We start from the raw sequence: 461,373 nt of genomic DNA on the forward strand, positions 1-461,373 counted from the left end.
TTTCATCAACATGAATCATTAATTCTTTGCCATTGCGTCGGACGAATGCTTCCTTTGGAGCAATTTCCATTAAAGACCGTATAGAAGCTCTCGCTTTATCCATTGAATAGGTTTCTAAAGCCTCGCTTATGGCAAACAGGATAACGACAACGGCCCCTTCGCTCCATTCGCCAATGATTGCTGCCCCAATAATCGCGATGGTCATAAGGGTTTTCATATCAAATTGCAATCGGGATAAATTCTTGATCCCTTCTTTGAATAATGAGAATCCGCCAACAAGAATTGACGTTAAGAAAGCTAATATCGTAGTGGTGCTTTCTTCTCCATTCATAAATTGAGAAAGATATCCCAATACAAGAAAAAGCAGTGAAACCAGAAGGTTTGAATATTCTTTCCAGAAAGGCTCTTTCTTTTGTGTCGGTTGTTCTCCTTTTTCCGGATAGACCTTCAGATTTTCAAAAGCTCCTGCTTTTTCTAATTCTTCAATTGTCGTATTTCCATAAACCGTGAGTTTTGAAGCTCCAAAATTGACTTTTGCATCCAAAACACCATCCAGGTGTTTTACGTTCTGTTCGAACTTTCCGGCACAGCTAATTCAGGAAAATCCTTGTACTCGGTAAACGTGTCGTTCCACGTGCTGTTCTTTTGCTTCAGCCACGGTTCATCACCTCCTTTTGGTGAGTAAATGCCAATTGAATCAACTGCTTTACATGATCGTCATCAAGCGAGTAGAAGACAAGTTTTCCTTCTTTCCTGTATTTTGCCAACCCTAGGTTTCTTAATAGTCTGAGATGATGCGAGGCTGTAGCGGTAGAAGCTCCAACAATATTAGCAACATCACATACACAAAGCTCTTCCTCTATTAATAATGCATACGCAATTTTAATTCGTGTATCATCAGATAAAGCTTTAAAAACTTTTGCAATTTCAATCGTATTTTGTTTTTCCAGGTTTTTACGCACCCGATTTACTTTTTCTTCATCCACACAAGATATTTCACAAACATCGTGTTCTTTCAAACGATCCACCTCATTGTAAAACGTTCAAATAATTATTTGAATATATAATATTCAAATTGTTGTTTGAATGTCAATAAGAATATTTTGAAATCTGAAAAATGTGGCATTTTCATGAAAGGATATGAGAACCATTGAAGAAATTACTGATTTTCGATATTCTACAATGGAATTACCTAAATATTTTTTCACCGCAGATATATAAGAAATGCATGGAGAAAGAGGTGAACACAATGAAGAAATTGATATTTCCTATCATCGCTTCAGCAACATTATTGGTTGCCTGTTCTTCAAACACTGAGGAAATGGCAACCAAGGGTCATAAGACTCAAAATGAACCGGTGTTGCAATATAAAATTGGCAGCAATGATTGGTCCGTTGTAACATCTGTCACCGACAGTAAGGAAATTTTGGAGGCCTATCAATTTGCAGTTGAACATCCGGAGGTCTTGGATTATATGCCTTGTTATTGCGGCTGTTACGAAGAAGATGGCCACACCAGTAATACCGACTGCTTTGTAGACAAAGTTGAAGGTCAAGTGGCTACCCTCGACACTATGGGCTTTGGCTGAGGGGTTTGTGTAGACATAGCCCGTGAGGCTAAATCAGAGTATGAAAAAGGAACCTCTTTAAAAGAGATTCGCCAAATGATTGATAAAAAATATGAAGGGATAGGCACACCGCCTACTCCGACTCCGATGCCAAAAGGATAAAAGTAGCATCAGATTCCCTCTGATGCTTTTTTATTCGGGAAATCAAAAGAGATTTTTAATAACCTAATATTCATTATATTAACGAAAAATTGCGAAATGGACCGATACCATCATTCGCTATTTTTTCATTTGCGGTAATATTTACCTATTAAAGAAGGTCTGGTAAAGAAGGAATATATTCAATATGACAATTAATCCGGCAATTAACCAAGAAATAATAGTGGTTATTCGATGATTGACTAAGCCACCCATCAGACGACGGTCGCTAGTAAAAATAATTAAAGGGATCAGTGCAAATGCAATACCATGATAATACAACCTGACTTATAACCAGGGCTTTTGTAGGATTAACCCCCATTGCAATAATGACAAGTGCCGGCATCATCGTGATAAACCGCCTTACGTATAACGGTATCCGTCTATTGATAAACCCTTGCATTACGATATCACCAGACAGAGTCCCCACCGATGAACTTGATAAACCTGCTGCCAGAAGACCGATACCGAACAGAATAGCAGAAAAGGGACTAACAAGGTTTCCTAATTCTTGAAATGCAACATCTAAATCTTGTATGTTAAGTCTATTTTTAAAGAACAGAGCAGAGGAAATGATTAGCATACTCGCATTGATTGCGCCCGCAATAGCCATTGCAATCAAAAAACCAACTCACTTAAAGCTGGATTCACCCAATTTGGTTATCATGCGTTAGCTCCATATCAAACTGTAATCTAATTTGATAAAGTTTTAGTCCATTAGAAGGAACCATTTACCTCTAAGCAGCGTTTTGTGGCTGACTGCTTCTAATTATGGAGTCAGTCTGCTCCCTATTTGACTAATCAAAATCATTAGATACTAAAAAAATCATGAGTGTAGAAAGCCCATGATTTTGCTTCTATGCAAGTATCGTTATAATAAGGCTAGGAGGATGATAACTTTGGAGAAAGATAAACATCAACCGAGTGTAAAGGAACTTGACGAAGAGACTTTATTTATTGTTTCCCAAACTTTTAAGGCCTTATCGGATCCAACACGGATACGCATTTTACATTTATTATTTGAAGGAGAACATTCAGTCAACGAAATCGCTGAAAAGCTCACCTTGCTCCAATCAACCGTTTCACATCAGCTGCGATTTTTGAAAAACTTACGATTAGTAAAATTCCGACGAGAAGGAACTACCCTATTTTATTCATGTGATGACGAGCATGTAATGGATCTTTTAAGACAAACGATTGAGCATGCCAATCATCATTAATTACAGCTTCCATGATGATTCGGACATCCGTTCTCCTTTTTTTCTACTTGTATCGTACTATGATCGATTCCGAAATCATCATGGAGGATAGATTGTGCACGATGTAAAACTGTGTCATGGACTCCATCTCCTTCAATTGTAATATGACAACTCAGCATTGGCATACCGGAAGTAATGGCCCAAATATGCAAATCATGAACTTCCTTTACGTTCGGAATTCCCAATAGAGATGACTTTACTTTATCTAGTTCAAACTGTTGTGGCGTTCCTTCCATTAAGATATGAAGAGAATCTTTTGTTACTCTCCAGCCACTAATGATAATGAGTAATGCAACGATCACACTTGCAATTGGGTCGGCAATGCCCCAACCAAAGAAGAAAATAAGCAAGGCAGCCACGATCGCACCAACAGAACCAAGCATATCCCCCAATACATGAAGAAATGCACTTCTTACATTAAGGTTTTCGTCTTTATCCCCTCTCATTAAGATCCAGGCAGCGATAAAATTTACCAATAAACCAATAGATGAAATTGTTAACATCCCCAAACTTTGCACTTCAGGCGGTTGAAAAAATCGTTGATACGCTTCATAAAAAATATAAAGAGAAATAAGAATGAGGGTAATTCCGTTTAATGCTGCTGCAATAATTTCAAATCTCTTATACCCATAAGTTTTTGTATCTGAGGCCTTTTTTTCCCCAAGTTTCATCGCAAAAAAACTTAAACCCAATGCGGCTGCATCGCTTAGCATATGCCCTGCATCTGAAAGCAAAGCCAAACTATTTGTTATAATACCGCCGATAACTTCTACAACCATGAATGATGAAATTAATAAGAATGACAAAAATAGAGCTTTTTTATTCCCTGTATGTGCATGCGAGTGGCCATGTCCATGGGAATGTCCATGATGATGTCCCATATTTTTCTTCCTTTCTTATATGAATATATGCTCATATATATTATGTATTATATTAAAAAATAGTTCAACTCTTATTTACAATTTTCTGTTTTTTATCCGGATAATACCACATTTCTTGTGATCTTATCCTATATAGACTTTCTGTCCAGTTTTCCAACATTCTCATGATAAAAACAGTGAAAAATTATTGAACTTTAACATTTACCGCTTTTATTCTTTAATATTATGTAATAAGCTTTGGTCAGATATTTATTTATTAGGTATCTAAAAATGCAGTAACTATTAGGAGTGTTAAATGTAATGTCAACTAAAGTAAAATGGTTAAAGTGGTTAAGTTTTTCGATCGTTATTCTGATCATCATACTCGGCGTTTTTTTCTTCGTACCTTTTAAACAAACTCCATCAGACGATACGAGAATGATACTGGACCATAGAACGAAAACATACATTGCTCCAATCTGTTTTGAGCAATCAATTGCATCCAACTGGCTTGAGGAAACGACATTAAAAAAAGTGAAGAAAACAAATTATGAACCAAACACTAAATGTACAAAAGAGGCTTTAGAAGGAAAACAAACCACACTATTTCTTATGCTTACCGAAAAATTAGGAATAGTAGAGAGCAAATGGGATTGGTAGATTTGGATTATTCATTAAATTTAAAAAGGGATATAATGTTATTTCCCCCCTACAGGCTGTCGACAAAGTCGACAGCCATTTTTATTTTGAGAACAAGTGAATCCAACTATAAATATCCTTTCGAAACGAAAGAATTATGTTTTAAGTTTGTACGAACTTTAGTTTACATCATCAATGCTTATTTTATAAATACAACATTTATTTTAAACATTCATCAACGACCTACAGACACGCGTTGTTTTATCCCGCATTTGGAGAAACTGACGTCTACTTCTTTACCGATGCCCAAAACAGTCATCGCGGATGCAGGATATGGCAGTGAAGAAAACTATGTATATGCGGTTGGTGATGAGAAAGAGCCTCGATTTGATTTTCTCATTCCTTATGGATCCTATATTCAAGAACAGACACGCAAATACAAAAAGGATATCAAAAATGCGAAAAACTGGACCTCTTGTGAGCAAGATGATTGTTTTATTTGCCGGAATGGAAGGAAAGTTACGTTTAAAAAATACCAAAACAAAAAAAAATCAGTCTGGGTATGAGCAAAGCTTCAAAATATACGAATGTGAAGATTGTACAGATTGCCCATTGAAAGCGAAGGGCAATCGTCAAGTGCACCGGAATACCGTCTTCGAAGAAATGAAAGCAAAGGCAAAAACAGCCCTTGAATGTGAAGAGAAAGCCACAATCTACGCTCGGCGCAAAGTCGAAGTAGAAAGTGTGTTCGGTCACATCAAGGGCAATCGGTCGTTCCTCAGATTTTCATTGCGGGGTCTCGACAAGGTACATGTCGAGTTTGGGATTGTAGCATTAGCCCACAATATACTGAAAGTAGCAGGCATCCGCCAGCTACTTTCGGAGAAAAATCGAAAAAATACAAAAGCAAGTGGAGAAAAACGGCCCGTTTTTCTCCACTTGCTTTATTTTAGGAACTTATCAAACAGCCCCGTTTTTTGATAAGGTGTGTCGCCAAAAATTCGTATATTCTGCTTTATCCTGAATATTAAATTCAATTATTTTCTCAAGCAATTCGTAATTTACCGGCTCATTCCACGGAATTCGAAACAAGCCTTTGGTAGCGCTGTAGCCAGCTTGTGCAATGTCATCGGCAAAGTGCGCAATGCCTACTTCTTCGGGTGAAACGCTCAAATGATGCTTCGCTGTGGAAAAGCCAATGATAAATGTGCCGTGATCGGAAAACATTGGCGTATTCCACTTGATTTGCGGTTCCAAATTTGGGAATTTATAAGCAACCCACGCTAAAATTTCCTCTGTTCGGTTGCGGTGGTCGGGGTTATCGATACCTGCTAAATATTTTGCAAAAACTTCCATGTCTTCCTCCTTCGATATTATGCTATTACCGCCAAAAATTCGAATTCTCAGCCTTATCCTTGATATTAAATTCAATTATCTTCTCTAGCAATTCGTAATTAACTGGTTCAGTCCATTGAATTCGGAACAAGCGTGAAGAAGCGCTGTAGCCAGCTTGGGCGATTTCATCGGCAAAATGCACCATTGTCTCTTCTTCGGGTAAAATGCTCAAATGATTCTTTGCGGTGGCAAACATAATGATGTATGTGCCGTGACGGTAAACGTGGGTTTGTTCCACTTGATTTGCGGCTCCAGGTTTGGAAATTTCTCAAGTATCCACGCAAAAATCTGCTCGGCTCTCTCTTTTTGAGCAAACACACCTTCCTTACGGATAGTGCTTCGTTGACTCCCCCGGAACTGAAAGCACTGCCACTTCCTCTATAAACATATTCTAACAGAATTGCCAGTAATAAAGGCACCAAATACTTTAATAAAGTCAAAATGTTACTCAACAATCTGGCCCTTTTATGGAATAAGGAATGATTATTTATTCCCTTCCGATAGCTTTCTATATAATGAAGCTCTAGATACATTTGTAATTTCACAAATTTGATTTACAGTCATACCTCCTTCTTTATATAGATTTACTGCATAATTCATACCTGCGTGATTTTTTATGATATATCTTTAATCGGCTTTTAAACTTTCCTTCTTTCTTGGCCAGCTCAATCCCTTCACGTTGACGCATACGAATAAGATCTCATTCTAATTGGTTAACACCAGCCATTCATACTGTAAATGGTAAAACCTCGTTAAGCATGACTGCCTCCCCCTAATATTTTATTTAGAAACATACTCTTTTTTCGTTGGTTTAGCAATGAATATTCAATGCATTTTTGATTTACATAACCTAGGACTATCGGACGTTGTCAAATACTTAAATGTAAATTTATTTGCCATTAATTAAGTTAGAAAGCTCAGCAATTGCATATTCCAATTCATCCTTTGTGTTATAGAAATGAGGGGCAATTCTTATTACATCTTTTCTTGCAGAAACAACAATGTTTTTTTCTCTTAAAAATCCTTCAATTTTTGATGCATTTTCTACATAAAAAGACGTCATACTTGATCTACATTTAGTAGATAATGGACCGATGATGTGTAAACCTTTTTCCTGTCCATAATGTAAGGTAAATCGGGTTAGCTCTTTTAAATACGATTGAATGTTATCTATCCCAACCTCTAGCAGCAATTTTATTGCCTCATATGCCGCATAAACGCTTATAAAAGAAGGCGTACCCGTTTCGAAACGACGAGCCCCGGCTGCAAAAACAGGATGATAAATATCAAATTCTGATGTTTTTTCTTGTCCCAGCCATCCAGTAACTCTTGGTTTTAGATTCTCAGCAAGTTCCTTTTTTATATATAAAAACGCTACACCTGGAATTCCTAACATATACTTGCGAGTTCCCGCTGCCAGAATATCAATATCCATTTCTTTTACATTAATTGGAATTTGTCCTGCTGATTGGTAAGCGTCAACGAATAATAGGGATCCTTTTTTATGGACAATGTCAGCAATTACTTTAAGATTTTGCATATATCCATTGTAATAACATACATGAGGTATACAGGTTAGAAGCGTATCATGTTTTACTTCCTTTTCATATTGCTCTACATGTATGATTCCATTGGATGAGCGAATAAAGGTGATATTGTCTTTAAACTGTTCTTGCGCAAGCCATATATGACCAACTGTAGGGAAGTCAATATCCGTGAACACGATTTTATTTTTCTCTTTTTGATAAGGCAGGGAAGTAGCAATCGCTGATATAGCATCAGAAACAGAGGATAATACAGCAATTTCATCTGTTTCAGCCCCAATTAGTTCAGCAAATTTTTTCCTGGTTTCCTCTACTTTTTCAATCGCTTCATCCCAATTACTTCCTGACAAAAGCAGACCATTATGATATTCCTCAATGGCTTTTGAAACAGGCTGAGCCAATGCTCCTTGGGAGCAACTAGCTAGATGTACATGAGTCGATAAAGTAGGAAATAACGAACGATAAGAACAATATGGATGACTCATTGATTCTCCCCTCCTTTTCAACAATCATATCGCAATTTCTGAATAATTTTAAAAAACAAACTGCTGTTCAGTACAAATAAAGTTTTTACTTTTAACATCATAAAAGCCGCATTCTTCCGTTGAAAAGTAAGCGTAAAATAACGCCCACGTGTTTTTTCGTGGGCGTTTATTATATGCTCTATTTAGTTTTATTTGGTATGCGACATTCTTCTGGAATTGTCTTCGACCAAGGAAGGAGTTGATCGATGGCTTCTACATCATTGTGATCTATCAATGGTAATTGTTCGAAAAGATAGGTTAAGTAGTTCAATGGATTTAATTGATTCTCTTTAGCTGTTTCGACAATGCTATAAATAATAGCGCTGGCTGATGCACCTTTCATCGATTGTGCAAATAGCCATGCCTTCCGGCCCATCACGAATGGTTTAATCGATCGTTCTGCACGATTATTATCGATTTCAAGTCGACCATCTTCTAAAAACACTATGAGCTTACTCCATTGATTTATACAATATGTAATTGCCTCTCCCAATTTGCTTTTTGGGGGAACATAAGGGCGTTTTGTTTTTAGCCATGCCAAAAAAGCGTCTAACACAGGTTTACTGTGTTCAAGACGGTATTCTTTGCGCTGTTTGGGAGTACAGTTCTCAAATTTTTCACTGATTTGTCTTTCAATCTGGAATAATTGATTACAGAATTGAATTCCTTCTGCAGCGGTTGATGATGTTTTATCCACATTGGCTGGTAATGCCTTCAGTGCTTCATCGAATTTTCGCCTTGCATGTGCCCAACACCCTACCAGTTCGACATCCTTTAATTCATGATATCCTGCATATCCATCTACATGCAGATATCCCTTAAATCCTTTTAGAAAAGCCTTCGGATGTTTACTGTGACGAGTCGTTTGATAATCATATAAGATGATCGGCGGTACGTCTCGTCCTGTTCGATACATCCACATATAGGACTTCGAATTCGCTTTTCGTCCAGGTTCTGCTAGAACTTGAAGTGTAGTTTCATCCGCATGTAGAATATCGTTTTCGAGTAATAGCTCATGCATCCGTTTATGTAAAATGGAAAGCCAATTGGTTGCACCATAAATCATCCAGTTGGCGAGCGTTTGGCGTGATAAATACACACCGAATCGTTCCAACTGCTTTTCTTGACGATAAAGAGGCATTCCTTCCACGTATTTTTGGTTCATGATATAGGCCATAGCCGATGCAGATGCCAAACTTTTTGGGTAAATTGGTGTTGGCATTTTGGCCGTGACAATCGGTGTCTCGATTCCTTCCCGTTCACATTGACGGCAACTGTAAATATGTTGAACATGCTCAACGACTTTTACTTGAGCAGGAATAATCTTGATTTCTCTTCGTATTTCCGTACTCATTTCGTGTACGGTTCCACCGCAACACAAACAAACCTGCTCTTCTTCGGCTAAACGATAGTGAATCGTTTCCGTCGGCAAGTTCTCTAGTTTCGCATCGCGTTGTCCTACAGACTTCTTCCGTTTATAAGTAATGGTTTCAAGTGTAGGTTCTTCCACTTCTGTATCCGCTGTGATTTCAGCTTCATTAAAAAGAGGAAGTTCGAGTTGATCCGGATTCGTTTTTTCACTGGAAGCCCCAAATTTTTTATGTTGGCTAAGGCGGAATTGTTCTTCCAACCATTTGATTTTAGCCTGTAAGGCTTCATTTTGTTTTTTGAGTTCCGCATTTCTCGCTTGCAGTTCTTCAATTGTTGATTCATTGGTTTGTTTGTGTTTGTTCATAAGTTAAAGAATAAAGGAAAGGAATTGACAGGTCAATGTCAAATTCCTTTTAAACCATGATTTTAGCTGATACTTGTTCATGTGCTTGTTTTTGTTCAAATGAAAGACCATCGAGCAACCAACTGAATTGGCGGGGAGTGATGCACAAAGGGCCGGGAGTTCTTTCATCAGGCCATTGAAAGACCCCTTTCTCTAAACGACGATAGTACAACCAAAACCCATTGTGATCCCAATGGAGAATTTTCAATTTATCTCGTTTCCGATTACAGAAAACAAAGAGATTAGAAGAGAAAGGATTTAACTGAAAGCTCATTTGAACAATGGCTGCTAATCCATCAATCGACTTGCGTAAATCCGTTGCCCCCGCTGCTAAATAAACATGTTGAATGGATGTTTTACTTAACATGTGTTTTCAGCACCTGAACCACTTCGTTGAAAAGGAGTGGATTGAAACCTTCTTTTACTTCGATGGAAAATTCCCCAATGTTAACGATGAGCGGGGAGTTTTTTCATCCAACGGATGGGATACTTCAACAGTTAGCCATTGAGGGGAAGTCCGTGAAGTTTCAGTTGTCTCTAACTCTAGTCTTTTCATCCATTTATACATACTTTGATGACTTACTTGATTTTGTTTGCACCAAGCTTTTATACTTGACTCTCCACTAGATCGATAAGATTCGATTCGTTGTTGCCACAATTGTTTTCGTTCATCTGGGGACATAAAAATAAAAACCTCCTAACTTTTGATGTTGATCTAATTATCACAAAACATCAAAATGGTTAGAAGGTGTGGGATATTTGGCGCTTACGTATAAATCCATGGGCTCATCTTAGTTAAGTTTTTAAATATTTGATTAATACAGGCTTAACATAACAGTTCTTTTTGGAAGTTTCCGATCCCCCCCCTTGGCGGCCAAGGGGATTCAGTTTATCGCCATTTATCGTTTATGCAGGATTTTATACCTCGTTGATCCATCAACGTTTTCAGCTTCTGAAGAAGCCTGGTGGATGCAAAAAAGGGGGTAATACAATCTCTTCTTCAACTAAGGCGCCTTTTAATGGAACAATTAATCTTTTTACAATATTTTTCAAGGTAATAGTACTGATTTTACATTCTTTTTGATTGACCCCTCATACTACTTGCGAAGACTTATCCCGCTTCACCCTACTCATTTCACGATTTTCTTTTAAATGTTTTAATAGTGCAACAATCATAAAACTAACAATAACAAGCAAGAACCAAGAGCTAACTTTCCCGATATGGACAATTTCCCATTGCTGTTGTTGATTTGGATATCGCCAAGCTCCAAAAAACGTTGCAATATTTTCAGCAATCCAAATGAAAAAGCCGATTAATACAAATGATAATGACAAAGGCATCGCATATGTACGTTTATTGACTGTAAAATATACAAATGTTCGATAGAAGATGAACAAGGTCATAATTTTTAAAATCCAGCGAAAATCGTAAATAAAATGGTGCGTGTAGAAATTGGAATAGATTGCAGCACTTAGAAGAACAACACTCCAAGTAGGGGGCCAATTCACAAGTCTCAACTCTAGCCTTCTCCATGCTTGGCACATATAACTTGCTACACTGGCGTACATGAAGCCACTATACAAAGGGACGCCAAAAAACTTTGTGATGGCTTCCTCAGGATAACTCCATGAACCCATATGTACTTTATAAAGCTCTAACGCTAGGCCGATGAGATGAAAGACTCCAATTACTTTCACTTCATCGAATGTTTCAAATTTGAAAACAATCATCAAAATTTGTGTCAATAAACAAATATACAAAATCAAATCATACCGAGCGATAAAAGACACTTCAACCATTTTTGTAATTGCAAGAGTAAGAAAAATAATAACAGGAAAAAGACAAGATTTTGCTTGCTCATAACCAAAGTAGAATAATTGCTTCATCGTAACACCCTATCACTAGTTAATAACTTATTCTTAGGTGAACTACCCGCCACCTACGCTTCGCTTAGTGGTGGGGGCTTCTAAGGTAATCATTACCTAACGGTACGAAATTAACTTAGCTATTGAGCCTGTTCTATGCTCTGTATATGATTATACTAAAAATCGAAGTCCTTCATTTCTAATGTTGATCGAAGCATTCTAATCCCTGTCTATCACAAGCCCGCATTCGCATTGGAATACACACATTAACTAGCCTAATGAATCGATTTATTGACGGGGACATTTAAGAATCTGAAGTATGGAAGACATACTCCCAATAATGAGGAAGAACAAATAATGATTCCAATCGTTAAAAACATAGCACGAATTCCCCACAATTCTCCTAATGCTCCTCCGGTAAGAACTCCAAGTGGCATTACAGCGCGTATAATGAAGAGTCGAATTGAAAACACTTTTCCCATAAGATGATTAGGAACTATTTGTTGATATAAGCTTGCACTATTGACGTTAAAGAACGGAAGAACAATTCCAGCAAATACCTCAATAACAATCGCAATTGTAATACTAGTTGTAAAGCTCAAAGATACATATGTTAACCCTCCCAACATCAGCGATCCCAACATTATTAATCGACGATAATCAGGCTTTAGCTTTATTTTAGAGGCCAACATAGAACCGAAAAAATACCCTAATGGAAATCCGGACATAAAGTAACCGTATTGTGCATAGCTTCCGTTCAGTTCTTCTCTTATGAATGGAAGGTTAATGACCATCGTAACACCCACACCAAATTGGACAAAAGCTAGGAAGATTCCTAACCATAATAGGATAGGTTGTCTGACGAAAAACTGAATCCCTTCCGTGAATTGTTGAAACCATGTATCACGTACCTTCTCTACAATTAATGGAGGCTCTTTCAAAAACATAAGTAAAAGACCACTAATGATGAAAAATGAACAAACTAACATAAGTGTAAAAGATATTCCTATCAATTCTACCAACAATCCCCCCATGGGAGGGGCCAAAAAGCTCATCAAACGTATAGTACCATCCAAATAGGAATTGGCGGATGTAAGCAATTCTTTAGAAATAATTGTTGGAATGATGGAAAAGCTAGCTGGTGCATACAGAGGTTGAATCAATCCAATGACAATCTGCACAGCATAAACATGCCACACATCTAAAGAGTTAAAATGGAACATTAGTAAAGGAATTAGAAAGATTGTACCTCTGGTAAACTGCGAAAAAACCATGATCCATTTTCTGCTCCACTTATCTATGTAAGGACCAATGCCCAATTGCAGGAAGAGGGAAGGAATGAAATAAATGAGCCACATGCTTCCAAGTGCTAATTCTGAACCAGTCAATTCATAAACAATAATTGAATTACATAAAGTACCAAACGCTCCTCCAAGTTCAGATATGGTACTTCCCATCCACATATATAGGAAAGAGGAGTTATGAAAAACAGAAGTACCTTTTTTCAAATTGGTACACCTACTTCATTTTAGATTATATAAAAATTCCATATTTCAACTCATAAATCCTTCTTAATCTAAAAGAATCATAAATCTTGTTATTACATTTGAACCTATAAGTTCCAAGCTTTCAAATCCTTGTGATTCCATAAACGGTTCTAAAATGTTCAATCTCTAATTCTGATTGGAATTTTGGAATTCTTTTTCCAAACTTCGGTTCTTTTATTTTAGCTGCAGGGTTTTTGGGAATAAAGCCTTCATCATGTGTCCATTTGAAAAGTGATTTGATTCAGTGAACTCGATGTCCCCAAACTTAATGGAACATAAATTGCTTGGTTTTCACCAAAAGCTTTATATGAATCGTTAGCTTTTTACTCGTCTAAATATAATAAGTAAGGCCTTAAAAGCATATTGTTATATGTGAACACTTTTAAAATAAAAAATGATGGAGGAACAAAATCATGACACACGAAATTCGAAAAGCGAAAATTAAATGTGAATTCACGAATGGTTTTTCTCTCTCCCCCGATACTTCAACAGAAAAAGCTTTACGGACAATTTTAGATGCAGTAAAAAATGGGAAGACTGCGGAGGTAAAAATTGTTGCAGAATATATGGATGGAACAGAAGCAGATTTTGAATTTGCCGATGAAGAAGATGATGAGGACTAATTCAGAACGCTTACCGTTCATAAAAGAGGAGAAGGAAAGAAAAGTAAAAAACGGTTTCGGCTTCTGAAGTTGCCTGGTGACTGCATAAAAAAGGGAGTTTTATACATCTCCTCTTCAACCAACGCGCCCGATCGTATTATGAGGTCAACCGGTTATTTCTGGTTGACCAATTTTTTATAGGTACTACTCTGTAGGTAGCCGGGGTAGAACGTTAGCGTCTGCAGGACTTGATCCCGTCCGCAATACTGTTCACCCCCTACTTGTAAAAACATTCTACCAGGAAGGACTTAATTCTTTTGTTTGTCAATTTCCCGTCTTACTACTGGCATTACTTTAGTGGCATATAATTCAATCGCACTTGCAACTTGGGAAAATGGTTGACCAATATCAATTTGCATAATAAAGCGATCATGGCCAAATAATTCATACTGATAAAGGATCTTTTCAATAATTTCATCAGGACCGCCAACTGCAAGTGCATTGTTTTTAGAAACAGATGCTGCCACTTGCTCTTTAGAAATCCCTCTCCTTAACATTGTTCTAATATAATTGGAGTAGTATGGGTAAAATTCATTCACAGCCTGTTCTGCTGTTTTGCCAATATACCCATGACTCGTGATGGCAACTTTTAAATCTCTTACTGCATGTCCTGCTGTGATACCAGCTTGACGATAAGCTTCTACTAAAGGTTTTGCATAAAGTGGGTCACCTCCTAGTATAGCGAGTGCCATTCTGTAACCAGCTCGTCCGGACCGAATCGCACTTTCAGGCGAACCTCCCACCCCTCTCCAAATCGGAATCTTATCTTGTTTTGGTCTTGGTGCGATCTCGCTATTATTTAATGTTGAACGAAATTTCCCTTGCCAGGTAACACGTTCATGGTTGTTTAATTCTTCTAACAGCTGCAATTTCTCTTCAAAAAGCTCGTGATAATCGTCCAAATCATAGCCGAAAAGCGGGAACGATTCAACAAATGCTCCTCTACCCGCAATTATTTCCGCACGTCCACCTGAAATCAAATCTAATGTCGAAAAGTCTTCGAATACTCTTACAGGATCTGCTGTGCTTAATACGGTCGTAGCACTGGTTAATCGAATATTTTTCGTTGCTTGTGCAATCGCTGCTAACACAACGGCCGTTGATGAAACCGCGAAATCCAGACGATGATGTTCCCCTAAACCAAAAATATCCACCCCCGCTTTATCAGCTAACTTCGCTGACTCGATGATATTTTGAATGCGATCTTCCGCAGACATTATTTTTCCAGTAATGGGATCTCGAATAGTTTCGCCAAATGTATAAATACCAAATTCAAACTTATCTTGATTTGCTTTGCTCATATAGTAATCATTCCTTTATTTTCTTTAATTTCAAAGACATTTGACATATAATCAATAATACTATGAATTTAATAACTGAAATATTCCGAAATTAATAAATTTTTAGGAGGGTTATTTGTCATGTCTTTTTTTCTTAACATACTTAATAAATCTTTAGAGTTTAGTATTGACATTCTATTAGCTGGAATAACTTAGAGCTTCGATTTACTATCTCATATTCCTTCTCTTATTCCATTAAATGGCCCATAAAAAAATGACGAATTCCTTATTAGAGATATGCCCCGATCATTTAATAAGAAAAGTGCTTTACTCCTTATTGAAGTAAAGCACTCGTTAACTTATTAACTCACTGGTAGAATAAATCTTATAACAATTGTAACTCCTCCTCATCATGAAGATACTTCTCTAGGGCATCTAGTAATTGATCGCTACAATAAAAAAATCACCATTCAAGATGAACTTGAATCAGTGATGACCATGATCTCCAATTTGACTGGTATAACCTGGAAATACATCCGAAAACATGAGGTCCGTTTCGCCAACCTTTAACATTGCGTGTGCCACAAGTTCCTTTGCTTCTTCTGGTAAAGGAGATTCGGGATTTTCTGGCATTTCACCAAAAGTTGTGTAAAAAAGGAGTTTCGCATCCAATGCCTTTTCGTAAAATTTGATAGCTTCCTTTGCATTTCCGTTCATAATTAAATAGGGGACAATCGTAATGTCATAATGAAACTGCTCCTTGGTTCTAATTTTTTTACAAAACTTGAGTAACTTCTAAACCTACATTTGAACTTGTCAGTGGTAGAAATCACTCTCCCATTATTACCTATAATTGCATTTTAAAACAAAGAACATATGTTCGTCAATATTTCTTTCTGAAGAACGCTAAGTCAAAAAAAGATATGCCTAAAGATAAGCCTAAAGGTACAGAAAAAATCCTATAAAAATCTATTTTATTGATAAATTATATTTTATACAATTTTTCAAAAAAAGAGCCAAAAGGCTCTTTTAGACATGCAGTTATTTACTAATGAATTAATGATGCTCTCAAATTATTAGCGCCATTTTCTAAATAACCCTTTAAACAAGTTAACACATATACCCAACCTTCTTTTTGCCCTATCATTTTGTTTACTATTCCAGGGTCATCTTCTTTCAAACCTGATTCATTTACTTCAATAATTGTACTCATATGATCCAACTCATTTAGTGTAATTGTAACAACCGTTTCTTGACCATATCCACCCCACGAGAACACAATTTTTTTATTTTCCTCTACTTCCAATACTTTTATATCTCCTTGAGCATCGTATTCGTCATATCTCAATGTAATCGTCTTGCCTTGTTCCCATCTATCAGAACTCGATGAGAACCAAAAATTCCCGATTTTTTCAGGGCCTACTATGGCTTCAAACACCTCATTAGCTGGCTTGAGTATTTTCATTTTCGTAATTACTTGAGTATCCATACTAAATCAACAACTCTCTTTCGATGTATCTTATTTAACATAATAAATGGTTGTACCAATAAGTTTTTAACCTATCTCCCAATTTTCACAACCGACAAATATTGGCGGCAAGGTCCGTCCAGTTTCAAGTAAGAACTTCAGGTTGCATTGAATAGCAGTCCATCCATTATTGAACCCTTCAAATGTATTGTCATCATCCACCAGATCTGTCTCCAATAATCAACCTTTTTTAAATAATCGTACTTTATGATAAATGATCAAACTTAATTTTCAAATTACAGCAAAATTGAATTTTTTATAATGACTATGTTTGTGAATCATTACTTCAGCGTGTTCCAAGAGGATTAAATAAGGGAGAAGCCATAAATGGATTGTAAAAGGTGTCCATTTTAACCATCGAACATAATTATTTTGATTTCTACGCATAATAATTTTCGGGTCTTACTTTTTTTAACTTACTAAGGAGTGATCACTCGTGTACAATCAGCAAATCATTTCTCAATTCCAAAGCACGTTACAAAAAATGCAAAGCTCAGTACAAAGTATTTACCAGTGGAGTCAACAAAATTAAACAGCAAATTATTTGTCTTTAACGTATCCTATCTATGTTCGTGAATGCGCATTCATTGGGAGAATGTTATTTATTGCTTCTATGACTAGACTATCAATATGAGGAGGAAGTTTGTATGACAAACACTCAAAGTGCATTTTACATTCCGTCAGTCAATCTATTTGGTCCAGGATCTGTTAATGAGATTGGAACTCGATTAGCCGGTCTTGGTGCGAAAAAAGCTTTATTAGTTACAGATGCTGGTCTTCACGGCTTAGGTCTTTCTGAAAAAATTGCCGGTATCATTCGTGGAGCTGGTGTGGAAGTATCGATTTTTCCAAAAGCCGAACCAAATCCAACCGATAAAAACGTCGCAGAAGGTTTAGAAGCGTATAACGCTGAAAACTGTGACAGCATTGTCACTTTGGGCGGCGGAAGCTCACATGATGCTGGAAAAGGCATAGCATTAGTTGCTGCTAACGGTGGTACAATTCATGATTATGAAGGTGTCGATCAATCAAAAAAACCAATGGTCCCGCTTATTGCGATTAATACAACAGCTGGTACAGGCAGTGAATTAACTAGATTCACAATCATCACAGATACTGAACGAAAAGTGAAAATGGCGATTGTTGATAAACATGTCACACCTACACTTTCAATCAACGACCCAGAGCTAATGGTCGGAATGCCTCCGTCTTTAACAGCTGCTACTGGATTAGATGCATTAACTCATGCGATTGAAGCTTATGTTTCAACGGACGCTACTCCAATTACAGATGCACTTGCAATTCAGGCGATCAAAATCATTTCTAAATACTTGCCACGTGCATTTGCAAATGGCAAAGATATGGAAGCACGTGAGCAAATGGCCTTTGCTCAATCATTAGCTGGTATGGCATTCAATAACGCGTCTTTAGGCTATGTTCATGCGATTGCACACCAATTTGGCGGATTCTACAACTTCCCTCATGGCGTTTGCAATGCGATCCTTCTGCCACATGTATGTCAATTTAACTTAATTTCTAAAGTGGAACGTTTTGCAGAAATCGCTGCTTTCCTAGGTGAAAATGTCGAGGGCCTAAGCACTCGCGAAGCAGCTGAAATAGGTATTCAAGCGATCGAAAGAATGGCTAAAGACCATAACATTCCAAGCGGCTTTAAAGAACTAGGTGCTAAAGAAGAAGACATTGAGACTTTAGCTAAAAATGCGATGAAAGATGCAACGGCATTAACAAATCCTCGTAAACCAAAGTTAGAAGAAGTTATCCAAATTATTAAAAATGCAATGTAATAACGAAGAGGCTGTTCCACCAACTGATTGTGGGACAGCCTTTTTTAGCTCATTTTGTATATATTAAATATTTCTTTCGGAAAAATGATATCTAGATAAAGGATTTGAAGTATGTATTGTCTACCTACTCTCTAGAGGAATTATTTATTACTCCCTAAAAATTTGTCTTTTTACGAAGCTATTTTATAATCAACAATGCTTTTAGCAAATTCCAAACCTTCAGCCTCGACTAATCGAATGGTTGTATTTTTCCATTAACTTTGTTCATCCATCTGCAAAAATCGCTTTCTTATTCCATTTTCCGTACATGTAATAAAGGAAAGCAAAGATGCTGCTGATGATAAAGCTTGTTCCCATTCCATAGCTAATGCCTTGTTCTCCAAACATGTTTGAAAACAGATACGTGAGCGGATAGCGGAGAATCCAGAAGGAAATGATGTTTAGGACGAGCACCTGGAACATAGCCCCTGCCCCGCGGACGACCCCGTTCAGGATAAAATTGATGCCAAGAAACGGATAGAAGAACGCGATTGTTCGTAAATATTGTACACCGAATGCGACCGCTTCTTTTTCCTGTATAAACAGCCGGACTGCAAATTCTGCAAATAGAACTGTCAGAACAGCGATTGCGATCATGATCGCAAAATTGAAAAAAACTCCGTACAGACCGATTTTATGAACGCGCCCCCACTCGTTCGCCCCGATATTTTGTCCAGCCATGCTGTTAATAGCCGTACCTAGAGCCATCGCCGGCAACATGATGATGCTGTCGATTCGCTGTGAAGCGCCAAAGCCGGCTACGACTTCGCTTCCGAATGAGTTTACAACACTCATTATTGCCATCACACCTGCAGAAATGACGGTCATCTGCAAGCCTGACGGGATCCCAAGCCTTAAAATTAAGGCTACTTCCTCTTTCTTCGGAATTTTCGGAATCGTAAAAGGCGCTAATTTCCTGCGCAAAACTAAATAAAGACCGAACAGAAACGCGGCTCCTTGTGAAAAAATCGTTGCGAAAGCCGCCCCTTCAATTCCCATATTCAGAGTACTGATCAAGAAAGGATCCAAAATCGCATTTAAAATTACTGCTGCTGTCACAAACCTCAGCGGTGTTTTGCTGTCTCCTAGTGCTCTTAAAACAGTGCTAATAAAATTATAGCCAAATAAAAATAGAATCCCCATGAAGTTAATTTTCAAATATGCGGCAGCATCAGAAACCATTTCAGGCGGTGTTTTCAGCAAAATCAGAATTCTTTCCGAAAAGACTAACCCGACTGCCCCCAAAGTTACGGACATTAGGGTTAACACGACGGCAAACGCATTTAAATAGTTTTTCAGTCCTTCGCTCGAGTCTTTCCCTTTTTGCTGTGACAATATTGTTAATGCGGCATTATTTACGCCGATGATAAACGATAAAATTGTGAAGATGACTGTACTTGATACCGCAATCGCTCCAAGTGCGTTCGCCCCGAGCAAATTTCCGACCCATAAACTGTCAATAAATTGATAGGAAACTTGAAGCAGGTTTGTGAAAATAATTGGCGTCGAGAAGTCAACAATCTGCTTCATAATATTTCCTTTCGTAAAATCTTGCTGATTCATAACGTACACCTTTTTCTTTTCGATTCTTCTTCTATTATTATTGATTCAGAAAAATAGTTCTAATAATATGCTGTGTTTTTTACTGACATAGTCCTAATCGCGGGACGGCTCATATATTGGAATGAAAGCTCATAAAAGAAGATCGACGGCTCATATCCTTCCCGATGATAAGGAGTCGAGGTGAACAAAGATCTAAAATCATATGCTATTTTCATCTTCCAGCTAAAAAAGCTCTATTTTCAATAATATCACTTTTAAAAAACCAGAAATTCCTACTTGAAAAATCTGAATAATAGGATTATTATTAACAATAAGAAATTCTGTTACATCTCATTATAATGCTGACTGGTCAACCAGAAGCTCCCGATTCGAGAAATATGTTCTCGAACCGAGAGCTTTTTTTGTTAATCAAATTTAATAAAGAAAGGAGGAAAAGCGTAAAAAATATGCTGAACACACCGGTTTATGCTAAAGCCGGCGGTTAACAAATTAAATTAAAATGCAAAGACCCAATTGGTTAGGAGGCGTTTTCATTGACAAATATAGCTTTGAATAATAATAAAATTGGCGGGATTCATGCAATCCCCGAACTTGCACCTCAATGGAAGAAACTTAATCTCGCAGAAATTCTTAAACGAAGGGCTGCTTTTGTTTCTATAAGCCAGAACAAATCTGTCTACGAGCCTTGGGGGGCACAAGGACACGAAAATCATCGTGAGAGAGGCAGTCTTCCGGCAACGATCAAGGTTGTTGAAGCTGCACGCAAAGCCAGTAATTTCGTTTCTTTCAGCTGGATTGGCTATTCTGTCTTCCGTGAGAATTATCCTCAGACAATCTTCGATAAGGTGCAGTACGAAACATGGATCGAGGGTCTGAACTTCACGGATGAACAGAAAGAGAAGGATAACGAACTCGTAGATGAGCTGAAGGCGTTGGTCAGACCGGGAGATTTGCAATTCAACGAACTTGCACTGCAGACCGCTTTCGTTGGCACTCAGCTTCCGCTCGAGTTAGCTAGAAAAAGAGTTGAGGTCATCGTCTTTACCGGTATACATCTCGATTGGTGCGTCGAAGGGAATGCCCGTTCGGCCCGCGATCACGGTTATTTACCAATCGTAATCGGTGATGCTACCGGCTGCCAGAAGCCTGAGCAGGAAGCTGCTGCAATGGAGCGAATCAATAACTTCTTTGCACCTGTCATTTCGGCTGACACTTTCGTAAGACTCCTAGAACAACCCGTCTAAGTAAGTCAATTTTGTGTGACTCCAACAATACGGTGATTCCCAATATAATTTTTATAATAAATTTATAAGACAAAAACCGATTGTCACCACGTAAAGGTGCTATCGGTTTTTTAGTTTAATAGATTATCTAAATCTAGATGTTGTTTCACAATCCCTCATCTTCACTTTTCAACATTAACGATGAACTGTGTACTCGCCCACAACATAATATGGTTTAGAAGCGTGTTTGAAAGGAGATGGGAAAATGGCTGATAATCTTCGCGCTGTCATGACCGGCTTGGATCCGGCATACGCAAAAAGGCTGGCTGATGCTTTTAATGTCTACTTAGCTAATCTTCACGTGACATTAATAAAAATACACAACTTTCACTGGAACGTAGTTGGTGTTGATTTTTTCGATTTTCATAGAGAATTGGATACGGTTTATGAAGAAGTTAACAAGGAAATTGACCGGGTTGCGGAACGCATTAAAATGTTGGGGTTCTATCCGCTTGGCTCAATGCAGGATTTTGTCCGCAATGCTACTCTGCAAGAAGCACCCAGCATGCCTTATGATACATTTACGATTGCATATCTTGTTGCAAATGATTTTGCAGCAACTGCCCGCTACTTACGTGAAGTCGATGAATTTGTAAGGGAAACAACGGATGAATTTTCGATTGATCTCATTGCAAATGCATTGGCTTTCTTAGAAAAATATGTCTGGTTCTTCACGGCATACTTAGAAAAAATGAACTACCCTCAAGTTCCAAAACAATGAATAGAGGATGTTCATAATAGCGACAACCCCCATTTTCAACTGTCCGATTTGAAATGGGGGTAACTTTATTTTTGTTAAATGCACTAATAAATGAATGATTCTTTTATATTTAAAAAACAAAATGGAGTGATTTATGTTGCCAATTATTTTTAGAAAAAATTACATTTATACAGTACGTCATGGCGATACACTATATTCGATAGCCCAAAGATTCAATAGTTCCACAGAAGTAATAGAGCGAGCAAATCATTTATTTGATCCGGTTACTGATCATGGTCTTATTTTCCCTGGAGATGTATTGGTCGTTCCGAATCTTTTAGAAACAGGAAAAGTATCTTATGTTGTCAAATCTGGAGATACAATGAGTAGTATTACTTCTAGGTTTAGTACATTTAGTGATTTAGTTGCCGGTATCAATAATCAAGAAAACCATAATTTTATTTCTCCCGATCAACAGTTAATAGTATCTGCATATATTTACCAAATTCAATCTGGAGATACACTTTCAGCAATTTCACATAAATTTGGAATTCCACTCTTAAACATATCAAAGGCAAACCAAGGTCGACCTGGTTATCAAGAAGATGTAATTTGGCCGGAATTTCATTTGATTCTCCCTTTACCAACCTCTCGAAATATTGTTGTATGGAATCCTCTTCCAGGAACAAAAGTGGTTAATGGACAAAGAATAGAAGGGCTAGCAAGAGCATTTGAAGCCAATGTTTTACATCAACTAAGAGATACTAACGGAGTCATTGTTTCAAACGAACGTTTTACAACAGCCGATGAAGGAGCTCCTGAATACGGAAATTTCACTAGCATTTTACCATTCGACAGAACCCCTTCATCAAATACTGGTGAACTTTGGGTTTACACAAGAAGCGCTAAAGATGGTAGTATCCAAGACTTGGTGAAGACAAAAGTCTATTTTTAAGCAAGATTACCTTGTGTTAATGCATAAAATTTGATAGGCAGATAAGCAATTCCTCATATATTCTTTCTCTTCTTTTAATTTAATTATATTTATTTTGCATGTTTTATTCATCTTTAGTTAACATAATTGCAATTTCGGAACCTTCTGAATAACAAAACCCCTTGGCGCTCAAGGGGTTTCAGATTATCGCCATTTATCGTTTATGCAGGATTTTATACCTCGTTGATCCATCAACGCTTTTCGGCTTCTGAAGAAGTCGGGTGGCTGCATAAATAAAAGGGGGTTATACAATCTCCTCTTCAACCAACGCGCCCGATTATTGAATATCAAAGGCTATTGAAACCAATTCACATTTATTGAAATTAGCTTCAAATACTTTAATAAGAAACCATATCTTATCAAGCAAGCACTTTTCGTCGTTAAGGAAACCTAGGTTATTGATTAACCTCTTTCTCGAAAATAATTTGTATTGAAGTAGCCTGTCCTCCAGCTGCAAATGGTAAAGGTGAAAATGTATGTAAACGCCACCCTTCCTTTGCATAGTTTTTAATAATTTCCTCATAATTTTCTTTAGGCTTACCATTTAAAGCACCTATTTGTACCTGAACGAACTTGTAATCGAACATAAATATTTCCTCCTGATTGGAATTTAGATCAATTAACTCTTGATATCTAAAATTTACGATTTCAAAACAATAAAGTTTCATCTTAAAGATTTCAGTCATTCCTTCTCCCCTAATTCATGTGGCTTAATATTCAACGAATTTTTCAATTTCCCCTCTAATTCCCTTCTTGAACTAAACTGCCCGTTACTTGAAAAAGGAAAAAGGCTCTACACCTTATTGAAGTAAGAGCACCCGTTGCTAGCATCACTGAGAAATTTGGATTTTATTACTTCACAATGGCGCCCGATTGTTGATTAGTTGAACAAGAGAAATGGTGATGATTAAAAGTGCATCAGCTATATATGTGATTTTTTACTTTGATCTAGCCTATTTGGGGTTATTTCTACATCATTTGCTATTAATGTAAATCTGTTTAAAATCATGTGAATAGTCAGAAGCATAAGCCTCCCATACGACATACCTAATACCGTAACACTTGTCAGCATTGGAATGGTGTGTGGAAAAGCGGAATAAAATGCCGCTTTTAAATCTTTCATTTCACTCAATTCTTTCGTTATATTTTCAGACTTTCCATAGTCAATACTCCATATTTAAAGTTGCTATAGCGTATAACACTGCTTTTCCTGCAATCTTAACTCGTGTATCTTCATATTTGCAATATATCGTTCCACCGCGCTTGGAAAGCTGTCTCGCTACCATTTCATCCTTGCCTAGACGTTTTGCCCAGTACGGAATAAAATTGCAATGCGCAGAACCGCACACGGGGTCTTCATTGACATTCAACTTCGGGAAAAAGCATCTAGAAACAAAATCGTACTTTTCACTTTTCGCTGTAATTAAAACGCCCAACCCATCAGGCAATTTTTCCAGCTTAGAAAAATCAGGGGAGGCATTTTGAACATCCTCTTCATTTTCAAGTACAAACATTAAATCTCTACCCAGATAGGTTTTAATAGGTTTTACGCCAAGAGCTTCGACCATTTGCTCTGTCAACGTAAATTCTTCAGGCATTCTGCTAGGGAAATCCATTTCATAAAGTTCACCTTTTTTTACCACAACTAGTTCCCCGCTCATTGTCTGAAACTTGATTGTATCCACACTCTTTTCATAATAGTTAGCAATTACATACGCTGTTGCCAAAGTAGCATGTCCACAGAGGTCAATCTCTCCCCCTGGAGTAAACCATCTTAACCGATATCCGTTCCCCTCTTTCACAGCAAATGCCGTTTCAGAAAGGTTATTTTCAGCTGCAATTTTTTGCATGGTGTCATCTGGAAGCCATTTCTCCATAATACACACAGCAGCAGGATTTCCTTCAAACAAGTTTTCGGCAAACGCGTCTACGACGTAACATTTCATTGTATGAACCTCCTTGTTTTACTAGCTAATTAAATCTTAAAAATGCAGTAACTGAGCCATGCTCTCCAATCATCTAAACAACAAATCCAATACTCAAGTTACCTAACAGTTGGCAAGCATGCCTGTACCCCATCAAAGAAGCTATTTTTTTCTGTCCATACAACACTACTCTCCATTTTCATCCTCTCACCTCATAGTTAACTGCATCGTTCACATTTAAATTCTGCAAATTGTACCCCTTCAAGTGTTATAATCCAATTATTCATTGTTGGTATTTTATATCGAAACTATATATAACACTCAACACACTTGTATAACACTTGAAGGAGATCAACTATGCACATTGAAATTCAACGTAAAGCTGAGAGTTCACTTTCTAAGCAAATATACGTATCTATTGTCGATCACATCCGTTCAGGACTCCTGCAAGAAGGAATACAATTGCCTTCCGTACGGGATCTATCAAAACAGCTCGGAGTGAGTTTGGTTACAGTAGTGAAGGCGTATAAGGAACTAGAACAAGACGGTTTTGTTACCTCAGTCCAAGGAAAAGGGACATTCGTAAATACGGAAAGAAAAGAGGTTGTAGATACAAAACAGGAGGCTTACTCTTTTAATTGGCAACTATCTGTGCAAGATTATTTACCTAGATCTCAGTTCGCCCGTTTTCATCAAGTCCCTGAGAGAATTCATCTTTCATCTTCTATGATTGATCCTGGACTTCTTCCTAATCGAAATTTAGAGCGAGAGATTCATCAAGTGCTTTCTGAAAACCCAAGAATTTTATCTCAATATGGAGAGATTCAAGGTGATGCACAACTGAGACATGCAATGTATGAGTATTTAAAAAGACTTGGGGTTCCTGCTGCACCTGAAAACATTTTAGTTACTAGTGGATCACAACAAGGAATCGATCTTGTTGCTCGTACATTTGTTGGACCAGGTGATGTGGTTGTGATGGAAGCCCCTACCTATCCAGGAGCAATTGATGTTTTTCGGGGGAGAGGAGCTACAATACTTACCGTGCCAGTTGATCATAATGGAATGCGGGTAGACATACTTCAAAATTTATGTGACAAATACAAACCAAAAGTTATTTATACAATTCCTACTTTTCATAATCCAACAGGTTCTGTTATGACTCCAAAGCGCCGTAGACAGATTCTTGATATAGCTCAAAGCATCCAAAGCATTATTATTGAGGACGATCCATGGAGTGAGATTTACTTTGATAAAAAACCACCAGTTCCCATTAAAAGTATAGATCCCTACGGTCATGTGATTTATTTGAAAGGGTTAAGCAAAACACTAGCGCCAGGTTGTAGGATCGGAATATTAGTTGCTTCTGGTTCCATATTCAGTCGTCTATTGGCAGCCAAGGCAAATACCGATTTAGGAAGTCCTTTGCTTACACAAAAGGCAATCTTACCATTTATTAAATCTAAAAAAATGACCGATCATATGAAAAAACTAAGAACTGCTCTGAGGATAAGACGCGATATGGTTCTTGAGGTACTTTCACAACATGCGCCTTCTGAGGTGTCATGGATAATCCCGCAGGGGGGATTAAATCTTTGGGTTAGTCTTCCTTCTTGGATTGATACGAATCACCTCCTGTTAGAAGCAAAAAAACAGCAACTCACATTCTTGCCTGGATCAGCATGTTACCCTGTAGAGCAAGAAAATCATCATTTACGATTGAGTTACTCTTATATGAGTGAACAATTATTACATCAAGGAGTTACTACATTATGTAATATTTTTCATTCTGAAATTTCATCAAAAAAAGTGCATGAAAGCTCACCATATTTTTGATGTAAATGTTAACATAAGTCAGATTTTCAGAAATAAAAAAATTAAGGATCAGTAAGTAAGCTTACTCACTGATCCTTAATTAAAAATGTATCCAACACGACTACGTACCGATCTACCTTGCACTATTATGAATAGTTGATTACCTATTTATGATCTTTCAACCTTAAACAAACAGTTCACCACTCAAAATAATGGTTCGTTCAACCATATAAAATACCTGTACACCCGTATACAACCTTTCGGCTGTATATGAACGTTAACTTTAATTGAATCGGTTGCTCAATGAAGTCTGCGGCACTCGATATGATCTTCGCTCGACCCTATATGATAAGTTGGAACCTTATAACAATAATATCTTCTAGAGATACGACTGTCATAAAACCTTTCTTTACCATATAAAATCTTCCCTCTGATCGAATACAGATAGAGCATTTATTTCTAAATGAACTATCTGGTCTGCAATCTTTGGCTGAATTATATATATCCTTCTGGATATATATAATTTTGGGCTCAACCGTTACGTACTCGATACATTTATAATGAGCAAATTCAGACCAATATATACACAAATAAAATTTACCACATACAGTAGAAACTTCCTATCTCTAAGTAGAGTGAATTAGAGACTTCTGCTCATAATAAACATGTGTTTCAGCTACAGCCCGATACTTACGTGAAGTCGATGAATTTGTAATGGAAACAACGGATGAATTTTCGATTGATCTCATTTTAAATACATTGGCTTTCTCAGAAAAATATGTCTTGTTCTTCACGGCATACTTAGAAAAAATGACTACCCTCAAGTTCCAAAACAGTAAACAGAGGACGTTCAGAATCGCAATAATCCCCATTTTCAGCTTTTCGATTTGGAATGGGGGTAATTTTAATTTCATACTATTCTTAGTGAAAGTAGTACAAAGAGAGGAATTTTGCCTATAATAGTCTTGTCAAGGAAACGGCTGATGATTTGCCGGCAGATTTTTGTTTTCTGAACCGGATATATAGTTCAATAACGAATAGATTTGGAATCCAGCAAATCCAGGCAATTAATCGATAAACACTTAAGAAATCAGAAGGTACCGCAGTCGGATTGATTAATTTTGTCACATCAGCAAATAAAAAGGTTAATAAAATTGTCCATAAACGGAGTGTCACACCGGCAAATGTCAAGGCATAACTTCTAAGCATCCATCGCTGATGAAGTTCAATTTTTTTCTTTCTGGCAGTTTTATAGCCTATATAGGTTGTATAAAGCCACAAGATATTCAAACAAAGGAATCCTACCATACTAATGACACCGCCTAAAGCTGTAGAAGATACATAAAATCCTGCCAATCCTCCCAATAGGATGGAAAAAATATATACCTTTCCAATGAATCGATGAATCCTTCTTTTAGCCTGAATTCTTTTACTGAACTGAAAAGGACCAAGGGCCAGTGCCATTACTCCTCCGGCGATATGCATCTTAAGAAAGATGATCCATGAATCGTAATGGATTCCCTCAAGAAGATGCAATGTAACAAGTCCTGCCTTTTGGGTCAAGTCCTAATTATTGTGTAAATTCCCCTTTGATAGACAACATGGACCTGATGACTTGACGTATGGTAGGCAAGTCCGGCAAGTCTCCCTGCCAGTCGCCTTCCCGGACAAACGATCATGTTGTCAAGGAACAGGCGTGTCAAGGAGCTTTCGCGGCATATCCTCGCTTCGCTCCGGTATTCCACGTTCTCCTTGACACAGCGAAGGGGTTACCCTACTCTTTTCATCTCCGAAACTTCCTGATTCACCGATCGAGCTTCTTGCTCTTTCGTTTTCCGCCACTGCCAATATTCGGACATATCTAAGTATTTACGTCCCGACATCCATTTTTCATCGATTTCGATCAACACGGCACCAACGAGGCGATACACCGATTCCCGGTTCGGAAAGATGCGGATGACCCGTTCTCTGCGACGAATTTCTTCGTTCAGCCGTTCCACTCCGTTGGTCGTACGCAGACGCCGCCGATAACGGTCCGGATAGTCCAATACAGCCGTGGCGTCTTCGAATCCCTCTTCAAGGATTTGCATGGCTTTTGGGGCTTTTTCTTCCCATTTGGCCAGCACTTGTTCCAATAACAGCCGGGCCGTTTGCTTGTTTGGGGCATGAAGAATCCCGCGAATCTCCTCCAGCAAGGCATCCTGCATATACTTTGGTGCGGCATCGAGGATATTGCGAATAAAATGTGTCTGGCATCGCTGCCATGTAGCACCTTGGAAATGCTTTTCAATCGCTTGCACCAGCCCGCCGTGCTGATCCGAGATGATCAAGTCCACTCCCCGGAGTCCTCGATCTTTCAGCCATCCGAAGAACTCGCTCCAGCTGGACTCCGATTCACTGTTTCCGATTTGCAGGCCAAGAATTTCCCGGTATCCTTCCTCATTCACTCCTGTGGCGATCAAAACGGCTCTGGAACGTACCCGTCCATCTTCCCGGACTTTCGTATAAATAGCATCTACTAGCACAAACGGATACACATGTTCATGCAGGGAACGGTAATTCCAGTCTTGGATAATCGGATCCAGCCCCTTGCACAGCGAGGAAACCGTGGATTTGGAAAACGAGGTGCCGCACAACTCCTCTGTGATTTGGGTGATTTTTCGGGTAGACACCCCGTTTACCACCATTTCCATGAGTGCCAGTACCAGTGCTTGTTCGCTCCGTTGATACCGTTGGAACAGTTCCGTAGAGAACTCTCCCTCTCTTGTGCGTGGAACGCGCAAGGTCAACCGTCCCACCCGGGTTGTCAGCTGGCGTGGATACGAACCGTTGCGATATCCTTTTCGTTCTTCCGTTCGTTCATAACGGCGAGCCCCCAGCTGTTCTTCTACTTGTGCCTCGAGGATTTGATTGAGGACTTGTTCCAGTAGCTTAGCTAATCCTTCATCTCTGGTGAATAACCCGTGCAGAAGTTCATCATTTAGGGTAATATGATATTGAGCCATGGTTGCATTCCTCCTTATGTTTGGTGTTTGTTTGTCCACTGTTTATTCTACCAAAGGGGAAGCAACATGGCTCTTTTTCTATTTCCCTTTTTACACAATTATATGGACTTAACTTGCCTTTTGGGGATCCAAAATAAAAAATTGAATAACTCCATAAAATGAAATAAGAACAGCTAAAAGAGCGATAATCGGTTTCCAGAAATATCGGATCAAACGCGACCACTCCCCATAATATTTCTAAACCATGCAACTGTTTTCCGGATGGCTTCTCTATGTTCGGTCACCTGATACGGAAATGCTTTTGCAAATTTTGCATGGCTGACGATAAATGGTTTATTGAACATATACATCATTTCTTTGAATTCGCGCATGTTTTTATCAAAAAGTCCAAGAAAATTAACGATTTGTGAACTTGCGAGACGGTATGTTGGCTTTTTGCCAATTTCATCGCCAACCATTTCAATTAATTCTCTAGTAGATATTGTCGGAGCAGCCGGAATATGCCACACTTGACCAAGTGATCGATCGTTTTCTGACAAGGTTACAAGTCCGCGAGCAAAATCTTCAATAAAAATATGAGTATGAGGGAGATCGATGTTCCCGATTGCCTCGGCTTTCTTCCCCAGTAATAGATTTCCGATTACCCTGCTTCCCAATGTCGCCACTAAAGCTCTTGGACCGAAAAAATCCGGGCCTCTTCCGATTACTGCCTTAATCTTTCCTTGTTGATGACTATTAAGAAGGTTTTCGGCTACTTGAGCCCGCACCTTTGTTTTAACTCCAACTGGCTTATAAGAAAGATCTTCATGATAATCACCATTAACCGGACCATAAGCATACAGATTATCTGCATAAATTATTTTCGCTCCTGAAAAAGCTGCCGCTTCGATTAATCCATTCATCATCGAAGGCAAATGGTCGGACCATTCTGTATACGGCAAACCTGCACAATGAAAAATTTTTTCTGCATCTTTGCATATTTCTTTTGTAAAATTTCGGTCACGTGCGTCACCTTTTATCAATTCCACCCCTTGTGGAATATCTGCTTTTCCGGTCCGGTTTATGACTTTCACCTTTTGCCCGCGGTTCAATAGTTCCCGTAAAACGGCCATTCCAAGCGGACCTGTTCCAAAAATATAATTCATCTCTCTCCCTCAACTTTCTTTTCTGAAATTTTTTCTTTACTTTGATTAAATAGTGTACTTATGTTAAATATTTAATATCCGTTAATAAAATTTGTCAATGATCTTTTTTAGAAATTTTTTCTATATTTTTCGACATAAAAAAGGGTCAGACCCCGCCAATCCGGAGGGAGTCAGACCCTTGAAGAAAATTTTCACCTATTTACATTTAATTAAGTCTAGATGAAGCCGGTAATATTCCATAAAATCACGGGAACTATAAATATGTGATGTTAAGTAAGCACCATAAAAAATCGTAAATAATATTTTTACGAGATCATCTGTTGTTTTATCTGTCATAATTTCTCCGTCTTGTTTAGCCTCTTCAATATATTTATAGAAAATATCGCCAAGATTTTGTACTTCCGGCTCGACAAGCTCCTCGTGTTCAGGAAAAAGCAAATGAATTTCCGTTTCTGTTAAAATCGGCATGCGCGGATGCATTTTTTGCTCGGACAAAAAGCTTATCAAACTTAACATTAATCCTGGACGAACCTTTGCACTTTCAGCAATGCTTTTAAATAAAAACTCAATGGCATCAAGGCCTCTCTTCGGATGAAGATACAAATCTATTAATCTTTGCGACAGCCAAATTCTCATGCAATAGACTAACAGGTCATCTTTTTGCGGAAAAAACTTAAAAAAAGTAACTTTTGATACTTCTGCCTTTTTGCAAATATCCTCCACATTGACTTCCCGAAAAGTATTTTCGCCGATAAGGTCCAGCCCCGCCTGTAAAATGGATATTTTAGTTCTTGCTTTCTTAATTTCCCGTAACGAATGATCTTTCATTGCAGTACCACCTTACTTTTGATTAACCATAATTTAAAAATTAACATCGGTAAATTAAAATGTCAAACATTACGGGTTGCAAGATTAATTAGAGCGACCTTATTTGGAAGTGCATTTACAGCGGTCTATGCTTGAATTTGGCTATCGTTGTTTTTCGAATTTTTGAAGAAGCCAAACAGAACTGAAATTAATAATATTCCGATAACAAGAATTGTAACGCCTGCAGCCCCAAAAGAATTTGCCACATAGCCGAGAATAATTCCTGTCACTCCAAAATCACTGTCTGAGAATGTTGTGTTTGCAAAGCCCAAATCTCCTAAAACCGGGAGCAAAAAGACTGGAAGGAAAGTGATAAGCAGTCCGTTTACAAACGATCCGATTATTGCACCGCGGATTCCGCCCGTTGCATTACCAAATACACCGGCAGTTGCTCCGGTAAAGAAGTGAGGTACTACTCCCGGCAGGATAATGACTGCCCCAAGTGCTCCAAGGATGATCATCCCTGTAATCCCGCCAAGAAAACTGCAGAAAAAACCGATTATCACTGCATTTGGTGCATATGGAAATACGATCGGACAATCAAGAGCCGGTTTTGAGTTTGGCACTAACTTGGTAGAAATCCCTTTAAAAGCAGGAACGATTTCTGCTAAAACTAGACGTACACCTGAAAGGATGACAAATACACCTGCTGCAAATGTTACAGCTTGAATCACCGAAAATACGAGATAATGAGTCCCATCGCTAAGCTCTTTTTCAACATAAGATGGCCCTGCAAAAAGAGCGATAATACTATATAAGATCGTCATCGTCAGCGCAATCGTTACAGATGTGTCACGCAAGAATCCAAGTCCTTTTGGAAAATTAATGTTTTCCGTTGATTGTGAACCTTTTCCGACAACCTTGCCGACCAGCCCTGAAAGGACGTAACCAAAGGTTGAAAAATGACCGAAACCGACATTATCATTTCCGACAATTTTTCTCATAAAAGGCTGGGCCATAGCCGGAAATATAGCCATTATTAAACCAAGTGTTATCGAACCAACAACAATAAGTGATACCCCTTTTAAACCCGATACAACAAGAATGATGGCGATCATGCAAGCCATATACAATGTGTGGTGGCCAGTTAAAAAGATATATTTAAATCTGGTAAATCTAGCAACTAAAATATTTGCCAGCATGCCAAAAAACATGATGAGAGCTGTAGCAGATCCATATTCAGTCAGTGCCATAGCCACAATTGCTTCATTAATCGGCACAACGCCGTTTACATGAAAGGCTTCCTGAAACATTTTTCCAAATGGTTCAAGTGAACCGACAAGAATTTTGGCTCCGGCCGCTATAACAAGAAATCCGAGGAATGATTTTGTCGTTCCTTTTACAATTTCATTTGCCGGTTTTTTCTGAAGCACGAGCCCAATTAATGAAATGATTGCGATTAAAATAGCTGGCTGGCTTAAAATGTCCATCATCAATTTAAGAAATCTTTCACCCATCCTGTTCTCCCTCTCTGTTCCTTAGAGCAGTCCTCTTTTTTGCAGAACTTCCTTCAACTTTTCACGAAGTCCATCCATATCAATAATACTGTCAATTACGACAACATCCCCTAAGTGGGAAGCTCCTTCAGCGATATCCTTTGCCGCAATAAACAAATCCGCCATATCAGGTGTTGCAGAGCTTAAATCGGAATGGCCGACTTCAATACCTGTAACCCCCAGTTCATTGAGAATTTCTTGAACATTCATTTCCAGCATAAAGCTGCTTCCAAGGCCTGAGCCGCATACTGCTAGAATCTTCATAATAATTCCTCCCCTTTCATCGTTCTCCTAGTTTAATAGTTACAAATTATTTGAATATTCCTTAATGAGTCCGAGAACCTCTTCGACGTCATTAAATTCTTTCAATTTTTGTACGTTTTCTTTTTTGCTTAACAGTTTTGTTAATTGGGAAAGAGCTTTTAAATGTGTGGAATTATCAATTGCCGCAATACAGAATAATAATGAAACAGGGTACTTATTATCATTCAAAAAATGCACCGGTTGTTCAAGTTTCAAAAAACTCATCCCCACTTTGTTCACTCCCATTTCAGGGCGTGCATGCGGGATCGCAATTTCCTGGCCGATAATTATATATGGACCCATTGTTTTTACATTATTGATCATGGCATCTACATATGAAGGTTCAATCACCCCTTTCAAAAGCAGCGGTTTGGCTGCCTCTTTTATTGCTTCTTCCCAGTCTGATAACTGATCCGCGAATTGGATTGTTTCTTTCTTTAACAAATTACTTAACACTGGTCGTTTCCCCCCTAAATCCGACTGCCTTTTTATGAAAGGTCAATTTGTTTAATGCTTGTCTAAAGATTCATACAAAACTATTTTTCTCCCGTACTTCTTTGTCGATCCCATATGCGGGATAAACTTCGTTCACAAATCTGGTATCATAATTAGCTTTACTGGTTTGATTTCATTATACAGTTTGTTTGTATACTTTTTGAAGCATATTTATTCCCCTTAACGTAAGGCGGCCATGTCGTATATTTTCTAATTTGTTTACCATCTTAACGTATTTTTGTTGACTCTATTAGACTACAAATATATAATAAAAGTAAAAAGTGGTAATTTTTTTAAATAATGTAAATAGAAAGGGGGATTTAACGATGAAATCAACCGGAGTTGTAAGAAAGGTGGACGAACTTGGGCGTATTGTAATTCCGAAAGAGTTGCGCAATACGTTTGATATCAAAGAGAAAGACCCGCTTGAGATTTTCGTTGAGGAAGATAAGATTATTTTGAAAAAGTACAGCCCGTTCAGGGCCTGCATGATAACTGGGGAAGTTTCTGATCATAATATTTCTCTTGCTGATGGAAAAATTATCTTAAGCCGTGAAGGCGCTCAAATTCTTCTTAAGGATTTACAACAGTTGCTTAATGAAAATTAAAATCAAAAGGCTGGCTCATAAAGATTTGACACCCAATTAGAGGGGTCTGGCCCTTTGCTTATGAGTCAGCCGCTTTTTTTTGTCTGAATTCACTAATGTTTGGGAATCTATTTTCCGAACATTTCCTCCGGCCAATATGTTTCCCCGATTGCCAGCACTTTTTGCAACTTTTTGTCAAGCTTCAGTCTGTTCCATTCCTTCTGCATCCGCTCAAGTGCTTCCGGTCCAGTATCATCAGCAAGACGATAAGCTCCATAGTGCATTGGGATAAACACATTGCCTTTCAACTCAAGAAATGCTTTGATTGCATCTTCGGGATTTATGTGCGAAGCCGACATAAACCATTCCGGTTCATAGGCGCCGATCGGCATTAAAACAATATCAATTTTGAATCGGCCGGCAATTTCTTGAAAGCCTCTGAAATAACCGGTATCTCCGGCAAAATAAACGGAGCGGTCTCCATTCTCAATAATCCAGCCGCCCCAATGAGAAGTGTTTGTATCACAAAGTGACCGTTTTGTCCAATGCTGGGCAGGAACAAAAGCTATTGACAAAGTTCCATCCGAAAAAGTATCCCACCATTTGGCTTCAATGACATTTTTATACCCCCTTCGAGTAAAAGCGGATTTTAAGCCGATCGGGACGTAAAAAACCGGTGAACCTTTTAGTTTGCGGATCGAGCCGAAATCAAGATGGTCATAATGACCGTGCGATATAACAACAATATCAATCTCCGGTAATTCTGCAATTGGAATTCCCGGTTCTGTTAACCGTTTTTGGAAACCCATCCATTTCGCCCAAACCGGGTCGGTTAAAATATTAAGACCATTCATTTGGATAAAAAAAGTTGAATGGCCAATCCATGTAATCGACATTTTCGTCCGATTTTGCTGTAATTTCTCAATTTCTTTTTGAGCTGCCTGAGGAATTTGGACCGACAAATCCTTTTTCTTCGCCCGCCGCTCTCTTGACCAGCGCAACATATCTGAAAATGACTTTGAAGTTTGTACATGATCATAATTTTCGTAGCGGACCCGTTTCATTCTTTGTTCTCCTCTTAATCTTTCATTGACTTTCTGCAAGTCTATCAATATTTTAATGCCGCAAACCACTTTTGACAAAATCAACGCTTCATATACCGGATGAATTTCTTTCTAATTTATTTGTTATCGGCCACTTTTAGGTTTTATCGACCACTTTTTCTTAAAGAGAGTTGTTGTCTCTAAAAAAAGGGCGGCATTATTTTTAAAATAATGCCGTCTTCGATCATTTTGTTTATTAGCTTTCATTATTGCTTAACTTCCCCGAAACTGCCCTTTGCTTATTTGCGTGCACAGGACGGTCAGCCGCGCTTCTTAACGGAATTTCCTTTAAGAAAAATGTTAAGAACACTGCTATTAACATTGTAAAGGTTACAAACAGGAACACGCCTGAGAGTGCGTACGTTAAGGCTTCCTGTAATGAATGAATCATGTTTTCAAAAAACGGAATTGCTTCTTTTGGAAGCATGCTTTTTACTTGATCTAATTTTTCATGGTCCAGCAAAAGCTGAGGGTTTTGCATTGATTCCATTTTGCCGGCAAGTTCAGGTGAAGCAGCCATATGATTTGTTTCATTGTTTTGCATCATCGTTTCCATCTTATCTTTCATACGCGAATTTAACAGTGTTCCCATGATCGCAACTCCGACCGTTCCCCCAATGGAACGGAACAGTTGGGTCGAAGCCGTTGCGACCCCGAGCAGGCTCTGATCAACCGCATTTTGAACAGTCAGTGTAAAGACAGTCATGCCGATCCCGAGTCCGAACCCGACAAGAACGAGGTAAAACACAAGCACGTATTGAGAAGTGTTCATATCCATTGTCGAAAGCAAATATAATCCTAAAGTCGAGATACAAAGACCAACAATGGCTTGAACTTTGTATTTTCCTGTTTTTGTAATGATTTGGCCGCCGATGGCACTTGCAAATACAAGTCCAAAGGTCATCGCCATCGTAAGAAAACTCGAGTGTGTGGCAGAAAAACCGAGTACACCTTGAATAAAGTAAGGAACGTACATGACGCCGCCAAACATCGACACCCCGATCACAAAGCCGATCACATTAGAGATGCTAAAAATGCCGTTCTTAAACAAGTCCAGCGGCAATATAGGACTTTTTGCTTTTCTTTCAAATATGATAAAAATAAAAAGACTAACAATCGTCGCTCCGAACAGTCCAAGTATTTGCGCTGAATCCCATTCGTATTTGGTCCCGGCCCAGGAGAAGGCGAGCAAAGCAAACACAATCGTTGCCGTTAAGAAAAGAGAACCCGCATAATCGACGTTTTCCCCCGGCTTTTTTTCAACTTTAGGAAACAGTTTCCAAATGAGGACGAGAGCAACAATACCTAGCGGCAGGAATACCCAGAATACCCATTTCCACTCAAGATTATCAACAATATAGCCGCCGAGTGTCGGTCCGAAGACGCTGGAAATCCCGAATACGGCGCTCATTGCGCCTTGCCACCTGCCGCGTTCCCTCGGAGCAAACAAATCTCCAACAGCAGTAAAAGCTGTTGACATGATCATTCCGGCTCCCAGCCCCTGAATGCCCCGGTACGTAATCATTTGAAAAATGTCTGAAGACGTTCCGGCAAGAAACGCACCGATTGAAAAGATGATGATTCCAATAATAAGAAAGGGCTTCCGTCCATATATATCTGACAGTTTACCGACTAAGATCGTTGTAATGGAGCTTGTCAGCATGTAAATAGTAAAAACCCAGCTGTAATAATCAAGCCCCCCCAGTTCGGAAATGATTTTTGGCAAAGCATTGCCGACAATCGTCTGATTAACAGCAGCAAAAAACATCGCTGCAATAATCGCAATCATGATGGTAACTTTTTCTTTATGACTTAAATGTTCCATCCAGTTTTTCACCCCAATTTTATTTACCATTGATTAATCTGTATTAATATCTTCAATAACTTTGATTTTCAATCGCCTGCGTTCTTTTAATATATAAATATTTCACTTAGTTAAGTATTAGTAAATATAAATCCATATTTCTAACTTGTCAATAGAAAAGGGTCAGACCCCTCAAAAAGGAGTCAGACCCTACCCTTACAGATTAATTTTTGTCTGCCGGAAATACGACGCCGATTTGTTTGCGTGCTTCATCAATCACTTCCATAGCGGCTAATGAATTGGCAAATGAATTTATTAAAGACTCTGTTTCGCTGTTTTGAATGAGTCTGATGAATTCTTTTATTTCATAATACATCGAATGTCCTTGAGGCTTTGAAATGTCTTCGATTGTTCCGTCCCTGTACTGAATTTTCACATTTGTCGGTGTGTGTATTTTGTCGATGATGATGCTGCCATTTTCGCCTTGTATTTCAGATGGAATAAAAGAATCAGTGATCTTTGAAAACATGATGACGGCTTCTTTGTCTTCATATTTCATAAGGATGCTTCCTTCTCCGTCAACTCCCGATTCAAGAATAAGCCCGTTCGCCTTTATACTATGCGGTTTTCCGAACAGAACAATGGCGGGATAGACGCAGTAAACGCCAATATCCATTAATGCCCCGTTTGAAAAAGCCGGATTAAATGCATTAAGAATCGTGCCTTGTTTATAAGCATCATAGCGGGATGAATACTGGCAGAAACTCGCAAAATACCTGCGTATTGTTCCGATTTTATGTAAGTTTTCTTGAATCGCTTGAAAGTTCGGAAGGAGAGTCGATTTTAATGCTTCCATTAACAAAACATTGTTAGCCTTTGCCGCCTCAACCATCTTTTTAGCTTCCGCAGCGTTCGATGCGATCGGTTTTTCACAGAGCACGTGTTTCCCTTCATTCATATAAATAATCGCTTGTTCAGCATGCAATGAATTAGGGCTTGCTATATAAACGGCATCAATATGATTGCTTTTTGCCATCGTTTCGTGATCTGTGAAAGTGTATTTTGCCCCATGCTTTGAAGCAAATTCATCGGCCCGTTCTTTTGTTCTGGAATAAACAGCCGTTAATGCAAAATCCTCTATTTCTTTAGCTCCTTTTATAAATTCATCAGTGATCCAGTTCGTTCCGACAACCCCAAATCGTATCAAAATGTTTCCCCCTTTGTGCGAAAGTCAAAAATGATTCAAATGAAAATTTTTTCAACTTCATAGTAACAGTATGACAGTGATTTTTCCATAAAAGTTTCAGTAATAACACAATACAAAAAAAGCTCGGATTTTTCTCGAGCTTTTATATTGTATATTTATTTGTACGCTATTTTTTTGAAAGCCAAGAGCTGCCAGTAGAGGGTTCCCATCTCATTTGCCACGTGCATTCAAAGCAAATTGGAGAGTCTATCGATTTCTTTGTTTTATATAGAGCGAAACGTTTTCATCTTCAAAATAGTAAAAAAAGACTGCTCTTGTTTGGGAAATGCGAATAAAAATAATTCGATAAACAGTCTCCTAAATTATTAATTCCAGCGGCCGGTTTTTGATATTTCTAGCAGCGCCCAAATTAAGTGAAACATAAACATTGCGATTGTTATCGGAACGAGCATCAATAAATTTTTTCCGTATTTTTCTTTAATTTCCGCTACATAGAAACCGCAGAAAAACAAAACTACCATTGCAGCTACAAGCATAAATGTGTAAACGAAATACATGCTTCTATGCCTCCTCAATACTTCATTACTTTGGCTGATACAGTGTTTTTTGTTTTATCAGGTCACCATTCCCTGATATCAGTGCCATTATAAGGAAGGTATTGCTTTAAGTAAAGCATATCAAGCAATGATTTAGACATATTTCATATAATTGTAAGAATTTGTTCGATTTTTTGAAACTATTTCGGTTTATCATACTTCATTGCCCTGTCACTATCTTGAAATCCTTTTGTTGTTGGATCCTGGATGATCCCAAGCATCGACAAAATGATAAAGACGGAATTGGCAAGGGTAAGAATTTCGCTTTTCACTTCTTCTGTAAGCTGAAAATCTGTTACTCCCAACGAGTTTAACACAGGCAGAATGATTTGAGCGACAAGCATAATTTGTGAGAGGAATGAGATGGCCCATATTCTGTTTTGGAAACGAACCTTCCAGTTTATCATGTTTCAATTCTCCTTTGTTGGTAATTTTTTACTACTAACATATGCTTGTCTTCTGAATTGTTGTATGTTTTTACACTATAAGATGGAGGAAAAAAATTAAGACCAGGAGATAACATGATTCTCCTGGTCAGATTTTTAATAATTAATTTAACACCCATTTCCGGATCGCTTGGGCTACTCCGGCTTTTTCATTTGTTTCCGTTATATCATCGGCTGCTTCTTTTACGATATCCTGGGCATTTCCCATTGCAATTCCCAGGCCTGCTTCTTTTATCATTGCAATATCGTTTAAACTGTCGCCGCACGCCATTACATGATCCATCGAAATGCCAAGAAAATCGCATACTTTTCTAATCGCTTTCGCTTTGTTTATCCCAATCGGATTGACTTCGATGTTGGTGTGGCTTGAATTGCTTATTTCGAATTTGCCCATTGATTTCAATTCATTCAAAATGATTTGACGGACATTGTCATCTTCAACATCAAAGCCGAATTTCAGCCATTTCGATGCAGCAATCTGCTCGGGGCTAAGCTCCCTGCTGTAAACTTTGTCTGTACTGACAGCCCAAAAGTATGTTTTATATGTTTGTGAAAGATCCCACAGCCACTTGATCAGTTCGGAATCAATTAAGTTTCTTTCAACAAGTTCGCCGTCAGGCCCCCAAATTTCACTTCCGTTCACTGTAACGAGATAAGACGATAGTTCCAGCGACTTTGCGTAGTCGCGGCATGTCAACAAACTTCTGCCCGTACTGAGCACGACATGAATTCCTTTTTCCATTGCTTCTTTAATTGCTTTTCGATTCTCTTCAGGCACTTCACATTTTTCATTAAGCAAAGTTCCATCCATATCGAGTGCAATTAACTTAATATCCAAATCTCTCTCTCCCATGTTTCTTCCTCCCGCCATTTGTTCGTATTGTCTCTGTTAATTCCGGACTCAAGTGAGTTGAAAAGAGAGCTGCCTAATCTCTCCCATCATTCTTTATTGTACACCATTCTATATACAATAGAATGTTTTTGTATTTTTCCGCACCTGTCGAAACACGTCAGTGACGGGAATCTTTTTGATTTTCGCTATTTCTTTCACGGATTCCGCCATCATTACCGGGTGAGTCATTTTACCTCTAAAAGGGCCTTCAAACGGCCACGGACCATCCGTTTCAATCATAATTTGTTCCAGCGGATAAGCATTCACTAGTTGTTGAATCTCATGTTCATAAACGACATCCGGGGTTACGGATATAAAATAGCCGTTGGCAATCATTCTTTCGATTGTTTTGCTGTCGCCTTTAAACCAATGAAAATGGGCTTTTTCTATCGAATGCTTTTCGAGCAGATCACAGGCAATTGGCGCATCGTCATATACTGCATGTAAAACGATTGGTTTTCCCCACTTTTTAGCCAATTTAATAAACTGTTCCAATAGCTCAAAATACTTTCCGACTTCGTATGAAGTAACTTTCTGCTCACTCCGCAAATAATAAGGAAGGCCGACCTCACCGACTGCAGCCATTTCTGTTTTGTGTTCCTTCATCCAGCCAACAAGTTTTTCAATCTCGTTTTCATCGGGAAGCGGCTGTTCCGGATGAAAGCCGAATGCTGGCTTGACTTTGTCGTATTCCTTGGAAAGCTCGAGATTTGTTTTGCATGATTCAAGGTGGAATGACACAGAAATAAGTGCTTCAAGAAACGGCGAGTTTTCAACGATCTCTTTAATCGCCTCTCCTTGATATTGATCAAGATGGATATGGGCATCAATCATTTTTTCCATCACGGTTACTCCCCTGCAACGTGTAGAAAATCTCCCTTTTCCATTTCAAAAAATCGTCCGTAAGCATCATACTTTCGTCTCTTGGCCGTGAAAAAGGTATATGAAATTCAGCTTTCACTTTCGCCGGTTTATTAGACAGCACAATGATCCTGTCTGATAAAAACAAAGCCTCATCAATGTTATGGGTGACAAACAGAACCGTCTTGCGGTTTTCCTCCCAAATCGACAGCAGCCATTTTTGCATTTTAAGCCGGGTCAGTTCATCAAGCGCCGAAAACGGTTCATCGAGGCAAATTACGGATTGCGGGCTTAATAATGCACGAATAAAGGAAACCCTCTGCTTCATTCCGCCGGATAGTTCATGAGGGTAAGAATTCAGATAAGAAGCTAATCCTGCTTTTTCGAGCATTTCCTTTGCTTTTTCCTTGTCCGGTTTCCCTTTCAATTCTTGGCTGAGAATAGTATTTTCCAACACGGTTCTCCACGGGAAAAGAGAAGGGGTTTGCGGCATATAGCTGATTTCTCCCCTTGTACCGTTGATCGTTTTGTTTTCAAGCTGTATCGTTCCCTCATCAGGTGTGATGATTCCGCCAATCATATGAAAAATGGTGCTTTTCCCGCTTCCCGACGGACCGATGATTGAAACAAATTCTTCTTTTTCCACTCGAAAGGAAAGGTCCCGAATAATTTCATTTGTGCCAAATCGTTTTGATACTTCTTTTACAATTAGATGGCTCATTTTTGATCTTCTCCCTTCCCCTGCCAGTGGACAATTCGCCGCTCAGCCAGAACGATCAGCAGGAAAAACAGCAGGCTGAGAAACATAATGGTAAAAATCGCGACGAATACGCGGTCGGTGCGAAACGAGGAGGAAGACAGCGTCATGTAAACGCCAATTCCTTTTTCCGCGCCAAGCCATTCTGATATGACTGCTCCCATCACACTGTATGTCGCAGAGATTTTTAATCCGGAAAAAATCGACGGAAGCGAATGCGGCCACTCCAGCTTCCAAAACAGCTGTTGTTTTGTGGCCCCTGCCATCATCATATAATGCTTAAGTTCCTGTGGAGTTTGCCTGAAACCGTCCAGAGCGGCGATCGTGATCGGGAAAAAACAGACAAGCGTGATGACGATGATTTTCGGCAGCAGCCCAAACCCAAACCAAATGACAAGGAGCGGTGCGAGTACAATAATCGGCACATTTTGCGATAAAATCAAGAGCGGATAAACGGATGACCGAAGGAATGGAACGAGATGCAAAACGATGGCAGTGAAAATGCCGACGCCGGTCCCGACTGCAAAACCGAGAAGAGCGATTTTGACCGTTGAAACTGCATCCGGATAAAATTCGGACCAGCCAGCGGCCCCTTCTGTCACAATTTTGGATGGGGCAGGCAGGAGCCATTCAGGGGTTCCGGCCGTTCTTACTCCTATTTCCCAAGTGATAAAGAAAAGGAGGAGAACCAGAATCGGCCTCCACCCTTTTATGATTGCTTCTCTCATTACCGATACTTCTCCGTCAGTTGATTCATTGTAATCCCCTCTGGCTGGTATAAAATTTTTACTTGAGAGATGACATTTTTACTGCCCAATTCAATCATCCGCTCATTCATATCTTTAATGACTTTTAATAGTTTGTCCAACTCGCCTTCCATTGTCGTTTCAAGCGGGTGCACCTCATATGCAACCCCTGATTCATGAATCACTTTTATCGCTTCGTCCACATATGGAATCACATCTTCCCCGTCTTTTGTCTTCGGCAAAATTTGAATGCTTACAAGCGCGTCAGCCATCTTGTTTCCTCCCTATTCCGGCAAAAATTCATTGGTGAATGCTTTTTTGGCATCAAGCTTTTTTTCTAATAAACCATTTTCATACATCCAGGACGCGTAATTTTCCCAAACTTCAAGTTTTTGTTCGCCCCATCTTGGCGCATCATCCTGATATTTTGATGCCAGCCATTCTTGGCTCTTTTTCACTAATTCCGGATCAAGGTCTGGCTCTGCTTTAATTAAAATATCTGCCGCTTCTTTAGGATTTTTAATCGCAAATTGATAGCCTTTTGATGCGGCGTTCACAAATGCTTTAACGATCTCAGGTTTTTTCGAAATCATTGTTTCGTTTGTCGTTAAGACCGGTGTGTAATAGTCAAGGTTTTTGGAATAATCCGTTAAATAAATCATATTCAATTTCTCGCCGCGAAGCTCTGCTTCAACACCAGTCCAACCGTAATAAATCCATGCAAAATCGATGTCTTTTTTTACCGCGGTAAAGAAATCCGTATCTCCGATGTTTACAATCTTTACTTTATTGACATCGGCATTTTCTTTTTTCATTAAAGAGCTGATCACTGACTTTTCAACCGGTGAGCCCCATCCGCCGTAAGTCTTTCCTTCAAAATCCTTCGGTGATTTGATATTTTTTTCAACCGGCGATGCAAATCCTGAAGTGTTGTGCTGAATGATCGCCGCGATCGACACAATCGGAACGCCTTGAATACGCGCCTGCGTAATTCCTTCCTGGTAACCGACCCCAAATTCAGATTTTCCGGATGCCACTAGCTGATCCGCTCCCGTCTCACCCGGCTTCACTATTTCTACATCCAATCCTTCCTGTTCGAAATAGCCTTTTTCTTTCGCTACATATAATCCGGTGTGATTGGTGTTCGGCGTCCAATCGAGCACAACCGACACTTTTTCAAGTGATTTTTCTTTTTTGTCTGTTGTTGCAGTGTTCTTGTCTGATGATGAATCATTCTTGTCAGTACCGCAGCCCGTTAAGAGCATGGCTGAAAAAAGCAATGCGAGCCATTTTTTCATTACTGTTTCCTCCCTCTATATACTTTAAAATTCTCCCGAATACTCACGTTTTCTCTAAATTTCATTAACACCTAATAGTTGATCCACCGAAAATCATGGTTATAAATTGAATTTATTTAAATTTCTTACAGATGGGGGGCCATCCTACCAACCAAACTGGTATTGTTTGGTAATAACAGTTATGACCGTGCGCAAAATCTCCACTCATCTCACGGTCGCTAACCCTCCCATGTATCACCGGATTGGGATCCATACATTCCTTCGTCCTGCGTATCCATGAGGTGGAGGTCGGATAAGCTCCTCAGCTGGGTCATAAGCCCGTATGGTAAAAATAAACTCCGACTCGGCACTATTGGTGTTTGTCTTTAGAAATACTTGAAGTATTCGATAGTAATTTGATTAACAAATTGGTTAATAAATCGGTTTAAGCAACTTGTAATGTAATTTGAGGCAAGCCTTGCAATAATTTTGAACCATCAAATTCACACTGTTTTTGACCAATGACAAATAAGACACGTAATAGCTTACAACACAAAGCGATGAGAGACTGTTGCTTTTTTAAAGGCCTTTCAGATCGTTTTGTATAGTATTGATGTAAAGCTTTAAAAGTTGGATTATGGGCAACGAGTGGCCGAATCGCTAGGTACAGAGCTTTACGCAGCCTGCTTCGTCCCCGTTTCGTTATTCTGGTTTGTCCTTTAAATTTTCCAGAACTATGCTCACGTAATGAAAGGCCTGCCAGATTAACTAATTGCTGAGGGTGACTGTACTTTGTGAGATCACCCACTTCAGCGAAGAATAGAGCGACTGTTGTAACACCTAACCCAGAAATATTCATCATTTGCTTAGCACCTGGGATCGTTTCTACAAGAGCTTCTAGCTCCTGATCCAACTCTTCCAACTGCGTTTGATAAAGCTCATATTGGTCAATCAGATATTCCATTTCACGTTTGGCAAACTGAATCCCGATTTGAATTCCAATGCTCTTTTTGGCCGTTTCCACTAGTTTCGTTGCTCGCTTCATTCCAACTCCTCGTTGTACAAATGGCTTCCACTTTGAGAGAATCTCTTCAGGTGTCATTTCTTTAATTTGAGAAGGAAATGGAAACAGTTTTAGCGTGCAAAGAGCTGCTTTTCCTTCCCAATCCCCGAAAACATCGAAAAACTCCGGAAAATAACGTTGAATCAAATTTTGAATACGTCCTTCTGTGATGGCAAGCTGTTGAGTGAGCTGATCTCTTATTTTGACGCCTTCTCTTAGTTCCGCGTAAATGCCGTCTAAGAGATTTGGTACGGAGTATCGGCCGTCTTTAATCAGCTGTGCAATCACTCTGGCGTCTTTTGTATCGTTTTTTGTTGGAGAGTTGTCATCAAGCTCTTTGCTTTTCTTTACATGCATCGGATTGACTAGCACAAAGTCATAGCCCTTTGCGGTAAGGAAATAAGCGAGATTTAACCAGTAGGGCCCGGTTGGTTCAACCCCAAAAATCACATGGTTCTTATCATTTTCTTTTTGGTGTCGATTCACCCAATCTAAAAGCATTTGGAAACCATGTATGCGATTTTCAAAGATCAAGCGTTTTCCAAATTCAATTCCTCGATCGTCTTGTGCCCGTGCCACGTGTTTGTCTTTGGCAATATCAATGCCGATTATTAATGTTGATGGTGTGATTTGCGAGATTTTTCGATTTTGAGTATAATTCATTATTGAGTCCTCCTTGGTAACTTATTAATTCGGGGTCAATGCATTGACACCCTGTACTATACCAAGAGGGCTCTTTTTGTTTCAAACCTCAAATTTCTTCATTACAGGAATGCTCCTTATGTAATTTAGAATTCGCAAGCCCGGGAACAAATGAAATGCGCCCAGGTCAGAACCTGAGCGCCTAGACGAACAATGTTCCCTCCGCTGGTCTGAACCAGTTCAGGTTCTAAGGGTCATCATCTTTCGGATGAAATCTCAACCGGCAACACCGGTTCCCCTACATTCTTGCTATGAAATTATCAATTCCTCATCTATTATAGCAGATTAGATAATTAATATAATAATTTTCTAATAAATTTGATCGGGGTCTGGCCCGTATTAAGATATCTCGAATCTGGCAGGCATCGGCCGGACAGAGTTCAAATCCCTCTTTTAGAGTTAACACCTAATGGCAGCTGCTGAAAATTGATAAATTTTTTGTGTCTACCGCGTCCTAACCCCAAACTTTTGGTAGAGCAACGTTAAATTATATTCCAGTGATCGTTGGCTCATCGATAAAGAATTAGCCATTTCTCTTGTACTTTTACCCTTTGCCAGTTCCGCCAATATGTCTTCTTCTGTTTTCGTCAGGATTACTGTATCTTGAGAATTGGTGCCGCCGGAAACGAAGCCCGGCCTTCTTAGTTCTCTTACAAGCGAAAGCGGCAAGATAACCTGTTGACGCAGGGCGCATCTTATTCCTATCACAAGTTCTTCTCTTGAAGAAGTTTTGGATAAAAAACCGGAAACTCCGGCTTCAACCAATAAATTAAAATGTGGTTTAATATCAAAACCGGTGTAAATTAATACAATTAAATCTTGATTATACGCTAAAGCTTTTTTTGTTAGTTCAAGCCCGTTCAAGTGCGGCATATACAAATCAAACAGCAATATATCATAATGTTGCAGCTTAATTTTATTTAATGCGTTCAAAGAACTGTTTTCTATTGAAATGTTAAAATCGGGTTCCTGCTCCAATAGCATTTTTGTACCTTCCAATATAGATAAATGGTCATCGACTATCAAAATATTTATCATCGTAAAAACCTCTCAAATTTTTTTATCTCCAATGCCGGTACATGGAATTTGCATAGTAACTTTTAATCCGCAATTCGGTTTTGAATAAAACTCTACATTGCCTGAAAGGCTCTGAACGCGTTGCTTAATGCTTGTTAATCCCATGTTGTTAAAGGACGGTTTTAACTTATCCAGTTCAAAGCCCACACCGTCATCAGAATATTCAAACATCATTTTGTCTTCCCGGGCACTAATATGAAGGTGAATTTTTGAAGCCTTGGAATGTTTTGTCGCATTGTTGATCAATTCCTGTACGATTCGATAAATTCCGATCGTTTGTTCCTCATTTAATTGAAGACTGGAAGTATTGTCTGTTGAAAAATAAATTTTAAAAGTTGAAGAAACTTGGGTATATTCAAATAAATTTTCCAATGCCCGCTCTAAACCCAATTCCCTTAGCAACGGTGGCCGAAGTTCATTACATGTCATCCGGATTTGGTGAATGGTGTCCAGCAGTCCTTGTTCAATTCCTTTAAGCAGTGCTTTTATTTCGTTGTCAAATTCATGGCGATGAAGCAATGATTCCATTCTTCTGTACAAATCAATTTGATCCTGCAGGACTGTATCATGCAAATCACTTGATAAATGGAGCCGTTCTTTTTCGGAAAGATTGAACAAGAGCCGCAAGATCCAAAGCGGTGTTTGGCTGCTTTGCATGGCAGCTTCCAATTGATTCATTAGATTCTCGATTACATCCAAGCTCTCAAATACCATATTGGCGTAGTAAACGATTGTTTCCAGCCAAATGGAATCCATTTCCTCTTCTATAGATTGTGCATTGAGAATGAGGATGTAGGCATGGCTGGTCCGCTCTCCTACTTTTATTAGAACCTTATCGTTAACGTTTACGATCTTGCCAACCGGAAAATTTTGCAAATCGGGTTGAAATTCAAGAAAATGAGCTTCTTCGATTATCTGATTTTCTTTATTAAATTGTAAGATCGCCGGCTGGGAATCTGGCAAAACTGTATTTATTTCATGGATTAATCTTTCTTTGAGATCTGATACTTTCATTACCGAAGACAAGTCTTGGGAAAAATTTTTCAAACTGTTTTGCAATAATTTATATCGATCCTTTCTATTTTGAAGCTCTATCTCCATATTTTTTCTTTCGGTAATATCCCGGACCGTAACGACTGTAAGATTATCTTGACTTTCTACAGGCATCGTCCGACACTCAAAATATTTAATATGGCCGGAGCGGGTAATTATCCTGTACTCACTCTTGGAAGGCTGTTGGGTCAAGATAACATTCCTATGTCTTTCCATTAAATTTTCTCTTTCATCAGGTTGTACAATATCAAATATGTCTTTCAATTCCTCAGGACTGTATCCGGTAGTTTTTTTAAAAGAAGGTGTCGAAAACCGTACAAGACGATTTTGGTCAATGATCATAATGATATCCAATGCGTGTTTGTAAATCGTTTCAAACTCCCAATTGGATTGGACTTTGTTTTCCATCGTTATCATCATTTTCCATAAAATGTTAGCAATTAAACATTTCCTATATATTGATAATACATGAAAAATGTACCAATTAACCGATATTTTTTGCGTAATGGCCAAAAAGACCGCTATTTTATCTCCACTACAAATGAGAACGCCCTGACTTTTCCATTTTGCTTGAACTCAGCCCATATCTTATAAATGCCTGGCTTTTCAAACTGTGTTTCAAAAACCGTATCCTTGTCATTTGCCGGATGCACATGAAGGAAATTCTGGGCATTTTCATCAAGAATGACCACGTGACCCATCGCTCCCAGATAAGGGGTCAAATTTGTTTTATCAAGATCAAAGGTTAACGTTACCGGTTCATTTGCCTTAAAAGAACTCATAGTTAGTTTTACGTTTTCGCCGTCTACATTCTTGCTTAATGTTTCGTCCGGCTGAAGGCCACGGCTATGGGTTGACATTCCGGGATTTCCAACGATAAATGGAACAGGTGCTACATGATAAGCTAAATTTTTCGGTTTAATGTCAACGAATGCCTTATAAAATCCATCAGGCAGATTATTTCCAATTGTAAATTCGCCCTTGCCTGTCTGTTCAGGGTGTAAGTGATAATATTTATGCAGCTGGTCATCCACTACGATAAGATGAAGAAGCTTCTCATGATTTACTTCCAGATCTTCCACTGGATTTGCCGACTTATCTTTTAAGAAAATCTTTAACTCATCTTGATCCGATTTAACAAACACGCTTACCTCGCTGCTGCCTTCATGTGCCGCGCTGCTTCCATGCTGATGGCTGCTATTGTTTGCTTCTGCGTGATCACTATGGCCTTGAGATTCATCATGTGGCGCAGATTTTTCCCGGCTTTTGGATGATTCATATGACGCAGATTGATTGTGGCCATGAGACTCGGGCTGTTTTTCATCGGCAAACCATTCAGCATACACTGAATATCCGCCTATCACTAAAGCCAGATATAGAACGGCCGCAATTCCCCATTTTTTCATCGCTTCCACTCTCCTATTAAGTAAATTTTTTATATATCCCTTAAATGGCATACTTTACTGCCGCTTCTGATTGTGCCGGATTCTGTCTTGAATATAACTCCTTATAATAACCGTTTAATTCAAGTAATCTATGATGGGTGCCGCTTTCGACGATCTCCCCGTTTTTCATCACAAAAATGGTATCGGCATCTACAATCGTTGAAAGCCTGTGGGCAATCATAATAATTGTTTTACCGCCTTTAATCTGATTAATTGATTCCTGGACAAGTTTTTCACTTTCATTATCAAGGGCGCTCGTCGCTTCATCCAGGATAATCAGTGATGGGTCTTTCAAAAAAACGCGGGCTAGTGCAATCCGCTGTTTTTGGCCTCCTGAAAGCTTTATCCCTCTTTCGCCAATTTCTGTATCATAGCCTTGAGGCAACGGTGCGATGAAATCATGGGCGAAAGCCTTGATCGAAGCTGAGATGATTTCATCATCTGTTGCTTCAAGCTTAGCCATTTTTATATTGTCTTTAATAGAAGAACTGTATAAAAAGTTATCCTGGATAACCATTCCAATATGCTTCCTGAGGCTTGATAAGGAATAGTCTTTTATATTCACACCATCAATTAAGATTTCACCGCTATCCACATCATACATTCTGTTTAAAAGCTGTAATACCGTACTCTTTCCTCCCCCGCTCTCTCCGACAAATGCATACGTTTTGCCTATTTCTATTTTAAAGGACAAGTTTTTGATCACTTTCCTGTTTTCATTGTAGGAAAAAGATACACGATTAAACACGATTGAATCTGAAAACTCCTTTAATTCAACAGGGTCATCCTTTTCCTTTATCGTTGAAGGGATATGGAAGAAATCAAATATCCTTTGTAAAGCGACCGTTCCTTCCGTGATGACAGGGAAAGCTTGAACCAAGGCGGCCACAGGGCTTCTCATTTTATCAACATAAGCAAAGAAAGCAATTAAACTGCCGGCGGTTAAACTGCCATCGATCACAAAAAGACTGGCGGTTAATGCAACAATGAAAGGAGTCATATCACTTAAAACGTTGACGGAAGCCAGTGTAATCGCATTTAACCTTGCATGCTTATCTGTAAGGACCTCGTAATGTGCCAAATGTTTATCCAGTTCTTCTTTGTCATGTTTCTCGGATGAAAACAATTTTGACAGAAAAGCACCCTGGATTTTTTCAAAAACAAACCCGCTTAGCACGGACCGGTAATTCATCATGTTTCGCGTTGATTTCTTAAACCTTTTTGAAAGAACATGCGCCAGGAGAAATTGAAAGCTGACCAATAAAACAGAAAGGATTGCCAATTTGATGTTTAACGTCAACATCACAGCCATGACAAACACCAAAACGATCATTTCAATCCAGATGTTCCCGAACACGGCGGTCAAATAGCCTCTTACTTTTTCAATGTCATCAAAGAAGCGGGTCCCGATTTCTCCGCTTTTATTGTCCGCAAAATACTTGGCATCAAGGGAATGGATTTTATTAAACGCATCTTTCCGGAGTGCCTTAATGATGTTGTTATTGGCCTTATGAATGCAAAATTGCCTCACGTATTCCATCGGTTTTCGAATGAAAATAAAAACAACAAGCATTGAAACAGCAATGAATGACAATTGGCCGATTTTTTCGGCACGGGACAATGCTTCATTTTGCAGCAAGTGATCGAAAATGTATTTTAATATCAAAGGAACGGTAAGGGGGATCAGAAAGCGGAACAAACTCCCGACAAATCCCCACATATAGAGCTTCGTTTCTTTTTTTACATATGGGAAAAATTGTTTAAACTCATTCAACGAAAGAACTCCTTTCATTTTCTTTTTACTTTTATACTGGTTCTTCCTTATTTGTCCGAGATAATAAAATATTGAAAAGGGAAATGAAACCATGAATCATCATTGATCTGCCCCCCGGCAGAACCTTAGTATAGTGATATAAAACGCTCAACTTGAGGATTTGAATCACTCAGTTTAAATACTTCTAAGTGCGTCAATTGGGTTAAGTTGTGATGCTTTTCTTGCAGGTGCAATGCCAAAAATAATCCCTATTGCTGCTGAAAACCCAAGCGCCAGCAGTACGGTCGAGGTTGAAAGCAAGAAACTTGTGCCGATCAGTGAACATACTGCAAAAGCGATCAAAGCGCCTAGGAGTAGGCCGATTATTCCACCAAAGACCGAAAGGAATACTGCTTCTATTAAAAATTGTTGTTGAATCCGTCGAGGTTCCGCCCCGAGAGCCTTTCTCAGACCAATCTCTGTCGTTCTTTCCGTAACCGAGACAAGCATCATATTCATAATGCCAATGCCTCCAACGACAAGTGATATGGAAGCGATGCCTGCAAGCATTAAAGATAGCATCCTAGTCATCTCGTTAATCGATGACAGCATATCTTGCATATTCATGATTGAAAAACCATCGTCATTATAATTAAATGCCTCGTTCAATACAGATTCGACATCTCTCGTTATTTTTTCCGAGTCTTTTGAATCCTTCATATAAACGTCAACGCTCGAAATGTACCCGGTCCCAAGGAGACTTATGGAGGTTGTATAAGGAATGATGACACTATCATTATTGGAGGAACTTGAAAAACTGTTTGACTCCTGTAAAATACCGATCACATTGTAGGCGATGCCGCCTATAATCAGCTTTTTGCCAATGGGGTCTATTCCCCAGAACAAATCTTTGGCAATATTCGAACCAATAAGGCACACTTTGTTTTTACTTTTTATATCTAGCGAGTTTATCCCTCTTCCCCTTTCAACAGCGTCTCTTGTCTTTGAAAAATACACTTCATTTTTACCTTGAACTGACACATCCGTTTTCACATTGCCGGAATAGGTAACAGATGTCGTCCCGGAAATGGTCGGGGAAACCCCGGCAACATGATCGATAATTGCAAGCTTATTAATATCGCTTTGAATAAGCCCTTGTTTTAGAGGTGTTCCCATTGCAGTAACGGTTATTTTATCTGCCCCGAATGTAGCAAACTCGCTTGTCATCTCATTTGTTGCCCCCTTGACTATGGTGATGAGCGCGATAATGGAAGAGACGCCTATCACAATCCCCAGGATCGTCAGGAAGGAGCGCATTTTGTTATGAATTAGATTTATCCATGCCATTTTCATATTTTCCTTAAACATTACGCACATCCCTCACTTAGTTTCCCGTCTAATATGTGTACAATCCTGCTTGCATTTCTGGCTATATCGGTATCATGAGTAATCATGATAATTGTTTTTCCCTCTTCGTGAAGCTCTTGAAAAAGCTCCATGATTTGATGGCCCGTTTTTTGATCTAACGCTCCGGTAGGTTCATCTGCAAGCAAAACAGTTGGTTCTGTTACCAAAGCTCTCGCGATTGCAACCCTCTGCTGCTGGCCTCCTGAAAGTTGATTTGGGCGATGATTCAGTTTTTCAGCGAGGCCTACCCTGGCGAGCATTTCCCGGGCGCGATTTTTGCGTTCTTTTTCCGAAACTCCGGCATAGACAAGAGGGAGCTCTACATTTTGGAGCGCACTAAATCGCGGAAGGAGCTGGAACTGCTGAAACACAAAACCGATCTCCTTGTTCCGGATCGCTGCCAATTCTGTTTCATCAAGCTCATCAACCTTTTGATCCGAAAGAACATAATCACCACTTGAAAGTGAATCGAGGCAGCCAATAATATTCATAAGTGTTGTTTTACCTGAACCGGATGGTCCAAGGATTGAAACGAAATCACCTCTATTGATTTTTAGATTGATACGATTCAATACAATTTGTTCTTCCCCGCCCAGATGATAAGTTTTTGTGATATTGTTCATCACAAGAATTTGATCTTTCATTATCGTTCACCTGCAGTCGTTTTTTCAGAATCCGCAGCTCCGCCATGTTCAAAACTGTCTTCCTTTGAAGTTGTTTTAGGGATCATAATGACATCGCCGGCCTTGACTCCGCTTTTAATTTCAATAACTGTTCCATCATTAATGCCTGTTTGAATATATTTTCTGGCCGGCTTTTCTTTTTCTGCCCGAATGAGAACGTACGGCTTATTTTTGCTGTCAAACTGTATAGCTTTCATCGGAAGAATGGTTACGCCGGTTGCGTTTTCATTTAATATTTTTGCCTCTGCACTCATGCCCGGCCGTATAGCCTTATCTTTTTCGAGGTCAATCGTTGCGGTAAAGTAAGAGACGCCATTTTCGTTTTGGGCTTCTTTTGAGATTGCAGAAACGATGCCGTTTACTTCCTTATTCAACGCGTTGATTGTAACCTTGACCTTTTTATTTACCTCTAAAAAATCAAGATCATACTCGTCAACTTTTACTTTAGTTTGTATATTCGTGTAGTCCGCAATTTCCATGAGCTGTGTCCCTTCAACTGCATGAGTGTTATTCTTTGTGTAAATTTTCGCAACTTCTCCATCGATATCAGCCTTTATTTCTCCGCTGGAAGTTTTCAGCAATACATCGTTTTTCTTAACTTGATCTCCTTCTTTAACCAATACCGCATTAATATGCATTTCCTTTGTGCTAAAAATGTTCTGTCTGGACTTTGGTTCAACGATTCCTGAAAAGCTGTAATAGGTAGTGATATCTCCTGTCGCGGCTTTTTCTTCATCAAATCCGGCTGCACTGCTCTTAAATATGAATGGTGAGACAAGAAAGGCTATCATTGTGAGCCCCACGATAGACCAAAGCATGACCTTTTTCTTTTTTTTCCTATTTTGTTTCATACTCAACCTCATTCCCTCCAAATTTTGTTATACTGTAACAATAAAACTTCAAAATGAACTCAATATGAACGATCCAAATATAGGTGCAAAAGACCAATCGTTTCTTCCTAAATGATTCCTCCCTTCTGTTTATAATCCAATATTACTGTTTTTTACCAATTAAATTACGCAATCTTTTTGCGTTGCTGCCGCAATTATTTTGCGGGATACCACATTTATTTTCCGTGTCTTTTAGAAACAACCCTATAAGACCCTTGCTCTTTCATTGCCATTGCTTTTAACTTTTTTAATCACATTTAAAAAGCCTGGAACTATAAACCTTTTTCAGCCATAAAAAAACCCCTTAAAGCAGTGCTGCCCAAAAGGGTTTTTTAACACCTGCTTTAAGAGGTCCGGGTTTATCTTCGAACAAAAAAACCTGCCCAAAATGGAACTTCCCCATCTTTGCTCATTTGCACATCCAGTTCAAAGAAGTCAGCATTCATGTCAAACGCTTTCTCAAACGCAGCCATTGTGTTTTCCGGTGCATAACCTGATGCACCACGGTGAGCGACCGTTTCAATTTTGTACTCTTTTTCCACTGGTGAACTCGATTTCGCTTCAAAGGACGGTGACATCATCAGACCAGCAAGAAGTGCGGCAGCAGAAGCAGTTGCAAAACTGGCAATCATCATATCATCTCCTTTATCAATCTATTGATAAGATTAATTGGAGACTATAAAGAAGCGATGACAACGAAACTGAATATTTATTAAAATACGTCGACTCTCTTGTAAATTAGGAATAAAGTGGAAAAGCCTGAAGTTCGAATCCCACTCAGATTTGACGCCATGAACTGGATTTCCACCGGGCTTAAATAATAAAAACAGAGCCAATTGTAATTGTTGACCCTGTTTTGTTAAAGTGCCTCATCCGTTTCGTATAACAACTTTTTGAATAATTCCCGGTGCGGGTTGGAATTCTGTGTAGAAAGACCGACAGCATAGAGATTTAAGCGGCGGTTCAAATTAACTTAATTCATTATTTCACACAGGCTTTGCCGTTTCCTTCCGGGTGACTTCGTCAATTTTATGTACAAACATTTGGAAAACGCGCCTTTTTTCTTCTAAATCACGGATAGACTCTTTCAGCTGTTCATATTTCTCCTCGAATGGTTTATGGTAACGCTGGCGAATCGTTTCAATGATTTCTTCGTTCACTGTCGACTGAATGACTTGCTTTGTGATGCCATTATTTATATGCATAAACTTTCAACTCTTGTTTGACTTGCTCATATTCTTGATCAATCTGGCTCAAAACTTCAGATATATCTTCCTTCCATTCTTCAAGGGATTTCTGTATGTACGATTGTTTCGTCATTTCATCCATGAAAACACCTTCCCGCCAATTATATAGTTTATCCCTATTCCATTTTAACGCAGCTTTTTTACAGCCCGTTTTCTGAAAAATTACATTGTCATTTCATTTATGGTTTATATTTGGCGGGTTTCCTTTTCTGTTACTACAAAAATAACTAAAACATTTCAGTTGACCTATAGGACGGACAGTTCACCTTTGTATTCAATTTCTTTTTTCAAAAAAACTGAACCAAAAACCGCTTTTTCACGATCTTTGGTTCAGTGCATCATTTCCCTTTTGCTATTTTTATAAGTGAAGCAATATTTGCTGCAGCCCTTTCCACATATTCTGCTGCATGTTCAAAAGCGTCTGATAACGGTATAACACCCGGAACAATGCTGAATACCGCATCAATTCCGTGCTCGCGGACAATCTCGCTGTCGCTTGCAATATTTCCAGCTATCGCGATCACTGGAACACCATATTTTTTCGCTGTTTTGGCTACCCCGATCGGCGTTTTGCCGGAGATCGTTTGTGAATCGATTTTTCCTTCCCCGGTAATTACAAGGGAAGCATCTTTTACATGTTCATGAAAGTTTGTCGCTTCTATTAAGATATCAATCCCTCTTTTTAATTCGGCTGACAAAAAGGCAAGAAGTCCCCCGCCAAGGCCACCGGCAGCTCCTGAGCCGGGCACTTTTGCGATTGATTTTCCTAAATCTTTTTCAATAATTCGCGCATAATGTTTGAGATTTTTATCAAGCTGGCGAACCATTTCCGGTGTTGCACCCTTTTGCGGACCAAAAATTGCCGAAGCACCTTTTTCACCTGTCAATGGATTGTCTACATCGCAAGCGACTTCAATTTTCACCAATTTGAGACGGGGATCCATCCCGGATACATCGATAGATGCTAATTGGTCCAGGGATCCTCCGCCTTCGCTAATTTGATTTCCTTTTTCATCCAGAAACTTTGCTCCGATTGCCCGCGCCATTCCGGCACCTCCATCATTCGTAGCGCTGCCGCCGATTCCGATAATGATTTTTTCAACATCTTCATCAAGTGCGGCAGAAATCAATTCACCGGTCCCTCTTGTCGATGTAACGAGCGGATTTCTTTTGTTCGCCGGCACAAGATGAAGCCCTGATGCAGCTGCCATCTCGATGACGGCCGTTTTCCCATTTCCGAGAAGTCCGAAAAATGCTTGAACAGGTTCTCCCAGTGGACCTGTTACTGTTTTTTCAACAATTGTTCCATTTGTGGCGTCCACAAGAGACTTGACCGTTCCTTCTCCCCCGTCAGCCATCGGGATCTTTACAATATCCGCGTCAGGAAATATCGTGCGGAAACCTTTTTCGATAGACTCAGCAACTTGTATAGCCGTTAAGCTTTCTTTAAATGAATCCGGTGCAATCACGACTTTCATATTGACACACCTCTTATCCAAAATTTAGATACATAAAACTTGAGTCAACACAACAGTGGGTTATTAGTAGAATGTATTTTAATTTAAGTATAATATTGCACGAAAAGTTAAAATTTTTGAATCGGTGTTTAGAAAAATAGGAAATTTTTTCTTGTAGATAACTGAAAATACGTTTTATTATTTTTTTACGACATAAAGTTAAATGAGTTACATGGTGCGTCCATTTTCTAAAAATTCCAAAGCTAAATCAACACCTGTCCATTCCTTTTTGTTTTTTCTTCATATCTTATATTACGAGAAAAAAAATCTCTCGAGAAAACCCAGCTGCATGAATCCGCCGACCGTGCAGCAGTCTCACCTCCTCAATGGTAGAAGCGTAGCTACATGCATACGCTTCTAATTTATGATGTTTTAGCTAATTATTTATAAAAAAATTCTAGTTAGAAACCAGATTTGAACCCTATAGACAAGATCTCCTTAGAGAGATTTAAAGTAAATATATCTGGCAAATATGGATATTTTTATCCTTGTGACCTTTGTCCAACCGAATTCTTTTTTGAAACATATTTTAAAGTAAGGTTGCTGATAAAGCATTCCTTAATCAATCCAATGGGAGGTGATATTTTATGTGCTGGGGATCTTGCGGTGCTGGTTACGGTGGTTACGGTTACGACGGTGCTGGATACGGTGGTATGGGCAGTAATTTTGCGTTGATCGTTGTTTTGTTTGTCCTATTAATTATCGTAGGTTGTTTTTGCTTCTTTTAATAGTTAAGAATATCGAATAGTTTTATTTGGGACGAGCAAAAAACAAACTATTTTAAAAAAACGACTATTCAAAGGGAATTGGAGGTGCTAAGCATGAGTGATGGATTTGGAGGAATTAGAAACGCTTTTGCGTTAATCGTTGTATTGTTTGTTTTACTCATCATTGTAGGATGTTCTTGTAGAAACATCTTTTAAGCTGCTGCAAAGTAAATATTTGAATATCTTGAAAAACAAAGGACAGATTCTAATGATCTGTCCTTTCAGATATTTCCTGAAAACCTTGCAAACGGAAGCCGTGCATTTATAAATCAGCTATTAAACGGATTGAAAAGACTTTGCGGCCTTTATTAAATCTTCAATTCCCTTCAAATCTCCCTGTTCAAATAACTCGATAATCTTGCTTCCGACGATCACGCCGTCACAGTACTGACTCATTTCCCTTACATGCTCCGGTGTGGAAATTCCAAATCCGGCGAGAACCGGCTTATTGCTGACACTCTTTACCCGATTTAAATACTTGCTCAACTCTTTTTGAAAACCTGACCGGGCTCCGGTGATTCCCGTCACTGTTACGGCGTATAAAAATCCTCTGCCCCGTCCGGCAATTTCTTTTATCCGTTCAAGCGGACTTGTTAAGGTAACGAGACGGATCAATTCAATTCCTGAATCTTCCAACATTGGAGCAATCAGTTCTTCCTCTTCAATCGGAAGATCCGGAATAATACAGCCGTCCACACCTGCTTTTTTAGCGTCAAGAATAAACTTGCCCATTCCATAGGCAAGGACAGGATTTACATACGTCATCGCAATCAGAGGAATCGAAACAATCGGACGAATTTCCGCAAGCGCTGATAAAACTCCTCGTAATGTGGTTCCTTCCTTTAAGGCGCGGATGCCGGCACGCTGTATGGTCGGACCGTCGGCAACAGGGTCGGAAAATGGAATTCCGATTTCAATCGCGGTTGCACCCGCTTTTTCCAAGAAAACAATTTTTTCCTGAAGCGAATCAAGTCCGCCATCCCCGGCCATTATATATGGAACAAATGCTTTTTCATTTCTTTCTTTTAAGGTTGCAAATGTTTTTTCTATCCGGTTCATGATTCCAGCTCCTTTCCCAATCTTGCTTTAACTTGCGGAACATCTTTATCTCCGCGCCCTGACAAGCAAACGACGATCGCTTCTTCTTTCTTCATTTTCGCGGCAAGTTTTAATGCATAAGCCACTGCGTGTGCGCTCTCGAGAGCCGGTATGATTCCCTCCAAACGGGATAGCAGCTGAAATGCTTTAAGAGCTTCCTCATCTGTGATCGATTCGTAGCTGACACGGCCTGTATCTTTTAAATAGCTATGCTCAGGGCCTACGCCGGGATAATCAAGGCCGGCGGAAATCGAGTGAGCCTCTAAGATTTGTCCGTCTTCGTCCTGCAGTAAATACATATAGGCTCCATGCAATACTCCCGGCTTGCCTTTTGTAAGCGATGCCGCATGTCGGCCAGTATCAATCCCTAATCCGGCAGCTTCCACTCCGTACAATTTTACTTCCTCATCTTCCAAAAACGGATAAAACATGCCCATCGAATTGCTGCCCCCGCCAATACAAGCAACAATCGCTTCAGGCAGCCTTCCTTCTTTTGCAAAAAATTGTTCCTTTGTTTCCATCCCAATCACACTTTGAAAATCACGGACAATCATCGGAAACGGATGCGGCCCCATCACAGACCCCAAAATGTAATGTGTATCATTGACGTTTGCAACCCAGTAGCGAAGCGCTTCATTTACGGCATCTTTTAAAGTGCCGCTTCCTGACGAAACGCTGACAACTTTGGCTCCGAGCAGTTCCATGCGAAACACATTCAGCTGCTGTCGTCTGATGTCTTCTTCTCCCATAAATATCACGCATTCGAGATTTAATAAAGCACATACCGTAGCTGTTGCGACTCCGTGCTGGCCGGCCCCTGTTTCAGCCACAACTTTTTTCTTTCCCATTCGAAGGGCGAGTAGCGCCTGGCCGATTGTATTGTTGATTTTATGGGCTCCGGTATGGTTTAAATCCTCCCGTTTCAAATAAATTTTGGCCCCGTTTCCGTGCCTGGTTAAGTTTTCTGCATAGTATAAAGGCGTTTCCCTGCCAACATATTCCTTAAGTAAATCTTTCAATTGCTGCTGAAAAGCCGGGTCTTTTGCCGCTTTTTTATATTCATCTTCCAATTCAATGACGGCCTGCATCAGCGTTTCCGGTATAAATTTGCCGCCGTAAGGTCCAAAATGCCCTTTGTGATCCGGTAATGTATAGGTTGTCATTAGATTCTCACTCCTTTTGCATCTTCAATGAACGCTGCTATTTTTTTGATATCCTTTTTTCCGGCTGTTTCAACACCGCTGCTGACATCAACCATATACGGCTGAACAGTCCGAATCGCAGTGCAAACATTGTCAGGAGTTAAGCCCCCAGCTAAAATAATCTTTTTTTCTGATTGAATCCCTTCGGCGATTCGCCAATCAAACTTAATGCCATTTCCCCCGCGGTATTTCCCCTTAGGGCTGTCTAGAAGAATGTAGTCGCATGGAAAATCGTTCAGTTTTCGCAAATCATCTCGGGTTTCAATGCTTATGGCTTTTATTACCGGAACAGAAAATCCATTGCAAAATTCCGGCGGTTCATCCCCATGCAGTTGAATCATGTTCAATCCTGCTTCCTTGACTGTTGCCTCAATCACCTCTTTTGCCTCATTAACAAATACGCCGACTTTCACCACATCCGCCGGAAGATGTAAAGCGATCTCTTTTGCATTCTTAGGGGAAATTTTCCGCTTGCTTTCGGCAAAAACAAAGCCAATCGCATCTGCACCAGCTTTAACTGCTTCAAGAGCGGTCCCACGGTCTGTGATGCCGCAAATTTTTACTTTCACGGCTGTTTCACTCCTAATAGAGGCATTTTCATTTGCTTAAACGTATTTCCCAAGCTATCTCCTGTCATAAATGTTTCTCCGACCAAAATTCCGTTTGCGCCTGAGCGGACGACTCTCTCCACATCCGCCCGCGTTTTCAAACCGCTCTCGCTGATGAGAAATGCGCCCGATTGCTTTACTTTCGGCGCAAGCCTTTCCGTAACGGCAAGGTCGACTTCAAACGTCTTTAAATTCCGGTTATTGACGCCGATTAATTTTGTTCCCGTCTTTAAAGCTTTTTCCAGTTCTTCTTCGTTGTGAACTTCAACTAATACCTCCAGCTCTTTCGCACTTGCATAGGTATAAAGATCTTTCAGCCTTGTTTCCGAAAGAGCCGCCGCTATCAAAAGAATGATGTTTGCACCTGACGCATATGCCCGGTCGATTTGGATCGGATCAATGATAAAATCCTTGCACAAAATCGGAACATCGACTGCTTTCCTAACCGCCTCAAGGTCATTAAACGACCCTTTGAAATAAGGAGTGTCCGTCAACACTGAAATGGCATCAGCACCGTAACGTTCATACAATTTCGCCTGTTCAACCGGATCAAGCCCGGCATTAATGTCTCCCTTTGAAGGGGAAGCCCGCTTAAATTCGGCAATGATGGCAACTTCTTCTGTATTTTCGAGGATTGATAAAAAAGACCTTTTTACATAAGGCTCGCAAATGGCAGGCTTTTCCGCTTTCAGCCTTGTAATCTCCTCTTTCTTCGTTTCAATAATTTTATCTAAAATCGTTCCCACTTAGATCACCTCTATTTGAATTACCTTGCTTTTTTCAATAAGGAGCTGCAGCTTCTCAAACGCTGATCCGGAATCAATGCTTTCTTTTGCCAGTTGAATACCTTCCTGTATGGAGTCCGCTTTTCCGGCGGCAAAAATGCCAATTCCAGCGTTAAGGAGAACGGTCTCACGCCTTGCCCCTTTTTCGCCTTTCAGAATGTTTGTCAAAATTTCCGCGTTTTCCTTTGCGTCTCCGCCGCGGATGGCTTCATTGTTGTAAACAGACAGGCCGACCTCTTCCGGATGGACAGTCATATTCCGTATTGACCCTTCTTCGAGCACAACTAAATGGTTTTCTCCTTGAAGAGAAGCTTCATCCATAAATCCTGCACCGTTCAAAACGACAGCCCGTTTTCGTCCTAATGCGTTTAAAACTTCGGCAAACATCCCGATCAGATTGCGGCGGTAAATACCAAGCAATTGGTATTCGAGATCAATTGGATTTGTCAGCGGACCGATTAAATTAAAGATCGTCGGAATCCTCAAGTCTTTTCTTACTTTCATAATTCGTTTGATCCGGGGGTGAACATTCGGTGCAAACAAAAAAGCTATGCCGATTTCTTCAATTAATTCCTCCGTCCGTTCCGGCGGCAAATGTATATTCACCCCTAAATGCTCAAGAACATCTGCGCTTCCGGTCTTGCTTGAAATGCTGCGGTTTCCGTGTTTAGCAACCGGAATCCCTGCACCCGCCAATACAAATGCGGAAGTTGTGCTGATATTAAAACTTTTCGAACCGTCGCCGCCCGTTCCGCAATTATCCATAACATTGGGAATTTTCTTTCTAAATGGAAGAGAATGTTCCCTGAGCGCCTTTACTAATCCGGCAATTTCGTTTACGGTTTCCCCTTTTGTTTTTAACCCGATCAAGAAAGCGGCAATTTCACTGTCAGTCACTTCTTCGGAAAATAAAAAGCTGACGGCTTCCTGCATCTCATATTCTGTTAATGATTCTCTTTCAGTTAATTTTTGAAGAAAAGCTTTCATGGCTGTTCTCCTTCCTGATATTTTTTAAAAAGTTGTTTATAATCTGCTTCCCTGTTTTTGTACCCACCGACTCCGGATGGAATTGAAGCCCGTAAAGAGGGAAGGATTCATGTTTTATCGCCATAATTTCGTTATCATCCATCGATCTTGCAAGCACTTTAAATGCTTCCGGGAGTGTGCCGTTTTGAATGACTAACGAATGATATCGCATGACTTCTACCGGCTGAGGCAGATATTCGAATAAATAAGTTCCTGTATGAGTCAGTTTTGACGTTTTTCCATGCATGACTTTGCCGGCCTTTTCAATCACTGCCCCGAAAGCATACCCAATTGCTTGATGGCCAAGGCATATACCAAGAATCGGAATTTTTTGATAAAAAGCTTTTATGATATCTACACATATGCCTGCAACTTCGGGTCTTCCCGGCCCAGGCGACAGAACAATCGCTTCGGGATTCATCATTTCGATTTCCTTCAAGGTGATCCGGTCATTCCTTGCCACCTGTACGTCCTCGCCTAATTCGCCTAAATATTGATATAAATTGAATGTAAATGAATCATAATTGTCGATTAACAGTATCATTTATGATCCTCCAAAAATGCTCTTAATTTATGAAGCGTCTCTTCGTATTCTTTTTCCGGGACCGAATCATGGACAATCCCTGCACCTGCCTGTATATAAGCCTTGTTGTTTTTTACAAGCATCGTCCGGATCGCAAGTGCAAAGTCCATATTTCCATTTGCGGAAAAGTAGCCGATCGCTCCTGAATATACGCCTCTTTTTACTTCTTCAAGTTCATTAATGATTTCCATTGCCCTGATTTTTGGAGCCCCGGACACTGTCCCGGCCGGGAGGCAAGATATTAATGCATCAACCGGTGCATATTGCTGTTTTAACGTTCCGCTAACTTCAGAGACAATGTGCATGACATGTTTGTATTTTTCAATTTCCATATATTTTTCAAGTTGGATGCTTCCAAATTCACAAACCCTGCCAAGATCATTGCGGCCAAGATCAACAAGCATCCGATGTTCGGCAAGTTCTTTTTCATCCTCCATTAGTTCCTTCTCCAGGCTTTTGTCCTCTTCCTCACTTTTACCGCGCGGCCGTGTTCCGGCGATTGGGTTTGTCGTAATTTTCGTTTTAACTTTCTTTACAATGCTTTCCGGAGAAGCGCCGGCAACTGCATAGTCTTCAAAATCAAGGTAGTACATGTATGGTGATGGATTATCAATTCTTAATTTCCGGTAAAACGAGAACGGGTCACCTTCAATCGCTGCTTCCAAACGCTGCGACAGAACAACCTGAAAGATGTCTCCTTCAAGAATGTAGTTCTTTGCGATTTTTACTTTTTCAATAAAATCATCTTTCTTCATGGAAGCCTTAAAGGACGATATCGAAGCTTTTAAAACGGGAGTGATGTCGGTACCATTCAGTACTTCTTCCTTCCGTTTGAGAACTTTTTTTCTGATATGTTCATTGCTTGTTTCCCGCTGAATCGGCGTTCCGATGATGAATACCTTTTGCTCCAAATGGTCATAAACGATCACTTCTTCGAAAAACATTAAATGTACATCAGGCACCTGCAAATCATCGTCAAGTTCCTTTCCAATTCGTTCGTATTGACGAATCGCATCATATGCCACATATCCTACCGCCCCGCCGATAAAAGGGATATCTTTCACCGTTTGATCTCTATTCGGGAGAAATGCTTTTAATACTTCAAGCGGTTTTTCGTCTTTTATTTTTCTGACCTTTCCTTTTACAATTTCTGTCGTTTTCCCGTATCCTTTCAGCTCAATAGCCGGATCTGCGCCGATAAACGAATACCTTCCAGTTTTCTCATGCTTCAGTGAGCTTTCCAGCAAAAACTTTTTCTTTCCGGATATTCGTTGAAAAATCGAAATCGGCGTCAGTGTATCTCCTTCCAATTCCACAACGATCAATTCATCCATGTTCAGCATTTTCTCCAAAGGGCATTAGCTCCTTTCTTTTTGTGAAAATAAAAAAGTCCTCTATACGCACGAGAATTGTGCATATAGAGGACGATATCGTCAGACCGCGGTGCCACCTCATTTGGAGCATAAAAATGCTCCCTCTCTTCGGGTACGTGAAGGACGGACTGGCGTTTTGTACAAACTCGGCCTTTTTCTCTTTGGCCAGATTCATTCGCCATGGCCGGCCAGGTCAAGACATTTTATTTCTGCGCAAAATATCTTGGCGGTCCTGGACGAGAATACTCCGCCTTTCTTTATACCCTATCCTTTTAACGGTGGAATTCCGTGCAGCCCTACTAAAGTTCAGGCTGCCTCTCGTAAGCCCATTCAGCTGAATCCTTCATACCGGCTTTCACCTGACCCGGCTCTCTGTCATGAAGTTCCATCAGCTTACTATTCTTACTCATCGATTTACCATTTTCATTTTTTGTGGTAAAAGGGCGGTGGTGCGCTATTAACGAATAGAAATGCCAACCTGCTTTAGCTAGTTACATATTAGCATTGTTAATAATTAGAGCCTGGCTTCGCTCACACCGCCTTATTATGTTGGAAATGTTTAAAATGAAACCTATTTCCATGTTATGGTTGGATGTTTAAAGCCATGCACGTTTTCTGAAAAACAAAAAGGGCTTCAAGCCTGTAAAGGACGAGAAACCCGTGGTGCCACCTTCATTAGCTGAAAAAATTCAGCTCACTTTATAGGTATCAAAGCATTATGCTTGAATACCTGTCTCTTGTAACGATGAGACCATTCGCCAAAGCCTACTGCTCATACAAGAGGTTCGGTTTGGTGGCTCGGAAGCCCATTCGCTATTACTTCCACACTGATTTGCACCAACCATCAGCTCTCTGCAGTTTCCATAATAGCTACTCTTCTTCGTCAACGCCGCATCTTATTTTGATTTTCATCATAATAAGGATTAAAGAAAAAGTCAAGAGAATTTTTTAAAAAATTAATTTATTCTGATATGATTTTTTTCCATAAAAAGCTATTCATTTTTCCTTCTAGTATTTGAAAAATGGCAAATAGTAATGGAAAGAGAATTCTAAAGGCAGGTTATTGAGATGGAACATTTAGAAAAGCTCCCAAAAGGACTCGCAAAAGAAAAATCAGACCGGTCAAGACAGAACTTTCATAAGCATTGGACGCTCTTATCGCTTTCATCGATTCCGCTCATTATGACCCTTGGGAATTCAATGCTTTTTCCTGTATTTCCGATGATGGAAAGAGCGTTAAATATTTCTTCTTTCCAGTCGAGCTTGATTATAACAGTTTATTCAGTCGTTGCAATTTTTCTCATACCCATTGCCGGTTTTTTGTCTGATCATATCGGCCGCAAAAAAGTAATCATTCCAAGCCTCTTGATTTCAGGTATTGGTGGGATCATTTCCGGGTGGGCTTCGTGGAAGATGAATGATGGTTACTGGCTTATTCTTATCGGCCGGGCATTGCAGGGAGTTGGTGCTGCTGGGGCTGCCCCGATTGTTATGCCGCTTGTCGGAGATATATTTAAAAGTGAAGACGAAGTCAGCAGTTCTCTTGGAATGATTGAAACTTCGAACACGCTTGGGAAAGTTCTAAGCCCTATTTTAGGTTCATTTTTGGCCGGTTTTATATGGTTTCTTCCTTTTTTTGCATTTCCTGTTTTTTGTGCAATTTCTATCCTGCTTATGTTTTTCCATGTTAAAACGCCAAAATCAAAAGAAGAGCCGATACGCTTTAGCATTTTTTTCAAAAAAGTGAAAGATATTTTTATTTATAACCGTCGCTGGCTATGTGCAGCTTTCTTGATTGGTGCTATTATAATGTTTGTCCTATTTGGAATGCTGTTTTATCTATCAGAAGTTTTGGAAAAGGACTATGAGATTAAAAATGTCAGGAAAGGGCTGCTTTTAGCCGTTCCTCTCGGAGCACTCTGCCTTTCATCTTTTATTACCGGCAAAAATATTAAAGAAAATAAAGTGCTCATGAAATGGATTACATTTGGGGGAACATTGCTGATGGCAACATCGATTGCCTCTTTAAGTTTTTCTAAAACGTTATGGTTTATTATTGCAATGTTTTCCTTAAGCGGAATCGGAATCGGAGCGGTGCTTCCTTGCCTCGATGCACTGATAACAGAAGGGATTGAAAAAGAGCAAAGAGGAACAATCACTTCGATCTACAGTTCGATGAGGTTTGTCGGGGTTGCGGCAGGCCCTCCGGCCATTGCGATTCTCATGAAGAATACCGAACAGACTTTATTTTTTCTTCTAAGCGGCTTAAGCATTCTGGCCGCACTCGCCACATTTATGGCGATCAAACCTGAAAAAGAATGAACGAGCTAATCCGCATTGGGAAAAATCAATGCGGTTTTTTAATGAAAAAGTTTTTGACCTGTTTTTTTTTCGCCACTTTTGAGCAATTATGAGTGACATTTTTTATGAGACGCTCTTTAAGATTTATGAACTTTAAGGTTTATAAGCCACTTTTGAACTTTTATGAGCCACTTTTTAGATTTATGAGCCATTTTTTAAGATTTATGATCCACTTTCGAACATTTATGAGCCAGTTTACAAAAAATACCACAGAATCAGGATCTGCGGCACAATTTCCCTATAATTAATCTGCAGGAACTTTTTCCGATAAAAATCCTGTTATCAATTGATTGAACAGTTCCCATCTCTTCGTTGGCAGGTGATGGGATACTTTGGAAATTATTGCAATTTGGCAATTCGTATGCTTTTTGTAGGCGCGAGCATGTTGATTTACAATGTCTCTTGAACCGTATAACAACAGTAATGGCGCTTTCAGCTTATGAAGGCGGTCAAGGCAGGAATATTGAAGAGATCGTTCATAAAAATCAAACCATGTTTTCCGGTCAGCTTTTTCCATATGATGCAAAATGTCGTTCCTCAATTCCTTATTGTCCGTATGGCTCGTTGCGATTATGTACCTCAAAAATCCGGGAGCATGCTTTACGAAATACATCCCAATAAGATGTTCATACTTAAAGGCCGGAGACATTACTTGCGGAAACCCTCCGGAAAGAATAAGAGCTAGTGTCCGGTTCGGATTTTGAAGAGCAAATTCCTGTGCAACAACTCCTCCGGATGAATAACCGCAAACAACCGCACGTTCGATCTCTAGATAATCCAACAAACCTTTAATTTCTCCGGCAAATCCGGCTATTGAAACTTTTCCTGCCGGACCTGTTGTATCCCCGTGCCCGCTTAAATCAGGCAGCAAAACACGAAAATGCTTGGCAAGCTTTTTTTGATAATAAAAAACTTTCCGCCCCATCGCAGGAGGGTGAACAAAAACTATCGGAACACCTGAACCGATATCTTCGAAGAAAATGTTGTTTTCTCCATGGGAAAAATACGGCATAAATATCAGTTCCTTTCAGCAATTTTTCCGGTATGTACGTTAAAAAAGAGGCAGTTTTATTCTGCCCCATTCGTTCTCATTTCTATCATTTTGGCCGTGTTTTTTTAGCTTTTTTGTCGACCGGTTTTAATTCACCGGCAAATTCGGGATCTGTTATGCTTTTTACACTTTGAAGCCCCGATTTTGTTTTCCGGTTTCGTTTTGTCATGTTGTTACCTCCCAAAGAATTCTGCTTACAAGACATACTATTCCATTATAGTCCTATATTCATTCAGACCGTCGTTAATCCGTGACATTTTCCAAATAGTATGGTATTCTTGAAATGATAAAATGAAACAATTTAATAAACATTTGAAATAGAAAATGACCGCAGGTGTTGCAGCACCGGCGGTCACTGCCATAGTCGTTCCCACAGGGGATCGGCCTACGAAACAAGATAGACCTCTCCCTCAATTTGCGGTCAAGGGAGGTCTATTTTTTTTGGTTGAATGTTAAAACAGCGATGATCAGAGTTGCAAATGAAATCATCAATGTCATCGCTTCAAAAACTGTCAAAAGGCCTCACCCCCTTTCATACGGGGCTAGCCGACCTCCCTTGCGAAACGAACTATCGCTCCTATAGTATACCATATTTTCGTCCACTTAATAGAACATGTGTTCGAAATTAGTAAAATTGAGTCAGAACTCCTATGTTTTCCAGAAAAGGGTCCTATCTCATTTCCTGGAAAGTGGTCGATATATTCCAAAAATGGTCGATAAACCGTGAAAAGTGGTTGATATATTCGAAAAGTGGTCGTTAATCCGGGAAAAGTGGTCAATATTTTCGAACAGCATTAAGTAAGCAAGCCACTCCTTACAAACATAAATGATCACTTTTCAGGTAAAAATAAGGATAAAACCAAGGCTGTGATTGCAGATGGGAAATGGGCTTGTATATCATTATTCTGATTTTACTTGTTTTCATTGTTTTTATATTTGGAGCGTGGAGGCACTGGGAGAAATACCTATCAACTCTGTTATACGGCTCTTCGATGAATCTTCTTTCATATGTCATTATGGGCAGAGACCGCTTATGGTTTCATGTGCCTTCAACACTATGGAAAGATATCACTGACACTTTTGTACTCCTTCCCTCCTTGAATCTGCTTTATCTTAGTTTTTTTCCTACTGAGACGAAAAAGAAATGGATCTATTTATTGAAATGGGTGGTAGTCTCTCTACTATTCGAATGGCTGTTGGTTCGTTTCGTCGAATTTGGCTATAATGAAAAATATCATTTTTGGATGGAACTTCCCTTTTATTTTTTTATGTACGGTTTCATAAAGCTTCACACAAAAAGACCGCTTTTAACATACGGTTTATCGATTCTTTTCATTGCATTTCTTATTATCTTCTTTGATTATTCACTCGAAAAATCTTATTTAGAAAGGTAATCATTACGGATCATGCTATGACATTTGATAACTATATGGATTTAAAGTTTAATCTCGAAGATCACTTTCAAAAGCCGGTAGATTTAGTCATTTTAGATGATATTAAACCAGCTCTAAAGCAAAGGATTCTAAGGAGTGCTATGTATGCGGAGCATTGTAAATAAAACAGGAGATAAAAACCTACAATGTGTAGGATTTATCTCCTTCTTATTTACTATATCATTTACTCTGAAGAATAACTAGTTAGTTTGTATCAGCACTATTAAAATATCATTCAAAAGTCCTTTTGTAATTTTTTGTTTTAACAATATTTGGACCAGTTTGTGGAACATACATATCATATTGAATTCTTAACCCAGTCTTCTTCTTTTTAGCAGTTTTAAAATCACCAATAATATTATTAGCACCAATCTCATAAAATAACTTTGCCACACCTGTATAGGGATTAAGTGTTACAATGTATTCTATAATTAATTGTATATTACCGGGTTTTGCTTCATACTTTTTAACAATTTTGTTTACCTCGCTTTTGGTCCAGTAAACATTGTAGCGGAAAACTTTATAGGTAGTACACGTCCTAGTATATCCGCTACCTGTACATTCCTTGACAGTTTTTCCAGCAGCACTAACTTGGTTTATGTTAGAAGCAAAAGGGACAAACACTGTAAATACTAATAACATAGAAAGAAAAATTTTTGTTGCTAACTTCATTTTTTAACATCCTCCTTTTTCTGATTATTTCCATAATTTAGTTTATTACAAATATAACCAAAATGTAAACATGAATAATTACCTGTTTTAAGATGAGACTTCAATACTACTAACTCGCGTTTCAAAAGCATCTTAATACTGTAACTCAAAAAGAAAATCCAAAATGATAAATGGTATGTTCTGCAAGAGCCTATAATTTATAAATATGTAATTGGAAACCAAAAATGTTAAGAACGGCAATTAAAATGTACGACTTGTCAACAATTGATCTTTTTTGGAATTACTTATTATAGAAAATAGAACTATAACAATAATTCTTGTCATTAAACCGAAGTATGTAAGAGTATTGGATTAGTAGAATGATGGCCGTTTCTGTTTAACAATAATAATATTGAAAAAGAGCACTATTTAAGTGCTCTTTTTCGTATATGTCGTTGTTCGCTGCAAAAATCAATTAAAAACCTATTGGAGTTATTTATTTCGAAAGCGATCATCTTTGTTTCAGTTCCGTAATTTTCATTCTAGCTCTATCCCAATTTGTTTAATTGAAACGTGAGGCAATAATTTTTCGACTTTATCTGAAGTGCATAATCCAATTGAAAAAGCGGTTGCACTTCCGGCGGCGACACTGTATCGGAACGCTTCTTTAACGTCTTTTGTTTCTTCGTATTTCGCTAAGAAACCGGCTACCATCGAGTCTCCCGCTGCAACAGAACTTATTACTTCCCCTTTCGGCACTTCAGCAATTAAAGCACAAGCTTCATTGATAAAAACTGCTCCCTTTGCAGCCAGTGAAACGATCACATTTTGGGCGCCCATATCCAAAAGCTGTTTCCCATATTTAATTGCTTCTTCTCTAGAAGTAATTTCTGTATCAAAAAATTCCCCAAGTTCGTGATGGTTTGGCTTAATGAGGAACGGCTTGTATGGAAGAACTTTCTTAAGCAAGTCTCCTTCGGCATCAACGACAAACCTGGTTCCGTTTTTGAAACAGATTTTCACAAGCTCTTCGTAAGTAGTTTTTGGCATTGCCGCTGGAATGCTACCCGCTAAAATAAGCAAGTCTCCATCTGTCAGGTGATTGATTTTTTCTTTTAGGCCTTGAAAGTCTCTCTCAGAAATGTGAGGGCCTTTTGCATTGATTTCTGTTTCTGTCTTTGTTTTTAGCTTTATATTGATTCGTGTATCTTCTTTAATTCTTACAAAATCGGTTTCTATTTTTTCATTTTGTAAAAAGTCTTCAATGTATTTTCCGGTGAAACCTCCAATAAAACCGAGCGCTCTAGTTGTTACTCCCATTCTTTTTAAAACTCGGGAAACATTAATTCCTTTTCCGCCCGGGAATTTCATCTCGCTTTTAGACCGGTTTAACTCTCCAATCTTAACCTCTTCCAGTTGGACGAAATAGTCAACGGACGGATTTAATGTCAATGTATAAATCATACTGTCACGACCTTTATCGTTATTTTGTTTCTATATGCTTCGAAAAACCGCCAGTCAAATGCGTGCTTAAAGATGCGAGAATAATTTATGTCGTTTCGGAGTGATCTTCTTTGATCAAATCTTACTGGAAAACGATTGCAACAATCAATCATTTTCTAAAATTTCATTTTATTAAAATGATTTTGTAGTTTTTTGAGCAATATAATAATTATATGATTTTGATTGCTCTTGCTTAACAAGTATGATAGAATTTTTTTCAATATATAGTATTAAAAATGTTAAAAACATACTATATATCGTTTTCTTCACAATTATTTTAATGGTCTCTTTTTCTATTATTGATTCGCTCGATGAGAGCGAATTTTTTTTTGAATAATAAAACCCCTGCTTTAAAGCAGAGGGAAAATTTAAGAAGTAATATCCGATTGTCATATCACTTTCATTTCTATTTAAAATCCATTCTCCGAATTAAGATCAAAAAATAATGGCGTCAATTGAATAGCTTCCCGCACCAATTAGTGCAACCCCAATTGCTGCAGCTAGCAAAACAAGATTAAATTCATAACCGTTTTGCGCAGCCCAAAAACCGTTAGATCCATGAACTTTCACAATTGCCACTAACATTGTTCCGGCAATCAAAGCAGCTGCAAGCGGAGTGAAAAGCCCAAGTGCAAATAAAGCTCCGCCTAAAAATTCAGCTAGTCCTGCTAATAATGCCATCTGATACCCCGGTTTAATTCCTATTGATTCAAAAAATCCGCCAGTTCCTTTCAAACCGTGGCCGCCGAACCAACCAAATAATTTTTGGGCTCCATGTCCCATAAAAGTAAGTCCAATTACTAGTCGAATAATTAAAACTCCTAGATTCATTTCTCTCCATCCTTTCGTCTATTACCTTTATTTCAAGATATTTTTATTCAATTATCTCGAATTCGAGATAATTGTAATATATTTCTCTTTAAAATGTCAAATTTTTTTTCCTTTATGCTGGCGCAATGAAGGCTCTTACGTATCCCTCCTTCCATTAAAATTGAGAGTGAATTTTGTTGTAACAATCATTGTTACATCTAGTTTAAAAAAAAATACTTTTTTAACTGGATTTTATTTTTTGAACGATGCCGGTTGTAATTTCCTCCATCGTTATTTCTTCAAGCACTTTTTCCATCGCATTTTGTGCTTTTAGTAAGACAAGTTCAAGAACAGGTTGAATGTTTGAACCGACCGGGCAATTCGGATTGGGGTTATCATGAAATTGAAACAGTTCTCCTTCTTCGACTACATCAACTGCCCGATATACATCCAAAAGTGTAATCTCATTCAGGCTTTTAGTAAGACTTGCCCCGCCGGTACCCGCACGAACGTTAACGAGCTCTGCCTTCTTAAGCATTCCCAGTACTCTGCGTATAACGACTGGATTCGTGTTGACACTTCCGGCAATCCACTCGGAAGTACAAACTTTATTTCTTTCTAGCGCCAGCAAAGATAGAATATGAACCGCTACCGTAAAACGGCTGCTGATTTTCATTACTTTCACTCCCTTGTTGTAACCATTATAGTTACAATCCACATAAAAAGTCAAGAGAAAGGGCCCAGCATACCCGGTTTTTCTTATTTCTATATTAGAATGGAAGCTCATAAATGTGAACGACGGCTCATTTATCGAAATAGAGGCTCATTTATCAAAATAAAAGCTCATTTATCAAAATAACGGCTCATAACCTCCCTTTGATCACGAGCTTCTAACCAAAAAACAGCTCTATTACACAATAAAAAATCAATATAGATATAAAAATAATTGTTTACGCCTTGTTTAGACATGATAAACACAAGGCGAAACACGAAGAAGCACAAAGACGATCGAATAATTTATAGGGGCCAGATTCTTCCTGATGCTCCTTGTTGAAAGATTAACTTTCCTTTTTTTTGAAAAATGATTGAGGGAAAAGCCCCCCCTCAATCATTTGCGATCTTAAGTTCTTTCAACACATCTTTCAAATCATTCAAAGGTTGTTGGCACGTAAAGTTTTCACAAATATAAACAGTTAAATCAGAATCGGTAGCTGCATAGCCTCTCTCATAAATTTTTTCCAATTCTTCTTGATTATTTGAAGTTAACGGAGCGAGTTCCGGAGTATAAGCTTTCTGAATGATACCAGCTAATTCACTGCGCTTTTCCGGTGTGCCGACGATAACCACTTCACGCATCGGAAACTCTTTCAAGAGCAAGCTTTGCAACAAAAATGTATGGCCTGGTCCATAAGATTCCACGTCATGTTTGAAGAAACGATGCATCTCATCCACTATATCAAACCATTTCGTCTCACCCGTAAAATGGCCAAGCCGAAGAAGGCTGACAGCCGCTGCACTGTTCCCGGACGGCAGAGCCCCGTCATACACTTGTTTTTCGCGGACGATTAATACTTCCCCGTCGCTTCTTGTAAAATAAAAACCGCCATCCAGTTCATCCCAAAAATGCTTTTTCATCTTTTCGGCAGTATTTCTGGCTTTGTCCAAATATTCCATTGAGAAAGTTGCTTCATACAACTCCAATAACGCCCATAAAAGAAATGCCCAGTCATCGAGATAAGCGTTGAACTTCGATTCGCCGTCACGGTATCTGGCCATAAGCTCCCCATTCACCACTAACTTTTCTTCAATAAACCGCAATGCTTTTTCTGCCTTTTCAACATAATCTTTATTTTGAAATGCCTGGCCTGCTTTTGCCAGTCCGGCAATCATCAACGCATTCCATGAGGTCAAAATTTTATCATCAAGATGTGGATAGACCCGCTCTTGTCGTTTTTCAAAAAGCTTTTGACGGGATTCTTCGAGCTTCGCCTTGCCTTCTGCGAGTTTCAACCCGGCTTCAGCAAAGGTTTTCACTATGTTCGTATGAATGAGGTTCGGAATATTTTTCCCTTCAAAGTTTCCGTCAGCCGTTATATCATAAACCTTGCAGAAAAATTCCCCGTCTTTTTCACCGAGCACATCTAAAATTTCCTCTTTCGACCAAACATAATATTTCCCTTCTTCCCCTTCGCTGTCCGCATCAATGGCCGAAAAGAAGGCACCTTCTTCATTCGTCATTTCTCTCGTGATAAACTCAATGATTTGCTCAGCAATTTCCTTTTATTTATTGTTTTTTGTCACTTGATAAGCTTCGGAATACGTATAAAGAAGTAGTGCATTATCATAAAGCATTTTTTCAAAATGTGGAACGAGCCACATCGCATCAACCGAATATCTGGCAAAACCGAACCCAATATGATCATAAATACCGCCATTCGCCATTGAAACGAGCGTATTTTCAACCATTTTCAATGCCATTTCCTTGCCGGACCATTTATAATACTTCAGCAAAAACATAAGATTGTGCGGAATCGGAAATTTCGGCGCATCTCCAAATCCGCCGTAAACGCTGTTAAAGCTGCCGGCAAGCTGCTGATACGTTTTATGTAAAACATCCGCTGAAGGCAATTCCACACTTGATTCCCTTGCCGATTGTTTCAAAGCTTCCGCCGCATCAGTTGCAATCTTTTCAATATGATCACGATTTTTCATGTATTGGTCATACAATTGAATGATCACTTCTTTAAACCCCGGAACACCGTAGCGGCTTTCTTTTGGAAAATATGTTCCTGCAAAAAACGGCTTTTGATCCGGTGTCATAAACACACTTAACGGCCAGCCGCCGTGTCCATTCATCATCTGGCAAATGTTCATATAAATTGAATCGATATCCGGACGTTCCTCCCGGTCGACTTTAATGGAAACGAATCTCTCATTTAACAGCTTTGCAACCTCTTCATCTTCGAACGATTCACGTTCCATAACATGGCACTAGTGGCATGTGGATTATTACACCAAACTAGGAGTACCCAATAGATACGAAAACAGGTTTGTTTTCGCGTTTCGATTTCTCGAATGCTTCATCTCCCCAGGGGTACCAATTAACAGGGTTATAAGCATGTTGTAGTAAATATGGTGATTTTTCAGCGATTAATCTATTGGGTTTTTGATTAGTTGGCATATGACCACCTTCTTTCCTAATGATTTTTTTGTTAGTAAAATTTACATAATTACCTTGCCACAAATTGAAATAAAAGATTCTCTTAAAGATAAAGAAAGCCTTCAAGCTTCAATTTTGTAAAAAGTTTAAAAACAAAGAGCCCCCATCACCAGACTCTTCTAACATTTTCCTTTCTTCCGCTTAGTGTCTTTGAATAATAAACTGATCTTCAAGCAATGTCCAATTTTGAGGGAAAGGCTCACCAAGCACCCAGTAGGCCACACCATTTAGCCCGTATTCTTTTACGAGATTAAACTTTGCCTGCATACTCTGTTCATTTTCAAACCAGACAACATGTTTTTTGTTTTGCTCATCAATGTAATTGAACCAAGGTGCCTGTGACTCATTGTCATAATGAATTTCAGCTCCTTCTCTGGCTGCCAGGTCAGCTGCTTCCTCAGGAGCGATTCGTTTGGCGAATTTGCCGCCTTTTTTATAAGGTAAAGTCCAATCATAGCCATACAATGGAGCACCCATTACAATTTTGTTCCGCGGAATCACGGAAACGGCATAATCCAGCACTTTGCGGACTTGCGGAACCGGTGACACCGCCATTGGCGGACCGCCGGACCACCCCCATTCATAGGTCATTAGAATGACGAAATCTGTTAACTCCCCATGTCTCTTATAATCATGGGCTCCATGCCATGGTCCTCCTTGTTCATCGCTCGTTTTAGGGGCCAATGCAGTTGAAACAGCAAAACCGGCTTTGCGAACCTGTGGCAAGATCGTTTCGAGAAAGCCGTTATACAACTCACGGTCCTTTTCGCGAATATGTTCAAAATCGATATTTAAGGCTTCGTATCCTTTCGCTTTCATCGTTTGAATAACGCCTTTGATCAAGCTGTTAGAGGCTGTTTTATCTGTAAAAATGCGATGAGCAATATCCGGAGAAAAGTTTCCTTCTGCAAAGTTGGTGATCACCATCATTGGAATCGCACCGGATTTTTTAGTAGCCGAAATTGCTTCAGCGTCTTTAATTGGAACAAGACTTCCATCGGCGTTCACTCGGTAACTGAAAAAAGCTACATATGATAAATGCTGGCTAACCCCTTTTAAATCTGAAACAGATTGCTGCGGGGTGATCGGCTCAAGAAATCCAATCGAGTTAATGGGTCTTCTATCGTGGGCCGTCTTTGCCGGATTGACCTCTTGAATCCGCTTTGCCGGAGATTGGCTATGCTGTATACGAACAGGCGAGTTATCCCCTTTATTCTGCGCTGACGTGCCTTGTTGTTGTTTATCTTCAGAAGCGCCCTGTTTATCATCGTTTCCATTTCCGCATCCAGAAAGAACGAGAGAAAGGCAGAGCAAAATGACAAATTTTCTCATGACATCATCTCCTCTTGTTTTTTTATATAATTCCAAAACAAGAGGATGAATATTCTAGAGTTTCTGTAAATCTTCAGGTATCTTAACCCATCTTTCTCTTGAAAAGCAACTAAAGTCCAATTTCTCCTTTTCTACCACTTGTACAACTTGTCCAAAATGCTATTAACCCTACTTATCTATAAAAAATATTTACCTTTTTTTATAGAAATTTTTAAAAAATCCAATCTATGCATATAACAGAAAATATTGTAATATTTAGTAGTAGTTTGTCTATTTTTGTTTAAATTTAGAAGGAGTGTTGGTTGTATGAAAAAAATCTTTGTTACTGCATTGATTGTTGGTTTCTTGTTAACAGGCTGCAACGAAAGTAGTACAACTGCAGTTAAAGACAGCAATCAAAATCAGCAAACAGATGAACCGAAGGAAACGAATGTGAAATTCGGAAAGGAATTTAAGGTTGAATTTAGAAACTGGAATGGGGAAATCGAGCAAGAAATTAAATTAAAAGTTGATAATGTTAAAATAGAAAGCAATATTTCTCCTGATCAAATAACGAATGAACAAAATGATTTTGTCGGCTTGGACTTATCTGTTGAAAATATCGGAAAAACAGAAACTAATGAATTTACTGTTACTGCTTCATCTTTTTCGGTATTTAATGATAAAGGGATGGAGATTAGTTCCTTTCCAGTTATTGGGGGAGATAAAGTTACATATAAACCGACAAATTTAAGACCGAACGGAAAAAACGAAGGAAGAATCTATTTGACTATTCCTAAAGGCGAAAAAGTCTCTGAAATTATTTATTACAACAATCTTATTAAGGATAATGGTGATAAATTTATATTTAAGGTTAAAAATTAACGAAAATCACACCATTATTTCTTAAGTTTAAAAGGAGTGTTTTATGCACTTCTTTTTATTGTTTCAATAGTCTTTATCGAATTCATTCGCTTTTTTTCGAGTTAGATATAAAATAGGAGGGTTTTTATGTATTTTCTTTCAGAATTAATCATCACTACTATTTTTACTCTAATATTATTACTCTTACCATTACAGATTTACTGGGCAATATCCATTAGTAGATGGGCTAAACGATTACGATATCATCCCGTTTCCGAAGAACAAGCCCTTGAAGTTATCAATTTTTTTAGGAAAGTCTGGTATATACCAAATGCACCGAAATACTGGGGAGAATGCAAAAATATTTATTACGCTGTTCTTCATTCACCTGTTGTTACATTTGAAACAAAAAAACAACTGTTCACTATTTTAGAGCGTCGCAAGGTATATGGACTAAGACCACCATACAAAAAGAAACAGAATCATTTCTAAAAAAGGAACATTACATATGTTATCAGAAACAGGTATGGTATGTCAACACTAAACTAGACAATTTTTTTAAGGTGTTCCTTTTTGTATTCAATAGGGCTTAAATACCCGAGTGTTCCGTGAATTCTTATATGATTAAACCAATGTACATAATCATCTAATTCCAATTTTAATTGCTCTAAACTTTCAAAATATTTTCCTTTTACAAATTCTGTCTTAATAATTTTAAATGTGGCTTCGGCTACTGCGTTATCATATGGGCAACCTTTCATGCTTAACGACCGTTTAATCTCGAATGTTTCTAAAGCTTCATCGATTGTCTTGTTTTTAAACTCGTTTCCTCGGTCTGTGTGAAATAATTGAATTTGTCTTAAATCAGCTTTAATCATTGATAACGCTTGGTAGACTAGTCCAGCATCTTTATTAGGACCCGCACTATGTCCAACAATTTCTCGATTATAAAGATCGACAAATAAACAGATATAATGCCAGCTTTTTTCCACTCTCACGTATGTTAAGTCGCTGACTACAACTGTCAATTCTTTTTGTTGATCAAATTCCCTATTCAACACATTTTCAACTTTAGATTCATTACATTTATCCACATGTGGCTTAAACTGGGCAACTGTATATTTTGATACTAGCCCATTTTCTTTCATGATTCGGCCAATACGTCTTCTGGATGCAATTTTACCGAGTTTTTTCAACTCATGTTTTATCTTACGAGTGCCATAGTTCTGGCGGCTTTTATGAAAAATATCGATTATGGTAACAGTAAGTTCATCATCTGATTTAGATTGTTCTTTTGCTTCATAATAATAGGTACTTCTTGGGAGTTGTAGGACGTCGCACATTGCTGATATCGAGTATTTGTGACGATTATTTTTAATCACATTTACTTTCGTCCTAGTATCAGCGCAGCTTGCTTTAAAATATCATTCTCCATCAGTAAACGCTGATTTTCTTTACGAAGCTTGATCAGTTCTTCTTTTTCAGGTGTTCGGTTGTCCTTCTCTTTAAATGAACCAGATGTTTGGCTCTGTTTCACCCATTTGTCTAATGCCGAAGGCGTTAAATTGTATTCACTTATAATGTCTTTTCTAGGCTTACCACTTTCATATAGTTTGACCATTTGAGCTTTAAATTCATGAGTAAATGTTCTTCTAACTCTTGTTATATCGGTGCACCTCCATTAACTGAATGAGATGAAGTAGACTTCCAAATTTAGAGGGTAAACACCGCAACTTGACAAGGAGCCTCTACGGGCATGCTTTCCCAGCCAGGAAACCAGATGATGAAAACATCTGGCTTGCCAAACAGGCTAGCATACCCGCCTCTCCTAGTAAAGTTGCTGGTATGGGATCTCTTATGCTTGATTAGCAGTATACCCAGATTGGATGGTTAGTCTACCTGACCTTAATTTTTTTGTCCAGTTAAGTGTAGCCGATTCACCTTTATAACCAGTGAAATAAGAAGTTGAATCACCATGCCCAACATTGTGAACGTACTAATCATTGCATGCAGCTCCTTAAAAAAATTCTCTTCTAAAATTTCCTTCGCGTTTTACTACTTATTCTCCTTGGATTTTCTTAAAAATATTACAAGAATCTACTTCAAAGGGAAAATATTATATTAAGAGACTTCTAAAAAATTCTTTTTATTAATACATCAGCTAACCTAGCATTCGATTCCTATGAACAAACAATGATATGTTGCAATAATATGGCCTCTTTCTTGAAAATCTTGCTCATATATGTTCATCATTTCTTTAAGGACAGAGGGGCGTTGGAAGTATGGACCTGCATTGCTATTTGTTGCTCCTATTTTTCGCAGAGAGGTGATAAAGTCTTTGACTGAATGAAATCGTTCTATTTCGATCATTTCTGTTCCGAAAATAGTTGAGAATGGGTGAACCGGTTGGACGGAGCGCTCACACAGTTCCAGCAAGTCCTCTAATGCGTAAAAGGGCTGGCTGATGCGAACGTTTGTGTCAAGTTGTAACTTTTGCATTGCTCGTTGAAAAGAAGTGTGAAGTTCATGGAATGTGCCGCAGCCAAAGGTAGAAAAAAGAATCATTCCGTCTCTCTTTAAAATGGAACTAAGGCGAAAAAGGGTCGACTCAAAATGATTTAGCCATTGAAAAGTAGCATTAGAGATAATGAGATCGTAACGGTCATATAGCTCCATCTCCTCGATATCGCCACAAAGGAAGTGAATCCGCTCTTCAGAGATTCGCTGTTTGGCGATTTCAATCATTCCCGGTGCCAAGTCAACGGCGGTGATGGTTGCATTTTTAAAATGACGGGATAGTTTGGCGGTAAGGTAGCCTGTCCCACAACCAATTTCAAGAATATGTAGTGGAGATGAATCATTTCTTTTCATCACCAACTGTTTCAATAAGCGATCTGCCATTTTTTTCTGAACGTTAGCGAATTGGTCATACGTTTTTGCATTTGCACTAAATCTTTTTTGCAGCAATTGTTTATCAATCATCCTCTTCCTCCTGCAAACGATTCAATCAGCCTGGAGCATTCATCTGTTTTTGTTAAAAACGGAACATGTGCGGTTTTTGGCAATAATTTCAAAATCGCATTGTCATGTGTTTGTTCAACTATATAGTGCGAAGCGGCCGGTGGACAGATTGTGTCTTCCTCACCGTGAATCAGTAAAAGTGGTGCACTGATTTCATGCAATGCGAAACGAACATCAGCTGTCATTAAATAATCGAGCCCAACAAGCAGTTCTTGGAGTTCTGTGTTGTGAAAGTGCTGATCAAAATCTAATACTTTATCTTGTTCCTCTTCACAAAAAAGTGAAGCAAAAAAAGAAGAAAGTGTTTGTTTGCAATTTCGCACCAATTGCCTCTTCATTCGTTCAACTACCCGCCGTTCCCAGCCTGCGTCATAACCATCTCCTTTTATAAATCGGCTCGTTCCGCTAACAAGAACAAGACGATCGATTTTCTCTGGAATAGAAATGGCAAGCTCTAATGTGATGAGTGCACCGAGCGACCAGCCAATTGGAATGAAAGTAGAAAGCCTATTTTCTTCTACGAGTTGAACTGCCTTTTGTTTAAAATCTGCAATCGTTTCAACTCCATCCCATTCAACATAATAAATAGAAAAAGATTTTTTCAGCCGTTCGGAAAGCGACGACCAAATCGTTCCTCTCATTCCCCAGCCAGGAATAAAGACGATATGCTTTTGCTTGTTCATGAAATAATCCTCATCTCTTGACCAATTGCAGCGATTTCGTTAATCGCCCAGTCAAGTTTATCCTTTGATAATGTCGCCATGAGAGAAAAACGTATTCTTGCCGTCCCTTTTGGAACCGTTGGCGGCCGAATAGAAACAGCCGCAATTCCTCTCTCCTGCAGTCGTTCACTAAATTGCACCGTTAACTCATTGGAACCGATAATAACTGGCACAATTTGTGTCATACTTGTGCCAATGTTAAAACCGAGGCCACTAAGTTTTGTACGAAAATATTTACTATAGTTGTGAAGCTGTTTACGGAGTGCTGACTCTTGTTGGACGATGTGAATCGCAGCTTGAATCGAGCCTAATACAGCGGGCGGTAATGCCGTTGTAAAAATGAAGCTCCTCATTTTATTAACAAAATAATCAAGAAGCCACTGTTTTCCAGTCACGTATGCACCGAAAGAACCAAGTGATTTACTGAATGTCCCCACATGTACGTCCACTTGTTCTTGTAGACCTATATCATGAACAAGCCCTTTTCCTCCTTCTCCGAAAACACCGATGCTGTGAGCCTCATCAACCATTAAAATCGCCCCATACTTTTCTTTGAGTTCAACAAGCCCTTTCAATGGAGCGATATCGCCATCCATGCTGAAGACGCTATCTGTTACAATAAGTTTCCGCTTATGTTGTGGAGCTTTTTTCAAAAGAGCTTCTAAATGATCGAGATCGTTATGTAGATAACGCTTCATTTCCGCCCGGCTTAAAATGATTCCATCATTGATGCTTGCATGGTTCCATTTATCACTAAATACGAGGTCGTTGCGACCGACAAGAGCAGAAATAATGCCTAAGTTGGCGGTATATCCGCTGTTGAAAATAAGTGCTGATTCTGTTCCTTTCCACCTTGCTAGTTCTGTTTCTACATGTTCATACAGGGAATAGTTGCCAACAATTAATCGGGATGCCGTCGAGCTTGCGCCGTATTTATTTGTTGCATGTATACTTGCTTCAATGAGCCGCTTGTCACCAGCTAATCCAAGATAATTGTTTGACGAAAGATTGAGAAGCTTTCGACCATTCATAATGATGAATGAGTCATTCAAGAAATCGATGGAATGTAAGCGCCGTCTTTGTGTTTTTTTCTCTAAATGTAGCAACTCTATTTTCAATTGTTCCTCCCACAAACGCATCTTCTCACCCCTTACCCACTAATATGTTAACCTTAATTTATATTTGGTTAACATAATAAATTATCATATCATATTAAAAACATTGAGACAATCTTTTTTCTTAAGTTCATTCAAAAGAAACCTCCACATAGAATTAGATTTATAGTTGTTGTAACCGACAATCTTTTATAAACTATCAGTCCGGTGATTAACCTTTTGCTTTGCGAAGATAAAATGAAAGTCAATCAAAGGAATAAAGTAGTATATTTTTTGTAAAGGGCGCCCAGTCGCTTCACCATCACGAATCTAGAATTATTGACGAAAAATCCCGTTACAATTCAGAAACTGAACATGGAAAAAGCCATGTCCATCCTAAGATAAGGATAAGATTCTTAGAAATGTAGGAGAAAAAGACAAACCCAAACTTAAATGGAGAATTTAAATTCACACTATGTTTTTGGGTTTTAAGTGCAAAATAATTAGTACAAGTGCAAAAAGACTCAGACAGTCAAACCATTATGAATATAACTAGCCTGCAGGCAATTTTTCTTTGTTTACAAACATAAAAAGCAGCCAAGGCTTTTTTGAAAAAGCGCTTGGCTGACTTTGTGTTTCTATTCAAGTCTTGACAGATAAAAATCGATCACAACAACTATTTATTTCTTTATAAAAAAATATCTGTTCAAATCATACAGATTGCTTGTACTTCAGTAATCATTTTTTTACAAATTATCATGGAATGGAAGTCGCATCCAGGTGATTGGGCGACGGCAAGAAGCAACAATACGAACCCACATTTAACTCCTTTGATCCTTTTATAGATTTCCCTCTTTTCTTTGAATCATATTATTTGAAGTTGGTTCCATTGAACAGATTCTTCAAGTACAGATAAAACAATTTCACGCCGGTCTAACTCTTCGATCCATGGTATAATACCCAAAATTGGGATACCAGTATAAGAATAGATGATAGAAGGGTTGGTTTTCTCAGCAACTCCTGCTATTTCATCTCGATACCCAGACAGAATAACTCCCGCTACCTGTAATCCGCGCTGTTTGGCGTATTCGATGGTCAAAATCGTATGATTAACCGTACCTAGATTCGGTCTTGCCACGATAATCAGTGGAAGCTGGAACATCGTTGCTGCATCCACTACCAATCCATCTGCAACATAGGGAACAGCAAGGCCACCCGCGCCCTCGACAATCATGAATTCATGCTTCTCCTTTAGTCGAAGATATCCATCTTGAAGATCCTGTAAAGTAACCTGTTTTCCGGTGCGCCTCAGCGCTAATATAGGAGTGAGTGGTTCTTCTACAGCATAAGGACAAATGTGTTCCAAGGGGTCATCGACATCAGAAAGTTTTTTGAGTCGTGCTGCATCACCTTCTGGATGATGGACAAGATGTCCGCTTTGAACCGGTTTGTAAACCCCAAAATTATATCCTTGCTTTCGAAAAACACCAGCTAATCCTCCAGCTACGATCGTCTTACCCACTCCGGTATCAGTAGCGGTAATAAAAAATCCTTTCATTTGTTCCGTGCCTCCTTTAACTGTTCACCATTAATGATCTCCATCCATCGAAAACATTCCATCGGTTACGATGTTCGTAGTTGCATGTAAAGTTCCTTTTCTTTAATTAGTTATAGTCCTTGAACGAAAATCATCTTTCCGTAACCTCTTGGATCGATTGATAGAGAATACCCAACATGGAGTCTAATTCCTCTATTGTTGAAGCAAGTGGTGGCATAAAGACAACAACGTTTCCAAGCGGTCGAATGAGCATACCTAACTCTCTAGCTCTCCTACACACTTTGACTCCTATCCGCTCTGACCATTTATAAGTCTCCTTCGTATTGCGGTCAACGACAAGCTCAAGTCCAATCATAAATCCTTTTTGTCGAATATCTCCCACATGATATAGTTGACGGAATTCATGTAAGCGATTAGCAATATATTGAGATTTCCGTTCTACTTCGTGAATGAGATTCTTTTTTTCTATTAAATTAATGTTCGCAATAGCTACTGCACAACCTAGTTGGTTTCCAGTATAGCTATGGCCGTGAAAAAATGTCTTTAGCTCTTCATGGTCCCCAAGAAAAGCTTCATAAATATCATCCGTTGTCACTGTAATGGCAACCGGAAGATAACCGCCTGTAAGACCTTTCCCTGCTGTCAAAATATCAGGAGTTACCCCCTCATGATTGCAAGCAAATAAGCGTCCTGTCCGTCCGAACCCTGTTGCGACTTCATCGGCGATCATCAAAACATTGTATTTCGAACAAAGCTCACGCACACCACTCAAGTACCCTTGAGGCATAACAATAATTCCACTGGCTCCTTGAACGATCGGTTCGATGATCAGTGCTGCTACTTCGTGATCATGAGTTTGAAGTGTTTTTTCTAGTTTTGCTAAGAAAAATTTTGTTTGCTCATGTTCATCTCCTACAATCGGAGAACGGTATACATATGGATAAGGAACTTTTATCGAGTTGAAAAGGAGACTGGAATAAGCCTTATGATAGATATCAATCGCTCCAACAGATACTGCACCAATGGTATCACCATGATAGGCTTCCTTCATTGTGATAAAGCGGCGTTTTTCTGGTTTTCCTTTATGCTGCCAATATTGAAAGGCCATCTTAATGGCTATTTCTACGGCGGTTGCTCCAGAATCAGAGTAAAATACTTTAGATAAACCTGGTGGCATCAGTTGAATGAGTTTCTCTGCAAGAAGAATGGCTGGTATATTTGCCATTCCAAGCAGAGTAGAATGGGCGATTTCATCCAATTGATCCCTGATTGCCTGATCTAACTCAGGTACACGGTGACCATGTACATTGAGCCAAATAGAAGATACACCATCCCAATACTCGTTACCTTTGACATCGCGAAGCTTCCGACCATTCCCACTGGCAATGATGACGGGATCGTCTTCTATGTACTCTTTCATCTGTGTAAAAGGGTGCCACAAATATCGCTTATTTTTTTCGACCAGTTCATCATAACTTAGCATTTCTACTGTCATATGTGTTTTTCACTCCCGGTTATTTTTGTTAACCTTTTATATAATTTAGTTAACAATTAAGAAAATAATATCATAATGATTGCAATTTATACAATTTAAAAATTTTCATATCATAAGTTAGTAGTTTCAAGAACACAATATTTATTAAACTATCCAAAAAGCTACAATAAAAAATTAATAGGAAGATCCAAGACTCATTTTTTGAAAATTTTTAGCTTTAGTCATAGCCATCTTCCACTCCTGCTCATTTTTTAATCAACAAAATTATGTATTTTAATTTCCACATAAAAAACAGCCCACAAATAGGAAGCAATTCACACCTTCATACTTGGGGCTGTCCCATTTTTTAAATAAGTTAAAATTAATGATTCATCACCACATTTTGTGATTTAACCCAAAAAATAAGGAAAACACTCACGAATTCCTGGCAATAATGTTAGCGTGACTTAACATAACAGGAGGTTCAAAAGTGTTTTCCGTATCACTAGATTTGCCAGAATTTGAAGTTGTTAAACAAGTATTTCTTGAAGATTGCAATCTGTTACATGTTGAGAAAAATACGATGGAAGAACGTTGTACTTTTTGCGGCTTTTTTACCAGTAATGTCCACGACTGGCGGACAAGAAAGGTTCGTGACTTGTCCGTATTAGGTAAGCCCCTTTTCTTATTAGTCAGAGTGCATAGATACCGTTGTCACAACTGTAATGAGGTATTTTCACAAACATTTGAATCTATCAGTCCTAATAAGCATCAGACCAATCGATACAGAGAATATCTGTATCAAATGTGCATTTGCTCTACTATTCAAGAAGTAAGTCGAAAGGAAAAAGTTCCTTATACGACAGTAGAAAGAATTTTTTATTCCATCGCTAAAGAAAAAGAAATGGAGCATTTAGAACATCTTGATAGTGCTTTAGAAAACAATGAACTAGTCCTTAGCCTTGATGAGATCGCTGTTCGAAAGGGTCACCGATATGAAACCGTTCTAATGGATGCCCAATCCGGCAGTGTTCTTGGTATGGAACATCAACGTAGTTATGATTCTACTCTAACCTTACTCTCCAAGGAGATCCTGGCTAATAAGTGTGTTCAAACCGTTGTCATGGATATGTGGGATCCCTTTCATAAAGCTGTTAAATCTATATTCCCAGAGGCCTGTATCGTCATTGATAAATATCATGTGGTGCAAAAGGTGACACATGCACTTGACCAAGTTAGAAAGAAAACTCCTGGACTAAAAAAGGGACGGTTTAAACTCTTGAAAGGTTCTGAAAAGTTAACGGCTAATGAAAAACAACAATTAGACGAGATGCTCAAAGAGCATTCAGAATTGTCATATGCCTATTTTCTAAAAGAACTCTTTAGAGAAATATACCAAGTGAATGACTATGATACAGCTGATTCACTCTTAGAAGAATGGATTCAACTCGCATGGAGCAGCCCATTTCCTTCATTTCATCAAGTTGCCAAGACGATAGAAAATTGGAAGGCACAAATTTTACAATATTTTCTTACACCTTTTACGAATGGCCGGATTGAAGGTACAAACCATAAGATTAAGAACATCAAAAGACGTGCTTTTGGCTTCAGAAACCTTGAAAGATTTCGGCTACGTGTATTTTTGGAATGTACAGGTAAAACTTATAAAAATCAGGTTGCTTAACCTTGCCCTCCATCAGCTTTCCGCATTGTAGTTGGTAGAATGGAAGCCGTCAAGGAAAGCACTTGACCGCTTCCATTCTACCAACTTAGTGGTCTGCAAGCTGACGAAGGAGCTACTCTAGATTGAGTATCAATCTTGCTAACTTATTTCCGGAATTGTGTGAACATCACAGAATATGGTGATGAGACTTTTTATTAAAGTTTCTTTATAGAGCCAATTCTACCCACTTACTCAATCGATGGTCTTTGGGTAATCGTTCAATAGAACCTAAATTCGCTTTTTGTTCTAAAGTTAAACGATTAGTATGGATGGTATGATTTAATTCTTTCTCCATTTCTACACATTTGATACAGATATTCTCTGTATCGATTGGTCTGATGTTTTTTAGGGCTAATCGATTCAAATGTTTGGGAAAATACCTCATTACAGTTGTGACAACGGTATCTGTTCACTCTGACAAATAAGAAAAGGGGTTTGCCTAATATAGATAGATCACGAACTTTTCTTGTCCGCCAGTCGTGGACATTACTGGTAAAAAAGCCGCAAAAAGTACAACGTTCTTCCATCGTATTTTTCTCAACATGTAACAGATTGCAATCTTCAAGAAATACTTGTTTAACAACTTCAAATTCTGGCAAATCTAGTGATACAGAAAACACTTACAGAACCTCCTGTTATGTTAAGTAGGCGCTAACATTATTGCCAGGAATCTGTGAGTGTTTTCATTTTTATTGGTTAAATCACAAAATGTGGTGATGAATCAAGATTTTTATCCACCACCTAATCTCTAACTTCAAAATCATTAACCTCTTTTATGTAAATCTATTATTCAAGCAAAAACTAGTAAAAATATGGGGTTTCTATATTAGAATTGAAAAAAGTGAACAATAAATCTACGAATGAATTACGCATCGGTGAAAGACTTGTAATCCCAGAGTCTATTACTCCTTATGAAAAAGACTTGTTGGCACGTCTTGTTCATGCGGAAGCAAAAGGCGAGCCGTATGCAGGGAAAGTGACCGTTGCTACTGTTGTGTTAAATCGCGTGGATCATCCTGACTTCCCAAACACAATCAGGGACGTAATTTATGAAGTATCTGGCGGAAGCTATGCATTTACCCCTGTGCAAAATGGAACAATTAACGAACCTGCAGATGCAGAATCTTTCCGTGCGGTGAATGAAGCACTGGATTTCCGCGAACTAGGAAATGGATCAGTATATTTTTACAATCCGGATAAAATTACAAGTTTATGGGTTCTTTCACGTAACGTAATGTTGACAATCGGTAATCACGTTTTTGCGAAATAATTTATGGATGAGAGAAGCACCACTGATAGAATGTGGTGCTTTTTATCTATTCAAAAATTATATTCCGTTAAAGACGGTTATTGAATTATAGGAAATAACTTTTATTAAATTAGTATTTATCATTATCTCCAAGTTCCCGAATACCATCCCCTATCTATAAACCTTCACAAGAAAATCTTTCTAAAGTTTCTGAATCTACACGTTCTGAAACAATCTGTGCCGGCATTACATCATATTTTTTCTTTTCTACGTGTCACCACTATCTGCAAAATGTGCTGGATACCAGCACTGAATTACTACGTAAATTAAATGATCAGTATTTGTTCATCTAAAAATGTGAACGCCTCCTTTTTGGTGAATCGCTTAAAAAATTTAAATACCCTCTAAATTACCATAAATAAACAACCATTTAAAACTAAATATACCTTTAATTACCATAAATAAACACGTTAAAAAGAGAAATATTATTTTTTGTAAAATTAATTTGGAAAGGAAGAATTTAAAATGACAGTAATAAAGGACGTAAAGACAGCTTTAGCAAGTTTAAAAAGTGCGCAGGCTAGCTTTGAAACATTTGCTCTTGGTACAGAGAATCAACAAGCGAAGCAACTTTACCAAGATGCTGCTAAACAAACCCAATCCATTATAGATAACCTTGAACCACGCATTCAACAAATTGAACAAGAAGAACCTCAATACAAACAACAATAATTGAAAAGATAAAAGGTTGGTTGATTGTCAACCAACCTTTTACATCATCAATTAAGGATAACCGAGGTGATTTTATGAAAGACAAAATATCCAAATTAATTTTAGTACTAACTGTTATCGGATTGAGCTCAGGATGTAACGAAAATCAAAATCAATTGGGTGATAATAATAATGATTTGAGTATTTCACAAGTACATACGAGCAAGCCGATCAATCAATCAGTTGCTAATCAAGCAAAAGAAAAAGTTATTAAAAAGAAAGAAATATCGGATGTTAAAGCTGTTAATACAGATAAAGAGCTATTTGTAGCGATAAAAGTCGAGAATTTTGACCGTTTTCGATTAAAAAAAATCGAAAAGAAAGTAAAATCCGACGTAGAAAAAATGTTTCCGGATCATAAAGTCTTCGTATCAACTGATTCAAAAATGTATTTGGAACTTGACCAATTAGAACAAAAATTACAAAAAGATAACCTAAATATGAAGAACTTAAAAAAGGATTTCAATAAAATTAAAAGTCTCATGAAGGAACAAACGTAAAGAGGAGGAAGGGAAGTTCGATGGCAAATAATCAAAAGAAACAATTAACGCCAGTTCAACAAGAATATCAAAGTTTTCAAAAACAAAGAGAAATAAAAAGACCAGTCGTTAAAAATTGCATAAAAGCTTTTTTAACGGGAGGATTTATTTGTCTTATCGGTCAGCTTATTCAAAATTTTTATATTTATTATTTTGATTTCACAGATCAAACAGCTGGAAATCCAACAGTCGGAACGTTAATTTTTATCGCTATGCTTCTTACTGGTTTTGGTGTTTATGATCGAATTGCCCAATTTGGTGGGGCGGGTTCTGCAGTTCCAGTTACCGGATTTGGTAACGCAGTCATATCAGCTGCCATTGAACATCGAACAGAAGGATTTGTGTTAGGTGTAGGCGGTAATATCTTCAAATTAGCTGGTTCCGTGATTTTGTTTGGTGTCTTTTCCGCGTTTGTGATTGCAACGATCAAAACGGTTTTGATACAGTGGGGTGGTTTATGATGCTGGCAGGTCACCGTACATGGATCTTTGAACAAAAACCCGTGATTATTTCCACTGGTACCGTTGGAGGACCTTTTGAAGCAAATGGAGCTATCGCAGAAGATTTTGATGTTCTTCATTCCGATTTATGGTTAGGACAGGATTCCTATGAAAAAGCCCATCAGATTCTTTTTGAAGAAGCTTGTCAAAGAGCCATGGAAAAAGGAGGAATCCAAAAAGAACAGGTTCAATTTATCCTTGCAGGAGATTTAATTAACCAAATTACCCCAACAAGTTTCGCGAGCCGAACTATTGGCGCGCCCTATTTTGGTTTATTTGGAGCCTGTTCAACCTCGATGGAAGGCTTAGCTTTAGGCGCCTATATCATTAACACGAATGGAGCTAAATATTTGCTGACAGGGGCTTCCAGTCATGATACAGCTGTTGAGAAACAATTCCGTTATCCAACTGAATATGGAGGACAAAAGCCTCCTACCGCACAATGGACCGTTACGGGTGCTGGTGCGGCTTTATTAAGTAACTCTGGGGAAGGGCCGCGGGTCACTTCTGCCACGATAGGACGTGTCATTGATATGGGGATGACCGATCCATTTAATATGGGAGGAGCTATGGCGCCAGCTGCGGTTGATACCATTGAAGCACACTTAACCGAACGAAACGTTGATCCAGCTTATTATGATTTAATCGTAACCGGAGACCTTGGCCGGATTGGACAAGAAGTTTCCTTCGATTTATTTAAAAAGCATGGAATTCCTATCAGTGAAGAACAATACCAGGATTGTGGTCTGATGATTTACCGGGAAGGACAGCCGATTCTAGCAGGAGGCAGCGGCGCAGGGTGTTCTGCTACAGTGGTCTATGGTCATTTATTAAACCGTATGAAAAAAGGTGAATTTAACCGAATGTTAGTAGTAGCGACAGGTGCTTTATTATCACCTCTGTCCTATCAGCAAAATGAAACCATTCCTTGTATTGCCCATGCGGTTTCGATTGAATACGGAGGTGAGCAATAACATGATCTATTTTTGGGCTTTTGTTATTGGTGGTTTGATTTGTGTCTTCGGACAAATTATGTTTGATGTGTTTAAATTGACACCCGGACATACATTAAGTGCCCTCGTAGTAATTGGTGCCCTCCTAGATGGCTTTGGGTTATATGAACCTCTGATTGATTTTGCCGGGGCAGGTGCTACAGTACCTATTACTAGTTTTGGGAACTCACTTGTACATGGGGCAATGCAAGAAGCTGAAAAACATGGCTTAGTCGGAGTACTGACAGGGATGTTTGAAGTTACAAGTTCCGGTATCTCAGCTGCTATTGTTTTTGGTATGTTGGGAGCCTTAATTTTTAAACCAAAAGGATAAGGAGAATAATGAATGACTATTGGATCAGATTTAAAACAGTCACTTGCCAGCCTAAAAGGTGTTGAAGCTTCTTTATCTAGTTTAGCCTTACGGACCCAGGACCATAAATCGAAACGTACGCTGCATGAAACCATGATGGTCATACATGAAGTGGTGACAGATTTAAAAAAACGGGTTGGGGAATTAGAACGAGAGGAATTTCAGTACAAAGGATTTTAAGATGGGAGGATCCATTAATGCCTATTTGGCTAGATGTTGTTTTTCGAGTAATTCTGTTTATGATCGTTCTGTTTTTTATCACGAAATTTCTAGGTAAAAAACAGCTATCCCAACTTTCCTTTTTCGAATATGTAACAGGTATAACGATAGGTGGGATAGCAGCAATCGTTATTCTTGAAGTAAAACATAGTATTTTCATAGGTGGATTAGCCATTGTCGTCATGGCAGCCATACCTTATATGGTTAGCTTCATTTCTTTAAAAAGTAAAAAGTTTCGTGATTTTGTGGAAGGCAAAGGAACTGTATTCATCAAAGACGGGAAAATTATGGAAGATAATTTAAAGAGGGAAAGATACTCAACAGATGAATTATTAGAATTGCTTCGCAAAAAAGACGTTTTTCAGGTGTCTGATGTGGAGTTTGCGTTGTTAGAGCCAACTGGAGATTTATCCGTCATGTTAAAGAAAGAAAATCAACCTTTAACAGCAAAGGATATAAACTTGACGGTTGCTTCGGTCAAGGAACCTCAGACCGTTATTATGGATGGCGAAATATTGGATGAACCACTTGCCACGATTGGACGAAGTCGGGCTTGGTTACACACTCAATTAGAAAAACTAGGAGTAACCATTGAAAATGTGTTTCTAGGACAAATAAATTCATATGGAGAATTAATGGTTGACCTTTTTCATGATAAGCTTCAAGTCGCATCCCCTCAAGAAAGATCTTTAATTCTTTCGACTTTGAAAAAGTGTCAAGCGGACTTAGAGAAGTTTGCTCTTGGAACTGAATTAAAAGAAGTCAAGCAAATGTATAGGAAAAATAGTAAAAAATTACAAGAAGCCATTGATAAAGTGACCCCTATTTTAAAAGGGTAATGGTTGTTTCAATTTGTAATGCACTCAAAAAAACCGTATATCTTAAATCGAATTTTCGAAAAATAAAAACAAGAACCAGACGTAACACTTTATAAAAATAAGTTCTCAATAAATATAGGAGGCAGAAAATCAATGACTGAGGAGAATATTAAAAAAATTTTAGGAGTTAATGTAAGAGCCAGGCATAAGAAGGAATCGAATGATCTAGACCGATATTTTTTGAATCCTATTATCCATAGGCAAATTCATGGAGACAAAGTATATGTTCCATTAAATCTTGATAGGATTTGGAACAGGTAATTTTTTTGATTAAAATGCAATTTGTTTTTTGAATACATAAGGTGCAATTTTCATTACCCAATCCAAATAAAGGGACTAATCCAGGGAATTATAGATATTCTGGTACCTTACTTCATTTTGTAATTTCAATACTGAATCTCTATAAATGGTTTTAATCATTTTATTATGGGAAGCCCACCATTTGGATCAAACATGCAAAAATTATTATCAAAAAACTAAAACGTACAAGATATTGTTTTGTGCAATTGAAAAATGCAGAGTTGTGCAACGGGGAATGCAGAAAATTGCAACTTGACATGGAGCTTCTGCGGGCATGACTACTAAGCCAAGAAGCCAGCAGTATCAAGGGCTGGCTTTGCCCAACAAGGCTATCATGCCCGCCTCTCCATGTAAAGTTGGGCTAGGCCCAATTCTCTGCAACATTCTGCACTTTTATTTTGCAAAAAACATGAATTGAGTATGTAGGTATATAAAGACGAGCACAAGGACATTAATGCTTCAGGCGAAATACTTGCTTCGATATTTACTTACCTTTAAAGGAAAGCAAAAACGAAAAATAACCAACCTTTCAACAAATTAGAACGATGCTAAGAACTACTTAAAATTCCTTGGCTTCTTTATTGAAACTATCAAAAGTTAAAACACAAACGAAGGCAGGCCATAAAGGCAGCTTGTTTTATAAGAAAATTCACAGCCTAAAGGAAAATTATAAAATATATGGACCCATGTTGGGCACACCAAACAAAAAAGCACCCTAAGGATGCTTTATATAAAAATTAATAAATAGGGTATGGTAGGTAATATGGATATGGAGGATGTGGATACCAGTAAACATATCTATATGGACCGACTAACGTACTAACCAATAGTCCGCCCAATACTCCACCCAATACTCCTGCTAGAAAGGGATTTCCAAAATAGGGCCTCCAGAAAAATGGAGGTCTCCAGAAAATAGGAGGTCTCCAAAAAAATGGTCTTACAAAGAATGGTCTAATGAAAAATGGTCTCCTTATAATTCGTTCATCTGAATTTGTTATATCGCTTTGTTGAGGCATAGCCTGTACTTCTAAATTCATAAAAACAGTCCTCATTTCTTTTTTTTTGCTATAAAGAATATGTATTTACCTATATCGTTTCTTGTGCTTATATCATTGTTTTTAAAAAATGCAAACCAGTCTTGCTACTTTGTCCGGTTCAACAAAACAAAGAACTGCCTGTTAGAATTTCTTATGAGCTAACGAGGTAGCATTCCTATAATGAAGAAAAATGAGGTTTGAACAAAAAAATAACCCCTTAGTATAATGAGAGTATCCAAAAGCTGGCCAGCGAAGAGGACAAATCCCATATACCAGGTGCATTATCTTTAGGAGCTTCAAAACAGAAAGTTTTTTTATACATAATTCTCCCCTCTTGCCTACCAGACATTATAACGGGTCTTCGCTCGGACCAATTTGGTTACCAATGTTGCCATTACTCATCGGAATACTGATTGGAATTATATTGAGGTATATGCTTTTTCGGTTTATAAGATGCCGAGGAAACTTAGCTTCATTAGCTCAAAGAAATGCGTCAGCCTTCATAACGAATAAACGCCAAGGGAACCCTTAGCGTTTATTTTCTTAAACTATCCTGCCTAGTTCAACAAGGGAAAAACGATCCCCATATTGATCTAAGGCAGGATAATATGTTATAAGCTACAACAACGGAGAAAGCAGACGCGCTGCTTGATCGAAAATGCGCTCTGAACGGGAGCGCTTAAGCAAATCTTCGATGCGCAATGGTACAGAATCAGTGAGATCCTGTTCGAATTGCTCCGTGAGTTCCCGTGCCGCGTCGGTACTGTAAAAGATTTCACATACCTCATAATTCAGGCGAAAACTTCTCATATCATAGTTGGCTGCGCCTACTTCAGCTATCTCCCCATCGATGATCATCACCTTTGCGTGCAAGATCCCTTTGTCGTACTGGTAGATATGAATCCCGGCTTCCACCAGTTCTCCATAGTAGGTACGGCTTGCAAGACCCACGATTTTTTGATCCGGATGGCGTGGAACCAGCAATCTTACACGTACACCGCGTGCCACGGCCGTCTTTAGTGCCATGATGATGTCTGCTTCTGGCACAAAGTAGGGGGTGGTGATGTCAATCGTCTGGGTGGCATGTGTCAGGCAAGTAAAGTAGGCCTGCCGGATGACTGGAGTAGGAATTCCAGGGTTTCCTTCAAACGTCTGCACGTACGCTTTCTGCAACGCCTCTGTATTTGGGACAGTGTCAGCTCTGGTACCATCAAAGGTAGTCAACTCAGCACCAATTTCTGTTGACCATCTAGAAAAGAAGGCCCTATCAGATGGAGCGATTTTCTGCGATATCTTATCTTCAGTTTTGGTGTTCCAGCGTTTCCACATCTTAGCTCGTTCCGGCGAAGCGATATTCCAATGAACATCGAAGATAGCTTGCAAATCGACTGAAGCTTTGCCTTCAATTCGCACATGTGTATCTCGCCAGAAGCCGACGTCTGGCTTTAATCCAGTATACTCGTACCCAACGTTGATACCACCTGTAAAAGCTTCTTTTCCGTCAATCACGACGATCTTACAATGATCCCTATAATTCCAATTGGATGTTACCCAAGGGAACCGCAATGGAAATATTGTCCGGCATTCAATTCCTGCATCCATCATCCGGATGATTTCACGACGCGGAAATTTTCTACTCCCCCAACCGTCTCTCACAAAGCGAACCCGAACACCGGACGCGGACCGTTCGATTAGCAGATCCGTAATCCGTCTACCAATTTGGTCATCTCGGAATATGTAATATTCCATATCAATAGTTTCTTTCGCGTTCTGTAATGATTCGATAAGTTTCTCATATGTTTTAATCCCGTTCGTAAGCACCTGTTCTTGTCCAACCTGAAGCCCACGCACGTCCATATGCTGTAAAGCATGAGCGATGACCGAGGCTGAGCGACTGAATGAATCAGGCAACGTATCTGACTTATTTGGAGGAGAAGTCAGTCTTTCACGACGAATGCGCACGGGATTTGATGTACTGAGATAGAACACGAAACCGATGACAGGAAAAATGAGGCAGATGGTTAGCCATTTTAAAGCCTTGGCCGGCCGGCGTACTTCGCAAATTGCCTCATTTTTTCATCGACTAACCCTTTTTAAACCGTTGTAACTTTTCCAGAAAATCCATGTGGAGAATAGGGGATCCTTGTGAAGGATTTCCTAGCATTATGGTGTCAGTACCCAGAATTAGGAACTACTTGGGGACAAATACAGAAATTGTAGGGTGTATTTTTAACTACAAAAGGCAAATTTCATAAATGTTTGCTAAAAAATTAAATAAATTGAAAGAAATGACTTACAAAGAAACACCTCCTTCAATCATAATTTAACACTATGATTTAAAAGAAGTGTTTCCTTACTTAAGATTTTCTTATCAAAAAAGCTTTTTTAGTTACATGTGTTCATTCTTAAATTTTTAACTCTGATTTTAGAAAGTCTGTTGTTGCTGTAATTATTGGGCACACTGTTGAGCAAGTTGTTGAATTTGTTGCACTGTTGAGCAGCATTTTGTTCTCTTTGTGCAAAGCTCTGTAATTAAATGCTTATTTGAGTTTCATTTTGTCCTTGAGCTTGTTGTGCATTTTGTTGCTCATTTTGTTGTAATTGTTGAGCAATTTGTTAAGGAAAACGTTTGCAAAAAAACAAACCAGAAGGAATTTTAACGATCCTTCTTGGGAATTTTAAACCGGCGATTTTGAGGACTTCTGTTTTTCATAAATTAGCTGACAACTTCATATAGACAGTCACTTACTTCTCTTTTTGTTTGTCTTTCCAAGGCTCAAATGAAAACGGAATTCCGATCATTTGTGCGGTCAAATAATCATAGGACACTAAATCTTTTTTTGACAGCTCTTTTAAAGAGCGTTTCCCCATCGCTCTTAATGCTATTTTAATTTCTTCTGTACTTGAATCTAAGAAGTTCTCCGCTGATTTGACCCCTTCTTCGACTTTAAATTTATCCTTGAATTTTCCTTCATTCCAAACAACTTGTGTTGGTGGTTCAAATGGAAGCGCATTTAATATTTGTTTATGTGCTACAGTAAATAGCATGACAGACCCTAAAGCAACAGCATCTGCGCCGAGTGCAAGCACCTTTAAAAAGTGACCGGGGGTAAAAAGTCCTCCCGAGACAATTAAACTAACTTGTCCTTTCATATTTCTCTTTTCTAGATGATTAACAGCCCGGACAACCCCATGCAATGTCGGTATTCCAAAGTCATCAGATAAAATGGGCGGTGCACCGAGGGTGGCCGCTTGCCCGCCGTCAATCGTAATGAAATCAACACCAATATCAATTAAATGATCAATGTCTTCTTCAATTTTTCCTCCTGCCCCCATTTTTACGCCAATTGGAACACCTCCTGATAGGTTTCGAAGGTACTCAACTAGTTCTTTCATATCTTCTAATGTTTGATTTTCAAAAAAATGCTCATAAATCACTGCATCCTCATTTTCTTTAAGCCCCATCACTTCACGAGCACGGCCTGTTAAATTATTTGGTGAAATTTTTCCGCCCATCCCGACTAATGCGCCTTGTCCAAGCTTAATTTCAATCATATTGGCACGTTTAATAACTTCTTCTTCCTTTGACCATTGTGTTTTTGAAAACTGTAAAATATACTTTCCTGCATTGTCTAATTCTTCAGGCAATATTCCGCCTTCACCTGAATTAATCGCTGTTCCTGTGTTTTTAGCTGCTTGGGCCAAAGCAATCCTCACTTCTTCACTGAGTGCGATCCCATAGGCCATCCCGCTGATCAAAAGCGGAATGTTAATTTCCAATGGTTTTTTCGCTTTTGGACCAATTGTTACTTTAACATCTACTTCTTCTTCATTATCAACTGGAAACGGCGTCGTCTGTGAAGGAATAAATGTAATCGGATCAAAATTCGGCCATTTTTTTGAAGAGCCAAGCGGGCGATGTAGGAGATCACCTGATTCTGCACGCAAGTTATTTTCAAGCACATTTTGAATGCCCATATGCCGAAAACCTGGTATCAGCTCAATAATATTTTCTTGGTAGCTGTCGGTAAACATGATTTTTCCCATCTGCTTCACCATCCGTTTCATAAACCAACGCCAACCAACAAGCATGAATAAAAAAAAGATAAATAATATGACAATCATCACAAAAATAAAGAAATATAACATGTTCGACATATTCACTTCTCCATTATCACATAAATAAAACCGTTCACCATTCTCATTATCTCCCTAAAAAAAGAAAACATGTTATTCGACGTGATATCCATCACATCTTCATAGGGTAAAAGCTACCACAAGAGTGCAATCGGATTAAAGTTAGAAGAAACGACTGTAACTATATGATGCCAACATAAAGTGATCGATAAACCCAATGATTTAATAAATTCAGCCTGAGCATTTAAAATGCCCTAAGGAATACCCATTGGTATTAAAATCTCTTCAGGAGAAAAAACTCTAAGAAGGAGTCGAAATTTGTCTAAAAGCTAATGATGATTTTATTTCTATCGATGGTTGAAGAAATGAAAGTTGCGACGCTCGCTCTCTGAAAATACAAAATCATATTCGACAAAGCCCAAAACAAAAAAAGTGTTTTTTACTTTAACTTGGTATGCATGGAAATAAAGGAGGGAATTTTCATGAACTTAATAAATGATATCACTCACCGTCCTTGGCCATTACCTTCAAAAAAATGGATTATGCGACAAACATGGAGCAATCTATTGTTTGCTCATTGGCCTATACCACCTGATACACTTCGGCCGCATATTCCTCCTCCCTTACAAATTGACACCTTTAATGGAAATGCGTGGTTGGGTGTTGTTCTATTTGTTTTGGAGGGAATTTATCCTCGTGGATTGTCATCTGTTTCGTTAGTCCCTCCATTTCCAGAAATCAACGTAAGAACATATGTTCAATGCAATGGGAAACCCGGTGTTTATTTCATGTCCCTTGATGCCGAGCACTGGATCACATATACAATTGCAAAAAAATGGTTTCGTTTGCCTTATTATTCTGCACAAATTTCATTTCAAAAAAAAGGACAAACCTTTCATTGCAAAAGTACTCGCAAAGGAAAAACAAATACTCCAATAATATTTAATGGAAAATACGTTCCTTTATCAGAAGTTTATTTTGCTAAAGAAGGAACGCTGGACCATTGGCTTACAGAACGATATTGCCTCTACAGTACCGATAACGGAGCCAACATCTATTGCGGTGAAATACATCATCGTCCATGGCCGCTGCAAAAAGCAGAGACAGAAATATGTACAAATACACTTTTTTCACCTTTTCATTTTGACCTTAATGAAGTAAAACCGATATTTCATTTCTCGAAAGGAGTCGATGCGCTTATATGGAATATTAAAAAAATATAAGGATAATTTTAATTATTTTTGGTCATTCCACCAATGTTTTGCTCTTACAAAGTGCTTTTAAACAAAAAGTTTTTTACCCCTTGAGCGGCGGCTCGAGACTTAGCTTCCAGCATGTTGAGGACGAAGCTTTGAAGGCTCGACCTGCTAGAAGGTTAGTCGGCTTTGTGATGTTTTACGATTCGGAAGGCAAAGGACAAAGTTTGAAGAGTTAATGCAATATTATAGCTCATTTTAAATTAGTAAAGTTAAAAGAAAGTTGTAACCGCTTGATAATTTTGAACACTTTTTGCTAATTAGTTGTGAACAATTTACTGGAAGTTAGTACAGGCATATTGTCACTTTACATGGAGTCTCTGCAGGCAAGAATATTAGCCAGGAAGTCAGCTGTACCAATACATCTGGCTCAGCCGACATAAGCTATCATGCCCGCCTCTCCAAATAAAGTGCACGTCTCTACTGGAAAAAAGTGTTCACTCTTATTCAGCATTATTAAGTAAAAAAGTGTTCATTTCTACTTGACGGTTACAAAAGTTCCCTTCTCATTCGAGAGAGGCTAATATTCCTAAACTTCCTACATCAATCTTCTATTTCCTTAGGAAGTTTCTCAGTTTCATCTTTAATTACTATTATTTTATTTCTAACAATCACTACTACATCACCAACTTTAACTTCTTTAGGAAAAAAACTTTTTGACAAATATCTAGTAGTTTTCATCAATTATATTTCCCCTTTCTCTTACTTAACCCATATATCTTTAATATCATGATTTTTCTTTCTTAATTCCTCCACAATTTCATAAAGAGTCTCAAAACTTGGTGCTGTTTTATTATTAACTATTGCACTGAACGTTGATTTATCTACACCAATTCTTATGAAGTGGAACTTGCGTTCTTATATAATGGTAATAAAAAAAGAGGTCTGATCGATGAACGGCTGATTAAAAAGATCATTGGAATCGGGAAAAATATTGGAAATGATTTATCTGTCTGACAAAACCAATTGAGTCAACGAAAAATCAAAATAATTGATATTTCATCAAACACTTCTTTTCGAGCCTGTTGCTTTAAGCAACAAAAAAGAAAACGAGGATATTGCGCATAATTCTCCAACTTATGGAAATGCTACATAAATGAAAAGGAACTTTAACATTCCTTTTCGAAGTGTACATAAAAATATCGGTGTTGGATAAGTTCTGCCGAGGTAATTTTTAAAGACGGATGAATACTATTGTCAGACGCAAAAATTTTCTTGAACGAAATGTAACTCACACCGGTATTGGATATGTACAAGATGGTTAACATGGTAACTATTGAAAAAAGATTAAAGGAGGAAAACAGATGGATAAGATACGGGATATTATGACAACGGATGTCGAAACATGTTCCTTGTTAGACAATGTTTATGAAGTGGCTGTTAAAATGAAAGACTTGAATGTAGGGGCAATTCCGGTTGTGGATAACGGTAAGCTTGTTGGAATGATTACAGACCGTGATATCGTCATAAAATGTATTGCGGAAAAAAATCCACCATCATCAAAAGTTGAAGATATTATGAGCAGACAGTTGGTTACTGTTACTCCCGAAACTTCTACAAGAGAAGCGGCACAGCTTATGGCAAAAAATCAAATTCGTCGCTTGCCAGTTGTAGATGGAGATAAGCTTGCGGGTATTGTTTCTCTCGGTGATTTTGCAGTCAGACAATTAACAGATGATCAGGCTAAAGAAGCTCTCTCTGAAATATCTGAACAGCACGGCCAACAACATCATTAAGTAAAAGGCACCTTAAGGTGTCTTTTTTTGAATAAGGAATTTTTATTAGATAGCAAAATCATTTAATAATGTTCTGTTATGTTATTCCATCCTGCGTGTGTTTGAATGACTGGCAAGTTCTTGATTTTCGCAGTACAGCAGATCATTAGGAGGTTCAATCTGATTTGCAGATAAAGATAATTGGATTCAGAAAATTCAACATTAGCCTATCCGTTAAAATATTTAATCAGTTGCAAAATCGAAATCTTATTGGAATGAAAAATAATTGTAGAATTCAGTTCGTTAATGCCTGATAATAAATCGACAGTCTGTTTTTTTAAATCCTCTAAAACCGTTGCTTTTAAGCATTAGCTCTCAGAGCGTGTAAAGTACAAACACAATCGCAATTTTTTAGAAAAAAGCCAGGAAAGAGTAAAAGACTGGCATGATAAGCTTGCGCATCAAGAAGATCATCATTCCGTACCGATTAAGCCTCAGCGCGTCATTCATGAGCTGCAAAAGGTGGTGCCTGGTGATGCGATTCTTTCAGTGGATGTTGGCAATGTGACCGTTTGGATGGCCCGGCACTTTTATATGACACATCAAAAATTCATCATTTCCAGCTGGCTGGCAACCCTTGGCTGCGGTCTGCCGGGGGCTATTGCCGGTGCGATTGCCTACCCGGATAAAAAAGTCTTTGCAGTTTGCGGGGATGGCGGGTTTGGAATGACAATGAATGATTTTTTAACTGCGGTGAAATATGACTTGCCAATTGTCGTTCTTGTGTTAAACAACCATAAAATTGCAATGATCAAATTTGAACAGGAAGTAATGGGGAATATTGAGTATGAAACAGACCTGCATAACCCCAATTTTGCGCAATATGCCGAAGCATGCGGCGGGGCGGGCATTCGAGTTGAAGACCCCGCCGAATTGCTGCCTGCTTTTCAAAAAGCGGTACAGTTGAACAAGCCATGTATCATCGATGTTGTAGTTGATGCCAATGAAGCCCCGGTTCCGGCCAATATTACATTTGCTCAAGCCGTGGGATATACAAAGCATATGTTAAAAATGTTGTTTGAAGAAGGAAAACTTGATTGGCCGCCATTATGATGAAAGGAAAACGCCGGAGCCTCAGTATAGGCATCCGGCGTTTTTTTCAGTATCATGGGGTTTGGAAAGCAAAAATGAAAACTAATTTGCTGATTTTTCTCCCAGTTTATGCCGAGAGAAAGGTGAAAATAAATCCAAGCTCATAAGATTAAAGTATATTTACTTTTTAACATCATAAGAACTAATAAAAGGTTTTAAATTTTCGACTTAGGAGGATTGGAGTTGGGGATCCATTTTAATTCAAAAGAAGGAATTTTTCATTTACAAGGAAAAAATACCAGCTACGTGATGCAAATAATTAGAGATGGATACTTGGCACATTTGTATTGGGGAAAAAAGCTGGGAAACTATCATGGCAGCCACCCTCTCCGTTTTGTGAAAAGAGGGTTTTCCCCAAACCCGGATCCTTCCGATCTAACTTTTTCACTCGATACATTGCCACAAGAATATCCTGCCTATGGAAATACGGATTTTAGAACGCCCGCCTATCAAATTCAATTGGAAAATGGATCAACAATTACAGATTTGCGCTATAAAACACATTCTATATATAAAGGAAAACCTAAGCTTAAAGGGCTGCCGGCTGTTTATGTAGAGGATAATGGTGAAGCAGAGACATTGGAACTAATTTTGGAAGATCCTTTGATTTCTCTCCGAGTTATATTAATTTACAGGTTTTAATGCAATTACAAGATCGGTTCGCATTCATAATTCAGGAAAAGAAACGCTGAAAATTCTTCGCATTTTAAATGCAAGTGTAGATTTTCGTGATGATCAATTTGATTTGTTAACTCTTTATGGATCCCATTTGAATGAAAGGAATATAGTGCGCAGGCCGCTTGTACCCGGAAATCAAATGATCGAAAGCAGGCGCGGTGCCAGCAGCCATCAACAAAACCCGTTTTTTTCCTTACTTCGAAAGAATGCAAATGAAGAATATGGGGAAGTTTATGGATTCAGCTTTGTCTATAGCGGCAATTTTTTAGCTCAAGTGGAAGTGGATCAATTTCATACAGCAAGAGCATCCATTGGTATTAATCCATTTGACTTTTGCTGGATTTTGCAGCAGGGAGAAAGTTTTCAAACACCCGAGGTGGTTATGGTTTATTCTGATGAAGGATTGGGCGGGATGTCCCGTACCTATCACGAATTGTATCGCACACGTTTGTTCAGGGGGATGCACCGTGATCTAATCCGCCCGATTTTAGTGAATAATTGGGAAGCAACTTATTTTAAATTCACAGATGAAAAAATCATTGAAATTGCCAAGGCCGCAAAGGAAGCAGGAATGAAATTATTTGTCCTCGATGATGGCTGGTTTGGCAAAAGAGATAATGCCAAAAGTTCCCTAGGTGATTGGATCGTTGATAAACGAAAACTTCCCAATGGATTAGCAGACCTTGCCAGGAGGATTCGGAGATTCTCGTTAACACTTGGGCGATCGCTTGTTGAATGAAACGATCAGTCACGGTGGGGCGGGCATACCATCTACTCCGTGGCTTCCTTTATTCTGTTCAACTCGTTTTAATGCCGTTAGGAGATTTTCCCGTGACAAAATCAGTTCCATCAACATAGATATCCTCTCCACGCGAACGAATCCCTCTATTTGTGCCATCTTCTGCTCCACCCTCTTGAAGTCCCCCGTGGGATTCACCACTTCCTCCTTCAAGTAAGTCCTGCCGGATTGTCTGCTTCAACACAGAAGATGAACGCGTAGTGTTTCTTTCTCCTTAATTGTTCGGTTCTTCCTCTTTCGTCTCGAGCTCGAAAGAGTACTATGACCTCTGCTGACTTCTGACTGCTCAGCTATCTATCGCTAGATAGGTTACCAAGATTACTTGGCGTGCCAGTCAGATCTCCCCGGGTAAGAGTGTAATCTTTCCTTCCATCTATCTGCTTCATTTACTCTGTATCACCTTTGGCAGAAAGGGCTTTGTTTTGACATGCAAACTCACCCAATGATACCTAGCCTCATATGAAGTTCGTGTTCCTCAGACCGGAAGTTTGCCGCCCGCTTCCTTCAGATTCCGCGTCACCACGGACACCCTTGCGTCAAGCTAACTGCTACTTCTGCCTTCGCAACTCGGGACTTGCACCCTATAGATTACAACCATGCCGGGCGCACAACAAAAAAAGCAGATCTGTGCATAGGATCTGCTTTTGTTTTTTCAAAATTCACTTATTTTTTTCCTCTTCCAACAAAGGTTGAATATATATTGAATAATCAACGTTGATATCCATTTGTTCCCAGTACTTTAACCATTGTTTTTCACTGAGCGGTTTTGCAAACGGTGTCTTTGAGTGCTTACCGATTTGAAACGGATCCACTCCCCATTTTTGCAGTTTCTTTATAAATTCAAAAGTTTGTTTTTCCAGGTACATTTCAATGTCTTTTTTGAGTTCTGCTAATTCATCTTCATTGAATATATTTTTATTCCCCAAGTACTCCATGATTCTGCCGCTCATTTCGACTTTGATTGTTAATGACGAAAAATTTCGATTCAAATCCATATGAACATTTGAACGAATTCCATCTAAGACGACAGATAATGGCTCAATTGGAAGAAATTTAAGGTAGTGAGCATTGTCAATGAGTTGGACGATATTCTCTTCAACGTTTTTAACCGTTGCTATTAGTTTGTCATGATTGAAGATTGCTGTTCCCTCATATTTGAAATTATCTTTGTCAACCTTAAAGACCGGCAGAATCGGATCGGAAAATGGAGAATATAAATTTTCCATAAATTGGTGTATGTTAATAACCGTCATTTCACCTTGTCTTTTTTTCTCATAGTGTTTAAACATAAGATAAAGAAAATAATCAATGTTTTCATTTCTGCTCACTTGATTTGTTATATATTCTTCAAAATCTCCTTTGACGATAACGACATAAAGGCGCTGGGAAATATCAGGATCTATCGAAAGCAAATTAATCAATTGCATAATTCCTTTTTTCGCAAAGTCTTCATCAATGAACAACAGTCGAATTTGTCCGGCTTTTAATTCTCGAAAATATTTATAATTAAATTTCTTCGCCCCTTGTCTCACAAGGTTGGCTTGAATGGTGACCGGGTTCTTTTTTTCTTTCAACAACGGCGGCATTAACGTAGTCATTTTAAACTGTCCCTCTTCCCCCTCTTTCGTGTACCAAAAAGTGATAGGGGCGATTTCTTCGATCATATTATTTTCCAAAAATGGGGAACATCCTGCCGTTATCATCATACTGGTCACTAAAGTTATTAACAGAATCTGTTTCATTTGTCCCATATTTAGACACGCCCCTTTACTTTGCCGGCAATTAGAAGAAATGCCGGAACCAACAAATACGTTAATGACCCTATCCATATTTGAAGGTCAAGCAAGATGCTTCGTTTTTCTTCTGTTTTCCATAACCATTCATTTGCAAGGATGATGCAGGCAAAAACCGTTATAAAGCTCGCCATAAAACCGATTCGAGTCGTTTGTTCATGCAATCTTCGCAAAACAATTCGGGCGGCTCCATAAAAAAATAAAACAAGAATGGAAATCACAACGACAAAATGAAGCATATATACAGAAAGAAAAAAGATATCAATTCGTTCAATGAAGGGAAATTGCAAATACCGAATCATGTTGATCGCAGGAAAATTACTTTTACTCAAGTATTTGGGACCAAAAAAAAGCAAGGATGCTATAAACGCAATCAAGTATTCGAAAACAGAAAACGCATTCGCTGCCGCCAAATATTTCAACATCTTTTGGTGCGGTTTTAACCAAGGAGCCAAACATATCAAATACTCCGGTCCTGACAAAGATGATAAAAACAGCAACAGCCCTTTCCAAGAAACCATCGACCACTCAGTCGGAATTAAAGGATATAAATCATAAAGAGATGCGATTGGCGGAAAGAAAAAAGGAATATATAGAAAAATCATCCAAAACGAACATAAAAAAGCGATGACGAAAAAACGGATCGTATTCCCCATTCCTTGAACGGCTACATAACAACTAACGAGAAAAATAAAAACAATCATCCAAGTTGGATTCATCGAAGGGTATATGATTTGGTGAACCATTTCCGCATACCCGAGTGTGATAACGGTTAATTTGATTAAAATGAAAAAAAGTCCAACAAAGGCAAAAAAACGAACCATTCGCTCTCCAAAGAGCTGTACAAAACCTTCATAACCCATTGCAAAAAAATTTGAAGCCAACCATTTAGATAACATAATGAGAATGATCTGAGATAAAAACCCTACAGCAAGAATACCCCAAATCATAGACGAATCCGCCAAATACAATGGCATGATGATAAAAAAGTAAAGCATTTGCATGCGGTTCACCATGAACATTACATTAATGCCATCATAGGTTGACGTATGATCAAATAATGAAATTGTTTTCATGCCGTCATCTCCTTCGGCCGTATCGCCATTTTTGCAAGGGATGTAAATGCTCAGGCCGGCTTTTCATCCAAGTTAATGGACCGCGAATGAAAAGATCGATCCAATCCTTCCAGTAAAATGGGGCTACCGGTGCAAAATAAGGTTGTTTCAATGAAGTCAGCCCATTCAGATGTGCAAGAATGACAATCATCCCAAGAGCGATGCCGGGAACCCCAAACAAAGATGAAAGTAGAAGAAAAGCAAATTGAATTAACGTGTTTGCTTTCGTCATTAAATAGTTTGGTACCAAAAACGAAACAATGGCCGATATACCCATCAGCACAATTAACAATTTGCTGGCAAAACCGGCTTCAACCGCAGCTTGTCCTATCACGATGCCACCAATCATTCCCAATGTTTGACTTGATTTAGATGGCATTCTAAGACTTGCTTCTTTAATAATTTCGATCGTAATTAACATAAAAAACGCTTCCCAAAATGGACTAAAAGGCAATTTACTTCTCGATTCCACTAAAACAGAAAGAACTTGCAGCGGCAATACCTGATAATGATGTGTCGTTGCCGCAACATAGAACGGGATCAACACCACAGAAAGAAAAAAGCTGACATACCGAATGAAACGCAAAAAACTTGCAATGAGCCAGCGATTGATATAATCCTCAGGAGATTTAAAAAGAGAAAAAAATGTGATTGGAGCAACTAACGCAAATGGCGTATTGCCTACCAAAATAGTAATTAAACCGAGACCCAGCGAGTAAGCACATACATCCGGGCGATCGGTTTGTTGAAACTGCGGAAATACACTATGTTGATGATCTTCCATAAATGCGGCAACTTGGGAAGAATCAAAAAAAACATCATAATTAATTTCGGAGATTTTCTTTTTTGCGATGGATATATATTCAGGATTAGTCAATCCTTCGATGTACATAAGTACAACCGTTGTTTCACTTAAAGAACCAACTGTAAATTTCTCCGCTTTCAGTTCAGTTAAAGGAAGACGCCTGCGAATTAATGTGATATTCTGCTCTAATTGTTCACTGAAGCTGTCTTTTGCTCCGTATAAAATAGTTTCTTGTTCAGATGTTTCGATGGCGCGGCTCAATGGATTTCCGAGAAGAACAGCCCACCATTGATTATGTAAAGAATCTTTTATAAGAATGTACCCCAACATCAGTTGTTTTTGTGCTTCCTCTAAAGTGGAAATTTGCAATATTTTGGAGGCTGCAATACAATCAATAACCGTCTCATTATACCCGCGTATTAACGGTTCAATCACCGTTTCATTTAAGCGCTCTTGGTCAATTAGCGTTTTAATATATGCAATTGTCGCCTTCTGGCCTTTCGCGGTTTGCCGTTCAATGATTTCTGCATCATTCATGTTGGCTAGCAAGTTTTTTAAGGCTTCTGTCGTTACAGCTTTTTTATTCTTTTGACCGTTTCCAGTTGTACGATTTTTCCAAAACATCAACATTCATCACCTGAATTCGTATAGTTGATACTTATTTCCTCATTTATTATGCTCAGTTGAACTTCATTTACTCAAAAAAAGATTCGTTTCACGATCCACTCTCCTATAAGTTTAGTTTTCATAATATTATTATTTTAAACAAAAAAAGCATCTGCTCGTTGGCAAATGCACATTTTTTGACGTGTTTTTTCTTATTATATATGTATTAATTCATCAACGTTCTTTCACATTCTCTGACTAGCTTATAAAATGGAGTTTATGAAATTCATACATTTTCCTCCTACTATTGATTCATTTGAATAAGTTCATCTTTTGTCGGATTTGTATATAAGAACGTAGTGTGTATATTGGAATGCCCCGCCTGATTCGCAACTTCATGAACGCTCAATCCTCTGCTAATCGCATGAGAACAAAAGAAATGCCGTAAATCGTACGGGGTAATGTCTTTACCGATAGGTTCCGAATACTCTTTAAACAGTTTATTGATCGTTGTACGGTTTAAAGGTTGATTACGATTACTAACAAAGAGAAAATCATGCTAATTCCTTTTACTTTTCGCTCCTTTAACAATGACTGAAGAGCAGCTTTTACTTTGTCATTCATAAATACCACAATTCGCAAGAAAAATAGACCTTATCGGGTAAAAAAAGATATGAAAGCCGGTGAACTTGTAACATGTAAAAGAACAAAAAGTAACCACAAACTCAGAAAGAAAAAGCTTAGTATAAAGTAATCTTTACTTTTGATTAAGCTCATTTCCTTTAATATAGTCTAACCGAAATTTCACTTGATTTAATCCAGCCATATATCCCTTGTGGAGTTTGAACATGGTACCAGATTTCACCACGGCTATTCAGGAATTTTGCAAACGTATTTACTTTTGTTCCTTGGGATAAAGTAGCTTTAACACTATAATCTGTTGATGCTCCTCTTCTAACTACACCATTTTTTCCACTAATAGTTCCTTCTCCATGATAGTTCACATAATTATAGAAATATTGGCTTTCTAACCAGCCTTGTTTTCTACCTGTATCCACTTTATGCCATAGCTGACCTGAAAAGGTCATGAATGTATCTACTTGAGTGACGATCATCCCTTTTTGTAGAGTTGCAACTGGTTCATAACCCCGGTGTGCCCCTCTCCTGATTTCAACCTGGTCTGTAATAAAAGCTTTTCTTCCTGCTTCCGGTGAAGGCACTTTAAATTTTTCTAATAGAGCCCAACCTGACTTATAACCATGTGTAACAACAGATACCCACTTGCGTCCATCACTTCCAACGAAAGTATCTCTTACATAAACTCGGGTATCTTTCTTCAATGTAAAAACAGTTGGGTAATTAATTGTTGCTCCTCTTTTAACTTCAACGTCATTTGTAATGGTTATTAGGTTCTTTCTAATGATATCTTCTTCTGCATGTACTTTCAGTGAAGTCTGGGTGATGACTAATGATAACATTAAAAAAGCGCATAAAAATAGAAACTTTTTCATTTTTACCTCCCCATTTTCTTCAATATAATGTATTATATAAGAATATTAAGAATATTACAAAAATTTTTTTACTCAGCTTCTCTTATATCAAGAATCAATAGATCATACTCTGGTTGGCCTTCTAAATGAATCAAAGTAAAGATATAATCATATCCTCTAAATTCAAATATAGCGTTCTGTGCTACTAAAGTATCTTTCTCCTACATAATCAAATCCTATGGCCTTTTTTTATAGAGTCGTCATACTAGCAGATATAATAAATAAGCAATAAATGATGAAAAGACAAGTGTAAGTTTGGTGGCAGAAGAACCGCTCATTACATGGAGTGGCTAATGGAGTTTACCTTATTTAACTAACCTGCCCGTTAGTTGAACAAAAAAATCAACAACAAACAATAACAGAGCCTTTTGATAATTCACTGTAAAAACGGATATTTCAGGAGAATTTTCTTGAAGGAACCTTTATCTTTGATGAGAAGTTGATATGCGGTTGTTTAATAGTAGCATTCTTGATGAGTGATGGTATTTATGTTGTTTAAAATCACCTTCTCTTAGAGACTAACGACTTTGGAACATACAGGACAACGTAATTTGTCGAAAATTTTGATCATGGACTCACCTCCTGGATATTGTTTATACTCCATCCGATTTCAAAATTCTTCCAAAAAAAATCCCCATCAAACGGCATGGTTCTAGATTGGCCACAAAATTAACAAGCTGGGATCCGATGTAATAAATTTGATTATTAGCAATTGCCTACGTTCTTTCATATTCTTTAACTAGCTTATAAAATCGAGTTTATGGATCTAAATACATTTTCCTCCTACAATTGATTCATTTTTTGAATAAGTTCATCTTTTGTCGGATTTGTATATAAGAGCGCCGTGTGAATATTGGAATGCCCCGCCTGATTCGCTACTTCATGAACACTCAATCCTCTGCTAATCGCATGGGAACAAAAAAAATGCCGTAAATCATGCGGAGTAATGTCTTTACCGATAGGTTCCGAATACTCTTTAAACAATTTATTGATCGTTGTGCGGTTTAAAGGTTGATTACGATTACTAACAAAGAGAAAATCATGCTCGATTCCTTTTTCTTTTCGCTCCTTTAACCATGACTGAAGAGCAGCTTTTACTTTGTTATTCATAAATACAACTCGAAACTTATCTCCCTTGCCACTTCTAAGCCGTTCTACGACGTGAAAAATCAGCAAATTCATCAGCAAAATAACTGAATATACAGAAAACAAAATCCAAGTTGTTGCTTTCATTATTTTTCCAAAAGGAGTAATCAACGAACGATTCAAGCTAACATAAACTATTAACCTTTCTTGATTTTTTAAATATTTTGTCATAATAATTGAGATGATAACTTTTACATAACCAGCTAAAATTGCGGTCAATGGGATGTAGCAGTAAGGGGGAAAAGTGTTGTCAACGAAAGTAAAGATGTTGAAGCGATTAAGTTTTAGTCTTCTCATTCTGACCATCATACTCGGTGTTTTTTTCCTCGTACCTTTTAAACAAATGCCGCCAGACGATACGAGAATGATATTGGATCATCGAACAAAAACATACATTGCTCCAATCTGTTTTGAGCAATCGATTGCTTCCAACTTTCTTGAAGAAACAACATTAAAAAAAGTGAAAGAAACAGATTATCCGGCAAACTCGAAATGTTCAGAAGAGGCTTTAACAGGAAAAAAATCAACTCTTTTTATTATGCCTGCCGAGAAATTAAGTATCGTAAAGAGCAAATGGGATTGGTAGATTTCAAAAGGGGTATAATGGCAGAAACATTATAACCCTTTTTTTATTTTTATATTATACTGTGTTGATATTTGTTCCCCTTTTTGAGCAAATAAAACAAGTGGATATCCGCATACTAACAGAACAGAGATTAAAGAAATTACACCAATCCAATGAAATTGTGTCCAGAAATGACCGACAAATGATCCGACAAGGCTTGACCCAAGATAATAAAATAGAAGATAAAGAGATGAAGCTTGTGCTTTATTATTTACGGCGCAGTCTCCAACCCAAGCACACGCAATCGAGTGGCTGGCAAAGAAACCGAATGTAAAAATAGAAATTCCTATTATTATTCCGATTAACGAAGGAACTAGTGTAAGGATTGCCCCTCCAACCATGATTGTTATTGAAATTTTTAATATGATAGAACGCCCATATTTGTCTGCTTTTTTCCCCATATAAATAGAGCTAAATGTACCACATAAATAAACAATAAAAATAAATCCAATCATTGTTTCGCTTAATCGATATGGCGGGTCATGGAGTAGGAAACCTATATAATTATATAATGTTACAAAACTTCCCATTAACAAAAATGAAAGCATGATCAAGGCTATTATTCTTTTATTGCTGAGGTGCGCTTTATAAGCCGCCCATGCAGTTTCCCAGTCTAACGTCTTTTTCACAAAATGGCGGGAAGCAGGCAAAGTGAGCCAAAACACTAGACTTAATATCAGCGATATTCCTCCAATTGTCATTAAAGCGATTCTCCATGAAAATAAATCTGTCAGTACACCAGTGATTATTCTTCCTGCCATGCCTCCGAAACTTGTTCCGCTAATATAAAGTCCCATGATCTGGCCGATTCCTTTCGGATTAAATTCTTCCGCCACATAGGCCATAGCAATTGCCGGAACTCCTGCGATAAAAATTCCTAATAGTGACCTAAAGATAAGAAGGGTCATAAAATTAGGACTAAGTGAAGTTAACAATCCAAGAATCGAAGTGAAAAACAAAGATAAACTCATTATTCGTTTTTTGCCAATTGCATCTGATAACCCAGCCACTATTAACATGACAATGGCCAACACTCCGGTAGATACAGATAAACTTATGCTGGCTCTTGATGCCGAGACATGAAATTCTTTGGCAAAAATCGGCATTAATGGCTGCGTTGTATATAGAATTGCAAATGTAACAAATCCCCCTAAAAATAATGAAAGACTTGCCTTTCTGTATTCTTTTGTCCCTTTTTCAATGTAGGTCACAATCCTCGCCACTTTCTTCATCTGCTTACATTTAATAATATACTCTTTTTTTGAAATATATGAAATGAACACTACTATATACAAAATTGCGTTTCATGGTATAACGGCCAGTCTTCAAACATATTGACCACTTTTGGAATATATCAACCACTTTTCATGATTTTTCAACCATTAACTGTTTTAAAACAAAAAAGACCGCCACTTTGACGGTCAAAAATCGAGGGTTGCCGGGAAAAACAGCCCCAGCGCGGTACTATTCTCCCGCTTCTAATTCCTTACTCTTATCATCATTGATTTTATCCAACATCGATATCGTATCGATGAGATGGTTGTTAAAAATTTGTCTGGCAATATTCAATAAGTCAATAATCATTGGGTCACGAAGCGAGTACAATACTCGATTGCCATCTTTCGTTCCATTTACGATGTTTTTTGAACGTAATACACTTAGTTGCTGTGACACAGCTGATCCTTCCGTGCCAATAAGCGTTTGCAGCTCATTGACATTTTTCTCGCCTTCCGCTAACAGTTCCAAAATTTTTATCCTTAACGGATGGGCAAGAGCTTTGAAAAAATCAGCCTTAAATTGTTGTAAATCTAGATCCATTATGTCCTCCCTATTAGGATTTGTGAGCCAAACCCGTAAATGCTATGCCTCTTCTCTTTTCAGATTCCCATTCAGGATTTGAAAGCGCTGTACATTCTTGGAATGCGAAATGTTTACAACCGATGCACTTATTATAATCCAAATTAGCTAATGCAAAATCAATTGCTTCTCCTGTATGGTCAAAGAAATGTTCTTCCCCAATCTCCTCATACAGTCTTGTTTTTTTCAGGACTTCTTTCGGTTGGCTTTGGATGCCTGAAATAAGGATGATGCCCCCCCTTTTTTGAAAATGCCGGATAATGCTAGCAAAATTTGCTTCTCCTGTTGTATCCATATAGGGTACTTTTCCCATTCGTAAAATCAATACTTTGGGACGGTGGTTAATCGTATCCATAATGTACGATTCAAACATTTGTGCCGCTCCAAAGAAAAGAGGACCTTCCACTGTAAAGATACTGATTTGGGGACAGTCATTCCCCTTGTTTACCACATGCGGGCTTAATTTCTTACTTGAATCTAATGGATCCGGAAGCACCTTAGCAACCGTAAGAATTTCACTCATTCGTTTGACAAACAGGATGACAGCTAAAATCAATCCCACCTCAACAGCGATCGTAAGATTTGCAAATACAGTGAGCAAAAATGTAATAACCAAAATCAAAGAATCACTTGTCTTTGTTCTAAGAATGTGGACGAACTCATTTCGTTCACTCATATTCCACGCCACAACCATTAGAATGGGGGCCATACTTGCAAGTGGAATGTTGGAAGCATATGGAGCGAAAAGCAATAACACTGCGAGAACAACCAGACCATGAATGACACCGGACATTGGTGATGTCGCACCATTTTTAATGTTCGTTGCCGTTCTTGCAATTGCTCCTGTCGCTGGAATTCCGCCGAATAAAGGCGTTACCATATTGGCGATCCCTTGCCCGATCAGCTCTCGATTGCTGTTATGTTTACTTCCCGTCATTCCATCAGCAACAACAGCGGATAGCAAAGACTCTATTCCGCCAAGCATGGCGATAACAAAAGCCGGACGAAGCAATTGTATAATTTTTTCAGTTGTTATTTCAGGTATTTGAAATTCAGGTAAACCGCTTGGAATTTCACCGAAAGTAGAACCGATTGTCGCTACTTTTCCTGCAAAGAACATTGAAGCAACTATACTTGACACGATTAATCCAATTAATGGTCCGGGAACTTTAGGAAATAATTTAGGTGTAAGTAAAATGAGAGTAAGTGAAACAATTGCTGTGATCACGCTATAAAAGTTCATAGTATTCAAATTCTCGAAAATCTCTTTCATATTGGACAAGAAATCCTCATGCTTTTCGATTCCTGTAAGTCCAAAAAAGTTAGCAAGCTGGCCTGTAAAAATAATCACTGCGATCCCCGACGTAAAACCTATTGTCACAGGGCGTGGAATGAACTTTATTAATGAGCCTAGTCTAAGTACCCCCATTAGAAATAACATAACACCGGCTAAAAATCCAGCAATCAACAAATTTTCATAACCGTACGTCATGACTATTCCTAACAGAATAGGAATAAAGGCTCCGGTAGGACCTCCTATTTGATACTTGGAACCGCCGAGAAGTGAAATCAAAATCCCCGCAATGATTGTCGTATAAATGCCATATTCAGGTTTTACTCCTGACGCAATAGCAAAGGCCATACCAAGCGGAATAGCAATAATACCGACAATGACACCTGAAAGAAAATCCTTCCGAAAATTCTGAAAACTATAATCCTGAAATCTTCCCAATGAGAATTGTCTCACAAATACCCCTTCTCCTCATTTTTCTATATTTGAATTTTTGAATATACATATAATATTAATATCCGATTTTTCATCTGTCAAAGTAAATTTTTTAAGCCAAGTTGTTTAACCTGAAGGGTATTCGCAAACATTATGTATATCATACATAAAACAGAGGATGAAAATGGAAACAATAATCACTACTTCTATTAGAACACTGCTCGGTTTCTTTGTCTTATTTTTGTTAACACGTGTCCTCGGAAAAAAACAATTAAATCAAATGACATTTTTTACATATATCACCGGAATTGCTTTAGGGAATATTGCCGGAGATATGGTTGTTCACCGGGATATTAAATTAATTGACGGAGTCACAGGTTTGATCCTGTGGGCCATATTGACCTTTACACTTGAGTTCATTAGTTTAAAATCTTCCCGGGCAAGAGTGCTGCTTGATGGAGACCCTACGATTGTGATAAAAAACGGAAAGATTCTTGAAAAGGCAATGGCATCCAACAGACTAAACATGGATGACTTAAGCATGCTGCTTAGGACAAAAAACATATTTTCCGTCAGCGATGTTGATTACGCAATCCTTGAACCGAACGGACAATTGAGTGTGCTGAAGAAAGTCGAACTTGAACCTGTCACAAAGAAAGATGCGCAAATTACAACCAGCCCCCGGCAGTATTTGCCGACTGAGCTGATCGTTGACGGCAAAGTTGTTAAGAAAAATCTTCAGGAATTGAATTTAAGTGAAGATTGGTTGAATCAACAATTGCTGTTACAGGGGATCCATAAATATGAAGATTTGTTTTTTGCAGAATTGCAAAGTGACGGGAGCATCTTTATTGATAAAAAAACAGATAATGAATAAGTAAAGGCATAAAACCACTGGACATTTCAAAAAATATAGTGACTTTATTGAGGGAGTGAAAACGAATGGATGTCAAACGAGTAAAGCAAATTTTGTCATCTCCTGCTGATATTGAAGTAACGTATAATGGAGCATCAGTATGGATCGATCAGCTTAATGAAGACGGCCGAACGGCGACCGTCCATTTGCGCGGTCCTTTAGAAGAGAGAACAGTCGTGGACATTTCAGAGTTAAAAGAAGGGTAAACCATTGAAAAACCGGGGCAGCCCGGTTTTTCTTGTTTTCTAAATTGGAATGAAGAGCATAAATGTAATCGACGGCTCATATATCAAAATGAAGGATCATATATAGTAATGACGGCTCATTTGTCAAAATGAAGGCTTATATATCGAAACGACGGCTCATTTGTCAAAATAAGGGCTCATATATCGAAACGACGGCTCATTTGTCAAAATAAGGGCTCATAATCCGAAATAAAAGCTCATAAAATTCCTAAGATTAGCATTCAAAGAGAGAAAAACTCTAGAGTCAATCTCTGTCTGCCCTCTCATCCGATTGTACAATAGGAAGCAATACCGTAAATACCGTTCCCTCTTCACTGCTTGAAACTTCGATCGTTCCTTTATGATTTTCAATTATTTTCCGTGAAACCGACAAGCCAAGCCCCGTTCCTTCTTCTTTTGTAGTGAAAAAGGGATCAAAAATATGATTAAGTATGGAATCAGGAATACCTGTGCCATTATCACGAAAAGTAATTTTCACTTCATTATTGATCCGTTCTGTCCGGATTTCAATAGCAAGAGGTTTCTCTCCTTTTGCATTTAAGGAATTAGTGAATAAATTCATGAACACTTGAAGGAGTTCATCGCGGTCTCCTTCGATATAACATTCACCTGATTCGGGACTGATATCATAATCGATTTTTACGTTATAAAGAAACGCTTCACTATTAATAAATTTACCGGCATAATCGAGAAAAAACTCTTTTACTTGAAATCGTTCCTCTTTCGTATCAGAAGGTTTGGCAATCCGCAAGAAATCTGAAATAATCTTGTTAGCGCGATCCAATTCCGGAATTAGAAGGGACTGAAACAGTTCGGAAATTTCCGGGTCAACCCGGTTTTGAAGCAATTGTAAATACCCTCTGACTGTCGTGAGCGGATTTCGTATTTCATGGGCAATGCCAGCAGCAATTCTTCCTGCAAGTGCTTGTTTTTCCGCTTCTTTTATTTTATTCAAAAATTGAAAAGTGCCTATCACCCTTTTTATCGTTCCATCTATGTTGTAAATAATTCTAGTATTCATAATTCCGTAATTGCGATCCAGAACTTCCTTATCAAAAACTTCTTTTCCGGTTTTAACAGTTTCAAGCAAGACAATTTTTTCGTCAGGTATTTGAAGCAATTCGCGAATGTGCTTCCCGATGATTTCATCTCTGTTTATATTGTAATCCTTTGCGGCTTGCATGTTGCAAAGAGTAATAATTCCATCTTTATCAATAAACACAATGTGGTGGGGAACTAAATCCAATATTTTTGTCAAAAAGTGTTCAATTTTATCAAGATAACTATCAATGTCTGAAATCATTTGAAACCGGGGGCTCTTCTCGTCCATTTCCACTAGTTCGTCGACTGAAAAGCTGCCTCCCTCATATTTATGCACTTTAACACCAAGATGAGGATCATGATAAATGAAAGAAAATGGAATGTGTGATATGAGACGTTTATATAAATTGATTTCAGATTTTAATTTTTCTATTTCAGTATAATAATTATCCATCATTGTTCTTCTCCTCATAAAACATTCAACCACTAAAATATATATCATAAATTTTAAGACTATCAACTTTTTTAATAATTTGACGGATAAACGATTTATTTCTATACTGAAAAAGCTAACAAAAAGGAGAATAATGAAATAAAATGCGATTAGCTTGTAAAGAAAGGATGTGCTTTATGAACATTACGGGACATACGGTTGAAAAGCTGGAAGATCCCTTTGGAATTTTATCGGGAGAGCGTTATGAGTTTTTCTTAAACATTGAAGTGCCTGAGGATGATGAGTTATATACAGAAAACGGATTAAAGCTTAAAGTATTGTTTGTCATTGAGGAAGGAATTTCACGAATTTCCCACTATCATATCATCGAAAATACAACAGAGAAATACTTGGATTTTGAGCTTGAAGAAGATGAAATAAAAATGGTCGAGGCCTATTGCAAAGAACATGTGAGCGGGGTCTGACCCCCTCTCTTAAGGCTTATTTTTTAATTTGTATTTTTCTTTGAGCGATTCTGGCGCCATTTTCACGATTTGCTGCAAAATGAATGTTAACACTGTGATGTCATCAATAACGCCAAAAAATGAAAAAAAGTCTGGGATTAGATCAAACGGAAAGATAAAATAGCCCGCTACTAATAACACGGAAATCATCTTTTTTGATATTGCCACTTCGTTTGAAAGAAAAAAATCTATTAAAAATGGAAATGACCGGCGCACATTTAAAACAAACTTTAGTCTCTTCCAGAATTTCAATGAAAACCCTCCCTTGAACCGGAACCGGCAGGACATAATATAGTTAAGTCCATATAATTGTGTAAAAAGGGAAATAGAAAAAGAGCCATGTTGCTTCCCCTTTGGTAGAATAAACAGTGGACAAACAAACACCAAACATAAGGAGGAATGCAACCATGGCTCAATATCATATTACCCTAAATGATGAACTTCTGCACGGGTTATTCACCAGAGATGAAGGATTAGCTAAGCTACTGGAACAAGTCCTCAATCAAATCCTCGAGGCACAAGTAGAAGAACAGCTGGGGGCTCGCCGTTATGAACGAACGGAAGAACGAAAAGGATATCGCAACGGTTCGTATCCACGCCAGCTGACAACCCGGGTGGGACGGTTGACCTTGCGCGTTCCACGCACAAGAGAGGGAGAGTTCTCTACGGAACTGTTCCAACGGTATCAACGGAGCGAACAAGCACTGGTACTGGCACTCATGGAAATGGTGGTAAACGGGGTGTCTACCCGAAAAATCACCCAAATCACAGAGGAGTTGTGCGGCACCTCGTTTTCCAAATCCACGGTTTCCTCGCTGTGCAAGGGGCTGGATCCGATTATCCAAGACTGGAATTACCGTTCCCTGCATGAACATGTGTATCCGTTTGTGCTAGTAGATGCTATTTATACGAAAGTCCGGGAAGATGGACGGGTACGTTCCAGAGCCGTTTTGATCGCCACAGGAGTGAATGAGGAAGGATACCGGGAAATTCTTGGCCTGCAAATCGGAAACAGTGAATCGGAGTCCAGCTGGAGCGAGTTCTTCGGATGGCTGAAAGATCGAGGACTCCGGGGAGTGGACTTGATCATCTCGGATCAGCACGGCGGGCTGGTGCAAGCGATTGAAAAGCATTTCCAAGGTGCTACATGGCAGCGATGCCAGACACATTTTATTCGCAATATCCTCGATGCCGCACCAAAGTATATGCAGGATGCCTTGCTGGAGGAGATTCGCGGGATTCTTCATGCCCCAAACAAGCAAACGGCCCGGCTGTTATTGGAACAAGTGCTGGCCAAATGGGAAGAAAAAGCCCCAAAAGCCATGCAAATCCTTGAAGAGGGATTCGAAGACGCCACGGCTGTATTGGACTATCCGGACCGTTATCGGCGGCGTCTGCGTACGACCAACGGAGTGGAACGGCTGAACGAAGAAATTCGTCGCAGAGAACGGGTCATCCGCATCTTTCCGAACCGGGAATCGGTGTATCGCCTCGTTGGTGCCGTGTTGATCGAAATCGATGAAAAATGGATGTCGGGACGTAAATACTTAGATATGTCCGAATATTGGCAGTGGCGGAAAACGAAAGAGCAAGAAGCTCGATCGGTGAATCAGGAAGTTTCGGAGATGAAAAGAGTAGGGTAACCCCTTCGCTGTGTCAAGGAGAACGTGGAATACCGGAGCGAAGCGAGGATATGCCGCGAAAGCTCCTTGACACGCCTGTTCCTTGACAACATGATCGTTTGTCCGGGAAGGCGACTGGCAGGGAGACTTGCCGGACTTGCCTACCATACGTCAAGTCATCAGGTCCATGTTGTCTATCAAAGGGGAATTTACACAATAATTAGGACTTGACCCATAATATTCTATATCATCCCCTATTTACTTATACATATAACGTTTTTTGCTTGCAAGCTTTTTTGCAAATAAAAAAGCCTTCACTTTTATTAGTAAAGGCCTGAATTCGTTACACTTGATTTTTGCTGTAGTTATGAACAACTTGCAGCAATTTAGTCGTCTCTTTCATTTCACTTTTGCAAAGGGGGCATAAAGGCTTTTCACTGCTCTTAAAATTGTCTCTCATCCAACCTTTGCACTCATCCGATGTGCATTCCCATATCTTTGTTTCTTCAGTGACGATCTCTTCTTCAGTTCTTCTTCCGAACGCCATAAAAAAGCCCTCCTTTTGTGGACTAAAACACATCCATTATATGCTTCGATTGCATTCATTAGAGCCATTTTTTATGAAAATGTAGTCCAAAGTAAAAGTGCAGTACAATTATAGTATACATGAACTTTACTCTTTTGACCAAAAACAGAGCCTCATTGGGATGATGATTGGTACACAAAAGGATTTAAACAAAATACTTTTTTGAGTAAAAAAAAGAGAACAGGCTGTACTATGCGGCGGACTTACAAAGGATTTAAACAAATTACTTTTTTTGAGTAAATAAAAGAGCCCCATTGGACTCTTTCATTTTTTCCTTTATGATTTCTGGACATTGACGGCTTGTGGTCCGCGTTGTCCCTGTTCAATATCAAAGGTAACATTCTGTCCTTCTTCCAAAGTTTTGAATCCTTCACCTTGAATGGCTGAATAGTGTACAAAAACGTCATCACCGCCATCAACTTCAATAAATCCAAAACCTTTTTCGGAATTAAACCATTTTACTTTGCCAGTTGCCATTTGCTTGTATTCCTCCTGATTTCAATAATAACGTTTATAAGTATAGCCAAAGGATCAAATTCTTATTCCCTTTTTCTGCAAAAAGTTTACAGTGTTTTTTGATAATATTGCGATTTATCTGTTTTTATTGCGATTTTTTTGTTTTTATCGCTATTATTTTGATTTAACTGCGATTTTTCTGTTTTTATTGCGATTCTTTCATTTTAACCGCGATTATTTTGATATTACCGCGATATTTTCATTTTTACCGCGATTGCGGCCAGTGCCTGAAATTTTTCCATTCAGCAGTCCGGTACGGACGCTTTTTTCATTTCTTTTTCTAGTTCTTCCATTCTATCCATTTTTGTTTGTTCGTCCCATTCAAAATAGTCTGCCAAATAATTTACTGCTTTATCTTTCCATTTCCGGACACCGGCAATATGAAACAACAGCATTCCTGTTCTTCTGTAAAAAAAGTCCACCGGGGTCGCTGCCATTTCATGTTCGAGTGCATATTGCAATTGTGCAAATAATGGTAGAGGCAATTCATATTGATCGGCAAACGTCTTTTGCTTTCCGGCGATGTCAAATAAAATCGGTACATTTGACCCGTACATCGAGATCAGAAATTTTGCTTCTTCATCTGTGAGTCCATTATTGGTTCCATTGGCTATTTGTTCATTAACATACTTGCTGAATGAGCTTGATCCGCCGACATCACCTCCCGAAATCGGCAAGTTTTTCGTTTGACATTCTTTATATGAAAAACCGCTCTCTTTTTGAAGTTTCTCGGAAGCTAAGTCAACAACGATTTTAGCCATTTTCCGGTAGCCGGTCAGTTTCCCTCCGGCGATCGTAACTAATCCAGATTCCGATTCCCAAATTTCATCTCTACGGGAAATTTCAGATGGATCTTTTCCTTCCTCATGGATTAAAGGACGCACTCCTGCCCAGCTCGATTCGATATCTTCTACCGAGATGTTCGTTTCCGGAAACATATAATGAATCGCGTTAATAAGGTACTGCCTGTCTGCAGACGTAATTTTCGGAGATGCAAGATCGGCATCGTAAAAAGTATCTGTCGTACCTACATATGCCTTACCGTCACGGGGAATTGCAAATATCATTCTTCCGTCCGGCGTATCAAAATAAACGGCCTGTTTTAGTGGAAATTTCGATTGGTTGATCACGATATGAACACCTTTTGTATGTTTCACCGTTTTTCCTGTCGTTGAACCATCTTTTTCCCTGACTTCGTCGACCCATGGGCCAGTTGCATTGACAACTTTTCTTGCGCGGATTTCATAGTGTTCACCTGACAATTGATCAATGACCACTGCCCCTCTTACTTTGCCATTTTCGTAAAGGAACTTTTCCACCTTGGAATAATTCAAAGCAGCAGCTCCTTTTTCAACAGCCTTTTTCATCACTTCGATCGTTAATCTCGCATCATCTGTGCGATATTCGACATAATACCCGCTGCCTTTTAGCCCTTCTTTTTTAATAAGAGGTTCTATCTCCAATGTTTCATTAGCATTTAGTATTTTTCTACGTTCGCTTTTCTTAACCCCTGCTAAAAAGTCATAAAGTCTGAGGCCGATCGAAGTGCTGAATTTGCCAAACGTTCCTCCTTTATGAAGTGGAAGCAGCATCCATTCCGGGGTTGTCACATGAGGCCCGTTTTCATATACAATTGCCCGTTCTTTTCCAACTTCCGCGACCAATTTTACTTCAAATTGTTTCAAATAGCGAAGGCCTCCATGGATAAGTTTTGTCGACCTGCTTGATGTTCCGGCGCCAAAATCCTGCATTTCTACCAATGCTGCAGTCATCCCTCTCATCGTCGCATCAAGCGCGATCCCTGCTCCGGTGATTCCTCCGCCAATCACAAGCAAATCGAATTCTCCATCTTTTAGAGATTCGACTATATTTTTTCGGTTTGCATTTGAGAATTTCATGCAGCTACCTCCTTGCAGTGCTGAATCCAAAAAAAGAAAGAGAGACCACAAAAAACATTACCGGCCTACGATAATGATATGTGGTCTCTCCGTTTCTCCTGCCCAAATATTTACTTCAAGTCAAGATTATTGAAAAAAATCAAGCGAAATCCGCATTACGCTTCTTTCTTTGTTCTTGTGGCAGCGCGTTTTTTCCTTGTTACCGTCTTTTTCGGTTTTGTCCTGTCAATGGAAGCCTGCAATGCAGCCATAAGATCTGTTACATTTGAAACAGGTTCTTTTTCTGCCGGCGTCACCACTTCTTTTCCTGTACGTTTCGCTTCAATCAGTTCAAGTAATGCCGTCCGGTAGTCATCCGTATATTTTTCAGGTTGAAAATCCGTTGTCAGCTGGTCAATTAATAAAATGGCCGTATCAATTTCTTTCTTCGTTACTTTATTTTCTGCCGGCACATTTGGAACGTCGGCTGCAGGTCTTACTTCATCCGGATAATGGATCGTTTCCATTAAAAGGGTGTTTTCAAAAACCCGTATAACGGCAAGCTGCTCCTTTGACCTGATGATGATTTTGGCGATACCGACTTTTTCCGACTCTTCAAGCGCCTTGCGCAGTAATGAATACGCTTTTCCCCCGCCATCACCAGGTGACATATAATAGCTTCTGACATAATAAATCGGATCGATTTGCTCCATTTTCACAAAGTCAATGATTTCCACCGCTTTGTCTTCATTTTCCCTTTTCCAATTTTCCAAATCTTCGTCATCAAGAACAACAAACTTTCCTTTTGTGTATTCGTAGGCCTTTACGATGTCATCATTTTTTATTTCCACATCACAGACCGGACAAACCTTTTCATATTTAATCGGCGAATTGCATTCCTTATGAAGGTTGCGGAGTTTCACATCTTTATCTTCTGTTGCTGCATGCAGTTTAATCGGGATATTGACAAGCCCGAAGCTTATGCTGCCTTTCCATATTGTATGCATATTCCATTTCTCCATTCAGCAATTGATCTATTCTTAATTTGCATGAAGCGTTGAAGAAAATGCATATAAACATTTGGAAAAAGTGAATATACTCTCGTTCGCTGTTGTTTACTCCCGTTCGGTTGATGTTTACTCCCATTCGAGGTGCCTTTTCTCCCGTTGGGCACACGTTTACTCCCGTTCAAGGGGTCTTTACTCCCGTTCAACAGCCATTTACTCCCGTTCAACAGCCATTTACTCCCGTTCGGCAGATGTTTACTCCCGTTCGAGGTGATTTTACTCCCGATTAGCAGTCGTTTACTCCCGTTCAGCAGACATTTACTCCCGTTCGAGGCGCTTTTACTCCCGTTCAACAGTAGGAGAATTTATCTTTACCATTATTTAAAAAGACAAAAAAGAAAAGAGGCATGTACGTTCCTGTACGTACATGCCTTTTCATTGTATTGTTATAATAGTACCTCTGTTTTTTGAAAAGCTTCCAAATCGATTTTTGCTGGAAAAACCTCAATTCGTTTAATATGGTGTTCTTCTATTTCCAGTACCTTAAACTCATATCCGCCAAACACCACAGATTCACCTTTTTCGTGATCGAAGTTCTGGGTAGGCATCCAGCCGCCAATCGTATCCATATCTTCTTCAATATTTGTACTTAATAAATCGTTCACTTCATCAATTAAGACTTTGGAGTCAAAGATATAGTGTTTATTCTTGTATTTTCTGAATTTCAGGTACTTCATCGATGTCGAACTCATCTTGGTTTTCACCTACGATTTCCTCCAAAATGTCCTCAACAGTATCCATCTAAGTTTTATTATTCTTCTTCTTGTCCTTGGAAGAAAATCATGACATATTTGAGTAACTCTAAGATAGAAATTAAAGCAGCAGCTACATATGTTAAGGCAGCAGCATTCAATACTTTGTTAACGCCTGTTTCCTCATCATTATAAATAATTCCCTCTGCCAACATTAAATTTTTAGCCCTTGAGCTAGCATTAAACTCAACAGGCAGAGTAATTAATTGGAAGGCAACAGCTGCTGAGAAAAAAATAATTCCGATTCCTATAAGTGAAAGGCTTTGGAATAAAAATCCTGCTAACAACAAAAATGGAGCAATTCCGGACGATATGTTCACTAGCGGGAACATATGGTGGCGTAATACTAATGCTCCGTAAGATTGCTGGTGTTGAATCGCATGACCAACTTCGTGAGCTGCAACAGCTATAGAAGCAATGGATGTTCCGTAATATACGGGTTCAGATAAACGGACAACACGACTCAGCGGATCATAATGGTCTGTTAAAGTACCTGGAACTGCTTCAACAGGCACGTGATATAAGCCATTACGATCGAGAATTCGTCTTGCCACCTCGGCTCCGGTTAATCCAGTACGTGTTGGTACCTGAGCCCACTTATTGAAATTTCCTTTTACTTTGAATTGCGCCCAAACGGATAATCCAAATGCAATAATAATTAAGAAATCCATTGGATGAAAAAACATGTTTGGTTCCTCCTTTTAACCTAATAACATGAGTAATATATGAATGAGTGAAATGCTTTCAGGTGACAGCCTTTTTGTAATGAGATTACGTTCATGTTCATCAAGACTTTCAAATGAAGGCAATAATTCTTCAATGTTTTCTTTTAAGTGATGAATCTGATTTGCTATTTCGTTTGCTTGATGAACAATGTCAGACTGCTTCCCCTGTTTTTTTCTTTCAAGTAATTCTTTGATTTCCTGCAAGGATAGTTGTTGCTTTTTACAAGTTTCAATAAACCTCAAATCCTCTAACGATTCTTGAGAGTAATAACGATAGTTCGAAGAAGTACGTTCTGCTTTTAGTAATCCTAAATTTGTATAATAATCGATGGTACGCCTTGTTACATTCGCCAATTCTGCAAGTTCCCCAATACGGTGCTTCCCAGCCCCATCGAATCACCTCCTCTAAATAAATGAAGTGTAACGTGATGGTTTGCCAAGAAAGTAAAACCATTTTGCCATCCATGTTATACGGTGGGATAAAGCAAAAAGTTTCAAATAGCAAGATTTTCTAACTGGTGCTAGTATAAATCCATGGACACATTTTAGTTAAGTTTTCAAAAATTTGACTAGAATGAAAATGAAAGGATGTGTCCTTGATGGGTATCCAAAACAGTAATAAAGAATTCAAGACATCTGGCTTCTCGGCAGGAAACTCATGCCCGCGATAATTAAAGAGTTAATTAATCTAAGAATGGATCAGTTCAATTATTTGGCCAAATTCATTAAGAAGAGCGCATTTCTTGCTACAGAAATGCGCCCGATTGTTGAAGATCAAAGGATATGTTGAAGCCGTCTCGTACTTATTGAACTTTAGCACCCATTTAAAAAGCTAATTACTCACAATAATTGAGTAGAGTAGAAATAAATTATATCCTCTTTTTAACATTTTTGATCACTACTTTACTATGGGGAATACTTGGCATGCTAGCCATGCTGAAACTCAAATCCTGGTCAGGAACTTCACAATCCATTCGATTCGTTAGATAATCAAGACTCACTTTCATGACTTCAATGGTGACCCACTCCCCAGCACAGCGATGTCCCATAAAGTAATCACCACCACCCTGCGGAATGAAGCTAAAAGGGCTTCCTTCCCATTTGGCAAACCGATCAGGACTGAACACATCAGGATTTTTCCAAATTTCAGGGTCATGATTTGTGCCATAAAGATCCAGCAAGGTTAACGTGCCTTCTTCAAATTTATAGCCTTTCCAGGTGAAATCTTTTTTTACCAGCGCCACGACAAACGGAAAAAATGGATAAAAACGGCGAACTTCCTGTACAAACATCTGAGCATACTTTTCATCGCCAGATTTAAGTTTCTCCTTTTCTTCCGGATAATGGTGCACTGCCAGCGCAATAAAATTGATGAATATTGCAATCGCCACAATCGGTCTCAAAATATTGATTACTTCTACAGCAGCGGTCTCGGTATCCAGAAGATTCCCTTCCAGATCACGATACCAAGCAAATTTGTGTAATGTGGTATTTTCAGGGGGATTCACTTTCCCATCACGAACCCAATCAATGAGTTCTTCGATCCATATTTCTTCGTAATTCCGTGCATGTCTCCCTAGCCAATGTTTCATGCCAACTGCAGCTGCCGACTCGAACATCGCCCCAAATTTTTTGTCAGCCTCTTAACTTCGTTTTCTTGTACCGGTACACCTGCCCACTGGCAGGCTGTCCTGCACATAATTTCCTTCGCTTCTTCATAAAGAATAACCTTATCCATCTGTTCCCATTTGTCCACTGCTATCTCCCATTGTTTTTTTGTAATGTCAGTTAGTTTTTCAAGTTCGTCAGGAGACATAATCGACATAAACATTTCCTTGCGATGTTTATGGGTCTGTCCATCTAACGCCTGAACACCATTCTTGCCAAACAATGTTTGCACAACCCGGTTTAGTGCAGCATCTTTCCTTTTGAATTTCTCAGTGTCATAAAAAATTTCCGCAGCTTCCTTTCCTCCCATGCAGATTGCTTTCTTTCCAAGCAAACGGGTCTCGAAAATATCAGAATTAAAACTGTGACGTCTGTTCAAAATGTATAAATATCCTTCTTCCATAAGACGCCAGGTAGAATCTATTCCTTCTTCTCGAGGCATTTGATTTATATTTGACATATGATCCATCTCCATTTTTCATAGTAATGGTCTTATTCTTTGTAAATTTCCCCTGTTTAGTCTCAAAAAAACTTGGACCCTTAAACAGATTTCAATCTAAAAAAAAGCCAGTTTCCTGTGAACTGTACAGGAATCGACTTTTTTAATTCTTCTTATTAATTTCATACCGCCCTTTAGCATAATAACAATTAGTTCAAGTTTCTACGCTTAGCACAATCACTTATTCCAAAATATGGACCGATTGTGTGGAGTGGCTAAAAACATACGCCAAGGGGAAAGTTAAGGAAAGTACTGTACGTGTCCTGGAAAAGGAAATAAAAATCTTACTGCGATATATAGCAAAAGTAAATATCGACAAGGTTACCCCTAAGAACACCAGAACATTTTAAATGACCTAGACGATAAAGGATACGCCAAGACAACAATTGGAGGAGTACATGTATGTGCCAATATGATTTTTTAATATGCAATAAAAGAAAAAATGAGAAAAGATAATCCTTGCACTGGCGCAGTCATCACGGTTAAAAAACTTAGCGTCGAAGAAATTGAAAACAATACCATTGAAGAAAAATATTTAGAAAAGGAAGAGCTTTTTGAATTCCTTAATGCTGTACGAGAACACGGGCTTAACCATGACTAGTCAGGATGAATCATTTATTGAAAAAACGTCTATCCAAAAAAAAGCTACGCCACATATTTTTCGTCACACTCACATTAGCATGTTAGTTGAAGCTGGTGTTGATATTAATACCATTATGAAAAGAGTTGGTCGTGACGACAAGATTTACACTCACGTCACAGAAAAAATGAAAAAAATGCTTCCCAAAAGATCAAAAATCATTTTGGGAGCATTTAACTTAGCAAATCGCAAGAAATGTGAGTGATTTGTGATTTATTTAATATTAAAGTCAGTTTAAACAGCCTTCAAGCCTTGATATATAAACGTTTATAGGTTGGTGATTACATCATGAAACCAATGCTGCCTACTCTCACCTTTGATGTTCCAGAAGGAGATGATTGGCTGTTTGAAGTGAAATATGACGGTTTTCGGTCGATTTTGGAAGTGGGTGAAACAGTTTCGCTGAAAAGCCGAAACGGAAAAGATCTTCTTCCTCTTTTTCCGGAAATTGAACATTTTTTAAAAAACCATATCGATCATTTAAAACCTTGCTTGCCTTTTACTCTTGACGGCGAGCTTGTATTTCTTGAAAATCCATACAAAGCAAACTTCGCAGCCATCCAAGTACGCGGCCGGATGCGGTCTAAGCAGCGAATTATCCAAAAAGCACGCAAAGCTCCGTGTCGTCTGCTCATTTTTGATGTGTTGACATTAAATGGAAAATCATTAAAAGATCGTGAATATCAGACAAGAAAACAAATTCTTATTGATTTTTTTGAAAAAACAGGACTCCCCCTCGCTCCCGACGAAAAAGATGAAAGGCTTATGCAGTTCATACCGGCAAATAACAACTTTCTAACCATTTGGGAAAACGTTGTCCTTTATGACGGGGAAGGGGTTGTTGCAAAACAATTGAAAAGCCGCTGGGAGGAAGGAAAAAGGACAACAACTTGGCTGAAATATAAGAACTGGAAATATGTTTCTTGTTTTATAACGGCATATGAAAAATCGAACGGCTATTTTTACGCAGCTGTTTATAAGGAAAAAAACATATACCCGATCGGGCAGTTTCTTTTCGGGCTAAAGCCTGATGAAAAGCAATCACTTTTTCAGATCATAAAAGAGAATAAAACCGGTGAAGACAAGCAATTTATTTACGTCGATCCGGCCATTTGCGTTGAAGTGAAGTACCTGGAAATGTATGAGGAGCAAATGAGAGAACCTCATTTTGACCGCTTCCGTTTCGACCTTTTACCGAAAGACTGTACATATGAGAAATTTGTATTACAACAGAAAAATCTCCCTGTCGAAGTAGAAATTACACATCCTGATAAACCTTTATGGGAAACTCCCCCCATTCAAAAGATGGACTATCTTCACTTTTTGAGGGAAATTTCCCCTTATATGCTTCCGTTTTTGAAGGACAGGCTACTTACGGTCATCCGATATCCGCACGGTATTTTTGGCGAAGCTTTTTATCAAAAAAATAGCCCGGATTACGCACCGAATTTTGTTGACACACACGAAGAAGAAGGCATCAAATATATCGTTTGCAACAGCCTTAAAACATTATTATGGCTCGGAAACCAGCTTGCCTTTGAATTCCATATTCCTTTCCAAACGATCTCAAGCAAGGGCCCGGGCGAAATCGTTTTTGATCTGGATCCGCCATCAAAAGATGCGTTCCCTTTAGCGATAAAAGCAGCCAATGATATAAAAGAGGTGCTGGACCATCTGGAACTGATCAGCTTTATTAAAACATCCGGAAACAAAGGGCTGCAAGTGTACATCCCTTTGCCGGATAACCGTTATTCCTATGAGGATACAAAACTGTTTACTTCTTTTATCGCCGAATATCTTGTTTCAAAGGATCCTGATTCGTTTACTACAGAAAGAATGAAAAAAAAGCGAGGGGCCAGGCTGTACGTGGACTATGTCCAGCACGCGGAAGGCAAAATGATCATAGCTCCTTATTCACCCCGCGGCAACTCAAAAGCGACTGTTGCTGCTCCGCTCTTTTGGGAAGAAGTAAATGAGAACCTATCAATGGATACCTTTCAAGTTACCACGATTTTAAAACGATTGAAAGACAGCGGAGATCCGTTTCAATCTTTTTTCAAGGCAAAAGAAAGGCAAAAATTTCAGCCTGTTCTTGATTTCCTGAAACGAAAAGGATAAGGCGAATATTTTTATTAAAAGTCAAGGTAATGCTTTATAACATTATCTATTTAATGTCACAAATGATAAAGGGTAAAAAAGAAGGATAGGTGAGGGTCAAGTCCTAATTATTGTGTAAATTCCCCTTTGATAGACAACATGGACCTGATGACTTGACGTATGGTAGGCAAGTCCGGCAAGTCTCCCTGCCAGTCGCCTTCCCGGACAAACGATCATGTTGTCAAGGAACAGGCGTGTCAAGGAGCTTTCGCGGCATATCCTCGCTTCGCTCCGGTATTCCACGTTCTCCTTGACACAGCGAAGGGGTTACCCTACTCTTTTCATCTCCGAAACTTCCTGATTCACCGATCGAGCTTCTTGCTCTTTCGTTTTCCGCCACTGCCAATATTCGGACATATCTAAGTATTTACGTCCCGACATCCATTTTTCATCGATTTCGATCAACACGGCACCAACGAGGCGATACACCGATTCCCGGTTCGGAAAGATGCGGATGACCCGTTCTCTGCGACGAATTTCTTCGTTCAGCCGTTCCACTCCGTTGGTCGTACGCAGACGCCGCCGATAACGGTCCGGATAGTCCAATACAGCCGTGGCGTCTTCGAATCCCTCTTCAAGGATTTGCATGGCTTTTGGGGCTTTTTCTTCCCATTTGGCCAGCACTTGTTCCAATAACAGCCGGGCCGTTTGCTTGTTTGGGGCATGAAGAATCCCGCGAATCTCCTCCAGCAAGGCATCCTGCATATACTTTGGTGCGGCATCGAGGATATTGCGAATAAAATGTGTCTGGCATCGCTGCCATGTAGCACCTTGGAAATGCTTTTCAATCGCTTGCACCAGCCCGCCGTGCTGATCCGAGATGATCAAGTCCACTCCCCGGAGTCCTCGATCTTTCAGCCATCCGAAGAACTCGCTCCAGCTGGACTCCGATTCACTGTTTCCGATTTGCAGGCCAAGAATTTCCCGGTATCCTTCCTCATTCACTCCTGTGGCGATCAAAACGGCTCTGGAACGTACCCGTCCATCTTCCCGGACTTTCGTATAAATAGCATCTACTAGCACAAACGGATACACATGTTCATGCAGGGAACGGTAATTCCAGTCTTGGATAATCGGATCCAGCCCCTTGCACAGCGAGGAAACCGTGGATTTGGAAAACGAGGTGCCGCACAACTCCTCTGTGATTTGGGTGATTTTTCGGGTAGACACCCCGTTTACCACCATTTCCATGAGTGCCAGTACCAGTGCTTGTTCGCTCCGTTGATACCGTTGGAACAGTTCCGTAGAGAACTCTCCCTCTCTTGTGCGTGGAACGCGCAAGGTCAACCGTCCCACCCGGGTTGTCAGCTGGCGTGGATACGAACCGTTGCGATATCCTTTTCGTTCTTCCGTTCGTTCATAACGGCGAGCCCCCAGCTGTTCTTCTACTTGTGCCTCGAGGATTTGATTGAGGACTTGTTCCAGTAGCTTAGCTAATCCTTCATCTCTGGTGAATAACCCGTGCAGAAGTTCATCATTTAGGGTAATATGATATTGAGCCATGGTTGCATTCCTCCTTATGTTTGGTGTTTGTTTGTCCACTGTTTATTCTACCAAAGGGGAAGCAACATGGCTCTTTTTCTATTTCCCTTTTTACACAATTATATGGACTTAACTTAGGTGAGCAGAATAAAATATATGCTCTATCTATCCTTTTTTGTACTATAAATTTACTACAACAATGAAATTTGTGTGTTTTCGAACTAAAGGACCCGAAATCAAAAATGAAAGTAGAATGACAATAATTGATTTTATTTTCGATCAAACAACCTCTTACTTTAGTTTGTTTTTTTCTACACGAATTAGAAATCGGTCATTACCTTTTGAACAGCCACTTATTAAAAATTCAACATCGCCTTGTGCATTTTCTTTCTCAATTATTTCTTTACAAACATCTCTCTCTATGCCTTTATCGTTTCCAGCAAACTCATCATTTGAATTATCATATGTATATTGAATGACCTTTCCATCAAATTGCAAGTCATGGAATATAGGGTCTCCTTCGTGTGTATAGCCTGTAACTCGTAAAGTGTCCTCTTTTTTATTAGATAGATTAATTAAGAACTGTTTAAACCTCTCTAAATTAACGACTTCATACTGATAAACAACGTCGCCTCTTTTAATCGCTTCCTCGTAGCCATACGCCCCGTTCCTTGAACAACCAATAATGCTAATAACAATCAAAAATAAAATTACAATAAGAAATATTCGTCTCACTTTATTTATCCTCCGACCTTTAACATCTATATTAAATATATACCTTCTTAAACGAACCTGTTTCTTAGTTGAAGAAGAATTAATTGATCTCTTTTGGAAAATGAAAGATTACATATTTTTTAGTCCACATCTCACTTAGAACTGTTATTTCTCCTTGTTCATTTTGAAAAATAAAGCCTGAACCGACTTGTTCCTTAAAAAACCAACCTTTATCTGCCATCAATTTTTTTAGATTTTCATATGCTCTTCCTTGTTTCATTTCTGATATATACCACTGATAACTTTCTTCCTCTGCAATTTTAACGATATTTCCATTCGATTTCTTTACCTTATTTATTACTTCGGATTTTGAAACTGAAGTTATTGGAAGAGGGGGATAATAAACTTTTGTATAAATGAATATAACTCCAAATATGATTAGAACAGTGAAAATCAATTTAAGCCATTTTCTCAACGAGGAAACTCCTTCCAAAATATATAATATAACTTAATTCAACAAATAGTTTTAAATATCCTTGTTATTAAACGAAGCTGCCTGCCTCTTTAGTTGAAGAAAAGTAGGTGATACTTTTTTTCTAAAGGATTGTTGTGGTAGTTAATGAGGTCATTTATAGGTCTTATAAACCAAAAAAGTACACCACTAACTAGTAGTGATGTACTTCATTTTGTTATATTGTCTTTAATTTTACAGAGTAGCCTTATCCTTATAAATATTTGCTCAAATGTTCTTTTACATGGTCGCCTAATTTGTCATATTGTGCTTGTTCTTCCGTAAATTCTTCTTTCTTACCGATGGTGAAAGATTCCGGTTGATTAAGATCAACATGAACGTCCGTTTTGTACACATATGTCGCATTGCCGATCAAATCAATCGTATAGCTTCCGTCCTGTTGATGAACGACGCAGCGGACCTTTCCGCCGTTGTTGTACACTTCAATGGGTTCTTCAACGGAATTGAATCCGTTCAAGCATGTAACAAGGCTCGAAGCAGACATCGCCGTTCCGCATGCGTTTGTGAATCCTACCCCTCGTTCAAACGTACGGACATAAATTTGTCCTTTTTCAAGCGGCATGACGAAACTCACATTCACGCCATCCGGAAATAGTTCATTTGGGCCGTTCACATATTCACTAATTTGTTTTTGCACTTCTGAATGGATTTGATCCTTATCCACGATCGAAACGAGATGCGGATTTGGAACGGCAAGTGCGGAATACACCAATTCGTCTGATAGTGCAGGAATTTTTTCATTCAGCAATGTATCTTGGTCCAAAACAAGCGGCAAATCTTTTAATTGAAAAGAAACCGGAGAAATCTCCACTTGGTAGGTAGGTACATCCGGAAAAATATCTTCTTGCTTTTTTACCGGAAGATCTGCTTTCATTGTATTGATCAATGCTTCGTCTTTCCCGTATAATTCGCATACGTAACGGGCTACACAGCGCAGTCCGTTTCCACACATGGACGCTTCTGACCCGTCCGCGTTAAAAATGCGCATTCTCGCGTCAGCATTGTCTCCTTTTTGGACAAATAAAATTCCATCCGCACCAAGATCCGAATTTCGATCGCACAGGGCAACTGCCAGTTTTGACCGTTCTTCTTCTGTAAAAGAATAGTCATTTGAAATTTCATCTATTAATAAAAAATCGTTTCCTGAACCATGAACCTTTAATATATCTATCTGCAATTTATTAAACCCCCACAATAAAGCCTTATCCTTAGATTGCCATAAACACCAATTTCATTCAATATCCATTTTTTCGAATCGTTCTAAATTTGGCCTCAAATTTCATTCGGTTTAATCTTGCCTTATTTCTATTGTCGCTTTCTGATGGAATGTCCGTTGAATCAAGAATAGATAATATCAACTTTAACTTGGCATCGTCTTGAAGCAAGGTCCACAGCCGTTCAAATACAACCGTTTTGTCAGAACCTGCCTTCTCCATCCAGCTCGAAGGTATGCTTTCAATTATTGAATTTGCTTCTTCCCTTTTAATGGACCGGAGTTTTTGAAAAAATTGATCAGGATTGATCCCCTTTTTGTAAAAAGGATTACGTTTTAACAGCAAAATTGTCTCTTTTCTGCTATAATCTTTTCCTTCCAGCAATCCTCTCAGCATAAGCGATGAACCATAATCTGTCGCATATGTTTTCGTTTCACCATAAAGTAAATTTTGGTTCTTATCATATCGGTCAACGTTTAGTAACAAACAATCATACAAAAAGATTTCTTCTTGTTCCCTTTCGGAAAAAGGAATCTTTCTGTCCGATTGCAAAATAAGTGGAAAGGCGATATTTTCCCCGAAGCTCTTTCTCCATAAATCTTTCCCTTCATCGTCTAATAGCTCGATATTTTCTCTGCCATTTATTTCGATCGTTTCCGGTTTTAAAACAGGGAGACCGAGCAGAAGACCGAGTCTGTTTGCCACCCACTCGTTAATGGAAGAAAAAGTTCCGTCTCCTGCCCCTATTAATTTGATAAACCATTTTTGCCCGTTTTCATCCTCGGCGACTACCGGAAGCGAAGAACCGCTTCGGATTACTCCAACGATTTTCATCGGGTGGACCTCTCTTTTAATCGGTTCTTTATTCCATATTATCCGATTTGTCTGACTAGATTTGCCATTTCGATCGCCCCGACTGCAGCTTCCCAGCCTTTGTTGCCTGCTTTTGTTCCGGCGCGTTCGATCGCTTGTTCAATCGTTTCCGTCGTTAATACGCCAAATATAATCGGAACCCCGCTATGTAAGCCGGCCGCCGCTACCCCTTTCGCTACTTCTCCACTTACATATTCAAAGTGAGGCGTTGCACCGCGGATGACTGTGCCCAGTGTAATGACGGCGTCATATTGACCGCTTTCGGCAAGTTTTTTTGCCACAAGCGGAATTTCAAATGCCCCCGGTACCCAAGCGACTGTTATGTCATCTTCATTTACTCCATGGCGGTGCAATGCATCTTCAGCACCACTTAACAGTTTAGCTGTAATGAATTCATTAAATCTTCCAACAACAATCGCAATTTTAAGACCTGTTCCAATTAAATTGCCTTCCAGTACTTTTTTCATATTCTTCTTCTCTCCTTGCTATAATTTAAGTAAATGTCCAAGCTTTGTCTGCTTTGTTTGCAAATATCGCTCGTTTTCTGCCTTTACCGGCATTTGGATCGGCACCCTTTCCGTCACTTCGAGCCCATACCCTTTTAAACCGGCAATTTTCCTCGGGTTATTCGTTAACAGCCTCATCTTCCTGACGCCGAGATCACGAAGCATTTGGGCTCCAATTCCATAGTCGCGGAGATCGGCCTGAAAGCCAAGCTTATGGTTGGCTTCCACAGTGTCATAGCCTTCTTCCTGAAGTTTATAGGCTTTCAATTTATTAATAAGGCCGATTCCTCTGCCTTCCTGCCTCATATAAAGAAGTACCCCTTTACCTTCTTGCTCGATTTGCTTAAGAGCTGCCTCAAGCTGCGGACCGCAATCACACCGATAAGAACCAAAAACATCTCCTGTTAAGCATTCCGAATGAACTCTGACAAGAATCGGTTCATTTCCATCGATTTCGCCTTTTATTACAGCGATATGCTCTTTTCCGTCCAGTATGTTCGTATAGCCGACTACTGAAAAACTGCCGAATTCGGTCGGCAATTGGATTTGTACTTCTCTTTTTACTAGTGAATCGTGATCAAGCCGATACTGGATTAAATCCTGGATCGTAATTATTTTCAAGCCGAATTTTTCTGCAATCTCCTCTAACTTAGGCACGCGTGCCATCGTGCCGTCTTCATTCATGATTTCGCAGATGACTCCGGCAGGTTTGGCGCCGCACAGTCTAGCTAAATCAACAGCTGCTTCCGTATGGCCGGCCCTTCTTAACACACCGCCTTCTTTGGCGACAAGTGGAAAAATATGGCCCGGCCGTTTAAAATCAAATGGCGACGCATCATCTTCAAGCATCTTTTGAACTGTCAATGAGCGTTCAAAAGCACTGATTCCTGTTGTTGTATCCATATGGTCAATACTGATCGTAAAGGCCGTTCCATGCGTATCCGTATTGACATCACTCATTGGATTCAATTGTAATTTTGAGGCCAATTCCTCTGTAACAGGAACACAAATTAGCCCCCTACCCTCTTTTGCCATAAAATTAATTACTTCCGGGGTTGCATATTCGGCAAGTACTACAAAATCGCCTTCATTTTCCCTGTCCTCATCATCGCAAACAATTACTACTTTTCCTTGTCTCAAGTCTTCCAGCGCTTCTTCGATTTTATGGAACATTCTGTTTCCACCTTTCATTTACATAAAGCCATTTTCTCTTAAAAGATCGAGTGTGACCCTGCTGTTTTTATCCTGCCCGTTTTTCTTTTCCATAATTGAATGGATGTATTTTGCCAGCATATCGAATTCGATGTTCACCTTTGCACCCGGCTCTTTCATACCGAGCACGGTTTCACTATATGTGTGCGGAATTAACGAAACCGTTATTACGTTATCTTTTATTCCAAAAATCGTTAACGATGTTCCATCAATGGCTATTGAACCTTTTAACATTGTATATACCGTCCCTGAAGGCGGCACATCAATATCCACATAAACAGCATTGTCCTTTTTCTCTTTACGGAGAATTATTCCGGTTCCATCCACATGGCCCGTAACAAAGTGCCCGCCAAAACGTCCATTCGCTGCCATCGCTCTTTCAAGGTTTACGCTTGAGCCCGTTTTCAATTCGGCAAGTGTTGTAGAATGGTACGTTTCCGGCATGACATCAACGGCAAAAGAAGACGAAGTATAATCGGTTACGGTTAGGCAAACACCGCTTACGGCAATACTGTCTCCAAGGTTTACATCTTCAAGGACTTTTTTGCCCTCAAGGACGATTCGTAAAGCTTCCCCGCTCTGGGTGATCCTTTGCACCTTTCCTATTTCTTCAACTATTCCTGTAAACATTTTTATCACCGTCCGTTCTTATCGGTTTTGCGGTTATTTTAATATCCGGGCCGATACGCTCTACAGAAGTGAACTCAAGCTTTTCAGCCTCCCGAACAAAGTCCAGGCCTTCACCGCCAATTGCCGGAATCGCATCAATGCCTCCGATTATTTTCGGTGCCACATAAAAAATCAGCTGCTGAAATGCTCCAGCTTTCATAAAGGAAGCATGAACCTTTGAACCGCCTTCTACAAGTACGGACATGATCCGCCTTTTGCCAAGCACCGTTAAAAGCTCATTAATATCAATTCGGTCTGTCGATAGCGGAACAACTTCTGTTCCTAATTCTTGCAGTTTGCCAGCTTTTTGCCGATCGAGTTCATTTCCGGTTATAATGATCGTTTTCGCAGTCTTATCTTTTATCACATTCGCATCAAGTGGAATTCGCAGATGTGTATCTAAAATAATTCGAATGGGATTTTTTCCGCCTCGGGGCAATCTGGTGGTTAAGAGAGGATTATCTTTTAGGACGGTTTGAATGCCGACGAGAATCGCGTCGTGTTCATGGCGTAATTGGTGGACATCACTTCTGGCTTGAGTGGATGTAATCCATTTGCTGTCACCTGTTTTTGTTGCTGTTTTTCCATCTAATGTGACAGCTGCTTTTAATGTGACATATGGCTTTCCTGTTTGAATGAAATGAAAAAACGGTTCATTGATAGAATTCGCTTCTTCTGTGCCGACACCCACTTCAACCTCAATTCCGGCCTGCCTTAATTGCTTGACTCCTGATCCGGCAACGAGCGGGTTAGGATCTAAAGTGGCAACGACAACTCTTTTGATTCCTGATGAGATAATCAGCTCGGTACATGGCGGGGTTTTTCCATAATGGCTGCACGGCTCAAGTGTTACATACAGATCCGCACCTCGTGCATTTTCGCCTGCTGTGCGAATGGCGTGAACTTCTGCATGCGGCGTCCCTGCTTTAAGATGGGCGCCCATTCCGAGAATCTCGCCATTTTTCACAACAACCGCCCCCACTGTTGGATTGGGGCTTGTTTGGCCGACGGCAGCACGTGCCATGGAAAGCGCCAATTTCATATACTCATAATCCTGCATGCCTGAGAACCATTCCTCCTTGTTTTTTACATAGCCAGAATCGAGAAATGACACCACTCATTTTCAATAAAAACGAAATCCCCGTACACGAACATGTACGGGGCCCAAATACGCATGCCTAAATAAGCGTTAAAAAGGAGATTTTTTAACGCAAAACTTCCTTCTCCCATCCAGACTTTAACTGTCGGCTTTGGAATTTCACCAAATCCACCGTTTCCGATTTAATCGAAAACGGGTCACGGGCTAAAGAGGACATCCTCTATCACCGCCGGTTAGGAATTTCACCTGACCCCGAAGGAAACCCTATTCGATTTTAAAGTTATTCTAACATATTATAGGTCTTAATTAAAATGAAAAGTTTATGAATAAATAATTTGAACTAAATATATTAGAGACTCTCTTGAATTTATGGAAGTCTCTTTATTTCTTTTTCAATAAATTGTTCATTCATTTCACCTATAATTCTGCTGCGAATGACGCCGTCTGAATCAACAAAAAAGCTTGTCGGGTATGATAATACATCATACATGGATGATACTTGATTTTTTTCATCCATTGGAACCGGAAAAGTCAAACCATGTCTCTGAATAAAGCGAACAGGATCCTCTTTTCTTTTTTCAGTAACTGTTGAATTAACTGCTATAATCACAAAGTTTTCGTCTTTATATTTTTCATAAAGCTTCTGCATATGCGGCATTTCTTTTTTGCATGGCGGACACCAGCTGCCCCAGAAGTTAAGGAGGACTCTTTTTCCCTTGAAATCAGCAAGCTGAATTTCATTTCCGTTTATATCAGCAAGGGTAAAATTGGGAGCCTTCTTTCCGACGTCTATTCCTTCCGGCAGCTGATCCGGGTTTTTGATCTTCTCATATTTCTCAATTTTTGGTCTTTGGTTTTTCTCACGGACCAATGTTTGATCTGCTATAAATAATAGGAGAACAGCAGCTGCTGCGAAAATTAGCCATTTCTTCATAATTGAGGCACCTCTTTTGTTGGAAACATGAATGGCTGTTTTATGAACCGGTTTTCGGCTTTATCGACCAGTTTTGGTGATTTATCGACCACTTTCCATGGTTTATCAACCAGTTTGCAAATTTATCGACCAATTTTCGAATTCGACCACCTTACATTTTTTATCAACCAGTTTGCAAATTTACCGACCATTCACAAATTCCATCATACTATATCTATGAAAAACGCGGAATCGATGTTAATGATTTCGATATCTGTATTGTTGGACGAGGAAACTGATAACGGCAATTTTTTCTTCCTTTGTTGCCAGGTGATGAAATGAAATAATCGGTGTGTTTGGATCTCTGAAATATTTTCCCCATTCAAGCGGCATCCAGCCTTTTTTATATTCACAAACAGCTTTCCCTGCTTGGTTATAAAAATTTATCTCCTCGTTCAATTCCGAATGAATCGAACAGAACATTTTTTTCCTATCTCCTAAAGCAAATTCGCCTTTCTTTCGATTCTTTCTTAAATACAGACCTAATAATTCATCGTTTTCATAGATCTTAATGTATCTGTCTTTCCCGCTTCCAACATGTATGCGTGCCGCTAATTCTCCTTTTTCATTATACAAACCGTACATGCCTGAAAACAGCCTGTCCATAAAATATGGCAAAAACCATCTCCATTGCCAAAACCGCAAATCTTTCACTTCTCCTAATAATTTGCCGCTCGGGGCATACAGTAACATTCTCAAAGATGGGGCGGGCAAATAAGCTATCAGCATATGATTTGTTTCAAAAAGCGTTTCAGTTATGTTTGATTCCGGAGAAATTTCCACAGCTTCTTGAAATCTTTTCTTCACAATTAAATAATTTTGATAGCAAAAAAAGCTATAAATCATAAATGGAAGTGTCAACACTAGTATTGGCAGATTGTGATCAACAACGAGCCATATGATTAAAAAAACAAACGGCGGAATACAAGCTGCCAAGCTTGCATTCAATGATACTTCAGCATATTTCTTGTAATATTGTTGTATATCCATTAAAGATTCTCCCTTGAGCAATTCAAATAGAGGACTATTACCAGTCTATTAATCCACTGAGAAAAACATGAGAGTTGTAAAGGATTTAAATATATTAAATTTATCAAATTTGATTGAAAAAAATTTAAGTGCAAACCTTTTATGCAGATGTAAATTGGGAGGACGAGTAAGAAGTATTCCCTTGGCGGTATTTGCTCACACGAATAAAATGAACTATTTTAATGAGGCTGACCCATTAGTGCGCCGGCTCTCGTCCGCAGTTACAAAATATTGCAGAACAATGAGACACCCCGGTACTTCGTTTTGGGTCAGCTTTTATAGGAAATGTTTAAACGAAAAGCTTCAACTAAAATATTTATTTGCTATTTTTTCAGCTGTTCGTGTAGCTAGAGCTTGAGTGGTCAACGTCGGATTCGGTCCTCCAATCCCGTTAAAATGAGCGCTATTGTCAGCGATATAAAGCCGTTTAACTTGAAATGCTTCACAATTACTGTCCACGACAAACCCCATTCGCATCGTGGATTCCATATGAGCAAATAAGTGTGACGGCCAATCGGTGCGGATAATCTTCTTCGCTCCGGCTTGGCGCAAAAGATCGGCTGCAATTTTGGCCAACTGATTTCTTTTCTCTTTATCTTTTTTACTCGCTGTATACCGTATGACCGGAATTGGACCATGTTCATCTTTTACTGCAGGATCTATGGTCACCCCATTCGCTTTATGGGGCTGGTCATCGGTGAGAATCATTATGCTTAACGTGTTTTTGTAATTGTACATCCATTCTATTAATTCACTTCCTACCACCCGTCCTTGCAGATCCCAAGGGTCTGCAGACGATGGATTCTGTACAAAATGATATCCGCTTTCGCTGAACCCAAATGTTAAGGAAGAGAATAAGCCCGGGCTGAGTCCGGATATCTGCATACATCCTAATCCCGGATAATCTAATCGTCCACCTGATGTAGGACCAACGAACGGATTCACATTGTGTTGTCCCAATATGCGAAAAAGATCCTTTTCATCAAATACACCGGTTACCCAATCCCAATAATGGTTGGTCAATCCCCGTCCAACCCACGAATTTTGCGGGAGCTCTGAATTTAGCCATAGTCTTGGGCTTTCTATCGAACCGGCTGCCATTACAATTACTTTCGCGTATAATTCTCCTGACTCGCCTGTCCATGTATTCCTGTACTGAACTCCAATCGCACGAATCCCTTCTTTAGGATGGTTTTCCGTCAAAATCTTGGTTGTATATGTATTAGGCCGAATTTCAACATTTTTTGTTTTTAAGGCAAGAGGAACATAACTTATGTTGGTCGACCGTTTAGCCACTTTATCAATTGTTGGTCCATGCGGACAGCCATTCACACAATGGCCGCTAAGCGTACATCCCTCCATTTTTGATAATTCATCCAGGCCGGCATTGGAATCCATTAACCGTTCATTTGGTTTCAGGATTGCATTTGGCTGTGGACGGTAACCGGGGGAAGTAGGGTTTAAAGTATTCAGCATTGACCAACCGGCTTTTTTTGCACCGTAATAAAACAATTCCTCCTTTGCAGTAGTGGGAGCGGGCCGAACCGGCAAAGTATCTTCTACCTTTTCATAGTAAGGAATCAATTCCCTATAGGATATTGGCCAGACATCATCAATAGCCATTGAATAAGCCCGCGGCGAGTTTGCCCAGTAATGTTGTGTAGATCCGCCAACGCCGGCCGATTGCCAAATCAGACCGTTTTTAGGGACATTCCGGTGCCAAGGCGGGCGGCGCCGATCCGCAGGTCCCCAGCGCAAACGGCCAAATTCAAAAGAATTCATCGTATGTTCATGCTTTGTATATTGTTGGCGCAAGAGATTAATATCCAAGTCTTCCTCATCGCAGCTGCTGACAGATCCGCGCTCTCGATTGGGATTGGTCCATTTTTTATTCCCATACCAAGGACCGGCTTCAAGGACGACTACTTTGATTCCTAATTCCCCCAATTCCTTGGCTGCAACAGCTCCGCCTCCACCGGCGCCAATAATGATTACATCCGCATCTAGACTCATTGTTCATCACCCCTATTCTGAAAATTTATCAACTAAAAATCCTCGAAGCGCGCGATAACCAAATGACGGACCCGGATAATTCAGTCTCTCCCATATAAAGCGTTGTCTTTCTAACCGGTGATTCTCTGGATAAGCTAATCGTGTAGATCCAAAAGAAAACCATTCTGAATAATAGCCAAACATAACCATTTGATGGAGAGAAGTTATGACATTTTCAACCAATCCGGCATTGTTTCGAAATGGATAGGGGAGAACTTCCAGATCAACATCCATGTTTTCTAATAAATTGATGGCTGAAAACCGGTCGTCAGGTGAAAGAGCTGCAAATGGACCGCCATCCGGATAAGTGGAAAAATCGGGAGGTATTTTCACTTTTCCGGAAACGATCAGTTGATAAGCTGCTATATCCAATATTTTTGCAGTTTGGGCAGCTATTGGGACAGTTTTCAAACCCCATTCTCCCTGCAAAGCAACATAATGATCCAATGTCCAAATGATGTATTCGTCAAGCCGCAAATCCAAAGCCCCTAAAGTTGAAGGGATTATCGCATCCGCAAACGCCATAAAGGTAGCTTTTGTATGAGGAATGCTGACAGTTTCGGTCATTTGTACAGGCAAATTGACCGCGGTGGATGCAGTCGAAGAAGAATGCTCTACAAAAACCAAATTCGTCATCATATTCTTTATATGCTCAAAAAATTGTCCTCCTTGATGTTGGCCGGATATCGAATTTCCTTCTAGTTTCTCCATAATGAATCTTTCCTCCCCATTTCCAAAGGTATTTATTGACTAAACCATTCTGTTAGTTTGCAGTATCCGAATTATCAAAATTATTATTTGTTCGTTTTGCTTTTTTTATACATTGTAACAATGATGATCTTCTTTTTCGTGTAAAGCTGTACACTTCGTTTTTTTGGACAAATGCAACCGGCAGTTAAGCAGATCGGGCCGTTTTGTTCGTATGACTAACAAAACAATTTTTTAATAAAAATTAAAAAAGCAAGACACAATAACGTCTAAAGGAGGTATTGCGATGAGAGATAAAACTTTATTACACATATCAACCGGTATGGGGATCGCAGGCTGGTCTTTATTATTTCGCAAAGGACCATTAAAAGATTGGTTTCTTGTTTATTTATTCAAAACACTTCTTTCCACCTTGACTGATTTGCCTGTAGCAAACAAAAAAATAGTAAAATACCCAGTAAGATATTTTCCAAAGGCTTTTAACACAAATATTGTATTTGATTATGTATTATTCCCATTGTTATGTGTGGTTTATAGCCAATTTACAAATAAATGGAAACCACTGAAAACAATTTTAAGCGTTTTTATTTTAAGTGCACCGATGACAGTCATTCATTATTGGCTTGCCAAAAATACTCAACTAATAAAATACAGCAGACGTTGGAGTTGGTTTCATACTTTAACGCTTCTTACAGCGACGTTCTGGTCATCACGAGCATTCATTGCTTCGATTAGATTTTTAAACCTAAAAAGAAATGCTTTATAATCATTGATTAACAAATCTTCATATAGATGTAACAGAGACGGAGGGCGTTTCCATGATAATAATTAAAATCGAGTAGGAGGGGGTGGCTAACCCCCGACCTCTCACACCACCGTACGTACGGTTCCGTATACGGCGGTTCGAAAGTTTATGAAATCACAGTTGCGAGGGATTTCAAACCTTGCTCTTGCCAATATCGATTATTTAAGGCAAGATTAATGATAGGGTTGTTGGAAATTCGCCAATATCCTTTCCGGGTGTTAGCGTTTTTCCATGCTTCCTCCTCAGAAATACCGAGTTTTAACAGGTTTCGGTATTTCGTTTTGACCTTTTTCCACTCTTTCCATCGGCATGCCCTCAGCCTACGACGGATGTGTGAATCAGTTTTAATTGCGTATGTCTTGATATCTGCAATTTTAAAGTAATTCCCCCAGCCTTGTACCAATTGGTTTATCTTCTGGATTCGTTCTTCCATACTGACGCCCCAGTTCCGATTGGTTAATTTCTTTAACTTTGTTTCAAACCTTTCCTTTCTTTGCTGTGGCACGAATACCCTTATCTCATTCTGTTTCCGATAGAAACTTACTCCTAAGAATATCCGTGCACTCGGCTTTCCCACTGCGCTTTTCTCCTGATTGACCTTCAGTTTGAGCTTCTTCTCAATAAACTTAGAAATTCCTGTTTTCACTCTTTCTCCCGCTTTCATGCTTTTGACGAAGATATTGCAGTCGTCTGCGTATCTGACAAACCGAAGTCCTCTTCGTTCTAATTCCTTATCTAACTCATTCAACATGATATTGCTCAAAAGCGGACTTAACGGTCCTCCTTGCGGGGTTCCTTCTATGTTCGGCTTTACCAGGCCATTTTCCATAATCCCAGCTTGTAAATATCTTCTAATGAGTTTCAAAGTTGGTTTGTCTGTGATTGTTTTAGCGACTAAGGACATGAGTTTATCATGTTGAACCCGATCAAAAAATTTTTCTAAGTCTATATCTACCACAATGTTGTATCCATCTTCGATATATTGTCTTGCCTGCTCAATTGCTTGGTGGGCGCTTCTGTTTGGTCTGAAACCATAGCTATAGGGACTAAACTGTTTCTCAAATATGGGCGTAAGTTTTTGGACTACGGCTTGTTGGAAAATGCGGTCGGTGACGGTCGGAATGCCTAGCTTTCTTTTCCCACCGTTAGGCTTTGGAATTTCAACCCTTCTTACTGGTTTTGGTTTGTATTTCCCTTCTCTTATGAGTTGGACAAGTTTATATCCTTCCTCCTTCAAGTAAAGGTGAGTAGCTTCTATATCTTTCCCATCGACACCGGCTGCTCCTTTGTTTTTCTTAACCCTCTTGAAGGCTTTATTCAGGTTGTCAGGGTCTAATATCCTATCAATTAAGCTTTCTTGTGATTCCATATTGTTCCCATGCTATCGAGGTTGAACAAGGAGAACTCCACGCTATATAGAGATATTCAGTTTTCCGAACCTTCTATCTTTACATAGCCATTATTGAAATGTTGGCTGTTTCTTCGTTCCCTTGTAAATAGCTCTAGCACAGTCGCTCCTTTCGTTCCGTCCTTCTTAGTCCACCAGGACTAATACTATGACTTCAGCTGACTTCTCTTGGTTCAGCTACTTATCGCTAAGTAGGTTCCTTCTAGGGGTACCAGGAGACCTCCCGGGGTAAGTCCACTCACTTTCTCCTCATATATCTGCCACATTTATTCCCATTCCATCCGGGGATATTTTGGACTTTGTTTTGTTATGCAAACTCGTCCTGAAATGAGAACCTCAAATGTGATTCGTGTACCTCAGACCAAGGATTTGCCTAGGGCTTCCTTCAGATTCCGCGTCACCGCGGACACCCTTGCCTTCGGCTAATGGTTCGCATATCCCAACGCCCATAGCGGACTTTCACCGCCTAGTTAGTGGACATGCCCGGCGCACATACAAAGCCCGGCGCAGAAGCATGCACCGGGCACGATTTTTATTTATAAAATTCTAAATACGAACGGAATTCGGTATTCATTCCCTTCATACGCTTTAATAGCTGCAACGATCGTAAAGACAACCGTTAAGATCCCAACAATCCATATCGTCACAAATCCAATTAAGACGAGCATAAGCAAAATACTGATGATTGAATAAACCCCGTAAGAAATTAAAAAATTTAAATATTCCCTTCCATGGTAATCCACAAAAGATGATTCATTTTTCTTTAATAGCCAGATAATCAGCGGTCCGATAAAAGTTGTAAAAAAGCTGCTTACATAGATCGCTGCAGCCAAAAGTCTTTCCTCATTTGTCGGCATTTTTCCTTCCATTTATCCTTCCTCCATTAATAAAAAATATAAGTTCTTAACTTAATTTACGTACAGTTACTTGAAAAGTTTCGCAATTATCTTTTTCCGGCCGCATATTACGTAAACCCAATTCCCTGTTCTTGTTTTGGACAACTTGAATACATATGGATATAAACAGAATTGACAAAAGGGTGATTCACGATGATGTCGAAACTGGAAGCATTTATCCTAGGAATCATACAAGGTTTAACAGAATTTTTGCCTATCTCAAGCACCGGTCATTTATACTTAGGAAGGCATCTGTTTGGGCTTGATGAAGCAGGGCTGTTTCTTGACACGATGCTTCATGTCGGAACATTGCTCGCAGTACTTGTTATTTACAAAAACGAATTAAAAAAAATCATAAAAAATCCCTTCGGAAAACTATCCATGCTGCTGATCATTGGAACAATTCCCGCCGTGGTTGTCGGCTTTTTATTCAGCCATTTATTTGATTCGATTTCAAAAACAGGCGTTACGGTCGGTTGGGAATTTTTATTCACAGGTTTCATTCTTTGGATTGCAGATGAAATCAACAACGGGGCAAAAAAAATGGAAAATATCAGATTAAGCGATGCTTTTTTTATTGGCTCGTTTCAGGCCTTGGCCATTTTCCCTGCCGTGTCCCGTTCCGGGTTAACAATAGCCGCAGGGTTGTTTCGAAAATTGGACCGTGAAACCGCAGCTTATTTTTCTTTTTTACTATCCATTCCGGCCATTGCGGGGGGAATCGTTCTGCAATTTGCCAAAATGGCAAGCGGCCATATTGAAGCTGTATCGTTTGGCAGCCTGCTCGTTGCAACGATAACATCAGCACTATTCGGCTATGCGGCTGTTGTCTGGATGATCGATTTTCTCAAAAAGAAATCTTTAAAAATTTTTGCAGTGTATGTGTGGATTCTCGGGTTCACTGTTCTGTTTCTTCAGTTTTTCCATATTTTTTAGAAAGCAAAATGATTGTTCAGGCGAATGCCTGAACAATTTTTTTCAAAAAACATTCCCATCCTGTACACGAAATTGATAAAATAGAAAGAATGAAAAAATTTTGAACACAAGGAAAGGTACTCATGGGAAAGCTATTATTAAAAAATGCAATTGTTTATCCGATTTCTTCATCACCGATCAAAAACGGCGATGTTCTCATAGAAAATGGAAAAATAGCAAAAATCGGCACTAATCTTGAAACAGACAGTGATGTGAAAATCATTGATTGCCATCAGCAATATTTGTTTCCGGGCTTTATTGATGTCCATACACATTTAGGCCTGTATGATGAGGGAACTGGCTGGGCTGGAAATGATGCCAATGAAACGATAGAAACAATGAGTCCCCATGTTCGGGCAATCGATGGAGTATATCCATTTGATCCTGCGTTTTCTGACGCTGTTAAATACGGGATCACGACCGTACATGTCATGCCCGGAAGTGCCAATGTAATCGGAGGAACAACTTCTGTTATAAAAACAGCAGGCAAAAATATTAAAAATATGGTAATTCAAGAAACAGCCGGCTTAAAAATTGCACTTGGGGAAAATCCAAAAAGGATTCACAGTCATGGCAATAAAGAATCAATAACAAGAATGGGCATTATGGGAATGTTGCGCGAAGCATTTCATGAAGCAAAAAAAGCGGAAGATCCAGACTCCCTTCGGATTGCCCCTCTCATTAAAGCATTAAGACGGGAAATTCCTGTCAGAATCCATGCCCACCGTGCAGATGATATCATTTCGGCTGTTAGATTTGCAGAAGAATTTAACCTGGATCTACGAATTGAACATTGTACAGAAGGACATCTTGTCGCCGAAGAGCTTGCCGGTTTAAATTTAAAGGTTTCTGTTGGACCAACATTGACCAGAAGATCGAAGGTGGAGCTGAAAAATAAAAATTGGAAAACCTACCAGGAGCTTACGAACCATGGCGTTGAAGTATCCATTACAACCGACCATCCATATACTCCCATTCAATATTTAAATATATGTGCTGCTGTCGCTGTCCGCGAAGGATTATCCGAGCAAAAAGCCCTTGAAGGAATTACGCTTACTGCTGCCCGGAACTTGCGAGTGGATGACCGTCTCGGCAGCATTGAAGAAGGAAAAGATGCAGATCTCGTATTATGGAACCACCATCCATTTCATTTTCTTGCAAAACCAAAATGGACAATGATAAATGGGAATATTGTTTATCAAGAAAGTTAAATTATTGTAGAAATTTGTTAAGAAATATCCACAAAAAATTAACAAAATACCCATTTCCTTTTTGATTTTTTTTTAGTATTATACGTTCAGTAAGATGTTTTTAATTCGAAGGAAATATTTTATTAGAATAATACTTATGATCTAGGGAAGGCAAATGGTGCGCCACCAGGTTACCTGGTTCTAGTGGGTTCGATTCCCACCCCGAAATTTTTTAGCAACATTACAAAAAATTTCGAGGGTGGGCCAAATCCTCATTTGGTATGGGGTTGGACTGTCCTCATATTGGAGGGATAAAAATGCTCAAGAAGCGAGATCTGCAAGATTGCCATGCTTTGTACGATCTTATGACGCACCCGGATGTCTTCCCGTTTGTGCGTCAAAAAGCATCTTCTTATGAAGAGTATCTTTTTATTACAAAACAGACAATTGAAGCAGAAGAACGCGGTGAAATCATTTCACGGACGATTCTTGACGAGTGGGGCACTCCAATTGGGACGATAAGCTTGTTTGATATTGAGGATAATGCCGGTTTTTTAGGAACATGGCTGGGAAAACCGTACCATGGAAAAGGCTATAACAAGATGGCTAAAAATGCTTTTTTTGAAGAGCTCTTTTATGAATTGGGGATCGAAACGATTTTTATGCGGATTCGAAAGGAAAACGTTCGCTCTCAAAAAGCAGCGGAAAAGCTGCCTTATGTAATTCCTGCAAATGAAACCAGAAAATCATTATTTGAACAATTAAATGCTGCAGGGAATATTTACAATTTATTTGAAATATCGAAAGACCAATATACCCTTCACGTAAAGCGAAGCGGTACACCTCACCAAGAATCGTCACAATTGATGGAAGCTTAATAAAAAAATATTTACGCTCCGGATCCCCGGAGCGTTTTTTAATGCGTTAAAGCATTGAGGGTCTGGCCCGCTCTGCTTTAAAGCGTTAATGCGTTGAGGGTCTGGCCCGCTCTGCTTTAAAGCGTCAAAGTGAAGTGCGGTTCATTGTTCCATTTCTTTTTGAAAAGATGTGTTATAATCTTTCGGTATACGAAAAGAAAAAGAGGATGGAGAAATGAACGAAACCTTTACTAAAAAACAAAAATTAAAGCAATTAATTAACATCTTAATCCCGATTTTAATCACCCAGCTGAGCATGTATTTAATGACTTTCTTTGATACGACGATGGCGGGCCATTACAGCCCGCAAGATCTCGCCGGGGTAGCGATCGGCTCTTCCCTCTGGGTTCCCGTTTTTACAGGGATGAGCGGGATTTTGCTGGCCATTACCCCGATCGTCTCCCAGCTTGTCGGAGCGAATAACAAAAAAGAAGTATCCTTTTCTGTTATTCAAGGAGTATTTTTGGCCATATTCATGGCGCTCATTGTTTATGCAGTTGGCGCTCTCATTTTAAATCCTATCCTGAACGGAATGAAGCTTGAAAATGATGTCAGAGAGATAGCCCGAGAATTCTTATTTGCATTAAGCTTTGGCATGGTACCCTTGTTTGTGTATACCGTGCTCCGCTCCTTTATCGATGCACTTGGAAAAACAAAAGTAACAATGTTTGTAACCTTAACCGCTCTGCCGATCAATGCCGTTTTTAACTACCTATTGATATATGGAAAATTCGGTTTTCCGAAACTCGGCGGAGTGGGGGCAGGCTATGCTTCGGCGATTACGTACTGGTTAATTACTTTTATTGCTGTTTTTATTATCATAAAATACGAACCTTTTTCCGGTTTTGCTGTATTCCGCCGGCTTTACAATATTTCTTTGAGCAAATGGAAGGAAATCTTAAAAATTGGCGTTCCGATCGGATTTTCCATTTTCTTCGAAACAAGCATATTTGCAGCCGTTACTCTCTTCATGAGCAAATTTGACACGGCTACGATTGCATCCCATCAATCCGCACTGAACTTTTCATCTTTGTTATATATGGTTCCGCTAAGCATTTCGATGGCACTTACAATCGTGGTTGGTTTTGAAGTAGGAGCCGAGCGGTACAAAGACGCGAAAGAATATAGCTGGCTAGGTGTTTCCTTAGCTGTCATGATGGCTTTTGTTTGCGGGCTTGTATTGCTTCTTTTTAGAAATGACATTGCTGGAATCTATACGAATGATCCGGATGTTTTAAAATTAACAGCCCATTTCCTTTTATATGCAATGTTTTTCCAGCTGTCAGATGCCATTCAGGCTCCGGTACAAGGTGCATTAAGGGGATATAAAGATGTAAACATTACATTTTTAATGACGCTTGTCTCTTATTGGATCATTGGGCTTCCGTTAGGCTATTATTTTGCCAATCATACTGACTGGGGAGCATTCGGCTACTGGATCGGATTAATCAGCGGCTTGGCTACAGGTGCTGCTTGCCTTGGAAGCAGGCTTTACTATATCCAGAAGAAAAAATTTAAACCATTGCATCAAAAATAATCGATCGTACAGAAAAACCGGCTGTGTAAATACAGCCGGTTATTTCTGAAATTGCAATATTGCCGTTCTACCGCAAATTTTTTTTTACTAACTGCCAAAATCCCTATCCTTACAGCAAATATTCCAGTTCTAAACGCCGAAATCCCCGTTCTTACCGCTAATATTCCAGTTCTAACTGCAGAAACCCCGTCCTAACCTCCAAAATCTTCGTTCTTACCGCCGATTATTCATAATAAATTTTGCTGAGAACATCTTTCCCGCCGGTTACGGAAATAATACTTCCGGTAATAAAACTTGAATTTTCATCTGCCAGAAAAGAAATAACTCTGGCGATATCTTCTCCTGTTCCCGGTCTCCCTACCGGGGTATAAGAATCTGCAACATTGATCGCGTCCTTAATGTCTTTTTCCTTCCATTCACCGACTATGTCTCCCGGGCAGACCATATTCGCAGTAATGCCGTTGTCAGCTTCTTCGAGAGCAATTGTCTTCGTTAAAGAAACTAAACCGGTCTTTGCTGCTGCAAATGCCGACCGATAAATCCATCCAGGAGCTGTCTCTGCACGGTCAAAACCGATCGTAATGATTCTTCCCCATTTGTTTTCTCTCATTTTAGGTATAATAAGTTTCGACAAATAAAATACTGCACTTAAATTTCCATGAATCAAATAGTCCCATTCCTCAAATGAATATTCCGTCAACTTCTTCCGTTCATGTATGTATGGACCTGCATTATGGATGAATATATCCACACAGTCAAACTCCTTAAAAGCTTCAACAATTAAGTTTTCACATTCATTCCTTTTTGAAATGTCTCCTTTTATCGGAATGTTTTTCGTTCCGTACCTTTCAGTCAATTTTTTGGCTAATGCAACGGCCCGTTCCTCGCTCGTTCGGTAGTTAATAATTAAATTAACCCCTTTTCCGGCGAGTTCTGCAGCTGTCCGGCTTCCAATCCCAGCAGCTCCTCCTGTTATCAAAGCAGTTTTTCCTCTCACAAAGATACCCCGCTCTATTATTATTTTTCCTTACCCATACTATATGAAATTTCAAGGCCGATTTGCAAATAATTCAGAAGTTCTCTTAACGGGTAGGCTTTTTCGTGCATAAATTAAAGAAAAAAGATGTATACGGCGAATGATTGTTGTGAAGGGGTGAAAAGAATGTTTCCATGGAATCTGTTTCCATTTAACAAAGAGATGAAAAATATGATGCAGCAAATGAAACCTGAAGAAATTGAAAAATATGTTAAGGATATGTTGAGTAAGATGTTGCCGCAAAATATGCAGGGAATGGTCAACCCTTCTGATTTCCTCAATAAATTTCATACAGGAGATAGCGCTGCACATGCTTCTGCAAATCCGGATCAGCTCCAATCGTCTGTATTTGAAACCCATGACCATATTTTCGTAAGGATTCCAATAATAGAAGAAGATTGGCTGAAGAAAATGAGGTTGTATCATACTTCCAATCAAATGATTATTGAGCATATTCCGAATTCCAATGATAAGCACACGATAACATTACCTGCACTCGTAAAAAAGAAAGGTGCTACTGCAAGTCATAAAGACGGCATGTTGGAAATAAAAATCCCAAAAAGCATCGACATGCAGTTTTCCGAAATTGATGTCACAGATAAGTCATAATAAAAAAAGAACAGCCGGTGAATTATGGCTGTTCTTTAAGGGAATATTATTTTCCGATAAACATTTGAGTCCAGTAGTTGCCATTTGCAACATGGCCAACTCCGATGTGTGTAAAGCTTGAGTTAAGAATATTTTTGCGGTGTCCGTCACTGTTCATCCAAGCTTGTACTACTTCTTCAGGTGAACGCTGACCCATTGCAATGTTTTCTCCTGCAGAACGATATGTGATACCGAATTGTTTCATCATATCAAACGGTGAGCCATAAGTTGGGCTGTTGTGGCTAAAGTAGCCTTTTGCCTGCATGTCTCTTGATTTTTCGCGTGCCACTTTGCTTAATTGTGCATCAACTTTCAATGCTGGAATGCCATATTTTGCACGTTCTTTGTTTGTAAGTTCTACAACTTTTTGTTCAAAAGCACTTAATTGAGAAGTTGCAGGTGTTGCTTGTTTTTGTGCAGGTTGTTGTTTTGCCGGTGCTTTTGCAGGTTGTTGAGTTTGGCCAGCCGGCTGTTGCACTTTGGCAGGCTGCTGTACTGGCTTGTATACTGGTGCATTCCATTGAATGTTACAGTTTTGTAGGTATTTTTGAAGAATTGCATTTAATTGCTCGTTATTGAGATTTCCAGTTTGATAGTAAACTTTTGTTTGGACTGGTGTTGGACAATTTGAAGCGGCATCCGCCTTATTTACTACCGGGTTTGACATTAATAATGCTGCTGCAGCTGCTACTGAAAAGATCATTTTTTTCTTCATCTATGAAATCCTCCCTGTTGTTTGGTTTCTAGTGCTGTTTAACTTGCAAACTCATCATAACATACGATTTTTGTAATAATAGAGGGAGAAATTTACATTTTTATCGTTTCGGAAGTAGTTTCGGGAAATTACAAGAAAAGAATCATTATAAATAACGCTGTAACCTTTATAATTTAAAGGTTTTTTAAAGCTAACGGTGAATCTTCATTCAATGTATCAAATTTCTACTAGTGGAAAATGATTATCTTTCTTGCCAAACATATACTAATAGATTTAGGTTGACAGGTTTTTGAGAAGCAGATTCGTTTTACATTTGTTACTTTCGTTTTACAAAAGTAAAAATGAAATTAAGAGAATGAATAAAACCTCCACATAATTAGAGTGGAGGTTTTAGAAAATTCGTTTGTGGAAAATCCGCTTCACCATCTCTTTTAAAATCTACTAGTGTAAACACCTCGCTGTTTCGCAATCAGTCCTCTATTAATGGTGAAAAAAGTAGATTTCATGAAAATTTTTATTTTTTCTTTTGGAGTGGATTGAATCGATCATTAGCGTTCATACAATCGATCAGGCAGGCTTTGAATCGATTGAATGACACTGTCGAGCTTTGCTTCAATTCTGTGAAGCAAGTATAACGTGACAACAATCGGAAAGCCGACTTCGCTTATGAAAGGAATGACCTGTTCCATCATACCTTCTCCTTTCTTTTTCTGTGGAAAAGGGGCGGAGCTACGCAAACAAAATAGAAATGCCAACATATCTTTTAGCAAGATACTTGTTAAGCTTTATAACTATTTAGAGCTTTGCTTCGCTCACACCGCCTTATTATGTTGGTTCTGTTTTATAATGAAAGCTATTTCCATGTTATGGTTGGGAGTTTAAAACTCATGCAAGTTTTTAGTCAAAGAGCCGGATTCTGACTTGAATCCGGCTCTTTTGTCTATTAAGAGATTTCATACTCGGTTACATTTCGTTCAATGACTTTTGCCCCCTTAATGGCTGACAAGCTGCCGTTCGATGATACAAATACGTTTGAGGCGATAATTTGTGCCATCGATTGCTTAACTGTATTCGCATCAACCGGTTCTTTCGGATTGTCAATGGACAATCGGGCATTCTTTCCTGTATCTGTAATAAATTCAAGTTCCAGTATTTTTGCCATTTTTTAGTCACCCCCTTTTCCAATTATTTTTTCAAATTAACCGATGATTTGAGAACTGTCGCTCCGTTCCACCCCGCTGAGGAGATCGGCGCTAAGTGCCGCGATTGCCTGGGCAGCCTGATGAAGCTGGTCAGCCGTTGCCGATTTTGTAATATTGTTAAATGTTTTTGTTTTAAAAATCGGCTCGCCTTTCCCATCCATACCAATCTCAAAAATAAGCCGAAGCCTTGACTCCGTCAATATTTCCTGTGCCATCCCGTTCACCTCCTTTCAAACTTTATATATATAGGAAGAAGGTGAAAGGACATGGTGCTGACTAGGAAGTTTGAAAAACGTTGAAATAAAGGCTCTATTTTCGGAATGAAAGTTCATATATTGGAATGAGGGCACAAAAATTCTGATAACGGCTCATTTTTCGGAATAAGGGCTCATATTTTCGTATGAAAGCTCATATATCGAAATAACGGCTCAATTTTGATACGAAGACTCATATTTTCATATGAAGACTCATATATCGAAATGAAAGCTCATATTTTCATATGAAGGCTCATATATCGAAATAAAGACTCATATTTTCAAATAAAGGCTCATTTTTCGAAACGAAGGCTCATTTATCAAAATAAATGCTCATAACCTTCCCTTGAACATGATCCAGAGCGAAATTCAACACTTGTTTTCTGCCCCAACTTCTTTCCACTCGTTATATATAAAGAAAGAAGGCAAAAGGACATGGCGATGGCCAATAAATTTCAAAATAGGGGAGAAAAAAACGGCCATATTCGGCCGCTTTCGCATTAATGATTATGACTTTCGCCATCTTCCATATCATGTTCCATTTCCATCGAATGATTTGAATCTTCCTCCGGTTCGCTCAGCTGTCCGACGACAAATTCAACTTTCGGCATATTATGCATGTTTCTCGCTGTCACATGGGAAATAATATAATAGGTTCCTTCCCTGTCAAAACTTTTTTCAAGGCGGTAAATACCGTTTTCAGCGTGTTTTACTTCGATTTTTTCATGATTTTTATCATGAGCCCGCCAAATTTCAAATTTCACATCATCTGCATCGGTTACTTCTTCATCTCCGTATGTTACTTTTGCTTCAAAAGTAACGGGCTCATTTACCTTTGCCTTTTCAGGATTTACTGAAAGCTTGACATCCAAGAATTGAGGCTCTTCTTCCGTTTTTTGCTGATTGTTGTTTGAACATCCGGCTAAAATAAACGCAAAAACCATTGAAAAAATTAACACCGCTTTTTTCATCGTCAAATCCCTACTTTCGCATAATTTTTATAATTTTATATCTCCAGGGAAGGCAGAACAATTGTTACAGTCGTGCCTTTCCCGATTTCACTTGTAATTGTCAGTTTTCCACTATGGAGATGAACGAGTTTCTCCACGATTGCAAGCCCGAGTCCGGTTCCGCCGTCATTTCGCGACCTTCCTTTATTCACACGATAAAACCGCTGTGTTACTTTCTGCAAATCCTCCGGAGGGATTCCTGTCCCCGTATCGGCTATTTCCAATTTACAGCCTTCAGGATCGTCCGACAATATAATAGAAATAGTCCCTCCTTTCTCTGTATAACAGATCGAATTATCGATCAAATTTTGAACAATTTGCTCCATTCTCTCTGCCTCACCGTTTATGATGATATCCGGATCAAAATTAGAATGTAATTGAATTCCTTTTTCCTTTAAAATAGGCAAATATTTTTGGGTGGCGTCTTCGATAACTTGTGCAAGTGGAATCGGAATTTTATTAAGCTTATATTCTTCGGCATCCAGTTTGGAAAGATCCAATAAATCATACACAAGGCGTTCCATTCTGCCTGCTTCCCGATGGATGAGCTGTAAATATTTATTCATTTCTTCCTCATTTTTAACAATTCCTGATACAATTGCTTCACTGTATCCCTTAACGTAGCTGATTGGCGTCCGCAGCTCATGTGAAACATTGGCAATAAATTCTTTCTTTCGCTCATCCTCTTTCTGGATCGAGGCTGACATATGATTAAATGCATTGGCAAGCTGCCCGACTTCATCATTGGACTGAAGATGAATTCTTGCAGAATAATCTCCCTGTGACACTCTGTTGGCTGCTTCTTTCATTTCGATTAACGGTCTTGTCAATCTGCCAATCCATTTTGTTCCTAACAGGACAGCAACCAGTGCAAATACAGACCCCGCAATGATCCACACAAAAACAAAATCTTTCGTCAGCTCTGATATTTTTGCCAGAGGCACATATAAATAAATAATTCCTTCAAGCCGGTTTTGATCCATTAACGGGATAATCACCGCAAGTATTTTTCTGTCAAATCTTTCCTCATAACCGGACTTTTTAACAGGTTTCCCTTTTAAAAGCTGTTCCCGCTCTTCCTCCCCTATAAGTGTTTGATAATCGATTTCAAAAGGAAGACACGCGCTCAGCTCTCTCGGATTGTTCACGACTAACACTTCATAATTTGTTTTAGTGCTATACCATTCAATTTTCTCGATGAATTGTTCCGTCAAAGGTCCGCCCTTATAGTCTAGAGCAAGCCGCTTCCCTTCTTCGACAAGTGACTTCTCCACGTTGTCAACATAAAGCCGCTCATAAAAAAAGTAGGATAAAAAATAGGAATAAAGAATCGTAATGAGAATGGCCGCCGTAATTGTAAACCATAGTTTTTTTACAAGACTGCCGTTAAAAAACTTCATTTGCCGGGCACCTCAAATTTATATCCAATCCCCCAGACGGTTTGTATGCAATCGGGTGCACCAAGTTTCATTCTTAATGTTTTAATATGAGTATCAACGGTTCTCAAACTACCTTCGTATTCAATTCCCCATACATGTTCAAGCAATTGTTCCCTGCTTAATGCCTGTGACGGATGAGAGCACAAATACAACAGCAATTCATACTCTTTTAAAGTTAATGGAACATCTTTTCCGGATATGGTCACACGCCTGGCTTTTTTATCAATTGTAATCGGGCCAATCGTCATTTTTTCCTGCTCACTCATGACATTTCCAGCTCTTCGAATCACCGCTTGGATTCTCGCAATCAATTCTCCGGGGCTGAACGGCTTGACAATATAATCATCCCCGCCAAGCTTTAATGCTTTTACTTTATCCCATTCTTCCCCTTTGGCTGATAAAAATATAATTGGAACGGAAGAGTATTCTCGTATTTTTTTACAAACTTGAAAGCCGTCTTCATCAGGCATCATAATATCGAGGATCACGAGATCAGGTGAAAGAGTTTTGACAGCTTGAAGTCCTTCCGTCCCGTTTGATGCTTCAAAACAGTGAAAGCCTGAATTTTCAAGGTACATATGAAGCAAATTTCTCATATCCTCTTCGTCGTCAATCACTAATATACGAATGATGCTCATTGTCCGTGTCTCTCCCTCAAAATCAGTGTAAACGGCCCTTTCCCGACTTTTATTGTTTCCTTAATCGTTAAGTTGTCTTTATCTACGAAGTGAATATCATTGCTGTCATAGCCTGCGATTAAGAGGTCTTTCATAAAAGATTCCATGACAAATGGGTTTGCACCAACTTTTATTTGCTTTTCTAAACGGCCTTCAGGACTTATTTTATAAAGTGTATTTGTTCCATGGCTCAATACATATATGAAATCATCAACTTCCAGAAAATTCACAGGCATCAACGGGGCGGGAATCGTTCTTAACAACCTTCCCGTATGCACATTGTATATATGTATATTTTTTTCGGTTTGAGAACCTTCGCCATGTCCGCCAATCCAGATTTCATCTTTTTCTTCCCTTAGCAAAGCCCCGACAGCGGCTGAGGGATGAATCGGAAAATGCTTGCTGACGCTTTTATTATGTAAATCGATGGCCGTTAAGTCCTTTTGGTTGAAGCTGATCACATAAAGCTTTTGTTCTTTTGCCCCCTCTATGATTGTTAAAGGGCTTTTACTAACTCGAACCGTTTTTTTCTCTTCTCCGTCAATAGTAAAAAATCTGACAGCATCTTGATTTTGATCTGCAAACACAATTTCTTTGCCATTTTTTAAAACTTTTGCCGCAACGATTCCTTCACCTGTTTCCCATTGGTTGATTAATTTCCCTTTCGACAAAGAATAAAGATCGACTGTAGCGCTTTGTTTGCCATATAGGAGCAGTGTATCACCATCAGGTAAAATGACTCCGCCAATATAAGGCTTTTCCATTTTCCAATGCTCAATTTCCTTATTAGACGAGAGATCAATAAACGAAATTGAATTGTCTTTGATGTTGACGCTTACCAATAGTGACACATTTTTCGGAACCTTCGGAAAGGAATTGTCTGAACACGAAGTAAGTATACATAACATTATTACGATTGCCATTCTAAACAGTGATTTCATATATTTCACCAGTCATCATTCATATTCTTGCCTCATTATATAGAATTTTTGTGTTAAAACTGTGAAATCTCTTTGAATCTTTTTATGAGAAAAGAGCTCCTTAAAAAGGAGCCTTGTTTACTGTTTAATCATTTCCATCACTTGAATATGTAGTGTAATTAACGCTAGTTTATCTTCTTCATTTAGCGAAGATTCGGCAATTCTTTTAACTGCCAAATAGAATTTTTCATGAACCGGCCTTCTTACCCGTGGATGAGAGTTTTCATCCAATAATTCTCTCTTAATCGCTTCATTAAGGATTACCTCACTGCTATCGTCTGATTTCAACAGACGGTTATTCCAAATGGATCTATATTGATTTAATAAATAGCCGTAATCCAATTTAATCCCTCCTAACCCTATGTCGTATTTTTACATAATTTAAAGCTATATTGCAAAAAATAGACTAAAACTATTAATGAAAGGAGAATCATATTTGAGTACGCCATACCGTTGCCCAAATTGCAAAACGAACCGCAGCCGCTTCAACATCATCAATCAAGTTCCTCGTTCGGTTAAAATGGATCCTCATACAGGCGAAGTGATTCAGGAATTCTCCAATGAAAACCTTGATCCTTTTCATATTCCGTACAATGGCCCGGAATATAAAGTTCAATGCGGAGCTTGCGGCCTTGTAGAGGACGAAAGAACGTTTATCAAGTTTGGAGAGCAAAAATAATGCAGGAGCAAGCCGGAAGATGAAGAATGAGGAAGGGTCAGACCACTCTAATACTTTGGAAAGCTACATTCATTTAGGAAATCCCCCTGATAAAAAATGCAGGGGGATTTTGCTATAAAGAGATAAAATGGTTTTCAGTAAGAAAAGAGATTGAATCAATTTTCCATGGACCATATGGAGAAAAACGAACCAAATGAATCATTCCTTTGAACTTGCTTTTTCCTTCGCCTTTTACAAACCACTCCACTTCCACAGGAACTGATAAAGCCAATTCATCTTTAACATCTTCAGCATATAAAACAGGCATGCGGCAAAGGGCGGCATTTTCAATCATAGGAAGGAAGTTTTTCCACTTTATCTTTTGCAGTGAAATGGTTTTTACGATGTTTTCATCCTGCTGTTTAAATCCGGCAATATAGGCGGATATCACATCATTGGGGCTGGCGCCTGATAAGTAAGCTTGGAGCCTGTCTGCTGCTTTTAAAATCATTAATTTATGAGATAAATCCATGTGACTTGTACGGTGTGTCGTGCTTCCGTAAAAATGAATGCAAAAATGCCCGGGAAAATTATTTTCCAATGCTCCCGCCCCATGAGGCATCCCGTGCATGGAAGCAGCAATTCGCCTTTTTCCTTGCTTGACGATAATCGCCCTTCGTTTCCAGCTCCATTTTCCATTGTATATTTGTTTCATTAATTTTGTGTCTTTTGGGGTTAACGGCTGTACATCGGCATGTGCGCTCCCCGCTCTTCTTTGCACTTTAAACTCAATTCGTGTTTCTAAATCGTGAACAATAAACTCGCTATATTTAGGTATCAGTTCCTTAGCTTCTTTCCACGAAAGCATTTCAACCGATTGTTTTTTATCTGCAAACACGGAAGAAGGCTGAAAAGCCAGCACCACAATGATGAATCCAAATAAGAAAAAATTTTTCATTCGCCCCACTCAATCCTTGCTTCAAAATTCTTTTTAGAGTTTTTCCTGAATGGGGAGAAACAATTCAAACTTTCACTCATTTAATTTTCGAAATAACCGGATAAAGTCAGAAAGTTCCTGCTCGCTGAATTGGCTGAATTTTGACTGCAAATAAGCAGATTTTTTTTCTTCAAGATCCTTAACGAGCAGTTTTCCGGAATCCGTCAAAACCATTTCAACAATTCTTCTGTCTTGATCAGACCTCCGTCTAATAATCAGCCCCTTTTTTGCAAGAGAATCCGTAACGGAAGTGATATGGCTTGCTGATACATTCAATTCTTTCGAGAGATCAGAAGCTTTGGCATGGTCAGTAACATATAAGTATTTTAAGACCATAAACTCATTAAGGCTGACCTCTCTTCCGATAATAGAATTAATTTCCTGTCTCAACTTTCGATAAACTGTCCGCAGCAGTTTCTCAAGTTCAACCATCTGACTTTCTTTCAAAATGATCGATCCTTTCACGTCCTTAAAAAGCCGACAAATCATTCACTCTTTTTGACTTCTGCTATTTCATTCCATCCTTGCACTATAATCTATTCTATTACGCTTCTTCAAGCATTTCCAAAATCATTTTCTCCAGTTTTGTTTCAATGGCAGATGGCGGATCCTCATTCACATAGCCAACTGTCTGGAACCAATCTTTTTTGCATTTCCAAACTGGAATATAAGCATCCGGAAAATATTCTCCATCTTCCTCAATGCCCGTTTCTATATAAGATTCATAATTTTCTTCGAAAATCTCGTTAGCGGCAGCTATTTTTCCCTTTTTTTCACGTATAAGTTCAACTGTCAATCGTTTCCCTTTCTTCTTGAACAGGTCTTCAAATTTTTTCTGCTGACGCATGCAAATTTGCTCGCAGCTTTTTTCAAATTCTATGATTTCTGTTTTCAATTTGTCATCCAATTGAAAGATTTGCTTCAAGTTATCACCTCGCTCTACCTCCTATTGAAGCGAACCCTTCTTCTAAAGTCACATTTTATAGGATTTCCTGTGTGGTTACAAACTATTTGATATATTGCAGGTGAAAATTCAATTCGGCTTCGTGGTTTGTACAAAACGAAGTGGCTGACGCATTGTTGAGTCAGCCACTTTTTTCGTTAAAAAATTGTTGAATTTCTTCAACGTTTTCTTTGTAGTGTATCTGTAAAACTGCACCAGCATGTTCATAAGTTTGATTCGTAAATCCATCAGTAACAGGAATCCTTAATGTTTTCACGTCTTTCACAGGTTTTAGAACAGCTGTTGCACCCAGTGATAACATATCTTCAAGTTGCAGATCTGTCTCCACGTATTGAAACGTTTCCAAAATGATTTTCGGCAGTTTCGTGATTCCTTCAACAGAACTAAGCTGTTCTACTGCCTGGTTTTTTAGGGAAACTAAAATTTCCTGCTGGCGATTGACGCGACCAAAATCGTTCTCACTGTCATGGCGAAACCGGACGTAAGAGAGCAAATCTTCTCCCCGGAGGATTTGCCGGCCCGGCTCAAAAGGCAGGTTCATGTCATCCGCCATTTCTTTTGTTATATTTACCTCGATTCCATTTGGGGCAAGGGTATCCATCAGTTTAATAAACCCCTTAAAATCGACTGTTACAACATTGTCAATTTCTACGCCAAAATTATGTTCAATTGTCTCTTTCAATAATTTTGGACCACCCATATAGTACGCATGGTTAAGTTTGCTGTACTGAATTATTTTTCCTGGGATTTGAACATAACTGTCCCTCATTATCGATGCCAGTTTTAATGATTGCTCTTTCGGTTCATATCGGGCAATCATAATGGCATCGGATCTTGATTTTCTTTCCCCGCGGCTGTCAATCCCTATCAACAAAATATTTTTATTTTCCTGATACAGGCGAAAAGGGGACAAATTCGGAACAGATTGATCGCTGTCCGTTTCGTTTTGCAAATAAAAATTTTCTTCGCCTGTTTTCTTTTTTGTCATACCGGAATTTATGTTCTCTTCTTGCTGCCCTGAAAACTTGCCAATCTGGCAGCCGGTGATAAGAATGAACATCAATATTATCGTGATGCATTTTCGCGCCATTACACCATTCACCTCAAAATCATGGCTTACTTTCATTGTTAGGCAATCCCGATTATTCTATTCGACGGAAAACAAAAAGGGTCAGACCCCTTCCAAACAATTTATGGTTAAACAGGAATAAGATCCGTTCGATAAATTGTTATTGTTGGAAGGTATCAGACCCTTATGAGTCAGACTCTTTGTTTAAGACCCCATTTGTTGTTTTAAAACTTCGACAGCTTTTTGTACTTGTGTATCATTTTTTTCAGTTTTTTCCCTGAGCCGCTCCATTAATATGAGTGTTGATTGGCCGGTTAATATTCCATTTGCTTCAAGTTTTTCATCTTTCTGGAATGAGATGACAGCCTGTTTTGTTTTTTCATCAAAAAATCCATCTTCACGGCCCGGATCATAACCGAGAGCTTTCAACATTTGTTGTGCTGCCTTTACTTGTGTAGACGCTGATGAAAGCTTCAGTTCCAGATCAGGATTAATATAAGGCAAGGAAGCATATTTAGGCAGGGCAACTTCATAATCAGGTTTTATGCCTTTTTCATGGATCCAGTTGCCTTTCGGTGTCAGCCATTTCTCCGTTGTAAATTTCATATTCGACCCGTCGGAAAAATCCTGGGCTCTCTGTACGGTTCCTTTACCGAACGACTTTTGGCCGACCAGCGGCACATTTGCTGATTCCTTTACAGCAGCGGCAAAAATTTCTGAAGCGCTGGCACTTCCCTGGTCAATGATGACCACAAGCGGAATATCCGGATTGTTATTATTTGATGCTTTCTGCTCTTGAATATTTCCCTTTCTGTCTTCGATTTTAAAGAGAACTTTTCCTTCAGGAACGAACAGGCTTGAAATTTTTACAGCCTGATCTAAAAGTCCTCCTGGATTTTGTCTTAAATCCAACACAAGGCCTTTCATTCCCTGCTTTTGAAGATCATTTAAAACATCGATAAGCTCTTTCGCTGTATTTTCCGAAAAACTCGTTATTTGTACTTTGGCAATCCCATCTTCCAGCATTTCGCCATAAACGGTCTCAAGAGGAATTGTGTCCCGAACAATCGGCATTTTAATCGGTTCATCGATTCCGGGGCGTTTGATCATTAATTCAACCTTTGTTCCTTTTTTGCCTCGGATTAAAGTGACAGCTTCCGTGGAGCTCATGCCTTGAAGGCTCTTCCCGTTTACAGAAACGACAATGTCATTCGGTTTTAATCCTGCTTTTTCTGCCGGAGAGCCTTTTAACGGCGAAACGATGACAATTTGTCCATCTTTTTCCTGGATTTCAGCCCCTATTCCTTCAAAAGACGAAGAAATACTTTGATGAAAACTCTCTGCTTCTTCCTCATTCATATAATCAGAATAAGGGTCTCCAAGTGATTCAAGCATTCCGTTTATTGCACCGTCTATAAGTTGCTGCTTATCAACTTCCTTATAATAGGATTCTTTAAGCGTATCATATGCTGTATACAACTTTTCAAACTCACTTCTTTCTGCACCGGCAGTCACTGCTTTCTCATTCCTGAATGCCAGGGAAAAAGTTGTAATTCCCGCAGTTAATAACACAGTGAAAAATAACAGCATGACAAAATGGAACTTCTTAATTCGAATAAATCCGGATTGATTCTCACTATTTTCTCGACTCGTTTTTTCTTGATCCAAACCCATCACCACTTTCATAACCATCAATAATTAGAATAACATTTTTATTTAATATTTTACAAAGAAATAATTGACGTCAAATGAACCAAGTTATATTTTACATAATTTCTGCAGTTAAACTAAGTAAGAGTTTACATAATACGGCATTATTGGTTATAAAGCATTTTTTGGCGGTTAGAACATCGATTTGACTCTGTTTTTCGATCAAACTTTTCATCAGCTTATTCGGATAATAAACGATATAGAAGAAGGTTTTTCCGATCCGTTAACCCAAGCTAAAGCAATGAACTTACCTTATTCCGGCGAAAAGAGGTGGAGGGTGTACTACAAACCCGATTGGATTCCCTAGACAAAGAGAATAAAAAAAGATTATCTAGGTAAAGATAACCACTTTCGACTCTCATAGAGGGTTAAATGAAGTTCGATCGCATTCGATCGAACTTCATTTAAACTTAAATTTTTTCAACGATATTAAAGTATTCTTCCAATGTTAAATTCTTTTCATAAATGATTTTTGCTGCTTTCATTCCAACATATCGAAAGTGCCACGGCTCGTACTGATAGCCTGTAATTGACTCTTTATCTTTTGGATAGCGAAGGATGAATCCAAATTTATGAGCATTTTTAGCAAGCCATATTCCTTCCGGAGTTGTTCCAAATTCTTCCGTAAGTTCTAAGTTTACGCTTTTGCTTGAAATATCGATGGCAAGTCCGGTCTGATGTTCACTTGTACCGGGAACGGCAACTGCCTGAACTGCTTTTTCCTTGCCGATTCGGTTAATTTCAGCGTGAAATAGATCTTCCTGCCTTTCATAGGAACGATAGCCGGATACGGCATATAATTCAATATTTTGTTTTTTTGCTTCTGCGAACATTTTTTCCAGCGCATCGGCAGCTTTTTTACGCAAATAGCTTTTTTCAATATTTTGATCTCCAAATGAAAATGCAACTTTCGGTCTTACTAAATCATTTGGGGCATACGTACTCGGGAGTGCAAATTGGTGATTTACAAGTGCCATGACATTGGCCGGATTTTGTATCACATACATTCCATTCACTTGTTTAATCTGATTAAAGTACTTTGCCTTAAGAGTAATTGAATTGTCCGATTGTCCGGGGTTTGAACCAATTTCATTTTTCAGTTGATTATTCTGTTCTTCTGCTGTTCCGTCCATTTTTTTAAAAAACGGAATATTCTCCAACTTGCTGCAACCAGCCAAAATCATACAGGTTCCTAAGATCAAAATCATTTTTTTCATATCATCCACCTGTCTAGTAAGTCATTGAAAATCATGCAATACCTATTTTAACATGACTCGTCAAGAAAACTAACATTGCAAAAAATTCCGAATAAAAGGCAAAAAAGATACCTGACATTTCAGGCATCTTTTCTAATCGCGTCAAGAAGTTGTTTACATTTTCACAGCAGCTTCCAATGCCACTTCAATCATATCATTAAATGTTGTCTGTCTTTCTTCTGCAGTTGTTTCTTCACCAGTTAAAATATGGTCGCTGACTGTCAGAACAGATAATGCTTTTCGTCCGAATTTTGCTGCAAGAGTATACAGTGCTGCAGTTTCCATTTCAATCGCTAAAATTTGATATTGCGCCCATTTTTCATGCTCTGCATTATCATTATAAAACATGTCCGCTGTAAATACATTCCCGACTTTTAAATTTAATCCTTTTTCGACTCCAACTTCGTAAGCGTTCTTTAATAATTCAAAGTTTGCTGTCGGTGCATAGTCGACGCCGCCAAATGTAATTCGGTTCATTTGTGAATCGGTCGATGCGCTCATTGCCAAAATGACATCCCGGACTTTCACATCTTTTTGAATCGCTCCGCATGTTCCGACGCGGATCAAATTTTGCACATTATAGCTTTGCATTAACTCATTTATATAGATTGAAATGGAAGGAACACCCATGCCTGTTCCTTGAACAGAAATGCGTTTACCTTTATAGGTGCCGGTATACCCGAACATATTTCGCACTTCATTATAGCAATGGGCATTTTCTAGAAAAGTTTCGGCAATATATTTTGCCCGCAAAGGGTCTCCGGGCAAAAGCACTGTTTCTGCTACTTCATTTTCTTTTGCGCCAATATGTATACTCATTTCCCTTAACCTCCAATTTTATGAAGTATTACCGCTATAAACCTTCACCAATTCAAACTATATCATATTCTTGTCAAGCTGAAAAATCTTACCTGGCGGCATGAGATCATTCGTTTAGGGGAAGCTAAAAGTAGCTTTATCAAAGGAGGGTTCAATCATGCCAAAGCAAAAAATGAGCAAAAAACTTGAACAGGCTGTAGAACACGCCAATCAAACAAATCCGTCCTCGAGAAGCAGGACAAAACCTGCTTCATCGAAAAGCGACAGAGAAAAACTATAAATCGGAGGAACACGATGGGAAAAAAGCATCGGAATCGAATTAACTCGCCTAAGAAAAATAATCATATCTCTGCTGAAGTGATTGTAGCCGAACATGAAGCACACGCGAAAGAACAAACAGCAACCGGAAGAAAAAATGGACCGGGCAATCATCAATAAGTGAGATTTTGTTAGTAAATCATGGGAGTGGTCGATATATCGTGAAAAGTGGTCGATAAATCATGAAAATTGGTCGATAAAAACCATATCCATGAGATTGATCGATTAAATTCAACAAAAAAACTGACCCAAAAGGATTTTTTGCCTTTTGGGTCGGACCTTATCGAATATGAATTCGATTTATTTTTTGCCAGCCACCCGGCTTCAGCTGGTAATAATGCTGCCCCTTTAACCCTTCATCAATTAATAATATATCACCTGTGCCTAAAAATCTTCCGTTGAAATCCGAAGGAATGGCATCCGGCACATTGAAAAGCATGAATGTCTCGTTAAGACAGTTTTCATGGTTTGTGCTTTCAACAGTTAACCGGTAAACTTGTCTGTAACCTTTATATTGCCTAAAAATAGGAGTCTGAAAAATGGTTACATCATACTCCTTTTGCCTTTTCCTCACAAGTTGTTTCAGCATCCTTTTCCCTCCATTTATCATCGAATTCATTTATCTTTATAGTTAGCGTTTGCTCATGTCGATTCCTTTATCTAAATAATTCTATTTTTGTCGATAAGTGATTTTTACCTATGTTTTTTTCTAGAAATTTGCGGTTCTAGTATAAAAAGTGCAAAAAAAAAAACGATGAAGCAACTGCTCCATCGCTTAAGCTCTATTTAATTACGAAAATCTTTGAATAACAGAAGAAATTTTTTGCTGCATGTTTGGTATATCGGATGGTGATACTGTTACCCTTACATTTGTTTCATCCATTTCCAGTGCTTCTGCAAGAAATCCTCCAAGCCCTCTCGCACGCCGGTCAACTTGCATGATTAAATCCATTGCACCGCCTGATGCAGGGAAAAAGACAAGCTCCAGCTCGTCCAGACGGCCCCTGAACGGCCCGGAAACAGGGACAAATTCAAATTCCTGAATAATCGGCAAACGCCGGCGCATTCGGAAAGGCGCTTCTTCACATTCTGCTTCTCGCAGCCTGAAACCAAGGTTTGAAACTGCCTGAAAAACAGCATTCATAACCGGGTTAGGCAGCACTTTAATAAAATCCTTATCTGTTGGGTCAACCGCATTCTTAATATCAAGTCCTGTTGAAATCCATATTTTAGTTTTTCCTGCTGTAATTGGAGTATCGTCCGGAAGCCTGAAAGAAAAAGGCATTATTTTTGTTTCATTTGGATGGATTGTAAATGATTCTGTAAGACGAAAACGATCAATAAGAGCTGTATCCGTAAATTTTTTGTCATCCACTTCTTTTATAAAAGTTGTATAAAGACTTAGGTATATTTCATCGATTTTCTGCTCGATGCTTCCGCCTCGAATTTCAACTGCTCCCCGCACTTCTTCTCCTGCTGTCAGCGTGTCTTTTTCAAGCTTTGTATCTACTGCTGCAGCTCCAATCCCGATACTGGCAAAAACCTTTTTAAAAATTGACACCCTCATTCACCTCTTTATTCATTTTCATTATGTATTTACGAACTTTCTCTGTGAAAGTTTCATCTAACTTTGAGAACGTTCCATAATCATTTTTTCATATGATAGATTTCCTCCAAAAAACGGTTTCAATGAAAATGACGGGTTTAGAACCCGTCATTTTTCAAAAGTCTTCAATCTCTTCATCGATAATGCACTTCTCCACTAAATATTCGAAGGTAATATCTGCAAGTTCCTCCAGTTCCACTTTAGAGGGAACGAATCCCCTTTTCAAAAGCTCCTGAAAGAAAAATTCTGCAATTTCCTCCGTATCGATAAATACTTCGATTTCTCTCACAGCATCGCCCCCTTTTTACAAAATGTATGTTGCTCATTCATTTTTCATGCAGGCATTGTAATTAAAAATCTTTCCGTAATAAGCATTTTTCAATCGGACAAGCATAAGCATGAATTATAGATCTTACATTGGAGGTTATTCTATGGCGCGTTTGAGGGATTTGACAGAAAAATTTAGGGAAGATGTTAATCAGGAAGACAGTAAACTAATTGAAGCTTTTGGAAAAATTACTGATCTTCTTTTCAAATTCACCATTTTGCTAGGATTGCCGTTTCTTTGTTACGTATTCATACAGTTTCATTCATTGTTCTAACGCGTTGCTTTTCAATCGCCTTTTACGATCATTTCCAGCTTTCGAATCACTACCCGCATCACTTGTTCATATTCTTTGTCATGAAACATTTCGTATAAACTACGGTAATCGTTATAAATATCAAGTAAGCCGTCGATCAATTCTTTTCGCTCGTATTTTTTCTTTAAGTATTCCTTTTCGCCTTTGCGGAACGAATTTTTCGTTTCCGGCTTTTTTTGAGCAAGAAGGTCTGGTTGTTTATTCACGTATGACAATAGACCTAGCTTTTGAATAAAAGTATCCGCACTTTCTGCGTCAGCCACAAGGGTAAGCTCATCCTCACCGGCTTCCAGCCATTCTCCATCACTGACCCTCGATAATTCGTATATCACGTCTTCCCATGCATTGTCTTTGTATCGCCAAATTTCTGTCCGGAAGCCGACGACCTTAAATAATTCTGCTCCGTACCCTTTAACATGGACAAGGTCGCCAAATAAATACTTATAATCTATATCAATATGTTCTTTTTCAATTATTTCTCCTTCATATTCAGAAAGCTCTTGCAAGCTGGATTCCATATATAAACCTTCGCTGTTATTAATTTCATAAACATACACTCCGCTTAAGTATTTTACATCTGTTACTTTTCCAACCGTTCCATATATTGTGATCACGACCGTATCACCGATTTTATATTTTGGTTTTTCTTGTTTGTCCATATCCTCCATCCTCTCAATGATTAGTCGTGAATAATTCTTATCATAATATATGCGAGGAGAAATAAATCGCCAATTATAAAAAGCATGAAAAAATCGCCTTTTTTTAATAAGGCGATGTGATGTTGGAAGTTCATCGAACGATTATAAACTTTTATTTCATTTGCCTGCTGTTACACCTTTCACAAGCACTGTTGCTGTTTTGCCGGGTTTGACCTATTTTCTTTTAATAATACGTTCATACCTCTATCCTTCTGACAATACGTATAATTCCCACGCTTCATCAAACGTTGACATGCTGTCCAAATAGTGGCCATTCAATTCTAAATACGAACTTATTTCATCGTAATCGGCAGATCCTTTCGGAAAGCTGTGATCTTCATACGCATGGTTAGCGAATTTGCTAATCTCATCTTTCGGCTCCGGATGCCGGTATTTCATAAGAAAATGATAAAATGATTTTGCCATGTTAAACTCCTGCCTGTAAAAAAATTTAAAATGTCGAAGACTTTACCTAATCAATATGATGATAATAAAAAAATTGTGAAATTCTGATAACTTTTATGGTTCATACTATAAACGATTCCTCGCCCTTTAGTCCAACATAATATAAAAGTTTCAAACAAAAAACAACCCTTTTTGGGGTTGCTAAAAATTTTATGATAAAAAATCGAAATAATTTCTTTTTAACAGTTTCGGCATGTTCATCAGTTCATGATAAGTGACCGATTTACCGAGAAGCCGGGTATTGATGATAAACAATTGGTTCTCAATTTCTTTTACGGTATCGTCCGACTGATACACCATTTGACAATCATGGCAAGAAATTGACGGAGTTTCACTGATTTCAATCGCCTTTGTTCCATCAGGCAGTTCCCAATAAACTTTCGTTTTTTCCTTAGTAATGTTCTTACTTTGGCACCATAAACAATTTTCTTCCATTCCGAACCCTCCCATCATAAAATTTTTCCATCAAACGATTAGTTCGCATCTTCATTCGTTTTGCTTTCCCCGCTTTTTTTACTATATTTTGCTTGTTGGGAAAGGAACTTTTTCTCCTTTAATTCATCTCTCTTTTCCCGCTTGTCTTTCAGTGAAGCATGAAGAGGATCCTGTTCATAGCTCTTTCTTCGGTTCAGACGGGTAAGCCCTTCCGGTACAAGATTAAACTGGGCGTCATTCATTAATCCAGCGATTCCATGATGAGACCTTTTCTCTTCCATATCCGGATAAATCTCCTTAAAATAATCTTCGGCACGGCCGGGAACATAATTTTCCGGTTCCGGATATGTGGTAATCACACCTTCAAAATTGCGCAGAACTACTTTTTCGGCGCTTTGCGAAATTAAATAATTCGGCTGCAGCCCGATTTTTCCCCCACCACCAGGTGCGTCGATGACAAAAGTCGGCACGGCATAACCAGAAGTGTGACCTCTTAAGCCTTCGATAATTTCCAGTCCTTTTGAAACCGGTGCACGGAAATGGCCGATTCCCTCGGATAAGTCGCACTGGTAAATATAGTATGGCCGTACTCGGATCATGACCAGGTCGTGCATCAATTTTTTCATAATCGGCACACTGTCATTTATTCCTGCCAAAATAACCGCTTGGTTGCCGACCGGCACCCCGGCATCAGCCAGCATTTCACACGCTTTTTTCGATTCTTCCGTGATTTCAATAGATGTATTAAAATGTGTATTCAGCCAAATTGGATGGTATTTTTTTATAATGCTGCAAAGGTTTTCTGTAATCCGCTGCGGAAAGACTACAGGTGCCCTCGTACCGATGCGAATAATTTCCACATGATCAATCGCGCGCAAATTTTTCAAAATATATTCGAGGATTGTATCATTAATAAGCAGGCCATCACCACCGGATATGAGAACGTCTCTCACTTCAGGAGTCCGCTTGATGTAATCAATCGCTGCATCAAGCTGCTTCTTAGGCACACCCATGCCGATTTGTCCGGAAAACCTTCTCCTTGTACAGTAGCGGCAGTACATGGAACATTGATTTGTTACCAAAAACAATACGCGGTCCGGATAGCGGTGGGTCAAACCTGGAGCAGGGGAATCTTCATCTTCGTGCAATGGATCCTCTAAATCATACTTTGTTTTATAGATTTCCTTTGAAATAGGCACGGACTGCATTCTAATCGGGCAGCGCGGATCATCGGGATTCATTAAAGAAGCATAATATGGGGTAATATTTAACGGGATTGTTTTCGCTGAGATACGAACTCCCTCTTCTTCATCAGGTGTAAGGTTAATCACCTTTTTTAAATCATCGAGCGTCCTGATCGTGTTTGTGAGCTGCCAAATCCAATCATTCCACTGTTCGTCTGTTACATTTTTCCATAGTTCAATTTCTTTCCAATGCCTTTTCGGTTTATATAATGTTTGTTTCATTTTCATTCCTCCCAAACCACTTTACCTATTAACACATGCAAGTTTTATGCCAACTTTATAAATATCCTTATTCCATGCTTTGATACTGAGAAGAATTTGTTTTCATCTGTCATATGGATCGGTTGTTTAGGGGATTTCGAAAAAAAAGCGCCGATTATTCAGCACCTGTAAGAGAAAATTTTTGCAGCTTATATTGTAAAGTTTGCCGGGGAATTCCGAGCAATCGAGCAGCTTGTTTGATATTGCCTGCTGCATCGGTCATCGCTTTTTTAATCAGCTCCATTTCCAGCTGTTGTACATTTTCACGCAAAGAATAACCTTTTTCAAAAGAATAAGAGGCGAACTGCTGTTTTAACATAGCAGGGAATTCATCTTTTGTAAGATATTCCTCTTCACAAATATTCATCATATATTCTACAGTATGCTTCAATTCCCGTACGTTTCCCGGCCATTCGTATGAGGCAAATAAATTTGTTACTTCCCTATCGGCACCTTTTACGGCTTTATTCAGCACTTTGTTGTAGAAATCGATAAAGTGCCTTGTTAAATACATAATATCTTCCGGTCTTTCCCTTAATGGAAGAAGTCCAAATGCAAGCACATTTAGCCTGTAAAATAAATCTGAACGAAGTTTTTCTTTTTCCATAGCAAGTCGCGGATGGATATTCATGGCTGCAATTACCCGTGTATTGACCGGTATCGTGTTCGCCCCGCCGATCCTCCTCACCGAACCTTCTTCGAGCACCCGGAGCAATTTCGCTTGGAGTTCGATCGGCATTGTATGAAGTTCATCCAGGAATAATGTTCCCCCATCAGCTAATTCAAATAGACCGGGTCTGTCAACAGCCCCCGTATAGCTGCCTTTTGCTGTACCGAATAAAACGCTTTCAAGAAGCGTTTCAGGAATCGCGGCACAGTTTTGAGCGATAAATGGTCCCTTAGCCCGCCTTGAAGCATGGTGAATGCCCTGGACAAACAATTCCTTTCCCGTACCGCTTTCGCCATACACTAAAATTGGAGAATCCGAGCTTGCTAATTTTATTGCTTCGTCTTTTATTTTTTGAAAATTGGGGTTTTTCGTCAGCAAATTTTCAAAAGTAAACTTTACACTATTACTTTTTTGCTTTTTTTCGGCGGGTCTTTTGATCTCTCTTTGCAAATCAAGGAGCCGTTCCGACAATAGCTTTAATCTTGAGTAGTCTTTGGCAATTTCAACAGCGCCAATCATTTTTCCGTCCACAATGATCGGCAATGTCGTATTGATCGTTTCGATTCTTTTTCCGTGCATATTTACATAACTTTGAGTCTGGTTATAGATTGGTTTCATTGTTTTTGTTACTTTTAACAATGTACTTGTTTTTTCATTTAATGATGGAAAAATTTCAAGAAGAGGCTTGCCAATGACTTCATCGATTTCAAGACCGTCATGCTTAGCTGCCACCCCGTTGTAAAAGATCGTTATTCCTTCTATGTCGACAACGTGTATTCCTTCGTCAATGCTTTTTAAGATTGCTCCCAGTACTTCTTTCGTCATATTCATTCCGTGCATTTTGTTCACCATCCCAATACAATCATATGAGACAGTGCCGAACATTAGTCATGTTGATGCCGGAAATTCAGCACTTTTATGAAATTGACAAGTTTTTGCACCAAACATTCATGTCTTCCAGCTTATCAAATATATAGCAATTATTTATCAGCCTTCCCCTGTACGTATAGCCAAGCTGATGAAATGCAGCATTCATTCCGACCGAAAGTGCTCTCGCAATTGTATAGACGTGGAAAATTCCGTTTGATTTCAACTCTTCTTCAAGTTTTTGAAGCAGAATTTTCATTAATCCGTGTTTGCGATGTTCTTTAAGCGTAGCGCAATCCGTTAATTCCGCATTTTTGTAGATTGGCTGCACTTCAGCGGAAGCAGCACTGACAATTTTTCCATTGAAGCGAAAGCAATAATACACCGTTCCGTCCCTTATTGTTTTCTTAATATATTCGGGATCATGCAATGGTGTTGGATACACTTCAAATACATCTTTATACAATTTTGCAAGCGCATTCGCATCCGTTTTCCGAACTTTTTGAAGGACATATTCCTTTGGAGGCGCCGCTTGCTGTAATTGCCGTTCCAAAGAAGCAACATGTTGGACGATTTCATCTTCTTTTATCCAATGATTTGACCTTTTTCGTTCGTCTGTAAAATATTTTGTAAATACATATGCATCAGATCCGAGAAAGTAACGGTCAATGACAGCTTCAAGTTGAAAACAAGATTTTAGCAGATTCGTAAAATCTTCGCGTCTTGCTTTAATAATCAATTTTTCTGCCTTCTTTTCCGTTGAAAGTGTTTCAGCTTTTTGTAAAACTTCATAAATATTGCCTGCATAATCATCCACTCTGAGCCGTTTATTAAATGGGTCAACATATGCCTCAATCGCATAATTTTCACTGTCTAGTCTTAGAACATGGGACGTATCGTTCAAGCCCGCACCTCCTTTCTATCTGTTTTATCCCCGAAGTCACTTATCTTAGCTGATTTCGCACCATTTCAGTAAAGTTAAGGCAATTATTTCAGCAGTTTCAAACATATCCTCTAAAACGATGTATTCATTTACATCATGCGCTGCCTTTGTCACTCCCGGACCAAAAACAACTACAGGAGTTTGGCCGACATTTGACAGAATGCCTCCGTCTGTTCCCCATGGAGAGGCTTCGATCACAGGTTTTGATTTTTTTACGATCTCAAAGCTTTCAGAGATGACTGAAATAAGGGGATGATCCGCTTCTAAGTTTCCTGGCAGCCACTTTCCTCCAAACCATTCAATCGTTAAAGGATGATCAGCAAACCATGCATCGGTTTCAGCTAATTCTTCAAGACTTGCAATCATTTCTTTTTTGGCCTCTTCCAACGTTTCGGCTGGTCCAACACCCATTCTTCCTTCTAGCAGTGCGATATCCGGAACAGATGACGGCCATTGTCCGCTTTGAATTTTTCCAATATTAATCGGGATCGGGATTGGAATGCTTTCGTAAAGAGGATCTGTTATTCGTTTATTTCGCTTGGTCTCAAGTTCTTCTAGCTTTTTAATGACTGCCATCGATTTTTCAATCGCATTGACACCTTCATATCTCGTTCCACCGTGTGCAGATCTCCCTTTCACTGTAATTCGGAACCACATCGATCCTTGCTGTTTAGGAAACAGTTTCATATTTGTAGGTTCAGGAATAATCGCCCCGTCAGCTTTATATCCTCGTAAAACGGCAGCAAGTGTGCCGGCCCCTCCGCTCTCTTCTTCAATGACACTTTGAAAAATAACATCTCCTTTTAGCTTTATTCCCGAAGAAATAATGGCCTCCAATGCAAGAAGCATGGCAACAGTTCCGCCTTTCATGTCCGTTGCACCCCTGCCATAAAGTTTCCCTTCTTCAATGTGCCCGCTAAAAGGGTCATTTTTCCAGTCATTTCTGTCTCCCGGCGGAACAACGTCGATATGGCTGTTTAAAATCATTGACTTTCCTCCACCGCTCCCTTTTAAAACACCAACCACATTTGGATTTCCCGAAAAATCCTTTCGGTCGGAGCAAAAATCAGGATGGTTCACCAATTTCTCTTCGCCAATTTCCCATATATCAAGCGAAAATCCGAGCCGTCTGCATTTTTCGATGACTATGGCTTGCGCACGGCTTTCATTTCCTCTCATGCTGTCTTCCTGAACGAGTTTTTGCAGCAATTTGATGCCTTTAACTCTATTTTCTTTTAACCACAGCTTTATCTTCTCTTCCATATTTACCTCCCTTTCTTCATGAAATAAATAAAGCAGCTAGATTTGTATGAGTTGCTCACTGATTCTGAACGTACAGCCTGTATGTCGTTTTACATCGTCAATTGTGAAAGGAGCAAAAATTTCGGTGAGCAGCAAATGTTCTTTTTTCACTTGAAATACTGCTATCTCGGTAATAATCAAATCAATGCATCGTCTGGAGGTTAATGGAAGTGTACATGTTTCTACGATTTTGGGTTGTCCGTTTTTATCCGTATGGCTCATTACGACGATGACTGTTTTTGCTTTTTGGGCAAGGTCCATTGCTCCCCCCATTCCCGGAACTTTTTTCCCGGGTACGATCCAATTTGCAAGATCGCCTTGGCTGCTCACCTGCAATGCTCCTAGAACAGTCATATCGATTCTTCCTTTCCTGATCATTCCAAAAGCAACGGCGCTGTCGCAATAAGATGCGCCCTGGATAATGGAAACCGGAAATCCTCCGGCGTTGCATAAATTTTCGTCTTCCATGCCTTTTTGCGGGGATGGTCCCATTCCGACGATACCGTTTTCTGCATGGAACATGACGTGGATGTCATCCGGCAAATGATCAGGGATTAAAGAAGGAATGCCAATCCCCAGGTTTACAACCATACCATTTTTTATTTCTTTCGCTGCCCTCTTTGCAATCCGGTTTCTTATATCTGTTCCCATGCCCATTTCCAATTCACCCCTCCGGAAGGTATGATAAAATCGACAAACACGCCCGGCGTAACAATTTCTTCCGGATGTAAACTCCCTAATGGAACGATTTCTTCAGCCTCAACGATTGTAATGTCACCGGCCATTGCGACGAGTGGATTTGTGTTTCGAGCACTTTTGTCATAAATTAAATTTCCATACGGATCGGCTTTTTTGGCATAAACAATTGAGACTTCCGCTGTCAGCGCGGTTTCTACCAAGAATTCCTTTCCATTTATCCGGACTTTTTCTTTGTCTTTTGTAACCAGCTCATTATCCATGCCAATATCGGTTAATATTGCCGCAATTCCTACTCCGCCGGCACGGATCCTTTCGGCCAGCGTTCCTTGCGGCGAAAATTCTACCTCTAATTCACCTGCATTCATCATTTGGCCGGCGATTGGATTTGAACCAATATGTGAGGCAATTACTTTCTTTGCACGTCCTTGACTGACAATTTTTCCGATGCCGATATAGGGAAACCCTGTATCGTTCCCAATTAATGTTAAGTCCTTGACTCCTTTTTCAAGAATTCCATCAATTAATGTCGGCGGTGAGCCGACCCCGCCGAAACCGCCAAACATAATGGTCATGCCATCATAAAAATACTTTAAAACTTTTTCAAGCGTCGTAATTTTGCCGAAAGGGTTTTCCATTTAAACGCCCCCTTCCATCATCGGTTGCAGAACTCTTTGATTCAAATGATCAAGGGAAGTTTGAAGAAGGCTGACCAATTCATCGATTTCCTTCATAGTAATCGTAAGTGGCGGAGCAATCAGTATGGCATCTCCATTTATTCCATCCGTCCCGGCAGCAGCTGGATACAACAGCAAACTGTTTTCCTGGGCAATTTCGATCAGCGACTGTGTCAGTCTGGCGGTTCGCGGAAAAGGAGTTTTTTGTGAATCTTTGACGAATTCAAGACCTATTAGTAAGCCTTTTCCCCGAACGTCTCCAATGAAGGGAAATTTATTTTGAAGTTTTTTCAGCTTTTTAAATAAGTAGACGCTTTTCTGCTCTACACCTTCGATCAATTTGTTTTTTTCAATATAGTCAAGAACGGAAAGCGATACTGCACAAGATTGGGGGTTGGCGCTTAACGTGTGGCCGCTCATTATCATTTTGGAACCGTTTACAATTGTTTTGATGATTTTTTCACTCACGAGCGCTGCTGCAATAGGGGTGTACCCGGCTCCCATCCCTTTGCCCAAGGCGATCAAATCCGGAATGATGCCCCAATGTTCGCATGCAAACATTTTTCCCGTTCTTCCAAACCCGGTCATCACTTCATCTGCAATAAAAAGAATATCGTTTTTCTCGCAAATTACTTTGATCATTTTGTAATAGCCTTCTGGAGGTGAAATCGCACCGCCAGCAGCTCCAATAACGGGCTCTGCAATAAAAGCTGCGATTTGATCAGCACCAATTCGGTGGATGGCAGTTTCGAGCTCTTTTGCACATAAATAACCGCATTCAGGGGCTGTCAGATTGTAAGGGCACCGGTAGCAATAAGGGGGATGAATCGTTGGAAAATCCTCAAGCAGCGGAACGAACCTCGCCCTTCTGGCGGTATGTCCCGACATCGATAGTGCTCCGAGGGTAATTCCATGGTAGCTGAGCCATCTTGACAATACTTTTGTTTTTGTGTGAATCCCTTTTTCCTGCCAATATTGGATTGCAATTTTCATTGCTGTTTCGGTTGCTTCGGAACCGCTGTTCACAAAAAAACACCATTTTAAGTCGCCAATGGAGTTTTCAGCAATTTTCCTTGCTAAATTTTCGGCTGCTTCACTCGTAAATTGGGACCGATAGACGAATGATACTTTTTTCGCTTGTTCGTGCATTGCCTCGATAATTTCTTCCACTCCATGGCCAATATTGGCGGTGACAGCTCCTGAAGACGCATCTAAATATTTTTTTCCTTGCTTATCATATAAGAACACACCTTTGCCATAATCAATCATAGGATATTGGTCATCCAAAGAAGGTTTAATCAAGAAAGACGGATCCATGTCCTTTCCACTCCATTCATACTAGAAACGTTTCCAAGAAAATTGAGCAATTACTAAATTGTATGAAATGGAAGATTGAATCTTTCATAAACAAAGAAAAAAACAGCGTACATAAGCTTTTTAACTCTGATAATGGAAATACATTTCTTAAGAATTTGAAATGAGTTATACTACCTTATAGGGAGGTGAAAAAGATGGCACAAGAACGTTTTGACAAAATGGAAGAAATGCTTGCCACATTGATTTCCATGGTCGGGAACATTAATGATAAACAAAATCAAATGGGCGAAAAGTTGGACAGAATAGAGAACAGGCTCGACAAAGTGGAAGAAAGACTTGACAAGGTGGAAGAAAAACTTGACAAAGTGGAAGAAAGACTTGGCAAGCTTGAGGACGGCCAAAAATCGATGCGGGATGAAATTAAGGCAAAGTTAAAAGATATGCAAGCCGACCAGGATCATATTTGGGAAAAAGCCGCAAAAAATGAAAGGGAGCTTGCAAAATTAAAAATTCACCTTCAGCTTTAACCCCCTCAAAAATTTCTGCGCGTGTTCATAGTAACGTCCACTGAAATCATCCCTACTAACTGGTCTTTGTCTTTTAAAACCATTGTAACGGAAACTAAATGTTTAGGAAAACGGGAAAAACTTTAATGTCTCTTCCAGAAAGTCTTATGTTATTTCAAAATCTTGCTCATTAATTATTATGCAAAAATCACTCCCATTCATTACGGGAGTGATCTCTTATTTCTATATTGTTCTTTTATACGAATGCCGGCTCTTTGCGTCCTGATTGCTTCATTTTTTCAACAATATCCCGGGCAATCCAGACACCGCACGCACTTGCCTGCGCCAGCCCTCTCGTAATCCCTGCTCCGTCTCCTCCAACATACAGGCCGCTTATTTCCGTTTCAAATCGGTCATTTAATTTCGGGCGAGCAGAATAAAATTTCGCTTCTACACCATAGAACAAAGTATGTTCAGATGCGATGCCCGGCGTAACGTGGTTCAATGCTTCTGTCATTTCGATCAAACTTTTTAGCGTGTTATACGGCAAAACAAGGCCAAGGTCGCCAGGAACGGCTTCCTTGAGCGTAGGTTCAATGAAGCCTTCTTTAATTCTTTTCTCCGTTGATCTTCTTCCTTTTAAAAGATCTCCGTACTTTTGTACAATAATTCCGCCGTTTGATAAGCTGTTTGCCAAGCGGGAAATTTCATGTGCGTATTCATTCGGCTTATCAAATGGTTCAGAAAATGTATGGGAAACAAGAAGTGCAAAGTTCGTATTTTTACTTCCCAATTTCGGGTCTCTAAAAGCGTGGCCATTTGCCAGCATCGTTCCGGAATGATTCTCTACCACGACATGGCCGGAAGGATTGCTGCAAAATGTCCGTACTTTTGTTCCAACCGATGTATTAAACACAAATTTCCCTTCATACAAGTGCTCGTTAATCTCTTCCATGACGATATCGGAAGTCTCTACACGGACTCCAATATCGACCTGGTTGTTGATCATTTTCAACCGGCGTGATTTTAACAGCTGAGCCAGCCATTTGGAACCGTCGCGTCCCGGCACAATGACTACTTTTTCTGCGGTAATCTTTTCGCCATTTTTAAGCTGGATTCCGTTCACTTTCCAGCCTTCCGCTGTTTTCTCTGTTAATAAATCCTCTACTTCTGTTTTAAAAGCCATGTCAACTTTTTCTTTTAAGTATTCAAAGATGCTTTTTAATATCTCCAAGTTATGTTCTGTGCCTAAATGGCGCACTTGTGCTCTTAGCAGCTTTAATCCTGCTGCATATGCGCGGCGTTCAATTTCTTTTACTTTATCTGTCATAGGATCGGTAATATTTGTTGTTGCACCGTGCTGTAAATTGATTTCATCCACATATTTAATCAACTCAACTACTTTTGATTCAGGAAGATAGTCCGTCATCCAGCCGCCGAATTCACTTGTAATGTTAAATTTTCCGTCTGAGTACGCACCTGCTCCCCCGAAACCATTTGTGATCGAGCAGGCAGGCAAGCATCCTGCAAAGTCTTTTTTTCCTGCCGGCGGCGGGCATTTTTCAATTTTCCTTTGAAGGATCGGGCAATTTCTCCTATATATATCATGTCCTTTATCAACAAGCAAAACGTTTGCTTCAGGCATTTTTAAAGTCAGTTCATAACATGCAAAAATTCCGGCCGGACCTGCGCCGACAACAATTACATCATAATTTTCTTTCACAGGTTTATACCCCCATGCATTCCTTTATTTTCGGTTTTTCTTTTACCATTGGTTACTATATCAGATATAATTATTATCGTCAACGTTTTTTACGAACTATTTTCACTAAATATAATTTTAATGTTCGTTTTTAGTTATTTTACAAAAAAATCAGACTATTTTCAAATAAAAAAGGATTGTCTCGCTAAAAAAGTGAGACAATCCTTTTTCTATATCCAAATTCCTTTACCACTTTCCAAAACAGCTGGCACCGATGATAATTAAAAGAATGAACAACACAACAATTAACGCAAACGAATTATGGCACCCGGCACCTGCAACAGGGTAACAGTAGGCAGGGCCTGTTGCAACAGGCGAAGTGTAACCACAGCTATCATAGCCGTAATACATGGACATCACTCCTTTTTTTGTTGGCAATTCCCTTTTACAATATGAACTGTGTACTTGACCCGCATGTGTTTTCGCCCATTTTAAAAACTTTTCATAAAATAACTGTTTCAAAAAAATGAATCTTTTAAGCAATTTTGTTTTAAGTTATATTTAAGGCAAAGATTGACTGTTTGCTACAGGGGGCTGCTGCATGGATGAAGACAAAAAAGATTTTTGCTCTCGGGCCGCTGATTGTTCTGTTTTTGATCTTATATTTGGCAGAAAATTTGACGAAAGCTGAACTATCTAAAAGTTTGACGATTTATGAGAAACTTTCCAACGAAATGACCTATCATTACCTAATCGTAGGCGACAGTATCGGAAGAGGTTCCGGTGCAGAAGATAAAAGCAAAACATGGTTCCATCAACTTGAGGGATTCATCAAAAACAAATACGGAAGCAGCGCAAAAAGATATTCTGTTGTACAAAGCGGAGCTACTGCTTTTGAAGGAATTTATAAGCTTCAAGAAGCAGTTCTTCCGGAACAAATCGATTTAGCTTTTATTGTGTTTGGCGAAAATGACCGCAAACATATGAATTCCGGCCAATTCGCTTACTTTTATGAAAAACTGATCAGACAAGTCAAAAAGCGTTATCCTTCTGCAGAAATTTTCACCTTTACTGAAAGCTGTTTAAACAATGAGCCGTTCGCTGAAGAGATCAGAAGAATTTCTAAACATTATGGCGCGACCAACATTGATATGAGAGTGCCGTTCCGGCAATCAACATTCACAACCGCCGAATTAACAACCGATTTAATCCATCCAAATGGAAAAGGATATAAGCTGTATGCGAAAGAAGTATTCAAAACACTGGAAAAAAACATGTTTAAAAAAGAAATAAAGCCTGTATTGCCTACCCCGTTATTTAAACATGTCGACAGCAAGCTTCAAAGTATTCGTTCTTTCAAAGAAAAAAAAGGATTTTATTATAATCAAGGGTTTTTGTTCAGCACTGGTAAAGATAATTTCATTGAATATGAATTCACAGGACCTTTTCTTGGCGTCACTGTCCTGCAAAACGAGCAAGGCGGGTTAATGGATGTTTATCTAAATGATGAATATTATACAACCATCTCTACATGGTGGCCTCTTGAAAAGATCAGGCATTTGTATATTGCCAGTGATTTAAACGAAGGACCAAACCATGTAAAATTTGTCGTAACAGGCGAAAAATCGCGAAATAACGTTACTGATAAGGCTGATGTGAAAATTTCTTCAATTATTGTCGCAGAGAAAAAGAAGGCCAAACAGCAAAGGAAGCCCTTTTAACAGGCTTCCTTTTTTTCGGGAAAAAAATAAATATTTGATATTGCTGAAAAAAAAGTGTATAAATCTAATTATCTATAAAACGAAAACAGGAGATAGAAACTTATGAAGAGTATTTTTCGCAATTTTATTAACGGGATTCTGACGATTGTTCCGATTATCCTTGTTATTTATGTAGTCTTTAAGACGTTTCTTTTCTTAGACAGCTTGCTCGGGAACGTACTGAAGCCGTATTTAAAAGAGGATTACATTCCCGGAATCGGACTGCTTGCAACGCTTGTTTTGATCACGGTTTTAGGCTGGCTGTCTACGAAATTCTTGACGGGAACAATCATCAAGTTAATTGATCGGCTGCTTGAAAAAATTCCGATCGTAAAAACGATTTATTCCGTTATAAAAGATACAATCCACTCTTTTCTCGGCGATAAAAAATCTTTTTCAAAAGTCGCACTTGTAACCGTTCCGGGAACAGAAATGAAAAGCATTGGGTTCATTACCGCTGAAAACCTTGAAACTTTTTATGATCCACTAAAAGATTACACAGCTGTTTATATTCCGCAAACCTTTCAAGTCGCAGGATTTACTTTCTTAATTCCGAAAGAACAAATTGAGATCATCGATGTAAAACCGGAAGATGCCATGAAGTTTATCCTTTCCGGCGGCATGACATCAAAAAACGTGCATTGAGTTTTAAACTCCCAACCCTTAACATGGAAATAACTTTCATTATAAAACAGAACCAACATAATAAGGCGGTGTGAGCGAAGCCAAGCTCTAAATATTTACTAAGCTAAACAAGTATCTTGCTAAAGCTAAGTTGCCATCTCTATCTTTGTTAGCGTAGCTCCGCCCCTTTTCCACAAAAAAGAAAATCAAGCCGGATAAATTGAAAGGGGCTGTCTCTTTGCAATATGAGTCAGCCCCTTTCTTATTTTTCCACCACTGAATTATTTATCTTCTTCAAATAAAGACAAATATTCTCCGTAGCCCTCTTCTTCCAATTTTTCCTTCGGGATAAATTTTAATGCAGCTGAATTAATGCAGTATCGCAAGCCGGACGGCCCCGGTCCATCATTGAAAACATGGCCCAAATGAGAATCAGCGGATTTGCTGCGCACTTCTGTCCGAATCATATTATGGCTCAAATCCAATTTTTCAACGATTTCTTCTTCTTCAATCGGTTTGGTAAAACTTGGCCAGCCGCAACCGGCATCATATTTATCCTTCGAACTGAACAATGGCTTTCCGGATACGATATCGACATAAATTCCATCCCTTGTTTCATTCCAGTATTCATTGTGAAACGGCGGCTCTGTGCCATTGTTCTGTGTAACTTCAAACTGCATTGGAGTCAATTTCTTTTTTAGCTCGTTCATATCTTTATTAATCATCTTATCACGCCAATGCTTTCTGATAAAATCTTCCCTGCCTGATGCTTTATTATACGCTTCATACCTGATCGGATTCTTTTTGTAATAATCTTGATGATAGTCTTCCGCAGGATAAAACGGCTTGGCCGGCAATATTTTTGTCACAATCGGCTTATTAAAACGGCCGCTTTCCTCAAGCTGCTGTCTTGATTGCTCTGCTAACTGTTTTTGCTTGTCGTCGTGATAAAAAATGGCAGTCTGATAGGATGTTCCCCTGTCATAAAACTGGCCGCCCGGATCGGTAGGATCAATTTGCTGCCAATAGATTTCAAGCAGTTTTTCATATGGGAAAACTTCCGGATCAAATGTAATTTGAACGGCCTCATAATGTCCTGTCGTACCTGAGCATACCTCTTCATAAGTAGGATTTTCAGTGTCTCCTCCGGTATATCCGGATACGATTTGAATAATGCCAGGCTGTTCATCAAAAGGCTTGACCATGCACCAGAAACAACCTCCGGCAAACGTTGCAAGCTCATAATTTTTTTCTGACATAATATCATGCACCTCTTTTCAATCAGCATTCAACTCTGTATTTATAGCATATAGAAAAACGGAGGCTTATGCAAAAAAAAACATCTTAACGGTTATGTCAAACGTTTTTATAGGAGAAATAGATCACGGCTTGACTTTTCGCCGGAGAATCGTGAAGATATTTTCATGTAGTTTTGATTCCGGCATGGCCGAGCGATAGGAAAGGAGCTTATTTGTGAAATTACCTGAAAATTTTATTGCGAAAATGTCCGACCTTCTTGAAAACGAAGCTGAAGCATTTTTACATACATACACGAAAGAAAAAGCAAGCGGATTAAGGATAAACCCAATAAAAATATCTTCTGAACAATGGGAGCGTCTTTCTCCTTTTTCCCTGCAAAAAATTCCCTTTGTTCAAAACGGCTATTATTATGACCCAAATATAGATCAGCCGGGAAAACATCCTTATCATGCCGCAGGTTTGTATTATATTCAAGAGCCAAGCGCCATGTTTGTCGCCGAACAGCTCGATCCTAAAGGGACTGAAAAAGTTCTTGATTTATGTGCTGCACCAGGCGGAAAGACGACCCAGTTAGCCGGGTTAATGAATAATAAAGGCTTGCTTTTGGCTAATGAAATTCATCCAAAGCGCGCCAAAGCACTGTCTGAAAACATTGAACGCCTCGGCATTACAAATACGGTTGTGACAAATGAAACACCGGAGAAATTGGCAGAAAGATTCCCCGGCTACTTCGATAAAATTCTTGTCGATGCCCCATGCTCCGGGGAAGGAATGTTCCGAAAAGATGAAGAGGCAATTGAGTTTTGGAGCGAACAGCATGTGGAAGCCTGCGCTTTACAGCAAAGAAAGATATTGGATTCTGCTTATAAAATGCTGAAAGAAGGGGGTACCCTCGTTTATTCGACATGCACGTTTTCTCCTGAAGAAAATGAACAAGTGATTGAATATTTTATCGAAAAATATCCGGATATGGAATTGATTAATATACAAAAACCACCTGGAGTAGATCACGGGAATCCATTATGGTCAAAATCGAAAAATAGTGAATTAACGAATACGGCAAGACTTTGGCCGCACCATCTGAAAGGTGAAGGGCATTTTGCAGCAAAGCTGCGTAAAACCGGGACCGAAACCCCGGTACGAGTAAAGCCGGCTTTTAGCAATGTCACAAAAAATCAGGTGTCTGATTACTTTAAGTTTGTAAAAGAAAGTTTATCCCGAATCCCTTTCGACAATTTATTTTTGTTTCATCAGCAGCTTTATTCCCTACCGGAAGACTGCTTTGATTTGTCGGGATTAAAAGTTCTTCGAGCCGGCCTCCACTTAGGGGAATTGAAGAAAAACCGCTTTGAACCGAACCATGCACTCGCCCTGGCGCTAAAGCAGGAAGAGGCTGTCCATACATTTTCTCTTACAGCTGAAAATGACAGTTGGCTTCGGTACGTAAAAGGAGAAACTTTTTCAAGCGAAGGAGACAGAGGCTGGATGCTAGTTACGATAGACGGCTTCCCGCTTGGATGGGGAAAAGAAGCAAAAGGAACATTAAAGAATTTCTATCCAAAAGGCCTGCGAATACAGGGGGCATAATAAAGTAAAAGTTCCATCAGGAAAGAGCTTAATACCCGTTCATGCGGATTAAAAGAGGGCCGGCACAATACGGGAAAACTCCGTAAGAGCCCTGCCCTTTTTTTACTTGGTTGGAACTAACAAAGTAAATTGAATATTGTCTTCTTTTAAATCGAACTCATTTACTTTCACTTTAATATCGCTTTTCAGCTTCAATTTTTGAAGAGCTACATAAACCATTTCGTCATTTGGAACAATTGTTACCCAATCAGGCAGATGGTAACTGTCGCGGACAATTTTCAGCACATAGGAAACCGGCAGCTGCAGCTGGCCGATGGAAATCGATTTTTGCTTTAAAACGAGATTACCGTTTTCTAAAGCTTCCGGTTCAAATGTTAATCTCATTTCGAGATCCCTGCCGAAGAAAGGCATCGTGCCGTACAATTCCACTTCGTCCCTGAGCAAAACTTTGTAATCGACAGGCCCGGTTAACCCTTCTTTTTTAAGATAATGATTAATGACTTTGTTCAAATCTTCTTTATTCGTATCAATAACAAACTTCACATTCTCGCCATTATCCACTCTTGCCATTTCTGTTTCCTTTTTATCAGAAGGCAAGTTAATGAGAACAAAGAAAACAGCAACAAACGAAATATTGATCCCAAGCAAAAGAAAAAATAATATTTTCCATTTATTTTTCATTTCAACTAGTTCTCCTCTTTTTTCGCAGTGATCCTTTCTTCGGTGAGCTCCTCAAATCCCTGGCTTTTAAGGGTTTGAAACATTCTTTCTGCAATTAGTTTATACCCTTTGTCATTTGGATGAAAATAATCCTTGTGGAGTAAATTCTCCGGCGATTCCATGAAAATATCTGCTACCTCAACAAAATAAGCTTTGTTATATTGTGAAAGAATCGTTCTGCTTGTATTGTTCCAGTCAGAAATGACTAAATTCATTTCTTTAATATCAGAAAACCATTTAAAAAATGGATTATACAGTCCAAGCAGCAAAACGGTACTGTCCGGATTAAGCGTTTTGACCTTATCAATAATCTTATTTAATCGGTTCTTATACAATGCTTTTTCCCCTTCAAAATCCTGAAGCTTTAAATCCGAAAAATTTTCCCGGACTACTTTCATGACGTCATTGCCGCCGATCGTGATGACAACAATATCAGCCTCTTTAATCGCTTTCTTCACTTCAATTGTTTCCAGCCGTTCTAACAGCTGTGACGTTTTATGTCCTCTTACACCAAAATTATAAAATTCGGCATTGTTGATGGACTTCTCTTTTTCAAGCATTTTTTCAAGGTAAGGCAAATAGCCGCCTCGTCCCGTACTGTCGCCGACACCTTCTGTCAAAGAATCACCGATAGATACAACTTTAATATCCTTTGGGAAAAATTCTTCGTGAACTTCTTGTTTTAAACTTATTCCCGTTTGTTTTATAGAATTAACCCTTTCGCTTCCGGAAAAAGGAGAATAATTGAAAATAATGAAAAGAAATAAGCAGATAAAAAGAAAGGTGAGCACCTTCTTCATCAAATCACCTGCCTTATAATTTTATCCTTTATTATAACATGATTAAGAATCATCAGAGGAAAAATGCATTTGTACAGAAAAAAATAGGCCTTCTTCAGGCCTATTGTAGTGCTTTAATATCACTTATTATTTCATCAAAAGGAACTTCATTTAAACCTGTATATTCTTTCATCACATTTCCATTCTTGTCGACAAGATAGAAACTTGTTCCGTGAATAACTTGATCACCCTGCTTCGGTTTTTTAACTAACGCTTTAAAATTGTCGAGCGCAAATTTTTCAATTTCTTCCTGCTTATAGCCTGTTAGAAAATGCCAGTTACTTTGATCAGCGTGGTATTTTTCGCCATACTTTTTCAAAGTTTCAGGATCATCAACAGTCGGATCAACGCTGAACGAAACAAATTCTATGTTCTCAATTCCTTCTTCTTTCACCTTTTTTTGCAGTTTTGCCATGTTAAAAGTCATCGGTGGACAAACATCCGCACAATTCGTAAAGATAAAATCAGCAACCCAAACTTTTCCTTCAAGATCTTTTAAGCCAAACGGCTCTCCATTTTGATTTGTGAAATTAAAATCTTCAAGCGGTCGATTGATCGCATCCTCTATTTTACTTTGACCGCACGCAGAAAGGATCAATACGAGAATAAGTACTGTCAAGCCAATCAACTTATGTTTCATAATTACATTCACCTGCTATTCTTATATACTCGTGATTCATTCTAGCAAACGATTATGAAAGAAAAAAGAAAAATGTTTGACAAACTTGTGAAACACGGCTTTAAACACATAAAAAGAGTACCGGTAACCCGATACTCAGAATGTATTAAGCATTATTCTTTAATTCTGTTGAATTGAAAATCTGTTCATAAACAGGCCATTTCAGCACTCTCTTTAAATGGTTTCTAAATGAATAGCACTTTCTTGCCTTTCTCTCATGGTAAAGTGTTGTAATAAAAGTTTGCAAACGGACTTGGATCATAAAATAAAAAGGGTTATCTTCCTCCAATACAGGAATATCAATGACTTTTACCTTCTGTCCAACTACATTTTTGAACTCCAGGCTTTTAAATAACAAAATATCAATCCTCTTTTTCACCCGTTTGACTATATTATACCCTATTTCCCGCTCGAAATGTGCCTGAATATGAGAAAAAGAAAAATATTTGTGAAGAAAGAATTAGAAAAAAAACTTGCTGCTTCCGTATATTTTTTATTCATACCATTACTTAAACTTCCTCACCATATTCTTCATTCCAGTCCTGTTCTTTTTTTAATTTGCGCTTATAAACGATTTTCGATAAGTTGATGCTGATTTCGTAAAGGAATAATAATGGAATCGACACTAAAATATCTGACATAAAGTCCGGCGGCGAGATAATGACAGAAATAACAACTAAGACAAAGTATGCATATTTGCGCACTTTTTGCAAAACGTACGGATTAATAATGCCAAGAGATGTAAGGAACATGACGACAACCGGCAGCTCAAAAAGCACACCGAACGGCAAAGTCATGTGCATAAGAAAGCGGAAGTATTTTTCCGCAGTAAAATTTGTTTCCATTAAATCTCCGCTCAACTCGACCAAAAAATTCAAGACGGTTGGGAAGATGACAAAATAACCGAAACAAAGACCTGCTATAAAAAGAAAAAATAATGCCGGAATATAAGTCAGGGTAACTTTTCTTTCATTCGGTCTTAATGCCGGTCTTACAAACAGCCACGCCTCAAGCGCAAATACCGGGATTGTGGCAGCCACAGCGATGACAGTGGCCAACATAAAATAAACCCAAATGACATCGCTTGGACCGAGAACGATTAATTTTACATCCAGGTCGCGTACGAGCCATTTATAAATATCTTTCACATATATAAAACTAACGACAAAAAAAATCAAAAATGACGCAACGGTTATGATCAGGCGCTTTCGCAATTCTTCTAAGTGCTCGACTACATTTAATTCCTTGTCTTCCATTTCAATCTCCTGCCTAATCTCTGCTTGAGAATAAAAATAAAGAAAAGGTGCAGAAACTTCTACACCTTATTTCAGTTCTTTCTTTTTGACATCATCAAATTCTTCCATGACATCGTTTGTTAGATCACGTGTTGATTTTTTAAATTCACGCAATGTTTGGCCAAAGGCACGGCCGATTTCCGGAAGTTTTTTCGGACCGAAAATAATTAATGCCAGAACAAGTATAAGTATTAAACCTGGAACACCGATATTTGACATACAGTTACATCCCTTTCAGTCAGCGTTGTAAATCTACCATGATTATATTATTTTTTCATAAAGCATTCGTTATTTAAAAGAAAAAGTTCATAAGATGTTCATAAATTTCATTCATTTTAAGTTAATGTAATCGTTTATATAGTACACTAAACGAGCAAATGATACAAGTTGCTGTCTTTATTAATTTCCTGAAACGGAAATCCCTTTTTTTTCATTCGCGAAATTAAATCATGGTAGTCTTCTCTATGCTTAAGTTCGATGCCCACGAGAGCCGGTCCATTTTCTTTATTATTTTTCTTTGTATATTCAAATCTTGTAATATCATCAGTTGGTCCAAGAACTTCATCCAAAAATTCCCTTAAGGCGCCTGCACGCTGCGGAAAATTTACGATGAAGTAATAAAGCAATCCTTCATATTGAAGGGAGCGCTCTTTAATCTCTTGCATCCGCCCAATATCGTTATTGCCTCCGCTGATCACGCAGACAACGGTCTTTCCTTTTATTTCGTCTTTGTAAAAATCCAAGGCCGCAATTGGCAATGCTCCGGCAGGCTCAGCTACAATCGCATGTTCATTATACAACTCCAAAATGGCCGAACAAACTTTTCCCTCCGGCACGAGCAAAATGTCATCAACAAGTTCACGGCAAATATCCAATGTTTTTTCACCAACAGATTTAACTGCAGCTCCATCAACGAATTTATCAATATCTTCAAGTGTGGTGACAGCTCCCAATGATATTGACTTTTTCATTGACGGTGCACCCTCTGGCTCTACACCAATTAATTTTGTAAGAGGAGAAATACTTTTAATATATGTGCTTAACCCTGACATAAGTCCGCCGCCGCCAATGCTGGCAAATACAAAATCGATCGGCTCTTCACAGTCATTTAATATTTCAACCGCAACGGTGCCTTGACCGGCAATGACGGTTTCATCATCAAATGGATGGATAAATGTACGGTTTTCCTTTTCTGCGCATAAAACTGCTTCGTTATATGAATCATCAAATGTATCGCCGACAAGAATAATTTCCACATGCCCTCTCCCGAACATTTCCACTTGGCTGACTTTTTGTCTTGGGGTTGTTGACGGCATAAAGATTTTCCCGTTCACGCCAAGCTGCCTGCAGGCATAAGCAACGCCCTGGGCATGATTGCCGGCACTCGCGCATACAACACCATTCGCTAATTTTTCCTCGCTTAGTGTTTTCATTGAATAATAAGCTCCACGCAGTTTAAAGGAACGCACATGCTGGAGATCTTCCCTTTTTAAATAAATGTTGCACTCGTACTTTTCTGATAATCGTTCATTTTTTTGAAGCGGTGTATGGGCGACAATATCTTTAAGCTGCTGATAGGCGATCAAAATATCCTCAACATGTACCCATTTCTTTTTCAATACTTTCTGTTCCATCTTCATCCTTCTCTCTTAACCTTTATGATTTGTACATTATACCATGTATCTATGCACTTTCAAGACAAATATTTTAAATTTTTTGTTTTTTTAACGATCATACACCAGAAAGATAAGTTGCCATTTCTATCTTTGTTAGCGCAGCTCCGCCCCTTTTCCTAAAAAACAACATGAGTATTAAACTCCCAACCCTAACATGGCAATAGCTTTCATTATAAAACAAAACCAACATAATAAGGCGGTGTGAGCGAAGCAAAGCTCCAAATATTTACAATGCTAAACAAGCTTCTTGCAAAAGATAAGTTTCCATTTCTATCTTTGTTAGCGCAGCTCCGCCCCTTTTCCAAACAAAAAAACAGCCGAAAGATTCGGCTGCTTCGTCGGTTTATTTTCGATGATAAATTAGAAATTCATAATCGTAAGGATTTTTTTCATCCTTTATTCCTTTTTCTTGTGAGAGGAGTTCCCATTCTTCCATATTAAGCTCAGGGAAGAATGTGTCTCCCTCAAATCTGTCATAAATTTGTGTCAAATACAGCCGGTCTGCAAACGGTAATATTTGTTTAAAAATTTCCGCTCCGCCGATAACGAAAACTTCTTTATTTTTTTCAGCTGCATAATCGACAAGCTCTTGAACGGAATGAAGAACCGTACATCCGTCGCATTGAAAATCGTTCTGTCTTGTAATGACAATATTTTCTCTACCCGGAAGATTCCTGCCGATCGAATCGTGCGTTTTTCGGCCCATCGCAATTGGATGGCCCATCGTCACCCGCTTAAAAAATTTTAAGTCTTCCGGCAGGTGCCATGGGAGTTGATTGTCTTTTCCGATCACACGGTTTTCATCCATTGCCCATATTAAAGAAATCATACACTGACAACCCCTTTAATATGCGGGTGAGGATCATAACCCTCAAGAACAAAATCTTCGTAGCGGAAATCGAAAATATCGTTCACATCCCTGGCTATTTTCATCTTTGGAAGCGGACGGGGATCCCTTGTTAATTGAAGTTTTACTTGTTCAATATGGTTCAGATAAATATGGACATCCCCAAACGTATGTATAAATTCACCAGGTTCAAGGCCGCAAACTTTCGCAATCATGAATGTCAATAATGCATAGGAAGCGATATTAAATGGTACTCCGAGGAAAACATCAGCCGAACGTTGATAAAGCTGGCAGGATAGTTTCCCGTCTGCGACATAAAATTGAAACAAACAATGGCACGGCGGAAGCGCCATTTTCGGAAGATCGGCCACATTCCAGGCACTGACGATCAATCTTCTGGAGTTCGGATTGTTTTTAATTTGATCAATCAGCTCGCTGATTTGGTCAATCGTTTGGCCGTCCGCTCCGGTCCAGGACCGCCACTGATGCCCGTACACCGGACCAAGATCCCCATTTTCATCGGCCCATTCGTTCCATATCCGCACCCCATTTTCCTGAAGGTACTTGACGTTTGTATCACCTTTTAAAAACCATAGCAATTCATGGATAATCGATTTTACATGAAGTTTCTTTGTTGTTAACAGTGGAAAACCTTCCTGCAAGTCAAACCTCATTTGATAGCCGAACGTGCTGATTGTTCCTGTTCCAGTACGATCATCTTTTACAATTCCATTATTTAAAACATGCTCGCAAAGCTGTAAATATTGCTTCAACGATACCACCTCTTTACTCGAAGATTCAAACTTGTGTGTCTTTCCTATTGTATCTTAATAAGGATCTTTATGGAACAACTCCCACTGACGAAGAGGTCTTTTTACATCATTTCAGATTTTTGATGAATCGGTAAGTTGCGGGAGCTTTTTGTTTTAATTCCTGCTTATATTTTCCGCCAAGGTAATACATCGCAAAGCTTTCAGCAAAATATTCTTCGGGAAATGTTAAAAAGTAGGCTCTCCCAGGGAATAAATTATTTCTTTCTAGTTCCCATATTCTTAAAAATGTTTCTTCGTATCGAATTTCATTATATACATACCGGTCGATGGAATGTGCCAGTTCATGAAGTTCTAGATTGACTGAACCGTGCCCTTTTCCTTTTTCACTGGAGCCGATCTTCACTAGAACTGTCTTCGCTCCTCCTATTCCGGGCACCTCATCCCATGTTGTCCCATTTTTGTAGCCGCGGGGAATGATGCCGCGCAAATGTTGTGCGGAAGGATTGTCCGTCAGCTTGCCTTCAAATAATTTTACTGAAATCCCTTTTTGGGCTGCTTTTTTCAGCATGGATTCAGGGAGATTATCGATGTGAGAGATGATTGAAGCAGCTTCCTTCTGGTCAAAAGGCCCCTCCGGCAGCAAAATCATGTCACCGAGAATATCGGGAGATTGGAGGTTCAATTGATCCTTGAGGACAGAGTGGCTTGAAAAATCTTTTAATTTAATGCTGTCAATCGGCGACGGGGAATTTCCCAATAATGCAAGGGAAACAGAAACAACGGAAACCATTCGAAACCACTTGCGCATAAAAATCATCCTTCTGCAAATCTTGGAAGCTAGTTAATAGGAACTATAGAAAAATCGGAAATTATTATTCATATTATAGCATACGAGATTTGCATACAGAATTCGCTAGTCTTTGAGAAAATCAGGAAGTATTGGGAAAATTGCCGATACGCCTGCTGAAACCCCTTTCATCTTTGTTCTTGTCCGTGCATAAGCTTGAGTATGAACTCAAGAAGGTGAACTCAGTGAGGTTTTTATACGGAAGAACGTCTCCAAAGCGCCTTGCCGCTGAGTTGGAAGCCGTTCAATCAACAATGCTATCAAGTTATTTTATCATCGTTGATTTATTGATCTTCTCTGTTTTCTTTACCATTTTACTTATGAAAATATTTCATTCGTTTTTATCCGCATTGGCATTTTGCCTAGCCTTATATTTTTTTGGAATCATCTTGTTTCTGATTTTGCGAAAATGGTTTAAATAAGGGGCCAGACCCCTACTTTGGTAGGGTCTGGCCCCAATTTGAACTTATAGTACATTCTCTTTTTTATGTTCAGCTGTTTCTTTTTTCTTATTCAAGTTGTGAATGACAAAAGTGATGCCAAATATAATTAACAGGAGAATCAAAAAGTAAATATGGTCTAAATGAAAGCCGAATACTCCAGCCATCATTTTTGCAGCAATAATGAAAATCAAAACATATGCAGTTGTTTCTAGCTCAGGTACTCTATCAATCAGTTTTATAAATACTCCGGCTACTCCGCGCATCATTAAGATACCAAGCATACCGCCCAATAACAGAATCCAGATTTCCTGACTGATGCCGAATGCAGCCAAAACGCTGTCGACAGAAAAGGCAATGTCCATTAATTCTACCGATATAACTGTTCCCCAGAAAGTACCAAACAATCGAATCAGCAGACCATTTTTATCAATACCTTTAACTTCTTCTGGCTCATGTTCCTCGCCCTTTTTCTTATCCATAAAATATTTTATCGATAACCAGGCCAAATACGATGCACCGAGTACCTTCACCCACCAAAGTTTTATTAAAAATACACCTAAGCCGATTGCGATAAACCGGAAAGTATACGCTCCCAACAATCCATAGAAAAGCGCTTTTTTCCGTTTCTCCGTTGGCAAATGTTTCACCATTACAGCCAGCACTAAAGCGTTATCGGCTGACAATAATCCTTCGAGAATGACAAGTGTTCCAATTAACCCCAAGCTGACAGGGTCTGTTAAGACTTTCACCCACATATCCCAGTCGAAAAATTGGGAATATGTTTGAATAATACCTTCTAGTAATGACATTAATGTTTTTCCTCCCGGTTGTAAATCAAAGCATAGAAAGGGGCTGACTCGTAAAGGGTCTGGCTCCTTCCGACATTGACAAAATATAGAATGGTTTTATTAGTGCTTGTCTATATGATGTCTTGGAGGGGTCTGGACCTTTACTCTTGAGTCAGCCTCAAATGAATAGTCTTAAAAACTCATAGAAACATTTTTTCATAAAAAATGATTTTTTTCAATTCTGTTCTACACACTTTTCCACTTCGGCGGGGTGTTTTTATCCCAATAAATAGACCCGAGATGGTGATGGGCCTGGAAATTGTCATGGTGTGTATGATAATGAAAATTAAACCAGTAGCCTTCAAGTGGCGGATGATCCCTTCTTACATGAAAACGGATCAGATCTGTTTTCGTCCGGCTGTCCATGATATGGAAAATTTTCTCTGAAGTGCCTCCTCCGGGAACTTCCGTAACTTCAAGACGAGACAGCTCCTCATTCGGGTACTGGGCAGCAACCGTTGCAATTGCTTTTTCAATGTTGGGAAGAATCAATTCTTTAAATTCATCCTCAATGACGGGCTTAATTCTCGGTCCGAATTTTCTGTATGATTGTTCCTCTGCTTCCTTAACCATATTTTGAATAAATACATCCTTGACTGATGATGCTTCCTCAAAATTGCTTTCTTCTGCCGTAGTTTCATCCAATTTCTCTGCAGAATCGGATTCATATGTATCCCGTTTCGGCTGCTTTTGTGCGTTTGCATTGTCATATAAAAAGTCCGGAGACGGGGTAACCATACCTAACGTTAATATGGATACAAGTACGACGAATGATTTTCGAAGCCATTTAGGCATACTGGTCAACACCTTCCTTGGATTAGTTGCTGAAAATTGGGTAAAGATGCCGGGATTACGTTTCTTAATTGCCTTTTTAATAAATGGCATTCATGTGGTCCGCCATGCTGTTGTTTATTGAAAACCAACCAAACATATAAATGCCTGCTGCTTTTCCATGCTATTATACTTTTTATTACGTAAAAATGAGTAAAAATGTTTCATTTTTTTTCATTAAGGTTAAAATAAAAATAATATCATTCTTCTTTGAATAGTCATAATTTTGGAACTACTATTACTATTAATAGACTAAGGGGGTTTTTGTTGTGGATTGGAGTTTAGCAATCGTTATCGGCTGCCTTTTGATGATGGGCTATTTTGTGTATCTGGCAATCGCGGACTAATAAATAAAGAGGAGCGGACTTTTCCTCTCCTCCTTTTTCGGGGTCTGGCCCTCAATCAATTAACGCATTATCGCATTAGCGCAATGAGGGTCTGGCCCGCGATCAATTAACGTATTAACGCGTTAATGCGGTGAGGGCTATGCTTTCACGCAGTGGCGCTTTTCTATTTCTCAAGCACGCCGAAATGAAATTTAGCCGTTTTCCTTTTATAAACATGAAATCCGAACTTTTCAAACCGAGAACTTCTAAAATGATCTTTTAGCACAATTCGTTTCCTTGCAACCCTCATCGCTTCATTCATTAATTCTTCATCGAGATCATGATAAACCGCAAATTTCGTCAGTGCCTGAATTCCATCTGATTCGAGAATATTCTCTTCAAACATCGGATCAAAATAGACAACATCATAGCTTTCATCTGCAAGAGATTGCAAATATTTTTTTGAAAGGCTTGAGACGACATTGATTCTTTTCATTGCTAGATCCATCATCTCAAGACCTGAATTCCACTTGCTTAAACCTTTTTCTACGATATAAGCTAAATATGGATTGGCTTCAACTCCTGTCACCTCACCTTCTTCACCTACAGCGAAGCTTGCAATTATACTGTCGGAAGCAAGCCCGAGTGTACAATCAAGAAAGCTCATTCCCAGCTTTAATTCTGCTGCTTCAAGAAATGGATCATGCTCCCCCTTTAACAGCCTTTTAATTCGAAACATTGCCGAATTCGGATGAAAAAAGAAAGGATCTTTTTCCCCTAATGGATATAATTCGAGACGTTCTTTCCCAACTACGATACAATCATCTTGCAATATGCGTTGAATCGATAGGATCGAATGCTTTTTCCTTTCTATATATTTCACTTGCAAATCTTTTGCAATTTGTTTTGCTTGTTCAATCATTACCTCGTTTGTTCGTCCTGCAGTCGTTACAAACATGTTTTCACCTGAATATATGTTTTTTTAGAAGCGTAAAAAGAAAAAGGACGCCTTTCGGACATCCCTTTCATACAAATTATATAGATGCTTTTTTGCGATTAGCAATGTTGTTCAAATGCGGCTAAGAGGTTTTCCATTATCTCTTCCATTGGATGGTCTTCAATATCATGGCGCGGAATAAAATGAACAACTTCTTTTCCTTTTAAAAGAGCCATTGACGGAGAAGATGGTTCATAGCCTGTGAAGTATTCGCGCATTTTTGCGGTTGCTTCTTTATCTTGTCCGGCAAAAACTGTAACTAAATGGTCCGGTTTTTTGTCACTCCGCAATACTGCTTGTGTTGCTGCAGGGCGGGCAAGGCCGGCTGCACATCCGCATACTGAATTTACAAAGACAAGTGTAGTGCCTTCAGTGTTTTCCATAAATTCTTCTACATCATTAACAGTGAGAAGTTCTTTAAATCCGGCCTGCACGAGTTCCTCACGCATCGGTTTTACCATTTGCTTCATATATTCTTCATATGCCATGGACATATAGTTACCCCTCCCTTTCTATATTTGCAATGTAAGCATACTATAATCCATGCTTACATTGCAATTTTACTGTCGGGATTAGAGCTTCAAAGTTTCTTTCGCCGGTGCATCTTCAAAGTAATCAGTCACCGCACCTCTTGACGCACAGGAAACGAGTCTCGCATATTTCGCCAATGCTCCTCTGGTTGGCAATGCAGGCGGCTCCCAGTTTCGTTTTCGTTCTTCAAATTCACTTTCTGTCAAAGCAACCGAAATCTCTTGCGTTTCACTGTCAATGGTGATCATGTCACCATTTTGAATAAAGGCGATCGGACCGCCGACTTGTGCTTCCGGAGCAATATGACCGACTACAAGGCCATGGGTTCCTCCTGAGAAACGGCCGTCTGTTAAAAGCGCTACGCTTTCGCCAAGTCCTTTTCCGACAAGAATTCCGGAAATGGAGAGCATTTCAGGCATTCCAGGACCGCCTTTAGGCCCTTCATAGCGGATAACTAATACATCCCCCGGTTGTATTTCTCCGTTTAAAACTGCTTTCGTAGCTGATTCTTCGTCATCAAATACTTTCGCTGGTCCGGTATGCCGTGTTACTTTTAAGCCTGAAACTTTTGCTACTGCACCGGCAGGCGCAAGGTTCCCTTTTAAAACGACAAGAGGGCCTTTTTCCTTGAGCGGCTTATCAAGTGGATAAATGATTTTTTGGCCTTCTTTCAAGTCAGGGGCTTCAGCAAGGTTTTCTGCCAATGTTTTTCCGGTAACTGTCAAGCAGTCTCCATGCAACAGGCCGGCATTAAGCAGCATTTTCATTACAGCCTGTACTCCTCCAGCCTCATGCAAGTCCTGCATAACGTATTTGCCGCTTGGCTTCAAGTCAGCGATATGCGGAACTTTTTTCTGAATCCGGTTAAAATCTTCAAGTGAAAGATCAACTTCGGCAGCATGGGCAATCGCCATTAAATGTAAAATCGCATTTGTTGATCCGCCTAAAGCCATTACAACGGTAATCGCATTTTCAAATGCTTTTTTCGTTAAAATATCACGGGGGCGAATATCTTGTTCAAGCAAACGGTAAACAGCTCGTCCCGCTTCATAACAATCATTTCGTTTCTCATCTGTTTCTGCAGGGTTCGAAGAACTTCCCGGCAAGCTCATACCGAGTGCTTCAATCGCGCTTGCCATTGTATTGGCAGTATACATTCCTCCGCAAGAACCGGCGCCGGGACATGCATGACATTCAATCTTATGCAGGCCTTCCCTATCGATATCTCCTTTATTATATTGGCCGACACCTTCAAAAGCGGAAACGATATCAATATCTTTTCCATTTAATTTTCCAGGTTTGATTGTTCCTCCATAAACAAACAAAGAAGGCAAATTCATTCTCGCAATGGCCATCAAACAACCGGGCATGTTTTTATCACAGCCTCCGATTGCGACAAAACCATCTAAATTTTCAGCACCTACAACCGTTTCAATCGAATCGGCAATGAGATCACGGCTCGGCAGGGAATATCTCATTCCCTCTGTTCCCATAGAAATCCCGTCCGAAACGGTAATCGTATTAAATACAAGCGGTGCACCGCCTGCATCCTTTGCACCTTCTTTCGCTTTGAAGGCTAGTTCATTAATATGTATGTTGCAAGGGGTTACCTCGCTCCATGTACTGGCAATCCCGATCATCGGTTTTTTGAAATCCTCATCGGTAAACCCAACTGCCCGAAGCATTGCTCGGTTCGGAGCTCTTCTTTCATCATCACTAATTACATGGCTGCGAATTCTTAAGTCTCTAGTCATCTGATCTTCCTCCGAATTTTATTTTCTTTCAAATATAGACCTTTTCACAAAAATTTTCAATAATTTTGTAAAATTTTAATGTTTTTGATTATTTGAAAACGTTTTCAAAATTAAATTTGCGTTAATTGTCGTTAATTGCGGAAAAAATATAATATTTGGTTACAATTTAATAATCGCGGTTATTTTGAAAAAATAGCTGTTATACCAAAATTATCGCAGTTATTTTTAAAAAATCGCTGTTATATCAAAATTATCGCAGTTATATTGAAAAAATCGCAATAATATCAAAATAATCGCAATAATAATGAATTTAGCGGTAAATTCAAAAAAAGGGACTAACCATTGAAGGTTAATCCCTTTCGTTTGTTCGACTATCTTGTTTTCTTGCTTCGGTCATTTGCTTCCAGACGGATCCCTTCGCTTCCTCGCCGCCTTTAATCCGGGCGATCGCAAGCTTTACTTGCATACTTACTTCAAATTCAGGATCATCCTCAGCAGCTTTTAAAGCAGGAAGCGCCCTTTCATCGCCTACCTCATACAAAAACATGGCGGCACGCCAGCGGACAAGTTTGCTCTCATCTTTCAACGCTTCCATCATTTCGTCCATTGCTTCTTCAAATCCTAAATCAGATAAGCAATCTCCTGCCGTCCTTCTTACCGTAACCGTTTTATCTTTTAGGCCCTTATAAAGCAACGGCAGAACTCTTTTATCTTCAATCATTCCAAGATAAACAACTGCGAGCCTTCTAATCGACGCCTTTTCGTCATGAAGTGCTTTTTCCAAAAGAGGGAGATCCTCGATTGTCGGGTCATCCATTTGTTCGAGCAGCTGATACCGTTTTCTCCAATCCGGATCATTTAAATCGTCAAGGGAAACTTTTTTCCTTTCCCGAATTTGTTTTCCTTGATTTTTTTTATCAGGATCTTTCGCAGCTTTTACAAGCGCTTCAAGCCTATCATCGGGATAGGCAGCCATTAATTCCTCTTTAACATCATGGCCGATCTGATCGAAATCTCCGTAGCGGACACCAAACTCTTTCCATTTTCGTTCTATCACAATATTGTCATTCGGGTCTTGCGCTCGTTTAATTGCATTAATAAAATTTTCCGGCAGTCCATACCGTCTTTCTTCCGTACCGTCGATTAACTTAATTTGCATCGGAATGCCTTTATACATCTGAACTTGAACTTTAATTTCACCAAAATGGTCATTTACGGCTGATTCTGGCTCACTATCGTCATCTTGGTCTTCCCCGAAAGCTTCCCTTACTTTTGGCAAAATAGTTTTCCAGTCATACTTCGCATTTCTTTCAACGGCTAAAAAATCTGCAACATGATAAACACCTTTTACACCTTCAATTTCGAGGATGTTCCGGATGACTTCCGGTGCACCTTCACTCGTTTCTTTTTTATAGTTGTTCCTCTTCCCCATCGGAAGTTCTTCATCGAGAATGATTTTCATCGTATTGGGGCTTGGAGTAGGTTCGATTGCAATTATTTTCATCTGGCTTCATCCTTTTTCAACATAATCACATTGTTTATTTATTTTAACATACGGTTATGGTCGATTCACATTTTGTGCTTGTCTTAGTCTTATAAAAAAAACCCGGCATCAAAATTCACCGGGCAATAAATTGCTGTTTATTCATTTTCTGCGAGCTCTGATAAATAAGTCCAGCGTTCAATTAAATGTTCAAGTTTTTCATTAAGCTCCGCTTCTTCTTCCACAAGCTTCTGGGCTTTTTCAAAATCGCTGCCTGTATTCGCCATTTCCTCTGAAACTTCACGTAGACGGGATTCAATTTTTTCGATATGATCATCAATCTCTTCCCACTCTTTTTTCTCTTTAAAGGTCATTCTTTTCTTCTTCGGTTTTTCTTGTGCAGGCGTCTTCTCTTGTTTTTTAGGCTGCTTACTATTGACTGTGGCTGACTGTTTTTCCAAATACTCGGTATAGTTTCCGTAAAAAAAGTCAATGATTCCATCGCCTTTTAATACGAGAAGCTGTTCGGCAACTTTATCAAGGAAATAGCGGTCATGGGATACGGTTATGACAACCCCTGGAAAATCCTCCAAATAATCTTCAAGAACCGTCAATGTTTGCGTATCAAGATCATTGGTCGGCTCGTCCAACAGGAGGACATTTGGTTCCTCCATCAGGATTTTCAATAAATAGAGGCGGCGCTTTTCCCCGCCGGACAATTTTCTGATTGGCGTTCCGTGGGTATGCATGGGAAAAAGAAATCGTTCAAGCATCTGGGCAGCGGAAATCGTTTTTCCGTCAGATGTTTGGACCACTTGAGCGGTTTCTTTCAAATATTCGATCATCCGCTTGTTTTCATCCATGTCCTCGCTTTCTTGCGTGTAAAAAGCGGTTTTAACCGTTTGGCCGGCAATGAAATCCCCGTGATCGAGCGGAATTTTTCCGGCAAGAATATTGAGAAGTGTGGATTTCCCTGTGCCGTTCCGGCCGATGATTCCAATTCTGTCACCGGGTTTTACAAGCAAGTTAAAATCTTTTAAAATGACTTGGTTTCCATATGCTTTAGAAGCAGATTTCAGTTCAAATACTTGTTTTCCAAGCCTGCTTCCGCTTAACGCAATATCCAGCTTTTCACTGCTTTTTACATTTGACAGCTGTTCATCCAATTTTTCAAAGCGTTGAATTCTTGCTTTTTGTTTTGTTGATCTTGCTTTTGCGCCTCTCCTGATCCACTCAAGTTCACGGCGGTACAGGTTCTTTCTTTTTTCAATTGTTGCTTGTTCGTTTTCTTCACGGATTGCTTTCGCTTCTAGAAAAGCAGCATAATTCCCTTTATAACTGAATAAATTTCCTCCGTCCAATTCAAAAATACGGTTTGTTACCCGATCAAGGAAATAACGGTCATGGGTGACAAGCAAAAGAGATCCACTGTATCTCGCCAAATATTCTTCAAGCCATTTGACAGATTCGTAGTCAAGATGGTTTGTAGGCTCATCAAGGATCAAGAGGTCGGGTTCTTGAATCAACACTTGGGCAAGTGCTACCCGTTTCTTTTGCCCACCGGATAGTTCTCCAATCTTTTTATTAACATCTTCAATTCCCAATTTTGTTAAGATAGATTTCGCGTTTGTGCTTGTATCCCATGCATCCATCGAATCCATTTTCCGCTGATAATCAAACACTCGTTCTTGAAGTGCTTGATTATTTGGCAAGTGAGTTAGTTCCAATAGCGCTTGTTCATATTCCCGCAGTAATCGGAAAACGGGCGCATCACCTTCAAAAACTTGTTCCAAAACGGTCAATTCATGGTTTAAATCAGGTTTCTGAGCTAAATAAGAGATTTTATAATCCTTTGCACAGACAATTTTGCCTGAATCCGGAATATCTACTCCGGCGACAATTTTCAGCAAAGATGATTTCCCTGTGCCGTTTACGCCAATTAAGCCTACTCTTTCTTTTTCCAAAATTGTAAAGGAAATGTCGCGAAACAGCTGTTTCTCTCCATATGTTTTTGATACTTGTTCAATCGAAATCATTTTCATTCTTGACCATTCCATTCGCTGTAAAATTGATTCAAAAATGCTTCCATAAATTGATGGCGTTCTCTAGCCATTTCTTTGGCCGTTGCTGTATGTAAGCTGTCTTTTATTTTAAGAAGCTTTTCATAAAAATGATGAATAGAAGAGGTTTCACCATTTCGGTACTCTTCAACCGTCATGTTTTCACGTACGGAAAGGCTCGGATCAAATATTGGCTGACCTTTCTTTCCGCCATATGCAAATGCTCTGGCAATGCCGATCGCCCCAATGGCATCAAGCCTGTCTGCATCCTGAACGATTTTAGCTTCGGCTAAAGACAGCTTCGGGCCATTTCCCCCTTTAAAAGAGATCGAAAAGATAATCTCCGTAATATGCTTTTTTATCGCCGGAGGCAAATCAAGCACTTCCATGAAGCTTGCAAGTTTGTACCGGCCTTCTTCTTGACTGTTATTTAATTTATCATCCGGGATGTCGTGGAGCAGCGCTGCCATCTCAATAATAAACGGATCACCGGATTGTTCTTTTTTCGATATATATAAAGCATTCCGCCTTACGCGGTCAACATGATGCCAGTCATGCCCCGTCGATTCACGGCCCAACACATGTTTGACGAATGCTTCTGTTCTCTTAATTATTTTCTCTTGCATGAAGACACCTTCTTTCATCCCGAATTTAATTTTAGCATGAAAGAAAGAGAGCCGTAAAAAAGAAAAGTGCCTTGACAGCACTATTTCAAATCACGGAACCAGCTGATTCCAAGTGTATGTTCGCCTGCGTGGACACCGATGGTAGCACCAAGCGGGCAGCAAATGAACCGGATGTCCGGAAACTCTGCCTCAAGCTCTGATTGCCATGATTTTGCTGAATCTTCATGAAGCCCGTATAATATATATACTTCCTTAAACGAATGCTTCTCCAAGGATTCTCGCAAATACGCAGCAATCTTTTCCTTTGCTTTTTTTTCGCTTCTCGCTTTTTCTTTTACATTGAGACTGCCGTTTTCAATCGTAATGATCGGCTTAATGCTCAGCATGCTTCCCAGCAAAAATTGTACTCCCGACATTCTTCCGCTGCGATGAAGCTGTTCAAGACTTCCGATTAGAACGTATGTTTCATTGCTCTCGGCGACCTGTTCTATTCTTTTTTTCGTTTCCTGTATGCTTAACCCTGAATCAATGCAGCTTATTCCTAATTTGATTAGGGCTGACAAAGGATAGGTTAGAATTTTTGAATCGATTGTAGTAACAGGAATATCAACCATTTGCGCCGCTTGTTCACTTGAAGAAACCGTTCCGCTTAAATTTGAAGATACATGTACGGAAATAATATAGTCATAGGTTTCCGACAGACTTGTATAAAGTTTGCGAAATTCTCCGATCGATGGCTGAGAGGTTTTCGGCGGTGTTTTTAACGATTTCAGCCTTTCAAACAGCTGATGCGGCGAAAGTTCGATGCCATCTAAAAATTCCTCTTCATCAAGAAGAATTGTCATTGGAATCGTGTAAACATCGGGATGGTTTTTTAGTTCTTCATCAATATATGCAGTGCTGTCTGTGACCCAGGCAACCCGTGCCATTAAATCTCCCCCTTTATATTTATATATTCTTCTTTTTTAAAATAAGAATTAGTTGGGTACTATATAATAGACTCATAAACTAGATTGAATGCTCATAAATGTGTTCGAAGGCTCATATATCAGAACGACCGCTCATATTTCAAAATCAGGGCTCATATCTCAGATCGACGGCTCATAAATTCAAATAAAGGCTCATTTATCAAATCGACGGCTCATATTTCAAAATCAGGGCTCATAATTTAATATAAAGGCTGATATATTTAAATAAAGACTCAACTAATTACAAAAATACCGTTCGACCACTATGTTTTGACTTCGATTAGAATCCTCGGATCGCAAAAATAAGTCTACACTGCCACCACGTTAATGTCCTATAATAAAAAACCTTGCCAATTACGGCAAGGCCATCCGTTCTTAAAAATTTTCGAGATCTCCTAAATATTTTATGTAAATTTGCTGACATCCAATCATTGCGAAAAATACTCGTATCACCTGTTCATTATACAATTGCAGTCAATTTTTTTAAAGTTTGAATCATGAAAGGAATCATTTCTGCCAGATCATCAATTTGTTCTTCACTAATCAATCGATTAAAAGAAACAGACGTTTCACTTTTGATCCATTTGTTGTCTGCAGACGGATCGATAATGATTTTTTGTGTGACGGTTCTGTTTTCTCCCCAAATTCCCTTTACCGTCTTCCATATTTTCTTATTGATCTCCGTGTCATTTTCATGCTCGGCGATAAAAACGATCATAACATTTGAGCCGGAAAGCTTGACTGATTGGGCTGCAGGAAGCAGTTCTGCAGCCAGATTTTCAAGCTTTGCCTCCATTATGAATTTTGCAATTATTTTTTGCGATTGAATTTCTCCAGCATCGATAAAAGAAATGTTAAATTCTCTTGAAAGCTTGGCCGTGTTTAGTAAATCATTTCGATCAATAACACGTATTTCCCCGCTAAGATCAAGGTCATACACAGCACCTTCGATCACAACTTTCATATTTTCAAAAGCAGTAGGATCAAACATTGTATCACTCCACATTTCGCCTTGACAGGCACAATTGGCTAAAACAATCCAACAGCTCTTCCGTTTTCATCCACGTCCATTTTTAAGGCTGCGGGCTGTTTTGGCAAGCCCGGCATTGTCATTACTTCTGCGGTTAAGGCAACAATGAACCCGGCACCGATTGATGGCTTTAACTCGCGAACAGTTATTGTAAAATCTGTTGGCCGTCCGAGCTTTCCAGGATTGTCTGTCAAAGAATACTGGGTTTTCGCCATGCATACAGGCAAATTGCCCCAGCCATTTGCTTCAAATTCGATCAGCTGTTTTTTCGCTTTAGGAGAAAATTCAACGTCTTTCCCTCCATATACTTTTTGAACGATGGTACGGATTTTCTCTTCCAACGGTTCCGAAAGATCGTATAAAGGAGAGAAATTCGCTTCTTTTTCTTCGATTACTCGTAATACGGTCTGCGCCAAGTCTACTCCGCCTGCACCGCCTTTTTCCCATACTTCCGTTAATGACACAGGAATATTTTCCCCTCTGCATAGGTTAAGAAGTGTTTGAATTTCGAGATCTGTATCGGTATGAAACTTGTTGATGGCCACAACATAAGGGAGACCAAAGCTTTCAATTGTTTCAATATGTTTTTTTAAATTGGCGAATCCCTGAGTCAATGCGCCGATATCTTCTTTCTTTAATTCGGATTTTAAGAGACCCCCATGCATTTTTAGGGCGCGAATCGTCGCAACAATGACGACAGCTTCCGGATGAAAACCTGCACTTCTTGCCTTAATATTCAAGAACTTTTCCGCACCTAAATCCGCACCAAAGCCTGCTTCGGTGACAACATAATCTGCTAGCTTTAATGCTGCAGTTGTCGCAATCACACTGTTGCAGCCATGGGCGATGTTGGCAAACGGTCCGCCATGAATTAACGCCGGAGTATGTTCAATTGTTTGAACGAGGTTTGGTTTTACAGCTTCCTTTAATAATAAAGCCAATGCCCCCTCAACCCCTAAATCTCCAACGGTTACCGGCTGTTTATCGTAATTATAGGCAATGACCATTCTAGAAAGCCTTCTTTTTAAATCCTCGAGGTCTTCAGCCAAGCATAAAACAGCCATGATTTCAGATGCAACCGTTATATCAAAGCCATCTTCTCGCGGCACTCCTTGTACAGGGCCGCCTAATCCAATCACAACTTTTCGCAGGGCACGGTCATTTAAGTCAAGAGCACGCTTCCATACAATCCTTCGCTGGTCAATCCGCAGTTCATTGCCTTGCTGCAGATGGTTATCAATTAATGCTGCCAGAGCATTGTTCGCTGTCGTTATCGCGTGGAGGTCGCCAGTGAAATGCAAATTGATGTCTTCCATCGGAAGTACTTGGGCATAGCCGCCCCCGGTTGCTCCTCCTTTAATTCCCATTGTTGGGCCAAGTGAAGGTTCGCGCAAAGCGATCATCGCCTTTTTGCCGATCTTGTTAAAAGCATCAGCAAGCCCGACAGTCACCGTTGATTTCCCTTCCCCGGCCGGAGTAGGATTTATCGAGGTTACCAGAATGATTTTCCCATTTTCTTTTGTTTTCAATTTATTTAGTGTATCATAGGATAGCTTTGCTTTATATTTCCCATATAATTCAATATCATCTTCAGTTAAACCTATTTTTTCTGCGATTTCACGAATCGGTTTCAGTTTTGCCATCTGGGCAATTTCAATGTCTGACTTAAATTCTGTTTTAATTTCCATGTCACTTTCCCCCTGAAAACATTCGAATAGTTATCCCCATTATTGTAACACCGGAATGCGCTTTCTAAGAGAAAAATATTCACTTTTTTTGTAGAAAAGGGGCGGAGCTGCGCTAACTAATATAGAAATGCCAACTTAATTTTTAGCAAGATACATGTTTAGCCTTGTAAATTTTTTTAGCTTGGCTCCGCTCACACCGCCTTATTTTGTTGGTTTTGTTTTTAAATGAGACCTATTTCCATGTTAGGGTTGGGAGTAAAAACTTATAAAAGTTTTCTAAAATCAAAGTTTACATCATTGCTGACTAAATGATTGGTAGTTATAATAGAAATAATTGAAAATTGAAACGAAGGGGGATACGCGATTGCCAATAAAAATTCCGAAGCTTCTTCCTGCACGGGAAATACTTGAAGCTGAAAATATTTTTGTTATGGATGAAGACCGTGCCAACCGACAGGATATAAGGCCTTTAAATATTTTAATTTTAAACTTAATGCCTGAAAAAGAAAAAACGGAAGCACAGCTTCTCAGGCTTTTGGGAAATACGCCTCTGCAAGTAAACATAACCTTTTTGAAGACTGCAACTCATAAATCGAAAAATACGAGTGCCTTGCATCTGGAACAGTTTTACAAGACCTTTTCGGACATAAAGGAAAGGAAATTCGACGGAATGATCATAACAGGGGCACCGGTTGAACTCCTTCCTTTTGAAGAGGTGGATTATTGGGAAGAGTTAAAGGAAATCATGGATTGGTCGGTTGACTGTGTGACTTCCACCTTACATATTTGCTGGGGTGCACAGGCTGCTTTATACTATCACTTTGGAATCGGTAAATTTGAACTTCCGAGAAAATGTTCCGGAGTCTTCAAACATAAGGTTTTAGATAGAACGGAAAAGCTGTTAAGAGGCTTCGATGACGTATTCGTCGCTCCTCATTCCCGCTATACGGACGTTTCGATAGAGGAAATCATGAATTCGGACAACATTAAATTACTTTCTGTATCAGACGAAGCAGGGCCATTTATTATGAGTGCAAATAACGGCAAGCAAATTATGATAACCGGGCACCTTGAGTATGATGCCGAGACGCTGAGCCAAGAATACCGCCGCGATATTAAAAAGGGACTTGATATTCATGTGCCTGAAAACTATTTCCCGAACGATGATCCATCATTGCCGCCAGTTAACCGATGGCGTTCCCATGCACATCTATTATTCTCCAACTGGCTAAATTACTACGTCTACCAAGAAACACCTTATGAATGGGACTAACAAAATCAGGCGTGAGAGAAAGTCTTGCGCCTGTTTTTTATTTTTAGTACCTTCCATTCTTTAATTTTATACAAGTTATAAAACTTTCTAATTTCCTTTACAATTCATGAACATTTCTTCATATTTCCTATACAAAAACATGATATTCTGAAAAAAAAAGTAATCACTAGGGGGATTTCACTTGAAGCGTCCATCCGCTCTCATTCTTACTGCCCGTTACGGAAGTGGTCATTTACAGGCAGCAAAAGTACTTGCTCAAGAATTAAACAGGAAAGGTTTTGAATCGGTCGTTTCCGATTTATTCGGTGAATCTTATCCTGCTTTTACAAATTTAACACAAACTTTACTTCTAAAAAGTTTTACATATGGACCTTCCTTCTATAAATGGTTTTATTATGGAACAAATAAGCTCCATTCAAAAGGACTTGTCCAATTCTCCAAATATTTAGGGCGCAAACGTTTATTGGAGCTGATCGCTCTATATAACCCGGCATTTGTCATCACAACTTTTCCGCTTCATACAGCACCTTTTTTCATCAAAAAATCAAAATCTTCCATCCCGGTTTATACCGTCATTACGGATTATTGTGCTCATCCTTATTGGACCAATCCTTTAATAGACCATTATTTTGTTGCATCAAAATCTGTTAAGTTGTCACTGCTCGCCAAAAATATAGAAGAACAACGCATCACAGTCAGCGGAATTCCTATTCGCTCCTCTTTTGAGATGGATTTTAACAGGAAAATGGTTTATCGAAAATACAAAATTTCTTCTCATAAAAAGGTCATTACTATTCTTGCGGGCGCTGATGGAGTTTTGAAAAATGTGAAGGAGCTTTGTGAAACTCTTTTACAAAATCCCGCCTACCAGGTTTTAGTGGTTTGCGGAAGAAATGAAAAATTATACGAAAAGCTTTCCCCGCTCGTTTTACGTTTTCCAGATTCTATCCGTCTGTTTCAATATGTCGAAGAAATCCATGAAATTTTTATCGTTTCTGATTGTTTAGTGACAAAGCCCGGCGGACTTACTTTGACGGAATCAGCCGCATTACAGATCCCATTAATCCTTTACAAACCGGTACCGGGGCAGGAAGCGGAAAATGCAAAATATTTTGCAGAGAAGGGTGCCGCCCTCATTTCCTATTCAAATAAAGAAACATTCGATCATATACAAAGGCTTTTCCAGGATGAAACACTCGCTACAAAAATGAAAAACTCTCTAAATGAAATTTACCAGCCATTTTCCGCGAAAACCATTGCTGATTTTGCCATTAAGCAAATAGAGGAAAATTACGTAATAACACTATAATAGAAAAACACGACAAAAAGAGGCAAACCTTGTGGTTGCCTCCTATTTTGTTACGATTGCTGCGAATAGTAAATTTCCTCAAACGGCTGAACCACCACAAAGCCGTTTCCTGAAAATTTCATTTGAATCGATTCTCCGCTTCCTCTTCCAAGGAATGTTTTAAACGAAATATCTGTCACAAACTCAGGCACAAGTGTTCCCGACCATGCGACCGTTGCGTTTGGGTCGGTATAAACCGGATTATCAGGAGTAACCAACAGAGTCAAAGGTTCGTAGTGGGACGTAATAGCGACCATCCCCCGGCCTTCAAGGCGGACGTTAAATAACCCTCCAGAGAGCATTCCTGCGACTCTTTTCATTAGTTTAATATCCCAATTAATGGTGGGCTCAAATGCTAATAGGTCGTTGCCATTAACAAAAATCGATTCGTCCTGCAAATATAATATTGAAATTTTCTTTCCTTGATCCGCAACATACAGCTTGCCGTTTCCGGTTGCTTTCATTAACGAAGTACCTTCACCGGTTAATGCTTTTTTGAACATTTTTCCAAGGCCATGTTCAAAAATTCCTTCCCGTTCAAACTTTATGTTTCCCCGGTAGGAAACCATTGCTCCCGCTTTTGCCCAAATTTGACCGTTAACATTAATTTCTAACATTCTTGGTGTTTCAAGTTCAAATACGCCTTCCCCTTTATCCTGCTGCTTCGTTTCGTTAACAAAATCATCGATCGAATACCTGCTCACTATCGATTCACCCTTTCTATATTTGGTTTATCTCACCTTCTTCTTTGTATTTTAATACGTATTGCCGGCTCAATAGTTTCATTTACGATAATTTCAATAAAAATATTCTTATTCCTTTTTGATTTTCAAATACTATTAGTTTTAAAAATATTAGAGAAAACGAAAAGGCTGGCTCATAACTAAGGGTCAGACCCCTCCGATCGAGGGAGTCAGACCCTTAATGAGTCAGCCTCTTCTAATTTTCGTTCAATTTTTGAATTGCTCTTAATGCTTCAATTCTGCTTTCGTCTTCTTCGAAATATTGGACCAGGTCGCCGATTCGGTCAATTGCGTCCCAGCTAAGATGGTGTTCAATTCCTTCTACATCTTGGTAAATGTGTTCTTCTTTCACACCGATGATACGTAATAACTGTTCCAGAAGCTCATGTCTATATACAAGGCGCTTTCCGATTTTTTTCCCTTTAGGCGTTAAAACAAGCCCTCTATATTTTTCATATACAAGATATTCATCTTTATCAAGTTTTTGAATCATTTTCGTGACTGAGGAGGAATGAACGGACAGCGCTTCGGCAATATCCGAAACTCTTGCGTATCCTTTTTCTTCAATTAATATATAAATTTGTTCAATATAATCCTCCATACTTGGTGTCGGCATTCCGTACCCTCCCATTATTAAACGATAATCAATAAAAGTTTACTATATATACATAAACAAGGCAATCCAGCTTTCTATTCCAGGTCCTTTCCTTTAGCCTTCGACGGTAAACGTAAAGCGGGATTGTTTCCATTGCTGTAATTCAGGCAAAAGAGATTTTTCGTTAAACACAATATTGTTATCGTTATCAATTATCAAAATGGTAGAAGCTCTTGTTCCGTATGTGCTGCTTTTGATAAAAATCGGTGATAACATTTTCTCCCACTCTCTCCCAATCCCGGTGTCCGGCAGCTCTTCTTCCGGCGCTTCTTCTGAGTCGGACAATATTGACAACAAAAGTGCTTCATCAATTATATTATTACTTATTGCTTGTGTTAGTTCTTCTTTCCCTTTTTTGATTTTTGGCCATGGCGTATCCAGCACGGCGTTGCTGAGACCGTGGATACCCGGTTCAACTTTACTGATTTCGTTAAGGATCGGTGAATAATAATAAAGTGATTCAGTATCCCCAACCAGCAAGTTAAAGCCATTGTATAGTCCGCGATCTTGCTGTACTATTTCGAGATATTCCTTCGGTTTATCTGTACCGGTTAGAAAGTCACTAACGAGAAAACCGCGTGATTTGGCGTCCGAACGGTCATGACCTGGAGCGCGGTAATTTGTAATCGCAGCGAAGCGCCCGGTCCGGGTAACTCCCATCCACGTTCCACCTTTCTCCAAATCGCGCCCTGCCAGTACAGAAGGATGATCATCCCAGAATGCCGCAGGAGCGGTTGGACGTTCGTAAAACTCATCCCGGTTGGCAGCCAAAATGAGTGGGTAATCAGGATGTACACGATAAGCAAATAAAATGAGACACACGTTATTAACCCCCAATATGAACTAGACAAATATAATGCAGCAGTAAAGTAAAACCATTTGAAAACGCCTCAATAAAGATATTTTGAACAAGATTAACATTGTTAATCATATTCATCGCTAAATTATATCCAATAACTATTGGTATATCAAAATATAAAGAGTTATTTAACTGGGTCTGGTTTTTGTGGAAAAGGGGCGAAGATACGCAAATAAAAATAGAAATGCTAACTTATCTTTAGCGAGAAACTTTTTTAGCTTTCAGTCATAATAAACAAAGGGTCAGACCCCTCAAGTTCAGAGGGGGTCTGACCCTTATGAGTCAGCCTCTCATTTTTATTCAAACAGAAATTTTATCTTATTTTCCGACCACTCTAACTTTGCATCAAACGTCTTCTCACCTTTTTTGAATCCTTTAATCAGTTCAGTTTTTCCGTCTTTAAGAAATTTCTTTATATTAGCCTGTGTTATCGTCTTGCCTAAAATCTTCTTAGAAATCGTAAAGTCACACTTTGTCGCAGAATAATTTGAGCAGCCATAAAAAGTTCCTTTGTCAATTACATCCCCCTCACACTTCTTACATTTTCCTACTTTTATTCCTATTGTTGTTTTCTTTTTACCTGTTTTCTGTTTCTTGAATTCCGCTAAATCATATCCTTCAAACTTCCAAGTTTTACTTTGTTTTTTTGCATCTTCAATTAACTTAATTGCCAGCTTTTTCGCCTGTTCCATAAATTCTTTTGGAGATGCCTTACCTTCTCCTATTTCATGCAAACGCTGCTCCCATTTAGCTGTCATTTCTGGGGAAGCCAATATACTTTCGCCTATAGACTCAATCAGCAGTTTTCCTTTATTCGTGGCAAACACTTGGTTTTTCTTTACCTCAATGTATTTTCGATCCTTCAAAACGCCGATAATTCCTGCACGCGTTGCCTCTGTTCCTAACCCTTCGGTTTGATTTAACACTTTGACAAGTTCCTCATCTTCCAAATGTTTACCGGCCGTTTTCATTAATGTAATAAGCTGGCCTTCTGTATATCGTTTAGGTGGTTGCGTCTTTCCTTCTTTGACGATTACTTTTTGAACAATTCCTTGTTCTCCTTCTTGCAAGGATGGCAAATCTTGTTCATCGTCTTCATTGCTCTTTTCATTTTGCTCACCATAAATCACTTTACGCCAGCCTTCTTGTATCTGCTCTTTTCCTTTAGAGATAAAAGCAGCCCTGCCCATTACTAATGTGTGAATGGTTGTATAATCAAAAATTGCTTTATCATAATGCGCAGCAATTAAACGCTCTACAATCAAGTTATAGATATTTTGCTCGTCACTATATAATTTTGCCGGGTTTGTCACCTGTTCCGTCGGTATAATGGCATAATGATCTGTGACTTTTTTTTCATTAACGTAGCGTTTATTATTCATAATCGAATCAACAGGCAGAGGGAAAAATTTATTATATTGATCTAACTGGCTTAATTTTTGAAGAATTTCTGGAAACATTGCTGCTTCTTCTTTTGTTACAAAATTTGAGTCGCTTCGGGGATAGGAAATAATTCCCTTTAAATATAATTTTTGCGCAATATCCAGTGTTTTTTGCGGAGGGTATTTAAACATCTTATTTGCTGTTGCCTGTAAAGATGATAAATTAAAGAAATATGGGGGTTGAAACTCTTTTCGTTCTTTCTCAACCGATTGGATTTCTGCCGGCTTCCCTTCACAAAACTGAGCAATCTTTTCAGCCATTTCTTTTTCTTTCAATCGCGTTTCTCCATCTTTATGCCACTTGCCCATATATCGTTTTCCATTCATATGAAAAGTGGCGGCCACTTCCCAAAAAAGTTCTGATTTAAAGTTTTCAATTTCTTTTTCCCTTTTTACAATAAGCGCAAGTGTCGGCGTTTGAACACGTCCTGTCGAAAACACATCAGAAATGCCTTTTTGGTGTAGCAGAAGTGTATAAGCACGCGAAGCATTCATTCCGACAAGCCAATCTGCACACGCTCTGCTGAGCGCTTCATAATAAATGTTTCTCGTTTGCGATTCATCCAATAAATTTTCAAATCCTTTTATTACAGCCTTTGGGGTTAAGGAAGAAATCCAAAGACGCTTCATTTTTTTATTATTTTTGCACTGGGAAAGGATAATCCTGATAATCGCTTCTCCTTCCCTCTCCGCGTCGCCCCCGATAATAATTTCAGAAACATCCTTTCGATGAACAAGTTCTTTTATAATTTTAAACTGTTTCCACTTCGCCTTTAATACACGATGTTGAAAACGATCCGGGATAATGGGCAGCGTTTCCAGCGACCATTTCTTCCACTTTTGATCATAATCTTCCGGTGGAACCAGCTCACATAAATGGCCAATTGCCCAAGTCAATAACGCGCCGTTAGGAAAAATATGATTGGGTGCTATTTCTAAATAACCATCCTTTTTCTTAAAAGAGAAAGGAGCTGCCAATTTTAAACCTTGATCAGGCTTTTCTGCAATAATTAACTTCATATAAATCTCCTAAGCTCATAAACTTTCCAGGGTCCGGCCCTTTGCTATAGAGTCAGCCCCATAAACTGCATCGCCGTTGAAATGGCGAGCTTCGGATTCCCTGTTCAAAGGGAATATATGTTCCTATTTATATTTTACCATAATACAATAAAAATTGAACAAGATATTTTCAGCTTTATCCAATAAAGCGTTCTATCATTTCCCCATTGAAATGAGAGAGGATTTCCACACACTTACCTAATAAACGAATAACATGAAAAGCACTTACTATTATTATTGAACGTAAAAAGAACCAACACCTAAACGGTATTGGCTCCAAACCTTTTATCTACAGTTTTTTAGAGGCTTTCGGAATCGGCAGAACCTTTCCCGGGTTTAAAATATTTAACGGATCAAGGGTTTGTTTAATGCGGGTCATAATATTAACAGCAGAACCGTGTTCCTGTATCTGGTATTTTCTTTTCCCAACTCCAACCCCGTGTTCGCCGGTACATGTTCCTCCCCGGCTCAATGCATATTCCACCAATCTGGCATTAAACTTTTCCGCTCGGGACATTTCGCCGGCATCTTCCGGATTAAACATCACTAAAGCATGATAATTTCCATCCCCAATGTGGCCGAGCAGCGCCCCGTCCAATCCTGATTCATCCAGCTCGTGCCTCGCTAGTTTCACTGCATCTGCAAGTTCAGTTAGTGGGACACAAACATCTGTAGCCATCATCTTTTTACCTGGTGAACCATGGAGGAAAGCATATGCGAGATTGTGGCGGGCTTCCCATAATTGGGCACGTGCTTTCGTCTCTGTCTCAAACGCCCACTCACTGCATTCTTCCTGTACGGCCAGTTCCTTTGCGAGTTCAACGTCCTGTACAAGACCTGCTTTATTCCCGTGGAACTCTAAGAACAGTGTAGGCTCTTCCTTGTAGTCTCTGTCAAACTGCCGGTTTATCTGACGAATCGAGCGTGCATCGACCAGTTCTACCCTGGCGACAGGGATGCCGGCTCCAAGAATGGAGACAGCCGTATTTACCGCCTGTTCTACAGTCGGAAAGGAAGCTCGTGCCGCCACAATTTCCTCGGGAATTCCATGCACCCGCAGCACCAGTTCGGTAAAAATACCGAGCGTACCTTCTGAACCTACGAACAAACCAGTCAAGTTATATCCGGAAGACGATTTAGCCGAAAGTCCGCCGGTGCGGATGATCTCCCCGTCTGCTAAGACTACTTCAAGATCTCTCACTTGATCCCGCATGACACCATAACGGACCGAAGTCGTTCCGCTTGCATTCGTTGCTGCCATTCCTCCTAACGTAGCGTCTGCTCCAGGGTCTACCGGGAAGAATAGCCCGTATTTTTTCAGCTCCTTATTGACTTGTGAACGTGTAACACCCGGCTGGACTCTGACAAGAAAATCCCTTGGCCGCACTTCTAATACTTTGTTCATTCGTTGAAAATCGAGGGAGATTCCCCCTTGATAAGGAATGACGTGCCCTTCCAGGCTAGTTCCCAAACCAAATGGGACAACCGGAACTTTATTCGTGCAGGCAAATTTCATCACCTTGCTTACATCCTCCGTTGATTCAGGAAAAACAACAACATCAGGAAGATGAGGCGTATGGTATGATTCATCTTTGCTGTGCTGCTCTAAAATTGTTTCATTAACCGTTACCTGGTCTTTTGATAATATTTTTTGCAATTCCTCATGCAAATTCATATGTACCGTCCTCCAATGACTCCTGTCTCTCTTCTATCATTATCTTAGCCTGCGATCCAAGGAAAGACAATACAAATTCTAAATATTCAGACTTAAGGGTTTCCGCATTTAGAAAGATTTTTTTAAAAAATAGCCAACCGGAAAATCCGGCTGACTATACTAGCCTTTTATGTATTTTTCGATCAAATGTCCTGTTATACCGCCAATAACTCCTAAAAGAAGTCCGTTAAAAACAGGACTAATAAAAACTTCAAAAAATCGGACGTCAGCAAGGAAATGGGGATGGCAAGCGACACCAATATTCATACCAATTACTAATCCAAAACAAAATCCAGTTAAATCTGTTTTCTTGGGAGGCTCTTTCCCTTTTCTCTGATAATTATGGATGATCGCTTTGTTATAGGCTTGCCACATTGAAAAACCATAAATAGACGGATAAAAAATTCCCCATTGATAACTAACAACATCATGAGCCATTTGGAACTTACCATGAAAAGAATGAAGAATCGACACATTCAATTTAGATAGCACATTGACCATACCTTCACACAACAAAAGCACCGTTCCAAAAATATATTGTTCGTTATAGAACTGACCAAAACCGCACATCATTACTGACCATAATAAAGCTGCAATTGGAGATTTATACTCATGAAGTTTTCTGGCTTCCATTGTTGAACCTTTCTAAACATCAAGTAATAATTAAGGGGGTAATATTATTTCCTATTAATAGAAAATAATACCAATGACAGCGGTTTAATTACTGTCAAATTGTACGTTTTTATAAAAAATTGGCAAAAAAAAAATGAACTCCCCCAGCTGCATTTAGCTTTGATGTGGGGTGGAGTTCACTGATAATTTTTTAGAAATAATTCCTTTTCGAGGTGTGAATAAGAAAACAGCAAAGAAGATCAGCCCATTTACTGTTGCCATACTGCCTGATATCGAAACATCCAGCCAGCTGGCCGCATAATAGCCCGTAATTGCAGAAAACACGCCAATGACCGCACTGAGAACAAGCATGACGCTAAGCTTATCGGTTAAAAGGTATGCGGATGCGCCCGGGGCAATCAGCATCGCCACAACAAGAATGGCGCCGACACTGTCAAACGATGCAACTGTTGTTACAGAAACCATTCCCATTAACAAATAGTGAATCAATAGAACCGGAATACCAATCGCAGCTGCCATTTGCGGATCAAATGTTGTAATTTTAAGTTCTTTATAAAATAAGAGAATAAAGATAAGATTAATGATGAAAACTGTTCCCAGCATAAGAAATGCCTTAGGCACTTCGGGAAGAAAGCCGATCTTCACCACGTCCCATGGTACAAAAGTAATTTCTCCCATAAGCGCATGGTCGACATCTAAATGGACATTATCGGCAAAAATTGTGATAAGAATGACACCGACTGCAAACAAAAATGTAAACACAACACCGATTGAAGCGTCCTCTTGAATTCCGCTGCTGTGTAAAAGCTGAACAAAAAATGCCGTTAACAACCCGACTGCTGCAGCCCCGATCAACATATAAAACCCGTTCATACTCTGGCTGACTAAAAAAGCCGTGACAATCCCCAGCAATACAGTATGGCTGATCGCGTCTGCCAGCATGGCCAGTTTTCGCAAAATGAGGAAGCAGCCAGTGATGCCGCAATTTACTCCGACAAGAGATCCGACAATTAGAATCCACAATTCATAGTTCATGAGATTCCCTGCCCTTCAAGTGGAGTTCTTTCCTTATTTGCCTGTTATACATCATCATTTTTATCCCTTTTGTTACAAGCCCTCTTTCCGGAGCAAACAGCATCGAAATAAGGAAAAGAATTGTTGCTGTAACGACGATGAATGGTCCTGTCGGCAAGCCTTCTCCAAGAGTGCTCATAATTGTGCCTGAAATTCCTGATAATGCCCCAAAAAATCCTGAGATCACAATCATTTTTCCAAGCGAATTCGTCCAGTAACGGGCCGCAATTGCAGGGGTAATCAGCATGGATGCCATTAAGATAACGCCGACCGCTTGAATTCCGACTACAACAGCAGCAACTAAAAGGGATAAAAAGGTAAAGTTTAGAAACCTTGTCGGGAGTCCAAGTCCTTTTGCAAAATCAGGATCGAATGTTAAAACTTTTAATTCTTTAAAAAGAAGAGTTGTCACGATGATTAAGACTGCTGCAGCTCCGGTCATCAGCATGACATCATTTCCTGTTAATGATGCCGCCTGGCCGAAAATAAAATCGTCAAGACCGCTTTTATTGCCTGAACCTGTTTGTGATACTTTTGTTAGAAGCACAATCCCGAAACCAAAAAATACCGAAAGAACGAGACAAATTGCTGTATCTTCTTTTAAGATCGTGCTTGAAGTTATGATTTGAATACAATATGCTGCCAAAAGCCCGGAAATCGTTGCCCCAATCAGCAAGGCTGTCATCGATTTTTCTCCAGTAAGCAGGAATGCTATGCAGATTCCCGGTAAAGCTGCGTGAGCCACTGCATCGCCTACTAAACTTTGCTTTCTCAGTAGAGCAAAGCTTCCAAGTACACCGCTGGCAATGCCAAGAAGCATTGTTCCAAGAAGAACCCATTGCATATTGGCATCAGAAAGAATCATAGCGATTATGTCTTTCATCTTCTCACCTCACTTTTGTTCAGCTATTAGCTTATCTTTTTCAAGGAAGGCTAATCTTCCCCCATATGTTCGATGAAGATTTTCTAACGTAAAGACTTCCTCCGTCGGGCCAGCTGCAATTGTTCTCATATTCAAAAGCATCACCCAGTCGAAATATTCCTTGACGGTTTGCAAGTCGTGATGAACGACTAGCACTGTTTTTCCTTGTTTTTTTAATTCATTTAACAGTGCGATGATCGCCTTTTCTGTCGCTGCGTCAACTCCGGCAAATGGTTCATCCATAAAATAAATTTTTGCGTCCTGAAGAAGCGCCCTCGCCAAAAACACTCTTTGCTGCTGTCCTCCGGAAAGCTGGCTTATTTGCCGGTCTTCATAATTCTCCATTCCAACTTTTCTTAAACATTCTCTTGCGAGAGAAATGTCTTTTTTTCCGGGCCTTTTAAACCATCCTATATATCCATAGCGGCCCATTAACACGACATCGAGAACATTTGTTGGAAAATCCCAATCGACCGAACCGCGCTGAGGAACATACCCGACAAGTCTGTCTTTCGGACGGTATTGTTTTCCATAAATTTCAATTTCACCTGAAATCTTTGGAATTAGCCCGAGTGTTGCTTTAATGAAAGTAGATTTCCCGGCTCCATTAGGACCGATAATGCCAATAAGTTTCCCGTCCGGAGCTTCAAAGTTAACATCCTTTAAAACCGTTTTCTTTTGATAGGCAACTGTTAAGTTCTTTACTTTTAGAGGCTTCATCCCTATTCCTCTCCTTATTTAAGTGTGTCCACAATGGTTTTGATATTATGGCGGTACATGCCGATATATGTTCCTTCTTGTGTTCCTTCTTCTCCCATTGCATCAGAATATAGCTCTCCGCCGATTTTAACGGTATGACCTTTTTTCTTGGCCCCTTCAATGACGGCATTTATCGATCTTTCTGAAATACTCGATTCCACGAAAACAGCTTTAATATTGCGCTCGACAAGTGTATTCACAAGCTTTTGAACATCACTTAGTCCATACTCCGCATCAGTGCTCAATCCTTGCAAACCCATTACTTCCATATTATAAGCTGCACCAAAATAGCCGAATGCGTCATGGGCAGTAACCAAAACCCGTTGTTCGGCAGGTATTTTTGCCATTTCTTCATTTGCAAACGCATGTAATTCATCAAGTTTTTTAAAATAAGTTTCAGCATTTTTCTCATAGAAGGATTTATTTTCCGGATCTGCTTTTATTAATCCGTCCTTTACGGCTTCCAACGCTTGTTTCCAAAGACTGATGTCAAACCAAACGTGGGGGTCGATCGCTTTTTTATCAGCCGCATTTTTTAATAAATCTTTTTCATCTATGCGCTCAGCAATCGCATATGTCGGAATTTTGCCGTTCATTTTTTCAAAAATTTCAAGCATTTTCCCTTCAAGGTGAAGGCCGTTGTAAAATATAATGTCCGCTTCCTGAAGTTTCTTTATATCGCCCTGGGTGGCTTTATATAAATGAGGATCTGTACCAGGACCCATCAGGCTTTGCACCTTCACTTTATCTCCGCCGATATTTCTTACGGCATCTGCAATTTGGCCGGTTGTTACAGTTACTGTCAGTTTTTTCCCATCTTCAGAATGTTCCGGCGTATTTTCCGAACAGCCGGCCAATAAGAAAAGGGCAGCCATTAACAACATGGCAAACATCTTTTTCATTGTCTTCACCTCTTTTGTAAATTTGAGATTTTGGCACATTTCTAACATATGCCTAGCATTTTAACTTTGTTCATTCTTTTTTTACTAATCCTAAAAAGTTTCCTATAGTAAACATTTTAGTGTAATGAAAACTTTTGTCAATAAAAAATCTGAAAACAAAAAAAAATCGGCCTAAGCCGATTTTAATTGATTGTCTTATCTAGTTGTAAGACTCGATCGATCCATTATTCTGGATGTACCATTTATCATTTGAAACGATTGCGACAATCGTCAAGATGAGGGAAGGGATTTTTTCGACCCGAAACACTGCAACTTCAAGCTGTTTATGAAAGATAAGAAAAGAGTCTCCATGTGAAAAACTATGCAGAACGGCACCCATTGTAAGCAAGGAATTGACAATTGATTCCCGCTCCTCTGTTTCGATCATAATGTGAGGAGAGAAATTTACAATCCAATCTTCATTTCCTATTGAAAATCGGTACATTTCCTCACCCTTTGTTTTGTTGGAGATATTAATAAAAGATATGAGCAAAACATGTTTTTATGTATTGCAAATTTTTTTAAAATTAGTTGTGTTTTCGTAAAAAAATTCTCACAATTATTGACGTTTTATACTGTTTTCGTGTATATTAAAGACATCATTTGGCTGAATAATTTCCGTCTCCGGAATATATTCTGTCGTATGATATTATTTTACATGGACACGTTTTTGTGTCTCGAAGGTTTAGGAGGAAAGTGTAATATGCAAAACGGTAAAGTAAAATGGTTCAACAACGAAAAAGGTTATGGATTTATTGAAGTTGAAGGCGGAGACGATGTATTCGTTCATTTCAGCGCAATTCAAGGCGAAGGTTTCAAAAGCCTAGAAGAAGGCCAGGAAGTTTCTTTTGAAATCGTTGAAGGAAACCGCGGACCTCAAGCTGCGAATGTTGTAAAACTTTAATTCAAATAAATAATAGGCCGGTGTTTAATCGCCTGCCTTTTTTTAATACCTCAAATACAAATCATGACAGTTTCTTGCCAACGGCTTTAATTTTTTCTCCTACCGTGCATTGTGTGATGCAAAACCGATGAGCATACCTTTTTCCTTTTTCTTTTCGATGGTGTTTATGTAAAAAACAATCTTTGCAGTAATAGTTCATCAGTTCTTCCACTTCTGCAAACAATGCTTCACGATCCAATTCTTTCACGCCCTTCAACCCCAAATCTAAAGTATTTGCATTTTACTGTTTATCATTTTTCCTTCTAAAGCCTGGCTTGCCAGCTTATCGGCTTCTTTGTTTTCTTTTCGGGAAACAACGGTATAACGAGGTTCAAGTCCAAGCTCTTTCAGCTTGTTTTCGATTCGATCAAGCCATTTATTTAAAACATCCTCATAACAAGGCCATTCCCCTTCAAGCTGCTTCAAAACTCCTTGAGAATCACCGATAAACTGGCAAGGGAGATGGTGAACACCAAGCTCTTCTAGAATTGTTAACGTAAAATAGAGCGCCGCGTATTCGGCTTCATTGTTTGTTTCCATCTCATCAAACAATTGATTTGCGCGGATTCGATATTTTTTCTTGCCTTGCTTATAATAAATAACTGCTCCAAGACCGGCCTGATTCAATTCTTTATGAAAACCCCCATCAAAATAGACGACAACATCATGTGGTTCTTCTTCAATTTGGGCAGTTAATTTTTTCATTTCCTTCATCGTCCATGATGACCCGAGTTCATCATAAAAAACTAATTCTGATGCTTTTCCTGATTTTTCAATCTCTTCTCCGGCCTTTATTGCGAGATCTCCATCCAGCAAATCAGAAATAAACAAGATCATTTCCTTACTTTTTAATTTATATTTCCATTCCAATTGAAATTTCATTTTTTTTCAGCCCTTTTTCTGATCTTTTATTATACAATATTGTTGTATAGAAGGTTCATTTACTCACTTTATATTTTTACCGCGACCCTTATATGATACACTTATTTATATTTTTTGAAAATTATTGGAGGAGTTATTTTGATTGAAGTTTATATTGACGGAGCAAGTGCCGGCACCCCCGGGCCAAGCGGAGCCGGAATATTTATTAAAGCGGACGGGAATGTAGAAAGATACTCAATTCCGCTCGGATTGATGACTAATCATGAAGCAGAATTCCATGCATTTATTAAGGCGATGGAAATATGTATTGAAAAAGGATATAGAACGGTTTCTTTTCGAACGGATTCTGAATTAGTCAACAGAGCGATCGAAAAAGAATTTGTAAAAAACAAAACTTTCGCACCTTTATTAGAAAAATCATTAAAGCTCTCTGAACAATTTGATTTATTTTTTATGAAATGGATCCCGAGCAGCGAAAACAAAACGGCTGATCAATTGGCACGGATGGCTGTTCGAAAAAATAGCTGGAAGGAAGCTTGATCGTACTATGAAAAAAACTTTATTTGCTGATGTCAGCCTCCTCTTCGTTGCTTTCATTTGGGGAGCCACTTTCGTCCTTGTACAGAATGCCATTTCTTTTTTAGAGCCTTTTTCATTTAATGGAATCCGTTTTTTTGCAGCTGCGGTTCTGTTAGGAGGCTGGCTGCTATTATTTGAAAGAAAACAAATTCGCTATTTTAATCGAAAAATGCTGTTATCAGGAATGTTATTAGGCATTTTATTGTTTATCGGTTATGCATTTCAAACAGTCGGTCTCCTCTATACATCTTCATCTAAGGCCGGATTCATTACCGGATTAAATGTCGTAATGGTTCCAATGTTTGCGATGTTCCTGCTAAAACAGCGGCCAGGCATAAATGCTGCTATCGGTGTTTTCATCGCCATTGCCGGCTTGTATTTGCTTACGATGACGGACACCGCAAAACTAAATATCGGTGATGGTTTTGTTTTTATTTGTGCGATCGGATTTGCTCTTCACATTATTTTTACAGGAAAGTTTAGCAATCAATACCCATCTTTGCTGCTCACAGTTGTGCAAATATCAACGGTGTCCATTTTGTCGTCCATTTTTGCATTTGGATTGGAACATTGGCAAAATGCCTTTCGTCCTGATGTCGTGCTATCAGGAAAAGTGCTTGCTGCACTGATTATCACTTCTGTTTTTGCAACGGCCCTTGCATTTTTTGCGCAAACGAATTTTCAAAAATTCACAACGCCAACGAGAGTCGCACTTATTTTTGCCATGGAACCGGTTTTTGCCGCTGTTACAGGATTTATCTGGGCAGGAGAACGCTTGTCATACTCTGCGATCACCGGTTGTATCCTTATCTTTTCAGGCATGGTGTTTGCGGAGCTTCCAGTGAAAAAGGGTTTGTTTTTTGGTAAGTTTAAGCGGAAACACGTTGCATAAATAAGATGAGTAATGCCGGACTATGGCCGGGTTCTTTTTTTGTTCATAACTTGGAATGAAAGCATATAAATGAGATCGACGGCTTAAAAGTTGGATCGAAGGCTCATATATTGAAAAAAAGGCTCATTTCCCGTGGCGAAGGCTCATTTATTCAAATAAGGGATCATTTCTAGTAACGAAGGCTCATATCTTGAAATAAAAGCTCATAACCTTATCTTGATCAGATTAAGTCCGTATAATTGTGTAAAAAGAAAAAGGGTCAAATTAATCCCTTTTGGTTACAATGTTTTAATGCCTACATAAAACATTGAAAAGGAGATTTAATTATGACCCAATTACAGTTTACCCTAAATATGGACCTTTTAAAAGATTCGGTCATGAATTCAAATATTGATGCGGTAGTTAAATCAACCATTGTTTTAGTCTTGAATGAGTACATGGAAAAAGAGCGTGATGAGTATTTACAGGCTAAGGCTTATGAGCGCACCTCCGAACGCCAAGACTACCGAAATGGCTACTATGACCGTGACTTTATTGTAAGTATTGGAAAGATTAAATTAAGAGTTCCCCGTACACGTAATGGTGACTTTTCACCATCTGTTTTTGAACGCTATGCGCGTGTGGACCAAACCTTTGTCTTATCCATGCTCGAGATGGTTGTAAATGGAGTGTCTACACGCAAAGTGACGAATGTTGTAGAACAATTATGCGGGGAAAAAGTTTCGAAATCCTTTGTTTCATCCTTGACAGAAAAGCTTGATCCAGTTGTCAAACAATGGGCAAACCGACCGTTAAATGTCCAATATTACTCTTATATTTTTGTAGATGCCATGTATATCAAAGTGCGTGAACACCATAAAGTCGTCTCTAAAGCGGTGTATATTGCGACCGGCATTAACCAGGACCAAAAAAGGGAAGTGATCGGTTTTAAAATCGATCATAAAGAAAGCTATGAAGCATGGCGGGAATTTTTGAGTGAGTTAAAGTCAAGGGGGTTGCAATCCCCCAAGCTGGTGATTTCAGATGCCCATAAAGGATTAAAGAAAGCGATAGAAAAGGAATTTATCGGAACATCATGGCAGCGTTGTACCGTTCATTTCAAACGAAATATCATCGAAGCATTGCCTAAAAAAGGCATGGGAGAGGTCATTGTCGATTTAAAAAGGATATTCGAAGCCGTTACGGTAGAAGATGCCCGTTTCTTTCGCAATGTGTTCTTTAAGAGCTATGAAGAGAATCCGAAACTTGAAAAGGCACTGGAGATATTAGATGAGGGCTTTGAAGACGCCATCCAATATTTAAGTCATCCCGCAAAATGGCATCGCTTAATCCGTAGCACCAACTCTCTGGAACGATTAAATCAGGAAGTTCGCCGTCGTGAAAGGGTGATCCGCATATTTCCAAATACGCAGTCTGCCTATCGGCTGATTGGAGCTGTCTTAATGGATTATGATGAGGAACAAGCCAAGAAAAAAAGCATTTTTGCGAAAAACGAGAATGTCCCGCGCGAGCGCGAAATTTAATTTGATTGGAAGGGGGTACCCCCTTCCAATCAAATTAAATAAATAGGCTAAAACCTTGTAATTAGTATTTTACACAATATTAAGGACTTGACTCTTGATTTGATCATGTTTCAGAGCAAGTAATCCGCGCTTCTATGAGGAAAAAATGCTCGTTTTACGATAAATCGCAAAGGGGCTCGCCTAAAGGTGATCCCTAAAAGGGCAGCCCCTCATTTCAACCAGTTCATATCGCAATCAAATGATTTTCCTTCACAAATTGAATCGCTTCGTGTCGGGTTTTAATTTTGTTTGCGGTTAATGTCTCAAGTAAAGAGATATAGAAACTTCCGTCAAATTCCTTTTGCGCTTTTAAGGTTAGTTCGATTGCCGTGTTCGTCAGTTCATCAGATGCATTTGTATAATTTTTCCCAAAATAAATAAACCCAACGGCATCCTCCCGAATTCGAAAGCCTTTTGTTTGCAAATAGTGCAAATAATCTTCCACTGTCCGCACTGACTTTTCCATTCCTATCCCCCGGATCTGTAATTTTCCCTTTCTAATTTTACTTTATATTTCGACAAGTTTCTATCGTTTTTTTGTGGAAAGGAGCGAGCTGCAACATTCATGTTTAGCTTTGCAAAATATTTAGAGCCTTTATTCGCTCACAACACCTTATCTTGTTGGTTATCTTTTTCAAATGAACCTATTTCCATTATTAGGATGGGACATTTAATACTTATGCTTGTTTTTTGTCAAAAAATAGCCGATTGTGCCGACAAGAACTCCGAGGAGTGCACCTCCTATTACTTCTTCCGGTTTATGGCCAAGCATTTCTTTCAACCTTTTTGGTGATTTTTCTTCAAATTTTACACTTTCATCTTTATTGATTTTTTCAATTAATTCCCCAAGGTCATTTACTTTCAGCGTCAGCTCGCCAGTCTGGCGCCTAATTCCTTGTGCGTCATACATAACAATTAATCCATAAATTAGGGACAGAGCAAAATCGATCGTCGGCACGCCTCTTATTAATGCAATAAACGTGGTTAATGACGAAACTCCTGCCGAATGGGAACTTGGCATACCGCCCGTTTGAAAAAAGAGCTCCGGCTTCCATACTTTGTTTTTTACAAAATAAATAGGAATTTTTAACACCTGAGCCAGCCCAATGCTGAGCAATGCAATATAAACCCCTTTATTCATACCTTCACCTCGTTGTTAGTTTGAAAAAAGCCGTGTGAAATTATTCTTGTTGGATATGCTAAAGGTAATGTCCATTATTTTGGGGCAAGTTGAAATGATTACCAATTCATGACATAAAAGTTTGGAGGTACCTTTCAATGAAAAAACACAACAGAAACAGAGGAACAAAAGCACCTGGAGTAACCCCTCAAGGGTATGGGCAAGACGCAGAGTTTGCTGCAGAACCGAAAAGCAAATTAGAAAACGCCGCCAAAAAGAAAAATACAAAATAGATGAAACAATGCAGGCAGCAGAATGTTAGCGATTTTCCTGCAAATAAAAAGACCGGGCATCCGTGAACAGTGCCCAGTAAAGTGGATCATTCACGAAAACCCGGTCTTTTTTTTTTTAATATATTGGAATGAAAGCTCTAAATGTGATCGACGGCTCATAAATTTATATGGAGACACATTTTACGCAACGAAGGCTGATAAATCGAATTAAAGGCTCATATGTCAAAATAACAGCTCAAAAATCCCAACGAAGGCTCATATATTTTATTAAGCATATTCTTTTTCAATCTCTAAATACCTGTGCAGCCCTTTAAATTCAAGTTCGGCAAATTTTCCAATCACTTTTTGCCGGTCGATTTGAAATAATGCATCTTCGAGGCTGCAAGACACCGGTGCATCACACTTTATTTCGGCAAGCTTTCTGCTTAAGTGCAGCATTTCAAGGTCCTGTTCGATTTTTGTTCTCTGTGCTTTTGACAACTTCTCAATATTAGTAACGATGCCTTCAACATTTTGAAATTGCTGCACAAGCTTTATAGCTGTTTTCTCGCCGATGCCTCTTACTCCCGGATAATTATCACTAGAGTCTCCCATCAATGCTTTGATATCAATCATCTGTTGTGGCTGAATGCCTTTTTCCTCAAAAAATGACTCTTTTGTATAAACATGATAATTTCCGAAACCTTTTTTTAACAGCGCGACTGAAATATTTTCGTCAATCAGCTGCAATAGATCCTGATCCCCGGTAAGAATCAGAACATCCGCATCTTGACAGTTTTGTTTTGCAAGCGTTCCAATACAGTCATCCGCTTCAAAACCTTCAAGTCCGATATTTGGCACATCAAAAGATTCCACGATCTCTTTCACAAGGTCAAATTGAGGTAGCAATTCAACCGGAGGCTCTGAACGGTTCGCCTTATACCCTTCAAAAAGCTCCGTACGAAATGTTTTGCTACCCATATCCCAACAAACTGCCACGTGGGTCGGAGGAAATTGATTCACCGCTGTAAAAAAATGTTTAATAAATCCATATACGCCGTTCGTTGGGATTCCTTTCGAATTTATCATAAATTGACCGCTAACGGCTGTTGCATAAAACGAACGAAATAATAGCGCCATGCCGTCTACCAGCATGAATAATGGCTTTTTCATTTGTATACTTTGTCCCTCCGATTGTAAAGTCACAATTCTCATTATAGCATGGGACAACAGGAAATTGTTCTTATAAAGCCATTAAAAGCCTCTTTCCTTCTTTCGTTTTTCCATCAGTTTTTTCACATGTTCTTTCGGAGTCCAGCAGTTAAATTGATAATTTGGCTGCGTTTCATATCCGAGTCTTTTACAATGATATTCCATCCTCTTCTCTTTCCCCGCTCTTTCGGCGTGAAAATGGATACAAGTTGCACATGCGTGAAATGGATTCATTCGCTCTCTCCCGCCTTCACCTGTAAAAGCTCCCAAAGCCAATTATTTAATAAGCCCGTCAAATTCGTACCTTTATGAAGCTTTTTCGAGTATTCAATCAATATTTCTTTCTGTTTCTCTAAATAATCTAACATTTCCTTGACTTCTAAGTATGGAAGAAGCGTTTTTTCTTGTTTCGCTTTTACGAGAATGGAATATTGATTGTATAAAACATCCTTTTCCATTTCCGGTTGAGAAAGAAAATTCAGCAATTCGTTGGATACCTTGTTTTTCTCGTAAAGCCTCAAGGCGATTAAAAAAGCTTTAATCGCCTGAAGCAGCTGTTTTTGTCTTTTGTCATCGTAATTCTCTTTATTCTTAACATCTTTTACATTTCTCGACATTACCTGCATGTAATGCATAAACAAAGAATACGGCGAGTAGCCTGTTTCAATCATATATTGCAACGTTTCCCGGAATGTGTGTTTATTGACATACACGACCGGGGAATACGCCCATTCAAACAGACTCGGATTTGATTTTCTCAAAAGCTGCATTGCTTTAAAAATATCCCAGCCATGGATATCAAACTGATCAGTCAAATCAAGCACATCTTTCGGTGGATCAATGGAAAGATACTTTTTAATATTTTTAAACCGATAGATAAAGCGAATATCAAAGTCTGAATCATCGGAATGAGTTCCCCACGCACGGCTTCCCGCTTCACACGCAAAAAGGATCTCTATTTCATAGCGTTTTTCCAATTCGTTCAGCCAATCATTCATTTGACCCAACCTTTATGAATTAAGAATTTAATTGTTTTTCAATTTCTTTTAATTGATCAATCGGAATTCCTTCGCCAAGAGCAGTCATCAATCCGTTGTAGTATTCTTCCGTCTGCTCTGCTAAATTGTGCAGCAGACTGTCAAAGTGAAGGCTCAGAAGCTTCATATAATGTTCCTTCACACGGCTGTTTTCTGCTTGTAAATACTTTTCGGCAGGTTCTTGAAGGATTCCTTCCAACTCTTCTGCCAGAAAGCGCTTTTCATTTTTTTCGAAAAAAGATTTCAAATTCTTTACTTGGCCTAAAGCTTTTTTGAACATGCCTCTGTCAAGTTCTTTAAAAGCATTGTAAAACTCAATTCCGGTAAACTCCTGCGATTCAAACTGCGAGAACGCAATTCCTTCTTCGCTCTTGGCTGCCAATTCTTGTGTAAGGGCAGAATAGAAGTTTTTAAGAATTTTCGTGATGAACGCCTCAACTCTTAACGATGTCGCTCTCATTTCCTGAGCAAAATCAAATCCGATGCTTTCAAGCAATTCTTCCAAGGAAGTTTGAAGAGCCTTCTTTATATTTCTGCCATCATCTTTTAGCACTGCCGGGTTAAAGGCTTCTTTGAAAAAATCGCCGAACCGGAAAAACACCCTTTGTTTAATGTAAAATATTAATTCATCCGCCTCTTGGATCAGCTGATTTTTCAAGAAGTCAGGAGCTTGTGATTGAATAAAAGCCAGCATTCGCTCTTTTTCCGCTTTCACTGTTTCGTATTTTTGTTTTTTTACCGATTCGTCTTCCATTGCGGATGAAATAAGCCCGCGAAGAAGGTCAGAAGCGCGGACAAGATCTGCTTCGGCTGAAGATTCAGCAATTTTCATTAAATCTCCTGAAATAAAGGAATAGAAAGCCTTTTCAAAAACGTTTATTCGAGATTCTTCAGTCTCAAGCTGCATTGTTTTTTCTTTCAAAGCGAGCAAGCTTGAAACCGGGAACAAATTCGGACGGCGAATACCGTACTGTACAAGATGATCTTGTACGTACTCCATAACAGAAGCCATTTCCTCCTCGTTATTGGCAAGGTCAATCGCATTGACAATAAAAAACATTTTATCAAGTTCAAATGTCTCTTTCACCCGGCCCAATTGGATGAGGAATTCCCGGTCTGCTTTTGAGAAAGCATGGTTATAGTAAGTGACAAACAAAATGGCATCCGAATTTTTAATATAGTTAAAAGCGACTCCGGTATGGCGTGCATTGATGGAATCAGCGCCGGGCGTATCCACCAAAGTAATCCCTGCTCTTGTTAACGGACTATCAATGAAAACCTCAATCTCTTCAACAAAACACGATTTTTCTTCATTGGCAACAAATTCGCGAAATTCTTTCAAATCTGTTTGCACTGTTTCGCCGAGACGGTTTTGAAAAAGTTCAAAACCTTTGTAAAAAGCGGACAGAAAAGCAAAATGCATTTTTCCGGAAGCATCCGAAACAGCTTCTTTTCCAACTATTTTTTGTATCGAAGCCATTCCTTCATGAAAATCTTTCACTTCGTATCCAAAGAAATGCAACGACCGCTGAACTTCTTCAAAAAGCGCGGAGGAATCTTTTAATTTGACGATCACAGTTCCATGCGAATGGTTTTTGTCAACTGGCCTAATTTTATTGATTGCAGCCGTTGTCGGGTTTGGCGAAACCGGGAGCAAATCTGTTCCAATTAAGGCATTGGCAAACGAAGATTTCCCGGCGCTGAATGCACCGAACAAAGCAACGGTAAATTGCCGGTTTTCAAGGCGCTCCGCTTTGCGAAGAAGCTCTTCACTCATTTTCTTCATACCGGGTATAGAACTGATTTTCTCCCCAGTAAACCGGAGTTTTCTTGCTAATTTTTCAAACTTGGCATCAGAAAGCGTTTCCAGGTTCCCTTGTTGATTATTATCATCGGAATCCCCTTTATCCCAGGCACTCCATCTCTTTTTGTTCGGCTCAAAAGAATCATCTATCACATCTGTAATAATTTCAAACTCTTCCTCCTCAAATGAAAAAAGAGAAAGAATGGTATCATAATCCACATTTATTTCATTGCTGCCTGTTAAAATCCCTTCCATGGCAAAACGGGCAGACATCTGCTTTTCCTGTATTGAATCTAAAATTCTTTTCGCGTCAACAAATTTTTGCCATTGATTGAATTCTGCTTGCAGCTTACTTTTTGCGTCAACATTTTTCTCTAGCAGAAAGTTGCTAAAACTTTCGATTAAAGGAAGGACTTCTTGCTTCGCTGCTTTTTTCAATAACTCAGCAACTTCATTTGTATAATTTAAAACATATTCCCCTGACAGCCTCGCCCCTGGTTTTACGGCCGACTTTAATAAATCGATCGGGAATGGGACCGCAAAGTTTTGGGCTCTTGCGGCAAGCTCCGGATGAAAAACTCCTTCGCTCTTTAAAGCATTCAAAATCAGTTCGCGCAAATGCCATTCCAGCTGGGTCTTTACCTTTTCAGAAAGGTCGCTGTAAAATTGTTCAAGCCGTTCATTCCGGGCCTCTTCCGTCTTTTGTTTCGTAAAAAACAAGCCAACTTTAAAATCCGGCTGGAGGGACTCCAAATATTTTTCGGCAAGCTCTCTCGTCTGGAAAGGCATAAGATACGCATTTTTTAATATATTGTCTGTTTCAGTTAGCAGGCGTTCTTTCGTATTGGAAGCAACTGAATCGATTTCATCCAATTGCTGTTTGATCTCTTCAAGTTTTTCGACTACATTGTTTTGTTCGTCTTCCGTCAACCCGTTTAAGATTTGCTTGTTGGCCTCGATCTCTTCTTCATCACGAGCTGCCAAATACGCATAGTGATCATCGGCAAGTTTTTTTAGTGAATGGAAAATAGTTACCGGTAAAAGTTCATGCCTTTTTGAGATTTTTTCCTTTATCAAATCTTGAAGCATTGGAAATTGGTTCCCGGTATATTCTCTGTTTTTTAAGCTTGTATAAAAAATTCCTGCAGGTTTCACACCCCAAGAAGCAAACGATGCTTGCACACTTTCCTTGAAAGTTGTGAAACTTAATTCTTCTTCTCTATGTTTGTCGATTTGATTAATGACCAAATAGATTTCTTTCCCTGCATCTGAAAGCGCTTTTGTAAATAAAAAATTCAATTCGGATTGAACATGATTGTAATCCATCACATAAAAGATAATATCTGCCAAATGAAGGGCAGATTCGGTCGCAATTCGGTGTGCATCATCTGTAGAATCAATCCCGGGAGTATCCATAACTACCGTGTCTTCAGGGAAATTCGCTTTAGAATGACTGATGACAATGGAATGGATTTCATCCCCATTTTTTGCATACGTTTTCATTTTTTCTAAATCGTAAGGAGCCGGATATAGCCGAGGTTTGCCGTGTTTAAAATAAACCTTCGCATAATCCTTTCCTGATTTAATTTTTACAACATTAGCGCTCGTCGGAATCGGACTCGATGGAAGCAGATTTTCACCGATTAACGCATTGATCATGCTTGATTTTCCAGCCGAGAAATGGCCACAGAATCCTATAGAAAATTCTTTTTCTTTCCATTTTCTTGCAAGTTGCTTTACTTTTTGCTCATTTTCAAGGTCATTATTTTTTTTGAAAAATGTATATAAGGCAGTGATTTTTTCGATGAGCGGCTGATCTTGCTGAATCATTGTCTTAATCATAAATCAAATACCCCTTATTTCAACATTTCAATATTGATTCCATTGTAAACGATTTTTTTATATTTTCATACAAGTCTTTGTAGATTTTCTATCTAACAGTTTATAACAAAACAGCCCGGGAGGTTCCCCGGGCAGTGAGCATAGCAAAAAAGATCTTATTTTGTTGACTGGGCAGGTTTGGTTACATTTTGAAGAACATATTTCATAACAAATCCATAAACAACAACAGTAGAAACAACAAATAGAGAAACCATATGTAACACCATCCTTGGAGAATGATAGTGAGAATAACTTTCAAATTCAATTAGAATTTTATCATGAACGATAATCATTTTCAATATGAAGGTTTATTTTTTCACAATTTATTAACATTATTTGGAACGAATCGATTTTTCTTTTTAAAAGAAAGTTCGTATTCCGTAAATTTCGTAAGCGCTTTCTCTTCCACGGGTATTCGAATCGATAAGACGAAAATATTTAACAATGAAAAAAGGATCGCAGTAAAAAAAGCATGAAACATTAGCGGAATAATGATAAATTCGAGCGCCACTACCAAATAGTTTGGATGCTTTAAATATCTATAAGGTCCTTTTTTTACGACTGATGCTCCCGGCAGGACAAGAATTTTTGTGTTCCAGTATCTCCCGAGTGATAACAGCGCCCATATGCGAATGGCCTGTGCAGCAAGAAAAGCAACTAATAACAATGGCCAAAGAGGCGAGATGTCTTTATGAAAAGATTGGACCTCTGTTATTAATACGAAGAAGAATAGAATATGTACAAACACGATTATTGGATAATGTTTTTGGCCGAATTCAACAGCTCCTTGACTTTTCATCCACTTTTCATTTTGTTTCGCCACTATTAATTCGAGTATTCGTTGAATAATGATCACTGAAATGAATAGCCAGAATGCCATTATACCCACCTCATTAATAGTAATTCAGAGCTGAATCCGGGCCCAAGAGCGGCAGCCAAGCCTATTTCACCTTTATTCGCTTTTTCCATAATCCTCCGTAACACATATATGATGGTTGCTGAAGACATATTCCCATATTCCTTTAATATTTCGAGAGAATCTTTAATCATGTTTTCAGGAAGGTTGAGTTCTTTTACATACGCTTCCAGCACCTTTTTGCCTCCGGGATGGGCAATGAAATGATCAATGTCATTTAAGCAGATATTCCACTCACGGGTCAGTTTTTCTACATTTGGTTTTAGCCAAGTCTCTATCTTCGTTGGAATATCTTTTGAAAACACAACAAACAGCCCATCATTTTTGACATCCCACCCCATTACATCAAGAGTGTTTTTCATTGTCGACGATTGAGTGGCAAAAATGTTTGGAGATGAAGCCCGCTTTTGATATTTCAAAGTATCAGACTCACTGCCGCAAACGACAGCACAAGCTACGCCGTCAGCAAACAAGGAAGTACCGATTAAATTGCTTTTGGAACGGTCGTTTCTTTGAAATGTTAAACTGCATAATTCAATTGATAAAACAAGAACCTTTGCTTTCGGAAAAGCAAGGCAGTATTCAAAAGCCCTAGATAATCCGGCAGCTCCTCCGGCACACCCTAATCCAAAGATCGGTATCCTTTTCGTGAATGAGGAAAATGGAAGGATATTCATTATTCTTGATTCGATACTCGGTGTTGCAAGACCGGTTGTCGAAACAGTAATGATCGCATCAATTTCTTCATAAGGGATTTCTTCTTTTAAAAAAGTAGAATTTGTTAAACATTTCGTTATTGCTTCCGCACCTAATTTTACAGCTTCCTCAACAAAAGCATTATTTTTTTCCTCGAATGTCCTGTTATTCTTGAACCATTCCAGCTCTTTTACAAAATGGCGCTTTTCAATCTGTCCGTTTTGAAACGCTTTTAATAGCCTCTCAATGTCCTTGAACGAATCTGAAAAAAGTTCACCCGCAAATTCCATCGCTTGATGCTGTTCAATAACGAAAGGCGGAATCGCTTCTGCTGCAGACAAAATGATCGGCATTATTACATACTCTCCTTTAAATTCATGTAAAGTTACTTTTTCCATTTAAGTAAAGAGTATGCAAACAAACACACGAACACACGAGAAGAACTTCGATTTATGTAGAGAAAAAAAAAGCTTCCCCCATTCGGAGGAAGCAATTCGTTTTGAAGGAGTTGTTGTGCAATCTTATTATATACTTTGCACGACAAAATATCACTCTCAATCATTTCCAGTAAAATTCGAACGTGACTGTTTATTAATGAAGAAAAACATCGGATAAACCGATGCCGTCTTTATTGATTTTTTTCATTATGTTTTTGGACTTCGATCCAGATTGAGTTTGACGCTAACAAACCGCATGTTGTACAAATTTGCTTTTCATTGTATAAACGGCGGCAGCGATCACAATAATACTTTTTCATTCTTTGTTCACTCTTCCCCTGCTAGCCAATCTTTCTTTAGTTTATTTAAAGCGAATCGGGATTGTGACAAAGAACACCTTTTCCGAAAAAATAATCTTACAATTTTGTTTGCTGGCGGGCGATGGTTTTATTTCGTTCTCCGCCATCTGCCAATTCTTCAGAGAATTCATGGCCCTCCCGCTGATTCTTGCCGGCTATGTTTGATTCACGGATGGTATTCGATGGAAAATTATTGTTAGGTGCAGCTTCCTCATTCCAATTTCCCAAGGCAAACCCTCCTTTTTTAGTTTTGTGCTAGTATTCGTCCGTTTCCGTCATTTCATTCTTGTTTAAAAAAAGAGCCTGGATTCCTCCAAACTCTTTTAAAAAGGATGTTGTTTTTTATGAAGCTTTCTGTCCACTGATTTGTCCTGAAAACTGTACCGGTTTTCTGATCGGCAAAAAGTTAAATACAATATTTAAGAAAATCGCTGTTAAACTGCCGGCTACAATTCCGTTGTCCGTCAAAATACGAATGCTTTCAGGCATTTTCGCAAACAAATCCGGCACGGCTGTAACACCCAGTCCCATTCCGACTGAGCAAGCAATAATAAGCAAATTCTCCTGTGACGCAAAATCAACCTTGCTTAGCATTTTGATGCCGTAAGCCATGACCATGCCAAACATTGCCACCATGGCACCGCCGAGTACAGCCGATGGAATGACGGTTGTGAGCGCGCCAATTTTTGGAACAAGTCCTAGGACAACAAGAAAAGCACCTGTTGTATAAATCACTTGTTTTCCTTTCACCCCGGACAGCTGAACGAGACCGACATTTTGGGAATAGGTTGTGTAAGGAAAAGCATTAAACAATGCACCGAGAATAATCGCAAGGCCTTCAGCACGGTAGCCATTTGCAAGATCCTTCTCAGATAATTGACGATTACAAATATCGCCTAAAGCAAAATAAACTCCGGTAGATTCAACCAAGCTCACAATCGCAACTAAAATCATCGTTAAAATTGCCGTCAATTCAAACGTAGGCATACCAAAGTAAAACGGTTTTGCCATATGGAACCATGAAGCCTCTCCGACTGCTGAAAAATCTACTTTTCCCATGAAGAATGCAACTGACGTTCCAGCCAACAGCCCGAGCAAGATGGAAATCGAACGAATAAAACCGGTAAAAAAGCGATAAATAGCAATAATAAAAAGCAATGTCCCAAATGCCAGTGCAATATTAGAGAGTGACCCGAAATCTTGGCTGCCCTGTCCCCCGGCCATATTGTTCATAGCAACCGGGATCAGCGTGATTCCAATAATGGTTACAACCGATCCTGTAACAACAGGCGGAAAAAATTTCACAAGCTTGCCGAAAAATTGAGAAATTAAGACAACAAATATTCCGGAAACTAAGATTGAACCATAAATCGCTGAAATTCCGTATTGGCTGCCGATGGCAATCATCGGTCCAACCGCCGTGAATGTACAGCCTAAAACAACCGGTAAACCGATCCCGAAAAATTTATTTTTCCAAACTTGAAGAATCGTCGCAATCCCGCACATTAAAATATCTATGGAAACTAAATAAGTTAATTGTTCACTTGTCAGTCCTAATGCCCCGCCGACGATTAACGGTACGACCACGGCGCCGGCGTACATTGCAAGAACATGCTGAATACCGAGTGAAGCGGTTTTGATCATGTTTGGTTTCATACATTTACTACCTCCGATGCATTTTCAATAAATTGAACTTTCCCTTCCTCAAGCGAATCAATTCTTGCAAGAGACTCCACTCTAAAGCCTTTAGACCGCAATAGTTCGCTTCCTTTCTGAAAAGACTTTTCAATGACGATTCCAAAACCGGCTACTTTGGCCCCGGCTTTTTGGACAATTTCCGCCAACCCTAAAGCTGCCTGGCCATTCGCTAAAAAATCATCAATTATCAATACATTGTCTTCAGATGTAACATATTTTTGAGAAACGGATATTTCATTCGTCTCTTGCTTTGTGAACGAGTAAACAGAGGCAGTAAGCAAATCGCCCGCTAATGTAAGAGACTTTCTTTTTCTTGCAAATACAACCGGCACCCCAAGATGTAATGCAGTCATTAGTCCCGGAGCAATTCCTGAAGATTCAACTGTTAAGACTTTCGTAATCTTTTCGTTTTGAAACAGCCTGGCGAATTCTTTCCCTATTTCTTGCATTAAGACAGGATCAATTTGATGGTTAAGAAAAGAATCCACTTTTAAGACCGAATTTGAAAGGATGACACCTTCATCCCGAATCTTTTTCTTTAGTAAATCCATGTTCTCCCCCTTTTCATAATGGCTAAAAGCATAAAGCCTGAAGATCATTGCATTCCTCAAAAAATGAGTGAAGCAATGACCTCCAGGCTTCAGCATTGGAGGTAATAAAAATGACGCTAACAACTAGCGTTATTTTCATTGCTCACCCATAGTCGGAACATTTACGGTGTTCCGGTAGAGACTCGCGGGCCATATCCCCGCCATTATATGAGTGAATGCATATGAAATTACTAACATTATAACATCAGAAAAAGATAAATCAATAGCCGAATGTTTCAGAATAAAATAATAAAAATATTCGGATTTATCACAAAAACAATAGAGAGAAATTTATAATATTTTAGAATACAATTTTGTTTCAATTTTTTTAATGAATTTAAAAATTGAAGCAAAAAATGAATCCGCTTCTCTTCATAAGTCGTCCAGCCAAACAATTCCCTATTACAATCTTCACATTTTCTTCACATTTTCAAACCGCTATATGTGACTTTAATCACTGATATTTCAATTTTTCACTATTAACATAGTAATTACATAAGGAATGAATACTTTGTGAACTTACTGAAAGCATATGGAAGTTTCCTAATTGTTTTGTATTATGAAATTGTACTTAAGTATAATTTCCAATTTCCTGAAAGGAGGGAAATACAATGGCAGAACCGCAACTTGCCAAAAAAACAGAAGCTAAAAATGAAGAGAGCACTTCCTTAAAGGGAACATTAGCTTCCGTTTTCTTGCTCGGTTTTTTCATTGTCTTCACCTGGTTAGGAGTCTACTATCTATATTTAGATCGTTTTTAAAAGTTAGAGAGGAGTTAAAAAAGCCATGCATCTTCATAAGTTCGAAAAAATTTGGCTAATATTCGGTGTCGGGATGTTGATCGTATTCTTGTCGACCGTTGGTGTAAGTGCTTTCTATTTGGGCAATCAACCGCCAAGCTGTCTTGCAACCATCGATCCGGAAAAGGTTGACGAAACAGCCCCATTTAATAAACCCGGTCTAAAGAAAGTGGAAGGAAAAGATTGGGACTACGAACTTGTATTTGTTGCTTCTGCCTTCACTTATGAACCTGCTCAAGTACAAGTTCCAAAAGGGGCAAAAGTGAAAGTGATCGCTACCACAAAAGATGTTGTCCATGGATTTGAGATGGCCGGAACAAACATCAACATGATGCTTGAACCCGGATATATATCAGAAATAGTCACAACCTTTGATAAAGCGGGAGAATATACGCTTGTATGTAATGAATACTGTGGTGTCGGTCACCATTTGATGACTTCAAAAATAGAGGTGGTTGAATAATGAATAGCCCATCAGCTTATTTAAAGGTTGACCGCCGTGATGGCAAATTGGCGATGGCCCATTTTTATGTGGCATTTATTGCTTTAGCAATTGGCGGACTATGCGGATTATTACAAACTTTAGTTCGTTCAGGTAAATTTGAATTGCCTGCCGGAATCGGCTACTATCAAATATTGACCGTTCACGGTGTTGTTTTAGGACTTGTCTTAACTACTTTCTTTATAACTGGTTTTCAGATCGCAGCTGTTAGCCGCACTTCCGGTACGCTGTCAAACGGCCAGCGGAACATCGGATGGGCCGGTTTCTTGTTAATGACAATCGGTACAGTAATGGCTGCCGTTATGATTTTACTGAATAAAGCATCTGTACTATATACATTCTATGCACCGCTGCAGGCTCATGCTATTTTCTATCTTGGACTTACTCTTGTAATTGTCGGAAGCTGGCTTGGCGGAGTTGTCGTCATTATGTCATATGTAAAGTGGAGAAAAGCCAACCCTGGCAAACCAAGTCCTCTTCTTACATTTATGGCATTAGTAAACACCTTATTGTGGATTATTGCAACCATCGGAGTTGCGATCAGTGTACTGACTCAATTGCTTCCTTGGTCTTTAGGCTTAATTGATACAGTTAATGTATTGCTCACTCGTACTCTTTTCTGGTATTTTGGACATCCGCTTGTATACTTCTGGCTGCTGCCTGCGTATATGGCTTGGTATGTCGTTATACCAAAAGTTATTGGCGGAAAAATTTTCTCTGATTCATTGGCGCGTTTATCTTTCATCTTATTATTGCTTTTCTCAATCCCTGTTGGTTTCCACCATCAATTATTAGAACCGGGGATTGATCCGGGATGGAAATTCTTGCAAGTTATTATCACTTTCTTGGTAACGATTCCATCTTTAATGACTGCGTTCTCTTTATTTGCAACGTTTGAGAATTTCGGCCGTTCAAAAGGTGCTACTGGATTATTCGGTTGGATCAAAAAGCTTCCATGGGGAGATGCACGCTTTGTCGTGCCGTTTATAGGAATGCTGGCATTTATTCCTGGGGGTGCAGGCGGTATCGTCAATGCTTCCCACCAAATGAACCAAGTCGTCCATAATACGATTTGGGTAACAGGACACTTCCATTTAACAGTAGCAACTGCTGTAATTTTAACATACTTTGGTATTTCGTACTGGCTAATACCGCATTTAACCGGTCGGACACTTACTAAAAAAATGAATAAGCTTGCGATCGTACAAGGTGTCCTTTGGGCAATCGGGATGACCTTTATGTCAGGTGCAATGCATGCTGCCGGTCTTCTTGGAGCACCAAGACGTTCAGCATTCTCAACTTACGGCGATTCTCAGCAGGCTTTGGAATGGATTCCATATCAAATTGCACAGGCAGTTGGCGGTACGATCTTGTTCCTGTCAATTATCTTAATGCTTTACATCTTTATAAACCTTGCATTCTTTGCACCAAAAGGCGAGCAGGAATTCCCTGTTGGAGAAGTTGCTGAAGAAGCTGAAAAAACTCCAATGGTATTGGAAAATTGGAAATTATGGCTTGGCGTTACAGCTGCACTAATTTTATTCGCGTACACAATTCCGTTAATAGATATCATTCAAAATGCTCCTCCGGGATCAAAAGGTTATAAATTCTGGTAATAATTAATTACAGAACCTGCCTCAATCTTTGGCCGAGGCAGGTTTATTTTTATGAACCTTCCTTCTCTACTGTTTTAAAATTACTGTTTCCGGCAGGAAGGTTTACAACGATTACAGAAGCAAGAATCAATAAAGAACCTGCAATTTGCAGACCTGTTAATTTTTCATGATAAAGAACAACACCAAGACATGTTGCCACAATCGGTTCGACAGTAGCGATAACTGCCGCCGTGCTGCTTTCTACTCTTTCCAATCCCCAAGTATACAAAAAATAGGCAAGAACAGTTGGAATAAACCCAAGCCCGGCGGCATATACCAACACGTTAAAATCCAGTAACAGTTCACTTTTCTCCCATAAACGAACAACCGGAAACAAGACAATGTCTGCAACAACAAAAGTATAAAGAGTTACTGTAAACGGGGGATATTTTCGCAGCGCAAACTTTCCAAAAATACTATATAATGCATAGCCAAGCCCTGATCCAAGTCCAATCAACAGTGCCCAAATCGATATCGTTTGCTGCGATTCACCGGTTAGCCCCGCAATAAGAACGCAACCTGTTATCGTTCCGATCACTGCTATTATCTTTTTAGCCGTTAACGATTCCTTCAAAAAAATGTACGATAGAACAGCAACAAAAGCCGGAGATGTGTAAAGCAATATAACGGCTAGTGAAATGGGCATATAATCAATCGCAGTAAAATAACACCAATTAAAAAAGACGATACTTAAGATCCCCGTTCCAAAAAACATCGGCAAATCTTTCATACGTATTTTTATTTGGCTTGAAAATCTTAAAAGTCCAATAACCAATAACAAGATTGTTGCAGCAGTCACCCTAATTGCTACTATTTCCATTGCCGTGAATCCATAGCTTGAAAGGCCTCTTACAAAAAAAGCAATCAAGCCCCATAATGCTGCACCAAAACCAATGCAAATATAAGGCAGATAGTGTTTCATTTTCCTCTCCGTTTTCCGAGTTGTTTGTCGTTGTGATTGTATAACATGAATCAACATGAAAAACAACCTTGTAAAAACTTTTCAAATAACAAGGTTGCTTTCATATTATTTTCTAGAAAAAATAATATCTAGCCTAACCGGTATACTTCTCTATACTTTTCATACAAATAATCAATTAAATATTTAGCGTTTAAACCTTCGCCGGTAGCATCTTGCAATATTTCCAATGGTTTCTTCATTTTTCCATATTGATGGACTTTTTCAGTAAACCATTCCTTAATTGGAAGAAAATTTCCTGATTCTAGAAGTTCGTCATAGTTTGGCAAATCCTTCAGCATTGCTTGTTTAAACTGTGCTGCATACATATAACCTAAAGCATATGAAGGGAAATAGCCGAAACTTCCTCCTGACCAGTGAACGTCCTGCAGTACGCCATCCGCATCACTGTCCGGACGGATTCCTAAATATTCCTCATATTTATCATTCCATATTTGCGGAAGGTCGCTCACATTGATCTCATCATTAAACAATCCTTTTTCAATCTCATAGCGAATTATGACATGGAGCGGATAAGTTAATTCATCTGCTTCAATTCGGATAAGCGATGGTTTGGATTCATTGATCGCCCTGTAAAACTCATCCAGTTCCACGTCATCGAATTGGCCATTTGCGTATTTTTTCAATAAATTATAGTTTTTCTTCCAGAAAGAATAATGGCGCCCGACAAAATTCTCATAAAACAATGATTGAGATTCATGTATTCCCATCGATGTTCCTGTACAAAGCGGTGTTCCGATTAGACCGGAAGAAATATTTTGTTCATAAAGAGCGTGTCCGCCTTCATGAATCGTTCCGAAAACAGCTGTCCGGAAATCATTTTCATCATATTTTGTCGTAACTCTCACATCACCCGGGTTTAGACCGATAGCGAAAGGATGAACGGTTTCATCCAACCGGCCTGCATCAAAGCTATACCCTATTTGTTTAAGTATCTCGAGGCTGAATTCGCGCTGCTTTTCTTTTGGAAATCTTTTAAATAGGAAGTCCGTTTTTGGTTTATTGGGAGATTCGGAAATCTCCTTAACCAACGGAACAATTTTTTCGCGCAAATTACTGAAAACACGGTCTAGTATTTCTACGGTCACACCCGGTTCGTACATATCAAGAAGTGTGTTATATTTATTTCCTTGATAGCCCCAATACCCAATAAATCTTTTATTCATTTCAACCAGTTTTTCAAGATATGGGCGGAACATTTCAAAATCAGATTTTGCTTTTGCCTCTTCCCAAATACATTCAGCCTTTGACTGCAAAATGACATATTCTTTATATTCTTCTGCAGGAATTTTTCGATTGCGGTCATATTCTTTTTTACATTCTTCCAACGTCTTTTTCGTCACTTCTGATAAATCTTCTGCTGATGACAATTTTACTATGTATGCAGCCATTTCTTCCGATGTTGACATTTTAAAAACTTCTGAAGAAAGTATTCCGACCACTTCTGAACGCTGTTCTGCTCCCTTTTTTGGAGCTCCTGTTCGAAGATCCCAATAAAGAAGGGAAAGCGCTTCCGAAAAAGCAGTCATTTTCTTCACATATTCTAAAAATTCTTTTTCTATTCGTCTCAATGCTTTACTCACGGAAAATTCCTCCTAAAAAAATAAACCTGTTTTTCAATTTTATCATATTTTTCTGATAAATAGCTTATTTTTACTTTAAAATTTCGTTTTACGAAAAAAGAGGATGAGGGAAAATACAATGACCGTCATCCTCAAAATTTAAATTTCAGCGACTTTTGTTGGCAATACCTTTTTCACTTGTTCAATGACTTCATTTTTTTCTTCTTCGTTTAGTAATATGTGTACTTGACCCTTATCATTGCGGCTCCTGATCAGCCTTCCGACACCTTGTCTTAAGCACAGGAGCATGTAGGGAATGTCGACTTCCCAAAAAGGATTGTCCGATTCTTCACGTTTGGCAGTAAACACAGGATCTTTCGGCGGAAATGGAAGCGAAAAGATGATGACTTGTTCCAGAGAACTTCCGGGAATATCCAACCCTTCCCAAAGATGGGTGGAACAAAGAACGGATTCTTCTTCATTTTGAAACTTGGAAACAAGCATACTGATTTCTGCATCACCTTCATAGTAAATCGGAAAAGGTGATGATTCTCCTGCAAACTTCTTAAACTCTGACAAGTGGTTTGAATCATTAAATAATACAAGGGTTTTTCCGTTTGCCTTTATTATTTCCTTCAGTGTATAAGCCATCTTTTCCGATAGATCGGTTGATGGACATTTCTTTAAGAAAATCTTCATATTTTGATCATAGTCAAAAGGCGAAGCAACTGAAAAAGATAAATATTGATCAATGCCAAGACTTCTTGCCATATATTCAAAAGATTGATTTTCAGAAAGCGTCGCTGAAGAAAAAATAAACGGTATATTTTGAGAAAATACTTCTTCCCTCATAATTTCTTTTACCATTCTTGGCATAATGACTAATGTTCTTTCATCATCATTGTTTTCAAGCCATGAAATCCCCTTTGTTTCTTTCAAAAATAGCGACAGCGAGTACGTAATTTGTTCCAGGTATTCTTCAACTATTTTTAAATCATATTCGTTGATCGTAAACATTTCACTTTCGAACACTAATTCTTCTTCCAGATCATGAATAGTTTTGAGAAGCATTCTTCCACGTTCTAGAACGGATTCGTTTTTCTCGATCGCTTGTTTATCAGATCCAGCTACTTTTGAAGAGGCGATTGTTAACGCATCAAAAAACGCTTCGCTCTGAAAGATCACTTCTTCTGTTTTTATTAACGTGTTTTCTCTGATATCATTCGCTGATAATCTTGTCAAAAGATTTTCTAATGTTTGTTCCGTTAACCGGTACGTTAGCGCTTTTTGAGCCGCAAACTCGAGAAGATGGCCTTCATCAAAAACAACTGCACAAGATTCCGGCAAAAGCGGGAGCTGACCTTCGCGTTTTCTTGACTCTTTCGTCCAAATATGTTCCATATAAAAATCGTGCGAACAGATGATTAAGTCTCGAGCTCCCCGATAATATTCACGGTGAAGTGTTTGGCCGCACCGATGCCGTTTGGGGCAGCTGAAGCAATCTTGAAGAGGATCCCACGCTACTTTTTCCCATTGCTTATCCGACAGCTCAGGGTAATCTTTACGGTCACCGTAATGATGGAAAGGCTGCATCGATGAATCTCCATGAACAAACACAGGCAGCCTTTCATAAACATCGGCATATTCCTCTTCTTGAAGGTAAACATGATCCAGTTTATTTAAGCACAAATACTGATCTCTCGACTTTGCAAGCCGTACATCAATATTGAGGGATAATGCTTTTTCTAATTTGGCGATATCCCCTTCCTTCTTTACCAGCTGCTCAATCAATGTTTCATCTGCACAAGCAATAATCGCCGGCTTATTCGTGTAACGGGCATACGCGATGGCGTATAAGAGGTAGACGATCGTTTTTCCCGTTCCAACCCCGGCTTCGGCAAAAATTACTTTCTTTTCTTTAAAAGCTTTTTCAAGCTGGAATGCCATATAAACTTGTTCATCCCTCAGTTCAAATCCTGCTTCCGGAAGGATGTCATAAAATACATCTCCGATCCACTCATTCAGTTTTTGAAAAAATGACTCTGTCTTAGATATCGTAAAAGGCAATCGGCTTATCATGTTATTCCCCCGCATAAAGAAACGGAAAGCGCCTTTCAAAAGACGCTTTCATTTTCTTAAAAATATAAAACAGACAACATTCATTTTAGCTTATGAACTAGCAGAGTCAAGTATTATGATTCAGCAAAAAAACTGGAGTGGACGATCCTTTGGTCAAATAATGGCATGAAAGCTTATAAATGTGAACGAGGAATCATTTATCGGAACGATGATTAACCCCTCTCGAATGAGAAGGGCTAATTTAATAATTTTTCACTTTTACTGTTCAATAGATATACCTGCAGATTTTCTTTTTCTCTTTATGAACACAAAAATAACTACTGCTAAAATAATTCCACCGAATATTAGCAATCCGATATTTAGATAATTCACTTTTTCAAATTCGAATTCAATGTCGTTATTCACATTTGGCAAAAACTCCCACACCAATGTTTTTCCATCATCCTTTATTTCTGAAGCATTATTTTCACCAACTTTAGTTGGCAAAACCAAAGTAAAGTTCAAGTCCATTTGACTCATCATTGATGAGGCCATTTGTTGGTCAAATTCTTCCGTACCAGCGTCATCCATCATTCCTGTGAAGTCAAAATTTCCTGAGATAGAATATTTATTCTTAAAGAAACCCTTCTTCTCTTCTACTTTAAGATCGAAAAGTCTCATATCTTCTTTTTTCGCTAAATCTTCATAGGTGTCAAAATGCTTTTCTAATTTCAATCCAATATATTTATCATCTTTAAAATTTACAACTTTAAAACCTCGGGTCTCCGCCTCTTTTTTAGTTTCTTCCATGCTTTTTGTCATGGTCCCATCTATAGAAGCTACTTGCTTATCTATTCCATAGATAATAGTTAAATCACTGCTCCCATCAGAATGAATCTTTAAAGTGGTATTAAATTTTACACAACCCGTTAAGAGAATAGTAAAAATGAAAATTGAGATGATAAGGCTTTATTTTTTCTTCATACACATACCTCTTTTTTATTTAGTATTTTAGTTTGATAAATTGATTATATAATAATTTACTAAATTTATGTAAAAAAGTTAAAACTATATCCAATACGGGAATGTTAAGAATAGAATTGGTTTTTCTTTGTATTGTATTAAATTCATTTTTATTATAAAATAGGAAGAGATTTCATATTGAGGAAATTCATTGTATAAACTGACGTGAAGGGTTAGCTTATTACACATTTGACAATCCTGATTTTTACGATGCAACTGGTAATAAGTACCACGAATGATACCGGCAATTTTTTCAGAAAGACCTAAGCCGTGAAGGCCAGCATCTGTAACTAATAAAGCTTTCTTCACACCAAGACCGGCTAATCGAGTTCCAACTTCATTAACAGATCCTGGACCAAATAGATTGACTGAAGGAATGAAAAATGCACTTTGAGTGTTTGTCATACAAATATCCCCTTTGTTTTGATAGTCTTTTCATAGAAGCAATCAACAACATTTTCTCAATGAATGCGCATTCATGAAACATAGTATACTAGAATAATATAAAAGTCAATGAAAGTTAAATCAAAAATATAAATAAATTCTTTAATTTTATGAAAAGTAAATATAAGTTAAAAAGACGATGCTGAGAGCACCGTCTTTTTTATCGTTATATCTCAATATCATTTAAAGGATTATATTTATCATTCTGTTCCTTCAAAGCAGTTCCCCACATGTTTACAATGTAAGTTACATCTTCGCCTCCTCTATTCCCTGTTCCAAGCATAGTTATTACTATCATCTTATAAAGTTTTGCATGGAAAAGTTTATTACGAGATTTCCAATCAAAATATCTTAGGATATGTTTTAAATGCGCGGCGGTCTTTTCCCCCAGTATTGATAATAATCGGTTCGTATGAAGCCGTTAAACAATTTGCGTTTTTTGGTCGCAGGCTTTCCGTAAAACTTCTCGAAATCAGGGTGGGATGTTAACATATAAATCGACCATGTTTCTAAAGGCGCAAATGCCTGTCCCATTTCCTGATACATTTGCTCAACTGCTTTTTTCTCTCCAAGCCTTTCTCCATATGGCGGATTCCCAACGATGACTCCGTATTCCTTTTTTGTTGTAAAGTCCTTCACTTGCATTTGTTTAAAATGGATTAAATCGCCAAGTCCTGCTTCAAACGCATTTTCCTCGGCAATTTTAATCATGCGATGATCAATATCCGATCCGGTAATATCTAAGGGCTGGTCGTAATTCGCAAGGTCCTCCGCCTCAGTTCTGACATCATCCCATATTTTATTAGGCATCCAATTCCATGTTTCGGACACAAATTCGCGATTAAACCCCGTTGCAATATTTTGCCCGATCAATGCCGCTTCTATCGGAATCGTACCCGATCCGCAAAAAGGATCGACAAACGGGCGGTCAGGGGTCCAGTTCGTCAGCATAACCAATGCCGCTGCAAGAGTCTCTTTTAACGGGGCCTCGCCTTGTGCGGCACGGTAGCCGCGTTTATGGAGCCCGCTCCCGCTCGTATCGATCGTGATCGTTGCAATATCTTTCAGCAGAGCCACTTCAATCCGAAAAAGCGCGCCGGTTTCTTCAAACCGGGATGTTCGTTTATAAGCCGTTTTCAAACGGTCAACAACCGCTTTTTTTACGATGGCCTGACAATCAGAAACACTGAACAATTTCGATTTAACCGATTTCCCGATGACGGGAAACTCAGCGTCTTCCGGCAAGTATTTTTCCCATGGAAGTGCTTTCGTTTTCTCAAATAATTCATCAAAGCTGGTTGCTTTAAATTCTCCAACTTTTAATTTGATCCGGTCCGCAGTTCTCAGCCATAAATTTGTGCGGGCAATCGCCCTTTCGTCACCGGAAAAACTGATCTTCCCGTTTTCCACTTGACATTCATAACCTAAATCCCTTACTTCTTTTGCAACCAGTGCTTCAAGCCCCATTGCAGAAGTTGCAATTAATTGATAATTGTCCATATTTTCCCCCTGTTACAATAATTCAGGATCCCATTCTTCAAGAAATTTTTTAAGTTGTTCAAATTTGAGCGGTTTCGTTATGTAAAAGCCTTGGACTTGATCGCATCCTTCCGTAAGTAAAAAATCAAACTGCTTCTGATTTTCAACACCTTCGGCCACTGTAATCATCTGCAGCTGCTTCGCCATTGTAATGATTGCTTTCACGATAGAAGAATCCTCTTTATATTTATGAATGTTTTTTATAAAGCTTTTGTCTATTTTTAATGTGTCAATAGGGAATTTATTCAAATAACTAAGAGATGAATAACCTGTTCCAAAATCATCAACCGACAACTTGATCCCGAGCTGTTTCAGTTTAACTAGTTTTTTTATTGTTTCAGGAGCATTTGGCATAATAACCCGTTCGGTTAATTCAAGTTCAACACAATAAGGATTGATATTAGATGCTTGAATCATCTTATCGATTGTGTTTAAAAATCTGTCTTGAGCAAAGTGTTGAGCTGAAATATTTATGGAAACCTTAAGATTTAGGAAGCCATTTACATGCAGCTGTCTTATATCTTCTAACACTGTTTTAATTACCCATTCACTGATGGGAATAATCAATCCTGTGTCTTCTGCTATCGGAATAAAATCGCTGGGTGACACACTGCCAACTTCAGGTTGATACCAGCGGAGCAGAGCTTCAACCCCAGAAATTTTACCGGTTCTTGTTTCCACTTGCGGTTGATATTCAAGGAAAAACTCATTTCGGTCTAGGGCTTTTCGCAAATAGTTTTCAATTTTCATTTTTACCGGTTGATTGCTATGCATTTCCTTATGGTAAAACTCAAATTGATTTTTTCCGCGCTCTTTTGCCTGATACATCGCTTTATCGGCGTTCACCAATAAGTTTTTTACATTTATCCCATCAAACGGAAAAAGGCTTATTCCAATACTCGTTGATATATAAGCTTCATGTTGTTCAAGCATAAATGGTTCTCTAAGTGAATGGATAATTTCTTCCGCATATTTGGCTGCATCTTTTGGATGTTTAATATTAGGAATGACAATAACAAATTCATCTCCGCCAAGTCTCGCAATTATGTCTTTATTCCTTAAAAGTCCCTTTAACCTTGCAGCAACATTTTTTAAAAGTAAGTCACCGTAATTATGGCCCAGTGTATCATTAATATGCTTAAAACGGTCCAAATCCAAAAAAAGGACAGCAAGCTGCTGGTTGTATTTTTGTGCAGTGTTCAACAATTCTTCGAGCCTTTTTAGTAATGAGTAACGGTTGTCCACACCTGTCAATGAATCATGATGGGCAAGAATACGCAGCTGCTCTTCGGTGTTCTTCCGGTCTGTAATATCTGAAAATACTCCAATGTAATTTGTCACGTTTCCGTCTTCATCCTTAATCGTGCTAATTGTCAGCCACTCCGGATAGATTTCGCCGTTTTTTCGTTTATTCCATATCTCTCCCTTCCATTTTCCCTTTTCAAAAATATCTTTCCACATCTTTTCATAAAACTTTTGTTCATGAATACCGGATTGGAGGAGATTTGGGTTTTTGCCAATTACTTCTTCTTCATGATAACCGGTGACAATCTCAAAAGCAGGATTTACAGATAGTATTTGACCATTTTCGTCTGTTACCATAACACCTTCACTTATGTTTTCAAACACTTTTGCTGCTAAACGAATTTCGCTTTGCGATTTTTTCTGCTTTGTCAAATCTCTGAAAACAATTACGTAATTAATAAGCTTACCGGCTTCATTGTAGACAGCACTTGCATTCATCCATTCCTGATAAATCTCTCCGCTTTTTCGTTTTTTCCAGATTTCACCTTTCCATTTTCCTTCACTATGTAAATGGTTTTTCATACTCTCATAATCGTTTATGTTTACAAACAAACTGGAGAAATCAGTGCCCCGTAATTCTTCTTCGCTATATTCGGTTACCTTTTGTCCCCATGGGTTCATACAAAGTATTTGAAAAAATGGATCCAAGACGATCATACCCTCTTGCATTCTTTGGAATACAATGTCTGCCAGCGATTCAATTTCTTTTTCATTCTTTTCGTTTAACATTTGAAATTTCATTGCCCTCCAGTCCTAATATGACATAGTTGAAGCATATTAAAAAAACAATATAAGAAAAGCTCTCCTTAACAGAGGAGAGCCTTTGTTTATCATACATATTCCATTAATAACGTTCTGTAAGCCATGTTCTGTACCATCGTACTATAACGACTTTCGTCTCGTACTCCGGCGGTAATCATCTATCTACAGATTGAATCATCAATCTGTCCTTCTCCTCGTTCATTTCCTCAGAGAAGGTGCCCCTACCATTATTTGGGTTTCTCGCTCGCGGGGTTTACCTCGTTCCACCCTTTTCATTTCTGAAAAGGCTTCGTCACTGTGGCACTTTTATAGGTACTCATGCCATATCCAACAGGACTTAGGCATTTTCCCAGCCGTCAGCCGAGCCCAAACGGCCCAACTGCCCTAGCTTATGATTTCGCTAGGCACGAACACTACGAGCATCTCAGCTCGTGCGAGCATGGACTTTCCTCTGCAACTGAATAGCCAGTTACAGCGATTACCCGAACGTTATTAATGACTTCAAATGATATTATATGTAATGCAGGCATCAATATCAATGGTTTTCAAATAGAAAATAAACCAGCTATTATCAATCATACAATTTGTTGCCGAACACATGTTTTTCAAGGTTGGAGAGGCGTTTTAAAATATCAAAGTTCGTTGTTCCGGCAACCGCCTGTGTGTTTTGGCGTTTTGAAGATTCTTCCAACTGTTTTTTCAACTTCAAGTTTTCTTGCTTCAAATCTTCAATTTCTTGATGAAAGGTTTCATAATCTTTAATAATTATATCTAAAAACTTATCTACATCTTCCTGTTTATAGCCGCGCATTGCTGTTTTAAATTCTTTTTCCAAAATATCCTTCGCTGTTAACTTAATTTTATCAGACAGCATGACACTCACCTCAATATTTCGCCATCGTTACATAATATTCTTTCAAAAATATGCATAATTGTCAATTTATCTTTCAAATGTTATTGATCAAAGCGCTTCTCTTTTTAACTGTTCTTCCTTTATTGCAGTTAGTAAGTCAAATGATCTTCATTTGCATTTACGCTTTAGAATTAGCCGGCAAATCATGGCTGCCGGCATACAAAACAATGATATGAAATTATATCGCAAAATATGTATGTAAGTAAACAAGGGCCGTTTCAGCCCTTGTTTACTTACTAAATCCAACTATCTCCAATTTGGCGGTTTTTGTGCACCCGGATAATCAAAAGCACCAGCTACTTCACCTGGTCCCATGCCTGGTCCATAACCCGGTCCATACCCTGGCCCGAAGCCCGGTCCTGGTCCATAGCCTGGTTCAAACGCACCGGCTACCGCACCCGGTCTTGGCCGAGGACCGAATCCTGGCACAGGGCAAGGCGGGTTAAAAAAATGTTGATTGGTTACTTTATTCACGACCGACTGCGATTGCGGGAAGTGATGCTGGTGTTGGTAATTAATGTGGTTTACCGTTGTTGTATGAGTCGGATGGATATGGGGAACCACATTATTAACGAAATTATGATCTACACAGCATTTTGTAGGATGAACAACTGCAGGTAATATATGACTTGGTTTACAAAACATTTCGCTTTCTCCTTCCTAGTAGACTTATTACATTAACAGCCTATGTAGGATAGGGGATTCTTGTACTAATGAAAGAACCTATTTTCTTAATATTTAGGCGGCGAATTCTTCAAATAAAAACGGTTTATAAAAATGTATAAAAACTATCTTTTAGTGTAGTAAAAATAAATGCAGTTAAACAGATTACTAGGAAAAACAAAAATAGTAGAGTTCTATACACTGCGATCAGCCTCACAAATATTTTCTATTTTCCGTTTGAATCATTCCATTCAATTTTACATTTTACTCTTTTCAATAGGTGCAGACAACTGGAAAAAAGCCGTTTTCGGAAGAAAATTGTTAAGAATTTGTTACAAATTAAAAGATTAAATTACTGTTTCTGTTTGTCTCTGAGTGCTGATATTTTTTCGATAATCTTGTGATCCTTTTATTTATTTCTTCTAAAAAAGGATCGCTTTTTACCCGCAATACTTTTAATTGCTCTTCATGAATCTTTTTGGCTTTTTCTGCATAATTAAGGGCTTGTTCATAATCTTTTTTCCAATGTTCAAGCAGCTTTGCCGCCTCAATGCACGCTTCTTTTTGTGCTTTTTTATTTCCGTGCTTACAAACTTCATGAAAGAGTGACAAAGCTTCATCCCGGTTCTTCTGCTTCTTTTGCTCGTATGCCAAGGCAATCTTGGCAGAAATTGCTTCTTGTCCAGAATGATTTGCAAGCTGTGAAAATACGTTCCGGGCAGCTTCTGATTCCCCCAGCGCCGCATACCATCTTCCTACTTCATACGTTTCTTTACTCGTTTGATTGGCGTCAAGCCCGAGCAATTGAAAGGAAAGATGGGTATACAGTGTAATTAAAGACAAAATATCCCTTTCATTGTGCTTCAAGATTCCAAACATACCTTCAGGATTTTTTCTTTCCACAAAATCAAAATAAATCATTGGTGCAAGGAAACCCGGAATATCATCTTTTCTTTCTATTTCTAGTATTTCTTTTTCAACTGTCGATAATTTTATATTATCGAGTTTATGTTTCCATATTCTTCTGGCCGCATGGTAAAGATCAAAATGCCCGAAAGGAGGAAGCTTAGGCACATGCTCCCTGATTAATGTATGCCTAGTTTTTACTTGAGGCCAGTCAAAAGATTTCCCGTTGTACGTTACTAGCGTCCTGTAATCAACATTTTCCAAGAAGCTTTGATACAGCGGGATTTCCGCTCCCGGGTGGGGAAGAATGTGCTGTTTCAAAATAAAATTCGATCCTGAAACACTCGCATGTCCAAGCAAAAAAATCGTATTGCCCGCACCTCCGCCAAGGCCCGTTGTTTCCGTATCAAAAAAGAAAAGATCACCCGGTTCATATCCAGCCGCTGAAAGCGGATGGGAAATGTCCGAATGATTCCAAGCATGAACGGCCTCAATAAAATCACTGAAGCGATATTTTCCATGCTTATAAGCAAGAGGATAGACGACTTCGCGTACGAAGCAATAACTGTTATCGAAAAAAAATGGCGTTGTATTTTCCTTTTTCCACTCTTCTAAAAAAGGAATTTCCATTTCCATGACACTTTGTTTCTCAATATGAATCGATTTTTCTTCCCTCACAAGATTGGATTTGAGCCGGTTTAATTTATTTTTAATTGTCATGATTTCTCATCCCTTGTGGTACAGCATCGGAAATTAACATGTCCAATAATTTCAAAACATCATTTTTCACAGTGGAGCTTTCGCTCTCAATGCCAATGCATGATGGACAGCCATGTTCGCAACGGCAGGTATGAACCATTTGTTTTGTTTCCTTAAGGACTGTTTCCATTCCCTCGTAAATTTTTTCGCTTAAGCCAATTCCGCCCGGATAACGGTCATAAAAGAAAATGGTCGGCTTTTCATTATGAGCCGCCTTCACTTGCGGAACAACATGAATATCCTGCGGATCGCACATCACAAACAAAGGAGCGATATGTTTTAGTGCATGAGCGGCGCCGATTAACCCCTGTTCAAGCCGGTCCTGCCCCATATCTTTTAACTCTTTTTTCAATGAGATCCAAGCTGAACTCGTGTGCAGTTCTTCCTCGGGAAGATGAATAGGGCCTGATCCAATATTTTCGTGCGTTTCAAATTTGATTTTTTTGAAAATCGTCGCCATCGCGCGGACGCTAACATCGCCGAACGAAATTTCGGTTTCGTTGTCGTCCCTCGTTTTATCCACTTCAAGTACTTTCAGTTCTACGGCAAGATTCGCATCGGTAAAATAATCGACATTTACTTCCCTGACATATGCCTTTTTTTCTTCCCAATCAAGCTTTTCGACTTGATATTGAACTCCTTGATGCAAGTAAATGGCCTCTTCATGCAATAGCGTCATCGCTGAAAAACGGTCCATTTCACCGATCACTTTCACATTTGCCACATCTGATTGGTCGATGATTACAACGTTTTCCTGTGATGCCGACCGCAAACTAATATTGTGGGCAGGGAACGAGTCGTTCATCCAATACCATTTATCACCGTTTTGAAACAACACTCTTTCTTCCGCAAGAAATTCCAAAATATCCTCCGTTTCGGCTGTACCGAATTTCTCTCCTTGTTTAAACGGCAATTCAAATGCTGCACATTTCATATGATCAACTAAAATAATGAGATTGTCCGGATTGATTCTGGCTGTTTCCGGGCTTTTATTAAAGAAAAAATCCGGGTTTTGGATAATATATTGATCTAAAGGGCTCGAGCTCGCAACGAGGATGACAAGCGACTCTCCGTGCCTTCTGCCGGCCCTTCCCGCCTGCTGCCAGGCGCTTGCTATTGTACCGGGATAGCCTGTCATAATGCACACTTGAAGCTGCCCAATATCAACGCCTAATTCAAGGGCATTCGTACTGACAACCCCATAAATTTCGCCGGAGCGAAGGCCTTTTTCAATTTCCCTCCGTTCAGTAGGCAAATATCCGCCTCGATATCCTCTGATCGATTTTTTCCCTAACTGATATTTTACGAGGTCCTGCAAATAAGTAAGCAAAATTTCAACCCGTACCCTGCTTCGTGCAAATACAATCGTTTGGATTTTGTTTTTCAACAACTCTCCTGCAAGCTTTCGAGCTTCAAGTGTGGCGCTTCTTCGAATGTTTAAAGGCTTATTGACAACCGGGGGGTTGTAAAATAGAAAATGCTTTCTTCCGCTTGGAGCCCCGTTATTGTCAATCAGCACCATTTTCTTTTCAGTAAGAGTTTCAGCCAGTTCAAGCGGATTGGCAATTGTTGCTGATGTACAAATAAAAATCGGATCGTTTCCGTAAAACCGGCAAATCCTTCGCAGGCGCCTGATGACATTGGCAACATGGCTGCCGAATACTCCTCTGTAAATATGAAGTTCATCGATCACGACATATTTCAAGTTTTCAAATAAAGAAACCCATTTTGTATGATGAGGAAGGATAGCTGAATGAAGCATATCAGGGTTCGTTATGACGATGTGTCCGGCTTTCCGGACTTTTTGGCGTATATTTGATGGAGTATCACCGTCATATGTATAACTGTTGATACTCAGCCCTGTTTCCTGTATCAACTCATTGATTTCGCTTTTTTGGTCTTGCGCAAGCGCTTTTGTCGGAAAAATATATAAAGCTCTCGCATTCGGATCATTGATAATTGTCTCGAGAACCGGCAAGTTATAACATAATGTTTTTCCGGAAGCAGTCGGAGTGACAGCAACAATGCTTTTGTTTTCCATGACAGCATCAAAGGCTGATTTTTGATGGGTGTATAGCTTGTGAATTCCTCTATTCGCAAGTGCTTGCTTTAAGGACGGATGGATTCCTTCAGGCAATTCGACTGACTTGGCTTCTCTTTCTTCAATCGTGTGCCAGTGGACAATGTTTTTCCTGAAGTCATCGTTATTTTTAAAAATCGACAGTATATCTTGTAAATTTTTCCGAACGTTCAACTCTCTCACCTCATACCATCTATTGTAGCGAATAGACGTTCGTTATAAAAGAGAATTATACGCTTTATGTTTTTCTAATTTTTGTATAATGGGTCTGACCCTTTGCTTATGAGCCAGCCCCGGCAGGTTATCATTACCTATAAACATAACCATTTGTTACAATATGTTCAACAGTTCAATCTTTTGAGGTGAAATCATGAACAATGAGGAAATAACAAACGCGCTTTCTGCTTTCGATCTTTTTAGGGAACTAAATGATCAGGAAATAGGAAAAATAGTTTCTGTGTCTTTATCGAGAGAATGGAAAAAAGGCAGCCATGTCTTTATGCAAGGAGAACCACTGGAAAACGTATATTTTATTCATGATGGAAAAATTAAAATTTACAAAACAGATATACATGGAAAAGAACAAATCATCGCAATCCTGAAAAAAGGAGATATGTTTCCACATGTCGGTTTTTTCCGTAAAGGTGAATACCCTGCTTTTGCAGAAGTAATTGAAAAATCAACACTGGTGGTTGTGCCGATATCCGGCTTTGAAAATGTACTTATCGAAAACCCTAAACTATGCATAAAAGTCTTTAAAATTCTTGGTGAAAAAATCGTTGACCTCCAGAACCGGCTCGAAGAACTAATTTTAAATAATACATACGAACAAATCATCAAACTTCTTATCAGGCTTGCAAAAGAACATGGTGCTAATTTAGGTAACGGCAGCTTTTTACTAAAAGCTGAATTCACGAATAAAGACCTGGCAAACATGATTGGTACGACAAGAGAAACTGTAAGCCGTACATTGACCAAAATGAAAAAAGAAAATTTGATCGAAATGGACGTAAACGGAGACATGATTTTAACCCCGGAACGGTTATTAGAAGAAATATTATGATTCAGAAAGGGGCAGCTGACTTATAAGGGTCTGACCCCTCCGGAAATGACAAAAGATAGAATTGTTTTTTCAGAGTTTGCCTTCTATCTTGTTTCGGAGGGGTCTGATAATCCCCTCCCTCAAATCATTACACAGTCTTAACATACAATCATTTTTTACATGAGCGTGTGATAAACATCACATTGGAGCTATCTGTCATAAATCGTTCAAATTTTATTTACCTATTTCACGGCACCCTTGTTCTTATCAGAACATATTATATTGTGAATAATTCTGCAAAGAGAGGAGATTCCCCTATGTCTTCAAATCTGCCAATCGATCCTAAACGGAACAGACAGGAACCGTTCGGAGAAATAATGAAATCAATGAATGATTTTTTTAACGAAAAGCCTGTCAAAGGTTTCCTGCAAACCATTGATGAATTTTTCAAGTCCCCTTTTCCGCCTTCCTCTTTTCATGTAGATGTAACAGAAACGGACAGAGAACATATCGTGGCAGCCGAATTGCCGGGGGTAAAAAAAGAACAAATTCATATCAATGTAATAGGCAATTATTTAACAATTTCCGTTAACAGGGATGAAACAATATCAGAACAAAATGAAACTACTAAATCATTCCGAAGAAGACAATCTATTCAGCGAACAAGCAGAACGATCGGCTTTGATCAGCCTATTAACGAAAAGAAAGTAAAGGCCTCCTATAAGAACGGATTGTTAGAAATACGGATTCCAAAGCTCAAAGGAAAGAAAATCATAATTGACGCTGAATAGATGAAAAAAGCATCCGCACAAAAACGTGCATGGATGCCCAAAAGATGAATGAAACATATAATTTCAACCAAAGGCTCATACGTTGTGCATATATCGGCAATGCAGGAGCCTTTATTTCTTATCTCTTTTTGTATATGTGGTCTTAATTCAATATTTCCTGATTAATAAATAAGTAATATTATGCCTTAAACATTCCTCCAAGCCCTTTTATCATCGAAGAGAAATGACAATGTAATATCCTTTAGCTTCCTTTATATTCTTTTCACCACCTTAAGAAGTCTGTAACTCGTTCATTTTCTTTAACATATTGTATGTGTGTGATTTTTGTGTGGTCATGTGGTCATTTTGATCCTTGACCACATTTTTCATTTTATCTCCTCAAACGTATGCACTTTATACCGCATTCCTCTTAACAATTCCTCAAACTTCCGCTTCCTTATTTCAGTCGTGGTAAAAAAATACAGGATCGGTACATTCTCTTTCACATGCGGCAATACTTCACGATATGCTTCGATTTTTCTTTTATTCTCTGCCATGCTTTGTGTGTTATCAATCTCGACCAAATGTAAATAGCCATTTCGTTTATATACAGCGTCGCAGACGACTTTTTTCTTATTATTAAGTTTCACCCCTAAACAATGAATTTCAAAGTTGCTTGGTGGTCTTAAATTAGCTTCAATAGCATATTCGTTTTGCCAGTCATAAGGACAACCAAAATAGATATAAACCTCATTTCGTAATAGAGAATGAGCCATTTGAGTGGATTTCTTTATCTCTTTTTCGGAACCAATTAACTCTAATCCCTCTTTGTTTAGATAGATGACTTTTTCCCTTTCGAAAAACGTTTCATGGACGTATGGCTTTAGCTGATTCACAACTCGACAGGCATTCCGATAACTTTTAAGATCGTGAATTTGTTGAAGGTGCTTGATCTTCACAACCCCCAGTCGATCTATCGTTGTCAACAGGCTTTCGATTCGCTGTTGAGTTGAGGATAACATCTGATTTCGCCTCCATCATGCTAAACATCATTTTGTCGTCGATATACGGTACTTGCACAATTCGTTTCTTTTCCATTTTGTAAATGGCCCGCCCCGGGATTGGCGGTAATTCTTCCGCTCCTTTCTCGTCGAGGATCACCATGCTTGCAACTTGTGCTGCAGCGATAAAAGATAATCGGGCAACAATGTTCATTTTTACCTGCATTGGTACGGCTTGTTTTGTCGGATATTGGGTACAATATAAAAGTCTTAGCCCAAGTCCACCTCCGATTCTAGAGATTTCACTTAAAGCGGACTGGCAGTATTGAGCGTATTTTCTTGCTGTTCCAGTCAGAATATCTGGGGCTAATTCTGCACCTTCATCTACAATGATGAAGGTTCTTTTTTGGATAGGTGTATCAACTATATTTGTATAGCCCTTTCCCCTAAATTCCGCTTCCCTTTTCTTTAAGTCCTCAACAATCTCATTTAATACTTCTGCTGCTTCAAATACGTCACAAGCAACGCTTTTTACTTGAGGCAGGGATAAATACTTATAAAACTCCAAACCGCCTTTTAAATCCAAAATATAAAACTCTACGTTATCTGGTTGATTCATTAGTAATGTGTGAAAGGTTTCTTTCAGGAAAACGGTTTTTCCGAATCGAGTTACACCGCCTGTCAGCAAATGCGGGTATTTTTCAAAGTCGTGATATAGAATTCCTTTATGGTTCATTCCTATAGGCACTTCCCATTTATTGGGACGCAATAACCGTTTATCGAAAGTCCATTTATTTGGGAGTGAGTGTTCAAAGACATGTAATTTCAACATTCCATCATGTTCATATTCCACTTCTAGTTTACCGACTTCAAATATTTTTTGGATCTTGTCTTTGTCTTTCGTCTTTCCCTTTGGGATAAAGGCTGCACCTGCCATAGCTAAGGGTATAGCTAACCATTCGATCATGTTGTTACCTCCAATTTTTCTCTTGTCTTTCGTTGCTTCACGATATCCATCAAAAATACTTTTAATAAAAGAATTAAGCATATAGCCCTCCTTAATATCCTAAGATAGAATTGTTGAGGGTATCTAAGTATCGCAGGGAATTCATTCAAAAGGAATTAGGTATTAGTAAAAACACACTTACAAATTGGTGTTCAGGACATACTTATCCAACCATTGACAAAGCATTTCTTTTAGCTGATTTATTGGGAGTAAACATCGAAGACTTGTATGAACGAGTAAAGGAGAATAAAGAATGATGTATGAGACATACCATACTCCAAGCTGGGATTGGGAAAAATCAAAAGATCATTACTTCGGGAAAACTTATAACTGTGAATATTGCGGTTGTACCTTAGAGGATCACGAAATTTTTCTTTGTGGAGGGAAAACATATTGTGGATGTTGTAAATAAAAAAGCCCCTCGAAAAAAGGGGCCTTTTTTATTTTATTTTTCCTTCTCTAATGCCTTTAATTACTCCATATACAACTTTCCAAAGATAAAGCTGATTCACTGTCCGCTCCGGATTTTTTCCATCAGTGATACCTAACTTTGTCAGTTCCTCAATCATTCGTTTTTCTTGATCGTTTAATTGGTAACTAGTCACTTTTGTTTCCTCCTGTTTTGCTTTTTTCTTCAATCCGTACTGTTCCACTAACCCAGCTAAAATTGCACCGGCAACAATCCGTCTATAATTATCGGATTTTAGCAATTTCGCTTCTTCCTGATTAGTCATAAACCCACACTCAACAAGGATTGCGGTCATTTTTGTCTCACGAAGCATGTGAAGATCGCCTTCTTTTACGCCTCGGTCTTTCAACCCTGTTGCTTTGATTAAGTTAGATTGTACTTTTTGAGCAAGCGAATAAGCTTCTTTCAAGCTTTTCTTGTATACAAACGTTTCAATTCCGCAGGCGTCGTTCCAGGTTGATCCATACGCATTTGCATGAATATCAATATGAACATTTGCACCCCAAGCATTTGCTCGGTCCGAACGTTCTTGCAATGGAATATCTCTTTGTCCTGTTGGATCGTCCAATCGCAAAACCGCTACATCTTCATAGTTTGCTAGTTCTGCCATCAAATATTTAACGACAGCGGAATTAAATTCCCATTCCTTCATACTTCCATCCGGTGTTTGTTTTCCGGGTGTTGTTTTAGCGTGGCCTGCTGATAAAGAGATTTTGAACATTATTTATCCTCTCCTTTTTCAAGTGCATATTTCACTCCAGCAACCGAACCAATGCCATACAATGCATATTTCAACCCACCTATCAAAACTTCAAAAGAAAAATCGTTGTTCTCAAAGATAGAGAAAGCAACGCCGAGTACAACCGCAACGATTGGTATATAGCGATTTGAAAGGTTTGTAGCTTGACGGATAGCATACAATAGCACTGCCAATGCAACGTATGCCGTGAATTCAATCGAGAAAATAGCTTCCATTTGAACCTCTCCTTTATGTGTTTGTATTACTTTAAATTATGCGATTTATAGGACAAGGGAAACGGCAAAAGTATAGCGATTCGACAAATTGTTGCTTGTCTAACCGCATGATAGCTTCCATCATTGCATCCCTCCTTGAACAATAAAAGTTAAAAGAGCCCCTATAAAACCACCAACGATCAAACGTAAGATCCACGTTGTGTTGCTTTTGATTGCCGTGATATCTTCACGCATATCTTTGATGTTTGATTCAGCTACAGCCAACCGCGTTTTGACATCGACCATATCAGATTCCAGTTTCTGTACACGATGTTCCATATGCTCCCTCCCAAATAAAAAGAGGACCGAACGGCCCTCCTTTATGGCATAAAAAATACACCTACTATTCAGTGGTGTTTGTTGGTTGTATATTATCGTCTTACTATTCAGTATCAGAATCCAATAAAGCCTGAACATCAGCTCGCCATTTCAAAGGCACATCATCAATCGTCCGTAATCCTTTTTTGATTAATTCGTAATAGATTTTCGCCATATTAGTTCCCTCCCGCTACAAGTTCAGCTAATTCTGCAATAGCAAGTTGTAATTCCGTTTTTTCTTGTTCGTGAGATTCAGCCATTTCGGCGATAGACAACATTAATTCAAGGTTTTGTTCTTCTAACTCTTTGATTTGTTCCGTCAATGGTTTCTGAAAAACAGGCTCTTGTGGCTCGGTTACGTTCGGATCAGGATATGAAAACTCTAATTCTAGCGTTTCGGGATTCACGCGGTATCCGTTGCATTGAGCAAAATCTTCCGCATATTGACCGTATTCTAATTTGATAACACCAACGGTATCACGAACACGCTCTTTTAACGCTTGATATGTTTCAAAATCTTGATCTATGGTTGTTTCAATGACTGCACCCATTTTTTCGCCTGTGTCTAAAATGACGTTTCCTATTGATTTATCGAAGTAAATCTTACGTCCAATTTGATTTATCATTTTAACCCTCCTTATTCATAAGCTAACCAATAAACGTTTTGTCCAGTTCCCCAACCTGTCGTTTCAACTACACCGCCATTTGAATTTATCTGAGAATTAGTAGAGTTAAAAAGACTGCCATTAGTAATATTAAACGTATCAAATCCTGTACCATTTCGAATTTTGTTGTCAATTATACCTGCTTGGAAGTAGTTACTATGACCGCCTGCGTACCTCGCTACTAATATAACGCTAGGTCTAAAACTTAGTCCACTAATTGTAACAGTTGAACTTCCACTAGTTGTTGCTGTACCACTCGCCCACTTCTTCCCTAATGGAATCCCATTTACCGCACTCACAAACGCACTAAATGGGTCGGTATCATTCATCGTTCCGCCCTTCGCACGAATCGCCGAGCCTAATTGCGCCTTAATTCCATCGAGAAATGATTTTAAGTCCTGTACACCTTTAACCGCGCTTAATATGTCGTCATTCGCGTGTAATTGTTTACTAAACGTATATGTCCAAACATTGTTTCGTGAACCATTATGCATTTCGATTGTAAGCGTATGGTTTCCGTATTTAAGTGCATCCCATTGAGATTGGTTAAGACTAACAGTAAATTGCTGTCAGTTTGATGGGCTTGTTCGTGTATTTATAACAGTACCGTTAATCTTTTCGGTGATCGTTCCCATTGTTCCGTTTGTTGTAATGGAATAGGTCAAAATATTATTTTTGTCAGCAGATGTTTTTTGATCAATAGAACCTTGCGGAACAGAAATTTGTGTATCAACAAAAAGCAAAATATACGCACCATCTACATCGGGTGTGTCTGAAACAGCAACAGTATTTTCTATATTTAGTGCGGGCCGAATACCTCTAAAACCAACATTTGCGTTGTCGGCGATGAGTCCACCATTACTATCTAAACACCTAACGCTGTAAGTGGTGGCGGTATAAGGTGTTCTTAGAAACCATTGCCAAGGTTGACTTGCATTTAAGCCGCCGGCTGTATATTCGCTGCTTGAAACTGCTTCCGCTGTTGGATATGCCTTCCTTGCTTCATTGCTGTTAAAGATAGAAAACGGTGTTCCTTCTGCTACCGCGTTTTCGTCTCCAAGCCCTACTTCTGTTCTGGAAAGAAGAAATATCTTATCTTGAACAGTTTCGCTTCCACCGCCATCATACACCGCGCTTTTCGCAACTGTTAAAGTTGTCAGAAGTAACTTTGTTTTAAGTTCACTTGAAAAGTTTGATAAAAATCCAGCTTCTGCTTCGTATTCATTGTGGTTGCCATAGACATTTGTATCACTGGGTGGAGTATCATAACCGTGTTGAGCCGAATACCATGGAGAAGTGTCTTTATTTAGCCATTGTCGGATGTTTGAATGAATGTATCTATTGTTACCATAGTTTGAACGGTCAACATTCGGATTTGCAGGTTCTTTTGCGTCAATGGCTTTTAGTGTAATGATTTTTTCTGTCAATAAAGTGACTGAATTAGCCGGATAACCCGGATGGTTTTTATCAATAATTTGAAAGATTATCGGTTTACCGTAATATTTTGTGTTTAAATCCTTTACCTTTGCCCCAATAGGCAAGTTTGTTATTGGTTGCGGCACTTATCTCACCTCTCTTACATGTTCAAAATGTTATTTACCGATGTAATAACATGTTTCATTTAATTTTTTTAAAAAACTTTTTTCGTACCATGTTTTGTAGGGTTGAGAAACCGCTTAAGGTAAAGCATAATCGAGTAGGAGGGGGTGGCTAACCCCCGACCTCTCACACCACCGTACATACGGTTCCGTATACGGCGGTTCGAAAGTTTATGAAATCACAGTTGCGAGGGATTTCAAACCTTGCTCTTGCCAATATCGATTATTTAAGGCAAGATTAATGATAGGGTTGTTGGAAATTCGCCAATATCCTTTCCGGGTGTTAGCGTTTTTCCATGCTTCCTCCTCAGAAATACCGAGTTTTAACAGGTTTCGGTATTTCGTTTTGACCTTTTTCCACTCTTTCCATCGGCATGCCCTCAGCCTACGACGGATGTGTGAATCAGTTTTAATTGCGTATGTCTTGATATCTGCAATTTTAAAGTAATTCCCCCAGCCTTGTACCAATTGGTTTATCTTCTGGATTCGTTCTTCCATACTGACGCCCCAGTTCCGATTGGTTAATTTCTTTAACTTTGTTTCAAACCTTTCCTTTCTTTGCTGTGGCACGAATACCCTTATCTCATTCTGTTTCCGATAGAAACTTACTCCTAAGAATATCCGTGCACTCGGCTTTCCCACTGCGCTTTTCTCCTGATTGACCTTCAGTTTGAGCTTCTTCTCAATAAACTTAGAAATTCCTGTTTTCACTCTTTCTCCCGCTTTCATGCTTTTGACGAAGATATTGCAGTCGTCTGCGTATCTGACAAACCGAAGTCCTCTTCGTTCTAATTCCTTATCTAACTCATTCAACATGATATTGCTCAAAAGCGGACTTAACGGTCCTCCTTGCGGGGTTCCTTCTATGTTCGGCTTTACCAGGCCATTTTCCATAATCCCAGCTTGTAAATATCTTCTAATGAGTTTCAAAGTTGGTTTGTCTGTGATTGTTTTAGCGACTAAGGACATGAGTTTATCATGTTGAACCCGATCAAAAAATTTTTCTAAGTCTATATCTACCACAATGTTGTATCCATCTTCGATATATTGTCTTGCCTGCTCAATTGCTTGGTGGGCGCTTCTGTTTGGTCTGAAACCATAGCTATAGGGACTAAACTGTTTCTCAAATATGGGCGTAAGTTTTTGGACTACGGCTTGTTGGAAAATGCGGTCGGTGACGGTCGGAATGCCTAGCTTTCTTTTCCCACCGTTAGGCTTTGGAATTTCAACCCTTCTTACTGGTTTTGGTTTGTATTTCCCTTCTCTTATGAGTTGGACAAGTTTATATCCTTCCTCCTTCAAGTAAAGGTGAGTAGCTTCTATATCTTTCCCATCGACACCGGCTGCTCCTTTGTTTTTCTTAACCCTCTTGAAGGCTTTATTCAGGTTGTCAGGGTCTAATATCCTATCAATTAAGCTTTCTTGTGATTCCATATTGTTCCCATGCTATCGAGGTTGAACAAGGAGAACTCCACGCTATATAGAGATATTCAGTTTTCCGAACCTTCTATCTTTACATAGCCATTATTGAAATGTTGGCTGTTTCTTCGTTCCCTTGTAAATAGCTCTAGCACAGTCGCTCCTTTCGTTCCGTCCTTCTTAGTCCACCAGGACTAATATATAAATGCTAGTTTAATAATGTACAAAATTGATTAGATAAGAATGTACAGTTTTGACACTCCCATGCATACTGGTTTTGAGGTGAATTGTATGCATGTGAAATTGGATATAACAACAGACATTCAAATTGAAAGTCTTGTTGATTTACCAAAACTAAAAATTCTTATGGAGAATCTGAATATGAAAATTAATAAGAGTAAACTGGCACGAGAATTGAACGTGGATAGGAGAACGATTGATAAATATCTGAAAGGCTATGTGCCACAAAAGAAGCGGACAAGGACGTCCAAGATTGATGAATACTACGGTGTTATTTCTCTGTTGCTTTCAAAGGAATCCAAACAAGTCTTCTACTATAAGCGTGTTCTTTGGCAGTATTTAAAAGATAACCATGGTTTGGACTGCTCGCAATCGGCTTTTCGGGCCTACATCTCCCGTAAACCAGAATTCCAATCGTATTTTACCGAAGGCAAACGAACAAATTCAGTTCAACCGGTAGTTCGCTTTGAGACACCTCCTGGCGAACAGGCGCAATTCGATTGGAAAGAGAATATCAAATATATAACAAAAGATGGTGAAATTCTATATGTCAATGTAGGTGTTTTTCTCTTGTCTTATTCACGGTTTCGAACATTTCAATTATCCATCTCTAAGTCGCAAAGCGTGTTGATGTCATTTTTGATGGAGAGTTTTGAAGCGATTGGAGGAGTACCAAAAACAATTGTCACAGACAATATGAAAACGATCATGGATGAAGCAAGAACAGAATATTCAAAAGGTGTCGTAAACGAACGGTTTGATCAATTTACGAAAGACTGTGGATTCGAACTCAAACCTTGTATAGCCGGAAGACCAAACACAAAGGGTAAGGTGGAAACACCTATGAAATTAATAGATGAAATCCATGCGTATCAAGGCAAATTCGATTATGAGGAGCTCCATGAATTTGTACAATCTCTCTGTGAACGCATTAATCAAAGTTATCATCAAGGAACAGGGAAGATTCCTATCCTGGCTTTTGCGCAAGAAAAAAATCTCTTACTGCCCTTACCATGGAAACAAATAAGAGATTCTTATAAAATCAATCATACACTTGTAAAAGTGAATCCTTCCAATATGATTTCGTATAAATCGAATCAATATTCAGTTCCAGCTGAATACAAAGGAAAAACCGTCGGTTTACAAGTTTATGATGACCATATCCATGTTTATTATAACACGATTTTAATCGCCAAACATAGGATTAGTCAATTGAAACTCAACTACAAAGAAGAACATTACGTAAACGCTTTGTCGAAGGGACTGCCGCATCATCCGAATATTGACGAACTAGCGAAAAAGAATCTACTCGCGATTCATGAGGTATATAAAAATGAATAGCAGCTACCAACAATTAATCCAAAACTTGGAGTACTTAAAGTTAAAACAAATGGTCCATCACCTTGGCGAAACGATTGATTTTAGCATGAATAACCAGTTATCGTTCGTTGATACGCTCGTAAAATTGACGAATTATGAAATTGATATGCGAGAGAAAAATATGATTAACTCTATGGTTAAGGTGGGGGCTTTTCCCCACCTAAAGGAGATCAAAGATTTCGATTTTGACTTTCAGCCATCGATTAATAAGCAGCAGATTCTCGATTTTACATCATTACGATTTATCGAAGACAAAGAGAATATCGTATTTTTAGGACCGAGTGGTGTTGGAAAAACACACTTAGCCACCGCTATTGGTATTGCAGCAGCCAAAAAGCGAACTAGTACTTATTTTATCAAGTGCAATGAATTGATCTTACAATTGAAGAAAGCAAAAATGGAAAATAGATTAGAAAACCGATTGAAGCACTATGGCAAATACAAGTTATTAATCATTGACGAAATCGGTTATCTTCCAATCGACAAAGAAGATGCTAAGTTGTTCTTTCAGTTGATCGATTTACGGTATGAGAAAAGGAGTACCATCCTCACAACAAACGCCAATTTTAAAGTATGGGATGAGGTATTCCAAGATTCCAAATTAGCAAATGCCATATTAGATCGTGTATTGCATCACGCAACGGTCGTCAATATAATTGGCGATTCCTATCGAATTAAAAATCATTTAGAAAAAGAAAATGAGTAAAAATGTACATCCTTAAACAGTCAAAAGTGTACATGTTTAAGTTGACATTTACACTAATACTATGACTTCAGCTGACTTCTCTTGGTTCAACTACTTATCGCTAAGTAGGTTCCTTCTAGGGGTACCAGGAGACCTCCCGGGGTAAGTCCACTCACTTTCTCCTCATATATCTGCCACATTTATTCCCATTCCATCCGGGGATATTTTGGACTTTGTTTTGTTATGCAAACTCGTCCTGAAATGAGAACCTCAAATGTGATTCGTGTACCTCAGACCAAGGATTTGCCTAGGGCTTCCTTCAGATTCCGCGTCACCGCGGACACCCTTGCCTTCAGCTAATGGTTCGCATATCCCAACGCCCATAGCGGACTTTCACCGCCTAGTTAGTGGACATGCCCGGCGCACATAAAAGTATTGTTTCCTTATAAGAAACAATTAAAGGTGGTGGAAGATATGAAGGAAGTCGGAATGCAAATTAGAAAAATCAGAGAAGAAAAGGACATGACTTTAGAAGAATTAGGAAAAAAGATTGACCTGACGAAAGGATATCTTTCCAAGCTAGAAAGAGGAGAAAAGCCGATAAATCTGAAAAATCTTAAACGAATCGCTGATGCCTTAGACGTAGATGTTACAGATCTGTTCCCTAATAAAGAAAAAGTGAAAAACCCTTTTACACATGAAGAAGATTGGGTATTTGTGGTTGAAGAATTAAAAAAGAGAGGGTTTTCAGCAGGTGACATTTACCTCAAAATTGCACAAGAAGCAATCGAACGTGACAAAAAGCGTGATTAAAAAGACCTAAAAAAACACAAAGTGTTCACATTCGACAAATTTAGCCCCTTTTTGTCGAAATTGTGCAATATTGGGAAACATTCTCCCCTTCGGAAATATGTAGTATAATATACTTGAAAGGAACGTATGTTCGTATTTTGTTTACATGTTCGAGGGGGCTACTATCATGAGAAAGATTTTGAAAGTGGACGAGTTACCTAAAGGCTTCATTTACTTTTCAAAGACACATATCGTTGAAGGTACTGGAAAAAAATTTGACGGGAAGGTGATGAAGCATGAAGGGTTACATTCGAAAAAGGGGGAATAGTTGGTCGTTCACAGTTGACATTGGAAAAGATCCGCGGACAGGTAAGAGAAAACAGAAAACACGATCGGGTTTCAAAACCAAAAAAGAGGCCCAAGCTGCACTCGCTGAATTGATTACTAATGTAGATAAAGGAACGTACAAGGAACCACACAAGCGATTATTTAAAGATTTCTCTTTAGAGTATGTCCAAAACACTTATAAGAATAAAGTAAAAGCTTCGACTTATGAGAGAACATATTCGTTATTAGTTAATCAGATTATCCCTTGGTTTCAGAATGTGGAACTTGAAAAGATTGATCAGGACCTTATTCATCAATTCTACACAGAAAAGATAAATGAAGGGTTATCGTCAGCTTACGTTAGAAGAATGCACGAAGTTATCAAAATGCTATTGCGTAGAGCGAAAACAAGAAAATTGATAACAGAAGATATCGCCTCTCTCATTGAAGCGCCAAGATTGGAGAAAAAAGAGATGCAAACGTGGTCTATTGAGGAAGTAAATGAATTCCTCAAATACACGAAACATTCACGTTATCACCCTGTTTTCTTTTTGGCTGCGTATACCGGCATGAGGAAAGGCGAAATTCTTGCTTTGCATTGGGATGATATCGACTTTGAAAAGAAAACTATTACCATCAAAAAAACTCTTTACAGAATTAAAGATCAGTATTTATTAACCGAACCTAAAACACTAAATGCAATACGAACTATTTACATTGATGATGATATCGTAAGAGTATTAAAAAAGCAAAGAGTGAAACAAAATTTAGAAAAATTAAAATATGGCGGTGTATATCAGGATCAAAATTTAGTATTCGCCCAAGAAGACGGAAGTTTTGTACAACCATCAGCCGTGAATGCTCTTTTCCTCCGATTTATTCGACAAATGGGCATAAAAAGAATCAGGTTCCATGATTTACGTCATACACATGCAACGATCCTCCTTCAAATGGGAGTGAATCCAAAAATCGTTGCGGAACGGTTGGGCCACTCCAGTGTTCAAATTACATTAGATACTTATTCGCATGTTTTGCCGTCTATGAAAAAAGATTTAGCCGAACAATTCTCAAAAGCCATGAAACGTGGTCAAAATGTGGTCAATCGTGAATAAAAGGCATAGAAAATACTATGCCTTAAGCATTCCTCCAAGCCCTTTTATCATCGAAGAGACTTGGGATACTGCATTCATCATTTGACCTGTTGTGTTGATCATTTTGTTAAAGTCAATGGTTCCATCCTGGTTTTTAAAGGAATTTATAATCGATTGAACTCCGGAAGGCTGCTTTGCCATATACTGCAATTTTGGATAAGGATTTGTAACAGGATAAGGATTTATTTGCTGGGAATAAGGCTGTGAGTAACCTTCGTCTGCCGGCTGCAATGGGTTTTGAAAAAGGATGTTCGAGTAGCTTTGCTGTCCATTGTATGGATTTGCGTTATTCTTATGATTCCCGTATGAAGGATGCATCGGATTCATTGCTGGTGCAAATTGTTGCTGGTGGGCGTAAGTATTCCAGAACATCGGGTGATTAAAATCCGCGAATGGAACCATCTGCCGGTTCGAAAAGTCGATACCCGGTACAGGAGAATAATAGGGAAATCCAATTTGTCCTTGCCAAAACGGAAAGTTTATATCATAGGCTGGTCTCTTATTTCGGCCAAACATGGGCAAACGTCCTCCTTAAATATTTCACTGCTACATATTATGCAATTACAAAAGATAGGTGAAAGCGGAGGAATTTCTTCTCTATTTGTGGAAAAGGGGCGGAGCTACGCTAACAAAGATAGAAATGACAACTTATGGTTTAGCAACATACTTGTTTAGCTTTGTAAATATTATGTGGCTTGGCTTCGATCACACCGCCTTATTATGTTGGTTTTATTTTATAATGGAAGTTATTTCCATGTTAGGGTCGGGAGTTTAAAACACATACACGTTTTTTGTCAAACGGCGAGGGATATTGTCGTAAAGTTTGATTTTTCAAAAAATAAGGATTATTCATTATCCATGATAAAATAATTGCAAAGGGGATTAAGATGAAGGAGGAATTGAATATGAATATTCACGAGCTAAAAATGAAATTTGGACAAAAACGCGATTACATTACAGAAAATGTAAATCAATTATTGGATTTTGCGAAAAAAGCGTACATCCATAATGAAATATCTATTAATGACTATCGCAATCTTGTCCGTGAGCTTGAAGCTTTAGGCGCAACTATTCCTGATACTTTAAACGACGACTCCCTCATCGAGAACGCCTAAATGTAAGCGCATTAATGTAAGCGCATCAATAAAACGAAGCAATGGGGCTGGCTCAAAAGCAAAGGGTCAGGCCCTTTTTATTTTTTGCTTTCGAGTTGCATTAATATACCTGTCAAAAGAAAACGGACAGACTGAAAATGATCGAGGAACCGCTTTCGGCTCGTTGTTGAATAGAACGCTTGAATCGAAATCATTTCGATATTTTCCGAGCAAACTTCAATTTGTTTTATATGAAAATTTCTGGGTGTTTCTTTCGTAATCCAATCGATCGCAGCGTTCTTCCATTGGCCATTTAATTTTGCAGTTTCATCCGCAAAAGGCTTTACTTCTCTATAGAAATCAGCGTCTGTTTTCGACTCTTTTATCTCTTCAAATCGAGCGTTTGCTTTTTCTGCCGCCTCTAAAAGGGCTTTTGCATAGTCATAAAGCTCTTTATACTCACTCATTTTTTCTTCTCCCAATTAAAAATAATAATAAAAAAGTAGCCTTTATTAAAGCTACCGACCACGTCATCTCTTTTTATTTTATTTAATTTTAATATCCCAGTTCAAGTATTCCGCCTGAAGCTTTCACGGCCGGACTTTTTTGCTCCATAATTTCAAACATATCGACCTCTGTTTCCATAGCAAAAAGTTTTTCCTCGCAAACGGATAGTCTTTTTAGATGTTCCTCCTGAATATCTCGTTTATATTCTTTTATCGAGGTATGAAGAACAGTATCTAATTCCTCAAGTTGGTCATATATTTCGCTTAATTTCAATAACAGCTCTCTTTTTTGATCATTCGGCTCCTTCATGATCATTACCTCCTTCGGTTTCTTAACTACCTAATTCGCTCTTGTATTTGTTCTTCCTCCACCATTGACAAAACTAGAATTAATTCGGCAAAGAAAGTGCAAATTTTTTTATCTTTGACCTTTTTTTCGACACAAATTAAAATAAAAAACACGCTTCTTTCACTTACTATTGAAAAAATAATTTTTTAAAGCAATGAGACAGTGAAGCTGTTTTTGTTTTTTCAAATACCAATCGGTGATTAGAATTGGATGGCGATGGTGAATATGGGGATGAAGCCATTTCTTTTTGAACTGACCTTTTTGAAACCAATCACTGAACCCATCCAACTGGTTGCCGATGACCGGAAATGCTTCCCGCAATATTGGCGTATCTCTTTCCTTTTCTTGAATAAAGTACTGCTCGTAATCATATCTTGAACCTGTATGCGGAGTATCTTTAGCGAACTGAAAAAATAACGGAAATAATTCAGGAGAAAACAAAATATCCGATAGCCTCTTTCCAAGGTCAATTCTTTTGCTGACATTGCGAAAACCATTCACACTCGCGCCATAAAGCTGGCCGCTGCAAGTCGGAAACAGGACGGAATTAAAGTGAAGCCAATCTTGAAAAAAAAACAGAAAAGAATGAAACACCAACCGTTTATAAACGGGATGCTCGATCACGGGTTTTTGGATCACATTCTGTTCATTAATAATAAGAGCAATCATTAATCTATTTTTATTTCTTTCTTTCCAAAATGTTGTCCATTCATTTTCCATGAACGCAGAGATTTGAAAATAACCCCGCAAATGAAACATTGGACGATTTATTTTCGTCGAATAATGGTAGAGCAAAAGCTGGGGAAAAGCATCCTTAAAGATTAGCCAATTTGCACGTTCATATGTTAAAAAGAGCTCATTCCTAACTTGTTTGCTCAAAATATTCGGAAGCCATTTCCCTTCCAAGTCACACATATTCCAGCCGGCATTTCTGGAAACCATGCTCGCTAAAAATGCCCATTTAATTTCGGGATGATTCAAGAAAAATTTAAAGTATGCATTTGTTCTGGATATGTTATCTATATTATTTTTATTCGTTTCAATCGTAATCAGCCTTATAAGATCCTGATCGCTTATTGTACGTCCGGAATTCATTTGATATAAGCTATTTTCTGTCATCAGCCTCTCCTTATGGCAAAAACATATGCTATGTTTAGTCTGTGGAGGATTTATGTTTTTATTCAACCATAGGGTGTGAAGATTTGTTATGATAGGTAGTAGTTTGTGAGGTGGCTTACATGAATTTTCACTATCCGAATGGAAAACGTTATATTCCGAAACAGACCGAAAACATAAAAAAAGGAAAAAATGTAACCTACAGCAACCGGGGAATGACTCTCGAAGAGGACTTAAATGAAACGAATAAATATTATTTAAATCATAACATTGCCGTTATCCACAAGAAGCCTACTCCTGTGCAAATTGTTCATGTTGATTACCCGCAAAGAAGTGCGGCAGTGATTAAGGAGGCATATTTTAGGCAGCCGTCTACGACCGATTACAATGGTGTTTATAAAGGGAAATATATTGATTTTGAAGCAAAAGAAACCCGTTATAAGACTTCCTTTCCTTTAAAAAATTTTCATGAACATCAAATTCACCATATGAAAAATGTTTTAAACCATGGCGGTATTTGTTTTGTTATTCTCAGGTTTTCATCCACTGATGAAGTATTTTTTCTTAAAGCAGAACATCTTCTTGAGTTTTGGGAAAGGATGACAAATGGAGGAAGAAAGTCGATCACGAAGGATGAGATAGAAAAGTTCGGGCACTATGTACCTATTGGATTTCGCCCCCGAATTGACTATATTAAAATAATAGATTATGTTTATAATCTTACTTGAATTTTTCAACAATCCTGAATGAACTTAGAAAGGAAGGATTTAATATGGCAGAAAAATACCAGACAAGGGAGGAGCGCCGTAGACAGCACCTTGCAGCCAAGAAAAAAAATAAAGGCAAGAAGAGCCCTTCTGGAACCTTTAAAAAAATTTTTCTGGCTTTAATTGTCCTTGGTATTATCGGAATGTTGTCAGGTGTAGCAACCTTTGCTTATATGATTAAAGATGCACCGAAGCTGAATGAAAAGCTGCTAAAGGACCCTATTTCTTCAAAGATCTATGATATGGATAAAAAACTTATCGCCGAAGTCGGTTCGGAAAAAAGGGATTATGTTGAATACGAAGACATTCCAAAACTTGTAGAAAATGCAGTTTTAGCAACAGAAGACGTCCGTTTTTATAAGCATCACGGAGTTGATCTGATCCGATTAGCAGGCGCAGTTGTCGCCAATATCAAGGATGGGTTTGGATCCGAAGGTGCCAGTACGATTACACAGCAGGTCGTAAAGAATTCATTCTTAACTTTTGACAAAACATTAAAGCGGAAGGCCCAAGAAGCATGGCTTGCCTTCCAGCTCGAACGAAAATATACAAAACAAGAAATATTTGAAATGTATGTCAACAAAATTTATATGTCCGAGAACGTTCATGGTATCGCTACTGCCGCGAAGGTTTACTTTGGCAAAGACCTTAAAGATTTAGAGCTGCATGAAGCTGCATTGCTCGCGGGAATGCCGCAAAGTCCTAATAACTATAATCCTTTTGAACATCCGGACAAAGCGAAAAAACGACGCAACATCGTTCTTTCACTCATGCATCAGCACGGATTTATTTCGAAAGAAGAGATGGAAAAAGCTCAAAAAATCCCTGTTGAATCAACACTTGTAAAAGAAGAAAAACGGAAAAAAACTGATAAGCCATACGATGCGTTTGTCGACGCTGTCATTGATGAAGTTGAAAAATACGGCGATTTTGATATTTTTTCCGACGGATTGCACATCTATACGACACTTGATCAAGATGCACAGACATATGTTGAAGAAATGCTGAATTCAAATGAAATTGTTCAGTTCCCTGATGATGAGTTCCAGGCAGGTATCGCGCTCTTAGATACAAAAACTGGTGAAATCAGGGCAATTGGCGGCGGTCGCAATCAGAAAGTAAAACGAGGATTTAACTACGCGATTGATACAAGACGCCAGCCGGGCTCAACCATTAAGCCAATACTCGACTATGGTCCTGCGATTGAATATTTGAAATGGGGCACGTACCATACGTTAGTTGATGAACCTTATACGTACTCAGATCCGGAACGCACACCTATTAACAACTGGGATCACAGACATATGGGACCGATGACAATGCGTGAAGCTTTAGCCCGCTCCCGAAATGTTCCTGCCCTGAAAGCATTGCAGGAAGTTGGGTTGGAAAAAGCGAAGGATTTTGCAAATCGATTAGGAATTCCTTTGAAAGAAATTTATGAATCCTATGCGATTGGCGGTCTTGGGAACAAGGATAAAGGCGTTTCTCCTTTGCAAATGGCCGGTGCATACAGTGCATTCGGAAACAACGGTTTCTATACGGAGCCACATGCAATTAGAGCAATCGAATTTCGGGACGGAACAAAAATTGATACAGCACCTGAACCTAAAGTAGTCATGAATGACTATACCGCTTTTATGATTACAGACATGCTGAAGAGCGTTGTGAAGGATTCTTACGGAACAGGAACACGCGCAAATATTCCAGGATTGCCTGTTGCCGGAAAAACCGGTACAACAAACTATTCTCAAGCAGACAGAGAAAAATATGGCATTCCTGACGGGGCGGTTCCAGATTCCTGGTTTGTCGGTTATACGACCAAATATACTGCAGCTGTCTGGACAGGATATAAAGATCAAATGGAGAACTATATACCGGCAGGCGAAAATCAAAAGATTGCCCAATACTTGTTTAAGAACTTAATGGAGCACGTTTCAAGCAATATCGAAACGCCGGATTTTGAAATGCCAAACAGTGTAGAACAAGTAAGGATTGAAAAAGGTACCTTTCCTGCTAAACTGGCAAGTGAATATACGCCTGAAGACCAAGTACTTTACGAATATGCTGTGAAAGGCCATGCGCCAAGCCAAGTTTCCGAGAAGTTTTATAAGCTTGCACCACCTGGAAATGTCCAAGCAATGTATGATGAATCAACAAATGAAATAGCCCTGTCTTGGGATTATGACACTGAGGGTGGCAACGAAGGTGTACAATTTGAAGTAAATGTATCGATCAATGAAGGACCTGTGCAGCAATTAACGGTTACTGGAGAAAAAGGTCTCCGCATCTCTAACCCGATACCGGGGGGCATTTATAAATTTAGTGTCATTGCCGTGAAGGGAGATCAGCGGAGCGATCCGGGAAGTGCAACCGTTCAGATTCCTGATCCATCCAATCTCGAAGAAGACAGCGAAAATGTCGATAACGATAACGGAGACCAAGGAGAAAATTCTGGAAATAATGAAACCGAACAGCCGGGTTCCGAAAACAACCAAGGAGGCAATGGCTCCGGAGATGATAATGCCGGAGACGAAACCGGAGAAGGTAATCCCGGCGGCAATCCCACTGACGGTGCCGGTGGCAATGGTGATGAAGGCGCCGGCGGCAATCCCGCTGACGATGCCGGCGGCAATGGTGATGAAGGCACCGGCGGCAATCCCGCTGACGGCACCGGTAATGGAGCCGGCAGCACCGGCGGCAATCCCGCTGACGGCACTGGAAGCAATGGTGCTGGAAGCGTTGGCAGTTCAGGAGGAACCGGCTCCAACGGGTCCGGTTCAACTGGAAATACCGGCCAATCCACAGGGGGATTTTCAAGAAAAAGGTAAATATTATCTATCAAAAAAGTTCGAGCACTACGCTCGAACTTTTTTGATAGCCATATGTTTCACAAAATGTTTTTCTTGTTCATCCATTAGTTCTGATAGCTGTTTGAACGAATGATAAAGTCCGGGCCGGTTCATGATGAACTGCAGCCTTTCATCCACATTAATGGGTTTGACTATTAACTTTTCGAAACTCATCCCGTTAAGCTTAACAGGAACATGATTGCTCCAATATACAGCCTCAAGGAATAAACCAGTTCCCTTTTTCATCGGCTGTAAAGCTCCTCTGCTGTCTCTTTTTTCGTAAAACTCAAACAGATTTTGCTTTACTTTCTTCCATTCGTTAAAAATAACGGGAACACATTGTTCAGCATCTTCCCAAGGCTTTATCGCATCGATTCCCGAAAAATAAGCTGCTTCATAAATAAATGGAATTTCAGGATTCAGCTGATTGGCGTACTCTCCCTTCCACATCACTTTCTCGATCGGAAAAAAGAAAGGGCTCGTTAATTCAGACGGAATCTTAATTTCTTTTTCCATGCTGTTCACGATTGATCCTTCCTTTTCATTCTTTTCTTTCCTTCCCTGCACAAATCGAGAAGCGGACAAACTTCGCATTGTGGATTTTGTGCTTTGCAATGGTATCTGCCGAAAAAGATCATTCGATGGTGGGTAATCGACCATTCTTCTTTTGGAACTTTTTTCATTAAAGTCTTTTCAACTTCCAAAACAGAATCTTTCCACCGGCAAATGCCCAGCCGCTTACTCACTCGTTCCACATGGGTATCAACAGCAATGGCAGGCACTCCAAAAGCTACGGAAACAACAACATTGGCCGTTTTTCTTCCTACTCCGGGAAGCTTAGTCAACTCATCTCGATCCGTGGGTACCTTTCCCCCATATTCATCGATAAGCATTCTGCAAAGCTTTTGAATATTTTTTGCCTTGTTTCTGTACAACCCGATCGAACGAATATCATTTTGAAGTTCTTCTATAGGAACATTTAAATAATCTTCAGGCGACTTATACTTTTTAAAAAGATTTTTCGTCACCTTATTTACTAAAGCGTCAGTACATTGTGCTGATAGAAGAACAGCTATAAGTAATTCAAATGGATTGCTATGATTCAGCTCACCGTGTGCATTTGGGAACATTTCCGCCATTTTATCCAAACAAAATCGTATTTGACTGTTGTTTAACATTGATTCTCACCTAACAAAAAGAATTAGAAAAAAATCTTCCCGCAAACATTTCTCCTATTGTTCAAGCCAATTATAAAACGGGATGGTTTTCGTTTTTTCCGTCTGTTCCTTCTGCTGTTCCATTCTCTGTGACTGAAATTGCCTGAACTTTCTGCCATAGCTTTTTGCCTGCTCAATCGTTTTAATTCCGTTTCTCTTCCATTCAAATAAGATTCGATCAATATATCGAAAGTTTAACTTCCCGGAAATAACTGCTTCTCTGAGAGCAGCTTTAATAATAACCGGATCATGATGATCATCATCCAGCCACATATTCAACGTTTCAATTTCAAATGGAGACAGCGGCCGGCCAAATTCCCTTTCAAAAATTGTATATAAGTCTGTTTCTTCCTGATGCTGAATTTCTAGTTTTTGTTTTTTTTGTTCTATTAAAAACTGCTCAATGAGTTTATCCCAAAGAGGCTGCAATGAATATTTTTCAAAACGGATTCCATCCTCGGAATACCCGTCAATAATTAAAATAAAGCCTTTTTGTATTAATTTTCGAAGCATGTCGGTACATTCAACCGCGGAAATGGTCATGCGGGCTGATAGTTCATCAGGTGTAGGAAATTCATTCCCTTTTTCTAAAAAAGAAATGACGTGCAGCAAGAATGTTAATTCTTGCTCGTTTAAGTTCATTTTTTTATAATGACTTAACAAAGCGGCTGGTATCGTTATACTGCCTTCTTTAACCCAAGCTAATAAATTTTCTTTCATCGATGACACCTCTCTTTCAGTATAACATGGACAAACCGTGCAAGTAAGTGAACCAACTTGTGGGAACTGATTATCTTAAAAGAAAGATTCTTTCATTCGTTCCGTCCGGCAAAAACTTAGCAGTAATGCAAGAAAGCCCGCAGCCAGGCGGACTTTCTATTTTTTTCTACTATTATGGATATAAACGATTTAACAAACGAGGGAAAGGGATCGTTTCGCGTACGTGTTCAACTCCACTGATCCATGCAACCGTTCTTTCAAGACCGAGACCAAATCCGGAATGCGGCACCGAACCATATTTGCGCAGCTCGAGATACCATTTGTAAGCAGCCGGATCCAGCTTATGCTCCTCAATTCTTTGCTTTAACAAATCATAATCGTGGATACGTTCTGATCCTCCTATAATCTCGCCGTATCCTTCCGGTGCAATCAAGTCGGCACAAAGCACGACATCATCCCGATTTGGATCAGGCTGCATGTAAAAAGGCTTCAACGAAGTTGGATAATGGGTAATAAACACTGGTTTGTCAAAGCTTTCAGCAATCGCTGTTTCATGCGGTGCACCGAAATCATCGCCCCATTGGATATCATCAAAGCCTTTGTCGTGCAATAATTTAATGGCTTGATCATATGTGATTCTCGGGAAAGGAGCATTAATATTTTCAAGCTTGCTTGTGTCACGACCGAGCGTTTTTAATTCAAGCTTACAATTTTCCAAAACAGATTGGACAATATGGGAAACATATTCTTCTTGAACTTTCAAATTGTCTTCAAACTCGTAAAAAGCCATTTCCGGTTCAATCATCCAGAATTCAATTAAATGCCGGCGGGTTTTTGATTTTTCCGCACGGAATGTCGGTCCGAAAGAGAAAACCTTTCCGAGTGCCATCGCTGCTGCTTCCATATAAAGCTGCCCGCTTTGAGAAAGGTAAGCATCTTCATCAAAATATTTTGTAGCAAACAGTTCTGTCGTACCTTCAGGTGCACTTCCCGTTAAAATCGGCGGGTCTACTTTCACAAACCCATTGTTATTGAAAAATTCATATGTTGCCCTGATGATTTCATTGCGGATTTTCATAATAGCATGCTGGCGTCTTGAACGAAGCCAAAGATGGCGGTTATCCATCAAAAATTCTGTGCCATGTTCTTTCGGAGTGATCGGATAATCAACAGCCTGATGAATCACTTCAACGTTTTTGACAAGCAGTTCATAACCAAAAGGTGAACGTTCATCTTTTTGAACAACACCTGTAACATACATGGATGATTCCTGAGTAATCGATTTCGCTGTTTGAAATACATCCTCAGGCACTTCGCTCTTTACAACGACTCCTTGAATAAAACCTGTACCGTCACGAAGTTGAAGAAAGGCGATTTTTCCGCTTGATCTTTTATTAGCAAGCCAAGCACCAATTGTTACTTCATTGCCAACAAATTTATGAACTTCTGAAATTGTTGTTTTAGTCACGATTATGTTCCCTCCAAAAAGATGAAAAAACTCTTCTCAATGTACCGAATTTTATTATAACGTTCGCCTTATTAAGAAGCAACATAAAACAGGGCCCTCAATATTGCCATGAGAGCCCTGACAAAACTGCCGGCTATAAGTATAGATTGTTTGTGTTTATTGTGTTATTTCATTTTGCTTTCAACAAATTGCTTCATTCTTTCAACAGCCTGTTCAAGCAACTCAAGAGAAGTTGCATACGATAACCGAATGTTATCAGGAGCTCCGAAGCCTGAACCGGGAATAACAGCTACTTTTGCCTTTTCTAATAAGGCTGCTGCAAATTCATCTGTATTCTCATATCCGGTTAGTTCGGCTGCTTTTTTTACATTTGGAAATAAATAAAAAGCACCTTGTGGTTTAATACAAGTAAATCCGGGAATTTGGATGAGCTTATCATAAATAACGTTTAAACGCTCCTCAAATGCTTTTCGCATCTCTTCTACCGTTTCCTCAGATCCGGAATATGCAGCGATGGCTCCGTATTGCGCCGTAGTTGTCGGATTTGAAGTACTGTGGCTTGCAAGATTGGTCATCGCGGTAATGATCTCTTTATTTCCTGCTGCAAATCCTATTCTCCATCCTGTCATCGAATGTGATTTCGCTAAACCGTTAATCATAATGGTTTGTTCTTTTAACTCCGGTGACAACTGGGCAATCGAAATATGTTTATTGTTTCCATAAACAAGCTTTTCATAAATTTCGTCGGAAATAATTAAAATGTTATGTTCAAGACATACTTTTCCTAATTCACGCAATTCGTCTTCCGTATACACCATACCGGTTGGGTTGCTTGGTGAATTGATGACAACTGCCTTTGTGCGGCCGGAAATCGCTTGTTCCAATTGGGAAGGTGTAATCTTAAATTCATTTTCTTCCGAACCTTCAACGAAAACCGGAACCCCGCCGGCTAATTTCACTTGCTCCGGATAGCTGACCCAGTAAGGAGTCGGAATAATGATTTCGTCTCCCTCATCAAGAATGACTTGAAATAGCGTGTACAGTGCATGCTTTCCCCCAACGGTGACAATGATTTCGCTTGCATCATAGTCAATCCCCTGGTCGCGTTTGATTTTTTCTGCAATTGCTTTTCTTAATGCTGGCAAACCTGCCGAAGGAGTATATTTTGTATGGCCTTCATTCATTGACTTTGCTGCTGCATCAATAATATATTGTGGAGTGTTAAAATCAGGTTCCCCTGCTCCAAGTCCAATAATATCGTGGCCTTGTGCTCTTAATTCTTTTGCCTTTGCAGTAATTGCAAGCGTTGAGGAAGGTGTCAGCGCTTTTACTCTTTGTGCTAGTTTAATCTCCATGCTATTTCCTCCTAAAATTTATAAATTTTCAATTTTTGTTAGCCATTCTCCTGTTTCAAAATCTACATAGTAATAATTTATTAAATTATTATCTGAAAGATAATAGATTTCCCACGAAGGCCTGTTTTTTAACATTCCGAGACGTACTTCCAATATTTCTTTAGGATTTTTTTCCTCTTTTAGTTTCCTGATTGCATCTTTTTTTGAAATGCCGTCCTTTTCTTTCTTGACGGTAACTTTTTGATCTTTTTCAGAAATCCAAACGATCATGTTTTCACCATTGCTGTCTTTACCCCATATAACATAATATGGTTCAAGCCCATTATATAAGGAAAAATCTCTTACACTTTTCAAATCAGTTTCTTCTTTAGCAATCTTGACCGCTTTTTCTTCGGCGGCCTTAACCGGCTTGAAAGCATTTAAATAAACAGTTATAAAAAATCCTATAATAATGAGGACAGCAATTGAGCTGATATAAATCAACTTTTTCATTTAAATCACTTCTTTATGTACGATAGATTGTAAATACGGCTGTATTTTGATCATCTTTATCAAGCGCCAAGCCGAACATTAAATTTTCCCTCTTAAGCGTCCTGTTTAATGTATCAACTATTTTATACAATTCCGGACTGCTTTGGACTTTAACTGTTGATAATATTTCAATTTTACTTTCCATTCCGGGATTCCTCCTAAAAGCACTGCAAAATTTATTACTTAAATCGTTCCAACAGAAAGGAAACAGTGAAATTACTTCACAGCTAGCTCTCAAAACCAATTATAACAGGAAGAAACCGTTAATGATAACAATTCATTCATGTTTTAAAAAAAATTATTCTAGTACTCATGGGTCTGACACCCTTGCCTGAAGGAAGGGGTCTGACCCCACCAAATGATCAAAGCCAGCTGTGAATGAAGTGAACTAACTCATCGATATTGCTTTTCTTGACAGGTATTTTTGGAATTGAATTTAAGAATGTTTTTCCATATCTTGTTGTAATGATTCTTTTGTCAAAGACGACAATAATTCCCCGGTCCTGTTCAGATCGTATCAGCCTGCCAAACCCCTGTTTAAAGCGGATCACTGCTTCCGGCAAGGAATAGTCGGAAAATGGATTGCCGCCATTCTTTTTTATCGCTTCGCATTTTGCTTGAATGATCGGTTCATCAGGCGGAGAAAAAGGCAGCCTTACAATAATCAGGCATGACAAGTCTTCTCCGGGAATATCAACGCCTTCCCAAAAACTGTTCGTACCAAACAGGATCGCTTTGTCAAATCGCTGAAAATTTCGTGTAAGCCTTGTTCTGCTTCCGCCTGAGATCCCTTGGGCAATTAAAACATAGTCTTCTAAAAACCCGCTTTCCTTCATCAGTTCATACGTTTTTTTCAGCATATCATAAGCTGTAAACAATATAAGCATTCTTCCTTTAGTTGCTTCCGCAATGGAAATGATATGCTCAGCAATCGAAGCGGTATATTCTTCCGCGGAGACCGCATTTATTTCGGGAAGATCTTCAGGTATAACGAGTTGAACTTGTTCAGAATAACGAAACGGCGAAGCAATTGTTTCCACATAATAATCATAATTTTCAAGACCAAGCTCTCTTACGATAAATTTAAATGAGTTATTTACGGTTAACGTTGCAGATGTAAGGACTACACTCTTTTTAACATCGAAAAACTGCTGCTTCAAATAAGAAGAAACATGAATAGGCTGAGCATAAACAGCAGTAGCATTTTGAAATGCTCTTACGTCCGTCTCAATCCATATAACATGCTCCGGCTGCTGGATAATAAACAGGTGCTTAACGGCATCTTTGACTTCCTTCAAATCTTCCAGAAAAGAAGCCATATCTTCAAGCATCCCTTTTTGTTTCCCGGATAGCTCATCTTTCAATTGTTTGATGACATTTAACCGTTTTTCAAAAAGGCAAATCAGGTCATTTAATAAAAATAAAATTCGCTCCGAAACGGCTTGTAAAGCGTTCCATTCCTTCCCGGACTCATCGTTTGTTAACCGGTATTTTATTTTGTTAAAGGACAAGCTTTTATCCTTTGTTTTTTTTCCTGCATAAAAACTGATTGTTTTAAATAACTCATCCAATTCAAACGACAAATCCGATATCGTTTGGTTGACTTCAAACGTATGAACAATATCGCTGGAAGTCCAATTAAGGTCATTCAACAGCTGTTCGAACTTATAAAACAGTTGTTTCTGCTCATAAGTACCAAGCCTGCCCAGCAGATGCCTGATTGCCAAATAATCAAGCGAAATGCCAAACTGTTTGCCTGCAGATTTTTCAAACTGATGGCCTTCATCAATAATCGCATAATGATATTCAGGAAGAATCGATTGTTCTGACACTGCATCAGAAAGGAGAAGAGCGTGATTGGTAATGATGAGATCAGCTGATTGCGCTTCATTTCTTGCTCTTAAATAATAGTCATGAGAAAGCCATGCCTTCCCTTGAAGAAATGAAGTCTCATCATTCTTAATTTGATTCCAAAAAAGTCTGCCTCCGCTTGACAAGTTCAGCTCTTCATAGTCGCCTGTTTCCGTTTCTAGCAGCCATATGAGGATTTGCATTTTTGTTAAGCACGTATCGTAATTATCGTCCTCTTCTTTTAAAGAGAGCTCAAATTTATAAAGGCTGATATAGTGATTTCTTCCTTTTAAAAGAACAGTTTTTACCGGAAAGCTGAACATCTTATTTAATAGGGGGATGTCCCGTGTTAAAAGCTGTTCTTGAAGCTGGATTGTATATGTGCTGATCACAACAGGCTCATTTTTCAGCCTTGAAAAAATGGCGGCCGGAATAAGATAGGCGAGTGATTTTCCAACTCCTGTACCTGCCTCAATTAATGAATGCTGCTGATTTAATAAAGAACGGTAAACAGTATCCATCATTTGAAACTGCCCGGTTCGTTTTTCAAATACATGAAACGCTTTTTGAAAAAGGGCTTCTTTACTTTCAATATCAAAAGGATACTCAATATGAGATGAATTTGAAACATCCTTCGGAAAATTCTTTTTCTTTTTTAAGGCAATACCGCGAAAGATTTCAATGGATTCAGGCAAAATTTCAATTGTTCGTTCCTTATTCAAAATCATATCTCCGAGCAGCATATGTAAATCACTCTTAAGCCCATCAGAAAGCTTATAAAGCTGACGCATTGTGCATAAAGGTATTTTTTGAAGCTTGTCAAGTAAAATTAACAGAAGCTCCGCTGTCACGTATGCATCACTGTCAGCTTGATGGGGACGGTCATGAGATAATTTCTCCCTTACAGCTAAATCAGATAGTTTATAGCTGTCGGCAGTAGGCAACAGAATTCTGGCTAGTTCAACCGTATCCAGCACAGGGCCGAAAAATCCTTCATATCCCGCATTAATAAGTTCTTCCTGAAGAAACGACAAATCAAAGAGAACGTTATGTGCAACAAAATAAGCGTCATCAAGAATGGTTAATATTTTGGGAGCAATTTCCGAAAAAAGCGGAGCATCCTTAACCATTTCATCGCTGATTCCTGTAAGCTCTTCGATAAAAGGCGGAATCTCTTGTTCAGGATTTACATAAGACGAGTATTGTTCAATAATTTTTCCATTCTCGATTACAACCGCCGCAAACTGAATGATCCTGTCTCCTCTTTTAGGAGCATTGCCGGTTGTCTCCAAATCAATAACTGCGAATTTATGTTGATTCATTATGAAACACCTCAAATATTCAATCAAAGCAACGGTACCATAAAACAGAAAAAAGTAAAAGATCACTTGCACCGTCTATTGTTTTTTCACCCAAAGATCAAGAAGAAAACCCCCTGAAATAAAAGGGGGTTAGAGAATTGTTTTTTCCGGTTCAGCGTGGAGCAGTTCGACAATTTTATTGTTTTCATCCATAATGGCCACTTTCGGTTTATGCGTTTTTACTTTCTCTTCAGGAACCATTACATAGGAAATAATAATGACAACATCGCCTTCCTGAACTAGACGGGCAGCTGCCCCGTTCAAACAAACAACTCCGCTTCCTCTTTTTCCGGGAATAATATATGTTTCAAAGCGGGCTCCGTTGTTATTGTTGACAATTTGCACTTTTTCGTTTGGAACCATGCCGACAGCATCCAGAATATCTTCATCTATTGTAATGCTGCCAACATAATTTAGATTTGCCTCTGTTACTCTGGCACGATGGATTTTTGCATTCATCATGGTGCGAAACATTTCTTCTTCCTCCTATTCATTCACTGTAACGATAATATTATCGATTAAACGTGCCCGGGAAAACTTAACAGCTAGAGCAATAATAATTTTCCCCTGAATCTTTGATACTGGCTTTAATTCCGGATATGAGTAGATTTCAATATAGTCAATAATTCCAGATGTTTGGCCGGAAATATGCTGAGCCATCGAAGAGATAATTCTCTCCGGATCTCTGACTCCTTCATTGATCATATGTTCCGCCAATTTTAAACTTTCATATAAAGCCGGAGCCTGTTTCCTTTCTTCCGGAAGCAAGTTGACGTTTCTTGAGCTTTTTGCCAAGCCGTCCGCTTCCCGAACGGTTTCAACAGGCACTAACTTAATCGGGAAATGAAAATCATGAATTAATCCGTCTACAACAGCAACCTGCTGCGCATCTTTCATACCGAAGTAAGCACGGTCAGGCATTACAATGTTAAACAGCTTTGAAAGCACTGTAGCAACCCCATCGAAATGGCCCGGACGCGATCTTCCGCAAAGAACCTCCGTACGGTCTTGGACAATGACTTTAACAGATGGAGTGCTTGGATACATTTCGTCCACATCCGGGTAAAAAAAGTAGTCGACTCCGGATTCTTCTGCGACCTTCTTATCACGCTCAAAATCTCTCGGATATGCATCAAGATCTTCAGATGGTCCAAATTGGAGCGGATTCACGAACACACTCAAAACAACGATATCATTCTCTTGTCTTGCTCTCTTTAACAAAGACATATGTCCTTCATGCAAATACCCCATCGTTGGAACAAAGCCGATTGATTTTTGATTATTTCTTTCTCTAATGATTTGTTTTTGCATTTCGGCAATTTTCGTTATAACTTTCATCATTTTCCTCCATAAAGTGCTGCCAGCTCTTCGTCTTTCATTGAAAAACTGTGCTTGTCCTCAGGGAACGCGCCTAATTTTACTTCAGCAACGTACGCGCTGAGGCCTGACTGCACAAGTTCATTTACATTCACATATTGTTTTACGAATTTCGGCACCTTCTCTACGCCGTAAGTTAACACATCATGATATACAAGAACTTGACCGTCGCAATCCGGTCCTGCCCCAATTCCTATGGTAGGGATGGTAAGCAAGCTTGAAATTTCTTCTGCCAACTGTTTCGGAACACATTCCAAAACGAGCGCAAACGCACCTGCCTCTTCTACCTTTTTGGCATCCTTAATTAATTTTCGGGCAGCTTCCGCACTTTTTCCTTGAACTTTGTAACCGCCGAGTACACCGACAGATTGTGGTGTCAGCCCGAGGTGGGCGACAACCGGAATACCGGCTCCTGTCAGCGCTTTTATCTTTTCCGTAACGTCATCGGCACCTTCAAGTTTGACTGCATGGGCTCCCGTTGCTTGTATCAGCCTTGCACCATTTATAAGTGTATCACGGACAGACAAATGATAACTCATAAACGGCATATCAACGACGATAAACGTATTCGGTGCTCCTCTTTTTACGGCTTTGGCGTGATGGATCATATCCTCTAGTGTAACAGGAACGGTAGATTCGTATCCGAGTACAACCATTCCTAAAGAGTCACCAACCAGAATCATATCTACCCCGGCTTTTTCGGCTTGTTTCGCAGAAGGGTAGTCATAAGCCGTCAGCACGACAATTTTTTCATTTGCAGTTTTCATTTTAATAAAATCAGTTGTTTGCTTCATCTATTCTCCTCCTCATTTTTGGAAAAGAGGCGATAAAACAATACAAAAAGGATCCTTTTTAGGCAGAAGGATCCCGTTGCAAACAAATCAGTTATTGTTTCATCCCTCTGTCCCGGTCCTTAACGGATCTAGGCAGAAATATGTTTTTGAAAAAATAGAAAAGGTGCAGTTCTTGTCGAGATACTGCCCAGTGTGATTATAACAAAATAGCGCCTCAGCGGCTATTATAATATTTTTCCGGTTAAATCGATATCAGCAGAGAATACATGATGAACTGTGCCGTTATCATCTTCAATCATTAAAACGCCGTCATCGGTAATCCCTAAAGCTCGTCCGGAAATATTGCCGGATAATGTTCTGGCAATTATCTTTTTGCCAATGCTGACCGCGTAGCTTTCCCATAAAAGCTTGATCGGATAAAATCCTTTTTCCAAATAAAGCAAATATAGTTTTTCAATGTTGGAAAGTACTGCTCTTATGATCGCAGGCCTTGAAATGTACCCGCCTTTTTCAATTGATAGGGAAGTAGCGGTTGAGCGAATATATTCCGGAAAATCGCTAGCCTTTTGATTTACATTCATGCCAATGCCGATAATGATCGTTTTGACTCTGTCTGCTTCTGCTTGCAGCTCTGTCAGAATTCCGGTTACTTTTTTGCCGTTTATTAAAATATCATTCGGCCATTTAATTTTCGGCGATAAAGCAGTTATTTCCTCAATTGCTTGAACAACCGCAACAGCTGTCAATAACGTAAGCTGCGGCGCTTTAGTAGGCAAAATATTTGGCCTCAAGATTACGCTCATCCATATTCCGGTGTATTTTGGTGAATACCATTTCCGGTCCATTCTTCCCCGCCCTGACAACTGTTCTTCAGCGAGAACGACTGTTCCTTCGGGTGCTCCATCATAGGCAAGCCGATGTGCAATTTTCTGGGTGGAATCGACGCTTTCTTCGTAATGGATTTGCTGGCCAAGAAAATCAGTCTTTAATCCAAGCCTGATCTCGTCAGGTGTTATATTTTCAGGAGTTTTAATAATCCGGTAACCTTTTCTTCTGACCGCTTCAAGAATAAATCCCTCTTTCCTGAGATCTTCGATATGCTTCCAAACTGCTGTCCTCGAACAGCCAATTAAATCTGCTAAATACTGGCCGGATAAAAATTCTCCATCTGCACGTGTAAAGGCATCAAGCAGTTTCTTTCTCAATTCTGATTGCACTTGATTACCCACTCCTTTATCTTTTCTTTCTGATTAAGAAGCTCCCCGTTAAGCACTGCATCTTCCATTTTTTGAAATAGCTCTTTTACCCATGGCCCTCCTTTTCGATCGAGCCACTTCATAAGCTCACTGCCCGTGGCTTGCAGCTCGGATCTGTCTTTAATAGGAAGCCTGTCATACACTCCAATCCATTTTTCCGCTGAAGAAGTATCATTTCCGGTTATTACATTCAGCAAATTTTCTGTATGGAAAATAACTTCTTTCTTCGCTTCGAAAAGCTCTCTGTTCGTCCATTCTGTATCCAGCCTGGCACATACATAATGAACAATTTTCTGTATCATTTTTATTTTCTTTACAGGGAGCTTCCATTTTCTTAGGAATTCTTCGATCAATCGGTTTTTCAATCCGAGCCTGTATATTAACAGCACCCACATTTCCAAAGCGGAAAGACGATCAAACGGATCTTGAAGCATTTTCTCTAAATCGTTCCGACAATTTTCAAGTCCCGGAAGATATAGAAACAACTCCGTTTCGATTATTAACTGTAAAGCCTCTCTTCTATTTTCACCTTTTAGCAGTTTCTCAAACTCTACAGCTTTTCTTTCAACGGCAATTTCTTTTAATAGATGATTATTTTCTTTCAGAGCCCTTTTCGTTGAATCTTCGAGGGTGAATGACAGCTGGCTGACAAAACGGATCGCTCTCATCATTCGTAAAGCATCCTCGCTGAATCTTTCATGCGGGATGCCGACCGTTTTAATCCGTTTTTCGCGAATATCCTTTTGACCGTCAAAAGGATCAATTAATTTTCCATCCTTGTCCATTGCAATTGCATTCATTGTAAAATCGCGCCGCTTCAAATCTTCATTTAATGACCGAATGAACGTAACACCTGCAGGCCTTCTAAAATCCTCATATTTATCTTCCATTCGAAAAGTTGTTACTTCATACGGTGTTCCATTAAAAATAACAAGTATTGTTCCATGCTCAATTCCTACATCAACGGTTTTCGGGAAGATCATTTTTACTTCGTCCGGTGTCGCCGATGTTGCAATATCCACATCTTCGATCGGCTTTTCGAGGAGATAATCTCTGACACACCCTCCGACAAAATATGCCTCAAAACCGGCATTCTCAATTTTTTCAAGAACAGGCTTTGCTTTCTCAAATACGGGAATCATCATTTTCACCTGTATTCAGTAGTTTATAATAGATCTCTTCATAATAAGAGACTGCCAGTTCTGCATTGAATTTCTGTTTTACCGTTTCAATTGAATGATCTGAAAACCTCTTGTGCAGGTCAGAGTTTGTCAAAATTTGCATCGATTTTTCAAAATAGTCATCAATGTTTCCAAGTTCACAAATAAATCCCGTATAACCGTCTTTAATGACTTCAGGAATGCCTCCGACATTCGTTCCGATACAAGGAACCCCGCAGGCCATAGCTTCAAGAGCAACAAGCCCAAAGCTTTCCTTCGTAGATAAAAGCAGCTTCAGATCGCTTATCGAATAAAGTTCTTGAAGGTTTTCCTGTTTGCCTAGAAAATGGACCTTGTCATTTAATCCGAGATCCTTCACCAGCTTGCTTACAACTGTCATTTCAGGCCCGTCGCCGACAAGGAGCAGCTTCGCAGGCAATTTTTCCGCAACTCTGGCAAATGTTTTTACAACATCAGGAACGCGCTTTACCGACCTGAAATTAGAAACATGAATCAATACTTTTTCATTTGGCTGAATACCGTATTCCATCCGTAAATGGTTCGAATCAACCTTTTGATATACCCGTTCGTCTACAAAGTTATAAACGGTTTCAATCTTTTTATTCGGCTTTAATAATTCATATGTTTGTTCCTTTAACGCATGGGATACGGCTGTAACAGCATCCGATTTTTCGATTCCAAACTTAATCGCATCCGCTAAAGAAGGATCATATCCTAGAACAGTAATATCTGTTCCATGGAGTGTCGTTACAATTTTTAATTCTTTTTCGCACATTTGTTTCGCTAAAATCGCACAGACCGCATGGGGAATCGCATAATGAACATGAAGCAAATCTAATTGTTCCCAATTAACGACTTCCGCCATTTTGCTTGCAAGGGCTATATCATATGGCGGATATTGGAATACCGAGTATTGATTTACTTCCACTTGATGAAAATAAATATTGTGGTACATTTTTTTCAGGCGAAAAGGAAGCCCGGATGAGATAAAATGGATCTCATGTCCGCGCTCCGCCAAAAGCTTGCCTAATTCTGTTGCAACCACACCTGATCCCCCGACAGTTGGATAGCAAGTAATCCCAATTTTTAGTTTTCTCATTTTTTATCCCCTATTAAATCATAATTTATAAGAAAAGGCTTTGCAGTTTTGAACCCTTCGGCAAAAGCTACCCCTGCCTCTTTGCCAAACATTCTTTCTCTAGCTTCAACCGCTTCAATATATCCGTTTACAAGCGGAGTCTCAAAGCTTTCTTTGCTTTTTACAAATTGGCTTTCGTACGCTTTAAGTGCTGCAATTTTTTTGTCGATAAAAGCAGAAATATCGATAACAAAGTCAGGAACATGAAACCCGTTGATCATATAGAAATAAATATTGTCCACTTTATGGGGTTTAGGAACTCCATTCGTTTCAAACTTTTTAATTCCTGCAGAAAAAACCGCCTCTTTAACAAGGCGGGCGCAATTACCATGGTCGGGGTGGCGGTCTTCAAAATAAGGGGCAAATACAATTTTCGGGCGATAGCGGCGGATGACATCCGCCACTTTCGCTATGTATGCTTCATTGAGAAAAAGCCCTCGGTCCGGGATATCTAATGTTTCTCTCACACTTGTACCAAGAATTTCAGCTGCCCTGTTCGCTTCGGTCTGTCGGATTTCAACCGTTCCATTGGAAGACAGTTCAGCTTTTGTTAAATCACATATTCCAATTTTGTACCCTTTTCTTGCATATTTTGCAATCGTACCTCCCATCCCGATTTCCACATCATCTGCATGGGCTCCAAATGCCAGTATATCCAATTGTTGCAATTCCATTCTATTCACTGTTTTCCCTCACTATCTTTCGCCACTCTAAATCTCCGCGTTCAAGCCCTTTGATCAGTATTTCAGCTGTTCCCATATTCGTGGCAAGCGGGATAGAATAGACATCGCAAAGGCGGACTAACGCAGACACATCCGGTTCATGAGGTTGTGCGGTTAATGGATCGCGAAAAAAGAAAATCATGTCCATTTTATTTTTTGCAATCATAGCACCAATTTCTTGATCCCCGCCAAGCGGGCCAGACTGGAAGCGTTCAATTGAAAGCCCGGTAGCTTCGTGAATTCTTAGCCCTGTTGTTCCGGTAGCGAATAAATTGTGCTTGGAAAAAATATGTTGATACGCGGTAACAAAACTGACTAGATCATCCTTCTTTTTATCATGCGCAATTAATGCGATATTCACCATCCCACCCCATCTCTATTCAATAATATTTTCTAATCCGTAAACAAACGTATCAATTTTTACAACCGTTTCAACGGCAAGCTTTACGCCGGACATGAAAGATGCCCGGTTATACGAATCGTGGCGGATCGTCAATGTTTGCCCGTCAGATCCAAACATCACCTGCTGATGGGCAATTAATCCAGGCAAACGAACAGAATGAATATGCATTCCTTCATAATCCGCGCCCCTTGCACCGCTGATCGTTTCTTTTTCATTTGGATGACCTTGCTTCTTTGCTTCTCTCACTTCGGCAATCATCTCAGCTGTTTTGACAGCTGTTCCAGACGGTGCATCCAATTTTTGATCATGATGCAGTTCAATGATTTCAATATCTTGAAAATACTTGGCTGCCATTTGTGAAAACTTCATCATTAATACAGCCCCAACCGCAAAATTTGGCGCTATTATGCAGCCAAGTTTCTTTTCCTCGCAAATTTCTTCAAGTTCTTTTAATTGATCTTTCGTAAAACCTGTCGTTCCAACTACAGGCCGCACCCCGTATTCGAGAGCCGTTTTTGTATGATAGTAGCCTACTTCAGGAGTCGTCAAATCGATTAAGACATCTGCGCCGGTCTCCTGAAGACATTTTTCAATATTTGTATACACAGGGGCATCAAATCCTTGAAAACCCTCCAATTCCGAGAGATTTTTTCCTTCATTTTTATTGTCCAACACTCCTGCCAACTCGAAATTTTCTGTTCTCCCGACAAGATGGACTGCTTCCCTCCCCATTCGTCCGCGCGGGCCTGCCACAACAATTTTTACAGTTTCCATTTTTCCACTTCTCCTTTAACTTACTCTTCAATTCTTGTCCAGCGATCTTTATCACGGGTTTGAAATTTGTTCATAACAAGGTTATGGGCTTCTTCTAAATCAATATGTAATGAGTTTGCAAAGCATATGAGAACAAACAGCATATCCCCTAGTTCTTCCTCGATTGTCCGTTTTTTCTCTGTTGCCTTTTTTGGTTTTTCCCCGTAATAATGATTAACTTCCCGGGCGAGTTCCCCCAATTCTTCTGTCATTCTGGCGAGCAATGCCAAGGGGCTGAAATAGCCTTCTTTAAATTGCCCGATATAAGCATCAACTTCTGCCTGGACGTCTTTCAATGTTTTTGAATTGCCCATGTTTTCACCTCAACTTTAAACAGTTCAATCAGTATATCGTAATTTTCTTCTTACATGTTAGCCTAAACATGCCCCTTTTTACAAATATTTTTGTTTTCACATGAAACACTCTTTTGATGCCGGAAGAATTTTGGGTATCATTGCTAATAAAAATGATATTTTATATAATTAAATACGCTTTGATTGAAGAACTTACTGGATAAAGGAGGAGTGTGTATTGGTTTTTGGATTGAAACTTAAGAATATCTTCTTTATTTTGCTGGGAGCAGCAATTTTTTCTTTTGGGATTGTTAATTTTAATATGCAAAATAATTTAGCCGAGGGCGGATTTACCGGTATCACCTTATTATTATTTTTCCTGTTTGATTGGGATCCGTCATATACAAATCTAATATTAAACATTCCTCTTTTTTTTATTGGTTGGAAGCTTCTCGGGAGAAATGTGTTTTTATATACGATTATCGGGACGATCAGCGTCTCAGTCTTTCTCTGGATTTTTCAGCGCTTTCCGGTGGATATGCCGCTTAATAATGACATGGTGCTGGCTGCCTTGTTTGCGGGAGTGTTCATCGGAATAGGCCTCGGAATCATCTTTCGATTTGGCGGCACAACCGGAGGCGTCGATATTATTGCAAGACTGGCCCACAAATATATCGGCTGGAGCATGGGGAAAACAATGTTTTTGTTCGATGCTGTTGTTATTACCCTATCGCTCGTCTTCTATTTAACGTATCAGGAAGCGATGTATACATTAGTGGCTGTTTTTGTAGGGGCTCGTGTGATTGATTTTATGCAAGAGGGCGCTTATTCAGCCAGAGGAGCAATGATTATCTCTGATCACAATGAAGAAATAGCCGACAGAATATTGAAAGAAATGGATCGGGGAGTTACAGTGTTAAAAGGGTACGGTTCATTTACAAAGAAAGAACGGGAAGTACTCTATTGTGTCGTTGCCAAAAATGAAATCGTAAAGCTGAAAAATGTGATTACTTCCGTTGATCCTCACGCATTTGTGTCAGTCAGCGTTGTACATGATGTTCTTGGTGAAGGCTTTACACTTGATGAAAATAAAATGCCGCTGGAAAGATAAAGAGGCTGACCCTCTTATGAGTCAGCCTCTTCTATTCCTCTCTCGTCATTCCTGTAAAAATCAATACTAAGCGAACTAGTTCAAGTACTGCGATTGCAGCTGCGGCAACATATGTTAAAGCCGCTGCATTCAATACTTTTCTCGTCTCCCGTTCTTCATCATTCCGAATAACACCAAGTGCAACGACTTGATCCATTGCCCTGTTTGAGGCATTGAATTCAACCGGAAGAGTAACAACCTGGAAAAGCACGGCTGATGCCATAAAGATAATTCCTAAAAGCAACATTCCGCTCAATTGAGCAAAAATACCGATCATAATAAGAATCCAGGCAAAATTTGAGCCGATATTTGCAACAGGAACAAGTGCATGGCGGAAACGCAGAAATGCGTAATCTTGCTGATCCTGAATTGCATGGCCCACTTCGTGTGCAGCAATTGCAGCAGCTGCAACGGAATGCCCATGGTAGTTGGCGGAAGATAATCTAACCGTTTTCGTGCGAGGATCATAATGGTCACTTAAAAATCCTCCTGTTTCCTCTACACCAACATGATACAGCCCGTTCGCGTCTAAAATCTTTCTCGCTACTTCAGCACCTCTCATCTGTGATGACGAAGGAACGCGTGAGTATTTTTTATATGCTCCACTCACTTTCAGCTGCGCCCAAAGAGGAACAAGTATAATGACCGCGAAGTAAAGTAGATACATTTTCAACCTCCATCTTTGACTTTTAATCCTAATGCGGATAGATTCTGCCTAAACACCAAATAAACTTTGAAAAATGTAAATCCCTGCTTCTAATATTATTGTAATGAATGTGTTGTTAAGGGTCAATCTTTTAGCTCTCTTGACCGGTTCCTCTCCTTTTCACGGTCACCTCTATATTTTCTCCAACCAACGTAAGACAATGTTAGTATAATAATGCTTCCGGTTGAAATCATTACCCACCAAAGAGACGGATCGGCTTCATCTTCATTCATCTCATCAAAAATGTTTTGCAAATCTAATTGTAATGCCTCAAGCTCCTGTTGGCTTGAAGCCTGTGTAAGCACTTGTGGGCGATATTGATCAATGAATTTAACTCGGGCATCAACTTTTTCCATTCTTTCAGACGGAATATCAAGTCTCATGCTCGGGTAGATGACTTCATAAAGAGATAAAAATGAATTCAGATTAGAATGAAAATGTTCATTGTCCCCGTTATATACTGATTCTTTCACACTGTTAAATGCCGACATAATTGGACCTTCCATTTCTGCCCATAAAGGCTGATGGGTGGAAGTAACAGCATCAACAACAAGCCGGAACTTCGTGACACGATTAATTCTCTCTTCATGAGTCATTGCTGCACTGACAGATGCTTCAAGGGCATCTTTATGAGCAACAGTTACAATTCTTAACTCATCCATTGAAAATGACTTTTCTTTAATCGTAAACGTTAAAAACTGTTTAGAAAAATATTCCAATATTTTTTTGGCATCGTCATATCTTTGTAATTTTACCATTTGCAAAGCTTCATCTGAAATCTCATCAAGCTTATCTATAGGCGGCGTATGTTCTGCGATTACTGTGAATGGTGCCAGCAGGAAAAAAGTCAGCATGGTTATGGCGGCAATTGCTCTCATTCTTGTCCCCCCTATAATATCTAATAAAATGTATGTGGGGTTGGACAAGGTTAGACCTGAAATTATCAATTATCGATTATGAATTTAATTCTAATGTAAACCTGCCCGGCCTTACACAAAGATAGTATGCAAGGAACAGTGAGGCAATACTGAGCCAAAACGTAAAGTATCCTATTTCTTGTAAGTATAGATGTAAAACAGGATAACGAGGCATTTGAAAAAACACATAGTCAATGATTTCATTGTGCAATACCCAAACTCCAGTAATAATAAGATGGCGCATTTTAATCCGATAAAACGGAGCAAATAAAACTCCTTGTATTGCCATTCCTAAATGGGAGAAAATTAGCATGTACGATACAAAATCCAGTTCACCTTTCACGGTGTATACCAATAAATTCATGATAACTGCCCAAATTCCGTATTTAAACAAAGTTACAATCGCCAGCGCTTCGAATAATGGCCAGTTTTTATTCAAAAGAAAAGCGATTAGTACGAAAACAAAAAACAAGCTGGCTGTCGGACTGTCCGGTACAAATGGCACGAAGATCGCAGGTGTATCAACAAGCTGCCACTTATACCAATCGTAGCCATAAATCGTTCCCGCTATGTTTATGAGAAGCAAACACCATAAAAAAGTCTTGTTTGCAATAAACGGATAAATCCACTTCATCAATTTTTTCCTCATTTCAATATGTATGATTCAATCATATCATATTAAAAAAAGCCGGCGAAAAGCCAGCTTTTTTCATTGATTATTTGCTTTTAATGCTTGAGATGAACTCTGAAAGTTTTTTCAGTTCTTCATCAGTGCCTTTAAACATACCAGGCGGCATACTGCCTTTTCCGTTTTTAGCAATGTCAGCTACCTCTTCAGGTTTTAATCCGGTATCAATTAGTGCAGGAGCACCCGCACCGCCTGATAATTCAGCGCCATGGCAGTTAATACAGCCTTGAGCTTCGTAAATTTTGTAGCCTTCCGCTTCTTTGTCAATATCTGCTTCAGCTACAATCTTTCCTTGCTGCTCAGCTGCTTCCCAGTCATGATGTGCAACAGCTTGCCAGGTCAAGAAAATGATCGAAGCCAAAGCCAACAGCATAAATCCTGTTGCTAAAGGGCGTTTAGTCGGACGGCGTTCTGGGCCTCGGTCAATAAACGGAGCCAACAACAACGAACCAAAAGCAAGCCCGGGAATGACAATTGCACCAATAACATTATACGGACCTGATGCATATGTGTATTTCAATAATTGGTATAGAAATAAGAAATACCAGTCTGGCAATGGGATATAAGCTGTATCAGTCGGATCTGCAACCCTTTCTAACGGAGAAGGGTGAGCGACTGTCAGACACAAAAAGCCGACGAGGAAAACTGCACCTACCATCCATTCTTTCAGAAGAAAGTTAGGCCAGAAAGCCTCAGTCTTTCCAGGGTATTCCGAATAATCTTTCGGAATGTTAGGCTTGCGTTCCGCAGGAACACGGGAGTCTCCTACGAACTTCATACCTTTTCCACGATGCATCGAGCAATCCCCCTCCTTTTTTCAAAAATGGGACAATCTTTTTAACGTTGCTTGATCGGCTTACAAAGGACCGGAAATTCCTTGTCTGCGGATCATGATAAAGTGTGCAGCCATTAAACCGAGTAATGCAGCCGGCAAGAAGAATACGTGAATCGCAAAGAAACGGGTAAGCGTTTGGGCTCCGACGATACTCTCATCACCGGCAAGCAAAATTTTCACCCATGTACCTATAAGCGGAACAGATTCCGCAATCTGCAAACCTACTTTTGTCGCAAACAGTGCTTTCATATCCCAAGGAAGCAAATATCCTGTAAAACCTAAACCTAACATAACGAAGAAAATTAATACTCCGACAATCCAGTTTAATTCGCGAGGTTTCTTATAAGCTCCTTGGAAGAATACGCGAAGCGTATGTAAGAACATCATTACGATAACCAAACTTGCTCCCCAATGGTGCATTCCGCGGACAATCTGACCGAACGCTACCTCATTTTGAAGATAGTATACAGATTGCCATGCATTCTTAATATCTGGTACGTAATACATTGTTAAAAACATACCAGAAAGGATTTGAATCACAACTACGAAGAATGTTAATCCGCCGAAACAGTAAACAAATGCTGAAAAATGATGTGCAGGGTTTACATGCTCCGGAACTTCATGGTCTGCAATATCACGCCACAAAGGCGTAATATCTAAACGTTCATCGACCCAATCATATATTTTGTTTAACAATCATTACGCCCCCTTCCGCGGTTTTGCTTTCCCGATTTGCAAATATCCATCCTTTACTCGATATTCATACACATCCAGCGGTGATGTCGGCGGCGTGCCTGGAACGTTTGTACCGTCTTTTGTGTATAAACCGTAGTGGCACGGACAGAAGAAATGGTTTGGATTAGACTTGTCCGTATTCCAGTCAACAGTACAGCCTAAGTGCTTACAAACAGGAGAAAGTGCAACAATTTCACCTTTCTCGTCCTTATAAACCCAAGCTGTATTCGTCACTTCAGATTCATACCAGGCATCCTTCTGTGTGAATGAGAAGTCTACACGTGTTGGTTCAGTTGTAATTTCGTCTACTTTTTTGTCAGTTGGAACGAAATCCCCGCCGCCTTTGCCTTGCAGAACCGGATCAACAGCAAAACGAACCATTGGCATTAACATTCCTGCAGCCATGAAACCGCCTACACCGGTAAGTGTGTAACTCAGGAATTGACGCCTGGAAACTCGATGCTTGCTCATGCTTTTCCCCCCTCTATCATGAAATCAGTCCAACGGACATATTTCAACACATATAAAACTAGGACATATAAATGATATATCATTAATTACACAAGGTCAATATAGTACTGTACCAAAAAAAGCAAGTGTACAACTATACTCTCATTTATTCATTTTCTCGCCATTTTTGAATGAATACATTTAACAATTGTTTGACCTGATCTTCTAAAATAGATTTTTTATATTGTTCATCCATATTTTCCAGCGGCAATGAAGGGATCCAGATTAACGACCCATTTAAAGCTTTTTCATGCGTTTTCCATTGCGAATCCGATGTCGGGTAAAAAACATATTTAAACCCTTTTTGAAGAATTTCTGTTTCCCAAACTTTTAGATTTTCCACAAGCTTGTCCTCTTCAACGCTTTTTAAATACGAAAAACCGGGAAGAAGCAACAGCCTTCCTTTAAACTGCCTTTCCAACTGAATGCTTAATAGTGTAATAAATTCAGTCATCGAAGCAGTTTGCTTTATATCCGTATCAAACGAGACAGGCAAAAGTGGCAAAACCGCCGTATCGACATATTCTTTTGCCTGCAAATACATATCAATATCTTGCGGGATCCATTTCATCGTCTACACTCCAATCTTCACCAAATTCCTTTTTTATCATACCATTTCATGAACGAGTATAACACGATATTCAAAAAAAAAAAGCAAGCTGTAATAGCTTGCCTTGTTACGATTGTTTTTTCATAATTTTCAATTGAGAGGTAAGCTGTCGAAACGCTTCCTCATCCTGCTCATCAAGAGCTTTATCAATCAGCTGGAGCAGCTTTTCCTCCTGAAACCGCTGGATGCTTTCCATAAGAAAGCGTTCTGCAATGAGCCGGTCTTTTTCTGTTATTTGCAGTTTTTTCGGCATATACGGATTTTCTTCCAATACTGCTGCATACTGAGGGGCCTTATAAGATGCATGGAAATTTAATTGAATGTATATTTCCTCGTCCCGGTTCAAACGGATATCGTGGAAAGATTTTTCCGCATCTGTAGTCATGACGTTTTCTTTGTAGAAGCGGAATGGCACTTCATCTACACAGTGGGTAGACATTACAAGCCCTCTTGGACAAAATTGTGCCTGCTCAACAAAATGAACCTTTTCCATAAGCTGATCATGGCTCATTAAGTAGTTTAAGATCCATACACACTCTCTTCTTTTTAATTGATAATGGTTTAAAAACCAGCGAATAAAATCTTTCTTCTCGTTGACAGAAACAGGGGCCGTCATATTAATTCCCTCCTCTGCATGATTCCTTTTTCAGAAAGAAATGTTTAATATTCATCTGAAAGGCGATCCAAAATATCGAGGTACTCCTCATTGGTTGGATCATTTTTTAGTAATTCACTAAAAATTTCGACAGCTTCAGCTCGTTTTCCTTCTTCCATTAAAAAATATCCGTAATCCGTTAAAAAATCTGGATGATTCTTAAAAAAAGTATATGCGAGTTCATATTTGTTTAATGCCTGTGAATAATCTTCAAGATGCTGAAGTGCTACAGCTTCATCCCAAATGATCTGCGGCTCTTCTTCCCCTTGTGCTTCCAAAGATCTTGCAATTTCAAGGACATCTTCATATCGGCTTTGTTTTAGCAATAGCTTATTCAGAGTTAATGCGGCCTCGGTAAAGCCGGGATCAAGGGCAAGCGCTTTTCTTAACAGCTTTTCAGCTTCTTCTTCATCAGCAAGCTTTAACGCCAATTTCCCGCCGTAAAAAAATAGATCTTTATTGTATTCATCATATTTAATTCCTTCTTTAACTGCTTTCAAGCTGTTTTCGAGATCTTCTTCTCTTTCGTACGCTTTTGCCAAATACAAATATAATGAGTGATACTCAGGATCCAATTCTTTTAATTCTAAAAACTTTTCAATGGCCGTCTTATTAAAACCGGCTTGAAGCGCTGTAAAACCATAGCCGAAAAGGGTATCAATTTCAAGTTTCTCATCAAGAGCCCTTTCATAGTACGGAAGCGCCTCTTCAAATGCTCCTGAAGAGCTAAACATCTCGGCTATACGGCGGTGAATATTGACTCCGGCAATTTCTGTTTCCGATTCTATAACAACTTCATAAGCCTTTATTGCTTCATTAAATTTTCCTTCTTCGGCATACAGCTCTCCGAGGGCAAAATCAATAACAACCTCATCAGGCAAAATGCGTTTCGCTTTCAGCAATTTTTGTTCACTTACTTCGTAAAGGCCATTCATTTGATACAAATCTGCAAGCAGTAAAAGGGATTGAGGATAACTTGGGTCTACCGCGCTGATTTTTTCAAGCAACAGAATCGCCTGTTCTTCATCTCCCAGCTCTAAATACACTTCAGCCAGCATGACAAGAAGTTCGCCTTCATCAGGGTAAGTTTCCAGCAGATTCTCAAGCAATAACTTTACTTCATCAAGGAAACCGAATTGAAATAATTCTTCTGCAAGGATAAATTTTTCTTCGTCAGACCCTGTACTCAATATTTCTTTGTAAAGAATTAATGCTTTTTTATGTTGACCGTTTTCAATTAAAGAGATGATTTTTTCGACTTTATTCATTTAAAAATCCTTTCTAACCGGAAATAAAGTATGACGGAGTTTTAACGGTAACATCTTCACCAAACCCCGGTCGATAAAATACATTGCTGCCTGCACGAATAACATTTCCTTTGTGAACTGTTACAAGCAGTCTATCATTATGATAATGAAACAAATCCAATTCTTCAATCTTCGTGATTTTCCGGCTGTTTAAATATAAATTATAACTCACTTCCCCGCCTTGATGTAAATAGGATTTTAGTGGATAAATGCCGGTTTTTTTTAGGACAGAGAGTGAAAGAGGCTCATATTCTGTTAGTTCGTCATCGATAAAAGAAATCTTCTCCTGCTTCATCAGCTGAGACCAGATGAATTTTGCCTGTTTTCTGTCCCTGGTGTTTTCAATTTGAAAAACAGGAATAAGCGGACTGTTGTAAGGAAACATTGCTTCGCGGATCCAACCCCAAGGGATGGTAAAGAGTTCGTCGATTTTCGTTATTTCAATAAATAAAGCCGGAATCCTTTCTTTTTTGCATTGCCTGATAAATTTTACGGTCAGAAGGCTTAACGGAATTTTAACTCCCAATACGAAGTCGATTGGACTTCCTGCAAGCTTTGCCTTCATTCGTTTCACTTTATTCATAAATTCATATTCATAGGAGATGGATTCTAAAGTCAGAACAGTCGTACAGCCTTTCAGTATAAAATGGTTTATAAAATATTCCTTCATTTCCGAGAAAGGCTGTTTGACAGGAAGGTTTGGATCAAAAAAAACATAAGAGGGAGTCATTAAATATGGGCCTACATCCATTTGCATAAAGCGGAATTTGTCAAAAGTCTTTTTAACCGACACAACTTCAGATTCTTTCACAAGAAGGGAAGTTTTTTGAAGCTTTCCATTGAATAGCAGATTTGCATTCGAAATAATATATGTCATAAAACCACCTCTTTACGGTCTTATGACAAGCTATGTTTATTTTATGAAAATATGACTATTTTCGTTGCAAAATAAGAAAGGCTGACCCATAAGGTTTATCATTTTACCTTTAGAGCCAAACCTTCCTCATCCCGCATTAACGGGTAGTAAAACCCCCACTCATGGAAGTTTCACCTTATTTCATCACACTATGTAAATCTCTAAAAAATCCGGGATAGGAAACAGAAATTGCCTCGTCTCTTTCCAGAAATACTTCTTCTTTGCAAATAAGAGCAGCTACTGCAAGCATCATTCCAATCCGGTGGTCGCCATGAGAGGAAACAATGCCGCCTTTCAAGTTCGATGTTCCGTGGATGATCATGCCATCGTCTGTCGCTTCAATCGATGCACCAAGCTTGGAAAGTTCCCCTACAACTGTATCAATACGGTTTGTTTCTTTCACTTTCAATTCATGGGCGTCTTTAATAACTGTCGTTCCTTCTGCCTGAGTAGCCAATAGAGCGATAATCGGAATTTCATCAATAAGGCGGGGCAAGATATCCCCTTTTATTTCAACGCCCTTTAAGTTTGATGTTTTGATGATAATATCACCTGAAGGCTCAAAACCATCCGAATCTTTAGGCATTACGGTTATATCTGCCCCCATTTCTTTCAAAACATCAATCATGCCTGTCCGCGTCGGGTTTAACCCAACGTCCTTAAGAAACAGTTCACTGTTAGGCGTAATCGCGGCAGCTGCCAAAAAGAAAGCTGCTGATGAAATATCACCTGGCACCTCTACCTTTGACGCAGTTAAGCTCTGGCTTCCTTTTAGCCTAATCGTTAGTCCGTTTTCTTCCACTTCTCCGCCAAACCGGCGAATCATCCTTTCGGTATGGTCTCTGGATTTCGATGGTTCCACTACAGTCGTTGTACCTTCTGCTTGAAGGCCGGCAAGTAAGATCGAAGATTTCACTTGGGCGCTGGCAACAGGTAATTGATAGTCTATGCCCGTTAAGTTTCCTCCTCTAATTGAGAGTGGAGTAAACTCTCCGCTGCTGCGGCCATCAATGTCTGCTCCCATCATTGCCAATGGTCTCGTAACCCTTGTCATCGGTCTTCTTCCGATTGATTCATCTCCTATCAGTGTAGCGTGAAAAGGTCGTCCGGCTAAAATCCCGAGCAATAATCGTATAGTTGTTCCTGAATTACCTACATCAAGAACGTCAACAGGCTCCTTCAAACCATCAAATCCATTGCCAAAAATTTGCAATTGATTCCCTGTTTGTTCTATGGTAACACCGAGCTTGCGAAAACATGCAATCGTACTCAGGCAATCTTCACCTAAAAGAAAATTCGTTACGGAAGTTGTACCATTTGCAATCGCTCCAAACATAACAGACCGGTGAGATATCGATTTATCGCCCGGAACTTTTACGGTACCTTTCAAACCGCTCAAGCTTTTGTCTAAACGGCGTGCTCCCACTTCTTGACCCTCCTTTGGTAAAAAAGTTATAAACCGGTGGAAGTTTCGTAATCGGTATAATGCCTAATGCACTTTTCCGCCCTCATTCTATCTTCCTCTGTTTGAAAACTAATAACAAGGACTCCGTAAATTTCTTCTCTCGTTTCTAATATGCGGATATTTGTAATGCTAATCTCCTCTTGCGCTAAATAACCAGTGATCTCGGAAATAACGCCGGGATAGTCAGGGACATCAACAAATAAATCATAAAATGCCGGGATAGCCCCTTTCTCTTTTTTCGGCAACTCATCGCGGAATTGCTTGGCGCTGAAAAAATAATCAAATATTCTTTCATGATTGCATTCAAGGAGCATTTTTTTTACTCTCTCCATTTCTTCCTGCCACTCATCAAGCAAACTAAGAAGAATGGATCGATTATGGAGCAAAATGTCTCTCCACATAGCCGGGCTGCTGGAAGCAATCCGGGTAATATCTCGGAACCCCCCGGCTGCAAGCCGGGGAATCAACTCTTGATTCCTGCTTGACCGGTAAGCTTGATGAACAAGAGACGCAGCAATAATATGCGGAAAATGACTGACTACACCAGTTAAGTAGTCGTGCTGCGATGGCGAAAGAATAAGAAATCTTGCATTTGTTCCGCTCAGCCACTCTTTTAATTTTGATACTTCTTCCTCAGGAGTATCTTTGTCGGGCGTCAATAAATAAAAGGCATTTTCAAAAAGGATCTTTTTTGCGGCAATCACACCGCTTTTATGAGAACCTGCCATTGGATGACCGCCAATAAAGGTATAGCCCTTTTCCTTTAAACAGGAAGCTTTTTTGACAATTTCTTCTTTCGTGCTGCCAGCATCAGTAATAATGACCCCATTTTTTAAATCCATCCGGGCCAAAGCGGCGATAATCTCTTCTGCCTGAGCCACCGGTGTAGCAATCACAATCAAGTCCGCGCTCTTCGCTCCTTCTTCGATGGATTCCACAATTTCATCTACTACATCGAGCATTTTTGCCAGTTTGCTTTGTTTCTCGCTTATATCATAACCAATGACCATTGATTCCGGATGCTTATCTTTAATGCAAAGAGCGATCGAACCGCCAATTAATCCTAAGCCTATAATAAATGCGCGGCCTTCCAAGAAATCACCGCCTTTTGAATTATGATTGAGTTTTTAGTGTTAAGAACTGCTTCATGGCTTCAATAACGCCTTCGTTTTGTTCTTTCGATCCGACTGTCACTCTAACTGATGTCGGAAATCCGAGAGGTTTTCCTGATCGAACGATATACCCATTTTCCAGTAAAAATTGAAAGACTTTATTCCCGTCTGTCTTAAAGTCAATTAAGATAAAATTTGTTTGAGAAGGATAGTAATCAAGATTGCTTTCCCGGCAAAATTGATAAAACTGCTCAAGCCCTTCTCTGTTTTTTTGTTTGCAAATTTGAATAAACTCTTGATCTTCCAATGCGAGAGTTGCAGCTTTTTGGGCGAATGTATTCACATTGAACGGCTCTCTTGCCGGCTCCAATGCGCGTATAATTTCAGAAGCCGCAATTCCGTATCCAACCCGCAAACTTGCAAGGCCATATATTTTGGAAAACGTCCTTAACACAATTACATTTTCAAACTGTGAAACTAGTTCATTGACATGATAAGCTTCATCTGCAACCACATATTCAATGTAAGCTTCATCAAGAACAACCAAAACATCCCTCGGAACTTTTTCCAGAAATGCGTAAAGTGTATCTTTTGGAATATACGTTCCAGTCGGATTGTCAGGGTTACAGACCCAGACGACTCCGGTATTCGCATCGATCTTTGAGAGCATTCCTTCTAAATCATGATGTCCATTCGCTAACGGAACCTCCCTTATTTCAGCACCTTCAATTATCGCATTATGTTTGTACTGAGAGAATGTCGGCACGGCCATGACCGTATTCACGCCACTCCCTAAAATTGCTCTTGAGATGATTTGAATAAGATTATCCGAACCATTTCCTAAAATTAATTGGTCAGGCGCCACTTTATAGAATGCTGCAAGGCTTTCTCTTAAATCTGTGGCATAACCATCAGGATAGATCGCAAAAGAAACGGGAGCATTTTTAAAAGCTTCAGCCACTTTTCCTGAACATCCAAAAGGATTTTCATTTGAAGCAAGCTTAACAATTTTTTCTAGGCCGTATTGTCTTTTTACTTCATCAATCGATTTTCCCGGCTGATAGGGAGTAAGGGTTAATAATTGCTCTTTCCATTTCATCAAATCCACCTCTTCTAATCACTTTTGTGTATGATCATATTAATGTATAAAAGTACTTTTAGAAATAGCCATTTATTAATAAGCAGTATAGAGAGGAATTTTCCAAATTGTTTTTATGGAGTTTTATGTAAATAACGAAATTTCAATGAAATTCGCCATTACTTTTTTAAGTCGGGCCGCAAATTGACTGCACCCTCTAAGTAAATATGAATCATTTCATCTTGAGCCTTTTCAGTATTTACATGCATCATGACCCGAATGCAATGGGTCAAAGCTGATGGAACAGGTATTTCTCTCATGCACATGACAGGAACGTGCGTCCAGCCTTCAAAAAGGCGCAAAGCCTTTGCCGGAAACGCAGCCGAAAGTTCATCTGTAACAGAAAAAAAAACCGAAGCAACATCACTAGGCTGAATATGATTTTTTTCAATCATCTGACGCAAAAGCCTTTCTGTTGCTGATATGATCTCCTCTTCCGTGTTTTCATTGACTGTGATTGCACCTCTTAATCCTCTGATCATTTACACACCACCCCCTGCCCGAAATTGTTCAAGATGAGCCATTAATCGTTCATCTTCCAACTCTCTTAAGACCGGACGGCCAACTTGCTCCAACAGAACAAACCTGATTTTTTGTCTGACGGTTTTTTTGTCCATTTTCATCCGATTCAATAATCTTTCTGTAGACAGATGATTCGGAATGTCTGTCTTATAGCCTAAATCGCTCAACCAATGCAAAAATTCATCTTTCTTATACGAAAAACCGATCTCTCTTTCACTCAATTCAAGTGCAAAACAAATTCCGATGATAACTGCTTCACCATGTGTAATTTTTCCATAGCCCATTTCCGCTTCGATGGCATGTCCAAGGGTATGACCTAAGTTCAAAAATGCTCTTATGCCAGTTTCCTTTTCATCCTCTGAAACGATCGATTCTTTTACTTTAATCCCTCTGATGAGCATAAATTGCAAGTCATTATTCGAAACGTTTTCAAGCGAATTGATATTAGCTTGAAGCCACTCAAATAGTTCTTTATCTTTTATAAGGCCGTGTTTAATAACTTCAGCAAAGCCTGACCTTTTTTCAGCTGACGGAAGAGTTTCCAAAAATTCGATGTCATAAAAGACAGCCTCCGGCTGAAAGAAAGCTCCGATCATATTTTTGCCAAGCGGATGATTGATCGCTACCTTCCCTCCTACCGCGCTGTCATGTGCAAGGATGGTTGTCGGAACTTGAATAAAAGGAATTCCTCTCATAAACGTTGCGGCGACAAAACCTGCCAAATCACCAACGGCTCCTCCGCCAAAAGCAATGATAAGAGCCTTTCGATCAAGCTTTTTTTCGAGTGCAAAAGTTAAACAGCTATAATATACATCAAAAGTTTTTGCTTTTTCCCCGGAAGGTACGACATAAGTTTCAGGATCGAAATCTTTTAGAAGCGAAGTCAGCCGGGGAAGAAAAAGTCCTCCAACTGTTTCATCCGTAATTATTAAGAGCGAAGTTGCATCGGAAAAATGATTGCGAATAAAAGAAGGCAGTGTTTCTATTACATTCTCTCCGACAAACACCGGATACTGCCTTGATGCAGTTCGAATCCATATCGTATCCATTAAAACTCCCTCGCATATTCTCTATGGCGGTTCACTGATTCTATTAACGCTTCAATACGGTCTGCATAAAATTGATCGACAATGGCTGCCGCAAGTTCCCAGGCAACAACATTTTCTGCGACTACTGCGGCGGCAGGCACTGCACAGCTGTCAGACCTCTCGATACTTGCAGAGAACGGTTCCTTCGTTTCAATATCAACACTTTGCAGCGGTTTATATAAGGTAGGAATCGGCTTCATGACTCCCCGGACAACAATTGGCATACCGGTTGTCATACCTCCTTCAAATCCGCCCAGCCTGTTTGTCTTTCGGGTGTATCCTTGACTTTTGTTCCATTCAATCTCATCGTGAACTTCACTTCCGGGTTTCCTGGCAGCTTCGAATCCGATGCCAAACTCGACTCCTTTAAATGCATTTATGCTGACAATGGCTGCCGCAAGTTTTGCATCCAGCTTTCTGTCATAATGTACATAACTTCCGACGCCAACAGGCATCCCTTCCACAATGACTTCTACCACTCCTCCGATCGAGTCGCCATTTTGTTTTGCTTCATCAATGGCTGCCATCATTTTTTTGGCAGCTTCATCATCAAGACACCTGACAGGTGATTCTTCTGATCTCTCTTTTAATTCAGCAATAGAGCTGTATGCTAAGTTTTCAGCTTTAATTCCCCCGATTTCAATCACGTGTGAAGCAACTTCAATCCCAAGTAAGGACAATAATTTTTTTGCAACGGCTCCGGCAGCTACCCGGACGGTCGTCTCCCGCGCTGAAGATCGTTCAAGTACATTTCGCATATCCCTGTGGCCGTATTTAATACCCCCATTCAAATCAGCATGACCGGGACGGGGTCGGGAAATTTTTCGCTTAATTTCCTCTGCATGATCACCAAGAGGTTCCTGGCCCATTATCTTTGTCCAGTGCTGCCAGTCATTGTTTTTGACAACCAGCGCTACCGGTGAACCCAGCGTATAACCGTGGCGAACCCCTCCAAGTATTTCAACTGTATCCTTTTCAATTTGCATTCTGCGGCCTCTCCCATAGCCTTTCTGCCTTCGGGCGAGTTCAATATTAATATCCTCTGCAACTAAAGGCATCCCTGATGGCAATCCTTCTATAATCGTTGTAAGCTGCGGTCCATGGGATTCGCCGGCTGTTAAATATCTCATGATACTTTCCCCCTTCAACTCGTTAAAGGATTATGTACAAATATAACACATGCTTAAAAATAAAAATAGTCAATCATTCAAAATTATTAAAATAATTTTATTATCCTTTGATAATGATTAGTTCCGTCGCTGCAAAAAGTGAAAAGAAAAAGCCCTGTTTGAAATCGGGCCCTTATATTTATTCTCGTTTTCTGTAGAAGAATGTATCTTCTATTTCAAAATCATATTGTCCCGGATTGAAAATTTGTTCAGTGCTTCCAACAAAAAAGATTCCCCCGGGATTTAATGATGCACTAAATTTCTTATAAAGCTCTTTCTTCGCTTCTTCTGTGAAATAGATTAATACATTTCGGCAAACGATCAAGTCGTATGGTCCTCCGAATGGGTCTTTTAGCAGATTATGTTTCATAAATGTGACTGTTTTCTTTATTTGATCGGAAACATGGAAAAAATTTCCCTTGTTTGCGAAATACCTTTTTTTCATTTCCAGTGGAACTTCATTTAATGACCTTTCCGGATATATTCCAATTTTCGCTTTGGCAATAGCATTTTCATCAATATCTGTTGCCAAAATTTGAATTTCTGAGAGCGGCAAAAAATTCGACATAATCATTGCGATCGTATATGGCTCCTCACCTGTTGAACAAGCCGCACTCCATATTTTCAACCTTCTATTGCGATTAAGAAGCTTCGGCAATAACTGCTTTTCAAGCACTTCCCATCTCGTTCGATTTCGATAGAATTCAGAAACATTAATCGTCATTCGATCCAAAAATTCATTCAACAGCTGACGGTCTTTATCCATTGCAAGGAAAAATTCATGGAATGAGTTATATCCTTTATGCTTATAAAGGGAAGTCAGCCTTCTTTTCATTTGCGCTTCCTTATAAAGAGCTAAATCGATTCCTGTTTTCCTTTTGATGTTGCTGATAAAATCAAGGTAATCTTGAGACATTCGTATTTCTCCTCTAGCCTTTTCGAAAAGAAAATCTGTTTAACAAATTTAGTATAACGGAAAACAATGGGCAAAGAGCATTTTTTTTCACAAACTTTTTACAAATTAGATCCTGTATGGAAGCGGATACAAAAAAGACGCTTGGGTTTTCAAGCGTCTTTTTATGTTTAGATTATTAATAAATCCATTCGTTTACTAGTTTTGAGTATTCCACTAATTCTGATTCATTGAAGAATAAGGCAATTTCACGTTGTGCACTTTCAGGGGAATCAGAACCATGAATAACATTTTTTCCTACAGTCAGGCCAAAATCACCGCGGATTGTTCCAGGTGCTGCATCTTTCGGGTTTGTCGATCCCATCATTTGGCGGGCAGTTGCAATCACATTTTCCCCCTGCCATACCATGGCAAAAACCGGTCCGGAAGTAATAAAATCGACTAGCTCTTCAAAGAATGGACGCTCCTTATGCTCACCGTAATGCTTCTCAGCAAGTTCTTTTGAAATGCTCATAAGTTTTGCTCCAACTAATTGGAAACCTTTTTTTTCAAAACGGGCAACAATTTCGCCGATTAAGTTGCGCTGTACGCCGTCTGGTTTGACCATCAAGAAAGTCTTTTCCATATGCTCACTCCTAAAAAAGTTATGTATTATCGATTGTCCTCAAATGGACAATTCCACGAAAAATATTACCATTGTTTAGACAATTCCGCAACTTCTAAAATTTACGTTTTCCAATGAATTTCGCTATATCCCGCAGCGCTTTTTTCGCTCTATTGTCAGGAAGTTCTTTTAAAATTGCCAACGCTTTTTCCAAATAACGGTCGCTTACTGCCAAAGAGCTTTCAATCGCACCCGAATTTTTAATGATCGACAATAACTTATTAAGCTCTTCACGGTCCATATCTTCATGAACTCTTTCTATTTTTTTTCGAATATTTTCGTCTTTCATTGCAAATAAAACCGGCAGTGTAATATTTCCCTGCAACAAATCCCCGCCCGCAGGTTTGCCGAGGTCTTTTTCTGTTCCGGTAAAATCAAGCACATCATCGGTAATTTGAAAGGACATGCCAACAAAATAGCCAAAACGGAATAGCTTTTTATGGATTTGTTCATCTACACCGGCAGCAATCGCTCCCAATTGACAACTGGCAGCTATTAACAATGCCGTTTTTCTTTTGATGCGCCGGAAATAGTCTCTTAAATTTTGGTTAAATCTGTATTTATCTTTAATTTGTTGAATTTCCCCAATACAAACTTCAACAATCGTATGTGAAAGGATTTTATGGGCAAGAGGATTCTCGATTTTTGTCATTAATTCAAGAGAACGTGCTAAAATATAGTCTCCCGTATACATGGCAATCCGGTTATCCCATTTTGCCTTTATCGTCGGTTTTCCGCGCCTGAGTTCGGCATCGTCGATCACGTCGTCATGTACCAGTGTAGCCGAATGAAGCAGTTCAAGTGCAACAGCAACATTTTTGATTACATTGATATCATAATTTCCAAACTTTCCTGCCAACAACACAAAAACTGGGCGAATTCTTTTCCCCCCGGCCTGCAATAAATGCAGGGATGCTTGACGCAATAAAGGAGACTTTGACTGTATTGTCTCCTCCAGTTCTTTTTCAACGATATTTAAATCCGAATTCAAAAATGAATACATCATTTTTAATTTCATTGTATCCACCCAGCTTTAATATCCTGTCATTTTCTGTTACTGAATTAAATAAAGCATTATAAAATATCAATGCCCGGCCGCTCAGTAATGGGTCAGGCATCTCTTTTGGTTCCAAAATGAACAGCGGCAACGCCTCCGCTGTATGGCTTATAATGTACTTTTATAAAGCCCGCTTCTTTAAATATTTCTGCAAGTTCTTTCATTCCCGGAAACTCGCGTGCAGATTCCTGAAGCCAAGAATATTCATCATAGCTCTTTGCAAAGATTTTTCCGAAGAACGGCATAATAAACCGGAAATAAAAATAGTACAGCTGTTTAAATCCAATCAATGTCGGCTGTGAAGTTTCGAGGCAGACTGCCATACCTCCGGGTTTTAACACCCGGTTCATTTCTCTTAACACTTGCATATAGTCTGGTACATTTCTTAGACCAAAGCCAATTGTAACATAATCAAACGATTGGTCAGGGAACGGAAGCTCCATTGCGTTTCCGTGGATAAGTGAAACTTGATTGAAATTTTTGCTATTGACTTTTTCTTCTGCGACCTTCAGCATATTCTTGCTGAAATCAAGGCCAATCACTTCACCTTCGGGGCCAACAGCTTCAGCAAGGGCAATCGTCCAATCCCCCGTGCCGCAACATACATCAAGAGCTTTGCTGCCCTTTTGGACATTCATTCGTTTCATCGTGTCTTTTCGCCATCTTTTATGCTGTTGAAAACTGATAACAGAATTCATCTTGTCGTAATTTTGATAGATTTTTTCAAAGACATGATGAACACGCTCTTCTTTAGATTGATGCATGTGATCTTACCCTTCTTCCACAAAAGTTTTTGCCAGCGTATGGTGCTGGTTCAAAATAAATAATGTTCTTTCCTTCAAAAGTTCATTCAGGAAAGGTAATTTTTTGATTCCTTTTTCAATTAACTGCTTCGCAAATTCAATATAACGATCACAAATCAGCAATAAGAACCGCTGCTGCTCATTCGATAATTCTGACAAAGGCTGATCGTTTTTTGGAAATACAAGTTTTTTTAATCCCTCAAATAATATCGATGCCTCTTCATGTAAAAATTTCTTTTTCTCATTGATTAGGCGTTTTAAAAATAATAGGTTTGAGGCATATTCATCCCAGACATCCGCTTGAAAATATTCTGTCAGTTTTTCAAACAGAGAGGACTCAATCATCTTTATACTGTTCATTAATTTATCAATCCCGTCAGAATCCTTTTGGTAGACGGAAATTTTGTGCTCGTTTACATCCTTTATCCCTGCTGCTAGTGTCCTGATTACACCGATACTATTTATTTCTGATAAATGCTTGTAATATAAACCGCTGTAATAATCACCCGCTAAAACGGTAAGCTGGCGATTTTTCAAGCTGTGATAAGTATCTTCCTGGTTTTTGTTTTCTGTTACATGCTCATGGGTATCAAGGGCAATTTGAATAAGCATCGTCGTTAAGACATAACTTTCCATTTCATCATTTGATATTTTCAAATGTTCCATAAGGGAAACAAGCAAGAGCAGCTTGTCTTCATCGACTGTGGGGGCTTTAATATATTTCACCAAATACGGATGTGAGACGTTTCGCATAATCTGCTCTTTAATTTTTGTCAGTTTCATTTGAATGTCTTGCAAATCAATCACCCTTGCTTCCCGAATTATGTATATCCATATAAAGAAAGTTCGCAATTTATTGGAAAATGTAAGCATTTACCTTAATATCCGTACATTAAGGCAGAGACAATTATACCATAAAAGAAATTAGGTTTGTGGTTTCAGAAGATAAAAAACTTTCAAAAATGTTAATTATGTTTCACATTTATTATTGGAATCAGCTGTTAATTCCCGCTTTCAATTTCTCCATTCGAAGTCATAATTTTTGCATGCCCTCTGATTTTGATTGCTGAAGTATGCTCAGTAAATTGGGCGATCATTACTTCACCTTTGTCAAGCTTCTCTGAGTGGTGGAATCTTGTATCAGTGCCTCTTGTTAACCCGATCACGTTTACACCGTCATCCAATGCTTTTATAACAACAAATTCCCCGTTTTGAAAGCTGCTCTTCTTTTCCATTTTCTTCACCCCGGCAATCTTTGATGAAATTGATATAAGGCCCTTAGAGCTAATACGATTTAATTCTTGATTAAAGAGAGCACTTCAGCACGTGCACGTGCATCGTTTTGTAAAATTCCGCGTACCGCAGAAGTGACCGTTTTTGAACCCGGTTTTTTTACTCCCCTCATTGTCATGCACATATGTTCCGCTTCTACAACTACCATTACACCATGAGGGTCAAGCTTTTCCATAATTGTGTTGGCAATCGTCGAAGTAATCCGTTCCTGCAGCTGCGGCCTTCTGGCAACTGCTTCAACAGCTCTTGCGAGTTTGCTTAGTCCGGTTACTTTCCCATTTCTTGGAATATAAGCAACGTGTGCATGTCCGAAGAATGGAACAAGGTGATGTTCACACATGGAATAAAATGGGATATCTTTAACAAGCACTAATTCTTCATGTTCTTCTCCAAAAATTGTTTCAAAATATTCTTTTGGATCTTGATTTAAACCGGCAAACACTTCCTCGTACATTTTTGCTACACGTTTTGGAGTATCAAGCAAACCTTCACGGTTTGGGTCTTCTCCGATAGCTTCTAATATTAAACGCACCGCTTCCTCAATTTGGGCACGATTGATGTTTGACATCACAAATCCTCCTACTTCTAAATCAATACAATACTTGGATAGCGAAGTCAGCTTTTATTATCCTGCTCCGCTTTTAATTTTATCATTACAATATTAGCATAACCATTTCAGTACAAGCAAAATGGAAGATTTCCTGGAAGCATAAACAATAGGCTCCAGCGGCTTGTTCAGCCCCGGGAAGCACTAAACGAATCTAGCAAGCGCAGACAAAAAATACAAAAGGCCACGGAATTCCGCAGCCTTTTGCTTAGCATAGTTTTAAGCACTTGTATGTAATTATTTAACTGCATCTTTAAGCGCTTTACCTGGTTTGAAAGCAGGAACTTTGCTTGCAGCGATTTCGATTTCTTCTCCGGTTTGAGGATTCCGGCCTTTGCGGGCAGCGCGCTCACGTACTTCAAAGTTTCCGAAACCGATTAATTGTACTTTATCACCATTCTTTAAAGCATCTAAGATTGCATCGAAAACAGCATCAACTGCTTTAGTAGCGTCCTTTTTTGATAACTCAGTAGCTTCTGCAACTGCATTAATTAGTTCTGTCTTATTCATGCCTTTCACCTCCTCCCAAAAAATCACGGTAAATTCAGTAAAAGTAAGTCTCTTACCTACATTTCTAAACAAAATGACCGAATTCTATACATTGTGGAATTATTTTTGTTTAACTCAGCCCTTATATTAAATGATTGCGAGCCAGTTTTCAATCTATTTTTGGCAAAAACCCTTTAATCATAAGGGTTAGAGCCCCACAACATGAATTCTGTTAAAAGATTAACATATTCATTTACGCATATCAAGAAATATTCATGAAATAATGGTAATGTTTTCTTATCCGTGCATCTTGTAATATACGCCACACAAAAAAGACTCCCGAAAAGGAGTCTTTTTAACTGTCCAGCTCCAGCGCCTAGGCCCTCGAGGTCGCTTCGGTTCTGCCGATGAAGTCAAAAAACGACTTCACCAGCAGGACCTAGAAGCATGTCGGGCCTGAGCGAGGCGCTTCCGCTTTTCTAACTATAGTATGATGGCTATTAGTCCACCTGAGCCTTCGTTTATGATTCGCTCAAGAGTTTCTTTCAATTTGTAGCGGGCATTCTCAGGCATTAACGAAAGTTTTGCCTGAATCCCTTCTCTGACGATTGAGTTTAAGCTGCGGCCGAAAATATCTGAATTCCAGATCGACAGCGGGTCTTCCTCAAAGTCTTGCATTAAATAACGGACCAATTCTTCGCTTTGCTTTTCCGATCCAATGATTGGTGCAAATTCGGATTCTACATCGACCTTAATCATATGAATGGATGGAGCAACAGCTTTTAAGCGAACACCGAACCTTGGTCCTTGGCGAATGATTTGCGGCTCATCAAGGCTCATATCAGTTATGGAAGGTGCGGCAATTCCATAGCCGGTTTGTTTTACCATTTTTAAAGCCTCAGAGATTTGGTCATACTCTGCTTTTGCGTAGGCAAAATCCTGCATAAGTTCAAGCAAATGATCTTTTCCGCGGATTTCAACCCCAACAATTTCTTTTAAGATTTCATCATATAAATCATCCGGAGCGTATAAATCAATTTCAGCGACTCCCTGCCCCATTTCAATTCCGGCAAGGCTTGCACGGTCGATAAATTCAAAATCGCTGAACTGATGAACAACCCGGTCCACATCTCTTAATCTCTTTATATCTTTAACGGTTTCCTTAACTGCTTCTTGATAGTTTTGACGTAACCAATGGTTTTCACGCAGGACCATTACCCAGCTGGGAAGATTCACATTCACTTCAAGTACCGGGAATTCGTATAAAGCTTCGCGAAGAACATTTAAAACATCACTTTCACGCATGCTTTCTACACTCATTGCCAGTACAGGTATATCGTATTTTTCAATTAATTGGCTTCGGAGCGATTCCGTGTTTGGATGGTAAGGCTGGGCACTGTTTATGACAATGATAAACGGTTTGCCTACCTCTTTCAGTTCTTCAATTACCCTCTCTTCCGCTTCAAGATAATTTTCACGCGGAATATCGCCAATTGTTCCGTCCGTTGTAATAACAACACCGATTGTAGAATGCTCCTGTATAACTTTTCTTGTTCCAATTTCTGCTGCCTCATGAAATGGAATTGGCTCTTCATACCAAGGAGTGGTAATCATGCGCGGCCCGTTTTCATCCTCATACCCTTTTGCCCCGGGTACTGTATAGCCGACGCAGTCAACAAGACGGATATTTACATCCAGACCTTCATCAACATGAACAGTTGCGGCCTGGTTTGGAACGAATTTTGGTTCTGTTGTCATAATGGTTTTACCGGCTGCGCTTTGCGGAAGTTCATCCTGTGTCCGAGCACGGTCTGCTTCATTGCTTATATTTGGTAAAACTACAAGTTCCATGAATTTTTTTATGAAAGTAGATTTACCTGTTCTAACTGCTCCTACAACACCTAAATATATATCGCCGCCTGTTCGTTCGGCAATGTCTTTAAAAATATCTACCTTTTCCAAGTGATTCTCCCCTCCCGAATGAGTTAGTGGGATAATATTATCCATCTCAGCTAATTTTGGACATTATATGTTTATGATTTTGTCCTATTATGATATGACTGTTTTCTAAAATTTTTTGCCTCCTTATCAGAAACTATTATCATTTTTACATAAATCGATTATTTTCTTTCGATAATTTCAAATGAATTAAGGGTTCAAAAAGAGAAAAACCCTTCTCCTTAAAATATATTTTGCAGGAGAAGGGTTATGACTATTTCACGAAAAAGATTGGTTCATTTGTTTTTGGATCAATGGTATAAGGCAACGAATATGCCGGCACAAATACGGAATTTTTCACTAATAATTCCCGAATATCATCGCCCGGTTTATAAGAATGTTTTGTCGTTTGCAGCGCCTTATATAAGTCGCTCCGATAATCAACAAATACTTCAGCATTTCCGGTTACAACGAAAGGCAAATTTTGATTTGAATAAGGGCTTATTGCTACCGGTTCTTCCTTATAGCCCAGTTTCTTGAAATCAATGGAATACAAATTCTCGGCTAATTTTTCTTTATATGGAGGATACCCTGCTGCTTTAATCCGCAAATTTATTTCTCTAATTGTTTCTGCGATTCTTAGATCGAATATTTTCACCGTTGGATTTGTTTCGACATCCACAAGGACATATTGAAAAATCCCCCCGCTTTCATAGCTGTTGCCCGGAGGTTCTGCCATATATTTCGGTACAATTTTTTGGAAATCAATCGGATATTTTTGATAAATGGGTGTTGATGCATCTCTTGTTTTTATTGGCAAGATTCCGCCATTATCCTTCTGAAAGCGATCAACAGCACTTTGTACGGATTGTACTTGATCATCATACGGCACTTGATTTTCAGCAAGCTTTTCTTTCGGATACATGCAGCCAGAGAGAATTACTGCCAAAATGATTAGCAAGGAAAAAACAATTCCTTTTTTCATAAAACATCAATCCTTTAGAATATGTATATTATTCACTGGTAGGTCCGCTGAAAACGATTAAAAAAATAATGATTCCCGAAAGTATCAATAAAACATACGCAATCAGTGCAGTAATGATTCGAATGACGCCTTTTAATTTATACCGGCTGAAATAAATAGAGATCATAGATAAAAACATAAATCCCATTGCACCAAAGGAAATCCACATTTTCATTAAAGCAGGTGACATAAAAACCACTCCTTTTCAGGTATATATTATATCATAGGTGCCAAAACAAAAAACAACATCATCAATTAAATGACAAGAAACATGCATGAGTTTTTGTCGGCGCAGCACCGCCCTTTTCCACAAAAAAAATGACTGAAATAAAGGGAGGGGCAGCCCCTTATTTCAGCCTGTTTCGACTAAATACCCAAAGACCCAATTCAAATTACCAGTTTGGTTCGTTGCATAGTATGCGAAATGCAACACAATCGCATCCTCTAATGCCCATATATTTAGAAATTATATTATTTTTCTATGTCCGGGTTGCTATTCTTTTAAGTCAAGAACATTTACCAAGTCTTCCATTTCGTGCGTTTTTACCCTGGCCATTAACGTATCTACTGCATCTTTCGGGTTCACACCGTTAAATAAAACATCAAATAAAGCGTCGGATATCGGCATTTTGACGTCGTATTTTCTTGCAAGCTGATGGGCCGCCTTAGTCGTGGGGACCCCTTCAACAACCATACCCATATTATTTAAAACCTCTTCGAGATTATTGCCTTTCCCAAGAAGGTTCCCTGCTCTCCAGTTTCGGGAATGAACACTTGTACATGTAACAATTAGATCGCCAATTCCGGCCAAACCTGAAAAGGTTAACGGATTGGCGCCCATTTTTGTACCGAGCCGGGCTATTTCTGCAAGTCCTCTTGTGATTAAAGCAGCCTTAGCATTATCGCCATAGCCGAGTCCGTCAGAGATTCCAGCCGCGAGTGCAATAATATTCTTAAGTGCTCCCCCGATCTCAACGCCGATCATGTCCGGATTTGTATATACCCGGAAATTTTGATTCATAAATAAATCTTGAATTTTTTCAGCTGCTTTCATATTTTTAGAAGAAACAGTTACAGTCGTAGGATGCCGGAGGCTGACTTCTTCAGCATGGCTCGGTCCGGAAAGAACGACAACATCTTTTAAAAGTGTTTCAGGCATTTCCTCTTCAATCATTTCTGATATGCGAAGCAAAGTATCCGGCTCAATTCCTTTGCTCACATGGACAATTGTTAACGGTGTTTCTTGAATTCCCCTTATTTTCCCGAGAACTTCCCTGATCGCTTTTGTTGGTACGGCTAAAATCATCACTTCTATGTCTTTTAAAACTTCTTTGAGAGAAGAAAATCCGATGATAGATTCCGGCAAGGATATGCCAGGCAAATATTTTTGATTTGTATGCTCCCGATTGATTTCTTCTATTTGAGAAGGCTTATGCCCCCAAATCCTGACTTCGTGACCGTTATCGGCAAGTACCATCGCAAGTGCTGTTCCCCAGCTTCCCGCTCCGATCACAGCTACTTTTTCTCTTTGCCGTTCCATCTCATATCACAACCTTTACCTTATTTTCTTTCTCTCGCATAAATTTTAATCGGTGTGCCTTCAAAACCGAATGCATCCCTAATTCGATTCTCAAGAAATCTCTCATAAGAAAAGTGCAGCAGCTCCGGATCATTAACAAAAACAACAAATGTCGGAGGCTTTACCGCTACTTGAGTAGTATAATAGATTTTCAAGCGTCTACCTTTATCTGTCGGCGTTGGATTCATGGCCACCGCATCCATGATGACATCGTTTAGTACGCTTGTTTCAACGCGGCGTGCATGATTTTCACTAGCCATATTAATCATTGGCATTAATGTGTGGAGTCTTTTTTTCGTTTTAGCTGATAAGAAGACGATCGGAGCATAATCCAAAAACTGAAAATGATCGCGAATTTTTTGTTCAAACTCCCTCATTGTTTTTTCATCTTTCTCAACTGCATCCCACTTATTTACGACAATAACAACTGCCCGGCCAGCTTCATGTGCATATCCTGCAATCCGTTTGTCCTGTTCAATAATCCCTTCTTCACCATTCAATACAACAAGGACAACGTCTGATCGTTCAATCGCTCTTAGTGCTCTTAAAACACTGTATTTTTCAGTTGTTTCATAAACCTTTCCTTTTTTGCGCATTCCTGCAGTATCAATGATGACATATTTTTGTCCGTTATACGTGTAAGGGGAATCAATTGCATCTCTTGTTGTACCGGCAATATCACTTACGATTACCCGTTCTTCTCCCAGTAAAGCATTTACAAGTGACGATTTTCCCACATTTGGCCGGCCGATTAAACTGAACTTAATAACATCCTCATCGTATTCCTCTTCGTGCTTGCTCGGAAAGTGTTTCGCTACTTCATCGAGCAAGTCTCCTAATCCAAGTCCGTGGGTGCCGGAAATTGGAATCGGTTCACCAAAACCAAGGGAATAAAAATCAAAAATTTGATCGCGCATTTCAGGATTATCAACTTTATTTACGGCGAGAACAACAGGCTTTTTCGATTTATACAGGATTTTCGCAACTTCTTCGTCTGCCGCGGTAACCCTTTCCCGTCCGTTTGTGATAAAAATAATGACATCTGCTTCATTAATGGCAATTTCAGCCTGTTGGCGGATTTGTTCAAGAAACGGCTCATCTCCGATATCGATGCCCCCCGTGTCGATAATATTGAAATCGTGTGTTAACCATTCAGCTGAACTATAAATCCGGTCACGGGTTACACCCGGAATATCTTCCACTATCGATATCCGCTCGCCGACAATACGGTTAAAAATCGTTGATTTTCCTACATTAGGACGGCCGACAATGGCTACAACTGGTTTCGCCATGCATTTCATCCTTTCATATATAAAATATATTCTTGTTTCATTTAATTTTTTGTCTTAATAAACATAAGAAAGAAACCCTTCAAATGCTAGAAGGGTCTAACTTCATTAGTTTAACAAAGAGATTGATAACAAGCAATGAAAACTTAAAACTATGGAATATTTGTCAATGTTTTACAATTATGAATAACTCTTCTGTAATCGCATGGGCAATGCCGTCTAAAATTGCTTCTAAATTCGCACACACTTGTTCCATTTCTTTTTTTGATTCACAATGGAAAACGGCTGCTCCGCTCGGAACTTTATTTGGATCGGTTGTCACAACTGCAAGAATAAATTTTTCAAGCATCATGCCTTACCCCTGCCTTCCCTTATCTTTATTTCTCTCTGTCGGCATTCTGATTGCATTTTCCAATGTTGGAACTAATCCGATGATCTTCAAAGCTTTTTCCACATTCTTTTCCTGCGGCAAAATGAAAACCCCAACCCTTCCGTCATTCAAGTCTCTCTTTGCCAGCGGAACAAGTGCCGGAGTGCCGGAATCGCGGTATACACCAAGTGCATTTGAGACGTCATGAAGAATTGCTTGTCGTTGTCCGAGGTTGGCAATTGTAGACCGTGCATTGAAGTTTTTCGGCTTTAAAATAAATCCCATACCATAGCGGAGAACCTCCTCCCGGCGTTCAGGCAAACCGATGTTCATGATGTAAATGTTATCCACATACAATCCCGGACCTTCAAACTTTGGTTCAACATAGTCAATATCGACAATGTCTTTTAGTTGTCCCCCGGTCATCAAATACTTTGAAATGATGACTGCAACAGCGGCCGCTGCAATTCCCGCCCAAATATTAAAAAAGATATACGCAAACGTACTTAACAGTGATGTGAAAATGACTAGATAATTTCTGCTTTCAAATGCGATTGCAATCCCTTCAATATATGTCTTTCCTCTTGAGACAAGTTCATAACTGTCAAGTTCGGTCAATGTATTTCTTTCCATATTGCGGACTTCCCGGAACTGAGATGCAGCTAGCGTTAAAAACGTTATTGCTGTATACTCTTCTTCTAACATGGCTGGTACTGCTACCGTTCCAAGCCCTGCAGCAATAAATCCCAATGCAATATGAATAATTTTTCCATGCAAATAAGTCGGATATTGCCGATAATCAGTCCTTAGCAGATAAATTCTTGTCAGTGTTCCGACAATCACTCCAAATATGATAGGCAGAGTATATTCATTCATGATGATTTATGTTTCTCCTTTTCAAAATGGTTAAATTGAATGTTAAAATAAGCTGCCGTAAATTTGAGGCCGCTCCATAAAAGCAGAATGGCAACTGCTAATGATGCAAGATCAAGAATGGCCAGTGATCCGATCGGGTATGAGAATCCATTTTGACGCAATACAAATGCATAAAGCAGTTCTCCTAGTAGAATGCCTGCCAGCATTGTATACATTCTCATCCGCACTTCAGACTGAAGCATAAAAGTTAAATATATTAAAATAAAAACGAGCAGCCAATCACGATTTATAATCACCCATACCGGATCGTATAACTCAAACATAAGGAAACTGGCATAGGCAAGCATGATAATAAAAGAAGATACAAAAAAATAAAGAATTGTTCGTTTTTTTAATCTAGAAATATCCATCATGATTGAGAAAAAAATGAAAACAGCGGCTGCGTAAATTTGAAAGTGAAAGACAGAAAAGTGAATAGGAGAAAAGATGATGATGATAAGCAGCCTTTTTGAAATGGTATACCGATATTTATTTTTGCTATCTAATAAAAAAGTGGCCGCCACCCATATAAGCCAGCAAACCCAATAAAAGAAAGCCCCGTCCATTTATTACTACCTCCTATCATTACCATTATGACAAAAAATTATGTACTTTAATCTTTCCGGGTATAAACTTTCCTTCGTGAATTATGTTAAAGGATAGGAGGTGGTATGGTGGGTAAAGACCGGCAGGAAAAACGTCTAAGAAAAAGCGGCAAAGTGGAATCAGACCGTGACCAGGCTCTTCATTATCCAGGTGCATCAAAATTGCAAAGCCCGGAAGAAGCGCGATCTTTAAACGACGGGAAGCAAAGTTAATTATAATGATGATAAAAAAAGAGCTGCCGCTAAGCTGCGGAGCTCTTTACTTTCTGTATTGGCTGTATTTTCTTGTATTAATTCCCCGTTCAGAAAGCCAGTGGTGGGTCGCACCTGATAAGACAATCGGAGTATTTTGCAATTCCCTTATTGTTTTTGTCCCTAACGCTGCCATCAAAAATGCAAGGTCTTCCAAAATGAAAAGAATCTGCTCTGCCAGAGCATCTTCTCCCCTCTCAATCAATAACTTTAAGAAAAATCCTGCCATGCCGACTGCATCAGCTCCGAGGGCAATTGCCTTTGCAATATCAAGGCTTGTTTGGATTCCGCCGGAACCAATTATTGAAGCATTCAGGCCGTATTCTTTCGCCTCAACAATGGAAGCAGCTGTTGGAATCCCCCAATGATTAAAAAAAGAGAGCAATCGATGCCGCCGCTCATTTTCAATCCTGGCAAAATTTGTACCGCCGTATCCCCCAACATCAATTGCTTGAACGCCAATGGAAGCAAGCTTCGAAGCTGTTTCCTTGCTGACACCGAATCCAACTTCTTTTACAATGACAGGAACATTTACACCATTGACAATTTTTTCTATCCTGGAAAGGGCTCCTTTAAAATCCCTGTCCCCTTCGGGCATTGTTAATTCCTGAATTGCGTTTAAATGAATTTGGATCGCATCAGCCCCTATCATTTCAATCGCATATCGGGCCTGATCCACGGTCGCTTCACTTCCTAAGTTTGCGATAATAACGCCATTGGGATTTTCTTTTCGGACAACTTCATATGTATTTTTTTCATTTTTATTTTTCAATGCTGACATTTGCGAGCCGACTGCCATTGCAATACCGGCAGTCCGGGCCGTATAAGCTAATTTCCTATTAATTTCATATGTCCGTTCCCCACCGCCGCCCGTCATCGCATTGATAAAAATTGGCGAACTTAAGACAAGTTCGCCAATTTTGGTGCCCAATTGAATTTCTTCCAAAGAAACATCGGGCAAGCTTTGGTGGACAAATTTAATATCATCAAAACCGGAAAGCCGCTTCTGTCCTGTTTTTAGTGCATATTTTATATGATCCCATTTCCTGTTTGGTCTTGACAAGTTATATCACCATTAGTTTTTGAGATTCTTTAATTTATCACCGATTACTTCACCAAGCTGAAATCCTTTTGATTCTTCAGGAAGTTCGTAATCAGCCGGTGCAGCCTGTTCTCTTTCCTGCAGTTCTTTGATACTTAATGAAAGACGTTGCTGCTCTTCATTCACATCAAGCACTTTCACTTGTACCGTTTGGCCTTCTTTTAAAACTTCATGTGGTGTTCCAATATGTTTATGCGAAATTTGCGAAATGTGAACAAGTCCTTCCACACCTGAAAATACTTCCACAAAAGCTCCATAAGAAACAAGGCGTTTTACCGTACCTTCGAGAATACTTCCTTTAGGTGCCTTTTCAGAGATATTTGTCCATGGACCAGGAAGAGTTTCTTTGATGGATAGGGATATACGGTCTTTATCGCGATCCACGCTTAGAACTTTCACATTCACTTTTTGGCCTTCTTCAACAACATCAGATGGTTTTTCGACGTGCTGATGGGATAATTGAGAAATATGAACGAGGCCGTCTACACCGCCGATATCTACGAATGCTCCAAAATCTGTAATCCTTTGAATCGTTCCTTCCAATACTTGGCCAGGCTGCAAAGATTCCAGCAAGCTTTGTTTTTGTCTGATTTTTTCTTCTTCGATTACTGCGCGGTGTGAAAGAATTAAGCGATTTTTTTCTTTATCAAGCTCAACAATTTTAAAAGTAAGTGTTTTTCCTTTATAATCAGAAAAATCCTCGACAAAATGGTCTTCAACTAGAGAGGCGGGTACAAATCCGCGTACTCCTAAGTCGACAACAAGACCGCCTTTTACAACATCCTTCACTTCTGCTTCGAAAATTTCGCCGCTTTCAAATTTTTTCTCAAGATCGTCCCATGCTTTTTCAGCATCAATCTTCCTTTTTGAAAGGATTAATGCTTCTTCTTCAACTTTTATTACTTCAAGTTCAAGTTCATCACCTTCGGAAACAACATCTTCCGCTTTTTCAACGTGAAGGCTTGAAAGCTCACTGATTGGAATAATGCCGTCAAGCTTGCTGTTTTCAACGCTGACAAGGACATGTTTTTCTTCTACTTTTAACACTTTTCCTTTTACCTTGTCGCCTACTTGAAAATTTGTTGCTTCTACTTGATTCATATCTTCTGACATATGTAACTCCTCCTTAATCCAGTCACTGCTCAAATGAATATAAGCAATGTGATGGAAACACCACATTTAAAAAACAAGTTTGAGTTAAAAGAATTTTTCTAAAACCTCTTCTTACTAACTTCTTACAAATAGTTTTTTTTGTCAAGCATGAAGACTTACTTATGCTCGTTTATCAGTTTACGGATTTCTTCCATAATTAATTCAGTTGCTTGTTCCGCCGTTGCTTTATTTTCACGCAGATGTTTGAAATCAATCGGCTTTCCGTAGACCACTTTCAATCTCTTAAAAGGTTTATATGGACCGATAATTGCACACGGCACAACATGGGCCTCCGACCGGAGAGCAAAGAAACCTGCCCCTGCCAAGCCTTGGCCTAATTCACCTGTCTTGCTTCTTGTTCCCTCTGGAAAAAGCCCTAAAACTTTTCCTTCTTTTAAGATTGACAAACCTTTTCGCAAGGCTTCGCGATCGCTCATTCCCCTTTTGACAGGAAATGCGTTTAAATTTTGAACGATTCTCCCTAGCACAGGAACAGAAAAAAGCTCGGCTTTTGCCATAAAATGCACCGGTCGAGGAGCGGTAATTCCTACAACAGGAGGATCCAGATTATCAATATGATTGGCGCAAAGAAGAACTCCTCCGTCTTTAGGAAAATGTTCTACCCCGATTACTTGAATTCGGTAGATAGGCTTTAAAATCCCAGATACAACCGATTTTGCAAAACTGTAAAACGTCAAATTGACCCGATCCTTTCTTCCGCCAACGCCATGATTTTATCCACCACTTGTTCAATCGAAAGGGAAGTTGTGTCAATTTCAAAAGCATCATCTGCTTTTCTTAAAGGAGCCACTTCCCGTTCTGAATCAATTTTATCACGTTTAGCAATCTCTTCTTTTAATTTCTCCAAATTTGAAGAAAATCCTTTTTGAAGATTTTCCTGATGGCGCCTTTGGGCCCTTTCCTCAACGCTTGCTAAAAGAAAAATTTTCACTTCAGCATGCGGAAGTACATGTGTTCCGATGTCGCGCCCATCCATGACTACTCCTCCGCCGGAAGCAAGCTCCTGTTGCCTTTTCACCATTTCTTCACGCACTAATTTATGTTTTGCAACGATTGAGACGGAATTTGTCACTTCGCTTGTCCGAATTTCGTCAGCAACATTTTCTCCATCAAGAAACACAAGCTGCCCTTCCTTTCCCTGAACTAATTCAATCGTTGTGTCAAGCAGCAAATCCATTAACTCTGCTTCATTCTGGAGATCCACCTTTTTCTGAATCGCTTTATATGTTAATGCACGGTACATGGCACCAGTATCAATATATAAATATGACAGTCTTTCTGCCACTATTTTGGCAACCGTACTTTTTCCTGCTGCCGCCGGCCCGTCAATCGCAATTGAAATCTTTTTGTCCATACTTCCTCCTACACTCAAAGATGTTTCACTTTATTTTACCACATCTAATTGAAATACTTGACCAAGAACATTGTTTTAATAATATAAAAAAGCAGGTGAAACCTGCCTGTTTTAACGTCCCCGGAACGTTTCTAGTATTTGCGTAAAATTGTTTTCGCTGACGCCTTCATATTGTGTTATTTGCTTTAATTCTGGAAAAATATTCAGTTTATGAAAAAACACCTGTACGAAAAGCAAAAAAATTAATTGAATAACAATTACTTTCATAAGAATCCTTTCAAACGTCTTCATCAATACGCTCCTAAAGTTAATAGTTATTCTTATTATGGGAGCGTTATGATTCATTTATTCCTTAACTACTAAATCCTTTTTTCTTCATATCTAACTGCCTTTCAAAGCAAAAACGAAGCAAGAGCTGTCGGTCCTGTCCGGTGATATCCGTGAATTGCAAGGAAATTTTTTTTCTATTTTCGCTTACATCTTCAACCCGGACAACGCGGCTCTTAAAACTCTTATAATGGTATTCTCCGCTCTGAAACGGAAGAACAAAAGTCGCCTCTACAATCATACCTTCCCTTAACACTTCACTTTTTCCTGTCAAGATTGCCGCTGCCCCTCCCGCACTAATATCTTCAGTGACGGCAGTAAATGGCTGAAATTCCCCGTTCAACGGATGAACAGCGACATCTACAGGAGTTTCTACCCGCACATACTGGCGGCGCTGTATCTTTATCAAATTTTCTTTTTCTGGGTAGGATAATATGAGCATTGGGATGTTTTGCTTAACCCTTCCCCTTATTTCAGATTCAAACAAATATACGGAACCGTCTTCTCCGACGAATGTGACTTTTAATTGTGTTCCGTCAATCAAAAAAACGGTCCGTTTAGTGGTTGTATTAACCGGATAATCAATGTATAAATCGCTGCCAATCCTTTCTACAAGTTTGCATTTATATGTTTCGATCGCGTTCGAATACTTTGGCTCAAGCATTAAGGTATCGCCAATTTTTAACATGTTGCGCCACACTTCCTATGTATTATAATAAAAATCTTTAACGCTTTAAACCGTTGAGGGTCAGGCCCGCACGACGTTAACGCGTTAAACCATTGAGGGCCAGACCCGCGCCGCGTTAACGCGTTAAATCATTGAGGGCCAGACCCCCCTCCTTGCTGACTTGAATTAAATACCACAAATGGAATGTTCTTTTTCATTATAATCAGAAAGCTTGGCTTAAATAAAGAAAAAAATTGATAAATAAAAGACCCAAAAGGAAGTAAATGATCCTTTTGGGCCGCTATCTTTTAAATGACATCTTCATAGATTGGTTCGGCATTCTTTAATTTTTCCACTTTTTCCTCAATACCGCTTTCCGAATTAATGAAAATACGGTACGTATCATCACCTAAAGTCCCGAGAAATTCATAACAAAGAACTTCCTGGTTCAAGTCATTTATAATAACAGCCTTACCTTCTTCCATTATTTTAACGTTCGGATTGATCTTTGTTCTTGCATTTGCAATTGATTGAGAAGGAGTTGGCAGTTTTCTTGAATGATGCGATTTTAAATAATCCTCTGCCGAAAATCCAATGACTTTTCCATTATCAAGTGCGATTTTTATTTTAATGCTGTCTGGATAGATTCGTACATCATCCTGGTTTGCGACAAATGTAAATACACCAACATTGTCATATTGGGCGCTTTCAAAAAGATCCATATTCTCAAACTCATTTTCTTTTAAGAAATTAATTGCCCGATTGCTTGCCTCATTTAAGCTTATTTTCTGTTTATTAACATCCCTGGATAAAATATACCAAATCGGATATCCGCCTTTTTTCGTAATATCCATGCTGGCTTCAAGATTGTTTTTCTGATCTTGTATCGTTACACTGTAAAATCCATATCCTGAACCTTTTCCGTTCTCTGCGACTCTTACATTTACGTCATTTCCTAGAGAAGCGTACTTCTTTGCGATTTTCACCGCTTCATTTTTTGAGATATTCTCTCCTTCAAGATATTTATAATTTTCATCCTTTTTTTGCATATTGATAAAAGCGGGGCCAAAATCTGTCTCTGAATACCCTTCAACAGTTTTTTCAACTGTCTTAAAGCCATCGATAATCGTGTTGTCAGATGCTTCCTTTCCTGTTGCAAGCGCCAATTCAACGTCCATCCAGCGGAGGTTATTTTTAAGTACAAGATGCTGCACTTTCCGCATTTCATTTTGGATGTCTGCCGATTGCTTATACAAATTTTGCAGTGCTTTATACTCTTTATCTGATAGCGGTTCTTTTTCCAAATCCCTTACAGCTGTTCTGTAGCTAAAATCGCCAATCTTTGCGAGAAACTCTTCCGTTTTATTAAAAGGCAGAAGTGTCAGCGGTAATTGGCCGACATTGCTGTGAGCAGCAGATGTAATTCTCCAGACTTCAGCAAGGGCAGGAGAAAGTGATTTTTTTGAGTTCATAGCCAATGTCGTTCCAATTTCATCATGCAAAAGGTCTAATTGATACGTCAGATCATGAAAGGCGCGCTGATAATTGTTTTCCGCATTTAGAAGGATGGCATTTTTCTCCCGATGCTCCTGGTAGCCCCAGAACGCTGTTCCTGCTATACCTACCACTAAGACGCCTATTAATATTCCTCTAAGCAAAGTTCATCACCCCTATTTACAGAAAATATGTTTTCCGATCTTTTTAATCTGTGGACGCGACCAAATCCATGCACTTGTTGCTGTATCAGGATTAAAATAATAGAGGGCATTGTCGGTCGGATCCCAGCCGTTTATTGCATCAAGAACTGCTCTCCTTGCCGTTTCATTCGGTGTAAGCCAGATTTGCCCGTCGGCTACCGCAGTGAATGCTCCTGGTTCAAAAATGACTCCTGATACTGTATGCGGAAACGAAGGGGATTCCAAACGATTCAAAATAACTGCCGCAACTGCAACTTGTCCAACATATGGTTCACCCCTTGCTTCACCGTAAACAGCATTGGCCATTAATTGAATATCATTTGATGAAAAACCATTTGGGGTGTTTGTTGCAGTTACTTTTTGCCGCTTAGTGGCACCCCCGCCTCTCCGGTTCGCCTGTCTGCCCTCGGAAGGCTTTTTCTGCTTTTCGAGCGATACTCCTCCGTAATGGGAAAATTTATTGCCTTTTTTAATTTGCTCCTTTACGAATTGTTCATTATACCTCGATGCTTTGACGAGTTTTTGTTTCGTTTCCGTTCCTGCCAAGCCGTCGATCGGGAGGCCAAATTCATATTGAAAATTTCTAAGAGCCCAATACGTGCTCCATCCAAATACCCCGTCTATTTTTCCATTATAAAAACCTAAATATTGAAGACGGGATTGCAATTCGATTACATCATCGCCGACTGCACCATGCTGGATAACCTGGTTAGAGAAGGCATCCGCATGTTGGTTTCCTGCGGTCGGAAACAGAAGTACACAAGCGGCGAAAATAGCAAACAGCCTCATTGCCAGTAGCTTTTTATTCATTGATTGTTACCCCCAGATGTGATTCATTTTGCATTAACCATATGTTTTGCAGCTACTGGATTTTTATTCAAGATAAAGAAAGAAAAGTGCAAGCGCCTTGGTTAGCCCCGACAAGCGCTGGAGGTCCTGCCGATGAAGTCGCTTTTTGACTTCATTGGCAGGACCGAAGCGACCTCGAGGGGCTAGGCGCTGGAACTGGACAAGAAAAAACTCTTCATTTTTCATAAATGAAGAGTTTTTTGTACTTTTATCTGTGCTTCAAAATGTTTTGTACTTAAAGCACGGGCATTTTTCACTTTTCGCAGGCCGAGCCACCACAAGAAAATCATAAACGGAAACATTAAGACCAGCCAGTCTTTTTGAGAAATTAAAATAGAGTCATAAATGCCATGCAAAATAAAAGGGATTGCAAGTGACAATAAAATCCATTTAGACTTCGGATTTTCCGAGAATTTTCCTTTGCCAATGTAATATCCCATTATGACTCCGAACAAAGCATGGCTTGATACAGGCAATAGCGCTCTTCCAAGAGCATGTTGAAGTCCATTTGCAACGAGGTAGAAGATGTTTTCAGCGGTGGCAAAACCAAGAGAAACAGACGCACCGTATACAATTCCATCGTAAGGCTCGTCAAAAGCAACATGCTGATATACTGTGTAATACAAGATAAACCATTTAAAAAATTCTTCTAATAAACTTGTTGTCAGAAAAGCTTCTATTATTCCTGATTGTATAAGATGTTCCGTCTCCAATACATATTGAATAAATGAAATCGGAAACACAAGTATAGCCCCAAATATAAACGTTTTGAAAACCATGGAAAGGGGTTCGGTTTCGTATTCGTCTTTTAAATAGAAATAGCTTAACAATGCCAAACCGGGAGCAAACCCGGCAGATAATATTCCCAGCATTAGCTGTCACTCTTTTCAATCCGTTTCCTTAATCGTACCATGTTATAAGCAGAAAGAAAATGCCATTTTCCATTTTTGAAAAAAAAGAATTTAACGCTTTAACGCAGCGCGGGCCAGGCCCTCAACGCATTAACGCGTTAACGCGGTGCGGGCCTGGCCCTCAATACATTAACGCGTTAACGCAGCGGACAAGATCGTCTATGAAGATTGCGTGCTAGATTCGAAATCCTTTTTCGATATTTTCTCCTGCTGACATTAGAACTGCAAGTTTGATTCTTGCTTTTTTCGAGTCATAATCCTTGCCAAGGACGGCTCCGCGCAGTTTCAAATCATAAGCACTGCCCCGATAGTCGTATGATGTATGAACCTGCCCTTCTTCAGCACTCGTTGTTACTACAACTTTTACACCTTTTTTAATCGCATAATCAATATCATCTACCATTAATGGAGAAACCTGTCCTCTTCCGACACCTTCAAGAACAATTCCTTTCACTCCGCAATCTACTGCATGGCGGATAAATTTCCCGTCTGCACCGGCATAGCATTTAATAATATCAACTTCAGGAAGCTCATCCCCGATTTCATAACAATCCCGAATCAGCGGCTTTTGATAGACACTGACGACATCATTATCTATGATGCCTAAATATCCGTATCCGAACGATTCGAAACCTTGAAGGTTTGATGCATGTACTTTTTTTACATATTTGGCCGACCAAATACGTTCATTAAACACGATGACTGTTCCAACATTATCTAAACTCTCGTCAACAGCTACATAGATCGAATTGCGAAGATTTGAATAAACATCTGTTCCCAAATCGTCCGGAGAACGTTGTGAACCGGTGACGACAATCCGTCGGGTGTCTGTTACCGTTAAATCCAGAAAATAGGCTGTTTCTTCCAATGAATCTGTACCATGAGTGACAACAACCCCGCACACTGTTTTATCTTTAAAAACTTCTTCAATTTTCTTTTTCAAAACTATGAGTTTATCAAACCCGATATGCATGCTCGGAAGCTGAAAAACACTGTGTATTTCTATTTCTATATCAGAGGGCAAACGGCAAAGACTTGCTAGTTCTTCGCCTGTCAACTCCCCGGACGACAGCAGCCCGCTCTCAGTTTTTTTGCTCGCAATCGTCCCGCCAGTCGTAAGCAACGCAACTTTTTTCATTCGTTCATCTTCCCTCTTTTTCTCGATTCAAAATAGCTTGTGCAATTTGTCCGCCATGGAATCGCCCATTTTCGATAAAAATTTCATTTGCATCGTTCCCGGCCGCAATGACGCCTGCGATGAAAATACCTTTTATATTCGTCTCCATTGTCTCCATATCATATACAGGCCTGCCTGTTTCTTTATCGATCTCGACGCCCATTGCCTTTAAAAACTCATGATCCGGATGATAACCGGTCATAGCAAAGACAAAATCATTTTTAATTTCATATTCCTTGCCATCTTTTTCATACACGACCGTATCTTCAGTAATTTGTTTAACATGAGCCCTGAACTCCATTTTAATGATTCCCTTTCGGACGAGCGAATCAAATTCAGGCAATATCCATGGTTTAATGCTCGGAGAATAGCTTTCTCCACGGTAAAGGACGGTTACTCTTGCACCTGCCTTAACAAGTTCAAGCGCGGCATCGACACTTGAATTTTTTCCGCCAATAACAACAACATCTTGATCGAAATACGGATGTGCCTCTTTGAAATAATGGGAAACCTTTGGCAAATCCTCACCGGGAACATTTATGTAGTTTGGGTGATCATAATAACCGGTTGCAATAATAACATATGGCGCCGTATACATGCTCTTTTCTGATTGAACAAGAAACATGCCGTTTTCTTGCTTGGAAATAGAAGTAACCTTTTCGAAAGAATGAATCCTTAAATTTTTCCGTTTTACCACTTCCCGATAATAGGCAAGTGCTTGAATTCGTTTAGGCTTATAGTTTTCTGTAATAAAAGGAACATTGCCGATTTCAAGTTTTTCACTTGTGCTAAAAAAAGTTTGATGAGTTGGGTAATTGTAAATAGCATTTACGATGTTCCCTTTTTCAATAACAAGCGGATTTTTGCCGATTTCTTTTAAAGAAATGGCAGCAGCAAGCCCGCAGGGTCCTGCTCCAACAATAATTGCGTCTTCGTATTTCATCTATGTTCACTCCTTAACAAAAAATTCGAGCAAATTAACTTTCTTATTAAAGAAAAAACTCCCATCAATTAATGATAGGAGATTCTCGTTCAAGTTTCAATGAAGAATCAATTTTCTGGAATACACTTCCATTATCTGTTTAATTATTAAACCCAGCCTCTGAACCTGCTTGCTTCTGCCATCTTCCGGACGCCGACCATATATGCTGCAAGGCGCATGTCGACTCTGCGTGTTTGAGCAGTTTCATATACATTATTAAAAGCTTTGACCATTACTTTTTCTAATTTTTCTTCGACTTCTTCTTCGCTCCAGTAATAGCCTTGATTATTTTGAACCCATTCAAAATAAGAAACCGTTACTCCGCCTGCAGAAGCGAGAACATCCGGAACAAGCAAAATGCCCCGCTCCGTCAATATTTGGGTTGCCTCTAACGTTGTCGGCCCATTTGCTGCCTCAACCACGATACTAGCTCGGATATTGTGTGCATTTTCTTCAGTAATTTGGTTTTCTATAGCGGCAGGTACTAAAATATCGCAATCTAATTCCAAAAGTTCTTTATTCGTAATTGTATTATTAAACAATTTTGTAACCGTTCCAAAACTGTCGCGGCGGTCAAGCAAGTAATCAATGTCTAGGCCGTTCGGGTCATACAATGCGCCATAAGCATCGGAAATGCCAACAACTTTTGCGCCGGCATCATACATAAATTTTGATAAAAAGCTTCCGGCATTTCCAAAGCCTTGTACAACAACCCGAGCACCTTCAAGATTGATTCCTTTCTTCTTTGCTGCTTCACGGATACAAATTGTAACGCCTTTTGCCGTTGCAGTTTCACGGCCGTGTGAGCCCCCAAGCACAAGCGGTTTACCGGTAATAAACCCCGGAGAGTTAAATTCGTCAATTCGGCTGTACTCATCCATCATCCATGCCATAATTTGCGAATTTGTAAATACATCCGGTGCAGGTATGTCTTTCGTTGGTCCGACAATCTGGCTAATTGCCCGGACGTATCCTCGGCTTAATCGCTCCAATTCGCGGAAAGACATATTTCTTGGATCACAAACAATACCGCCTTTCCCTCCTCCGTAAGGCAAATCCACGATACCGCACTTTAAGCTCATCCAAATCGAAAGAGCTTTAACTTCTTTCTCAGTTACATTTGGATGGAAGCGAATGCCTCCTTTAGTTGGACCAACTGCATCATTATGCTGGGCCCGGTAGCCAGTAAAAACTTTAACAGAACCGTCATCCATACGAACCGGGATTTTAACTGTCATCATGCGTATAGGTTCTTTAAGAAGCTCGTAAACTTCTTCGGGATAACCTAGCTTTTCCAAAGCCCTATGAATGACAGTTTGAGTTGACTTTAAGACGTCATGTTTGTCCTCCCTATTTATATTTTCAGTACCTTTCTCGGCTACCATTTGTAAACCTCCTAAAGATATCACTATTCACGGATGTTGTCCGCTTTCATGACATAGTATACACTTTTGGTTAATTTATGCAAGATAAAAATACTGCCACTTTTCCGCATTTTTTGATTACTTCATGAAATCGCCTCCAATCCCATTGTTTAAGTAATCTTCTGTTAGTTGATCTTATGTTCACTCTTTTTTGAAAATCAAGCAGACGTTTATTTTCAGATTCTTTCAATATTAATTGTTATAATAAATTTTGATTGTACAGTTTGCAGAAAAAATGAATTTCATACTATTTAGCTTACCTCAAATTAAGTATTTTCTTACACAAAAAAGGTGCAGCCAAAAATAAAAAAAGGACGGCATTTCCCGTCCTCATCATATCGAAAAATAATGAACGAGTGTCTCTACCGCCTTTTCCTTAATAATTTCTTTCCCATATTCTAAAAGCCGGTGAATGCTGATGATTGAAGGAGAACCATATTCAGCTAATATGGAGATCGTTTTATTCAAATCTGCTGAAGAAATATCATTCATATGCAGAAAATAGCGACCATTCATCGAATACAAATTTCCGCCAAAAATATTCATGGAAAAAAGACGGATCGCCAACTGAATAATATCTTCAATATTTTCGAATTCAAATAAAACATCTTCATTACCATCAACAGCTGTCACTTGCATTTCAATGAATCCTTCTCCTAAAGATTCCTCTTCTTCATCCTGCTCTTCCATCGTAACAATCATGACCATTCCTTGCGCATGAAGAGAGAAAACTTCTACGGCTACTGAACCATGGATTTCAAAGCCAAACTCATTGCTTGCCTCATCAAGCATATCGTGGAAAAGTTGTTGCCATTTCAAGGAATCTTTCCAAATATCTTCCTTTGTCAAGCCTCGATCTGTTAAATCATCAAATGTAAGAAAAATTTTTATTTTATTATAAGTTAACCGTTCCAAGCGCATGATCATGCCCCCTGCCGTGAACAAAAGCTCATGTTTTAGTTTATGAATAATTTGATTGTTGGTGAATTGTCTACCTTAGCTCATACGCCCCTTGAGTCATTCTGCTTATCATGATTATATATTTATAGAGGTTTTGTGTAAACTGAATATGCTTTAACCATTTTTAAGTGTAATTAGGTGCGTTTCAGATTTTGCCCCTAAACGCAGCGGCAGAAGAGTTGTTCCATAGCCGTTGCTTATTAAAACAGTCGTTTGTTTCAGTTTCTTTACTTTTCCTTTTTCATATGGGCCATATCCAAAAACGTGAATTTGCCCTCCATGTGTATGTCCGCTCAAGACGAGATGAATCCGATGCTCAGTGCGGATTTTTGCCGTAATTCTCGGATTATGGCTGACTAAAATTTTAAAGCCGTCCTTCTCTGCTTCGCTTAACGGAAGATCAAGACGGTCCCTCCTTTGATTCATATCATCAATACCCATTAAGAAAAATTTTTCCCCTTCTTCCGACTCAAAAACTACAGTAGTATTGTCTAATATTTTAACACTATTCTCAAGCAAAATGGCATCAAGCTGATGATAGTCTATTTCATAGTCATTATTGCCCCAAACAAAAAAAACAGGCCCAATTTGTCTTAGTTTTGATAAATTTGCCTTTACTTTTTCAAAGCTTACCCCTTTTTCCATAAGATCACCGCCGATAATCGCGAAATCTGCACGGCCTTTTACTTGGGAAATGATTTTTTCTGAAACGGATCTGCGATGAATATCGGAGATAAAAAAAATTTTGACTTCGCCAAAACTCTTCGGAAACTCAGGAAATAATAATTCCGTATTGATCACACGATTGGCAAATGCTTCTTTTATCATATAAAGAAGGAAAAAAAAGCAAGCCAAAAAAAGGATAATAAATAATTCCATAATTCCCCCAACTTACAATTCATTGTTTTTAGCAAGAATGGTATTTTTAAAATCTATGGAAATCATACCATAGATAAAAGAAAAACTAAAAAGGACAATCGTTTGCCAAATCCCATAACGTGTCATGATGATAAAACTGAATATGACACTGTAATTAACTGCCAGTTCATAAATGGAAACATTCTTTCTGCGAATAAAAGCGAATGTTTTTTTTTCGATTCCTTCTCGAAGCAGATCCCCATTTGCGATTAATCCGATAAGAAAGACTATAGCAGCCACAAGAAATTCAAGCGGCTCCAATACGAACTCAGCAAAAAAATCGGAAATGACAAAAGGATTATGAATTGGCACCCAATTTATATATAAATATCCGCATATAAAACCCAATGCTAATTGTATCAATTTCTTCAACATGAATAATCCCTCCCATACCATTTGTATGAAAGGGTTTTTTTTATTTTCTTAAAATTATCCAATGCCGCTTTAACAAATCCTTATTTGTTTTCATGGTATAAGTTGATATCGTATTTTTTTTTCATCATTTCAAATACGATATGGCGGTTTTTCCATTCCTCTTCTTTTTTCCATAAATCTTTGCTTTTATCTATAATTTCACACCTTAACGCATGAAATTCTTTTTCCGCTTTCTCTCTTTTCTCCCTTAATAAATTCATCAATCCATAAATGCCGACGATGATGACAAGCAAATAAAAATTTACAGATTGATTCACAAACGCAGAAAACATCGCTGCAAAAGAATAAGAATATGGCTGCATCACCGTATAGTACAAATAGATAAAAAAGAAAAAACCAAGGGCGATCGTTAACCACATCACAAATAAATGCCTGTTTTTATAACTGTCAAATTTTCGTTTCCGTTTTACAACGCTCTCAAGCATTTCTTTCGTTGCTTGATCCGTCCGATCATCAAGCATTAAGATTGGCGGCTCCATTCTTCCTCCCCCTTCATCTTTTTCTATATAAAAATTGTATGAACTTGTCCGGATAGATATGATTTTTCGAAAAAAAAAGGCCAGACCCCTCCAATGGAGGAGCCAGACCCACAGCCTCATTTTTGCAGCGGAATTTCCAATACTTGTCCTGCTTGTATTTCGTTTCCTTGAATTCCATTCGCATCTCGAATGATATCCATTCCTTCTCTCGAATTATAGTATTTGATCGCAATCCGGAACAAAGTTTCATTTGGTTGAACAGTATGATAAATGATTGTCTTCGGTCCGGAATCTTTATTTCCTTCAGGCTGCGTTGCTGCATTTTCAGCAGATGAAGAATGACTTTCTGTTATGGACTCACTTAAAGAAATGTTCTCCTCTTCTTCATGATCTTCATTGTCAAGCGAGCTTTTCTCTGTTTCCTTTTCCGTATTCGGTTCAGAAGGATCTTCATTTATTTCTAATTCAATCGGTTCATATCCTTCATCGCCGTTGCCAATTGCTTCTTTCTTTCCTGAAAATTTTTGTCCTTCCAAATATGTATAAGCGCTATAAATCGTAATAGGCAATAAGATAAAAAACAATACCAAAAGACGGATGACCGGATATTTCAGCTTCCATTTATTTTTCTTCTTTTTATTGCGGTGAATTTCACTGCGAGGCGGAAGTTTACCCGGATTTTCTTCATTTTCAATTGGAAGCCGCTCAATTCTTTTCCTCAGCCTTTCAGCTTGGTCTCTGTAAGGATCTTCTCTATTCATGGAATATCCCTTCCTGTTCATTCTGTTTTTTCTTAACCATGATCCATACACCTAATAGAAAATCGATTAAGAAGTGCATAAAGATTGTGACAAGCAAATTATCTGTCCATTCATAAATGAAACCGATAAAAAAGCTTAGTAGTGTAATATTCAAAAATAAAAACCAATTAAATAAATAACGGTAGTGAACGAGAGCGAAAATAACACTTGAAACAATTAACCCAAAATGGGTTTGAATCATTCCGCGAAATAATAATTCTTCACTGATTGCAATACAAGCTGCAAGCCATGCAATATGCGGAATCGACTTGCCGGCAAAAATTCGTTCATTGAGCCCTCCGTCATCATAGTAGGAAGAAGGCAAGAGCTTTATTAGCAGCAAATCTATGAAAACAATCATCAGTCCGGCTGTACCGCCGACCAACAAAATTTTAAAATCAGTAAAATGAAATAATTCAAAAAATGCAGAAAAGCTGTCAAACAATATCATACCTAAAATGACTGATATCGTTAATAGTAATATTTGCGTAGCATATAGATGAAAAAGCAGTTCTTTCGAGTCGAGCACGCTAATTAATTCTTTATACTTATTTTTCATATCATTCGCTCACTTATTTTATAAGAATCTCTGCTAAATAATTTTTCCAGTCAAAAGAAGAATTTGCAAGAGATTTTTCTTTGTCCAGCTTAAAAAATTGATTGTAATGAATTCCGCAAATATCACAGCAATGATCTACTTTCATTGTCGATGTTTCACTAAAATATTTTAATATCAAGTCTCTCCGGCACGTATCCGCCTCGATCCAATTTCTCATTTCCCAAATTTTTTTCCTTTTCATCGAACCGCGGTCTGCTATAAATCTTTTAAAATGAGTAAATTCAGTTTCCCATCCATTCTCGGAAAAATCGATCCGCTCTAAAAAGTGATGAACGATACGCCACTGAATTTCGTTAAACCCGCAAACCATGCTGATTTCATTCTCATATTCAGCAAAATTTGAACGATTGTCCGGGTTTGATTTCAACCAGGAAAGCAGGCTATTGATTTGGATTTCTTCCGGCAATTCGCCTTCTGCCAGTTGAAATGCAAGTTGTTCATCTCCCGGGGAATATAGCAGAACCGCAATGCTCTCTTTTCCATCACGTCCCGCGCGGCCAATTTCCTGAAGATAGGATTCAAGCTGGAGCGGCATATGATAATGGATAATAAATCGGATATTTTCTTTGTTGATCCCCATGCCAAAGGCGCTTGTAGCACAAATGATATCAAGTTGATTATGAATAAATTGCTGCTGAATCAAGATCCGATTCTCTTGGTCCATGCCTCCATGATAAGCCGCAATATTCCCGATATTTTTCTCCTTTAAGAAAGAAACCATCTGTTCAGCCATTTTTTTCGATGAAAAATAAATGATTCCCGGGCCTTGAAATTCCCTTGCAATCTCTAATACACGTTCATTCTTTTCTTTGTGATCTTCGACTTTTTCAACCGCCAAAGCGATATTTGGACGGTCAACGGAATAGATGAATTCATTGCAAATTTGTATACGCAAGGAATCTTTAATATCCTTTCTGACTTCTTTTGTTGCAGTGGCTGTTAAAGCTAGAGTTAATGGATTCCCTAATTTTTCCCTTATTTCTCCAAGTGTAAGATAATCCGGTCTGAAGTCATATCCCCATTGAGAAATGCAGTGGGCCTCATCCACAACAAATAATGATATATCGATCATTTGTAATCGTTTAACAATATAATCCATATTCAACATTTCAGGGGAAACAAAGATATATTTATATTTTTCCAGACCGGAAAGGACGTCTCTCCTTTCAAGCGGTGAGAGAAATGAATTCAGAGCAACAACATGCTTTTCCCCCCGCCTCATTATTTGCTCAACCTGGTCCTGCATAAGCGATAATAAAGGTGAGACGATGACTACTTGTCCAGGCAAAATATAAGCGGGAAGCTGATAACATAATGATTTGCCGGTACCTGTCGGGAGCATTGCCAAAGTATCTTTTCCTTCTAAAACAGAGGCAATCGTCTCCTTTTGCCCCCGTTTAAAGGAGTTGAAATGAAAATATTTCATAAGTAATTCATTTAGTTTCATTGTTGATCACCATATTTCGCAAGGACTAATCGAATTTCAAAATAACTGGCATTTTCCACATGTGCACGGATGTGCTTCAACTGTTTTGATGAAACTTTTCCAGAAGCTTCTAAAATGTTTTTTTGAGTTGACTGATCTACATAAGGACTGATATCAAAATCTTTCATATTTAAAGCAATTTCCACAATATGGTCCTCAATCGTGCTCTTTTTTAAATTTCTTACTCGCGCTATTTTTTCCATCGGCATGCCGGAATTAAGAAGCTCATATGTCTTTTTTGCCGAATTGGTAAGCGGTACGAATTTGCCTGCCTCCGGTATAATGAAGTGTAATAGCGGAAACCTGGCAGGTCTTTTTGTAATCGTTTCAATCATATAGTGAAGAAGGTTTAGGAAAGATACGCGGTAATATGTCTGTTCCATTCCCAGTTTTTCAGCTGCTTGGTTTTCCGTTAGCCCAATTCTGTTATAACCGGTGAACCTTATGACAAGGATGGCAGGGTCGATTTGATGATTTGCTTCGAAACAATCTGTTAACTCCTTGTAAAGCTGTTCAGAAAGGTGGAATCGATCTTTTTCTTGTTTCGCTAAAAAATTCTTCAGCCAGACAAGAGTTTCTTTTTTCTTATGGACGGGAACAAAATCCGGCTTGCGATTGATTAAGTTCGAGCATACTTGAATAAAAAGGGACAGGCGCTCCCAAAACAGTTCCGTGACATTGTGATATTTCCACCCGTTTAAAAATTCGGGGACGGGTTTTCTTCGAAATTCTTCATCAAGCATATCTCTTCCTTTTTCCGTTAAAAAAAAATATTGGTCATTCATTTTTTCAATCCAGCCATCTCTTTCAAATTTTCCAACCTTTTCTTCAATCTCAATCCTTGTAATAGATGGAAAAGCTTGAAAGAATGGATGAAGCTGAAACAAGTGGGTATCCTGTATCGTCTGGGATGATTTTTTCCCTTTCAAGAGATGATAAATTGAATAAATGGTTCTCTCTCCGTTAATTTTTTTTAAGCAATATAAAATGATTAATTCCAGGTAGGTGGCCGTCATTTCATCACCTATCCTTACAAAATTTATGTTTCATGACTTTTCCTCATTTTGTTGGTAATAATTAATAATGTAAGAAAATTTATTTGATCCTTTTCCTGTTCATTTATTTTAACATGAATATGATTAATGTTTTATCAAGAAAGGTATAAATGAAAAAGCCTTGTTATGATAAGCATTCTCAATAGATTTTCTATTGAAAAGTTCTTTACACAGTTTTACAATAGGGTTGTGGAATACGGCTCCATTATTTTAGATGGATGACGATAGAATAACTCGTTTATTTAACTGGGAGGTTTTTTTTCATGGCAAAATATACAATTGTTGACAAAGAAACATGTATCGCATGTGGTGCATGTGGAGCTGCAGCGCCGGATATTTATGATTATGATGACGACGGCATTGCATATGTAACTCTTGATGATAACCAAGGCATCGTAGAAATTCCTGATGTTTTGATCGATGATATGATGGATGCTTTCGAAGGCTGTCCAACTGATTCCATTAAAGTTGCAGACGAACCATTCGATGGCGACCCAACAAAATTCGAATAAGAATTTGATAAAACTTTATCGTTAAGTTACTGGCACCCCTTCTTTTAGAAGGGGTTTTTATTTTTCATGGAAACTATCTTTATTGCCAGAATTTTTCATGGTTTACTTTGTGTACTTCTGTCTTGTGTAAGATTTCGGTCAAATAACAAAGGATTTGTCCGAATGAACTAAGAACAAAAAGCGGAAGCGCCCCGCTTAGCCCCGACAAGCACAAGACGAATCACGCAAGAGTCGATAGACTCTGGAGTGATTTGGCTTGTGACCTCGAGGGGCTGGGCGCTCCTCGAAAAGCTAACGCTTTTCTTCGTGCGAAGTATCGCTTCCGTAGCGTTCCTTGTGGAGCCAGATTACGAAACTTCATTCAAAGTTATACACAACGTATGAAATTTATAATTTCCTAAACAATAAAAAAAGGGAGAATCAAGACTATTCTCCCTCAATCATCTGTTATACCATTCGATCACCTATAATCCGGTATCCTTTTTGGGTACAAAGAACAACTTATTAGGTGCACACTTTGTTGGTCTTAATAAGCTGCCCTGTGGTATTATTATGCACTTTCATAAACTTTTTGCTTGCCGATCCACGATTGCAGGCGCGAGAAGATCAGCATAAAGACGATTGACAAAAGTAAGCCTTTTACAATATTGAATGGCAGTATCGCCGTTACAATCAATTGTCTCGTTTCAGGAGCAGACATTGCAGGTGCGTTTAAGAAAAATGTATAGGCCGGCAAAATGAAAAAATAATTTAAAATACTCATAAGGACAGCCATTACAAAAGTTCCGGTCACCAAAGCAATAGTCATGCCTTTTTTCGTTTTAAGTTTGTTATAGACAAACCAGGTCGGCAAGATAAAGATGATTCCGGCCGCAAAATTCGCAATATGTCCTACAGGTACGCCTGTTGGGCTCCCTTTCATCAAATAATCCAGAATATTTTTTATTAATTCAACAAGTATCCCGGCAGCCGGTCCAAATACAAGTGCAGCTATCAGTGCAGGTATATCACTGAAATCGATCAATAAGAAACTTGGAAATGGCGGAATCGGAAAATTCAACAGCATCAATACATATGCAATCGTACTGAGCATTCCCACCGTAACTAGAGTCTTCGTGTTTAATTTTTTCATGTTCCTCTCTCCTTTTGAGATCCATCTCATTGAAGGAAGAAAGGTTCAGCATTAAGTGCAGCCCGTTAAAAATGAAAACTCCCTTAAGAAATCTCTTAAGGGAGTTTTGGAAGGCACACTTAATAAACGTTCAAAATTCCTATATTTTTTGAACGTCCGCAGAACCTCCATCTTCTCCCATCCAGACTATACTGTCGGCTTTGGAATCTCACCAAATCCTGCCTAAATCATATCGATTAGGCTCGCGGGCTTAGAGAATGTCTCATCACCGCCGGTCGGGAATTTCACCCTGCCCCGAAGATAGATCATATTATTTTTCAAAACTTATTATACTGAGAAAAATTATTTTTTGGAAGTATTGTAACTTAAAAATTCGGATTGCATTAAAAACCGAACATTCTTTCTTTAAATAATGAAATCATTAAGTTCTGGATAGTTCAAAAAAATTTCAAAAAAGTGATAAATATTGTCCATTCAAACTTTAAAAAGTTTACAATATAAAACGGAACAATATTTTAAATTGACAGATAAATGTTCGTCTTGTAAAATAGCAGAAAATTGTTCTTCAAAACATAGACAGGTGGTATGGAAATGCACTATATTTTAGTATCAGACTCGATCAGTGAGGAAGGACTAGCGCCATTGCTTGAAATGAAAGATGCCGAAATCATTCAGAAAAAAGTGGACGATCCGGAAGTTCCTCTCGACAAAGTTGAGGCTCTATTAGTACGAAGTGCTACTAAAGTAGACGAAGAACTGATGGAAAAAATGCCGTCATTAAAGATCATTGCCCGTGCAGGTGTAGGAGTTGACAATATTGATGTCCAGGCTGCTACAAAACGGGGAATCATTGTGGTGAATGCTCCTGACGGGAATACGATTTCAGCTGCTGAGCATACTTTTGCGATGATGGCGTCATTGATGAGGAATATCCCACAGGCTCATCAATCGGTTAAAAATTTGGAATGGAAAAGGAATGCGTTTGTCGGCACTGAGCTATATGGTAAAACACTTGGCATTGTCGGCTTGGGCAGGATTGGTTCAGAAATTGCCAAACGGGCAAAAGCTTTTGGCATGACCGTTCATGTATTTGATCCATTTTTAACAAAAGAACGCGCACAACAAATGGGAATAATAGCAGGTTCACTCGATGATGTATTAATGAATGCTGATATCATCACCGTGCATACACCTTTAACTCCTAAAACAAAAGGGCTTATAAATGAACAAACATTAAGCAAAACAAAGAAAGGTGTTTATCTCCTGAACTGTGCCAGAGGAGGCATTATTGACGAAAAGGCACTTGCCAAGTTTATTGCAAACGGGCATGTTGCCGGTGCTGCTCTAGACGTCTTTGAAACAGAGCCGCCAGGGGAAAATCCTTTATTTAAATTTGACAATGTGATTGTTACTCCGCATCTTGGTGCTTCAACAAAAGAAGCACAGCTAAATGTTGCAACCCAAGTTGCGAAAGAAGTCAAGATGTTTTTTGAAGACAAACCAGTTTTAAACTCAATTAATCTGCCGGCTATGTCAAAAGATATATATGAAAAAATACGGCCGTTCCATCATTTAGCAAAACAGATAGGATCGATGCTGTCTCAATGCGTCAAAGAAGGCGTCAATGAAATTTCTGTTACTTATTCAGGTTCAGTTGTCGATCTTGAAACTTCCTACTTAACAAAAGCATTACTTTCAGGGTTTTTTGAAAACAGGATTGATGCAAATGTGAATGAAGTGAATGCCATGCTTACAGCAAAGGAACGTGGAGTTACAGTCGGAGAAAAAATATCTTCGAATACATTCGGTTATTCGAATTGTATTTCTGTCACAATTAAAGGCGATGTACGTGATTATACAATAAGAGCAACCTTTATTGAGAATTATGGGCCAAGAATTGTATATATCAATGATTTTAATATAGACTTTTTCCCTGATGGAAATCTTCTCTATATTCAGCATATAGACAGACCGGGTGTAATCGGGCGGGTCGGAAAAATTCTTGGTGACCATCATATTAATATTGCAACGATGCAGGTCGGCCGAAAAGAGGCCGGTGGGGAAGCGATTATGATCTTATCTTGTGACAAACCGCTTGATGATGAGAAGGTTAAATTGTTGCAGGAACTGGATGATATCGTATCCATTAATCCAATCATACTTTAATTAATAAGCTATTCAATAAATGGGGCTGACTCATATGCTTTGAGTCAGCCCCTCGCTATTGTTACCCTAATGGATATTCTTTTCTTTCTCCTTTTGAAAAAGTCATGATTGTCTGATAGCCCGTTTCTTTCGCCAAACGAACAGCTTGATCAAAATCTGCGCCAACATGCTCAGGAACATGGGCATCAGAAGATAAAACAATTGGAATTCCTTTTTGAAAACACATCTTTAATAATCTGGGATCCGGATACAGCTCCCCGACCGGCTTTCTGAGACCGGCTGTACTGATTTCCACACAAGTCTTCGAGTCAGCCAATGCGGTCGTCGCTCTATCATATTGTTCCAGCAAGAACTCTTCATTTTCCGGAACATATTTAAAAATTTTAACAAGGTCGAGATGCCCAATAATATCAAACAAATTCGATTGAGCGAGTGTAACTACTTGATCAAAATATTTTTCATAAATATCATACAAATCCCTTTTATCCCATTCCGTTCTGTACTCTGCAAGGTCAATTCCAAAATCATCAATCCAATGAATGGAACCGATCACATAATCAAACTCGTATTGTTTTATAAACCTTTCCATTTCCGAATGTTTTCCGGGCGTATAATCCATTTCAATCGACATTTTTACATCAATGCCCTCGTTCCACGCTTGATGGAATAACTTCACATAATCTTCCATATCATAATATCTGCGTTCATTTACCCAAGGATTTTGTAAAATATCAGCTGTTTGATAAAAATGGTAGGCGTGTTCGGAAATGCCGAAATGTTCGATGCCCTTTTCTTTCGCCGCATCAGTAAATTTTTTTAAATAGTCGAGGGTAAGCGTTCCTCTTTCCAAATGATTGTGATAATCCGTCAGCATATGTTCTGATTCCTCTCCCGATTTTTTTTACTCATTATACTTTTAAAAAGCATAAGCAGCAAGATTTATAGTAAAAAAAAGAAAGTAGATGATCAAAATTTCTGAAATTCGATATGGAAATTCTCTTTATTTTTCCTCATTCACTTTATTCCGATCATTCTCTTCTTTCAGCTTGACTGCTGCTTCGGCCACTTTATTTGAATCATTGTTGGCTAATACTACTTGTACAGCCTGGCCAATATTCATTTTTCCGAGAGCCAGTTCGGGATTTATCGCATTTTCTTTTTCAAAAGTCCATTTGTTTTTGTGTACTTCAAAATGAAGATGAATTCCAGATGAATCTCCTGTATTTCCCATTTCTCCAATCATCTGTTCCTGATTCACTTTTTGTCCTTCTGCCACATTTCTTTTCTTCAAATGAGCATAAACTGTTTCGTATTGATTAGGATGCTTAATGAATACAACATGCCCATACGATTCTGAAAAATATGATTTTACAACAGTTCCTTCATCTACAGAAAAAATTGGCGATCCATATTCTCCTGCGATATCAATTCCTTTATGTAAACCTTGTCTCGTTCCAAATAGATCTGTTACCGTTCCTTCAGCAGGCCATAACCACTGGGATGTCATCGCTCCAGCTTCCAGTGTATCCGCTTGGGCTTGTTTTCCTCCCAGAAATAATAAGCTTACAAAAAAAGCGACTATTCCTGCAATTAAAAACCTTTTTATGTAATCCAGCATTTTTTTCCTCCTAACAAATGTACTCTCCCAAATACAATATGACAGCTTGTACTCTGTTAGAACGATTGTCATATTGGGAGTACTCGCACAAAGCACTTTTGTTAGTATTTGGAGCATTCCATCAATTTTATGCAAGAACAAAAGGCGGAAGCACCCCGCTTAGCCCCGACAAGCACAAGACGAATCACGCAAGAGTCGATAGACTCTGGAGTGATTTGGCTTGTGACCTCGAGGGGCTGGGCGCTCCTCGAAAAGCTAACGCTTTTCTTCGTGCGAAGTATCGCTTCCGTAGCGTTCCTTGTGGAGCCAGATTACGACAAACTTCATTCAAAGTTATACACAACGTATGAAATTTATAATTTCCTAAACAAAAAATAAAGACTTACCTGAGGGTAAGCCTATTGTTATTCAATCGAGAGTTTATTTGCCGCGACCGGAACTTGAAGTTCTTTTGAAAAATCAAACTGTCCTATATTTTTAACAGGAGGATTTTCAACCTTGACAGCTTTAAAACCAAAATTTTTTGCCGTCAGCAAAATCGCTTCAATGGAATACACCATTTCCTGTAAATCATTTACATTAGAGGATTTAGTAAGAAAAATAGATAAAATGCCATTATTATTAGGTACCACTTTTTCGAATTGCAATCCTTCTGAAATTGAAGGTTTAAGCTGATGTGTTGCAAATTCTTTTCTCATTGCCACAAACGCTTCATGAATGGTTTTATATTCATCCGGTGTAGGAACAATGAAAGGTTTTTTTCCTTTGGCCGGGTATAAAAACAAATAACCATGTGCAGAACTGTTTGATTTTTCTACAACAAGCTCTGTAATTTCATCGTTTCCTAAAACAATTCCCTTTTCATTCTCGGTTGTGAAGGTGATCTTATCTACTTTATCACCGTCAGCAAAAGAGCCTAAAAGGGAACTCTTAAACATAATTTCATTTGCTGAACCGAAACCATATTGATGATCTCGGGGAACATCGATATTTAAAACCTTTTTCAGAGAGTCATAAGCGAGATCTGCATGCAAAGGGTAATATTCACTAAGGCCCCATTCTTCTTCTTTCAGATCGGCCATTGTTTCCTTAAATTGATCAAACCAAGATTTATTGTCTTCTTTTTGAACAAGAACACTGACCGGAACAATATTTTGGCCATTTGCGTCCGGAATCGCATAAGTCAGCAGCTCTTTTCCTTGTAAATCTTCCTTATATACTGCAGTTCGTTCAACATCATCCGCCAAAGTTTTTTCGCTGGATTGATTATTCGAACCGTCTTCAAAATTTACAGGATTTTCTTCTTGTATAGAAACATCTTTATTGTTGTCCTCAATAGCTGCAGTATTATCATTTCGGACCATTTCCATGTTTTCTTTTGAAGTGGCTGAATTCAGGCTTATTTTTTGTTCTGGCGGCTCCTGCCAATTTATTAAGTTAGGAGAAAGAATAATAAATAGAACCACGGCGGCTGCAGCAGCAAGACTGGGCATTATCCAAATCTGTCTTTTTCTCTTTTTTGTCTTCAGGGCAATATTTTGATAGATGTCGCGCGGATCACGATTATCGGATATTTTCGGCAGCTGCAGAAGTAATTCTTCGAGTTCTTTATCGGTCCACACTGACTTTTTCACAAATTTCCACCTCCTTTTTGGATAATTGTTCCATTTCTTTCTTCAATACTTTTAATGCCCTGTGCTGAGTCGTTTTTACTTTGCTTTCAGTCCAGCCTAAAGCTTCAGCTGTTTCCGCTATGGATAACTCATGAAGATAGCGCAAAACAATGACCATTTTCTGATCAACTGAACATTTATCGAGACAATCATATAGAGTTCGGATTTCTTCATTCTGTAATGCAATTTCTTCAGGTATTGGATGTTCGTCTTTTACTTGCTGTGTTGACCAATCAAATTTCTCTATTAATCGCTGTTTCCATCCCTTTTGTTTTCGAAAAAAATCAATCGCTACATTTCTGGCGATAGAAAAAAGCCATGTTTTTTCACTGCTTTTCCCTTCAAACCGTTTATATGACTTTAGTACTCTTATATAAACCTCCTGAACGAGATCTTCAGCTAGTTCACGATTTTTTACCATATAATATAAAAATTGAAAAACATCCTGATGATATTTGGAATAAAGTTCTTCAAAAACGGAGTCCATCCATTCTCCTCCCCGTTTGAAATAATAGTCGATATCTATATATAAAAAGTTACATCTATAAATATAGACTTTTTCAAGTGAAAATGAAAGAGCCTAAAGGTAATTCTTTCCTCAAAATTTTTTAAGGAATAAAAAACAACCCCTGCCATACTGACAGAGGCTGATAAAAAATCACAGCAATGTTTCCCGTGGATCAAGACTAATCGGCACAAAACAAGAAATTACTCGATATTTCGAGGAATCAAAAAGGAAAATGTCGTACCGTGGCCAAGTTTGCTTCGAACAGATATATGGCCTTTATGAGCATTGATTATATGTTTTGCGATCGAAAGTCCGAGTCCTGTACCGGATCCTCGTGTTCTCGCTTTATCCGCTTTATAAAAACGCTCGAACACAAACGGCAAGTCTTCTTCCGGAATACCAGAGCCTGAATCACTTACTTCAACGTGCAGACCCTGTTCATCTGTATTCACTGTAACTGTTACAGATCCTTTTTCAGGGGTATGCCTAATCGCATTATCAATTATATTTGTTAAGACTTGTTCGATTCGGTCGGGATCAAAACGATATGTTGTTTGTTTGTTGTTCAATTTGAAACTTAAATGAATATTCTTTTCTTTCGCCAAACCTTGAAACTTCTTAATGACTCTTTGAATATACGGCTCAATTACTACTTCTTCTATCGTAAGTTGGAAATGGCCTGCTTCCATTCTGGCAAGATCCAATAATTCATTAACAAGGCGACCCATACGCAATGATTCATCATAGATGACTTTCGCCATTTCTTTTTTCTCTTCATCCGTACTTGCCATGTCATCAACGATGGCTTCACTATACCCTTGCATCATCGAAATTGGAGTCCTTAATTCGTGTGAAACATTGGCAATAAAATCATTTCTGAGTTTATCAAGTTTACGCTCTTCTGTCATATCCCTGATAACTGCTACAGCGCCGCGAATATACTTATTGTTATAAAGCGGACTCACAATAATAACCCAGAAGCGTCCCTGGATCGAAATTTCTCCAACCTGCTCTTTTTCAGTATTAACCGCCAATTGGAATAACTCCATTACCTCGGACGGAACTGCCTCATTATTCGAATGGGTTCCATCTTGTTCAAAATACCAATTTTGCAAAAAACGCTCTGCCGGCGGATTAGTGATTAAGATCGTACCGTCGCGATTAAAGGTAATAACTCCGTCTGCCATACTGCTTAAAATGCTGGCTAACTGTTCTTTTTCTTGGCTTAATGCATTCATATTAAACTTTAACTGTCTGCCCATCTGGTTAAATGCGGTCGCAAGTTCACCAATTTCATCATGGGTCAGGATCGGTACTTTTGTATCAAATTTTCCGCGCGCCACCTCAAAAGCCGCTTCCCTCATCTTTCTCAAAGGGGAAGTAATTCTTGTTATGAGGAAAAATGCAAAAACAGTTGTTAAGACAATCGCAACTCCCGCCGCAAGAATAATAAATTTTGTCGTTGTACGGGTGGTCTCTTGCATAACCTCAAGAGACTGGTATATAAAGACAGCTCCTTTTTCACTATCGAACTGAAGCGGAACACCGATAATTAAAATTTGCGTCTCTTCATCATTGTCTTTGCCTTTCTTCGGTGGTGAATAGATGCTCTTGACGAATTCTTTTCCTTGAAAAACCGGTGATAAGTTTTTATCATTCAAGAAAACATTCAGCGGCAAATGCTTTCCGGATTCAGTATTAGGCGAAAAATAGGCATGGTCTTTATCTCTTACGACCACTGCCTTGGTCACTTCATCAATCATTTCCCAGGAGATTTCAAGGCTTAATTCGAATTCTTCAGGATCATGTTCTTCAAGAACTTGGGAAATTCTATTTGCTGTCTTCGTTAATCCTTTTTCAGTTTCTTCAATATGATAGTTTTCAAAATAACCAAGAAGCATAACGGTCAGAATAAATAAAACAATTGAAACAAGCAAAATAATGGTGATCCATAGCTTACCTACTACACTCCTCAAAAACATCATTCATTGACAACCTCGAACTTATAGCCTACTCCCCAGACTGTAACAATCATCTTCGCAGCATGTTCTGATTCTTTATTCAATTTTTCACGCAATCTTTTTACGTGCGTGTCTACTGTTCTTAAGTCTCCGAAAAACTCATAGTGCCATACTTCTTTTAAAAGCTGTTCCCTGTCAAATACTTTATCAGGTGATTTAGCCAGGAAGTGTAATAACTCATATTCCTTTGGTGTCAAGTTGACTTCTTTTCCGTCAGCAAGAACACGGTGTGCATCGTTATCTATCGTTAAATGTGGGAATACGATAATATCTTTTGTCGTCGTGTCTGTTTTCAAGTAGCTTGTATTAGAAGATCTGCGCAGCAATGCTTTAACCCTGAGCACCACTTCACGAGGGCTGAAAGGCTTTACAATATAGTCGTCTGTACCAACTTCAAAGCCCTGAACCCTGTTCACTTCTTCTCCTTTTGCCGTTAACATGATAACAGGTGTCGCTTTTTTCTCCCTTAACTCCTTGCATACTTCAATCCCGTCTTTTCCCGGCAGCATCAGGTCAAGAATGATTAGATCATAATCATATCCGAGTGCTTTCGCCAATGCTTCATTGCCGTCTTCAGCTTCCTCAATGATATAGTTTTCCCTCTCCAAATACATTTTCAGAAGACGTCTGATTCTTTCCTCATCATCAACCACTAAAATCTTAACATCTTTTTCCATAGCTATATCCCCCTTGTAACTTGTTTTATAAGTATCATTATAATATGGCAAAAAGCCCCCACCCCGGTGAATGTGAAGGCTTTCTAACAGCGAATTGCCGTTAAGTGCCTGCGTAAGAATGCAGCCCGGCAATAACAAGGTTAACTGCGATAAGATTAAACATAATGATGACAAACCCGATTACAGCAAGCCATGCGGACTTTTCACCGTGCCAGCCTTTTGAAAGGCGAAGATGCAGAAATGCTGCATAAAACAACCATGTAATAAGTGCCCAAACTTCTTTCGGATCCCAGCCCCAAAATCTTGTCCAAGCTATTTGCGCCCAAATCATCGCAAATATCAAGGCACCGAGTGTAAACACCGGAAATCCGATCAGCACAGAACGGTAGCCGATTTCATCAACGAGGTCCAAATTCACATTTTTAACGAGCGGCTGTAAAGCGGCTGCAATCCGCCGCCGCAGAATTAAGCGGAGCAAACCATATAAGACAATTCCCGCTCCAAACGACCAAATCACTGTGTTTAATTTTTTTGCGTTAATAATTGCAGGCATTTCAACAATCGGTTCAAATTTGCCCTTTGTGACAAGTTCACCTTCGTTCGGTCCGGTAATTGCAGGCATTGTATAATCGATTGTTGTTTCCTTGCCATTTTTATCGATCCAATGAAAAGTAGCTTTATAATCTGCAATCGAAAAAGCAGTCGATACTGCAACAAATCCAAGTGTTACGATTAATCCAAACATAACGGCTTCCAGCCAAAACGTCCTCTTGCTTCCTTTGGACTGATCAACTGACTTAACTAAATAGATCAACCCTGCTGCAAAACTTATTGCCAGAATTGCTTCTCCGAGCGCAGCAGTCGTCACATGAATATGAAGCCAGTCGCTTTGCAGCGCGGGAATCAACGGAGAAATATCCCTTGGAAACATGCTTGCATAGGCAATAATCAATACTGCCACAGGAAGTGTAAATACGCCAAAAAGAGACGTTTTATAAATGAAATAAATAACGATAAATGCGAGTACAAGGCACATCCCAAAAAAGGTTGTAAACTCGAACAGATTGCTGACAGGAGCGTGCCCCGCCGCAATCCATCTTGTTATAAAATATCCTAATTGGGAAAGAAAGCCGATCATCGTTATCCCGAGGCCGATTTTCGCCCAGCGGTTTGTACCCTTTTCAACAGTTTTTTTATCTTTAATAGAGCCGGCGAAAAACACGATAGCGACTAAATAAAGAATAAATGCCGTATATAGCAAATTAGAGCTGAGTGCTGCCACCTGGTTCCCTCCTATTTATTAATATCGGATTGCAGCTGATCTTCCGGTTCCTTTATTCCAGTGTCAGCAAGTACCGTTTGTATTTCTCTTTTAAGACCGTGCCAGTTTTTATTTGTATGAGCAGCCACCCATACTTTATCACCTATTTTTCGAATCCATATCCGGCGGTGGTTCCAGTAAGCTCCCTGTACGACACCTATCATAAAAATAACACCGCCAAGGCCAATTATCCAGAGCGTTAAATCTTTTCGAACCGTTAAACCTGAAACATTTTTCGTTTCAACCCCGCTGAAAGCCATTTTATATTCATTATCTCCGAAAGGCTCAATCGTTTGTTGGATGGCAACAAAACTGATTTCTCCTTCAGGCTTATCGGGCGTGAACATTTTAAAAACGAAAGCGGGATTGTTAGGAATCCTTGATTTCGTTACAGGCTCATTGTTCTCATCAAATTCAAAATCAGGAAAATAGCTTAATAGCTCAACGGAATATCCATTTCCAAGATCATATTGTGTCTTAGGGTCATACAGATCAATAGTAACTGTTCCATATTCCTTTTTTGTCTGTTTGTTAATTAACTTAAATGTCATTTTGTTTAATTCATCTAACTTGTAGTTAACTTGATAGACAGCAAAATCTTCAAATTTCAGCGGCTTATTTACACGAATTGCATAGTCTTTTACTTTTTCAAGTTCAGGTTTTTCCCCCGCCACTGTATTACCCTTTTTCTTGTAAAGAGTAACATTCGATTGATAGTTTTTTACTACCATACCGGCCCGGTCGATCGCTTCTTTAAATACTTCATTATCTTTTTCTTTATCATAAACTTCTACCTTAAATTTATCGTTGTGTAAATAATACTCTCCGTTCGTCTCAGGGATCACCTTTGTTTCCCCTTCACGGATCCAGAGGACCTTGTCCACATACATGCCAGGGACAAACCGGAGCATTGCGCCAATTAAAAAAATGATTAAGCCGACATGATTGACATACGGACCCCAACGGGAAAAACGTCCTTTTTCAGCAAGAATATTACCGTTTTCTTCTCTAATATTGTATCGTCTTTTTTTCAGCCGAGCCTTTACTTTCTCTAAATTTTGATCGTTAACGGCGGCAGCATCTGTAATGCCGAATAGTCGCTGACGCTTTAAAAATCCTTCGTGTCTTGTAACTCGCTGATTTTTAAGAGCGCGATACAACGGAACTACCCTGTCCAGACTGCAGATAACGAGTGAAATTCCGATCGAGGCTATTAAGGCAAGATACCACCATGAACTATATAAATTATGGAATCCGAGATCATAATATAATTTTCCGAACCAGCCGTATTGGTCTTCATAGTATTCTGCGGCAGGCATAACCGGCGGAATGTACATTTCCTGCGGCAAAATCGTGCCAAGCGCTGAAGCAATTAAAGTAATGACAATCAGCCAAACCCCGACTTTTACGGATGAAAAAAAATTCCATACTTTATCGATGATCGTTTTATTATAGGTTTGTGATCGCCTTGCACTACCCTCATAACGCATATCGACAAGTGTTTTATCATTCTCCTGCTCCTCGAGTACTTTTCCGCAGGCTTCGCATAATATGGTGCCGTGCGGATTTACGTGCCCGCATTCACATTTTACTTGATTCATAATAAAAAACTCCCTGTAACTTATGGTTTAATTTGCTCCATAAAATCGTTAACCATTTCTTCGGTTAGTTCCCCTTTGTGATATTTAATTACTTTTCCATTCTTGTCTATCAGGAAAGTTGCCGGAAGAGGATTTATTCTATATGCAGTTTGGACATCCCCGCTTTCATCGATCACAATCGGAAAATCCAACTGATATTTTTCTGCAAATTTCTTCACAGCAAAATCTGATTCACCTACATTTACTGCCAATACTTGAACGCCCTGTTTTTTGAATTTTTCATATTGATTGTTAATATATGGCATTTCTTTTTCACACGGTTTACACCACGTTCCCCAAAAATTCAAAAACACGCCTTGTCCCTCATAATCGGAAAGACGGTGTTTTTCCCCATTTAAATCTGTTAACACGAAATCGGGGGCTTTTTCACCAATCGCTACTTTTTCAATTTCATCTTTTTTAAAGTTTGCATAGAGTGTATAGGCAACAGCAGCCCCTAGCACAATTAAGATTAATGTCCGAATAATCAAACGCTGTTTTTTCATAATACCATTACCCTCCAAATTCTAAAGTGCAAGCGCATACGGAAAGAGTGCAGCTTGGATAGGCGTGAAAGACAAAAATCCATATTTTATGACATTCTTCTAATTATTATAACATTATTCATGATAGACACTTTGTTTATAATAAAATAGAAGTGTGAAAGTTATTTGAACTTTCCGTTCGTTTATTTTTGTGCAAGAGCTCTCAGCTGTTTGACCTCATGAGGAGTTAGTTCCCTTACATCCCCGACTTTTAAACCTTGGAGCGTCAGAAAACCGTAACGTTCACGTTTAAGTTTTAAGACTGGATGTCCGATCGCTTCAAACATTCTGCGCACCTGCCTGTTGCGGCCTTCATGAATCGTGATTTCAATAATTGCTGTTTGCTTTCTTTTATCAAGCGATAACAGTTTTGTTTTTGCAGGGGCGGTTTTTCCATCTTCCAGCTGAATGCCCTTCTCCAAGCTTTTCAGTTTTTCTTTCGATGGTATTCCCTTCGTCTTTGCGACATACACTTTTTCAATTTCATTTCTCGGGTGCATAAGGAGGTTGGCAAACTCCCCGTCATTTGTCAGAAGCAAAAGCCCTGATGTATCATAATCCAGCCTGCCGACAGGATAAATCCGCTGCTTTATATCCGGAAAAAAATCCGTCACTACTTTTCTGTTTTTATCATCTCTTACACTGGAGAGTACCCCCCTAGGTTTATAAAAAAGAAAATAAACCGGTTCTTCTTTCTCGATTGGAATTTCATTCACTTCAACTTTATCAGAGGGGCTTACTTTTACCCCTAATTCTTTCACCACTTTTCCATTCACTTTTACTTTTCCTTGAAGAATCAGCTCTTCTGCCTTGCGCCTTGAAGCGACACCTGCATGAGCAATTACTTTTTGAAGCCTTTCCATTTCTGTCACCTCTTTGAATGGTCAGCAAATTTCTTTTTATCCTTATGAATTATGACATAATTTAGCTTGAAATAAAAGTGTTCCCGCTTTTAATGGCAATAAAAAAGATACCTTTTTCATAGGTATCTTCTCTTGTCTTATTATTTTCCAAAAATAAGCATCACAACAGCGAATGCTGCCGCAAAACCGATGAGGTCAGCCAGCAACCCAACTTTCAAAGCATCGCCCATTTTTTTTATGCCAACCGCACCAAAATAAACAGTCAACACATAAAAGGTCGTATCTGTACTTCCCTGCACAACTGAAGCCAGCCTTCCGATAAAAGAATCGGGACCGTATGCTGCAATTAAATCACTTGTCATTCCTAACGCCGCGTTGCCGGATATAGGGCGGATGATGGCAAGAGGAACAATTTCCGGCGGAATTCCCATTGCCTGTATTCCCGGCCTGATAAAGTCCATCAGGAATTCAAGTGCTCCGGATGCCCGGAAAACCGATATGGCCACGAGCATTCCGACCAAAAACGGGATAATGGATACAGCAATTTTGATCCCTTCTTTCCCGCCTTCAACAAAACTTTCGTAAGTAGGAACTTGCTTGTATGTTCCATAAATTAAGATTAATCCGATGAGCACCGGAATAATCCAGAGCGAAATGGCTGATATGATTTGCATAAACATTCATCCTTTACGGCTTCGTCGATAATAAAAATAACGGTCAATCAACACAGCTCCCACAGCGGAACAACATGTTGCGACTAGCGTTGGACCGACAATATCCGTCGGATTTGCAGAATGATAATTCATGCGGATCGCTATGACAGTTGTCGGGATTAACGTGATACTTGAAGTATTAATGGCCAAAAACGTGATCATGGATCTTGAGACACTGTTTTTGCCCCCATTTAATTCTTTTAGTTGTTCCATTGCTTTAATGCCTAATGGCGTTGCTGCATTACCAAGTCCGAACATGTTTGCGATCATGTTCGAAAGGATATAACCCATTGCAGGATGATCGTAGGGAACTTCCGGGAATAATCGTTTGACAAGAGGCCGAAAAAGCATGGACAGTTTAACTAACAGTCCTGAATCTTGGGCAATTCTCATCATGCCTAGCCAAAACACAAGTATGCTTATAAGTCCAATGCAAAGTGTGACAGCTTCCTTGGCTCCCTTAAATATTGCTTCATTGACTTCATTCATTGTTCCATTTATCATGCCAAAGACAATTCCGATTACCATCATAAATACCCAAATATAGTTAACCATTTCTCTTAACACCTATAACTGAAGTGAATATATTTCGAAAAAAATCAAAAAACGATTCATCTTTCCTTTCCGGAATGCGATAATATATAGGCTGGCTTGACACGATTTTTTCATCTAAATATACGATTGCCTTGCCGACTATGTTAGGGAAGCCGCATTCCTTTTCCCATTTTTTATCAGGTTTGATTAATTTATATTCTACTCTTACCTTGTCTTCTTCCTCTTCAGTTACCGGAAACAAGAACCGATGATTTAAGTATAAATTATTTTTATAAAATGAATTTCTCACGCCTTTAACCGTACCTTTCGGTAAAATTTCAGCTAATTTATATGTGTTAAACGCCATTTCATACATTTGGATATGGTCATTCCAATCATCTGGCCCATTTAAAGTAACAGCAATCAGATTCATTCCATCCTTTTCGGCAGTTGTGACGAGCGTTCTCTTTGCTCTTTTCGTATAACCTGTTTTCCCCCCTGTACAATACTCATACATCTCCGTTAACAGACGATTTTTATTTCGCCATATGCGATCCCAGCTTTCATCCGGGTTTGGAGTGCGGTAAACTTTAGTTCCGGATATTTCCCGGTATTTGTTGTTCAACATGGCATACCTTGTTAATAATGCCATATCATATGCTGTAGAATAATGATCTTCATGGTCATCAAGTCCGTGCGGGTTAGCGAAATGAGTACTTGACATGCCAATTTCTTCCGCTTTTTTGTTCATTAAAAAGACAAACCCTTCAATGCTTCCTCCAACATGTTCGGCTATTGCTACCGCTGCGTCATTTCCAGATCTCAGCATTAACCCGTACACTAAATCTTCTAATTTAATTTTCTCACCCGGTTTTAAAAAAACCGATGACCCTTCTGCTCTTACTGCCCGCTCCGAAACTTTCACGGTTTCATCGAGCTTGCCTGACTCGATCGCAAGAATGGCAGTCATGATTTTTGTGATACTAGCAATTCTCCTCTTCGTAAAAGCCTCTTTCTCATATAATATCCTGCCAGATTCCTGCTCTACCAGAATGGCAGAGGAAGCACTAACGGAAAAAGAGGCTTCAATCTTCTGGGGGATATTGAACCATAGCAAAGAAATTATGAGAAAACAGATTGCTCGTTTCCACTTACCAATCATTCCATAAACCTCGTCTCTTTTAATTGTTTGTACAAGTCTATGCCTTGTCCAGCCATGAAATGCATAAAAAACGTGCATGAGTTTTAAACTCCCAACTCTTACATGGAAATAGGCTTCGTTCAAAAAAGATAACCAACACAATAAGGCGGTGTGAGCGAAGCCAGGCTTTAAATATTTACAAAGCTTAACATGTATTTTGCTTAAGCAGGTTGGCAATTCTATTTTGATAGCGTAGCTCCGCCCCTTCTCCACAAAAAACGAAAACCCTCTAATAGGTTTTCGTTCAGGACTTTGTAGATTGATATGGTTAAAACGGTCTCCATTTTAATTTTTCAGCTTTGTCAAACCGCTCTTCGACATCACGCCAGTTTACAATTTTCCACCAATTTTCAACATACTCGGCACGCCTGTTTTCATATTGCAAATAATAGGCATGCTCCCAAACATCAAGGACTAAGAGAGGAATGGTATCCCACTGGGTTAATAGCATATGAAGCTCGGATTGAAGAATTTCTAAATGCCGCGACCTTGGAGACCAAACAAGAAGTGCCCAGCCAACACCTTCTACTTGTTTCGCAGCTTCAGAAAATTGTTTTTTGAAAGCTTCATAACTACCAAAATATTTTTCAATTTCCGAGAGCAGTTTCCCTCTGGGCCTTCCGCCCCCGTTTGGGGTCATATTATTCCAGAAAATCGTATGCAAGTAATGGCCTGAACCGTGAAAGGCAAGTTCTCTTGACCAGTGGTTGATAAGCGAAAAATCCCCTGATTCTCTTGCTTTTTGCAGCGCTGTTTCAGCTTTGTTCAACCCTTCAACATAAGAACGGTGGTGTATATCATGATGAAGTCTCATAATCTCTTCTGAAATATACGGTTCTAAAGCGTTATATTGGTAAGGCAAAGGGGGTAATTGATGATTCCCGATCGCGACTGACGGTTCTTGCATCCAGATTGTCCCCACTTGCTGCCTTTCAGCAAAATAGCGTTCCATCTCATCGTGCAGCTCTTCAACCTGCAATTGAAGACGAGCAAGTTCTTCCGGTGAAAGTGAGTAATGAATCCCATCAATAATTTCTGTAAATGCATCAAGTCTCGACCAGATCTCTTCATCTTTGGCAACTTGTTCTGATTCCAAAAATTCTCTCAGTTGATCATTCCACGTAAACACGTTTTTTACATAATCTTCAAAACTGCTCATCCGAATCCCCGCTTTCCTAGTCGCTTCTTTTTTCATCGTATGAAGCGGGTGATTAAATCATTCTTTATTCTTTTTTAAAAGTATAAGAAAGAGCGGTTATTCAGATTTATAACCGCTCTTTACCTAGTATTTTATTTCGACTGAATCATTTTTGTCCGATAATCGGTCTCATAGTATTCCAGTTCTTCCCGAATTCGCTGAAAATCCCCTTCAAGACCTTTAAGAACAGCGATTATGCTGTCAGGTACCTCTTTCCGCATTTTAATTGAATTATTACCGGTATAGGCAGATCGGCTGTCCTCATACCAGACGTCGTTTTTAGGAGAGAAAAATTCTTCAATGCATTGATGATAAATCCGATAAAGAATTCTTTCAGCAGCCCCTTTTGAAAAAGGTTCGCTATTGATAATGACCTTGCATGCATCCAAACCTTCTTCGCAATGGACGAGCAATTTACGAAAGTGGGAAAGGATGACCTTAAAATATTCTGTATCACCCGGGAACTCTCTTTCTAATCCTGACAGGGTCGTCTCATTAAGAAACTGTTCCAATTCCGACACCGTTTTTTCCAAAAAGTTCTTTACTTCTTCAACCTGATTTTTAACAATCGTATTCCCCATCTTTGCACCCCCGAATATCAAAGAAAAAAATTGTTGCGGCTGAATGATCAATTAAAGCGAAGAACGCAGTTCGTAACCCCGTTTATTTTCCAATGCCTCGAAAATATCGGGGAGTTTTTGCGATGTCTAAATTCTCATCGGATGAAGCGTCCTTAAAAGTTAAATATATTTTATCATAAAATTGCAGCAAATGTGTCAGAAAAGTCAGGAATCTATTTCTTGAAACTTTTCAAAAAACAAGTCTGCTTCTTCTTTTGCAAAATCTTCTTCCACATCTTTGGAAAGAGGAGGAAGCTCTTCAATGCTTTTTAATCCAAAATAATCCAAAAATTCCTTTGTGGTTCCATATAAAATTGCTCTTCCTGTCCCTTCCGCTCTTCCAACTTCTTCAATCAGTGCTTTGGCTGTCAACGTCTGAATCGGGCGCTCTGTTTTCACCCCGCGAATTTCTTCAATTTCTGCTCTGGTGATTGGCTGTTTATATGCGATGATTGCCAATGTTTCTAGTGCTGCCTGAGAAAGATAGGACGCACTTTTTGATTCCATAAGCTTTTTTAAATAAACCGCATTTTCTTTTTTCGTTACTAGCTGATAGGTTCCTGCCAGCTGTACAAGTATAATTCCTCTTGAGTTATTTTCCTCATATTCCTTCTTTAATTCATCAAGAATTTCTTGAGCTTTCTGTTCCTCGACTTCAAGAGCATCTGCAATTTGTTTTAAAGAAAGTCCTTCATCCCCTGCGGCAAATAAAAGGCTTTCAACAATTCCTATCCTATTAATGCTTTCCAACCGTTTCTACCCCTTCCATTGAAAAAACAAAGATCTCGGCAAAATTATGCTCCTGTTCCACATTTATTTCATTCCGTTTTATTAATTCAAGAACAGCCAAAAACGTAACAACGATATGCTCTTTTTCCTGGGAAGGAAACAGGTCAAAAAAGCTTATTCGCCCTTTGAAATGGTGTAAATCCTCCATGATTTCAGCCATCCTTTTTTCAATGGAAATTTCCTGCTTGGAAATTTTCGCTGCCAGAGGTTTTTGGATTTTTTTTCTTCGCAAAAGTTTTTGAAAGGCACTAACCAGATCGTAAACAGTGACATTGAGATCCAGTTTTTCATTAGCCCCTTCTTTCATATACTCCGATAAATCGCTTGGAGCTTTTGTAAACATCAGGCCCCGCTCCGTCTCAAGTTCCTTTAACCCTTTTGCCGCCTCTTTATATTTCTGATATTCGATCAGTTTCTCCACAAGTTCATCCCTTGGATCTTCTTCCATGTCCATTTCAAAATTGTCTCCAAACGGTTCCTCTTCATGTTTTGGGAGAAGCATTTTGCTTTTGATCGCAAGCAGAGTGGCAGCCATTACTAAATACTCGCTGGCAATATCAAGCTCAAGTTCTTTCATCGTATGTATGTACAAAAGATACTGTTCTGTTATATCCGCTACCGGAATATCATAAATATCAATTTCAAGCCGATTAATGAGATGAAGGAGCAAATCAAGCGGTCCTTCAAAAGCATCAATCTTCACTTTATATTGCATAAATTACCCACCAAAATCGTAATTTGCAGCAAAGAGCCGCGGCTATTATTAGTATAGAGGATTGACAAATGTTGTCCAATAGAAATTTGCTTCGATAGATTCGCTATCGTGATTTTTTCATCCATCCGCCCATACAAATTATACATGACAATCATATGATGTCATTGAATAAAGAAATTGACCCAACAGGAGGTATATCTATGTCTGATGGAAAACGCTGCGGCTTTAGAAATAGTTTTGCATTGATCGTTGTTTTGTTTATTCTGCTAATAATTGTCGGTGCTTCTTGGTTTTAAATAGAAAAATGAAAGTAAATAAAAAATGTCCGGGCAAATCCGGGCATTTTCTTTTTCATTCCTGTATTGGAATGTGTTAAACTTAAATGTACATTGCAAGGGAGTGAATATATGTATTCAAAAGAGTATATTCGATTTCTTACTCATTTTCATGGAGATCGCGACTATTTTGAATGCCATGAAATATTAGAAGAATATTGGAAAAAAGTTGCAAAAGGGGATAAAGGCTCCGTTTGGGTTGGATTGATTCTGATGGCAGTAGCCAATTATCATCATAGACGAAACAATTTCAGCGGAGCCCATCGGACGCTTGAAAAATCCTTAAAAATCTTTGAAAAAAAGAAAAATGAATTGTCTAAGCTTGGCCTTGATTCCGGCAAACTTATACCAATTCTTTCAGAGCACTTGAAAAGCATTAAATCAAAAAAAACGTACAGAAGCTATAATCTTCCTATTGTCGATGAATTATTACAGGCCGCATGTGTTAAAGAGTGCAAAAGAAAAGATTTTATCTGGTGCAAGAGCAGTGATCTAAAAAATGAATTTCTTATAAACAGACACTCTTTAAGAGACAGGAGTTCGGTCATAAAAGAACGGGAAACCGCCAAGCTTAAACGACAAAAAAAAGAGGCTGATGGTCAGACCCCTCCAAACAAATAAGATTGTCTATTGCCGGAGGGAGTCAGATCCCGATGAGCCAGCCTCATTCAGAAGACTAATATCACATTTATGCATGAAAGATGCTGTATATTCATTTGGTATCAGTTCTTTATCCGGGTAAAAGTCTTTTAATGCTTTTACCATACTTTTGCCGATTCCTTGATGGCGATGTGAAGGATTTACGGATATATGGTGTATTTCGACTTCGTAATCATTAACAACAAGTACACCTATAAGACCGATAATATCTTCCCCTTCCTTCCACAGAAACAGCTGGCGACCTTTATCGGTTTCATACTCCTTCATTGTTTGCTGAAGTTTCTTCAAATCCTTCTCATTTGGCATAAAGGATAAAAGGCCCATTGCTATTTTTTCAAATGCTTTCTTATAACGTATTAACATACTGACCCCTCATTAATAAATTCGAACTTTAGTTCGAATTTATTCAAAATTGTATTTCACTTGTTCACCATTTAATGAACTTTGACATTTAGTATATGTTGGACTTTGTTATGATGTGTCTAATAATTGTCCTTATCATACAAAAATAATGTCATTTCTTCAATTTTTTATCAAGATCATTTATATCATTGTGGTGGCGCAAGGAAGAACCAGTAGTAACAACCCCATATTAAAGACATGACAAGAATGAAAGAAAACAATAACCAATTGCTCTTTTTCATAAACGCAGCGTTTCCTCCCAGCCCATATGTTAACATAAGCTGTCCATTATTCTACACTAAAATGCAATAATAATCCATCTTTCAGTTAAAAACTAAGCTGCCGAGAACCGGCAGCTTAGTTTCTTACTTTTTCTTTTAAGGGCAAATCATAGCGGACGAGATCCTCATATGTTTCCCGTCTCACTACAAGCCTTGATTCCCCGTTCTCAACAAATACTACGGCCGGCCTTGGAATCCGGTTATAGTTATTTGCCATTGAATAACCATATGCTCCGGTACAGAAGACAGCAAGTATATCTTGACTATCCGCTTTAGGAAGAGGCAAATCCCAGATAAGCATATCTCCTGATTCACAGCACTTGCCGGCAATGGAAACAGTTTCTTCCGGCTTCGCAAGTGGTTTATTTGCCAATACAGCTTCATATTTAGCCTGGTATAAGGCAGGGCGAATATTATCACTCATTCCTCCGTCTACAGCCAAAAATTTTCGGACGTGAGGGACATCTTTTCTTGAACCGATCTGATATAAAGTTGTTCCGGCGTCACCTACGAGTGAACGTCCTGGTTCAATCCAAATTTCCGGCATATTCATGGAATAGGCAGAAACTTGTTTCTTCACTTCCACAATAATTTCTTTCACATATTGTGAGGCCGGAATAGGATCATCTTCTTCTGTATAGCGAATACCGAATCCGCCTCCAAGATTTAATACTTTTGGTTCGTATGATATCCTGTCTTTCCAATCCTTTAATTTTTCAAAGATTTTTCTTGCAGCCAAAACAAATCCGGTAGTCTCAAATATTTGTGAACCAATATGGCAGTGGACTCCGAGAACATCCAAAAAGTGTGAATTTAATGCTAATTGCAGAGCTTTTTCAGCCTGGCCGTTTTGAAGGTCAAACCCAAATTTGGAGTCTTCCTGTCCCGTTAGAATATAGTCATGCGTATGAGCCTCAATGCCGGGCGTCACTCTTAAAAGTATCTTTGTATTTCGATTCATCTCGGAACAAATAGAATCAATAAGCTCCAGTTCATGGAAATTATCTACAACGATGCAGCCTATTTGGTGCTCCAATGCCATCTCCAGTTCGGCCCTGCTTTTATTATTGCCATGGAAATGAATCTTGCTGACGGGGAAACCTGCCGTCAATGCTGTATAAAGTTCTCCGCCTGAGACAACATCCAGTGACAAGCCTTCCTCTTCTGCAAGCTGAATCATTGCTACTGTAGAAAATGCTTTGCTTGCATATGCAACTTGAGCTTTCACTCCCAGTTCATCAAATGTATTCTTAAATCCTTTTGCCCGCTCGCGAATTAATGCAACATCGTATACATACAGAGGAGTTCCATATTTTTGTGCAAGTTCGATCGTATCCACTCCGCCGATTTCTAAATGACCCTTATCATTTACTTTTGTTGTGCCATGAAAATACATTTCTGCTCCCATTCCCCTTATCACTCAATATGTCGATCCCGATTATTTACTTAAAAATTAATTATTATGAATATAAACAAAAAGACAGTATCTTTCAAGTAAAGTATCTATTTGTTCGCACCTTTTAATGGTTCTTTAATAAAAACAAACTTACCATAAGAAGAGAAAATTCGCAATTGATTCTTTTTTCTTTTCAATTAACATAATGCTTCCGCACTTCTTATTGTCCAGCTCCACCTCCTATCCCCTCGAGGTCGCCTCACGCCTGCCAATGAAGCCAAAAAGCGGCTTCATTGGTAGGACCGCAAGCAGCTGTCGGGGATAAACAGTCGGCTCCGCTTTTCTATGTCGGTTGTCGGTATCGATTTTTTGTATGAATGATGCTTGGGCGTATTTTTGATCCGGGAACAGCCCGGCGAAAAAGGATGTGTAAAAACGCTTTTGGATTAAAGGGCAGCAATGGCCATAAATAAGGCGTATTTAATGAACGAATATTTGCTAAAAAAAGAATAAAAACTGTAATTCCAACTACAAGGCCAGGTGTATGGAACAACGCAACTGCTATCAACAAAAACAGTCTAACCATTTTATTGGCTATACTTAATTCATAGCTTGGTGTTGAAAAGGTTCCAATCGAAGCTACAGAAATATACAAAATTACTTCCGGTATAAAAAGACCGACATCAATTGCAATCTGTCCGATCATAACAGCGGCAATTAAACCCATGGCCGTTGATAATGGAGTCGGCGTATGAATGGCGGCAATTCTTAAAAACTCAATTCCAATATCCGCAATGAATAGTTGAATAACAACCGGAACGTTGCTGTGCTCATTCGGTCCTACATATGCGATCTTTTCCGGAAGCATAGACGGTTCTAATACAAATAATAACCATAATGGAAGCAGAAACAACGATGCGATAACCCCTATAAACCGAATCCATCTTAACATTGTTCCAACAGCAGGGGATTGCCTGTATTCCTCTGCATGCTGCAAATGATGAAAATACGTTGTCGGAGTAATAATTACACTTGGTGATGTATCAACGAAAATTAGAACGTGACCTTCCAATAAATGAGTAGCACCTACGTCCGCCCTTTCTGTATATCTGACAAGCGGATATGGATTATATCCTTGCTTTAACAGAAATTCTTCTACGGTTTTGTCTGCCATCGTAAGGCCGTCTATCTTTATTGCCTGAATTTCTTTACGTATAATATTTATTAGATCCGGACTTGCAATATCCTTAATGTACCCGATTGCAATGTCTGTTTTTGATCTTTCGCCGATTTTAAAGATTTCAAAGCGAAGTCTTCCATCTCGGATTCTCCTTCTTGTAAGGGCCGTATTGACAATAATATTCTCAACATATCCATCGCGCGATCCGCGGACAACCTTTTCGGTATCCGGTTCTTCCGGCTGGCGGCCCGGATAGCTTCGGACATCAATGACAAAACCTGTTTTTTCTCCATCTACAACAACAACAATTAATCCTGAAAGAACCTGAAGGACTAAATCATCAAGAGTTTTTATCGGTTGTACAGATTGATGGACAAGGCGATTTTCAATAATTTTGAAAAGGTTGGTTGACAATTTTTCATGATCATTGATCGCAACAAGCTCTTCAACAATTTCAATAATAAATTGAGTATCACAAAGTCCGTTCACGTAGTAGATATGGACATCTTTTCGTAAGATTTTCAGTTTCCTGACACCGAGATCAAAACTTTCGCCAAGACCGATATGCTGTTTCATATAATTTTCGATTTGATCAACGGACTCAGGCAACGGTTTTTTAACTTCTTCCCTTATTGTCATGAAATCCACTCCTTTCCAAAATTAAAATTCTTATAAAATGGTTTGCAATGCTATCGGTCGACAAAATATATCCATTGGAATAAGGATCCGAATACTTTGCCAAAAACGATTGCCATCAAGAGAGAAATAATCTTCTCTTGAACCCCCACTCTTTTAGCAAGAAGCGGAAATACATTTAGTACTTCAGTTAATGCAGCAGCAAGCATTCCTATAAAAGTTCCACCAGCAAGACCCAGTGGAATCAAAAAGAAAGCCGATAGCGAGTAACTGGGATCTCTTAATGTTGCGTAAGCTCCTGTTACGGCACCAATTACAATCGCCCATTCGTAAAAGCGAATCATTTGCATTGTTTTTGAAAGCTGTGTAAGCCTCGGAATAATTCCAAGAACGGTTAAAAACGCTACAAATCCAGCCCCCACTGTTAAACCACCAGCAAAGCCGATAAAAATAACAAAAAGACTATTGATAATCATGCAATTTTTTCAGATTTTCTTTATTTTCATACATGATGACATATTGATCCAAATTTTGCTGGTAATTAAACATTTCTACTTCAAGAGGGCTTGGTTCTTCGTTGATTCGTTTCTTAAATATGTGATTGAAAAAAAGGATCATTCCAAGTCCTAATCCAATTGAATAAGGTATTTGAAATATCAATGGCTTTTTCACTTCTTTGCCGGTTATGATGGAATAAATTTTCTGCTGAACGATTTGCATGCTGACATCCTCATGAAAATTCATTATTGCCAATGCGGACCCAAAAAATAATAAAAACCAAATTAATACGAAAAGTGGAACAGATACCCCGCTTTTTTTATAGGCAACTTCAATAATTGTTTGTGCCGGTCCTATCGTCTGAACTTCCATATTTCCACATTTTTCTTTAATGGATGAGATTACTTTCATCACGTCGATTACAATCATATTCCTGTCTTTTTTTGTGATTTGGTAAATCTGAATTTTTTCAAGCTTGCCGATCAGTGCTTCATCCGCAATAATTTGGGCAATATCTCTTAAAAATACGGATTGATCCAGATTGGCTTGAATTCGGTTTCTCATGCGAATGTAGATCATATTTTCCATTACATTCACTTCCCACACATGAATTTCCTCGTAAATAGTATGAGTTTCTGGCATTTTTTCATGAAGGCCAATAATTGCTCGATAAGGAAATATTTTGTAAATCAATGCTTTTTGAATGATCGGCTAAAATGCAAAAAACCGCATGGAATTAATGATCCATACGGTCTTTCATTTGCTGAAGGATTTTTTTCTCCAGCCGTGATACTTGCACTTGTGATATGCCGAGCCTTGCTGCTACTTCTGACTGTGTTTGATCTTTATAATACCTCAAGTAAACGATTAGCCTTTCACGTTCTTCCAGTTCGCGAATCGCTTCTCTTAAAGCGATTTTATCAAACCATGTTCCTTCATCCCCATCATCAATTTGGTCCAATAAGGTGATTGGATCCCCATCATTTTCATATACCGTTTCATGTATTGAAGCAGGGGTTCGGATTGCTTCCTGGGCAAGGATAACATCCTCAGGCGGGATTTCCAAATAATCGGATAATTCTGTAACAGTCGGAATTCGCCCCAATCTCTTTGATAATTCATCCTTTGCTTTACGGATACGGTTTCCCGTTTCTTTAAGAGACCTGCTGACCTTGACTGATCCGTCATCACGGATAAATCTTTGGATTTCTCCAATGATCATTGGAACTGCGTAAGTAGAAAACTTTACATCATAGGAAAGATCAAATTTATCAACCGACTTGAGCAGGCCAATGCATCCTATTTGAAATAAATCATCAGGTTCATAACCTCTATTTAAAAACCTTTGTACGACAGACCAAACGAGGCGCGTATTATTTTGAACAATCAAATCCCTTGATGCCTGATCCCCTGCCTGACTCTTTTTTATTAATTCCTTGACTTCATTGTCTTTAAGATAGGTTTGACTTTTACCGTTTTTGACCTCCACATCCATAAGCAAGACTCCTTAATTGCATAGCATTTTGCTCTTTGATAAAAGCTTTCTCAAACGGATTTCCGTTCCACTGCCAGGCTGTGAATAAATCTCAACCTCATCCATAAAATTTTCCATAATGGTAAATCCCATACCTGATCTCTCCAATTCAGGCTTCGTCGTGAAGAGAGGCTGTCTCGCCTCTTCAATATCCTTTATGCCGACTCCTTCATCCTTTATTGTCATCTCAACAATTCTGTCTTCAATGGAAACTGAAATATAAATAATCCCTTTCGGATCATTTTCATACCCATGAATAATCGCATTTGTAACAGCCTCTGAGACAACCGTCTTAATTTCAGTCAATTCATCCATTGTCGGATCAAGCTGGGCGATAAAAGCTGCTACAGTTACTCTCGCAAATGATTCATTTTGACTTAAAGCACTAAATTGCAGATGCATTTCATTTTTCATTGTCAGGCAACCCCCAATCTTTGCAATGCAAATTCTTCCGTCGGCTCCAACCGAATAATTTTAAATAAGCCGGACATGTCGAATAATCTTTCAATCGATGGGGAAATTGCGCAAACAATCATTTCGCCGTGGTTTTGTTTGATTTGTTTATATCTCCCGAGAATGACTCCCAGCCCTGAACTGTCCATAAAAGAGAGGTGCTCCAAATTTAAGACAATATGACGAATTTGATGCTCCTCAATTGCTTTTATTGCTCGTTCACGAAGATGATCTGCAGTATGGTGGTCAAGCTCTCCGCTTAATCGAATGCAAAGGACGTCATTCTTCACTTCCATTTCAATGTTAAGACTCACTATACGGCCTCCTTTTCTGGTATCAAGTTTTACTGACCGCGCTTTTTCCCCAATGATCAAGAAAAATTAACGGCCATTATACCCGACAGGTTGTTTAACGACTATCATTAGCAATATATTTCTTTTCTGCTTATGAAAGCTCCACCTTATAGTGAGTCATTCGCGATTGAATGATTTATATCCTTCCTTTGAGACAAAACTAGTGAGAATTCGCTAAAAGTAGAATTGAATAGGTTGCATTCGACAACATTAAATGCCGGATTTTGTGAACATTCCAAAAGACCGTTTAAAAAGCTGCCACCATGTGGCATTTTCAACGTTTTTGTTTGCAACAAGGGGACTCTCTACAAGAACTTTCCCATCTTTGATTAGTTTAATTGAGCCTATTTCGTCTCCGATCTTGACAGGGGCCTTTATATTTTCATTAATGACAACTTCTCTTTTAACGTTCTTAATGTTTTCGCCTTTTTTCGTTAACAGCGAAATTGGTTCACTTGTCACGGCATCTACTGTTTTCATGCTTCCTTTACTTACTTTCGCCTTACCCATGATATGATGTCGTTTGTACATCGGATGAGTTTCGTACTGGCTGAAGGCATAATCAAGCAATTTCGTTACTTGTGCATTTCTTTCTTTAGAAGTTGGAGAACCAAAAACAACAGCAATCACGCGCATGCCGTCTTTTTTGGCAGTTGCCGTTAAACAATATTTTGCCTCATTCGTAAAACCGGTCTTCAACCCGTCTACTCCCGGATAAAAACGAACGAGCTTATTTGTGTTTACAAGCCAAAATTTTTTATCCGTATTTTCACGCAGATATCCTTCATATGTACCCGTAAATTTCGTTATTTGATCATACTTCAAAAGTTCTTTCGCCATCATGGCCATATCATATGCTGTACTGTAATGATCCTTCGCAGGCAAGCCTGTTGTATTTTGGAATTTGGTGTTTTTCAAGCCTAATTCCTTTGCTTTTTTATTCATCATATCGACGAATGCTTCTTCCGATCCTGCAATCCTTTCTGCCATTGCAACAGAGGCATCGTTTCCTGAAGCGATTGCGATTCCTTGGAGCATTTGCTCGGTAGTCATTTCTTCACCAGGTTCAAGAAATATTTGCGAACCACCCATGGAAGCTGCATATTCACTCGTCCGGATTTTCTCATTCATTTTTAGTTTGCCTTCATCTATAGCCTCCATAATTAACAACATTGTCATTACCTTTGTCATACTGGCAGGCGGCAATTTTTCATGGATATTTTTCTCAAACAAAACGGTTCCAGTATCCCGTTCAATTAATATAGCAGACCGGACGTTATCAACAAGCTGTACATCGTTTTTTTCTTCTGCAAACACTTGTGTTGACATGACGGAAAACATTAATATTGAGAAAACCATCATAGAGAATATTCGTTTCATGGCATAACCCTCCATTCTTTATAGGCTCATTTTTTCCATTTGAAACATTTCTATACAATTATTTCCTTGATTTATATAAAAAAACCAGGGATGTTGAGTTCCCTGGTTTTTTCCATATCTTCTTATTCAGCAATTACTTCATGAATCAATTTTGGTGGATCAACTTTTTCAGGTGCAATTTTAATGTGATCGTATAATTTTTCTTTTATGTCGTTTATATTTTCAAAATTGCTGTAGATTGTGACCAATGATTCTCCTTTTTTCACTTGGTCGCCGATTTTTTTGCGGAGGACGAGGCCCACTGACAAATCAATTTCAGATTCTTTTGTCGCTCTGCCTGCACCGAGAAGCATGGCTGCTGTTCCCACTTCATCAGCAACGATTTCTGACACAAAACCTTCTTCTTTCGCCTCAAGTTCAAATGTGAATTTTGCTTGCGGGAGCTTTGATGGGTCATCAACCACTGAAGCATCTCCACCTTGAGAGCTTAGGAATATTTTTAATGATTCAAGCGCAGAGCCGTCCTCGATTGCTTTCTCGAGCATTTGCCGTGCTTCTGTCAAAGAATTGGCTTTTTGGGCAAGGAGGACCATATGGCTTCCGAGCGTCAAACAAAGTTCTGTTAAATCTTCCGGCCCCTCCCCTTTCAGCGTATCAATTGCTTCTTTTACCTCCAAGGCGTTTCCGATCGCAAAACCGAGCGGCTGGCTCATATCCGAAATAACAGCCATTGTCTTCCGGCCGACATTATTGCCGATCCGGACCATTGCCCTTGCCAGTTCCCGGGAACCTTCAAGCGTTTTCATAAAAGCTCCCGCACCTGTTTTCACATCTAATACAATGCAATCTGCACCTGCGGCGATTTTTTTGCTCATAATCGAGCTGGCAATGAGAGGGATGCTATTAACCGTTGCAGTTACATCTCTTAGTGCGTAAAGCTTTTTATCAGCAGGAGTTAAATTTCCGCTTTGGCCGATGACAGCTATTTTGTTCTTATTGACAAGATTGATAAATTCTTGGTTATCAATTTCTACATGGAAGCCCGGAACGGATTCCAGCTTATCAATCGTTCCCCCGGTATGGCCAAGACCGCGGCCGGACATTTTCGCAACAGGTACACCGACAGAAGCTACAAGCGGCCCAAGAACGAGCGTTGTCGTATCACCGACTCCCCCGGTTGAATGTTTGTCAACTTTTATTCCTTCTATTTTTGAAAGATCGATTTGATCTCCTGATTCAACCATTGCCATCGTTAAATCGGCCCGTTCTCTTTCCGTCATGCCTTGAAAGTATATGGCCATTGTCAGTGCACTCATTTGATAGTCAGGAATCGATCCGTCTGTATAACCTTTAATAATAAACTGAATTTCCTCTGTCGTAAGTTCTTTTCCGTCGCGTTTTTTTTCAATTAAATCAACCATTCTCATCGTTCATCACCACTTCTTCCGGACCTTATTTCCCTATTTCTTTCACAATTTCTTTCACATACTTTAAAAAGTTTGCCTTTACTTTTTCTGTGGTTTCTATCACTTCATCATGAGTAAGCGGCTGATCAAGGATACCTGAAGCCATGTTGGAAATACATGAAATCCCAAGCACCTTTAAACCGGCGTGCCTTGCAACAATGACTTCCGGCACAGTCGACATACCTACTGCATCCCCGCCGAGAGTTCGAATCATTCTTATTTCAGCCGGAGTTTCATAAGACGGGCCTGTATTCCCTACATAAACCCCTTCTTGGATGTTAATGTTCAGTTTTTTGGCAATTTCTCTCGCAAGACTTCGCAGCTCTTTCGAATAAGCTTCGCTCATATCCGGGAACCGTGCGCCAATCCTTGAATCATTCGGCCCAATTAACGGGTTGGACCCCATGTTATTGATATGATCGGAAATCAACATTAAATCGCCTGGAGAAAAACTCTCATTAACACCGCCCGCTGCGTTTGTAACAATTAATATCTCAACACCAAGTTCTTTCATTACTCTTACAGGAAAGGTAACTTGATCAAAGCTGTACCCTTCGTAATAATGAAAACGGCCCTGCATGGCAACGACTTCAACATTGTTCAGCACCCCGAATACGAGCTGACCAGCGTGGCCTTCTACAGTAGAAACCGGAAAATCCGGGATTTGGCTGTAAGGTATTTTTACAGGATTTTCGATTTCATCTGCCAGCACTCCAAGACCTGATCCGAGAATCAGACCGATCCGAGGCGTCTTAGCATATTTGCCTTTCAAAAATTGTGCAGCATGTTGAATTTTATCAATTTCCATCCATGTTCCTCCCTATTATTTTAGATCTCGTAGAAAACTTTTTCCGTAGTCCGGCATTTTCACATGAAAGTTGTCAGCTACCGTTGCGCCGATATCTGCAAACGTTTCACGAACAGGCAGCTCTTTTCCTTCCGCAAATTGTTTTGAATAAACGAGAAGCGGCACATATTCACGAGTATGGTCCGTTCCTTTATGAACCGGATCGTTCCCATGGTCAGCAGTAATGATTAATAAATCATCTTCCTTCATTTTCGAAAAAACTTCAGGGAGTCTTGCATCAAATTCTTCAAGCGCTTTTCCATATCCTATCGGATCGCGGCGATGCCCGTAAAGTGCATCAAAATCAACTAAATTTAAGAAGCTCAGTCCGGTAAAGTCCATATCAAATGATTGGAGAAGCTTATCCATTCCATCCATGTTTGAAACTGTCCGCAATGATGTTGTAACTCCCTCTCCGTCATAAATATCGGAGATTTTTCCGATCGCAATCACATCAAATCCGGAGTCTTTCAACTCATTCATGGCCGTGCGGCCGAAAGGTTTCAGTGCATAATCATGACGATTGGATGTTCTTTTAAAGCTGCCGGGCTCTCCAACGAAAGGTCTTGCGATGACCCGTCCGACCATGTATTTTTCATCAAGAGTAAGCTCCCGGGCAATTTTGCAGATTTTGTATTGCTCTTCAATTGGGATGATTTCTTCATGAGCTGCAATTTGAAGGACGGAATCTGCAGAAGTATAGATGATTAATGACCCGGTTTTCATGTGTTCTTCGCCAAGCTCTTCAATAATTTCCGTTCCGCTTGCCGGTTTATTTCCAATTACTTTCCTTCCTGTACGCGATTCCAGCTCAGAAATTAGTTCGGCAGGAAAACCGTCAGGAAATACTTTGAACGGCGTTGAAATATGTAACCCCATTATTTCCCAATGACCTGTCATTGTGTCCTTTCCGTTTGATGCTTCCTTCATTTTTGTGTAATACGCAAGAGGTTTTTCCGCTTTTTCAATTCCTTTAATTTCTCTTATATTGCTAAGGCCGAGCTTACCCATATTCGGCATATGGAGACCGCCCATTTTTTCAGCTATGTGGCCTAGCGTATCAGCACCTTTATCATCAAACTTTTCAGCATCGGGTGCTTCTCCGATGCCTACCGAGTCCATGACAATTAAAAATATACGTTTATATGTATATGAATCCATTAATTCTCCTCCTTATTTTGAATACGTTTACATGAAATTCAATATAAATAATGTTTCCCTCTTATTTGTCGATTAACCATGTTGCATTCGTCGGAAGTCTGACATCATAATGTCTATTTTACAAAAAACCGAAAGAAAAAGACAGAAAAAGCTGCCAAATTTTAAGGCAGCTTTTTGAAATTCTATGAATCTGCTATGCACGGGGATGGAACTGGCTATAAACATCTTTCAATCTCGTTTTTGTCACGTGCGTATAGATCTGTGTTGTAGAAATATCCGCATGCCCAAGCATTTCCTGAACTGCACGAAGATCAGCACCGTTTTCAAGAAGATGGGTAGCAAATGAATGGCGCAGTGTATGGGGGGTCAATTCTTTTTCGATTCCCGCTTCATTTGTCAGGCGTTTTAATATTTTCCAAAAACCTTGCCTCGTTAACCGTTTTCCATGATGGTTTAAAAACAAGGCTTCCTCTGTACTCTTTTTTGTCATAAATTTTCTGCGTCCGTTATTCAAATAGCTTTCAATCGCATTAGCTGCCGTTCTTCCGAGCGGAATGATTCTTTCTTTGTTTCCTTTTCCAATACAGCGGACAAATCCCATTGTCAAGTGGATATCTCCAACATTTAGGCCAATTAACTCACTGACACGGATGCCTGTTGCATACAGCAATTCCAGCATTGCTTTGTCCCTGAGACCATAATGGTTGTCCAGCCGAGGCGCATTCAGCAGTGTTTCAACTTCTTCGAGGCTCAATACTTTCGGCAGTTTTCGCTCAAGTTGCGGAGATTCAATATGTACGGTTGGATCATGGTCAGCCGCTTTTTCCCTCAGCAAAAACTGATGAAAAGCCCGGACTGATGCCACATGCCTTGCAAGTGTTTTCGAAGACTTGCCCTGGTCTTTTAAATACTTAAGAAAATGAACAATGTGTGTTCGCTGTACATGATTTAAATCTGTAATTGTTTCAATGTTTTTTAAGTATTTTAAATAACTTTTCAAATCCCGTTCATAAGAAACGATCGTATTTTTCGCCAGGCCTTTTTCTACAATGAGGAAATGCATAAAATCTTTCAAACGGTCTTCCATATGTTCATTACTCCCCATTTAAATAAAAAAGTTTCAAGCGGTCCAGCCATGAAGTGTCCTTGCCCGATTCATAACCGGAAACCTTGACTGCCGCTCCTTTCGGTTCGTCGTATCGATGATAATTTTGATATTCTTGATTTATCCACATAATACCATAATAAAAAAGAATTGTGCATCCTGTGAACAAAATAAACACTTTAACCGTTTGAAAAGCGAGCTTTAGCCACGATTTCATAACCGATCCTCCAAAACAATCTATTAGTAAAGGATATGCCAAGTAGGACAAGTATTATACCTGTTTTTGGAGGCGATCGGATACTTTGTCTGAAAAATTAAAAACCTTTTCCATATTAGAAAAGGCTTTATCCTTGCTTATTTTCTTTTTCTTGGCATCGATGACAAATGCCGTGAAATGTTAAACGATGGTCTTTTATTTTAAATTTCCAATCCCGCTCAACGATTGCTTCTACATCTTCAAGTAAATCTTCCTGAATTTCATCTACGGCTCCGCATTCAATACATACTAAGTGATGATGGAAATGGTCAGCCCCCTCCTGGCGCAAATCATACCGGGAAACACCGTCACCAAAATTTATTTTGTCAACTATTTTCAATTCTGTTAGCAGTTCCAATGTGCGGTATACAGTAGCAAGACCGATTTCAGGCGACTTCTCTTTAACGAGGAGGTACACATCTTCCGCGCTTAAATGATCCTCTTCGTGTTCAAGCAAAACACGGACTGTCGCTTCACGTTGAGGCGTTAATTTATAGCTTGACGTATGCAACTGTTTTTTTATTCTATCGATTCTGGTTTCCATTCCGAAGGCCCTCCCTTGCACTGTCATTATCATTATAACAGATAGAAAGATAGATTCAAAATAAAATAATTACAAATAAGAAAAAATAATTTTTTTTATATAAGAGTAATTATAATATATTTTTATATTTACAAACGAAAAGAACTGCCCGCCAAAGAGCAGTTCCATTCTATTTATTCATTTTCCTGAACTTACAATCGCCTTCATCAAAACCGGTGAAATATATGCTTCAATCCCTGCTGCTGCTGAAATAAGTACGACAGCCAGGAAAAATGCAAGGACATATCGGCCAAATAACGGCATTACTGGCGGGCTGATTTTTTTAAGAAATTGCCTGCGAATCATTTTTAGCGAAAAGCTAACCGACAGTGTTGCAGTAATAATAAAGATAGGAATGATAATTAAATTTTGCGGCAGAACGGAAACAAATGAAAGGATGAAACCGTCCCATCCCATTTGATTTACGAGAAAGCCGACAGTAAACCCAATAACCAATCCTTTTATAAATAATAAAATTAAGATAACCGGCAGACCGATAATGGATATGCCAAGCACCCAGATTAACCCGATAAATTTACTGTTATGAAAAAAGCTTTGAAAAAATAAATCATTTGCTTCCGCCACCTTGCCATCGGAAACTTGGTCAAAAAACTGTGACAAATAATAAAATAAATCTTCTTTTTGACTGAAACTTAAGCTATTGACAACGATTGCACCAAAAATGACCCCCATCAAGAACAAAACTATGATAAATAAATAAATTGAGGAATGCTCGCGAAAATGGATGGCTGCAGCGTTCTGGTACATTTTTTTCTTCATTGCCCTTCCTCCTATTAATCGGTTATTAAATTCATATGCTTGTCTAGCAAATGTATAACCTAAACTATGAGGAAATTTTGGGCATCTTTCTTCAACGGGGGTCTGGCCCTCAGTACTTTAAAGCGTTAAAAATCGGCCTTCAATGTTAGAAGCCGGTTTTTGAGCTATTCGGAAATTTTTCCATACTTTCCTCCGCCGCCGGCATGTAAGGTTAAAACGCCGGAGCGGGCTTTCATAATGAATGTTGCAATTTTTTCCGGGACGACTTCCTTTAGAGCAGAAAAAGGAACTTCATGAAGAATGGCCATTTCTGTACCAAAATGGCCGAGAAGTTTTGCCCGCAATTTTGGACCAAGACCCGGAATGAATTCAAGCGGTACTTGGTGTATGTATGGTGGTCTGCCGATAGGACCTGTTTTTGCTGTTTTCAATTCATGAATCCGGTCGGATACCCCTTTTATTATTTTAGAATGACCGCAATGACTGCACCTTCTGTTTTCAAGATCAACAGAAGAAAAACATTTAGCACAGACCGTTTGGTGGTATTTTCCAAGTAGAGGATCCATCCCGTAATTTGCAACGATCTTTCGTTTTCCTTCGCCTTGTAATGCTTTCCTCAGTTCTGTAAAAGAAGGCTCGTTCATTTGCATAACTTGATATTCCCGAGCAATTTTGCCGTTAGAATGAGCATCAGAGTTTGTGAGAAACGGATATTCGTGCAATTCACCTAGCTGGTCTGCCATCGATGTATCAGCACTCAAGCCAAGTTCAATTCCATCGATAAGGTCGGGGTCAAACACTTCTTCCAAAGATCGCTCGACACCGCTTCCATAAAGGCTTTTAAAAGGGGTAAAAACATGGGCGGGAATAAACAGCCCGCCCAGCTCTTTTACTTTATGCTGCAATTCTCTTCCCGAAGCATAAATTCTTTGTGAGCTGAGATTAATGTTTTTCACATGTTGTTTCAGCCATCTTGAGAAATTGCTCATGGCATTAAATCCTGAAAAATAGCAAAGCACATGGATTGGTCCTTTACAATCCGCATCAAAAACTTCCAATTCCGAACCCGGGATTATGGCCATGCCGTCATACATCAACCCGCCGTCCGAATATTCAGTCAAATAACCTTGTTCTAATAATAAGTGCATTTCCTCCAAAACCTCAGGTGAGTGGCAGTCGATTACACCGATCATGTTAAGGCCTTTTTCTTCTCTCGCATGCGTGATAATGTTTGTAAATGTCAGTGATTTTGCGCCGGTTATTTTAACAGCTTTACCGGATTGTGTTCTGCCTATATGGATATGCAGATCTACATAATATTGGTTCATTTATGTTTGAGAGCCTCTTGAAGCTGCAAATATTGAACGGCAATTACGGTTTTTGAATCGTAGATTCTCTTTTCTTTTATATATTGAAGGGCTTCGTCAAGTGTCAGTTCAATAAGATCGACAAACTCATCCTCATCCAATCCGGCTGCATTTTCCTTTTTGGACAGTCCTTTTGCTACGTATAAATGAATAATTTCATCCGCAAAACCAGGAGATGTGGCAAAAGAAATCAACCATTCCATCTGTTCGCATTCATATCCCGTTTCCTCTTCTAACTCGCGTAATGCGGTGACACGGGGATCTTCACCTTTTTCCAATTTTCCGGCAGGGATTTCAACTATTGATTTTTCGAGCGGCTTCCGGTATTGTTCCACCATCACAATTTTATTTTCATTTGTTATTGCAATTACAGCTACAGCACCAGGATGTCTAACGATTTCCCGCTTTGATGTTTGTCCGTTTGGAAGCTCAACATCGTCTACTTGCAATTTAACAACTCTACCCGAAAAAATTTGTTCTGTTTTAATTGTTTTTTCCTCAAATAATTTTCCCATTTATCTGCACTCCTTTTCTATTCTTTAATTTTTTGTCCATACATTTTACCATACATTAGTTAATGGAGTATAGGATAAAAATAGATGTTTTATGTGATGGCAGGAAAAACTTGAGAAAATCACAAAAAATTCAAAGAATATTAAAATAAGATTTAATTATCGGAAGATTGCTAACCCCGCTCAAAAATATCCAATTCATTTGTGCTTGTTTCAACATGTTCGATAAAATGAAATTAAAGAGATGAAACGAGGTGAATTTTTTTGGAAAAAAGACGACTGGGGAAATCAGACTTGATGGTAAGCAAGCTCGGTCTCGGATGCATGTCCCTTGGCACAGACCAAAAAGCAGCAAGGGAAATTATTGAGGCTGCGCTTGAAGAGGGCGTCAATTATTTTGATACAGCCGATTTGTATGATTTCGGCGAAAATGAAAAAATCGTCGGTCAATCATTAAAAGACGTCCGTGAAAAAGTGATCATTGCAACGAAAGCAGGAAATCGCTGGAATGACGGCAAAACAAGCTGGAGATGGGATCCTTCAAAAGAGTATATAAAAGAAGCTGCGAAACAAAGTTTAAGACGGCTTGGGACGGATTATATTGACCTTTTCCAGCTCCACGGCGGAACAATTGACGATCCGATTGATAAGACAATCGAAGCTTTTGAAGAATTAAAAGCGGAAGGAATAATCCGTTATTACGGAATTTCATCAATACGCCCGAATGTAATCCGTGAGTATGTGAAAAGGTCAAATATTGTTTCCGTAATGATGCAGTACAGCATTTTGGACCGCCGTCCGGAAGAAGAGGCGCTTTCACTATTGAATAACCATCAAATAAGCGTTGTTGCGCGTGGACCTGTTGCAAAAGGCTTGTTAAGCGACAAAATGCTTGAAAAAGCTTCAAAATCAGTGAAAGAAAATGGATATTTGGACTACAGCTACCAAGAATTAGAACAAGTCCTGACAGCTTTAAAAGAAAAGGTTGCCGGTTCCCGTCCTCTTACTGAAATCGCCTTACAATACGATCTGTCCCATCCTGCCGTCGCTTCGGTCATTGCCGGTGCAAGTTCCGTGCAGCAAGTAAGAGAAAATGCACGGGCTGTCATGAGCGAGCCGCTTTCACAGGAGGAAGTGGAGCTAATCCAATCTTTGACAAAAGCAAACAAATATGATCAGCATCGATAATGTATAAAAAAGAACCGGGTTTTCTTTAAATAATATTAGATTGGAAGCTCATAGAATCAGTTCAACGGCGCATGAACGAAATGATAGGTTTCTAATGTCAGATCGATGGGTCATAAACAAAATGATAGGCTCATAAATCAGATCGACGGCTCATAAAATGAAATAAAGGCTGATAAATCGGATTGAAGGCTCATATTTCGAAATAAGGGCTCATATATCAAAATGACCGCTCATATTTCGAAATGAGGGCTCATATATCAAAATGACCGCTCATATTTCGAAATAAGGGCTCATAACCTTCATAAATGCGAATTCCGAGGGTGTCGATAGACTAAAAATGCCAGGCTGGACCATTGATTTGGGTTCAGCCTGGCATTTAATAGCTATTTTAAGAGGGAATCCGTCCACTTTCGAGATTTATGAGCCACTTTTCAGAGTTTATGATCCACTTTTCATAGATTATGAGCCACTTTTGAAGATTTATGATCCACTTTCCAGGGTTTATGATCCACTTCTTAAAGTTTATAAGCCACTTTTCAATGAATGAACCACTTCCTCTCTTTTCATAGGTTCAACATTATTTAAAGTCCTTCCAGTTTAAATTGCTTTCTGAAAGCAGTTCTTCAAATGACTTGTTTTTTTCCCGCAGGCGACGTTCTTCTCTTTTTCGCTGTTCTTCTTCTTTCTGCCTACGTTCTTCCTCTGCCTTCAATTCTTTTTGTTTTTCTTTTAATTGTTTCATCAAATCTTGATTCAGCATATCGCCTAACGTAACAGTGCTTTCATCTTTTTTCGGTTTATGATTGGATGGTTGTCTTTTCATTCCACATTCCTCACTACCAATTAATTTGAAAAATATTATATCATCATGTTTATAAAAAATGACAGAGAGATACACACACAAGTTGTTTGATTTTATATTGCACATTAAATAGGATTAAAAAGAGCTCACAGTATACACTGTAAGCCCTTTTTCGATTTTTCTCTTTAAGAAGCAAAATCATTTTTATTATAGTTTCATACTTGGCCCGAAGAATTCGTAATGAATTGCTTCTTCTTTGACGCCAATATCTTGTAATGCTTGATAAGTGGCTTTCATAAATGGAACAGGTCCGCAAATATAGTAATCTGCATCTTTGTTTTCAATCACTTCTTGCAACCATTCAGACGTAATATATCCCTCTTTATCAAAACTTTGTGAAGCGATATCTTCTTCAGTCGGATCGGAATAGCAGAAAAGAACTTTTGCACCTAATGAAGATGTTTCTTCACGAAGCGCATGGTATCGTCCATTTCTTGCTGCATGAATAAATGTGATATCACGTTCTGGCTGTTCTTTTGAAGCAACCTTTAACATGCTCATTAGTGGTGTAATCCCTACTCCGCCACTGATAAGTACAAGAGGCTTTTTATTCTCCATATTTAAGACAAAGTCACCTGCGGGAACACTTACTTCAATTGTATCTCCCTCATTTACAAAGTCATGCAAGAAATTTGAAACAATCCCCTTTTGTTTCTGTTCCTCAGCTTCGCGCTTAACCGAAATGCGATAATACTCTCCATTCGGAGCATCGGATAAACTGTATTGGCGAATTTGTGTATACTCGCTGCCCGGTGTTTTGACACGAACACTAATATACTGGCCCGGCAAGAAGGAAGCTACCTTTGATCCGTCTTTTGGTTTTAAATAAAAGGATGTAATAACATCACTTTCTTTTATTTTGTTTGCAACATAAAATTCTTTAAAATCTCTCCATCCGCCTTCTTTGCTTTCCGCTTCTTCATACATCTCTTTCTCAATAGAAATAAATGTATCTGCCAGAACACCGTATGCTTCTGTCCAAGCTTGAATGATTTCATCTGTAGCTGCATCTTTTAATACATCTTTGATTGCTAAGATTAAATATTTTCCTACGATTGGATAATGCTCCGGTTTGATTCCGAGGCTGCGATGTTTATGGGCGATTAGTTTCACATCTGGCATGATTTTTTCAAGCTGGTCAATGAAAACCGCAAATGCATAAACCGCATTAGCTAAAGCTGATTGCTGTCTGCCTATTTTTTGATTCGTATGGTTAAAAATATTTAGAAGTTCCGGATGCGCATTTAGCATCGTCGCATAAAAACGCTTTGTAATTTCTTCACCATGTTTTTCCAATACAGGAACAGTACTTTTTACAATTTCAATCGTTTTCGCACTTAACATTTTGTCTCATCCTTTTTAAATATGCATTTTAAATACATCTTTATAGTAAAAAAATTACCGTAAAAAGATATATTTTATATACATCTTTAAAAAAGTTGTCACATTTCCAATGTGATTATGATGAAAACAATGGCAGAGCATAAACCTTACCAACCGGTTGGAAAAAATGCTATGATAAAAATACCTTTATTTCAACCAAGGGGTCAGTGAAATGAGATTAACAAATTATACGGATTACTCGATTCGTGTTTTATTATATCTGGCATTAAAAAAAGATGATGAATTAAGCAATATTAAAGAGATTGCTGAAGCCTATCACATCTCAAAAAATCATTTAATGAAAGTTATTCATGAGCTCGGAAAGCTTGGTCTTATAGAAACGATCCGGGGACGAAACGGCGGCATACGACTTGCAAAGCATCCCCGCGACATCAATATCGGGGAAGTCGTAACACACACAGAGGAAGATTTTCACGTGGTAGAATGTTTTCATCGCGAGGGAAATCAATGTCTCATCTCACCCTCTTGTAAATTAAAACATGCTTTATATGAAGCACTACAAGCATTCATCACTGTCTTAAAAGGGTATACTTTAGAAGATCTGACTCGAAACAAAGATGAGCTCCAGCAGCTTTTACGCTCTAAACCGTAAATCTATAGTGAAAACGGAGGAAAGTTTCGGTTACTATTTCATTAAAAATTAGAATTGACAGCGTTTTTATATAATGTTTCTATTAATTTACGAAAAGGCAGGACTATATTACCCTGCCTTTTGCATAAAAAAATACTAGAAAGCGTCAGTGAAAACCGTTTCATCGATGATCAATTCAGGTTCGGTTGAATTTATAATATCTTCAATTGTGAAACCTTTTGCCACTTCTACAAGCTTCAGACCAGATTCTGTTACATCGATAACGGCCCGCTCTGTAATTATCCGGTCTACAACTCCCTTGCCTGTAAGTGGGAGACTGCACTCTTTTAAAATTTTAGAATCCCCGTTTTTATTCGTGTGCTCCATAATCACAATAATCTTTTGCGCACCATGGACAAGGTCCATCGCACCGCCCATTCCTTTGATCATTTTGCCGGGTATCATCCAATTGGCGAGATCGCCTTTCTCGGATACTTCCATTCCTCCGAGGATGGCGAGATGAATATGCCCTCCGCGAATCATGGCAAATGATTCGGCACTATCAAAATACGAGGCACCCGGGATTGCCGTTACGGTTTCTTTTCCGGCGTTAATTAAGTCAGGATCGACCTCATTCTCTTCAGGATACGGGCCAATGCCTAGGAGGCCGTTTTCCGACTGCAGCACAACTTGCTTATTTTCCGAAATATAGTTGGCTACAAGAGTCGGCATTCCAATTCCAAGATTCACATAAAAGCCATTTTCAATTTCTTTTTCCGCTCGTCTGGCAATCCTTTCACGAACAGCCGCTTTGTCTTTGCTCATCCTTTTCTCTCCTTTCTTAAAAACTATTTTTTTACTGTAAGCCGTTCAATCCGCTTCTCCTGTTCTCCTTCAATCAATACCTGAACGTAAATGCTTGGCGTATGAATAAAATTCGGATCAAGTTCCCCTGTTTCATAAAGTGTTTCAACTTCTGCGATTGTCACTTTTCCTGCTGCCGCGATCATTGGATTGAAGTTTCTTGCCGTTTTGTGATAAATCAAATTGCCCATTTTGTCTCCCTTCCAGGCGCGGACAAGACTAAAATCTGCAGTAAGCGCTTCTTCCAAAAGATATTCTTTTCCGTTAAACACTCTTGTTTCTTTTCCTTCCGCTATCGGAGTGCCGACACCAGCCGGGGTGAAAAACGCCGGAATTCCCGCTCCGCCTGCCCGGATTTTTTCTGCAAGTGTACCCTGCGGAATTAATTCCACTTCGATCTCACCTGTCAACACTTGCCGCTCAAATTCTTTATTTTCCCCCACATAAGAACCGACCATTTTCTTAATTTGTTTGTTCTTCAAAAGAAGTCCAAGTCCCCAATCGTCTATACCGCAGTTATTTGAAATGACCGTTAAGTTTTTCACGCCTTTTTCAACCAGTGCCAAGATAAGGTTTTCCGGTATTCCGCAAAGACCGAAACCACCGACCATGAGTGTGGCGCCATCATGAATGTCAGCAACTGCCTCATGGAAGGATGTGCATATTTTCTTCATCCGCATTCACTCCTTTTGAAAACGCTTTCTAATTTTTAAAAAAGTTTACTTAATTTTAATAATTGTCTCTAAAACAGGACAGATTCACATAATGCTCGGGTCTGCTACAGCACTTTCATTCCACATTTCTTTTACGAAAATTTTGATTATTATTTCTATTTTAAATTTATTCCCATTAAAATATTCTATGAGAACAGGAGGGTGAAACATGACGCTGCATTTGCCTGAACATATAACAATTATTGAAGTCGGACCGAGAGACGGGCTCCAAAATGAAAAAAATTTTATACCTACTGACGCAAAAAAGGAGTTTATTAACGCTTTAAAGCTTGCCGGCTTAAAAGAATTGGAACTGACTTCTTTCGTCTCTCCGAAATGGGTTCCGCAAATGAGTGATGCCGCCGAAATTGTGGAGGAGTGTCTTGATGAGGAAACAAGAAACATTGTGCTTGCACCAAACCGGAAGGGGATTGACCGTGTATATATAACCGGCTGCAGGGCAGTCGCTTTGTTCGTCGGGGTCAGCAACAGCTTTAATCAAAAAAATATTAATAAAACTACGAAGGAAAGTATGAATGAAGTAAAACCGATGATTAAAGAGCTGAAAGAGAAAGGATTTTTTGTCCGTGCTTGTATTTCAACAGCTTTTTACTGTCCTTATGAAGGAAAAATTTTGGAAGAGGACACAATCAAGCTTTGCGAAGAGTTTGTTGCTGCAGGTGCTGACGAGCTGAGTGTAGCAGATACGATCGGCATGGCGGCTCCTCATGAGTCTTATTCTTTATTTTCAAAGTTAACGAAAGCGTTTCCAGACACATTGCTGACAGCCCACTTTCATAATACGCGGAATATGGCCTTAACAAACATTTTTGCGGCGATTCAGGCAGGGATTTCCCGTTTTGATACATCTGCCGGAGGTCTGGGCGGATGTCCATTTGCACCAGGTGCGGCGGGAAATGCAGCAACAGAGGATGTTGTTTATATGCTTGAGCGGATGGGTATCCGGACCGGCATTGATTTAGAAAAACTACTGCACGCGATTGAAATTGTCCGCCCTCTCCTTTCCCGCCCGATTGAAAGCACCTATTACAAGCTTAACGCTCAACCCATATAAATGAATTTTTAATGAATAAGCATTCGTGGGTTAACTCATCTTATAAAATGAAGACAAACTTGAAGGGAGAATAACGATGACCGATAAAAGAGAAAAAGGCTACAACCAAAAGGGAAAGCCTGTCGCTGATACAGTAAAACAAACAATCGCTGCAGAAGAACTTGAAAAAGCAATCCACCCGACAAAACGGCAGAATGCTAAACAATAAGAAATGCGCACAAAAAGGGGCTTACTCATAAGTGTCTGACTCCCTCCAACAATCACAATATATAGAATAGTGTTATCAGTTTGTCTATATGTTGTATTAGAGGGGTCTGACCCTTTGCCTATGAGTCAGTCCCTTTTTCGTTTTAGAATTATTATGTTTTACCCGCCTGAAAAATGGTAAAATAAAGAAGACTACATTTGCGGAGGGATCGTCTTTGAAAAAGGCATTCCGTTTCCTTTTCTCTTTTCTAATTTTGCTATCATCAATCGGCGTTTATTTTACAAACCGCCTGATGTACATAAAAAAGAAAGAGGATACGTTCATTCTTAATCGGGAAAAAAAAGCCGGGCGGCTAAACCTGTCTGAATATGAAAAATTGCCAAAACGGGAAATTATGATCTCTTCCCCTTTCGGTTACTTCATTAAAGCCGTTTTAGTAGAACCGTACTATACAAATCAATATATAATCATCAGCCATGGTGTAACGGAAAACAAAATAAATTCGATTAAGTACATGAATCTATTTTTAGAACGGGGATTTAATGTCCTCATTTATGACCACCGCCGTCATGGAGAATCCGGAGGAAAAACGACCAGCTTCGGCCACTACGAAAAGTTTGATTTGAAAGCTGTTGTTGATTGGCTGAAATCAGAAAAAGGTCCTGATCTTCTTCTTGGAATTCACGGTGAATCAATGGGGGCTGCAACGATGCTCTTGTATGCCGGAATGCTTGAGGACGGTGCAAATTTCTACATTGCTGATTGCCCGTTCTCCGATTTTAAGGAACAGCTCGCCTACCGGCTTAAAATGGAATTCAAGCTCCCTTCGACACTGTTTTTGCCTGTTGCTGATCTGTTTTTGCGGGTACGCGATAAATATTCCATCGGGGAAGTTTCGCCAATATCCGTTATTGAAAATATCAAAAATCCGACCTTATTTATTCATAGCAAGAAAGACGACTTTATACTGCCAATGATGACGGAAGCACTGTATGAACGAAAAAAAGGGCCGAAAAAGCTTTTCATGGCAGCTAACGGTGTTCATGCCCAATCTTTTAATGAGAATATGAAAGAATATGAAATGATGATTGATGAATTTTTGCAGGATTATGTTCATCGAAAATACCCGACAACGGAATACTTGTCTTTTTAATTATGAAAGAAATAATCATATTCAAAAGCATTTTCATGACAGGACCGAAGCGACCTCAAGGGCCTAGGCTCCTATAATACTACCGCTTTCCTTCGTGCGATGTATCACTTCCGAAGCGTTCCCTTGTGGATCTGGACCGTGTACAGATAGATTTAAACTATACTGTCATCATTGTTTTAATTTAAAACATTAGATAATATCTTTCTTTAATAAATTCAAAACAACGTGAACTACCCGAATATATATAACCCTAAAACACTGTCATCAACTGTATCAACCAACAGGACAATTTGTTTGGCAAAACTGTAAAAAGAACGAATTGTTAGGGAATCCCTTAAATTCTCTTCTAATTTCCAACCCACTGGCATTAAATTGAATGATTTATTTCGGTCAAAATAGGCAATTTGGACAAATCTCTTTATTCTCTCAGTCTCTTTTAAATACAAAGGAGTAACGGCTTCTTTTTTGATTAAAAAATATTTAAGATTCCTCGGTCCTGTCGGTAGATAAGAATCTTTTCCCCTGTACAAATCTGATACAACTGGATAAAATCCCTTGGACAGTAAACTATTTACCAATTCTTTTGATTCGTCTTTAAGCTCTGATAATTGTATTTCCTTGAATTTTCCATCTATGAAAAATTGTTTGACTTCCTTATAGTGGGGTACTAATTCTTTCATAATGATATCAAGCACAAATGGGTTAACATCTCGAAATATATTTGCTGACTTTTCTTCTTGAATCACATCAGGTGCTGCGAAAAAGAAGCACACCTCACTCATATGATTTAAACATTCCGCTGATTTTATGGATTTAGAACTCAGCTTACTAATGTCAAAATCATCTTCTTCATCTGGATTCTCAGTCCACGGATCATCAATTTCTTTAATCCAATCAAAAGGATATACCTTTTCTTCGCCTTGATAAACTTCACTTACTGAGATAAACTTTGTCCAACCTTGTTGCCATCTTCTTTTAGCTCTAAGAAATGCAAAAGTTCCTATACTGACTGATACGAAAAGAATTATGAATATTTTAGCCAAAGCCCCCATCAATTTTTACCTCTCTTTAACTTTTATTGCTTATTTTTTGAAACTCTCCTTGCCGCATCTGGTACTGCTTCTGCAAAATTGGGCTTACCTTCTGAAGTTATGTATTATCATGATAATTGAGAAAAGTATACTTCAATTTTTAAATAATAGATATTGCTAAAATATTGAAAAATATAAATTTTTTTAACCAAAAAAGCAGGCCCGTTTTTCGATGGCCTGCCTGTTCGTTTCTCTATTTTTCTATCAATAATATTCATTCTAAGTGTATCGAATGGGATCTCAATCTTTCTATTTTTTCCCTTTAACATAATCGGCATCAAACAAGAATAAACGCATTAACAAAATGATCGATGGGATTAATAGCAATAATCCTAAAATAAATGCGATGACAAGCGCAATTCCCATTGTCTCATTCGTGTAGCCGCTGTAAATGGTGACATAAGGGTATAAAAGATACGGCAAGTGGGAAGCCCCATAGCCAAAGAACGCAAAGAAAAATTGAAACATAACGAAGATAAAGGCCGTTCCGTAATTTCGACGCATCCAGATCAATACGGATGCGATGATGAAACAAATTAATGAAAGCACAAACATCCACCAGTAATGATCGAGAATATTTTCAAAGTGAGCGAAATTATGTTGTCTTAACGTAACAAAAACTAAGAAACTTGCCAAAATCGTCGGCAGGCTCCAAAAAAGGGCAAATCCGCGCAAAAGCTCAAGCGCCTTACGGTCATCTGCTCTGTCCGCATAATACGTAAGGAAGCTGGCACTTATAAATAAAACTGACACAATCGCCAAAATGACGACACTCCAAGAATAAGGGTTTATAAATAACTCTTTTGCTAAGAAGACTAACTTGTCTCCTCTTTTTTCAATAAAACCGCCTTCCGAAATCGTCAGAGCAGTTGATAACGAGGCAGGAATCAGCAGCCCTGTTGCTCCATATAAAAACATATATATGTTATTATCTTTTGCTCCGTAGTTATTGAATGCATAAAAGGAACCGCGAATCGCTAATAAAACGAGTGAAATACTTCCCGGTACAAGCAAGGCTGTTCCAAAATAGTATGCTGTATCAGGAAAGAATCCGACAATTCCGACAAAGAAAAAGACAAAAAATACGTTCGTTACTTCCCATACAGGTGATAAGTAACGGCTAATAAGCTTATTCATTATATGATCTTGTTTTGTGATTTTTCCATAATAAGCGAAAAAACCTGCGCCAAAATCAACGGAAGCAACAATTAAGTACCCATAAAGAAACAGCCAAAGAACAGTTATTCCTACTAATTGATTTTCCACCTTCAGCATCCTCCTTTCCTGGATTAATCGCGAAATCGATACTCAAGCTCTGCTTCAGCCGGGTTGTTGATAAACATTTTGCGAAGCACAATTGTACAAACTATGGCAAGCAGTGCATATAAGCCAAAGAACAACCACAACATCTCTCCTACTCCGTTTGAGGTAGTCGCTGCTTCCGATACTTTCATATATCCTCTTAAAATCCACGGCTGACGGCCAACTTCCGCCAAAAACCAACCTAATTCAATAGAAATCATTGCTAAAGGGCCGCAAAGAACAATTGCACGCAGCAGCCATTTATGTTGCATCCATTCTTTTTTCCATTTGGAAAAAACAACATATAAGAAAGATACAAGGAGCATAAACATAGCAAACATTACTTTAAAGTCAAACAAATAGTGTATATATAATGGAGGAGTTTCATCTTTTGGAAACTCATTTAACCCTATTACTTCCCCGTCAAAATTGCTGAAAGATAAAAAGCTTAGCATCTTCGGTAAATGAATGGCATATTTGACCTCTTGTTTATCTTCATCTAATACACCGAATAAAACAAGGTCGGCTCCTTTTTCCGTTTCAAAATGCCATTCAATCGCAGCTAATTTTTCAGGCTGGTGCTTTGCCAGGAACTTCGCGGACAAGTCGCCTGCGATCCCTGTCAGTATGGCAAAAATAAATGCTGATGTAACTGTTAAATGCAAAGCTTTTCTCGTATACTCTGTATTTTTTCCTCTTAAAATTTGGAATGCTGCAATCGTGGCCAGTATGAATGCAGATGTTACGTAAGCAGTTGCCAAGACGTGAAATGTTTTCGTTGGTGTTGCCGGATTAAACATGGCTTTAATGGGGTCTAATGTTGTGATAGCACCATCTACTATTTGGAAGCCTTGCGGTGTGTTCATAAATGCATTGACAGTCGTAATAAAAAACGCAGACATTGAGGCTCCAAGGACAATCGGAATCGATAACATCCAATGATAAAGCTGGTTTTTAAATCGATCCCACGTATATAAATAAATTCCTAAGAAAATGGCTTCAAAGAAGAAAGCGAATGTTTCCAAAAATAAAGGCAAACTAATCGCTTGTCCTGCAATCTTCATAAAGCTCGGCCATAAAAGCGAAAGCTGCAAACCGATACATGTTCCGGTTACTACTCCAATCGCTACCGTGATGACAAACCCGCGTGTCCAGCGTCTAGCAAGCAGTAAATAATGGGAATCATTCTTTTTAATTCCAATAAATTCTGCAATCGAAACCATCAAAGGGATGCCAACCCCAATTGTTGCGAAAATAATGTGGAAGGATAACGTTAAAGTCGTTAATATGCGGCTTAGCATGATATTATCAAATTCCATATGTTCCTCACCTCTCCATTTATTCGTTTTCACTATATTCATAGTATAAAACTTGTTTTGCCTCATGAGCTTTTAAGCTTTGAACACTTCGTGACAAATTTCACGAATTTTTTGTGAAAAACATTCATAAGTTCGAATTACATCTTGAACAAAATCCCTTACCATACTCATCAGAATATCGCGCCAGACATTAATATAAGGTGCATTTCACTGCACCTGTTGTTTTATTGTCCGACACATAAAAAAAAACGAGGCTGAGAGTCAGCCCCGCCTGATCTTATTTTTATTATTTTGTTTTATCAATAAAGCTCATTCTTCCGTTTATGATCTCGCCCGAACTTTTTAATTGAAAACAATTGGCACTTTCTAAAAAATCAATTTTCATTTTTTCATCCAGCAAAACTTTTGCCGACTTCTCTACAAAAATGCTCCTGTTGTTTGTGACAATTTCTTCGTCGTCACTGTCTGTTTCGCTGACGAACCAAAGAGCCGTTACACCGTTTACGGCGCAGCCGCATCCGTCTGTATCATATTTTAGCTTTAAATAACCTGTTTTTCCCGCCGTTTTCTCATCAAGTTTACTGGCAGCCTCGTCTGTTAATGTGATTTCCACCTGAATGCTCCTTTCTTGTTGCATGACCTTATTGTAGCATTTTGAGCTCCGTTTTTCTTTATCCGGCTCGCTTTTCTATTCATCTGCAAACCGGACATCAGCAATGCTTGAAATTTCAATCTGGTGCACTTCTTCAAAACGGTCGACCACATGGAGTTTTTTGGCTGTTTCATCCCAATAATGAATAGTGCCGATGACGAGCTGGTACCTCCGCCCCCTGTAATACGTAATTGCTACGCTTTTTTTAAATTCCATTGCTTCCGCCATCACTTCATTCATCACTTCAAGCTGCTGTTCATCGGGCTCTATTTTGTTCTCGTACATATCTTCCTTTGCCCAGTCTCTGAGCAGCTTTACATGTTCAGGAAGCATCATCGATGTCCATTTGATCCTTCCCCGGTCTCGTATCATCGTTTCTCCACCTCACTCCAGTTCGTTTACATTTTATGGCCGCCAACGAGAGTCGCCCGGTGTCTGGCTGTTCCGGCTTCCGTATAGGAAACAGCCCGCAGCAATGCCCCTGATCCAAACCGGCTGCGAATACGATCGACAGCATAACCGAGTTCGTGCTTTTTCCAACCGTTTAAATCAAACAGGCTGAGCTGCATTTGATTATCATCGACGATGTTTCCAAGTGAAATGGAAATTTTCCGGACCGTTTTTCCTTCATAAAATTCATGAAAAAGATCCAGACAAACCCGGTAAAGGTCCATTGTTACGTTTGTCGGCTGCTCAACCGTCCGGGAGCGGTAAAAGCCGCCGCCGAATTCATCCTGGCTGTAGCCGAGGCCAAAGCTGATCGTCCTTCCCGCCTTTTTGTGGTTTCGGGCTCTTCTCGCCACTTCTTCACACATTTCCAATATGACAGCTTTAATTTCATGCTCTTCCTTGTAGTCGCGCAATAGGACCTGGCTTTTTCCAAAACTGATCTGCCCTTCCATAATCGGCGCCCCGATATCGGAAAGGTCGACTCCCCATGCATGATAATAAAGCTGGTTCCCCATGATTCCAAATTTCTTTTCAAGTGCTTTCAAATCGTAGCGGGCCAATTGCCCGACTGTGAAAATTCCCATGCTGTTGAGCGTTTTTTCGACTCGACTGCCGATTCCCCACATTTCCCGGAGCGGGGAAACGTTCCACAGTTTTTTTGGCACATCCTCATACGTCCATTCGGCAATCCCTTGTTTTTTTGCTTCAAGATCAAGACACAGCTTTGCCATAAGCATGTTCGGTCCGATGCCAATCGCGCACGGCAGCTGAAACTCCCGTTCAAGATCATCCCTGATTTTTTTCGCAATGGTCATCGGATCACCCCAGAGATCAACAACGCCGTCTACTTGGATAAAACTCTCATCGACACTGTAAGTGTGAATCGCTTCTTTCGGAACGTAACGGTGAAATACACGGGTAATTTCAGTGGAAATCCGCAAATATGTTGCCATTTTCGGCTCTACTAGTTGGATACGGGGATCATCGGGAATTTCAAACAACCGGGAACCGGTCTTAACGCCGAATTCCTTTTTCAGCCGGGGAGATGCGGCAAGAACGACACTTCCCTGCCGTTCTACATTCCCGACAACAGCCAGGTAACATTCAAGCGGATCAAGACCAAGCATGACAGCAGAACAGCTTGCATAAAAGCTCTTCATATCAATGCATAAAATTTTATTGTGCGGCATCTTGCTGTAATCAACCATGATCCTGCCTCCTAAAATTTAGAACATACGTTCTCTATCATTATACCCATATATTAAGCGAATATGTGTTCGATTTCAATGGAAATTTAACGACGAATTTCTTGATATCGGCTTTCTTGCCAGTATGGCACTTTTTCCGGGAAGAGGTATAATCGAACTTGAGGTGCAAGAGATGGAGAAAAAATTTGTGATAAAAATGATCGAAAATTGTTTCAAGCAATACGGACATAACCGGGAGTCGATTCCGTTAAGCGAAGAAGAATACGAACAGCTTTATAAAAAAGTAATGGATTTGATAGAAGAGGAGCCGCTTGGTAATTTGTATACAATCGTCAATGATGTTGTTTATGAATACTTGACAGAGTGAGATGAGGAGGCATTTCTTCACTTTTATTCACAAAAAAATCGAATAAAAGTGAAGAAATCGCCAGTTGCGGTTTATCATTTAATCAGTATATTTACGAGTCGCATACGAGAAAATGGTAGATATATCTGTAAAGTGGTCGATATATCCGAAAAAGTCGCGCGTTATCGAGCCGGAACACCCACATAAAAATAACGTAATTTTTGTTTTCCTATTTTTGATTAAAAGCTTTCTTGCCGAGCCGCTCAAATAACCGCGGAAATAACGTATAAATGATGCTTCCCGCATTCATCCAGCGGGGAAGGTTAATTTCCCTGACAGGAGTAAAAATTTTATCGACAACTTTTTTGGCTACGTATTCAGGCTGAAGCATAATCCTCTTGACATTCTGAACGTATGTACCTTTCTCATCGGCAATTTGAAAAAAGTTGGTCGCAATCGGCCCCGGATTGACTGAGGTCACATACACATGATAATCGGCAAGCTCCATCCGCAAACTGTTTGTATAGCCGAGAACAGCATGTTTCGTTGCTGCATAAACGCTTGATTTCGGCGTTGCAATTTTTCCGGCTTGGGAGGCAATGTTGATGATATGGCCGGAACGCTGCTCCCTCATCTTCGGAAGCACCATGCTTGTGCAAGCCATAAGCCCGATCACATTGACATTGAACATCCCTTTCATTTCATCGATCGTTATTTTATGTGCTTCACGGAAAATTCCAAAACCCGCATTATTAATTAAAACATCGACCCGGCCGATTTCTTTGAATATTTTTTGAAATATTTCCTGGATTTGATCAGTATCGGACACGTCTAGCTTATAAACATAAACTTGGACACTGTACTGCCCTTCAAGCTTTTTCTTTAAAATTTCCAGTTTATCTATGCTTCGGGCAAGCAATACCAGATTTGCTCCCCGTTCAGCACAAAGTGTGGCAATTTCCGCGCCAATTCCTCCTGATGCCCCGGTAATGATGATATTTTTGCTTTTTAACCGTTCCAATGCTTCAGGTCACCTCATTTAGCTTTAAAAATATAAGTTTGATTGTCTTTCATCATATCAATCTCACCTAATGAGTCAAAATAGTCAAGCTGGGCGATCGTCTCTGAAATTGTGAGCGGTAATTCCCGTTCATAAACGGCCGGGAATAGGCGCTTGCAAATTTCAAACACGGTCAGCTCTTCTTTTTCAAGCCATTTTTTTACTTGCATCGCCCTTTCATGCTGGCGCTCCAGTCTTTTTTCTGCCAATTGATGAACGTCCGTAATGTCCGTGCCATGCCCCGTATACATCCGTTCAATCGGAAGATCAAACAGCCGTTTTATCGAATGATTATATTGAAGCTGAGGCTTTGGACGCTCGGTCATGCCTGGCAGCGGGGGCTCAAGCAAAGGATTCGGGGAAATCGATGTCAATAATAGGTCTCCGCCAATTAAAATCCCGTCTTTTTTGCGCCACAGCGCAATATGGCTCTGTGCATGGCCCGGTGTTTCAAGTACTTCCCAATTATCCAGCCCGGGCGGATTTTCCCCTTCGGTCAGCGTTCCGGTGAGAGACCTGTTGCATGAAAATTTCAGTGACTTTTTCATTATATCAATAAAAGAAAAGAACTTTTCGGGAATGCCAAATTCGACAAAAAGCTTTCGATAAAAATCATCATGCTCCTCAAGAAAAGATTGATTCCTGTTTATCCATCTCTCATTTAAAAAGTGGCCGTATACTTCCAATGACTGAGGAAAGAAGTCAAGCAAACCAGAGTGGTCCGGGTGGTGATGCGTCAAAATAACTTGTTCAATATCTTCTGGTATTAATTTTAAATCATTGAGCTGGCTTTTCAATGCTTCCCATGCTGACTCAGTTTTCGGACCGACATCAACAAGAGTCAGCCGATCTCCTTTTATTAAGAAAACATTAACATCACCGACCGCAAATGGCGTCGGCAAGGTAATCTTTGCAATTCCGCTTTTCCATTCAGTCATTGTTTTAGACTCCTTATTATATTTGTATAAAATTCATCGTGTCCAATTATTTGTATAATACCATCCAGTCGTGCATATTCTGGAATACATTAATTAGTTTATCGCTCTTTTTGTAAATTGTCATTATTTTCACATAACTATTTTTTAGATAATTTAAAAAATAATGCAAGTTCCCGCTTGACAGATAAATATGTTTTCTTGCATAATTACAATTAAAACTATTATGTAACGAAGCAATGAGTAAGGCCAGTAGATGGAAAACGGCGAAAGAGAGTGAAGCTCACCGGCTGAAAGGCTTCACCGCCCTCTTGACCATTGAACCTACCTTACGAGCTGTTAGGCAAACCTAAACGCATATCCGGCGTTATCGGATCAGAGCTGCACCTTTTCTATTAACTTGGCTTGTTAGTCTGGAAAAGGTGAATGAAGGTGGTACCACGGAAGATAGACCTTTCGTCCTTTACGGATGTAAGGTCTTTTTTATTTTCATAAATTCCAGAATGTTGAAATAAAAATACAGGAGGAAACAAAATGAAGAAGCTTACTTTTGTCGGAGCAGGTTCGATAGCGGAAGCAATGATCTCCGGAATGCTGAAGAGCAACCTGATAGAGAAGAACAGAATCTGGGTAACAAATCGAAAAGATGACAACAAACTAAACCGCATGAGTCAAGATTATGGCGTGAATACCTCTTACAATTTAGAAGAATTGTTCTCAAATACAGATGCAGTAATTTTAGCGATGAAGCCGAAAGACGCTGCAGAAGCCATTACCCGCATTAAAGATTACTTAACAGAAGATATGCTGATTATTTCCGTTTTGGCTGGAATATCGATTTCCAGTATTGAAGAGCTTTCCGGCAAATCCCTGGCAATCGTAAGAGCAATGCCGAATACATCAGCAGCAATCGGGAAATCTGCAACCGCGATAGCTGTTAATAAAATGGTTAAGGATCAACAAAAGAAAATCGTAAAACAAATGTTTGAAACAATCGGGCTAACAACTTTTGTTGAAGAAGAACAACTTGATGCGGTAACCGGCCTGTCGGGAAGCGGCCCGGCATATATTTATTATCTTGTCGAAGCAATGGAAAAAAGCGCTGTTGAAATTGGACTTGAAAAAGAAGTTGCAAAACAATTAATTGTGCAAACGCTGCTCGGAGCAGCGGAAATGCTGACAAAATCATCAAAATCGCCGGAGCAGCTGCGCCGGGAAGTAACAAGTCCGGGCGGAACAACAGAAGCCGGCATTAAAGTTCTCGAGGCCCACGACGTTCAGCACGCATTTATATCCTGCATTAAAGAAGCAACCGCACAATCTAAACGCCTGGGAAGCATGTTAAGCGAAGCAGTAGCAGTAAAGCCGTAGTCACATTACACGTTTCCTATTCCAATACAGCACTGTTATACTTTAAATATACGAAAAGGAATGGAGGCAATTCGTTTTGGAAGCAAAGCTGTTTTCACCATTTACGATCAAAAACACAACATTTAAAAATCGAATCGTTATGTCGCCGATGTGCATGTATTCCAGCCACAATCAGGACGGCAAAGTCCAAAATTGGCATTATACACACTACGTCAGCCGGGCGGTCGGGCAAGTCGGGCTTATAATGGTCGAAGCCACTGCCGTTACTCCACAAGGCCGAATTTCTCCTCAAGATTTAGGGATTTGGAGCGACGACCATATTGACGGGCTGAAGAAGTTAACAGATTTAATAAAAGAGCATGGTGCGAAAACCGGTATCCAGATCGCCCATGCCGGACGAAAATCGACGGTAGAAGGAGAAATCGTTGCGCCGTCTGCCATCCCGTTCAACGAACAAATGAAAACGCCAAAAGAAATGACAACAACAGAAATAAAAGAGACGATTCAAGCGTTTAAAAATGGAGCCGAGCGCGCAATCAAAGCGGGCTTTGATGTAATTGAAATTCATGCAGCCCATGGTTACCTAATCAATGAATTTTTATCCCCTTTATCTAATCAACGTACAGATGAATATGGAGGCTCACCGGAAAACCGCTACCGCTTTTTGAGAGAAGTCATCGATGAAGTAAAATCCGTTTGGGACGGCCCTCTCTTCGTCAGGGTGTCTGCAAGCGATTATCATGATGAAGGCTTATCAGTAGACGATTATGTTGTGATGTGCCGATGGATGAAAGAGCAGGGAGTCGACCTGATTGATGTCAGCTCAGGCGGTCTAGTTCCCGCACACATAAAGGTTTATCCGGGCTATCAAGTTCAATTTGCCGAAAAAATTAAACAACAAGCCGGCATTTTGACAGGAACTGTCGGGTTAATCACTTCCGGCCTTCATGCAGAGGAAATTCTGCAAAATGATCGTGCTGATTTCATTTTTCTCGCCCGGGAACTGCTAAGAAACCCATATTGGCCAAGAACCGCCGCAAAAGAGCTTGGTGTTGAAATTGAAGCACCAAAGCAATACGAGCGGGGTTGGATATAATTTACAAGTAGATGAATGCATGCAAGTGCTCAATCCGAGTAAGAAAAGGACCGGGCAAGCCCGGCTTTTCTTATTTACAAAATTGGATTGAAAGCTCATAAATGTGATCGACGGCTCATAAACGAAATTATAGGCTCATATATTAGATTGACCGCTCATAAATCGAAATAAAAGCTCATATCTCAAAATGAAGGCTCATAAATGAATTAATGAGATCCGCTTCAGCTCTGCTTTTTAACAGGAATATGAATTTCTTTAAAATCTTCGGCAATCTCTGTTTCGTGAAATATTTCCTTTGCTTCCTTGACTAGTTTAAGCCAATCATCCCGGTTATACCTTGAACTGATATGTGTTAAGCATAGTTTCTTGACATTTGCTTTTACTGCCGTTTCTGCAGCCTGGCGAGTGGTCGAATGAAAATACTCGTATGCCAATCTTTCTTCGCCTTTTGAAAATGTAGCTTCATGAACCAGCAAATCGGCATTTCGCGCTAATTGGACAGCATTTTCACATACTCTTGTATCTCCAAGGATGGAAACGACTCTCCCTTTTTGGGCGGGACCGAGAAAATCAGCCGCTTCTAGTACCGTACCATCATCAAGAACAACAGATTCGCCATTTTTTATCTTCTTGTAAATAGGCCCCGGTTTGATGCCTGCCTTCATCAGTTTATCTGCCAATAGTGTTCCTGGCCGGTCTTTTTCGATAATCCGGTATCCATAAGATGGAATTCCATGATCAAGCAGCAAGGCTTCTACGGTAAATTGATCATCTTCAAAAATAACGCCTTCTTCTATTTCAACGATTTTCAGCGGATATTTTAAAAACGTCTGGCTTACGGATAAACTTATACTCACATATTCCTTTAACCCTTTCGGCCCGTATAAAACAACCTCTGTTTCACCGCCTTGAAAAGACCTGCTTGAAAGCAGTCCCGGCAAGCCGTAAATATGGTCGCCGTGAAGATGGGTTATAAAGATTTTTTCAATTCTTCTCGGTTTAATTGACGTATGTAAGATTTGATGCTGTGTTGCTTCCCCGCAATCAAACAGCCAAATGGCGCCCCGCTCTTCTAACAGCTTTAAAGCAATAGAAGTGACATTTCTTAACTTGGCAGGAACGCCGGCACCTGTCCCTAAGAAAAAAACATCCATTTCCTTCAATCCTTTCAAAAACTGCCGAATGTATGGTAAAACCAAAGCCCTTCATGACATCGGATTCGAGAATTTTTGTTACATTCAACTATACCACACTTAATAAGCAGCTGGAATTGCATAGTTCCAACTGAAAGTAGAAAACTAATCAGGTAAGAAACATTTGCTAAATGAGCATGAAACCTATAAAATTTTGTACTTGAATGGTCTTTATATTTTGTACATATCTATTTACTCGAAAAAGAAAAAGAGAGGTTCTTAAATGGTGAAACAGAACGGAAAACCGACTGCACTTATTATGATCTTCGGAGCGACAGGAGATTTGGCAAAACGAAAATTGTTCCCATCCCTTTATAACTTGTATACAAAAAGGAAATTGGAACGGTTTGCAGTGATTGGCGTGGCAAGAAGGCCGCTTTCCACCAACGATTTTCAAACAACTGTAAAAAATTCGCTCCATACATCGAATGATAATCCTACAGATGTCAATGATTTTATTTCAAGATTTTACTATCATTCACATGACGTAACTGACTCAAGTTCTTATACTGCCTTAAATCAGCTGGCAGAGGAACTTGACAGAAATTATGGCTTGGAAGGAAACAGAATTTTTTATCTCGCGATGGCGCCGGAATTCTTTGGAACAATCGCTGAACATTTGAAAAAAGACGGACTTACGAATGTACGAGGATTTAAACGCCTCGTGATTGAAAAACCGTTCGGTCATGATCTCGAGTCTGCCAAAGCACTGAACAAGCAGATTCGAACTGCTTTTTCTGAAAAGGAGATTTACAGAATCGATCATTACCTCGGAAAAGAAATGGTTCAAAATATTGAAGAGATCCGATTTGCGAATGCGATTTTTGAACCGCTATGGAACAATAAATATATCGCGAATATTCAAGTAACATCAAGTGAAATTCTTGGTGTTGAGGAGCGCGGCCGTTATTATGAAAAAAGCGGCGCGTTAAGGGATATGGTCCAAAACCATATGCTGCAAATGGTCGCACTTTTAGCGATGGAGCCGCCGATCCGCTTAACGACAGACGAAATCCGCTCTGAAAAAGTAAAAGTGCTGCGGGCATTGCGTCCGTTGAAAGCTGAAGAAGTCAATGACTACTTTGTCAGAGGCCAATACGGAAGCGGCAAAATTAATGGAGAAACCGTGCCGGGATACAGGGAAGAACCGATGGTGGATAAAGAATCAAATACGGAAACGTTTGTAGCAGGCAAATTGATGATCGATAATTTCCGCTGGGCCGGAGTTCCTTTTTATATTCGAACCGGAAAGCGGATGAAAGCAAAATCGACAAAGATTGTGATCCAGTTTAAAGATATTCCGATGAATTTGTATTATCAAACAGATCAAACGTTAAACCCGAATTTGCTTGTGATCCATATTCAGCCTGAAGAAGGAATCACCCTTCATTTAAACGCAAAAAAAGCAGGACAAAATATGGAGACCACTCCGGTAAAATTAAACTTTTTGAATAAAGGGGCTGACGGAATGAATACCCCTGAAGCTTACGAAAAGCTTTTGTATGACTGCATACGCGGTGATGCTACAAACTTTACCCATTGGGATGAAGTGGCCTTATCATGGAGTTTTACCGATAAAATTTCTGAAGTATGGGAGAATACAAAAGAGACAAGCTTCCCTAACTATGAAGCCGGTACAATGGGGCCAAAAGCGGCAGACGAACTGTTGGAAAAAGACGGCTTCTTCTGGTGGCCAGTCACAGATCTTGATGTAGAGGAATAATATAATGTTCTAAGAAAGGGGCTGACTCATAAGCAAAGGGTCAGACCCCTTTATTATTTATAAGATAAAAACCTTGCTTAGGAAAATATACTTTTTATCGCCTCGATTAGTTCTTTAAAGAAATTAGAAACGGCATCTAAAAATCCTTTGTCACCGACTGTTTCTTCAATTCTTTTCTGGATGTCTTTTGTCAAGTCATCTAACTGTGATTGGACATTATCAAAATTAATGTTAAGATTACGCATTTTTTCAAAAAGATCAATGAGCAGCTGACGGTCTTCCGGACTTAATTGGATTTCAAGCGTTTTTATTTTTTCATCAATAATTTGTTCGACCTCTTCTTTAGTCGCCGGATTTTGTTTTGCAATTTCCTTTTTAATCTCTGTTAAAAGCTCACTTACTTTGTCCTGGTCGAGCCCTTCTTTCTTAGCCAGGTTTGTGGCAAGGCTCAATTCTTCGTTCGCCACTTCTGTACGATCTTTATTCAACTCCGTTCCTTCCCCGGTATCATATGCTTTATAAATCCCAACGAGAGCAGAGTGTCCGCTTACTTTCACCGGAGAAGCGACTTCAACAACTGCATCTTCAATCCCAGCTGTCAAAAGGGCATTGGCATACATTTCATTTGTTACTTCCGTAATGTTTTCCGGTGTGACTTGTTTAACAAGAAGACCCTCGCCTTTTTCCTTTCTTGTAATCTTTGCAGATGAATACATATTGGAATGAGGGTCCCCATCAATATAAGCGACAAGATCCTTGCCTGTTACCGTAATCTCTTTCACTTTGCTTGTATCTTTAACACCTAATAGTTTTCTAACCTCTTCTTTTTGGGCAGCGGATAATGCTTCGCCATAAACAACAATGGGAAGGCCGAATTTTTCATTAATGCTTTCTTCATCGCTGCCGCCGTTTGCCGCATAAGCCATATTTCCCAAACTGAAGACAAAAGTGAATATTGCTGCGGCTACTACCCATTTCATAAAACGTTTAAACATTTTAGCAATCTCCTTTTCTTTAAAAAGAATTCCATATTTATTGACTGGTTATGACAGAAAAAAGTTACAGAAAAACAGCGCACCACAAATGATGCGCTGCTATTTCTCATTACTTCATCCAATCAGTATGGAAGCTTCCTTCTTTATCAATGCGCTGGTAAGTGTGAGCACCGAAATAGTCGCGCTGCGCCTGAATGAGGTTGGCAGGCAATGTCTCCATTCGGTAGCTGTCATAGTAAGACAATGCTGCGGAGAAACCGGGAACCGGGATGCCGTTTTGAACAGCGACACTGATAATTTCGCGAAGTGCATCTTGATAGCTTTCGACAACCTCTTTGAAGTATGGGTCAAGGAGAAGATTTTTAAGTCCTGGGTCACGGTCGTATGCTTCTTTTATTTTTTGCAAGAATTGCGCGCGGATGATGCAGCCGCCGCGGAAAATCATCGTAATTTCTCCATATTTGAGATCCCAATTATACTCATCAGATGCCGCCCTCATTTGCGCGAATCCTTGCGCATAAGAACAAATTTTGCTCATGTACAGAGCTTTTCGGACTGATTCGATGAACGCTTCTTTATCCCCTGTAAATGTCTTGGCACTTGGACCGCGAAGCTGCTTGCTTGCTGCAACACGTTCTTCTTTCATTGCAGAGATAAATCGGGCGAACACTGATTCCGTAATGATTGGAAGTGGTACTCCTAAATCAAGGGCGCTTTGGCTTGTCCATTTGCCGGTTCCTTTTTGGCCGGCTGTATCTAAAATAACATCAACAAGCGGCTTGCCTGTTTCTTCATCTATTTTTGTAAAAATATCAGCTGTAATTTCAATCAAATAGCTGTCAAGCTCACCTTTATTCCATTCAGCATATACTTCATGCAATTCTTGGGCATTTAATCCGAGAACATGCTTTAAAAGGAAATAAGATTCCGAAATTAGCTGCATGTCTCCGTATTCGATTCCGTTATGAACCATTTTCACATAATGGCCTGCACCATCAGGGCCAATGTATGTTGTACAAGGTTCGCCATTGACTTTTGCTGCAATGTCTTTAAAAATTGGAGCCACTAAATCATATGCTTCTTTTTGGCCGCCGGGCATGATGGACGGACCGTTCAGAGCCCCTTCTTCCCCGCCGGAAACTCCCGTACCGATAAAGTGGATGCCATGTTCGCTTAATTCTTTATTGCGGCGCTGTGTATCAACGAAGAATGCATTTCCGCCGTCAATTAAAATATCACCTTTTTCAAGGTGCGGCTTCAATTGTTCGATTATTGCGTCTGTTCCTGCACCGGCTTGAACCATTATTAAAATTTTTCTTGGTTTTTCAAGCGAATGAACAAATTCTTCAATCGAATATGTACCAACAATATTTTTTCCTTTTGTTTCGGCTAGCATATTATCGGTTTTCTCACGGGAACGATTGTAAACAGACACTGTATAGCCTTTGCTTTCAATGTTCAACGCGAGGTTTTTCCCCATTACAGCTAAACCGATTACACCAATTTGCTGTTTCGTCATTCTTCTAACGTCCCTTCTTGTAATTAAATTACCCAATGTTTAGAAAAATCCACTTTTACTTTAGCAATTTTCAAAATAAGATGCAACCAGTGAACCTTTCTTTGGAAAAAAACGTTTGCCCCTTATTCTTTTTTTCTTTTTCCTCCATTTGTAAAAGTTTGAAGGAAATCCTTGTTAAAACTTGTATCTATTCCTATTTTTGATTTAATATCGATTTCTGCTTTTGCACCGGCATTTTCAATAATATGATTTCCGTATTTTTCGCGAAGTTTTTCAAGAGCATGGATCAGCGGCTCTTTTTTTGCCTCTTGTTCGTAAGAAAAAAGATCAAGCTGCTTAACAGCATGCCCTTTTTCCTGCAAATCCGTTCCGGTGATTCCTAACAATCTGACCGGATCTCCGTTCCAATGTTTGAGGAACAGAGTTTTTGCCGCCTGGCTAATTTCATCCTTTTGGCTGACAGGATTACTCAATTTTTTGCTTCTTGTGATCGTTTTTCGATCCTTATACCGGATCGTAATGGCAATATTAGCAGCTAAAACCTTTTTCCTTTTTAATCGGGCTGCAACTTTTTCCGCTAATCCATCCAAGACTTGAAATAAGGCTTGCTGATTGGAGATATCTTTCGGTAGAGTCGTTGAATTCCCGACACTTTTAAAATCAGACACAGAGTCCGGGTCGACCGGGCGATTGTCTTGTCCGTTTGCCCGTTCCTTTAATCTGGCACCGTTTATCCCAAGAAGGTTTTTAAGTTGGATTTCGTTCGCTTTTGCTAAATCACCGATTGTTCTGACTCCGATTTTCGCAAGCTTTTCAGCCGTTTTTTTGCCGACGCCGTGCATTTGTCCAACATCAAGGGGCCAGAGGATACTCGGAACATCCCGCTTGCGGAGTATCGTAATCCCAAGCGGCTTTTTCATATCGGAGGCCATTTTGGCGAGAAATTTATTTGGTGCAATCCCGATGCTGCACGGAAGATCAAGCTGTTCCAGCAATCTCTTTTGGATCGTTCGGGCAATTTCAATCGGTGATCCAAATTCACCGCTTTCGGAAATATCCATATAACCTTCATCAATCGAAACCGGTTCAACGAGATCGGAATATTGGCGCAGAATTTCAAATATTTTAATGGAAGCAGCACGGTAGCGCTCAAAGTTAGGTTTCAAGACAATAAGCTGTGGGCAAAGTTTCTTTGCTTCCCATAAGGGCATGGTCGTTTTAACCCCGAATTTTCTGGCTTCATAGCTGCAAGTTACGATAATTCCCCTTCTTTGTTCCACGTCTCCGGCAATTGCAAGGGGTTTGCCTTTTAAGGAAGGGTCATATGCCATTTCGACGGAAGCATAAAAACTATTCATATCAACATGCAGAATCACTCGCCCTTTTTTCGGAACCATTTCTTTCATGCCTTGCACTTCCTAACATATGTTCTAATGTTATTTTACCAAAAGAATCAATGATATGTGAAAAATTGAGCAGAAAAAGACTCCGAGTTTAAAATAGAATAAAAAGAACAGCAGTACTATGTATGCTGTTCGGATCTTGCTTGTGATTTCATGTATTCTTGAATTTCACGAATTCCTTCAAGTGATTGAATGAGTTTTAAAGGGTCGATAACAGTTATTAAACGCTTTTCAAGGTTGGCCACACCGGTAAAATAACTTGTTTTTTGATAAGCAATTAAACCAATTTGATTAAGTTTGTCTGAAGGAATGTCAACAATTTCCTTTGCTTCATTTACGAGAACGCCGAGAGACATCTCCGGTGTATGTAAAACGATTAATCTCGTTCCTTCATTGATTTTTATTTGGCGGTTATATAAGATGTTTTCAAAATCGACAACCGGGATCAACTCCCCTCTGACTTTCACGATTCCTATTACATATTCGGGCAAATGCGGAATTGGAGTTGTACTCTCCATTTTTTCAATTGAAATGACATACTGAATTGGAAATGCATATTCTTCGCTGCCAACGCGAAAGACAACAGCCTTGTTTATTTCGCTCATTTTTAAATTCTCCTTCTTTCTTCGCCAGCCAATTTTTTCCCTATTGTCATCTTACAAACAATAGGACAGTTTTGTCTATGAGGCATTTCATATTTTTCTGACATAAAAAGGAGAACCTGTATGGTCCTCCCCAATGGTTTAAATTAAGCCGCGACTTCCTCTATGATTGCAATTACCATCTCAGCCAGCTTGTTGAGCTCTTCAATTGGCATTTTTTCATTGGTTGTATGAATATCTTCATAGCCGACTGAAAGATTAACTGTCGGAACGCCAAATCCGGCAATGACATTTGCATCACTGCCGCCGCCGCTCTTTAACAACTCACAGCTCCGGCCAATTTTAGAAGCGGCTTTTCGTGCAATTTCCACAACATGGTCACCTTCGCCGAATTTGAATCCCGGATACATGACTTGAACTTCAATTTCCGCTTTACCGCCCATTTCCTCTGCGGCGCTTTCAAATGCTTCTTTCATTTTCCGAACTTGTTTTTCCATTTTTTCCGGTACGAGTGAGCGCGCTTCCGCTAAAATATTTACCCGGTCACAAACAATATTCGTTTGCGTTCCTCCTTCAAAACGGCCGATATTAGCAGTTGTTTCTTCATCAATTCGGCCAAGCGGCATTTTCGCAATAGCCTTTGCCGCAATCGTAATTGCAGAAACACCTTTCTCAGGAGCTACACCGGCGTGAGCAGTTTTCCCTAAGATAACAGCTGAAATTTTTGCCTGGGTTGGTGCAGCAACGACAATATTGCCGACTTTCCCGTCACTGTCAAGCGCATACCCGTATTTCGCTTTCACTAACGATGAATCAAGTGCTTTTGCCCCCACTAATCCTGATTCTTCACCGACTGTGATAATAAATTGGATCATGCCGTGCGGAATATTTTGTTCCTTTAAGACCCGTACTGTTTCGAGCATGACTGCCAGTCCGGCTTTATCATCAGCACCTAAAATCGTTGTACCGTCGGTCACAACATAACCATCTTTAATCGAAGGTTTGACACCCTTTCCGGGAACTACTGTATCCATATGGGAAGTAAAATAGATTGGATCCACACCGTCTTTTGTTCCCTTCAGCGTACAAATCAAGTTGCCGGCTCCATGGCCTGTTTGTGCAGTAGTATCGTCTTCATATACGTCCACACCTAACTCCGTAAACTTATTCTTAAGAACTTTTGCTATTTCCGCTTCATTTTTTGTTTCTGAATCAATTTGAACCAATTCCAAAAACTCATTCAATAATCGTTCCTGATTAATCATGCATTGTATACCCCCTGAAATTTGCTCACTATTTCAGTATACCTATTCTTTGATCGATCAGGCAATTATAGCGGGATGTTTCCATGTTTTTTGCGCGGGCGCGATTCTTTTTTGTTTCTCAGCATTTCAAGAGCCTGAATCAGCTTAATTCTTGTCTCGCGCGGATCGATGACATCATCGACCATTCCCATTTTCGCTGCGACATATGGATTTGCAAATTTCTCCCGGTATTCTTCAATTTTTTGCTGCCGTGTTTGTTCCGGATTCTCACTATTTTGAATTTCTTTAGCAAAAATAATACTCGCCGCACCTTGAGGACCCATCACGGCGATTTCCGCATTTGGCCAAGCGAACACCAAATCAGCTCCGATCGCTTTACTGTTTAATGCAACATAAGCTCCTCCGTAAGCTTTCCGTAAAATAACAGTTAGCTTCGGCACCGTTGCTTCTGAATAAGCGTACAAAATCTTTGCCCCGTGGCGAATAATCCCGCCATGCTCCTGTTTTACTCCCGGAAAGAAGCCGGTCACATCTTCAAACGTAATGATTGGAATGTTAAAAGAATCGCAGAATCGAATAAACCTTGCAGCTTTATCAGAACTGTCAATATCTAGCCCGCCGGCCATGAACTTCGGCTGATTGCATACAAGGCCCACTACTTCTCCCTTAATTCGCGCAAAACCGACAACGATATTTTTCGCAAAATCTTTGTGTATTTCCATGAAGGAGTTTTCATCTACAACTTGGTTAATCACATTTCTTACGTCATATGGCCGGACCGCATCAAAAGGAATGACATCGGTTAAATCCGGGCGGTAATCATCCGCATCATCCTCTTCTAATCTTGGAGGTTTTTCTTCATTATTTTGCGGAAGGTAACTTAATAACTGACGAACCATTTCAAGAACTTCTTCTTCTTTTTCTGCAGAAAAATGGGCGTTTCCGCTGATTGAATTGTGAACTCTCGCACCCCCAAGATCCTCGGCAGAGATTTTTTCCCCCGTCACTGTTTCAATTACTTTTGGCCCTGTAATAAACATCTGGCTTGTTTTTTCAACCATAAATACAAAATCTGTAATTGCCGGCGAATAAACCGCACCTCCGGCACATGGGCCCATGATGACAGAAATTTGCGGAATGACGCCGGAATAAATTGCATTGCGGTAAAAAATATGTCCGTATCCGTCTAAGGAAACGACACCCTCCTGAATTCGCGCTCCTCCTGAATCATTTAACCCGATGAACGGCGCACCATTTTTTGCTGCTAAATCCATCACATGTGCAATTTTCTTCGCATGCATTTCCCCAAGGGCTCCGCCAAAAACCGTAAAATCTTGTGAAAATAAATAGATCGGACGTCCGTTTACTTTCCCATAGCCTGTTACCACTCCGTCTCCGGGTCCTTTTTGTTTATCAAGGTCAAAATCAGTTGAGCGATGTTCAATAAACGGATTTAACTCTACAAACGTTCCGGGATCGACTAAAAGATCGATTCTTTCACGAGCTGTTAACTTTCCTTTTTCATGCTGCCTTTCTATTTTTTCATCGCCCCCGCCCATTTCGACCTCGCGGCGGCGGTCATACAATTCATTTATTTTTTCGTAAATATCAGCCATGTTGTTCGTTCATTCCTTTCTTTTCGCAAAATTCGTACAATACGCCGCCTGTTGATTTTGGGTGCATAAAAGCGACAAGTGCACCTCCTGCCCCTGTTTTTGGCTTGTCTTGAATCATTGCGATACCTTTGCTTTTCATTTCATTGATCCTCTCTTGAATCGATTCGACACCTAAAGCAACATGATGGATCCCCTCTCCGCGCTTTTCAATAAATTTTGCGATCGGGCTGTCTTCTGCAGTAGGTTCTAATAATTCAAGCTTTGTTTCACCGGCTTTCAGGAAGGCAACTTTTACTTTTTCGCTTTCTACTTCTTCGATCCCAAGCAATTCAAGGCGAAGAACTTCCGTATAAAATGGAAGCGTTTTATCCAAAGATTTTACAGCAATCCCTATATGATCAACTTTTTTAATCATCTGCTCTCCTCCATAAAATTTACTCTATTAAAAATGTTTTTATTATTTATTATACTAATTATACTAAAAAAATGTCGAAAATCTTTCAAAAACTGAGCGGTTGTTCGATTTTGCGATCCCTTGTAATATATAGACAGAGAGTTTATTGATTTCTGGAGGAGGATTTTTTTGTCTAATCGAAAAATTAGGAAACTGATTGTTTATTTAATGATTTTCATCATGCTTGCTTCAACTCTCATTACAGGCCTTTCAATGTTCTTTTAACATAACGATTTTCTGATAGTCTTCCAATGAACAGAAAATAGTATAGAAATAAATAAAGGACTGTTCGCTGTGAACAGTCCTTTATTAGTACAACCTAAAGTATTTTTTTCAAGAAATCCTCGGCACGCTTGCTCTTAGGGTTGTTAAAAAATTCTTCAGGAGAGGCATCCTCAACTAAAACTCCTCCGTCAAGGAACAAAACACGGTCGGCCACTTCCCGCGCAAAGCCCATTTCATGTGTTACGATCGCCATCGTCATGCCTGTATGGGCTAATGATTTCATAACCTCTAGTACTTCTTTTACCATTTCAGGGTCAAGCGCTGAAGTCGGTTCATCAAATAACATGACATTTGGCTGCATAGCCAGAGCCCGAGCGATTGCGACCCGCTGCTTTTGGCCGCCTGATAATCTTCCAGGATATTCATCTGCTTTTTCGGAAAGACCGACTTTCGCAAGCAGCTCATGTCCATGCTTTTCTGCCTCTACTTTAGATAAACCTTTCACCTTAATGGGTGCATATGTTAGATTTTCTAATACGGTTTTATGCGGAAATAAGTGAAAATGCTGAAACACCATCCCTACATGTTGCCGCACCTTCATAATATTTGTCTTTTTATCGGTGATTTCCTTGCCATCAATCCATATCTTTCCGCTTGTCGGCACTTCCAAAAGATTCATGCACCGAAGGAAAGTAGATTTTCCTGAACCGGATGGGCCGATAATGGCGACAACTTCCCCTTCATGAATGGTTGTCGTTATTCCTTTTAAAACTTCAAGCTTCCCAAAATTTTTATGAAGGTTTTCTATCTTAATCACTCCGTCTCATTCTCCTTTCCATACCCTTTCCAATCAACGTTAGCGCCATAACCATCAAATAATAAATAATGCCGGCAATAAGCAATGGTTCGAAGAATGAGTATTTATCAGCCCCTACCTGATATGAACGGCGCATAATATCCATCACGCCGACGGTGGTCACTATAGCAGATTCTTTTGTTAACGTAATAAATTCGTTCATTAAAGCAGGCAAAATATTTTTTAATGCTTGCGGGAGAATAATATCCCACATCATTCGTTTATAAGGGATTCCGAGTGCCATCGATGCTTCCCGCTGTCCTTTATCGACCGCCAAAATACCGGCCCGAATAATTTCCGATATATATGCTGCCGAATTTAAACTAAAGGAAAGAACAGCTGCAGTGGATGCCTCAATTTGAAACCCGACAATTTGCGGTGATCCGTAGTAGATCAACATAAGCTGAAGCACTAGCGGCGTTCCGCGAAAAATGGAAGTATAAGCATCTGCAAACCAGCCAAGTAATTTGAAAGAACTAATTTTAAATAACGCTAAAATAACTCCAAACGCAAATCCCATCATCCCGGCCAGAATGACAATTTGCAGTGTAACCCCGATCCCCTTCAAAATATAAGGCAAGGAGGGAATAAATTGTGAAAAGTCCAAATTCATCCGGTCAATCCATCCTCTCTATATGAAAAAATTCAAAAACGTTCAGAAAGGCTTCAGCCTTCTGAACGCATGACTGTGTCATTATTTTTCCCCGCCGAACCATTTTACGATTAATTTATCCAGCTCGCCGTTTTCTTTCATTTCTTTTAATACTTTATTGAAATCATCTGTAAGCTCGCTGTTTTTAGGAAATGCAATGGCTGAGCCTGCTTCCTCCGGATCATCGCTGATTGTAAATCCGGCAAGATTCTTTTCTTTTTCAAAATATCCTTTGGCTACTGTATCTTCAATGATTGCCGCATCAAAACGGCCCGTCATAATTTCTTGAATAAGTTCTGGTACTCGGTTGCGGTTTTCAATTTTTAGTTCTACTTTTTCCGCAATTTCTTTCGCTTTTGCTTCTTGAATTGAACCTAACTGAACACCAACCGTTTTCCCTTTTAGATCTTCTAATTTTTCAATGCCGCTGTCTTTTTTGGAGACGATCATATGCTGCGCTGTATAATAGATATCACTGAAATCAACATTCTTTTTACGGTCTTCTGTCGGTGTCATCCCTGCTAAGACAAAGTCTACTTGGCCTGATTTTAGCGCTTGAACAAGACCGCTGAATTCGATATCCTTCACCTTCACTTCATATCCGAGTTTATCGGCAATCGTTTTTGCCAGATCAACGTCAAACCCGATAATCTCGTCGCTTTTTGCGGTATCAACGTATTCAAATGGAGGATAATCAGCAGAAGTCCCCATAATTAAAACCTTTTTTCCATCAGCACTATTCCCTTCATTAGTAGAATCTTTCTTATTAGTGCCGCAAGCAGCCAAAAGCCCAATAACGAGAATGCTTATCAAAAATAATGAAATATGCTTTTTCATATACTTTCCTCCTATAATTTTTTTGAAGATATTTGTGAATGCTATCTGTTTATTTTTTGATTTCAACTGCATATTGATTCGCTGATGAAACCGAATATTAATATAAATTCACTAAAATGCATTTTAACACAATCGAATATTTATGCAATATAATTTCTAAATATAAAATTAAAGTTCTTTTATTTATATTATTCTGAAAAATTTTATGCATAGAAAATCCTCCGGTACTGCGAAATGATCAAGAAATAAAAGGTTCCCTCAATGGAGATCGACTTCCCACCATCGCTCTGTAAATCAAAATTGGTGTAGGAGAAAAGGCAGTATTTTATTCTTTTTTTCATATGATAGTGAGAAGCTAGCAATATACGATCCTACAATCAAATAATCTAGCTGCTTGAAAAATATAATTTAGAAAAATAAGAATTTTACAAAAACTATATTGACAAACACATAGATTAGGATTTAAACTAGTTTTGTAAACAATTACATAAATAGGAGGTAGTAAGAATGACAAACTTTTTCATTCCACCAGCCAGCGTAATTGGACGAGGTGCAGTAAAGGAAGTAGGAACAAGACTTAAGCAAATTGGAGCTAAGAAAGCGCTTATCGTTACAGATGCATTTCTTCATAGCACAGGTTTATCTGAAGAAGTTGCTAAAAACATTCGTGAAGCTGGCCTTGATGTTGCGATTTTCCCAAAAGCTCAACCAGATCCAGCAGATACACAAGTTCATGAAGGTGTAGATGTATTCAAACAAGAAAACTGTGATGCACTTGTTTCTATCGGTGGAGGTAGCTCTCACGATACAGCTAAAGCAATCGGTTTAGTTGCAGCAAACGGCGGAAGAATCAATGACTATCAAGGTGTAAACAGTGTAGAAAAACCAGTCGTTCCAGTAGTTGCAATCACTACAACAGCTGGTACTGGTAGTGAAACAACATCTCTTGCAGTTATTACAGACTCTGCACGTAAAGTAAAAATGCCTGTTATTGATGAGAAAATTACTCCAACTGTAGCAATTGTTGACCCAGAATTAATGGTGAAAAAACCAGCTGGATTAACAATCGCAACTGGTATGGACGCATTATCACACGCAATTGAAGCATATGTTGCAAAAGGTGCTACACCAGTTACTGATGCATTTGCAATTCAAGCAATGAAACTCATCAATGAATACTTACCAAAAGCGGTGGCAAACGGAGAAGACATCGAAGCACGTGAAGCAATGGCTTATGCACAATACATGGCAGGAGTGGCATTTAACAACGGTGGTTTAGGATTAGTACACTCTATTTCTCACCAAGTAGGTGGAGTTTACAAATTACAACACGGAATCTGTAACTCAGTTAATATGCCACACGTTTGCGCATTCAACCTAATTGCTAAAACTGAGCGCTTCGCACACATTGCTGAGCTTTTAGGCGAGAATGTTTCTGGCTTAAGCACTGCAGCAGCTGCTGAGAGAGCAATTGCAGCGCTTGAACGCTATAACAAAAACTTCGGTATCCCATCTGGCTATGCAGAAATGGGCGTGAAAGAAGAGGATATCGAATTATTAGCGAAAAACGCATTCGAAGACGTATGTACTCAAAGCAACCCACGTGTTGCTACAGTTCAAGACATTGCACAAATCATCAAAAACGCTCTGTAATAATAATCTTGGAAAAGCGTCTCTTGAATTTCAAGAGACGCTTTTTCGTGATGCTAGACTAAATAGTAGAACATACAAGATTAATCGATTAATAGATTGATAGATTGATAGAAAAAACCCCGGACAACCGGGGCTCAGAAAAACTAAACTTCTTCACAATATTCATCAAATGCTTTCTGTAATTTCATCACAACTTCCATCGGCTCATGACCTTCAATTTCATGGCGTTCGATCATTGTGCAAATTTTCCCGTCTTTTAATAATGCAAATGAAGGAGAGGATGGCGGATATCCTGTAAAATAGCTTCTCGCTTTCTCGGTAGCTTCTTTGTCCTGTCCGGCAAAAACCGTAACTAAATGGTCAGGCCGTTTATCATAGTGTAAAGCATGCTGAGCAGCAGGACGAGCAATTCCGCCGGCGCAGCCGCAAACGGAATTTACCATTACTAAAGTAGTTCCTTTCTTCGCAAATGCAGCCTCAACTTCCTCCGGAGTTTTTAATTCTGTATAACCGGCTTCTACAATTTCCTGGCGGGCCTGGCGAACGACATCATTCATAAATAAATTAAAATCAATGTTCATACGATCGCTCCTTATGAGTAATAATATAGGGTTACTTACATCATACCATGTTTTCCATTCAGACAAAGAAATTTGCCCATAAAAAGTTTAACGAAGCGAACAAAGGGTAAAGATAAGTACAGCTGGATCCCCAATATCCCCTAGTATTTTGGATAGTGCCCGCTGCACTATCCGTTTTTTTGAACATATGTAAAAAAAGAGCTGCAAAACGCAGCTCTATTTATTTTCCGATTGATTAAAAATCTTAAATAATTCTTCTACAGCAGCAGCAACGGTTCGATCCCCTGAAATTACTTCATTTTCGATTTTCGGAAGCTGTTTTTTAATCTCGGGATGGCGAAAAAAGCTGTAATGCAGTTGGTCTGAAATCATCGAATAAATCCATTCCTTCGTTTGCTTTCTCCGCCTGTCCTCGAAAACGCCGGATTGTTTCGTCTGTTTTTCGAATTTCTCAATTGCCGTCCAAATTTCGTCAATACCTGTGCTGTAAAGTGCTGAACAAGTGTATGCTTTTGTTTCCCAACCTTTCGTGGCAGGCTGAAGAATATGCAAAATGCGGTTATATTCTTCTTTTGTTTTTTCCGCTTCTTTCTTATTTGGTCCATCTGCTTTATTGACAATTACCGCATCTGCAAGTTCCATGATGCCCTTTTTCATACCTTGAAGCTCGTCACCGGCTCCTGTTAACACTAAAAGCATAAAGAAATCGACCATATCCCTGACAATGATTTCACTCTGTCCGACTCCGACTGTCTCGACAAGAATTACATCAAAACCGGCAGCTTCGCATAAGAGCATTGTTTCTCTTGTTTTGCGATGAACGCCTCCGAGTTTTCCGCCCGAAGGCGAAGGACGGATAAAAGCACGCGGATTTCTTGCCAGCTTTTCCATTCTTGTTTTATCCCCGAGAATGCTTCCCCCGGTTAGGCTTGAACTTGGATCGACCGCAAGGACGGCGACACGGTAACCTTGGTCACAAAGGAAGGTTCCAAACGCTTCGATAAACGTACTTTTTCCTGCTCCTGGAACCCCCGTAATTCCAATGCGAATCGATTTTCCCGTATATGGAAGAATATTTTGAAGAAGCTCCTGCGCTTGTGAAAAATGCCGTTCAGCATCACTTTCAATTAACGTAATCGCTCGGGCAAGCAGACCTCTGTTTCCTTCCAGCACTCCCTTTGTTAACTCTGCAACAGTCGGTCCAACAGAACCCTTTTTTTGGAAGCGGCCGCTTTTTTGAAAAACAGCCGCTTCCGCCTCCGTCTCAACACCTTTGCGAACGAAAGAAGAAAATACATCCGGGCGTTCTGGATCAGACCATTCGGGCTTCATATCTCTGCTCATTCATTTGCCACTTCCTCATAACCGAGCCGTTCATAAATTGCTTTTATTATTTTTTGGGCTGCAACAGGTATAACCGTCCCCGGCCCGAAAATAGCTGCTGCTCCATGATCATAAAGATATTGATAGTCTTGTGCCGGAATGACTCCTCCTACAACAACGAGAATATCCTCTCTGCCAAGCTTTTTCAGTTCGGCAACCAATTGCGGCAGCAGTGTTTTATGCCCCGCGGCCAATGAACTGATCCCGACTACGTGAACATCATTTTCAACTGCCTGCAAAGCAGTTTCTTCCGGTGTTTGAAATAATGGTCCGATGTCAACATCAAATCCGAGATCCGCAAACGCAGTGGAAATGACTTTCGCCCCTCTGTCATGTCCGTCTTGACCCATCTTTGCTATTAATATTCTCGGTCTTCTGCCTTCGTTTTCTAAAAATTCATCAGTCATCTTTTTAACTTCCGCAATTTCTTCCTCATTTGAAAAGTTCGCACTGTAAACCCCGCTGACGGAACGGATCACGGCTTTATGACGGTTTGCTACTTTTTCGATCGCATAGGAGATTTCCCCTAACGTAGCCCTTGCTCTCGCTGCCTGAACAGAAAGCTCCAGCAAATTGCCCTTTCCGGATCTCGCTGCTTCCGTAATTGCCTGAAGTGCTTCTTGCACTTTTTGTTCATCACGGGTTGCCTTTAATTGTTTCAGCTTCTCAATTTGTCTTAATCGCACTGCTGTGTTATCAATATCCAATATCTCAATTGGATCCTCTTTTTCAAGGCGGTATCGGTTGACTCCAATGATCGTTTCTTTTTTTGAATCAATTTGGGCTTGTCGTCTTGCCGCAGCTTCTTCAATTCTCATTTTTGGCAGCCCTGTTTCAATTGCTTTTGCCATTCCGCCGAGGTTTTCGATCTCCTCAATATGTTCCCATGCCCGTTCGATCAGCTTATTTGTTAACGCTTCAACATAATAAGAACCACCCCATGGATCAATAATGTTCGTAATTCCGGTTTCTTCCTGCAAATACAGCTGGGTATTGCGGGCAATCCTTGCTGAAAAATCAGTCGGCAGCGCTATTGCCTCATCAAGAGCATTCGTATGAAGAGACTGTGTATGGCCCATTGCTGCAGCATGGGCTTCAATCAGCGTTCTGACTACATTATTGAAAGGATCCTGTTCTGTAAGACTCCAGCCTGATGTTTGCGAGTGCGTTCTAAGCGCCATTGATTTCGGATTTTTCGGATTGAACGATTTTATCATTTTCGCCCAAATATGGCGGGCTGCCCTCATTTTCGCAACTTCCATAAAGTAATTCATCCCGATGGCCCAGAAGAATGAGAGCCTCGGAGCAAAGGAGTCGATTTCAATCCCTGCTTTTAAACCTGTTCTCACATATTCAAGCCCGTCTGCAAGTGTATAAGCCAATTCGATATCAGCAGGTGCCCCCGCTTCTTGCATATGGTAGCCTGAAATACTGATGCTGTTAAATTTCGGCATATAAATAGACGTATATTCAAAGATATCGGCAATGATCCTCATTGACATTTCCGGCGGATAAATATATGTATTGCGGACCATATATTCCTTTAAAATATCGTTTTGGATCGTTCCTGAAAGTTTTTCCTGACTTACCCCTTGCTCTTCCGCAGTCACAATATAGAAAGCCATAATCGGCAGAACAGCACCGTTCATTGTCATTGATACAGACATTTGATCGAGTGGAATTCCATCAAACAACGTCTTCATGTCCAGAATGGAATCGATGGCTACTCCTGCTTTTCCGACATCACCGACTACACGGGGATGGCCTGAATCATAGCCGCGGTGGGTTGCGAGGTCGAAGGCAACAGAAAGTCCTTTCTGCCCCATCGCTAAATTGCGGCGATAAAAAGCGTTGCTTTCTTCAGCAGTTGAAAATCCGGCATATTGGCGAACAGTCCAAGGTCTGTTCACATACATCGTCGGATATGGACCGCGCGTATATGGAGGCAGCCCCGGTTTATCATCGAGATGCTTAAGCCTGTTTCGATCTGCTTTCGTATACAATGGTTTAATTTTTATTTGCTCATTTGTTTCAAAAAGCAAATCTTCAAGCGATCGCCCGATTTCCTCTTCCGCTTTTGTTTTCCATTCTTGCTCTGATGGTTTTGATTGATTTTCAAACAAGGAAATTTTTTTAAAGTCAGGTTTATTCTTCATGCTTTTTCGCCTCCATTTCCTCTAAAAGGGCAGAAACGACTTTGTAACAATTGCTTTTTACATGGATAAACTCGTCGATTCCATTGGAACGCCAATCCTTCTCCTCGCCTACATCCGGCAGACCGGCTAAGAAAAGCTTAATGGATGGGAAAAGTTTCTTAATTTCCCGGACAAGTTCCATACCTGTTTCCGCATACTGTTCATTGCTGCCGCATAAACAATAGTGCTCAAAACCTGTTTCCTTAATAAAAGAAAAAGCTTGTTCGGTCGAATTGATTTCTCCGCTTTGCTTTCCTTCAATCCCTCCTGGGGCAATAAATCCTGTAATAAAATCTGCCCGTGCTTTGTGCTGTTTTAGCGCACCGAGGCAAATCAATCCAATCGCCGGCTTTCTTCCCAATTGATCAGCCAGTTGCTCTGAGCGGCGGCGGAGTTTTTCGAATGGCTCCGATAAACGGATTTGCGGGATTGGCTCCACCGTTTCTTTTATGTCTGTTGCTGAAACATTTTCAGGCTCTTCAGGCAGCTGGAGTGGCTTATCATCAAGGTTGGCATATATATTTGTACCGATAATGCTTTGTTTTCTTGTATAAACATCCATCTGCCTTTTTTCACGAATTTCGCTTATTTGCTGTTGTAGCCACCCGGATTTCAGCGCTTCAAAAATCCCGCCGTGATCTTCAATTTGCAGAAAAAGCTCCCACGATTTTTCTGCAAGTTCATTGGTTAGATGTTCTACATACCATGAACCTCCGGCCGGATCCACCGTTTTATTCAGATGGGCTTCTTCTTTTAAAATCAGCTGTGTATTTCGTGCAATTCTGTCTGAAAAAGACGAAAAATTGTTTTCCGGTTCATTATACGGGCTTACATGCAAGTATTGGATTCCGCCGAGTACAGCAGCAAATGCCTCATTTCCGCTGCGGAGCAAATTAACATACGGATCATATGCCGTTTTCGTTAATTTTGAAGTTTCGGCAGCGATAATCATTTTTCTGTACTCAGGCTGTGCTCTATATGCCTCTGTAATTTTATTCCAAATCATCCTCGCCGCGCGAAGTTTCGCTATTTCCATAAAGAAATTGGACCCTATGGAAAATTTAAATACAATCTTCGGTAAAATTTTTTCCAAAGAAAGTTTCCGTTCAAGCAATTCCTGGATGTGGAATACGGCTGCAGAAAGGCCTGCGGCAAGTTCTTGAACAGCATTAGCTCCGCCATTATGATACGGAGTCGTATCAACGAGAATTGTTTTTAAATGAGGCATGTTTTGATCAGCTTTTTTAATAAGCTCTGCCCATTGGTCGCAAAGATCGCTCATCTTTATTGGCAGAGTCCCTTGTTCCGCTAAAATTGCGATCGGATCCATCCCTATAAAACCTGTAATTTTCTCTCCGGAATCTCCGGCAATATCGAGAAGGGCCTCGATAAAATCATATTGAAATAATTTTGCATTTACGCTGAAAGGAAATTTATCATAAATATTACCGATAATCTCCTTAAGGCGACCTGCCGTGTCCGCTTGAACATTAAAAGAAATAGCTGTCTGCCCTTTATCCAGCGCAGTCGTAAGACTTTTTTTCAATTCATCTATATTTTTGTATTGAATCGTCTGGGCAACGTGCCATTCATTCTCGTTATAACCAAGAGAATAGATCCCTCTTCTGTAGTCCGGGAAACCCGGAAATTGTGATGTTTTACTATCGACCTCATCCTCTGCCGAGTAAAGCGGTTTCAATTTAATGTTTTCATATGTGTATCTTGAAAGTGAATCTAGCGGTTTTCCTTTTAAACTTTTTTCTGCCGCCTCTTTCCATTCTTCTGTTGAGACAGCCGGAAATTGTTCATTTTTCATTTCGTTGATTGTCATTTTGCGCTGCCATTAACCGGCAGCATTCCCTCCCTTCTGGTATAGACGAGGCCATTAAACTGTAGTAAAATTTAAATTTTTATGTATAGTTATTATTTTAGTATATAAACTTGAAAGCCGCAACGACCACTTTAACACATTAAAGCGTTGAGGGCCTGGCCCGCTCTACGGTAACGCATTAAAGCATTGAGGGCCTGACCCGCTCTGCGGTAATGCGTTAATGTGTGAAACCCCGGTTTATATTTTAGAAAAACCGCTGCAGGGTCATGCAGCGGTTTCAGATCAGAAGGATTAATAGATTGAGGTATTTTCTTTGGATATATTTTCAAGAATTTCTTTTACTCGCTGCAGGAATTTGCCGCAAATCAATCCGTCAAGCACCCGGTGATCAAGGGACATACAAAGATTTACCATATCACGAACAGCGATCATACCATTATTTATAACAACCGGACGCTTTACGATGGATTCAACTTGAAGTAGTGCTGCCTGAGGATAATTAATAATTCCCATAGACTGGACTGAACCAAACGAACCTGTATTGTTGACAGTAAATGTTCCGCCTTGCATATCTTCTGATTTTAGCTTGCCGGCCCTAGCCTTTGCTGCAAGTTCGGATATTTCGCGGGCAATCCCTTTAATCGTCTTCTCATCAGCGTGTTTAATAACCGGAACATACAAAGCGTCGTCTCTCGCAACCGCGATTGAAATATTAATGTCTTTCTTTTGAACGATTTTATCCCCTGCCCACATCGAGTTGATTTGTGGAAACTCTTTAAGAGCCTGGGCAGCAGCTTTCACGAAAAAGGAAAAGTAAGTTAAATTAAAGCCTTCTTTCTTTTTAAATTCTTCTTTAATGGAGTTGCGGTACTCAACAAGGTTTGTTACATCGACTTCGATCATTGTCCAGGCATGAGGAATTTCATGTTTGCTGCGGACCATATTTGCTGCGATCGCTTTGCGTACGCCTGTAACTGGAATTTCAATATCATCGGGAACTGTCGGAATGTTAGAAGCCGGTGTTGCCAGCTTATCAGCAGGTTGTTTCGAAGCTGGTTGTTCAGAAGCATTCTGTTGTGCTGCTTGAGCAGGCTCAGCTTGAGCAGCCGCCGGATTAATTCCTAAAATTGGAATATTTCCGGATTCAATTAATTTTTTCAGATCTTTACGGGTAATCCTGCCGCCTGCACCTGTTCCTTTAACCTTGGAAAGATCGATACCGTGTTCTTGAGAAAGCTTAAGGACGGCGGGTGAATAACGGGCTTTGTTTTCGAGTTTTAGAGTAATAGGTGCTGCTTGCTGCGTTTCTTCTTCACCTTTTCCTTCATTTTTTTCCTTAGCTTCATCCGTATTTCCGCCTTCTACTTCAATCGTACAAATTATTTCGCTTACTTGTAATGTATCTCCCTCAGCAGCAATCAGCTCTTTAATTGTTCCTGTGAAAGAAGATGGAACTTCTGCAGTTACTTTATCAGTCATCACTTCCGCAAGCGGGTCGTATTTGTTTACTTTATCACCAACAGAAACTAACCATTTACTTACCGTTCCTTCTGTTACACTTTCTCCAAGCTGAGGCATTTTGATTTGTTCTATAGTCAATGGTTCAACCTCCTTCTTGAGTTACATTTCCGTGCTCTTTTTAAAACTCTGCTAATTCGCGCATTGCTTTTTCAACTTTATCAAGATTAACCATAAAAAATTTTTCCATTGTCGGCGCATACGGCATCGCCGGTACATCCGGACCTGCTAGTCGTTTAATTGGCGCATCCAGATCAAATAAGCAGTTTTCTGCAATAATCGCGGAAACTTCACTAATGATGCTTCCTTCTTTATTGTCTTCTGTAACTAGAAGGACCTTGCCGGTTTTTGTTGCTGCCTCAATAATCGCTTCTTTATCAAGAGGATAAATGGTTCTTAAATCTAGAATGTGAGCGGAAATGCCTTCTTTCGCTAAATTTTCTGCAGCCTGAAGCGCAAAATGAACACATAAACCATACGTGATCACAGTAATGTCTTCCCCTTCACGTTTTACATCAGCTTTGCCGATTGGAAGTACATAATCATCTTCAGGCACTTCGCCTTTTATCAGGCGGTATGCGCGTTTATGTTCAAAGAACAATACAGGGTCATCATCACGAATTGCTGCTTTTAATAAACCTTTCACATCGTACGGTGTGGAAGGCATGACAATTTTCAGGCCGGGCTGGTTTGCAAAAATTGCCTCAACCGATTGTGAATGGTAAAGAGCGCCGTGAACTCCGCCCCCATAAGGAGCGCGAATGACAATTGGACAGTTCCAATCGTTGTTTGAGCGGTAGCGGATTCTAGCAGCCTCAGAAATTATTTGATTAACAGCAGGCAAAATAAAGTCTGCAAATTGCATTTCAGCAATTGGCCGCATGCCGTACATAGCCGCTCCGATTCCAACACCAGCGATTGCCGATTCTGCAAGAGGAGCATCAATTACCCGTTTTTCACCGAATTTTTCATAGAGTCCTTGAGTCGCCTTAAAAACTCCGCCTTTTTTTCCGACATCTTCACCTAAAACAAAAACTTTCGGATCTCTTTCCATCTCTTCACGGATTGCCATGGTTACTGCATCAATATAGGAAATTACCGCCATGTTCGTTCCCCCTTACTTCTCAGCATAAACATGTTTCAACGCGTGTTCCGGTTCCGCATACGGCGCATTTTCAGCATAATCTGTCGCTTCATTTACTATTTTCATAACACGGTCATTAACCTCTTTTTCCAAATCATCAGTCATTACTCCGACTTCTTTTAAGTAAGCTCCAAAAGTAATAATCGGATCCTTCGTTTTTGCTGCCGCTATTTCATCAGGAGCACGATAACTTCGGTCGTCATCGTCTGAAGAATGAGGGGTTAGACGATAGGTAATTGCCTCAATTAATGATGGTCCCTCGCCGCGGCGTCCGCGGTCTGCCGCTTCCTTTACGGCTTTATATACTTCAAGAGGATCGTTTCCGTCCACAGTAATGCCAGGCATTCCATAACCGATCGCACGGTCAGAAACCTTTTCGCAAGCTACTTGTTTTTCATACGGAACAGAAATGGCATATTTGTTGTTTTCGCACATGAAAATAACAGGCAATTTATGAACTCCCGCAAAGTTTGCACCTTCATGGAAATCTCCCTGGTTGGATGAACCTTCACCGAAGCTTACTAATGCCACGAGATCTTTCCCTTCCATACGTCCTGCCAATGCTATCCCAACAGCATGCGGAACTTGTGTTGTAACCGGAGATGAACCTGTCACAATACGGTTTTTCTTTTTGCTGAAATGCCCGGGCATTTGGCGGCCTCCGGAGTTAGGATCTTCAGCTTTTGCAAATCCGGATAGCATCAATTCTCTTGCAGTCATACCAAAAGTTAACACAATACCGATATCACGGTAATAAGGCAATACATAGTCTTTATCCCGGTCAAGAGCAAACGCTGCACCAACTTGTGCTGCCTCTTGACCTTGGCAAGAAATGACGAAAGGAATTTTTCCCGCACGGTTTAAAAGCCACATGCGTTCATCAATACGGCGCGCCAAAAGCATTGTTTCATACATTTCCAACACATTTTCATCGCTTAAACCTAAAGCATTATGCCGATTTTCAGCCATTTCACTAAACCTCCTAAATCAATATGCGGGGTCTGGCCCTCATCGATTTACCGCGTTAACATAGTGCGGGCCTGTCCTTCATCACTTTAATACTTTAACGTAGAGCAGGTCCGGCCCTCATCACTTTAACGCTTTAACATGGAGCGGGCCTGACCACACAAATCAAGAATGGATTGCTTTTCCGTCTACTGCGAGTGCGGCTTCTCCAATCGCTTCTGATAATGTTGGATGCGGGTGAATGGTATGGGCAATTTCCCAAGGGGTTGCATCCAGGACACGCGCCAATCCTGCTTCAGAAATCATATCTGTTACGTGTGGACCAATCATATGAACTCCAAGGATATCATCTGTCTCCTCATCTGCAACAATTTTAACAAAGCCATCTGATTCTCCGAACACAAGCGCCTTTCCAATAGCCCGGAAAGAGAATTTGCCCACTTTTACTTTGTAGCCTTTTTCTTTCGCTTCGTCTTCGGTAAAACCGACGCTTGCTGCTTCCGGATTACTATATATGCATTTTGACACAAGACTATAATCAATAGGAGATGGATTTTGGCCGGCAATGTGCTCAACAGCAACAATTCCTTCATGGGATGCAACATGGGCAAGCTGCAGGCCGCCGATACAATCGCCAATTGCATAAATATGAGATTCTTTCGTTTGAAAATATTCATTCACTTTAATACAGCCATTTTCAACTTGTATATCTGTATTTTCTAGGCCGATTCCTTCAATATTTGCTTGGCGGCCTACAGTAACAAGAATTTTTTCCGCTTTAAATACTCTTTGCTCGCCTTTTACTTCGGCGGAAATGATTACCCCGTCACCCTTTTGAAGAGTTTCAGGGAGAACTTTTGCATTTGTTGCGATTTTTACACCTTTCTTTTTCATTAGGCGCTGCATTTCTTTAGAAATCTCATTATCTTCAGTTGGAATAATACGTTCCGCATACTCTATGACAGTTACATCAACACCGAAGTCTGAAAGCATGGATGCCCACTCAATCCCGATGACACCTCCGCCTACAATAATGATCGAATTCGGGAGAGATTCCATGGCAAGAGCTTCATCAGAGGTCAACACAAACTCATTGTCCGGCTCTAATCCAGGAAGGGTGCGTGGTCGCGATCCGGTTGCAATGATCACGTTTTTAGGAATAAGCATTTCATTTTCTTCCCCATTATTCATCTCAACGGAAATTGTACCTGGCATAGGTGAAAAAATAGACGGTCCCAACATGCGGCCGGTACCTTTGTAAACATCGATTTTCCCCTGTTTCATTAGATGCTGGACCCCTCGATAAAGCTGGCCAACAATCTTATTTTTCCGCTCCTGTACTTTGCTGAAATTTAAGCTGACTTCATTCGCGATGACGCCAAATTCTTCTCCGCGTTTCGCGGTCGCAAATACTTCTGCGCTTCTAAGAAGAGCCTTACTTGGAATACATCCTTTATGCAAGCAAGTTCCGCCCAGCTTTTCTTTTTCAATGACGGCTGTTTTAAGACCGAGCTGTGAGGCGCGAATGGCTGCAACATAACCACCGGTACCGCCGCCAAGGATCACTAAATCATATTCTTGAGCCACTTATTGTTCCTCCTCTAATTGACGAGCTCTGCATGTATTAGATTGCCTGGATATTCTTTTACTTCTTCTTCTTCGCGCAATACCCGCAAAGCTCCTTCTGCCAATGCTTGCAGTTCATTTTCACCCGGATGGACAATTACATCAGCGATCCAATTAATCCGTTCGCTGATTGCCTTTACAAATTGTTTTCCGTATGCAAGACCGCCCGTTAAAATAATTGCATCTACTTTACCTGCTAAAACTGCACTTGCAGCTCCGATTTCCTTTGCAACTTGGTATGCCATCGCAAAATAAACGAGTTCTGCTTTTTTGTCGCCTTGTTCAATCATTTTTTCCACTTCTACCGCGTCCTTTGTACCAAGATATGCAGCAAGACCGCCCTGTCCGACAAGTTTTTTTATGATTTCTTCCCTATAATAGTCGCCGGAGAAACAAAGGTTGACTAAATCTCCTGCAGGCACGGTGCCGGCACGTTCAGGACTGAATGGGCCATCGCCGTCAAGACCGTTATTAACATCAATCACTCTTCCCTCTTTATGGGCGCCGACAGTTATACCGCCTCCCATATGAGTAACAATCAGATTCAGTTCTTCATATTTCTTCCCTAATTCTTTAGCAACTCTTCGCGCTACCGATTTTTGGTTAAGCGCGTGGAAGATACTTTTTCTTTCAATGAGCGGAAATCCGGAAATGCGGGCAATCGGGTCAAGTTCGTCTACGACTACAGGGTCCACAATAAAAGCTGGAATGTTTAAGCCTGAAGCAATCTCGTAGGCCAAAATTCCGCCAAGATTGGAAGCATGCTGTCCCGCATAGCCTTCGCGAAGATCAGAAAGCATTTGTTCATTTACGGCATATGTGCCTCCCTCTATTGGTCTTAACAAACCGCCTCGACCGCATACGGCACTCAGCTTTGAAATATTAATGCCTTCGACATCAAGTGTTTCAAGAATTGTTTTCTTGCGAAATTCGTATTGAGAAATAATGTCCTCAAAAGAATTGATTATTTCAGCATCATGTCGAATTATTTTTTCTAAAACGGGCATCTCATTATCGAAAACTCCTATTTTCGTTGATGTAGAACCAGGATTGATCACGAGCATCCGATATTTTTTTTCTTGCAACGTCGCAACCTCCAATTAAAAAGAACATACACTGTATGATTTGAAAAAAATATCATTTATTCCTCTTTAAAGTATTATTAATTAAATAAGGAAGGACGCTGAAATCTCATCCAGCGTTTTTCCAATGAAACTTTTATTTACGGCGGCTTAATATATGATGGCCGTTTTGCAGAAATTGACTGCGTGAATTACGCACTCTTTCAATACGCTCTTCTGCCATGCGGTCGGCTGCCCTGTAAGTTGGAATCCCATCACGTTTTGCAATTTCAATGACTCTTTCAATATTGTTGTAGATCGTTTCTACTTTTTTCATCGCACGGTCACGATTGTAGCCGTAAAGCTCATCGGCCACATTGATTACTCCGCCGGCATTGATAACATAATCAGGAGCATAGATAATACCCATTTCGTGAATGATATCTCCATGGCGAGTATCTTTTAATTGGTTATTCGCTGCACCCGCAATAACTTTTGCTTTAATTTGGGGAATTGTTTCATCGTTAATGACGCCGCCAAGAGCACACGGCGAATAAATATGACATTCAACTCCATAAATTTCATTTGGATCAACTGCTTTGGCGCCAAATTCTTCGACTGCACGCTGAACAGCTTCTTTGTTAATATCAGTCACGATTAATTGAGCGCCTTCTTCGTGAAGGTGGAGGCACAGGTTATATGCGACGTTTCCAACTCCTTGAACAGCAATTACTTTTCCTTCTAATGAATCTGTTCCAAAAGCTTCTTTTGCTGCTGCTTTCATACCGCGGTAAACGCCGTATGCTGTTACAGGAGAGGGATTTCCGGAAGATCCAAATGCCGGTGAAATGCCTGTTACATAATCAGTTTCTTCATGTATAAGATCCATGTCTGCAACGGTGGTGCCAACATCCTCAGCTGTGATATAACGGCCATTTAACCCTTGGATATAACGGCCAAATGCTCGGAACATTTCTTCGTTCTTATCTTTTCGCGGATCGCCGATAATTACTGTTTTTCCTCCGCCAAGATTCAAACCGGCAGCCGCGTTTTTATATGTCATTCCCCGTGCTAAACGCAGCGCATCTTCAATTGCTTCCTCTTCTGAATCATAAGTCCACATGCGTGTGCCGCCTAAAGCAGGGCCAAGCGTTGTATCATGGATCGCAATTATTGCTTTTAAACCTGATTGTTTGTCTTGGCAAAAAACTAGTTGTTCATAATCATATTTCTCTAAATATTCAAAAATCTCCATTGTAAATTTCCTCCACTGCTTCGCGCATTCTAATTTGCAGAGCATAGAGCCAATGCAAGTGAATATAGTTTGCTTTCGGCACTATCTGCTCTTGAAGTTAAAACAATTGGGGCCTTTGCACCTACAATAATAGCACCGACCTTTGCATTTGCAAAATACATTAATGATTTATAAAGTACATTTCCAACTTCAATTGTCGGAACTAATAAAATATCAGCCTGTCCTGCAACATCCCCGCCAATTCCTTTATGTTCAGCAGCATATTTTGAAACTGCATTATCCAACGCGAGAGGTCCGTCAATAATGCAGCCGCTGATTTGTCCTCTCCGATTCATTTGGGTCAGCAAAGCAGCATCAAGCGTCGCTTGCATTGAGGGGTTTACCATTTCAACGGCTGCCAGCGGGGCTACTTTTGGCATCTCAATCCCTATCCCTTTTGCCACGTTTACAGCATTGTTTATAATTTGTGCTTTTTGCTCAAGGTCTGGCGCGATATTCATGGCTGCATCAGTGACAATGGTATATCGTTCAAAACCCGGCACTTCAAAAACTGCTACATGCGAAAGCACATTTCCTGTTCGTAAACCAAATTCCTTGTTTAACACTGCTTTTAAAATCGCTGCTGTCGGAATATTCCCCTTCATTAACACGTTTGCTTCATTTAGCTTTACTGCTTTTACAGCATGTTCAGCTGCAAGTTCATTCGTATTCGTATGAATAATTTTGAGATTCTCATTTTTTTCCATACCGGAATATTTTTCATTCATAATTTTGAGGATTTTTTCTTTATCTCCAAACAGCAAAAAATCAGCCAAATTTTGCTTAAGCGCCATAGAAACTGCTTCGATGACTTCTTCGTCTTCAGCTGCAGCAACTGCTACCGTTTGATTCTCTGATTGGGTTGCTTTTTCGATCAGCGTATCCAATTTCATTATGTGCTAAAACCCCTTTCACATAGTTGCAGCACTCATTATACTAATTATGCAAGAAGCGTGCCAATTTTTCGAAATGAAAACGCTTTATTTTCCGTTTTTTATTCATGCAATTTTTTTCTCACTATGAAAATTATTGCATGCTATTATTTTCAATAACATACTTCTCCAATTTGTAATACAAGTTACGAACGGAAATTCCGAGAGTTTTTGCAGCTTGTGTCTTATTGCCATTGCATTTAATCAGTGTGTTCTTGATAATTTTTTCTTCATACTGTTCAAGCAGCTCGTTCAGAGTTCCCTCAAAAGGCTGCTGATGGGCTGTTTCAGGCACCCTTATTTCGTTAGCCGACTTATTTTTCAACTCTGGAAGGTGGATTAAATCAATCTCCGTATCCGTATAGTAAAGAAAGATCATCGCTCTTCCAAGAACATTCTCAAGCTCCCTCACATTGCCTGGCCAATCGTAAGCCATCAATTGCTCCAATGCGCGTTCGGAAATACTTTCTACGTTGCGCCCGTAATCCTGATTGATTTTTTGAATGAGCCGTTCGCATAGAAGCGGGATATCTTCTTTGCGTCTTCTGAGCGGAGGAATATGGATTGGCATCCGATTAAGCCGGTAGTATAAGTCTTCCCTAAAAGTTCCATTCGCAATGGCTTTTTCTAAATTTACATTCGTGGCGGCGATGACACGAACATTAATCGGGATTGATTTTGTACCGCCGACGCGAACGATTTCATTTTCCTGAAGCACTCTCAGGAGCTTTGCCTGTGTATTTGCACTCAGTTCCCCGATTTCATCAAGAAAAATGCTGCCGTTGTTTGCTTCTTCAAATAGACCTCTTTTTCCTCCGCGCTTTGCTCCGGAAAAAGCCCCTTCTTCATAGCCGAATAATTCACTTTCCAACAAAGACTCTGATAATGCAGCACAATTAACTCGGATAAATTTATTGTATTTTCTGTCACTTGCATTATGGATTGCATGGGCAAACAGTTCTTTTCCCGTACCTGACTCACCTCTTAAAAGTACGGTAGCCGGTGTTTTTGCACCCAATTTTGCCTGTTCAATAGCAATTTTCATTTCCTCTGATTCCCCAATAATATCTTCAAACGCATATTTTGCTTCTAATGTTCGAATGATTTGTCTGGCCCGGTTCAGCTCCCTGTTTAAGTTTTGGATTTCCGACATATCATGGATAACACCGACGCTTCCTTTAAGCTTTCCATCGACAATAATAGGCGCAACATTTACAACAACTTCTTTTTTCTTCGGGCCGACGCGCATGGCAACTCCGCGCACTGCTCTTCTTGTTTTCAGCACTTTCAAATGCATGCTTTCCCCTTCGGAAATATCTGCAGTTGCAGGTTTTCCGATCACCTGCTCTTCCGTTAAGCCTGTAATCCTTGTATAAGCGGGATTTATTAAGATTCCCCGCCCTTTTTCATCAACTACGGAGATTGCATCATCGCTTGAATGAATAATCGCTTGAAGCATTGTTTGAATTTCTTTAAGATTTGTTACTTCTTCTGCAAGATTGACAACTTCAGTAATATCTTTGAAAACAGAAAATGCGCCGATCAATTGACCATTTTCATCAACAATTGGTATTCGAGTTGTAATTATTTTTAGGCCATTTTCCAATATTAGTTCCTGATTGGCTTCAACTCTTCTCGTTTCTAATACCCTTGGGAGTTGGCTTGTCGGAATTACTTCATAAATATGTTTCCCCTTTGCTTCCGCTTGTGGAATTCCAATTATTTTTTCCGCACTTTTGTTAAATAAGATTATTTTGCATTGATTATCAATTCCTACCATTCCATCATCGGTTGAATTAAAAATTAAATCATGTTTATAATTTTCATTACGGAATTTTTCAATATATTCTTCTTTTTCTTCAAAAAGCTTTGCAATGAGAAAAGCAACGCTACCCGGTATGAGAATTGTTTCTTTGCTTCTTGCATCCCTTAAAGCTGTGAATACTTCTTTTTTTCCGGTCACTTCAAAAATGACGTCAATCTTATCAGAAATGTAATCACGCCAATCCGTTCCTGTTTTAGTCCCTTCGCGTTTTGCAATTAAGATTCCGGGTGCATTAGGATTTATGTCAACAATCACTTTTACATCGAGGATGGCCGTTTCTTTTAACATTTTTAAAATGGCAATTCCGCCTTTACCTGCTCCAACGATCATCGCTGTTTGCATCTGTTTTCACCCCATCTCTCATGAAATAATTTTCATATTTGGGTAAGATTGCTGTGCAACATTTTTCAAATTCATTTTAAAGTTATTTATCTTCCTTGACAAATTTCAAAGATGATTTATCATTTTCGATAGTATACAAAGTGTGAAGGGATTATTTATGAGCAGAATAATAGCATTACTTATATTGCTGATACCGGGTATTTTCGCTGCAATAGGGATAAAATTGATGAGAGATATGGTGTTTGGTATTTTGCAGGCACCCTTTCCGTTTCTTTGGCTGCAATTTTTAGCCGGGCTGCTTCTTTTTCTGGCAGGTCTGGGGTTTGTGGCAGGTTTTATTTTGCACAGGGACAGGAAAAGAAATAAAGTACAGAAAAGATTTCAAAGGCAACCTGGTTCTGACACAAAAAAATAAAGGGCCGACCCTTTTCCTTTAAAGGATCGGCTCTTTTCTTTTTGGTTTCACCGCCAAATCAGGTAGCGGTTTGAATCTGCTGTCGAATTTTCAATGCCTTTTTTGGTTCATCGGTAATTAGAGCCGAACATCCAATCAAGAACAACCGCTTCATATCATCTTCCTTATTTACCGTATATGGCCTTACCTGTATTCCATTTTCGATGCTCGATAGAATCACTTCATCTGTTGCTGTTATGAGTTTCGGATGGATTCCTTTCGCACGGATCGATTTGGCATAAACCCATGGCATAAAAAGGCTCTCTGAGTATAATGGCGCAATTTCAATTTCCGGAGCAAGCCGGTAGCTGTAAACAATGCTGTAATGATTGAATGATGAAATAATAATCCGGTTCGAAAGATTATATTTTCTTACCAGTTCAATTACTTTCTCTTCCATTCCCTCATATGGAATAAGATTGTTCTTAAGCTCAATATTGCAAATAAGCCGGTTCGTTGTCATCCACTCTAAGAGTTCCTCCAGCGAGGGAATAGGTTCCTTTTTGGCTGTCGTTTTCTTATGAAAACCGGCATCGAGCTTTCTCATTTCCTTATAAGTTAATTCCTTTACATATCCCTGGCCGTTTGTTACTCTGTCAACCTTCTCATCATGAATAATGACGACTTCTCCATCTTTTGTAAGCTGGACATCTATTTCCAAAGCATCTGCTCCCGCTTTCTCCGCTTCAATGAATGCCTGCATCGTATTTTCAGGATATTTTGCAGAATAGCCGCGATGCGCAAAAATCATTGTCATTTTTCCTGCTCCTTCTAAAAAATGGCGCGGTTTTTCACGCTTTTTAATTTTCCATTGTAAAAGAGGCTGACCCATAAGTGCTTTGCTCTTAGTTTGGGTCAGCCTCAAAGGCAAAAAAAAGAATCAATAATGTCGAATGAATAAACTATTCCTCTTAAGAAGCCCGATGTTCCAGCCTTAATTTGTCAGCTACCATTGCAATGAATTCTGAGTTCGTAGGTTTTGCTTTAGACATGCTTACTGTATAGCCGAAGAGAGATGAAATGGAATCAATATTACCGCGGCTCCACGCTACTTCGATCGCATGACGGATTGCTCTTTCAACACGGCTGGCTGTTGTATTGTATTTTTTAGCGATATCCGGATAAAGCACTTTTGTTATTGAGCCGAGAAGTTCAATATCATTAAAAACCATAGAAATGGCTTCCCGCAAATATAAATATCCCTTTATATGCGCAGGAACGCCGATTTCGTGAATGATACTTGTAATGCTTGCTTCCAAATTTTTTGGTTTTTGTTCAGTTTGCGGGCGGTGACTTGGTGAAGAAGATTTTCGAATAAATGTGTTTGACTTCCCATTCACCTGGCGAATATGATTGGCCAAATTTTCCATATCAAACGGTTTTAGAATGAAATAGGATGCTCCAAGATCTACTGCTTTTTTCGTTACATCTTCCTGGCCGAAGGCTGTCAGCATGATTACGTTTGGAAGAGGATTCTTTTTTAATGTTCGAAGTCTTTCGAGCACAGCCAGCCCGTCTAAATGAGGCATAATAATATCTAAAACAAGTACATCAGGATCCGTTTCTTCAAGCAAATCCAAACATTCCTGACCGTTATGTGCCACACCGACTACTTCCATATCATCCTGCGAAGATATATATTCTTCAAGCAAACCTACCAGTTCTCTATTGTCATCCACGACACAGACTTTAATTTTTCTCAATTTTTGTTTCCTCCCCGATTCCACTTAATGGTCTCTTTTCCTATCTTATCTTATTTTTTATTCTAAATGACAATTTCGACAATGCAATAAAAATTCCTCTTGTTTTTTTATATTTTCTGAAAAAAGGTCTTTAAACTTATTTTTTCTTTAAATTTCTTTTATTTTCGACGTATTTCGCAATTTGACATTTAATTCTTTTTTGCTTTTGTCGAAAAATCTTTAATTATATTTTACCACATTCGAAAACGAACAAAAATAGGCGGAAATCCGCCTATTTTTACACTATTTTTGCATTCAAACATTTATGAAGCTTTTTCTCGGGGTTTTTCATATATATCGATTCCGGCTTCATTTAACATCCATTCAATATGAACTCCATAACCGGAAGTTGGATCATTTACAAAGACATGGGTAACTGCTCCCACAAGTTTGCCGTTTTGAATAATCGGGCTTCCGCTCATTCCTTGAACGATACCCCCTGTTTTTTCAAGAAGCTTTGGATCAGTTACCTTTATGACCATCCCTTTTGTTGCCGGAAATTTTTGTGGAATTGTACTGACGATTTCAATATCGAAGAGATCAACTTCATCCTCATTAACAACCGTTAAAATTTTCGCAGGCCCTTCTTTCACTTGATGTGATAATGCGATAGGAAGGGGTTTATCCAATACGCCATTTTTTAATTCTCTATTCAGTTTTCCAAAAATCCCGAAAGGACTGTTTCTGTTTATATTTCCAATAATTTCACGGTCAGTTGAAAACCTTGCCAGCTTTTCTCCCGGATCTCCGTTGCTTCCTTTTTCAATGGAAGTGACGGTTGAACGGACAATTTGTCCATCTTCCACGACAATTGGCTTTTTTGTGTCCATGTCAGAAATGACATGCCCTAAAGCACCGTATTTTTTTGATTCAGGTTGATAAAAAGTCATTGTCCCGATCCCCGCAGCTGAATCACGGATATAAAGACCTAGCTTATATGTTTTTTCTTTTTTATCTTTCATGGGCTGTAATTTTGTTTTCATTTTTTCATTTTCTCGATTAATCACAATATTTAAAGGCTTTCCTTCGTTGCCCGTCTTTTGCACTAGCGGGGCGACGTCTGCCATTTTTTCAATTCGTTTGCCATCAATTTCTGTAATAATATCTCCGACTTTAATACCTGCAATTTCTCCGGGGGAAACTTTTCCTTCCTCTGTATCAATCTGATGGTGCCCTACCACTAAAACACCAACAGTATTCAACTTAATTCCAATTGATTGTCCTCCAGGAATTACTCTAAAATCCTTTAATACATCTACATCGACCTGTTTAATGGGAAAACCGGCTAGTTCTAACATCATTTCATTTTTCCCAGGACTATTTGCCTGAATGGATAATGAATGCCGGTTTTGTTCAAGTGCAATACTTTTATTATCATCAGACAAAGAAGCTGAAACAGTGACAGCCTTAGGCAGGCTGAATTGCTGCCCTTCAAAAATGGTTATTTTTTGCGGAATATTTACATATTCCTGCATCGGCTTTGAAAACCCGATGGCTACTAATGAAACAAGGAGAATTCCACCAATTATTTTTTTTAGCAGTTCATATTTCAAAACCTTCACTCTCCTCGCTTCTAGTCCACACACTTCAAATGGCTACATCATTAATCTTGCCTGCTTACAACTCATTTATAACCGCCGGAACCATAAAAAAGCTACCCGGGAATGGATAGCTTTTCAAGTTGCTGTTTTTATTTGGTTGGCAAGCAGCAATAATTCCTCTGCATGCTTTTTCGTTAAATCGGTAATTTCAACACCGGATATCATTCTGCCGATTTCTTTAATTTTTTCAGCATCAGATAAAGGAGCGACCGAAGTGATGGTTCTTCCTGATTTTGTTACTTTCGCAATAAACAAATGAGTATCCGCCATTGCGGCTACTTGCGGAAGATGGGAAATGCAAAGCACTTGAGAGCCGATGGAAACTTTGTATATTTTTTCTGCGATCGCTTGGGCAACTCTTCCGCTAACACCTGTATCCACTTCATCAAAAATGATTGAAGTAACACCTTGGTGTTTAGAGAAAATGCTCTTTAACGCCAGCATAATTCTTGAAAGTTCTCCTCCTGACGCAACCTTTGACAATGGCTTTAATGGCTCGCCGGGATTAGTGGAAATATAAAATTCCGCTTTATCTATGCCATTTTTTGTGAAATTGCTTTCATCCGATTCGATTTTTACCTCAAAAACAGTTTTGGCCATGTACAGGTCTTTTAATTCCTGGTGAATCAGTTTCGTCAGTTTTTTTGCATAATTCTTTCGCAGTTCTGTTACATTCTTCGCTTCAACTAATAAATCTTTTCTTAAGGAAGCTAGTTCTTTTTCCAATTGCCCGATATGTGTTTCTTTGTTTTGCAGCGTTTCAATTTCTTCTTCAATCGTTGCTGCATATTCAAGAATTTCATCGATTGTTTTTCCGTATTTACGTTTTAACGTATTGATTTCATTCAAACGGTCTTCGATTTCATTCAAACGCTCAGGATCAAATTCAAGCAAATCAAGTTCGTTTCTAAGTGAATGGGAAACATCTTCAAGCGCATAATAACTGTTGGAAACCGTTTCAAATAAGTCTTTGTAAGTTGGATTCAATTCAGCCGCATCTTCAAGATGGCTCATCACAAGGCCGATCCAATCCAAACCTTTTTGTTCTCCTTGAAGTAATGAATAGCTTAATTGCATGGCTTCATAGATTCGTTCAAAATTGCTGAGCCTTCTTTTTTCTTCGTAAAGCTCTTCATCTTCATTCAGTTTAAGATCGGCAGCTTGAATTTCCTCTAATTGAAATTGGATTAAATCAAGACGGTGAGCCATTTGCTGTTCATTTTCATTCAGGCTTTTCAGTTTTTTCATTGTTTTCTCATAAGCCCGGTAAACTTCCTGGTATTCCTCGACAGCAGGGGAAATTTCCTCTGCTCCAAATTGATCAAGCAAAGGCAAATGCATGGTTTCGTCCATTAATTCCTGATGTTCATGCTGGCTGTGAATATCAACTAAGGTGCTTCCAATTTCCCGCAATACAGAAATCGTCACCAGTTTCCCGTTGATCCGGCATACGCTTTTTCCGTTTTTGGAAATATCGCGCCGCAAAACAATCATGCCTTCTTCAATCTCAATGCCGAATTCTCTTGCTTTTTCATAGCATGGATGGCTTTCATCATCCAATAGAAAAAGTCCTTCGATTTCTGCTTTATCTTCCCCATGGCGGACAAATTCGGAAGACCCTCTTCCCCCGATTAACAGATGAATGGCATCGATGATTATGGATTTACCTGCCCCCGTCTCTCCCGTTAAAACGGTTAAACCTTTATCAAAAGAAATTGAGAGGGATTCAATAATGGCAAAATTTCGAATGGATAGTTCGCTTAACAAGAATCGTCACCTCATATTAGAGCATTTCAAGAAATCGATTTGAAACGATTTCTGTATCTTCAGGTGTTCTGCAAATAATTAAAATCGTATCGTCACCGCAAATCGTTCCTAAAATATCTTCCCAATCAAGGTTGTCGATTAATGCTCCGATTGCCATTGCATTTCCCGGAAGAGTTTTCATGACAAGAAGATGTCCGGCTGCATCAATTTTTACAAAAGCATCCATTAGCGCTCGTTTTAATTTCTGTAGTGGATTGAATCTCTGATCCGCAGGCAGACTGTATTTATATCTTCCATCCATTAAGGGAACTTTCACTAAGTGAAGTTCTTTAATGTCCCGGGATACGGTTGCCTGGGTGACGTTAAAACCTGCTTTTTTCAATTCGTCTACAAGCTCGTCTTGAGTCTCTATGTCATTATTTGCAATAATTTCTCTTATTTTGATATGGCGCTGTCCTTTAGTCATTCCAAAATCACCTCTAGTAAAGGTCAAACATCGACAATTTTTGTATATAGATACTATTATGTTAGCCGAATTCCGAATTCTTGTACATTTCTTTTATGCACTTTTCTACTAAATGTTACTTTTAAAAAACCCGTGAATTGAACCATCAAACGAAGCGTGTAATCAAGGAAAAATAGCAATCCTATAGTTTTTTATTATAGAACAAATGTTCCTTTATATGCAACAGCTGAAAAGTTTGCAAAAAATCCTTTTAAAAAAAGGAATAAGCGTTGTGCTTATTCCTCATTTGTTTTTTTCGATTTTAATTCAAGGTGAGCCTGTTGTACAACTTCAGCCGCTGAAACCGTTAAAAAGTTTTCACCGTGATCCTTTTCACTTTCCCAATACAAATGGAGCAAAAATTCGATATTCCCGTCTCCGCCTGTAATCGGGGAAAAGGAAAGATTTTTGACATGAAAACCGAGGCCGAGAGAAAAATCGATGATTTGTTCTAACACACTTTCATGTACTTTTGGATCTCTAACGATTCCTTTTTTTCCTACTTGTTCTTTGCCGGCTTCAAACTGAGGCTTTACAAGGGCAATTACATCACTGTTTGGAACGAGCAGGGTCTTTAGCACTGGCAAAATAAGTTTCAATGAGATAAAAGATACATCGATCGTTGCAAAATCAGGCATTTCCCCTTCAAGATCTGTAGGGGTCACATAGCGGAAGTTTGTTCGCTCCATCACGATCACCCGCTCATCTTGGCGAAGTTTCCAAGCAAGTTGGTTATAGCCGACATCTAACGCGTAAGATAGTTTAACTCCGTTTTGCAGTGCGCAATCGGTAAACCCCCCTGTAGAAGCACCGATGTCAAGCATAACCTTCCCACGAACATCTATGTTAAATTCTTTTAATGCTTTTTCAAGCTTTAGTCCTCCTCTGCTCACGTATGGAAGAACATTTCCTTTCAAAGTCAGAGGAATATCAGAGCTTACTTTTTCGCCCGGTTTTTCAAGGCGGGTTTCATTGCTGTATACGAGGCCGGCCATGATCGCCCTTTTCGCTTTTTCTCTTGTTTCAACAAGCCCTCTTTCAACTAATAATACGTCTAATCGTTCTTTTTTACTTTTCATATGTCATTGAGCCCTTTTTTGTTTCTTTCTAACCATTGATTGCAATTTTAAGACGAGATTTTCCGTCGTCAGTCCGATTTCTTCCAGAAGCTTATTGACGCTGCCATGTTCAATGAAGCGATCGGGAATTCCCATCCGGTCAATTTTTGCTTCATGATAACCATGGTCATGGGCAAATTCAAGAACGGCGCTTCCGAATCCGCCCTGTAATACAGCTTCTTCAACCGTAATAATTGGAATGTTTTCATTTAAGATGGCATGGAGCATTTTTTCATCAAGCGGTTTTATAAATCGGGCATTGACAACCTTTACGGTAATTCCTTGCTTTTCCATTAAAACCGCTGCTTCCATTGCCATTGGAATTGTTGTTCCAAAAGTTAAAATAGCGGCATCTTTACCTTCCCGTAAAACTTCCCATGTTCCAATCGGAATTGTACGCAGCTTTTCATCCATTGGAACGCCGATTCCGTTGCCGCGCGGAAAACGCATGGCGATCGGACCGTCATCATATTTTAAAGCAGTATTGACCATATGCTGCCCTTCATTTTCATCTTTAGGCATCATGATTACAATATTCGGCAAATGCCTTAGAAATGCAATGTCAAATACACCTTGGTGTGTCTCGCCGTCCGCTCCGACCAACCCTGCCCGGTCAATGCCAATAAATACATTTAAGTTCTGGCGGCATATATCATGGACAACCTGGTCATATGCTCTTTGCAAAAAGGTTGAATAAATCGCCAAAAACGGCTTCATATTTTCCAAAGCCAATCCTGCGGCAACCGTTGCCGCATGCTGCTCGGCAATCCCGACATCATACATGCGGTCCGGAAATTCTTTGGCGAATCCTTCTAATTTAGAACCTACAGGCATTGCCGGAGTGATCGCGACAACCCTTTCATCTTTCCGAGCTATTTTTCGGACGGTTTCACTGATGAGCTCGCTCCAGGCAGGAGGTGTATTAACAGGTTTTAGGAAGTCGCCTGTTTCAATTTTATAAGGACCTGTTCCATGCCAAGTTCCCGACCGATCATTTTCAGCAGGATAGTAACCTTTTCCTTTTTTCGTGATGACGTGGAGCAAGACAGGTCCATCTGTTTTCTTCGCATAGTTCAAGTTTTCAAATAAATCCTCAAAACTATGTCCGTCTACCGGTCCAAAATATGTAAAACCGAGTTCTTCAAAAAAGATTCCCGAAACAAGCATATATTTTAAACTGTCTTTTATTCTTTCCGCAGTAGAAGCAAGCTTGCCTCCGACAGCAGGAATCTTTTTTAACAGCATTTCCAGCTCATCTTTTACCCAATGGTATTTGCCGGCAGATCGAAGCCTTCCCAAAATATTATGTAAGGCTCCTACATTTGGAGCAATCGACATTTCATTATCATTCAAAATAACAATCATGTCCTTTTTTTCATGGCCGATATGGTTTAATGCTTCCAAAGCCATTCCGCCTGTCAGTGCTCCATCGCCAATGACAGGAACGATATACGATTTTTCCTTTTTAAGATCTCTCGCAATAGCCATTCCCATAGCTGCTGACAGAGACGTTGAACTGTGTCCCGTTTCCCAGACGTCATGAACGCTTTCATTTCTTTTCGGAAATCCGCATAGCCCCTTATATTGCCTGAGGGTATCGAACTGACTGGCTCGGCCGGTCAAAATTTTATGAACATATGATTGATGCCCGACATCCCAGATTATTTTATCTTTTGGACTGTCAAAGCATTTATGCAAAGCAATAGTTAATTCTACAACGCCAAGATTCGGTCCGATATGGCCTCCGGTTACAGACAATTTTTCAATTAAAAATTGCCTGATTTCCTTACTAAGCGCTTCCAATTCTTTATTTGATAGCTCCTTTAAAAAGGAAGGGTCTTTAATTGATAATAGATCCATTCACGGATCACTCACTTTCATGTTCTTTTATCGATGTCATATATCATTCTCGTTTTCTTCAAGAAAAGCAAGGATTTCCCTTGCTTCATTTGATTTTATTTAAAAAATAGCCGCTAACACAAACGTGATAACGGCAATGAACACAGTATTTTATCTTATTATACCATAAAAGTTTTATGTCATCAAATGATGATTATTAATGGTCTCTTTTAGCAACAAGTTCGGTGATTTCTTCAAGCAAAGAGATAGAAAGGCCTGAGTTTTTCAAATAATCCTTCGCTTTGCCAATATGGTCTGCAAGCGCGTCTTTTGCCCCCTCCATGGATAAAAGTGAAGGATATGTGCTTTTTTGATTATCTGTATCGCTTCCAACCGGCTTGCCGATTAATTCCTCCTGCCCTTCTAAATCTAAAATATCGTCGCGAATTTGAAAGGCAAGCCCTAAGTGAAAGGCAAATTGCGACAGATTTCTCATTTGTTCATCATTTGCCTTGGCAAGCATTGCACCTGCTAAAACACTGTATGCCAAAAGCTTTCCGGTTTTATGATGATGAATATACTCCAGCTCGGTTAAATCAAGCTGTTTTCCTTCCCCTTCAATATCTGCAGCTTGACCGCCGACCATTCCTTCTGCTCCGGCTGCTTTAGAAAGCTCTCTAATAAGATTCAATTTTGTGTCAGCTGCAGCATATTCTTCCGGAGTTTCACAAATGATTTGAAAACTGTATGTCAAAAGGGCATCCCCGGCCAAGACCGCGAATGCTTCTCCAAATACTTTATGGTTTGTAGGTTTTCCGCGGCGAAAATCATCATTATCCATACTTGGCAAATCGTCATGAATAAGGGAGTACGTATGAATCATTTCGATTGCTGCTGCAGTATTCAACCCCTTTTTGCTGTCATGGCCAAATGCATGCAGCGTGGCAAACAATAATAATGGGCGGATCCGCTTTCCGCCTGCCTCCAGCGAGTATAGCATTGATTCCTTTATAATGGATGGAGCTTCGAGCCGTTCAATCGATGCTCGCAAATAGTTTTCAAGCATCTCCTTATGTTCTTTTGCAAAGTCTTTCAGTTTTACACTCAACACATTACTCCTCCTCTTGGAAAGAGAAGTTTTCAGTTTTCCCATCTTCTGTTAATATTTGCGTTAACTGCTCTTCAACGTTCTTCAACTTATCATGGCAAAGTTTTGAAAGTTCCATTCCTTGTTTATAAATGGAAATTGCTTCTTCCAGCGGAACATCTCCCTCTTCAAGCCGCTCAACAATACTCTCAAGCTTTTCCATTGCTTCTTCAAATGTTAAATGATTTTCAGGCATTATTTTCACTCACTTTCTTTCCGGTCACTTTGCAAAATAAATGTCCATCAGATAACCTGACTTGAATAGATTCGCCATTTTCAATTTTTGATACGCTTTTTATGAGATTTCCATCATCGGTGTATGTTAAACTGTATCCCCGCTCCATGATTTTCAGCGGACTTAATGCTTCTAATGTCGACAAAACAGATTGAAAGTCTTTCTGCTTTTCGGTTAGAATTCCCATCATCGCCTTGTTTAGCGATCGGTTTAACCTTAGATGATTCTCTCTAGCTGATTGCATCAGTTGGGCCGGATGATTTCGTTCAAGCCTTTTTAGCAGCTGGTCCTGCTGCTCGGCTTTTAAGCCAAAGATATTGCGTGCCCCTTTCATCAGCTGTTCCGTCAGCTTATCAAGCTGTTCAAGCTTCTGTTCATATAATTTTTGCGGATACTTGAACGCATACGATTTCTGAATTCGCGTTAACTGCTCTTTATGAATCCCGATTCGCTCTTTCATTGCTCTTAAAAGGCGGGTTTTCCTGTTCATAATTCTTTCCATCAGTTCATCAATATGTGGTACAGCAAGCTCGGCGGCTGCCGTCGGAGTCGGTGCCCTGAGATCGGCAACAAAATCTGCAATCGTATAATCTGTCTCATGCCCGACTGCCGAAATAATTGGTATTTTCGAAGCAAATATTGCTCTTGCCACGATCTCTTCATTAAATGCCCAGAGCTCTTCGATGGAGCCGCCGCCCCTTCCGACAATTAAGACATCAATTTCTGCTCTTTCGTTTGCCAATTCAATCGCCTTTGAAATGGAACGCCCTGCCTGTTCACCCTGTACGAGGGCAGGAAGAATAAAAATTTTTGCAATCGGATACCGTCTTTTAATTGTCGTTAAAATGTCCCTGATCGCCGCTCCCGTTGGTGAAGTTATGACACCGACAATTTTCGGATATTTTGGGATCTCTTTTTTCACAGCAGGATCAAACAGCCCCTCTTTTTCCAACTTTTCCTTCAGCTGCTCGAAAGCAAGGTACAATTCACCAATCCCATCGGGCTGCATGTCTTTCACATAAATCTGGTATTGGCCGCTCGGTTCGTAAACGGTTATATCGCCTCTAATTAATACTTTCATCCCATTTTCAGGAATAAATTTCATAAAACGATTATAACTCGTAAACATAACGGCAAGAATTCGTGCCTTTTCATCTTTTAATGTAAAATACATATGGCCGCTCGAATGCTGTTTAAAATTTGAAATTTCCCCTTTAACTAGAACATCCTGCAAATGTGGATCGGCATCAAATTTTCTTTTAATATATTTTGTTAAAGCGTTAACCGTTAAATAACGCGTTTCTTTCATAGAAAGCTCCTTCTATCATTACAAATAAAAAAACTGTCCCCTTCTATTATAAAATCAGATTCTATTTCCGTCACCTAGTGCTAGGACGGAAAGGAATAAAAACTCAAATAGAAAAGGGACTTATTTCATCTACCTTTATTTTATTTTTTGCAGCTTTGATTGAAAGTTTTTCGCTGCTTTCAAAGTGTTATACATAAGCATCGTAATCGTCATCGGTCCGACCCCTCCAGGTACAGGGGTGATATAACTGGCAATTTCCTTTGCTTCCTCGAAGGCAACATCTCCGCACAGTTTTCCTTCTTCATTCCGATTGATCCCTACATCAATTACTACCGCACCTTCCTTAATATAGTCGGCCGTAATAAAATTGGCCCTACCTACTGCGGCTACAAGGATATCAGCGTTTTTGGTGTGTGCTTTTAAATCTTTCGTTTTTGAATGACAGTATGTAACAGTTGCGTTTTCATTAAGGAACAATTGTCCTGATGGCTTACCGACAATATTGCTCCGGCCGACCACAACGACATTTTTCCCGGCTGCGTCAATCCCCATTTCCTTAAGCAAAACCATGATCCCATACGGCGTACAAGGCAAAAAGGCATCCTGCCCTGTCATCATCCGCCCGATATTGATGGGATGAAAACCATCTACATCTTTATCAGGCGATATTGTCTCTATCACTTTCACTTCATTTATATGGTCAGGAAGAGGCAGCTGAACGAGAATTCCATGGATGGTATCGTCATGATTTAATTCTTCAATCTTACTTAACAATTCTGATTCTTGAACTGTTTCTGGATACTCAATTAACAAAGAATGCATCCCAAGTTCTTGGCAGGCTTTTTGCTTGCTTGTCACATATGTTCTTGATGCCTGGTTGTTTCCGACAAGGATGACTGCCAAACCGGGTGTCACATTATTTTTTTTCAATTCGTCAACTTCTTTAGCAATTTCGCTTCTTTTTTTCTTGGCAATGTCTTTTCCGTTAATAATTTGAGCTGTCATGATCTTTCCTCCGCTTTTTAAAAATTTTATTCGTTTGCTGTTTATAAACTATCTTTCACTTTCGAAAGAACACCGTTAATAAATCTGCTGGATTGTTCATCACCATAAATTTTCGCAATTTCAATTGCCTCATCAAGTACAACATTAGCCGGAACCTCATCACGGCAATATTTTAATTCAAATACTGCCATCCTTAACAAATTCCGGTCCACATTTGCCAGCCGTTCCAATGTCCATTTTTCAAGATGTTTTTTAATCGTTTCATCTATTTCATCACGGTTTTGAACAGTTCCTTCTACCAATCGGGTTAAATATTCATCACCCCGGGCATCTTCCAATACATGTTCTATCGCTGCATCAGGTTCCGCATTACTTACATCAATTTGGAACAATGCCTGCAATGCTTTTTCTCTGGCTGTGCGTCTTTTCATTCTGTTATGCTCCTTTTCGGCTAGTATGTCCACTTTTCATAACAAGATAATAGCATAAGTGAAGGCCGTCTGCATTCGTTCGGAATAATATTTTTCATTAAACTACCTTTAAAACTAAGAAAAACCAAAGGCATCATCTGCCTTTGGTTTTGTTTGCGCATTTCTTATTACATTTCTTGTTCGTAATCGCTTTCAGCCTTTTGGTTTTCGAATTGAATTCCGACAACATGGATGTTGACTTCCTGTGCTTCAAGGGCAGTCATGTTCAAGAGCGCTTGGCGGATATTATCTTGAATTTTTTGGGCAACAGCCGGGATGGAGACGCCGAACTTCATAATGCAATACACATCTACCTTTATGCCGTCCTCCGTTAATTCGACTTTAACGCCTTTGCCGTGGCTCTTCTTTCCAAGACGTTCGACGACACCTGTTGCAAAATTGCCGCGCATTTGTGAAACTCCTTCTACTTCTGAAGCGGCAATTCCTGCGATTACTTCAATCACTTCAGGGGCAATTTCCACTTTCCCTAAGCCCGTATTTTCTTGATTCATCTCAAGAATTTGATTCTCGGTCATTTATGGCACCTCCGATTAATCGTCTGTTTTCATCACATCATACATTTCAAGAAACTTTGTATTGAATTGACCCTCCACAAATTTTTCATGGTTGAGCAGCCTTAAATGGAATGGTATGGTCGTATGAATCCCGTCGATCACAAATTCGCTCAACGCCCTTTTCATTCGGTCAATTGCTTCTTCACGCGTACTTCCATATGTGATCACTTTCGCAATCATTGAATCATAGTATGGCGGAATGGAATAACCCGGATAAGCGGCAGAATCGATGCGCACGCCAAGTCCTCCAGGCGGTAAATACATATTAATCTTTCCAGGGGATGGCATGAAATTTTTCTCAGGATTTTCAGCATTTATGCGGCATTCAATAGCCCAACCATTAAAGGTTACATCTTCCTGTTTTAAATTCAGCCTTTCACCTGAAGCAATTCTAATTTGTTCTTTAATCAAATCAACACCCGTCACCATTTCCGTAACAGGATGTTCCACCTGAATGCGCGTATTCATTTCCATGAAATAAAACTTGCGATTGCGGTAATCATATATAAATTCTACCGTGCCTGCGCCTGTATAATCAACCGCCTTTGCAGCTTTTACTGCGGCAGTACCCATTTCTTCACGGATTTCGCCATCAAGGGCCGGCGACGGCGTTTCTTCTAACAGTTTTTGCAGGCGCCGTTGAATTGAGCAATCTCTTTCTCCAAGATGAATAACGTTTCCATATGAATCCGCAAGAATTTGAATTTCAACATGGCGAAAATCTTCAATATATTTTTCAATATATACTCCTGGATTGCCGAATGCCGTTAAAGCTTCCTGCTGGGTGATATTAATCCCTTTGATCAAATCCTGTTCGGTCCTTGCAACGCGGATCCCTTTTCCGCCTCCTCCGGCAGTTGCCTTAATGATTACCGGAAAACCGATTTTTTTCGCCAATTCTACTCCTTCTTCAGGACTTTTAATAATGCCTTGCGATCCCGGAACAATAGGCACTCCTGCTTCCCTCATCGTTTCTCTGGCAATGTCCTTCGTACCCATCTTTGTTATCGCTTCAGGGCTCGGTCCGACGAAAGTAATATTTACTTCCCGGCAAAGCTCTGCAAAATCAGCGTTTTCAGCCAGAAAACCATACCCCGGATGGATGGCATCACAGCCGGTCAGCTTGGCGACGCTGATGATATTCGTAAAGTTCAAATAACTGTCCTTTGATGCGGTCGGGCCAATGCAATATGCTTCATCGGCCATCTGCACGTGCAAAGAATCCCTGTCTGCTTCAGAATAGACGGCAACAGATTCAATCCCCATTTCTCGGCAAGCTCGGATAATACGGACAGCAATCTCTCCTCTATTGGCAATCAATAATTTTTTTATCATACTTATTTTCTCCTTACTCAGGTTTTACCAAAAATAAAGGCTGGCCGTATTCAACAAGCTGTCCGTCTTTCACAAGGATTTCAACTATTTCACCGTTTACCTCCGCCTCAATTTCATTAAACAGCTTCATGGCTTCGATAATGCACACAACAGTATCTTTCGTGACGACTGACCCTTTTTTGACAAATGGTTCAGCATCTGGAGAAGGTGCTTGATAAAAAGTACCAACCATAGGAGATGTGATTTTATGTAAATTCGATGTATCAGCGGCAGTCTCTTGCTTCAATTCCTCTTTCGGCTCTGCTGCTTTTACTTCGGCCTGCACAACCGGAACCGGTTCTGCCGGCGGTTTTGGCGCTTCATTAACAGTTGTTTGTAAAACAGGCTGGGAAACAGCAATCGTTTCAGTACTGCTTTTTTTCAATTTTATTTTTGAACCTTCATGTTCAAATACGAATTCTTCAATGCTTGATTTGTCAATAAGTTTTATCAGTTCGCGAATTTCTTGGACTTTTAGCATTTTTTACACCTCAGTCATTCAAAAATTAAGACTAACTAATAACATCATACGATAATACATAATGCAAGTTCAATATCATAAATGTATGGTTGTTTTTCAGTCTTCCATTTACAAATATTTTTTAGAACAATTGCGGTTTTTTTAAAAGGATTATCATGAACAATAGGGAAACAATATATGGAATGCGAAATATAAAACCGCAGATTCAGTTGAAATAATTGAAGATCCAACAAAAATAAAGGAAAGCCCGATCCAAAGGGCTCTCCCTATAGATTTTCCAGTATTTTATTTTTTCGGCTGAAATTTCACTGCCACATGTTCCAAATCGTTGATTTCTTGTTTCACCATTTGGATGATTTCATTTGCAGCAGATGGAGAAAGCTTATCTGCTTTAACGGTAATTCTCACCTGGCCTCCGTCTACGCGAACTAAAGCATCTTCATAGTCCATTGCTTTTATTAATGATTCAAGCAATTCCTCTTTTAAGGCAATTTCGTCGAGCTTTTTCATTTCGTCATATGCCTGATTGCGTTTTTCCGTTGGAAGGTCTGTAGAGCCAACAATTTCTTCAAGCTGCTCTTTCCTTTTGCTTCGCTGATCGTCAAGATCCATCCTTAACGCTTCAAACACTTCATCGCTGGCCGTCTCAGATATAATCTTGGTTCCTTGATCGGTTTGAGAAGTTGCCATTTCATTTTCTTCGCCTTTTACCGCTGATTTAGGACCATCGCTCTTTTGTTCTATTCCAGCCACTCCGTTGCTGTTTTGTTCCGGCGATGTAATGTAATAAACAGATAAAACAACCACCAAACTTAACATTGTTAATAGCCAAACTGTTTGCTTTTTCAATAACATTTATGAATCCCCCTTCGATTTTTTCGGCATAACCGCAACCCGATGGCTTGGTACATCCAGAACCCTCGTTACAGCCTCAATTATCCATTTTTTTATTTGAATGTTGTCTGCCCCTTTTGCCACAACAAGAACTCCGCGAATTTCAGGTTTCTTTGTTTCAACGACAATCGGAATCTCTTTTTCTCCGTTGCGGACGATGACCAATTGTTCATCTTTAGAAGCATCTTCTACTTTTCGTGTTCCGCCTTCCCGATCCGTTTCGGTTGTCGTTTGAGACTGTGTTACGAAATTTTTTTCTAATATCTGTTTTTCAGTCGCATCCACATTGACTACAACGGTGACATCATCTACGCCAAGGATGCCTTCCAATGCCTCTTTTAACTGAGTTTCATATGCTTCTTCATAATGCTGCATCAAACTCTTTTTTTCTGATTTCTTTTGTCCAAAGGCTGGAACCTCTTCTGCTTTATTTGCTTCTTTATTGTTAAAAACCTGCATATCTGGCGTTGAAGCATTCCCACTGTAAAGCATATTGCTAATGAGCATAATCGCTGCACCAAACAAAAGAACGAGAAGTAAATAATGATATTTTCCAGGTTTTTTTTCTGAATGTCCTTCTTTCGAAAAGAGATTTTTAAGCCAAGTCAGCGGTCCTTTATCATTGTTCATTCTCTTCCGGTATCCCCCCTTCTATCATTACTTCAATAACTTCATCTTTCATATTCCATTTTTGCGAGAGAAAAGAAGTGATTTTTTTCGTTTCGGCAGGCTGTTCTGATGGAAGAGGATGTTTTGTATTAATTTCTATTTTTTTTACCACTTCAATTGCTCCGGATTGTTCTTTTGTCTGGCGCAACTGGACCACTATTTTTTCCAAATTTTCCGGAAATGCACTCTTGTCATCTTCATTTACTAAAAAATCAATTTTAGTAATTTCCATGCCGTACTGTTCCATCAATTCCCCCTCTGCGTCCTTTTCTAACTGGACAGCCATTTGTTCTAAAATATATGCATGTTGAGAAACTTGTATTTCTTTTTTCTTCATTTCTATTAAATTTTCCATATTTTTTTCTCCCGGATTTTCAACAAGAGCGATGGATGCCATAGCTGTTTCAAAATCTTTGGAAAATAGCTTTAGCACAGGCGTTAAAATAATCGCAATCAACAGCAAGCCGGTCACGATCTTTGTGTATTTTTGAAGATTCGAGTTAGGGAGAAGCATATCGATGACCGTTGCCAGTAAAATAAAGAGAATGATATTTGTAACCCATTCCTTTAAAAAATTCATCATTCTCCCTCCTATCTCACCATCATCGTTAAGTTTCCGGCGGCAATGATAACGGTAACGCTTAAAAAAAACATAAGCGATATGATTGCCAATGAGGCAAATACATAAACAACACTCTTGCTGATCACATCAAGGCACGCTATTACCGGACCGCCGCCAAGCGGCTGTAAAATGGCCGCGGCAAATTTGTATATAAATGCAATCATCAATATTTTGAGTGCAGGAAACGCAGCAATTAACAATAAAATGACGACCCCGGCTATCCCCACTGTATTTTTTAAAAGAACAGATGCATTAATGACTGTATCTGTCGCATCCGTGAATGCTTTTCCAATAACCGGAATAAAATTCCCCGTAAGAAACTTAGCCGTTCTAATCGTTACTCCGTCCGTAATTGCAGTTGAAGCACCCTGGACAGATACTACACCAAGGAAGACAGTCAAAAATAAACCAAGCAAGCCGATGCTCCAATTCCTGAGCATTTGGGCAAGCTGTGTGACTTTGTAATGCTCGGTCAGTATACTGACAATGCTTAACAATGCTGATAAAAACAAAAGCGGGAGAACAATATTTTGAATAACAAGCCCGCTCGTGTTCATTAAGAACAGAATAACCGGGTGGAAAAAAGCCGCGGAAATTACCCCGCCTGATGAAGCAATCAGCGCGAGCAAGAGAGGTATTAGGGCAAAGATAAAGTCAATCATTGATCCGATCGCTTCTTTTGAGTAAGTTATCGCAACGTGAAAACTGTTTAATGCAATAATGATCAGCACGATAAAAACGATCGAATACGCAACTTTGCTGATTGTGCTGTTTTCAAATGAATTTTGCAAAGACTGCAAAAACATGCTGAATATCGTCAGTAAAATCAGAGAACCAAGCAGTTTTCCATTCACGATAAATTCATGAAAAACAAATTTCACAATCCCGGTAATCCATTGTTCAAAAGAGAATTTTTTCTCTCCTTTTATAAACTCATACAAACTGCCCTTTTGGCTTTCAGGCAAAAACCCGCCATACTGGTGAATAATATCTTCCCAAAATCCCTTCAATTCATCGATATTTAGATTTTCCAGCTGTGAATCGACAAGCATTTCTGTATCAGGTAATTCTCCGGTTTCTACTTGTTCCGGAGAGGCTTGTACAACCGGAACGATCAAAAAAAAGAAAGGTATGACAATGGATAAAACTTGCAATATCTGCTTCATTATTACACCTCTTCCATTGAAGGAAAATTGCTGTGATTAATTCGGAACCATTTGAATGATCGTTTCAATCAAAACCGTTAAGATTGGAATTGCCATAGCTAGAATGAGGATTTTTCCTGCGAGTTCAATTTTTGAAGCTATGGCGCCCTGCCCGGCATCCTTCGTAATCTGTGCGGCAAATTCGGCAATATATGCAATGCCAATGATTTTCAAGATGGTTTCAACATAGATAAGATTGACATTCGCATTAACAGCAATTTTTTCAATCATATGGATAATTTCATTAATTTTATCGACTAGAAATAAAAAGATCGTGCATCCGACAAAAACAATTAATAAGAAAGCAAAGTTTGGTTTCTGTTCTTTTACGATCAGAGCAAGGAAAGTGGCGATGAGCGCAATTCCTGCTATTTTGATGATTTCAATGGGAGAGCCCCCCTTTACCCCTGAAATAGGAACACGGATTTAATCTTTTGAAAAAGATCATCGACGATCGATGCAACCATAAACAAAATATAAATAAAACCAAAAAGTGTAACCCATTGGGCATATTCTTTTTTCCCAACTTGGTCGAGTATTGTATGCAAAAAGGCAACGACAATTCCAACACCGGCAATTTTAAATATTACATCCACCTCTAAACCCATCGTTTCTCCTCCTAAACGCTACATAAGCAAAATGATTAATAATAATCCGGACAAAAATCCGAGACTTTTCACCATTTTTTCGTATTTTGCCTGTTTGTCCCTGGCATCTCCTTCTTCCCGTTCCAAATGGGAAAGAGCCAGCTGGATTTGTTTTTGCTGGGACACGCGGTCATGGCGGCCGAGCGTTTCGCCAAATTGTTTCATAATTTCAAATTCACCTTGTTTAAAAGCTGTAAATTTCCATATTTCCGCCATGCTTTCTTCCCATGCATCTTTTACTGTTGTTTCTGAATTTGTTAACCGTTTTGCAAAGGATTCGAAAAACCATGATAAAGGCTTAGAGAGCTGTTGGGCCAATCGCCTGGCAGCTTCATGAAGCGGAGTATGCCCGAACATGATTTCCGCTTCCAATGATTGAAGAGCTGATTTTAATTGCCTCAACTGCCTTGGCCTTTCGCTTAAATGCCTTGATGCTTCAAAACCAGTCCAAGTAGTGGCAACAATAATCAATAGAGCCCCGATTATTTTCATCATCTAAGTCACTCTCACTTTTGAAGTAATCACTTCACCGCTTCCGTCTTTTATGAAAGTCACTGTTCCTGGACCATCTTTGCGGCTTAATTCAATAAACCGCTGAAAAATCTGCTGTTCAAGAATGTTTTTTAGGGAAGGGCGCTTTCTAACTTCCTCCAGGGAACTGCCATGTGTAGTCATAATCAGTTTTATCCCTGCATTGACAGCTTCCATAATGGCAAGGGCATCTTCCTCCCGCCCAATTTCATCGACAACGAGGACATCCGGACTCATCGAACGGATCATCATCATCATTCCTTCAGCCTTTGGGCAAGCATCAAGAACATCGATTCTGTTTCCGAATGTAAGCTGAGGGATGCCTTTTACACATCCGGCGATTTCTGAACGTTCATCCACAACTCCAACTTTGGATGCACCGAACCCAAGGTCTTCATTTCCAGTTGAAATGATTCTGGCAATATCACGAAGGAGGGTTGTTTTTCCTGTCTGCGGCGGCCCAATAATCATTGTATGGAGCCAGCCATTATTAAATAAAAAGGGAACGAGGCGATCCGCAATTCCAATTCTTTCTCGGGCAATTCTGATATTAAAGGATGAAATATCTCTGATCGCTTTCACCTGGCTATTTTCAAGAATGACTTTTCCGGCAAGGCCGACCCGGTGCCCGCCCGAGATTGTGATATATCCCCTTTTCAATTCTTCTTCAAGTGTGTAAATTGAATAGCCGCTAATTTTATTCAAAAGCTGCAGAGCATCTTCCGGTTGAACAGTGTATGACAAAAACATGCAGGTTCCTTTCATTGTTACTTCTAAAGGCCTGTTAATACGGACGCGGATTTCTTCTATTTCTTTTTGTCGAAAAGAAGGGATTTGTTCGAGTCTTTCTGCAATTGATTTCGGCAAAAAGTTGATAACAGTTTCCAAATTTGACTCCTCCTCCCGGAATGATTTGTCTCCGCTTTTGTTTTCAGGCTTGAAAGTGTCCTCTTACTAATTAAAATGTATGCCTGCTTGGCCGCATTATGACTTTTAATAAATGAAAGCTTGGCAATGAATTTAGCACGGAATTTAAATGAATGAATCAAAGGCCAATGCCGTACATTTTATGGAAAGGAAATGTTGAAGGGATGAGGTGGGAAGAAGATGCATTATCATCAGCCGATTTATCGGGGAACAGGCCAACGAAATAATAAAAATATTTTGAAAGTAATTGGAGAAGGAAGCATTTCCGCCCGGCCTGACAGAGCAACTGTGATTCTTGGTACGACAACAGAAGATCAGGATTTGGCAAAAGCTCAATCTGAAAATGCAGAAGCTATTTCAAGGGTAATTGGTTCGGTTCTTGAATTGGGGATACCGAGAGAAAATATTCAAACTTTTGATTATAGGGCTGAACCGCAATATCGTTATGAAGACGGAAAACAAATTTTTATAGGCTACAAGGTGACCCATTTATTGAAAATTACGATTGACCGAGTGGATCAAGTTGGAAGGTTAGTGGATACTGCGGTGAAAAACGGGGCTAACACGGTTAATAACATTGATTTTTCGGTTTCAGACCCAATACTTTACTATAACAAGGCTTTAGCAAGTGCAGTACAAAACGCCTTGTTAAAAGCACAAACAATTGCCGGTTCACTTGGAGTAACCCTTATCAAAACTCCCAGGCAAGTAATTGAGGAAAGCCAAGCGCCAAAACCGATTCCCTTTTTTACAACAGCTATGGTAAAAGGTGTCTCAACTGTTCCAATTGAAGCAGGCAAGTTAACGATCTCTGCTGTTGTTCGTGCTGAATATCAGTACTTCTATTGAATGGACCTTTTAAGATGAGAGAAGATTTTTTCTGCAATAAAATAACCGGTTCATATGAATGAACCGGTTGTCATCTAAAAAATATAAAGCCGCTGTTGCCGCCGATCAATATGGAGTTTCAAAACCTGCTCCACCAGGTGGGTGTCCGCAAAAACGTTCGCAGCGTCCTCAAGCCAAGGTGGGAGGCATGCCGTTCCGGTTTTGATGTAGGACTCCCTTTAATAAGTCAAAGGTTGAAACTTCATACACTAACGAACAACTCAGCCTTAAGTATTTACTATTCTACAGAATCACTTGCAGATTTGCAAGTGATAAAAATTGGTTTTAAATCCTTTCACTTCCCGAAATTTCTTAATTTTACTAAGCCCGGGAAACGTAAGAGCCATCTTCTGTGTTGATGATAAGACGGTCGCCTTGGTTCACAAAGAACGGAACTTGAACAACTAAACCTGTTTCAAGAGTTGCTGGTTTTGATCCGCCTGAAGCTGTGTCACCTTTAATGCCAGGCTCTGTTGCTATTACTTCAAGTTCAACTGTGTTCGGCAATTCAATTCCGAGTGTCTCTCCCTGGAACATCATAATATATACTTCCATATTTTCTTTCAAAAACTTTAATTCATGTTCAATTGAAGAAGCAGGCAATTCAATTTGCTCATAAGTTTCGTTATCCATGAACACATGCTGGTCGCCGTTTGCATAGAGGTATTGCATTTTGCGGTTATCGATCTGTGCCCGCTCCACTTTTTCACCGGCACGGAACGTTTTTTCCTGAATCGCACCAGTTCGAAGGTTGCGAAGTTTGGAACGTACAAATGCAGCGCCTTTTCCCGGTTTTACGTGTTGGAATTCAAGAACACGCCAAATTCCCCCGTCTACTTCAATTGTTAATCCTGTACGAAAATCGTTCACAGAAATCATGTTAAGTTTCCTCCTACATACATACGTTTAAAGAATAATCAGCTCTTTTGTTGAGTGAGTCAGCGTTTCATTATGATCCTTTGTTATTAATGTATCGTCTTCAATACGGACACCGCCGAGGCCAGGTATGTATATTCCCGGTTCAACGGTTACGACCATTCCCGGTTCTAATACAATATCGGACTTGATGGATAATGCAGGGCCTTCATGAACTTCCAACCCAATGCCGTGGCCTGTCGAATGCCCAAAGTTTTCTCCATAACCTTTTTCGGCAATAAAGTTTCTTGTTAAAGCATCCGCTTCTTTTCCGGTCATGCCTGGCTTTATTCCTTCCATTCCCCGTAATTGGGCCTCCAAAACAATATCGTAAATTTCTTTCAGTTTATCATCAGGTTTTCCGACAGCAACAGTCCGGGTGATATCAGAAACATATCCTTTATAATATGCTCCAAAATCAAGTGTAACAAAATCACCGGTTTCAATGATTTTTTCACTAGCTACCCCATGTGGCAGTGCAGAACGGTAACCCGATGCGACGATAATATCAAAGGATGATGATGTTGCGCCGGCTTTTCTCATAAAGAACTCGAGCTCATTCGAAACCTCCAATTCAGTAACCCCTGGACGAATAAACTCTAATATATGTTTAAAAGCGGCATCAGCAATGTCCGCTGCTTCCTTTAATATCTTAATCTCTGATTCCGTCTTAATCAAGCGCAACTTTTCAACAACACCGGATACAGGTACAAGCTCCGCTCCAACGGCTTTTTCATATGCTTTATATGATGAATAGGATAAGTGGTCCTGTTCGAATCCAAGTTTTTTAATCCCCAATTTCTTTACTTGTTCTGCCACTTCGTCAGGGATGGATCCTTTATGTTGAATAATTTCATAGCCTTCACACTGTTTTGTTGCTTGTTCAATGTAACGGAAATCTGTAATCAATTGTGCATTTCCACTACCGATTAAAACAACTCCGGCACTCCCTGTAAAATTTGTCATGTACCGGCGATTATATGGGCTTGTAATGAGTATCCCATCAATTCCAAGCTTTTCAAAGGCCGAGCGCAATTTTTCAATTTTTTTCATATGATCCTCTCTCCTTCGCTAATTCCAAAAGAGCTTCAAAAGCCAATTCATAGCCCTTTAATCCCAGCCCCACGATCTGTCCCTTTGTCACAGGGGCTGTAACCGATACATGACGAAACGACTCACGCGCATGAATGTTAGAAATATGTACTTCAATAACCGGCACTGATATCCCTGCAATTGCATCGCGAATTGCATAGCTGTAATGTGTATATGCACCTGGGTTAAAAATAATTCCATCATAGTTTTCCTCGTTCGCTTGATGAAGTCTGTCAATCAGATTTCCTTCATGGTTTGATTGAAAACAAGAAATTTCTACTCCATGCTGTTCCCCTATTTTCTTCATGCGTGTTTCAAGATCTCTCAATGTTTGTTCACCGTAAATCCCAGGTTCCCTTTTTCCCAACAAATTTAGATTTGGTCCATTTAGCAACAAAATTTTCTTCATTTTTCAGCTCCTGCACATATCGTAATGTTCAATAAAAATATTCTATCACAGATTTTTCGCATTTAACTAGATAGAACAATTAAGAGGAAGTTTCGGCATGTTCTCCCCTCCGGTTTTGTATTTCATTTTCTTCATATGATATTGAATAACCGACAAATACTCCAAAAAGAATGTAAAAACAAACCGAAGTAATAACCGTATCGCGTTTTAGGTCACCAAATGGACTGATTCCGGGGAATATCGGATTTAAAACAAAGAACACAAGCAAAAATAGTATAATGCCATAGGCGGCCCCGATCCAGATGCTTTTGAATTTTCTTAATGCAGCATAGTATATGAGAGCTGCACCGATTGATACAATTCCGATCAAAATAATGGAAATCACCGTTCCGAGCCATTCCTCTTTCCAATTGCCGTTAACCCAAGGTTCCAAAATAACGTTTGGGTGAATTTCTGTAAAATTAAAAACGTAAGCAAGATAGGCGATCGAGCTCATTAATATCCCGCCAATTAGCCCTGTCCAAACAACCATTGCAATGAAAGACATCGGTTTTTCCCGCTGATCATGCCCGGATTTATTTTGATTGTCTGCCATAAAGAACACCTCCATTTTTATTATGTCCCGAGGAAAAAGTTCCTTGCACCGTGAATGAAAAACCATTAGAATATCTGTCCATTCTAGAGATTTTAGTCATTTTTTAGTAGAATAAAAATAAGTACATACAGCTTTATAAATATTGTTTGCTGTTTTGTTCAAGTTTATCGCGTAGAGGTTGGTGTTGACATAAATGTCTCAAAAACAGAAGCCGCTTTACGGCGGACAAGCAGTTGTCGAAGGAGTGATGTTTGGGGGTAAACATCATTACGTAACTGCAATTAGAAGAAAAGATCAATCAATCGAATATTTCCGACTGCCCCGAAAATCAAATCGAGCTCTTACATTTTTGAAAAAAATTCCGTTTATCCGCGGGATAGTTGCGATTATTGAAGCAAGTGCCAACGGATCAAAGCATTTAAATTTTTCAACGGAAAGATATGACTTAGACCCGAAAAACGACGATCTAATTAAAGAACAAAAGACATCTAAACTAACGATGATTCTTGGAGTCGCCGCTATCGGAGTAATTTCCTTTTTGTTCGGAAAATTTCTGTTTACACTAATTCCGGTTTTTTTAGCTGAGCTCACAAGGCCGATTTTTTCAAGCGATTTCGCCCAAATTCTCGTTGAAGGTTTTTTTAAGCTTTTGCTGCTTCTGGCTTATATTTATTTTGTGTCTTTAACACCAATTATTAAAAGGGTGTTTCAATATCATGGTGCAGAGCATAAAGTAATTAATACCTATGAAAACGGAAAAGAGCTTACAGTTGAAAATGTGCAAGCCCATTCTCGTCTTCATTATCGTTGCGGAAGCAGTTTTATTTTATTTACAGTGATTATCGGCGTTTTTGTTTATATGCTCGTTCCAACAGAGCCTTTATGGGTAAGGGTAATCAATCGATTAGCATTAATCCCTGTCGTACTCGGTATTTCTTTTGAAGTGCTGCAGCTGACAAATAAGCTCCGTAACATTCCGGTATTAAAGTATCTCGGTCTCCCCGGGTTATGGCTTCAACTGTTGACAACGAAAGAACCGAAAGACGAGCAAGTGGAAGTTGCAATTCTTTCGTTTAAAGAGCTCTTAAGAATGGAAAAAGAAACAAATGAACAATTAAAATCGGAGGAAATTGTGTAAAAGTATCGGACTGAAGTTTAAAATAGGGAAAAAATGCTCATCATGCTCTTAGGGAGGTGGCTTTCTTGAAAAATCGGACTGCAAATTTGGTTGTTACAGGTCTCATTATCCTTGCAAGTATAGGAATTGTTGAAAGAATGCTTGCAAATCCAGCCGGTTTTTTACAGAGAATAGCTGTCATTATTTTGATCGGTGGTATTGTTTTTTTTCTCGTCCGACGCTTTTACCTATCGACCCCTGAGAAGCAAGAGCAGCGAGCATTTGTTAAAGCCGCAAAAAAGTCTAAGAAGAGATTCACACAAAAGAATGGCAAGCAATCAAACCGTCGTTCAAATGTTGGCTCTCTTTCATCGTTTAAGAAACAAAGCAGAAGCAAGAAAAAGTCCCCTGTCCATCTAACTGTTATTGAAGGTAAGAAGGGAAAAAAGAAAAATCGAGCCTCATTTTGAGGGTCGATTTTTTTCTGTTCGATGTATTTTGAGGATTTCCTGCAGGAAGCCTCTATGTTTGGCTATACAAGCAGCTGCCGTTTTTATTATTTCTAATAACTCCACTTTGTAAAAAATTGCTTTGCCGATTTACGTCCAAGAGACAGCAATGCTTGTTTGTTTTCTTCTGTTAATGAAAATTCGGTAGTCATGAATCTTTCGGTAGGAATGAATATAATATTTTTTTCGTGTTTTCTTGAGATATATCGTGCATCGTGAGCATCTTTCATCGTTTCAAAAAGCGCTTCAAATAATTGCAAAGCATTCGTAATTTTATGCTGTGGAAGGTCATACGTATTACGGCTGAGCTTAATTCCAAGAACTGGTCTAACTTTCTTTACATGCTCTTTATCAAACAGCCACATTGGAAAGTTGCTTAAGACTCCTCCGTCAACGATTATGTTCGTCCCGGACTTTGTTCTGAGCTTAACCGGTTCAAAGAAGAACGGAAGGCTGCAGCTCATTCTTATTGCCTTGGCAATCGGGAATGTATCTTGATGGATTCCATATTTTTGTAAATCATCAGGGAGAACGAGCAACCGGCCGTTCGATAAATCTGAAGCAATAACCCGTAAAGATTGTGGCGGCAAATCAGCAAATGTTCTTAATCCTTTTGCTGCTAATTTCTCCTGCAGCCATGTTTCAAGAGCATTTCCCTTATATAAGCCAAGGCGCCAATAAAAAAACAGCCATTTTGCAATTGGAAATGGTATGAGGAACGTCCGCGGATCCATGAAAGTTTCTAAATCAAGTTCTTCGATCAATTGGTAAATCTCTTCACCTGTATATCCTGCGATGACTAAGGCGGCGATAATCGATCCGGCACTTGTTCCTGCAACGCGTTTAAATCGAAACCCTCTTCTTTCGACTTCTTCAATTGCACCAATCAAGGCAAATCCTTTGATGCCCCCTCCGGAAAAAACGCCGTCTATATACATTTGCGCCACTCCTGTCGATGTAGTCACTTGATACATCTTTAAGCAAGTGAACGTGAAAATAGTACGGCGGACAGGTTAAAAAGTTCGATTCCTATCCATTTTAACTATTTGGATCTTATCAAACGGAATTTTTTTGAATCCAAGTAATTGGACTTTTTCATAAACTGTCAACTATATTAGGTAGTTCCATAATTGGTCTAACATTTCGTTCGCCTTGATATGGTCTAAAATCAATTTCACCTAATTTAGTGCCTACATCAAATTCCCCAATAAGACTATCAAGCATTATAAATGCAGCACCAACTAAATCTTCATTTTCGTCCGTGTAATCTTTAATATAAAGGATAATATCCAGATAGTTTTCTTTCTTGTCCCTTATATAGGTGAAAAAAACGTTTTCAGTTTTTAACACGGTTTCATTATATCGAATTTCATGTTCCCCACTCTGTCGTTGTCTAAAAGCAATAATTTCAAATTTATCCAACTTAGGTGCTGATTTTACGAGGTTAATGACATCTGGAAATGCTGAAACGATTCCATTAGCACTAATAATAAATTCTCTTTTTCCTTTATTGATATCGGCGCTGAACTCAAAAGTTAGATCATGGTTAATCTTCGATAATTGTAACTCAAGATTATTAAATAATAATTCATATTTTCTTTCATCCAATTGAAAATATTCTTCCGAATGCTTCTCGAACCACATCCAAAACTCTTTTTCACTAGATTTTTTTCGAAAAAGTCTCTTAATCATATATCCTCCAAAATAATATTTTCTTCTTAAATAAATGAATGAGAAAACCAATTTTCCTTACATAAAGCAACCAATTTTTTTGGTCTCCATTTTAAAAAAGATAATTTCATAGTATCAGTATCGTCTTGCTGTGCAATCCAAAAAAGCCAACAAAAAATGCTGACTTTTTTATATTTAATTCCATCTTACACCTAATTCTCTTCCACCTCTAAGATAGAATTTACCCACCTTAACATCGTATCCTCCTTTGAAATTTTTCAACATTTTATAAATTGTTTCATAATCACCGTGGCCTAAACGAGCCAATGCTTTAGCACCTAACTTGTAACTATTGTCATTGCGTCCTAAAAGCATTACTTTTCTATTTGCATCATAAGTGATAAATACACCCTTTTCACCGCTGGCTGCACCAAAACCATATTTATGACCATTGATGGTTACACCTTCTTTAATGAAAATATCTTGCACTTTAGCAGCAATTCCCGACAATTTTGGTTCTGCTTTAAATTGGATGCTTGTTTTTTTACTTTCAGACATGCCTTTTTTAGTAACTGTAACAAAAATAGTTCCAGCTTTAGTTCCTACCTGCTTAATACTCCAATGTTCCCTACTTTTACCCTCTACAGGCTTTGATTTTAATAAAAGCTTGTTTTTCGAATCATAAACCTTAACGATATCTCCCTTATCTAATCCATAAATATTTAAAAAATCGGCACCTACTAAATTATCAATAGTAATCTGAGATTTTTCTAATGCAGGACTCTGTTCTACTTTAGCTGCATTTACTAGTTCGGTCATACTAGTTAGACTAAAAACTAGACATATGACCATTAGGTATTTTTTCATTTTAAGTTTCCTCCTTTGCAAACTATTAACATTATTGTACTGTATTGGTTAAAAATAGTAAATCATTTCATAATTTCTCTTTTTATGAGATTAGACTATCCCTGTGTACCAGGCAAACAGTTATCTCCAAACACTCGATTCCAATAAAAAACCCGGGCGAATACAAAAAAGAGGACGGAAATATTTTTCCATCCTCATTCACGTATTAATTATAACCCGCACTTTAATTGGGCATTGCAATTTGTGCAAGTATTGCAGCCGCCGATTTCTTTAACGGTTCCTTTGCGGCAGACAGGACATATATTGCCGACTTCAGAGCCGATTGTTACATCGGTCGAGCGAAGTTCGTTGATGGTTTCAACTAGAACAACGTGCTGCTTTTGCTTTTCTTCTTTTTGTTCCACTGATTCTTCAAAGGTATTTTCTTCAGCTTTTAACGTCAGCACCTGTGAATCGCGGGAACCGTCTACATAGACAGTACCGCCTTTTGCACCTCCGCGGTACAGACGCTCATAAACTTTTTCAACCTGCTCGACAGTGTAGCCTTTCGGCGCATTAACTGTTTTACTGATCGAGCTGTCAACCCAGCGCTGAATGACACATTGTACATCAGCGTGTGCTTCAGGTGATAGCTCCATCGCTGTTACAAACCAGTGCGGCAGATTGTTTTCATCTGCTTCCGGATGTTTTTCTAAGTATTCTTGAACGATTTCCGCTTTCACTTCAATAAATTTGCCGAGGCGTCCGCTTCGGTAGTAGGAAAAGGAGAAATATGGTTCAAGTCCGGTAGATACCCCAACCATTGTACCAGTGGATCCAGTGGGAGCAACGGTCAATAAATGTGAATTCCGGATTCCGTTTTCCAAAATCGCTTGTCGTATATCTTCAGGCATTTTTTTCATATATCCTGTATTGATGAAAGCTTCGCGTAAACGATTTGTTTCTTCTTCTGTTTCACCTACTAAATAAGGGAAGCTTCCTTTTTCTTTCGCAAGTTCTATAGAAGCGCGGTAAGCCGTTGTCGCGATCGTTTCAAATACTTTGTCAATTAGCTTGTTGCCTTCTTCTGATCCGTATTCGGTTTCGCAGTAAATCAAGAGATCGTGAAGACCCATTACGCCAAGGCCAATACGACGTTCTCCCAAAGCTTGCTTTTTATTTTCTTCAAGGAAATATGGAGTCGCATCAATAACGTTATCCTGCATGCGGACGCCAATTTCAACTGTGCGTTTTAATTTTTCAAAGTTAACGGTTTTATTCTCTTTGTCAGCCATTTCTGCAAGGTTTACGGCAGCAAGGTTGCAGACACTGTATGGTGCAAGAGGCTGCTCGCCGCATGGATTTGTTGCTACAACCTTCTGACCGTACGCTTTAGCATTAGTCATTTCGTTCGCGTTGTCAATAAAGAAGATTCCTGGTTCTGCAGAGTATGTTGCACATATGTTAATTAAATTCCAGAGCTCTCTCGCTTTAATTTTCTTGTAAGTGCGCACTCTATGGCCCATCTTTTCCCATTCGCGCACGTCTCCAACTTTGTGCCACTCTTCGTTATAAATTTTCATTTCTTCAGCATCATAGCTTTCAACATCCGGGAAGCGAAGTTCATATTCGCCGTCTTTTTCAACGGCTTCCATAAATTCTTTTGTTAAACAAACGGAGATGTTTGCCCCTGTTAAAAATTCAGGGTTATGAACAGTATAGGTTCCGCCTGTTCTCAATTTTTCTTCTGCTTCTTTGATAATTTTCTCGCTGAATCCGCCATAACCAGGAATGTGTTTGTAATTAACAATTCCCTGGTACATTTGTTTTTCTTGCTCCGTTAAAGGCGTAAATTTCAGCTTGTCCTTTGCAAGTTTCTTAATCGTTTCATCATTTGTGTTTTCAATTAAATACCGTAAAATGCGTGGGTTTTGCATTTTCGAAATAATAAATTCAATAATGTCAGGATGCCAGTCCGCTAGCATGATCATTTGCGCGCCCCTTCTGGACCCACCTTGCTCTACAAGGTGTGTTAATTTCGCAATGTCATCTAGCCAGGAAACGGAACCTGACGATTTTCCGTTTACACCTCTTGCCAGAGTGTTACGCGGCCTCAGCGTTGATCCATTCGTGCCGACTCCGCCGCCGCGGCTCATGATTTCCATGACCTGCTTGCGGTGTTCAGAAATTCCTTCACGAGAGTCCTGAACAAACGGCATTACATAGCAGTTGAAATACGTGACATCTGTACCGGAGCCGGCACCGTATAAAACACGGCCAGCCGGGATAAAGTTTAAATTCACAAGCTCATGGTAAAACTTTTCAAACCATTCCTTGCGCTTTTCTTCCGTTTTTTCTACAGCCGCTAAGCCTGTTGCGTTGCGTTTCGCAATTTGTTCATAGAAAATTTCAAGCGGTTTCTCAATTACATCCAAAGATCTGATAATAATTCCTGTCCTTGCTTCTTCAGGATCATCTAGAACACCTCTGAATTCTTCTTCCACTAACACCTTAGCTGATTTGTTCTCCCAATCGATTTCAAGAATGAATCCTAATCCACGGGCTGGAAATTTTGGATCTTCTTTGATGGTAAGTACGACGAAGTCTCCGTTCGTCAACGTGATTTTCTCCGTATCCTTGAAAGTATAACGATCAAGCATGACTAAACGAGAGACCCCTTTGTGAGTGATTTTCATATCAGGGGTAATTGGGTGCACTTGAGGAAAAAGTCCAATGTCCTTGTTTAATCGCTCAATGTTAATATTCATTTTTTGTCCTAACGCAACAGACATGATCACAACTCCTTCAAACTAATTTCTAGACTTCTTTTTTTGTTTTTCTTTGCTAATAGAATGCTGATTTGATTCTAGTTGTTTTATCGAATTACCCTTAAGTTACCACTTCAATCACAAAAAATCAATATATAGTATGAAAAATATTTTTAATGCCACTATATATTGTGTTTTGGTCAAATAATTCTCATTTTGTCAAAAATAAAAATAACTAGAAAAACGAGATTAAGAGAGTTAATAAACGATTTTCGTCATTAAATGATTCATTTTAACAAATTTCGGAGGTTGCACTTTCGGCTAACAGTTAGAAAGTTATTTGGAAAAATAAATAAAAGCAGCCGAAGCCGCTTTTTTCATCTTCTAAAATTCCATTCATCATTCTCGTACCGCTCTTTTGCGATTTTTTGTACATATTCAAGCTCTTCATCTGTCAGTTCATATGGCTCTAACTCAATGTTAAGCCCCTCACTAAACCCTTTTCGGAATGCTTCTTTTGCTTCTTCAAGCGTAATTTTCCGGCTGCTTATGTCGTTAATGGCAACAGCTTTGTCTTTAAACGCTTTTTGCATTCTTTCTTTTACCCGTTCATTCGGATACTTAAATAAACTGAACAGCTTATCCTCATC

The 461,373-nt window shown here is 39.2% G+C and carries 472 protein-coding genes, 2 other RNA genes, 16 pseudogenes, 4 riboswitches and 2 other annotated features (2 of these 496 cut by a window edge); of the genes and pseudogenes, 96 read left to right on the plus strand and 394 right to left on the minus strand.

The genetic code is table 11. The features are described from left to right. Both C0966_RS06980 and C0966_RS06985 read right to left on the minus strand, forming a co-directional pair. Positions 1 to 658, minus strand: partial view of a heavy metal translocating P-type ATPase gene (locus C0966_RS06980; protein ID WP_274854523.1) — the beginning only. The gene continues 1,481 nt to the left of window position 1, outside the view; 658 of the gene's 2,139 nt are visible here — the first part of the coding sequence; it begins with the start codon at positions 656 to 658; its stop codon lies off the left edge, out of view. Further along, complete coding sequence (locus C0966_RS06985) at positions 651 to 1,019, minus strand: ArsR/SmtB family transcription factor (protein ID WP_274854524.1); 369 nt, start codon at positions 1,017 to 1,019, stop codon at positions 651 to 653. The genes C0966_RS06980 and C0966_RS06985 overlap by 8 nt, the downstream gene beginning before the upstream one ends. A gap of 230 nt (positions 1,020 to 1,249) precedes the next feature. Between C0966_RS06985 and C0966_RS06990 the strand changes: the two genes are divergently transcribed. Beyond that, on the plus strand, positions 1,250 to 1,729 hold the full coding sequence (locus C0966_RS06990; protein WP_274854525.1) for a PCYCGC motif-containing (lipo)protein: 480 nt from the start codon (positions 1,250 to 1,252) through the stop codon (positions 1,727 to 1,729). 141 nt (positions 1,730 to 1,870) lie between these two features. Here the strand turns inward: C0966_RS06990 and C0966_RS06995 are convergent. After that, positions 1,871 to 2,396, minus strand: a pseudogene (locus C0966_RS06995) (Nramp family divalent metal transporter); the annotation flags it as partial. A gap of 259 nt (positions 2,397 to 2,655) precedes the next feature. Between C0966_RS06995 and C0966_RS07000 the strand changes: the two are divergent. After that, positions 2,656 to 2,985 carry an ArsR/SmtB family transcription factor gene (locus tag C0966_RS07000; RefSeq protein ID WP_274854526.1) on the plus strand — a complete coding sequence of 110 codons (330 nt, stop codon included), beginning with the start codon at positions 2,656 to 2,658 and terminating at the stop codon, positions 2,983 to 2,985. Here C0966_RS07000 and C0966_RS07005 read toward each other — a convergent pair. Next, positions 2,982 to 3,905: a cation diffusion facilitator family transporter gene (locus C0966_RS07005; protein ID WP_274854527.1), complete on the minus strand. Its 924-nt coding sequence runs from the start codon at positions 3,903 to 3,905 to the stop codon at positions 2,982 to 2,984. The genes C0966_RS07000 and C0966_RS07005 overlap by 4 nt on opposite strands. Before the next feature lie 300 nt (positions 3,906 to 4,205). Between C0966_RS07005 and C0966_RS07010 the strand changes: the two genes are divergently transcribed. Both C0966_RS07010 and C0966_RS07015 read left to right on the plus strand, forming a co-directional pair. After that, a complete protein-coding gene (locus C0966_RS07010) occupies positions 4,206 to 4,544 on the plus strand; it encodes a hypothetical protein (RefSeq protein WP_274854528.1) in 339 nt (112 codons plus the stop codon). Positions 4,545 to 4,979: 435 nt separating this feature from the next. Further along, entirely contained in the window at positions 4,980 to 5,504 is a 525-nt protein-coding gene (locus tag C0966_RS07015; RefSeq protein WP_274854529.1) for a transposase, read from the plus strand. Here the strand turns inward: C0966_RS07015 and C0966_RS07020 are convergent. The 10 genes and pseudogenes from C0966_RS07020 to C0966_RS07065 form a co-directional block, all read right to left on the minus strand. Further along, positions 5,484 to 5,879: an iron chaperone gene (locus tag C0966_RS07020; RefSeq protein ID WP_274854530.1), complete on the minus strand. Its 396-nt coding sequence runs from the start codon at positions 5,877 to 5,879 to the stop codon at positions 5,484 to 5,486. The two genes, C0966_RS07015 and C0966_RS07020, sit on opposite strands and share 21 nt — an antisense overlap. A gap of 25 nt (positions 5,880 to 5,904) precedes the next feature. Next, a pseudogene (locus C0966_RS07025) lies at positions 5,905 to 6,236 on the minus strand (iron chaperone). 165 nt (positions 6,237 to 6,401) lie between these two features. Beyond that, positions 6,402 to 6,645 (minus strand): annotated as a pseudogene (locus C0966_RS07030) (helix-turn-helix domain-containing protein); the annotation flags it as partial. 162 nt (positions 6,646 to 6,807) lie between these two features. After that, positions 6,808 to 7,947 (minus strand): aminotransferase class V-fold PLP-dependent enzyme, encoded by a 1,140-nt coding sequence (locus C0966_RS07035; RefSeq protein WP_274854531.1) that lies wholly within the window; start codon positions 7,945 to 7,947, stop codon positions 6,808 to 6,810. 178 nt (positions 7,948 to 8,125) lie between these two features. Beyond that, the gene (tnpC, locus tag C0966_RS07040) at positions 8,126 to 9,721 is read right to left on the minus strand and encodes an IS66 family transposase (RefSeq protein WP_274853325.1); all 1,596 of its coding nucleotides are present in this window, start codon (positions 9,719 to 9,721) and stop codon (positions 8,126 to 8,128) included. Between the two features lie 49 nt (positions 9,722 to 9,770). Then, positions 9,771 to 10,127 (minus strand): IS66 family insertion sequence element accessory protein TnpB, encoded by a 357-nt coding sequence (gene tnpB / locus C0966_RS07045; RefSeq protein ID WP_096549681.1) that lies wholly within the window; start codon positions 10,125 to 10,127, stop codon positions 9,771 to 9,773. A 54-nt stretch (positions 10,128 to 10,181) separates the two neighbouring features. Then, entirely contained in the window at positions 10,182 to 10,442 is a 261-nt protein-coding gene (gene tnpA / locus C0966_RS07050) for an IS66 family insertion sequence element accessory protein TnpA (RefSeq protein WP_274854532.1), read from the minus strand. 410 nt (positions 10,443 to 10,852) lie between these two features. Then, positions 10,853 to 11,647: a DUF817 domain-containing protein gene (locus C0966_RS07055; RefSeq protein ID WP_274854533.1), complete on the minus strand. Its 795-nt coding sequence runs from the start codon at positions 11,645 to 11,647 to the stop codon at positions 10,853 to 10,855. A 254-nt stretch (positions 11,648 to 11,901) separates the two neighbouring features. Next, entirely contained in the window at positions 11,902 to 13,134 is a 1,233-nt protein-coding gene (locus tag C0966_RS07060) for an MFS transporter (RefSeq protein WP_274854534.1), read from the minus strand. A gap of 148 nt (positions 13,135 to 13,282) precedes the next feature. Further along, positions 13,283 to 13,414: pseudogene (locus tag C0966_RS07065) on the minus strand (integrase); the annotation flags it as partial. Between the two features lie 172 nt (positions 13,415 to 13,586). Between C0966_RS07065 and C0966_RS07070 the strand changes: the two are divergent. Further along, positions 13,587 to 13,796 (plus strand): hypothetical protein, encoded by a 210-nt coding sequence (locus C0966_RS07070; RefSeq protein ID WP_274854535.1) that lies wholly within the window; start codon positions 13,587 to 13,589, stop codon positions 13,794 to 13,796. Between the two features lie 287 nt (positions 13,797 to 14,083). On the opposite strand, the gene C0966_RS07075 is transcribed toward C0966_RS07070, so the two are convergent. From C0966_RS07075 to C0966_RS07085, 3 genes and pseudogenes are all read right to left on the minus strand, one after another. Then, positions 14,084 to 15,136 carry an LLM class flavin-dependent oxidoreductase gene (locus C0966_RS07075; protein ID WP_274854536.1) on the minus strand — a complete coding sequence of 351 codons (1,053 nt, stop codon included), beginning with the start codon at positions 15,134 to 15,136 and terminating at the stop codon, positions 14,084 to 14,086. Positions 15,137 to 15,637: 501 nt separating this feature from the next. Further along, positions 15,638 to 15,832: pseudogene (locus C0966_RS07080) on the minus strand (VOC family protein); the annotation flags it as partial. Positions 15,833 to 16,163: 331 nt separating this feature from the next. Continuing rightward, on the minus strand, positions 16,164 to 16,604 hold the full coding sequence (locus C0966_RS07085; protein WP_274854537.1) for an SRPBCC family protein: 441 nt from the start codon (positions 16,602 to 16,604) through the stop codon (positions 16,164 to 16,166). 686 nt (positions 16,605 to 17,290) lie between these two features. Here C0966_RS07085 and C0966_RS07090 point away from each other — a divergent pair. Continuing rightward, on the plus strand, positions 17,291 to 18,448 hold the full coding sequence (locus C0966_RS07090; RefSeq protein ID WP_274854538.1) for an iron-containing alcohol dehydrogenase: 1,158 nt from the start codon (positions 17,291 to 17,293) through the stop codon (positions 18,446 to 18,448). A 264-nt stretch (positions 18,449 to 18,712) separates the two neighbouring features. Here C0966_RS07090 and C0966_RS07095 read toward each other — a convergent pair whose 3' ends face one another. After that, positions 18,713 to 20,050: an MATE family efflux transporter gene (locus C0966_RS07095; protein WP_274854539.1), complete on the minus strand. Its 1,338-nt coding sequence runs from the start codon at positions 20,048 to 20,050 to the stop codon at positions 18,713 to 18,715. Between the two features lie 533 nt (positions 20,051 to 20,583). Here C0966_RS07095 and C0966_RS07100 point away from each other — a divergent pair. From C0966_RS07100 to C0966_RS07110, 3 genes are all read left to right on the plus strand, one after another. Then, positions 20,584 to 21,294: a cysteine hydrolase gene (locus C0966_RS07100; RefSeq protein WP_274854540.1), complete on the plus strand. Its 711-nt coding sequence runs from the start codon at positions 20,584 to 20,586 to the stop codon at positions 21,292 to 21,294. A 244-nt stretch (positions 21,295 to 21,538) separates the two neighbouring features. Next, positions 21,539 to 22,054 (plus strand): Dps family protein, encoded by a 516-nt coding sequence (locus tag C0966_RS07105; RefSeq protein ID WP_274854541.1) that lies wholly within the window; start codon positions 21,539 to 21,541, stop codon positions 22,052 to 22,054. A gap of 133 nt (positions 22,055 to 22,187) precedes the next feature. Beyond that, a complete protein-coding gene (locus tag C0966_RS07110) occupies positions 22,188 to 22,988 on the plus strand; it encodes a LysM peptidoglycan-binding domain-containing protein (RefSeq protein WP_274854542.1) in 801 nt (266 codons plus the stop codon). 434 nt (positions 22,989 to 23,422) lie between these two features. Here C0966_RS07110 and C0966_RS07115 read toward each other — a convergent pair whose 3' ends face one another. Next, entirely contained in the window at positions 23,423 to 23,614 is a 192-nt protein-coding gene (locus C0966_RS07115) for a DUF4177 domain-containing protein (protein WP_274854543.1), read from the minus strand. A 576-nt stretch (positions 23,615 to 24,190) separates the two neighbouring features. Further along, a complete protein-coding gene (locus C0966_RS07120) occupies positions 24,191 to 24,973 on the minus strand; it encodes a PhzF family phenazine biosynthesis protein (protein ID WP_274854544.1) in 783 nt (260 codons plus the stop codon). A gap of 336 nt (positions 24,974 to 25,309) precedes the next feature. On the opposite strand from C0966_RS07120, the gene C0966_RS07125 reads away from it, so the two are divergent. Beyond that, positions 25,310 to 26,788 (plus strand): PLP-dependent aminotransferase family protein, encoded by a 1,479-nt coding sequence (locus C0966_RS07125; protein ID WP_274854545.1) that lies wholly within the window; start codon positions 25,310 to 25,312, stop codon positions 26,786 to 26,788. Positions 26,789 to 27,721: 933 nt separating this feature from the next. Here C0966_RS07125 and C0966_RS07130 read toward each other — a convergent pair. From C0966_RS07130 to C0966_RS07160, 7 genes are all read right to left on the minus strand, one after another. Next, positions 27,722 to 28,303 (minus strand): DUF2306 domain-containing protein, encoded by a 582-nt coding sequence (locus C0966_RS07130; RefSeq protein WP_274854546.1) that lies wholly within the window; start codon positions 28,301 to 28,303, stop codon positions 27,722 to 27,724. A 233-nt stretch (positions 28,304 to 28,536) separates the two neighbouring features. Then, positions 28,537 to 29,772 (minus strand): IS256 family transposase, encoded by a 1,236-nt coding sequence (locus tag C0966_RS07135; RefSeq protein WP_087960461.1) that lies wholly within the window; start codon positions 29,770 to 29,772, stop codon positions 28,537 to 28,539. 209 nt (positions 29,773 to 29,981) lie between these two features. Further along, the gene (locus C0966_RS07140; RefSeq protein ID WP_274854548.1) at positions 29,982 to 30,917 is read right to left on the minus strand and encodes an NAD-dependent epimerase/dehydratase family protein; all 936 of its coding nucleotides are present in this window, start codon (positions 30,915 to 30,917) and stop codon (positions 29,982 to 29,984) included. A gap of 195 nt (positions 30,918 to 31,112) precedes the next feature. Continuing rightward, positions 31,113 to 31,745: a TetR/AcrR family transcriptional regulator gene (locus tag C0966_RS07145; protein WP_274854550.1), complete on the minus strand. Its 633-nt coding sequence runs from the start codon at positions 31,743 to 31,745 to the stop codon at positions 31,113 to 31,115. A gap of 125 nt (positions 31,746 to 31,870) precedes the next feature. Further along, positions 31,871 to 33,241, minus strand: coding sequence for a PTS ascorbate transporter subunit IIC (locus tag C0966_RS07150; protein WP_274854551.1), 1,371 nt, complete (start codon positions 33,239 to 33,241; stop codon positions 31,871 to 31,873). A gap of 21 nt (positions 33,242 to 33,262) precedes the next feature. Beyond that, positions 33,263 to 33,544: a PTS sugar transporter subunit IIB gene (locus C0966_RS07155; RefSeq protein WP_274854553.1), complete on the minus strand. Its 282-nt coding sequence runs from the start codon at positions 33,542 to 33,544 to the stop codon at positions 33,263 to 33,265. Between the two features lie 39 nt (positions 33,545 to 33,583). Further along, on the minus strand, positions 33,584 to 34,039 hold the full coding sequence (locus C0966_RS07160; RefSeq protein WP_274854554.1) for a PTS sugar transporter subunit IIA: 456 nt from the start codon (positions 34,037 to 34,039) through the stop codon (positions 33,584 to 33,586). 365 nt (positions 34,040 to 34,404) lie between these two features. Between C0966_RS07160 and C0966_RS07165 the strand changes: the two genes are divergently transcribed. Then, positions 34,405 to 34,686, plus strand: coding sequence for an AbrB/MazE/SpoVT family DNA-binding domain-containing protein (locus tag C0966_RS07165; protein WP_274854556.1), 282 nt, complete (start codon positions 34,405 to 34,407; stop codon positions 34,684 to 34,686). A gap of 107 nt (positions 34,687 to 34,793) precedes the next feature. On the opposite strand, the gene C0966_RS07170 is transcribed toward C0966_RS07165, so the two are convergent. From C0966_RS07170 to C0966_RS07275, 22 genes and pseudogenes are all read right to left on the minus strand, one after another. Next, complete coding sequence (locus tag C0966_RS07170) at positions 34,794 to 35,729, minus strand: MBL fold metallo-hydrolase (protein WP_274854558.1); 936 nt, start codon at positions 35,727 to 35,729, stop codon at positions 34,794 to 34,796. A gap of 235 nt (positions 35,730 to 35,964) precedes the next feature. Beyond that, entirely contained in the window at positions 35,965 to 37,593 is a 1,629-nt protein-coding gene (locus C0966_RS07175) for an MDR family MFS transporter (protein ID WP_274854559.1), read from the minus strand. 202 nt (positions 37,594 to 37,795) lie between these two features. After that, complete coding sequence (locus C0966_RS07180; RefSeq protein ID WP_274854561.1) at positions 37,796 to 38,779, minus strand: Gfo/Idh/MocA family protein; 984 nt, start codon at positions 38,777 to 38,779, stop codon at positions 37,796 to 37,798. Between the two features lie 365 nt (positions 38,780 to 39,144). Further along, entirely contained in the window at positions 39,145 to 39,336 is a 192-nt protein-coding gene (locus C0966_RS07185) for a hypothetical protein (RefSeq protein WP_274854563.1), read from the minus strand. A 179-nt stretch (positions 39,337 to 39,515) separates the two neighbouring features. Next, positions 39,516 to 39,782, minus strand: coding sequence for a phage holin (locus C0966_RS07190; RefSeq protein WP_274854564.1), 267 nt, complete (start codon positions 39,780 to 39,782; stop codon positions 39,516 to 39,518). A 142-nt stretch (positions 39,783 to 39,924) separates the two neighbouring features. Next, complete coding sequence (locus C0966_RS07195; protein WP_274854566.1) at positions 39,925 to 40,674, minus strand: Cof-type HAD-IIB family hydrolase; 750 nt, start codon at positions 40,672 to 40,674, stop codon at positions 39,925 to 39,927. A gap of 108 nt (positions 40,675 to 40,782) precedes the next feature. Continuing rightward, positions 40,783 to 41,556, minus strand: a complete 774-nt coding sequence (locus tag C0966_RS07200; protein WP_274854567.1) for a TatD family hydrolase — start codon at positions 41,554 to 41,556, stop codon at positions 40,783 to 40,785. Next, a complete protein-coding gene (locus tag C0966_RS07205; protein WP_274854569.1) occupies positions 41,540 to 42,295 on the minus strand; it encodes an ABC transporter ATP-binding protein in 756 nt (251 codons plus the stop codon). Before C0966_RS07205 ends, C0966_RS07200 begins: the two co-directional genes overlap by 17 nt. Beyond that, entirely contained in the window at positions 42,292 to 43,059 is a 768-nt protein-coding gene (locus C0966_RS07210) for an ABC transporter permease (RefSeq protein ID WP_274854571.1), read from the minus strand. Before C0966_RS07210 ends, C0966_RS07205 begins: the two co-directional genes overlap by 4 nt. Continuing rightward, the gene (locus C0966_RS07215) at positions 43,059 to 43,349 is read right to left on the minus strand and encodes a thiamine-binding protein (RefSeq protein ID WP_274854572.1); all 291 of its coding nucleotides are present in this window, start codon (positions 43,347 to 43,349) and stop codon (positions 43,059 to 43,061) included. Before C0966_RS07215 ends, C0966_RS07210 begins: the two co-directional genes overlap by 1 nt. Before the next feature lie 12 nt (positions 43,350 to 43,361). Further along, the gene (locus tag C0966_RS07220) at positions 43,362 to 44,375 is read right to left on the minus strand and encodes an ABC transporter substrate-binding protein (protein ID WP_274854575.1); all 1,014 of its coding nucleotides are present in this window, start codon (positions 44,373 to 44,375) and stop codon (positions 43,362 to 43,364) included. Positions 44,376 to 44,799: 424 nt separating this feature from the next. After that, complete coding sequence (locus tag C0966_RS07225; protein WP_274854009.1) at positions 44,800 to 46,080, minus strand: IS110 family transposase; 1,281 nt, start codon at positions 46,078 to 46,080, stop codon at positions 44,800 to 44,802. Between the two features lie 179 nt (positions 46,081 to 46,259). Further along, a riboswitch (TPP riboswitch) is annotated at positions 46,260 to 46,369 on the minus strand. A 194-nt stretch (positions 46,370 to 46,563) separates the two neighbouring features. After that, positions 46,564 to 47,157: a response regulator transcription factor gene (locus C0966_RS07230; protein ID WP_274854576.1), complete on the minus strand. Its 594-nt coding sequence runs from the start codon at positions 47,155 to 47,157 to the stop codon at positions 46,564 to 46,566. 12 nt (positions 47,158 to 47,169) lie between these two features. Beyond that, complete coding sequence (locus tag C0966_RS07235) at positions 47,170 to 48,657, minus strand: PAS domain-containing sensor histidine kinase (RefSeq protein ID WP_274854577.1); 1,488 nt, start codon at positions 48,655 to 48,657, stop codon at positions 47,170 to 47,172. A gap of 113 nt (positions 48,658 to 48,770) precedes the next feature. Beyond that, positions 48,771 to 49,655, minus strand: coding sequence for a hypothetical protein (locus C0966_RS07240; RefSeq protein WP_274854578.1), 885 nt, complete (start codon positions 49,653 to 49,655; stop codon positions 48,771 to 48,773). Between the two features lie 40 nt (positions 49,656 to 49,695). Further along, positions 49,696 to 51,468, minus strand: coding sequence for an ABC transporter ATP-binding protein (locus C0966_RS07245; RefSeq protein WP_274854579.1), 1,773 nt, complete (start codon positions 51,466 to 51,468; stop codon positions 49,696 to 49,698). Between the two features lie 174 nt (positions 51,469 to 51,642). After that, entirely contained in the window at positions 51,643 to 52,815 is a 1,173-nt protein-coding gene (locus tag C0966_RS07250; protein ID WP_274854581.1) for an ABC transporter permease, read from the minus strand. Further along, entirely contained in the window at positions 52,815 to 53,498 is a 684-nt protein-coding gene (locus C0966_RS07255) for an ABC transporter ATP-binding protein (RefSeq protein ID WP_274854582.1), read from the minus strand. Before C0966_RS07255 ends, C0966_RS07250 begins: the two co-directional genes overlap by 1 nt. Then, positions 53,498 to 54,388, minus strand: coding sequence for an efflux RND transporter periplasmic adaptor subunit (locus tag C0966_RS07260; RefSeq protein ID WP_274855726.1), 891 nt, complete (start codon positions 54,386 to 54,388; stop codon positions 53,498 to 53,500). The genes C0966_RS07255 and C0966_RS07260 overlap by 1 nt, the downstream gene beginning before the upstream one ends. 431 nt (positions 54,389 to 54,819) lie before the next feature. Beyond that, positions 54,820 to 55,005: pseudogene (locus tag C0966_RS07265) on the minus strand (glycerophosphodiester phosphodiesterase); the annotation flags it as partial. A 408-nt stretch (positions 55,006 to 55,413) separates the two neighbouring features. Next, positions 55,414 to 55,756: pseudogene (locus tag C0966_RS07270) on the minus strand (hypothetical protein). A gap of 256 nt (positions 55,757 to 56,012) precedes the next feature. Next, positions 56,013 to 57,152 carry a glycerate kinase gene (locus C0966_RS07275; protein ID WP_274854584.1) on the minus strand — a complete coding sequence of 380 codons (1,140 nt, stop codon included), beginning with the start codon at positions 57,150 to 57,152 and terminating at the stop codon, positions 56,013 to 56,015. A 626-nt stretch (positions 57,153 to 57,778) separates the two neighbouring features. Between C0966_RS07275 and C0966_RS07280 the strand changes: the two genes are divergently transcribed. Together C0966_RS07280 and C0966_RS07285 are read left to right on the plus strand one after the other, a co-directional pair. Further along, the gene (locus C0966_RS07280; RefSeq protein ID WP_274854586.1) at positions 57,779 to 57,919 is read left to right on the plus strand and encodes a YjcZ family sporulation protein; all 141 of its coding nucleotides are present in this window, start codon (positions 57,779 to 57,781) and stop codon (positions 57,917 to 57,919) included. Positions 57,920 to 58,012: 93 nt separating this feature from the next. Continuing rightward, positions 58,013 to 58,114, plus strand: coding sequence for a YjcZ family sporulation protein (locus C0966_RS07285; protein WP_274854587.1), 102 nt, complete (start codon positions 58,013 to 58,015; stop codon positions 58,112 to 58,114). 120 nt (positions 58,115 to 58,234) lie between these two features. Here the strand turns inward: C0966_RS07285 and trpA are convergent, their stop codons facing one another. From trpA to trpE, 7 genes are read right to left on the minus strand one after another with little or no spacing between them, the layout of a single operon-like run. Further along, a complete protein-coding gene (gene trpA, locus C0966_RS07290; RefSeq protein WP_274854588.1) occupies positions 58,235 to 59,017 on the minus strand; it encodes a tryptophan synthase subunit alpha in 783 nt (260 codons plus the stop codon). Further along, the gene (gene trpB / locus C0966_RS07295; protein ID WP_274854590.1) at positions 59,014 to 60,219 is read right to left on the minus strand and encodes a tryptophan synthase subunit beta; all 1,206 of its coding nucleotides are present in this window, start codon (positions 60,217 to 60,219) and stop codon (positions 59,014 to 59,016) included. The genes trpA and trpB overlap by 4 nt, the downstream gene beginning before the upstream one ends. Then, positions 60,219 to 60,827, minus strand: coding sequence for a phosphoribosylanthranilate isomerase (locus C0966_RS07300; RefSeq protein WP_274854592.1), 609 nt, complete (start codon positions 60,825 to 60,827; stop codon positions 60,219 to 60,221). Before C0966_RS07300 ends, trpB begins: the two co-directional genes overlap by 1 nt. Continuing rightward, positions 60,824 to 61,612: an indole-3-glycerol phosphate synthase TrpC gene (gene trpC, locus C0966_RS07305; protein WP_274854593.1), complete on the minus strand. Its 789-nt coding sequence runs from the start codon at positions 61,610 to 61,612 to the stop codon at positions 60,824 to 60,826. Before trpC ends, C0966_RS07300 begins: the two co-directional genes overlap by 4 nt. After that, the gene (gene trpD / locus C0966_RS07310) at positions 61,613 to 62,638 is read right to left on the minus strand and encodes an anthranilate phosphoribosyltransferase (RefSeq protein ID WP_274854595.1); all 1,026 of its coding nucleotides are present in this window, start codon (positions 62,636 to 62,638) and stop codon (positions 61,613 to 61,615) included. It abuts the gene before it with no gap. Continuing rightward, the gene (locus tag C0966_RS07315; protein WP_274854597.1) at positions 62,610 to 63,221 is read right to left on the minus strand and encodes an anthranilate synthase component II; all 612 of its coding nucleotides are present in this window, start codon (positions 63,219 to 63,221) and stop codon (positions 62,610 to 62,612) included. Before C0966_RS07315 ends, trpD begins: the two co-directional genes overlap by 29 nt. Next, positions 63,218 to 64,603: an anthranilate synthase component I gene (gene trpE, locus C0966_RS07320; RefSeq protein WP_274855727.1), complete on the minus strand. Its 1,386-nt coding sequence runs from the start codon at positions 64,601 to 64,603 to the stop codon at positions 63,218 to 63,220. The genes C0966_RS07315 and trpE overlap by 4 nt, the downstream gene beginning before the upstream one ends. A 74-nt stretch (positions 64,604 to 64,677) precedes the next feature. After that, positions 64,678 to 65,052: a binding site (T-box leader), on the minus strand. A 223-nt stretch (positions 65,053 to 65,275) separates the two neighbouring features. Then, positions 65,276 to 65,529, minus strand: a binding site (T-box leader). 172 nt (positions 65,530 to 65,701) lie between these two features. On the opposite strand from trpE, the gene C0966_RS07325 reads away from it, so the two are divergent. Further along, positions 65,702 to 66,955 carry an MFS transporter gene (locus C0966_RS07325; protein WP_274854599.1) on the plus strand — a complete coding sequence of 418 codons (1,254 nt, stop codon included), beginning with the start codon at positions 65,702 to 65,704 and terminating at the stop codon, positions 66,953 to 66,955. A gap of 283 nt (positions 66,956 to 67,238) precedes the next feature. On the opposite strand, the gene C0966_RS07330 is transcribed toward C0966_RS07325, so the two are convergent. The 3 genes from C0966_RS07330 to C0966_RS18655 form a co-directional block, all read right to left on the minus strand. Beyond that, positions 67,239 to 68,006 carry an alpha/beta fold hydrolase gene (locus C0966_RS07330; RefSeq protein WP_274854601.1) on the minus strand — a complete coding sequence of 256 codons (768 nt, stop codon included), beginning with the start codon at positions 68,004 to 68,006 and terminating at the stop codon, positions 67,239 to 67,241. 85 nt (positions 68,007 to 68,091) lie between these two features. Next, positions 68,092 to 68,214, minus strand: a complete 123-nt coding sequence (locus tag C0966_RS07335) for a hypothetical protein (protein ID WP_274854602.1) — start codon at positions 68,212 to 68,214, stop codon at positions 68,092 to 68,094. A gap of 263 nt (positions 68,215 to 68,477) precedes the next feature. Then, on the minus strand, positions 68,478 to 68,561 hold the full coding sequence (locus tag C0966_RS18655) for a putative holin-like toxin (protein WP_425535938.1): 84 nt from the start codon (positions 68,559 to 68,561) through the stop codon (positions 68,478 to 68,480). An 886-nt stretch (positions 68,562 to 69,447) separates the two neighbouring features. On the opposite strand from C0966_RS18655, the pseudogene C0966_RS18570 reads away from it, so the two are divergent. Then, positions 69,448 to 69,603 (plus strand): annotated as a pseudogene (locus C0966_RS18570) (nucleotidyltransferase family protein); the annotation flags it as partial. A gap of 106 nt (positions 69,604 to 69,709) precedes the next feature. On the opposite strand, the gene C0966_RS07340 reads toward C0966_RS18570, so the two are convergent. The 8 genes from C0966_RS07340 to C0966_RS07375 all read right to left on the minus strand — a co-directional run bounded on the left by C0966_RS07340 (position 69,710) and on the right by C0966_RS07375 (position 76,994). Beyond that, positions 69,710 to 70,150 carry a hypothetical protein gene (locus tag C0966_RS07340; RefSeq protein WP_274854603.1) on the minus strand — a complete coding sequence of 147 codons (441 nt, stop codon included), beginning with the start codon at positions 70,148 to 70,150 and terminating at the stop codon, positions 69,710 to 69,712. 516 nt (positions 70,151 to 70,666) lie between these two features. Further along, positions 70,667 to 71,593 carry a 1-phosphofructokinase gene (gene pfkB / locus C0966_RS07345; protein WP_274854604.1) on the minus strand — a complete coding sequence of 309 codons (927 nt, stop codon included), beginning with the start codon at positions 71,591 to 71,593 and terminating at the stop codon, positions 70,667 to 70,669. Positions 71,594 to 72,067: 474 nt separating this feature from the next. Beyond that, positions 72,068 to 72,463: a DoxX family protein gene (locus C0966_RS07350; protein ID WP_274854606.1), complete on the minus strand. Its 396-nt coding sequence runs from the start codon at positions 72,461 to 72,463 to the stop codon at positions 72,068 to 72,070. Positions 72,464 to 72,683: 220 nt separating this feature from the next. Next, positions 72,684 to 73,118 (minus strand): Rrf2 family transcriptional regulator, encoded by a 435-nt coding sequence (locus C0966_RS07355; protein ID WP_274854608.1) that lies wholly within the window; start codon positions 73,116 to 73,118, stop codon positions 72,684 to 72,686. Between the two features lie 428 nt (positions 73,119 to 73,546). Beyond that, positions 73,547 to 74,680, minus strand: a complete 1,134-nt coding sequence (locus C0966_RS07360; RefSeq protein ID WP_274854610.1) for a thioredoxin domain-containing protein — start codon at positions 74,678 to 74,680, stop codon at positions 73,547 to 73,549. Between the two features lie 42 nt (positions 74,681 to 74,722). Beyond that, a complete protein-coding gene (locus C0966_RS07365; RefSeq protein WP_274854612.1) occupies positions 74,723 to 75,424 on the minus strand; it encodes a thioredoxin domain-containing protein in 702 nt (233 codons plus the stop codon). Between the two features lie 37 nt (positions 75,425 to 75,461). Continuing rightward, positions 75,462 to 75,623 (minus strand): DUF255 domain-containing protein, encoded by a 162-nt coding sequence (locus tag C0966_RS07370; RefSeq protein WP_274854614.1) that lies wholly within the window; start codon positions 75,621 to 75,623, stop codon positions 75,462 to 75,464. 180 nt (positions 75,624 to 75,803) lie between these two features. Next, a complete protein-coding gene (locus C0966_RS07375) occupies positions 75,804 to 76,994 on the minus strand; it encodes a glycosyl hydrolase family 18 protein (protein ID WP_274854616.1) in 1,191 nt (396 codons plus the stop codon). 306 nt (positions 76,995 to 77,300) lie between these two features. On the opposite strand from C0966_RS07375, the gene C0966_RS07380 reads away from it, so the two are divergent. Both C0966_RS07380 and C0966_RS07385 read left to right on the plus strand, forming a co-directional pair. After that, positions 77,301 to 77,858 carry a DUF4352 domain-containing protein gene (locus C0966_RS07380; protein ID WP_274854617.1) on the plus strand — a complete coding sequence of 186 codons (558 nt, stop codon included), beginning with the start codon at positions 77,301 to 77,303 and terminating at the stop codon, positions 77,856 to 77,858. Between the two features lie 126 nt (positions 77,859 to 77,984). Continuing rightward, positions 77,985 to 78,329, plus strand: a complete 345-nt coding sequence (locus C0966_RS07385) for a hypothetical protein (RefSeq protein ID WP_274854620.1) — start codon at positions 77,985 to 77,987, stop codon at positions 78,327 to 78,329. A gap of 53 nt (positions 78,330 to 78,382) precedes the next feature. Here the strand turns inward: C0966_RS07385 and C0966_RS07390 are convergent. The 6 genes from C0966_RS07390 to bioA form a co-directional block, all read right to left on the minus strand. Next, a protein-coding gene (locus tag C0966_RS07390; protein WP_274854622.1) for an IS3 family transposase occupies positions 78,383 to 79,458 on the minus strand; the annotation gives its coding sequence in 2 pieces (ribosomal slippage) (positions 78,383 to 79,257 and positions 79,257 to 79,458; 1,077 coding nt in all). Between the two features lie 545 nt (positions 79,459 to 80,003). Then, complete coding sequence (gene bioC, locus C0966_RS07395) at positions 80,004 to 80,819, minus strand: malonyl-ACP O-methyltransferase BioC (protein WP_274854624.1); 816 nt, start codon at positions 80,817 to 80,819, stop codon at positions 80,004 to 80,006. Then, positions 80,816 to 81,541: an alpha/beta fold hydrolase gene (locus tag C0966_RS07400; RefSeq protein WP_274854626.1), complete on the minus strand. Its 726-nt coding sequence runs from the start codon at positions 81,539 to 81,541 to the stop codon at positions 80,816 to 80,818. The genes bioC and C0966_RS07400 overlap by 4 nt, the downstream gene beginning before the upstream one ends. After that, on the minus strand, positions 81,538 to 82,719 hold the full coding sequence (gene bioF, locus C0966_RS07405) for an 8-amino-7-oxononanoate synthase (RefSeq protein ID WP_274854627.1): 1,182 nt from the start codon (positions 82,717 to 82,719) through the stop codon (positions 81,538 to 81,540). Before bioF ends, C0966_RS07400 begins: the two co-directional genes overlap by 4 nt. A gap of 820 nt (positions 82,720 to 83,539) precedes the next feature. Continuing rightward, entirely contained in the window at positions 83,540 to 84,232 is a 693-nt protein-coding gene (bioD, locus tag C0966_RS07410) for a dethiobiotin synthase (protein WP_274854630.1), read from the minus strand. Positions 84,233 to 84,362: 130 nt separating this feature from the next. Then, positions 84,363 to 85,727: an adenosylmethionine--8-amino-7-oxononanoate transaminase gene (bioA, locus tag C0966_RS07415; protein WP_274854632.1), complete on the minus strand. Its 1,365-nt coding sequence runs from the start codon at positions 85,725 to 85,727 to the stop codon at positions 84,363 to 84,365. 469 nt (positions 85,728 to 86,196) lie between these two features. Between bioA and C0966_RS07420 the strand changes: the two genes are divergently transcribed. Further along, positions 86,197 to 87,390 (plus strand): ISL3 family transposase, encoded by a 1,194-nt coding sequence (locus C0966_RS07420; RefSeq protein ID WP_274854635.1) that lies wholly within the window; start codon positions 86,197 to 86,199, stop codon positions 87,388 to 87,390. A 299-nt stretch (positions 87,391 to 87,689) separates the two neighbouring features. On the opposite strand, the gene C0966_RS07425 is transcribed toward C0966_RS07420, so the two are convergent. Next, positions 87,690 to 88,049: a transposase family protein gene (locus C0966_RS07425; RefSeq protein WP_274854636.1), complete on the minus strand. Its 360-nt coding sequence runs from the start codon at positions 88,047 to 88,049 to the stop codon at positions 87,690 to 87,692. A 212-nt stretch (positions 88,050 to 88,261) separates the two neighbouring features. Between C0966_RS07425 and C0966_RS07430 the strand changes: the two are divergent. From C0966_RS07430 to C0966_RS07470, 9 genes and pseudogenes are all read left to right on the plus strand, one after another. Next, positions 88,262 to 88,699: pseudogene (locus C0966_RS07430) on the plus strand (cell wall hydrolase); the annotation flags it as partial. Between the two features lie 504 nt (positions 88,700 to 89,203). After that, positions 89,204 to 89,410, plus strand: a complete 207-nt coding sequence (locus tag C0966_RS07435; RefSeq protein ID WP_274854637.1) for a DUF1657 domain-containing protein — start codon at positions 89,204 to 89,206, stop codon at positions 89,408 to 89,410. 74 nt (positions 89,411 to 89,484) lie between these two features. Continuing rightward, the gene (locus C0966_RS07440; RefSeq protein ID WP_274854639.1) at positions 89,485 to 89,949 is read left to right on the plus strand and encodes a YhcN/YlaJ family sporulation lipoprotein; all 465 of its coding nucleotides are present in this window, start codon (positions 89,485 to 89,487) and stop codon (positions 89,947 to 89,949) included. Positions 89,950 to 89,969: 20 nt separating this feature from the next. Then, entirely contained in the window at positions 89,970 to 90,449 is a 480-nt protein-coding gene (gene spoVAC, locus C0966_RS07445; RefSeq protein ID WP_274854641.1) for a stage V sporulation protein AC, read from the plus strand. Further along, a complete protein-coding gene (gene spoVAD, locus C0966_RS07450) occupies positions 90,449 to 91,462 on the plus strand; it encodes a stage V sporulation protein AD (RefSeq protein ID WP_274854643.1) in 1,014 nt (337 codons plus the stop codon). The genes spoVAC and spoVAD overlap by 1 nt, the downstream gene beginning before the upstream one ends. A gap of 1 nt (position 91,463) precedes the next feature. Continuing rightward, complete coding sequence (gene spoVAE, locus C0966_RS07455) at positions 91,464 to 91,814, plus strand: stage V sporulation protein AE (RefSeq protein ID WP_274854645.1); 351 nt, start codon at positions 91,464 to 91,466, stop codon at positions 91,812 to 91,814. Between the two features lie 12 nt (positions 91,815 to 91,826). Continuing rightward, a complete protein-coding gene (locus tag C0966_RS07460; protein ID WP_274854646.1) occupies positions 91,827 to 92,033 on the plus strand; it encodes a DUF1657 domain-containing protein in 207 nt (68 codons plus the stop codon). Between the two features lie 17 nt (positions 92,034 to 92,050). Further along, positions 92,051 to 92,911 carry a DUF421 domain-containing protein gene (locus tag C0966_RS07465; RefSeq protein WP_274854647.1) on the plus strand — a complete coding sequence of 287 codons (861 nt, stop codon included), beginning with the start codon at positions 92,051 to 92,053 and terminating at the stop codon, positions 92,909 to 92,911. A 132-nt stretch (positions 92,912 to 93,043) separates the two neighbouring features. Continuing rightward, positions 93,044 to 93,211 (plus strand): hypothetical protein, encoded by a 168-nt coding sequence (locus C0966_RS07470; RefSeq protein ID WP_274854648.1) that lies wholly within the window; start codon positions 93,044 to 93,046, stop codon positions 93,209 to 93,211. A 776-nt stretch (positions 93,212 to 93,987) separates the two neighbouring features. Here the strand turns inward: C0966_RS07470 and C0966_RS07475 are convergent. From C0966_RS07475 to C0966_RS07485, 3 genes are all read right to left on the minus strand, one after another. After that, positions 93,988 to 94,287: a spore coat protein gene (locus C0966_RS07475; RefSeq protein WP_274854649.1), complete on the minus strand. Its 300-nt coding sequence runs from the start codon at positions 94,285 to 94,287 to the stop codon at positions 93,988 to 93,990. Between the two features lie 618 nt (positions 94,288 to 94,905). Then, positions 94,906 to 96,351: a phospholipase D-like domain-containing protein gene (locus tag C0966_RS07480; RefSeq protein ID WP_342456732.1), complete on the minus strand. Its 1,446-nt coding sequence runs from the start codon at positions 96,349 to 96,351 to the stop codon at positions 94,906 to 94,908. 681 nt (positions 96,352 to 97,032) lie between these two features. After that, positions 97,033 to 98,445 (minus strand): FMN-binding glutamate synthase family protein, encoded by a 1,413-nt coding sequence (locus tag C0966_RS07485; RefSeq protein ID WP_274854651.1) that lies wholly within the window; start codon positions 98,443 to 98,445, stop codon positions 97,033 to 97,035. A gap of 461 nt (positions 98,446 to 98,906) precedes the next feature. Here C0966_RS07485 and C0966_RS07490 point away from each other — a divergent pair, with 461 nt between their 5' ends. Further along, positions 98,907 to 99,647 carry a YqjF family protein gene (locus C0966_RS07490; protein WP_274854653.1) on the plus strand — a complete coding sequence of 247 codons (741 nt, stop codon included), beginning with the start codon at positions 98,907 to 98,909 and terminating at the stop codon, positions 99,645 to 99,647. A gap of 576 nt (positions 99,648 to 100,223) precedes the next feature. Here C0966_RS07490 and C0966_RS07495 read toward each other — a convergent pair. Further along, positions 100,224 to 100,361 (minus strand): DUF3006 domain-containing protein, encoded by a 138-nt coding sequence (locus C0966_RS07495; RefSeq protein WP_274854654.1) that lies wholly within the window; start codon positions 100,359 to 100,361, stop codon positions 100,224 to 100,226. Positions 100,362 to 100,382: 21 nt separating this feature from the next. Continuing rightward, on the minus strand, positions 100,383 to 100,520 hold the full coding sequence (locus tag C0966_RS18575; RefSeq protein WP_342456733.1) for a helix-turn-helix transcriptional regulator: 138 nt from the start codon (positions 100,518 to 100,520) through the stop codon (positions 100,383 to 100,385). Positions 100,521 to 100,984: 464 nt separating this feature from the next. On the opposite strand from C0966_RS18575, the gene C0966_RS07500 reads away from it, so the two are divergent. The 3 genes and pseudogenes from C0966_RS07500 to C0966_RS07510 all read left to right on the plus strand — a co-directional run. Beyond that, on the plus strand, positions 100,985 to 101,416 hold the full coding sequence (locus tag C0966_RS07500; protein WP_274854655.1) for a CBS domain-containing protein: 432 nt from the start codon (positions 100,985 to 100,987) through the stop codon (positions 101,414 to 101,416). A 384-nt stretch (positions 101,417 to 101,800) separates the two neighbouring features. Then, a pseudogene (locus C0966_RS07505) lies at positions 101,801 to 102,508 on the plus strand (thiamine pyrophosphate-dependent enzyme); the annotation flags it as partial. A 222-nt stretch (positions 102,509 to 102,730) separates the two neighbouring features. Continuing rightward, positions 102,731 to 103,946 (plus strand): annotated as a pseudogene (locus C0966_RS07510) (glycoside hydrolase family 36 N-terminal domain-containing protein); the annotation flags it as partial. Here C0966_RS07510 and C0966_RS18580 read toward each other — a convergent pair. From C0966_RS18580 to C0966_RS07545, 8 genes and pseudogenes are all read right to left on the minus strand, one after another. Then, a pseudogene (locus C0966_RS18580) lies at positions 103,912 to 104,081 on the minus strand (group II intron reverse transcriptase/maturase); the annotation flags it as partial. The pseudogenes C0966_RS07510 and C0966_RS18580 overlap by 35 nt on opposite strands. Next, entirely contained in the window at positions 104,023 to 104,208 is a 186-nt protein-coding gene (locus tag C0966_RS07515; RefSeq protein WP_003347276.1) for a hypothetical protein, read from the minus strand. The gene C0966_RS07515 and the pseudogene C0966_RS18580, both read right to left, overlap by 59 nt. Positions 104,209 to 104,683: 475 nt before the next feature. Further along, complete coding sequence (locus C0966_RS07520; protein WP_274854656.1) at positions 104,684 to 105,775, minus strand: Ger(x)C family spore germination protein; 1,092 nt, start codon at positions 105,773 to 105,775, stop codon at positions 104,684 to 104,686. Between the two features lie 2 nt (positions 105,776 to 105,777). Next, the gene (locus C0966_RS07525) at positions 105,778 to 106,893 is read right to left on the minus strand and encodes a GerAB/ArcD/ProY family transporter (RefSeq protein ID WP_274854657.1); all 1,116 of its coding nucleotides are present in this window, start codon (positions 106,891 to 106,893) and stop codon (positions 105,778 to 105,780) included. A 4-nt stretch (positions 106,894 to 106,897) separates the two neighbouring features. Continuing rightward, complete coding sequence (locus C0966_RS07530) at positions 106,898 to 108,361, minus strand: spore germination protein (protein WP_274854658.1); 1,464 nt, start codon at positions 108,359 to 108,361, stop codon at positions 106,898 to 106,900. Positions 108,362 to 108,647: 286 nt separating this feature from the next. After that, positions 108,648 to 108,973 (minus strand): annotated as a pseudogene (locus C0966_RS18660) (tyrosine-type recombinase/integrase); the annotation flags it as partial. Positions 108,974 to 109,125: 152 nt separating this feature from the next. Then, positions 109,126 to 109,854, minus strand: a complete 729-nt coding sequence (locus C0966_RS07540) for an SH3 domain-containing protein (RefSeq protein WP_274854659.1) — start codon at positions 109,852 to 109,854, stop codon at positions 109,126 to 109,128. Between the two features lie 822 nt (positions 109,855 to 110,676). Beyond that, the gene (locus tag C0966_RS07545) at positions 110,677 to 111,126 is read right to left on the minus strand and encodes a tyrosine-type recombinase/integrase (protein WP_274854661.1); all 450 of its coding nucleotides are present in this window, start codon (positions 111,124 to 111,126) and stop codon (positions 110,677 to 110,679) included. A gap of 160 nt (positions 111,127 to 111,286) precedes the next feature. Here C0966_RS07545 and C0966_RS07550 point away from each other — a divergent pair, with 160 nt between their 5' ends. After that, positions 111,287 to 111,625 (plus strand): hypothetical protein, encoded by a 339-nt coding sequence (locus tag C0966_RS07550; protein ID WP_274854662.1) that lies wholly within the window; start codon positions 111,287 to 111,289, stop codon positions 111,623 to 111,625. Positions 111,626 to 111,654: 29 nt separating this feature from the next. Here C0966_RS07550 and C0966_RS07555 read toward each other — a convergent pair whose 3' ends face one another. The 3 genes from C0966_RS07555 to C0966_RS07565 form a co-directional block, all read right to left on the minus strand. Beyond that, positions 111,655 to 112,875, minus strand: coding sequence for an MFS transporter (locus tag C0966_RS07555; protein ID WP_274855731.1), 1,221 nt, complete (start codon positions 112,873 to 112,875; stop codon positions 111,655 to 111,657). 253 nt (positions 112,876 to 113,128) lie between these two features. Continuing rightward, positions 113,129 to 113,482 (minus strand): ArsR/SmtB family transcription factor, encoded by a 354-nt coding sequence (locus C0966_RS07560; RefSeq protein WP_274854663.1) that lies wholly within the window; start codon positions 113,480 to 113,482, stop codon positions 113,129 to 113,131. Between the two features lie 13 nt (positions 113,483 to 113,495). Then, entirely contained in the window at positions 113,496 to 115,268 is a 1,773-nt protein-coding gene (locus C0966_RS07565) for a SulP family inorganic anion transporter (RefSeq protein ID WP_274854664.1), read from the minus strand. Between the two features lie 163 nt (positions 115,269 to 115,431). Here C0966_RS07565 and C0966_RS07570 point away from each other — a divergent pair, with 163 nt between their 5' ends. After that, entirely contained in the window at positions 115,432 to 116,124 is a 693-nt protein-coding gene (locus C0966_RS07570; RefSeq protein ID WP_274854665.1) for a YetF domain-containing protein, read from the plus strand. 65 nt (positions 116,125 to 116,189) lie between these two features. Then, positions 116,190 to 116,369, plus strand: a complete 180-nt coding sequence (locus C0966_RS07575; protein ID WP_274854666.1) for an H-type small acid-soluble spore protein — start codon at positions 116,190 to 116,192, stop codon at positions 116,367 to 116,369. Between the two features lie 283 nt (positions 116,370 to 116,652). On the opposite strand, the gene C0966_RS07580 is transcribed toward C0966_RS07575, so the two are convergent. Beyond that, positions 116,653 to 117,903 carry a two-component system sensor histidine kinase NtrB gene (locus tag C0966_RS07580; RefSeq protein WP_274854667.1) on the minus strand — a complete coding sequence of 417 codons (1,251 nt, stop codon included), beginning with the start codon at positions 117,901 to 117,903 and terminating at the stop codon, positions 116,653 to 116,655. 176 nt (positions 117,904 to 118,079) lie between these two features. Here C0966_RS07580 and C0966_RS07585 point away from each other — a divergent pair, with 176 nt between their 5' ends. Then, positions 118,080 to 118,367, plus strand: a complete 288-nt coding sequence (locus C0966_RS07585) for a DUF6509 family protein (protein WP_274854668.1) — start codon at positions 118,080 to 118,082, stop codon at positions 118,365 to 118,367. A gap of 9 nt (positions 118,368 to 118,376) precedes the next feature. Here C0966_RS07585 and C0966_RS07590 read toward each other — a convergent pair whose 3' ends face one another. Beyond that, positions 118,377 to 118,658, minus strand: a complete 282-nt coding sequence (locus C0966_RS07590; RefSeq protein ID WP_274854669.1) for a YkvA family protein — start codon at positions 118,656 to 118,658, stop codon at positions 118,377 to 118,379. A gap of 155 nt (positions 118,659 to 118,813) precedes the next feature. On the opposite strand from C0966_RS07590, the gene C0966_RS07595 reads away from it, so the two are divergent. Further along, the gene (locus C0966_RS07595) at positions 118,814 to 120,049 is read left to right on the plus strand and encodes an IS256 family transposase (RefSeq protein WP_087960461.1); all 1,236 of its coding nucleotides are present in this window, start codon (positions 118,814 to 118,816) and stop codon (positions 120,047 to 120,049) included. A gap of 322 nt (positions 120,050 to 120,371) precedes the next feature. Here C0966_RS07595 and C0966_RS07600 read toward each other — a convergent pair whose 3' ends face one another. The 8 genes and pseudogenes from C0966_RS07600 to C0966_RS07635 form a co-directional block, all read right to left on the minus strand. Beyond that, positions 120,372 to 120,575: a cold-inducible protein YdjO-related protein gene (locus tag C0966_RS07600; RefSeq protein WP_274854670.1), complete on the minus strand. Its 204-nt coding sequence runs from the start codon at positions 120,573 to 120,575 to the stop codon at positions 120,372 to 120,374. Between the two features lie 315 nt (positions 120,576 to 120,890). After that, the gene (locus C0966_RS07605; RefSeq protein WP_274854671.1) at positions 120,891 to 121,091 is read right to left on the minus strand and encodes a cold-shock protein; all 201 of its coding nucleotides are present in this window, start codon (positions 121,089 to 121,091) and stop codon (positions 120,891 to 120,893) included. Positions 121,092 to 121,372: 281 nt separating this feature from the next. Further along, positions 121,373 to 123,028 carry a glycerol-3-phosphate dehydrogenase/oxidase gene (locus C0966_RS07610; protein WP_274854672.1) on the minus strand — a complete coding sequence of 552 codons (1,656 nt, stop codon included), beginning with the start codon at positions 123,026 to 123,028 and terminating at the stop codon, positions 121,373 to 121,375. A 155-nt stretch (positions 123,029 to 123,183) separates the two neighbouring features. Continuing rightward, positions 123,184 to 124,014 carry a Ku protein gene (locus C0966_RS07615; protein ID WP_274854673.1) on the minus strand — a complete coding sequence of 277 codons (831 nt, stop codon included), beginning with the start codon at positions 124,012 to 124,014 and terminating at the stop codon, positions 123,184 to 123,186. A gap of 446 nt (positions 124,015 to 124,460) precedes the next feature. Next, positions 124,461 to 124,809 (minus strand): annotated as a pseudogene (locus C0966_RS07620) (transporter associated domain-containing protein); the annotation flags it as partial. 16 nt (positions 124,810 to 124,825) lie between these two features. Next, on the minus strand, positions 124,826 to 125,512 hold the full coding sequence (locus C0966_RS07625) for a zinc metallopeptidase (RefSeq protein ID WP_274854674.1): 687 nt from the start codon (positions 125,510 to 125,512) through the stop codon (positions 124,826 to 124,828). A gap of 15 nt (positions 125,513 to 125,527) precedes the next feature. Beyond that, the gene (locus tag C0966_RS07630; protein ID WP_274855733.1) at positions 125,528 to 125,923 is read right to left on the minus strand and encodes a MerR family transcriptional regulator; all 396 of its coding nucleotides are present in this window, start codon (positions 125,921 to 125,923) and stop codon (positions 125,528 to 125,530) included. Positions 125,924 to 126,420: 497 nt separating this feature from the next. Continuing rightward, a pseudogene (locus C0966_RS07635) lies at positions 126,421 to 127,679 on the minus strand (cytochrome P450). Between the two features lie 245 nt (positions 127,680 to 127,924). Here C0966_RS07635 and C0966_RS07640 point away from each other — a divergent pair. The 3 genes from C0966_RS07640 to C0966_RS07650 all read left to right on the plus strand — a co-directional run bounded on the left by C0966_RS07640 (position 127,925) and on the right by C0966_RS07650 (position 130,476). Beyond that, positions 127,925 to 128,068, plus strand: coding sequence for a hypothetical protein (locus tag C0966_RS07640; protein ID WP_274854675.1), 144 nt, complete (start codon positions 127,925 to 127,927; stop codon positions 128,066 to 128,068). A gap of 204 nt (positions 128,069 to 128,272) precedes the next feature. Next, a complete protein-coding gene (locus C0966_RS07645) occupies positions 128,273 to 128,563 on the plus strand; it encodes a tyrosine-type recombinase/integrase (protein ID WP_274854676.1) in 291 nt (96 codons plus the stop codon). An 83-nt stretch (positions 128,564 to 128,646) separates the two neighbouring features. Further along, complete coding sequence (locus C0966_RS07650) at positions 128,647 to 130,476, plus strand: DNA ligase D (RefSeq protein ID WP_274854678.1); 1,830 nt, start codon at positions 128,647 to 128,649, stop codon at positions 130,474 to 130,476. Between the two features lie 306 nt (positions 130,477 to 130,782). Here the strand turns inward: C0966_RS07650 and C0966_RS07655 are convergent, their stop codons facing one another. The 13 genes from C0966_RS07655 to C0966_RS07715 all read right to left on the minus strand — a co-directional run bounded on the left by C0966_RS07655 (position 130,783) and on the right by C0966_RS07715 (position 143,581). Continuing rightward, positions 130,783 to 132,018: an IS256 family transposase gene (locus tag C0966_RS07655; RefSeq protein ID WP_087960461.1), complete on the minus strand. Its 1,236-nt coding sequence runs from the start codon at positions 132,016 to 132,018 to the stop codon at positions 130,783 to 130,785. Between the two features lie 270 nt (positions 132,019 to 132,288). After that, the gene (locus C0966_RS07660; RefSeq protein WP_274854679.1) at positions 132,289 to 132,732 is read right to left on the minus strand and encodes a DUF4362 domain-containing protein; all 444 of its coding nucleotides are present in this window, start codon (positions 132,730 to 132,732) and stop codon (positions 132,289 to 132,291) included. A gap of 79 nt (positions 132,733 to 132,811) precedes the next feature. Further along, the gene (locus tag C0966_RS07665; protein WP_274854680.1) at positions 132,812 to 133,186 is read right to left on the minus strand and encodes a hypothetical protein; all 375 of its coding nucleotides are present in this window, start codon (positions 133,184 to 133,186) and stop codon (positions 132,812 to 132,814) included. Between the two features lie 250 nt (positions 133,187 to 133,436). After that, on the minus strand, positions 133,437 to 134,420 hold the full coding sequence (gene dapF, locus C0966_RS07670; RefSeq protein WP_274854681.1) for a diaminopimelate epimerase: 984 nt from the start codon (positions 134,418 to 134,420) through the stop codon (positions 133,437 to 133,439). A gap of 58 nt (positions 134,421 to 134,478) precedes the next feature. Then, positions 134,479 to 135,291: a HipA family kinase gene (locus C0966_RS07675; protein ID WP_274854682.1), complete on the minus strand. Its 813-nt coding sequence runs from the start codon at positions 135,289 to 135,291 to the stop codon at positions 134,479 to 134,481. A 38-nt stretch (positions 135,292 to 135,329) separates the two neighbouring features. Next, positions 135,330 to 135,797, minus strand: a complete 468-nt coding sequence (gene ribH / locus C0966_RS07680; protein WP_274854684.1) for a 6,7-dimethyl-8-ribityllumazine synthase — start codon at positions 135,795 to 135,797, stop codon at positions 135,330 to 135,332. A gap of 18 nt (positions 135,798 to 135,815) precedes the next feature. Continuing rightward, complete coding sequence (locus tag C0966_RS07685) at positions 135,816 to 137,009, minus strand: bifunctional 3,4-dihydroxy-2-butanone-4-phosphate synthase/GTP cyclohydrolase II (RefSeq protein ID WP_274854685.1); 1,194 nt, start codon at positions 137,007 to 137,009, stop codon at positions 135,816 to 135,818. A gap of 18 nt (positions 137,010 to 137,027) precedes the next feature. Further along, positions 137,028 to 137,678: a riboflavin synthase gene (gene ribE, locus C0966_RS07690; RefSeq protein WP_274854686.1), complete on the minus strand. Its 651-nt coding sequence runs from the start codon at positions 137,676 to 137,678 to the stop codon at positions 137,028 to 137,030. Further along, a complete protein-coding gene (gene ribD, locus C0966_RS07695; protein ID WP_274854688.1) occupies positions 137,659 to 138,777 on the minus strand; it encodes a bifunctional diaminohydroxyphosphoribosylaminopyrimidine deaminase/5-amino-6-(5-phosphoribosylamino)uracil reductase RibD in 1,119 nt (372 codons plus the stop codon). The genes ribE and ribD overlap by 20 nt, the downstream gene beginning before the upstream one ends. A 154-nt stretch (positions 138,778 to 138,931) precedes the next feature. Further along, positions 138,932 to 139,080, minus strand: a riboswitch (FMN riboswitch). 103 nt (positions 139,081 to 139,183) lie between these two features. Further along, complete coding sequence (locus C0966_RS07700) at positions 139,184 to 139,750, minus strand: redoxin domain-containing protein (protein WP_274854689.1); 567 nt, start codon at positions 139,748 to 139,750, stop codon at positions 139,184 to 139,186. 237 nt (positions 139,751 to 139,987) lie between these two features. Continuing rightward, a complete protein-coding gene (locus tag C0966_RS07705; RefSeq protein ID WP_274854690.1) occupies positions 139,988 to 140,779 on the minus strand; it encodes a hypothetical protein in 792 nt (263 codons plus the stop codon). Between the two features lie 342 nt (positions 140,780 to 141,121). Next, positions 141,122 to 142,831, minus strand: a complete 1,710-nt coding sequence (locus C0966_RS07710) for a GMC family oxidoreductase N-terminal domain-containing protein (protein ID WP_274854691.1) — start codon at positions 142,829 to 142,831, stop codon at positions 141,122 to 141,124. A gap of 12 nt (positions 142,832 to 142,843) precedes the next feature. Continuing rightward, positions 142,844 to 143,581 (minus strand): hypothetical protein, encoded by a 738-nt coding sequence (locus tag C0966_RS07715; protein WP_274854692.1) that lies wholly within the window; start codon positions 143,579 to 143,581, stop codon positions 142,844 to 142,846. A 283-nt stretch (positions 143,582 to 143,864) separates the two neighbouring features. On the opposite strand from C0966_RS07715, the gene C0966_RS07720 reads away from it, so the two are divergent. After that, entirely contained in the window at positions 143,865 to 144,344 is a 480-nt protein-coding gene (locus C0966_RS07720; RefSeq protein WP_274854693.1) for a CBO0543 family protein, read from the plus strand. A 145-nt stretch (positions 144,345 to 144,489) separates the two neighbouring features. Here C0966_RS07720 and ltrA (C0966_RS07725) read toward each other — a convergent pair whose 3' ends face one another. Together ltrA (C0966_RS07725) and C0966_RS07730 are read right to left on the minus strand one after the other, a co-directional pair. Next, entirely contained in the window at positions 144,490 to 145,752 is a 1,263-nt protein-coding gene (ltrA, locus tag C0966_RS07725; protein WP_274853983.1) for a group II intron reverse transcriptase/maturase, read from the minus strand. 575 nt (positions 145,753 to 146,327) lie between these two features. Beyond that, entirely contained in the window at positions 146,328 to 146,660 is a 333-nt protein-coding gene (locus C0966_RS07730) for a DUF4870 domain-containing protein (protein WP_274854694.1), read from the minus strand. A 183-nt stretch (positions 146,661 to 146,843) separates the two neighbouring features. On the opposite strand from C0966_RS07730, the gene C0966_RS07735 reads away from it, so the two are divergent. From C0966_RS07735 to C0966_RS07750, 4 genes are all read left to right on the plus strand, one after another. After that, positions 146,844 to 147,623 (plus strand): undecaprenyl-diphosphate phosphatase, encoded by a 780-nt coding sequence (locus tag C0966_RS07735; protein ID WP_274855735.1) that lies wholly within the window; start codon positions 146,844 to 146,846, stop codon positions 147,621 to 147,623. 122 nt (positions 147,624 to 147,745) lie between these two features. Then, positions 147,746 to 148,873 (plus strand): amidohydrolase, encoded by a 1,128-nt coding sequence (locus C0966_RS07740; RefSeq protein ID WP_274854695.1) that lies wholly within the window; start codon positions 147,746 to 147,748, stop codon positions 148,871 to 148,873. Positions 148,874 to 149,169: 296 nt separating this feature from the next. Further along, the gene (locus C0966_RS07745; RefSeq protein ID WP_274854696.1) at positions 149,170 to 149,730 is read left to right on the plus strand and encodes a GNAT family N-acetyltransferase; all 561 of its coding nucleotides are present in this window, start codon (positions 149,170 to 149,172) and stop codon (positions 149,728 to 149,730) included. A 214-nt stretch (positions 149,731 to 149,944) separates the two neighbouring features. After that, complete coding sequence (locus C0966_RS07750) at positions 149,945 to 151,306, plus strand: MATE family efflux transporter (protein WP_274854697.1); 1,362 nt, start codon at positions 149,945 to 149,947, stop codon at positions 151,304 to 151,306. A gap of 223 nt (positions 151,307 to 151,529) precedes the next feature. On the opposite strand, the gene C0966_RS07755 is transcribed toward C0966_RS07750, so the two are convergent. Then, positions 151,530 to 152,303, minus strand: coding sequence for an SDR family oxidoreductase (locus C0966_RS07755; RefSeq protein ID WP_274854698.1), 774 nt, complete (start codon positions 152,301 to 152,303; stop codon positions 151,530 to 151,532). Between the two features lie 165 nt (positions 152,304 to 152,468). On the opposite strand from C0966_RS07755, the gene C0966_RS07760 reads away from it, so the two are divergent. Then, a complete protein-coding gene (locus C0966_RS07760; RefSeq protein WP_274854699.1) occupies positions 152,469 to 152,951 on the plus strand; it encodes an Hsp20/alpha crystallin family protein in 483 nt (160 codons plus the stop codon). Between the two features lie 46 nt (positions 152,952 to 152,997). Here the strand turns inward: C0966_RS07760 and C0966_RS07765 are convergent, their stop codons facing one another. From C0966_RS07765 to C0966_RS07805, 9 genes are all read right to left on the minus strand, one after another. Continuing rightward, positions 152,998 to 153,705, minus strand: coding sequence for a CAP domain-containing protein (locus C0966_RS07765; RefSeq protein ID WP_274854700.1), 708 nt, complete (start codon positions 153,703 to 153,705; stop codon positions 152,998 to 153,000). 548 nt (positions 153,706 to 154,253) lie between these two features. Further along, positions 154,254 to 154,394, minus strand: coding sequence for a YvrJ family protein (locus C0966_RS07770; RefSeq protein WP_274854701.1), 141 nt, complete (start codon positions 154,392 to 154,394; stop codon positions 154,254 to 154,256). A gap of 254 nt (positions 154,395 to 154,648) precedes the next feature. Then, complete coding sequence (locus C0966_RS07775) at positions 154,649 to 154,867, minus strand: DUF2922 domain-containing protein (RefSeq protein WP_274854702.1); 219 nt, start codon at positions 154,865 to 154,867, stop codon at positions 154,649 to 154,651. Positions 154,868 to 154,903: 36 nt separating this feature from the next. Continuing rightward, positions 154,904 to 155,122 (minus strand): DUF1659 domain-containing protein, encoded by a 219-nt coding sequence (locus C0966_RS07780; protein WP_274854704.1) that lies wholly within the window; start codon positions 155,120 to 155,122, stop codon positions 154,904 to 154,906. A gap of 539 nt (positions 155,123 to 155,661) precedes the next feature. Further along, positions 155,662 to 156,132, minus strand: coding sequence for a FixH family protein (locus tag C0966_RS07785; RefSeq protein ID WP_274854706.1), 471 nt, complete (start codon positions 156,130 to 156,132; stop codon positions 155,662 to 155,664). Positions 156,133 to 156,167: 35 nt separating this feature from the next. Next, on the minus strand, positions 156,168 to 157,571 hold the full coding sequence (locus C0966_RS07790) for a sensor histidine kinase (RefSeq protein WP_274854708.1): 1,404 nt from the start codon (positions 157,569 to 157,571) through the stop codon (positions 156,168 to 156,170). Next, on the minus strand, positions 157,568 to 158,248 hold the full coding sequence (locus tag C0966_RS07795; RefSeq protein ID WP_274854710.1) for a response regulator transcription factor: 681 nt from the start codon (positions 158,246 to 158,248) through the stop codon (positions 157,568 to 157,570). The genes C0966_RS07790 and C0966_RS07795 overlap by 4 nt, the downstream gene beginning before the upstream one ends. Beyond that, positions 158,245 to 159,051, minus strand: a complete 807-nt coding sequence (locus C0966_RS07800; RefSeq protein WP_274854711.1) for a YncE family protein — start codon at positions 159,049 to 159,051, stop codon at positions 158,245 to 158,247. The genes C0966_RS07795 and C0966_RS07800 overlap by 4 nt, the downstream gene beginning before the upstream one ends. Before the next feature lie 294 nt (positions 159,052 to 159,345). After that, on the minus strand, positions 159,346 to 159,609 hold the full coding sequence (locus C0966_RS07805) for a hypothetical protein (protein ID WP_274854713.1): 264 nt from the start codon (positions 159,607 to 159,609) through the stop codon (positions 159,346 to 159,348). A gap of 94 nt (positions 159,610 to 159,703) precedes the next feature. Here C0966_RS07805 and C0966_RS07810 point away from each other — a divergent pair, with 94 nt between their 5' ends. Beyond that, positions 159,704 to 159,946, plus strand: coding sequence for a DNA alkylation repair protein (locus tag C0966_RS07810; protein ID WP_274854714.1), 243 nt, complete (start codon positions 159,704 to 159,706; stop codon positions 159,944 to 159,946). A 112-nt stretch (positions 159,947 to 160,058) separates the two neighbouring features. Here C0966_RS07810 and C0966_RS07815 read toward each other — a convergent pair whose 3' ends face one another. From C0966_RS07815 to deoD, 7 genes are all read right to left on the minus strand, one after another. Further along, positions 160,059 to 160,883, minus strand: a complete 825-nt coding sequence (locus tag C0966_RS07815; RefSeq protein WP_274854715.1) for a hypothetical protein — start codon at positions 160,881 to 160,883, stop codon at positions 160,059 to 160,061. Positions 160,884 to 160,955: 72 nt separating this feature from the next. Further along, positions 160,956 to 161,369 (minus strand): MarR family transcriptional regulator, encoded by a 414-nt coding sequence (locus C0966_RS07820; RefSeq protein WP_342456725.1) that lies wholly within the window; start codon positions 161,367 to 161,369, stop codon positions 160,956 to 160,958. Between the two features lie 97 nt (positions 161,370 to 161,466). Beyond that, positions 161,467 to 161,847, minus strand: coding sequence for a hypothetical protein (locus C0966_RS07825; RefSeq protein WP_274854716.1), 381 nt, complete (start codon positions 161,845 to 161,847; stop codon positions 161,467 to 161,469). Between the two features lie 160 nt (positions 161,848 to 162,007). Next, complete coding sequence (locus tag C0966_RS07830; RefSeq protein ID WP_274854717.1) at positions 162,008 to 163,012, minus strand: LCP family protein; 1,005 nt, start codon at positions 163,010 to 163,012, stop codon at positions 162,008 to 162,010. A 147-nt stretch (positions 163,013 to 163,159) separates the two neighbouring features. Next, entirely contained in the window at positions 163,160 to 164,647 is a 1,488-nt protein-coding gene (locus C0966_RS07835) for a S41 family peptidase (RefSeq protein ID WP_425535939.1), read from the minus strand. Positions 164,648 to 165,075: 428 nt separating this feature from the next. Continuing rightward, positions 165,076 to 165,882, minus strand: a complete 807-nt coding sequence (locus C0966_RS07840; protein ID WP_274854719.1) for a M15 family metallopeptidase — start codon at positions 165,880 to 165,882, stop codon at positions 165,076 to 165,078. Between the two features lie 153 nt (positions 165,883 to 166,035). Continuing rightward, positions 166,036 to 166,740 carry a purine-nucleoside phosphorylase gene (deoD, locus tag C0966_RS07845; RefSeq protein ID WP_274854720.1) on the minus strand — a complete coding sequence of 235 codons (705 nt, stop codon included), beginning with the start codon at positions 166,738 to 166,740 and terminating at the stop codon, positions 166,036 to 166,038. A 157-nt stretch (positions 166,741 to 166,897) separates the two neighbouring features. Between deoD and C0966_RS07850 the strand changes: the two genes are divergently transcribed. After that, complete coding sequence (locus tag C0966_RS07850; RefSeq protein ID WP_004437064.1) at positions 166,898 to 167,020, plus strand: hypothetical protein; 123 nt, start codon at positions 166,898 to 166,900, stop codon at positions 167,018 to 167,020. A 14-nt stretch (positions 167,021 to 167,034) separates the two neighbouring features. Continuing rightward, on the plus strand, positions 167,035 to 167,178 hold the full coding sequence (locus C0966_RS07855; protein ID WP_274854721.1) for a hypothetical protein: 144 nt from the start codon (positions 167,035 to 167,037) through the stop codon (positions 167,176 to 167,178). A gap of 160 nt (positions 167,179 to 167,338) precedes the next feature. Here the strand turns inward: C0966_RS07855 and C0966_RS07860 are convergent, their stop codons facing one another. The 3 genes from C0966_RS07860 to C0966_RS07870 all read right to left on the minus strand — a co-directional run bounded on the left by C0966_RS07860 (position 167,339) and on the right by C0966_RS07870 (position 168,953). Further along, positions 167,339 to 167,647: a hypothetical protein gene (locus C0966_RS07860; RefSeq protein ID WP_274854722.1), complete on the minus strand. Its 309-nt coding sequence runs from the start codon at positions 167,645 to 167,647 to the stop codon at positions 167,339 to 167,341. Between the two features lie 201 nt (positions 167,648 to 167,848). Further along, entirely contained in the window at positions 167,849 to 168,619 is a 771-nt protein-coding gene (locus C0966_RS07865) for a sporulation protein (RefSeq protein WP_274854723.1), read from the minus strand. Positions 168,620 to 168,779: 160 nt separating this feature from the next. Continuing rightward, positions 168,780 to 168,953, minus strand: coding sequence for a YozD family protein (locus C0966_RS07870; RefSeq protein WP_274854724.1), 174 nt, complete (start codon positions 168,951 to 168,953; stop codon positions 168,780 to 168,782). Between the two features lie 142 nt (positions 168,954 to 169,095). Between C0966_RS07870 and C0966_RS07875 the strand changes: the two genes are divergently transcribed. Next, entirely contained in the window at positions 169,096 to 169,266 is a 171-nt protein-coding gene (locus C0966_RS07875; protein WP_274854725.1) for a hypothetical protein, read from the plus strand. Positions 169,267 to 169,277: 11 nt separating this feature from the next. On the opposite strand, the gene C0966_RS07880 is transcribed toward C0966_RS07875, so the two are convergent. From C0966_RS07880 to C0966_RS07925, 10 genes are all read right to left on the minus strand, one after another. Then, positions 169,278 to 169,964, minus strand: a complete 687-nt coding sequence (locus C0966_RS07880) for a hypothetical protein (protein ID WP_274854726.1) — start codon at positions 169,962 to 169,964, stop codon at positions 169,278 to 169,280. A 243-nt stretch (positions 169,965 to 170,207) separates the two neighbouring features. After that, the gene (locus C0966_RS07885; RefSeq protein WP_274854728.1) at positions 170,208 to 170,429 is read right to left on the minus strand and encodes a YozE family protein; all 222 of its coding nucleotides are present in this window, start codon (positions 170,427 to 170,429) and stop codon (positions 170,208 to 170,210) included. Between the two features lie 189 nt (positions 170,430 to 170,618). Beyond that, entirely contained in the window at positions 170,619 to 170,903 is a 285-nt protein-coding gene (locus tag C0966_RS07890) for a YokU family protein (protein ID WP_274854729.1), read from the minus strand. Positions 170,904 to 170,941: 38 nt separating this feature from the next. Next, a complete protein-coding gene (gene ablA / locus C0966_RS07895) occupies positions 170,942 to 172,369 on the minus strand; it encodes a lysine 2,3-aminomutase (RefSeq protein ID WP_274854730.1) in 1,428 nt (475 codons plus the stop codon). A gap of 154 nt (positions 172,370 to 172,523) precedes the next feature. Next, a complete protein-coding gene (locus C0966_RS07900; RefSeq protein ID WP_274854731.1) occupies positions 172,524 to 173,918 on the minus strand; it encodes a sigma-54 interaction domain-containing protein in 1,395 nt (464 codons plus the stop codon). A gap of 76 nt (positions 173,919 to 173,994) precedes the next feature. Then, on the minus strand, positions 173,995 to 174,849 hold the full coding sequence (gene ablB / locus C0966_RS07905) for a putative beta-lysine N-acetyltransferase (RefSeq protein ID WP_274854732.1): 855 nt from the start codon (positions 174,847 to 174,849) through the stop codon (positions 173,995 to 173,997). A 45-nt stretch (positions 174,850 to 174,894) separates the two neighbouring features. Next, on the minus strand, positions 174,895 to 176,151 hold the full coding sequence (locus C0966_RS07910) for a peptidase (RefSeq protein WP_274854733.1): 1,257 nt from the start codon (positions 176,149 to 176,151) through the stop codon (positions 174,895 to 174,897). A gap of 36 nt (positions 176,152 to 176,187) precedes the next feature. Further along, complete coding sequence (locus C0966_RS07915) at positions 176,188 to 176,847, minus strand: 3-oxoacid CoA-transferase subunit B (RefSeq protein ID WP_274854734.1); 660 nt, start codon at positions 176,845 to 176,847, stop codon at positions 176,188 to 176,190. Continuing rightward, positions 176,826 to 177,524, minus strand: a complete 699-nt coding sequence (locus tag C0966_RS07920; RefSeq protein ID WP_274854735.1) for a CoA transferase subunit A — start codon at positions 177,522 to 177,524, stop codon at positions 176,826 to 176,828. Before C0966_RS07920 ends, C0966_RS07915 begins: the two co-directional genes overlap by 22 nt. Then, positions 177,525 to 178,880, minus strand: a complete 1,356-nt coding sequence (locus C0966_RS07925) for an aspartate aminotransferase family protein (protein WP_274854736.1) — start codon at positions 178,878 to 178,880, stop codon at positions 177,525 to 177,527. A 194-nt stretch (positions 178,881 to 179,074) separates the two neighbouring features. On the opposite strand from C0966_RS07925, the gene C0966_RS07930 reads away from it, so the two are divergent. Further along, a complete protein-coding gene (locus C0966_RS07930; protein WP_274854737.1) occupies positions 179,075 to 179,407 on the plus strand; it encodes a hypothetical protein in 333 nt (110 codons plus the stop codon). Positions 179,408 to 179,642: 235 nt separating this feature from the next. Here the strand turns inward: C0966_RS07930 and C0966_RS07935 are convergent, their stop codons facing one another. Both C0966_RS07935 and C0966_RS07940 read right to left on the minus strand, forming a co-directional pair. Next, positions 179,643 to 181,109: an NAD(P)/FAD-dependent oxidoreductase gene (locus C0966_RS07935; RefSeq protein ID WP_274854739.1), complete on the minus strand. Its 1,467-nt coding sequence runs from the start codon at positions 181,107 to 181,109 to the stop codon at positions 179,643 to 179,645. Between the two features lie 225 nt (positions 181,110 to 181,334). Next, positions 181,335 to 181,505, minus strand: coding sequence for a YjcZ family sporulation protein (locus C0966_RS07940; RefSeq protein ID WP_425535940.1), 171 nt, complete (start codon positions 181,503 to 181,505; stop codon positions 181,335 to 181,337). 188 nt (positions 181,506 to 181,693) lie between these two features. Between C0966_RS07940 and C0966_RS07945 the strand changes: the two genes are divergently transcribed. Beyond that, entirely contained in the window at positions 181,694 to 182,809 is a 1,116-nt protein-coding gene (locus tag C0966_RS07945) for an SGNH/GDSL hydrolase family protein (protein WP_274854741.1), read from the plus strand. A 102-nt stretch (positions 182,810 to 182,911) separates the two neighbouring features. Further along, positions 182,912 to 183,493 (plus strand): DUF502 domain-containing protein, encoded by a 582-nt coding sequence (locus C0966_RS07950; protein ID WP_274854742.1) that lies wholly within the window; start codon positions 182,912 to 182,914, stop codon positions 183,491 to 183,493. Positions 183,494 to 183,753: 260 nt separating this feature from the next. On the opposite strand, the gene msrB is transcribed toward C0966_RS07950, so the two are convergent. Together msrB and msrA are read right to left on the minus strand one after the other, a co-directional pair. Continuing rightward, complete coding sequence (msrB, locus tag C0966_RS07955; RefSeq protein WP_274855740.1) at positions 183,754 to 184,182, minus strand: peptide-methionine (R)-S-oxide reductase MsrB; 429 nt, start codon at positions 184,180 to 184,182, stop codon at positions 183,754 to 183,756. 84 nt (positions 184,183 to 184,266) lie between these two features. Beyond that, positions 184,267 to 184,731: pseudogene (gene msrA, locus C0966_RS07960) on the minus strand (peptide-methionine (S)-S-oxide reductase MsrA); the annotation flags it as partial. 214 nt (positions 184,732 to 184,945) lie between these two features. Between msrA and C0966_RS07965 the strand changes: the two are divergent. Further along, entirely contained in the window at positions 184,946 to 186,319 is a 1,374-nt protein-coding gene (locus C0966_RS07965) for an RsmF rRNA methyltransferase first C-terminal domain-containing protein (protein WP_274854743.1), read from the plus strand. Between the two features lie 102 nt (positions 186,320 to 186,421). On the opposite strand, the gene C0966_RS07970 is transcribed toward C0966_RS07965, so the two are convergent. The 10 genes from C0966_RS07970 to C0966_RS08015 all read right to left on the minus strand — a co-directional run bounded on the left by C0966_RS07970 (position 186,422) and on the right by C0966_RS08015 (position 193,956). After that, entirely contained in the window at positions 186,422 to 187,000 is a 579-nt protein-coding gene (locus C0966_RS07970; protein ID WP_274854744.1) for a YpmS family protein, read from the minus strand. A gap of 5 nt (positions 187,001 to 187,005) precedes the next feature. After that, complete coding sequence (locus C0966_RS07975; protein WP_274854745.1) at positions 187,006 to 187,839, minus strand: SGNH/GDSL hydrolase family protein; 834 nt, start codon at positions 187,837 to 187,839, stop codon at positions 187,006 to 187,008. A 100-nt stretch (positions 187,840 to 187,939) separates the two neighbouring features. Next, positions 187,940 to 188,518, minus strand: coding sequence for an SCO family protein (locus C0966_RS07980; RefSeq protein WP_274854746.1), 579 nt, complete (start codon positions 188,516 to 188,518; stop codon positions 187,940 to 187,942). A gap of 145 nt (positions 188,519 to 188,663) precedes the next feature. Continuing rightward, positions 188,664 to 188,915, minus strand: coding sequence for a DUF2535 family protein (locus C0966_RS07985; RefSeq protein ID WP_274854747.1), 252 nt, complete (start codon positions 188,913 to 188,915; stop codon positions 188,664 to 188,666). A gap of 151 nt (positions 188,916 to 189,066) precedes the next feature. Then, positions 189,067 to 189,813 (minus strand): twin-arginine translocase subunit TatC, encoded by a 747-nt coding sequence (tatC, locus tag C0966_RS07990; protein WP_274854749.1) that lies wholly within the window; start codon positions 189,811 to 189,813, stop codon positions 189,067 to 189,069. 66 nt (positions 189,814 to 189,879) lie between these two features. Next, a complete protein-coding gene (gene tatA, locus C0966_RS07995; RefSeq protein ID WP_274854750.1) occupies positions 189,880 to 190,071 on the minus strand; it encodes a twin-arginine translocase TatA/TatE family subunit in 192 nt (63 codons plus the stop codon). A gap of 146 nt (positions 190,072 to 190,217) precedes the next feature. Continuing rightward, on the minus strand, positions 190,218 to 191,486 hold the full coding sequence (ilvA, locus tag C0966_RS08000; protein ID WP_274854751.1) for a threonine ammonia-lyase IlvA: 1,269 nt from the start codon (positions 191,484 to 191,486) through the stop codon (positions 190,218 to 190,220). A 385-nt stretch (positions 191,487 to 191,871) separates the two neighbouring features. Then, positions 191,872 to 192,357 carry a dihydrofolate reductase gene (locus C0966_RS08005; protein WP_274854752.1) on the minus strand — a complete coding sequence of 162 codons (486 nt, stop codon included), beginning with the start codon at positions 192,355 to 192,357 and terminating at the stop codon, positions 191,872 to 191,874. Further along, a complete protein-coding gene (locus C0966_RS08010; RefSeq protein WP_274854753.1) occupies positions 192,354 to 193,148 on the minus strand; it encodes a thymidylate synthase in 795 nt (264 codons plus the stop codon). Before C0966_RS08010 ends, C0966_RS08005 begins: the two co-directional genes overlap by 4 nt. A 106-nt stretch (positions 193,149 to 193,254) precedes the next feature. After that, a complete protein-coding gene (locus C0966_RS08015; RefSeq protein ID WP_274854754.1) occupies positions 193,255 to 193,956 on the minus strand; it encodes an anthrax toxin lethal factor-related metalloendopeptidase in 702 nt (233 codons plus the stop codon). 224 nt (positions 193,957 to 194,180) lie between these two features. Between C0966_RS08015 and C0966_RS08020 the strand changes: the two genes are divergently transcribed. Further along, on the plus strand, positions 194,181 to 194,417 hold the full coding sequence (locus C0966_RS08020; RefSeq protein ID WP_274854755.1) for a hypothetical protein: 237 nt from the start codon (positions 194,181 to 194,183) through the stop codon (positions 194,415 to 194,417). Between the two features lie 44 nt (positions 194,418 to 194,461). On the opposite strand, the gene C0966_RS08025 is transcribed toward C0966_RS08020, so the two are convergent. The 11 genes from C0966_RS08025 to C0966_RS08075 all read right to left on the minus strand — a co-directional run bounded on the left by C0966_RS08025 (position 194,462) and on the right by C0966_RS08075 (position 207,580). Further along, positions 194,462 to 195,247 (minus strand): TerC family protein, encoded by a 786-nt coding sequence (locus C0966_RS08025; protein WP_274854756.1) that lies wholly within the window; start codon positions 195,245 to 195,247, stop codon positions 194,462 to 194,464. A gap of 225 nt (positions 195,248 to 195,472) precedes the next feature. After that, positions 195,473 to 196,081 carry a YpjP family protein gene (locus C0966_RS08030; protein WP_274855742.1) on the minus strand — a complete coding sequence of 203 codons (609 nt, stop codon included), beginning with the start codon at positions 196,079 to 196,081 and terminating at the stop codon, positions 195,473 to 195,475. A gap of 546 nt (positions 196,082 to 196,627) precedes the next feature. After that, on the minus strand, positions 196,628 to 197,401 hold the full coding sequence (locus C0966_RS08035; protein WP_274854757.1) for a class I SAM-dependent methyltransferase: 774 nt from the start codon (positions 197,399 to 197,401) through the stop codon (positions 196,628 to 196,630). A gap of 98 nt (positions 197,402 to 197,499) precedes the next feature. Further along, positions 197,500 to 197,934, minus strand: coding sequence for a BrxA/BrxB family bacilliredoxin (locus C0966_RS08040; protein ID WP_274854759.1), 435 nt, complete (start codon positions 197,932 to 197,934; stop codon positions 197,500 to 197,502). 78 nt (positions 197,935 to 198,012) lie between these two features. Continuing rightward, positions 198,013 to 199,725, minus strand: coding sequence for a dihydroxy-acid dehydratase (gene ilvD / locus C0966_RS08045; protein WP_274854760.1), 1,713 nt, complete (start codon positions 199,723 to 199,725; stop codon positions 198,013 to 198,015). 349 nt (positions 199,726 to 200,074) lie between these two features. After that, positions 200,075 to 201,229, minus strand: coding sequence for a conserved virulence factor C family protein (locus C0966_RS08050; RefSeq protein ID WP_274854762.1), 1,155 nt, complete (start codon positions 201,227 to 201,229; stop codon positions 200,075 to 200,077). 137 nt (positions 201,230 to 201,366) lie between these two features. Next, positions 201,367 to 203,250 carry an ABC-F family ATP-binding cassette domain-containing protein gene (locus C0966_RS08055; RefSeq protein ID WP_274854763.1) on the minus strand — a complete coding sequence of 628 codons (1,884 nt, stop codon included), beginning with the start codon at positions 203,248 to 203,250 and terminating at the stop codon, positions 201,367 to 201,369. Next, positions 203,247 to 203,894 (minus strand): HD domain-containing protein, encoded by a 648-nt coding sequence (locus tag C0966_RS08060; RefSeq protein WP_274854764.1) that lies wholly within the window; start codon positions 203,892 to 203,894, stop codon positions 203,247 to 203,249. Before C0966_RS08060 ends, C0966_RS08055 begins: the two co-directional genes overlap by 4 nt. A gap of 80 nt (positions 203,895 to 203,974) precedes the next feature. After that, positions 203,975 to 204,823, minus strand: a complete 849-nt coding sequence (locus C0966_RS08065) for a DegV family protein (RefSeq protein ID WP_274854765.1) — start codon at positions 204,821 to 204,823, stop codon at positions 203,975 to 203,977. A 499-nt stretch (positions 204,824 to 205,322) separates the two neighbouring features. Next, positions 205,323 to 205,853 (minus strand): hypothetical protein, encoded by a 531-nt coding sequence (locus C0966_RS08070; RefSeq protein WP_274854767.1) that lies wholly within the window; start codon positions 205,851 to 205,853, stop codon positions 205,323 to 205,325. Positions 205,854 to 205,891: 38 nt separating this feature from the next. After that, positions 205,892 to 207,580, minus strand: coding sequence for a formate--tetrahydrofolate ligase (locus tag C0966_RS08075; protein ID WP_274854768.1), 1,689 nt, complete (start codon positions 207,578 to 207,580; stop codon positions 205,892 to 205,894). Between the two features lie 364 nt (positions 207,581 to 207,944). Here C0966_RS08075 and metA point away from each other — a divergent pair, with 364 nt between their 5' ends. Both metA and C0966_RS08085 read left to right on the plus strand, forming a co-directional pair. Next, a complete protein-coding gene (metA, locus tag C0966_RS08080; protein ID WP_274854769.1) occupies positions 207,945 to 208,853 on the plus strand; it encodes a homoserine O-acetyltransferase MetA in 909 nt (302 codons plus the stop codon). A 181-nt stretch (positions 208,854 to 209,034) separates the two neighbouring features. After that, positions 209,035 to 210,162, plus strand: a complete 1,128-nt coding sequence (locus tag C0966_RS08085) for an MGDG synthase family glycosyltransferase (RefSeq protein WP_274854771.1) — start codon at positions 209,035 to 209,037, stop codon at positions 210,160 to 210,162. Positions 210,163 to 210,212: 50 nt separating this feature from the next. Here C0966_RS08085 and C0966_RS08090 read toward each other — a convergent pair whose 3' ends face one another. From C0966_RS08090 to C0966_RS08140, 11 genes are all read right to left on the minus strand, one after another. Then, positions 210,213 to 210,905 (minus strand): AIM24 family protein, encoded by a 693-nt coding sequence (locus tag C0966_RS08090; protein ID WP_274854772.1) that lies wholly within the window; start codon positions 210,903 to 210,905, stop codon positions 210,213 to 210,215. 235 nt (positions 210,906 to 211,140) lie between these two features. Beyond that, positions 211,141 to 211,560 carry a transcriptional regulator MntR gene (mntR, locus tag C0966_RS08095; protein ID WP_274854773.1) on the minus strand — a complete coding sequence of 140 codons (420 nt, stop codon included), beginning with the start codon at positions 211,558 to 211,560 and terminating at the stop codon, positions 211,141 to 211,143. Positions 211,561 to 211,653: 93 nt separating this feature from the next. Further along, positions 211,654 to 212,421, minus strand: coding sequence for an NRDE family protein (locus C0966_RS08100; RefSeq protein WP_274854774.1), 768 nt, complete (start codon positions 212,419 to 212,421; stop codon positions 211,654 to 211,656). A gap of 333 nt (positions 212,422 to 212,754) precedes the next feature. Further along, positions 212,755 to 214,920: a DNA topoisomerase III gene (locus tag C0966_RS08105; RefSeq protein WP_274854775.1), complete on the minus strand. Its 2,166-nt coding sequence runs from the start codon at positions 214,918 to 214,920 to the stop codon at positions 212,755 to 212,757. Positions 214,921 to 215,248: 328 nt separating this feature from the next. Next, positions 215,249 to 216,634, minus strand: coding sequence for an FAD-binding oxidoreductase (locus C0966_RS08110; protein WP_274854776.1), 1,386 nt, complete (start codon positions 216,632 to 216,634; stop codon positions 215,249 to 215,251). A 159-nt stretch (positions 216,635 to 216,793) separates the two neighbouring features. Continuing rightward, a complete protein-coding gene (locus C0966_RS08115) occupies positions 216,794 to 217,306 on the minus strand; it encodes a hypothetical protein (RefSeq protein ID WP_274854778.1) in 513 nt (170 codons plus the stop codon). Positions 217,307 to 217,459: 153 nt separating this feature from the next. Then, positions 217,460 to 218,341, minus strand: a complete 882-nt coding sequence (locus C0966_RS08120) for a metal ABC transporter permease (RefSeq protein WP_274854779.1) — start codon at positions 218,339 to 218,341, stop codon at positions 217,460 to 217,462. Further along, positions 218,331 to 219,263: a metal ABC transporter permease gene (locus C0966_RS08125; protein ID WP_274854780.1), complete on the minus strand. Its 933-nt coding sequence runs from the start codon at positions 219,261 to 219,263 to the stop codon at positions 218,331 to 218,333. The genes C0966_RS08120 and C0966_RS08125 overlap by 11 nt, the downstream gene beginning before the upstream one ends. A 9-nt stretch (positions 219,264 to 219,272) precedes the next feature. Continuing rightward, complete coding sequence (locus tag C0966_RS08130; protein ID WP_274854781.1) at positions 219,273 to 220,022, minus strand: metal ABC transporter ATP-binding protein; 750 nt, start codon at positions 220,020 to 220,022, stop codon at positions 219,273 to 219,275. A gap of 14 nt (positions 220,023 to 220,036) precedes the next feature. Continuing rightward, complete coding sequence (locus tag C0966_RS08135; RefSeq protein ID WP_274854782.1) at positions 220,037 to 220,963, minus strand: metal ABC transporter solute-binding protein, Zn/Mn family; 927 nt, start codon at positions 220,961 to 220,963, stop codon at positions 220,037 to 220,039. Between the two features lie 199 nt (positions 220,964 to 221,162). Then, positions 221,163 to 221,447: a hypothetical protein gene (locus tag C0966_RS08140; protein ID WP_274854784.1), complete on the minus strand. Its 285-nt coding sequence runs from the start codon at positions 221,445 to 221,447 to the stop codon at positions 221,163 to 221,165. Positions 221,448 to 221,705: 258 nt separating this feature from the next. On the opposite strand from C0966_RS08140, the gene cspD reads away from it, so the two are divergent. Next, positions 221,706 to 221,906: a cold-shock protein CspD gene (gene cspD / locus C0966_RS08145; RefSeq protein WP_004437171.1), complete on the plus strand. Its 201-nt coding sequence runs from the start codon at positions 221,706 to 221,708 to the stop codon at positions 221,904 to 221,906. Positions 221,907 to 221,967: 61 nt separating this feature from the next. Here the strand turns inward: cspD and C0966_RS08150 are convergent, their stop codons facing one another. Both C0966_RS08150 and C0966_RS08155 read right to left on the minus strand, forming a co-directional pair. Further along, positions 221,968 to 222,153 (minus strand): zinc-finger domain-containing protein, encoded by a 186-nt coding sequence (locus C0966_RS08150; RefSeq protein WP_425535922.1) that lies wholly within the window; start codon positions 222,151 to 222,153, stop codon positions 221,968 to 221,970. A 17-nt stretch (positions 222,154 to 222,170) separates the two neighbouring features. Further along, positions 222,171 to 222,827, minus strand: a complete 657-nt coding sequence (locus C0966_RS08155; protein WP_274854785.1) for a reverse transcriptase-like protein — start codon at positions 222,825 to 222,827, stop codon at positions 222,171 to 222,173. A gap of 138 nt (positions 222,828 to 222,965) precedes the next feature. Here C0966_RS08155 and C0966_RS08160 point away from each other — a divergent pair, with 138 nt between their 5' ends. From C0966_RS08160 to C0966_RS08170, 3 genes are all read left to right on the plus strand, one after another. After that, entirely contained in the window at positions 222,966 to 223,367 is a 402-nt protein-coding gene (locus C0966_RS08160) for a reverse transcriptase-like protein (protein ID WP_274854787.1), read from the plus strand. 7 nt (positions 223,368 to 223,374) lie between these two features. Further along, on the plus strand, positions 223,375 to 224,298 hold the full coding sequence (locus C0966_RS08165; protein ID WP_274854789.1) for a DMT family transporter: 924 nt from the start codon (positions 223,375 to 223,377) through the stop codon (positions 224,296 to 224,298). A gap of 326 nt (positions 224,299 to 224,624) precedes the next feature. After that, positions 224,625 to 225,821 carry an IS256 family transposase gene (locus tag C0966_RS08170; protein WP_274853204.1) on the plus strand — a complete coding sequence of 399 codons (1,197 nt, stop codon included), beginning with the start codon at positions 224,625 to 224,627 and terminating at the stop codon, positions 225,819 to 225,821. Between the two features lie 223 nt (positions 225,822 to 226,044). Here the strand turns inward: C0966_RS08170 and C0966_RS08175 are convergent, their stop codons facing one another. Together C0966_RS08175 and C0966_RS08180 are read right to left on the minus strand one after the other, a co-directional pair. Next, complete coding sequence (locus tag C0966_RS08175; RefSeq protein ID WP_274854791.1) at positions 226,045 to 226,326, minus strand: DUF6123 family protein; 282 nt, start codon at positions 226,324 to 226,326, stop codon at positions 226,045 to 226,047. A gap of 204 nt (positions 226,327 to 226,530) precedes the next feature. Continuing rightward, positions 226,531 to 227,001, minus strand: a complete 471-nt coding sequence (locus C0966_RS08180; RefSeq protein WP_274854792.1) for a divergent PAP2 family protein — start codon at positions 226,999 to 227,001, stop codon at positions 226,531 to 226,533. Between the two features lie 137 nt (positions 227,002 to 227,138). On the opposite strand from C0966_RS08180, the gene sspL reads away from it, so the two are divergent. Next, positions 227,139 to 227,273, plus strand: a complete 135-nt coding sequence (gene sspL, locus C0966_RS08185; RefSeq protein WP_274854794.1) for a small, acid-soluble spore protein L — start codon at positions 227,139 to 227,141, stop codon at positions 227,271 to 227,273. Positions 227,274 to 227,540: 267 nt separating this feature from the next. Here sspL and C0966_RS08190 read toward each other — a convergent pair whose 3' ends face one another. The 9 genes from C0966_RS08190 to C0966_RS08230 form a co-directional block, all read right to left on the minus strand. Further along, complete coding sequence (locus C0966_RS08190; protein ID WP_274854795.1) at positions 227,541 to 228,425, minus strand: 5'-3' exonuclease; 885 nt, start codon at positions 228,423 to 228,425, stop codon at positions 227,541 to 227,543. An 81-nt stretch (positions 228,426 to 228,506) separates the two neighbouring features. Then, on the minus strand, positions 228,507 to 228,698 hold the full coding sequence (locus C0966_RS08195) for a hypothetical protein (protein WP_274854796.1): 192 nt from the start codon (positions 228,696 to 228,698) through the stop codon (positions 228,507 to 228,509). Continuing rightward, positions 228,695 to 229,462 carry a nucleotidyltransferase domain-containing protein gene (locus C0966_RS08200; protein ID WP_274854797.1) on the minus strand — a complete coding sequence of 256 codons (768 nt, stop codon included), beginning with the start codon at positions 229,460 to 229,462 and terminating at the stop codon, positions 228,695 to 228,697. Before C0966_RS08200 ends, C0966_RS08195 begins: the two co-directional genes overlap by 4 nt. Before the next feature lie 19 nt (positions 229,463 to 229,481). Next, positions 229,482 to 233,147: a dynamin family protein gene (locus C0966_RS08205; protein ID WP_274854799.1), complete on the minus strand. Its 3,666-nt coding sequence runs from the start codon at positions 233,145 to 233,147 to the stop codon at positions 229,482 to 229,484. A gap of 355 nt (positions 233,148 to 233,502) precedes the next feature. Further along, the gene (locus C0966_RS08210; RefSeq protein ID WP_274854801.1) at positions 233,503 to 234,066 is read right to left on the minus strand and encodes an isoprenylcysteine carboxyl methyltransferase family protein; all 564 of its coding nucleotides are present in this window, start codon (positions 234,064 to 234,066) and stop codon (positions 233,503 to 233,505) included. Continuing rightward, complete coding sequence (locus C0966_RS08215; RefSeq protein ID WP_274854803.1) at positions 234,066 to 235,151, minus strand: type III polyketide synthase; 1,086 nt, start codon at positions 235,149 to 235,151, stop codon at positions 234,066 to 234,068. Before C0966_RS08215 ends, C0966_RS08210 begins: the two co-directional genes overlap by 1 nt. A gap of 500 nt (positions 235,152 to 235,651) precedes the next feature. Continuing rightward, on the minus strand, positions 235,652 to 235,822 hold the full coding sequence (locus C0966_RS08220; protein ID WP_274854804.1) for a hypothetical protein: 171 nt from the start codon (positions 235,820 to 235,822) through the stop codon (positions 235,652 to 235,654). 114 nt (positions 235,823 to 235,936) lie between these two features. Continuing rightward, positions 235,937 to 237,250, minus strand: coding sequence for a nucleobase:cation symporter-2 family protein (locus tag C0966_RS08225; RefSeq protein ID WP_274854805.1), 1,314 nt, complete (start codon positions 237,248 to 237,250; stop codon positions 235,937 to 235,939). Beyond that, a complete protein-coding gene (locus tag C0966_RS08230) occupies positions 237,247 to 237,843 on the minus strand; it encodes a xanthine phosphoribosyltransferase (RefSeq protein ID WP_274854806.1) in 597 nt (198 codons plus the stop codon). Before C0966_RS08230 ends, C0966_RS08225 begins: the two co-directional genes overlap by 4 nt. 129 nt (positions 237,844 to 237,972) lie before the next feature. Beyond that, positions 237,973 to 238,074: riboswitch (purine riboswitch) on the minus strand. Positions 238,075 to 238,493: 419 nt separating this feature from the next. On the opposite strand from C0966_RS08230, the gene C0966_RS08235 reads away from it, so the two are divergent. The 3 genes from C0966_RS08235 to C0966_RS08245 are packed head-to-tail and all read left to right on the plus strand — an operon-like array spanning position 238,494 to position 240,800. Continuing rightward, complete coding sequence (locus tag C0966_RS08235; RefSeq protein ID WP_274854808.1) at positions 238,494 to 238,643, plus strand: cytochrome c oxidase subunit 2A; 150 nt, start codon at positions 238,494 to 238,496, stop codon at positions 238,641 to 238,643. Positions 238,644 to 238,668: 25 nt separating this feature from the next. Next, the gene (locus C0966_RS08240; protein WP_274854810.1) at positions 238,669 to 239,145 is read left to right on the plus strand and encodes a cytochrome c oxidase subunit II; all 477 of its coding nucleotides are present in this window, start codon (positions 238,669 to 238,671) and stop codon (positions 239,143 to 239,145) included. Then, positions 239,145 to 240,800, plus strand: a complete 1,656-nt coding sequence (locus C0966_RS08245) for a b(o/a)3-type cytochrome-c oxidase subunit 1 (RefSeq protein ID WP_274854812.1) — start codon at positions 239,145 to 239,147, stop codon at positions 240,798 to 240,800. Before C0966_RS08240 ends, C0966_RS08245 begins: the two co-directional genes overlap by 1 nt. Positions 240,801 to 240,849: 49 nt before the next feature. Here the strand turns inward: C0966_RS08245 and C0966_RS08250 are convergent, their stop codons facing one another. The 12 genes from C0966_RS08250 to C0966_RS08305 all read right to left on the minus strand — a co-directional run bounded on the left by C0966_RS08250 (position 240,850) and on the right by C0966_RS08305 (position 256,006). Beyond that, positions 240,850 to 241,761: a DMT family transporter gene (locus C0966_RS08250; protein ID WP_274854814.1), complete on the minus strand. Its 912-nt coding sequence runs from the start codon at positions 241,759 to 241,761 to the stop codon at positions 240,850 to 240,852. A 128-nt stretch (positions 241,762 to 241,889) separates the two neighbouring features. Continuing rightward, complete coding sequence (locus tag C0966_RS08255) at positions 241,890 to 243,401, minus strand: carboxypeptidase M32 (protein WP_274854816.1); 1,512 nt, start codon at positions 243,399 to 243,401, stop codon at positions 241,890 to 241,892. Between the two features lie 138 nt (positions 243,402 to 243,539). Next, positions 243,540 to 245,459 (minus strand): ATP-dependent DNA helicase, encoded by a 1,920-nt coding sequence (locus tag C0966_RS08260; protein WP_274854818.1) that lies wholly within the window; start codon positions 245,457 to 245,459, stop codon positions 243,540 to 243,542. 258 nt (positions 245,460 to 245,717) lie between these two features. Beyond that, on the minus strand, positions 245,718 to 246,401 hold the full coding sequence (locus C0966_RS08265) for an LppM family (lipo)protein (RefSeq protein WP_425535941.1): 684 nt from the start codon (positions 246,399 to 246,401) through the stop codon (positions 245,718 to 245,720). 105 nt (positions 246,402 to 246,506) lie between these two features. Then, positions 246,507 to 246,866 carry a hypothetical protein gene (locus C0966_RS08270; protein WP_274854821.1) on the minus strand — a complete coding sequence of 120 codons (360 nt, stop codon included), beginning with the start codon at positions 246,864 to 246,866 and terminating at the stop codon, positions 246,507 to 246,509. Positions 246,867 to 247,268: 402 nt separating this feature from the next. Continuing rightward, positions 247,269 to 248,405 carry a THUMP domain-containing class I SAM-dependent RNA methyltransferase gene (locus C0966_RS08275; protein ID WP_274854822.1) on the minus strand — a complete coding sequence of 379 codons (1,137 nt, stop codon included), beginning with the start codon at positions 248,403 to 248,405 and terminating at the stop codon, positions 247,269 to 247,271. Positions 248,406 to 248,417: 12 nt separating this feature from the next. Then, positions 248,418 to 250,490 carry a sensor domain-containing protein gene (locus C0966_RS08280; RefSeq protein ID WP_274854824.1) on the minus strand — a complete coding sequence of 691 codons (2,073 nt, stop codon included), beginning with the start codon at positions 250,488 to 250,490 and terminating at the stop codon, positions 248,418 to 248,420. A gap of 112 nt (positions 250,491 to 250,602) precedes the next feature. Continuing rightward, positions 250,603 to 251,001, minus strand: an RNA gene (gene rnpB / locus C0966_RS08285) — RNase P RNA component class B. 81 nt (positions 251,002 to 251,082) lie between these two features. Next, the gene (gpsB, locus tag C0966_RS08290; protein ID WP_274854825.1) at positions 251,083 to 251,385 is read right to left on the minus strand and encodes a cell division regulator GpsB; all 303 of its coding nucleotides are present in this window, start codon (positions 251,383 to 251,385) and stop codon (positions 251,083 to 251,085) included. Between the two features lie 285 nt (positions 251,386 to 251,670). Further along, positions 251,671 to 252,069 carry a CotD family spore coat protein gene (locus tag C0966_RS08295; RefSeq protein WP_274854827.1) on the minus strand — a complete coding sequence of 133 codons (399 nt, stop codon included), beginning with the start codon at positions 252,067 to 252,069 and terminating at the stop codon, positions 251,671 to 251,673. A 357-nt stretch (positions 252,070 to 252,426) separates the two neighbouring features. After that, a complete protein-coding gene (locus C0966_RS08300; protein ID WP_274854830.1) occupies positions 252,427 to 253,713 on the minus strand; it encodes a ribonuclease H-like domain-containing protein in 1,287 nt (428 codons plus the stop codon). Then, positions 253,703 to 256,006, minus strand: coding sequence for a DEAD/DEAH box helicase (locus tag C0966_RS08305; protein WP_274854832.1), 2,304 nt, complete (start codon positions 256,004 to 256,006; stop codon positions 253,703 to 253,705). The genes C0966_RS08300 and C0966_RS08305 overlap by 11 nt, the downstream gene beginning before the upstream one ends. 196 nt (positions 256,007 to 256,202) lie before the next feature. On the opposite strand from C0966_RS08305, the gene C0966_RS08310 reads away from it, so the two are divergent. Next, positions 256,203 to 256,895 carry a Crp/Fnr family transcriptional regulator gene (locus C0966_RS08310; protein WP_274854833.1) on the plus strand — a complete coding sequence of 231 codons (693 nt, stop codon included), beginning with the start codon at positions 256,203 to 256,205 and terminating at the stop codon, positions 256,893 to 256,895. Positions 256,896 to 257,191: 296 nt separating this feature from the next. Next, positions 257,192 to 257,665: an Hsp20/alpha crystallin family protein gene (locus C0966_RS08315; protein ID WP_274854836.1), complete on the plus strand. Its 474-nt coding sequence runs from the start codon at positions 257,192 to 257,194 to the stop codon at positions 257,663 to 257,665. Between the two features lie 365 nt (positions 257,666 to 258,030). On the opposite strand, the gene C0966_RS08320 is transcribed toward C0966_RS08315, so the two are convergent. Together C0966_RS08320 and C0966_RS08325 are read right to left on the minus strand one after the other, a co-directional pair. Next, the gene (locus C0966_RS08320; RefSeq protein ID WP_274854839.1) at positions 258,031 to 258,603 is read right to left on the minus strand and encodes a replication-relaxation family protein; all 573 of its coding nucleotides are present in this window, start codon (positions 258,601 to 258,603) and stop codon (positions 258,031 to 258,033) included. Continuing rightward, the gene (locus C0966_RS08325; RefSeq protein WP_274854840.1) at positions 258,566 to 259,693 is read right to left on the minus strand and encodes an FtsK/SpoIIIE domain-containing protein; all 1,128 of its coding nucleotides are present in this window, start codon (positions 259,691 to 259,693) and stop codon (positions 258,566 to 258,568) included. Before C0966_RS08325 ends, C0966_RS08320 begins: the two co-directional genes overlap by 38 nt. Before the next feature lie 32 nt (positions 259,694 to 259,725). Between C0966_RS08325 and C0966_RS08330 the strand changes: the two genes are divergently transcribed. Next, complete coding sequence (locus C0966_RS08330; RefSeq protein WP_274854841.1) at positions 259,726 to 259,908, plus strand: helix-turn-helix transcriptional regulator; 183 nt, start codon at positions 259,726 to 259,728, stop codon at positions 259,906 to 259,908. Positions 259,909 to 260,091: 183 nt separating this feature from the next. Here C0966_RS08330 and C0966_RS08335 read toward each other — a convergent pair whose 3' ends face one another. The 8 genes from C0966_RS08335 to ltrA (C0966_RS08370) all read right to left on the minus strand — a co-directional run bounded on the left by C0966_RS08335 (position 260,092) and on the right by ltrA (C0966_RS08370) (position 265,149). Next, entirely contained in the window at positions 260,092 to 260,841 is a 750-nt protein-coding gene (locus tag C0966_RS08335; RefSeq protein ID WP_274854843.1) for an N-acetylmuramoyl-L-alanine amidase family protein, read from the minus strand. Beyond that, on the minus strand, positions 260,841 to 261,095 hold the full coding sequence (locus C0966_RS08340; RefSeq protein WP_274854844.1) for a hypothetical protein: 255 nt from the start codon (positions 261,093 to 261,095) through the stop codon (positions 260,841 to 260,843). Before C0966_RS08340 ends, C0966_RS08335 begins: the two co-directional genes overlap by 1 nt. A 120-nt stretch (positions 261,096 to 261,215) precedes the next feature. After that, a complete protein-coding gene (locus C0966_RS08345; protein WP_274854846.1) occupies positions 261,216 to 261,413 on the minus strand; it encodes a hemolysin XhlA family protein in 198 nt (65 codons plus the stop codon). A 103-nt stretch (positions 261,414 to 261,516) separates the two neighbouring features. Then, on the minus strand, positions 261,517 to 261,627 hold the full coding sequence (locus tag C0966_RS08350) for a CD1375 family protein (protein ID WP_274854848.1): 111 nt from the start codon (positions 261,625 to 261,627) through the stop codon (positions 261,517 to 261,519). A 1-nt stretch (position 261,628) separates the two neighbouring features. Continuing rightward, positions 261,629 to 262,078: a hypothetical protein gene (locus C0966_RS08355; RefSeq protein ID WP_274854849.1), complete on the minus strand. Its 450-nt coding sequence runs from the start codon at positions 262,076 to 262,078 to the stop codon at positions 261,629 to 261,631. Between the two features lie 11 nt (positions 262,079 to 262,089). After that, positions 262,090 to 262,446: a hypothetical protein gene (locus C0966_RS08360; RefSeq protein ID WP_274854850.1), complete on the minus strand. Its 357-nt coding sequence runs from the start codon at positions 262,444 to 262,446 to the stop codon at positions 262,090 to 262,092. Between the two features lie 240 nt (positions 262,447 to 262,686). Further along, positions 262,687 to 263,679, minus strand: coding sequence for a DUF6273 domain-containing protein (locus tag C0966_RS08365; RefSeq protein ID WP_274854852.1), 993 nt, complete (start codon positions 263,677 to 263,679; stop codon positions 262,687 to 262,689). 207 nt (positions 263,680 to 263,886) lie between these two features. Beyond that, positions 263,887 to 265,149 carry a group II intron reverse transcriptase/maturase gene (ltrA, locus tag C0966_RS08370; RefSeq protein WP_274853983.1) on the minus strand — a complete coding sequence of 421 codons (1,263 nt, stop codon included), beginning with the start codon at positions 265,147 to 265,149 and terminating at the stop codon, positions 263,887 to 263,889. Positions 265,150 to 265,425: 276 nt separating this feature from the next. Here ltrA (C0966_RS08370) and istA point away from each other — a divergent pair, with 276 nt between their 5' ends. From istA to C0966_RS08395, 5 genes are all read left to right on the plus strand, one after another. After that, entirely contained in the window at positions 265,426 to 266,715 is a 1,290-nt protein-coding gene (gene istA / locus C0966_RS08375) for an IS21 family transposase (RefSeq protein ID WP_274854853.1), read from the plus strand. Beyond that, positions 266,708 to 267,460, plus strand: a complete 753-nt coding sequence (gene istB / locus C0966_RS08380) for an IS21-like element helper ATPase IstB (protein ID WP_274854855.1) — start codon at positions 266,708 to 266,710, stop codon at positions 267,458 to 267,460. Before istA ends, istB begins: the two co-directional genes overlap by 8 nt. A gap of 453 nt (positions 267,461 to 267,913) precedes the next feature. Next, on the plus strand, positions 267,914 to 268,252 hold the full coding sequence (locus C0966_RS08385; protein ID WP_274854856.1) for a helix-turn-helix domain-containing protein: 339 nt from the start codon (positions 267,914 to 267,916) through the stop codon (positions 268,250 to 268,252). A 166-nt stretch (positions 268,253 to 268,418) separates the two neighbouring features. Continuing rightward, positions 268,419 to 268,559, plus strand: a complete 141-nt coding sequence (locus C0966_RS08390; protein WP_274854857.1) for a hypothetical protein — start codon at positions 268,419 to 268,421, stop codon at positions 268,557 to 268,559. Continuing rightward, the gene (locus C0966_RS08395; protein WP_274854858.1) at positions 268,528 to 269,670 is read left to right on the plus strand and encodes a site-specific integrase; all 1,143 of its coding nucleotides are present in this window, start codon (positions 268,528 to 268,530) and stop codon (positions 269,668 to 269,670) included. The genes C0966_RS08390 and C0966_RS08395 overlap by 32 nt, the downstream gene beginning before the upstream one ends. A 15-nt stretch (positions 269,671 to 269,685) precedes the next feature. Here the strand turns inward: C0966_RS08395 and C0966_RS08400 are convergent, their stop codons facing one another. Beyond that, the gene (locus C0966_RS08400) at positions 269,686 to 270,225 is read right to left on the minus strand and encodes a YppG family protein (RefSeq protein ID WP_274854861.1); all 540 of its coding nucleotides are present in this window, start codon (positions 270,223 to 270,225) and stop codon (positions 269,686 to 269,688) included. Between the two features lie 389 nt (positions 270,226 to 270,614). Between C0966_RS08400 and C0966_RS08405 the strand changes: the two genes are divergently transcribed. Beyond that, positions 270,615 to 270,824 (plus strand): YppF family protein, encoded by a 210-nt coding sequence (locus C0966_RS08405; RefSeq protein ID WP_274854862.1) that lies wholly within the window; start codon positions 270,615 to 270,617, stop codon positions 270,822 to 270,824. 77 nt (positions 270,825 to 270,901) lie between these two features. Here C0966_RS08405 and C0966_RS08410 read toward each other — a convergent pair whose 3' ends face one another. The 3 genes from C0966_RS08410 to C0966_RS08420 all read right to left on the minus strand — a co-directional run bounded on the left by C0966_RS08410 (position 270,902) and on the right by C0966_RS08420 (position 272,777). Beyond that, complete coding sequence (locus C0966_RS08410) at positions 270,902 to 271,270, minus strand: YppE family protein (RefSeq protein WP_274854864.1); 369 nt, start codon at positions 271,268 to 271,270, stop codon at positions 270,902 to 270,904. A gap of 88 nt (positions 271,271 to 271,358) precedes the next feature. Next, positions 271,359 to 271,619, minus strand: a complete 261-nt coding sequence (locus tag C0966_RS08415) for a hypothetical protein (protein ID WP_274854865.1) — start codon at positions 271,617 to 271,619, stop codon at positions 271,359 to 271,361. A gap of 159 nt (positions 271,620 to 271,778) precedes the next feature. After that, positions 271,779 to 272,777, minus strand: a complete 999-nt coding sequence (locus C0966_RS08420; protein ID WP_274854866.1) for a DUF2515 domain-containing protein — start codon at positions 272,775 to 272,777, stop codon at positions 271,779 to 271,781. Between the two features lie 119 nt (positions 272,778 to 272,896). Here C0966_RS08420 and recU point away from each other — a divergent pair, with 119 nt between their 5' ends. Together recU and C0966_RS08430 are read left to right on the plus strand one after the other, a co-directional pair. After that, positions 272,897 to 273,502: a Holliday junction resolvase RecU gene (gene recU / locus C0966_RS08425; protein ID WP_274854867.1), complete on the plus strand. Its 606-nt coding sequence runs from the start codon at positions 272,897 to 272,899 to the stop codon at positions 273,500 to 273,502. A 44-nt stretch (positions 273,503 to 273,546) separates the two neighbouring features. Further along, complete coding sequence (locus C0966_RS08430; protein ID WP_274854868.1) at positions 273,547 to 276,369, plus strand: PBP1A family penicillin-binding protein; 2,823 nt, start codon at positions 273,547 to 273,549, stop codon at positions 276,367 to 276,369. Between the two features lie 27 nt (positions 276,370 to 276,396). On the opposite strand, the gene C0966_RS08435 is transcribed toward C0966_RS08430, so the two are convergent. The 18 genes from C0966_RS08435 to C0966_RS08520 form a co-directional block, all read right to left on the minus strand. Further along, a complete protein-coding gene (locus tag C0966_RS08435; RefSeq protein ID WP_274855746.1) occupies positions 276,397 to 276,906 on the minus strand; it encodes a YpoC family protein in 510 nt (169 codons plus the stop codon). A 5-nt stretch (positions 276,907 to 276,911) separates the two neighbouring features. Beyond that, positions 276,912 to 277,568, minus strand: a complete 657-nt coding sequence (gene nth, locus C0966_RS08440; RefSeq protein ID WP_274854870.1) for an endonuclease III — start codon at positions 277,566 to 277,568, stop codon at positions 276,912 to 276,914. Between the two features lie 54 nt (positions 277,569 to 277,622). Beyond that, positions 277,623 to 278,327 (minus strand): DnaD domain-containing protein, encoded by a 705-nt coding sequence (locus C0966_RS08445; protein ID WP_274854871.1) that lies wholly within the window; start codon positions 278,325 to 278,327, stop codon positions 277,623 to 277,625. 172 nt (positions 278,328 to 278,499) lie between these two features. Beyond that, positions 278,500 to 279,795: an asparagine--tRNA ligase gene (asnS, locus tag C0966_RS08450; protein WP_274854873.1), complete on the minus strand. Its 1,296-nt coding sequence runs from the start codon at positions 279,793 to 279,795 to the stop codon at positions 278,500 to 278,502. A gap of 164 nt (positions 279,796 to 279,959) precedes the next feature. Further along, on the minus strand, positions 279,960 to 281,144 hold the full coding sequence (locus C0966_RS08455; RefSeq protein ID WP_274855747.1) for a pyridoxal phosphate-dependent aminotransferase: 1,185 nt from the start codon (positions 281,142 to 281,144) through the stop codon (positions 279,960 to 279,962). 24 nt (positions 281,145 to 281,168) lie between these two features. Continuing rightward, the gene (locus C0966_RS08460) at positions 281,169 to 281,642 is read right to left on the minus strand and encodes a DUF5590 domain-containing protein (RefSeq protein ID WP_274854874.1); all 474 of its coding nucleotides are present in this window, start codon (positions 281,640 to 281,642) and stop codon (positions 281,169 to 281,171) included. A gap of 13 nt (positions 281,643 to 281,655) precedes the next feature. Then, the gene (locus tag C0966_RS08465) at positions 281,656 to 281,826 is read right to left on the minus strand and encodes a YpmA family protein (RefSeq protein WP_274854875.1); all 171 of its coding nucleotides are present in this window, start codon (positions 281,824 to 281,826) and stop codon (positions 281,656 to 281,658) included. Between the two features lie 217 nt (positions 281,827 to 282,043). Beyond that, positions 282,044 to 284,854 carry an ATP-dependent DNA helicase DinG gene (dinG, locus tag C0966_RS08470; protein ID WP_274854876.1) on the minus strand — a complete coding sequence of 937 codons (2,811 nt, stop codon included), beginning with the start codon at positions 284,852 to 284,854 and terminating at the stop codon, positions 282,044 to 282,046. A gap of 129 nt (positions 284,855 to 284,983) precedes the next feature. After that, positions 284,984 to 285,367, minus strand: a complete 384-nt coding sequence (gene panD / locus C0966_RS08475; RefSeq protein WP_274854877.1) for an aspartate 1-decarboxylase — start codon at positions 285,365 to 285,367, stop codon at positions 284,984 to 284,986. A 12-nt stretch (positions 285,368 to 285,379) separates the two neighbouring features. Beyond that, a complete protein-coding gene (gene panC, locus C0966_RS08480) occupies positions 285,380 to 286,231 on the minus strand; it encodes a pantoate--beta-alanine ligase (protein ID WP_274854878.1) in 852 nt (283 codons plus the stop codon). Beyond that, positions 286,231 to 287,064 (minus strand): 3-methyl-2-oxobutanoate hydroxymethyltransferase, encoded by an 834-nt coding sequence (panB, locus tag C0966_RS08485; RefSeq protein ID WP_274854880.1) that lies wholly within the window; start codon positions 287,062 to 287,064, stop codon positions 286,231 to 286,233. Before panB ends, panC begins: the two co-directional genes overlap by 1 nt. A gap of 224 nt (positions 287,065 to 287,288) precedes the next feature. After that, positions 287,289 to 288,281 (minus strand): biotin--[acetyl-CoA-carboxylase] ligase, encoded by a 993-nt coding sequence (locus tag C0966_RS08490; protein WP_274854882.1) that lies wholly within the window; start codon positions 288,279 to 288,281, stop codon positions 287,289 to 287,291. Further along, positions 288,266 to 289,462, minus strand: coding sequence for a CCA tRNA nucleotidyltransferase (locus C0966_RS08495; RefSeq protein WP_274854884.1), 1,197 nt, complete (start codon positions 289,460 to 289,462; stop codon positions 288,266 to 288,268). Before C0966_RS08495 ends, C0966_RS08490 begins: the two co-directional genes overlap by 16 nt. Then, positions 289,446 to 290,600, minus strand: a complete 1,155-nt coding sequence (gene bshA, locus C0966_RS08500; protein ID WP_274854886.1) for an N-acetyl-alpha-D-glucosaminyl L-malate synthase BshA — start codon at positions 290,598 to 290,600, stop codon at positions 289,446 to 289,448. Before bshA ends, C0966_RS08495 begins: the two co-directional genes overlap by 17 nt. Next, a complete protein-coding gene (gene bshB1 / locus C0966_RS08505) occupies positions 290,597 to 291,313 on the minus strand; it encodes a bacillithiol biosynthesis deacetylase BshB1 (RefSeq protein WP_274855748.1) in 717 nt (238 codons plus the stop codon). The genes bshA and bshB1 overlap by 4 nt, the downstream gene beginning before the upstream one ends. 1 nt (position 291,314) lies before the next feature. After that, positions 291,315 to 291,722, minus strand: coding sequence for a methylglyoxal synthase (gene mgsA, locus C0966_RS08510; protein ID WP_274854889.1), 408 nt, complete (start codon positions 291,720 to 291,722; stop codon positions 291,315 to 291,317). Between the two features lie 15 nt (positions 291,723 to 291,737). Next, positions 291,738 to 292,538, minus strand: a complete 801-nt coding sequence (gene dapB / locus C0966_RS08515) for a 4-hydroxy-tetrahydrodipicolinate reductase (protein ID WP_274854890.1) — start codon at positions 292,536 to 292,538, stop codon at positions 291,738 to 291,740. Between the two features lie 20 nt (positions 292,539 to 292,558). After that, the gene (locus C0966_RS08520; protein WP_274854892.1) at positions 292,559 to 292,891 is read right to left on the minus strand and encodes a nucleotide pyrophosphohydrolase; all 333 of its coding nucleotides are present in this window, start codon (positions 292,889 to 292,891) and stop codon (positions 292,559 to 292,561) included. A gap of 217 nt (positions 292,892 to 293,108) precedes the next feature. On the opposite strand from C0966_RS08520, the gene C0966_RS08525 reads away from it, so the two are divergent. Then, a complete protein-coding gene (locus C0966_RS08525) occupies positions 293,109 to 293,981 on the plus strand; it encodes a YitT family protein (RefSeq protein ID WP_274854893.1) in 873 nt (290 codons plus the stop codon). A gap of 31 nt (positions 293,982 to 294,012) precedes the next feature. Here the strand turns inward: C0966_RS08525 and C0966_RS08530 are convergent, their stop codons facing one another. The 32 genes from C0966_RS08530 to C0966_RS08685 all read right to left on the minus strand — a co-directional run bounded on the left by C0966_RS08530 (position 294,013) and on the right by C0966_RS08685 (position 321,900). Continuing rightward, the gene (locus C0966_RS08530) at positions 294,013 to 294,687 is read right to left on the minus strand and encodes a zinc metallopeptidase (protein WP_274854896.1); all 675 of its coding nucleotides are present in this window, start codon (positions 294,685 to 294,687) and stop codon (positions 294,013 to 294,015) included. Between the two features lie 122 nt (positions 294,688 to 294,809). After that, complete coding sequence (ypjB, locus tag C0966_RS08535; protein ID WP_274854898.1) at positions 294,810 to 295,604, minus strand: sporulation protein YpjB; 795 nt, start codon at positions 295,602 to 295,604, stop codon at positions 294,810 to 294,812. Between the two features lie 76 nt (positions 295,605 to 295,680). Then, positions 295,681 to 296,277: a DUF1405 domain-containing protein gene (locus tag C0966_RS08540; protein WP_274854899.1), complete on the minus strand. Its 597-nt coding sequence runs from the start codon at positions 296,275 to 296,277 to the stop codon at positions 295,681 to 295,683. A gap of 82 nt (positions 296,278 to 296,359) precedes the next feature. Further along, a complete protein-coding gene (locus tag C0966_RS08545; protein ID WP_274854900.1) occupies positions 296,360 to 297,127 on the minus strand; it encodes a menaquinol-cytochrome c reductase cytochrome b/c subunit in 768 nt (255 codons plus the stop codon). Positions 297,128 to 297,187: 60 nt separating this feature from the next. After that, positions 297,188 to 297,862 carry a menaquinol-cytochrome c reductase cytochrome b subunit gene (gene qcrB / locus C0966_RS08550; protein ID WP_274854903.1) on the minus strand — a complete coding sequence of 225 codons (675 nt, stop codon included), beginning with the start codon at positions 297,860 to 297,862 and terminating at the stop codon, positions 297,188 to 297,190. Positions 297,863 to 297,865: 3 nt separating this feature from the next. After that, positions 297,866 to 298,372: a ubiquinol-cytochrome c reductase iron-sulfur subunit gene (locus C0966_RS08555; protein ID WP_274854905.1), complete on the minus strand. Its 507-nt coding sequence runs from the start codon at positions 298,370 to 298,372 to the stop codon at positions 297,866 to 297,868. 145 nt (positions 298,373 to 298,517) lie between these two features. Next, positions 298,518 to 298,982, minus strand: coding sequence for a YpiF family protein (locus C0966_RS08560; RefSeq protein ID WP_274854907.1), 465 nt, complete (start codon positions 298,980 to 298,982; stop codon positions 298,518 to 298,520). 106 nt (positions 298,983 to 299,088) lie between these two features. Then, positions 299,089 to 299,637 (minus strand): ReoY family proteolytic degradation factor, encoded by a 549-nt coding sequence (locus tag C0966_RS08565; RefSeq protein WP_274854909.1) that lies wholly within the window; start codon positions 299,635 to 299,637, stop codon positions 299,089 to 299,091. Between the two features lie 44 nt (positions 299,638 to 299,681). Then, a complete protein-coding gene (locus C0966_RS08570) occupies positions 299,682 to 300,944 on the minus strand; it encodes a tetratricopeptide repeat protein (protein ID WP_274854910.1) in 1,263 nt (420 codons plus the stop codon). Positions 300,945 to 300,957: 13 nt separating this feature from the next. Next, on the minus strand, positions 300,958 to 301,860 hold the full coding sequence (locus C0966_RS08575) for a hypothetical protein (RefSeq protein ID WP_274854911.1): 903 nt from the start codon (positions 301,858 to 301,860) through the stop codon (positions 300,958 to 300,960). Between the two features lie 175 nt (positions 301,861 to 302,035). Beyond that, the gene (gene aroA / locus C0966_RS08580; protein WP_274854913.1) at positions 302,036 to 303,325 is read right to left on the minus strand and encodes a 3-phosphoshikimate 1-carboxyvinyltransferase; all 1,290 of its coding nucleotides are present in this window, start codon (positions 303,323 to 303,325) and stop codon (positions 302,036 to 302,038) included. Positions 303,326 to 303,351: 26 nt separating this feature from the next. Continuing rightward, positions 303,352 to 304,458 (minus strand): prephenate dehydrogenase, encoded by a 1,107-nt coding sequence (locus tag C0966_RS08585; RefSeq protein ID WP_274854915.1) that lies wholly within the window; start codon positions 304,456 to 304,458, stop codon positions 303,352 to 303,354. 19 nt (positions 304,459 to 304,477) lie between these two features. Continuing rightward, positions 304,478 to 305,575 (minus strand): histidinol-phosphate transaminase, encoded by a 1,098-nt coding sequence (gene hisC / locus C0966_RS08590; protein ID WP_274854926.1) that lies wholly within the window; start codon positions 305,573 to 305,575, stop codon positions 304,478 to 304,480. A gap of 158 nt (positions 305,576 to 305,733) precedes the next feature. Further along, positions 305,734 to 306,096, minus strand: a complete 363-nt coding sequence (gene aroH, locus C0966_RS08595; protein WP_274854928.1) for a chorismate mutase — start codon at positions 306,094 to 306,096, stop codon at positions 305,734 to 305,736. Then, the gene (gene aroB, locus C0966_RS08600) at positions 306,097 to 307,185 is read right to left on the minus strand and encodes a 3-dehydroquinate synthase (protein WP_274854930.1); all 1,089 of its coding nucleotides are present in this window, start codon (positions 307,183 to 307,185) and stop codon (positions 306,097 to 306,099) included. Beyond that, positions 307,185 to 308,354 carry a chorismate synthase gene (gene aroC, locus C0966_RS08605; protein WP_274854931.1) on the minus strand — a complete coding sequence of 390 codons (1,170 nt, stop codon included), beginning with the start codon at positions 308,352 to 308,354 and terminating at the stop codon, positions 307,185 to 307,187. Before aroC ends, aroB begins: the two co-directional genes overlap by 1 nt. Before the next feature lie 178 nt (positions 308,355 to 308,532). Then, a complete protein-coding gene (locus C0966_RS08610; protein WP_274854932.1) occupies positions 308,533 to 309,309 on the minus strand; it encodes a CheR family methyltransferase in 777 nt (258 codons plus the stop codon). 175 nt (positions 309,310 to 309,484) lie between these two features. Beyond that, on the minus strand, positions 309,485 to 309,931 hold the full coding sequence (gene ndk / locus C0966_RS08615; protein WP_274854934.1) for a nucleoside-diphosphate kinase: 447 nt from the start codon (positions 309,929 to 309,931) through the stop codon (positions 309,485 to 309,487). 94 nt (positions 309,932 to 310,025) lie between these two features. Next, positions 310,026 to 310,988: a heptaprenyl diphosphate synthase component II gene (gene hepT / locus C0966_RS08620; protein ID WP_274854936.1), complete on the minus strand. Its 963-nt coding sequence runs from the start codon at positions 310,986 to 310,988 to the stop codon at positions 310,026 to 310,028. Between the two features lie 92 nt (positions 310,989 to 311,080). After that, complete coding sequence (gene menG, locus C0966_RS08625; RefSeq protein WP_274854937.1) at positions 311,081 to 311,791, minus strand: demethylmenaquinone methyltransferase; 711 nt, start codon at positions 311,789 to 311,791, stop codon at positions 311,081 to 311,083. A 6-nt stretch (positions 311,792 to 311,797) separates the two neighbouring features. Beyond that, positions 311,798 to 312,637 (minus strand): heptaprenyl diphosphate synthase component 1, encoded by an 840-nt coding sequence (locus C0966_RS08630; RefSeq protein ID WP_274854938.1) that lies wholly within the window; start codon positions 312,635 to 312,637, stop codon positions 311,798 to 311,800. 194 nt (positions 312,638 to 312,831) lie between these two features. Continuing rightward, a complete protein-coding gene (gene mtrB, locus C0966_RS08635) occupies positions 312,832 to 313,065 on the minus strand; it encodes a trp RNA-binding attenuation protein MtrB (RefSeq protein WP_274854940.1) in 234 nt (77 codons plus the stop codon). 59 nt (positions 313,066 to 313,124) lie between these two features. Further along, positions 313,125 to 313,691, minus strand: a complete 567-nt coding sequence (folE, locus tag C0966_RS08640; protein ID WP_274854942.1) for a GTP cyclohydrolase I FolE — start codon at positions 313,689 to 313,691, stop codon at positions 313,125 to 313,127. A gap of 276 nt (positions 313,692 to 313,967) precedes the next feature. Then, the gene (locus C0966_RS08645) at positions 313,968 to 314,240 is read right to left on the minus strand and encodes an HU family DNA-binding protein (protein ID WP_274854943.1); all 273 of its coding nucleotides are present in this window, start codon (positions 314,238 to 314,240) and stop codon (positions 313,968 to 313,970) included. A gap of 462 nt (positions 314,241 to 314,702) precedes the next feature. Beyond that, a complete protein-coding gene (gene spoIVA, locus C0966_RS08650; RefSeq protein WP_274854944.1) occupies positions 314,703 to 316,181 on the minus strand; it encodes a stage IV sporulation protein A in 1,479 nt (492 codons plus the stop codon). A gap of 250 nt (positions 316,182 to 316,431) precedes the next feature. After that, positions 316,432 to 317,142, minus strand: a complete 711-nt coding sequence (locus C0966_RS08655; RefSeq protein WP_274854945.1) for a hypothetical protein — start codon at positions 317,140 to 317,142, stop codon at positions 316,432 to 316,434. 28 nt (positions 317,143 to 317,170) lie between these two features. Next, positions 317,171 to 317,371, minus strand: a complete 201-nt coding sequence (locus tag C0966_RS08660; RefSeq protein ID WP_274854946.1) for a DUF2768 domain-containing protein — start codon at positions 317,369 to 317,371, stop codon at positions 317,171 to 317,173. Positions 317,372 to 317,674: 303 nt separating this feature from the next. Beyond that, a complete protein-coding gene (locus C0966_RS08665) occupies positions 317,675 to 318,721 on the minus strand; it encodes an NAD(P)H-dependent glycerol-3-phosphate dehydrogenase (protein ID WP_274854947.1) in 1,047 nt (348 codons plus the stop codon). 20 nt (positions 318,722 to 318,741) lie between these two features. Beyond that, the gene (gene der, locus C0966_RS08670; protein ID WP_274854949.1) at positions 318,742 to 320,052 is read right to left on the minus strand and encodes a ribosome biogenesis GTPase Der; all 1,311 of its coding nucleotides are present in this window, start codon (positions 320,050 to 320,052) and stop codon (positions 318,742 to 318,744) included. Positions 320,053 to 320,215: 163 nt separating this feature from the next. Beyond that, entirely contained in the window at positions 320,216 to 320,401 is a 186-nt protein-coding gene (locus C0966_RS08675; protein ID WP_274854950.1) for a capping complex subunit for YIEGIA, read from the minus strand. Positions 320,402 to 320,404: 3 nt separating this feature from the next. Beyond that, positions 320,405 to 321,295, minus strand: coding sequence for a YIEGIA family protein (locus C0966_RS08680; protein ID WP_274854951.1), 891 nt, complete (start codon positions 321,293 to 321,295; stop codon positions 320,405 to 320,407). After that, positions 321,292 to 321,900, minus strand: a complete 609-nt coding sequence (locus C0966_RS08685) for a YphA family membrane protein (RefSeq protein WP_274854952.1) — start codon at positions 321,898 to 321,900, stop codon at positions 321,292 to 321,294. Before C0966_RS08685 ends, C0966_RS08680 begins: the two co-directional genes overlap by 4 nt. Before the next feature lie 108 nt (positions 321,901 to 322,008). On the opposite strand from C0966_RS08685, the gene C0966_RS08690 reads away from it, so the two are divergent. Then, positions 322,009 to 322,152, plus strand: coding sequence for a YpzI family protein (locus C0966_RS08690; protein WP_274854953.1), 144 nt, complete (start codon positions 322,009 to 322,011; stop codon positions 322,150 to 322,152). A 46-nt stretch (positions 322,153 to 322,198) separates the two neighbouring features. On the opposite strand, the gene fni is transcribed toward C0966_RS08690, so the two are convergent. The 20 genes from fni to C0966_RS08790 all read right to left on the minus strand — a co-directional run bounded on the left by fni (position 322,199) and on the right by C0966_RS08790 (position 340,567). Beyond that, positions 322,199 to 323,254 (minus strand): type 2 isopentenyl-diphosphate Delta-isomerase, encoded by a 1,056-nt coding sequence (gene fni / locus C0966_RS08695; protein WP_274854955.1) that lies wholly within the window; start codon positions 323,252 to 323,254, stop codon positions 322,199 to 322,201. Positions 323,255 to 323,266: 12 nt separating this feature from the next. Beyond that, positions 323,267 to 324,406, minus strand: a complete 1,140-nt coding sequence (gene rpsA, locus C0966_RS08700) for a 30S ribosomal protein S1 (RefSeq protein ID WP_274854956.1) — start codon at positions 324,404 to 324,406, stop codon at positions 323,267 to 323,269. Positions 324,407 to 324,561: 155 nt separating this feature from the next. Further along, the gene (locus tag C0966_RS08705; RefSeq protein ID WP_274854957.1) at positions 324,562 to 325,143 is read right to left on the minus strand and encodes a lysophospholipid acyltransferase family protein; all 582 of its coding nucleotides are present in this window, start codon (positions 325,141 to 325,143) and stop codon (positions 324,562 to 324,564) included. Continuing rightward, positions 325,140 to 325,820 (minus strand): (d)CMP kinase, encoded by a 681-nt coding sequence (gene cmk, locus C0966_RS08710; RefSeq protein WP_274854959.1) that lies wholly within the window; start codon positions 325,818 to 325,820, stop codon positions 325,140 to 325,142. The genes C0966_RS08705 and cmk overlap by 4 nt, the downstream gene beginning before the upstream one ends. Positions 325,821 to 325,931: 111 nt before the next feature. Then, positions 325,932 to 326,111, minus strand: a complete 180-nt coding sequence (locus tag C0966_RS08715) for a YpfB family protein (RefSeq protein WP_274854961.1) — start codon at positions 326,109 to 326,111, stop codon at positions 325,932 to 325,934. A gap of 61 nt (positions 326,112 to 326,172) precedes the next feature. Next, on the minus strand, positions 326,173 to 326,835 hold the full coding sequence (locus C0966_RS08720; protein ID WP_274854963.1) for a flagellar brake protein: 663 nt from the start codon (positions 326,833 to 326,835) through the stop codon (positions 326,173 to 326,175). A gap of 287 nt (positions 326,836 to 327,122) precedes the next feature. After that, complete coding sequence (gene ypeB, locus C0966_RS08725) at positions 327,123 to 328,472, minus strand: germination protein YpeB (RefSeq protein ID WP_274854966.1); 1,350 nt, start codon at positions 328,470 to 328,472, stop codon at positions 327,123 to 327,125. A gap of 12 nt (positions 328,473 to 328,484) precedes the next feature. Continuing rightward, positions 328,485 to 329,321, minus strand: coding sequence for a spore cortex-lytic enzyme (gene sleB / locus C0966_RS08730; RefSeq protein ID WP_274854968.1), 837 nt, complete (start codon positions 329,319 to 329,321; stop codon positions 328,485 to 328,487). Between the two features lie 221 nt (positions 329,322 to 329,542). After that, positions 329,543 to 330,232, minus strand: coding sequence for a glutamic-type intramembrane protease PrsW (gene prsW, locus C0966_RS08735; RefSeq protein ID WP_274854969.1), 690 nt, complete (start codon positions 330,230 to 330,232; stop codon positions 329,543 to 329,545). Between the two features lie 214 nt (positions 330,233 to 330,446). After that, on the minus strand, positions 330,447 to 331,409 hold the full coding sequence (locus C0966_RS08740) for an asparaginase (RefSeq protein ID WP_274854970.1): 963 nt from the start codon (positions 331,407 to 331,409) through the stop codon (positions 330,447 to 330,449). A gap of 4 nt (positions 331,410 to 331,413) precedes the next feature. After that, positions 331,414 to 332,391, minus strand: a complete 978-nt coding sequence (locus C0966_RS08745; RefSeq protein ID WP_274854971.1) for a YpdA family putative bacillithiol disulfide reductase — start codon at positions 332,389 to 332,391, stop codon at positions 331,414 to 331,416. Between the two features lie 146 nt (positions 332,392 to 332,537). Next, positions 332,538 to 333,815 (minus strand): Glu/Leu/Phe/Val family dehydrogenase, encoded by a 1,278-nt coding sequence (locus C0966_RS08750; RefSeq protein WP_274854973.1) that lies wholly within the window; start codon positions 333,813 to 333,815, stop codon positions 332,538 to 332,540. A 372-nt stretch (positions 333,816 to 334,187) separates the two neighbouring features. Continuing rightward, positions 334,188 to 334,775, minus strand: coding sequence for a genetic competence negative regulator (locus C0966_RS08755; protein ID WP_274854974.1), 588 nt, complete (start codon positions 334,773 to 334,775; stop codon positions 334,188 to 334,190). Between the two features lie 153 nt (positions 334,776 to 334,928). Beyond that, positions 334,929 to 335,693: a metallophosphoesterase gene (locus tag C0966_RS08760; protein WP_274854975.1), complete on the minus strand. Its 765-nt coding sequence runs from the start codon at positions 335,691 to 335,693 to the stop codon at positions 334,929 to 334,931. A gap of 12 nt (positions 335,694 to 335,705) precedes the next feature. Further along, on the minus strand, positions 335,706 to 336,107 hold the full coding sequence (locus C0966_RS08765) for a hypothetical protein (RefSeq protein WP_274854976.1): 402 nt from the start codon (positions 336,105 to 336,107) through the stop codon (positions 335,706 to 335,708). An 80-nt stretch (positions 336,108 to 336,187) separates the two neighbouring features. Then, complete coding sequence (locus C0966_RS08770; protein WP_274854977.1) at positions 336,188 to 336,646, minus strand: YpbF family protein; 459 nt, start codon at positions 336,644 to 336,646, stop codon at positions 336,188 to 336,190. Positions 336,647 to 336,762: 116 nt separating this feature from the next. Then, positions 336,763 to 337,407 (minus strand): LysM peptidoglycan-binding domain-containing protein, encoded by a 645-nt coding sequence (locus C0966_RS08775; protein WP_274854978.1) that lies wholly within the window; start codon positions 337,405 to 337,407, stop codon positions 336,763 to 336,765. Then, positions 337,400 to 338,005: a CPBP family intramembrane glutamic endopeptidase gene (locus tag C0966_RS08780; protein WP_274854980.1), complete on the minus strand. Its 606-nt coding sequence runs from the start codon at positions 338,003 to 338,005 to the stop codon at positions 337,400 to 337,402. Before C0966_RS08780 ends, C0966_RS08775 begins: the two co-directional genes overlap by 8 nt. A 13-nt stretch (positions 338,006 to 338,018) precedes the next feature. Next, complete coding sequence (locus C0966_RS08785) at positions 338,019 to 339,512, minus strand: RecQ family ATP-dependent DNA helicase (protein WP_274854981.1); 1,494 nt, start codon at positions 339,510 to 339,512, stop codon at positions 338,019 to 338,021. After that, positions 339,509 to 340,567 carry a helix-turn-helix domain-containing protein gene (locus tag C0966_RS08790; protein ID WP_274854982.1) on the minus strand — a complete coding sequence of 353 codons (1,059 nt, stop codon included), beginning with the start codon at positions 340,565 to 340,567 and terminating at the stop codon, positions 339,509 to 339,511. Before C0966_RS08790 ends, C0966_RS08785 begins: the two co-directional genes overlap by 4 nt. 302 nt (positions 340,568 to 340,869) lie before the next feature. Here C0966_RS08790 and C0966_RS08795 point away from each other — a divergent pair, with 302 nt between their 5' ends. Beyond that, positions 340,870 to 341,118, plus strand: coding sequence for a ferredoxin (locus C0966_RS08795; protein WP_004435351.1), 249 nt, complete (start codon positions 340,870 to 340,872; stop codon positions 341,116 to 341,118). Between the two features lie 550 nt (positions 341,119 to 341,668). On the opposite strand, the gene C0966_RS08800 is transcribed toward C0966_RS08795, so the two are convergent. Beyond that, positions 341,669 to 342,250, minus strand: a complete 582-nt coding sequence (locus C0966_RS08800; protein ID WP_274854984.1) for an ECF transporter S component — start codon at positions 342,248 to 342,250, stop codon at positions 341,669 to 341,671. Positions 342,251 to 342,415: 165 nt separating this feature from the next. Next, a riboswitch (FMN riboswitch) is annotated at positions 342,416 to 342,556 on the minus strand. Between the two features lie 285 nt (positions 342,557 to 342,841). Here C0966_RS08800 and serA point away from each other — a divergent pair. Beyond that, positions 342,842 to 344,416 (plus strand): phosphoglycerate dehydrogenase, encoded by a 1,575-nt coding sequence (serA, locus tag C0966_RS08805; RefSeq protein WP_274854985.1) that lies wholly within the window; start codon positions 342,842 to 342,844, stop codon positions 344,414 to 344,416. A 61-nt stretch (positions 344,417 to 344,477) separates the two neighbouring features. Here the strand turns inward: serA and C0966_RS08810 are convergent, their stop codons facing one another. The 17 genes from C0966_RS08810 to C0966_RS08890 form a co-directional block, all read right to left on the minus strand. After that, positions 344,478 to 345,290, minus strand: a complete 813-nt coding sequence (locus tag C0966_RS08810; RefSeq protein ID WP_274854986.1) for a histidinol-phosphatase — start codon at positions 345,288 to 345,290, stop codon at positions 344,478 to 344,480. Positions 345,291 to 345,416: 126 nt separating this feature from the next. Next, positions 345,417 to 346,034, minus strand: coding sequence for a M23 family metallopeptidase (locus C0966_RS08815; RefSeq protein ID WP_274854988.1), 618 nt, complete (start codon positions 346,032 to 346,034; stop codon positions 345,417 to 345,419). Positions 346,035 to 346,438: 404 nt separating this feature from the next. After that, a complete protein-coding gene (locus C0966_RS08820) occupies positions 346,439 to 347,668 on the minus strand; it encodes a negative regulator of sigma-X activity (RefSeq protein WP_274854989.1) in 1,230 nt (409 codons plus the stop codon). Beyond that, complete coding sequence (gene sigX, locus C0966_RS08825) at positions 347,643 to 348,194, minus strand: RNA polymerase sigma factor SigX (protein ID WP_274854990.1); 552 nt, start codon at positions 348,192 to 348,194, stop codon at positions 347,643 to 347,645. The genes C0966_RS08820 and sigX overlap by 26 nt, the downstream gene beginning before the upstream one ends. A gap of 221 nt (positions 348,195 to 348,415) precedes the next feature. After that, positions 348,416 to 350,200, minus strand: coding sequence for an ATP-binding protein (locus tag C0966_RS08830; RefSeq protein ID WP_274854991.1), 1,785 nt, complete (start codon positions 350,198 to 350,200; stop codon positions 348,416 to 348,418). Continuing rightward, positions 350,197 to 350,913 (minus strand): response regulator, encoded by a 717-nt coding sequence (locus C0966_RS08835; RefSeq protein WP_274854992.1) that lies wholly within the window; start codon positions 350,911 to 350,913, stop codon positions 350,197 to 350,199. The genes C0966_RS08830 and C0966_RS08835 overlap by 4 nt, the downstream gene beginning before the upstream one ends. A gap of 100 nt (positions 350,914 to 351,013) precedes the next feature. Further along, a complete protein-coding gene (gene ccsB, locus C0966_RS08840; protein ID WP_274854993.1) occupies positions 351,014 to 352,195 on the minus strand; it encodes a c-type cytochrome biogenesis protein CcsB in 1,182 nt (393 codons plus the stop codon). A gap of 11 nt (positions 352,196 to 352,206) precedes the next feature. After that, positions 352,207 to 353,835 (minus strand): cytochrome c biogenesis protein ResB, encoded by a 1,629-nt coding sequence (gene resB / locus C0966_RS08845; protein WP_274854994.1) that lies wholly within the window; start codon positions 353,833 to 353,835, stop codon positions 352,207 to 352,209. A gap of 20 nt (positions 353,836 to 353,855) precedes the next feature. After that, complete coding sequence (resA, locus tag C0966_RS08850) at positions 353,856 to 354,380, minus strand: thiol-disulfide oxidoreductase ResA (protein WP_274854995.1); 525 nt, start codon at positions 354,378 to 354,380, stop codon at positions 353,856 to 353,858. 182 nt (positions 354,381 to 354,562) lie between these two features. Then, positions 354,563 to 355,282, minus strand: coding sequence for a 23S rRNA pseudouridine(2605) synthase RluB (gene rluB / locus C0966_RS08855; protein WP_274854996.1), 720 nt, complete (start codon positions 355,280 to 355,282; stop codon positions 354,563 to 354,565). 140 nt (positions 355,283 to 355,422) lie between these two features. Next, positions 355,423 to 355,956 (minus strand): spore maturation protein, encoded by a 534-nt coding sequence (locus C0966_RS08860; protein ID WP_274854997.1) that lies wholly within the window; start codon positions 355,954 to 355,956, stop codon positions 355,423 to 355,425. Between the two features lie 6 nt (positions 355,957 to 355,962). Continuing rightward, positions 355,963 to 356,550, minus strand: coding sequence for a nucleoside recognition domain-containing protein (locus tag C0966_RS08865; protein WP_274854999.1), 588 nt, complete (start codon positions 356,548 to 356,550; stop codon positions 355,963 to 355,965). Beyond that, positions 356,543 to 357,691, minus strand: coding sequence for a D-alanyl-D-alanine carboxypeptidase family protein (locus tag C0966_RS08870; RefSeq protein ID WP_274855750.1), 1,149 nt, complete (start codon positions 357,689 to 357,691; stop codon positions 356,543 to 356,545). The genes C0966_RS08865 and C0966_RS08870 overlap by 8 nt, the downstream gene beginning before the upstream one ends. Positions 357,692 to 357,998: 307 nt before the next feature. Then, positions 357,999 to 358,889, minus strand: coding sequence for a superoxide dismutase (locus C0966_RS08875; RefSeq protein WP_274855001.1), 891 nt, complete (start codon positions 358,887 to 358,889; stop codon positions 357,999 to 358,001). 131 nt (positions 358,890 to 359,020) lie between these two features. Next, entirely contained in the window at positions 359,021 to 359,509 is a 489-nt protein-coding gene (locus C0966_RS08880; protein ID WP_274855003.1) for a YpuI family protein, read from the minus strand. Between the two features lie 204 nt (positions 359,510 to 359,713). After that, entirely contained in the window at positions 359,714 to 360,298 is a 585-nt protein-coding gene (gene scpB, locus C0966_RS08885) for an SMC-Scp complex subunit ScpB (protein ID WP_274855005.1), read from the minus strand. Next, positions 360,285 to 361,052, minus strand: a complete 768-nt coding sequence (locus C0966_RS08890; RefSeq protein WP_274855007.1) for a segregation/condensation protein A — start codon at positions 361,050 to 361,052, stop codon at positions 360,285 to 360,287. Before C0966_RS08890 ends, scpB begins: the two co-directional genes overlap by 14 nt. Before the next feature lie 200 nt (positions 361,053 to 361,252). Here C0966_RS08890 and C0966_RS08895 point away from each other — a divergent pair, with 200 nt between their 5' ends. Next, complete coding sequence (locus C0966_RS08895) at positions 361,253 to 361,348, plus strand: YjcZ family sporulation protein (RefSeq protein ID WP_274855010.1); 96 nt, start codon at positions 361,253 to 361,255, stop codon at positions 361,346 to 361,348. 111 nt (positions 361,349 to 361,459) lie between these two features. Beyond that, positions 361,460 to 362,008, plus strand: coding sequence for a DUF309 domain-containing protein (locus C0966_RS08900; RefSeq protein WP_274855011.1), 549 nt, complete (start codon positions 361,460 to 361,462; stop codon positions 362,006 to 362,008). A gap of 6 nt (positions 362,009 to 362,014) precedes the next feature. Here C0966_RS08900 and C0966_RS08905 read toward each other — a convergent pair whose 3' ends face one another. The 18 genes from C0966_RS08905 to C0966_RS08990 all read right to left on the minus strand — a co-directional run bounded on the left by C0966_RS08905 (position 362,015) and on the right by C0966_RS08990 (position 378,240). After that, complete coding sequence (locus tag C0966_RS08905; RefSeq protein ID WP_274855013.1) at positions 362,015 to 362,410, minus strand: GNAT family N-acetyltransferase; 396 nt, start codon at positions 362,408 to 362,410, stop codon at positions 362,015 to 362,017. 396 nt (positions 362,411 to 362,806) lie between these two features. Beyond that, the gene (gene lysA, locus C0966_RS08910) at positions 362,807 to 364,126 is read right to left on the minus strand and encodes a diaminopimelate decarboxylase (protein ID WP_274855751.1); all 1,320 of its coding nucleotides are present in this window, start codon (positions 364,124 to 364,126) and stop codon (positions 362,807 to 362,809) included. Positions 364,127 to 364,469: 343 nt separating this feature from the next. Continuing rightward, positions 364,470 to 365,945, minus strand: a complete 1,476-nt coding sequence (locus C0966_RS08915) for a spore germination protein (protein ID WP_274855015.1) — start codon at positions 365,943 to 365,945, stop codon at positions 364,470 to 364,472. Between the two features lie 50 nt (positions 365,946 to 365,995). Then, a complete protein-coding gene (locus C0966_RS08920; RefSeq protein WP_274855016.1) occupies positions 365,996 to 366,418 on the minus strand; it encodes a stage V sporulation protein AB in 423 nt (140 codons plus the stop codon). After that, a complete protein-coding gene (locus C0966_RS08925) occupies positions 366,405 to 367,028 on the minus strand; it encodes a stage V sporulation protein AA (protein WP_274855018.1) in 624 nt (207 codons plus the stop codon). Before C0966_RS08925 ends, C0966_RS08920 begins: the two co-directional genes overlap by 14 nt. Before the next feature lie 148 nt (positions 367,029 to 367,176). Continuing rightward, positions 367,177 to 367,935: an RNA polymerase sporulation sigma factor SigF gene (gene sigF, locus C0966_RS08930; protein WP_274855019.1), complete on the minus strand. Its 759-nt coding sequence runs from the start codon at positions 367,933 to 367,935 to the stop codon at positions 367,177 to 367,179. Positions 367,936 to 367,947: 12 nt separating this feature from the next. Continuing rightward, a complete protein-coding gene (spoIIAB, locus tag C0966_RS08935) occupies positions 367,948 to 368,388 on the minus strand; it encodes an anti-sigma F factor (RefSeq protein WP_274855020.1) in 441 nt (146 codons plus the stop codon). Between the two features lie 2 nt (positions 368,389 to 368,390). Continuing rightward, positions 368,391 to 368,741, minus strand: a complete 351-nt coding sequence (gene spoIIAA, locus C0966_RS08940) for an anti-sigma F factor antagonist (protein ID WP_274855021.1) — start codon at positions 368,739 to 368,741, stop codon at positions 368,391 to 368,393. A gap of 249 nt (positions 368,742 to 368,990) precedes the next feature. Beyond that, the gene (locus tag C0966_RS08945) at positions 368,991 to 370,160 is read right to left on the minus strand and encodes a D-alanyl-D-alanine carboxypeptidase family protein (RefSeq protein WP_274855023.1); all 1,170 of its coding nucleotides are present in this window, start codon (positions 370,158 to 370,160) and stop codon (positions 368,991 to 368,993) included. A 122-nt stretch (positions 370,161 to 370,282) separates the two neighbouring features. Next, positions 370,283 to 371,587 carry a pyrimidine-nucleoside phosphorylase gene (locus C0966_RS08950; protein WP_274855024.1) on the minus strand — a complete coding sequence of 435 codons (1,305 nt, stop codon included), beginning with the start codon at positions 371,585 to 371,587 and terminating at the stop codon, positions 370,283 to 370,285. A gap of 25 nt (positions 371,588 to 371,612) precedes the next feature. Next, positions 371,613 to 372,434 carry a purine-nucleoside phosphorylase gene (locus C0966_RS08955; protein ID WP_274855025.1) on the minus strand — a complete coding sequence of 274 codons (822 nt, stop codon included), beginning with the start codon at positions 372,432 to 372,434 and terminating at the stop codon, positions 371,613 to 371,615. A gap of 15 nt (positions 372,435 to 372,449) precedes the next feature. Next, positions 372,450 to 373,634 carry a phosphopentomutase gene (gene deoB, locus C0966_RS08960; protein WP_274855026.1) on the minus strand — a complete coding sequence of 395 codons (1,185 nt, stop codon included), beginning with the start codon at positions 373,632 to 373,634 and terminating at the stop codon, positions 372,450 to 372,452. 193 nt (positions 373,635 to 373,827) lie between these two features. After that, positions 373,828 to 374,721, minus strand: coding sequence for a site-specific tyrosine recombinase XerD (xerD, locus tag C0966_RS08965; RefSeq protein WP_274855027.1), 894 nt, complete (start codon positions 374,719 to 374,721; stop codon positions 373,828 to 373,830). Between the two features lie 7 nt (positions 374,722 to 374,728). Next, positions 374,729 to 374,956, minus strand: coding sequence for a YqzK family protein (locus C0966_RS08970; protein WP_274855028.1), 228 nt, complete (start codon positions 374,954 to 374,956; stop codon positions 374,729 to 374,731). A gap of 127 nt (positions 374,957 to 375,083) precedes the next feature. Next, positions 375,084 to 375,539: a Fur family transcriptional regulator gene (locus tag C0966_RS08975; RefSeq protein WP_274855029.1), complete on the minus strand. Its 456-nt coding sequence runs from the start codon at positions 375,537 to 375,539 to the stop codon at positions 375,084 to 375,086. Positions 375,540 to 375,716: 177 nt separating this feature from the next. After that, positions 375,717 to 376,358 (minus strand): stage II sporulation protein M, encoded by a 642-nt coding sequence (gene spoIIM / locus C0966_RS08980; protein ID WP_274855031.1) that lies wholly within the window; start codon positions 376,356 to 376,358, stop codon positions 375,717 to 375,719. A gap of 164 nt (positions 376,359 to 376,522) precedes the next feature. Beyond that, the gene (locus tag C0966_RS08985) at positions 376,523 to 377,686 is read right to left on the minus strand and encodes an endonuclease Q family protein (protein ID WP_274855032.1); all 1,164 of its coding nucleotides are present in this window, start codon (positions 377,684 to 377,686) and stop codon (positions 376,523 to 376,525) included. Further along, positions 377,683 to 378,240, minus strand: a complete 558-nt coding sequence (locus C0966_RS08990) for an NUDIX domain-containing protein (protein ID WP_274855033.1) — start codon at positions 378,238 to 378,240, stop codon at positions 377,683 to 377,685. The genes C0966_RS08985 and C0966_RS08990 overlap by 4 nt, the downstream gene beginning before the upstream one ends. Positions 378,241 to 378,501: 261 nt before the next feature. On the opposite strand from C0966_RS08990, the gene C0966_RS08995 reads away from it, so the two are divergent. Continuing rightward, positions 378,502 to 379,425: an aldo/keto reductase gene (locus tag C0966_RS08995; RefSeq protein WP_274855034.1), complete on the plus strand. Its 924-nt coding sequence runs from the start codon at positions 378,502 to 378,504 to the stop codon at positions 379,423 to 379,425. Between the two features lie 577 nt (positions 379,426 to 380,002). Here C0966_RS08995 and C0966_RS09000 read toward each other — a convergent pair. Both C0966_RS09000 and hmpA read right to left on the minus strand, forming a co-directional pair. After that, a complete protein-coding gene (locus C0966_RS09000; protein WP_274855035.1) occupies positions 380,003 to 380,248 on the minus strand; it encodes a YqkE family protein in 246 nt (81 codons plus the stop codon). Between the two features lie 186 nt (positions 380,249 to 380,434). Next, complete coding sequence (gene hmpA, locus C0966_RS09005) at positions 380,435 to 381,631, minus strand: NO-inducible flavohemoprotein (RefSeq protein WP_274855036.1); 1,197 nt, start codon at positions 381,629 to 381,631, stop codon at positions 380,435 to 380,437. A 211-nt stretch (positions 381,632 to 381,842) separates the two neighbouring features. On the opposite strand from hmpA, the gene C0966_RS09010 reads away from it, so the two are divergent. After that, positions 381,843 to 382,283 carry an RrF2 family transcriptional regulator gene (locus C0966_RS09010; RefSeq protein WP_274855037.1) on the plus strand — a complete coding sequence of 147 codons (441 nt, stop codon included), beginning with the start codon at positions 381,843 to 381,845 and terminating at the stop codon, positions 382,281 to 382,283. Between the two features lie 135 nt (positions 382,284 to 382,418). Here the strand turns inward: C0966_RS09010 and C0966_RS09015 are convergent, their stop codons facing one another. Further along, positions 382,419 to 383,087: a CoA transferase subunit B gene (locus tag C0966_RS09015; protein WP_274855038.1), complete on the minus strand. Its 669-nt coding sequence runs from the start codon at positions 383,085 to 383,087 to the stop codon at positions 382,419 to 382,421. A 23-nt stretch (positions 383,088 to 383,110) separates the two neighbouring features. Continuing rightward, the gene (locus tag C0966_RS09020; RefSeq protein ID WP_274855039.1) at positions 383,111 to 383,800 is read right to left on the minus strand and encodes a CoA transferase subunit A; all 690 of its coding nucleotides are present in this window, start codon (positions 383,798 to 383,800) and stop codon (positions 383,111 to 383,113) included. A gap of 208 nt (positions 383,801 to 384,008) precedes the next feature. On the opposite strand from C0966_RS09020, the gene C0966_RS09025 reads away from it, so the two are divergent. From C0966_RS09025 to C0966_RS09035, 3 genes are all read left to right on the plus strand, one after another. Further along, entirely contained in the window at positions 384,009 to 384,914 is a 906-nt protein-coding gene (locus C0966_RS09025; protein ID WP_274855040.1) for a hydroxymethylglutaryl-CoA lyase, read from the plus strand. A gap of 76 nt (positions 384,915 to 384,990) precedes the next feature. Next, a complete protein-coding gene (locus tag C0966_RS09030) occupies positions 384,991 to 385,122 on the plus strand; it encodes a hypothetical protein (RefSeq protein WP_274855041.1) in 132 nt (43 codons plus the stop codon). Positions 385,123 to 385,336: 214 nt separating this feature from the next. After that, the gene (locus tag C0966_RS09035; protein WP_274855043.1) at positions 385,337 to 386,275 is read left to right on the plus strand and encodes an alpha/beta hydrolase; all 939 of its coding nucleotides are present in this window, start codon (positions 385,337 to 385,339) and stop codon (positions 386,273 to 386,275) included. A 230-nt stretch (positions 386,276 to 386,505) separates the two neighbouring features. Here C0966_RS09035 and C0966_RS09040 read toward each other — a convergent pair whose 3' ends face one another. The 6 genes from C0966_RS09040 to C0966_RS09065 form a co-directional block, all read right to left on the minus strand. Beyond that, positions 386,506 to 387,327 (minus strand): hypothetical protein, encoded by an 822-nt coding sequence (locus C0966_RS09040; RefSeq protein ID WP_274855044.1) that lies wholly within the window; start codon positions 387,325 to 387,327, stop codon positions 386,506 to 386,508. Positions 387,328 to 387,615: 288 nt separating this feature from the next. Then, on the minus strand, positions 387,616 to 388,632 hold the full coding sequence (locus tag C0966_RS09045) for a cytochrome d ubiquinol oxidase subunit II (protein ID WP_274855045.1): 1,017 nt from the start codon (positions 388,630 to 388,632) through the stop codon (positions 387,616 to 387,618). A gap of 23 nt (positions 388,633 to 388,655) precedes the next feature. Beyond that, complete coding sequence (locus tag C0966_RS09050) at positions 388,656 to 389,987, minus strand: cytochrome ubiquinol oxidase subunit I (RefSeq protein ID WP_274855046.1); 1,332 nt, start codon at positions 389,985 to 389,987, stop codon at positions 388,656 to 388,658. Positions 389,988 to 390,273: 286 nt separating this feature from the next. Continuing rightward, positions 390,274 to 390,600 carry an iron-sulfur cluster biosynthesis family protein gene (locus tag C0966_RS09055; RefSeq protein ID WP_274855047.1) on the minus strand — a complete coding sequence of 109 codons (327 nt, stop codon included), beginning with the start codon at positions 390,598 to 390,600 and terminating at the stop codon, positions 390,274 to 390,276. 75 nt (positions 390,601 to 390,675) lie between these two features. Next, a complete protein-coding gene (locus C0966_RS09060) occupies positions 390,676 to 391,011 on the minus strand; it encodes a YolD-like family protein (protein WP_274855048.1) in 336 nt (111 codons plus the stop codon). A 26-nt stretch (positions 391,012 to 391,037) separates the two neighbouring features. Continuing rightward, positions 391,038 to 392,297, minus strand: coding sequence for a DNA polymerase thumb domain-containing protein (locus tag C0966_RS09065; RefSeq protein WP_274855049.1), 1,260 nt, complete (start codon positions 392,295 to 392,297; stop codon positions 391,038 to 391,040). A gap of 172 nt (positions 392,298 to 392,469) precedes the next feature. Here C0966_RS09065 and C0966_RS09070 point away from each other — a divergent pair, with 172 nt between their 5' ends. Continuing rightward, a complete protein-coding gene (locus tag C0966_RS09070; protein ID WP_274855050.1) occupies positions 392,470 to 392,664 on the plus strand; it encodes a YqzH family protein in 195 nt (64 codons plus the stop codon). Between the two features lie 208 nt (positions 392,665 to 392,872). Here C0966_RS09070 and C0966_RS09075 read toward each other — a convergent pair whose 3' ends face one another. Together C0966_RS09075 and C0966_RS09080 are read right to left on the minus strand one after the other, a co-directional pair. Beyond that, on the minus strand, positions 392,873 to 393,664 hold the full coding sequence (locus C0966_RS09075) for an SDR family NAD(P)-dependent oxidoreductase (protein ID WP_274855051.1): 792 nt from the start codon (positions 393,662 to 393,664) through the stop codon (positions 392,873 to 392,875). Between the two features lie 14 nt (positions 393,665 to 393,678). Further along, the gene (locus C0966_RS09080) at positions 393,679 to 394,641 is read right to left on the minus strand and encodes an MBL fold metallo-hydrolase (protein ID WP_274855052.1); all 963 of its coding nucleotides are present in this window, start codon (positions 394,639 to 394,641) and stop codon (positions 393,679 to 393,681) included. A gap of 531 nt (positions 394,642 to 395,172) precedes the next feature. Here C0966_RS09080 and proC point away from each other — a divergent pair. Together proC and namA are read left to right on the plus strand one after the other, a co-directional pair. Further along, the gene (gene proC / locus C0966_RS09085; RefSeq protein ID WP_274855053.1) at positions 395,173 to 396,009 is read left to right on the plus strand and encodes a pyrroline-5-carboxylate reductase; all 837 of its coding nucleotides are present in this window, start codon (positions 395,173 to 395,175) and stop codon (positions 396,007 to 396,009) included. Between the two features lie 76 nt (positions 396,010 to 396,085). Then, on the plus strand, positions 396,086 to 397,105 hold the full coding sequence (gene namA, locus C0966_RS09090) for an NADPH dehydrogenase NamA (protein WP_274855054.1): 1,020 nt from the start codon (positions 396,086 to 396,088) through the stop codon (positions 397,103 to 397,105). Positions 397,106 to 397,326: 221 nt separating this feature from the next. Here the strand turns inward: namA and rnz are convergent, their stop codons facing one another. After that, a complete protein-coding gene (gene rnz, locus C0966_RS09095; RefSeq protein WP_274855056.1) occupies positions 397,327 to 398,259 on the minus strand; it encodes a ribonuclease Z in 933 nt (310 codons plus the stop codon). A gap of 265 nt (positions 398,260 to 398,524) precedes the next feature. On the opposite strand from rnz, the gene zwf reads away from it, so the two are divergent. Continuing rightward, positions 398,525 to 400,021, plus strand: a complete 1,497-nt coding sequence (zwf, locus tag C0966_RS09100; RefSeq protein ID WP_274855752.1) for a glucose-6-phosphate dehydrogenase — start codon at positions 398,525 to 398,527, stop codon at positions 400,019 to 400,021. A 77-nt stretch (positions 400,022 to 400,098) separates the two neighbouring features. Here the strand turns inward: zwf and C0966_RS09105 are convergent, their stop codons facing one another. The 7 genes from C0966_RS09105 to mce form a co-directional block, all read right to left on the minus strand. After that, positions 400,099 to 401,016 (minus strand): DUF1002 domain-containing protein, encoded by a 918-nt coding sequence (locus C0966_RS09105; RefSeq protein ID WP_274855057.1) that lies wholly within the window; start codon positions 401,014 to 401,016, stop codon positions 400,099 to 400,101. 109 nt (positions 401,017 to 401,125) lie between these two features. Further along, positions 401,126 to 402,535, minus strand: a complete 1,410-nt coding sequence (gene gndA / locus C0966_RS09110; protein ID WP_274855059.1) for an NADP-dependent phosphogluconate dehydrogenase — start codon at positions 402,533 to 402,535, stop codon at positions 401,126 to 401,128. Positions 402,536 to 402,657: 122 nt separating this feature from the next. Further along, positions 402,658 to 403,941, minus strand: coding sequence for a DNA polymerase IV (locus tag C0966_RS09115; protein ID WP_274855061.1), 1,284 nt, complete (start codon positions 403,939 to 403,941; stop codon positions 402,658 to 402,660). A gap of 116 nt (positions 403,942 to 404,057) precedes the next feature. Beyond that, the gene (locus C0966_RS09120; RefSeq protein WP_274855062.1) at positions 404,058 to 404,543 is read right to left on the minus strand and encodes a chemotaxis protein CheW; all 486 of its coding nucleotides are present in this window, start codon (positions 404,541 to 404,543) and stop codon (positions 404,058 to 404,060) included. A gap of 143 nt (positions 404,544 to 404,686) precedes the next feature. Next, positions 404,687 to 405,805: a M20/M25/M40 family metallo-hydrolase gene (locus C0966_RS09125; RefSeq protein ID WP_274855063.1), complete on the minus strand. Its 1,119-nt coding sequence runs from the start codon at positions 405,803 to 405,805 to the stop codon at positions 404,687 to 404,689. Positions 405,806 to 405,870: 65 nt separating this feature from the next. Continuing rightward, positions 405,871 to 407,421 carry an acyl-CoA carboxylase subunit beta gene (locus tag C0966_RS09130; protein WP_274855065.1) on the minus strand — a complete coding sequence of 517 codons (1,551 nt, stop codon included), beginning with the start codon at positions 407,419 to 407,421 and terminating at the stop codon, positions 405,871 to 405,873. Continuing rightward, a complete protein-coding gene (mce, locus tag C0966_RS09135) occupies positions 407,414 to 407,836 on the minus strand; it encodes a methylmalonyl-CoA epimerase (RefSeq protein ID WP_274855066.1) in 423 nt (140 codons plus the stop codon). Before mce ends, C0966_RS09130 begins: the two co-directional genes overlap by 8 nt. A 168-nt stretch (positions 407,837 to 408,004) precedes the next feature. Here mce and prli42 point away from each other — a divergent pair, with 168 nt between their 5' ends. After that, positions 408,005 to 408,100 (plus strand): stressosome-associated protein Prli42, encoded by a 96-nt coding sequence (gene prli42 / locus C0966_RS09140; RefSeq protein WP_274855068.1) that lies wholly within the window; start codon positions 408,005 to 408,007, stop codon positions 408,098 to 408,100. Positions 408,101 to 408,194: 94 nt separating this feature from the next. Here the strand turns inward: prli42 and C0966_RS09145 are convergent, their stop codons facing one another. The 3 genes from C0966_RS09145 to C0966_RS09155 all read right to left on the minus strand — a co-directional run bounded on the left by C0966_RS09145 (position 408,195) and on the right by C0966_RS09155 (position 410,445). Next, a complete protein-coding gene (locus C0966_RS09145) occupies positions 408,195 to 408,917 on the minus strand; it encodes an amino acid ABC transporter ATP-binding protein (RefSeq protein ID WP_274855069.1) in 723 nt (240 codons plus the stop codon). After that, the gene (locus tag C0966_RS09150) at positions 408,910 to 409,569 is read right to left on the minus strand and encodes an amino acid ABC transporter permease (protein WP_274855071.1); all 660 of its coding nucleotides are present in this window, start codon (positions 409,567 to 409,569) and stop codon (positions 408,910 to 408,912) included. Before C0966_RS09150 ends, C0966_RS09145 begins: the two co-directional genes overlap by 8 nt. An 81-nt stretch (positions 409,570 to 409,650) precedes the next feature. Next, on the minus strand, positions 409,651 to 410,445 hold the full coding sequence (locus C0966_RS09155; protein ID WP_274855072.1) for a transporter substrate-binding domain-containing protein: 795 nt from the start codon (positions 410,443 to 410,445) through the stop codon (positions 409,651 to 409,653). A gap of 507 nt (positions 410,446 to 410,952) precedes the next feature. Here C0966_RS09155 and C0966_RS09160 point away from each other — a divergent pair. Then, positions 410,953 to 412,098: an iron-containing alcohol dehydrogenase gene (locus C0966_RS09160; RefSeq protein ID WP_274855074.1), complete on the plus strand. Its 1,146-nt coding sequence runs from the start codon at positions 410,953 to 410,955 to the stop codon at positions 412,096 to 412,098. A gap of 143 nt (positions 412,099 to 412,241) precedes the next feature. On the opposite strand, the gene C0966_RS09165 is transcribed toward C0966_RS09160, so the two are convergent. From C0966_RS09165 to C0966_RS09220, 12 genes are all read right to left on the minus strand, one after another. Further along, complete coding sequence (locus C0966_RS09165) at positions 412,242 to 412,679, minus strand: BrxA/BrxB family bacilliredoxin (RefSeq protein WP_274855075.1); 438 nt, start codon at positions 412,677 to 412,679, stop codon at positions 412,242 to 412,244. 216 nt (positions 412,680 to 412,895) lie between these two features. Continuing rightward, on the minus strand, positions 412,896 to 414,023 hold the full coding sequence (meaB, locus tag C0966_RS09170; protein ID WP_274855077.1) for a methylmalonyl Co-A mutase-associated GTPase MeaB: 1,128 nt from the start codon (positions 414,021 to 414,023) through the stop codon (positions 412,896 to 412,898). Then, positions 414,020 to 416,218 carry a methylmalonyl-CoA mutase gene (scpA, locus tag C0966_RS09175; protein ID WP_274855079.1) on the minus strand — a complete coding sequence of 733 codons (2,199 nt, stop codon included), beginning with the start codon at positions 416,216 to 416,218 and terminating at the stop codon, positions 414,020 to 414,022. The genes meaB and scpA overlap by 4 nt, the downstream gene beginning before the upstream one ends. Then, the gene (locus tag C0966_RS09180; protein ID WP_274855081.1) at positions 416,208 to 418,088 is read right to left on the minus strand and encodes a methylmalonyl-CoA mutase subunit beta; all 1,881 of its coding nucleotides are present in this window, start codon (positions 418,086 to 418,088) and stop codon (positions 416,208 to 416,210) included. Before C0966_RS09180 ends, scpA begins: the two co-directional genes overlap by 11 nt. 291 nt (positions 418,089 to 418,379) lie before the next feature. Then, positions 418,380 to 419,687 (minus strand): dihydrolipoamide acetyltransferase family protein, encoded by a 1,308-nt coding sequence (locus tag C0966_RS09185; RefSeq protein WP_274855082.1) that lies wholly within the window; start codon positions 419,685 to 419,687, stop codon positions 418,380 to 418,382. 40 nt (positions 419,688 to 419,727) lie between these two features. After that, a complete protein-coding gene (locus tag C0966_RS09190; RefSeq protein ID WP_274855083.1) occupies positions 419,728 to 420,711 on the minus strand; it encodes an alpha-ketoacid dehydrogenase subunit beta in 984 nt (327 codons plus the stop codon). 12 nt (positions 420,712 to 420,723) lie between these two features. Then, on the minus strand, positions 420,724 to 421,719 hold the full coding sequence (locus C0966_RS09195) for a thiamine pyrophosphate-dependent dehydrogenase E1 component subunit alpha (protein WP_274855085.1): 996 nt from the start codon (positions 421,717 to 421,719) through the stop codon (positions 420,724 to 420,726). Between the two features lie 162 nt (positions 421,720 to 421,881). After that, complete coding sequence (lpdA, locus tag C0966_RS09200) at positions 421,882 to 423,303, minus strand: dihydrolipoyl dehydrogenase (protein ID WP_274855086.1); 1,422 nt, start codon at positions 423,301 to 423,303, stop codon at positions 421,882 to 421,884. Positions 423,304 to 423,317: 14 nt separating this feature from the next. Beyond that, a complete protein-coding gene (gene buk / locus C0966_RS09205; protein ID WP_274855088.1) occupies positions 423,318 to 424,427 on the minus strand; it encodes a butyrate kinase in 1,110 nt (369 codons plus the stop codon). 133 nt (positions 424,428 to 424,560) lie between these two features. Continuing rightward, the gene (bcd, locus tag C0966_RS09210; RefSeq protein ID WP_274855089.1) at positions 424,561 to 425,658 is read right to left on the minus strand and encodes a branched-chain amino acid dehydrogenase; all 1,098 of its coding nucleotides are present in this window, start codon (positions 425,656 to 425,658) and stop codon (positions 424,561 to 424,563) included. Positions 425,659 to 425,687: 29 nt separating this feature from the next. Continuing rightward, entirely contained in the window at positions 425,688 to 426,590 is a 903-nt protein-coding gene (yqiS, locus tag C0966_RS09215) for a phosphate butyryltransferase (RefSeq protein ID WP_274855091.1), read from the minus strand. A 133-nt stretch (positions 426,591 to 426,723) separates the two neighbouring features. Further along, positions 426,724 to 428,796, minus strand: a complete 2,073-nt coding sequence (locus C0966_RS09220) for a sigma-54 interaction domain-containing protein (RefSeq protein WP_274855092.1) — start codon at positions 428,794 to 428,796, stop codon at positions 426,724 to 426,726. A gap of 157 nt (positions 428,797 to 428,953) precedes the next feature. Here C0966_RS09220 and C0966_RS09225 point away from each other — a divergent pair, with 157 nt between their 5' ends. After that, positions 428,954 to 429,211: a DUF2627 domain-containing protein gene (locus C0966_RS09225; protein ID WP_274855095.1), complete on the plus strand. Its 258-nt coding sequence runs from the start codon at positions 428,954 to 428,956 to the stop codon at positions 429,209 to 429,211. A gap of 58 nt (positions 429,212 to 429,269) precedes the next feature. On the opposite strand, the gene C0966_RS09230 is transcribed toward C0966_RS09225, so the two are convergent. The 23 genes from C0966_RS09230 to spoIIIAA form a co-directional block, all read right to left on the minus strand. Further along, positions 429,270 to 430,007 (minus strand): glycerophosphodiester phosphodiesterase, encoded by a 738-nt coding sequence (locus tag C0966_RS09230; protein WP_274855753.1) that lies wholly within the window; start codon positions 430,005 to 430,007, stop codon positions 429,270 to 429,272. Positions 430,008 to 430,161: 154 nt separating this feature from the next. Continuing rightward, entirely contained in the window at positions 430,162 to 430,953 is a 792-nt protein-coding gene (gene spo0A, locus C0966_RS09235; RefSeq protein ID WP_274855096.1) for a sporulation transcription factor Spo0A, read from the minus strand. Between the two features lie 302 nt (positions 430,954 to 431,255). After that, positions 431,256 to 432,554: a SpoIVB peptidase gene (gene spoIVB / locus C0966_RS09240; RefSeq protein ID WP_425535923.1), complete on the minus strand. Its 1,299-nt coding sequence runs from the start codon at positions 432,552 to 432,554 to the stop codon at positions 431,256 to 431,258. Between the two features lie 114 nt (positions 432,555 to 432,668). Next, positions 432,669 to 434,360, minus strand: coding sequence for a DNA repair protein RecN (gene recN, locus C0966_RS09245; protein WP_274855099.1), 1,692 nt, complete (start codon positions 434,358 to 434,360; stop codon positions 432,669 to 432,671). Positions 434,361 to 434,376: 16 nt separating this feature from the next. Beyond that, positions 434,377 to 434,826 (minus strand): transcriptional regulator AhrC/ArgR, encoded by a 450-nt coding sequence (gene ahrC, locus C0966_RS09250; protein ID WP_274855101.1) that lies wholly within the window; start codon positions 434,824 to 434,826, stop codon positions 434,377 to 434,379. 275 nt (positions 434,827 to 435,101) lie between these two features. Beyond that, positions 435,102 to 435,944: a TlyA family RNA methyltransferase gene (locus tag C0966_RS09255; RefSeq protein ID WP_274855103.1), complete on the minus strand. Its 843-nt coding sequence runs from the start codon at positions 435,942 to 435,944 to the stop codon at positions 435,102 to 435,104. Positions 435,945 to 435,947: 3 nt separating this feature from the next. Further along, positions 435,948 to 437,843: a 1-deoxy-D-xylulose-5-phosphate synthase gene (dxs, locus tag C0966_RS09260; protein WP_274855105.1), complete on the minus strand. Its 1,896-nt coding sequence runs from the start codon at positions 437,841 to 437,843 to the stop codon at positions 435,948 to 435,950. Positions 437,844 to 438,039: 196 nt separating this feature from the next. Next, complete coding sequence (locus C0966_RS09265) at positions 438,040 to 438,933, minus strand: polyprenyl synthetase family protein (RefSeq protein WP_274855107.1); 894 nt, start codon at positions 438,931 to 438,933, stop codon at positions 438,040 to 438,042. 1 nt (position 438,934) lies between these two features. Beyond that, complete coding sequence (locus C0966_RS09270) at positions 438,935 to 439,165, minus strand: exodeoxyribonuclease VII small subunit (RefSeq protein ID WP_274855108.1); 231 nt, start codon at positions 439,163 to 439,165, stop codon at positions 438,935 to 438,937. After that, on the minus strand, positions 439,158 to 440,513 hold the full coding sequence (gene xseA, locus C0966_RS09275; RefSeq protein WP_274855109.1) for an exodeoxyribonuclease VII large subunit: 1,356 nt from the start codon (positions 440,511 to 440,513) through the stop codon (positions 439,158 to 439,160). The genes C0966_RS09270 and xseA overlap by 8 nt, the downstream gene beginning before the upstream one ends. Positions 440,514 to 440,648: 135 nt before the next feature. Continuing rightward, positions 440,649 to 441,518, minus strand: a complete 870-nt coding sequence (gene folD, locus C0966_RS09280; RefSeq protein ID WP_274855111.1) for a bifunctional methylenetetrahydrofolate dehydrogenase/methenyltetrahydrofolate cyclohydrolase FolD — start codon at positions 441,516 to 441,518, stop codon at positions 440,649 to 440,651. Between the two features lie 41 nt (positions 441,519 to 441,559). Continuing rightward, complete coding sequence (nusB, locus tag C0966_RS09285; RefSeq protein ID WP_274855112.1) at positions 441,560 to 441,949, minus strand: transcription antitermination factor NusB; 390 nt, start codon at positions 441,947 to 441,949, stop codon at positions 441,560 to 441,562. 167 nt (positions 441,950 to 442,116) lie between these two features. Next, positions 442,117 to 442,524, minus strand: coding sequence for an Asp23/Gls24 family envelope stress response protein (locus tag C0966_RS09290; RefSeq protein ID WP_274855113.1), 408 nt, complete (start codon positions 442,522 to 442,524; stop codon positions 442,117 to 442,119). A gap of 15 nt (positions 442,525 to 442,539) precedes the next feature. Beyond that, a complete protein-coding gene (gene accC / locus C0966_RS09295; RefSeq protein ID WP_274855115.1) occupies positions 442,540 to 443,898 on the minus strand; it encodes an acetyl-CoA carboxylase biotin carboxylase subunit in 1,359 nt (452 codons plus the stop codon). A gap of 13 nt (positions 443,899 to 443,911) precedes the next feature. Further along, positions 443,912 to 444,418, minus strand: coding sequence for an acetyl-CoA carboxylase biotin carboxyl carrier protein (gene accB / locus C0966_RS09300; RefSeq protein ID WP_274855117.1), 507 nt, complete (start codon positions 444,416 to 444,418; stop codon positions 443,912 to 443,914). 285 nt (positions 444,419 to 444,703) lie between these two features. After that, positions 444,704 to 445,273: a SpoIIIAH-like family protein gene (locus tag C0966_RS09305; RefSeq protein ID WP_274855118.1), complete on the minus strand. Its 570-nt coding sequence runs from the start codon at positions 445,271 to 445,273 to the stop codon at positions 444,704 to 444,706. Beyond that, positions 445,274 to 445,942 (minus strand): stage III sporulation protein AG, encoded by a 669-nt coding sequence (gene spoIIIAG, locus C0966_RS09310; RefSeq protein WP_274855119.1) that lies wholly within the window; start codon positions 445,940 to 445,942, stop codon positions 445,274 to 445,276. Continuing rightward, complete coding sequence (spoIIIAF, locus tag C0966_RS09315; RefSeq protein WP_274855120.1) at positions 445,932 to 446,561, minus strand: stage III sporulation protein AF; 630 nt, start codon at positions 446,559 to 446,561, stop codon at positions 445,932 to 445,934. Before spoIIIAF ends, spoIIIAG begins: the two co-directional genes overlap by 11 nt. A gap of 11 nt (positions 446,562 to 446,572) precedes the next feature. Further along, on the minus strand, positions 446,573 to 447,769 hold the full coding sequence (gene spoIIIAE / locus C0966_RS09320) for a stage III sporulation protein AE (protein ID WP_274855122.1): 1,197 nt from the start codon (positions 447,767 to 447,769) through the stop codon (positions 446,573 to 446,575). A gap of 36 nt (positions 447,770 to 447,805) precedes the next feature. Then, on the minus strand, positions 447,806 to 448,195 hold the full coding sequence (spoIIIAD, locus tag C0966_RS09325) for a stage III sporulation protein AD (RefSeq protein ID WP_274855754.1): 390 nt from the start codon (positions 448,193 to 448,195) through the stop codon (positions 447,806 to 447,808). A gap of 14 nt (positions 448,196 to 448,209) precedes the next feature. Further along, positions 448,210 to 448,416 (minus strand): stage III sporulation protein AC, encoded by a 207-nt coding sequence (spoIIIAC, locus tag C0966_RS09330; protein WP_004435581.1) that lies wholly within the window; start codon positions 448,414 to 448,416, stop codon positions 448,210 to 448,212. A gap of 18 nt (positions 448,417 to 448,434) precedes the next feature. Then, complete coding sequence (gene spoIIIAB / locus C0966_RS09335; RefSeq protein ID WP_274855127.1) at positions 448,435 to 448,950, minus strand: stage III sporulation protein SpoIIIAB; 516 nt, start codon at positions 448,948 to 448,950, stop codon at positions 448,435 to 448,437. Continuing rightward, positions 448,951 to 449,874, minus strand: a complete 924-nt coding sequence (gene spoIIIAA, locus C0966_RS09340; RefSeq protein ID WP_274855129.1) for a stage III sporulation protein AA — start codon at positions 449,872 to 449,874, stop codon at positions 448,951 to 448,953. It abuts the gene before it with no gap. A gap of 219 nt (positions 449,875 to 450,093) precedes the next feature. Between spoIIIAA and C0966_RS09345 the strand changes: the two genes are divergently transcribed. Beyond that, positions 450,094 to 450,762: an SIMPL domain-containing protein gene (locus C0966_RS09345; protein ID WP_274855130.1), complete on the plus strand. Its 669-nt coding sequence runs from the start codon at positions 450,094 to 450,096 to the stop codon at positions 450,760 to 450,762. A gap of 82 nt (positions 450,763 to 450,844) precedes the next feature. On the opposite strand, the gene ssrS is transcribed toward C0966_RS09345, so the two are convergent. The 5 genes from ssrS to C0966_RS09370 form a co-directional block, all read right to left on the minus strand. Continuing rightward, a non-coding RNA gene (gene ssrS, locus C0966_RS09350) (6S RNA) lies at positions 450,845 to 451,032 on the minus strand. A 90-nt stretch (positions 451,033 to 451,122) separates the two neighbouring features. Beyond that, on the minus strand, positions 451,123 to 451,680 hold the full coding sequence (gene efp, locus C0966_RS09355; protein ID WP_004437756.1) for an elongation factor P: 558 nt from the start codon (positions 451,678 to 451,680) through the stop codon (positions 451,123 to 451,125). Between the two features lie 27 nt (positions 451,681 to 451,707). Continuing rightward, positions 451,708 to 452,769, minus strand: coding sequence for a Xaa-Pro dipeptidase (pepQ, locus tag C0966_RS09360; protein WP_274855133.1), 1,062 nt, complete (start codon positions 452,767 to 452,769; stop codon positions 451,708 to 451,710). Beyond that, positions 452,756 to 453,217, minus strand: coding sequence for a type II 3-dehydroquinate dehydratase (gene aroQ, locus C0966_RS09365; protein ID WP_274855135.1), 462 nt, complete (start codon positions 453,215 to 453,217; stop codon positions 452,756 to 452,758). The genes pepQ and aroQ overlap by 14 nt, the downstream gene beginning before the upstream one ends. 79 nt (positions 453,218 to 453,296) lie before the next feature. Then, complete coding sequence (locus C0966_RS09370; protein WP_274855137.1) at positions 453,297 to 453,812, minus strand: YqhR family membrane protein; 516 nt, start codon at positions 453,810 to 453,812, stop codon at positions 453,297 to 453,299. 193 nt (positions 453,813 to 454,005) lie between these two features. Between C0966_RS09370 and C0966_RS09375 the strand changes: the two genes are divergently transcribed. Both C0966_RS09375 and C0966_RS09380 read left to right on the plus strand, forming a co-directional pair. Next, positions 454,006 to 454,950 (plus strand): DUF1385 domain-containing protein, encoded by a 945-nt coding sequence (locus C0966_RS09375; protein ID WP_274855139.1) that lies wholly within the window; start codon positions 454,006 to 454,008, stop codon positions 454,948 to 454,950. Positions 454,951 to 455,006: 56 nt separating this feature from the next. Next, positions 455,007 to 455,399 carry an SA1362 family protein gene (locus C0966_RS09380; protein ID WP_342456727.1) on the plus strand — a complete coding sequence of 131 codons (393 nt, stop codon included), beginning with the start codon at positions 455,007 to 455,009 and terminating at the stop codon, positions 455,397 to 455,399. A 92-nt stretch (positions 455,400 to 455,491) separates the two neighbouring features. Here C0966_RS09380 and C0966_RS09385 read toward each other — a convergent pair whose 3' ends face one another. The 5 genes from C0966_RS09385 to C0966_RS09405 form a co-directional block, all read right to left on the minus strand. After that, a complete protein-coding gene (locus C0966_RS09385) occupies positions 455,492 to 456,376 on the minus strand; it encodes a patatin-like phospholipase family protein (RefSeq protein ID WP_274855141.1) in 885 nt (294 codons plus the stop codon). 157 nt (positions 456,377 to 456,533) lie between these two features. Continuing rightward, entirely contained in the window at positions 456,534 to 457,130 is a 597-nt protein-coding gene (locus tag C0966_RS09390) for a hypothetical protein (RefSeq protein ID WP_274855142.1), read from the minus strand. 174 nt (positions 457,131 to 457,304) lie between these two features. After that, on the minus strand, positions 457,305 to 457,976 hold the full coding sequence (locus tag C0966_RS09395; protein ID WP_274855144.1) for a hypothetical protein: 672 nt from the start codon (positions 457,974 to 457,976) through the stop codon (positions 457,305 to 457,307). A gap of 209 nt (positions 457,977 to 458,185) precedes the next feature. After that, a complete protein-coding gene (locus C0966_RS09400) occupies positions 458,186 to 460,747 on the minus strand; it encodes a vitamin B12-dependent ribonucleotide reductase (RefSeq protein ID WP_274855145.1) in 2,562 nt (853 codons plus the stop codon). Positions 460,748 to 461,100: 353 nt separating this feature from the next. Further along, a protein-coding gene (locus C0966_RS09405; RefSeq protein WP_274855146.1) for a lipoate--protein ligase family protein crosses the window boundary here: on the minus strand, positions 461,101 to 461,373 show its final stretch. The gene runs 564 nt beyond the window's last position; 273 of the gene's 837 nt are visible here — the last part of the coding sequence; its start codon lies beyond the right edge, outside the window; its stop codon occupies positions 461,101 to 461,103.

Source organism: Bacillus methanolicus, assembly GCF_028888695.1.
Taxonomy (GTDB): Bacteria; Bacillota; Bacilli; order Bacillales; family Cytobacillaceae; genus Bacillus_Z; species Bacillus_Z methanolicus_B.

Bases quoted from the DNA above. Each gene is read 5' to 3' on its own strand.
- spoIIAB (WP_274855020.1), bottom strand. From the start codon at position 368,388: ATGAAAAATGAAATGCATCTGCAATTTAGTGCTTTAAGTCAAAATGAA.
- C0966_RS08665 (WP_274854947.1), bottom strand. From the start codon at position 318,721: ATGGAACGGCAAAGAGAAAAAGTAGCTGTGATCGGAGCGGGAAGCTGG.
- C0966_RS08340 (WP_274854844.1), bottom strand. From the start codon at position 261,095: ATGGAAGCTATTTTCTCGATTGAATTCACGGCATACGTTGCATTGGCA.
- C0966_RS08030 (WP_274855742.1), bottom strand. From the start codon at position 196,081: ATGCCTAAATGGCTTCGAAAATCATTCGTCGTACTTGTATCCATATTA.
- C0966_RS07280 (WP_274854586.1), top strand. From the start codon at position 57,779: ATGTGCTGGGGATCTTGCGGTGCTGGTTACGGTGGTTACGGTTACGAC.
- C0966_RS08190 (WP_274854795.1), bottom strand. From the start codon at position 228,425: ATGAAAAAGCCATTATTCATGCTGGTAGACGGCATGGCGCTATTATTT.
- C0966_RS08315 (WP_274854836.1), top strand. From the start codon at position 257,192: ATGTCTTCAAATCTGCCAATCGATCCTAAACGGAACAGACAGGAACCG.
- C0966_RS08970 (WP_274855028.1), bottom strand. From the start codon at position 374,956: ATGAAATCGTGGCTAAAGCTCGCTTTTCAAACGGTTAAAGTGTTTATT.
- C0966_RS08560 (WP_274854907.1), bottom strand. From the start codon at position 298,982: ATGAAATGGATCCCGCAAGATATTGATATGTATTTGCAGGCAAAAGAA.
- meaB (WP_274855077.1), bottom strand. From the start codon at position 414,023: ATGAGCAGAGATATGAAGCCCGAATGGTCTGATCCAGAACGCCCGGAT.
- C0966_RS08895 (WP_274855010.1), top strand. From the start codon at position 361,253: ATGTCTGATGGAAAACGCTGCGGCTTTAGAAATAGTTTTGCATTGATC.
- C0966_RS07250 (WP_274854581.1), bottom strand. From the start codon at position 52,815: ATGTTTAAGGAAAATATGAAAATGGCATGGATAAATCTAATTCATAAC.
- C0966_RS08130 (WP_274854781.1), bottom strand. From the start codon at position 220,022: ATGAAGCCTCTAAAAGTAAAGAACTTAACAGTTGCCTATCAAAAGAAA.
- C0966_RS07365 (WP_274854612.1), bottom strand. From the start codon at position 75,424: ATGGAACGTGAATCGTTCGAAGATGAAGAGGTTGCAAAGCTGTTAAAT.
- C0966_RS08335 (WP_274854843.1), bottom strand. From the start codon at position 260,841: ATGTTCAAAATCTCTTTATCAGCAGGCCACGCTAAAACAACACCCGGA.
- spoVAC (WP_274854641.1), top strand. From the start codon at position 89,970: ATGGCAAATAATCAAAAGAAACAATTAACGCCAGTTCAACAAGAATAT.
- C0966_RS08530 (WP_274854896.1), bottom strand. From the start codon at position 294,687: ATGTATCTACTTTACTTCGCGGTCATTATACTTGTTCCTCTTTGGGCG.
- yqiS (WP_274855091.1), bottom strand. From the start codon at position 426,590: ATGAAATTGGATACGCTGATCGAAAAAGCAACCCAATCAGAGAATCAA.
- aroB (WP_274854930.1), bottom strand. From the start codon at position 307,185: ATGGATACGATATGGATTCGAACTGCATCAAGGCAGTATCCGGTGTTT.
- C0966_RS07185 (WP_274854563.1), bottom strand. From the start codon at position 39,336: ATGTATTTCGTTTACACATTTATGCTTGTAGCTGCAATGGTAGTTTTG.
- C0966_RS08765 (WP_274854976.1), bottom strand. From the start codon at position 336,107: ATGTTGAAGAAATTGATACAATTAGCATTGGGTTTTATATGCGGATAT.
- C0966_RS07730 (WP_274854694.1), bottom strand. From the start codon at position 146,660: ATGGAAGGAAAAATGCCGACAAATGAGGAAAGACTTTTGGCTGCAGCG.
- C0966_RS07970 (WP_274854744.1), bottom strand. From the start codon at position 187,000: ATGAAAAATAAATGGAAAATATTATTTTTTCTTTTGCTTGGGATCAAT.
- bshB1 (WP_274855748.1), bottom strand. From the start codon at position 291,313: ATGGAATTGCAACAATTGGATATACTGGCATTTGGAGCCCATGCAGAT.
- C0966_RS07335 (WP_274854602.1), bottom strand. From the start codon at position 68,214: ATGACAAAACGAAACCGGAAAACAAAATCGGGGCTTCAAAGTGTAAAA.
- C0966_RS07605 (WP_274854671.1), bottom strand. From the start codon at position 121,091: ATGGCAACTGGCAAAGTAAAATGGTTTAATTCCGAAAAAGGTTTTGGA.
- C0966_RS07830 (WP_274854717.1), bottom strand. From the start codon at position 163,012: ATGAAAGTAAGCCATGATTTTGAGGTGAATGGTGTAATGGCGCGAAAA.
- deoB (WP_274855026.1), bottom strand. From the start codon at position 373,634: ATGGATTCATATACATATAAACGTATATTTTTAATTGTCATGGACTCG.
- resA (WP_274854995.1), bottom strand. From the start codon at position 354,380: ATGAAAAAACAGCGTTTGATTATTCGGACATTAATCTTAATTGTGCTA.
- C0966_RS08745 (WP_274854971.1), bottom strand. From the start codon at position 332,391: ATGAAATACGAAGACGCAATTATTGTTGGAGCAGGACCCTGCGGGCTT.
- C0966_RS07530 (WP_274854658.1), bottom strand. From the start codon at position 108,361: ATGTTTTGGAAAAATCGTACAACTGGAAACGGTCAAAAGAATAAAAAA.
- mce (WP_274855066.1), bottom strand. From the start codon at position 407,836: ATGATTAAAAAAGTTGATCATATAGGGATTGCTGTAAAATCTTTGGAT.
- C0966_RS07085 (WP_274854537.1), bottom strand. From the start codon at position 16,604: ATGGATACTCAAGTAATTACGAAAATGAAAATACTCAAGCCAGCTAAT.
- C0966_RS07355 (WP_274854608.1), bottom strand. From the start codon at position 73,118: ATGAAAATCAGCAGCCGTTTTACGGTAGCGGTTCATATTCTATCTTTG.
- C0966_RS08420 (WP_274854866.1), bottom strand. From the start codon at position 272,777: ATGACAGAAAATAGCTTATATCAAATGAATTCCGGACGTACAATAAGC.
- C0966_RS07925 (WP_274854736.1), bottom strand. From the start codon at position 178,880: ATGGATCCGTCTTTCTTGATTAAACCTTCTTTGGATGACCAATATCCT.
- C0966_RS09000 (WP_274855035.1), bottom strand. From the start codon at position 380,248: ATGAAAAGACAACCATCCAATCATAAACCGAAAAAAGATGAAAGCACT.
- C0966_RS08345 (WP_274854846.1), bottom strand. From the start codon at position 261,413: ATGGAACATCGTGTACAGAAACTGGAATCTGATATGGTCGATGTCAAA.
- C0966_RS08810 (WP_274854986.1), bottom strand. From the start codon at position 345,290: ATGCTGACGGATTATCACAATCATTTGGAAAGAGGAACGCTTACCCTC.
- C0966_RS09270 (WP_274855108.1), bottom strand. From the start codon at position 439,165: ATGCCTGAAAATCATTTAACATTTGAAGAAGCAATGGAAAAGCTTGAG.
- C0966_RS08905 (WP_274855013.1), bottom strand. From the start codon at position 362,410: ATGTTAATACGTTATAAGAAAGCATTTGAAAAAATAGCAATGGGCCTT.
- C0966_RS08865 (WP_274854999.1), bottom strand. From the start codon at position 356,550: ATGGTTAACTATATTTGGGTATTTATGATGGTAATCGGAATTGTCTTT.
- C0966_RS07330 (WP_274854601.1), bottom strand. From the start codon at position 68,006: ATGCCGTATTTTTCCCATGGAGAAAACAACATTTTCTTCGAAGATATC.
- rpsA (WP_274854956.1), bottom strand. From the start codon at position 324,406: ATGTCAGAAGATATGAATCAAGTAGAAGCAACAAATTTTCAAGTAGGC.
- C0966_RS09130 (WP_274855065.1), bottom strand. From the start codon at position 407,421: ATGGCTGATATTTACGAAAAAATAAATGAATTGTATGACCGCCGCCGC.
- C0966_RS08040 (WP_274854759.1), bottom strand. From the start codon at position 197,934: ATGTCCATGGCATATGAAGAATATATGAAGCAAATGGTAAAACCGATG.
- C0966_RS07325 (WP_274854599.1), top strand. From the start codon at position 65,702: ATGGAACATTTAGAAAAGCTCCCAAAAGGACTCGCAAAAGAAAAATCA.
- C0966_RS07210 (WP_274854571.1), bottom strand. From the start codon at position 43,059: ATGAGAGAAGCAATCATAAAAGGGTGGAGGCCGATTCTGGTTCTCCTC.
- C0966_RS07575 (WP_274854666.1), top strand. From the start codon at position 116,190: ATGGATGTCAAACGAGTAAAGCAAATTTTGTCATCTCCTGCTGATATT.
- C0966_RS08225 (WP_274854805.1), bottom strand. From the start codon at position 237,250: ATGAAACCAAACATGATCAAAACCGCTTCACTCGGTATTCAGCATGTT.
- menG (WP_274854937.1), bottom strand. From the start codon at position 311,791: ATGCATCAATCTAAAGAAGAGCGTGTTCATCATGTCTTTGAAAAAATC.
- C0966_RS07135 (WP_087960461.1), bottom strand. From the start codon at position 29,772: ATGGCTCAATATCATATTACCCTAAATGATGAACTTCTGCACGGGTTA.
- C0966_RS08295 (WP_274854827.1), bottom strand. From the start codon at position 252,069: ATGTTTTGTAAACCAAGTCATATATTACCTGCAGTTGTTCATCCTACA.
- C0966_RS08795 (WP_004435351.1), top strand. From the start codon at position 340,870: ATGGCAAAATATACAATTGTTGACAAAGAAACATGTATCGCATGTGGT.
- C0966_RS07235 (WP_274854577.1), bottom strand. From the start codon at position 48,657: ATGGAAAACAAAGTCCAATCCAATTGGGAGTTTGAAACGATTTACAAA.
- pfkB (WP_274854604.1), bottom strand. From the start codon at position 71,593: ATGATTTATACATTGACATTAAATCCGTCCGTTGACTATTTCGTCCAA.
- C0966_RS08025 (WP_274854756.1), bottom strand. From the start codon at position 195,247: ATGTCATTACTAGAAGGTATTATTCAAACATATTCCCAATTTTTCGAC.
- C0966_RS07000 (WP_274854526.1), top strand. From the start codon at position 2,656: ATGATAACTTTGGAGAAAGATAAACATCAACCGAGTGTAAAGGAACTT.
- C0966_RS09370 (WP_274855137.1), bottom strand. From the start codon at position 453,812: ATGGCAGACAATCAAAATAAATCCGGGCATGATCAGCGGGAAAAACCG.
- C0966_RS07090 (WP_274854538.1), top strand. From the start codon at position 17,291: ATGACAAACACTCAAAGTGCATTTTACATTCCGTCAGTCAATCTATTT.
- C0966_RS07655 (WP_087960461.1), bottom strand. From the start codon at position 132,018: ATGGCTCAATATCATATTACCCTAAATGATGAACTTCTGCACGGGTTA.
- C0966_RS08770 (WP_274854977.1), bottom strand. From the start codon at position 336,646: ATGGAGCCGCCAATCTTAATGCTTGATGATCGGACGGATCAAGCAACG.
- C0966_RS07005 (WP_274854527.1), bottom strand. From the start codon at position 3,905: ATGGGACATCATCATGGACATTCCCATGGACATGGCCACTCGCATGCA.
- C0966_RS09345 (WP_274855130.1), top strand. From the start codon at position 450,094: ATGCATTATCATCAGCCGATTTATCGGGGAACAGGCCAACGAAATAAT.
- C0966_RS08760 (WP_274854975.1), bottom strand. From the start codon at position 335,693: ATGGAATTATTTATTATCCTTTTTTTGGCTTGCTTTTTTTTCCTTCTT.
- C0966_RS09030 (WP_274855041.1), top strand. From the start codon at position 384,991: ATGACCGATAAAAGAGAAAAAGGCTACAACCAAAAGGGAAAGCCTGTC.
- spoVAD (WP_274854643.1), top strand. From the start codon at position 90,449: ATGCTGGCAGGTCACCGTACATGGATCTTTGAACAAAAACCCGTGATT.
- C0966_RS07770 (WP_274854701.1), bottom strand. From the start codon at position 154,394: ATGGAACAGGTCATTCCTTTCATAAGCGAAGTCGGCTTTCCGATTGTT.
- C0966_RS07860 (WP_274854722.1), bottom strand. From the start codon at position 167,647: ATGCTGAAACAACTTGTGAGGAAAAGGCAAAAGGAGTATGATGTAACC.
- C0966_RS07795 (WP_274854710.1), bottom strand. From the start codon at position 158,248: ATGAGCATCATTCGTATATTAGTGATTGACGACGAAGAGGATATGAGA.
- C0966_RS09040 (WP_274855044.1), bottom strand. From the start codon at position 387,327: ATGGGGGCTTTGGCTAAAATATTCATAATTCTTTTCGTATCAGTCAGT.
- efp (WP_004437756.1), bottom strand. From the start codon at position 451,680: ATGATTTCTGTGAACGATTTTCGTACAGGATTAACAATTGAAGTAGAC.
- tnpB (WP_096549681.1), bottom strand. From the start codon at position 10,127: ATGTTAAGTAAAACATCCATTCAACATGTTTATTTAGCAGCGGGGGCA.
- C0966_RS08395 (WP_274854858.1), top strand. From the start codon at position 268,528: ATGAAGGGTTACATTCGAAAAAGGGGGAATAGTTGGTCGTTCACAGTT.
- C0966_RS07745 (WP_274854696.1), top strand. From the start codon at position 149,170: ATGCTCAAGAAGCGAGATCTGCAAGATTGCCATGCTTTGTACGATCTT.
- C0966_RS07475 (WP_274854649.1), bottom strand. From the start codon at position 94,287: ATGAATTTAGAAGTACAGGCTATGCCTCAACAAAGCGATATAACAAAT.
- C0966_RS09050 (WP_274855046.1), bottom strand. From the start codon at position 389,987: ATGGAATTTGATAATATCATGCTAAGCCGCATATTAACGACTTTAACG.
- C0966_RS07460 (WP_274854646.1), top strand. From the start codon at position 91,827: ATGACTATTGGATCAGATTTAAAACAGTCACTTGCCAGCCTAAAAGGT.
- C0966_RS08280 (WP_274854824.1), bottom strand. From the start codon at position 250,490: ATGAAATTTCAAATGTTAAACGAAAAGAATGAAAAAGAAATTGAATCG.
- C0966_RS07240 (WP_274854578.1), bottom strand. From the start codon at position 49,655: ATGAAAAAATGGGGAATTGCGGCCGTTCTATATCTGGCTTTAGTGATA.
- ilvD (WP_274854760.1), bottom strand. From the start codon at position 199,725: ATGACTAGAGACTTAAGAATTCGCAGCCATGTAATTAGTGATGATGAA.
- panC (WP_274854878.1), bottom strand. From the start codon at position 286,231: ATGAAAGTTATAACGAAAATTGCCGAAATGCAAAAACAAATCATTAGA.
- C0966_RS07495 (WP_274854654.1), bottom strand. From the start codon at position 100,361: ATGAAAACTACTAGATATTTGTCAAAAAGTTTTTTTCCTAAAGAAGTT.
- C0966_RS07190 (WP_274854564.1), bottom strand. From the start codon at position 39,782: ATGATAAACTGGAAGGTTCGTTTCCAAAACAGAATATGGGCCATCTCA.
- C0966_RS07780 (WP_274854704.1), bottom strand. From the start codon at position 155,122: ATGGCACAGGAAATATTGACGGAGTCAAGGCTTCGGCTTATTTTTGAG.
- trpD (WP_274854595.1), bottom strand. From the start codon at position 62,638: ATGAAAGCTTTTCTTCAAAAATTAACTGAAAGAGAATCATTAACAGAA.
- dapB (WP_274854890.1), bottom strand. From the start codon at position 292,538: ATGGAAACTGTAAAAATTGTTGTGGCAGGCCCGCGCGGACGAATGGGG.
- hmpA (WP_274855036.1), bottom strand. From the start codon at position 381,631: ATGTTAAGTGCGAAAACGATTGAAATTGTAAAAAGTACTGTTCCTGTA.
- C0966_RS08715 (WP_274854961.1), bottom strand. From the start codon at position 326,111: ATGAAGACGTTTGAAAGGATTCTTATGAAAGTAATTGTTATTCAATTA.
- sspL (WP_274854794.1), top strand. From the start codon at position 227,139: ATGAAAAAACACAACAGAAACAGAGGAACAAAAGCACCTGGAGTAACC.
- C0966_RS09165 (WP_274855075.1), bottom strand. From the start codon at position 412,679: ATGAACATTGATTTTAATTTATTTATGAATGATGTCGTTCGCCAGGCC.
- C0966_RS08405 (WP_274854862.1), top strand. From the start codon at position 270,615: ATGAATATTCACGAGCTAAAAATGAAATTTGGACAAAAACGCGATTAC.
- aroH (WP_274854928.1), bottom strand. From the start codon at position 306,096: ATGATCAGAGGATTAAGAGGTGCAATCACAGTCAATGAAAACACGGAA.
- C0966_RS08120 (WP_274854779.1), bottom strand. From the start codon at position 218,341: ATGAACTATGAATTGTGGATTCTAATTGTCGGATCTCTTGTCGGAGTA.
- C0966_RS07685 (WP_274854685.1), bottom strand. From the start codon at position 137,009: ATGTTCCATAAAATCGAAGAAGCGCTGGAAGACTTGAGACAAGGAAAA.
- C0966_RS08125 (WP_274854780.1), bottom strand. From the start codon at position 219,263: ATGAAAGACATAATCGCTATGATTCTTTCTGATGCCAATATGCAATGG.
- C0966_RS08215 (WP_274854803.1), bottom strand. From the start codon at position 235,151: ATGCCGATCATTTTGTCTGCAGCAGAAGCGATTCCGCCTTTCGTTATT.
- C0966_RS08415 (WP_274854865.1), bottom strand. From the start codon at position 271,619: ATGAAGGAGCCGAATGATCAAAAAAGAGAGCTGTTATTGAAATTAAGC.
- C0966_RS08270 (WP_274854821.1), bottom strand. From the start codon at position 246,866: ATGACAAACACTCAAAGTGCATTTTTCATTCCTTCAGTCAATCTATTT.
- C0966_RS08785 (WP_274854981.1), bottom strand. From the start codon at position 339,512: ATGAAACTAAATGAATTACTTATGAAATATTTTCATTTCAACTCCTTT.
- ahrC (WP_274855101.1), bottom strand. From the start codon at position 434,826: ATGACTAAAGGACAGCGCCATATCAAAATAAGAGAAATTATTGCAAAT.
- C0966_RS07020 (WP_274854530.1), bottom strand. From the start codon at position 5,879: ATGGAAGTTTTTGCAAAATATTTAGCAGGTATCGATAACCCCGACCAC.
- C0966_RS08245 (WP_274854812.1), top strand. From the start codon at position 239,145: ATGAATAGCCCATCAGCTTATTTAAAGGTTGACCGCCGTGATGGCAAA.
- C0966_RS08260 (WP_274854818.1), bottom strand. From the start codon at position 245,459: ATGATAAGCCGATTGCCTTTTACGATATCTAAGACAGAGTCATTTTTT.
- C0966_RS07900 (WP_274854731.1), bottom strand. From the start codon at position 173,918: ATGCACGGAATGAATATGACGAAAGAAGTACTGGGAGCAATCTTAAAA.
- C0966_RS08675 (WP_274854950.1), bottom strand. From the start codon at position 320,401: ATGATGCTTGAAAAATTTATTCTTGCAGTTGTGACAACCGATCCAAAT.
- C0966_RS07545 (WP_274854661.1), bottom strand. From the start codon at position 111,126: ATGAAAGCAACAACTTGGATTTTGTTTTCTGTATATTCAGTTATTTTG.
- C0966_RS08355 (WP_274854849.1), bottom strand. From the start codon at position 262,078: ATGATAAATCAAATTGGACGTAAGATTTACTTCGATAAATCAATAGGA.
- C0966_RS08360 (WP_274854850.1), bottom strand. From the start codon at position 262,446: ATGAATGATACCGACCCATTTAGTGCGTTTGTGAGTGCGGTAAATGGG.
- istB (WP_274854855.1), top strand. From the start codon at position 266,708: ATGAATAGCAGCTACCAACAATTAATCCAAAACTTGGAGTACTTAAAG.
- C0966_RS07525 (WP_274854657.1), bottom strand. From the start codon at position 106,893: ATGAAAACAATTTCATTATTTGATCATACGTCAACCTATGATGGCATT.
- C0966_RS07380 (WP_274854617.1), top strand. From the start codon at position 77,301: ATGAAAAAAATCTTTGTTACTGCATTGATTGTTGGTTTCTTGTTAACA.
- C0966_RS07875 (WP_274854725.1), top strand. From the start codon at position 169,096: ATGGCGCGTTTGAGGGATTTGACAGAAAAATTTAGGGAAGATGTTAAT.
- C0966_RS07570 (WP_274854665.1), top strand. From the start codon at position 115,432: ATGGAAACAATAATCACTACTTCTATTAGAACACTGCTCGGTTTCTTT.
- C0966_RS07375 (WP_274854616.1), bottom strand. From the start codon at position 76,994: ATGAGAAAATTTGTCATTTTGCTCTGCCTTTCTCTCGTTCTTTCTGGA.
- C0966_RS07950 (WP_274854742.1), top strand. From the start codon at position 182,912: ATGAAGAGTATTTTTCGCAATTTTATTAACGGGATTCTGACGATTGTT.
- C0966_RS07705 (WP_274854690.1), bottom strand. From the start codon at position 140,779: ATGGATATACAACAATATTACAAGAAATATGCTGAAGTATCATTGAAT.
- C0966_RS08350 (WP_274854848.1), bottom strand. From the start codon at position 261,627: ATGGCGAAAATCTATTACGAATTAATCAAAAAAGGATTACGGACGATT.
- dxs (WP_274855105.1), bottom strand. From the start codon at position 437,843: ATGGATCTATTATCAATTAAAGACCCTTCCTTTTTAAAGGAGCTATCA.
- C0966_RS07225 (WP_274854009.1), bottom strand. From the start codon at position 46,080: ATGAATTATACTCAAAATCGAAAAATCTCGCAAATCACACCATCAACA.
- C0966_RS08780 (WP_274854980.1), bottom strand. From the start codon at position 338,005: ATGAAAAATAAGTATAAAGAATTAATTAGCGTGCTCGACTCGAAAGAA.
- pepQ (WP_274855133.1), bottom strand. From the start codon at position 452,769: ATGAAAAAAATTGAAAAATTGCGCTCGGCCTTTGAAAAGCTTGGAATT.
- C0966_RS09290 (WP_274855113.1), bottom strand. From the start codon at position 442,524: ATGACCGAGAATCAAATTCTTGAGATGAATCAAGAAAATACGGGCTTA.
- C0966_RS07110 (WP_274854542.1), top strand. From the start codon at position 22,188: ATGTTGCCAATTATTTTTAGAAAAAATTACATTTATACAGTACGTCAT.
- C0966_RS07980 (WP_274854746.1), bottom strand. From the start codon at position 188,518: ATGAAACATAAGTTGATTGGCTTGACAGTACTTATTCTCGTATTGATC.
- C0966_RS07145 (WP_274854550.1), bottom strand. From the start codon at position 31,745: ATGAAAGATCATTCGTTACGGGAAATTAAGAAAGCAAGAACTAAAATA.
- C0966_RS07740 (WP_274854695.1), top strand. From the start codon at position 147,746: ATGGGAAAGCTATTATTAAAAAATGCAATTGTTTATCCGATTTCTTCA.
- C0966_RS09220 (WP_274855092.1), bottom strand. From the start codon at position 428,796: ATGCAAACAGCGATGATCGTTGGAGCAGGTAAAGGCGGAATTGCCATT.
- C0966_RS07715 (WP_274854692.1), bottom strand. From the start codon at position 143,581: ATGGAGAAACTAGAAGGAAATTCGATATCCGGCCAACATCAAGGAGGA.
- C0966_RS07230 (WP_274854576.1), bottom strand. From the start codon at position 47,157: ATGATAAATATTTTGATAGTCGATGACCATTTATCTATATTGGAAGGT.
- prsW (WP_274854969.1), bottom strand. From the start codon at position 330,232: ATGCTGGGAATATTATCTGCCGGGTTTGCTCCCGGTTTGGCATTGTTA.
- C0966_RS07785 (WP_274854706.1), bottom strand. From the start codon at position 156,132: ATGAAAAAAGCGGTGTTAATTTTTTCAATGGTTTTTGCGTTTATTTTA.
- xerD (WP_274855027.1), bottom strand. From the start codon at position 374,721: ATGGAAGACCGTTTGAAAGATTTTATGCATTTCCTCATTGTAGAAAAA.
- C0966_RS07580 (WP_274854667.1), bottom strand. From the start codon at position 117,903: ATGGATAATTATTATACTGAAATAGAAAAATTAAAATCTGAAATCAAT.
- C0966_RS08035 (WP_274854757.1), bottom strand. From the start codon at position 197,401: ATGTTTGTAACGACTGCAGGACGAACAAACGAGGTAATGATTGAACAA.
- C0966_RS08445 (WP_274854871.1), bottom strand. From the start codon at position 278,327: ATGAAAGAAAATTTATTAGCTTGGGTTAAAGAAGGCAGTATAACGATA.
- C0966_RS07735 (WP_274855735.1), top strand. From the start codon at position 146,844: ATGTCGAAACTGGAAGCATTTATCCTAGGAATCATACAAGGTTTAACA.
- C0966_RS07615 (WP_274854673.1), bottom strand. From the start codon at position 124,014: ATGCATACAATATGGAAAGGCAGCATAAGCTTCGGGCTTGTCAATATC.
- C0966_RS08990 (WP_274855033.1), bottom strand. From the start codon at position 378,240: ATGGGAAAATTATTTGAGGAAAAAACAATTAAAACAGAACAAATTTTT.
- C0966_RS09150 (WP_274855071.1), bottom strand. From the start codon at position 409,569: ATGAATTTGGACTTTTCACAATTTATTCCCTCCTTGCCTTATATTTTG.
- C0966_RS07610 (WP_274854672.1), bottom strand. From the start codon at position 123,028: ATGAAATTCTCAAATGCAAACCGAAAAAATATAGTCGAATCTCTAAAA.
- C0966_RS07150 (WP_274854551.1), bottom strand. From the start codon at position 33,241: ATGGGTGAAAGATTTCTTAAATTGATGATGGACATTTTAAGCCAGCCA.
- C0966_RS07205 (WP_274854569.1), bottom strand. From the start codon at position 42,295: ATGAGCCATCTAATTGTAAAAGAAGTATCAAAACGATTTGGCACAAAT.
- C0966_RS08195 (WP_274854796.1), bottom strand. From the start codon at position 228,698: ATGAATCCATTTCACGCATGTGCAACTTGTATCCATTTTCACGCCGAA.
- C0966_RS08180 (WP_274854792.1), bottom strand. From the start codon at position 227,001: ATGAATAAAGGGGTTTATATTGCATTGCTCAGCATTGGGCTGGCTCAG.
- C0966_RS07155 (WP_274854553.1), bottom strand. From the start codon at position 33,544: ATGAAGATTCTAGCAGTATGCGGCTCAGGCCTTGGAAGCAGCTTTATG.
- C0966_RS08860 (WP_274854997.1), bottom strand. From the start codon at position 355,956: ATGCAAATCATATCAGCCATTTCGCTCTGGATTATTCCGGTGCTCATC.
- scpA (WP_274855079.1), bottom strand. From the start codon at position 416,218: ATGAAGAATAAACCTGACTTTAAAAAAATTTCCTTGTTTGAAAATCAA.
- C0966_RS07885 (WP_274854728.1), bottom strand. From the start codon at position 170,429: ATGGCAAAATCATTTTATCATTTTCTTATGAAATACCGGCATCCGGAG.
- aroC (WP_274854931.1), bottom strand. From the start codon at position 308,354: ATGAGATATTTAACAGCCGGCGAATCCCATGGACCGCAGCTTACAACG.
- C0966_RS07760 (WP_274854699.1), top strand. From the start codon at position 152,469: ATGTTTCCATGGAATCTGTTTCCATTTAACAAAGAGATGAAAAATATG.
- C0966_RS07370 (WP_274854614.1), bottom strand. From the start codon at position 75,623: ATGCCAACTAATCAAAAACCCAATAGATTAATCGCTGAAAAATCACCA.
- C0966_RS07790 (WP_274854708.1), bottom strand. From the start codon at position 157,571: ATGAAGTTTTTTAACGGCAGTCTTGTAAAAAAACTATGGTTTACAATT.
- C0966_RS09115 (WP_274855061.1), bottom strand. From the start codon at position 403,941: ATGAAAGAAATGGTTCCGAAAAAAGGGCGAGTGATTCTGCATGTTGAT.
- C0966_RS07920 (WP_274854735.1), bottom strand. From the start codon at position 177,524: ATGGAAAACCCTTTCGGCAAAATTACGACGCTTGAAAAAGTTTTAAAG.
- C0966_RS08555 (WP_274854905.1), bottom strand. From the start codon at position 298,372: ATGAGCAAGCATCGAGTTTCCAGGCGTCAATTCCTGAGTTACACACTT.
- tatC (WP_274854749.1), bottom strand. From the start codon at position 189,813: ATGGAAGACAAGGAATTAAATGTAGTCGAGCACTTAGAAGAATTGCGA.
- C0966_RS09020 (WP_274855039.1), bottom strand. From the start codon at position 383,800: ATGAAGAAAATATGCACATCCTTCCATGAGGCAGTTGCTGACATTCAT.
- C0966_RS09195 (WP_274855085.1), bottom strand. From the start codon at position 421,719: ATGGCTGAAAATCGGCATAATGCTTTAGGTTTAAGCGATGAAAATGTG.
- C0966_RS08570 (WP_274854910.1), bottom strand. From the start codon at position 300,944: ATGAATAAAGTCGAAAAAATCATCTCTTTAATTGAAAACGGTCAACAT.
- C0966_RS08135 (WP_274854782.1), bottom strand. From the start codon at position 220,963: ATGAAAAAGATGTTTGCCATGTTGTTAATGGCTGCCCTTTTCTTATTG.
- proC (WP_274855053.1), top strand. From the start codon at position 395,173: ATGAAGAAGCTTACTTTTGTCGGAGCAGGTTCGATAGCGGAAGCAATG.
- folD (WP_274855111.1), bottom strand. From the start codon at position 441,518: ATGACAGCTCAAATTATTAACGGAAAAGACATTGCCAAGAAAAAAAGA.
- C0966_RS08250 (WP_274854814.1), bottom strand. From the start codon at position 241,761: ATGAAACACTATCTGCCTTATATTTGCATTGGTTTTGGTGCAGCATTA.
- C0966_RS07560 (WP_274854663.1), bottom strand. From the start codon at position 113,482: ATGGATCTAGATTTACAACAATTTAAGGCTGATTTTTTCAAAGCTCTT.
- C0966_RS07625 (WP_274854674.1), bottom strand. From the start codon at position 125,512: ATGTTTTTTCATCCAATGGATTTCTTAATTATTATTGCATTTGGATTA.
- bshA (WP_274854886.1), bottom strand. From the start codon at position 290,600: ATGAGAAAACTAAAAATTGGGATTACTTGCTATCCAACTGTCGGGGGA.
- folE (WP_274854942.1), bottom strand. From the start codon at position 313,691: ATGTCAAACATCAATCGTGCCCAAATTGAGGAAGCGGTGCGTTTAATA.
- sigX (WP_274854990.1), bottom strand. From the start codon at position 348,194: ATGGACTCCGTTTTTGAAGAACTTTATTCCAAATATCATCAGGATGTT.
- C0966_RS08790 (WP_274854982.1), bottom strand. From the start codon at position 340,567: ATGACGGCCACCTACCTGGAATTAATCATTTTATATTGCTTAAAAAAA.
- C0966_RS07855 (WP_274854721.1), top strand. From the start codon at position 167,035: ATGGGAAAAAAGCATCGGAATCGAATTAACTCGCCTAAGAAAAATAAT.
- C0966_RS07140 (WP_274854548.1), bottom strand. From the start codon at position 30,917: ATGAATTATATTTTTGGAACAGGTCCGCTTGGAATGGCCGTTTTACGG.
- tnpC (WP_274853325.1), bottom strand. From the start codon at position 9,721: ATGAACAAACACAAACAAACCAATGAATCAACAATTGAAGAACTGCAA.
- C0966_RS09120 (WP_274855062.1), bottom strand. From the start codon at position 404,543: ATGAGCGAAATAAACAAGGCTGTTGTCTTTCGCGTTGGCAGCGAAGAA.
- C0966_RS07195 (WP_274854566.1), bottom strand. From the start codon at position 40,674: ATGGGAGAGAGAGATTTGGATATTAAGTTAATTGCACTCGATATGGAT.
- C0966_RS07170 (WP_274854558.1), bottom strand. From the start codon at position 35,729: ATGAAACGGGTCCGCTACGAAAATTATGATCATGTACAAACTTCAAAG.
- C0966_RS07650 (WP_274854678.1), top strand. From the start codon at position 128,647: ATGAAACCAATGCTGCCTACTCTCACCTTTGATGTTCCAGAAGGAGAT.
- C0966_RS08815 (WP_274854988.1), bottom strand. From the start codon at position 346,034: ATGCTGGATTACATAAAAAGGTTTTTAATTGCAGGAATAGTCGCTTTT.
- C0966_RS07440 (WP_274854639.1), top strand. From the start codon at position 89,485: ATGAAAGACAAAATATCCAAATTAATTTTAGTACTAACTGTTATCGGA.
- C0966_RS08830 (WP_274854991.1), bottom strand. From the start codon at position 350,200: ATGATGTTTTTGAGGAGTGTAGTAGGTAAGCTATGGATCACCATTATT.
- gpsB (WP_274854825.1), bottom strand. From the start codon at position 251,385: ATGCTGTCTGATAAAATTAAGTTAACAGCGAAGGATATTTTGGAAAAA.
- C0966_RS07105 (WP_274854541.1), top strand. From the start codon at position 21,539: ATGGCTGATAATCTTCGCGCTGTCATGACCGGCTTGGATCCGGCATAC.
- C0966_RS08070 (WP_274854767.1), bottom strand. From the start codon at position 205,853: ATGTTTGATCCTACTGCTTTTGAAAATATGAAAGTTGTGATCGAAGGT.
- C0966_RS08660 (WP_274854946.1), bottom strand. From the start codon at position 317,371: ATGTCACCTGCTTTAATGAAAATGTGGATTTCCTTTGGTGCAATGGGA.
- C0966_RS08230 (WP_274854806.1), bottom strand. From the start codon at position 237,843: ATGGATTTACTAAAGAAAAAGATTCGGGATGAAGGTGTCATCCTTTCA.
- C0966_RS07890 (WP_274854729.1), bottom strand. From the start codon at position 170,903: ATGGAAGAAAATTGTTTATGGTGCCAAAGTAAGAACATTACTAAGGAA.
- C0966_RS07940 (WP_425535940.1), bottom strand. From the start codon at position 181,505: ATGTCCATGTATTACGGCTATGATAGCTGTGGTTACACTTCGCCTGTT.
- C0966_RS07915 (WP_274854734.1), bottom strand. From the start codon at position 176,847: ATGGGCATGGGAACAGATATAAGAAACCGGATTGCAAAGAGGGCAGCG.
- C0966_RS07400 (WP_274854626.1), bottom strand. From the start codon at position 81,541: ATGAACAAGCAAAAGCATATCGTCTTTATTCCTGGCTGGGGAATGAGA.
- C0966_RS07800 (WP_274854711.1), bottom strand. From the start codon at position 159,051: ATGGAAAAGCCTTATATTGGCGGAGTCATTTTACCTGATGGTGATACA.
- C0966_RS08410 (WP_274854864.1), bottom strand. From the start codon at position 271,270: ATGAGTGAGTATAAAGAGCTTTATGACTATGCAAAAGCCCTTTTAGAG.
- C0966_RS08430 (WP_274854868.1), top strand. From the start codon at position 273,547: ATGGCAGAAAAATACCAGACAAGGGAGGAGCGCCGTAGACAGCACCTT.
- tnpA (WP_274854532.1), bottom strand. From the start codon at position 10,442: ATGTCCCCAGATGAACGAAAACAATTGTGGCAACAACGAATCGAATCT.
- sigF (WP_274855019.1), bottom strand. From the start codon at position 367,935: ATGGATGTGGAGGTCAAAAACGGTAAAAGTCAAACCTATCTTAAAGAC.
- C0966_RS09125 (WP_274855063.1), bottom strand. From the start codon at position 405,805: ATGATTAATCAGGAACGATTATTGAATGAGTTTTTGGAATTGGTTCAA.
- bioC (WP_274854624.1), bottom strand. From the start codon at position 80,819: ATGATTGATAAACAATTGCTGCAAAAAAGATTTAGTGCAAATGCAAAA.
- C0966_RS08460 (WP_274854874.1), bottom strand. From the start codon at position 281,642: ATGAAAAAGTTGATTTATATCAGCTCAATTGCTGTCCTCATTATTATA.
- ribD (WP_274854688.1), bottom strand. From the start codon at position 138,777: ATGCAGGATTATGAGTATATGAAATTGGCGCTTTCCATGGCACGTGCT.
- C0966_RS09230 (WP_274855753.1), bottom strand. From the start codon at position 430,007: ATGACAATGATTTTTGCGCATCGCGGCTATTCTGCAAAATATCCTGAA.
- C0966_RS08170 (WP_274853204.1), top strand. From the start codon at position 224,625: ATGACCCAATTACAGTTTACCCTAAATATGGACCTTTTAAAAGATTCG.
- C0966_RS08385 (WP_274854856.1), top strand. From the start codon at position 267,914: ATGAAGGAAGTCGGAATGCAAATTAGAAAAATCAGAGAAGAAAAGGAC.
- C0966_RS07975 (WP_274854745.1), bottom strand. From the start codon at position 187,839: ATGAAGAAGGTGCTCACCTTTCTTTTTATCTGCTTATTTCTTTTCATT.
- C0966_RS08435 (WP_274855746.1), bottom strand. From the start codon at position 276,906: ATGGAAAAAGAAATTAAGATTCCGTCTGAATTAACGAGCCCTTTCTTT.
- C0966_RS08050 (WP_274854762.1), bottom strand. From the start codon at position 201,229: ATGAAAATAATTGCAATCGAACCTACTCCAAGCCCCAATACGATGAAA.
- C0966_RS08685 (WP_274854952.1), bottom strand. From the start codon at position 321,900: ATGGACGGGGCTTTCTTTTATTGGGTTTGCTGGCTTATATGGGTGGCG.
- C0966_RS07500 (WP_274854655.1), top strand. From the start codon at position 100,985: ATGGATAAGATACGGGATATTATGACAACGGATGTCGAAACATGTTCC.
- C0966_RS08750 (WP_274854973.1), bottom strand. From the start codon at position 333,815: ATGGTAGCCGAGAAAGGTACTGAAAATATAAATAGGGAGGACAAACAT.
- C0966_RS07600 (WP_274854670.1), bottom strand. From the start codon at position 120,575: ATGGCGTTCGGAAGAAGAACTGAAGAAGAGATCGTCACTGAAGAAACA.
- C0966_RS08610 (WP_274854932.1), bottom strand. From the start codon at position 309,309: ATGTCTCAAGATTACCTTGATTTTATCAGCAACATCAAAAGGAAAACA.
- C0966_RS09015 (WP_274855038.1), bottom strand. From the start codon at position 383,087: ATGAGCAAAGACAAAGCGGCTGTTCGTGAAAGGATTGCCAGACGAGCG.
- C0966_RS07835 (WP_425535939.1), bottom strand. From the start codon at position 164,647: ATGGTTATGAAAGTGGTGATGGGTTTGGATCAAGAAAAAACGAGTCGA.
- der (WP_274854949.1), bottom strand. From the start codon at position 320,052: ATGGCGAAACCAGTTGTAGCCATTGTCGGCCGTCCTAATGTAGGAAAA.
- xseA (WP_274855109.1), bottom strand. From the start codon at position 440,513: ATGAAAGAAACGCGTTATTTAACGGTTAACGCTTTAACAAAATATATT.
- C0966_RS09255 (WP_274855103.1), bottom strand. From the start codon at position 435,944: ATGAAAAGTAAAAAAGAACGATTAGACGTATTATTAGTTGAAAGAGGG.
- C0966_RS08065 (WP_274854765.1), bottom strand. From the start codon at position 204,823: ATGGCACGGGTTGCCTGGGTCACAGACAGCACTGCATATATTGATGAA.
- C0966_RS09010 (WP_274855037.1), top strand. From the start codon at position 381,843: ATGAGATTAACAAATTATACGGATTACTCGATTCGTGTTTTATTATAT.
- deoD (WP_274854720.1), bottom strand. From the start codon at position 166,740: ATGAGTATACATATTGGCGCAAAAGAAAATGAAGTAGCAGAAACAGTG.
- trpB (WP_274854590.1), bottom strand. From the start codon at position 60,219: ATGACAACCTATACATTACCGGATCACAAAGGGCATTTTGGACCTTAC.
- mntR (WP_274854773.1), bottom strand. From the start codon at position 211,560: ATGCCGACACCAAGTATGGAGGATTATATTGAACAAATTTATATATTA.
- C0966_RS07285 (WP_274854587.1), top strand. From the start codon at position 58,013: ATGAGTGATGGATTTGGAGGAATTAGAAACGCTTTTGCGTTAATCGTT.
- istA (WP_274854853.1), top strand. From the start codon at position 265,426: ATGCATGTGAAATTGGATATAACAACAGACATTCAAATTGAAAGTCTT.
- C0966_RS08945 (WP_274855023.1), bottom strand. From the start codon at position 370,160: ATGAAACGAATATTCTCTATGATGGTTTTCTCAATATTAATGTTTTCC.
- C0966_RS07520 (WP_274854656.1), bottom strand. From the start codon at position 105,775: ATGGGACAAATGAAACAGATTCTGTTAATAACTTTAGTGACCAGTATG.
- spoVAE (WP_274854645.1), top strand. From the start codon at position 91,464: ATGATCTATTTTTGGGCTTTTGTTATTGGTGGTTTGATTTGTGTCTTC.
- C0966_RS08880 (WP_274855003.1), bottom strand. From the start codon at position 359,509: ATGGGGAATACGATTGTTAAAAATCAGGTTGAAGAAGTAAAGAACTTT.
- C0966_RS09375 (WP_274855139.1), top strand. From the start codon at position 454,006: ATGTCTCAAAAACAGAAGCCGCTTTACGGCGGACAAGCAGTTGTCGAA.
- sleB (WP_274854968.1), bottom strand. From the start codon at position 329,321: ATGAATAAAAAGCTACTGGCAATGAGGCTGTTTGCTATTTTCGCCGCT.
- accB (WP_274855117.1), bottom strand. From the start codon at position 444,418: ATGCTAAAAGTCCAAGAAATTCGCGAACTGATAAAACTTATTGACAAA.
- C0966_RS07540 (WP_274854659.1), bottom strand. From the start codon at position 109,854: ATGAAAAAGTTTCTATTTTTATGCGCTTTTTTAATGTTATCATTAGTC.
- spoIIM (WP_274855031.1), bottom strand. From the start codon at position 376,358: ATGAAGAAAAAAATGTACCAGAACGCTGCAGCCATCCATTTTCGCGAG.
- C0966_RS07075 (WP_274854536.1), bottom strand. From the start codon at position 15,136: ATGAGCAAAGCAAATCAAGATAAGTTTGAATTTGGTATTTATACATTT.
- C0966_RS09065 (WP_274855049.1), bottom strand. From the start codon at position 392,297: ATGGTTGATTACAGCAAGATGCCGCACAATAAAATTTTATGCATTGAT.
- C0966_RS08200 (WP_274854797.1), bottom strand. From the start codon at position 229,462: ATGAATGATTGGCTGAACGAATTGGAAAAACGCTATGAAATAGAGATC.
- C0966_RS08680 (WP_274854951.1), bottom strand. From the start codon at position 321,295: ATGAATGAATATACTCTGCCTATCATATTTGGAGTGATTGTCGGAACA.
- nth (WP_274854870.1), bottom strand. From the start codon at position 277,568: ATGTTAAACAACAGTCAAATACGATTTTGTTTGGATAAAATGGCGGAA.
- C0966_RS07720 (WP_274854693.1), top strand. From the start codon at position 143,865: ATGAGAGATAAAACTTTATTACACATATCAACCGGTATGGGGATCGCA.
- C0966_RS07700 (WP_274854689.1), bottom strand. From the start codon at position 139,750: ATGAAGAAATGGCTAATTTTCGCAGCAGCTGCTGTTCTCCTATTATTT.
- C0966_RS07200 (WP_274854567.1), bottom strand. From the start codon at position 41,556: ATGGAAAAAATGATTGATGCCCATATCCATCTTGATCAATATCAAGGA.
- C0966_RS07315 (WP_274854597.1), bottom strand. From the start codon at position 63,221: ATGATACTGTTAATCGACAATTATGATTCATTTACATTCAATTTATAT.
- C0966_RS08390 (WP_274854857.1), top strand. From the start codon at position 268,419: ATGAGAAAGATTTTGAAAGTGGACGAGTTACCTAAAGGCTTCATTTAC.
- C0966_RS08275 (WP_274854822.1), bottom strand. From the start codon at position 248,405: ATGGACAATTATCAATTAATTGCAACTTCTGCAATGGGGCTTGAAGCA.
- C0966_RS08900 (WP_274855011.1), top strand. From the start codon at position 361,460: ATGTATTCAAAAGAGTATATTCGATTTCTTACTCATTTTCATGGAGAT.
- C0966_RS08655 (WP_274854945.1), bottom strand. From the start codon at position 317,142: ATGAAAAAAGGAATTGTTTTTTCCTTGCTAATCATTTTGGCAGTAATT.
- ribH (WP_274854684.1), bottom strand. From the start codon at position 135,797: ATGAAAAAAGTACTGGAAGGCAATTTAATTGGAACAGGTCTTAAAATT.
- C0966_RS07340 (WP_274854603.1), bottom strand. From the start codon at position 70,150: ATGAAGTTAGCAACAAAAATTTTTCTTTCTATGTTATTAGTATTTACA.
- C0966_RS08520 (WP_274854892.1), bottom strand. From the start codon at position 292,891: ATGGGCAATTCAAAAACATTGAAAGACGTCCAGGCAGAAGTTGATGCT.
- bcd (WP_274855089.1), bottom strand. From the start codon at position 425,658: ATGGAGATTTTTGAATATTTAGAGAAATATGATTATGAACAACTAGTT.
- C0966_RS07945 (WP_274854741.1), top strand. From the start codon at position 181,694: ATGAAGACAAAAAAGATTTTTGCTCTCGGGCCGCTGATTGTTCTGTTT.
- ypjB (WP_274854898.1), bottom strand. From the start codon at position 295,604: ATGAGAGCAATTGCCGCCATAACCATGCTGACTTTTTTCCTGCTGGCA.
- C0966_RS09190 (WP_274855083.1), bottom strand. From the start codon at position 420,711: ATGGCGGTAATTTCCTATATTGATGCAGTAACCATGGCAATCCGTGAA.
- hepT (WP_274854936.1), bottom strand. From the start codon at position 310,988: ATGAAATTAAAAATGATGTATTCATTTTTGAATTCGGATTTAAATATC.
- C0966_RS08875 (WP_274855001.1), bottom strand. From the start codon at position 358,889: ATGAGCAGTTTTGAAGATTATGTAAAAAACGTGTTTACGTGGAATGAT.
- C0966_RS07910 (WP_274854733.1), bottom strand. From the start codon at position 176,151: ATGGAAGAGAAGATAAAGCTGTGGTTAAAAGAAAATAGAGTTAAAGGC.
- C0966_RS08155 (WP_274854785.1), bottom strand. From the start codon at position 222,827: ATGAAATTTCAATTGGAATGGAAATATAAATTAAAAAGTAAGGAAATG.
- trpA (WP_274854588.1), bottom strand. From the start codon at position 59,017: ATGAACCGGATAGAAAAAACATTTGCAACCTTAAAAGAAAGAAATGAA.
- trpE (WP_274855727.1), bottom strand. From the start codon at position 64,603: ATGCTGAACATGGATGAATTGATCGTTGTGGAATTGGAAGGAGATACA.
- C0966_RS07275 (WP_274854584.1), bottom strand. From the start codon at position 57,152: ATGAAAGTCGTGATTGCACCGGATTCATTTAAAGAAAGCTTAACGGCT.
- mtrB (WP_274854940.1), bottom strand. From the start codon at position 313,065: ATGGAAAAGAAGAGCAGCTTTCAAAACGGGGAATTTGTTGTTATAAAA.
- C0966_RS07055 (WP_274854533.1), bottom strand. From the start codon at position 11,647: ATGAAGCAATTATTCTACTTTGGTTATGAGCAAGCAAAATCTTGTCTT.
- C0966_RS07750 (WP_274854697.1), top strand. From the start codon at position 149,945: ATGAACGAAACCTTTACTAAAAAACAAAAATTAAAGCAATTAATTAAC.
- C0966_RS07710 (WP_274854691.1), bottom strand. From the start codon at position 142,831: ATGAGTCTAGATGCGGATGTAATCATTATTGGCGCCGGTGGAGGCGGA.
- C0966_RS07115 (WP_274854543.1), bottom strand. From the start codon at position 23,614: ATGTTCGATTACAAGTTCGTTCAGGTACAAATAGGTGCTTTAAATGGT.
- C0966_RS07595 (WP_087960461.1), top strand. From the start codon at position 118,814: ATGGCTCAATATCATATTACCCTAAATGATGAACTTCTGCACGGGTTA.
- C0966_RS07010 (WP_274854528.1), top strand. From the start codon at position 4,206: ATGTCAACTAAAGTAAAATGGTTAAAGTGGTTAAGTTTTTCGATCGTT.
- C0966_RS08325 (WP_274854840.1), bottom strand. From the start codon at position 259,693: ATGCTTAATTCTTTTATTAAAAGTATTTTTGATGGATATCGTGAAGCA.
- C0966_RS08870 (WP_274855750.1), bottom strand. From the start codon at position 357,691: ATGATTGGTAAGTGGAAACGAGCAATCTGTTTTCTCATAATTTCTTTG.
- C0966_RS08755 (WP_274854974.1), bottom strand. From the start codon at position 334,775: ATGCGCTTGGAACGGTTAACTTATAATAAAATAAAAATTTTTCTTACA.
- nusB (WP_274855112.1), bottom strand. From the start codon at position 441,949: ATGAAAAGACGCACAGCCAGAGAAAAAGCATTGCAGGCATTGTTCCAA.
- resB (WP_274854994.1), bottom strand. From the start codon at position 353,835: ATGAATCAAGTAAAATGTGAATGCGGGCACGTAAATCCGCACGGCACC.
- C0966_RS08540 (WP_274854899.1), bottom strand. From the start codon at position 296,277: ATGAAGTGGATTTATCCGTTTATTGCAAACAAGACTTTTTTATGGTGT.
- C0966_RS08950 (WP_274855024.1), bottom strand. From the start codon at position 371,587: ATGAGAATGGTTGATTTAATTGAAAAAAAACGCGACGGAAAAGAACTT.
- C0966_RS09180 (WP_274855081.1), bottom strand. From the start codon at position 418,088: ATGACAATCAACGAAATGAAAAATGAACAATTTCCGGCTGTCTCAACA.
- C0966_RS07125 (WP_274854545.1), top strand. From the start codon at position 25,310: ATGCACATTGAAATTCAACGTAAAGCTGAGAGTTCACTTTCTAAGCAA.
- spoIIIAB (WP_274855127.1), bottom strand. From the start codon at position 448,950: ATGATGAAAATAATCGGGGCTCTATTGATTATTGTTGCCACTACTTGG.
- C0966_RS09305 (WP_274855118.1), bottom strand. From the start codon at position 445,273: ATGTTATTGAAAAAGCAAACAGTTTGGCTATTAACAATGTTAAGTTTG.
- C0966_RS07120 (WP_274854544.1), bottom strand. From the start codon at position 24,973: ATGAAATGTTACGTCGTAGACGCGTTTGCCGAAAACTTGTTTGAAGGA.
- msrB (WP_274855740.1), bottom strand. From the start codon at position 184,182: ATGAACGAGCTAAAAAAGAAATTGACTCCAATGCAGTTTGAAGTTACA.
- ablA (WP_274854730.1), bottom strand. From the start codon at position 172,369: ATGAAACAAACATTATATAAACCGAAAAGGCATTGGAAAGAAATTGAA.
- aroQ (WP_274855135.1), bottom strand. From the start codon at position 453,217: ATGAAGAAAATTTTGTTGCTAAATGGACCAAATCTAAATTTGTTGGGA.
- C0966_RS07930 (WP_274854737.1), top strand. From the start codon at position 179,075: ATGGCACAAGAACGTTTTGACAAAATGGAAGAAATGCTTGCCACATTG.
- C0966_RS08645 (WP_274854943.1), bottom strand. From the start codon at position 314,240: ATGAATAAGACAGAACTAATTAATGCAGTTGCAGAAGCTACTGAGTTA.
- C0966_RS09400 (WP_274855145.1), bottom strand. From the start codon at position 460,747: ATGTCTGTTGCGTTAGGACAAAAAATGAATATTAACATTGAGCGATTA.
- C0966_RS08005 (WP_274854752.1), bottom strand. From the start codon at position 192,357: ATGATTTCTTTAATATGGGCAATGGATGAAAACCGTGTGATCGGAAAA.
- C0966_RS08890 (WP_274855007.1), bottom strand. From the start codon at position 361,052: ATGCAATATAAAGTGAAGATTGATGCTTTTGAAGGACCGCTTGATTTG.
- panD (WP_274854877.1), bottom strand. From the start codon at position 285,367: ATGTTTCGCACCATGATGAATGCAAAAATCCATCGTGCCAGAGTAACA.
- C0966_RS08915 (WP_274855015.1), bottom strand. From the start codon at position 365,945: ATGACAATAAGGGAAGAAGTTAAAAAACCGTTGCCTGAGTCCGTTGAT.
- C0966_RS08210 (WP_274854801.1), bottom strand. From the start codon at position 234,066: ATGGCATTCTGGCTATTCATTTCAGTGATCATTATTCAACGAATACTC.
- C0966_RS08205 (WP_274854799.1), bottom strand. From the start codon at position 233,147: ATGATTAAGACAATGATTCAGCAAGATCAGCCGCTCATCGAAAAAATC.
- C0966_RS08055 (WP_274854763.1), bottom strand. From the start codon at position 203,250: ATGAAAATGATTTCGATTGAACAAGTATCAAAAACATATGGAGAGAAA.
- C0966_RS07215 (WP_274854572.1), bottom strand. From the start codon at position 43,349: ATGGCTGACGCGCTTGTAAGCATTCAAATTTTGCCGAAGACAAAAGAC.
- C0966_RS08110 (WP_274854776.1), bottom strand. From the start codon at position 216,634: ATGAATTTGCATGAGGAATTGCAAAAAATATTATCAAAAGACCAGGTA.
- C0966_RS07840 (WP_274854719.1), bottom strand. From the start codon at position 165,882: ATGAAAAAAATGATTTTGATCTTAGGAACCTGTATGATTTTGGCTGGT.
- C0966_RS08400 (WP_274854861.1), bottom strand. From the start codon at position 270,225: ATGTTTGGCCGAAATAAGAGACCAGCCTATGATATAAACTTTCCGTTT.
- C0966_RS09070 (WP_274855050.1), top strand. From the start codon at position 392,470: ATGGAGAAAAAATTTGTGATAAAAATGATCGAAAATTGTTTCAAGCAA.
- C0966_RS07350 (WP_274854606.1), bottom strand. From the start codon at position 72,463: ATGAATCTAGGAGTTTTAATTATTCGACTAGTAATTGGACTTACTTTT.
- C0966_RS08075 (WP_274854768.1), bottom strand. From the start codon at position 207,580: ATGGAAATTAAAACAGAATTTAAGTCAGACATTGAAATTGCCCAGATG.
- C0966_RS07360 (WP_274854610.1), bottom strand. From the start codon at position 74,680: ATGACGAATGAAGAAGGTGCCTTCTTTTCGGCCATTGATGCGGACAGC.
- C0966_RS08925 (WP_274855018.1), bottom strand. From the start codon at position 367,028: ATGGAAAATATGATCTACATTCGCATGAGAAACCGAATTCAAGCCAAT.
- C0966_RS08060 (WP_274854764.1), bottom strand. From the start codon at position 203,894: ATGCAAGAGAAAATAATTAAGAGAACAGAAGCATTCGTCAAACATGTG.
- C0966_RS07465 (WP_274854647.1), top strand. From the start codon at position 92,051: ATGCCTATTTGGCTAGATGTTGTTTTTCGAGTAATTCTGTTTATGATC.
- C0966_RS08920 (WP_274855016.1), bottom strand. From the start codon at position 366,418: ATGATTATCAATAGTCTTTTTGTTATTTTTATCGGCTTTGCTGGTGGT.
- C0966_RS07095 (WP_274854539.1), bottom strand. From the start codon at position 20,050: ATGAATCAGCAAGATTTTACGAAAGGAAATATTATGAAGCAGATTGTT.
- C0966_RS08775 (WP_274854978.1), bottom strand. From the start codon at position 337,407: ATGAATAGAGAAGATCCTTACAGAGACCAAGCTGAAAGGCTGAGGAAA.
- C0966_RS08105 (WP_274854775.1), bottom strand. From the start codon at position 214,920: ATGAAGTTAATTATTGCAGAAAAGCCTGATCAAGGTTTAAAATTGGCA.
- spoIIIAF (WP_274855120.1), bottom strand. From the start codon at position 446,561: ATGAATTTTTTAAAGGAATGGGTTACAAATATCATTCTCTTTATTTTA.
- ndk (WP_274854934.1), bottom strand. From the start codon at position 309,931: ATGGAAAAGACTTTCTTGATGGTCAAACCAGACGGCGTACAGCGCAAC.
- C0966_RS07675 (WP_274854682.1), bottom strand. From the start codon at position 135,291: ATGAAAATCGTTGGAGTAATCCGAAGCGGTTCTTCGCTTCCGGTAGTC.
- C0966_RS08565 (WP_274854909.1), bottom strand. From the start codon at position 299,637: ATGACGGCCCCTGTTTCTGTCAACGAGAAGAAAGATTTTATTCGCTGG.
- C0966_RS09060 (WP_274855048.1), bottom strand. From the start codon at position 391,011: ATGATACGAGACCGGGGAAGGATCAAATGGACATCGATGATGCTTCCT.
- spoIIIAE (WP_274855122.1), bottom strand. From the start codon at position 447,769: ATGAAGCAGATATTGCAAGTTTTATCCATTGTCATACCTTTCTTTTTT.
- C0966_RS07220 (WP_274854575.1), bottom strand. From the start codon at position 44,375: ATGAAAAAATGGCTCGCATTGCTTTTTTCAGCCATGCTCTTAACGGGC.
- C0966_RS08835 (WP_274854992.1), bottom strand. From the start codon at position 350,913: ATGGAAAAAGATGTTAAGATTTTAGTGGTTGATGATGAGGAAAGAATC.
- C0966_RS08545 (WP_274854900.1), bottom strand. From the start codon at position 297,127: ATGCATCGTGGAAAAGGTATGAAGTTCGTAGGAGACTCCCGTGTTCCT.
- C0966_RS08975 (WP_274855029.1), bottom strand. From the start codon at position 375,539: ATGGAAACCAGAATCGATAGAATAAAAAAACAGTTGCATACGTCAAGC.
- C0966_RS07175 (WP_274854559.1), bottom strand. From the start codon at position 37,593: ATGGAACATTTAAGTCATAAAGAAAAAGTTACCATCATGATTGCGATT.
- C0966_RS08740 (WP_274854970.1), bottom strand. From the start codon at position 331,409: ATGAAAAAAGTTGCGTTGCTTACGACTGGCGGGACGATTGCGAGCAAA.
- C0966_RS09155 (WP_274855072.1), bottom strand. From the start codon at position 410,445: ATGAAAAAGCATATTTCATTATTTTTGATAAGCATTCTCGTTATTGGG.
- C0966_RS08235 (WP_274854808.1), top strand. From the start codon at position 238,494: ATGGCAGAACCGCAACTTGCCAAAAAAACAGAAGCTAAAAATGAAGAG.
- bioD (WP_274854630.1), bottom strand. From the start codon at position 84,232: ATGAAAGGATTTTTTATTACCGCTACTGATACCGGAGTGGGTAAGACG.
- rluB (WP_274854996.1), bottom strand. From the start codon at position 355,282: ATGGAAAGGCTTCAAAAAGTAATTGCTCATGCAGGTGTCGCTTCAAGG.
- C0966_RS09225 (WP_274855095.1), top strand. From the start codon at position 428,954: ATGAGCAGAATAATAGCATTACTTATATTGCTGATACCGGGTATTTTC.
- C0966_RS09105 (WP_274855057.1), bottom strand. From the start codon at position 401,016: ATGTTTAAACGTTTTATGAAATGGGTAGTAGCCGCAGCAATATTCACT.
- bioA (WP_274854632.1), bottom strand. From the start codon at position 85,727: ATGACAGTAGAAATGCTAAGTTATGATGAACTGGTCGAAAAAAATAAG.
- C0966_RS08140 (WP_274854784.1), bottom strand. From the start codon at position 221,447: ATGTACCGATTTTCAATAGGAAATGAAGATTGGATTGTAAATTTCTCT.
- C0966_RS09080 (WP_274855052.1), bottom strand. From the start codon at position 394,641: ATGACTGAATGGAAAAGCGGAATTGCAAAGATTACCTTGCCGACGCCA.
- ilvA (WP_274854751.1), bottom strand. From the start codon at position 191,486: ATGGAACAGAAAGTATTGAAAAAGAAATGGGTACATGTTGAGGATATT.
- spoIIIAC (WP_004435581.1), bottom strand. From the start codon at position 448,416: ATGGGTTTAGAGGTGGATGTAATATTTAAAATTGCCGGTGTTGGAATT.
- C0966_RS08465 (WP_274854875.1), bottom strand. From the start codon at position 281,826: ATGGAAAGTAAAATTGAAATATTATCAACAGTTAAAGTCCAAAGCAGT.
- C0966_RS09390 (WP_274855142.1), bottom strand. From the start codon at position 457,130: ATGATTAAGAGACTTTTTCGAAAAAAATCTAGTGAAAAAGAGTTTTGG.
- C0966_RS08955 (WP_274855025.1), bottom strand. From the start codon at position 372,434: ATGGAAATTGATAAAATTCAACATGCTGCACAATTTTTGAAAGGCAAA.
- gndA (WP_274855059.1), bottom strand. From the start codon at position 402,535: ATGACGAAACAGCAAATTGGTGTAATCGGTTTAGCTGTAATGGGGAAA.
- hisC (WP_274854926.1), bottom strand. From the start codon at position 305,575: ATGAAATGGAAAGAGCAATTATTAACCCTTACTCCCTATCAGCCGGGA.
- panB (WP_274854880.1), bottom strand. From the start codon at position 287,064: ATGAAGCAAACAACTGATTTTATTAAAATGAAAACTGCAAATGAAAAA.
- cspD (WP_004437171.1), top strand. From the start codon at position 221,706: ATGCAAAACGGTAAAGTAAAATGGTTCAACAACGAAAAAGGTTATGGA.
- lysA (WP_274855751.1), bottom strand. From the start codon at position 364,126: ATGTATTTTCATGGCACAACAAAAGTAAATGATAAGGGTCATTTAGAA.
- ribE (WP_274854686.1), bottom strand. From the start codon at position 137,678: ATGTTTACAGGAATAGTTGAAGAAATAGGAAAGGTGCAAAGGATCACC.
- spoIIIAG (WP_274855119.1), bottom strand. From the start codon at position 445,942: ATGAACAATGATAAAGGACCGCTGACTTGGCTTAAAAATCTCTTTTCG.
- bioF (WP_274854627.1), bottom strand. From the start codon at position 82,719: ATGCGTTTGTGGGAGGAACAATTGAAAATAGAGTTGCTACATTTAGAG.
- C0966_RS07260 (WP_274855726.1), bottom strand. From the start codon at position 54,388: ATGAAACAAAATAGGAAAAAAAAGAAAAAGGTCATGCTTTGGTCTATC.
- C0966_RS08115 (WP_274854778.1), bottom strand. From the start codon at position 217,306: ATGGAAGCCAGAAAACTTCATGAGTATAAATCTCCAATTGCAGCTTTA.
- C0966_RS09160 (WP_274855074.1), top strand. From the start codon at position 410,953: ATGACAAACTTTTTCATTCCACCAGCCAGCGTAATTGGACGAGGTGCA.
- C0966_RS08165 (WP_274854789.1), top strand. From the start codon at position 223,375: ATGAAAAAAACTTTATTTGCTGATGTCAGCCTCCTCTTCGTTGCTTTC.
- accC (WP_274855115.1), bottom strand. From the start codon at position 443,898: ATGATAAAAAAATTATTGATTGCCAATAGAGGAGAGATTGCTGTCCGT.
- C0966_RS07880 (WP_274854726.1), bottom strand. From the start codon at position 169,964: ATGGACAAACAAGAAAAACCAAAATATAAAATCGGTGATACGGTCGTG.
- C0966_RS07775 (WP_274854702.1), bottom strand. From the start codon at position 154,867: ATGGCAAAAATACTGGAACTTGAATTTATTACAGATACAGGAAAGAAT.
- C0966_RS08175 (WP_274854791.1), bottom strand. From the start codon at position 226,326: ATGGAAAAGTCAGTGCGGACAGTGGAAGATTATTTGCACTATTTGCAA.
- C0966_RS09025 (WP_274855040.1), top strand. From the start codon at position 384,009: ATGACGCTGCATTTGCCTGAACATATAACAATTATTGAAGTCGGACCG.
- serA (WP_274854985.1), top strand. From the start codon at position 342,842: ATGCACTATATTTTAGTATCAGACTCGATCAGTGAGGAAGGACTAGCG.
- C0966_RS07035 (WP_274854531.1), bottom strand. From the start codon at position 7,947: ATGAGTCATCCATATTGTTCTTATCGTTCGTTATTTCCTACTTTATCG.
- C0966_RS08800 (WP_274854984.1), bottom strand. From the start codon at position 342,250: ATGAAAAAATTAAACACGAAGACTCTAGTTACGGTGGGAATGCTCAGT.
- C0966_RS07485 (WP_274854651.1), bottom strand. From the start codon at position 98,445: ATGTCGAACATGTTATATTTCTTTATTTTTGTGATGATTGTCATATTA.
- ltrA (WP_274853983.1), bottom strand. From the start codon at position 265,149: ATGGAATCACAAGAAAGCTTAATTGATAGGATATTAGACCCTGACAAC.
- tatA (WP_274854750.1), bottom strand. From the start codon at position 190,071: ATGTCAAATATCGGTGTTCCAGGTTTAATACTTATACTTGTTCTGGCA.
- C0966_RS07435 (WP_274854637.1), top strand. From the start codon at position 89,204: ATGACAGTAATAAAGGACGTAAAGACAGCTTTAGCAAGTTTAAAAAGT.
- C0966_RS08300 (WP_274854830.1), bottom strand. From the start codon at position 253,713: ATGACAATTAAAAATAAATTAAACCGGCTCAAATCCAATCTTGTGAGG.
- C0966_RS07470 (WP_274854648.1), top strand. From the start codon at position 93,044: ATGACTGAGGAGAATATTAAAAAAATTTTAGGAGTTAATGTAAGAGCC.
- C0966_RS08240 (WP_274854810.1), top strand. From the start codon at position 238,669: ATGCATCTTCATAAGTTCGAAAAAATTTGGCTAATATTCGGTGTCGGG.
- C0966_RS07815 (WP_274854715.1), bottom strand. From the start codon at position 160,883: ATGAAAAATTTTTTCTTATTTGGATTCATCATTGTGGTGCTGGCTTTT.
- cmk (WP_274854959.1), bottom strand. From the start codon at position 325,820: ATGGACAAAAAGATTTCAATTGCGATTGACGGGCCGGCGGCAGCAGGA.
- C0966_RS08495 (WP_274854884.1), bottom strand. From the start codon at position 289,462: ATGATTCCCGTATTTGAGAAAGCAAAGCCTGTTCTTGAAAAAATTGAG.
- C0966_RS09385 (WP_274855141.1), bottom strand. From the start codon at position 456,376: ATGTATATAGACGGCGTTTTTTCCGGAGGGGGCATCAAAGGATTTGCC.
- C0966_RS08015 (WP_274854754.1), bottom strand. From the start codon at position 193,956: ATGCGCAAGTGGTTTCGAATGGTTTCCGTTGTTTCTGTTTCCCTTGCA.
- C0966_RS07070 (WP_274854535.1), top strand. From the start codon at position 13,587: ATGACACACGAAATTCGAAAAGCGAAAATTAAATGTGAATTCACGAAT.
- dinG (WP_274854876.1), bottom strand. From the start codon at position 284,854: ATGAATCAACATAAATTCGCAGTTATTGATTTGGAGACAACCGGCAAT.
- C0966_RS07255 (WP_274854582.1), bottom strand. From the start codon at position 53,498: ATGAAAGATCAAATTCTTGTGATGAACAATATCACAAAAACTTATCAT.
- C0966_RS07585 (WP_274854668.1), top strand. From the start codon at position 118,080: ATGAACATTACGGGACATACGGTTGAAAAGCTGGAAGATCCCTTTGGA.
- C0966_RS07490 (WP_274854653.1), top strand. From the start codon at position 98,907: ATGAACTTAATAAATGATATCACTCACCGTCCTTGGCCATTACCTTCA.
- C0966_RS07015 (WP_274854529.1), top strand. From the start codon at position 4,980: ATGCGAAAAACTGGACCTCTTGTGAGCAAGATGATTGTTTTATTTGCC.
- C0966_RS07165 (WP_274854556.1), top strand. From the start codon at position 34,405: ATGAAATCAACCGGAGTTGTAAGAAAGGTGGACGAACTTGGGCGTATT.
- C0966_RS07385 (WP_274854620.1), top strand. From the start codon at position 77,985: ATGTATTTTCTTTCAGAATTAATCATCACTACTATTTTTACTCTAATA.
- C0966_RS08575 (WP_274854911.1), bottom strand. From the start codon at position 301,860: ATGACATATATTATTTCGAATGCAAATCTGCTATTCAATGGAAAGCTT.
- ltrA (WP_274853983.1), bottom strand. From the start codon at position 145,752: ATGGAATCACAAGAAAGCTTAATTGATAGGATATTAGACCCTGACAAC.
- C0966_RS09395 (WP_274855144.1), bottom strand. From the start codon at position 457,976: ATGAAAAAATACCTAATGGTCATATGTCTAGTTTTTAGTCTAACTAGT.
- C0966_RS07850 (WP_004437064.1), top strand. From the start codon at position 166,898: ATGCCAAAGCAAAAAATGAGCAAAAAACTTGAACAGGCTGTAGAACAC.
- C0966_RS08310 (WP_274854833.1), top strand. From the start codon at position 256,203: ATGAACAATGAGGAAATAACAAACGCGCTTTCTGCTTTCGATCTTTTT.
- recU (WP_274854867.1), top strand. From the start codon at position 272,897: ATGAATTTTCACTATCCGAATGGAAAACGTTATATTCCGAAACAGACC.
- C0966_RS08720 (WP_274854963.1), bottom strand. From the start codon at position 326,835: ATGTTAAAAATTGGCGATACCTTAATGCTTGAGCCAAAGTATTCGAAC.
- C0966_RS07765 (WP_274854700.1), bottom strand. From the start codon at position 153,705: ATGAAGAAAAAAATGATCTTTTCAGTAGCAGCTGCAGCAGCATTATTA.
- C0966_RS08985 (WP_274855032.1), bottom strand. From the start codon at position 377,686: ATGAACCAATATTATGTAGATCTGCATATCCATATAGGCAGAACACAA.
- rnz (WP_274855056.1), bottom strand. From the start codon at position 398,259: ATGGATGTTTTTTTCTTAGGGACAGGTGCCGGCGTTCCTGCCAAGTTA.